This is a genomic window from Kangsaoukella pontilimi, assembly GCF_009830125.1.
In the GTDB taxonomy this organism is placed as follows: Bacteria; Pseudomonadota; Alphaproteobacteria; order Rhodobacterales; family Rhodobacteraceae; genus Kangsaoukella; species Kangsaoukella pontilimi.
The window spans coordinates 779464-1233905 of record NZ_WUPT01000001.1 but is presented as its reverse complement, the minus strand read 5'-3'; the positions used below and the strand labels follow the sequence as shown (position 1 = coordinate 1233905).

General features: G+C 64.4%; 425 protein-coding genes, 8 tRNA genes and 1 pseudogene (2 of these 434 only partly in view). 230 read left to right on the top strand and 204 right to left on the bottom strand.

Features of this window, described 5'->3' with window-relative positions:
* From GQ651_RS06110 to GQ651_RS06085, 6 genes are all read left to right on the top strand, one after another.
* Positions 1 to 355, top strand: partial view of an ABC transporter ATP-binding protein gene (locus tag GQ651_RS06110; protein ID WP_160763295.1) — the 3' portion only. Its footprint begins 719 nt before the window's first position; 355 of the gene's 1074 nt are visible here — the last part of the coding sequence; the start codon falls outside the window, past its left edge; the stop codon is at positions 353 to 355.
* Positions 352 to 1215 (top strand): carbohydrate ABC transporter permease, encoded by an 864-nt coding sequence (locus GQ651_RS06105; protein WP_160763294.1) that lies wholly within the window; start codon positions 352 to 354, stop codon positions 1213 to 1215. Before GQ651_RS06110 ends, GQ651_RS06105 begins: the two co-directional genes overlap by 4 nt.
* Complete coding sequence (locus GQ651_RS06100; protein ID WP_160763293.1) at positions 1212 to 2009, top strand: carbohydrate ABC transporter permease; 798 nt, start codon at positions 1212 to 1214, stop codon at positions 2007 to 2009. Before GQ651_RS06105 ends, GQ651_RS06100 begins: the two co-directional genes overlap by 4 nt.
* A gap of 2 nt (positions 2010 to 2011) precedes the next feature.
* Positions 2012 to 2416, top strand: coding sequence for a DUF2160 domain-containing protein (locus tag GQ651_RS06095; protein WP_160763292.1), 405 nt, complete (start codon positions 2012 to 2014; stop codon positions 2414 to 2416).
* A gap of 71 nt (positions 2417 to 2487) precedes the next feature.
* Positions 2488 to 2895 carry a BlaI/MecI/CopY family transcriptional regulator gene (locus tag GQ651_RS06090; RefSeq protein ID WP_160763291.1) on the top strand — a complete coding sequence of 136 codons (408 nt, stop codon included), beginning with the start codon at positions 2488 to 2490 and terminating at the stop codon, positions 2893 to 2895.
* Positions 2870 to 3967 (top strand): M56 family metallopeptidase, encoded by a 1098-nt coding sequence (locus GQ651_RS06085; protein WP_160763290.1) that lies wholly within the window; start codon positions 2870 to 2872, stop codon positions 3965 to 3967. The genes GQ651_RS06090 and GQ651_RS06085 overlap by 26 nt, the downstream gene beginning before the upstream one ends.
* A 21-nt stretch (positions 3968 to 3988) precedes the next feature.
* On the opposite strand, the gene GQ651_RS06080 is transcribed toward GQ651_RS06085, so the two are convergent.
* The 13 genes from GQ651_RS06080 to GQ651_RS06020 all read right to left on the bottom strand — a co-directional run bounded on the left by GQ651_RS06080 (position 3989) and on the right by GQ651_RS06020 (position 19283).
* Positions 3989 to 4792: a carbohydrate ABC transporter permease gene (locus tag GQ651_RS06080; RefSeq protein ID WP_160763289.1), complete on the bottom strand. Its 804-nt coding sequence runs from the start codon at positions 4790 to 4792 to the stop codon at positions 3989 to 3991.
* Positions 4789 to 5667 (bottom strand): carbohydrate ABC transporter permease, encoded by an 879-nt coding sequence (locus GQ651_RS06075; RefSeq protein ID WP_160763288.1) that lies wholly within the window; start codon positions 5665 to 5667, stop codon positions 4789 to 4791. Before GQ651_RS06075 ends, GQ651_RS06080 begins: the two co-directional genes overlap by 4 nt.
* A 67-nt stretch (positions 5668 to 5734) precedes the next feature.
* Positions 5735 to 6682: a formylglycine-generating enzyme family protein gene (locus GQ651_RS06070; protein ID WP_160763287.1), complete on the bottom strand. Its 948-nt coding sequence runs from the start codon at positions 6680 to 6682 to the stop codon at positions 5735 to 5737.
* Between the two features lie 70 nt (positions 6683 to 6752).
* Positions 6753 to 8315: a choline-sulfatase gene (betC, locus tag GQ651_RS06065; protein ID WP_160763286.1), complete on the bottom strand. Its 1563-nt coding sequence runs from the start codon at positions 8313 to 8315 to the stop codon at positions 6753 to 6755.
* 70 nt (positions 8316 to 8385) lie between these two features.
* Positions 8386 to 9357, bottom strand: coding sequence for a TAXI family TRAP transporter solute-binding subunit (locus tag GQ651_RS06060; RefSeq protein ID WP_160763285.1), 972 nt, complete (start codon positions 9355 to 9357; stop codon positions 8386 to 8388).
* Positions 9354 to 11300, bottom strand: a complete 1947-nt coding sequence (locus GQ651_RS06055) for a TRAP transporter permease (RefSeq protein ID WP_160763284.1) — start codon at positions 11298 to 11300, stop codon at positions 9354 to 9356. The genes GQ651_RS06060 and GQ651_RS06055 overlap by 4 nt, the downstream gene beginning before the upstream one ends.
* Complete coding sequence (locus tag GQ651_RS06050) at positions 11293 to 12555, bottom strand: ROK family transcriptional regulator (RefSeq protein WP_160763283.1); 1263 nt, start codon at positions 12553 to 12555, stop codon at positions 11293 to 11295. Before GQ651_RS06050 ends, GQ651_RS06055 begins: the two co-directional genes overlap by 8 nt.
* A 117-nt stretch (positions 12556 to 12672) precedes the next feature.
* Entirely contained in the window at positions 12673 to 13827 is a 1155-nt protein-coding gene (locus tag GQ651_RS06045) for an alpha-hydroxy acid oxidase (protein ID WP_160763282.1), read from the bottom strand.
* Positions 13815 to 14561, bottom strand: coding sequence for an SDR family oxidoreductase (locus GQ651_RS06040; RefSeq protein ID WP_160763281.1), 747 nt, complete (start codon positions 14559 to 14561; stop codon positions 13815 to 13817). The genes GQ651_RS06045 and GQ651_RS06040 overlap by 13 nt, the downstream gene beginning before the upstream one ends.
* Positions 14562 to 14570: 9 nt before the next feature.
* On the bottom strand, positions 14571 to 15335 hold the full coding sequence (locus tag GQ651_RS06035) for a glucose 1-dehydrogenase (RefSeq protein ID WP_160763280.1): 765 nt from the start codon (positions 15333 to 15335) through the stop codon (positions 14571 to 14573).
* Positions 15336 to 15337: 2 nt separating this feature from the next.
* Positions 15338 to 16636 carry a M24 family metallopeptidase gene (locus GQ651_RS06030; RefSeq protein WP_160763279.1) on the bottom strand — a complete coding sequence of 433 codons (1299 nt, stop codon included), beginning with the start codon at positions 16634 to 16636 and terminating at the stop codon, positions 15338 to 15340.
* 69 nt (positions 16637 to 16705) lie between these two features.
* Positions 16706 to 17515, bottom strand: coding sequence for an SDR family oxidoreductase (locus GQ651_RS06025; protein ID WP_160763278.1), 810 nt, complete (start codon positions 17513 to 17515; stop codon positions 16706 to 16708).
* Between the two features lie 19 nt (positions 17516 to 17534).
* Positions 17535 to 19283: an extracellular solute-binding protein gene (locus GQ651_RS06020; protein WP_160763277.1), complete on the bottom strand. Its 1749-nt coding sequence runs from the start codon at positions 19281 to 19283 to the stop codon at positions 17535 to 17537.
* A gap of 304 nt (positions 19284 to 19587) precedes the next feature.
* Here GQ651_RS06020 and GQ651_RS06015 point away from each other — a divergent pair, with 304 nt between their 5' ends.
* From GQ651_RS06015 to GQ651_RS05990, 6 genes are all read left to right on the top strand, one after another.
* On the top strand, positions 19588 to 20538 hold the full coding sequence (locus tag GQ651_RS06015; RefSeq protein WP_160763276.1) for a sugar ABC transporter substrate-binding protein: 951 nt from the start codon (positions 19588 to 19590) through the stop codon (positions 20536 to 20538).
* A gap of 96 nt (positions 20539 to 20634) precedes the next feature.
* On the top strand, positions 20635 to 21432 hold the full coding sequence (locus GQ651_RS06010) for an SDR family NAD(P)-dependent oxidoreductase (RefSeq protein ID WP_160763275.1): 798 nt from the start codon (positions 20635 to 20637) through the stop codon (positions 21430 to 21432).
* A gap of 32 nt (positions 21433 to 21464) precedes the next feature.
* A complete protein-coding gene (locus GQ651_RS06005; RefSeq protein ID WP_160763274.1) occupies positions 21465 to 22439 on the top strand; it encodes an ABC transporter permease in 975 nt (324 codons plus the stop codon).
* A gap of 13 nt (positions 22440 to 22452) precedes the next feature.
* Entirely contained in the window at positions 22453 to 23454 is a 1002-nt protein-coding gene (locus GQ651_RS06000; RefSeq protein ID WP_160763273.1) for an ABC transporter permease, read from the top strand.
* A complete protein-coding gene (locus tag GQ651_RS05995) occupies positions 23451 to 24962 on the top strand; it encodes a sugar ABC transporter ATP-binding protein (RefSeq protein WP_160763272.1) in 1512 nt (503 codons plus the stop codon). The genes GQ651_RS06000 and GQ651_RS05995 overlap by 4 nt, the downstream gene beginning before the upstream one ends.
* A gap of 36 nt (positions 24963 to 24998) precedes the next feature.
* Positions 24999 to 25856 carry a fumarylacetoacetate hydrolase family protein gene (locus GQ651_RS05990; RefSeq protein WP_160763271.1) on the top strand — a complete coding sequence of 286 codons (858 nt, stop codon included), beginning with the start codon at positions 24999 to 25001 and terminating at the stop codon, positions 25854 to 25856.
* A 22-nt stretch (positions 25857 to 25878) separates the two neighbouring features.
* On the opposite strand, the gene GQ651_RS05985 is transcribed toward GQ651_RS05990, so the two are convergent.
* The 10 genes from GQ651_RS05985 to GQ651_RS05940 form a co-directional block, all read right to left on the bottom strand.
* Positions 25879 to 27537 (bottom strand): Na/Pi cotransporter family protein, encoded by a 1659-nt coding sequence (locus tag GQ651_RS05985; RefSeq protein ID WP_160763270.1) that lies wholly within the window; start codon positions 27535 to 27537, stop codon positions 25879 to 25881.
* Positions 27538 to 27902: 365 nt separating this feature from the next.
* Positions 27903 to 28736, bottom strand: coding sequence for an inositol monophosphatase family protein (locus GQ651_RS05980; RefSeq protein WP_160763269.1), 834 nt, complete (start codon positions 28734 to 28736; stop codon positions 27903 to 27905).
* 20 nt (positions 28737 to 28756) lie between these two features.
* Positions 28757 to 29698 carry an acetamidase/formamidase family protein gene (locus GQ651_RS05975; RefSeq protein WP_160763268.1) on the bottom strand — a complete coding sequence of 314 codons (942 nt, stop codon included), beginning with the start codon at positions 29696 to 29698 and terminating at the stop codon, positions 28757 to 28759.
* A gap of 9 nt (positions 29699 to 29707) precedes the next feature.
* A complete protein-coding gene (locus tag GQ651_RS05970) occupies positions 29708 to 30730 on the bottom strand; it encodes a branched-chain amino acid ABC transporter permease (protein ID WP_160763267.1) in 1023 nt (340 codons plus the stop codon).
* The gene (locus GQ651_RS05965) at positions 30727 to 31623 is read right to left on the bottom strand and encodes a branched-chain amino acid ABC transporter permease (RefSeq protein ID WP_160763266.1); all 897 of its coding nucleotides are present in this window, start codon (positions 31621 to 31623) and stop codon (positions 30727 to 30729) included. The genes GQ651_RS05970 and GQ651_RS05965 overlap by 4 nt, the downstream gene beginning before the upstream one ends.
* Position 31624: 1 nt before the next feature.
* Positions 31625 to 32329 (bottom strand): ABC transporter ATP-binding protein, encoded by a 705-nt coding sequence (locus tag GQ651_RS05960; protein WP_160763265.1) that lies wholly within the window; start codon positions 32327 to 32329, stop codon positions 31625 to 31627.
* A gap of 42 nt (positions 32330 to 32371) precedes the next feature.
* Positions 32372 to 33523: an ABC transporter substrate-binding protein gene (locus GQ651_RS05955; RefSeq protein ID WP_160763264.1), complete on the bottom strand. Its 1152-nt coding sequence runs from the start codon at positions 33521 to 33523 to the stop codon at positions 32372 to 32374.
* A gap of 23 nt (positions 33524 to 33546) precedes the next feature.
* Positions 33547 to 34281, bottom strand: coding sequence for an ABC transporter ATP-binding protein (locus tag GQ651_RS05950; protein WP_160763263.1), 735 nt, complete (start codon positions 34279 to 34281; stop codon positions 33547 to 33549).
* Between the two features lie 4 nt (positions 34282 to 34285).
* Entirely contained in the window at positions 34286 to 34951 is a 666-nt protein-coding gene (locus GQ651_RS05945; protein ID WP_160763262.1) for an isochorismatase family cysteine hydrolase, read from the bottom strand.
* Positions 34948 to 35721 (bottom strand): N-formylglutamate amidohydrolase, encoded by a 774-nt coding sequence (locus GQ651_RS05940; RefSeq protein ID WP_160763261.1) that lies wholly within the window; start codon positions 35719 to 35721, stop codon positions 34948 to 34950. Before GQ651_RS05940 ends, GQ651_RS05945 begins: the two co-directional genes overlap by 4 nt.
* Before the next feature lie 140 nt (positions 35722 to 35861).
* On the opposite strand from GQ651_RS05940, the gene GQ651_RS05935 reads away from it, so the two are divergent.
* Both GQ651_RS05935 and GQ651_RS05930 read left to right on the top strand, forming a co-directional pair.
* On the top strand, positions 35862 to 36716 hold the full coding sequence (locus GQ651_RS05935) for a MurR/RpiR family transcriptional regulator (RefSeq protein ID WP_160763260.1): 855 nt from the start codon (positions 35862 to 35864) through the stop codon (positions 36714 to 36716).
* A complete protein-coding gene (locus GQ651_RS05930; protein ID WP_160763259.1) occupies positions 36713 to 38023 on the top strand; it encodes a type I glutamate--ammonia ligase in 1311 nt (436 codons plus the stop codon). The genes GQ651_RS05935 and GQ651_RS05930 overlap by 4 nt, the downstream gene beginning before the upstream one ends.
* Positions 38024 to 38041: 18 nt before the next feature.
* Here GQ651_RS05930 and GQ651_RS05925 read toward each other — a convergent pair whose 3' ends face one another.
* Positions 38042 to 38464, bottom strand: coding sequence for an Lrp/AsnC family transcriptional regulator (locus GQ651_RS05925; RefSeq protein ID WP_160763258.1), 423 nt, complete (start codon positions 38462 to 38464; stop codon positions 38042 to 38044).
* A 129-nt stretch (positions 38465 to 38593) separates the two neighbouring features.
* Between GQ651_RS05925 and GQ651_RS05920 the strand changes: the two genes are divergently transcribed.
* Positions 38594 to 39658 carry a saccharopine dehydrogenase family protein gene (locus tag GQ651_RS05920; RefSeq protein ID WP_160763257.1) on the top strand — a complete coding sequence of 355 codons (1065 nt, stop codon included), beginning with the start codon at positions 38594 to 38596 and terminating at the stop codon, positions 39656 to 39658.
* Here the strand turns inward: GQ651_RS05920 and GQ651_RS05915 are convergent.
* Positions 39640 to 40554, bottom strand: coding sequence for a LysR substrate-binding domain-containing protein (locus GQ651_RS05915; RefSeq protein ID WP_160763256.1), 915 nt, complete (start codon positions 40552 to 40554; stop codon positions 39640 to 39642). The two genes, GQ651_RS05920 and GQ651_RS05915, sit on opposite strands and share 19 nt — an antisense overlap.
* 101 nt (positions 40555 to 40655) lie before the next feature.
* On the opposite strand from GQ651_RS05915, the gene GQ651_RS05910 reads away from it, so the two are divergent.
* The 5 genes from GQ651_RS05910 to amaB are packed head-to-tail and all read left to right on the top strand — an operon-like array spanning position 40656 to position 47745.
* Positions 40656 to 41837 carry a pyridoxal phosphate-dependent aminotransferase gene (locus tag GQ651_RS05910; RefSeq protein WP_160763255.1) on the top strand — a complete coding sequence of 394 codons (1182 nt, stop codon included), beginning with the start codon at positions 40656 to 40658 and terminating at the stop codon, positions 41835 to 41837.
* Positions 41834 to 43036, top strand: coding sequence for an acyl-CoA dehydrogenase (locus GQ651_RS05905; protein WP_160763254.1), 1203 nt, complete (start codon positions 41834 to 41836; stop codon positions 43034 to 43036). The genes GQ651_RS05910 and GQ651_RS05905 overlap by 4 nt, the downstream gene beginning before the upstream one ends.
* Positions 43037 to 43039: 3 nt before the next feature.
* On the top strand, positions 43040 to 45220 hold the full coding sequence (locus GQ651_RS05900) for a dehydrogenase E1 component subunit alpha/beta (RefSeq protein WP_160763253.1): 2181 nt from the start codon (positions 43040 to 43042) through the stop codon (positions 45218 to 45220).
* The gene (locus tag GQ651_RS05895) at positions 45217 to 46248 is read left to right on the top strand and encodes an ACP S-malonyltransferase (protein WP_160763252.1); all 1032 of its coding nucleotides are present in this window, start codon (positions 45217 to 45219) and stop codon (positions 46246 to 46248) included. Before GQ651_RS05900 ends, GQ651_RS05895 begins: the two co-directional genes overlap by 4 nt.
* 3 nt (positions 46249 to 46251) lie before the next feature.
* Positions 46252 to 47745 carry an L-piperidine-6-carboxylate dehydrogenase gene (gene amaB / locus GQ651_RS05890; protein WP_160763251.1) on the top strand — a complete coding sequence of 498 codons (1494 nt, stop codon included), beginning with the start codon at positions 46252 to 46254 and terminating at the stop codon, positions 47743 to 47745.
* Between the two features lie 228 nt (positions 47746 to 47973).
* Here amaB and GQ651_RS05885 read toward each other — a convergent pair whose 3' ends face one another.
* Entirely contained in the window at positions 47974 to 48900 is a 927-nt protein-coding gene (locus GQ651_RS05885; RefSeq protein WP_160763250.1) for an SRPBCC family protein, read from the bottom strand.
* A 114-nt stretch (positions 48901 to 49014) separates the two neighbouring features.
* Between GQ651_RS05885 and GQ651_RS05880 the strand changes: the two genes are divergently transcribed.
* Positions 49015 to 49818 (top strand): helix-turn-helix domain-containing protein, encoded by an 804-nt coding sequence (locus GQ651_RS05880; protein ID WP_160763249.1) that lies wholly within the window; start codon positions 49015 to 49017, stop codon positions 49816 to 49818.
* Between the two features lie 390 nt (positions 49819 to 50208).
* Here GQ651_RS05880 and GQ651_RS05875 read toward each other — a convergent pair whose 3' ends face one another.
* The 7 genes from GQ651_RS05875 to GQ651_RS05845 all read right to left on the bottom strand — a co-directional run bounded on the left by GQ651_RS05875 (position 50209) and on the right by GQ651_RS05845 (position 55926).
* A complete protein-coding gene (locus tag GQ651_RS05875; protein ID WP_227257971.1) occupies positions 50209 to 50967 on the bottom strand; it encodes a hypothetical protein in 759 nt (252 codons plus the stop codon).
* A 117-nt stretch (positions 50968 to 51084) separates the two neighbouring features.
* Entirely contained in the window at positions 51085 to 51450 is a 366-nt protein-coding gene (locus GQ651_RS05870) for a glycine zipper family protein (RefSeq protein ID WP_160763248.1), read from the bottom strand.
* 87 nt (positions 51451 to 51537) lie between these two features.
* Complete coding sequence (locus tag GQ651_RS05865) at positions 51538 to 52530, bottom strand: GlxA family transcriptional regulator (RefSeq protein WP_160763247.1); 993 nt, start codon at positions 52528 to 52530, stop codon at positions 51538 to 51540.
* A gap of 285 nt (positions 52531 to 52815) precedes the next feature.
* Entirely contained in the window at positions 52816 to 53664 is an 849-nt protein-coding gene (locus GQ651_RS05860) for a sugar phosphate isomerase/epimerase family protein (RefSeq protein ID WP_160763246.1), read from the bottom strand.
* A 4-nt stretch (positions 53665 to 53668) separates the two neighbouring features.
* Entirely contained in the window at positions 53669 to 54817 is a 1149-nt protein-coding gene (locus GQ651_RS05855) for a dihydrodipicolinate synthase family protein (RefSeq protein WP_160763245.1), read from the bottom strand.
* A 10-nt stretch (positions 54818 to 54827) separates the two neighbouring features.
* Complete coding sequence (locus tag GQ651_RS05850; protein ID WP_160763244.1) at positions 54828 to 55598, bottom strand: 3-ketoacyl-ACP reductase; 771 nt, start codon at positions 55596 to 55598, stop codon at positions 54828 to 54830.
* 16 nt (positions 55599 to 55614) lie between these two features.
* Positions 55615 to 55926 carry a Dabb family protein gene (locus GQ651_RS05845; RefSeq protein ID WP_160763243.1) on the bottom strand — a complete coding sequence of 104 codons (312 nt, stop codon included), beginning with the start codon at positions 55924 to 55926 and terminating at the stop codon, positions 55615 to 55617.
* Positions 55927 to 56038: 112 nt separating this feature from the next.
* On the opposite strand from GQ651_RS05845, the gene GQ651_RS05840 reads away from it, so the two are divergent.
* The 12 genes from GQ651_RS05840 (at position 56039) to GQ651_RS05785 (ending at position 69431) form a co-directional block, all read left to right on the top strand.
* Positions 56039 to 56857 (top strand): aldo/keto reductase, encoded by an 819-nt coding sequence (locus tag GQ651_RS05840; protein WP_160763964.1) that lies wholly within the window; start codon positions 56039 to 56041, stop codon positions 56855 to 56857.
* An 85-nt stretch (positions 56858 to 56942) separates the two neighbouring features.
* Positions 56943 to 58538: an acyl CoA:acetate/3-ketoacid CoA transferase gene (locus GQ651_RS05835; RefSeq protein WP_319637336.1), complete on the top strand. Its 1596-nt coding sequence runs from the start codon at positions 56943 to 56945 to the stop codon at positions 58536 to 58538.
* Complete coding sequence (locus GQ651_RS05830; RefSeq protein WP_160763241.1) at positions 58531 to 60030, top strand: aldehyde dehydrogenase family protein; 1500 nt, start codon at positions 58531 to 58533, stop codon at positions 60028 to 60030. Before GQ651_RS05835 ends, GQ651_RS05830 begins: the two co-directional genes overlap by 8 nt.
* A 30-nt stretch (positions 60031 to 60060) precedes the next feature.
* Positions 60061 to 61188, top strand: coding sequence for an ABC transporter ATP-binding protein (locus GQ651_RS05825; protein ID WP_160763240.1), 1128 nt, complete (start codon positions 60061 to 60063; stop codon positions 61186 to 61188).
* Positions 61185 to 61664, top strand: coding sequence for a MaoC family dehydratase (locus GQ651_RS05820; RefSeq protein WP_160763239.1), 480 nt, complete (start codon positions 61185 to 61187; stop codon positions 61662 to 61664). Before GQ651_RS05825 ends, GQ651_RS05820 begins: the two co-directional genes overlap by 4 nt.
* A 141-nt stretch (positions 61665 to 61805) precedes the next feature.
* Entirely contained in the window at positions 61806 to 63038 is a 1233-nt protein-coding gene (locus GQ651_RS05815) for an ABC transporter substrate-binding protein (protein WP_160763238.1), read from the top strand.
* Between the two features lie 60 nt (positions 63039 to 63098).
* The gene (locus GQ651_RS05810; protein WP_227257970.1) at positions 63099 to 64034 is read left to right on the top strand and encodes a carbohydrate ABC transporter permease; all 936 of its coding nucleotides are present in this window, start codon (positions 63099 to 63101) and stop codon (positions 64032 to 64034) included.
* Positions 64034 to 64885, top strand: a complete 852-nt coding sequence (locus GQ651_RS05805; protein WP_160763237.1) for a carbohydrate ABC transporter permease — start codon at positions 64034 to 64036, stop codon at positions 64883 to 64885. Before GQ651_RS05810 ends, GQ651_RS05805 begins: the two co-directional genes overlap by 1 nt.
* A 24-nt stretch (positions 64886 to 64909) precedes the next feature.
* A complete protein-coding gene (locus GQ651_RS05800) occupies positions 64910 to 65587 on the top strand; it encodes a TetR/AcrR family transcriptional regulator (RefSeq protein ID WP_160763236.1) in 678 nt (225 codons plus the stop codon).
* A 9-nt stretch (positions 65588 to 65596) separates the two neighbouring features.
* Positions 65597 to 67192 (top strand): GMC family oxidoreductase, encoded by a 1596-nt coding sequence (locus tag GQ651_RS05795; RefSeq protein ID WP_160763235.1) that lies wholly within the window; start codon positions 65597 to 65599, stop codon positions 67190 to 67192.
* Positions 67193 to 67497: 305 nt separating this feature from the next.
* Entirely contained in the window at positions 67498 to 68499 is a 1002-nt protein-coding gene (gene dusA, locus GQ651_RS05790) for a tRNA dihydrouridine(20/20a) synthase DusA (protein ID WP_160763234.1), read from the top strand.
* 110 nt (positions 68500 to 68609) lie between these two features.
* Positions 68610 to 69431 carry a sulfite exporter TauE/SafE family protein gene (locus tag GQ651_RS05785; protein ID WP_160763233.1) on the top strand — a complete coding sequence of 274 codons (822 nt, stop codon included), beginning with the start codon at positions 68610 to 68612 and terminating at the stop codon, positions 69429 to 69431.
* A gap of 77 nt (positions 69432 to 69508) precedes the next feature.
* Here the strand turns inward: GQ651_RS05785 and glnA are convergent, their stop codons facing one another.
* Entirely contained in the window at positions 69509 to 70915 is a 1407-nt protein-coding gene (gene glnA / locus GQ651_RS05780) for a type I glutamate--ammonia ligase (RefSeq protein ID WP_160763232.1), read from the bottom strand.
* 46 nt (positions 70916 to 70961) lie between these two features.
* The gene (locus GQ651_RS05775) at positions 70962 to 71300 is read right to left on the bottom strand and encodes a P-II family nitrogen regulator (RefSeq protein ID WP_160763231.1); all 339 of its coding nucleotides are present in this window, start codon (positions 71298 to 71300) and stop codon (positions 70962 to 70964) included.
* Positions 71301 to 71516: 216 nt separating this feature from the next.
* On the opposite strand from GQ651_RS05775, the pseudogene GQ651_RS18655 reads away from it, so the two are divergent.
* From GQ651_RS18655 to GQ651_RS05685, 17 genes and pseudogenes are all read left to right on the top strand, one after another.
* Positions 71517 to 73087 (top strand): annotated as a pseudogene (locus GQ651_RS18655) (NAD(P)H-hydrate dehydratase).
* 94 nt (positions 73088 to 73181) lie between these two features.
* Positions 73182 to 74393, top strand: a complete 1212-nt coding sequence (locus GQ651_RS05760) for an SAM-dependent methyltransferase (RefSeq protein ID WP_160763228.1) — start codon at positions 73182 to 73184, stop codon at positions 74391 to 74393.
* Positions 74394 to 74399: 6 nt separating this feature from the next.
* Positions 74400 to 74846 carry a TrgA family protein gene (locus tag GQ651_RS05755; RefSeq protein ID WP_160763227.1) on the top strand — a complete coding sequence of 149 codons (447 nt, stop codon included), beginning with the start codon at positions 74400 to 74402 and terminating at the stop codon, positions 74844 to 74846.
* Positions 74843 to 75970, top strand: coding sequence for an NUDIX domain-containing protein (locus tag GQ651_RS05750; RefSeq protein ID WP_160763226.1), 1128 nt, complete (start codon positions 74843 to 74845; stop codon positions 75968 to 75970). Before GQ651_RS05755 ends, GQ651_RS05750 begins: the two co-directional genes overlap by 4 nt.
* 54 nt (positions 75971 to 76024) lie before the next feature.
* Positions 76025 to 77053, top strand: a complete 1029-nt coding sequence (locus tag GQ651_RS05745; protein WP_160763225.1) for a cysteine synthase A — start codon at positions 76025 to 76027, stop codon at positions 77051 to 77053.
* 4 nt (positions 77054 to 77057) lie between these two features.
* Complete coding sequence (locus tag GQ651_RS05740) at positions 77058 to 79448, top strand: DUF3772 domain-containing protein (RefSeq protein WP_160763224.1); 2391 nt, start codon at positions 77058 to 77060, stop codon at positions 79446 to 79448.
* Positions 79445 to 80158, top strand: a complete 714-nt coding sequence (locus GQ651_RS05735; protein ID WP_160763223.1) for an alanyl-tRNA editing protein — start codon at positions 79445 to 79447, stop codon at positions 80156 to 80158. Before GQ651_RS05740 ends, GQ651_RS05735 begins: the two co-directional genes overlap by 4 nt.
* Positions 80159 to 80282: 124 nt before the next feature.
* Positions 80283 to 80372, top strand: a tRNA-Ser gene (locus GQ651_RS05730).
* A 565-nt stretch (positions 80373 to 80937) separates the two neighbouring features.
* Positions 80938 to 81918, top strand: a complete 981-nt coding sequence (locus GQ651_RS05725) for a TRAP transporter substrate-binding protein (protein WP_160763222.1) — start codon at positions 80938 to 80940, stop codon at positions 81916 to 81918.
* 4 nt (positions 81919 to 81922) lie between these two features.
* Entirely contained in the window at positions 81923 to 82288 is a 366-nt protein-coding gene (locus GQ651_RS05720) for a cupin domain-containing protein (RefSeq protein WP_160763221.1), read from the top strand.
* Positions 82289 to 82384: 96 nt separating this feature from the next.
* Positions 82385 to 82942, top strand: coding sequence for a TRAP transporter small permease (locus GQ651_RS05715; protein WP_160763220.1), 558 nt, complete (start codon positions 82385 to 82387; stop codon positions 82940 to 82942).
* Positions 82939 to 84216 (top strand): TRAP transporter large permease, encoded by a 1278-nt coding sequence (locus GQ651_RS05710; RefSeq protein ID WP_160763219.1) that lies wholly within the window; start codon positions 82939 to 82941, stop codon positions 84214 to 84216. The genes GQ651_RS05715 and GQ651_RS05710 overlap by 4 nt, the downstream gene beginning before the upstream one ends.
* A 1-nt stretch (position 84217) precedes the next feature.
* A complete protein-coding gene (locus GQ651_RS05705; RefSeq protein ID WP_160763218.1) occupies positions 84218 to 84988 on the top strand; it encodes an IclR family transcriptional regulator in 771 nt (256 codons plus the stop codon).
* A complete protein-coding gene (locus GQ651_RS05700) occupies positions 84985 to 87087 on the top strand; it encodes a hydantoinase/oxoprolinase family protein (protein ID WP_160763217.1) in 2103 nt (700 codons plus the stop codon). Before GQ651_RS05705 ends, GQ651_RS05700 begins: the two co-directional genes overlap by 4 nt.
* Positions 87087 to 88646 (top strand): hydantoinase B/oxoprolinase family protein, encoded by a 1560-nt coding sequence (locus tag GQ651_RS05695; RefSeq protein WP_160763216.1) that lies wholly within the window; start codon positions 87087 to 87089, stop codon positions 88644 to 88646. Before GQ651_RS05700 ends, GQ651_RS05695 begins: the two co-directional genes overlap by 1 nt.
* Before the next feature lie 8 nt (positions 88647 to 88654).
* Positions 88655 to 89824, top strand: coding sequence for a thiolase domain-containing protein (locus GQ651_RS05690; protein ID WP_160763215.1), 1170 nt, complete (start codon positions 88655 to 88657; stop codon positions 89822 to 89824).
* A gap of 14 nt (positions 89825 to 89838) precedes the next feature.
* Positions 89839 to 91350 carry a class I adenylate-forming enzyme family protein gene (locus tag GQ651_RS05685; RefSeq protein ID WP_227257969.1) on the top strand — a complete coding sequence of 504 codons (1512 nt, stop codon included), beginning with the start codon at positions 89839 to 89841 and terminating at the stop codon, positions 91348 to 91350.
* 85 nt (positions 91351 to 91435) lie between these two features.
* Here GQ651_RS05685 and GQ651_RS05680 read toward each other — a convergent pair whose 3' ends face one another.
* Positions 91436 to 92230 (bottom strand): HpcH/HpaI aldolase family protein, encoded by a 795-nt coding sequence (locus tag GQ651_RS05680; protein ID WP_160763213.1) that lies wholly within the window; start codon positions 92228 to 92230, stop codon positions 91436 to 91438.
* 335 nt (positions 92231 to 92565) lie between these two features.
* Here GQ651_RS05680 and GQ651_RS05675 point away from each other — a divergent pair, with 335 nt between their 5' ends.
* The 3 genes from GQ651_RS05675 to GQ651_RS05665 all read left to right on the top strand — a co-directional run bounded on the left by GQ651_RS05675 (position 92566) and on the right by GQ651_RS05665 (position 94732).
* Positions 92566 to 93102 carry an AAA family ATPase gene (locus tag GQ651_RS05675; RefSeq protein ID WP_160763212.1) on the top strand — a complete coding sequence of 179 codons (537 nt, stop codon included), beginning with the start codon at positions 92566 to 92568 and terminating at the stop codon, positions 93100 to 93102.
* Between the two features lie 322 nt (positions 93103 to 93424).
* On the top strand, positions 93425 to 93592 hold the full coding sequence (locus tag GQ651_RS05670) for a hypothetical protein (protein WP_160763211.1): 168 nt from the start codon (positions 93425 to 93427) through the stop codon (positions 93590 to 93592).
* Between the two features lie 75 nt (positions 93593 to 93667).
* Positions 93668 to 94732, top strand: coding sequence for a 3-carboxy-cis,cis-muconate cycloisomerase (locus tag GQ651_RS05665; protein ID WP_160763210.1), 1065 nt, complete (start codon positions 93668 to 93670; stop codon positions 94730 to 94732).
* Here the strand turns inward: GQ651_RS05665 and pcaQ are convergent.
* Positions 94699 to 95664 carry a pca operon transcription factor PcaQ gene (gene pcaQ / locus GQ651_RS05660; protein ID WP_160763209.1) on the bottom strand — a complete coding sequence of 322 codons (966 nt, stop codon included), beginning with the start codon at positions 95662 to 95664 and terminating at the stop codon, positions 94699 to 94701. The genes GQ651_RS05665 and pcaQ overlap by 34 nt on opposite strands.
* A gap of 83 nt (positions 95665 to 95747) precedes the next feature.
* Here pcaQ and pobA point away from each other — a divergent pair, with 83 nt between their 5' ends.
* From pobA to pcaG, 5 genes are read left to right on the top strand one after another with little or no spacing between them, the layout of a single operon-like run.
* Positions 95748 to 96917 carry a 4-hydroxybenzoate 3-monooxygenase gene (gene pobA, locus GQ651_RS05655; protein ID WP_160763208.1) on the top strand — a complete coding sequence of 390 codons (1170 nt, stop codon included), beginning with the start codon at positions 95748 to 95750 and terminating at the stop codon, positions 96915 to 96917.
* Positions 96917 to 97705, top strand: coding sequence for a 3-oxoadipate enol-lactonase (gene pcaD / locus GQ651_RS05650; RefSeq protein WP_160763207.1), 789 nt, complete (start codon positions 96917 to 96919; stop codon positions 97703 to 97705). The genes pobA and pcaD overlap by 1 nt, the downstream gene beginning before the upstream one ends.
* Positions 97698 to 98078: a 4-carboxymuconolactone decarboxylase gene (gene pcaC, locus GQ651_RS05645; RefSeq protein WP_160763206.1), complete on the top strand. Its 381-nt coding sequence runs from the start codon at positions 97698 to 97700 to the stop codon at positions 98076 to 98078. Before pcaD ends, pcaC begins: the two co-directional genes overlap by 8 nt.
* A complete protein-coding gene (pcaH, locus tag GQ651_RS05640; RefSeq protein WP_160763205.1) occupies positions 98075 to 98812 on the top strand; it encodes a protocatechuate 3,4-dioxygenase subunit beta in 738 nt (245 codons plus the stop codon). The genes pcaC and pcaH overlap by 4 nt, the downstream gene beginning before the upstream one ends.
* A 2-nt stretch (positions 98813 to 98814) precedes the next feature.
* Positions 98815 to 99432, top strand: a complete 618-nt coding sequence (pcaG, locus tag GQ651_RS05635; RefSeq protein ID WP_160763204.1) for a protocatechuate 3,4-dioxygenase subunit alpha — start codon at positions 98815 to 98817, stop codon at positions 99430 to 99432.
* A gap of 120 nt (positions 99433 to 99552) precedes the next feature.
* Here the strand turns inward: pcaG and GQ651_RS05630 are convergent, their stop codons facing one another.
* Genes GQ651_RS05630 through GQ651_RS05605 form a run of 6 tightly spaced genes read right to left on the bottom strand, consistent with a single transcriptional unit; the run spans position 99553 to position 107061 of the window.
* On the bottom strand, positions 99553 to 100332 hold the full coding sequence (locus GQ651_RS05630) for an SDR family oxidoreductase (protein WP_160763203.1): 780 nt from the start codon (positions 100330 to 100332) through the stop codon (positions 99553 to 99555).
* Entirely contained in the window at positions 100329 to 101897 is a 1569-nt protein-coding gene (locus GQ651_RS05625) for an FAD-dependent monooxygenase (RefSeq protein ID WP_160763202.1), read from the bottom strand. Before GQ651_RS05625 ends, GQ651_RS05630 begins: the two co-directional genes overlap by 4 nt.
* Entirely contained in the window at positions 101897 to 103342 is a 1446-nt protein-coding gene (locus GQ651_RS05620) for an aldehyde dehydrogenase family protein (protein ID WP_160763201.1), read from the bottom strand. Before GQ651_RS05620 ends, GQ651_RS05625 begins: the two co-directional genes overlap by 1 nt.
* A gap of 39 nt (positions 103343 to 103381) precedes the next feature.
* The gene (locus GQ651_RS05615) at positions 103382 to 104161 is read right to left on the bottom strand and encodes an IclR family transcriptional regulator (RefSeq protein ID WP_160763200.1); all 780 of its coding nucleotides are present in this window, start codon (positions 104159 to 104161) and stop codon (positions 103382 to 103384) included.
* Complete coding sequence (locus tag GQ651_RS05610) at positions 104158 to 106107, bottom strand: TRAP transporter permease (protein WP_319637333.1); 1950 nt, start codon at positions 106105 to 106107, stop codon at positions 104158 to 104160. The genes GQ651_RS05615 and GQ651_RS05610 overlap by 4 nt, the downstream gene beginning before the upstream one ends.
* A 3-nt stretch (positions 106108 to 106110) precedes the next feature.
* Positions 106111 to 107061 (bottom strand): TAXI family TRAP transporter solute-binding subunit, encoded by a 951-nt coding sequence (locus GQ651_RS05605; RefSeq protein WP_160763199.1) that lies wholly within the window; start codon positions 107059 to 107061, stop codon positions 106111 to 106113.
* 109 nt (positions 107062 to 107170) lie between these two features.
* On the opposite strand from GQ651_RS05605, the gene GQ651_RS05600 reads away from it, so the two are divergent.
* Genes GQ651_RS05600 through GQ651_RS05590 form a run of 3 tightly spaced genes read left to right on the top strand, consistent with a single transcriptional unit; the run spans position 107171 to position 110445 of the window.
* Positions 107171 to 108862: a thiamine pyrophosphate-requiring protein gene (locus tag GQ651_RS05600; RefSeq protein WP_160763198.1), complete on the top strand. Its 1692-nt coding sequence runs from the start codon at positions 107171 to 107173 to the stop codon at positions 108860 to 108862.
* On the top strand, positions 108863 to 109603 hold the full coding sequence (locus GQ651_RS05595) for a sulfite exporter TauE/SafE family protein (protein ID WP_160763197.1): 741 nt from the start codon (positions 108863 to 108865) through the stop codon (positions 109601 to 109603). It begins immediately after the preceding gene.
* 41 nt (positions 109604 to 109644) lie between these two features.
* Complete coding sequence (locus GQ651_RS05590; protein WP_160763196.1) at positions 109645 to 110445, top strand: nitroreductase family protein; 801 nt, start codon at positions 109645 to 109647, stop codon at positions 110443 to 110445.
* 13 nt (positions 110446 to 110458) lie between these two features.
* Here GQ651_RS05590 and GQ651_RS05585 read toward each other — a convergent pair whose 3' ends face one another.
* The 8 genes from GQ651_RS05585 to GQ651_RS05550 form a co-directional block, all read right to left on the bottom strand.
* On the bottom strand, positions 110459 to 112021 hold the full coding sequence (locus GQ651_RS05585; RefSeq protein WP_160763195.1) for a flotillin family protein: 1563 nt from the start codon (positions 112019 to 112021) through the stop codon (positions 110459 to 110461).
* Positions 112022 to 112045: 24 nt separating this feature from the next.
* A complete protein-coding gene (locus GQ651_RS05580) occupies positions 112046 to 113521 on the bottom strand; it encodes an aldehyde dehydrogenase family protein (RefSeq protein ID WP_160763194.1) in 1476 nt (491 codons plus the stop codon).
* A gap of 3 nt (positions 113522 to 113524) precedes the next feature.
* Positions 113525 to 114772 (bottom strand): ABC transporter ATP-binding protein, encoded by a 1248-nt coding sequence (locus GQ651_RS05575; protein ID WP_160763193.1) that lies wholly within the window; start codon positions 114770 to 114772, stop codon positions 113525 to 113527.
* Positions 114765 to 115502 carry an ABC transporter ATP-binding protein gene (locus tag GQ651_RS05570; protein ID WP_160763192.1) on the bottom strand — a complete coding sequence of 246 codons (738 nt, stop codon included), beginning with the start codon at positions 115500 to 115502 and terminating at the stop codon, positions 114765 to 114767. The genes GQ651_RS05575 and GQ651_RS05570 overlap by 8 nt, the downstream gene beginning before the upstream one ends.
* Positions 115499 to 116431 (bottom strand): branched-chain amino acid ABC transporter permease, encoded by a 933-nt coding sequence (locus GQ651_RS05565; RefSeq protein WP_160763961.1) that lies wholly within the window; start codon positions 116429 to 116431, stop codon positions 115499 to 115501. The genes GQ651_RS05570 and GQ651_RS05565 overlap by 4 nt, the downstream gene beginning before the upstream one ends.
* Positions 116431 to 117297: a branched-chain amino acid ABC transporter permease gene (locus GQ651_RS05560; RefSeq protein WP_160763191.1), complete on the bottom strand. Its 867-nt coding sequence runs from the start codon at positions 117295 to 117297 to the stop codon at positions 116431 to 116433. Before GQ651_RS05560 ends, GQ651_RS05565 begins: the two co-directional genes overlap by 1 nt.
* A 73-nt stretch (positions 117298 to 117370) precedes the next feature.
* A complete protein-coding gene (locus GQ651_RS05555; protein WP_160763190.1) occupies positions 117371 to 118570 on the bottom strand; it encodes an amino acid ABC transporter substrate-binding protein in 1200 nt (399 codons plus the stop codon).
* Between the two features lie 59 nt (positions 118571 to 118629).
* A complete protein-coding gene (locus GQ651_RS05550) occupies positions 118630 to 120009 on the bottom strand; it encodes an aldehyde dehydrogenase family protein (RefSeq protein ID WP_319637330.1) in 1380 nt (459 codons plus the stop codon).
* A gap of 170 nt (positions 120010 to 120179) precedes the next feature.
* Here GQ651_RS05550 and GQ651_RS19025 point away from each other — a divergent pair, with 170 nt between their 5' ends.
* The 19 genes from GQ651_RS19025 (at position 120180) to GQ651_RS05455 (ending at position 140792) form a co-directional block, all read left to right on the top strand.
* Positions 120180 to 121079, top strand: a complete 900-nt coding sequence (locus tag GQ651_RS19025) for a helix-turn-helix domain-containing protein (protein ID WP_160763188.1) — start codon at positions 120180 to 120182, stop codon at positions 121077 to 121079.
* Between the two features lie 143 nt (positions 121080 to 121222).
* Positions 121223 to 121957 carry a GntR family transcriptional regulator gene (locus GQ651_RS05540; RefSeq protein WP_160763187.1) on the top strand — a complete coding sequence of 245 codons (735 nt, stop codon included), beginning with the start codon at positions 121223 to 121225 and terminating at the stop codon, positions 121955 to 121957.
* A 22-nt stretch (positions 121958 to 121979) separates the two neighbouring features.
* The gene (gene ligM / locus GQ651_RS05535; RefSeq protein ID WP_160763186.1) at positions 121980 to 123386 is read left to right on the top strand and encodes a vanillate/3-O-methylgallate O-demethylase; all 1407 of its coding nucleotides are present in this window, start codon (positions 121980 to 121982) and stop codon (positions 123384 to 123386) included.
* Between the two features lie 85 nt (positions 123387 to 123471).
* Positions 123472 to 124434: a VOC family protein gene (locus GQ651_RS05530; RefSeq protein ID WP_160763185.1), complete on the top strand. Its 963-nt coding sequence runs from the start codon at positions 123472 to 123474 to the stop codon at positions 124432 to 124434.
* Complete coding sequence (locus GQ651_RS05525; RefSeq protein ID WP_160763184.1) at positions 124434 to 125369, top strand: methylenetetrahydrofolate reductase; 936 nt, start codon at positions 124434 to 124436, stop codon at positions 125367 to 125369. The genes GQ651_RS05530 and GQ651_RS05525 overlap by 1 nt, the downstream gene beginning before the upstream one ends.
* Position 125370: 1 nt before the next feature.
* The gene (locus GQ651_RS05520) at positions 125371 to 126561 is read left to right on the top strand and encodes an OsmC family protein (RefSeq protein ID WP_160763183.1); all 1191 of its coding nucleotides are present in this window, start codon (positions 125371 to 125373) and stop codon (positions 126559 to 126561) included.
* A gap of 127 nt (positions 126562 to 126688) precedes the next feature.
* Positions 126689 to 127732, top strand: a complete 1044-nt coding sequence (locus GQ651_RS05515) for a TRAP transporter substrate-binding protein (protein ID WP_160763182.1) — start codon at positions 126689 to 126691, stop codon at positions 127730 to 127732.
* A 6-nt stretch (positions 127733 to 127738) separates the two neighbouring features.
* Positions 127739 to 128245 carry a TRAP transporter small permease gene (locus tag GQ651_RS05510; protein WP_160763181.1) on the top strand — a complete coding sequence of 169 codons (507 nt, stop codon included), beginning with the start codon at positions 127739 to 127741 and terminating at the stop codon, positions 128243 to 128245.
* Positions 128242 to 129549 (top strand): TRAP transporter large permease, encoded by a 1308-nt coding sequence (locus tag GQ651_RS05505; protein WP_160763180.1) that lies wholly within the window; start codon positions 128242 to 128244, stop codon positions 129547 to 129549. Before GQ651_RS05510 ends, GQ651_RS05505 begins: the two co-directional genes overlap by 4 nt.
* Before the next feature lie 3 nt (positions 129550 to 129552).
* Positions 129553 to 129969, top strand: coding sequence for an acyl-CoA thioesterase (locus GQ651_RS05500; RefSeq protein WP_160763179.1), 417 nt, complete (start codon positions 129553 to 129555; stop codon positions 129967 to 129969).
* A gap of 25 nt (positions 129970 to 129994) precedes the next feature.
* A complete protein-coding gene (locus GQ651_RS05495; RefSeq protein ID WP_160763178.1) occupies positions 129995 to 132169 on the top strand; it encodes a thiamine pyrophosphate-dependent enzyme in 2175 nt (724 codons plus the stop codon).
* Positions 132166 to 133719 carry an indolepyruvate oxidoreductase subunit beta family protein gene (locus tag GQ651_RS05490; protein WP_160763177.1) on the top strand — a complete coding sequence of 518 codons (1554 nt, stop codon included), beginning with the start codon at positions 132166 to 132168 and terminating at the stop codon, positions 133717 to 133719. The genes GQ651_RS05495 and GQ651_RS05490 overlap by 4 nt, the downstream gene beginning before the upstream one ends.
* A 14-nt stretch (positions 133720 to 133733) precedes the next feature.
* Positions 133734 to 134468: a PIG-L deacetylase family protein gene (locus tag GQ651_RS05485; protein WP_160763176.1), complete on the top strand. Its 735-nt coding sequence runs from the start codon at positions 133734 to 133736 to the stop codon at positions 134466 to 134468.
* Between the two features lie 10 nt (positions 134469 to 134478).
* On the top strand, positions 134479 to 135153 hold the full coding sequence (locus GQ651_RS05480; RefSeq protein WP_160763175.1) for a 4-carboxy-4-hydroxy-2-oxoadipate aldolase/oxaloacetate decarboxylase: 675 nt from the start codon (positions 134479 to 134481) through the stop codon (positions 135151 to 135153).
* Entirely contained in the window at positions 135146 to 136201 is a 1056-nt protein-coding gene (locus GQ651_RS05475; RefSeq protein WP_160763174.1) for a 4-oxalomesaconate tautomerase, read from the top strand. Before GQ651_RS05480 ends, GQ651_RS05475 begins: the two co-directional genes overlap by 8 nt.
* An 89-nt stretch (positions 136202 to 136290) precedes the next feature.
* Entirely contained in the window at positions 136291 to 136992 is a 702-nt protein-coding gene (locus GQ651_RS05470) for a fumarylacetoacetate hydrolase family protein (RefSeq protein WP_160763173.1), read from the top strand.
* Positions 136993 to 137008: 16 nt separating this feature from the next.
* Positions 137009 to 138283: an NAD(P)/FAD-dependent oxidoreductase gene (locus GQ651_RS05465; RefSeq protein WP_160763172.1), complete on the top strand. Its 1275-nt coding sequence runs from the start codon at positions 137009 to 137011 to the stop codon at positions 138281 to 138283.
* 84 nt (positions 138284 to 138367) lie between these two features.
* Positions 138368 to 139108 carry an SDR family NAD(P)-dependent oxidoreductase gene (locus tag GQ651_RS05460; protein ID WP_160763171.1) on the top strand — a complete coding sequence of 247 codons (741 nt, stop codon included), beginning with the start codon at positions 138368 to 138370 and terminating at the stop codon, positions 139106 to 139108.
* Between the two features lie 121 nt (positions 139109 to 139229).
* Entirely contained in the window at positions 139230 to 140792 is a 1563-nt protein-coding gene (locus tag GQ651_RS05455) for a trimethylamine methyltransferase family protein (protein ID WP_319637329.1), read from the top strand.
* Here GQ651_RS05455 and GQ651_RS05450 read toward each other — a convergent pair.
* Complete coding sequence (locus GQ651_RS05450; RefSeq protein WP_160763169.1) at positions 140780 to 141913, bottom strand: citrate/2-methylcitrate synthase; 1134 nt, start codon at positions 141911 to 141913, stop codon at positions 140780 to 140782. The genes GQ651_RS05455 and GQ651_RS05450 overlap by 13 nt on opposite strands.
* A 20-nt stretch (positions 141914 to 141933) precedes the next feature.
* On the opposite strand from GQ651_RS05450, the gene GQ651_RS05445 reads away from it, so the two are divergent.
* Positions 141934 to 142791: a phosphate acyltransferase gene (locus GQ651_RS05445; protein WP_160763168.1), complete on the top strand. Its 858-nt coding sequence runs from the start codon at positions 141934 to 141936 to the stop codon at positions 142789 to 142791.
* On the opposite strand, the gene xsc is transcribed toward GQ651_RS05445, so the two are convergent.
* Positions 142788 to 144560 (bottom strand): sulfoacetaldehyde acetyltransferase, encoded by a 1773-nt coding sequence (gene xsc / locus GQ651_RS05440; RefSeq protein ID WP_160763167.1) that lies wholly within the window; start codon positions 144558 to 144560, stop codon positions 142788 to 142790. The two genes, GQ651_RS05445 and xsc, sit on opposite strands and share 4 nt — an antisense overlap.
* A 100-nt stretch (positions 144561 to 144660) precedes the next feature.
* Positions 144661 to 146127 (bottom strand): MocR-like pyridoxine biosynthesis transcription factor PdxR, encoded by a 1467-nt coding sequence (gene pdxR / locus GQ651_RS05435; RefSeq protein ID WP_160763166.1) that lies wholly within the window; start codon positions 146125 to 146127, stop codon positions 144661 to 144663.
* 156 nt (positions 146128 to 146283) lie between these two features.
* Between pdxR and GQ651_RS05430 the strand changes: the two genes are divergently transcribed.
* The 6 genes from GQ651_RS05430 (at position 146284) to GQ651_RS05405 (ending at position 160031) form a co-directional block, all read left to right on the top strand.
* Positions 146284 to 147663, top strand: a complete 1380-nt coding sequence (locus GQ651_RS05430) for an aminotransferase family protein (RefSeq protein ID WP_160763165.1) — start codon at positions 146284 to 146286, stop codon at positions 147661 to 147663.
* Between the two features lie 45 nt (positions 147664 to 147708).
* The gene (locus tag GQ651_RS05425) at positions 147709 to 150156 is read left to right on the top strand and encodes a GcvT family protein (protein WP_160763164.1); all 2448 of its coding nucleotides are present in this window, start codon (positions 147709 to 147711) and stop codon (positions 150154 to 150156) included.
* Complete coding sequence (locus GQ651_RS05420; protein WP_160763163.1) at positions 150153 to 152597, top strand: GcvT family protein; 2445 nt, start codon at positions 150153 to 150155, stop codon at positions 152595 to 152597. The genes GQ651_RS05425 and GQ651_RS05420 overlap by 4 nt, the downstream gene beginning before the upstream one ends.
* 42 nt (positions 152598 to 152639) lie before the next feature.
* On the top strand, positions 152640 to 154232 hold the full coding sequence (locus GQ651_RS05415) for a GMC family oxidoreductase (protein ID WP_160763162.1): 1593 nt from the start codon (positions 152640 to 152642) through the stop codon (positions 154230 to 154232).
* A 64-nt stretch (positions 154233 to 154296) separates the two neighbouring features.
* Positions 154297 to 157509: a 2Fe-2S iron-sulfur cluster-binding protein gene (locus GQ651_RS05410; RefSeq protein WP_160763161.1), complete on the top strand. Its 3213-nt coding sequence runs from the start codon at positions 154297 to 154299 to the stop codon at positions 157507 to 157509.
* 107 nt (positions 157510 to 157616) lie between these two features.
* Positions 157617 to 160031 (top strand): GcvT family protein, encoded by a 2415-nt coding sequence (locus GQ651_RS05405; RefSeq protein WP_160763160.1) that lies wholly within the window; start codon positions 157617 to 157619, stop codon positions 160029 to 160031.
* Here GQ651_RS05405 and GQ651_RS05400 read toward each other — a convergent pair.
* The 8 genes from GQ651_RS05400 to guaA all read right to left on the bottom strand — a co-directional run bounded on the left by GQ651_RS05400 (position 160028) and on the right by guaA (position 167616).
* The gene (locus GQ651_RS05400; protein ID WP_319637328.1) at positions 160028 to 161212 is read right to left on the bottom strand and encodes a pyridoxal phosphate-dependent aminotransferase; all 1185 of its coding nucleotides are present in this window, start codon (positions 161210 to 161212) and stop codon (positions 160028 to 160030) included. The genes GQ651_RS05405 and GQ651_RS05400 overlap by 4 nt on opposite strands.
* Before the next feature lie 91 nt (positions 161213 to 161303).
* On the bottom strand, positions 161304 to 161459 hold the full coding sequence (locus GQ651_RS05395) for a hypothetical protein (RefSeq protein ID WP_160763159.1): 156 nt from the start codon (positions 161457 to 161459) through the stop codon (positions 161304 to 161306).
* Between the two features lie 104 nt (positions 161460 to 161563).
* On the bottom strand, positions 161564 to 162493 hold the full coding sequence (locus GQ651_RS05390) for an AEC family transporter (RefSeq protein ID WP_160763158.1): 930 nt from the start codon (positions 162491 to 162493) through the stop codon (positions 161564 to 161566).
* On the bottom strand, positions 162494 to 163291 hold the full coding sequence (locus GQ651_RS05385; RefSeq protein ID WP_160763157.1) for an MBL fold metallo-hydrolase: 798 nt from the start codon (positions 163289 to 163291) through the stop codon (positions 162494 to 162496).
* Entirely contained in the window at positions 163279 to 164079 is an 801-nt protein-coding gene (locus GQ651_RS05380; protein ID WP_160763156.1) for a TatD family hydrolase, read from the bottom strand. Before GQ651_RS05380 ends, GQ651_RS05385 begins: the two co-directional genes overlap by 13 nt.
* A gap of 31 nt (positions 164080 to 164110) precedes the next feature.
* On the bottom strand, positions 164111 to 165244 hold the full coding sequence (locus tag GQ651_RS05375) for a DNA polymerase III subunit delta' (RefSeq protein ID WP_160763155.1): 1134 nt from the start codon (positions 165242 to 165244) through the stop codon (positions 164111 to 164113).
* Positions 165241 to 165855, bottom strand: a complete 615-nt coding sequence (tmk, locus tag GQ651_RS05370) for a dTMP kinase (protein WP_160763154.1) — start codon at positions 165853 to 165855, stop codon at positions 165241 to 165243. The genes GQ651_RS05375 and tmk overlap by 4 nt, the downstream gene beginning before the upstream one ends.
* A gap of 201 nt (positions 165856 to 166056) precedes the next feature.
* Complete coding sequence (gene guaA, locus GQ651_RS05365; protein ID WP_160763153.1) at positions 166057 to 167616, bottom strand: glutamine-hydrolyzing GMP synthase; 1560 nt, start codon at positions 167614 to 167616, stop codon at positions 166057 to 166059.
* Between the two features lie 185 nt (positions 167617 to 167801).
* Here guaA and GQ651_RS05360 point away from each other — a divergent pair, with 185 nt between their 5' ends.
* Positions 167802 to 169349 (top strand): trimethylamine methyltransferase family protein, encoded by a 1548-nt coding sequence (locus GQ651_RS05360; RefSeq protein ID WP_160763152.1) that lies wholly within the window; start codon positions 167802 to 167804, stop codon positions 169347 to 169349.
* Positions 169350 to 169353: 4 nt separating this feature from the next.
* Here GQ651_RS05360 and GQ651_RS05355 read toward each other — a convergent pair whose 3' ends face one another.
* A complete protein-coding gene (locus tag GQ651_RS05355) occupies positions 169354 to 169629 on the bottom strand; it encodes a DUF6477 family protein (RefSeq protein ID WP_160763151.1) in 276 nt (91 codons plus the stop codon).
* 223 nt (positions 169630 to 169852) lie between these two features.
* On the opposite strand from GQ651_RS05355, the gene GQ651_RS05350 reads away from it, so the two are divergent.
* The 4 genes from GQ651_RS05350 (at position 169853) to GQ651_RS05335 (ending at position 173698) form a co-directional block, all read left to right on the top strand.
* Positions 169853 to 170950 carry a DUF6456 domain-containing protein gene (locus tag GQ651_RS05350; protein ID WP_227257967.1) on the top strand — a complete coding sequence of 366 codons (1098 nt, stop codon included), beginning with the start codon at positions 169853 to 169855 and terminating at the stop codon, positions 170948 to 170950.
* A gap of 88 nt (positions 170951 to 171038) precedes the next feature.
* Positions 171039 to 171359 carry a DUF4342 domain-containing protein gene (locus tag GQ651_RS05345; RefSeq protein ID WP_160763150.1) on the top strand — a complete coding sequence of 107 codons (321 nt, stop codon included), beginning with the start codon at positions 171039 to 171041 and terminating at the stop codon, positions 171357 to 171359.
* Positions 171360 to 171467: 108 nt separating this feature from the next.
* On the top strand, positions 171468 to 172436 hold the full coding sequence (gene lipA, locus GQ651_RS05340) for a lipoyl synthase (protein ID WP_160763149.1): 969 nt from the start codon (positions 171468 to 171470) through the stop codon (positions 172434 to 172436).
* Between the two features lie 74 nt (positions 172437 to 172510).
* The gene (locus GQ651_RS05335; protein ID WP_160763148.1) at positions 172511 to 173698 is read left to right on the top strand and encodes a hypothetical protein; all 1188 of its coding nucleotides are present in this window, start codon (positions 172511 to 172513) and stop codon (positions 173696 to 173698) included.
* A 78-nt stretch (positions 173699 to 173776) separates the two neighbouring features.
* Here the strand turns inward: GQ651_RS05335 and GQ651_RS05330 are convergent, their stop codons facing one another.
* The 4 genes from GQ651_RS05330 to hpt all read right to left on the bottom strand — a co-directional run bounded on the left by GQ651_RS05330 (position 173777) and on the right by hpt (position 176735).
* Complete coding sequence (locus tag GQ651_RS05330) at positions 173777 to 174661, bottom strand: c-type cytochrome (protein ID WP_160763147.1); 885 nt, start codon at positions 174659 to 174661, stop codon at positions 173777 to 173779.
* 15 nt (positions 174662 to 174676) lie between these two features.
* Positions 174677 to 175156, bottom strand: a complete 480-nt coding sequence (locus tag GQ651_RS05325; protein WP_160763146.1) for a c-type cytochrome — start codon at positions 175154 to 175156, stop codon at positions 174677 to 174679.
* 131 nt (positions 175157 to 175287) lie between these two features.
* Positions 175288 to 176049, bottom strand: a complete 762-nt coding sequence (locus tag GQ651_RS05320) for a hypothetical protein (RefSeq protein ID WP_160763145.1) — start codon at positions 176047 to 176049, stop codon at positions 175288 to 175290.
* Positions 176050 to 176201: 152 nt separating this feature from the next.
* Positions 176202 to 176735: a hypoxanthine phosphoribosyltransferase gene (gene hpt, locus GQ651_RS05315; protein ID WP_160763144.1), complete on the bottom strand. Its 534-nt coding sequence runs from the start codon at positions 176733 to 176735 to the stop codon at positions 176202 to 176204.
* Positions 176736 to 176805: 70 nt separating this feature from the next.
* Between hpt and GQ651_RS05310 the strand changes: the two genes are divergently transcribed.
* The 7 genes from GQ651_RS05310 to GQ651_RS05280 all read left to right on the top strand — a co-directional run bounded on the left by GQ651_RS05310 (position 176806) and on the right by GQ651_RS05280 (position 182579).
* Positions 176806 to 177252: a type II toxin-antitoxin system RatA family toxin gene (locus GQ651_RS05310; RefSeq protein ID WP_160763143.1), complete on the top strand. Its 447-nt coding sequence runs from the start codon at positions 176806 to 176808 to the stop codon at positions 177250 to 177252.
* A 128-nt stretch (positions 177253 to 177380) separates the two neighbouring features.
* A complete protein-coding gene (locus GQ651_RS05305) occupies positions 177381 to 177893 on the top strand; it encodes a hypothetical protein (RefSeq protein ID WP_160763142.1) in 513 nt (170 codons plus the stop codon).
* Positions 177893 to 178321 (top strand): hypothetical protein, encoded by a 429-nt coding sequence (locus GQ651_RS05300; RefSeq protein ID WP_160763141.1) that lies wholly within the window; start codon positions 177893 to 177895, stop codon positions 178319 to 178321. Before GQ651_RS05305 ends, GQ651_RS05300 begins: the two co-directional genes overlap by 1 nt.
* Before the next feature lie 250 nt (positions 178322 to 178571).
* Positions 178572 to 179666: a DUF4240 domain-containing protein gene (locus GQ651_RS18645; RefSeq protein WP_227257966.1), complete on the top strand. Its 1095-nt coding sequence runs from the start codon at positions 178572 to 178574 to the stop codon at positions 179664 to 179666.
* Positions 179663 to 180256 carry a hypothetical protein gene (locus tag GQ651_RS05290; protein ID WP_160763140.1) on the top strand — a complete coding sequence of 198 codons (594 nt, stop codon included), beginning with the start codon at positions 179663 to 179665 and terminating at the stop codon, positions 180254 to 180256. The genes GQ651_RS18645 and GQ651_RS05290 overlap by 4 nt, the downstream gene beginning before the upstream one ends.
* 171 nt (positions 180257 to 180427) lie before the next feature.
* Entirely contained in the window at positions 180428 to 180901 is a 474-nt protein-coding gene (locus tag GQ651_RS05285) for a DUF2938 domain-containing protein (protein WP_160763139.1), read from the top strand.
* Between the two features lie 118 nt (positions 180902 to 181019).
* Positions 181020 to 182579, top strand: a complete 1560-nt coding sequence (locus GQ651_RS05280; RefSeq protein ID WP_160763138.1) for a hypothetical protein — start codon at positions 181020 to 181022, stop codon at positions 182577 to 182579.
* Positions 182580 to 182708: 129 nt separating this feature from the next.
* Here GQ651_RS05280 and GQ651_RS05275 read toward each other — a convergent pair whose 3' ends face one another.
* From GQ651_RS05275 to GQ651_RS05260, 4 genes are all read right to left on the bottom strand, one after another.
* Positions 182709 to 183890, bottom strand: coding sequence for an ammonium transporter (locus tag GQ651_RS05275; RefSeq protein WP_160763137.1), 1182 nt, complete (start codon positions 183888 to 183890; stop codon positions 182709 to 182711).
* A gap of 154 nt (positions 183891 to 184044) precedes the next feature.
* A complete protein-coding gene (locus GQ651_RS05270) occupies positions 184045 to 184512 on the bottom strand; it encodes a CinA family protein (RefSeq protein ID WP_160763136.1) in 468 nt (155 codons plus the stop codon).
* Positions 184509 to 185000: a phosphatidylglycerophosphatase A family protein gene (locus tag GQ651_RS05265; RefSeq protein ID WP_160763135.1), complete on the bottom strand. Its 492-nt coding sequence runs from the start codon at positions 184998 to 185000 to the stop codon at positions 184509 to 184511. Before GQ651_RS05265 ends, GQ651_RS05270 begins: the two co-directional genes overlap by 4 nt.
* Positions 184997 to 186160, bottom strand: coding sequence for a bifunctional 2-C-methyl-D-erythritol 4-phosphate cytidylyltransferase/2-C-methyl-D-erythritol 2,4-cyclodiphosphate synthase (locus GQ651_RS05260; RefSeq protein WP_160763134.1), 1164 nt, complete (start codon positions 186158 to 186160; stop codon positions 184997 to 184999). Before GQ651_RS05260 ends, GQ651_RS05265 begins: the two co-directional genes overlap by 4 nt.
* Positions 186161 to 186326: 166 nt before the next feature.
* Here GQ651_RS05260 and dusB point away from each other — a divergent pair, with 166 nt between their 5' ends.
* The 9 genes from dusB (at position 186327) to hflX (ending at position 198322) form a co-directional block, all read left to right on the top strand.
* On the top strand, positions 186327 to 187304 hold the full coding sequence (gene dusB / locus GQ651_RS05255; RefSeq protein WP_160763133.1) for a tRNA dihydrouridine synthase DusB: 978 nt from the start codon (positions 186327 to 186329) through the stop codon (positions 187302 to 187304).
* Positions 187301 to 188371 carry a two-component system sensor histidine kinase NtrB gene (locus tag GQ651_RS05250; protein ID WP_160763132.1) on the top strand — a complete coding sequence of 357 codons (1071 nt, stop codon included), beginning with the start codon at positions 187301 to 187303 and terminating at the stop codon, positions 188369 to 188371. Before dusB ends, GQ651_RS05250 begins: the two co-directional genes overlap by 4 nt.
* Before the next feature lie 26 nt (positions 188372 to 188397).
* Positions 188398 to 189768: a response regulator gene (locus GQ651_RS05245; RefSeq protein ID WP_160763131.1), complete on the top strand. Its 1371-nt coding sequence runs from the start codon at positions 188398 to 188400 to the stop codon at positions 189766 to 189768.
* A 153-nt stretch (positions 189769 to 189921) separates the two neighbouring features.
* Positions 189922 to 192132, top strand: a complete 2211-nt coding sequence (locus GQ651_RS05240; protein WP_160763957.1) for a sensor histidine kinase NtrY-like — start codon at positions 189922 to 189924, stop codon at positions 192130 to 192132.
* Between the two features lie 13 nt (positions 192133 to 192145).
* The gene (gene ntrX, locus GQ651_RS05235; RefSeq protein ID WP_160763130.1) at positions 192146 to 193561 is read left to right on the top strand and encodes a nitrogen assimilation response regulator NtrX; all 1416 of its coding nucleotides are present in this window, start codon (positions 192146 to 192148) and stop codon (positions 193559 to 193561) included.
* Positions 193562 to 193766: 205 nt separating this feature from the next.
* Positions 193767 to 195143 (top strand): Trk system potassium transporter TrkA, encoded by a 1377-nt coding sequence (gene trkA, locus GQ651_RS05230; RefSeq protein ID WP_160763129.1) that lies wholly within the window; start codon positions 193767 to 193769, stop codon positions 195141 to 195143.
* Positions 195143 to 196657, top strand: a complete 1515-nt coding sequence (locus GQ651_RS05225; protein ID WP_160763128.1) for a TrkH family potassium uptake protein — start codon at positions 195143 to 195145, stop codon at positions 196655 to 196657. The genes trkA and GQ651_RS05225 overlap by 1 nt, the downstream gene beginning before the upstream one ends.
* 153 nt (positions 196658 to 196810) lie before the next feature.
* Entirely contained in the window at positions 196811 to 197044 is a 234-nt protein-coding gene (gene hfq, locus GQ651_RS05220) for an RNA chaperone Hfq (RefSeq protein ID WP_160763127.1), read from the top strand.
* A complete protein-coding gene (gene hflX, locus GQ651_RS05215; protein ID WP_160763956.1) occupies positions 197045 to 198322 on the top strand; it encodes a GTPase HflX in 1278 nt (425 codons plus the stop codon).
* Here the strand turns inward: hflX and GQ651_RS05210 are convergent.
* Together GQ651_RS05210 and GQ651_RS05205 are read right to left on the bottom strand one after the other, a co-directional pair.
* Positions 198295 to 199338, bottom strand: coding sequence for a Hint domain-containing protein (locus tag GQ651_RS05210; RefSeq protein WP_160763126.1), 1044 nt, complete (start codon positions 199336 to 199338; stop codon positions 198295 to 198297). The genes hflX and GQ651_RS05210 overlap by 28 nt on opposite strands.
* A 36-nt stretch (positions 199339 to 199374) precedes the next feature.
* Complete coding sequence (locus tag GQ651_RS05205) at positions 199375 to 201840, bottom strand: penicillin acylase family protein (protein WP_160763125.1); 2466 nt, start codon at positions 201838 to 201840, stop codon at positions 199375 to 199377.
* A 74-nt stretch (positions 201841 to 201914) separates the two neighbouring features.
* Between GQ651_RS05205 and GQ651_RS05200 the strand changes: the two genes are divergently transcribed.
* The 3 genes from GQ651_RS05200 (at position 201915) to GQ651_RS05190 (ending at position 204682) form a co-directional block, all read left to right on the top strand.
* The gene (locus tag GQ651_RS05200) at positions 201915 to 202787 is read left to right on the top strand and encodes an NAD(P)-dependent oxidoreductase (RefSeq protein ID WP_160763124.1); all 873 of its coding nucleotides are present in this window, start codon (positions 201915 to 201917) and stop codon (positions 202785 to 202787) included.
* A 38-nt stretch (positions 202788 to 202825) separates the two neighbouring features.
* Positions 202826 to 203464, top strand: a complete 639-nt coding sequence (locus GQ651_RS05195; protein WP_227257964.1) for a sulfotransferase family protein — start codon at positions 202826 to 202828, stop codon at positions 203462 to 203464.
* A gap of 75 nt (positions 203465 to 203539) precedes the next feature.
* Positions 203540 to 204682, top strand: coding sequence for an MFS transporter (locus GQ651_RS05190; protein ID WP_160763123.1), 1143 nt, complete (start codon positions 203540 to 203542; stop codon positions 204680 to 204682).
* Between the two features lie 311 nt (positions 204683 to 204993).
* Here the strand turns inward: GQ651_RS05190 and GQ651_RS05185 are convergent, their stop codons facing one another.
* On the bottom strand, positions 204994 to 205551 hold the full coding sequence (locus tag GQ651_RS05185) for a lipid-binding SYLF domain-containing protein (RefSeq protein ID WP_160763122.1): 558 nt from the start codon (positions 205549 to 205551) through the stop codon (positions 204994 to 204996).
* Between the two features lie 314 nt (positions 205552 to 205865).
* Here GQ651_RS05185 and GQ651_RS05180 point away from each other — a divergent pair, with 314 nt between their 5' ends.
* Positions 205866 to 206690: a DUF481 domain-containing protein gene (locus tag GQ651_RS05180; protein ID WP_160763121.1), complete on the top strand. Its 825-nt coding sequence runs from the start codon at positions 205866 to 205868 to the stop codon at positions 206688 to 206690.
* Positions 206691 to 206814: 124 nt separating this feature from the next.
* Here GQ651_RS05180 and hemB read toward each other — a convergent pair whose 3' ends face one another.
* The gene (hemB, locus tag GQ651_RS05175) at positions 206815 to 207810 is read right to left on the bottom strand and encodes a porphobilinogen synthase (RefSeq protein ID WP_160763120.1); all 996 of its coding nucleotides are present in this window, start codon (positions 207808 to 207810) and stop codon (positions 206815 to 206817) included.
* A 117-nt stretch (positions 207811 to 207927) separates the two neighbouring features.
* Here hemB and GQ651_RS05170 point away from each other — a divergent pair, with 117 nt between their 5' ends.
* Together GQ651_RS05170 and mfd are read left to right on the top strand one after the other, a co-directional pair.
* Positions 207928 to 208464: a component of SufBCD complex gene (locus GQ651_RS05170; protein ID WP_160763119.1), complete on the top strand. Its 537-nt coding sequence runs from the start codon at positions 207928 to 207930 to the stop codon at positions 208462 to 208464.
* A gap of 45 nt (positions 208465 to 208509) precedes the next feature.
* Positions 208510 to 211977 carry a transcription-repair coupling factor gene (gene mfd, locus GQ651_RS05165; RefSeq protein ID WP_160763118.1) on the top strand — a complete coding sequence of 1156 codons (3468 nt, stop codon included), beginning with the start codon at positions 208510 to 208512 and terminating at the stop codon, positions 211975 to 211977.
* Here the strand turns inward: mfd and GQ651_RS05160 are convergent.
* From GQ651_RS05160 to GQ651_RS05140, 5 genes are all read right to left on the bottom strand, one after another.
* Positions 211974 to 213215 (bottom strand): MFS transporter, encoded by a 1242-nt coding sequence (locus GQ651_RS05160; protein WP_160763117.1) that lies wholly within the window; start codon positions 213213 to 213215, stop codon positions 211974 to 211976. The genes mfd and GQ651_RS05160 overlap by 4 nt on opposite strands.
* The gene (locus GQ651_RS05155; protein WP_160763116.1) at positions 213212 to 213880 is read right to left on the bottom strand and encodes a DsbA family oxidoreductase; all 669 of its coding nucleotides are present in this window, start codon (positions 213878 to 213880) and stop codon (positions 213212 to 213214) included. Before GQ651_RS05155 ends, GQ651_RS05160 begins: the two co-directional genes overlap by 4 nt.
* Positions 213877 to 215355 (bottom strand): class I adenylate-forming enzyme family protein, encoded by a 1479-nt coding sequence (locus tag GQ651_RS05150; protein WP_160763115.1) that lies wholly within the window; start codon positions 215353 to 215355, stop codon positions 213877 to 213879. Before GQ651_RS05150 ends, GQ651_RS05155 begins: the two co-directional genes overlap by 4 nt.
* Positions 215356 to 215481: 126 nt before the next feature.
* Positions 215482 to 215691 carry a hypothetical protein gene (locus tag GQ651_RS05145; protein WP_160763114.1) on the bottom strand — a complete coding sequence of 70 codons (210 nt, stop codon included), beginning with the start codon at positions 215689 to 215691 and terminating at the stop codon, positions 215482 to 215484.
* A gap of 54 nt (positions 215692 to 215745) precedes the next feature.
* Entirely contained in the window at positions 215746 to 216102 is a 357-nt protein-coding gene (locus tag GQ651_RS05140; protein WP_160763113.1) for a hypothetical protein, read from the bottom strand.
* A gap of 418 nt (positions 216103 to 216520) precedes the next feature.
* On the opposite strand from GQ651_RS05140, the gene GQ651_RS05135 reads away from it, so the two are divergent.
* Positions 216521 to 216925, top strand: a complete 405-nt coding sequence (locus GQ651_RS05135) for an HIT family protein (RefSeq protein ID WP_160763112.1) — start codon at positions 216521 to 216523, stop codon at positions 216923 to 216925.
* Between the two features lie 174 nt (positions 216926 to 217099).
* Here the strand turns inward: GQ651_RS05135 and GQ651_RS05130 are convergent, their stop codons facing one another.
* The 8 genes from GQ651_RS05130 to miaA all read right to left on the bottom strand — a co-directional run bounded on the left by GQ651_RS05130 (position 217100) and on the right by miaA (position 225097).
* On the bottom strand, positions 217100 to 217927 hold the full coding sequence (locus GQ651_RS05130) for a hypothetical protein (RefSeq protein ID WP_160763111.1): 828 nt from the start codon (positions 217925 to 217927) through the stop codon (positions 217100 to 217102).
* Positions 217928 to 218029: 102 nt separating this feature from the next.
* The gene (locus GQ651_RS05125) at positions 218030 to 219064 is read right to left on the bottom strand and encodes an SH3 domain-containing protein (RefSeq protein ID WP_160763110.1); all 1035 of its coding nucleotides are present in this window, start codon (positions 219062 to 219064) and stop codon (positions 218030 to 218032) included.
* 293 nt (positions 219065 to 219357) lie between these two features.
* On the bottom strand, positions 219358 to 219474 hold the full coding sequence (locus GQ651_RS05120; protein WP_160763109.1) for a lipoprotein: 117 nt from the start codon (positions 219472 to 219474) through the stop codon (positions 219358 to 219360).
* Positions 219475 to 219481: 7 nt separating this feature from the next.
* Positions 219482 to 221278, bottom strand: a complete 1797-nt coding sequence (locus GQ651_RS05115) for an extracellular solute-binding protein (protein ID WP_227257963.1) — start codon at positions 221276 to 221278, stop codon at positions 219482 to 219484.
* A 213-nt stretch (positions 221279 to 221491) separates the two neighbouring features.
* Positions 221492 to 222703, bottom strand: a complete 1212-nt coding sequence (locus GQ651_RS05110; protein ID WP_160763107.1) for an MFS transporter — start codon at positions 222701 to 222703, stop codon at positions 221492 to 221494.
* A 253-nt stretch (positions 222704 to 222956) separates the two neighbouring features.
* Entirely contained in the window at positions 222957 to 223958 is a 1002-nt protein-coding gene (gap, locus tag GQ651_RS05105) for a type I glyceraldehyde-3-phosphate dehydrogenase (RefSeq protein WP_160763106.1), read from the bottom strand.
* A 25-nt stretch (positions 223959 to 223983) separates the two neighbouring features.
* Positions 223984 to 224124 (bottom strand): hypothetical protein, encoded by a 141-nt coding sequence (locus GQ651_RS05100; RefSeq protein WP_160763105.1) that lies wholly within the window; start codon positions 224122 to 224124, stop codon positions 223984 to 223986.
* A gap of 67 nt (positions 224125 to 224191) precedes the next feature.
* Positions 224192 to 225097, bottom strand: coding sequence for a tRNA (adenosine(37)-N6)-dimethylallyltransferase MiaA (gene miaA, locus GQ651_RS05095; RefSeq protein ID WP_227257962.1), 906 nt, complete (start codon positions 225095 to 225097; stop codon positions 224192 to 224194).
* 84 nt (positions 225098 to 225181) lie between these two features.
* On the opposite strand from miaA, the gene pyrH reads away from it, so the two are divergent.
* The 13 genes from pyrH to lpxB all read left to right on the top strand — a co-directional run bounded on the left by pyrH (position 225182) and on the right by lpxB (position 237261).
* Positions 225182 to 225910, top strand: a complete 729-nt coding sequence (pyrH, locus tag GQ651_RS05090) for a UMP kinase (RefSeq protein ID WP_160763103.1) — start codon at positions 225182 to 225184, stop codon at positions 225908 to 225910.
* Between the two features lie 120 nt (positions 225911 to 226030).
* Positions 226031 to 226594 carry a ribosome recycling factor gene (gene frr / locus GQ651_RS05085; RefSeq protein ID WP_160763102.1) on the top strand — a complete coding sequence of 188 codons (564 nt, stop codon included), beginning with the start codon at positions 226031 to 226033 and terminating at the stop codon, positions 226592 to 226594.
* 41 nt (positions 226595 to 226635) lie between these two features.
* A complete protein-coding gene (gene uppS, locus GQ651_RS05080) occupies positions 226636 to 227361 on the top strand; it encodes a polyprenyl diphosphate synthase (RefSeq protein ID WP_227257961.1) in 726 nt (241 codons plus the stop codon).
* Positions 227358 to 228158: a phosphatidate cytidylyltransferase gene (locus GQ651_RS05075; RefSeq protein ID WP_160763101.1), complete on the top strand. Its 801-nt coding sequence runs from the start codon at positions 227358 to 227360 to the stop codon at positions 228156 to 228158. Before uppS ends, GQ651_RS05075 begins: the two co-directional genes overlap by 4 nt.
* Positions 228155 to 229327, top strand: a complete 1173-nt coding sequence (dxr, locus tag GQ651_RS05070; RefSeq protein ID WP_160763100.1) for a 1-deoxy-D-xylulose-5-phosphate reductoisomerase — start codon at positions 228155 to 228157, stop codon at positions 229325 to 229327. The genes GQ651_RS05075 and dxr overlap by 4 nt, the downstream gene beginning before the upstream one ends.
* An 8-nt stretch (positions 229328 to 229335) precedes the next feature.
* Positions 229336 to 230673: an RIP metalloprotease RseP gene (gene rseP, locus GQ651_RS05065; RefSeq protein ID WP_160763099.1), complete on the top strand. Its 1338-nt coding sequence runs from the start codon at positions 229336 to 229338 to the stop codon at positions 230671 to 230673.
* 100 nt (positions 230674 to 230773) lie between these two features.
* Positions 230774 to 230899, top strand: a complete 126-nt coding sequence (locus GQ651_RS18885) for a hypothetical protein (protein WP_264464683.1) — start codon at positions 230774 to 230776, stop codon at positions 230897 to 230899.
* A gap of 120 nt (positions 230900 to 231019) precedes the next feature.
* The gene (bamA, locus tag GQ651_RS05060; protein WP_227257960.1) at positions 231020 to 233311 is read left to right on the top strand and encodes an outer membrane protein assembly factor BamA; all 2292 of its coding nucleotides are present in this window, start codon (positions 231020 to 231022) and stop codon (positions 233309 to 233311) included.
* Complete coding sequence (locus tag GQ651_RS05055; RefSeq protein WP_160763098.1) at positions 233311 to 233841, top strand: OmpH family outer membrane protein; 531 nt, start codon at positions 233311 to 233313, stop codon at positions 233839 to 233841. The genes bamA and GQ651_RS05055 overlap by 1 nt, the downstream gene beginning before the upstream one ends.
* Positions 233842 to 233932: 91 nt before the next feature.
* Positions 233933 to 234388 (top strand): 3-hydroxyacyl-ACP dehydratase FabZ, encoded by a 456-nt coding sequence (gene fabZ / locus GQ651_RS05050; RefSeq protein WP_160763097.1) that lies wholly within the window; start codon positions 233933 to 233935, stop codon positions 234386 to 234388.
* Positions 234385 to 235185: an acyl-ACP--UDP-N-acetylglucosamine O-acyltransferase gene (lpxA, locus tag GQ651_RS05045; protein ID WP_160763096.1), complete on the top strand. Its 801-nt coding sequence runs from the start codon at positions 234385 to 234387 to the stop codon at positions 235183 to 235185. Before fabZ ends, lpxA begins: the two co-directional genes overlap by 4 nt.
* Before the next feature lies 1 nt (position 235186).
* A complete protein-coding gene (locus GQ651_RS05040; protein WP_160763095.1) occupies positions 235187 to 236104 on the top strand; it encodes an LpxI family protein in 918 nt (305 codons plus the stop codon).
* Positions 236101 to 237261: a lipid-A-disaccharide synthase gene (gene lpxB, locus GQ651_RS05035; protein ID WP_160763094.1), complete on the top strand. Its 1161-nt coding sequence runs from the start codon at positions 236101 to 236103 to the stop codon at positions 237259 to 237261. Before GQ651_RS05040 ends, lpxB begins: the two co-directional genes overlap by 4 nt.
* A 268-nt stretch (positions 237262 to 237529) precedes the next feature.
* On the opposite strand, the gene mnmA is transcribed toward lpxB, so the two are convergent.
* Positions 237530 to 238675, bottom strand: coding sequence for a tRNA 2-thiouridine(34) synthase MnmA (gene mnmA, locus GQ651_RS05030; protein WP_160763093.1), 1146 nt, complete (start codon positions 238673 to 238675; stop codon positions 237530 to 237532).
* Positions 238676 to 238805: 130 nt separating this feature from the next.
* Between mnmA and sciP the strand changes: the two genes are divergently transcribed.
* The 4 genes from sciP (at position 238806) to recG (ending at position 244191) form a co-directional block, all read left to right on the top strand.
* Positions 238806 to 239084, top strand: coding sequence for a CtrA inhibitor SciP (gene sciP / locus GQ651_RS05025; protein WP_160763092.1), 279 nt, complete (start codon positions 238806 to 238808; stop codon positions 239082 to 239084).
* Between the two features lie 90 nt (positions 239085 to 239174).
* A complete protein-coding gene (gene ctrA / locus GQ651_RS05020; protein WP_160763091.1) occupies positions 239175 to 239888 on the top strand; it encodes a response regulator transcription factor CtrA in 714 nt (237 codons plus the stop codon).
* Between the two features lie 92 nt (positions 239889 to 239980).
* Positions 239981 to 242104, top strand: coding sequence for an NAD-dependent DNA ligase LigA (gene ligA, locus GQ651_RS05015; RefSeq protein WP_160763090.1), 2124 nt, complete (start codon positions 239981 to 239983; stop codon positions 242102 to 242104).
* Positions 242101 to 244191 carry an ATP-dependent DNA helicase RecG gene (recG, locus tag GQ651_RS05010; RefSeq protein WP_160763089.1) on the top strand — a complete coding sequence of 697 codons (2091 nt, stop codon included), beginning with the start codon at positions 242101 to 242103 and terminating at the stop codon, positions 244189 to 244191. Before ligA ends, recG begins: the two co-directional genes overlap by 4 nt.
* A gap of 436 nt (positions 244192 to 244627) precedes the next feature.
* Here recG and GQ651_RS05005 read toward each other — a convergent pair whose 3' ends face one another.
* Positions 244628 to 245080, bottom strand: coding sequence for an iron-sulfur cluster assembly scaffold protein (locus tag GQ651_RS05005; RefSeq protein WP_160763088.1), 453 nt, complete (start codon positions 245078 to 245080; stop codon positions 244628 to 244630).
* Positions 245081 to 245145: 65 nt separating this feature from the next.
* On the opposite strand from GQ651_RS05005, the gene hisI reads away from it, so the two are divergent.
* On the top strand, positions 245146 to 245505 hold the full coding sequence (hisI, locus tag GQ651_RS05000) for a phosphoribosyl-AMP cyclohydrolase (RefSeq protein ID WP_160763087.1): 360 nt from the start codon (positions 245146 to 245148) through the stop codon (positions 245503 to 245505).
* 94 nt (positions 245506 to 245599) lie between these two features.
* On the opposite strand, the gene gluQRS is transcribed toward hisI, so the two are convergent.
* From gluQRS to gyrA, 6 genes are all read right to left on the bottom strand, one after another.
* The gene (gene gluQRS / locus GQ651_RS04995) at positions 245600 to 246493 is read right to left on the bottom strand and encodes a tRNA glutamyl-Q(34) synthetase GluQRS (protein ID WP_160763086.1); all 894 of its coding nucleotides are present in this window, start codon (positions 246491 to 246493) and stop codon (positions 245600 to 245602) included.
* Positions 246490 to 247104, bottom strand: a complete 615-nt coding sequence (locus GQ651_RS04990) for a class I SAM-dependent DNA methyltransferase (RefSeq protein WP_160763085.1) — start codon at positions 247102 to 247104, stop codon at positions 246490 to 246492. The genes gluQRS and GQ651_RS04990 overlap by 4 nt, the downstream gene beginning before the upstream one ends.
* 4 nt (positions 247105 to 247108) lie before the next feature.
* The gene (gene trmFO, locus GQ651_RS04985; RefSeq protein WP_160763084.1) at positions 247109 to 248470 is read right to left on the bottom strand and encodes a methylenetetrahydrofolate--tRNA-(uracil(54)-C(5))-methyltransferase (FADH(2)-oxidizing) TrmFO; all 1362 of its coding nucleotides are present in this window, start codon (positions 248468 to 248470) and stop codon (positions 247109 to 247111) included.
* A 39-nt stretch (positions 248471 to 248509) separates the two neighbouring features.
* On the bottom strand, positions 248510 to 248995 hold the full coding sequence (locus GQ651_RS04980; RefSeq protein ID WP_160763083.1) for a hypothetical protein: 486 nt from the start codon (positions 248993 to 248995) through the stop codon (positions 248510 to 248512).
* A gap of 216 nt (positions 248996 to 249211) precedes the next feature.
* Positions 249212 to 249964 (bottom strand): hypothetical protein, encoded by a 753-nt coding sequence (locus tag GQ651_RS04975; protein WP_160763082.1) that lies wholly within the window; start codon positions 249962 to 249964, stop codon positions 249212 to 249214.
* 132 nt (positions 249965 to 250096) lie between these two features.
* Positions 250097 to 252835 carry a DNA gyrase subunit A gene (gene gyrA, locus GQ651_RS04970; RefSeq protein WP_160763081.1) on the bottom strand — a complete coding sequence of 913 codons (2739 nt, stop codon included), beginning with the start codon at positions 252833 to 252835 and terminating at the stop codon, positions 250097 to 250099.
* A gap of 189 nt (positions 252836 to 253024) precedes the next feature.
* Between gyrA and GQ651_RS04965 the strand changes: the two genes are divergently transcribed.
* Entirely contained in the window at positions 253025 to 253294 is a 270-nt protein-coding gene (locus GQ651_RS04965; RefSeq protein WP_160763080.1) for an usg protein, read from the top strand.
* Positions 253295 to 253300: 6 nt separating this feature from the next.
* Here GQ651_RS04965 and GQ651_RS04960 read toward each other — a convergent pair whose 3' ends face one another.
* Positions 253301 to 253783: a disulfide bond formation protein B gene (locus GQ651_RS04960; RefSeq protein ID WP_227257959.1), complete on the bottom strand. Its 483-nt coding sequence runs from the start codon at positions 253781 to 253783 to the stop codon at positions 253301 to 253303.
* Positions 253780 to 254358, bottom strand: a complete 579-nt coding sequence (locus GQ651_RS04955; RefSeq protein WP_160763079.1) for a YqaA family protein — start codon at positions 254356 to 254358, stop codon at positions 253780 to 253782. Before GQ651_RS04955 ends, GQ651_RS04960 begins: the two co-directional genes overlap by 4 nt.
* A 101-nt stretch (positions 254359 to 254459) precedes the next feature.
* On the opposite strand from GQ651_RS04955, the gene ypfJ reads away from it, so the two are divergent.
* Complete coding sequence (gene ypfJ / locus GQ651_RS04950; RefSeq protein ID WP_160763078.1) at positions 254460 to 255305, top strand: KPN_02809 family neutral zinc metallopeptidase; 846 nt, start codon at positions 254460 to 254462, stop codon at positions 255303 to 255305.
* 43 nt (positions 255306 to 255348) lie between these two features.
* Positions 255349 to 255434, top strand: a tRNA-Leu gene (locus tag GQ651_RS04945).
* A gap of 21 nt (positions 255435 to 255455) precedes the next feature.
* Here the strand turns inward: GQ651_RS04945 and GQ651_RS04940 are convergent.
* Together GQ651_RS04940 and ubiG are read right to left on the bottom strand one after the other, a co-directional pair.
* On the bottom strand, positions 255456 to 255788 hold the full coding sequence (locus GQ651_RS04940; RefSeq protein WP_160763077.1) for a nuclear transport factor 2 family protein: 333 nt from the start codon (positions 255786 to 255788) through the stop codon (positions 255456 to 255458).
* A 143-nt stretch (positions 255789 to 255931) separates the two neighbouring features.
* Positions 255932 to 256660: a bifunctional 2-polyprenyl-6-hydroxyphenol methylase/3-demethylubiquinol 3-O-methyltransferase UbiG gene (gene ubiG / locus GQ651_RS04935; protein ID WP_160763076.1), complete on the bottom strand. Its 729-nt coding sequence runs from the start codon at positions 256658 to 256660 to the stop codon at positions 255932 to 255934.
* A gap of 97 nt (positions 256661 to 256757) precedes the next feature.
* Here ubiG and modA point away from each other — a divergent pair, with 97 nt between their 5' ends.
* From modA to GQ651_RS04920, 3 genes are read left to right on the top strand one after another with little or no spacing between them, the layout of a single operon-like run.
* A complete protein-coding gene (gene modA, locus GQ651_RS04930; RefSeq protein ID WP_160763075.1) occupies positions 256758 to 257495 on the top strand; it encodes a molybdate ABC transporter substrate-binding protein in 738 nt (245 codons plus the stop codon).
* The gene (modB, locus tag GQ651_RS04925; protein WP_160763074.1) at positions 257492 to 258163 is read left to right on the top strand and encodes a molybdate ABC transporter permease subunit; all 672 of its coding nucleotides are present in this window, start codon (positions 257492 to 257494) and stop codon (positions 258161 to 258163) included. Before modA ends, modB begins: the two co-directional genes overlap by 4 nt.
* On the top strand, positions 258156 to 259190 hold the full coding sequence (locus GQ651_RS04920; RefSeq protein ID WP_160763073.1) for an ATP-binding cassette domain-containing protein: 1035 nt from the start codon (positions 258156 to 258158) through the stop codon (positions 259188 to 259190). The genes modB and GQ651_RS04920 overlap by 8 nt, the downstream gene beginning before the upstream one ends.
* 659 nt (positions 259191 to 259849) lie before the next feature.
* On the opposite strand, the gene GQ651_RS04915 is transcribed toward GQ651_RS04920, so the two are convergent.
* The 7 genes from GQ651_RS04915 to GQ651_RS04885 form a co-directional block, all read right to left on the bottom strand.
* Positions 259850 to 260431, bottom strand: coding sequence for a nucleotidyltransferase family protein (locus GQ651_RS04915; protein WP_160763072.1), 582 nt, complete (start codon positions 260429 to 260431; stop codon positions 259850 to 259852).
* Positions 260428 to 261732, bottom strand: coding sequence for a branched-chain amino acid ABC transporter permease (locus GQ651_RS04910; protein ID WP_160763071.1), 1305 nt, complete (start codon positions 261730 to 261732; stop codon positions 260428 to 260430). The genes GQ651_RS04915 and GQ651_RS04910 overlap by 4 nt, the downstream gene beginning before the upstream one ends.
* Positions 261729 to 262739: a branched-chain amino acid ABC transporter permease gene (locus GQ651_RS04905; RefSeq protein WP_160763070.1), complete on the bottom strand. Its 1011-nt coding sequence runs from the start codon at positions 262737 to 262739 to the stop codon at positions 261729 to 261731. The genes GQ651_RS04910 and GQ651_RS04905 overlap by 4 nt, the downstream gene beginning before the upstream one ends.
* A gap of 29 nt (positions 262740 to 262768) precedes the next feature.
* A complete protein-coding gene (locus tag GQ651_RS04900) occupies positions 262769 to 263176 on the bottom strand; it encodes a hypothetical protein (protein ID WP_160763069.1) in 408 nt (135 codons plus the stop codon).
* A 156-nt stretch (positions 263177 to 263332) separates the two neighbouring features.
* The gene (locus GQ651_RS04895; RefSeq protein ID WP_160763951.1) at positions 263333 to 264064 is read right to left on the bottom strand and encodes an ABC transporter ATP-binding protein; all 732 of its coding nucleotides are present in this window, start codon (positions 264062 to 264064) and stop codon (positions 263333 to 263335) included.
* A 23-nt stretch (positions 264065 to 264087) separates the two neighbouring features.
* On the bottom strand, positions 264088 to 264876 hold the full coding sequence (locus GQ651_RS04890; protein ID WP_160763068.1) for an ABC transporter ATP-binding protein: 789 nt from the start codon (positions 264874 to 264876) through the stop codon (positions 264088 to 264090).
* A gap of 60 nt (positions 264877 to 264936) precedes the next feature.
* Positions 264937 to 266133 carry an ABC transporter substrate-binding protein gene (locus GQ651_RS04885; protein WP_160763067.1) on the bottom strand — a complete coding sequence of 399 codons (1197 nt, stop codon included), beginning with the start codon at positions 266131 to 266133 and terminating at the stop codon, positions 264937 to 264939.
* A gap of 185 nt (positions 266134 to 266318) precedes the next feature.
* Here GQ651_RS04885 and GQ651_RS04880 point away from each other — a divergent pair, with 185 nt between their 5' ends.
* A complete protein-coding gene (locus tag GQ651_RS04880) occupies positions 266319 to 267428 on the top strand; it encodes a PQQ-dependent sugar dehydrogenase (protein WP_160763066.1) in 1110 nt (369 codons plus the stop codon).
* A 4-nt stretch (positions 267429 to 267432) separates the two neighbouring features.
* Here GQ651_RS04880 and GQ651_RS04875 read toward each other — a convergent pair whose 3' ends face one another.
* On the bottom strand, positions 267433 to 268440 hold the full coding sequence (locus GQ651_RS04875; RefSeq protein WP_160763065.1) for a GlxA family transcriptional regulator: 1008 nt from the start codon (positions 268438 to 268440) through the stop codon (positions 267433 to 267435).
* Between the two features lie 170 nt (positions 268441 to 268610).
* Here GQ651_RS04875 and GQ651_RS04870 point away from each other — a divergent pair, with 170 nt between their 5' ends.
* Complete coding sequence (locus GQ651_RS04870) at positions 268611 to 269981, top strand: class II 3-deoxy-7-phosphoheptulonate synthase (RefSeq protein WP_160763064.1); 1371 nt, start codon at positions 268611 to 268613, stop codon at positions 269979 to 269981.
* A gap of 68 nt (positions 269982 to 270049) precedes the next feature.
* On the opposite strand, the gene GQ651_RS04865 is transcribed toward GQ651_RS04870, so the two are convergent.
* Complete coding sequence (locus GQ651_RS04865; RefSeq protein WP_160763063.1) at positions 270050 to 270769, bottom strand: PAS domain-containing protein; 720 nt, start codon at positions 270767 to 270769, stop codon at positions 270050 to 270052.
* A gap of 128 nt (positions 270770 to 270897) precedes the next feature.
* Between GQ651_RS04865 and GQ651_RS04860 the strand changes: the two genes are divergently transcribed.
* The 4 genes from GQ651_RS04860 to GQ651_RS04845 are packed head-to-tail and all read left to right on the top strand — an operon-like array spanning position 270898 to position 274208.
* Positions 270898 to 271833, top strand: coding sequence for a YicC/YloC family endoribonuclease (locus tag GQ651_RS04860; protein WP_227257958.1), 936 nt, complete (start codon positions 270898 to 270900; stop codon positions 271831 to 271833).
* A gap of 13 nt (positions 271834 to 271846) precedes the next feature.
* A complete protein-coding gene (gene gmk / locus GQ651_RS04855) occupies positions 271847 to 272488 on the top strand; it encodes a guanylate kinase (protein ID WP_160763062.1) in 642 nt (213 codons plus the stop codon).
* Entirely contained in the window at positions 272485 to 273018 is a 534-nt protein-coding gene (locus GQ651_RS04850; RefSeq protein ID WP_160763061.1) for a gamma carbonic anhydrase family protein, read from the top strand. Before gmk ends, GQ651_RS04850 begins: the two co-directional genes overlap by 4 nt.
* 8 nt (positions 273019 to 273026) lie before the next feature.
* On the top strand, positions 273027 to 274208 hold the full coding sequence (locus GQ651_RS04845; protein WP_160763060.1) for a trans-sulfuration enzyme family protein: 1182 nt from the start codon (positions 273027 to 273029) through the stop codon (positions 274206 to 274208).
* Here GQ651_RS04845 and GQ651_RS04840 read toward each other — a convergent pair.
* Entirely contained in the window at positions 274205 to 274591 is a 387-nt protein-coding gene (locus GQ651_RS04840; protein ID WP_160763059.1) for a hypothetical protein, read from the bottom strand. The genes GQ651_RS04845 and GQ651_RS04840 overlap by 4 nt on opposite strands.
* Before the next feature lie 182 nt (positions 274592 to 274773).
* On the opposite strand from GQ651_RS04840, the gene GQ651_RS04835 reads away from it, so the two are divergent.
* The 9 genes from GQ651_RS04835 (at position 274774) to GQ651_RS04795 (ending at position 283539) form a co-directional block, all read left to right on the top strand.
* A complete protein-coding gene (locus GQ651_RS04835) occupies positions 274774 to 275799 on the top strand; it encodes an ATP-binding protein (RefSeq protein ID WP_319637324.1) in 1026 nt (341 codons plus the stop codon).
* A 148-nt stretch (positions 275800 to 275947) separates the two neighbouring features.
* The gene (locus GQ651_RS04830; protein ID WP_160763058.1) at positions 275948 to 276988 is read left to right on the top strand and encodes a substrate-binding domain-containing protein; all 1041 of its coding nucleotides are present in this window, start codon (positions 275948 to 275950) and stop codon (positions 276986 to 276988) included.
* Between the two features lie 73 nt (positions 276989 to 277061).
* A complete protein-coding gene (gene pstC / locus GQ651_RS04825; RefSeq protein WP_160763057.1) occupies positions 277062 to 278531 on the top strand; it encodes a phosphate ABC transporter permease subunit PstC in 1470 nt (489 codons plus the stop codon).
* On the top strand, positions 278528 to 279874 hold the full coding sequence (gene pstA, locus GQ651_RS04820) for a phosphate ABC transporter permease PstA (protein WP_160763056.1): 1347 nt from the start codon (positions 278528 to 278530) through the stop codon (positions 279872 to 279874). Before pstC ends, pstA begins: the two co-directional genes overlap by 4 nt.
* Before the next feature lie 15 nt (positions 279875 to 279889).
* Positions 279890 to 280687, top strand: a complete 798-nt coding sequence (pstB, locus tag GQ651_RS04815; protein ID WP_160763055.1) for a phosphate ABC transporter ATP-binding protein PstB — start codon at positions 279890 to 279892, stop codon at positions 280685 to 280687.
* An 11-nt stretch (positions 280688 to 280698) separates the two neighbouring features.
* On the top strand, positions 280699 to 281412 hold the full coding sequence (gene phoU / locus GQ651_RS04810; protein ID WP_160763054.1) for a phosphate signaling complex protein PhoU: 714 nt from the start codon (positions 280699 to 280701) through the stop codon (positions 281410 to 281412).
* 5 nt (positions 281413 to 281417) lie between these two features.
* Entirely contained in the window at positions 281418 to 282110 is a 693-nt protein-coding gene (gene phoB / locus GQ651_RS04805; protein ID WP_160763053.1) for a phosphate regulon transcriptional regulator PhoB, read from the top strand.
* Positions 282111 to 282352: 242 nt separating this feature from the next.
* On the top strand, positions 282353 to 282799 hold the full coding sequence (gene aroQ / locus GQ651_RS04800; protein ID WP_160763052.1) for a type II 3-dehydroquinate dehydratase: 447 nt from the start codon (positions 282353 to 282355) through the stop codon (positions 282797 to 282799).
* Positions 282796 to 283539 carry a LuxR family transcriptional regulator gene (locus GQ651_RS04795; protein WP_160763051.1) on the top strand — a complete coding sequence of 248 codons (744 nt, stop codon included), beginning with the start codon at positions 282796 to 282798 and terminating at the stop codon, positions 283537 to 283539. Before aroQ ends, GQ651_RS04795 begins: the two co-directional genes overlap by 4 nt.
* 364 nt (positions 283540 to 283903) lie before the next feature.
* Here the strand turns inward: GQ651_RS04795 and tsf are convergent, their stop codons facing one another.
* Together tsf and rpsB are read right to left on the bottom strand one after the other, a co-directional pair.
* Complete coding sequence (gene tsf, locus GQ651_RS04790) at positions 283904 to 284785, bottom strand: translation elongation factor Ts (protein WP_160763050.1); 882 nt, start codon at positions 284783 to 284785, stop codon at positions 283904 to 283906.
* A 76-nt stretch (positions 284786 to 284861) separates the two neighbouring features.
* A complete protein-coding gene (rpsB, locus tag GQ651_RS04785) occupies positions 284862 to 285719 on the bottom strand; it encodes a 30S ribosomal protein S2 (RefSeq protein ID WP_160763049.1) in 858 nt (285 codons plus the stop codon).
* 328 nt (positions 285720 to 286047) lie between these two features.
* On the opposite strand from rpsB, the gene metG reads away from it, so the two are divergent.
* Positions 286048 to 287763, top strand: a complete 1716-nt coding sequence (metG, locus tag GQ651_RS04780) for a methionine--tRNA ligase (protein ID WP_160763948.1) — start codon at positions 286048 to 286050, stop codon at positions 287761 to 287763.
* Here metG and GQ651_RS04775 read toward each other — a convergent pair.
* A complete protein-coding gene (locus tag GQ651_RS04775) occupies positions 287760 to 288419 on the bottom strand; it encodes a DUF2461 domain-containing protein (RefSeq protein WP_160763048.1) in 660 nt (219 codons plus the stop codon). The two genes, metG and GQ651_RS04775, sit on opposite strands and share 4 nt — an antisense overlap.
* Positions 288420 to 288540: 121 nt before the next feature.
* Between GQ651_RS04775 and GQ651_RS04770 the strand changes: the two genes are divergently transcribed.
* The 5 genes from GQ651_RS04770 to GQ651_RS04750 all read left to right on the top strand — a co-directional run bounded on the left by GQ651_RS04770 (position 288541) and on the right by GQ651_RS04750 (position 292107).
* The gene (locus GQ651_RS04770) at positions 288541 to 289434 is read left to right on the top strand and encodes a PfkB family carbohydrate kinase (RefSeq protein WP_160763047.1); all 894 of its coding nucleotides are present in this window, start codon (positions 288541 to 288543) and stop codon (positions 289432 to 289434) included.
* The gene (locus GQ651_RS04765; protein ID WP_160763046.1) at positions 289431 to 290357 is read left to right on the top strand and encodes a pseudouridine-5'-phosphate glycosidase; all 927 of its coding nucleotides are present in this window, start codon (positions 289431 to 289433) and stop codon (positions 290355 to 290357) included. Before GQ651_RS04770 ends, GQ651_RS04765 begins: the two co-directional genes overlap by 4 nt.
* 80 nt (positions 290358 to 290437) lie before the next feature.
* The gene (locus GQ651_RS04760) at positions 290438 to 291154 is read left to right on the top strand and encodes a DUF502 domain-containing protein (protein WP_160763045.1); all 717 of its coding nucleotides are present in this window, start codon (positions 290438 to 290440) and stop codon (positions 291152 to 291154) included.
* 46 nt (positions 291155 to 291200) lie between these two features.
* Positions 291201 to 291842: a 2OG-Fe(II) oxygenase gene (locus GQ651_RS04755; RefSeq protein ID WP_160763044.1), complete on the top strand. Its 642-nt coding sequence runs from the start codon at positions 291201 to 291203 to the stop codon at positions 291840 to 291842.
* A gap of 28 nt (positions 291843 to 291870) precedes the next feature.
* On the top strand, positions 291871 to 292107 hold the full coding sequence (locus tag GQ651_RS04750; protein WP_227257957.1) for a hypothetical protein: 237 nt from the start codon (positions 291871 to 291873) through the stop codon (positions 292105 to 292107).
* A gap of 17 nt (positions 292108 to 292124) precedes the next feature.
* Here GQ651_RS04750 and GQ651_RS04745 read toward each other — a convergent pair whose 3' ends face one another.
* From GQ651_RS04745 to GQ651_RS04715, 7 genes are all read right to left on the bottom strand, one after another.
* A complete protein-coding gene (locus GQ651_RS04745; protein WP_160763043.1) occupies positions 292125 to 293153 on the bottom strand; it encodes a patatin-like phospholipase family protein in 1029 nt (342 codons plus the stop codon).
* A 10-nt stretch (positions 293154 to 293163) separates the two neighbouring features.
* Positions 293164 to 293937 carry a 3-hydroxybutyrate dehydrogenase gene (locus GQ651_RS04740; RefSeq protein ID WP_160763042.1) on the bottom strand — a complete coding sequence of 258 codons (774 nt, stop codon included), beginning with the start codon at positions 293935 to 293937 and terminating at the stop codon, positions 293164 to 293166.
* Between the two features lie 71 nt (positions 293938 to 294008).
* Positions 294009 to 295430 carry a cryptochrome/photolyase family protein gene (locus GQ651_RS04735; RefSeq protein WP_160763041.1) on the bottom strand — a complete coding sequence of 474 codons (1422 nt, stop codon included), beginning with the start codon at positions 295428 to 295430 and terminating at the stop codon, positions 294009 to 294011.
* A 22-nt stretch (positions 295431 to 295452) separates the two neighbouring features.
* The gene (locus GQ651_RS04730) at positions 295453 to 296676 is read right to left on the bottom strand and encodes an aminotransferase class V-fold PLP-dependent enzyme (protein WP_160763040.1); all 1224 of its coding nucleotides are present in this window, start codon (positions 296674 to 296676) and stop codon (positions 295453 to 295455) included.
* Between the two features lie 91 nt (positions 296677 to 296767).
* Positions 296768 to 298417, bottom strand: a complete 1650-nt coding sequence (locus GQ651_RS04725; RefSeq protein WP_160763039.1) for a BCCT family transporter — start codon at positions 298415 to 298417, stop codon at positions 296768 to 296770.
* A 42-nt stretch (positions 298418 to 298459) separates the two neighbouring features.
* Positions 298460 to 298876, bottom strand: coding sequence for a universal stress protein (locus GQ651_RS04720; RefSeq protein WP_160763038.1), 417 nt, complete (start codon positions 298874 to 298876; stop codon positions 298460 to 298462).
* Between the two features lie 201 nt (positions 298877 to 299077).
* Positions 299078 to 299656 (bottom strand): hypothetical protein, encoded by a 579-nt coding sequence (locus GQ651_RS04715; RefSeq protein WP_160763037.1) that lies wholly within the window; start codon positions 299654 to 299656, stop codon positions 299078 to 299080.
* A gap of 262 nt (positions 299657 to 299918) precedes the next feature.
* Here GQ651_RS04715 and rpsF point away from each other — a divergent pair, with 262 nt between their 5' ends.
* The 4 genes from rpsF (at position 299919) to GQ651_RS04695 (ending at position 302937) form a co-directional block, all read left to right on the top strand.
* Complete coding sequence (rpsF, locus tag GQ651_RS04710; RefSeq protein WP_160763036.1) at positions 299919 to 300272, top strand: 30S ribosomal protein S6; 354 nt, start codon at positions 299919 to 299921, stop codon at positions 300270 to 300272.
* A gap of 12 nt (positions 300273 to 300284) precedes the next feature.
* Positions 300285 to 300512, top strand: coding sequence for a 30S ribosomal protein S18 (gene rpsR / locus GQ651_RS04705; protein ID WP_008328567.1), 228 nt, complete (start codon positions 300285 to 300287; stop codon positions 300510 to 300512).
* A gap of 11 nt (positions 300513 to 300523) precedes the next feature.
* Positions 300524 to 301180, top strand: a complete 657-nt coding sequence (gene rplI / locus GQ651_RS04700) for a 50S ribosomal protein L9 (protein ID WP_160763035.1) — start codon at positions 300524 to 300526, stop codon at positions 301178 to 301180.
* Positions 301181 to 301335: 155 nt separating this feature from the next.
* Complete coding sequence (locus GQ651_RS04695) at positions 301336 to 302937, top strand: FMN-binding glutamate synthase family protein (RefSeq protein ID WP_160763034.1); 1602 nt, start codon at positions 301336 to 301338, stop codon at positions 302935 to 302937.
* Between the two features lie 34 nt (positions 302938 to 302971).
* Here GQ651_RS04695 and GQ651_RS04690 read toward each other — a convergent pair whose 3' ends face one another.
* The 3 genes from GQ651_RS04690 to GQ651_RS04680 all read right to left on the bottom strand — a co-directional run bounded on the left by GQ651_RS04690 (position 302972) and on the right by GQ651_RS04680 (position 306126).
* Entirely contained in the window at positions 302972 to 304228 is a 1257-nt protein-coding gene (locus tag GQ651_RS04690) for an ABC transporter permease subunit (RefSeq protein WP_160763033.1), read from the bottom strand.
* Positions 304225 to 305031 carry a taurine ABC transporter ATP-binding protein gene (locus tag GQ651_RS04685; RefSeq protein WP_160763032.1) on the bottom strand — a complete coding sequence of 269 codons (807 nt, stop codon included), beginning with the start codon at positions 305029 to 305031 and terminating at the stop codon, positions 304225 to 304227. The genes GQ651_RS04690 and GQ651_RS04685 overlap by 4 nt, the downstream gene beginning before the upstream one ends.
* A gap of 78 nt (positions 305032 to 305109) precedes the next feature.
* A complete protein-coding gene (locus GQ651_RS04680) occupies positions 305110 to 306126 on the bottom strand; it encodes a taurine ABC transporter substrate-binding protein (protein ID WP_160763031.1) in 1017 nt (338 codons plus the stop codon).
* A 202-nt stretch (positions 306127 to 306328) separates the two neighbouring features.
* On the opposite strand from GQ651_RS04680, the gene GQ651_RS04675 reads away from it, so the two are divergent.
* Both GQ651_RS04675 and GQ651_RS04670 read left to right on the top strand, forming a co-directional pair.
* Positions 306329 to 307333, top strand: a complete 1005-nt coding sequence (locus GQ651_RS04675) for a LysR family transcriptional regulator (RefSeq protein ID WP_160763030.1) — start codon at positions 306329 to 306331, stop codon at positions 307331 to 307333.
* 91 nt (positions 307334 to 307424) lie between these two features.
* Positions 307425 to 308705 carry a DegT/DnrJ/EryC1/StrS family aminotransferase gene (locus GQ651_RS04670; protein WP_160763029.1) on the top strand — a complete coding sequence of 427 codons (1281 nt, stop codon included), beginning with the start codon at positions 307425 to 307427 and terminating at the stop codon, positions 308703 to 308705.
* A 7-nt stretch (positions 308706 to 308712) separates the two neighbouring features.
* On the opposite strand, the gene GQ651_RS04665 is transcribed toward GQ651_RS04670, so the two are convergent.
* From GQ651_RS04665 to xylF, 5 genes are all read right to left on the bottom strand, one after another.
* Positions 308713 to 309696, bottom strand: a complete 984-nt coding sequence (locus tag GQ651_RS04665) for a TRAP transporter substrate-binding protein (protein WP_160763028.1) — start codon at positions 309694 to 309696, stop codon at positions 308713 to 308715.
* Between the two features lie 122 nt (positions 309697 to 309818).
* Positions 309819 to 311120, bottom strand: coding sequence for a xylose isomerase (gene xylA, locus GQ651_RS04660; RefSeq protein ID WP_160763027.1), 1302 nt, complete (start codon positions 311118 to 311120; stop codon positions 309819 to 309821).
* 33 nt (positions 311121 to 311153) lie between these two features.
* Positions 311154 to 311918, bottom strand: coding sequence for an ATP-binding cassette domain-containing protein (locus GQ651_RS04655; protein ID WP_160763026.1), 765 nt, complete (start codon positions 311916 to 311918; stop codon positions 311154 to 311156).
* A gap of 1 nt (position 311919) precedes the next feature.
* Positions 311920 to 313218, bottom strand: a complete 1299-nt coding sequence (locus GQ651_RS04650) for a sugar ABC transporter permease (RefSeq protein ID WP_160763025.1) — start codon at positions 313216 to 313218, stop codon at positions 311920 to 311922.
* Positions 313219 to 313319: 101 nt separating this feature from the next.
* Complete coding sequence (xylF, locus tag GQ651_RS04645) at positions 313320 to 314354, bottom strand: D-xylose ABC transporter substrate-binding protein (protein ID WP_160763024.1); 1035 nt, start codon at positions 314352 to 314354, stop codon at positions 313320 to 313322.
* A 315-nt stretch (positions 314355 to 314669) separates the two neighbouring features.
* Between xylF and GQ651_RS04640 the strand changes: the two genes are divergently transcribed.
* Entirely contained in the window at positions 314670 to 315821 is a 1152-nt protein-coding gene (locus tag GQ651_RS04640; protein WP_319637383.1) for an ROK family protein, read from the top strand.
* Complete coding sequence (locus GQ651_RS04635) at positions 315818 to 317344, top strand: CRTAC1 family protein (RefSeq protein ID WP_319637320.1); 1527 nt, start codon at positions 315818 to 315820, stop codon at positions 317342 to 317344. Before GQ651_RS04640 ends, GQ651_RS04635 begins: the two co-directional genes overlap by 4 nt.
* Positions 317345 to 317356: 12 nt before the next feature.
* Here GQ651_RS04635 and GQ651_RS04630 read toward each other — a convergent pair whose 3' ends face one another.
* Complete coding sequence (locus tag GQ651_RS04630) at positions 317357 to 318685, bottom strand: cytochrome-c peroxidase (protein ID WP_406565444.1); 1329 nt, start codon at positions 318683 to 318685, stop codon at positions 317357 to 317359.
* A 72-nt stretch (positions 318686 to 318757) separates the two neighbouring features.
* Complete coding sequence (locus tag GQ651_RS04625; RefSeq protein WP_160763022.1) at positions 318758 to 319525, bottom strand: SDR family oxidoreductase; 768 nt, start codon at positions 319523 to 319525, stop codon at positions 318758 to 318760.
* 85 nt (positions 319526 to 319610) lie between these two features.
* Between GQ651_RS04625 and GQ651_RS04620 the strand changes: the two genes are divergently transcribed.
* Positions 319611 to 320558 (top strand): 2-hydroxyacid dehydrogenase, encoded by a 948-nt coding sequence (locus tag GQ651_RS04620; RefSeq protein WP_160763021.1) that lies wholly within the window; start codon positions 319611 to 319613, stop codon positions 320556 to 320558.
* A 5-nt stretch (positions 320559 to 320563) separates the two neighbouring features.
* On the opposite strand, the gene GQ651_RS04615 is transcribed toward GQ651_RS04620, so the two are convergent.
* The 9 genes from GQ651_RS04615 to GQ651_RS04575 all read right to left on the bottom strand — a co-directional run bounded on the left by GQ651_RS04615 (position 320564) and on the right by GQ651_RS04575 (position 329122).
* Positions 320564 to 321493 carry an alpha/beta hydrolase gene (locus tag GQ651_RS04615; RefSeq protein WP_160763020.1) on the bottom strand — a complete coding sequence of 310 codons (930 nt, stop codon included), beginning with the start codon at positions 321491 to 321493 and terminating at the stop codon, positions 320564 to 320566.
* 87 nt (positions 321494 to 321580) lie between these two features.
* The gene (locus GQ651_RS04610; protein WP_160763944.1) at positions 321581 to 323023 is read right to left on the bottom strand and encodes an aldehyde dehydrogenase (NADP(+)); all 1443 of its coding nucleotides are present in this window, start codon (positions 323021 to 323023) and stop codon (positions 321581 to 321583) included.
* Positions 323024 to 323119: 96 nt separating this feature from the next.
* Positions 323120 to 324151, bottom strand: a complete 1032-nt coding sequence (locus GQ651_RS04605; RefSeq protein ID WP_160763019.1) for a trans-3-hydroxy-L-proline dehydratase — start codon at positions 324149 to 324151, stop codon at positions 323120 to 323122.
* An 85-nt stretch (positions 324152 to 324236) separates the two neighbouring features.
* On the bottom strand, positions 324237 to 325169 hold the full coding sequence (locus GQ651_RS04600; RefSeq protein ID WP_160763018.1) for a 4-hydroxyproline epimerase: 933 nt from the start codon (positions 325167 to 325169) through the stop codon (positions 324237 to 324239).
* A 5-nt stretch (positions 325170 to 325174) separates the two neighbouring features.
* Entirely contained in the window at positions 325175 to 326119 is a 945-nt protein-coding gene (locus tag GQ651_RS04595; RefSeq protein ID WP_160763017.1) for a dihydrodipicolinate synthase family protein, read from the bottom strand.
* An 89-nt stretch (positions 326120 to 326208) separates the two neighbouring features.
* Positions 326209 to 326931: an amino acid ABC transporter ATP-binding protein gene (locus tag GQ651_RS04590; RefSeq protein ID WP_160763016.1), complete on the bottom strand. Its 723-nt coding sequence runs from the start codon at positions 326929 to 326931 to the stop codon at positions 326209 to 326211.
* Positions 326928 to 327590 carry an amino acid ABC transporter permease gene (locus GQ651_RS04585; RefSeq protein WP_160763015.1) on the bottom strand — a complete coding sequence of 221 codons (663 nt, stop codon included), beginning with the start codon at positions 327588 to 327590 and terminating at the stop codon, positions 326928 to 326930. The genes GQ651_RS04590 and GQ651_RS04585 overlap by 4 nt, the downstream gene beginning before the upstream one ends.
* 12 nt (positions 327591 to 327602) lie before the next feature.
* Positions 327603 to 328265, bottom strand: coding sequence for an amino acid ABC transporter permease (locus tag GQ651_RS04580; protein WP_160763014.1), 663 nt, complete (start codon positions 328263 to 328265; stop codon positions 327603 to 327605).
* A gap of 56 nt (positions 328266 to 328321) precedes the next feature.
* The gene (locus GQ651_RS04575) at positions 328322 to 329122 is read right to left on the bottom strand and encodes a transporter substrate-binding domain-containing protein (RefSeq protein WP_160763013.1); all 801 of its coding nucleotides are present in this window, start codon (positions 329120 to 329122) and stop codon (positions 328322 to 328324) included.
* A gap of 143 nt (positions 329123 to 329265) precedes the next feature.
* Between GQ651_RS04575 and GQ651_RS04570 the strand changes: the two genes are divergently transcribed.
* Complete coding sequence (locus tag GQ651_RS04570; protein WP_160763012.1) at positions 329266 to 329943, top strand: GntR family transcriptional regulator; 678 nt, start codon at positions 329266 to 329268, stop codon at positions 329941 to 329943.
* A 44-nt stretch (positions 329944 to 329987) separates the two neighbouring features.
* Positions 329988 to 331703: a cis-3-hydroxy-L-proline dehydratase gene (lhpI, locus tag GQ651_RS04565; protein WP_160763011.1), complete on the top strand. Its 1716-nt coding sequence runs from the start codon at positions 329988 to 329990 to the stop codon at positions 331701 to 331703.
* A 79-nt stretch (positions 331704 to 331782) separates the two neighbouring features.
* Here lhpI and GQ651_RS04560 read toward each other — a convergent pair whose 3' ends face one another.
* Positions 331783 to 332814, bottom strand: coding sequence for a LacI family DNA-binding transcriptional regulator (locus GQ651_RS04560; protein ID WP_160763010.1), 1032 nt, complete (start codon positions 332812 to 332814; stop codon positions 331783 to 331785).
* Between the two features lie 97 nt (positions 332815 to 332911).
* Here GQ651_RS04560 and GQ651_RS04555 point away from each other — a divergent pair, with 97 nt between their 5' ends.
* The 5 genes from GQ651_RS04555 (at position 332912) to GQ651_RS04535 (ending at position 338368) form a co-directional block, all read left to right on the top strand.
* Positions 332912 to 334003: a carbohydrate ABC transporter permease gene (locus GQ651_RS04555; RefSeq protein ID WP_227257956.1), complete on the top strand. Its 1092-nt coding sequence runs from the start codon at positions 332912 to 332914 to the stop codon at positions 334001 to 334003.
* Entirely contained in the window at positions 334003 to 334836 is an 834-nt protein-coding gene (locus GQ651_RS04550; protein ID WP_160763009.1) for a carbohydrate ABC transporter permease, read from the top strand. Before GQ651_RS04555 ends, GQ651_RS04550 begins: the two co-directional genes overlap by 1 nt.
* Positions 334837 to 334861: 25 nt before the next feature.
* Positions 334862 to 336136: an extracellular solute-binding protein gene (locus GQ651_RS04545; RefSeq protein ID WP_160763008.1), complete on the top strand. Its 1275-nt coding sequence runs from the start codon at positions 334862 to 334864 to the stop codon at positions 336134 to 336136.
* Positions 336137 to 336206: 70 nt separating this feature from the next.
* Positions 336207 to 337310, top strand: a complete 1104-nt coding sequence (locus tag GQ651_RS04540; protein WP_160763007.1) for a glycoside hydrolase 5 family protein — start codon at positions 336207 to 336209, stop codon at positions 337308 to 337310.
* Positions 337310 to 338368 carry an ABC transporter ATP-binding protein gene (locus GQ651_RS04535; protein ID WP_160763006.1) on the top strand — a complete coding sequence of 353 codons (1059 nt, stop codon included), beginning with the start codon at positions 337310 to 337312 and terminating at the stop codon, positions 338366 to 338368. Before GQ651_RS04540 ends, GQ651_RS04535 begins: the two co-directional genes overlap by 1 nt.
* A 60-nt stretch (positions 338369 to 338428) precedes the next feature.
* Here GQ651_RS04535 and GQ651_RS04530 read toward each other — a convergent pair.
* Positions 338429 to 338518: transfer RNA gene (locus tag GQ651_RS04530), tRNA-Ser, on the bottom strand.
* Between the two features lie 186 nt (positions 338519 to 338704).
* Between GQ651_RS04530 and GQ651_RS04525 the strand changes: the two genes are divergently transcribed.
* From GQ651_RS04525 to GQ651_RS04475, 11 genes are all read left to right on the top strand, one after another.
* Positions 338705 to 339751: an SPOR domain-containing protein gene (locus tag GQ651_RS04525; RefSeq protein WP_160763005.1), complete on the top strand. Its 1047-nt coding sequence runs from the start codon at positions 338705 to 338707 to the stop codon at positions 339749 to 339751.
* A 28-nt stretch (positions 339752 to 339779) separates the two neighbouring features.
* Entirely contained in the window at positions 339780 to 340958 is a 1179-nt protein-coding gene (locus GQ651_RS04520) for a D-alanyl-D-alanine carboxypeptidase family protein (RefSeq protein WP_160763004.1), read from the top strand.
* 310 nt (positions 340959 to 341268) lie between these two features.
* The gene (locus GQ651_RS04515) at positions 341269 to 341907 is read left to right on the top strand and encodes a YdcF family protein (protein ID WP_160763003.1); all 639 of its coding nucleotides are present in this window, start codon (positions 341269 to 341271) and stop codon (positions 341905 to 341907) included.
* A complete protein-coding gene (locus GQ651_RS04510; RefSeq protein ID WP_160763002.1) occupies positions 341904 to 342782 on the top strand; it encodes a DMT family transporter in 879 nt (292 codons plus the stop codon). Before GQ651_RS04515 ends, GQ651_RS04510 begins: the two co-directional genes overlap by 4 nt.
* A gap of 118 nt (positions 342783 to 342900) precedes the next feature.
* Entirely contained in the window at positions 342901 to 344067 is a 1167-nt protein-coding gene (locus GQ651_RS04505; RefSeq protein ID WP_319637319.1) for an OmpP1/FadL family transporter, read from the top strand.
* A 109-nt stretch (positions 344068 to 344176) separates the two neighbouring features.
* Entirely contained in the window at positions 344177 to 345085 is a 909-nt protein-coding gene (locus GQ651_RS04500) for a DMT family transporter (protein ID WP_227257955.1), read from the top strand.
* 61 nt (positions 345086 to 345146) lie between these two features.
* Positions 345147 to 346010, top strand: a complete 864-nt coding sequence (locus GQ651_RS04495; RefSeq protein ID WP_160763001.1) for an ATPase — start codon at positions 345147 to 345149, stop codon at positions 346008 to 346010.
* 42 nt (positions 346011 to 346052) lie between these two features.
* Positions 346053 to 346991 carry a homoserine O-acetyltransferase MetA gene (gene metA / locus GQ651_RS04490; RefSeq protein ID WP_160763000.1) on the top strand — a complete coding sequence of 313 codons (939 nt, stop codon included), beginning with the start codon at positions 346053 to 346055 and terminating at the stop codon, positions 346989 to 346991.
* Positions 346992 to 347073: 82 nt separating this feature from the next.
* Positions 347074 to 348039 carry an alpha/beta fold hydrolase gene (locus GQ651_RS04485; RefSeq protein WP_160762999.1) on the top strand — a complete coding sequence of 322 codons (966 nt, stop codon included), beginning with the start codon at positions 347074 to 347076 and terminating at the stop codon, positions 348037 to 348039.
* 83 nt (positions 348040 to 348122) lie between these two features.
* Complete coding sequence (ppk2, locus tag GQ651_RS04480; protein ID WP_160762998.1) at positions 348123 to 348989, top strand: polyphosphate kinase 2; 867 nt, start codon at positions 348123 to 348125, stop codon at positions 348987 to 348989.
* On the top strand, positions 348982 to 349599 hold the full coding sequence (locus GQ651_RS04475) for a TetR/AcrR family transcriptional regulator (protein ID WP_160762997.1): 618 nt from the start codon (positions 348982 to 348984) through the stop codon (positions 349597 to 349599). Before ppk2 ends, GQ651_RS04475 begins: the two co-directional genes overlap by 8 nt.
* Positions 349600 to 349737: 138 nt before the next feature.
* Here the strand turns inward: GQ651_RS04475 and rpsI are convergent, their stop codons facing one another.
* Both rpsI and rplM read right to left on the bottom strand, forming a co-directional pair.
* Positions 349738 to 350232: a 30S ribosomal protein S9 gene (rpsI, locus tag GQ651_RS04470; protein WP_160762996.1), complete on the bottom strand. Its 495-nt coding sequence runs from the start codon at positions 350230 to 350232 to the stop codon at positions 349738 to 349740.
* A 2-nt stretch (positions 350233 to 350234) separates the two neighbouring features.
* Entirely contained in the window at positions 350235 to 350693 is a 459-nt protein-coding gene (gene rplM / locus GQ651_RS04465) for a 50S ribosomal protein L13 (RefSeq protein WP_160762995.1), read from the bottom strand.
* Between the two features lie 272 nt (positions 350694 to 350965).
* Here rplM and GQ651_RS04460 point away from each other — a divergent pair, with 272 nt between their 5' ends.
* A complete protein-coding gene (locus GQ651_RS04460; RefSeq protein ID WP_160762994.1) occupies positions 350966 to 351142 on the top strand; it encodes a hypothetical protein in 177 nt (58 codons plus the stop codon).
* Between the two features lie 31 nt (positions 351143 to 351173).
* Here the strand turns inward: GQ651_RS04460 and GQ651_RS04455 are convergent, their stop codons facing one another.
* Entirely contained in the window at positions 351174 to 352988 is a 1815-nt protein-coding gene (locus GQ651_RS04455) for an ABC-F family ATP-binding cassette domain-containing protein (RefSeq protein ID WP_160762993.1), read from the bottom strand.
* Positions 352989 to 353038: 50 nt separating this feature from the next.
* The gene (locus GQ651_RS04450; RefSeq protein WP_160762992.1) at positions 353039 to 353779 is read right to left on the bottom strand and encodes a GNAT family N-acetyltransferase; all 741 of its coding nucleotides are present in this window, start codon (positions 353777 to 353779) and stop codon (positions 353039 to 353041) included.
* A 102-nt stretch (positions 353780 to 353881) separates the two neighbouring features.
* On the opposite strand from GQ651_RS04450, the gene msrB reads away from it, so the two are divergent.
* Positions 353882 to 354286, top strand: coding sequence for a peptide-methionine (R)-S-oxide reductase MsrB (gene msrB, locus GQ651_RS04445; protein ID WP_160762991.1), 405 nt, complete (start codon positions 353882 to 353884; stop codon positions 354284 to 354286).
* Between the two features lie 5 nt (positions 354287 to 354291).
* Here msrB and GQ651_RS04440 read toward each other — a convergent pair whose 3' ends face one another.
* Positions 354292 to 354756, bottom strand: coding sequence for an outer membrane protein assembly factor BamE (locus tag GQ651_RS04440; protein ID WP_160762990.1), 465 nt, complete (start codon positions 354754 to 354756; stop codon positions 354292 to 354294).
* Positions 354757 to 354854: 98 nt separating this feature from the next.
* On the opposite strand from GQ651_RS04440, the gene GQ651_RS04435 reads away from it, so the two are divergent.
* The 8 genes from GQ651_RS04435 (at position 354855) to GQ651_RS04400 (ending at position 360378) form a co-directional block, all read left to right on the top strand.
* Positions 354855 to 355412, top strand: coding sequence for a YceD family protein (locus tag GQ651_RS04435; RefSeq protein ID WP_319637317.1), 558 nt, complete (start codon positions 354855 to 354857; stop codon positions 355410 to 355412).
* A gap of 144 nt (positions 355413 to 355556) precedes the next feature.
* Complete coding sequence (gene rpmF / locus GQ651_RS04430) at positions 355557 to 355763, top strand: 50S ribosomal protein L32 (RefSeq protein WP_160762988.1); 207 nt, start codon at positions 355557 to 355559, stop codon at positions 355761 to 355763.
* A 23-nt stretch (positions 355764 to 355786) separates the two neighbouring features.
* Entirely contained in the window at positions 355787 to 356893 is a 1107-nt protein-coding gene (gene plsX, locus GQ651_RS04425; protein WP_160762987.1) for a phosphate acyltransferase PlsX, read from the top strand.
* Positions 356890 to 357861 carry a beta-ketoacyl-ACP synthase III gene (locus GQ651_RS04420; protein ID WP_160762986.1) on the top strand — a complete coding sequence of 324 codons (972 nt, stop codon included), beginning with the start codon at positions 356890 to 356892 and terminating at the stop codon, positions 357859 to 357861. Before plsX ends, GQ651_RS04420 begins: the two co-directional genes overlap by 4 nt.
* Before the next feature lie 89 nt (positions 357862 to 357950).
* Positions 357951 to 358253 (top strand): integration host factor subunit alpha, encoded by a 303-nt coding sequence (gene ihfA, locus GQ651_RS04415; RefSeq protein ID WP_160762985.1) that lies wholly within the window; start codon positions 357951 to 357953, stop codon positions 358251 to 358253.
* A gap of 10 nt (positions 358254 to 358263) precedes the next feature.
* The gene (locus GQ651_RS04410; protein WP_160762984.1) at positions 358264 to 359130 is read left to right on the top strand and encodes a MerR family transcriptional regulator; all 867 of its coding nucleotides are present in this window, start codon (positions 358264 to 358266) and stop codon (positions 359128 to 359130) included.
* 62 nt (positions 359131 to 359192) lie between these two features.
* Positions 359193 to 359270: transfer RNA gene (locus GQ651_RS04405), tRNA-Pro, on the top strand.
* Positions 359271 to 359301: 31 nt separating this feature from the next.
* Complete coding sequence (locus tag GQ651_RS04400; protein WP_160762983.1) at positions 359302 to 360378, top strand: 2'-deoxycytidine 5'-triphosphate deaminase; 1077 nt, start codon at positions 359302 to 359304, stop codon at positions 360376 to 360378.
* Between the two features lie 4 nt (positions 360379 to 360382).
* Here GQ651_RS04400 and GQ651_RS04395 read toward each other — a convergent pair whose 3' ends face one another.
* The 7 genes from GQ651_RS04395 to GQ651_RS04365 all read right to left on the bottom strand — a co-directional run bounded on the left by GQ651_RS04395 (position 360383) and on the right by GQ651_RS04365 (position 366909).
* Positions 360383 to 360547, bottom strand: a complete 165-nt coding sequence (locus GQ651_RS04395; protein WP_160762982.1) for a hypothetical protein — start codon at positions 360545 to 360547, stop codon at positions 360383 to 360385.
* A gap of 4 nt (positions 360548 to 360551) precedes the next feature.
* Positions 360552 to 361196, bottom strand: a complete 645-nt coding sequence (gene scpB / locus GQ651_RS04390) for an SMC-Scp complex subunit ScpB (RefSeq protein WP_160762981.1) — start codon at positions 361194 to 361196, stop codon at positions 360552 to 360554.
* Positions 361189 to 361971, bottom strand: coding sequence for a segregation and condensation protein A (locus GQ651_RS04385; RefSeq protein WP_160762980.1), 783 nt, complete (start codon positions 361969 to 361971; stop codon positions 361189 to 361191). Before GQ651_RS04385 ends, scpB begins: the two co-directional genes overlap by 8 nt.
* Positions 361964 to 362971: a glycoside hydrolase family 3 N-terminal domain-containing protein gene (locus tag GQ651_RS04380; RefSeq protein WP_160762979.1), complete on the bottom strand. Its 1008-nt coding sequence runs from the start codon at positions 362969 to 362971 to the stop codon at positions 361964 to 361966. The genes GQ651_RS04385 and GQ651_RS04380 overlap by 8 nt, the downstream gene beginning before the upstream one ends.
* Entirely contained in the window at positions 362968 to 363876 is a 909-nt protein-coding gene (locus GQ651_RS04375) for an SPOR domain-containing protein (protein WP_160762978.1), read from the bottom strand. Before GQ651_RS04375 ends, GQ651_RS04380 begins: the two co-directional genes overlap by 4 nt.
* Positions 363877 to 363955: 79 nt before the next feature.
* Complete coding sequence (gene argS, locus GQ651_RS04370; RefSeq protein ID WP_160762977.1) at positions 363956 to 365680, bottom strand: arginine--tRNA ligase; 1725 nt, start codon at positions 365678 to 365680, stop codon at positions 363956 to 363958.
* A 32-nt stretch (positions 365681 to 365712) separates the two neighbouring features.
* A complete protein-coding gene (locus tag GQ651_RS04365) occupies positions 365713 to 366909 on the bottom strand; it encodes a deoxyguanosinetriphosphate triphosphohydrolase (protein WP_160762976.1) in 1197 nt (398 codons plus the stop codon).
* Between the two features lie 76 nt (positions 366910 to 366985).
* Between GQ651_RS04365 and GQ651_RS04360 the strand changes: the two genes are divergently transcribed.
* The 5 genes from GQ651_RS04360 to GQ651_RS04340 all read left to right on the top strand — a co-directional run bounded on the left by GQ651_RS04360 (position 366986) and on the right by GQ651_RS04340 (position 369691).
* Entirely contained in the window at positions 366986 to 367318 is a 333-nt protein-coding gene (locus GQ651_RS04360) for a HesB/IscA family protein (RefSeq protein WP_160762975.1), read from the top strand.
* Between the two features lie 197 nt (positions 367319 to 367515).
* The gene (gene xth, locus GQ651_RS04355; protein WP_160762974.1) at positions 367516 to 368295 is read left to right on the top strand and encodes an exodeoxyribonuclease III; all 780 of its coding nucleotides are present in this window, start codon (positions 367516 to 367518) and stop codon (positions 368293 to 368295) included.
* Positions 368296 to 368382: 87 nt separating this feature from the next.
* The gene (locus GQ651_RS04350) at positions 368383 to 368688 is read left to right on the top strand and encodes a hypothetical protein (RefSeq protein ID WP_160762973.1); all 306 of its coding nucleotides are present in this window, start codon (positions 368383 to 368385) and stop codon (positions 368686 to 368688) included.
* A 92-nt stretch (positions 368689 to 368780) separates the two neighbouring features.
* Entirely contained in the window at positions 368781 to 369227 is a 447-nt protein-coding gene (locus tag GQ651_RS04345) for a hypothetical protein (RefSeq protein ID WP_160762972.1), read from the top strand.
* A 134-nt stretch (positions 369228 to 369361) separates the two neighbouring features.
* Complete coding sequence (locus tag GQ651_RS04340; RefSeq protein ID WP_160762971.1) at positions 369362 to 369691, top strand: hypothetical protein; 330 nt, start codon at positions 369362 to 369364, stop codon at positions 369689 to 369691.
* Positions 369692 to 369701: 10 nt separating this feature from the next.
* Here GQ651_RS04340 and uvrA read toward each other — a convergent pair whose 3' ends face one another.
* Together uvrA and GQ651_RS04330 are read right to left on the bottom strand one after the other, a co-directional pair.
* Complete coding sequence (gene uvrA / locus GQ651_RS04335; protein WP_160762970.1) at positions 369702 to 372560, bottom strand: excinuclease ABC subunit UvrA; 2859 nt, start codon at positions 372558 to 372560, stop codon at positions 369702 to 369704.
* A gap of 94 nt (positions 372561 to 372654) precedes the next feature.
* Positions 372655 to 373782 (bottom strand): MFS transporter, encoded by a 1128-nt coding sequence (locus GQ651_RS04330; RefSeq protein ID WP_160762969.1) that lies wholly within the window; start codon positions 373780 to 373782, stop codon positions 372655 to 372657.
* Between the two features lie 129 nt (positions 373783 to 373911).
* On the opposite strand from GQ651_RS04330, the gene GQ651_RS04325 reads away from it, so the two are divergent.
* The gene (locus GQ651_RS04325; protein WP_160762968.1) at positions 373912 to 374181 is read left to right on the top strand and encodes a YMGG-like glycine zipper-containing protein; all 270 of its coding nucleotides are present in this window, start codon (positions 373912 to 373914) and stop codon (positions 374179 to 374181) included.
* A 66-nt stretch (positions 374182 to 374247) separates the two neighbouring features.
* Here the strand turns inward: GQ651_RS04325 and lpdA are convergent, their stop codons facing one another.
* Positions 374248 to 375645 (bottom strand): dihydrolipoyl dehydrogenase, encoded by a 1398-nt coding sequence (lpdA, locus tag GQ651_RS04320; protein WP_160762967.1) that lies wholly within the window; start codon positions 375643 to 375645, stop codon positions 374248 to 374250.
* Positions 375646 to 376010: 365 nt separating this feature from the next.
* Between lpdA and GQ651_RS04315 the strand changes: the two genes are divergently transcribed.
* From GQ651_RS04315 to GQ651_RS04305, 3 genes are read left to right on the top strand one after another with little or no spacing between them, the layout of a single operon-like run.
* A complete protein-coding gene (locus tag GQ651_RS04315) occupies positions 376011 to 377600 on the top strand; it encodes a TadE/TadG family type IV pilus assembly protein (RefSeq protein WP_160762966.1) in 1590 nt (529 codons plus the stop codon).
* An 11-nt stretch (positions 377601 to 377611) separates the two neighbouring features.
* Positions 377612 to 378145, top strand: coding sequence for a TadE/TadG family type IV pilus assembly protein (locus tag GQ651_RS04310; protein ID WP_160762965.1), 534 nt, complete (start codon positions 377612 to 377614; stop codon positions 378143 to 378145).
* An 8-nt stretch (positions 378146 to 378153) separates the two neighbouring features.
* Entirely contained in the window at positions 378154 to 378753 is a 600-nt protein-coding gene (locus GQ651_RS04305; protein WP_160762964.1) for a TadE/TadG family type IV pilus assembly protein, read from the top strand.
* Positions 378754 to 378756: 3 nt separating this feature from the next.
* On the opposite strand, the gene GQ651_RS04300 is transcribed toward GQ651_RS04305, so the two are convergent.
* From GQ651_RS04300 to GQ651_RS04285, 4 genes are all read right to left on the bottom strand, one after another.
* Positions 378757 to 379344: a DUF924 family protein gene (locus GQ651_RS04300; protein WP_160762963.1), complete on the bottom strand. Its 588-nt coding sequence runs from the start codon at positions 379342 to 379344 to the stop codon at positions 378757 to 378759.
* A 68-nt stretch (positions 379345 to 379412) separates the two neighbouring features.
* A complete protein-coding gene (locus GQ651_RS04295) occupies positions 379413 to 380702 on the bottom strand; it encodes an MFS transporter (RefSeq protein ID WP_160762962.1) in 1290 nt (429 codons plus the stop codon).
* Positions 380703 to 380795: 93 nt separating this feature from the next.
* Complete coding sequence (gene queA / locus GQ651_RS04290; protein ID WP_160763940.1) at positions 380796 to 381854, bottom strand: tRNA preQ1(34) S-adenosylmethionine ribosyltransferase-isomerase QueA; 1059 nt, start codon at positions 381852 to 381854, stop codon at positions 380796 to 380798.
* 5 nt (positions 381855 to 381859) lie between these two features.
* Positions 381860 to 385171: an AsmA-like C-terminal region-containing protein gene (locus GQ651_RS04285; protein WP_160762961.1), complete on the bottom strand. Its 3312-nt coding sequence runs from the start codon at positions 385169 to 385171 to the stop codon at positions 381860 to 381862.
* Between the two features lie 95 nt (positions 385172 to 385266).
* On the opposite strand from GQ651_RS04285, the gene GQ651_RS04280 reads away from it, so the two are divergent.
* The 4 genes from GQ651_RS04280 (at position 385267) to GQ651_RS04265 (ending at position 388629) form a co-directional block, all read left to right on the top strand.
* Positions 385267 to 385728 carry a peroxiredoxin gene (locus GQ651_RS04280; RefSeq protein WP_160762960.1) on the top strand — a complete coding sequence of 154 codons (462 nt, stop codon included), beginning with the start codon at positions 385267 to 385269 and terminating at the stop codon, positions 385726 to 385728.
* A 107-nt stretch (positions 385729 to 385835) separates the two neighbouring features.
* Positions 385836 to 386648, top strand: a complete 813-nt coding sequence (locus GQ651_RS04275; protein ID WP_160762959.1) for a ferritin-like domain-containing protein — start codon at positions 385836 to 385838, stop codon at positions 386646 to 386648.
* Positions 386649 to 386813: 165 nt separating this feature from the next.
* Positions 386814 to 388136: a DUF5930 domain-containing protein gene (locus tag GQ651_RS04270; protein WP_319637315.1), complete on the top strand. Its 1323-nt coding sequence runs from the start codon at positions 386814 to 386816 to the stop codon at positions 388134 to 388136.
* Positions 388126 to 388629, top strand: a complete 504-nt coding sequence (locus GQ651_RS04265; protein ID WP_160762958.1) for a bactofilin family protein — start codon at positions 388126 to 388128, stop codon at positions 388627 to 388629. The genes GQ651_RS04270 and GQ651_RS04265 overlap by 11 nt, the downstream gene beginning before the upstream one ends.
* A gap of 71 nt (positions 388630 to 388700) precedes the next feature.
* Here the strand turns inward: GQ651_RS04265 and GQ651_RS04260 are convergent, their stop codons facing one another.
* The 5 genes from GQ651_RS04260 to GQ651_RS04240 form a co-directional block, all read right to left on the bottom strand.
* Positions 388701 to 389477 carry a DUF2189 domain-containing protein gene (locus tag GQ651_RS04260; protein WP_160762957.1) on the bottom strand — a complete coding sequence of 259 codons (777 nt, stop codon included), beginning with the start codon at positions 389475 to 389477 and terminating at the stop codon, positions 388701 to 388703.
* A gap of 73 nt (positions 389478 to 389550) precedes the next feature.
* On the bottom strand, positions 389551 to 390678 hold the full coding sequence (gene prfB / locus GQ651_RS04255; protein WP_160762956.1) for a peptide chain release factor 2: 1128 nt from the start codon (positions 390676 to 390678) through the stop codon (positions 389551 to 389553).
* Between the two features lie 82 nt (positions 390679 to 390760).
* Positions 390761 to 393289, bottom strand: a complete 2529-nt coding sequence (locus tag GQ651_RS04250) for a penicillin-binding protein 1A (RefSeq protein WP_160762955.1) — start codon at positions 393287 to 393289, stop codon at positions 390761 to 390763.
* Positions 393290 to 393385: 96 nt separating this feature from the next.
* On the bottom strand, positions 393386 to 394171 hold the full coding sequence (locus GQ651_RS04245; RefSeq protein WP_160762954.1) for an N-acetylmuramoyl-L-alanine amidase family protein: 786 nt from the start codon (positions 394169 to 394171) through the stop codon (positions 393386 to 393388).
* Positions 394172 to 394236: 65 nt separating this feature from the next.
* Complete coding sequence (locus tag GQ651_RS04240) at positions 394237 to 395388, bottom strand: pyridoxal phosphate-dependent aminotransferase (RefSeq protein WP_160762953.1); 1152 nt, start codon at positions 395386 to 395388, stop codon at positions 394237 to 394239.
* Positions 395389 to 395532: 144 nt separating this feature from the next.
* Here GQ651_RS04240 and GQ651_RS04235 point away from each other — a divergent pair, with 144 nt between their 5' ends.
* Positions 395533 to 396288, top strand: a complete 756-nt coding sequence (locus tag GQ651_RS04235; protein WP_160762952.1) for a DsbA family protein — start codon at positions 395533 to 395535, stop codon at positions 396286 to 396288.
* A gap of 7 nt (positions 396289 to 396295) precedes the next feature.
* Here the strand turns inward: GQ651_RS04235 and ispG are convergent, their stop codons facing one another.
* From ispG to GQ651_RS04215, 4 genes are all read right to left on the bottom strand, one after another.
* A complete protein-coding gene (gene ispG, locus GQ651_RS04230) occupies positions 396296 to 397423 on the bottom strand; it encodes a flavodoxin-dependent (E)-4-hydroxy-3-methylbut-2-enyl-diphosphate synthase (RefSeq protein WP_160762951.1) in 1128 nt (375 codons plus the stop codon).
* Between the two features lie 75 nt (positions 397424 to 397498).
* Entirely contained in the window at positions 397499 to 398791 is a 1293-nt protein-coding gene (locus tag GQ651_RS04225; protein WP_160762950.1) for a helix-turn-helix domain-containing protein, read from the bottom strand.
* Between the two features lie 116 nt (positions 398792 to 398907).
* Positions 398908 to 400131, bottom strand: a complete 1224-nt coding sequence (hemA, locus tag GQ651_RS04220) for a 5-aminolevulinate synthase (RefSeq protein WP_160762949.1) — start codon at positions 400129 to 400131, stop codon at positions 398908 to 398910.
* 81 nt (positions 400132 to 400212) lie between these two features.
* The gene (locus tag GQ651_RS04215) at positions 400213 to 400797 is read right to left on the bottom strand and encodes a DUF4189 domain-containing protein (RefSeq protein ID WP_160762948.1); all 585 of its coding nucleotides are present in this window, start codon (positions 400795 to 400797) and stop codon (positions 400213 to 400215) included.
* Between the two features lie 117 nt (positions 400798 to 400914).
* On the opposite strand from GQ651_RS04215, the gene GQ651_RS04210 reads away from it, so the two are divergent.
* Entirely contained in the window at positions 400915 to 402300 is a 1386-nt protein-coding gene (locus GQ651_RS04210; protein ID WP_160762947.1) for a M20/M25/M40 family metallo-hydrolase, read from the top strand.
* A gap of 21 nt (positions 402301 to 402321) precedes the next feature.
* Here GQ651_RS04210 and GQ651_RS04205 read toward each other — a convergent pair whose 3' ends face one another.
* The 4 genes from GQ651_RS04205 to GQ651_RS04190 all read right to left on the bottom strand — a co-directional run bounded on the left by GQ651_RS04205 (position 402322) and on the right by GQ651_RS04190 (position 404466).
* Positions 402322 to 403185, bottom strand: a complete 864-nt coding sequence (locus tag GQ651_RS04205) for an alpha/beta fold hydrolase (RefSeq protein WP_160762946.1) — start codon at positions 403183 to 403185, stop codon at positions 402322 to 402324.
* A 91-nt stretch (positions 403186 to 403276) separates the two neighbouring features.
* Positions 403277 to 403353: transfer RNA gene (locus GQ651_RS04200), tRNA-Asp, on the bottom strand.
* A gap of 33 nt (positions 403354 to 403386) precedes the next feature.
* Positions 403387 to 403463 (bottom strand) — tRNA-Asp (locus GQ651_RS04195).
* A gap of 109 nt (positions 403464 to 403572) precedes the next feature.
* Positions 403573 to 404466: a LysR family transcriptional regulator gene (locus GQ651_RS04190; RefSeq protein WP_160762945.1), complete on the bottom strand. Its 894-nt coding sequence runs from the start codon at positions 404464 to 404466 to the stop codon at positions 403573 to 403575.
* Between the two features lie 91 nt (positions 404467 to 404557).
* Between GQ651_RS04190 and GQ651_RS04185 the strand changes: the two genes are divergently transcribed.
* Positions 404558 to 405175, top strand: a complete 618-nt coding sequence (locus GQ651_RS04185; protein ID WP_160762944.1) for a class I SAM-dependent methyltransferase — start codon at positions 404558 to 404560, stop codon at positions 405173 to 405175.
* A 143-nt stretch (positions 405176 to 405318) separates the two neighbouring features.
* Here GQ651_RS04185 and GQ651_RS04180 read toward each other — a convergent pair.
* The 3 genes from GQ651_RS04180 to soxR all read right to left on the bottom strand — a co-directional run bounded on the left by GQ651_RS04180 (position 405319) and on the right by soxR (position 406892).
* A tRNA-Val gene (locus tag GQ651_RS04180) sits at positions 405319 to 405394 on the bottom strand.
* A 62-nt stretch (positions 405395 to 405456) separates the two neighbouring features.
* On the bottom strand, positions 405457 to 406338 hold the full coding sequence (locus GQ651_RS04175) for a hypothetical protein (RefSeq protein WP_160762943.1): 882 nt from the start codon (positions 406336 to 406338) through the stop codon (positions 405457 to 405459).
* Between the two features lie 68 nt (positions 406339 to 406406).
* On the bottom strand, positions 406407 to 406892 hold the full coding sequence (gene soxR / locus GQ651_RS04170; protein ID WP_227257954.1) for a redox-sensitive transcriptional activator SoxR: 486 nt from the start codon (positions 406890 to 406892) through the stop codon (positions 406407 to 406409).
* Between the two features lie 76 nt (positions 406893 to 406968).
* On the opposite strand from soxR, the gene GQ651_RS04165 reads away from it, so the two are divergent.
* Complete coding sequence (locus GQ651_RS04165) at positions 406969 to 407154, top strand: hypothetical protein (RefSeq protein ID WP_160762942.1); 186 nt, start codon at positions 406969 to 406971, stop codon at positions 407152 to 407154.
* Between the two features lie 17 nt (positions 407155 to 407171).
* Here the strand turns inward: GQ651_RS04165 and GQ651_RS04160 are convergent.
* Positions 407172 to 407246 (bottom strand) — tRNA-Val (locus tag GQ651_RS04160).
* Positions 407247 to 407566: 320 nt separating this feature from the next.
* On the opposite strand from GQ651_RS04160, the gene GQ651_RS04155 reads away from it, so the two are divergent.
* On the top strand, positions 407567 to 407773 hold the full coding sequence (locus GQ651_RS04155; RefSeq protein WP_160762941.1) for a hypothetical protein: 207 nt from the start codon (positions 407567 to 407569) through the stop codon (positions 407771 to 407773).
* 87 nt (positions 407774 to 407860) lie between these two features.
* On the opposite strand, the gene lon is transcribed toward GQ651_RS04155, so the two are convergent.
* On the bottom strand, positions 407861 to 410272 hold the full coding sequence (gene lon, locus GQ651_RS04150; protein ID WP_160762940.1) for an endopeptidase La: 2412 nt from the start codon (positions 410270 to 410272) through the stop codon (positions 407861 to 407863).
* A 340-nt stretch (positions 410273 to 410612) separates the two neighbouring features.
* Here lon and GQ651_RS04145 point away from each other — a divergent pair, with 340 nt between their 5' ends.
* Positions 410613 to 411128: a hypothetical protein gene (locus GQ651_RS04145; protein ID WP_160762939.1), complete on the top strand. Its 516-nt coding sequence runs from the start codon at positions 410613 to 410615 to the stop codon at positions 411126 to 411128.
* A 6-nt stretch (positions 411129 to 411134) separates the two neighbouring features.
* Here the strand turns inward: GQ651_RS04145 and tgt are convergent, their stop codons facing one another.
* Complete coding sequence (tgt, locus tag GQ651_RS04140; protein ID WP_160763937.1) at positions 411135 to 412265, bottom strand: tRNA guanosine(34) transglycosylase Tgt; 1131 nt, start codon at positions 412263 to 412265, stop codon at positions 411135 to 411137.
* Between the two features lie 168 nt (positions 412266 to 412433).
* Here tgt and GQ651_RS04135 point away from each other — a divergent pair, with 168 nt between their 5' ends.
* From GQ651_RS04135 to tpiA, 3 genes are all read left to right on the top strand, one after another.
* Positions 412434 to 412799 carry an SUF system Fe-S cluster assembly protein gene (locus GQ651_RS04135; RefSeq protein WP_160762938.1) on the top strand — a complete coding sequence of 122 codons (366 nt, stop codon included), beginning with the start codon at positions 412434 to 412436 and terminating at the stop codon, positions 412797 to 412799.
* A gap of 74 nt (positions 412800 to 412873) precedes the next feature.
* Positions 412874 to 413263 (top strand): HesB/IscA family protein, encoded by a 390-nt coding sequence (locus tag GQ651_RS04130; RefSeq protein ID WP_160762937.1) that lies wholly within the window; start codon positions 412874 to 412876, stop codon positions 413261 to 413263.
* A 57-nt stretch (positions 413264 to 413320) separates the two neighbouring features.
* The gene (tpiA, locus tag GQ651_RS04125) at positions 413321 to 414067 is read left to right on the top strand and encodes a triose-phosphate isomerase (RefSeq protein ID WP_160762936.1); all 747 of its coding nucleotides are present in this window, start codon (positions 413321 to 413323) and stop codon (positions 414065 to 414067) included.
* 102 nt (positions 414068 to 414169) lie between these two features.
* On the opposite strand, the gene GQ651_RS04120 is transcribed toward tpiA, so the two are convergent.
* From GQ651_RS04120 to GQ651_RS04085, 8 genes are all read right to left on the bottom strand, one after another.
* The gene (locus tag GQ651_RS04120) at positions 414170 to 414658 is read right to left on the bottom strand and encodes a hypothetical protein (protein WP_160762935.1); all 489 of its coding nucleotides are present in this window, start codon (positions 414656 to 414658) and stop codon (positions 414170 to 414172) included.
* A 43-nt stretch (positions 414659 to 414701) separates the two neighbouring features.
* Positions 414702 to 415772: a cell division protein ZapE gene (gene zapE / locus GQ651_RS04115; protein ID WP_160762934.1), complete on the bottom strand. Its 1071-nt coding sequence runs from the start codon at positions 415770 to 415772 to the stop codon at positions 414702 to 414704.
* A gap of 45 nt (positions 415773 to 415817) precedes the next feature.
* Positions 415818 to 416960, bottom strand: coding sequence for an FAD-dependent monooxygenase (locus GQ651_RS04110; protein ID WP_160762933.1), 1143 nt, complete (start codon positions 416958 to 416960; stop codon positions 415818 to 415820).
* A 54-nt stretch (positions 416961 to 417014) separates the two neighbouring features.
* The gene (locus GQ651_RS04105; protein WP_160762932.1) at positions 417015 to 420275 is read right to left on the bottom strand and encodes a glycosyltransferase family 2 protein; all 3261 of its coding nucleotides are present in this window, start codon (positions 420273 to 420275) and stop codon (positions 417015 to 417017) included.
* A 188-nt stretch (positions 420276 to 420463) separates the two neighbouring features.
* Positions 420464 to 421627, bottom strand: a complete 1164-nt coding sequence (locus GQ651_RS04100; protein WP_160763936.1) for a M20 aminoacylase family protein — start codon at positions 421625 to 421627, stop codon at positions 420464 to 420466.
* Positions 421628 to 421758: 131 nt separating this feature from the next.
* Entirely contained in the window at positions 421759 to 422358 is a 600-nt protein-coding gene (locus GQ651_RS04095; protein ID WP_160762931.1) for a biotin transporter BioY, read from the bottom strand.
* 96 nt (positions 422359 to 422454) lie between these two features.
* Positions 422455 to 422931, bottom strand: a complete 477-nt coding sequence (locus tag GQ651_RS04090) for a DUF6314 family protein (protein WP_160762930.1) — start codon at positions 422929 to 422931, stop codon at positions 422455 to 422457.
* Between the two features lie 165 nt (positions 422932 to 423096).
* Positions 423097 to 424005: a hypothetical protein gene (locus tag GQ651_RS04085; protein ID WP_160762929.1), complete on the bottom strand. Its 909-nt coding sequence runs from the start codon at positions 424003 to 424005 to the stop codon at positions 423097 to 423099.
* A 193-nt stretch (positions 424006 to 424198) separates the two neighbouring features.
* Here GQ651_RS04085 and purB point away from each other — a divergent pair, with 193 nt between their 5' ends.
* The 4 genes from purB to GQ651_RS04065 all read left to right on the top strand — a co-directional run bounded on the left by purB (position 424199) and on the right by GQ651_RS04065 (position 428060).
* Entirely contained in the window at positions 424199 to 425506 is a 1308-nt protein-coding gene (gene purB / locus GQ651_RS04080) for an adenylosuccinate lyase (protein WP_160762928.1), read from the top strand.
* Positions 425507 to 425591: 85 nt separating this feature from the next.
* Entirely contained in the window at positions 425592 to 425756 is a 165-nt protein-coding gene (locus tag GQ651_RS04075) for an adenylosuccinate lyase (RefSeq protein WP_160762927.1), read from the top strand.
* A gap of 238 nt (positions 425757 to 425994) precedes the next feature.
* Positions 425995 to 427047 carry a flagellar motor switch protein FliG gene (locus GQ651_RS04070; RefSeq protein ID WP_227257952.1) on the top strand — a complete coding sequence of 351 codons (1053 nt, stop codon included), beginning with the start codon at positions 425995 to 425997 and terminating at the stop codon, positions 427045 to 427047.
* A gap of 98 nt (positions 427048 to 427145) precedes the next feature.
* The gene (locus GQ651_RS04065; RefSeq protein WP_160762926.1) at positions 427146 to 428060 is read left to right on the top strand and encodes a lysophospholipid acyltransferase family protein; all 915 of its coding nucleotides are present in this window, start codon (positions 427146 to 427148) and stop codon (positions 428058 to 428060) included.
* A 21-nt stretch (positions 428061 to 428081) separates the two neighbouring features.
* On the opposite strand, the gene GQ651_RS04060 is transcribed toward GQ651_RS04065, so the two are convergent.
* Complete coding sequence (locus tag GQ651_RS04060) at positions 428082 to 428777, bottom strand: DUF1223 domain-containing protein (protein WP_160762925.1); 696 nt, start codon at positions 428775 to 428777, stop codon at positions 428082 to 428084.
* Between the two features lie 213 nt (positions 428778 to 428990).
* On the opposite strand from GQ651_RS04060, the gene acnA reads away from it, so the two are divergent.
* On the top strand, positions 428991 to 431765 hold the full coding sequence (acnA, locus tag GQ651_RS04055; RefSeq protein WP_160762924.1) for an aconitate hydratase AcnA: 2775 nt from the start codon (positions 428991 to 428993) through the stop codon (positions 431763 to 431765).
* Positions 431766 to 432208: 443 nt separating this feature from the next.
* On the opposite strand, the gene GQ651_RS04050 is transcribed toward acnA, so the two are convergent.
* The 10 genes from GQ651_RS04050 to yajC all read right to left on the bottom strand — a co-directional run bounded on the left by GQ651_RS04050 (position 432209) and on the right by yajC (position 439105).
* Positions 432209 to 432742, bottom strand: coding sequence for a DsbE family thiol:disulfide interchange protein (locus GQ651_RS04050; protein WP_160762923.1), 534 nt, complete (start codon positions 432740 to 432742; stop codon positions 432209 to 432211).
* A complete protein-coding gene (gene ccmD / locus GQ651_RS04045) occupies positions 432735 to 432893 on the bottom strand; it encodes a heme exporter protein CcmD (protein ID WP_160762922.1) in 159 nt (52 codons plus the stop codon). Before ccmD ends, GQ651_RS04050 begins: the two co-directional genes overlap by 8 nt.
* Complete coding sequence (locus tag GQ651_RS04040) at positions 432893 to 433621, bottom strand: heme ABC transporter permease (protein WP_160762921.1); 729 nt, start codon at positions 433619 to 433621, stop codon at positions 432893 to 432895. The genes ccmD and GQ651_RS04040 overlap by 1 nt, the downstream gene beginning before the upstream one ends.
* A 44-nt stretch (positions 433622 to 433665) precedes the next feature.
* On the bottom strand, positions 433666 to 434322 hold the full coding sequence (ccmB, locus tag GQ651_RS04035) for a heme exporter protein CcmB (RefSeq protein ID WP_160762920.1): 657 nt from the start codon (positions 434320 to 434322) through the stop codon (positions 433666 to 433668).
* Positions 434319 to 434948, bottom strand: a complete 630-nt coding sequence (gene ccmA, locus GQ651_RS04030) for a heme ABC exporter ATP-binding protein CcmA (RefSeq protein WP_160762919.1) — start codon at positions 434946 to 434948, stop codon at positions 434319 to 434321. The genes ccmB and ccmA overlap by 4 nt, the downstream gene beginning before the upstream one ends.
* A gap of 64 nt (positions 434949 to 435012) precedes the next feature.
* Positions 435013 to 435369 (bottom strand): Mth938-like domain-containing protein, encoded by a 357-nt coding sequence (locus GQ651_RS04025; RefSeq protein ID WP_160762918.1) that lies wholly within the window; start codon positions 435367 to 435369, stop codon positions 435013 to 435015.
* A gap of 17 nt (positions 435370 to 435386) precedes the next feature.
* A complete protein-coding gene (locus GQ651_RS04020; protein ID WP_160762917.1) occupies positions 435387 to 436139 on the bottom strand; it encodes a sulfite exporter TauE/SafE family protein in 753 nt (250 codons plus the stop codon).
* Positions 436132 to 437100 (bottom strand): protein translocase subunit SecF, encoded by a 969-nt coding sequence (secF, locus tag GQ651_RS04015; protein ID WP_160762916.1) that lies wholly within the window; start codon positions 437098 to 437100, stop codon positions 436132 to 436134. The genes GQ651_RS04020 and secF overlap by 8 nt, the downstream gene beginning before the upstream one ends.
* Before the next feature lie 4 nt (positions 437101 to 437104).
* Positions 437105 to 438769 carry a protein translocase subunit SecD gene (secD, locus tag GQ651_RS04010; protein ID WP_160762915.1) on the bottom strand — a complete coding sequence of 555 codons (1665 nt, stop codon included), beginning with the start codon at positions 438767 to 438769 and terminating at the stop codon, positions 437105 to 437107.
* 9 nt (positions 438770 to 438778) lie between these two features.
* On the bottom strand, positions 438779 to 439105 hold the full coding sequence (yajC, locus tag GQ651_RS04005) for a preprotein translocase subunit YajC (RefSeq protein WP_160762914.1): 327 nt from the start codon (positions 439103 to 439105) through the stop codon (positions 438779 to 438781).
* 193 nt (positions 439106 to 439298) lie between these two features.
* Between yajC and GQ651_RS04000 the strand changes: the two genes are divergently transcribed.
* Entirely contained in the window at positions 439299 to 440186 is an 888-nt protein-coding gene (locus GQ651_RS04000; protein ID WP_160762913.1) for a glycosyltransferase family 2 protein, read from the top strand.
* A gap of 59 nt (positions 440187 to 440245) precedes the next feature.
* Entirely contained in the window at positions 440246 to 441535 is a 1290-nt protein-coding gene (gene serS, locus GQ651_RS03995) for a serine--tRNA ligase (protein WP_160762912.1), read from the top strand.
* 68 nt (positions 441536 to 441603) lie between these two features.
* Here serS and GQ651_RS03990 read toward each other — a convergent pair whose 3' ends face one another.
* Positions 441604 to 441837 (bottom strand): EF-hand domain-containing protein, encoded by a 234-nt coding sequence (locus tag GQ651_RS03990; protein ID WP_160762911.1) that lies wholly within the window; start codon positions 441835 to 441837, stop codon positions 441604 to 441606.
* Positions 441838 to 442131: 294 nt separating this feature from the next.
* Here GQ651_RS03990 and GQ651_RS03985 point away from each other — a divergent pair, with 294 nt between their 5' ends.
* Positions 442132 to 442848 carry a hypothetical protein gene (locus GQ651_RS03985; RefSeq protein WP_227257951.1) on the top strand — a complete coding sequence of 239 codons (717 nt, stop codon included), beginning with the start codon at positions 442132 to 442134 and terminating at the stop codon, positions 442846 to 442848.
* On the opposite strand, the gene der is transcribed toward GQ651_RS03985, so the two are convergent.
* Genes der through GQ651_RS03970 form a run of 3 tightly spaced genes read right to left on the bottom strand, consistent with a single transcriptional unit; the run spans position 442845 to position 446382 of the window.
* On the bottom strand, positions 442845 to 444323 hold the full coding sequence (gene der, locus GQ651_RS03980) for a ribosome biogenesis GTPase Der (RefSeq protein WP_160762910.1): 1479 nt from the start codon (positions 444321 to 444323) through the stop codon (positions 442845 to 442847). The genes GQ651_RS03985 and der overlap by 4 nt on opposite strands.
* Before the next feature lie 49 nt (positions 444324 to 444372).
* Entirely contained in the window at positions 444373 to 445677 is a 1305-nt protein-coding gene (locus tag GQ651_RS03975; protein WP_160762909.1) for an outer membrane protein assembly factor BamB family protein, read from the bottom strand.
* Between the two features lie 39 nt (positions 445678 to 445716).
* The gene (locus GQ651_RS03970; RefSeq protein ID WP_160762908.1) at positions 445717 to 446382 is read right to left on the bottom strand and encodes a hypothetical protein; all 666 of its coding nucleotides are present in this window, start codon (positions 446380 to 446382) and stop codon (positions 445717 to 445719) included.
* A 231-nt stretch (positions 446383 to 446613) separates the two neighbouring features.
* On the opposite strand from GQ651_RS03970, the gene GQ651_RS03965 reads away from it, so the two are divergent.
* The 3 genes from GQ651_RS03965 (at position 446614) to GQ651_RS03955 (ending at position 452127) form a co-directional block, all read left to right on the top strand.
* Complete coding sequence (locus GQ651_RS03965; RefSeq protein WP_160762907.1) at positions 446614 to 447774, top strand: efflux RND transporter periplasmic adaptor subunit; 1161 nt, start codon at positions 446614 to 446616, stop codon at positions 447772 to 447774.
* Positions 447771 to 451337 (top strand): efflux RND transporter permease subunit, encoded by a 3567-nt coding sequence (locus tag GQ651_RS03960; RefSeq protein ID WP_160762906.1) that lies wholly within the window; start codon positions 447771 to 447773, stop codon positions 451335 to 451337. Before GQ651_RS03965 ends, GQ651_RS03960 begins: the two co-directional genes overlap by 4 nt.
* Before the next feature lie 100 nt (positions 451338 to 451437).
* Entirely contained in the window at positions 451438 to 452127 is a 690-nt protein-coding gene (locus GQ651_RS03955) for a phosphatase PAP2 family protein (protein ID WP_160762905.1), read from the top strand.
* A gap of 31 nt (positions 452128 to 452158) precedes the next feature.
* On the opposite strand, the gene GQ651_RS03950 is transcribed toward GQ651_RS03955, so the two are convergent.
* Positions 452159 to 453997, bottom strand: a complete 1839-nt coding sequence (locus GQ651_RS03950) for an ABCB family ABC transporter ATP-binding protein/permease (protein WP_160762904.1) — start codon at positions 453995 to 453997, stop codon at positions 452159 to 452161.
* 55 nt (positions 453998 to 454052) lie between these two features.
* Positions 454053 to 454442, bottom strand: the end of a protein-coding gene (locus tag GQ651_RS19020) for a LysM peptidoglycan-binding domain-containing protein (protein WP_160762903.1). Its footprint extends 1074 nt past the window's final position; the window shows 390 of its 1464 coding nt (coding positions 1075-1464); its start codon lies off the right edge, out of view — the gene reads right to left on this strand; it ends in the stop codon at positions 454053 to 454055.

The window sequence follows — 454442 nt, the reverse complement described above, 5'->3', positions numbered from 1 at the left end:
CATCGGCTCCCCCGGCATGAATGTGCTGCCCTGCGAGATGAACGGGGACCGCGCGATCTTTCATGGCCATGACGTGGCGCTGGAAGGCCCGGTGACGGGGCAGGGCGGAACGATCCGCCTTGGCGTCCGGCCCGAGCATATCGACATTCAGGAAAGCGGTCTTCCCGCGCGCGTGACAAAGGTCTCCGACGTGGGCCGGCATTTCGTCGTCGAGGCGATGGTGGGTGACAGCGCGGTCAAGATCGTGACCGAGGAACACGCGCCCGAGCAGGGCACCGAGGTCCATCTGGGCTTCCGTCCCGACAAGACCCGCATCTATCGCGACGGCTGGATCGCAACGGAGGCACGCGCATGAGAACCGAAAACCAGAAAGCGTGGTTCTTCGTCCTTCCCGTCCTGTTCCTGGTGGCGTTCAACGCGCTTGTGCCGATGATGACGGTGGTCAACTACTCGGTGCAGGAGACGTTCGGGAACAACCAGTTCTTCTGGCAGGGGCTCGACTGGTTCGAGCAAATCCTGCGCTCGGAGCGTTTTCAGGCCGCTCTCGGGCGGCAGTTCCTGTTCACCTTCCTGATCCTGCTGATCGAGGTTCCGCTTGGCATCATCGTGGCGCTGTCGATGCCGCGAAAGGGCTTCTGGGTGCCGGTCTGCCTTGTCCTGATGGCCCTTCCGATGCTGATCCCGTGGAACGTTGTCGGCTCGATGTGGAACATCTTCACGCTGCCGAAAATCGGGCTGATGGGCTATTTCCTGAACGACGTTCTTGGCATCAACTATGACATGACGCAGCAGCCGCTTTCGGCATGGATTACCGTCATCGTCATGGATGTCTGGCACTGGACGTCGCTGGTGGTGCTTCTGTGCTACGCGGGCCTCGTCTCGATACCCGACGCCTATTATCAGGCGGCCAAGATCGACGGCGCGTCGCCCTGGTCGGTGTTCCGCTACATCCAGTTGCCGAAGATGAAGACGGTCCTGACCATCGCGGTGCTTCTGCGGTTCATGGACAGCTTCAACATCTATACCGAGCCCTTCGTTCTGACTGGGGGCGGTCCGGGCAACTCGACCACGCTTCTGTCCATCGACCTTGTGAAGATCGCGCTCGGGCAGTTCGACCTCGGCCCCGCTGCCGCGATGAGCCTGATCTACTTCGCGATCACGCTTCTGGTGAGCTGGGTTTTCTACACTCTGATGACGAAGGACGACCAGAAATGAGGAAAAGGTCTCTTATTCCAATCCTCTACATCGCCTTCCTGATGCTGCCGATCTACTGGCTGGTGGCGATGTCCTTCAAGACGACGAACGAGATCCTGTCGGGCTTCTCGCTCTTCCCGCAGACCTTCACGCTGGACAACTACATCGCGATCTTCACCGATCCGACATGGTACTGGGGCTATATCAATTCGATTGTCTACGTGTCCCTGAACACCGTCCTGTCGGTGGCAGTGGCATTGCCTGCGGCCTATGCCTTCTCGCGGTACCGGTTCCTCGGCGACAAGCAGTTGTTTTTCTGGCTGCTCACCAACCGGATGGCCCCGGCGGCGGTCTTCGCGCTGCCTTTCTTCCAGCTCTATTCGTCCATCAATCTCTTCGACACGCATATCGCGGTGGCCTTGGCGCATACCCTCTTCAACGTGCCGTTGGCGGTTTGGATTCTGGAAGGCTTCATGCGGTCGATCCCCAAGGAACTGGACGAGACGGCCTATGTGGACGGCTATTCCTTCCCGCGTTTCTTCGTGAAAATCTTCCTGCCGAACATCAAGGCGGGCGTGGGCGTCGCGGCGTTCTTCTGCTTCATGTTCTCTTGGGTCGAGATGCTACTGGCCAAGACACTGACCGCGGTCGAGGCCAAGCCCATCGCCGCCGTGATGACCCGGACAGCCTCCAGCGCGGGATATGAACTGGGCCTTCTCGCGGCGGCAGGGACGCTGACCATCATTCCGGGTGCGATCGTGATCTGGTTCGTGCGCAACTACATCGCCCGCGGCTTCGCGATGGGGAGGGTCTGAGCATGCTGCGTTATCTCTCTATTTTCCTGATCCTTCCCGGCACAGCGCTGGCGCAAGCGGCGGCGGGCTGGGGCAATGTCGGCCAGCAGGAGGAGAAAGGTTTCTCGTGGACCGACCCGCTCTGGCCCGATTTCTGGATGGCCTGGACGCCGGCGACACTGGCGGTCTTTGTCGGCATCTTTGCGGCGATCATGGTGATCGGCCTTCTCGAAGGCTTCTGGCTGAGGGACGGGCTTGAGCGGAAAGGCGTGCTTGGGCTGACCACGACCCTCGGCGACCGGCTGTTCATCACGCTTCTCGGGGCCGCCTATATCTTCCTTGCGTGGCTCGGAATCGTGGGGCAGCCCATCTGGTTCCCGCTTTTCATCGCGATTGGCTGGGGAATATTCGTTTTCTGGAAGGTTTAGGCTTCGCAGAAGGCGTTTTCAGTGGTTTGTTGAGGACGGGAAGCGTCCAAAAGACGAAAAGACAAAGACCGATGCGAAGAAGAAAAAGCGGAGACCTGCTGACGGAAGTCGAACTGGAGTTCATGAACGAACTCTGGGGATTGGGTGAGGGATCGGTCCGGGATGTGCTCGACCGGCTGCCGGAGGACCGCAACCTGGCTTACACGTCAGGGGCGACCATCCTCAGGATTCTCGACGAAAAGGGCTTCGTAGAAAGCCGCAAGGAAGGGAAAACGCTCGTCTACACGCCGCTTCTCCAAAAAGACAATTATCAAAGCCGATCGCTGGAGAACCTGTCACGAACCCTGTTCGATGACACACCCGCTTCGCTTGTTGCGCGACTTGTCGACGATGCGAAGCTGACGGCATCGGATCTCGAGGACATTCGGGCGCTGGTGGAGAGGAGGCTCCAAGATGATGGCGATGAAACCGGCACTTGATCTGTTCATAGATGCCAACATCGTGTTTCTGTTGGCGTTCTGTCTGTGGTCTGTCGTTCAGGCGCTGGTTTCGCGCACGGTTCTGAAACACAACTACCCCGCGCAGCTTCGGCTGATGAAGATCGCGCTCATCGTCACGATGATCAGCCCGGTCATGGCCCATGTGGCCGTATCGGCAGGACAGTTCCTCTGGCCCAAGACCCCCATCACCGTAAGCGACATCGCCGTCGCGTCCTATCTGCGCGGCGAGATCTCGATCCCGGCAGTGGAATTCGAGGCACTTCTGAACATGCGGGGGCGCGTCCTTGATGCGCTCTTTGCCGGTGAGGCGCCATGGCTTATGGCGCTCATTGCTGTTTTCGCCGCCGGTGCGCTTGTCCAAGGCATCCGTCTGACTGCGTCGGCTGCAAGCGTCGGCCGTGCCGTTGGGAACAGCTATGTCTGGCGCCGGATCGGGCGAGTGGACATCCGGCTCTCTGACACCGTCAGCGTTCCCTTTGCTGCGCGCGGCTTCCGCCGACACTACGTGGTCCTGCCGTCGACCCTTGTGACCGAGCCGAGAGAAATGCGCCTGATCCTGGCGCATGAGCTGCAGCACCTGCGCGACGGCGATGTCGAGTGGGAACTGGCCTTCGAGGTGATGCGCCCGCTTATGTTCTGGAACCCGGCCTTCGGGTTTTGGAAGCGGTCTTTCGACAAGCTGAGGGAGTTGAGCTGCGATCAGAAGGTCGTTGCCCGTCAGCGGATCGGCTCGCAGGATTACATGGACTGCCTGATCGGTTTCTGTGAACGCCAGGTGACCGGACCCTTGCCCCGCGCCATGCACGTGGCCTTTTTCCGGGCACAGGACCGGTCGTCGAAGCACGCCTTCCGCGAGCGAATCATGGCACTGACCAACCGGCCCAATTCGGCCCGTATGCGGCTTGCGTTACCGGTTCTGTCCTGTCTTCTGGCGGTCGGTGTTTCGCTTGCGGCGGCCTCGGTCCGGCAGCCGGGCGACTGGAGCCAGGACCGTCTGATGCTGTCCACCATCGTCAATCTGGAACGTCTGGAAGCGATCAACCGACGCTGATGGCCGGCGCGTCGGGCGGGGCTAAGATACCCGCCCGAGCGAAAAGCCCTGCGCGAGATGCCGCCTGAGCAGGATGGCCAGCAACACCCCCGGCACCAGCCCCAGAACGCCTGCCGCCGCAAGAAGCGGCACATGTGCCGATAGCACGCCGCCCACGCGGCTCATGATGCCGCCGAAGGGTTTGGCGTCGATGGTTGTCAGTGCGTTCGACAGCAGGAACTCGACCCAGGAAAACATGAAGCAGAAGAACGCCGCCGTTGCCACGCCCGGTGCGATCATCGGCAATAGTATTCGCCGGAAGAAGCTCCAGGTGCTGTGACCGTCGGCCCTGGCGCTTTCGTCCACCTCGACCGGCACGCCCGAGATGAAGCCTTCGAGAATCCAGATGGCGATGGGGACGCTGAAGAAGCAATGCGCCAGTGCAACCGCGATATGCGTGTCGATCAGGTCGAGTGCGGAGAAGATCTGAACGAAGGGCACCAGCAGGATCGCGGGCACCATCATCCGGAACATCAGCAGCGAGAAGAACAGCGCGCGGCGTCCGGGAAAGCGGAAGCGGGAAAAGGCATAGGCCGCGGGAAGCGCAACGCCGACCGAGATCACCACATTGATGAGCACGTAGATCAGCGCGTTCAGGTAGCCGAGATACCAGTCGGGCTCGGTCAGGATGAAGCGGAAGTTGGCGAGCGTCGGGTTTGCCGGGATCAGGGTGAAGGATGTGCCGAGGCTTCGCGCGTCCTGCAGGCTGATCGCGATGAGCCAGTAGATCGGCACCATGACAAGCGCCATGAAGAGCGCGGGTGCGAGGGCAAAGCGCGGCGTCATCGGCGGGCCTCGTCCGCGCGGGCGGGAACGATCAGCCGATAGAAAAAGGCCGAGACGACGACCACGATCAGGAAATAGATCACGGCCATCGCGCCCGCTTCCCCAAGGTCGAACTGGATCAGGCCGGTCTGGACCAGCTCATGGGACAGGAACACCGTGCTGAGGCCGGGGCCGCCTCGGGTGATAACGTAAGCCTCGGTGTAAAGTGTGAAACTGTCCATGAAGCGGAGCAGAAGCGCGATGGCCAGCACCAGCTTCAGACGCGGAAGCTGCACGTGGCGGAACACGGCCCAACGGCCGGCTCCATCGACCGCCGCGGCCTGGTAGTAGGCATCGGGGATCGTTCTCAGGCGCGCGTAGCAGAGAAGAACGACCAGACCTGTCCAGTGCCAGGTATCCATCGCCACCAAAAGCACCCAGGTCCAGCCGACGCTGTTGGGGTCCAGCGTCAGGCCCACCGCGCCAAGCGCCTGAGTCAAAAGGCCGGTTTCCGGCGCTGCCATGACCTTCCAGAGGTATCCCACCACGATCTGCGGTGTGAGCATCGGGATCGCGAGAAGGACGATGCCGGCCGCCACGAGGGGGCCGCTCTTCGGCATTCGGAGCGCGATGAAGATGCCGAGGGGTATCTGGATCGACAGGACGAGCAGCGAGAAGGCAAGGCTTCGTCCGAGGGCCGCGTAGAACTCGGGCGAGGTCAGGACCTTGACGAACCAGTCGGCGCCCACCCAGACAAAGACATTGCCGCCGAACGTGTCATGAACGGCGTAATAGGCCACGAGGCCAAGCGGCACACCACCCACGAGCGCAAGGACCATCAGGGCCGGCAAAAGATACGGAAGCGCCGTGGTCGCCTGACTGCTGGAATGCCTCATGCTTCTGCGTCACCCGCTTTCTTGGTCTTTGTCTACTATGGGCTTGTGCAGCGGTGCGGGTCAAACGTCAGGAGGCATGTTTTCGGCTGTCCGCGTCATAGACCAGCCGGAACCCGAGATGTGATGTGGACGAATCCGCCGTCGTGCTGTTGCGCGCCGCAATCCGGTAGCGGAAGCAATAACTCCGATGGCAGAGGAACGAGCCGCCCTTGCTCAACCGATGCCCTTTCCGGTCGGCCTGATGAGCGGTGGCGGCCTTCTTCAGGCTTCGAAGCGTGAAGGTGTCCGACGTCATCTCCCAGACATTGCCCACCATGTTGTAAAGACCGTAGCCGTTCGGCTCGAAGGACCGGGCAGGCGCGGTGCCGGCATAGCCGTCAAGCGCAAGGTCCTCTCTCGGGAACGGCCCCTGCCAGATGTTGCAGGGCTGAAAATCGGTGTCGTTTGGCTGTTGGTCGCCCCATGGGAAGGGGACATCGCCCAGCCCGCCGCGCGCGGCATGTTCCCATTCGGCCTCGGAAGGAAGTCGCCCCCCGGCCCAGTCCGCAAAAGCGCGTGCGTCGTTGAAAGAGACGTGGGTGACCGGATGATCGGCTTCTGCGTCCTCTCCCAGAGGGCCGACAGGCCGGCGCCAGTGCGCGCCTGGCACCAGCCGCCACCACGGCACCTCGGCCACCGCCTGTGTCGGCGGGTGACCTTCCGGCAGAAGCCCCTGAAAGACGAGCGAGTTCCCGAACCGTTCCGCCTCGGTCACATATCCCGTCTCGTCGACGAAGCGGGCGAACCGCGCCACCGTCACAGTCGTCGGGTCCATGTTGAAAGCGCGGAGTTTCTTCCGGCGAAGCGGTCCTTCGCCGTCCTGCGGGAAGACTGGCGATTTCGTTCCGAGAAGCGCCTCGCCGCCGGGAATACGGATCGCGGTGGGCGCCTCGCTCTCGCCTTTGCCTACGAGCGGGGCTGGCGCGCTCGTCGGAGCGTCTTTGCCATCGCGGGCAGGGGTGCAGCAGGGTTTCATTCGGGTCTTCGCCCTTTTCCGGTCCGGTGCCATTTGGCCGGACCGGACGCAACTCTGCAAGCGGACGGTTCTATTTCCGCGAGGCTCTGGGGTGCTGCGGCGGCGTGACCGGCACATAGGGGAACCGGCCGCGCTGCTTGGTGGCGGTTGTGCTGGGGTCTGTGCCGCCCCGGACATAGACCTTGCCCGGGTCGTAGTCGGGGCCGAAATCCCAAGTCGGGAAACGGCCATGCTTCATCGCCTGATGCACGAAGAGGCGTTTTCGCTGCGAGATGCGGATGCGCTTGTCCAGCTCGTCTTCGTCCCACCGCGCCTGCATGGCTTCCCACATCGACGACAGAACGTCCGAATATTCAGGGTCTTCTGCGAGGTTATTCAGTTCCAGCGGGTCCTTGCGGATGTCGAACAGCATCTTGGGGTCGGTCCGGCTGTGGACCAGCTTCATGTCGCCCTGGATCATGATGAGCGCGGGCGCATAGAGGCCTTCGCCGGTGAATTCCATGTAGATGCGGTCGTCCGCGCTGCCCGCATCCGGCAAATGGAACAGGCTGCGGCCGTCTACTGGCGCGGCATAGCCGTCGAAGGTGCCGCCGCTGCCGATCTCGGTGAAAGTCGGCAGCAGGTCGACGAGCGATGCGCGCGCCTCTTCCTTGTGGCCGGCTTCGAATCCGGGGCCGACCGCGATCAGCGGCACCCGCACCGAGGCCTCGTAGGGGTTGAACTTGTACCACATGCCCCGCTCGCCCAGCATCTCGCCGTGGTCGGAGGTGAAGAAGATATAGGTGTTCTCAAGCTGTCCGATGCTCTCCAGCGTTTCGACCAGACCGCCGACGAGCGCGTCGATATGGGTCACCATCGCGAAATAGCCGCGGCGCGCGTTGTAGAGCTGCTCGGGCGTGATATCGAATTCGTCCTGCCGGATGGTCAGGTAATAGCGTTGGGACCACGGGTCGCGATCCTCGTAGGGGATGTGCGCGACCTCGGGCTCGGGGATGTCGACGCCTTCGTACATGTCCCAGTATTTGCGGCCTGACACGAAGGGGTTGTGTGGCTGTGTGAAGGACACATGAAGAAGGAACGGCCGCTCGTCGGTCGAGCGGGCGTGGTTGTAAAGCTCCTGCTTGGCCGCGTGGAAGACCTCTTCGTCATAGTCGATCTGGAGGTTCCGCTCGCAGTAGCCGGCTTCGACAACGCTCAGAAGGCTCATGACGGAGGGGGCATAGGGCTCGTCGGTCTGGGACCAGTCGGCGGTCCACGCAAAGTCCGAGGGGTAGATATCGGTCGTCAGACGCTCTTCGAAGCCGTGAAGCTGATCGGGGCCGACGAAATGCATCTTGCCCGAGAGTGCGGTCTTGTATCCAAGGGTGCGCATGTAATGGGCGAAGGTGGGTTCGGACGGCAGGAATTCCGCGCCGTTGTCATAGACGCCCACATCGGATGGCAGCCGCCCCGTCATCATCGAGGCGCGCGATGGCCCGCAGACCGGGTTATTGCAATAGCTGTTGGCGAAGGTCGTGCCACGTTCGGCCAGTTTGTCGAGATTGGGCGTGATCGCGTAGGGCTTGCCATAGGCGGAGAGGCAGAGCGCCGTCATCTGGTCGGCCTGGATGACGAGAATATTCGGGCGGGACATGGGTATTCCTGACGTCTGGTGGCGTGGGTCCGGGCCGCCCTGAAGCGGCCCGGCAGGCGGTGTTAGGAGGTCAGCCGCCCGTGCGCGCGACGAAGTCCTCGATGCCGGGGACGCCGATCTCGCGATAGTACCGAAGCGCGCCGGGATGGAGCGGCGAGCCGAAGCCGTTCAGAATGGTTTCCTTGGACATCTTGCCGAAGGCGGGGTGGACACCAGCCAGCGCATCGAGGTTCTCGAAGACGGCCTTGGTCATCTGGTAGACGCGCTCTTCCGGGACGTCGGCTGAAATGACGAGGCCATTGGCAAGACCGTAGGTCGGGATGTCGTCGGCCACGTCCTCATAGGTGCCGCCCGGGATGGAGAGCCGGAAATAGGGCGGGTAATCGGCGCGGAGCGCGTCGAAGAAGCCATCCTCGACCGGGATCAGCTTGAGGTCGCGGGTTGCGGCCAGCTTGATGACGGGCGCCAAGGGGAAAGACCCGTTCCAGAGTGCCGCGTCGATATTGCCGTCGGACAGCATGTCGACCATGTCGCCAAGGCGGACACGGAAGGGTTCGAAATCCTCGCCCGCGACTTTGGCCATCAGAACGTTGGCATCCAGCATCGACACGCCGCCGGGCTGGCCCATGCCGATCCGCTTGCCCTTCAGGTCCTCGACGCTGTTCACCGGGCCACCTTCCAGAGCGATGATATGCATCGCGACGGGCGCGATCGACATCCAGGACAGGATCTTGCCTGGCTCGGTGCCCGCATAGTTGCCGGTGGCGGCCCAGGCCTCATAGGCCGAAAGTGACGTGGCCATCGAGGCTTCCAGCTCGCCGTTCTGCATCAGAGCGATATTGGCGACGTAGCCCTTGGTCTCTTCCGCCGTGGCCTGCACGCCGTCGACGTTTCGGTTGATGACGTCGGCGATTCCTGCCGACCAGGTGTAGGCGGTGCAAGTCACCGGGCAGGACCCGATGGACAGGAAGTCTTGCGCCTGTGCGCCCGCAGGCAGCACGAGGGCGGCCGCGACAAACGCGGATTTGATGTCGAGTTTCATGTGAGGTCTCCCTTTGGATGTGTGTCGGCCGGTTGGTCTCCGGCGTTCTTGTTCTGAGTTTCTGGAACGGGGGCGCGGCGCGCCACCCAGAGGATCAAGGCGCCCGCAAGAACGGTGGCTGCGATGTCCACGCGCCAATCCGAGTTCATGTAGAGCACTGCCGCCACGGCGAAACCGAGACGCTCCACGGCGTTCAGGCCGGTTGAGAAATGCCCCATCATCGCGGCGCTGGCGCAGATCCCGCCAAGGATCGCAGTCACGAAGGACAGGACGATCTGCACCGGTGTGACGTCGATGCCGAGGATCGCGGGGTCGTAGACGAAGAAATAGGGCACCGCGAAAGCCGCCATGCCGAACTGGCAGGCAAGAACCGCGATGGTGAGCGGGTTGCCCTTGGCGATGGATGCGGCAGCGAAGGCGGCCAGTGCCACCGGGGGCGTGATGGACGACAGCATCGCCGAGTAGAGAACGAAGAGGTGCGCAGCCAGAAGGCCGACGCCCAGATCGACGAGGGCAGGGGCCACCAGCGTCGCCACCAGAATATAGGCCGCCGCCGTGGGCAGACCCATGCCGAGGACGAGGCAGGTGAGCATGGTGAGGACCAGCGCAACGGGCAGCGAGCCACCCGAGAGCGCGACCACGAGGGTCGAGAACTTCAGCCCTACGCCCGTGAGAGTAATCACACCGATGATCACGCCCGCGGCCGCACAGGCGAGCGCCACGGGTATGACTGCCTGCGCCGCAGCGACAGCAGTCTCGACGATCCGGCGTGGCGTCAGTGCGCTGGCGCGGCTCAGGTAGCTGACGAGAACCGAGGCGACGATGGCCCAGAAGGACGACAGCATGATCGAATAGCCGTTCAGCAACATGCTGACGAAGACGGGAAGCGGCAGAAGCAGGTACGAGCGCTTGAGGATGGACCCCCAGTCGGTGACCGAATCCGCATCGCGGAGGATCGGGATGTTCCGTTTTGCGGCTTCGAAATGCACCATGGCGAGGAGGACGGCGTAGAAGATGACTGCCGGAAGGAACGCCGCCTTGGCGATCGTCAGGTAGGAGGTCTCGGTGAACTCGGCCATGATGAAGGCGGCCGCGCCCATGACGGGCGGCATGAGTTGCCCGCCGGTCGAGGCGACGGCCTCGATGGCGCCAGCGGCCTCCTTGCGATACCCGCTTTTCCGCATCAGGGGGATCGAGATCGGACCCGTGGTCAGCACGTTGGCCACCGCCGTGCCCGAGATCATGCCCATGAGGCTTGACCCGACCACGGCGGCTTTTGCAGGGCCCCCGCGCATCCGTCCCGTGAGTGCGGTTGCGAAATCCATCAGCACCTGTCCGGCGCCGGTTTTTTCCAGAAGGGCGCCCAGAACGACGACGCCGGTGACGAAAGTGGCGCTGACGCCGAGGGGCGTGCCGAAGATGCCCCCGCCGCCCAGATAGACCTGAGAGGCGACGCGCTGCACCGAGTATCCGCGATGCGACAGCGGCGCGGGCAGGTAGTTGCCGAGAAGCCCGTAAAGCAGGAAAGCACCTGCCAAGAGCACAATGGGAAGCCCGATCGTGCGGCGGCAGGCATCGAACAGCACGATGACAAGGATCACACCAAAGACGATCTCGTAATCGGTGATGGCGCCATACCGGTTCTCGATGGCTTCGAAATTCAGAAGCGGATGGCCGACGGTCACGACCGCGGCGCAGAGTGCGATCACGATCCAGATGCGGCGCATTGGCTCGAGCGGGGAGCGGGCGCGCTCGGGTTCGAACGTGTCCTTGAGCGCCATGGCGAAGACCAGGACCATGATGATCAGAAGATGCGCGCTGCGCTGGATGCCATCGGGAAAGACGCCCCAATACGCGGTATAGAGCGTGAGCCCGACCAGAAGGAGCGACGCGAGGGCGATCACTGCGTCAAGGCCACGAAGGAGGATGGGTGCTCTAGCCATAAGTCGCGGCCCCATTTTCGGCGAGCCGGGCGAAACGTTCGTAGTCCAGCCGGTCGGAATAGCAGAATGCGTGCAACGCCAGGAGCGCCGCCGCGCGGTCGGAAGCGATGGTCCCGCGCACCAGCGTGAACGCCGGTTCGGGCCGCTGGCCGAAATCCCGGTCGAGCGCGGTGCTTGCGCCGTCGAAATAGGTCTCGTCTGCGCCAAGATAGCCGCTCACGATGATCATTTCGGGGCCGAGCAGTTTGCCGATGCTGTCGAGCGCGGGCGCGAGTTTCGCCCCAGCGTCGGCAACGGTCTCTTTGGCGGACGGGTCTTCGAGAAGAGACAGAAGCGATGAGGCATAGTAGGTGAGCCTGCCCGTGTTGAACGCCTTGTGATCCAGAAGACCGTGCCCGGCCAGAAGCCCGAATCCGGTCGCGTTCAGATTGAGACAGTCGTGCCGGCCGCAGACGCAGGTCAGATCACGCTCGTCCGAACGGAAATGGCCGATCAGGCCAGAGATACCTGATTGCCCGCGCACGACACGTCGTTCGGACACGATGCTCGCGCCGACGAAGGTGGCGACGTGGACGAGGGCGAATTCCTGTGCCTCGCGGGCGGCGCCGAACCGCATCTCGGAAATGGCGAGCGCGTTGGCGATGTTCTCGATCTCGATGGGCAGGTCGATGATCCGGCGGATTTCGCGGCAGAATGCGCCCCCGTCCCGCGACCAGCCGAAGTACTCTGAGCGCACGATCTCGCCCTGATCGGGCAGGGTGCGTGCCGAGAGGGCTACGCCGATTCCAACGATACGGTTCACGTCGATATCCGAGTTCGAAATCAGGTGCTGAAGCGCTTCGGCATAAAACCGGGCGGCATCGGTCACGCTGTCGAAGGGAGGGGTGTCAAGCTGACTGCTTGCGCGCTGCTGGCCCGCGCCATCGCAGATCGAGACCTCGGAGTGGTAGGCCGACACCGTGATGCCCACGGCGAAGAAGCTGTCGGAGACGACCTGAAGTCCGGTTTTTGGCCGGCCCACGCTTTTTTTCCGGCGCGCCGACGGCTTTGCCCGTGGCGCGTCCGATTCCTCGATCAGGTCTGCGGCGATCAGTTCGCGCACGATCCGGGTGGCGGCCATCTCGGAAAGGCCGAGCGACTTGGCCAGTTCGGACCGCGAAATGCCGGGCGTGCTTTCGATGAGAGACAGGATCATCCCCCTGTGCGTGCGGCGCAGGCTGGCGGGGGTGGAGGGGGTGTCTCTATTAATAACCATCAGTTAGTTAATAACTCATGAAAGTATGATTCGAGCAAGCGATTTGAGCGTTCGTCCGACAAAGCCGCCTAAAAAGACGGCATGACGTTGATGTTGCAGAGAATTTGGAATGCAGGATCAGGCAGGCGGGTGGGAGAGCGCCCAGGGACCGACAGCGCCGAAGGAGGGCGCGCCCAATTGCCCGAGGGCTCTGTCCAGCTCGAGCTTGAGGATCTCCATGGCGCGATCCGCGCCCGCTGCGCCCCCGGCGCCGACGCCGAAAGCCAATGCGCGACCCGCCAGAGCAAAGTCCGCCCCAAGTGCCTTGGCGCGCATCAGGTCGGCGCCGCGGCGAATGCCGCTGTCGAGGAGGATCTTCATCCGGCCTTCCAGCGCCTTTGCAATGGCGGGAAGTGCTTCGATCGTCGGAGGTCCGAAAGCCACCTGCCGTCCGCCGTGATTGGAAACGACGATTCCGTCGCAACCGATCTCGGCGCAACGGGTGGCGTCGTCGGGGTGAAGAATGCCTTTCACGATCAGTTTACCCTTCCAGCGGTCGCGGAGCCGCGCGAGGTCGTCCCATGTGAACCTGGCTGTGATCAGGGTTTTCTGAACATCGGCGTAGGAGGTCGCGCTTTTCAGCAGGTCGGCGTAATTGGCGATGTTTGGTTTTCCGTCGCGCAGGCTTGCGAGCGTCCAGGTGGGGTTCTGCATCAATTGGATCAGAACGTCCGGTGTTATCTTGAAGGGGACGGACAGTTGATTTCGGATGTCGCGGTCGCGTTTCCCGGCGGCGGGTACGTCGGCCGTGACCATCATTACCGGATAGCCCGCTGCCTCGGCCCGCGAGACGAGGCCCTCAGTTACGCTGTCATCCCCCGAGACGTAGAGCTGGAACCAGCCGTTTCCGTCCGCCGCCTCGGCGAGCCGTTCGAGCGTGGTCGAGGCGGCGGAACTGGCCACGTAGGGGATGTTCTCGCGCGCGCAGAGGCGGGCGAGGATCAGGTCTGCACCCGGCCAGAAGGCGTTCAGCATTCCGATGGGCGCCATGCCGAAGGGGAGGGCAAAGCGCTGGCCGAAAAGCTCGGTTTCGGTGTCGAGCTTCGAGACGTCGACCATATAGCGGGGCGTGAGTTGAACGTCCTCGAACGCCTCGGAGTTGCGGCGAAGGTTCCGCTCGGATTCCGCGCCGCCATCGACGAGGTCGAAGGCGAAACGCGGAATGCGCCGCTTGGCCATCTGCCGCAGGTCGTCGATTGAGGCCGCCCGGTCCAGTCGCATCAGGTCGACCACCCACCGTCGATGGCAAAGGCCTGACCCGTGGTGAAGGCTGACAGGTCACCGGCGAGATAACACACCATCTCGGCGATCTCCTCGGGCTGGCCGAGACGGCCCATCGGCTGACGCGCCCGGAACTGGGCCAGGGCCTGGTCATAGTCGCCGGTGGCTGCCAGCCGCTCTTTCAGGGAGGGGCTTTCCACGGTGCCGGGGCAGATCGCGTTGCACCGGATGCCATCCTTGACGAAGTCCGCTGCGATGGCCTTCGTCATGCCGATGATTGCAGCTTTTGATGCGCCATAGGCGAAGCGGTTCGGTGCGCCCTTCAGGCTCGACACGATAGAGGCGATGTTGACGATCGAGCCGCCGCCGCCGTCGAGCATTCCCGGCAGAACGGCCTTGGTGATCCGGTACATCGCCTTTGCATTCAAGTCGAACGAGCGGTCCCAGGCGGCCTCGTCGCAGTCCAGAATGCTGCCGTCGTGAACCCAGCCCGCGCAGTTCACCAGAATGTCGATCTTGGGCGAGGCTGCGACAAGGGCCGCAACCGCGTCGGCATCCAGCACGTCGAGCCTGTGCGCTTCGATCCGGCCGTCCGATGATGCGGCGAGGTCCTTGACGGCGTCCCCGTCGATATCGGTCGCGATGACTTTCGCGCCGAGCGCGGCCATCGCTTCGGATGCGGCGCGACCGATGCCATTACCGGCGGCGGTCACCAGTGCGGTTTTTCCTGTCAGCGAATGTGTCATGAGCTCCTCTCAGCGTGCCAGCCAGCCGCCGTCCACGGTCACGACGCTGCCATGGCAATAGGCGGCGGCGTCGGAGCAGAGGAACACGGCGGCACCGGCGATTTCGGAAGGATCGGCGAAGCGCCCGGCGGGAATGCGTTCCAGCAGCGCTTTCGAGCGGTCGGGGTCATCCCTGAGCGCCTGCGTGTTGTCGGTGGCGGTATAACCGGGCGCGATGGCATTTACGTTCACGCCGCGTCCCGCCCATTCATTGCAGAGCGCCTTGGTCAGGCCGATCACGGCGTGTTTCGACGAGGCATAGGCCGGGACGCGAAGCCCGCCTTGCGTGCCCAGAACCGAAGACACGGTGACGATCTTGCCCGAGCCCTGCGCCAGCATCCTCTGGCCGGCCGCCTGCGACAAGAGCCAGACCGAGTCGAGGTTCACGTCCAGCACGCGCCGCCAGTCGTCGAGCGGCATCTTGTCCGAGTCTTCGCGGTGGATGATTCCGGCATTGTTGACGAGGATATCGAGGCCGCCGAGCGCGTCGGCGGCAAAGCCTACGACTTCGGCTGCCGCGTCCTCGTCCATGCCGGAGAAATCGGCGCGGACTGCGGCCGCCTTTCGGCCCAATGCCTCGATCTTGGCAATGGTCTCTTCGGGCTGGTGGCTTCGATAGGTCAGCGCCACATCGGCCCCGGCGGCGGCAAGGCCGAGGGCAATGCCCTCGCCGATGCCGGTCGCGCCGCCGGTGACAAGGGCCTTGCGGCCCGTCAGGTCGAACGGATTTGCCATCGTCAGTAACGGTTCGCGATGGGCAGTTCTTCCGCCGGGAAGAGCGAGATGACCTCGCAGCCGTTTTCGGTCACGACCACCTCTTCCTCGATCCGTGCGGCGGAGTAGCCGTCGGTTGCAGGGCAGTAGGTCTCCAGCGCGAAGACCATTCCGGTCTGGATCTCCATCGGGTGATCGAGGCTGATCGCACGGCTGATGATGGGCCGCTCATGGAGCGCCAGCCCCAGACCGTGTCCGAATTGAAGGCCGAAGGCGGCGTCCTCGTTCGGGAAACCGAGGCTTTCAGCGGTTGGCCAGACCTCGGCCACCTTGTCGGTTGTGACGCCCGGTTTGATCATCTCGATCGAGGCGTCGATCCATTCCCGCGCCTTCACATAAGCGTCGTTCTGCGAGGGCGTGGCGCGCCCGATGTTGAACGTCCTGTAATAACACGTCCGATATCCCTGATAAGACTGGAGAATATCGAAGAAGGCCTGATCGCCAGGACGGAAATAGCGATCCGTGAAGTTGTGCGGGTGCGGGTTGCAGCGCTCGCCCGAGATGGCGTTGATCGCCTCGACATCGTCCGAGCCCATCTCATAGAGCATCTTGTTCGACAGCGCGACGATGTCGTTCTCGCGCACGCCCGGTTTCAGCTCTTCGTAGATCATGTGATAGACGCCATCGACCATGCTGGCCGCCTGCGTCAGAAGCTGGATTTCGTCCCAGTTCTTGATCTCGCGCGCTGCCAGCATGATCTGCTGACCGTCGACGACCTGAATGCCTTCTTCGCGAAGGGCGTGGAACATCGCCGTTTCGGCATAGTCGACGCCGACCGGCATGTCGGCCATACCGGCGTCCTTGATGAGCTGCGCGATCATCTTGGCGTATTTCTGCATCAGGCCGAAGTCGGGCGGGATCGTCCCGCGCATACCCACGACGCCGGCAAGGCAGTGGTCCGGCTCCAGCCAGTCTGAATAGCGCTGATGGTGCACGGCGGCCGAGCCGAAGTCCCAGACATAGGGGCTGTCATCGCCGGTCAGGAGGCAGAAGCGGCACATCTTGTCCCGTTCCCACTCGCCGATCTTGGTGGCCGAGACGTAGCGGATGTTGTTGACGTCGAAGAGCAGAAGCGAACCGGCGTTCGAGTTCTGCAAAGACTGCCGCGTCCGGGCCAGCCGGTAGCGGCGCAGGCGGTCATGGTCGATCCGGCGTTCGAAATCGACCGAGCTGTGCCCCCAGGCGGGAAGGCGGTCGCGCCATTCCCAGTTCGGTTCGAGATCCTGGGGGGTAAGCATATTGGGCATCAGTGCGCGTGACATGCGGTGCTCCTTTGGGGTGCGATCCGGCGCACCCGTCTGTTGTGTGAGTGTTCAGGCTGTGAGGCGGCGTTACTTCGTCACCCAGCCGCCATCGACCGAGATCATCTGACCGGTCATGTAGTCGCTGTCGTCGGACGCGAGGAACGAGGCGGTGCCCACGATGTCCTTGGGGTACGACACACGCTTGATGACGAGGTTGTTCTCGACGATGTCGTCATAGGCCTGGCCTGCGCGCTCCTTGAAGCCGATCTCGACCAGGTCCTTGTCGAGCTGCTCCCAAAGCGGCGTGACGACGACGCCGGGCGCGTAGCCGTTGACCGTGATGTTGTGTTCGGCGAGGCCAAGCGCGCCGCATTCGGTCAGCGCAAGACAGCCGTATTTCGAGGTGCAGTAGACCGTCACGTCGACCAGCGGCTTCCGCGAGGCGATCGAGCCCACGTTGATCAGTTTGTAGGGATGATCCTCCATCGGGCCCTGCTTGATCATCTGGCGGGCGGTTTCCTGCATGCCCAGCCACATCGCCTTGGTGTTGACGTTCATGATCATGTCCCAGTTGTCTTCGTCGATATCCATGAAGAACCGGGGCTTGTTCAGGCCTGCGTTGAACAGACCAACGTTGATCGAGCCAAACGCGTCGACGGTGGCGGCCACGGCTGCGGCGTTGTCCTCGCGCTTGGTCACGTCCATCTTGACCGCTACGGCCTTGCCGTTCCCGGCAGCGTTGATGCGGTCGGCTACGCTTTGCGCTTCATCGAGATCGAGGTCCCCAAGGCACACATTGGCGCCCTGAGCGGCGAAGGCCTCGGCATTGGCCGCGCCCATGCCGCGCGCGGCACCGGTGATCAGAATGTTCTTACCTTTCAAGCGATTGGGGTCCATGATCTCTCCTCCTTTGGTATTATGGTGACCGGTTCGGTCGTATCAGCGCATCCGCACGCTCCTGCGCGCGGGCGAGAGCTTCTCGCGGGGTCGAAATCCCGCGCAGCATGTCGTGAAATTCCTCGCCGCAAATCTGGAAGATGCCGCCGATTTCCGGGATCGGCGGGCGCGGCCAGAACTGAAGCTCGTCACGCCAGGACATGGCGTCGACGGCCTCGAAGATGGGTGAGGCGCGGCGAACTTCGGGGTCGGCGCCGACTGAGTAGCGCGGGTTCGTCCGGCTTCCATTCTGCACAAAGAGTTTCTGAGCCTCGGGCGAAGTGAAGACGGTCAGCGCCTCGACGGCTGCCGGCACGCGCTCGGGCGCAAGATTGGCGGGGATGCCCAGAACATAGCCGCCGACCGGCGCGATCTGCTTGCCGCCCGGACCCGCCGGGTGCGGCAGGAAGCCGGTTTGCCCATAGGCGGGCGAGGTCTCGTCCAGCTCGAAATAGGGAGCAAGCAGCGTGTACCCGTAGGCCATTGCGACGCTTCCCGCCGAGTAAGGGCGCACGCGCTCGTACCAGGACATAGACAGGATGTCGGGCGGCGAGTATTTCAGCAGCTCGAGCAGAAACTCGGCGGCCCGAAGCCCGGCTTCGGTATCGATGGTGACGCGGTAGCCACCCTCGGCCAGATGATCGGTGTCGAAGCCGCCGGCGATCTCCGGCAGGTCCAGAACCGGTTGCCCGAAATCCGCGAACGCCATCAGCGCGGTATGGCCTAGCGCTGTGCCTCGGGCCGCGTTCCAGGCGATGCCGTACATGCCGCGACGCGGCGCGTGAAGCGTGCGCGCGGCATGGAGCAGAGCTTCGGTTGTGGCGGGAGGTTCCAGCCCCGCGCTGGCGAAGACGTCGCGGCGATAGAACAGCAACTCGGGAGTGGTCTGGGCCGGGACGCCATAAGCACGGCCCCCCCAATGCGCGGCCTTCCAACCGGCAGTGTGGAAATCCGCCGGATCAAGGCGCGCGAGGTCCATGACCTGATCGAGCGGCATAAGGACATTCTTGGACGCGAATTCGCCAATCCAAGGAAGGTCGACGGCGATCACGTCATAGCGGCTTGCGTCGCGTGCTGCGTTGCGCAGGCCCTCTTCGCGCAGCCGGTCGATTGAAAAGGCGCGCTGACTGATATCGCTTCCGATCACCTGCTCGAACTGGCGCTTGAGCGTATCCATCACCATGAAGGTCGGGTCGCCATGGACCAGAACCCGCACACCGCCAGGTACCTTGAGCGGCTGGGGCCGGATGCTGAGGGGCGGGATCGACTGGGCGGCCGAGTAGCTGCCGCCGAAATAGTAGTCCTGTGTTTCCTGTTCCGCTTCGGTGCCGCCGAACTGTGTCGTGGCAAGGCGCCTCAGGCGTCCGGACAGTTGCATCCACTGCGACAGCAGCTTGTCGCTTGGATGCATGGAAAAGCTCTTGCCTGTCCGGGTGCGGGGGCGCTGTTCGATTAGGCCTTCCTCAACCATCTCCTTCATGCGCCGGTTCGCGGTGGCGTAGGGCGCGCGGCTGGCGCTGATCAGTGAGGTCGGGGTGACGGTGCGCGCTTCGAAGTGGCCCTGGAGCAGGTGCAGCGTCATCCGCAGATGCGGGTTGGGCCCTATAATGTCGAATGTGGACTCAAGTTCGTCGCTGAAATCTTCGAGGAAGGCCAGGACATCGAGCGCTTCGGGCCGCGCCTGGGGCGCAGCGGAGCTCGTCTTGCTTTGTCCTCCCAAGGCATTCATATCGTGTGCAGGCCTTTTTGTTGTCCGACGTGCGCGCGGCATTCCCGAGATATTCGATTTGGATGAATGGGACTCGCTCATTCGGCTGCTCCTCATAACTGTCCAGAGTGATAACCGAGACGTATCGCAAAAATATCCAAAATGGACATAAAATTGTTCATTACGGATATTTTTGATGCGTTGCCGGACTTGATGACGCGGCACGGTCATGGGTGTTCGCTTGCCCGATTGGGAGCGACCGAATGACGCCTCACTCGGCGTCTGGGAGATGAAGAGCTATAATCGAGTTCCGGGAGGACTTTGAATGAACATCCGATACACACTCGCTGCCACGACCGCGCTTGTCGCTTTCGCCGGTGCGGCTTCGGCCGACACCATGAAGATCGGCATCACGCAGAACAACGTGGGCGTCGACAGCTATCAGACAACCTATGAAAAAGCGTTCATCGCTGCTGCAGAGGCGAACGCCGATGTCGAAACAGTCGTGCTGGATGCGGGCGGCGACGTTGCCCGTCAGATCGCGCAGATGGAGGACCTGATCCAGCAGGAAGTCGACGCCATCATCATCTGGCCGACCAACGGCGAGGCCGTGATTCCCGCCGTCCGCAAGGCCAGCCAGGCCGGTATCCCTGTGATCGTGACCAACTCGAACATCGCCGAGCAGGGCTTCGATTTCGTCAAGTCGTTCTCCGGCCCTGACAACATCACGCAGGGCGCGCGGTCGGCCGAAATCATGTGCGACAAGTTCAAGGAAATGGGCATCGAGAACGAAGCCAAGGTCGTGCACATCACCGGTCAGCCGGGCTATACCACGGCCATCGAACGTGCCCAGGGTTTCAACGACCGCCTGCCGGAAGTCTGCCCGAATGTCGAGCAGATTGACCAGCAGCCGGGTGACTGGAACCGCGAGAAGTCGCAGCAGGTCATGGAAGCCTTCCTCGTCAAGTATGACGACATTGATGGCGTCTATGCCGGTGACGACAACATGGGCGTGGGCGCGCTGAACGCCGCCAAGGCCGCTGGCCGTGACGGCATCATCTTTGTCGGCGCCACCAACTTTGCGGTTGGCTACGAGGCGATGGCTGCAGGCGACTACTGGGGTTCGATCTACCAGTCGCCGGTCGATGACGCCGAAGCCGCGCTCAAGACGGCCATCGACGTGCTGAACGGTGAAGAGGTTCCGTTCCTGAACTACTTCGACACGCCGAAGATCACTCAGGACAACATGGGCGAGTTCACCAAGCCCGTCTTCTAAGACACCTCCCTGAGCGTGGGGCGCGCAATGTCGCGCGCGCCCCACGCCGCATTTTAGAACCACGAGAATAAGACTGAATTCAGGGAGGCCGGACACATGGGACGTGTTTCGGGTCGCGTCTGTATCGTCACGGGCGCTGCACAAGGGATAGGGCGCGCAATCGCGGAATCGCTTCTCGACGAGGGCGCGCAGGTTTGTATCGCAGACATAAACGGTGACAAAGTGGCCGAAGTGGCCGAGGCGAACCGCGCAAGGCTCAACGGGCAGGGCGGGAACGTGACCTCGGCTCAGGTCGATGTTACAGACCGCGAGGCGGTCCGCGCAATGATCGCGCATACTGTCGACTGCTTCGGACGGCTCGACGTGATGTTCAACAACGCCGGCGTGAACAAGCCGATGAACTTCATGGACGTCACCGAGGACAACTGGAACTTTATCATGGGCGTCAACGGTCTCGGCTGTCTGATCGGCATGCAGGAAGCAGCCCGGCAGATGATCGCGCAGGGAAACGGCGGCAAGATCGTCAATACCGCGTCCATCGCCAGCCGTCAGGGCTTTGACAATGTCGCGCCCTATTGTGCCTCGAAATTCGCGGTCGTCTCGCTGACCCAGTCGGGCGCGCGCGATCTGGCTAAGCACAACATCACCGTCACCGGCTTTGCGCCGGGAGTGGTGGCCACCGAGATGTGGGAACAGGTCGATCAGGACCTGATGGAGATCGGGGCCGCCGAGCGTCCGGGGCAGGCCATGGAAGAGTTTTCGGCGGAGATACTGAAGGGTCGGGTTGCCGCTCCAAAGGATATCACCGGTACCACGCTATATCTCGCATCCGAGGATAGCGACTACATGACCGGCCAGATCGTCATGATCGATGGAGGCATGACGCTGGTATGACGGTCAGCAGCGAGGAGACAAGGGAGGGGATCATGGCAACACTGACGAAACAGCAGATTGGCAGCGTTCTTGCCAAACAGGGTATCCTGATCGCCTTCGTGATCTTCATGATCGCGTTCACGATCGCGAACCCGAAATTCCTGACGATGGACAATGTCTTCAGCGTTGTCCGATCCTCGGCCATTCTGGGGGTCATGGCGCTTGGCGTCACCTTCGTGGTGATCAGCGGCAATCTTGATCTCTCGGTCGGCTCGATGATGTCCTTTTCGACGATCGTCGTGCTCGACCTGCACGACAAGATCGGGCCGTTCATGGCCATTCCGGCGATGTTCGCGATGACGCTTTGCCTCGGCGCCTTCATCGGCTTTCTGGTGGGGTATCTGAGGCTGAATTCGCTGATTGTCACATTGGGAATGCTGTCCGCCATTCACGGGCTGACGCTGACCTATTCGGGCGGTCAGAACATGGACATCGCCGACAAGGAAGGCACGTGGTTCAGTGTCTTCGGGCAGGGAACGGCTCTGGGTATCCCGGTTCCGATCCTCATTTTCATCGCACTCGCCGCGCTATTGGGACTGACGCTCGCCAAGACGCCCTTCGGGCGCAAGGTCTACGCCGTGGGTGGCAACGGAACTGCGGCCACCTTTTCGGGCATCCCTCGCGCCCGTACGGTTTTTTTCTGCTACCTCATCTCGGCGGCATGTGTCGCCACCGCTGGGCTGATCCAGGCCAGTCGAAGCCTCGGGTCGCAGAACACGGTCGGGCAGGGGCTCGAGCTTGAGGTGCTGGCCGCTGTCATCCTCGGCGGCGCGTCTCTTCTGGGCGGGTCCGGCACTGTCTTCAAGACGGTGATCGGTGTCCTGATCCTTGGTTTCATCCAGAACGGCCTCCTGCTGATGGGCCTGCAATTCTACATCCAGTTCGTCGTGACCTGGGTAATCATCATCCTTGCTGTCTGGCTCGATATCGCGGCCAAGCGCGGCAAGCTCTGGTCGGCAATCGCCTGAGGGAGGGGACGTCATGCAACCGAACACATTGTCCCGCGCGCTGGCCAACGGTGCCATCTGGGGGTTCATCGTGCTGGAGCTCATCTTCTTCAGCGTCGCAGGGTCCTATCTGTCGATCTCCGATCAGGCGTTCATGGACTATGACAACATGCTGCTCCTTCTGAAGCAGTCGGCGCCCATCGGGATCATCGCCATGGGCATGACGCTGGTCATGGTTAACGGCAATATCGACCTTTCGGTCGGCGCTACTTTTGCCATCGCTGCAATCGTTCTGCTCGACAGCATGACATGGCCCATCTTTGCCGGGCTGGGCGACTGGGTGATCCCTGTGGCGTGGCTGCTGTCGCTTCTGGTGGGCACGCTGCTGGGCGCGCTCAACGGGCTGATCGTCTGGAAGACAGGCGTGGATGCCTTCATCGTGACGCTTGGCTCGATGCTGGGCTATCGCGGCATCGTTTTCATGTTCAATGGCGAGAACCCGACCAGCCACCTGAACTGGACACTGGTGGACTTTGCCGAGGCGGAATTCCTGGGGCTGGCCACGGCGTCGTGGTTCCTTCTGGCCGTGACGGCGGGGATCTGGTTCCTGATGGCGCGGACAGTCCATGGTCGGAACGCCTATGCCATCGGCGACAATCGCGAAGCGGCGGTGAACGCGGGTATCCGCGTGGGCCCGCACATGATGATCAACTTCGCGATCATCGGCTTTCTGGCAGCGCTCTCGGCCGTCGTTTTCTACTCCGAAAGCGGCTCGGTGAACCCCAATGACGGACAGCTTTACGAGCTCTGGGTCATCACGGCGGTCGTCCTCGGCGGGACCAAGATCACCGGGGGTGCGGGCAATGTCATAGGCACCTTTGGCGGTGTCATCGCCATTCAGCTTCTGAGGAAGGGCCTGGGCCATATCGGGGCCGATACGTCGACAGTGAATCTTGTGATCGGTCTCATCCTGATCGCAGTGCTGTTCCTGGATCGTCAGCTCAACATCAAGGGCAAAGAGGAGTTGAAGGTATGACCGACGCGAAACCCGTCCTGCATCTGGACAACATCGTCAAAACCTTCCCCGGTGTCCGCGCGCTCGATGACGTGTCCTTTTCGGTCATGCCCGGAGAAGTCCACGCGCTGATGGGCGAGAACGGTGCCGGGAAATCGACCCTCATGAAGGTTCTGGGCGGCATCTATCAGCCTGACGGCGGCGCCATCTACATGGGTGACGAGAGGGTAGTAATGGCGGGGCCGCTCGAGGCCAAGGCCAAGGGCATCGTTTTCATCCACCAGGAACTGAGCCTTGCAGAAGAGCTTTCGGTGGCCGAGAACATCTATCTGGGCGAACTGCCCCGAAAGAGTTTTGGACGCGTCGACTGGGGCCTTCTGACCGAGAAGACCAACGCCATTCTGAAAAAGCTCAATGTGGGCTTCGACGCCAGAACGCGGGTGGGCGACCTGTCCATCGCGAACCAGCAGATGGTCGAGATCGCCCGCGCGCTGACGGTGGACGCCAAGGCGGTCATCTTCGACGAGCCGACTGCATCGCTGACGGATGCGGAAAAGGTCGTGCTGTTTGACGTGATCTCGGATCTGAAGGCCGACGGTGTGGGGATCATCTATATCTCTCACCGGATGGAAGAGATCTTCAAGATCACCGACCGCATTTCGATCCTGCGTGACGGTCAGTATCAGGGCACGGTCAACACCTCCGACACGACCGAGGAATCGCTGACCCAGATGATGATCGGGCGGAAGCTGGACCTCAGCCGGAATGCGTCGCACCACGAACTGGGCGATGTCGCGCTTGAGGTGCGGGGTCTGTCCTGCGGCAAGCTCTACAGTGACGTGAGCTTTCAGGTTCGCCGGGGCGAGGTCGTGGGCTTTTACGGCCTTGTCGGTGCGGGCCGGACCGAAATCGCCGAGACGCTCTTCGGTCTCAGGGACGCCCATTCCGGACAAATCCTGCTCGACGGGGAAGAGGTGCGGATCAACTCGCCCGCGGATGCCATTCAGCGCGGCATCTCGCTGGTGCCGGAAGACCGCAAGGGGCAGGGTCTTGTTCTGGGGATGAACTGTCGGGACAACATGACCTTGCCGCAGGTCGATGACCTGACCGCCGGGCCTTTCGTGGCTGAGGGAGCCGAGGTCGCGATCTTCGACCAGTATCGCGACCGGCTGGATATCCGCACACCCGGCTGGAAGCAGCAGGTGGGCAACCTGTCGGGCGGGAACCAGCAGAAGATCGTCATCGGCAAATGGCTGTCGATGCATCCAAGTGTTCTGATCGTGGACGAGCCGACGCGCGGCATCGACGTGGGCAGCAAGTCTGAAATCCACAAGCTTCTTCGCGAACTTGCGGCGCAGGGCTATGCGGTCATGGTCATCAGCTCGGAAATGCCCGAGGTGCTGCATGTCTCAGACCGGATCGTGGCCATGTATTCGGGCCGGATCATGCGGACCTTCACCTCGGAGGAGGTGACCGAAGACAGCCTGATTCAGGCGATCTCGGGGCTGGGCGGCGATAAGGCGGCCTGACGGAACACCGACCAACGGAACTGAATTGGAGAGAGCATGAAACTGCTTCGCTACGGCGCGCCCGGCGCCGAGAAACCCGGCCTGCTAGATGCTGAGGGCCGTGTCCGTGACCTCTCGGGTGTCGTAACAGACATCGGCGGCGCTGCACTTCTGCCCGACAGCATCGAGCGACTGCGCGCACTCGACCCGGAAAGCCTCCCGCTTGTCGAGGGTGCGCCGCAAGAAGGTCTGCGGCTTGGCGCCTGCGTGGGTGGCATTGGCAAATTCGTCTGCATCGGCCTGAACTACGCCGACCATGCCGAAGAAGCCGGGATGCCGATTCCCGAGGAGCCGATCATCTTTAACAAGTGGACCTCCGCCATTTGCGGACCCAACGATCCGATCCAGATCCCGCGGGACAGCGTCAAGACCGACTGGGAGGTCGAACTTGGCGTCGTGATCGGTAAGCCCGGCGTCTATATCGACGAGGTCGACGCCATGGACCACGTGGCCGGTTTCTGCGTCGTCAACGACGTCTCGGAACGGGAATTCCAGATCGAGCGCGCGGGTTCCTGGGACAAGGGCAAGGGTTGCGATACGTTCGGGCCGACCGGGCCGTGGCTGGTTACGCCCGACGAGGTGGCCGATGTCGATGCGCTCGATATGTGGCTGGACGTCGATGGCGAGCGCCAGCAGGCGGGCAGCACCGCGACGCTGATCTTCAAGGTGCCGCACCTGATTTCCTATTGCAGCCGTTTCATGAGTCTCCAGCCGGGTGACGTGATCTCGACCGGTACGCCCCCGGGCGTTGGCATGGGGCAAAAGCCCCCGCGCTATCTGAAGGGCGGAGAGGTCGTGACGCTTGGTATTGCCGGGCTTGGCGCGCAGCGGAGCGAGGTTCTGCCGGCGCTTTGATCTTTAACCCTTCTGGCCGGGCTTATTGTCCGGCCAGACGGCTTTCCAGAAGCTCGCCATGCTCTTCCAGAAGCGGGTAGGCGATCATCGCGAAGGATGTGTTCAGCATCTTGAGCGCCCTGAGAAGTTCCAGATGGATGGCACTGGTCTCGATCGACTCGGTCAGGCCCTGACGCAACCGCTTCAGATGCGCGCGTTCGAGCGACTGTTCCAGTTCGCGGATATGTTCCTTCTGCTCGACCAGTTCGCGGGCCGATCCGACATCGCCTGACATCAGGACGGCAATCCCGGACTGGACGTTGCGCAGAACGGCATCGTGAAAGTCGGTCAATTCGCGCCAGCCATCGTCGGAAAAGCTGAGCTGTTCGGCGTGTTTCCGGCGGGCAAGCTCGACCATCTTCCGAACGATCACATCCGCGCCTGCTTCAAGGTTCACGGCCACGCCGGACAGGTCGAAGGCCCGCGTGCCTGTATCCTCGGATTTGTCCTCGCTGCGGATGCCTGCAAGATAGACCCGTAGGTCAAGTGACATCCGGGCGATCTCCCGCATCTCGCCCTTCAACCGCTGTGCGACCGCATCGTCATAGGTCTCAAACAGGACGATCGCCTCGCGCAGCATGACCTCGATGCGGTTTCCGACCTCGACCAGTTCTCGCTGCGCGCAGGCGAATGCGCGGCGCGGCTGGTTCTGGACCATGTGATCGAGTGCCGAGCGATGTAGGGTCTCGGGCGCGGCGCCCGCAGGGTCCGCAATGACGAGCTGCGCGAGCTTCATGAGCGGTCGTGTGAAGGGGAGCGCCAGTACCAGCAGTGCCAGGTTGTAGATCAGATGCAGGTTCAGAGCCTTCTGCGCAGGCGTGCCGCCCGGCATGATCTCGGGGACTGCCAATTGCGCCAGAAGGATCAGCGCCAGCACGGCACCGCCCCCCCGTAGAACGAGGTTCGTACAGACGATCTGCCGAACGGTCGCCTGTGCCTTGAGCGTCAGAAAGACGGCGATCAGCGATCCGCCAAGATTGGCTCCAAGAACCATGGCGAAGGCCGCGTCGAGAGGCAGAAGCCCTTGTTGAGCCAGTGTGGCGAAGAGGAGGATTGCGGCGACGCTGGAATGCACGAGCCATGCGAAAAGCGCCGCGATGAGAAAGGCCGAGATCGCGTCGGCGGCCAGATACACCATCGCCGCTTGCGCCGCACCGCTTTCGGAAAGGGGGGCGCTCGCGTCGCGGATCAGGTCGAGGGACAGGAAGATCAGGGCCAGTCCGATCAGGATGCGTCCGACCTGACGCGCCGTGCGGCGGGCGCTTCTGAGAAAGATCATCACGCCGACAAGCAGCAGAAGCGGGGTCAGTAGCGCTACCCGCGAATTCAGGATTTGCACCACAACGGCAGAGCCAAGGTCGGCGCCGAGAAAGATCGCCAGTCCGGCCGCTCCTCCGATAGCGCCCGCCGAAACGAAACCGGCCAGAAGCATCGCCACGGCGGTCGAGCTTTGCATCAGGATCGCGGCACCTGCTCCGGTAGCGGCGGCGCGCACGCGCGTCGCGGTCGAGTGGCGCAGCCAGCGGCGAAGCTGGCCACCAAAGGCGCGCTCGAAGCCGGTCCGCACCAGCCGCACCGACCAGATCAGAAGCGCAGCCGCAGCGGCCATGTTCAGAAGGACGAGAACCGGGGAGCCGTCCATCAACGCGTTCCACCGGCTGTTTGGCCGGCAGCGGCAAGACCGCATAGGCTGCGGGAAAAGTCGCAGGAGCGCGACAATGATCTATGAGAAATCATCGGCTGTGGCAGGTTGTGCCTCGGCATCCGTCCACCCTGTTCTTCGCCCGGCCATCTTGCGCGGAAACAGGGATGAGCAGACCAGTTAGACCCTTCCAATGCCGATAGTCCCTTTTTCCCGTAGCTCTCAAATCGCCGCCGATGGAACAGAAAACGCCCTGCGAGGGCGATTGTCAAACCCGTCTCGGGATCGTGGCGGGCATTCTGTTGCAGCGATGACGCCGTTCGCGAGGTTGAGGGCAAGTCGGAGTCGTGATCGCGGGCACTGGCTTACGGCAGGCGCGCGGAGAGGGCCGCCACCACGCGCCCGAGGGCTCCGGAGCCGGCGGCAACGATGCGGCCGTCATGCCGGCAGGGCGAATAGGGGCGGGTGCCGTCGACAGCGGCCCAACCGCCCGCCTCGCCAAGAAGCAGCAGGCCCGCCGCATGGTCCCACGGGGCGAGCGAATAGGAGCGCAGGAAGTCAACGCTCCCGGACGCAAGCAGACGATATTCGTGGCAGGAGCAACGAATATCCCGAACGTGCAAGGCGCCGTCGAAGGCGCGGCGCACGGTCTCTTTGTCTTCGCCGTCATAGTCCTCGACCGTAACAAAGCCCTTGGCAGCAGACAGTTGGCACACTTCGCTTCGGGCGCGGACGGGATGCTCGGACCCGTCCTGACGGTGAAACCACGCCCCCTTTCCCCGAAGGGCGTACATCCAGTCGTCCATGACCGGATCGTAAAGAAGGCCGAACACCGTTTCGCCCTTGTCCAGAACGGCAAGGATGGTGCCGAAGACCGCAAGACCGGCCACGTAGTTCCCCGTGCCATCGATAGGGTCGATGATGACGCAGGTCTCGGCGTCGGCCATTCCGGAAAGGAGACCGGGCGCCTCGGCCACGGCCTCTTCTCCGATGACCGTAGCACCGGGCAGGATACCAAGAACGCCGCGCCGGATCGCGTCCTCGGCGGCGCGGTCGGCCACGGTAACGAGGTCGGTTGGTCCCGCCTTGGTGCTGATTTCGGCGCTGTGCAGATTGCGGAAACGGGGCATGATCTCGGTTCGGGCGGTGTCCCGCACCAGTTCGATCAGCTCTTCAATCTGGCGCGGGTTCGGGATCATTCGGTCTTTCGTCTTCTGGCCTAGGCGTCCAACACGCTTTTCGGGAAATAGAATGAGACCGTCCAGTTCGGCATGTCCACGATTTCGCTGATCCTGAGGTCGCCGCAGACCGAGCAGAGCATGTATGCGTCGGTTGCCGACATGCCGGTCTGGCCGGTGATCCAGTCGATCATACCAGAGACGGCGTCTCGTGCGGCCTGCATCAGGTCGGGGCCGATGCCCGTGGTCGCGCGATAGCCCGATGCGTCGAGATGACGGGTGACCGGTCCGTCTGTCTCGAACCGGGGAAAGGGAATTCGGGCGTCTTTCAGCAACTCGATCTTCAGCGCGACTGTCATCGGGCTTTCGATGGCCGTTCCGCAGATCTCTCCGTCGCCTTGGGCGGCGTGCGTATCCCCGAGCGACAAAAGCCCGCCCGCCACTTCGACCGGCAGGTAGAGCGTCGTGCCGACGGCATTGTCCCGGATATCGAGATTGCCACCGACCCGGCGGGGCGGCACGACCGAGTGCAGGCCCGGCTCGGCCATGGCGAGACCGATGGTTCCGACGAAGGGCTTGAGTGGCACCTTGCCTCCGGCGCCGAAGGCCGCGGGCACCATTGAGGTAGCGTCATAGCTCCAGATATGGAGCGCGGGCTCCGGGAACTGATCCGCCAGAAGACCGAAACCCGGGATGTTGGCGGTCCAGCCCCAACCGCTGGGGCGGAAGTCCAGAAAGGTGACCGCGACGGCATCGCCGGGCTCCGCGCCCTCGATATGGATCGGACCGGTCACGGGGTTCACATGATCGAAGGACAGCGTGGCCAGATCGTCCACGGTCGACGCCTTGTCCAGTTGACCGCCCGAGCTGTCGATGGTCTCGACCTCGACCGTCTGACCGGGCGTGACGCTGAGCACGGGCTCGATGCTGTTGTCCCAGCCGAAATGGTGGCTGTTCTTGTGGATCGTGTGATTGCAGCCCATGCACGCCTCCTAGCGCCTCAGTATGATGTCCTCGATCTCGCGGTCGCCCATCACGCCTTGCGGGCGGAGCGTCATGGTCAGAACGATCACCAGCCCGAGAACGACGCCGGAGAGGCCGAGCGCCTCGGGTAGGTCGACCCCGGCGACCACGGGGCCGGTTTCAAGCCAACGTACCACCTCCAGCCCGAAGGAGATCAGAAAAGTGCCGAGGACCGCGCCGGTGACAGTGCGCATCCCCCCGAGGATCAGCATCGCGAGCGTCAGGAAGACGTGATTGAAGTAGAAGGGACGGGCCGAGATGGTACCGAGGTAATAGGCATAGGCGATCCCGGCCAGCGCCAGGATGATACCCGACAGAACCCAGGCGACCAGCCTCAGCCGCACCACATTGACCCCCATGGCCGCGGCGCCCGTCTCGTCATCAGCCGAGGCACGAAGCTGGATGCCCCAGTGGCTTTCACGGAAGCCGCGGGCGATCAGGACCACAACCACCGACAGGACCACGATAGAGGTCAGCGAAAAGACCTGCGGGATGCCGAAGAAGGCCTGGTTGCCTTTGAAGATGTCGGTCCGGAACAGAAAGATCGAGTGGATGATGACCAGTACGGCAAGGGACGCGATGGTGGCGCCGATCGCGGTCATCCGCACAATGAACAGGCCGACGAGCGCGGCGATGGCGGCGGTGATGACGATGGCGATGATTGCGGAGGTCAGCGGGTCGAGCGTGAAGGCCGCCAGACCCCATGGCGCGTCGGGAAGCGAGATCGCCTTGGTTGCCGCCGGTGTCACGCAGATCGCCGCCGCATAGGCCCCGATCCCCATGAAGGCGCTGTGGCTCAGGTTGGTGACGCGGGCATTACCCATGAAGACCTGAAGACCGAGCACCACCAGCAGGTTCACATAGGCGCCATAGACCAGCCGAAGCTGGTAGCGCGAGCCGAACCATGCGGCCAGCACCCCGATGGCGATCAGGATGAGCGACAGAAGCGCCGCGCCGATCAGGCCGCGTTTCTGGTGCCGGGCGAGGGTCACAGCTTGTCTCCCTTCTCAACGGCGGGGCTGAGGATGCCGTTCGGTCGCCAGACGAGGATCAGGGCGATGATGCCGAAGACGAAGGCGTCCTTCATGCCGCCGTATTCCTGCGGCAGAAGGACAAGCATTCCCACCTCGACAGCGCCCAGAAGGAAACCGCCCAGGACCGCTCCCGGCAGGCTGCCGAAGCCGCCCACCACACAGGCGACGAAGGCCTTGAGCACCGGGTTGAAGCCGAGATGCGGATCGACCGATCCGCGCCGCGCCATGATGAAGATGCACGCGAGACCTGCCAGAAGCCCCGAGATCAGGAAGGCGAGCGCGAAGACCCTGTTCGCCCGGATGCCCATCAGGCGCACCATCTCGAAATCGAGCGACGCAGCGCGCATGGCGAGCCCCCAGACCGAGCGGTTGAGAAACAGGGTAAGCCCGACGATGACCAACACGGTCGTCACCGACTCCAGAAGCTGGAGCGACGAGACCTGCACACCGAACATCTCGATGGGCACGTCCATGAAGTAGAGCGAGGTGACCGCGATAGGGCGGGGAGAGACGAAGAGAAGGAAAAGGTTCTGAAGGACGATCGACACGCCGAAGGCGGTCAGAAGCCCGGTCGTGGGATCCGCGTATCGGACCGGTCTGAAGGCCACTCGTTCGAGCAGAACCGAGGTCAGCGCGGCGGCCACGATGGCTCCCAGGATGACGATCCAGGGGTTTGCGGTGACGATTGCGGCGAAGGCGACCATGGTATAGCCGCCCACCGCGATCACGTCGCCATGGGCGAAGTTCACCAGCCCCATGACCGAGAAGACGATGGCCAGCCCAAGTGCCAGAAGCGCGTATTCGGCCCCAAAGGAGAGCGCGTTGACCATCTGTTGAATGGCATAGTCCATCTCAGCCCAGCCCCGTCAGTTTCGCCATGAGTTCGTCGTTCTGGCCGAGCGTCGCTGTTGTGCCCTCGGCCTGGATGGTGCCGGTATTCAAGAGATAGGCGTAGTCCGAGATCCGAAGCGCCTGACGCGCGTTCTGCTCGACCAGAAGGATCGTCATGCCTTCGGATTTGAGCTGTTCGATCATGTCGAAGATCTGACCGACGATGCGCGGCGCAAGGCCGAGGCTCGGTTCGTCCAGCAGCAGAATTTTCGGCTTGGCCATAAGTGCCCGCGCGATGGCGAGCATCTGCTGCTCGCCGCCAGACAGTGTTCCGGCGGATTGGGTCCGGCGCTCGCCCAGGATCGGGAAGGTTGTGAACCAGTGATCGATATCCGCCTCGATGCCGTCGCGGTCGGTGCGGATGCCTGCGCCGAGCTGCAGGTTGGCCTCGACGCTGAGGTTGCTGAAAATGCGACGCCCCTCAGGTGACACGGAGATGCCGGCCCTTACGCGATCCTCGATCTCGGTTCCCAGCAGGTCCTGTCCAAGAAAGGTGATGTCGCCCGTCGCCTTCGCGACGCCACAGATCGCGGAAATGGTCGAGCTCTTGCCCGCGCCATTCGGCCCGAGCAGCGTCACGCATTGCCCTTCCTCGACCCGAAGCGAGATGCCGTGCACCGCCTCGATCGGACCGTACAAGACCTTGAGATTCCGGATGTCCAGCATGTGCGGTCGGGCAGGGCGCAGTGGCCCCGCCCGGCTCCTTTCTTACCAGTCGGTCGGCGTGTTGGTGGGGATCTCGTTCGCGATGAGAACCCGCTCGCCATTCTCGAACCCGATCACTGGGATCGTCCGCTGTGCGTAAGTGCGCGTCTCCTTGAACGAGATGCTGTCCACGGTCAGGACCGGAATACTGTCGGCATCGCGAAGCGTTGCCGAGATGGTCTCGGGGTCGGTGCTGCCGGATTGCTCGACGGCCCAGGCGACGGCCTTGACCGTGTCGGCACCCGTGGCCGGGAAGAGACCCGGCACGTCGATGCCCATCTCGGCGCAGTCAGCGATGAAGTTCACCACCGCGCTGTCTGCCTGGCTGGGGGCGAGGGTGGCGAAGAATACCCGGTCGAGAAGCGAGGCGTCATCGGTGGCGATGGCGTCGAGCGACGGGTCATCGAACCCGTCTGAGCCGACGACCCACGCGTCGATGCCCGCGCTTCGAAGCTGACGGATCAGGACGCCGACATCGGGCATGATCGACGAGATATAGACAGCGTCGATATCTTCGCCCAGTGCGCGCATCTCGGCAATCTGGGGCGACCAGTCCGAGGTGCCGAAGCTGAAGTTCAGTTTGGTCAGCACCTTGCCGCCGCCCGCCTCGATCACGTCCCCGAACCAGAGCGGCGTTTTTGCCGACCAGCTTCCGCCTTCGTCCGACGTCAGCAGGACCACGTTCTTGACGCCCTGCGCAAGCGCGTGATTGGCGGCGGCGGTGGCGGTGAACGGGTCGGGCGAGACGCCCGTGAAGAAGTTGTCCACGATGCCCGCGTGCATCTCGACCTGGGTCGATTGCGGCTGGAAGATCGAAACGCCATAGCTCTGGGCCACCTGCGCGACCGGGATCATCGTGTCCGAGAAGGGGATCGTGCCAAGCATGACCGCGCCCTCATCGAGAAACTTCTGCGCCAGCGAAATGGCGGTCTGCGTGTCGGCGCCGGAATCCTGCACAAGCACTTCGATCATCTGGTCGTTCACGCCGCCCTCGGCATTGATCATCTCGGCCATACAGCGCGCGCCCTGCCATTCGGCATAGGGCGCGTAGTCGCCGGTCATCGGAACGCCGAGGCCGATCTTGATCGTGTCCTGCGCGGCGGCAGGCGCTGCAAGTGCCATGCAGCCTGCGATTGTCAGAGAAAAAGCCCTCATTTTCAGTCTCCTTGCTGGTTGTCTTAATGTACGAGTTCGGTGGGTTGCGGGGCATCGTCGCCGCCCGCATCTCCCAGATAGGCACGTATGACTTCGGGGTTTCGCGCGATCTCGGCCGGGTCGCCCGAGGCGATGACAGCGCCCATGTCCATGACCGCGATGCGGTGACAAAGGGTCATGATGAATTTCAGGTCGTGGTCGATGACGAGAAGTGCGCAGTCGGCAGCGTCGCGCACCCATTCCAGAGACTGACCGAGCGCGGCGGTCTCTTCCTCGTTCATGCCGGCTGCGGGTTCGTCCAGCATCAACAGCTTGGGCGCCAGTGCCAGCGCACGCACGATCTCGAGCCGCCTCTGGTCGCCATAGGCCAAGGCTCCCGCCGGGCGGGCAAGGTGCCGGGTGAGACCGAACTCGACCAGGGCCGCATCGATGAGGGCGGGATCGTGCCCCGCCTGCCGCGCGACGTCGATATTCTGTTCGACGGTCAGGCTCGAGAAGAGGCGCAGGTTCTGGAAGGTGCGGGCGATACCGTTTCTGGCGCATTGATCCGCGCGAAGTCCCGTCATCGAACGCCCGTCAAGCACGATCTCACCGCCCGTGGGTCTCAGAAGGCCCGAGATCAGGTTGACCAGAGTGGATTTTCCCGCGCCATTCGGACCGATCAGCCCGCGTATCTCGCCCGGTTCGATCGCGAAACTCACGTCGCGCACCGCCTGCACGCCGCCGAAGCATTTGCTGAGGGTGCGAAGCTCGAGCATCATTTCAGGCGCGCTCCGCCTCGGGAGTCATGAGATCGCGCAGTTCGTCCAGTAGCTGTTCGGTGGTGACCTGCCGGCAATATCCCTTGATCGCGCGGAGCGAGTTTTCGTGCCGCTCGGGTGTGTAGGTCAGGCAGGCATCGGTCACCTGCGTGACCAGATAGCCAAGGTCGCAGGCGTCGCGTATCGCGCTTTCCACGCATTGATCCGTGATCAGCCCCGAGATCACCAGTTGCCGGGTTCCGAGGTTCCGCAGGACGTAGTCGATATGGGTCGATACGAAGACGGAGGAGGACGATTTGGGGAAGACGATTTCGTCGCCTTCCGGTGCGATCTGGTCGATCACCTTGCCGTCCCATGACCCCTTCGGCACGTTGAAGCCCGTGATCTTGTAGTCGAGAGAGCGGTCGCGCCCGTCGAGCGTCAGACTTTCGATTGTCGTGTAAAGAACTTCGATCCCGGCATGGCGGCAGGCGGTCTGGATGGCCTGCATGTTGGGAATAACTCTGCTGTCCAGTTCATTGAAAAACCATCCGTATTTCTCGCTGAAAGCTGCTTCGGACAATTCCTTGAACTCGGCCCCGTCGCGATGGGCGGCAAAGTTCTGGACGTCCACGAACAGAAGCGCGGACTGCTCCGGAACAAGGGGGATGTCGCGGGACAGCGTCATTGCGGCGTCTCCATGATGGCGTTGATCGCGTCGGAGAGAAGCGTTGCCCAACGCTCCTGTCCCGCGGCATCCGTGATGTGGGTGTTGCGGACTTCGATCAGGCAGTGCCGCATGTTCAGTGCCTCGGCGTAGCGCGGGATCAGCCAGTCAGTGGCATCCTCGATCTGGTAAGGTTCGTTCAGCGCGAGCGAGAGCGACGGCTCGACGGCGCTAATCCTGTCGATCAGCGCGCGGGCGGTCGGAATGTCCTTCCGAGACAGGAAGCCCGCGTCCCAAGGGCGGTGCTCGCCGGGAAAATCTGGCGTGAAGGAATGGATCGAGAAGACGGCCCGAAGGCGCGGCCTGAGAAAGGCGCGTGACAGCGCGGCATCATAAGGGTCAAACACAGCACGCCGGCGCGCATCGAACGCGTCCTGTCCAAGCCGCTGGTTTCCGGGCACAGGGATGCCGCCCGTCAGGGCAGGGACCGAACCCTCACCACCCGGCGGACGATTGCAGTCGATTATCAGTCGGCTGTAGCGCTGAATGATGAGCGGCAGGTCAAGCGCAGCTGCCATCCTTCGTGCGACGGCTTCTGCGCCGATATCCCAGCCAATATGGCTTTCGAAAAGGTCGTCTGAGAGCCCGAGGCGACCGAGACTGGCCGGAACAGTGTTGCCGGCGTGCTCGCAGACCAGAAGCACGTCGCGCGCCGATCCGGCATTCACCATTTCGACGGCGTCTGGATCGTCATGGGACAAGAGCGCGGTCGGGGACAAGGCCTCATTCATGGGCCGTAAAGCCCGTGTGATGCCGCGATATCGAAAGCCCCCAGATCATTCCGACAGCATTGAACAAAAATTTACAAAGTCAATAACAATTAGATTGAATGAAAATATATTTTCTACAATAGTCAGATGAGGGGGTGCTCATGGCGACAACAAGTATCAAGCACAGAATCGAGGACAGCGCCGGGCAGTTGACCGCCGGGGAGCGCAAGCTGGCGGCGGCGATACTGGCCGATTATCCCTTCTCTGGCCTCGCCTCTATCCAGGAGCTTTCCAACCGGTCCGAGGTCTCTACCGCATCGATTTCGCGGTTCATGGTAAAGATCGGGCTGAGCGGCTATCAGGAGTTTCAGCGCGAGCTGATTTCCGAGCTGAAGGAGGGCGATCGCAGCCCGGTCGAGGTGCATCCCGGCGCGCGTCAGATTGAAGGCGGGTTTCTGGCGGACTTTCTGGCAAAGACCGTTCACCAGATGACGACGGCGGGCGACGCCATTACCGAAGATCAGTTCGCACGCGTCTGCGATGTGCTGTCGAACAAGAAGCGCGCTGTCTACACCATTGGCGGGCGGATCAGCGATACCATCGCAGCGCATCTTTCGTTTCACCTCAGGCAGGCGCGCGAGGGGGTGTATCACCTGCCGCAGAACCCTGAGAGCTGGCCGGATTACCTGTTGCGGATGAAGCCGGGCGATCTGTTCTTCATCGTGGATTTTCGCCGTTATCAGACCTCGATCGAGACTCTGGCGCGACAGGCGCAGCAGCAGCGGGGCGCGGATATCGTGCTGATGACGGACAAGTGGATTTCGCCCATTGCCCGGCATGCCTCCGAGGTGCTGGCCGTGCCGATCGAGTCGGGAACGCTCTGGGATTCCTATTCGTCGGCGCTTGCGGTGACCGAAGCCATCGTAACGCGGATTGCGGAAGACAGCTGGGAAGAGACGCGCACCCGGATCGAAGCCTGGGATGCGCTGCGCCCGACCGGAAGGGACAAGACATGACCGATACGACTCCGCTTATTCTGGCGGCAACCTGCGATCTTGCGGGCAAAGTGCGCGGCAAGGCGTTTCCTGCCGACCAGTTGGACAAGCGTCTGACACGGGGTGTGGGATGGGTGCCGACGAATATTCAGATCACCTGTTTCGACGGGATCGGTGAGAGCCCGTTCGGGTCGGTCGGAGACCTTTTGCTCAGGCCCGATCCCGAAGCCGAGGTCGATCTGAGACTTCCGGGGGGCGGGCGCGAGCACTGGATGCTTGGCGATATCGTGACGCTTGCAGGCGCGCCCTGGCCCTTCTGTATGCGCCAGATTCTGCGTGAGGCGCTTGAGCGGCTGGACCGCCTGACCGGCTTTCGCCTGAATGCGGCGTTCGAGCACGAGTTTCAGCTCCGCGCGGGCGGGATGCCCAACCAAGGCTTCGGTCGCGCAGCTTTCGAGAAAGAGCGCCCGTTCCTTGAGGCTCTCATGGGCGCGCTTAAAGGGGCGGGTCTCTCGCCCGACAGCATCATGAAGGAATACGGCCCCGATCAGTTCGAGGTCGTGGTAGCGCCAGAAATCGGCATGCGCGCCGCGGATGGTGCGGTCTTTCTGAGAGAGATCACGCGGAGCCTTGCCAGCGATTTCGGGGAAGATGCCACATTTGTCCCGATCCGCGACGTGACCTCTGTCGGTAATGGCGTCCACATTCATTTTAGCTTCGTCGACGCTGACGGCGGCTTTCGCACCTACGATCCGGATGGGCCGTCAGGGATGTCCGAGGTCACGGGTGCCTTCGCGGCGGGCATTCTGAAATACCTTCCGTCTATTGTCGCGCTGACCGCGCCGTCGCACATCTCTTACCGGCGGCTGACGCCGCATCGCTGGTCGGCCGCCTTCAACAATCTCGGTGCGCAGGACCGCGAGGCGTCCCTCAGAATTTGTCCGGTGACGAGCGACACGCCGGAAAAGATCGCCGGCCAGTTCAATCTGGAATACCGCGCCGCCGATGCCGCGGCCTGTCCGCATCTGGCCCTTGCCGCGATCGTTCACGCCGGCTGTCAGGGTGTGGAAGAGAGGCTTTCCGCGCCGTCGCCGACGACGGACGATCTGTCCGAGCTTTCATCCGGCGCGCTGGCCGCGCGTGGGTTCGAGCGGCTGCCCGAGACGCTGGAAGCCGCGCTTGAGCGCTTCTCTTCCGATGCAACCGTGCGTGGCTGGTTCCCGGATGGCTTCGCGCCGCTCTATCTGGCGCACAAAGCTGCCGAAATCGCGCATGTCGCCGAGATGACAGTAGAGGAGGCCTGCGCGGCCTACGCCTCGACCTATTGAACCGTCAGGTGCCGCCCGTCAGGTGACTGCGGTTCTGAGCCGGATGTGGCTTTGCGTTTCGGCCACGTCCGGGATCGCGCGGATACGGTCGAGAATGGCGTCCAGCCGAACCAGGGAAGACGTCCTGATCTCGGCCACAAGATCGAAAGCGCCACTGAGCGTCGAAATGTCGATGATGCTGTCGATCCGGCGGAGTGCCGCTACGGCAACCCGTCCGTCAGAGGCATCAAGCCGGATCAGGGCGAAGGCGCTGATCTGATGGTCTTCTTCCGATGCGCCCAGTTCGACAGTGAACCGGTGGATAACGCGCCTGCTTTTCAGGCGGTCGATCCGGTTCTGAACGGTTCCCCGTGAGACGTCGAGCGCGCGGGCCAGGTCAGTCGTGCTGGCGCGGGCGTCCCGGGTCAGGAGCGCCAGCAGGCGCTGATCGAGATCATCCATGCGAACGCCTTTCTTTCCTGCCAGAATGTCAGAAGGCTGACGTTTTGCAATACAATTCTGTATTTTTGCTGACGTGGCGCGCTCCTAGCGTCGTGATTGAAGGCCGCGGCCGAATGTTGGGAGTTCACGATGAAGAAGATTGCCGTTCTGGGTTTGGGCAAGGTCGGTACGCTGGCCTCGGAGTTGCTGCACGACGCGGGCTTCGACGTGGTCGCCTGCGATCAGGTCCCCCGCGCCACGGGCCTTCCCTTCAATATCCGAGCGCTCGATGTCGGAGACGGGGCCGCCGTCTCAGGCGTTTTGCAGGAGGTCGACGCGGTTCTGTCCTGTCTGCCCTATCACCTGAATGCGCAACTTGCCGAACGTGCGGTCGAGGCGGGCATCCATTACTTCGATCTGACCGAAGACGTGCCGACCACGAAACGCATTCTGGACCTGTCGCGCCGGTCACCTGGGCTGATGGCGCCGCAATGCGGTCTTGCGCCTGGGTTCGTGGGAATTGTCGGGGCGGACCTGATCTCGCGCTTTGATGACTGCCGGTCCTGCAAGATGCGGGTGGGGGCGCTGCCGCAGAATCCTACGGGGCTGATGGGGTATTCCTTCAACTGGTCTCCCGAAGGTGTGGTCAATGAATATCTCAACGATTGCGAAGTGCTGGAGGACGGCCAGATCAAGCAGGTGTCGCCGATGGAGTGGCTGGAAAAGCATTACATCGACGGAGTCGAGCTCGAGGCCTTCACCACCTCGGGCGGGCTCGGGACCATGTGCGAGACCTATCTGGGGCATGTGCCGAATATCGACTACAAGACCATGCGTTACCCCGGTCACGCGAAGCTGATGAATTTCTTCTTTCACGAGCTTCTGATGCGCGAGCGGCGGAAGGACGCGGGCGAAATCCTCGTAAACGCGAAGCCGCCGGTCTCGGACGACGTGGTCTATATTCACGTCGCCGCCGAAGGGCTGCGCGAGGGCGTTCTGAGCCGTGAGGAATTCGTGCGGGCCTACAAGCCGGTCGAGCAGGTGGGGCGCCGCCGGACGGCCATCGCCTGGACGACCGCGTCCTCGGTCGTTGCGGTGATCGAGATGGTACGGGACGGCACGCTACCGCAATCGGGGTTTCTCAAGCAGGAGAGCGTGCCGCTCGACGCGTTTCTCGCGACCCGCACTGGGCGCTATTACACGACCCCGGTCTGATTGCCGCCATGGCGTTGGCGCGAGACCTGCGTTTCTGTCCGAAGCCAGTCGCAGAAGGCGGCGGCAAGCGCATTCTGCACGCCGAGCGGGCGCACGGCATAGTAGCTGCCGGTCCCCTGCGGCGTGGTGCCGATGGTAAGGAGCGCGCCGCTCGAAAGATCGTTCTCGATCAGGTAGCTCGGCACGATGGCGGCGCCGGAGCCATGACGTGCGGCGGCGATCATGGTCGAGAACTGGTCGAAATGATCCCCGGCAAGGGCAAGGCGCGTCTCCAGACCGAGCGCCGAGAAATGCCTCTGCCAGAGGGACGCCCGGCTGCTGAGATGCAGAAGCGGCAGGCCTGCGCAGTCTTCAGCGGTCGTAAAGCCCGAGGCGTCGAGAAGATCGGGCGCCGCGACCGCGACGAGGTTCTCGGGGCAAAGCCGCGTCAGGCGGCCACCGACCCAGTCAGGCGCGCCGAAGTGGATGGCAACGTCAACGCCAGAGGCGGTCAGGTCGAAGGGCGCGGTGCGGCTTTCGAAGAGGAACCGTGCCTCTGGCCGCAGTTTCTTGAAGCTCTTCAGGCGGGGCGCGATCCAGTGCGAGCCGAAGGTGGGCAGGATCGCCACTCTCAGGGACTGGCCCGTGGCGCCGGCGGTCTGTGCGTGGATCAGGCTGCGCCTGAGGTCATCGAGATGCCTATGCAAGTCCCGCGCCAGTGTCTCGCCAGCCGGTGTGAGCACGACGCCACGCCCCTCCTTCCGAAAGAGCGCGGTTCCGACCAAGTCCTCGAACTCCCGCACCTGCCGGCCGACCACGGCTTGGCTGATGCCCAGCATTTCCGCAGCTGCCGTGAAACTCTCGAACCGCGCGGCGGCCTCGAAGCTGCGAAGAACTGCCGTGGAAGGGAGGTGCATCCGAAAGCTTTCAAAAAAGGTTACTATAAAAGACAAATACCGATATTTTTACGCAAGTGTCAAAGCGCTAGCCTGTGCCTTGTGGGGACACGAGGCGAAACATGAACGATCTTGCGCAGAGAGGCTTTTATAGAGCCCGGCGTCTTCAGGGACTGGAGCTGTCGGAGATCGTGCGGATATCCGAGCGCGCGCGCGAATTGCGTGCCGCCGGACGCGACGTGATCTCGCTTTCGACCGGCGAGCCGGATTTCCCGACCCCGGATTTCGTGATCGACGCCGCCATGGAGGCCGCGCGACGGGGCGAAACGCGTTACACGCCTACCGCCGGGACACCGGCCCTGAGGGAGGCCATCGCCAAGGAGCATGGCCGCACGCCTGCCGAAGTCATCGTTTCAACCGGAGCGAAACAGGTGCTTGCGTCGGCCCTTCTGGGCACGCTGGACCCCGGCGACGAAGTGGTCCTGCCGACGCCTTTCTGGACCAGCTATGCGGATATGGTGCGGGTCGCGGGCGGGGTGCCTGTCCTGATCCCCTGCGATATGGGCGACGGATTCAAGCTGACGCCCGAGCGGCTGGAGGCGGCGATCAGCTCACGAACGCGTTGGCTGATGCTGAATTCGCCGTCGAATCCGTCGGGTGCTGTCTATTCTCGGGCCCAGCTTGCGGCGCTGGCTGAGGTGCTGATGCGGCATCCTCAGGTCTGGGTCATCTCTGACGAGATCTATTCGCATCTGTCCTTTGAACGCTTCACCAGTTTCGCGGATGCCGCGCCAGACCTGATCGGTCGGACTTTGGTCGTCAGCGGTGTGTCCAAGGCCTGGGCGATGACCGGCTGGCGGATCGGCTGGGGTGTGGGGCCGGAGCCCCTGATCCGCGCAATGATCGCGATGCAAGGCCAATCGACCTCGGGCGCGTCCTCTGTCGGGCAGGCGGCGGCGCTGGCGGCTCTTACCGGGGACCGTACCTTTCTTGCGGAGCGCCGCAGCGCGTTCGAGGAGCGGCGCGACATGGTAGTGACAGCGCTCAACGCCATGCCGGGGATCGACTGTCCGACACCGGAGGGCGCCTTCTACGCGTTCCCGTCCTGCGCCGCGCATCTGGGCGAGGGGTTCAGCGACGGCGATTTCTGTGCCCGTCTTCTGGACGTTGCGGGCGTGGCGGTGGTGCCGGGGCGTGCCTTTGGTCTTGACGGGCATTTCCGTCTGTCCTTCGCCTATGCCACGAATGAATTGACCGCGGCACTCAAGAGATTGCTTGCCGCTTTGGAAGGAGGTCTCAGATGAATACGGGACACGGCCCCGATCTATCGTCTTTCGACTGGGCGGATCCGTTCCGTCTTGTCGATCAGTTGTCCGAGGACCAGCGGATGCTGGCTGACGCGGCGCGGGCCTTTGCGCAGGACCGGCTGACGCCCCGAGTGACCCGCGCGTATTCGGATGAGCTTGTCGCGCCGGAAGTCTTCGGCGAGATGGGCGCGGCGGGCCTTCTTGGCGCGACGATTGCGGAAGAGCTCGGCGGGCTTGGTGCGGATTACGTCACCTACGGCCTGATCGCGCGCGAGATCGAGCGGGTGGATTCGGGGTATCGGTCGATGATGTCGGTGCAGTCCTCTCTCGTCATGTATCCCATCGATGCTTACGGGACGGATGCACAACGGCGGAAATACCTGCCCAAGCTTGCGACGGGGGAATGGATCGGCTGTTTCGGCCTGACAGAGCCGGACGCGGGCTCGGATCCGGCAGGCATGAAAACACGCGCGCAAAGGATCGACGGGGGCTATCGCCTGACCGGGTCGAAAATGTGGATCTCGAACAGTCCGATTGCCGATGTCTTCGTGGTCTGGGCCAAGTCCGAGGCGCATGACGGGAAGATCCGGGGATTTGTGCTTGAGAAGGGTCTGAAGGGGCTTTCTGCGCCTAAGATCGGCGGGAAGCTCAGCTTGCGCGCGTCGGTCACCGGTGAAATCGTCATGGACGGGGTCGAAGTGGGCGAGGATGCGCTGTTGCCCGGTGTGGAAGGGCTGAAAGGGCCGTTCGGCTGCCTGAACCGGGCGCGTTATGGCATCGCGTGGGGCGTGATGGGGGCGGCGGAGGACTGTTGGCACCGGGCGCGAAGCTACGGCCTCGATCGTCGGCAGTTCGGCAAACCCATCGCCGGAACACAGCTTTTCCAGAAAAAGCTAGCCGATATGCAGACCGAGATCGCGCTCGGGCTTCAGGCGGCGCTGAGAGTGGGTCAGTTGATGGGCGAAGGCCGCGCCGCACCCGAGATGATCAGCCTGATCAAGCGGAACAATTGCGGCAAGGCGCTCGACGTGGCGCGTGCTGCGCGTGACATGCACGGGGGCAATGGCATCAGCGAGGAATTTCACGTCATGCGCCACGCGGCGAACCTTGAAACGGTAAACACCTACGAAGGCACACACGACATTCACGCGCTCATCCTTGGCCGGGCGCAGACCGGTCTTCAGGCGTTTTTCTGAGTTATGGACCGCGCGCTTATCGTCGAAGAGAATTTCCGCCGGCGTGTTGCTGCGGGTGACCTTCCGTCCGGGGCCGCGCCCGAAGGGCCGCTTTCGCCCGAAAGGGCTGTAGAGATCTACCGGGCGCAGTGCCTCAGCCGCGCGCTGGACCTTGAGAGCCGCCGGATGCAGGCGGCGGGGCAGGGGTTCTACACAATCGGGTCGTCGGGGCACGAGGGGCTTGCCGCCATCGCGCTGGCCCTTCGGCCCACTGACCCGGCGTTTCTGCATTATCGCGATGCCGCCTTTCAGATTGCGCGCGGGGGGCAGGTGCCGGGGCAGAGCATGGCGTGGGACATGCTGCTCAGCTTTGCCTGCAGTTCCGAGGACCCGATTTCGGGCGGGCGGCACAAGGTTCTGGGCTCGAAGGCGCTGAACATTCCGCCCCAGACATCGACCATCGCCAGCCACCTGCCGAAGGCTGTGGGCGCGGCATATTCCATCGGCGCCGCGCGGCGGCGTCGGCCCGAACACGCGGAGTATCCCGAGGATGCCATCGTCTATTGCTCGTTCGGGGATGCATCGGTGAACCATTCGACGGCGCAGGGAGCGTTCAACACGGCGGGATGGACGAGCTATCAGTCGACGCCGCTGCCTCTTCTTTTCGTCTGCGAGGATAACGGGATCGGGATTTCGACCAAGACCCCTAAGGGTTGGGTCGAGGCGTCGTTCCGGGATCGGCCGGGGCTGAAATACGTCGCGTGCGACGGGCTGGATATCTTTTCGGCCTATCGCACGGCGGAAGAGGTTGCGCGCTATGTCCGCGAGCGTCGGAAGCCGGCGTTTCTTCATGTGCGTACGGTGCGGCTTTATGGTCATGCGGGGGCAGATGTGGCCGCCACCTATCTCAGCAAGACCGAGATAGAGACGGACGAGGCGAACGATCCGCTTCTGCATTCCGTCCGGCTCTTGAAGGCGTCGGGCGCGTTGGACCTTGAGGCCGCGCTTTCGATCTACGACGAGACCCGCGCCCGCGTTTCGCGGGTGGCGGGTGAGGTGGCGACAAGACCGCATCTGAAGACGGCGGCGGATGTCATGCAGAGCCTGATCCCGCCAAGCCGTCGGAACGCGCCATCTAATGGCGTCTCCGCTGAGGCGCGGGAGGCGGTTCTCGGCAAGGATGCCGCAGCGCAGGCCGAGCCGCAGCCGATGAGCCGTCTTCTCAACTGGGCGCTCACCGATCTGATGCTGGAACATGGCGAGGTCGTCATGATGGGCGAGGATGTGGGCCGGAAGGGCGGCGTCTACGGCGTGACGCAGCGCCTTCAGCAGCGCTTCGGGCCGGACCGCGTGATCGACACGCTTCTGGACGAGCAATCGATCCTCGGCCTTGCGATCGGGATGGCGCATAACGGCTTCGTCCCGGTGCCGGAAATCCAGTTCCTCGCCTATCTCCACAATGCCGAGGACCAGATCCGGGGCGAAGCGGCGACGCTGCCCTTTTTCTCGCGGGGGCAGTTCACTAACCCGATGGTCCTCAGGATTGCAGGGCTGGGTTATCAGAAGGGCTTCGGCGGGCATTTCCACAACGACAATTCGGTGGCCGTTTTGCGCGACATTCCGGGTGTGATCCTGGCCTGCCCGTCGAACGGTGCCGACGCCGCGATGATGCTCCGGGAGGCGGTGAGACTGGCGCGCGAGGAGCAGCGGGTGGTTGCCTTCCTCGAGCCCATCGCACTCTACCCGATGCGCGATCTCAACGAGGCAGGAGATGGCGGCTGGATGACGGTCTATCCAAAGGCCGGCGAGCGCATTCCCCTGGGCGAGGTTGGGATCCATGGTAAGGGCACCGATCTGGCCATCGTGAGCTTTGCCAATGGGGTTTACCTGTCGCGTCAGGCTCAGGAGGTGCTGGACAAGGACGGCATCAGAACGCGCCTGATCGACCTGCGCTGGCTGAACCCCTTGCCCGAGGCCGCGCTTCTTGCCGTGCTCGACGGCTGCGAGCGTGTTCTGATTGTGGACGAGACGCGCCGAACGGGCGGGGTGTCGGAAAGTCTGGTGACGCTTCTGACCCGCGAGACCGATGCGAAGGTCACGCGCCTTGCCGCCGAAGACAGCTTTATCGCGACGGGCCCCGCCTACGGCGCGACACTGCCGTCGCGGGACAGCATCGTCGCTGCGGCGCGTGAGGCACTGGCATGAAAACGGCGGTTCTGATCTGTCCGGGGCGCGGCACCTATAACAAGGAAGAATTGGGCGTTCTCGGTCGGCGGTTTCCCGATGCTGCGCTTCTGGCAGCTTTCGACATGGCGAGACGGGCGGGCGGTCAGGCCTCGCTCACCGAGCTTGATGCCGCAGATCGGTTTTTGTCCGCGCTTCACCTGCGCGGAGACAACGCGTCCGGCCTGATCTATGCGGCGAGCCTTGGGGATGCCTTGTCCATCGACCGGGACGAAATCGAGGTCGTGGCCGTCACGGGCAATTCCATGGGTTGGTATACGGCGCTTGCCTGTGGCGGGGCGGTCGATGCCGAGACCGGCTTCGAGATCGTCAACACGATGGGCCGCTGGATGCACGAGGACGGGGCAGGCGGGCAGACGCTCTACCCTTTTGCCGGGGACGACTGGCGCGACGGAGATGGGCACCGGGCCAGGCTTCTCGACCTGGTGGCCGAGATTGGAGCACGGCCCGATCATGCGCTGTCCCTGTCGATCAACCTCGGTGGGTTGCTTGTGCTGGCCGGGAACGAGGCCGGGCTTGCCGCCTTCGAGGCGGCGGTCCCCAAGCGCGACCGCTTTCCTTTGCGGTTGCCGGGCCATGCGGGGTTTCATTCCGGTCTGGTGGCAGACGTGTCTGCTCGGGCGCTTTCGCATTTCGGTGCCAGCCTGTTTCGCCAGCCGGACATCCCGATGATAGACGGGCGAGGCGCGATCTGGTGGCCGGGGGCGGCCCGGCCCGAGGCGCTGAGAGACTACACCTTCGGGCATCAGGTCGTTCAGCCCTACGATTTCACCCGAGCGGTGACGGTCGCGGCCCGCGAATTCGCGCCGGACCTTTTCATCGTCACCGGTCCCGGCACGACGCTTGGCGGTGCGGTGGCGCAGTCTCTCGTGCAGGCCGAATGGCGTGGCATGGCCACTAAAGACGACTTCCAAGCGGCACAGACCGCCGCTCCCCTCCTGATTTCGATGGGACGGGACGATCAACGACAGCGTGTCACGAAAGGATAACCCATGAGTCATCAGGATGTTCTGGCAAAGGTTGGGCTGAGTGCGGAGGAACTGTCCGGAGGCAGTCTTTCGGTCCGTTCGCCCATCGACGGCGCGCATGTGGCCGACGTCCACGAGACCGATCCGGGCGAGATGCAGGCGGTCATCGACCGGGCGCAGGCGGCGTTCAAGGTATGGCGGAGCGTACCGGCCCCGCGCCGGGGCGAGCTGGTGCGCCTTCTGGGCGAGGAACTGCGCCGGTCCAAGGATGAGCTGGGCGCGGTCGTTACGCTGGAAGCGGGAAAAATCGTGTCCGAAGGTCTGGGCGAAGTGCAGGAGATGATCGATATCTGCGACTTTGCCGTTGGCCTCTCGCGCCAGCTTTACGGGCTGACCATTGCCTCCGAACGTCCGGGCCACCGGATGATGGAGTCATGGCATCCGATGGGCCCTTGCGGCGTCATCACCGCGTTCAACTTTCCGGTCGCGGTCTGGTCATGGAATGCGGCGCTGGCGCTAGTCTGCGGCAACCCCGTGATCTGGAAGCCGTCCGAGAAGACGCCTCTTACGGCACTCGCCTCAATGAAGATCATGGCCCGCGCACTCGACCGGTTCGGAGACGCGCCCGAGGGTCTGGTGCAATGCGTCATCGGCGGCCCGGCGATCGGTGAGGCGCTGGTGGCCTCGCCCGGCGTGCCGATCCTGAGCGCCACGGGTTCGACGCGGATGGGAAGCGCCGTCGGCCCGAAGGTTCTCGGTCGGTGGGGGCGTCCGATCCTGGAACTTGGCGGGAACAACGCGATGATCGTCGCGCCGTCCGCTGATCTGGAGATGACGCTCAGGGCGGTCGTCTTTTCGGCAGTCGGCACGGCGGGGCAGCGCTGTACCTCGCTCCGGCGGCTGATTGTCCACAACTCGATCCGGGAGGAATTGGTCGGCAAGCTGGTCAAGGCCTATGCAGGTTTGCCCATTGGGGACCCAAGGGCCGAGGGTACGCTGGTGGGGCCGCTGATCGACCATGACGCGACCGACCGGATGCAGGCCGCACTGGACGCGGCGCGCGCCGAGGGCGGGAAAGTTCATGGCGGCGGCATGGCCGAGGGCATGGACGGCGGGGCCTATGTGCGGCCTGCCATCGTCGAGATGCCGTCTCAGACCGAGACTGTCCGCACCGAGACCTTCGCCCCGATCCTCTATGTGATGGGGTATGACGACTTCGATGAGGCGATGGAGTTGCACAACGCTGTGCCGCAGGGTCTGTCGTCCTGCATCATGACGCTGAACCTGCGCGAGGCCGAGGCCTTCGTGTCGGCGGCGGGGTCGGATTGCGGCATCGCCAATGTGAATATCGGCCCGTCAGGCGCCGAGATCGGGGGCGCCTTCGGCGGCGAAAAGGAAACCGGCGGCGGCCGCGAGAGCGGCTCTGACGCTTGGAAGAGCTACATGCGGCGGCAAACCAACACGATCAACTTCTCGGATGCTCTGCCACTGGCGCAAGGTGTCAGGTTCGACGTGTGAGGGGGGTGGATAAGGCCCAACACGCGGTCCTGGTCCAATCCGGTCCGAGCGCCAAGAGCGCCGGGGCGCGTCCGAGTTCGGCAAGCATGGCATGGGCCTGACCCAGACGGACAAAGAGTTCCGGCCGGGTCAGGACGCGGCGAGCGGGGTGGAGGTATCCTTATTGGTATTTACCTTTCTACTTTGGATACCTTGTTGACGATTGGTCTGCGCAGATTGTGACGTCGCTCAGGATTTCTTGCCGCGCGTGCCCGAAGGCGCTGGCTCCGCCCGGGCCTCGCGCTCCATCCGGGCAGCCCAGGCATCGGCAAGATCGGCGAGGACAGGTTTGAACTTCTGCTTGGCCGCCATGGTGAAAAGCGCGCGTGTTAGGGCGCTGCCCTTGGGGGTGATGTCGATGTCGATGGCGAAGACCGAGCCGCTTTCACTCGCCTTGACCGACCAGACGCCATGCAGCTTGGACATAGGGTAGGGGTAGTCTTCGGCCTCGGTATGGACCCTGAATCCGAAAGCATGACCGTCTTCGTACCGGTCACATGTCTCGAGCCAGTTTTCGCCCTTCGGGCCATAGCAGCGGCGCTGCATCCCGATGCCGTCGCCCCGGACCACCTCGACCTTCGACAGGTTGTCGGCCACGTCGGCATAGCCCGGATGGTCATTCATGACGCGCCAGACCACATCGCGCGGTGCGTGAACCGGTCGGCTGACATGGGCCAAGAGCTTGCCACTGCGGGACGTGACGGAAGCCTGCGAGAGTGCCGGAACGATCTTTCGGGCGCCAGAATATTGGCCCGCGGCGAAGATGGCCACGAAGGCCGCGACGACTAGGATCACGGCCTTGCCGGTTCCGGTGACAAGCGCGCCGGCTGTGATCAGAAGAATGGCGCTTCCCACGACCCAGCCGACATCCATCACGGTGATGGCCATCACCTTGCCCTTCGTTAGAAAACGGTCCCGAACCATCAGGATGAGGTCGGCGCCAAAAAGGATCAGGCCGATGCCGAGAAGGCGAAGGACCGTGACCTGCCAGCTGGCCGTTTCGGTGAAGAAAAGATCTGCGGCGGCCGCGGGGGCGATTGTCAGCGCGACGCCCATGACCAGGGAGAAGGCGGCGTTCAGGCCGAGGAAGGTGCGGGCAGTTGTCGAGTTCGTCATGGATCGGGCCTCTCTCGTCGGTTTCAATGGACGGCATTGGCACCGGCGAAGCGCGCTCATTCAATTACGTCGGAGGTAATCGACCCCGGCACGATTTGCTGACAGGGTTTGCCTATGAGCTATGATCCGAGCATTCCCGACCCGACCTTTCCGGCCTTTCTCAGGAACTGGCGAAAGCGGCGCCGGTTGAGCCAGCTCGAACTGTCGCTTCAGGCCGGGATATCGCAGCGCCACATCAGTTTTCTGGAAACGGGGCGGTCGAACCCCAGCCGCTTCGCCATTTCGCAGATCGCCGACGCGCTGGAGATGCCGGCGGCCGAGGTCGACGCGATGCTCCTGTCGGCGGGCTTTGCCGCGCGCTCGGCGCGGCATGGCTGGGATGAGGTGACACAAGGCGCGATTGATGCCTCGATCGAGCATGTGCTTCGCAGTCATGCACCTTATCCGGCGGTGTCGGTCGACCGGATCTGGACGCTGCTGAAGGCAAATGGGCCGGCGCAACGGTTCTTTGCGCGTGCAGGTGCGCGCGGCGATCCGAACCTGCTTCGCGAGATTATCGCCCCCGGCCCGATGCGGGAGGCCATCGTGAACTGGGAGGATACGGCGCGTTCGCTCTTGCGGCTTCTCGAGATAGAGGTGGCGCGGCGCCCGCACGATGTGGAAGCGCGCGAATTCCTTGCCGAGCTTCTGTCTGTTGACGGCGTAGAGCACCTTGTCAGCGCACCTGCCGCGACGCCCACCGCACCTGTTCTGACGCTCAAGATATGCATCGACGGAACAGTTTTGGAGTTGTTCTCGCTGATCGCGACCATCGGGATGAGCGCGGACGCGGCGCTGGACGACCTTCGGGTTGAGACGCTTTTGCCGGCGAATGACGCAACGCGCGCTTGGTTCGAGCGGGAATTCGCGATCCAGTGAATCGCTTGCCAATCGCCCCGTTCCTAGTCCGCGCTCGGCCATCGCTTTTTCTGCCGGCAGCCGAGCGGGCGCGATAGCTTTCAGGAGCATGGTCTATACGGCAAATCCATTTATCAGAGGCGGCGTCGCCGTCTGGAAACCGTACCGAGCTTTCCGCGGTGTCTGTGGCATATGATCGTATCGCGCGGACCAGCCGGGCGATCTCTGCCCCAAGCGCGGCGAGGTGGCCGCCGCTGGTGCGGCTGGAGAGGAGTGCTTTCGACAGGTTGCGCGTGTCATGGGGGTCTCTTGGGTTATCCAGGGGCAGCTGATGCAGGACGGTTTGGCGTCTGGAGAGCTTGTTCCGCTCACGATCAAGAGATACCCGCCGCGCCACACAAATTCCTGCGATCAGGCGACGCGACCGGCAATTGGGCAAAGTAGTGTCGAGCATTTTGGATCGTTTGGGAGCCGCGCATTGGGGTCGACCCTGACGCCGCGCGATATCGAGGATTTCGTCGCGGTGCTCCACAGGCCGACGCCCACGGCGAGGAACCATACGATGGCGCCAAGGCCGAAAACCGCGCCGGTCACATGGCCGAGGGGTGATATTATGGTTGCCAGTCCGGCAGTTCCGGTCGCAAGGCCCAGCCATGCAACCGGGCGCGAAAGGTTGCCCCCGATTAGGCCTGCAAGGCTGACGCAGCCGATCCAAGCGCCGCCTGCGATCTCGTTGCCGCCGCCCAGGCCAAGTTCCACCGTGTGCAAGATCGTCCAGAGCTCGGCGGCGCCTGCGGGGTCCGTATCATAAAGGTACGACGCCCGTTCGAGCGCTACGTTCGAGATCATGCCCGCGCCCAGAACCAGCGTTGCCCAGACAAGACCAAGCCCCCTCGCAACCCTTGCCCAATCCGGCGCTGTCCACGGCAGGCGGGTCGAGAGCGCTGTGACCAAAACCACGAGCGACAGCGCGTTCAGCAGATAGATCGCACTGTTCCATGCAGTCAGGATGCCGGGATGAGCGGCGTTGAACGCAAGGACGGCGGCGGCGTCGACTTCATACTTGCCGTAGCCGAGCGGGGCGAGCAGGGTCACGAGTGTCGCGAAGCCAACGAGATAGGTCGCCGCACAGGTGAGGGCGGCGATGCTGCCAAGGCGAGTGAGGATCATCTTGTAACCTCCTGTTGCAAATATTTTATCTGAAGAAGAATTGAGTTGGTTGAATTGCCTTGGCGTTTGAGGTCGAGTGCCATGGCCACCGGTTCTGCGCATACTGGATTTGTTAGGTCAGCCCACCACACGGTGCCCGCGTCCGCGGAGGCACTCGATCACAATGGCCTCGCGTCTGTCGTTGGCATTCACGGCGCTCGCGACACCTCCGGCGAGCGCCCCGGCGACGGCGCCGCCCAAGGCGTCGCCATCGTCGGAAGCCGCGCCGAGAAGCGCTCCGGCACCCGCGCCAAGAACGGTCGCACCCGCAGTCTCTTGGTCGAACTGGCGCTGGTCCCGCGCGAGAGACTGGCAGGCCGCCAAATCGGAGCGGAATGCGACGGTCGGCGAACCGTCGAGGATCGGCGTGTAATTTGCGCCGCTGTCGGAGCAGGCACTGACAAGGATGGGAAGAATGTAGAGCGTTCTTTTGATGTGTTTCATGGGAGCATTCTCTGACAATAGGAGGGGGGCGTGCGGAGGGTCTCTGCACGTGATGGGTGATTTCAGCGGTCTTTTCTGGGATGTGGTTTACTGCGGTCCGTCGCGGATCAGTGCTTGCGGGTCGGGTATTCTTCGAAACCGATCGCGGTATTCCGAAGCCGATATGCCCAGGTGGCGCTGGAACGCGCGGCGCATCCGTTCCGCGTTCGTGAAACCGGCACTTATCGCGATCTGTTCGACGCCCTCCGCCGAGGTCTCCAGCGCGATGCGCGCCGCCTGTACCCGGGCGGTTTCCACATAGGCGGCAGGCGTCAAGCCGGTCTCATTCTTGAACCGGCGGGCGAAGGTGCGTTCAGACAGGCCCGCGCGTGCGGCCAGTGACGTTACGGTCAATGGGTCGCCCGGATGCGCGAGAATCAATTCCAGTGTTGCATTGATTGCGGGGTCGTCGGCGCGCTGCGCCACGAGATGCGCGCTGAACTGCGACTGCCCGCCCGACCGCATCATGTACATGACGCTGAAGCGCGCGACCTGAAGTGCCGCCTCGTGACCGAGGTCATCCTCCACCAGCGCCAGGGCTAGGTCCATGCCGGAGGTCACGCCTGCCGAGGTCCAGATATTACCGTCTCGGACATAAATCGCATCGCGGTCAACCTCGACGCCGGGATATCCGCTTTCCAGCTTGGGGCACCAGAACCAATGCGTGCTGGCGCGTTTGCCTTCCAGAAGTCCGGCTTCTGCCAAGACAAGCGCGCCGGTGCAGATGGACGCCACTCGGCGTGCTTTCGGTGCGACGATCTTCAAGAACTCCAGAAGTGCCCGGTCCTTCAGAGCCTGCGACGTCCCATGTCCGCCTGCGATCATCAGCGTGTCGACATCGGTCAGGTCGTTCAGCACGTCCTTGAAGGATAGGCTTGCCGTGACCGTCAGACCTGAACTTGCCGTGACCGGACCGGCACTCTCTGCAACGATGGCGATGTCGTAGGGCGGCGGTCCATCGGGCGCGAAATAGGCGGTTGTCGCAAGGATCTCGAGCGGTCCGACAACATCCAGCGTGTGGACGCCGGGGTAGGCGATCATAAGGATTCGCCGCGTGCGATAGGGTGTCTTATGCGATGCGTTTCGGGCCATGGTCGGACACTAGCCACAAATGAGCTGCGTCTGTTAGGACAAACTCCACTCGTTTTCTGCCAAACCGGATGGGGGCGGACAAGGAATGACCTCAAGGCGGTAGCGCTTGTTGACGCGTCGCGAGAGAGAGGAGGCCAAGGAGAGGGGAGAGGTCCTTGTTCATAGACAATCGTGCGGTGTGCGTTCAAAGCGCATTCTTTGCCAGGTGTGCGCCGCGAGGAGCCTGCGATGCGCTCAGCAGAGGCGCTTGTAGCGGTCGACGATTGTCGCGAGGACCGCATCAGGGTTTTCTTTCCACCACCTGTCACGAGAGAAAATCTCGACCTCGCAGTGGCCTGTGTAGCCGGCAGCCTCCACTCCGCGCCGGATAGCCTTGAGGTCTGCCACGCCGTCGCCCATCATGCCGCGATCAAGCAGCATGTCGGATGTGTTCTCCAGCCAGTCGCAAAGGTGATATCCGAGAATGCGTGGTCCGGCCTCCGCGCAGGCCTCGTGCAGGGCGCTGTCCCACCAGCAGTGATACACGTCCACGGCGACGCCGAGCGCATCATGATCCACCATCTCACAGACGTTCAGAGCGTCGCGAACGGTCATCAGGCAGGTGCGGTTGCCCCCGAACATCGGGTTCAGCGGTTCGAGTGCGAGGCGCACGCCGCATTTCCGCGCGTGGTCCGTCACTCGGGCGAGGCGGTCGGCGAGGCGTTTCTGGGTCTCTAGTATGCCCTTGGTGCCCGGTTCGGTACCGCCGGTGACCACTGTAAGGACGGAGGTGCCGAGGCCGGCGGCGATGTCGATGCTTGCGAGGGTTTCGTCGTGCCATGTCTCAGGGGCCTCGGTGCCGACGAGGAATGGGGTTCGGCAGAGACCCGTGACGTCCATTCCTGCCGCGCGGACCCTGTCGCCGATCTCGACCGCACGCGCGCCGATTTCGCGACGCCAGAACACTATCCCTGCAAATCCATGCATGCTGCAGGCGTCGATGACCTGTTCCACCGACCAACCCGCCCCGTAGCCGTCGAGATTGTGCCCGAGTGTTGCGGTGTTGAGTGCCAGCGCGGACGTGTCGTCGGAGAAGTCCCTCATATCCCTAGGCGCCGTAGACCCGGAGGAAGGCGCGCATCCGCTCGGTTGCCAGTTCGGGATCCATCAGTGCGCCGCAGATGTCCGCCAGCTTGAAGCAATCGATGAAGTAGGGGAGCGAGCGCATCGCCTCGGCTCCACCGATCATCGTGAAGTGTTCCTGGTGCCCGTTGAGCCAGGCCAGGAATACGACGCCCGTCTTGTAGTACTGCGTTGGTGCGCGGAAGATGTGCCGGGCGAGCGGCACTGTCGGGTCCAGAATGTCCCGGAAGCCCTTGCTGTCGCCTGCGTTCAGCCGTCCGACGGCGCTGGCCGCGTGGATCGCGAGCGGGTCGAAGATACCGAGAAGCGCGTGGCTGAAGCCTTGCTCGTCTCCCGCCATGAGTTCGGGGTAGTTGAAGTCGTCGCCGGTATACATGCGGACCGAGGCCGGAAGCCGGCGTCGCATTTCGATTTCCTTGCGGGCATCGAGCAGCGAAATCTTGATTCCGTCGACCTTGGTCTCATTGTCTGAGATGATGGCAAGCACCAACTCGAGAGCCGTGCTGAAGTCGTCGCTTCCCCAATAGCCGCGGAGCGCGGGGTCGAACATGTCCCCAAGCCAGTGCAGAATCACGGGCTCGTCGCAGGATGAGAGCACTTCTCTGTATACTCTGGCGTAGTCATCAGGGTTCTTTGCGACGTGGGAGAGTGCGCGGCTTGCCATCAGTATGATGCGGCCCCCCACGGACTGTATCGCGTCCACCTGGGTGAGATAGGCGGAGATGACATCTTCGAGGCTGCGCGCGTCTGACGGATCGACATGGTCGGTGCCGCAGCCGTTCGCGACCAGAGCGTCGGGAAAGGCGGCTTTTGTGCGCCGGATCAACTCAAGAGCGTTGGGCCAGTCGAGCCCCATGCCGCGCTGTGCCGTGTCCATCGCTTCGGCCACGCCCAGTCCGAGACCTGTCAGGTGACCGCGAAAGGCGAGGGTCGCATCCCAGTCGATGGCGGGGGCGCCGGACGGATCCGCGTCCGAGAACGGGTCACGGACGACATGGGCCGCAGAGTAGACGGTGCGCACGCTGTCGGCGGGCATCGCCTGTGCTTCGACCGGAGTGCCGAGCAGGCGGTAATCGGACGTCTGCCCGCTTGTGTCTGGGAGTGATATCTTCATTTCCGTGCCTTCAGAAGCGTGGGACGAGCATGCCGCCATCGACCGAGATGACGTGACCTGTGGTGTAGGGTAGGCGGCCCGTTGCGAGGCTTGCGACTGTGCGCGCGACATCCTCTGGCTGGCCGACCCATGGAAGCAGGCAAAGTCCGTCTGCCGCGCGCTGCCTATAGGTGTCGATGACGGGGGCGGTCATGGGTGTCTCAATCAGGCCGGGCTGAACATCGTAGACCGCGATGCCTTCCGGGCCGAGGCGCGCGGCGAAGCATTTCGATATCATCGCCGCCGCCGCCTTGGAGGCACAATATTCGCTGCGCGGAACCGACGCGGCGGTGGCGTTCGACGAGGTGACGTTGATGATTGTGCGGGGGTGTCCGATGTCGGCCGATGCCGAGATCAGGTGATGAGCGGCTGCCTGACAAAGAAAGAACAACGCCTTCGTATTGACCGCGATACAGCGGTCGAAACTGGCCTCTGACACGTCGAGCGGGTCGCCTCTCTGCAACACACCGACGCCGGCATTGTTAATCAATGCGCCTAGAGGCCCGAGTGTCGACGTAACCTTCTCCAGCGCCGTCTCATGCGTGGTCAGGTCGGCGACGTCGAAGGGCAGGGCAAGAGCGTTCGCGTTCATGTCCCGAAGCTCGGCGACCAGAGCGGCGAGTTCGTCACCGTCCGTCAGGTCATTCGCCGCAATATCGAAGCCTTCGCGCGCAAGTTCGAGTGCGATGGCGCGCCCTATGCCTCTGCTTGCGCCGGTCACGAGGGCGACAGGTCTGGTCATGGCGGTCTCCCCGGCATCAAAGCTCGACGTCGCAGACGAAAATGCCGTCCGCGCCACCGTTCAAGCTGGCCATCAAGCGTGCTCCGATTGCCTTGTGAGTCTCGTTGGCGAGGTAGGCATCCCGTGCCTTCGTATCGCGGAAGTCGATCCAGAACATCTCCGTCAGGCCGTGGACGAACGGTGTCTCGGGAGAGATGTTCGGCCGCGCGCAAAAGGCTTCGATGCCCTCGACCTCGTGACGAAGAGCATCAAGATCGTGCATGAGCCCGGCCTTGGCGTCATCGGTGATGTCATCGGCGTATTTGAGAAAGACGAGATGTCTGATCATGTCGCAACCCTTTCGCCTCCGGTGCATGCCGGTGCGGTTCTTTTCTCTTGCTAACTCACCGGTGAGTGAGTTAGCAAGAGAAAACTGCTGCGGTCAGAAATTCGGGGGTGACATGTCTGTATATTCGGAGGGCGTCTTTCAGCGCGGCTTTGGGACCTTTCCGCTGCGGGGGAATGAATTGTCCGTTGCAGTGCGCAACGCGATCGACATCGGGTACCGTGCCTTCGATACCGCCCAATGGTACGGCAACGAGAACGACCTCGGGGCGGTTCTGGCCGAAGCCGGTGTGCCGCGTGACGATCTGCTGATTACCACTAAGGTCCATCCTGAGAACATGAGCGCCGAGCGCTTTCTGCCCTCGGTTGAGCAAAGTCTTCGCGATCTCGGCCTGTTTGCTGTCGACGTTCTGCTGCTGCACTGGCCGCCCGGAGACGGTCCGGTCGAACCCTCACTGGAGCTTCTGCAAGAGGCGTGCCGATTGGGCTATGCGCGTCACATAGGGGTTTCCAACTATACCACGAGGATGATGCGCCGCGCGCTGCAGGTTTTGGATGTTCCGCTTGTCGTCAATCAGGTCGAGTTTCATCCGCTCCTCAATCAGGACAAGCTGCTCGCCACTTCGGCTGAAACCGGCATCCCGCTTTCGTCCTACTGTTCAATCGCCCGCGGCGAGATCTTCAAATATCCCGTGCTCGCCGACATCGGAGAACGCCACGGCAAGAGCGCTGCGCAGGTGACGCTGCGCTGGATTCTTCAGAAGGGCGTGACCATGAACACGATGTCTACGCGCCGGGAAAACATGCGGGCGAATTTCGACATTATGGATTTCGCGCTGACTGATGAGGACATGCGCCAGATCGACGGTTTGACCGTTGCGAATTACCGGATCAGCAATGCCGATGTGGTGCCCTTTGCGCCGACCTGGGACTAAGGGCCTTCAAAGTGATTGACAGAATCGTATCCTGCTGTAACTCTCCGGTGAGTGAATAAATGATCAGCCCGGCTTGGAGGCCATTGTGATCGAAGTTTCGTCAGTCGAAGCGGCCCAGTGCATCAGGGATGGCGACACGATCGCTATCACCGGAAATGGCGGAGGTATGCTTGAGGCAGATGAAATCTTCGCGGCGATAGAGGCGCGCTTCCTGGCGAGCGGACATCCGCGCGATCTGACGCTGGTTCATGCCCTCGGGGTTGGCGATGCCGACAGGCGGGGCGTCAATCGTTTTGCGCATGAGGGAATGGTGCGCCGCGTGGTCGGCGGTCACTGGTCGTGGTCGCCGCGGATGCAGAAGCTGGCGCGGGACAATAAGATCGAAGCGTTCACGCTGCCGTCCGGGGTTATCTCGCTCTTGATGCGGGAGACGGGCGCGAAACGTCCGGGGCTGATCACCCGCGTGGGGCTGAACACGGCGTATGATCCGCGTCTGGGTGGAGGTGCTGCCAACGATGCCGCCAAGGCGGCTCGTCCGATCAGCGAGATCGTGACGCTTGGCGGAGAGGACTACATCCGTTACCTGCCGATCCGGCCGGATATCGCTATCGTGCGCGGCACCTATTGCGACGAGCTGGGCAATATCTCCTGCGCCGAGGAAGCGGGCGATCTCGATGCGCATGCGGTCGCGCTTGCCGCCCGCAATTCGGGAGGCCGCGTACTGGTGCAGGTCCGCGAGAAGCGGAAATCCTCGGATTGCATCGCGCGTCTCGTGCAGGTGCCGGGCGTTCTCGTGGATCAGGTCGTTCTGGCGCCGAACCAGCCGCAGACGCATGTTGGTGGCTACGAGCCGAGCATTGCCGGGGTGCCTCACGCAGCGCCTGCGCCGGATACGAAATTCGCGGGCCTGTCCTTGCCAAGCGGTGCGCGCGGGATCATCGCGCGTCGCGCTGCGGGCGAAATCCGCGCGGGGCAGTCCGTCAACTTCGGCTTTGGTATTCCCGGTGGAATTGCCGCGGTTCTGACGGCGCAGGCGCGGCTCAAGGATATCTGGCTCACCGTCGAGCAGGGGATTCACAACGGACAGCTCATAGACGGTGCGCTCTTCGGAGCGGCAGCCTTCCCCAGTGCCATCATGCGGTCGACCGATCAATTCGACTTCTATAGCGGCGGCGGTGTCGACATTGCGTTTCTGGGGGCCGGTGAGATCGACGCGAAGGGCAACGTAAATGTCTCACGGCTGGGCCGGGACGTCGTAGGGCCCGGAGGCTTTGTCGATATCTCGCAGGGGGCGAAGTCCGTGGTCTTTTGCGGGACCTTCGAGGCGAGCGGCCTTTCGGTGCACGCCAGCGGAGGGCGGTTGAGTATCGACAAGGACGGCAGCATTCCGAAATTCGTGGAGGACGTGCGCGAGGTCACGTTCTGCGGGCCGTCCGCGCTCGCGAAGGGGCAATCGGTGCTCTACGTGACCGAGCGCGCCGTCTTCCGACTGACCAAGGACGGTCTCACCCTCGTCGAGGTGGCGCCCGGTATCGATGCCGAACGGCAGGTCCTCGACCGCATGGCTTTCCGGCCGCAGGTTGCGTCCGATCTGGCGGCGATGGATGCGCGCTGCTTTGTCGAAGATTTTGGCGGTGATGGCGGCGCGTCTCTGGCGAAGGCGGGAGGCGGTCATGCTTGACGACGCCAAGCGGCGTCTGGAGACGCCCACACGCTATCGCAACTTCATCGCTGGGCAGTTCGCCGAGGCGTCGGATGGTGGCGTGATCGAGCGGGAAAGCCCGGCACATCGGCGCCTTGTAAGCCTGTATCCAGCATCAACGCGCGACGATGCCGAGGCGGCGATTGCCGCTGCGCGCCACAGCTTCGACGCGGGGGGATGGGCCTTCTCCTATTGCGGTGAGCGCGCGCGCATTCTGCGCGAGGTCGCGCGGCTGATCCGCCAGAACGCTGAAGAGTTGGCCCTGGTCGAAACGTTGGAAACGTCGAAGCCGCTGGACGCGGCGCGCGGCGAAGTGATGTTTGCCGCCGAACTCTGGGATTACGCAGCGGGCGCCGCGCGGATGCTGTCGGGCGATAGCCACAACACCCTCGGCGCGGACATGCTTGGTCTTGTCCTGCGCGAGCCTATCGGGGTGGTGGGCATTATCACGCCTTGGAATTTTCCCTTCCTGATCCTCTCCGAGCGCTTGCCCTTCGCGCTTGCGGCCGGGTGTTCGGTGGTGGTCAAGCCGAGCGAATTCACCTCCGGCACTGCCTTGATACTGGCCAGCTATCTGAAAGATGCGGGTCTGCCCGATGGCGTCTGCAACATCTTGGCCGGCACGGGCGATCCGGTGGGGCAAGCCATTCTCGACAGCGATGACGTGGATATGGTGGCCTTTACCGGGTCGAGCCGGGTCGGGCGCGCGGCGATTGCGGCATCCGCAGGGAATATCAAGAAGCTGTCTCTGGAGCTCGGGGGCAAGTCTCCCTCGGTCGTGTTCGCGGATTGTGACATCGAGGCGGCTGTCGACGGTGTGATCAAGGCCGCCACGGTCAACATGGGCGAGTGCTGCATCGCCGGCTCGCGCCTTCTGGTCGAGGCGTCGATCGCTGAAACCTTCCAGGAGCGCATCGCTGAACGGCTGGGCGATCTGCGCATGGGGGACCCGCTGGACCCCACGTCGCGGATCGGCGCTATCATCAATCAGGCGCAGTTCGACCGCATCGACATGCTCGTCAGGGACGGGGTGCAAGACGGGGCGCGCGTCGTCTGTGGCGGCGATCCCGAGAATTACTCCGGCCTTTTCTATCCGCCGACCGTTCTGGCCGATGTCACGCCGGGAATGGCGGTGGCCCGCGAAGAGATCTTCGGGCCGGTTCTGTCGGTGATGTCTTTCGATACGCCCGATCAGGCGATCCGGCTGGCCAATGCCACCGAGTACGGTCTGGCCGCCTATGTCTGGACCAACGACCTTTCCACCGCGCTCGATTGCTCGCGTCGGATCAGGGCGGGGCGTGTTTGGGTCAATGCGGCGCTTCAGGGATATCCGGAACTGCCCCTCGGCGGTTTCAAGCAGTCCGGGAATGGACGCGAGACGGGGCGCTACGGCCTCGATGAGTATACCGAGTTGAAATCCGTCCATCTGCAGGTCGGTCGTCAGCCGGAAAGATGGGTCGAGGGCGCATGACGGCGCTCGTGAACAGAAAGGGTCGTGCGCATGGCTGATGTGGTTCTGAAAGACGTGCGGAAATCCTTCGGTGCGGTCGACGTTATCAAGGGGGTCGATCTGGAGGCGAAGCACGGCGAATTCGTCGTCTTCGTCGGGCCGTCGGGATGCGGAAAATCCACGCTTCTCAGGATGATCTGCGGGCTGGAGAAGATCACTTCCGGCCAGCTCCTGATCGGGGACGAGGACATGAGCGACGTCGAGGCGTCGGATCGGGGCACAGCGATGGTTTTCCAGTCTTACGCGCTTTACCCGCACATGAGCGTTGCCGACAATATGAGCTTCGGGCTGCGCATGGCGAAGACGCCTCAGAAGGTTGTCGAAAGCCGCGTGAAGAAAGCGGCGGAAATCCTTCAGATCACTCACCTTCTGGATCGTAAGCCCAAGGACATGTCGGGCGGCCAGCGTCAGCGGGTGGCCATCGGGCGCGCCATCGTGCGTGAGCCGAAGGTCTTTCTGTTCGACGAGCCGCTGTCGAACCTCGACGCCGAACTCAGGGTTCAGATGCGAGTCGAGCTGTCCAAGCTTCACAACGAGATCGGCGCGACGATGATCTACGTCACGCACGATCAGGTCGAGGCTATGACCATGGCGGACAAGATTGTCGTCTTGCGCGACGGCAGGATCGAGCAGATCGGCTCGCCGCTCGATCTCTACATGTCGCCCGACAACAAATTCGTCGCCGGTTTCATTGGCTCGCCCAGAATGAACTTCCTGCGCGCCCAGATTGTCGGGAGCGCGAACGGTCATGCTCAGGTCTCGGTCCCCGATGCGCCGGATCACGTGCTGCATATTCCTCTCAGGGATGCCGCTGACGTGTCCACGGGGCAGGAGGTTACCATCGGAATCCGGCCCGAGCATTTCCTTGGAACACCCGAGGGGCCGGGTCTGAAGGTCACCATCGATGTGGTCGAGAACCTTGGCGGGATTGCCTACGCTTATGGTCGGACGAATGCGATGCAAGACGTCATACTCAAGGCCGAAAGCGAGACGCCGCCGCGCTCGGGTATGGCTGTCACGGCCTCGATCAATGACGCCTATTGCCATCTGTTCGATAAGGAAGGCCGAACGCTGAGCACATCCGCCGGAGCGATCCGGTCGCAGGACGCTGCCGCATGAGCGATGCGCACGGACATCTGCTGCCGCCCGGCAAATACTTTCACGACGATCTGTCGGTCGGTGCCCATTTCCGAACGGGACGGATTACCGTGACCGAGGCCCATATCGTGGCCTTCGCGGGTCTGTCCGGTGACTTTTTCGACGTCCACATGGATGACGATTTCGCCCGCGCGCAGGGCTTTCCGGGGCGTATCGCGCACGGTCTGATGGGGCTTTGCATGGTCGATGGTCTGAAGAACCGCTCCGATGTGCAATTGCAGGCGGTCGCATCGCTTGGGTGGACGGAGTGGTCCTTCAAGGCCCCGATCCTGCCGGGGGACAGCATTGGGGCCACGATCACGGTCGAAGAGATGCGGCTGACATCCGCGGGCGACCGTGGCGTGGTGCATCTTGGGTTCGACGTTCGAAATCAGAACGATGTCACGGTTCAGGCCGGACGAAACGCGCTCCTGATGCGCCGAGACAACAAGGAATAGGGCTTTGCTACAGGGAAGTAACTCACCGGTGAGTGCTAGCAAAGGTCTGATCGCCCGATCCACCGGGCAAGGGACTGGCCATGCCTTTTGGCCGACTACTTGGTCCGCGGATCGCGGCCGCTTCTACAGAAAGGGAGAGAGATGAAATACTTCAGAACAACCGTATGCGCCCTGGCGCTCGCGGCCGTCGCGACAACCGCCAACGCGCGTGATCTCGTGATGAATGCGAACACGTCGGATCCTGCGCAGAAACAGGCGATGGAAGACCTGATCGCGGATTTCGAGGCCGCGTATCCGGACATCGACGTCAAATTCAACCTGTATGACCACGAGGCCTTCAAGGTCGCGATGCGGAACTTCCTCGTATCGGATGCGCCCGACCTCATCACCTGGAACGCCGGCAACCGGATGAAGGTCTTCGTCGACCTCGGGCTTCTGGAAGACGTCTCGGATGTCTGGGAGGCGGAAGGTCTTTACGAGAAAATGCCTGCCGTCGTCGGCGCCTCCTCGGTGGACGGCAAGCAGTACGGCGTTCCTTACGCCTACTACGCTTGGGGTTTCTACTACCGGCAGGATCTCTTCGATCAGGCAGGCATCACCGAGACGCCCACCACCTGGGAAGAGTTTCTCGATGTGGGCGCCAAGCTGAACGCCGCCGGGATCACTCCGGTCACCATCGGGACCAAGAACCTCTGGCCCGCCGCCGGCTGGTTCGACTTCCTGAACCTGCGGGTGAACGGCGTCGATTTCCATGCCGAGCTGATGGACGGCAAGGTCAAATACACCGATGAGCGCGTGAAGAACGTCTTCGCGAAATGGGCCGAGCTGGTCGAGGCGGACTTCTTCGTCGAGAACCACCCCGCCTATTCCTTCCAGGAAGCGCTGCCCTTCATGAACCAGGGCGACGCGGCGATGTATCTTCTGGCCCCCTTCATCGTGTCGATGTTCCCCGAGGATGTCCGCGCCAAGGTGGAATGGTTCCCGTTCCCGATCATCGACGAGGCCGTCGGCATCTACGAGGATGCGCCGACCGACAGCTTCCACATCCCGGTCAACGCAAAGAACAAGGACGACGCGCGTCTGTTCCTTGCCTTTGCAGCTCAGGCTGACAATCAGACGAAGACGGCCGGTACGCTCGACATGCTGCCGCCGAACGTCAACGCGTCGGTCAAGGACGACCGGTTTGCCAAGGGCGGTTTCGCCCAGCTCAGCAAGGCGGACGGGATCATGCAGTTCTATGACCGCGACACCGATCCGGCACTGGCGAAGGTCGGGATGCAGGGCTTCCAGGAGTTCCTGCAGAACCCCGACCGCATCGACCAGATCCTAGAACGGATCGAAGCCGAGCGCGCCCGCATCTACGGACCACTCTGATCGGATGCGCACGGGACCGGCAGTCCTCCGCCGGTCCCACCCCAACCCCAGGACGTCCCGATGGCTGAGACACAGACAATGCCCGCCGCAAGACCGGTCAGCACAAGACGGAACACCACCTTCTTCAGCAGGAACAAGCTGGTCATCATGCCGCTTGTCTTCATCGCGCCCGCGCTGGCGATGTTCTCGCTCTTCGTGATCTGGCCGATCCTGCAATCGATCTCGCTGTCCTTCACCGAATGGCAGGGGATCGGGCCGAAGAAATGGGTCGGGCTGAGCAACTACCGGTATCTCTTTAGTGACCCGGTTTTCTGGACCTCGCTCGTCAACAACATCTACTGGCTGGTGCTGTTCCTTCTGGCCCCGGTGTTCGGACTTCTCGTCGCACTCTTTCTGAACCAGACCGTGTTCGGCATCCGGCTTGTCAAATCGCTCTTCTTCTTTCCCTTCGTCGTCTCGCAGATCGTCGTCGGCCTTGTCTTCGCGTGGTTCTACGACCCGGCCTTCGGATTGCTTGCCACGATCCTCGAGCCCTTCGGCATCGAGTTTCCGCCGATCCTCGCGGACGAGGACTGGGCGACCTTCGGGATTATCGTGGCGGGCCTCTGGCCGCAGACTGCCTATTGCATGATCCTCTACCTGACCGGTCTCAACAGCGTGAACCCCGAGATGATCGAGGCGGCACGGCTGGATGGTGCCAAGGGCTGGAGGCTTCTGGTCAAGATCGTTCTGCCGCAGCTTCGCGCCGCAACCTTCATCGCGCTCGTCGTCACCGTGATCGGCGCGCTGCGGTCCTTCGACCTTGTGGCCGTCATGACCGAGGGCGGGCCTTACAACTCGTCCAACGTGCTGGCCTATTACATGTATGACAACGCGATCTTCCGCTACCGAATGGGCTATGCGTCAGCGATCGCGACTGTCCTCTTCATGATCATGAACGTCTACATCATCTGGTTCCTTCTCAGGCTCTGGAAGAACGAGAAGGGTGCCCGCTGATGTTTCCGAGACCGATACAGGACGCCAGCCCGAGGGCTCAGCTTCTCTACAAGATCGCGCTGCCGGTGTCGCTGATCATCTGGCTGCTGCCGATGATCGCGATCGTGGCGACGGCGGGCCGATCCCTGTCCGACCTCAACTACGGCAACTACTGGGGTGTGCCGACCGAATGGGCCTTTATCGAGAATTTCTCGTCCGTCTTCGGCTCGTCCTCAATCGGCAACTACCTTCTGAACAGCGTCATCATAACGATCCCGTCGATCATCGGTGCACTGTTCCTGTCGACGCTCGCCGGTGCAGGGTTGGCGCTTTACAAGTTCCGGGGGCGGTTCGTCATTCTGGCGCTCTTCATCGCGGGCAACTTCGTGCCGTTCCAGATCCTGATGATCCCGGTCCGGCAACTGACGCTGGATCTGGGGATCTACGACACTTATTGGGGCGTGATCCTTTTCCAGATCGCCTTTCAGACAGGGTTCTGCACGTTCTTCATGCGGAACTTCATTGCAGATCTTCCTTTCGAACTGGTCGAGGCGGCGCGGGCCGAGGGGGTCAGCGAATGGAAGATCCTGATCCATGTCATCGTGCCCCTGGTGCGCCCTGCGCTGGCCGCGCTGGCGGTGCTTCAGTTCACCTTCATCTGGAACGATTTCTTCTGGCCGCTGATCCTGATCCAGTCAGACGAGCTCAGGCCGATCACTCTGGGGCTGACCACGCTCAAGGGACAATACATCTCATCGTTCAATCTTCTTGCGGCAGGGTCGTTGATCGCGGCGCTTCCGCCGGTCATGATGTTCTTTGCGATGCAGCGTCACTTCATCGCGGGCCTGACGCTTGGCGCCAGCAAGGGCTGAGTGACGAAGAGATGAGGACAGCAGATGACCCAGACCGTGGCGAGAAAACCCCGAGTGCGGCGTACCGGTCGGAATGCCGATCAGGCCAAGGCGGACTTGCTGGAGTCGGCCCGTCGCGAATTCGCGGACAAGGGGTTCGCTCTGGCCGGGATCGAGGGGATCGCCGAGCCGACGGGTCTCAACAAGAAGATGATCTATCACTACTTCGGCTCGAAAGAGGACCTCTATATCGAAGTGCTGCGCGAGGCCTATCTCGGCATCCGCAAGATGGAGGAGGCGCTTCCGCTGGAGGAACTCGAACCGCTTCAGGCCATCGAGACCCTCGTCGAGGCGACGTGGGACTACTACGTGGCCAACCCCGATTTCATCGCCTTGGTGAACCAGGAAAACCTTCTCGGGGCGGTCTATCTGAAAAAGTCGGGCATCGTGAAACGTCGGACCAGCGTGCTTTTGAAGCGCGTTCGAGCGATCCTGGAAAAGGGCGTCGAGCAGGGCAAAATACGGCCCGGTATCGACGCGCTTCAGCTCAACAACTCGATTGCGGGGCTCGGGTTTTACTACCTCAACAACCGGTTCACCAATTCTCAGATCTACAACTTCGATCACATGACGAAAAAGGCGCTGGCGGCGCGGCGCGCCTTCATGGTGGATTTCGTCATGCGTTCGATCATGTCGAAGGAAGAGATCGCGCGACGCGAATGACGAGGGCCCATGCCGCAGACCGCCTATAGCCACATCATCGTCGGCGGCGGGACTGCGGGATGCGTCCTTGCCGCGCGGCTGAGCGAGAACACCGCCAATTCCGTCCTTCTGCTCGAAGCGGGAGCCCACGACTGGCACCCCTATATCCACATGCCGGTCGGCTTCGCCAAAATGACCGGTGGAGGTCTGACATGGGGATACAGAACCGAACCGCAGAAGCATGCAGGCGGCCGCCGCATCCCCTATGCACAGGCGCGCGTTCTGGGCGGCGGAAGTTCTATCAATGCCGAGGTTTTCACGCGCGGTGTCCCAGCCGACTATGACCGTTGGGCGAATGAAGAGGGCTGCCCGGGCTGGTCTTTCGCGGACGTTCAGCCCTATTTCCTCCGCTCCGAGGGGAACACGGCATTGGCCGATGAGTGGCATGGCACCGATGGGCCACTTGGCGTCTCGAACATTGCGCATCCGCAACCGATGACGCGGGCCTTCGTCATGGCGTGTCAGCAATACGGCATTCCCTTCAACCATGACTTCAACGGCAAGACGCAGGCGGGGGCCGGTTACTATCAGCTAAACGTTGTGAACGGGCGCCGATGCTCGGCGGCCAGGGGCTATCTTGACCCGGTGCGGCGGCGGTCGAACCTGACTGTGCGCACGCGGGCGGCCAGTCAGCATCTGCTTTTCGACGGCCATCGCGCCGTGGGCGTCGCATATCGCCATGGCGGCAGCCTGCACGAGGTTTGCACGGACGGCGAGGTCATCGTTACCGCGGGGGCGATCGGATCGCCCAAGCTGCTGATGCTGTCCGGCCTTGGCCCGGCCGACCATCTGAGGTCGCTCGGGATCGAGGTGCACGCCGACATTGCCGAAGTGGGCGAGAACCTTGCCGACCACGTGAATATCGACCTCGTGGCGGAACTTCATGGGCATGAGAGCCTCGACAAATACCGCAAGCCGCATCTGGCGGCATGGGCCGGGCTTCAATACGCCCTGTTCCGCAGCGGTCCCGTGGCCAGCAACGTGGTCGAAGGCGGGCTCTTCTGGCACTCCGGCGATGATCGCGGGATACCCGACCTTCAGTACCACTTCCTTGCCGGCGCCTCGGCAGAAGACGGGGTCGGCGGTGTAAGGCCGGGCTGTTCCGGGATCACGCTGAATTGCTACGGGCTGAGGCCCAAGGCGCGGGGTACCGTCCGGCTGTCCTCGGCGAACCCTGATCGTGCGCCCCTGATCGACCCGAATTTCATGGGTCACCCCGATGATCTCGAAACGACCGTCCGCGGCCTCAAGATCAGTCGAGAGATCATGTCACAACCCGCGCTTGCCAAATACGTGCGGCGCGTCGTGCTGCCGGATGATACGCTGAGGACGGACGAGGAACTGGGCGACTTCGTGACCAATCACTGCCGCACCTCCTATCATCCTGTCGGAACCTGCCGGATGGGCTCGGATGACCGTAGTGTCGTCGATACAGATCTGAAGGTGAGGGGTGTCGAAGGGCTTCGGGTCTGCGACAGCAGTGTCTTTCCCAGTTTGGTGGGATCAAACACCAACGCGCCGACGGCGATGCTGGCCGAGAAGGCGAGCGATCTGATCGGCGGATAATCCGAAGGCGCTCAGTCTTGAATGGGCAGGGGCGCGCGGTCCGGTGTGCCATCACGGTAGGATGGACTGCTTGCGGTGTCGTGGGCGCTTGTTCATTTCTTCCTTCCAGGCGCCGGAAAGGTGGGCCTTGGCAGAGCCGGACTCGCCATTTGATGCCGGTTTGCATATGTCGTGTCGAAATCGAGGCCGTGGTCGTCAGGTCGTTCCTGAGCACGGTGGAGGTAAACTGCACGCCCGACCAAAGCTGATTGCGGCCTCTGAACATCTCGCGTGAAACCCGAAGATTGGTCCATAAGACACTGAAAATGAGTAAGTCTGACTTGGAATTCCATAACCGCCTTAGTGTGGCGCCGATGATGGACTGGACTGACCGGCACTGCCGGGCGTTTCATCGCGTGCTGTCGCGGGAGGTGCTTCTCTATACCGAAATGGTCACGGCGCCGGCACTGGTGCGTGGCGGGGCACGGCATCTCTTGCGGTTCGATGCAAAGGAACACCCGGTCGCGTTGCAGCTTGGCGGCTCCGATCCCGCCGAACTGGCAGAAGCCGCGAGGATGGGTGCGGATGAAGGCTATGACGAGATCAATCTGAATGTCGGATGTCCGTCTGACCGGGTGCAATCCGGTACGTTCGGCGCGGTGCTCATGAAGACGCCCGATCTGGTTGCCGAATGCGTGACGGCGATGATGGCCGCCGTCGACGTGCCGGTCACGGTGAAATGCCGGATCGGCGTTGACGCTCAGGCGCCAGACGAGGTGTTGCCCGACTTCCTTGGGAAGATGCAGGCAGCTGGCGCCACCCGTATCGCGATCCATGCGCGCAAGGCCTGGCTTCAGGGTCTGAGCCCGAAAGAGAACCGCGATATCCCGCCTCTCGACTATGACCTCGTGCTGGCGATGAAGGAGAGCTTTCCGGCGTTGCACCTGTCCGTCAACGGCGGGATCGACAGCCTGGATCAGGCTGGACAGTTCCTTGCGCGCGGTATGGACGGCGTGATGATCGGTCGCGCGGCCTATCATGACCCCTGGGCCATTCTGGGCGAGGCCGATGCGCGCATCTTCGGCAAACCTTCCCCCGTCAGCACACCGCACGAGGCGGCGCTGGCCATGATCCCCCATATCGAGGCGCATCTTGCCGAAGGTGGGCGGCTTCATTCGGTGACGAGGCACATGCTGGGTCTTTTCGCGGGCCGGCCCGGAGCACGGGCATGGCGGAGACGGCTCTCCGAGGGCGCGACGCAGGACGGGGCAGGGGTCGAGCTTCTGCGTCAGGCGCTCGATGCCGTGCCCGAGGCGGACGCAGCCTGACGTGTCTCCGCATCGGCGCGGCAGTCGATGCCAGCCGAGACCTGAGCTTTTCGGTGCCCGGTACTGTCCGACTTCTTCACGTACCTCGAAAAACGCTTTAGGTCGGGCGCATGGATATGGATTTCATTACCACACTGGCCTTCTATCTGGTTCCTGCGGGCGCCTTCGCCGGTGTTCTCGCCGGGCTTCTGGGCGTGGGAGGCGGCATCGTTCTGGTGCCCGCCTTTCTCGCGGCGTTCACGGCGCTCGGTTATGACAGCCCGGCGCTGATGCAGCTTTGTCTAGGGACGTCGCTCGCCACGATTATCGTGACTTCGATCCGCTCGCTCGGACGCCACAAGCGGCATGACGCCGTGGACAGCGGCATCTTAAAGACCTGGGCGCCGGGGATCGCCGTGGGCGCTCTGATCGGCGTTGTGGTTGCGAACCGGCTCGGCTCGGACGCGCTCGAAGCCATCTTCGGCGGCCTGACGATCCTCGTGGGCTCGTGGCTGATCTTCGGGCGAGAGGGGTTCCGGCTGGGCGACGACATGCCGACAGGCGGATTGCGGGCGGGTCTTTCGGCCGGGACGGGGCTTCTTTCCACCCTGATGGGGATCGGGGGCGGCTCCATCGGCGTGCCGCTGATGACCGCTTTCGGGCGCCCGGTGCACAAGGCGGTCGGCACCGCTGCGGGCTTTGGTCTTCTGATCGCTGTGCCGTCCGTTCTGGGCTTTCTCGTGTCGTCCATCCCGGTCGATGAGAGGCCGCCCATGACGGTCGGTTCCGTGAACTGGCCGGCTTTCGCCATCGTGATCGCGATGACATGGGCCACGACGCCGATTGGCGTGGCGCTGGCGCACCGCCTTCCCGCAAAGCGGCTTCGGCGGTTCTTCGGTGGGTTTCTGTTGCTCGTGGGCGCGCGGATCGCATGGGGCGCGCTCGCCGGCTGAGAGCCCGCGGCGTCTTGGACCAGCAATGAAAAAAGGGCGCCCCGTTTGGAGCGCCCTTTCCGTTATTCCACAGCGGCTTAGCAGCTGTAGTACATTTTGAATTCCATCGGGTGCGGAGTGTGCTCGTAGGCGTAGATCTCTTCCCACTTGAGGTCCATGTAGCCTTCGATCTGGTCCTTCGTGAAGACGTCGCCCTGCAGCAGGAAGTCCATGTCGGCTTCCAGCTCTTCCAGAGCTTCACGCAGGCTGGCGCAGACCGTCGGGATGCCTTCCAACTCTTCCGGCGGCAGATCGTAGAGGTCCTTGTCCATGGCTTCGCCCGGATCGATCTTGTTCTTGATGCCGTCGAGGCCGGCCATCAGAAGAGCCGAGAAGCACAGATACGGGTTCGACGAAGGGTCGGGGAAGCGGGCCTCGACGCGCTTGGCTTTCGGGCTTTCCGTCCACGGAATACGCACGCAGCCCGAACGGTTCCGGGCCGAGTAGGCGCGGAGAACCGGGGCTTCGAAGCCCGGGATCAGCCGCTTGTACGAGTTGGTCGAGGGGTTGGTGAAGGCGTTGAGCGCCTTGGCGTGCTTCAGGATGCCGCCGATGTAGTAGAGCGCTTCCTGGCTTAGGTCGGCGTATTTGTCGCCGGCGAAGAGCGGCTTGCCGTCCTTCCAGATCGACATGTTGACGTGCATGCCCGTGCCGTTGTCGCCCGCGATGGGCTTCGGCATGAAGGTCGCCGACTTGCCGTAGGCATGGGCAACCTGGTGGATGACGTACTTGTACTTCTGAAGCTGGTCAGCCTGGTCGGTCAGCGACGAGAAGATCAGGCCAAGCTCGTGCTGGCACGACGCCACTTCGTGGTGGTGCTTGTCGACCTTCATGCCCATGCGCTTCATGGTGGACAGCATTTCCGAACGCAGGTCCTGCGCATCGTCCACCGGCGGGACCGGGAAGTAGCCGCCCTTGACGCCGGGGCGGTGGCCCATGTTGCCCATCTCGTAGTCGGTATCGGTGTTCCATGCGGCGTCGATCGCGTCGACCTCGTAGGACACCTTGTTCATCGAGACCGAGTACTTCACGTCGTCGAACAGGAAGAATTCGGCTTCCGGGCCCATGTAGGCCACATCGCCGATGCCGCTGGACTTCAGATAGGCTTCGGCTTTCTCGGCGGTCGAACGCGGGTCGCGGTCATAGGCCTCGCCGGTGTCGGGTTCGACGACCGAGCAATGCACGGCCAGCGTCTTTTCGGCAAAGAACGGGTCCATGTAGGCCGAGGTAGTGTCGGGCATCAGTTTCATGTCCGACTGGTCGATCGACTTCCAGCCTGCGATGGACGAGCCATCGAACATGAAGCCTTCTTCGAGGAAATCCTCGTCGACCTGGTCCGACATGACCGTCACGTGCTGCAGCTTGCCGCGCGGATCGGTGAAGCGGATGTCGACATATTCGACGTCCTCGTCCTTGATCGTCTTCAAGACGTCCTTGTTGCTCATGGAACCCTCTTCCCTTTCAGAATTCAGTTAGCGTTGCTGGTTGTGCTCAGAGCGCGTCCTCACCGGTCTCGCCGGTGCGGATGCGAATGGCCTGGGCGACGTCGGACACAAAGATCTTGCCGTCGCCGATCTTGTCGGTTTTGGCCGCCGCGATGATCGCCTCGATAGCGGCATCGACCTGCTCGTCGGCCAAAACGACCTCGATTTTCACCTTGGGCAGGAAATCCACAACATATTCCGCGCCACGGTAGAGTTCGGTGTGGCCCTTCTGGCGGCCGAACCCCTTGACCTCGAGCACGGAGAGGCCTTGCACGCCGATCTCCTGAAGCGCTTCTTTCACTTCGTCCAGTTTGAACGGCTTGATGATGGCCTCGACTTTTTTCATGTGGTCCGACTCCCTAGGGTTTTCACGCCTCAGAACACGCAGGGCGGGGCGCCACAATCAAAGGCGCTGCCGCTGGCCCCTCGGAGGCGCGTCTTTCGATATGCTCTGCTTATTTTTTGTGCATGACGCTGTCAATTCGATCGGAAATGAATCCGGCGACCTGCACTTGCGGCGGATGTAGGGAATTCTCAATAGTGTGGCGCAAAGGAGCTTCCCATGACCGAGTTGCTGACAGCCGCCCAGATGCGCGCGATCGAAGAAGAGGCGATTGCCTCGGGCCGGGTGACCGGGCTCGAACTGATGGAACGCGCGGGGCGCGGGGTGGTCGAGGCGATGCTGTCCCAGTGGCCGGAATTGCGTGACGGGCCGCAATATGCCGTGATCCTTTGCGGGCCGGGCAATAACGGCGGCGACGGATTCGTGGTGGCGCGGCTTCTGACAGAGCTTGGCTGGCGGGTGAGCGTATTGGCCCTTGGAGACCCGGCAAAGCTGCCGCCCGACGCGAAGTCCAATCATGCTAGATGGGCCATTGACCACGCAGTCGTGTCATACTCAGTCGACGAAATCCTGAAGGCAGAGGTCAGTGCGCGGGACAGCGGAGCAGAATCCCTTGTCATCGTCGACGCCCTGTTCGGGATCGGGCAGCGCGCTCCGATGGACGACATCGTTGCTCCGTTTCGCGCATTCATCAACGCTTCGGCGGAGCGCGGCGCCTTGCCTGCGCCGGTTGTCGTCGCCGTCGATCTTCCGACAGGTTATGATGCGGACAGCGGGGCGGCGCTGGCGGCGATCCCGTTTCACGCTGACCTCATCGTCACCTTTCACGCCAGAAAGCCGTTACACGACATGCCGCATTTCGGGGACGTTCCGCTGCGGGTTGTCGATATCGGCCTGTGAGGTTGCGCATGTTCAGAGACCCCATGACACTCGAAATGACTGCCGCCCGGCGCGACGCGCTTTGCAAGTCGCCGGACGTCCACAAGTATGACCACGGTCACGCCCTCATCCTCTCTGGCGGTCCGGGTAAGACCGGCGCGGCCCGTCTTGCCGCGCGGGGTGCGCTCAGGATCGGGGCGGGCTTGGTGACCATCGGTTGCCCCCATACGGCTCTGGCCGAGGTTGCGGGGCAGGTGACGGCGATCATGTGCCGCCCGCTCGACGGGGCGCCGGGCCTGACGGAGCTTCTGGAGGATACCCGCCTGAACGCGCTACTTTTGGGGCCGGGGTTGGGGCTGGGTCAGGACACGCAGGCGCTGGTTCTGAGTGCGCTCTCGGGAAAGCGGGCCACCGTTCTGGACGCAGACGCGCTCTCGCGGTTCTCACGCAACCCTGAGACACTCTTCGACGCGCTCCACGAAACCTGCATTCTGACGCCGCACGCGGGCGAGTTCGCACGCCTCTTCCCCGACATCGCTGAAAAGCTCCACGCGCCCGCCACCACCGGACCGGCCTATTCCAAGATCGACGCGACGCGCGAGGCGGCAGCGCAGGCGGGCTGCGTGGTGCTGCTCAAGGGACCGGATACCGTCATCGCGGATCCAAAAGGCCGATGCGCCATCAACGCCAGTGTATACGACCGCGCCGCGCCATGGCTCGCCACAGCCGGCTCGGGCGACGTGCTGGCCGGGTTCATAGCCGGGTTGCTGGCGCGAGGTCTCACACCCTTCGACGCCGCCGCGACGGCTGCGTGGCTCCACACCGAATGCGCACTCTCCTTCGGGCCGGGCCTGATCGCCGAGGATTTGCCCGAGGAATTGCCCTCCGTTTTCCGCGCTCTCGGCGTCTGATCGGGCATTCCGCGGAGTAACCTCAAGAAAAGGTTGATACATCGGCACGGGGCATTACTCTGTCAGGTCAGAGCGGGCCAGGACGAGGGGACCCATGACTCCGATCACCACGCTGGAGGGCCAAACGGACCTGCCGCGATACTTCGCGACGACGTTCAATCTGGCCAAGCGCCTCAGGAACGGACGGCTGGATTTCACCTTGCCGGACGGACGGGTCTTTTCCGTCGACGCGCCCAATCCCGGCCCTTTCGCCCATATCGACATCCACAACCCGGACGTCTTCGCGCGGCTTGTCCGCGAAGGCGATCTTGGGTTCTCCGACGCCTATCTTGACGGCTGGTGGTCGACGCCCGACCTGCAGGCCTTCATGGATGTGATCCACGCCGACAATGACGAGCTTTACGAGCAGTTTCCGGGCATGGGCCTTGTTCGTGCCTTCGAGCGGCTGCGGCACTGGATGAACTCGAACAGTAGGCGGCAGGCGAAGAAAAACATCTCGTATCATTACGATCTGGGGAATGACTTCTACAGCCTCTGGCTGGACGATACGATGACCTATTCGTCTGCCCTGTTCGAGACGGGGCAGGAGAGCCTGGAAAAGGCGCAGACCCGCAAATACCAGAGCATGGTCGACGAAATGGGCGTGGGTCCCGGCGACCACGTGCTGGAAATCGGCTGCGGCTGGGGCGGGTTCGCGGAATACGCGGCCAGGGAGCGGGGACTGAAGGTTACCGGTCTGACTATCTCGAGAGAGCAGCACGATTACGCCGTCGCCCGGATGGAGCGCGCTGGCCTCTCGGACAAGGTCGAGATCAAGCTGCAGGATTACCGTGACGAGCGCGGCACCTATGACGGGGTCGCCTCCATCGAGATGTTCGAGGCGGTGGGCGAGAAATACTGGCCCGTCTATTTCAACACGGTGAAGAACTGCCTCAAGGCAGGGCGCAACGCGACGCTACAGATCATTACGGTCGAGGACCACCGGTTCGAAGCCTATCGCAAGGGCGTTGATTTCATCCAGAAGTACATCTTCCCCGGCGGGATGCTGCCGTCGCCGTCGGTTCTGCGCTCGGAAGTCGAGAAGGCGGGCCTGCAGGTCAAGCGCTCGATCGAGTTCGGTGAAAGCTACAGTCAGACGCTCCGCCGTTGGCACGACACGTTCAATGCGCGCTGGAGCGAGGTATCGTTGCTTGGATTCGACGATCGCTTCAGAAGAATGTGGAATTTTTATCTAACCTCTTGCGCTGCCGGATTTCATGCCGGAAGCATTGACGTGACGCAAATTACGGTCACGAAACCGGGGTAGGAGCAGATGCCCACAGGCGGGAAACTGGTCGCCGCAATAGTCTTCGGCGCGCTTGCCTATTTCATTTCCGATTTGATCAAGCCGTTGCTGGTGGACACCCATGGCACGGAGCTTGATTGGTTTTCGCGGTGGAATGGCCTTATCGGGGTGCTGATGGGCTGGCAAATCATTGGCAAGACAGCCGGTAAAAGCTATCGAACCGCGTTCGGAATGGGACTGACGACGCTGGCGGCGACCGTGTTCTGGTGCCTTGTCCTCTGGTCGGCCTGGGAGATGATCCAGAAGTCGATGCGCCGATCCTATGGCGGAGCGGTCGAGGCCGTTCAGGACATGACGCAGATCTTCGTCGAATACGCTGTCTTCGCTGCCCGACAGGAAATCATCATCGCCGCGGTCATCGGCGCGCTCTTCTGTGCCTGGGTGACCGAGTTCTTCGGCAAGCGGTGGACGTGAGCGCAACGACGCCCATTTTTCTCTATGGGACGCTTCTCGACCCCGATCTGTTCGGTGTCGTCGGCGGGCGGGTGCTGGCCGGCCGGTCGGCGCGGCTTGCCGATCACGCTGTCCATTGGGCGCGGGATGAGAACTTTCCCCTTCTCGGCCATGAAGCCGGGGCCGTCGCGACAGGTCTGATCGTTGAATGCGACGGACTTCTGAAGGCGCGGCTCGATTTCTACGAACTGGGATTCGGCTACACGCTGGAACCGCGTCAGGTGATGACCGACGCCGGTCGGGAGGAGGCTCTCGTCTATATCCCTGAGGCGGACAGGTGGCCGAAAGGTGCGGCTTGGTCTCTGTCGGAATGGCAGCGCACATACGGCCCGCTGTCGCGGGCGGCGGCGGTCGAATACATGCGCCTGCTGGGGGAAACGCCGCCGGAACAGGCGGCAGCAGCCTTTCCGCAGATCCGGGCGCGTGCGGCCTCTCGGCTCAGGGCGCAGGCGGAGCCGTCGCCCGATCCATTCGGTGGATTGCCTGGCGATGGGGTGGTTGCACCCGATGTCACCAGGCAGCCCTTCACCGACTATTTCGGCGTGCGAGAGGATCGGCTGAGTTTTCCCACATTCGGCGGCGGTCAGAGCGAGACGGTCCGCCGCGTGTCATGGCTGAGCGCGGATGCGGTGACGATCCTGCCCTATGACCCGGTCCGGGACGCGGTTCTGGTTGTGCGTCAGTTCCGGCATGGGGCCTTTTCGCGGGGGGACCCCAACCCGTGGTGCATTGAGCCTGTCGCCGGTCGCATTGACGCGGGCGAGACGCCGGAAGAGGCGGCGCGCCGCGAGATGCTGGAAGAAACCGGGCTCGAAGCCGGCGAAATGCATCTGATCGGCGCCTATTATCCCACGCCGGGGGCGGTGAGCGAACATCTGACCAGCTACGTCGCCATTGCCGATCTTGGCGGGCGCGACGGGAGGGTCGGCGGCGAGGTGAGCGAGGCCGAGGACATCATGGCCCATGTCGTGAGTTTCGAGGCGCTGGAAGACATGGCCGCGTCAGGTGCCGCCAATACCGGGCCGCTGCTTCTGGCGCTCTTCTGGCTGGCACGGCACCGCGAGCGATTGCGCGCAACGGATTGAAACCCGGTCCCCGGCACCCTAGGACAGAGGGTGAACCAAGAAGGACGACCGCGCATGACTGTCTACGCCGATCTCGCTGCCGCTGTCGGGAATACCCCCCTCATTCGTCTGAACGGTCCGTCGGAAGAAACCGGCGCCACGATCCTTGGCAAGGCCGAGTTCCTGAACCCCGGCCAGTCGGTGAAAGATCGCGCGGCGCTTTACATTATCCGGGACGCCGTGGTGTCGGGCAGGCTGCGTCCGGGCGGTACAATTGTCGAGGGTACGGCCGGCAACACGGGCATCGGGCTGGCGCTGGTGGGCGCGTCCATGGGGTTTCGTACGGTCATTGTCATCCCCGAGACGCAAAGCCAGGAAAAGAAAGACATGATAAGGCTTTGCGGGGCGGAGTTGGTGCAGGTGCCTGCCGTTCCCTATGCCAATCCCAACAATTACGTCAAATATTCCGAGCGGCTGGCGGCGCGGCTGAACGAGACCGAGCCGAATGGCGCGATCTGGGCCAATCAGTTCGACAATGTCGCCAACCGTCAGGCGCATGTAGAGACAACTGGGCCCGAAATCTGGGAGCAGACGGGTGGCAAGGTCGATGGCTTTACCTGTGCCGTGGGCTCGGGCGGGACGCTTGCTGGCGTGGGGCAGGTGCTGCAGCCGAAGGGTGTGAAGATCGCCCTGTCCGACCCTTATGGTTCGGGGCTTTACAAGCTCTACACAGGTGAGGAGGCGCCGAAGGGCGACTCGATCACCGAAGGTATCGGTCAGGGACGGATTACCGCGAACCTTGAAGGCTTCACGCCGGATGCAACCTACAAGATTTCCGACCACGAGGCGCTGCCCGTGGTGTTCGACCTTCTGAAAGACGAGGGGCTCTGCCTTGGCGGGTCGACGGGGATCAACGTGGCAGGCGCAATGCGCCTCGCGCGCGAACTCGGCCCGGGATCGACCGTCGTTACAATTCTCTGCGACTACGGCAATCGCTATCAGTCCAAGCTGTTCAACCCGACTTTCCTGAAGTCCAAGGGCTTGCCCGTGCCGGAATGGCTCGACGGGGACGAGCGCATCCTTCCGACAGTCTTCGAAGGCTAGACCCATGGGCGTGACCCGGCACATCCGGCATGGTCTTGCCGCGCTCTGGCTGATCTTCGCCGCGACGGTCGCCTGGGCGCAGGATCAGATCGACTATGCCGAATGGGACAGGATCGCCGGTCAGATCGAGACGGCGCTGGAAGAAGAGCGTCTGTCGGTCGAGGGATTGGACGGGCTCAGGGAGTCGCTCGTCGGATGGCGGGACCGTTTCATCACGGGCACCGATCTGAATTCCGAACGGATCGAAGCGCTGAGAACGCAAATAGACGCTCTCGGGCCCCCGCCTGCAGAGGGAGAAAGCGAAAGCGACGAGATCGCCTCGCGCCGGGAACAGTTGTCACAATCCTTGGCCGAAGCGCGTGCGCCCCAGCTTGAGGCCGAAGCCGCCTTCGTCGAAGCCAATGCCCTGATCGCGCGGATCGACAGCCGCATCCGGGACGAACAGACCGACGAGTTCTTCCGGCACGAGACCTCGCCACTTACGCCCACGCTCTGGTCGGAGGCGGCCTCCCGTCTTGGACAGGTTGCGGGCCATGCGGAGGAAGAGATTGCAGGCAATCTCGATAGCCTTCGCGAAAGAGGAGAGCTGAACGACCGGCTGCCCATCGCGTTCCTGCTTCTCGCTGTGGCGTTGATCCTGATCGTACGCGGTCCGACCTGGGTCGAGCGCTTGGTTGCGCGCGTCGAAAGAGCCTCGGGCGCGCATGGACAGATCGTTTTCGGGTTCCTGGTGTCCCTGGGAGGAATCCTGCTGCCGTTGGCAGGCATCTCGCTGATCAACGCGGCGGCGGTTTCCACGGGGCTTCTCGGCCCCACCGCGCGGGCCATCGCGCTTGGCATCAATCTGGGTGTCATCGCGGTTTCGGTCGGTCGCTGGCTGGGGACGCGGCTGTTCCCATCGGGGAGCGCGGCCCCGACGCCGCTTCATCTGGCAGAAGGCGATATGAGGCGCGGGCGGATACTGGCCCGCGTGGCCGGGCTTCTGCTGGGCGCGCTGCTTCTCATCCGTGTTGTGGGCGACACCGAGACATTCCGTGGCGATCTTCTGGGTGTTATCAGCTTTCCCTTCTTCGCCGGTCTGGCGTTGGTCCTGTTCCTGCTTGGAAAGCTGATCCGGAACGGTGCCCCTGCCTCCGGCGCCGACGCGGGAAGCGGTTATGCCGACTGGCTTCGGAACCTCGTCGGCCGGGGGCTGCAGCTGGGCGCCGTTCTGGGCGTGATCGCCGCCGCGATCGGGTATTACTCGATGGCGCGCGGCATTCTCATGCCTCTCGCGCTGACGCTGGCTGTCGTGGCCTTCCTCGTGACGCTCCATTTCCTCGTGCAATCGCTCTACGGGATGGCGCGGGGGCTGACGGTGGAGGACTCCGAGAACGCGCTGATCCCCGTCCTCGTCACCTTTGCCCTGTCCCTGGCGGCGCTGCCGCCGGTGTCCTTGTTCTGGGGTGTCAGAACCACCGACCTGACCGAGCTCTGGACCCGGTTCCGGGCCGGGCTGAGGATTGGAGAGACGACAATATCGCCCGGCGACATCGTCATGGTGGCGGTGGTCTTTGCCCTCGGCCTGATGCTGACGCGGCTCTTTCAGGGCGTTCTCAGAAACAGCGTGCTGCCCCGCACCCGGCTCGACACCGGTGGGCGGAACGCGCTCGTCTCCGGCGTCGGGTATATCGGGATTACTCTGGCGGCGCTCGCGGGCATCACGGCGGCGGGGATCGACCTGTCATCGCTCGCTATCATCGTCGGGGCACTTGGCGTTGGTATCGGCTTCGGCTTGCAGAACATCGTCAATAACTTCGTCTCGGGCATCATCCTCCTGATCGAGCGTCCCATAGGAGAGGGCGACTGGGTTGAAGTGAACGGTCAGATGGGCACCGTGCGGTCGATCTCGGTCCGCTCGACCGTCATCGAGACCTTCGACCGCACGGACCTGATCGTGCCCAACGGAGACCTGATCAGCGGGACGGTCACCAACTGGACGCGCGGCAATTCCATCGGGCGGGTGATCGCGCCCGTGGGCGTCGCCTACGGCACCGACACCCGCAAGGTCGAGCGCATCCTGCAGGAGATCGCCGAGGCGCATCCCATCGTCTCGGTCAATCCGCCGCCAACGGTGCTGTTCCGGGGCTTCGGGGCCGACAGTCTGGATTTCGAGATCCGCGCAATTCTGACCGACGTCACCTATGTCATGGCCGTGCATTCGGACCTGAACCACGAAATTGCGAAGCGCTTCGCGGAAGAGGGCATCGAGATTCCCTTTGCGCAGCGCGACATCTGGCTCAGAAACCCCGAGGCCCTGGCCGAGGCACGGCTCGGTGAAAAGGCATCGCGTGAAGAGGCGCGCGATGACAGGCCGCGTCATCGGGACGACGATGGTGAAGGAGACGGGGAATGACGCGCCAGCTTTTTCAGGACGACGCCTATCTGGCTGAAGCGACCGGCGTGATCTCGGCCGTCACGGACGAGGGCGGTCTGATCCTCGACCAGACGGTATTTTACGCGACATCGGGCGGGCAGCCAGGTGACCGCGGGTCGCTGAACTGGGATGGCGGCACATGCGAGATCGCGACGACCGTCAAAGGCCCGGACGGCCCTGTTCTGATCCCAGCCGATGGTGCCACGCTTCCGCCTGTCGGCATGGAAGTGATGCAATCGCTCGACTGGCGGCTCCGCCACACTCATATGCGGGTGCACACGGCACTTCATCTTCTATCTGTCGTCATTCCCTTGCCCGTCACGGGCGGGTCGATCTCGGACGGGAAGGGACGGCTCGATTTCGACATGCCTGAGGCACCCGACGACAAGGCCGCGCTCGAAGCCGTTCTGAACGGGCTGATCGAGGCAGATCACGTGGTCACTGACGAGTGGGTCGACGAAGAGGTGCTCGACAGCAATCCCGACCTCGTCAAGACGATGTCCGTCGCGCCGCCGCGCGGCGCGGGTCGCATTCGGCTGGTGCGGATCGGGGCAGGGGCCGAGACGGTGGACCTGCAGCCCTGCGGCGGTACTCATGTCGCGCGCACGGGCGAGATCGGTCCGGTCCGGCTGGGCAAGATCGAGAAGAAGGGGGCGCAGAACCGGCGGGTTTATCTGCATCTGGTCTGAAGCCTCTTCGGGCGGTCAGGCAGGTGTGATTTCCGCACCTCCTGCGTCTTTTGCGAAGACTTTCGCACCAATCATGTACGCGGCGCTTGCAGAGCGCCTTTCCTATGGGTAGACGATCCGGGCCGGAGAGGTGGCCGAGTGGTCGAAGGCGCACGCCTGGAAAGTGTGTAGGCGGGAAACCGTCTCCAGGGTTCGAATCCCTGTCTCTCCGCCAAAGTCCATTTCCGTACATGACTTTCGGGATCAGCGAAAATTATTTCGCTGGCTAGGCCAAGATTTGGCCGCTGCATCACTTGTGGCCCGACGGGTTAAAATTATCTGTTTCAATGGCTTGTAGCGCGAGCGCTCACGATTTTGGACAAGCGCATGCCATGGCCGGTGGCGGTGTCCTGTCACCTCGCGGACCATGTCGCCTTTGGAATTTCTTGCGGTGCAACCAGGCTTCTTGTCGGCAAATTTTCATAAAGCAGAGCGGTGCCGCTCGCTGCAAGTGCGCGCTGACCCATAGATAGGCCAAAGGCGGTCGTTGGTGCCCCCCGCGATATCACGCGATCAAATCAGATGGTCTGCGCGCCGGGACGCTCTTTTATCGTGCGATCGCGTTCACCATCGACCCTCTGCTTGAAGCGTGGCCCTGCTTCGACGGCCGCGGACCCGAAAGCATGACAGCGCAGGAATGCGGGCATGCGCGACGACCGTCAGCGTTTGACGAATCGTCGGGCATGTTCTACCTTGTGATAACGTGTTTCACTTAGCGAAACAACTTGGGAGGAGTTCATATGAAAATTCGTACAGTCGCGACCTGTGTTTTTCTTGTTGCGCCATCGCTTGGCGTCGCACAGGACGTCACCTTGAAAATGGGCCACGCGGCGTCGACGACGCATGTGTTTCACAGCGGCCTCGAGATCTTCGCCGAAAAGGTCGCGGAAAAAACCGGCGGCAGCGTGGCTGTTGAGGTTTTCGGCGACCGCCAGCTTGGCGACGACAAGGAATTGCTGGAAGGTATTCAGATCGGTCTGATCGACGGCGCGCTCGTTTCGTCGGCGACCCTTCCGCTGGTCATCGGGGCGGCGCCCTTCGATTCGCTGCAATTGCCCTTCTTGATAGGCTCCTACGAGGAGCTGTCGGACCTTTTGACCTCTGATCTGGGCGATGAACTTCTTGCCACGCTGGACGACAAGTCGATCAAGGGGGTTGGCTTCATCGAAGCCGGACAGCGCCATTTCCTCGCGACGTCCATGCAGGTCGAAGGGATCGAAAATTTTGCGGGCCTCAAGACCCGGATCGTGCCGATCCCGCTACACAAGGCCATTTGGGAAACGATTGGCGTGAACCCGATCGGGATGGCCTACGGAGAAGTCTACTCCGCGCTCGAGACCGGAACGATCGATGCCGTCGAGATCAACATGTCCTCGATCCGCTCCGAGAGCCTTTACGACGCGGCAAAGCACGTGACCAAGACCGGGCACTACTTCTGGCCGGGCGTCATCATGATTTCCGGAGCACGGTGGGACGCGCTGAGCGATGAGCAAAAGGCGGCGGTCGCGGAGGCGGGACACGAAACCACCGCCGAGGCCTATGCCCTTGCCTCTTCGCTGGAAGCGGAAACCATCCAGTTCCTCGAGGACAACGGCGTGACCGTTGGCGAGCTTGGCGATCTCGACAAGATGCGCGAGCTGACGGCTCCGATCGTGGACGAATGGACTGCGAAAGATCCTCTGATCGCCAAGATCACCGAACACTTCCGGTCGGGAAGCTGAGCCGGTGGCGGTCTCGGTCTATCGCTGGGACGCATTGCCCAAGGAAACCGTGCGCGCGGGAGTGTCGCGCACGGCGTTCCGGGGGGACAATGCGCTGATGGTGATGAACTGGCTCGAACCGGGCATGGAGAAGAAGCCGCATTCGCATCCGTTCGAGCAGCTCGCCTACATCGTCGCCGGCCGCGTCCGGTTCGAGATCGGTGAAGAGGTGATCGAGGTGGGTGCGGGCGAGGTTGTGCGCATACCGCCGGACGTCATGCATTGCGGCGAGGCGATCGGCGACAAGGTCGCGATCAATCTCGACGTCTTCGCACCTGTTCGTGACGACTATCGCCACCTTACCGAATACCAGGAAGACGACTTCCGCTGAGTGTCTGAAACGTGAAGACACCTGCGCCGGCCCCGGGACCGAGGGCCGGTGACGAGACAATCATGTTCGGCGCAAGGCCGCGTGGGAGTGAACGCAATGCTCGAGACCTTTCAGACAATCTATCGCAGGGTGCTGCGCGTGATCCTGATCGCGATGCTCGCAGTCCTGCTTGCGGTCATGTCCGCGCAGGTCGTGATGCGCTACGGCTTCAACTCGTCGCTCATATGGTCCGAGGAACTGTGCCGGTATCTGCTTATCTGGATATCTTTCCTTGGGCTGATCGCCGCCTACGAGCGCGGAGAAGTAGCTGCGCTGTCGTTTCTTACCCGTGTTCTGCCGCGGGTCCCCGCATACGGCATCGCTATTCTTGGCCGGGTGGCGAGCCTCGTGCTTCTTGTGACGATCATTCGATACGGATGGCTCTACGCGGAGCGTGCGGGCGGACAGGCGATACCGGCGGCGAGGTTCATTCTCGAAGAGCTGGGCCAGTCGGGTCCGATCCCCACCATCTTCTGGGTCTATATCGCGCTGCCGCTCGGGATGGGGCTGGTCGCTCTGCGGATCCTCTTCGAGGTCGCGGCGCTGGCCCGTGGCCTCTACCGGGGTGAGAGCCTCGCCATTCTTCACGACGGCGAAGAGGGATCGGCCGCATGATTGCAGCTCTGATCATTTTCGCCGTGGTGCTCGTGATGGGGGTGCCGATTGCCTTCGCGCTCGGGCTCGCCTCGTTGGGGTATCTCTTTTTCAACGATCAGCTTCACCTGTTGATCGGCTTCCCTCAGAAGATGATCGCAGGAACGAACAATTTCGTTCTTCTGACCATTCCCTTCTTCATCCTTGCCGGGCATCTCATGAGTGCAGCCAATCTGACCCGTCAGATCGTGCTTTTCGCTCAAACGCTTGTGGGACGGGTGAGGGGCGGGCTTGCGGCCGTCAACGTCACCGCCTCGATGCTGTTCTCGGGGGTGAGTGGAGCGGCGACGGCCGAGGCTTCGGCGCTCGGCTCGATCATGATCCCCGCGATGAAGAACGATGGGTACAAGGCCGAGTACGCGGCCGCCCTGACGGCGGCGGGGTCGATCCTCGGGCCGATGGTGCCGCCATCTCTTGCGCTCATTCTCTATGGTGTGCTGACCGGGACTTCGATTTCCGACCTTTTCCTTGCCGGGATCATGCCGGCAATCCTGCTTTTCGCACTTCTCCTCGCCTATGTTCTGTACCGCGCGCGGCGGGACGGCCACCCGCTTCCGCCGGAGGTTCCGCCCGAAGAGCGCAAGGGACTTGCGCTCCGCACGCTGCCGGCACTCATGATGCCGGTCATCATCGTCGGCGGTATCAAGGGAGGTGTCTTCACCCCCACCGAGGCTGCAGCGGTCGCGGCCGTCTACGCGCTCTTCATCGGAGTCGTGGTCTACCGCAGCCTGACGCTGTCCAAGATTGCGGACGCCTTCTACGCGACCGCGACCATGACGGCGGGCGTGATGGTCATCGTCGCAATGGCCGGAATGGCCTCGTTCATCCTCGGGATCGAGAACATCCCGCGCGAGGTCGCGCAGGGCATGAAGGAACTGAGTTCGTCGCCTTGGGTCCTGATCCTCCTTCTCAACATCATCCTGCTTGTCCTCGGTCTATTCCTCGAACCGCTCGCGGCGCTTGTTCTGGTCATGCCTATACTGAACGAGATCGCCCCGGCGATAGGAATGGACCCGGTGCAATTCGGTGTGATGGTCGTCTTGAATCTCATGATCGGGATGATCACGCCGCCTGTCGGGCTGTGTCTCTTCATCGTCTCGGCCATCGGCCGAACGCCACTTGAAAAGGTCGCACGCGAGGTGCTGCCGATGATCGGATTGAGCTTGTTAGTCCTCCTTCTCGTGGCGTTCGTACCCACCCTGAGCCTCGCGCTCGTCATGATCTTCGGAGGTTGAATTGGCGAATTCAAATCAGTCCACGCTCGCGACGTTCCAGATCATCGAGGCAATGGCATCGATCGGCGAAAGCGCGCGGATCACAGAACTTGCCAGGATGCTGGATATGCCGCGGGCGCGGGTCTACCGGTACCTGCAGACGCTGGTTTCGATCGGCTACGCGCAGCAGGACCCGGAGACCGAGCGCTACAAGCTGACGCTCAAGCTTTTCCACCTGGGTCAGGCGGTCGCGGAAAGCACCGAATTGACGGCGCTCGCCCGGCCGCAGATGGCACGGCTCCGGACCGAGACGGAGTGCACCGTGACGTTCTCGCTTCTCGAAGCACAGGGCATGCGCGTTGCCGAGATCGTGCGCGTGGATTCCCCTGTTCAGATCGTCACGCGCCCCGGTTCGCTCTTGTCCTTCCACGCGTCGGCTCAAGGCAAACTCGCGCTCGCATTCGGAGACCCCGAGAACTGGGATCAGGTCCGTGCCGCGAAGCTCCAGGCATTCACGGATCGCACGATCACCGATCTGGCGACACTGGAAGCGCAGGTGGCCGAGGTCGCGAAGCAGGGCTGGGCCACCGCGCCGGAAGAGACGCTGCGGGGTGTGAACGCCTTGTCGGCGCCGATTTTCGATGCGCGTGCCCGGCTGGTCGCGACGCTCACAATCGCTGCATCCGTCCAGGATATCAGCGAGCCGCCGTCACAGAAGCAGATCAAGGCGGTCGTGACGGCCGCGAGACGAATTTCAGAGAATTTGGGTTACACGAGAGGAGACGTCATATGACGAAATATTCGCTCGCCATCGACATCGGCGGGACGTTCACGGATGCAGTGCTCTTGGCATCGGACGGACGAAGCTTTGTCGATAAGACCCTTACGACACACAACAATCTGATCGAGGGCTTCTTTCGTGGCGTGGATCTTGTGCTCTCGCAAGCCGACATCCAGCCGTCGGACGTGAACGACGTCGTTGTCCATGCGACCACCGTCGTCACGAACGCCCTGATCGAACGCAAAGGCCCGCCGGTCGCTCTCTTGGTCACCGAGGGGTTTCGCGATGTGCTCTATATCCGCGAGGAACATCGCTACGAGATGTACGATCCTCAGATCGAGTTCGCGGAGCCTCTTATTCCGTCTGAACGCACGTTCGCGGTTGCAGAGAGATGCTATGCCGACGGAGCGATCGGCAAGGAGGTCGACCGTGCCCAGATCGTCGACATCATCCAGAAGTGCCGCGACCAGGGTATTGTTTCGGTCGCGGTCTGTTTCCTCAATGCCTATCGGAACGGAGCGAACGAGGAGCGGGTGCGCGAGATCTTCGCAGAGGAGGCGCCCGAGATCTATGTTTCCCTGTCATCGGTCATCTCGCCACAGATGCGCGAGTATTTCCGGGCATCCACGACCGCCATCAACGCCTACACGATTCCGATCACGCGGCCATACCTGTTGTCCCTGATCGACGAACTCGAAGCGCGCGGGTTCGATCAGCAGCCTCTCATCATGCTTTCGAACGGCGGTGTGCTGGGCGCGAAGAGGGCGGGCGACATGCCGGTTCGCATGATCGAGAGCGGACCGGCAGCGGGCGCTCTCGTCGCCTGCTACTTCAGCCGGCTTTTCGATATCCCGGATCTCATCTCTTTCGACATGGGCGGAACGACGGCGAAGGCCTGTCTCGTGCAGAACCACGAGCCGCTTGTTGCAGGAACCTTCGAAGTCGACAGGCGGTACCGGTTCAAGCCCGGATCTGGAATGCCGATCACGGTACCGTCCATCGACATGATTGAAATCGGCGCCGGCGGTGGCTCCATCGCCTCGGTGGACGCCCTTGGACTGCTCAAGATCGGGCCGGAAAGCTCGGGTTCGATGCCGGGCCCGGTCTGCTACGGGCGGGGCGGCGAAAACCCCTGTGTCACCGACGCCGACCTCGTGCTCGGTATACTTGATGCGGACCGGTTCCTCGGCGGAGACATGGAGCTTGATCTGGAAGGGGCGCAAGCGGCCTTCGACGATCTTGGAAAAACGCTTGGTCTGAGCCGGGAGGCAGCCGCGTGGGGTGTCTTCGAGGTCGTCTGCGAGCAGATGGCCGCCGCGACGCGGACGCATGCAACCGATCGTGGCATCGACTACAGGGGCTTGCCGCTTCTTGCTTTCGGAGGTGCCGGGCCGGTTCATGCCTGCATGGTCGCCGAACTGACCGAAAGCGAGCAGGTTATATATCCGCCGCTTGCCAGCGTGCTCTCGGCCTTTGGAACGCTGGTCACGCCTACACAAGTCGATCTGGTTCGCAGTCTCGTCTCTCAACTCGACAGCGTCGACTGGTCACGTGTCGACGAGACGCTTGGCGCCATGGTGGAAGAGGGCGGCGCGGCCCTGGTCGACGCAGGCATTCCTGAGGATGAGTGCCAATACCGCTTCGGGGTCGAACTTCGCTACACGGGCCAGCAGTCCGAAGTGCGGATCGAACTCGACGGAGATCCGAGGGAAACGCGAGACACCGCAGCCATCGAACGGCTTTTCCAGGCGGAATACGAGAAACAGTACGGGCTGAAGCTGGATGGTATGCTGATCGAGGTCGTGAACTGGCTTGTTACCGCGTATGGACGTCATCCGGACCGCGCCAGTGCCGCGCAGGTCGCGAAGGGCGCGTTGCCTGACACGGGATCGCGGACGGTACATGTCGGGGGCACAGCTCGCGATGTTCCGGTGTTTCAGCGCCTGGCGCTCAAACACGGCGACCGTATCGACGGGCCGGCGATCATTGAGGAGCGGGAGACGACGATCTTCATCCTCGAGGGCTGGTCGCTCAAGCTGCATCCAAGCGGCAGTCTGGTAGCCGACCGCGTTGCGGCAAGAAAACCACAAGTCTTCGAAAGGGTCGCATGATGGACGGCGTCGAACTTCAGATACTCTGGTCAAACGTTATCGGAATCGTCAGCGAACAGGCGCGCGCGCTTCAGCGCATCGCATTCAGCCCCATCGTGCGGGAGGCCGGAGACCTTGCGAATGGCCTGTTCGACAAGCGCGCGCGCATGGTTGCGCAGGCGGTGACGGGAACGCCCGGTCATATCAACTCGCTTGCGGCAGCCGCGCGCAATCTGCTGGACGAAGTCGACGAAAACGACATCGCCCCGGGTGATGTCCTGATCACGAATGACCCCTGGATGTCGGCGGGGCATTTTTTCGACATCACCGTCCTGTCGCCGATCTTTCGAAACGGCGCGATCATAGGCTACGCCGGATCGACCATTCACCATTCCGACATCGGCGGCTATGGCATCGGATCGGGCGCGCGCGACATCCATGAAGAGGGCCTTTGGATTCCCGTGATGAAGCTCTACGAGCGGGGAAAGCCCAATCGCACCCTGTTCGACATCATCAAGCGGAACGTCCGCACGCCGGACGCGCTGATGGGCGATCTCGGTGCGCAGGTGTCGAGCGGCATGATCGCATCCGAACGGCTGAATGCCCTGTGCGATCGCTATGGGCTCGATGACATCGAAGAATTGTCCGACGAGATCATCAACCGTTCCGAGACTGCAACGCGGGATGCGATCCGCAAACTTGCGCCTGGAACGTATCACGGATCGTCGCGTTTCGATGTTCCCGGCGGCGACGTGATCGAGCTGAAGACGGCTGTCACGATCGACGCTCAGCAAGGGGAGATAACGATCGATTTCGAAGGGTCCTCGGGCCCCAGCGGCATGGGCATCAACGTGGTTCCTGCATATACCCACGCCTACGCGACGTTCGCGGTCCGCTCGACGCTGAACCCCGACCTGCCGAACAACGCCGGCAGTCTTGCTCCGATCAAGCTCAGGCTTCCCGACGAAAGCATCGTGAACGCGAAGTACCCGTCGCCTGTAAACGCGCGGCACGTCGTGGGGATGTACGTTCCGTTTCCTATCCTGAAGGCTCTCGCTCATGTCGTGCCCGAGCGCGTTCTCGCCGAAGGCTCGGGCGCGGTCTGGACGGTACAGGTTCAGGGCCGCGACGAAAACGGACGGCCATTCACGAGCTCGATGTTCAATTACTCCGGTGGTATGGGCGCGCGGGCAGAAAAACCCGGCATCTCGGCAGTGTGCTATCCTACGGGTGTCTCCGCCGTGCCGGTCGAGGTGCTCGAAGCGTCCTATCCGATCGCGTTCACCTGCAAGGAACTCGAACGCGGGACGGGGGGCGCCGGAAAGTATCCGGGCGGCGACGGCCAGAGGATCGGTTACCGGATGAGAACCACAAGGCCGTGGCTTCTCAACACGATACCGAGCCGCCTTTCCACGGCGCCCGAAGGGCTTATGGGCGGCTGCGACGGCGCGCATGGCGTGTTCCGCATCAATGGCGAGGACGTCGTCGATACGCGCAAGCGCGAGATGGCGCCCGACGACGAGGTCTTCATGATTACACCCGGTGGCGGCGGCTACGGCGCACCAGTGGCGGGGGAGTGACACACGAGATGCGACATCCGGCACTTATTGTGGGCTGCGGCCATTCGAAGTTCGGGCGGCTCGAGGAGCACAGCCTTGAGGATCTGATTCAAGCTGTATCGCGCGAGGCAATCGAGGACGCGGGCCTCGCGCCGAGTGAGATCGACGCCGTCTTTCTCGGCCACTTCAACTCGGGCATGGTCGCGGATGGCTTCTGTTCGTCCATGGCGCTGGCGATCCACCCCGATCTTCGCTTCAAGCCGGCCGTGCGTCTGGAAAACGCCTGCGCTTCGGGGTCGGCGGCGATCTTCGGCGCCCTGGATGCCATCGCCGCGGGCCGTATAAAGACCGCGCTGGTGGTCGGAGCCGAGAAGATGACGCACCTGTCGACCGCAGAGGTTACCGATGCGCTTGCCGGGGCCAGCTATCAGAAAGAGGAAGCTGGCGTTTCCTTTCCCGAGATTTTCGCAAGGTTCGCCCGCGCCTATCGTGCCGAGTATACGGACCCGTCACGCGCGATGGCGGAAATCGCGGTCAAGAACCACCACAACGCGCTCGACAATCCTCTTGCGCAAATGCAGCGCGAGCTTTCGCTCGACTTCTGCCTTGAGCCGTCCAACAAGAACCCGATGATCGCCGAACCTCTGCGCGTGACGGACTGTTCGCTGATCTCGGACGGGGCTGCCGCGATCGTTCTGGCGCACGAAGATCGCGCAGGTGATTTCGAACGCGCCGTCGCGTTCCGCGCGGCGACACAGGTCAATGACCTGCTGCCCCTTTCGGCGAAACCGCAGAGCCGCATGGAAGGACCTGCAAGGGCGTTTCGCGCGGCCTACGAAAGTGCGGGGCTTGCGCTGTCGGATATCTCATTCGCCGAAGTGCATGACTGCTTCACGATCGCGGAACTCATGATCGTCGAAGCCATGGGGCTTGCGGCGCCGGGCGAGGGACCGCGCGTCGTAGGCGACGGTATCACCGCACAGGATGGACGACTGCCGATCAACCGGTCCGGAGGGCTCAAGGCCAAGGGCCATCCCGTCGGGGCGACAGGCGTTTCGATGCATGTCCTCGCCGCCCGGCAGTTGACCGGACGGGCCGGCGCGATGCAGTTGCCCCGTTCGGATGTGGGCATGTGCTTCAATATGGGAGGTGGCGCGGTGGCGAGTTACGTCTCGATCCTCGAGCCCGTGCACGCCTGATGACGGCTGCGGCCATGCTTTTCGAGACGGCGGAACGGGTGCCGGACAACCCGTCGCTTCTTCTTGGCGAGCAGGTGATCGCCACCTATCGTCAGTTTGCCGACCGGGCCGCGAGCCTGGCCCTCCTTTTGTGTCAGGACCATGGAATTGCGCCTGGTGACCGCGTCGCCATTTTCGCCAGGAATGCGCCCGAGTATCTCATTGCGCTTTACGGGATCTGGTGCGCGGGCGCGATCGCGGTGCCGGTCAACTGCAAGCTTCACCCGCGTGAAGTCGACTATATTCTCGCGAACTCGGGCGCGAAGCTGGTCATCGTCGACGGGAATACCCCGTCCGGGTTTGCGCCCGAGATCCCGGTCCTGGTGTTTTCCGATTTTCCGGAGACGGGCGACGAGGCGAGGGAACCGCACCCGTCCGGCCCCGACGACTCGGCGTGGCTCTTCTATACCTCTGGCACGACCGGGAAGCCGAAAGGCGTCGATCTGACCTTCGGCAATCTGTCGGCCATGAGCGAGGCCTACGTCATCGACGTCGACGCGGTCCACGAAGGCGATGCCGCCTTCTACGCCGCCCCCATGTCGCATGGAGCGGGTCTCTACAATTTCATGTTCGTTAAGGCTGGCGCACGCCATATCGTGCCGCCGACCGACGGCTTCGATACCGAATATATCTGCAAGATGGCACCGCGTCTGGGCAATCTCTCGATGTTCGCCGCGCCCACGATGGTCAAGCGTCTTGTCGGCAAAGCGAGGGAGCTGGATTATTCCGGCGAGGGGATACGCACCATCGTCTATGGCGGAGGCCCGATGTACGTCGCGGACGCCATTGAGGCATTCAACCAATTCGGCGACCGTTTTATCCAGATTTACGGTCAGGGCGAATGTCCGATGTGCCTGACGGTCCTGACACGGGACGAGGTAGCTGACAGACATCATCCGAACTGGGCATCCCGACTTGGCTCGGTCGGACGGGCGCAGTCCTGCGTCGAGTTGAAGACCATTCGCGCCGACGGGACAGCGTGCCGGGTGGGCGAGACGGGTGAGATTGTCGCGAAGGGCAGGCCGGTCATGCGGGGGTACTGGCGGAATGCCCAAGCGACCGCCGAGGCTTTGGCAGACGGTTGGCTGCGGACGGGCGACATGGGTAGTTTGGACGCCGATGGCTATCTGACGCTTCGGGATCGGTCCAAGGACGTGATCATATCCGGCGGGTCAAACGTCTATCCAAGGGAAGTCGAGGAGGCGCTACTTTCGCATGAATGCGTGCAGGAAGTTGCCGTCGTGGGCCGGCCGAGCGCTGAATGGGGCGAGGAAGTCGTGGCCTTCGTCGTCCCCGCCCAAGATGCGGCTCAGGACGCCGAAGCGCTTCGCCGTCACTGCCGATCGCAGATCGCCGCGTTCAAGGTTCCGAAAGCGATCCTGTTCACGGACGACCTGCCCAAGAACAACTATGGCAAGGTGGTCAAGACCGAGCTTCGCGAAAGGCTCGGCATCGACAGTCAGGCAAAGACTTCGAGTGCGCGCTGAAACGGGCTTTGCAGCTTAAGAGCACAACGATATCGAGCAACGGCCCGCCGATCGCTATCGAGGTGATACGCGTGACGCGGCCCATTCACTGATCGCGGCTTTCCGGCAGGTCCAAGATGGCACGGGCGTCCGCAAGTGCCTCCGCAGCCGCGGATTTCAGAAGTGTCTGGTCGGACGACACCATGAAAGCAGTTGTGCCAAGGGCCGCCATGCCCTCCATGTCGGCTGAACCGCCCGACATGGCACAGATAATCTTTCCCGCCGACCTGGCGGATGCCGCAATCCGATCGACCGCCTCGAGCACCGCAGGGGCGGTGCCTTCACTTTCGCCCAGGGCGACCGTGAGGTCGGCACGGCCGATGAATATTCCGTCCAGCCCATCGACCGCCATGATGTCGTCCAGTTGCCCGAGCGCGGCCGCGTCCTCGATCATCGCGATGACTGTGACACGGTCATCCTGGGTTCTGATATGGTCCTTGAAGGTCATAGAGCCGAAACCGCCCGCCCGGGTGGTCGGGGAATAGCCTCGTTTGCCGCCGGCGTATCGCGCCGCAGCCACTACCGCGCGGGCCTTTTCGGCGGTGTCGACATGCGGAACGAGAACTCCGTCCGCTCCACAGTCAAGCACGCTGAGAATGGCTTCGGGTGACGGGCTTTGCACGCGGACAAGGCTGGCGATTCCATGGGCTTTGCAGGCCAGAATGATCCGGTCGGTGCTCTCGCGCGAGAATGGGGCATGTTCTTCGTCCACCACCACGAAATCGTAACCGAGCGTCCCTAGAATTTCGGCAGGCTGCGTATTCGCTATCTTCAGGAAGCAGCCGATCAGCCGTTCTCGGGCAAGAAACCTGTTGCGAAAGTCATTTGGAGCGTCGGTCATCAGGTCCCCCGGATTGGTCGCGGCTTTTGTCCCATTTGGGCGCAGCGCCGGCAATCGCGCAATCACGTTATTCCAGAAGCCCTTTCTCCAGGGCTCACCGCGCCGCCGGTCCTGCTGAGTGGCGCGGCTCCTTGGGGAAAAACCGTCTGGGCGACGGCCGGTGCGAACGTGCCTGACCGCAACGCCAAGTCTTTCCATTTCGCGTCACGCGTCGTCTTGATGCGAGGGTCCTGTTCGCCGGACTTGGCGTTGGCGTCTCTCGCGTTAGGATACAATCGACGAGCCATTTTTTGGGCGGACACGCCGTCTCCGGTATCTTTGGAAGGTGAATTCAAATGGCCGATAACCTTTTCGTATTGACCGGTTGCTCGGGCGGAGGAAAGTCGACTCTGCTGCATCATCTTTCAGAGCGCGGCTTCGCCACCGTGCCCGAGCCGGGTCGTCGTATCGTTGCCGAGGAAGTGACCGGTGACGGACGCGCTTTGCCCTGGGTGAATTTGGAAGCCTTCGCGCATCGGGCCGTCGCGATGGCCAGAGCCGATCTTGAGGACGCGAAGCGGCACGATGGTGTGGTGTTCTTCGACCGTGGGCTGCTTGACGCGGCGGTGGCCCTTGCTCATGCGGGCGGGCCCAGTGTTGCGGAGACAATGGGCGATGAGAGACCCTATAACGACACTGTCTTCGTGGTTCCTCCGTGGGAAGAGCTGTTCTCGCAGGATGCCGAGCGGCGCCACGACTTTGGCGCAGCAGTCCGCGAACATCGGCGCATCGAGGAGGCTTTGCGGCACCTCGCCTATAAGCTTATCCCGGTCCCCAAAGCTTCGGTCGAGGACCGTGCCTCTTTCTTGCTTGCGGCCTGTGGCCTGATCTGAAGGCTGCTTCCAATTCGCACGAAAAGGCGATCTGGCCTAAATCGGCGTCGGATCGGTGATCCCTTGACCTGTTGGCCGAGTGACCTTGCGGGCGTTCAGCCCGAGTTCATATCGGTCTTTATTCTGAGACGTCTCGGGGTCTCACCAATGCTAAGCCAATCGGTCGGATCACCGTCCCTTTTCCAAAGCATATTTGAATTGTGTTGAGCAGTGGTCGTGGCGCTGATTGACCCGACTGCGATCTCTCAGCGTTTTTGGGGAACCTTGTGACTGTGGCTGATCGATCTTCAGGATTTTCTTGTTGAAGAAAACATAATTCAGGATGAACGCATTTCATGCGTTTGATTTCGGCTACGGTATCGCGCACTTCGATTTCGGACTGGCCGAGAGCGGCGATCTGGTACCCGACTTCGACATCTACGATCCGGATGACCGCAAGAGCACCTTCGTTCTGGACGAAGATACCGGGCTCCTGGTCAAATCGGCCTGATACCAGCCTTGCCCGTTCCGTTTTCGAGTGGCGGAACGGGCTGGCATCGGCGGCGGTAATCGCTAGGGTCGGGCCATGGTGAACGCGTTTCTGTCAACGCCCCTCTGGGGCAGTCTTCTGCAGGATGCCGGGACGGCCGAGGCCTATTCCGCTCCCGCCTTCACGCGCCGGATGGTTGCGTTCGAACGCGCCTGGACTCAGGCGCTGATCGACCGCGGGATCGCGTCCGAGGAGGCCGGTCAGTCGGCGCTCGCGGCCATCGACCGCTTTGATCCCGAAACCTCTGACCTTGCTTCGGGCAGCGAGCGTGACGGCGTTCCTGTTCCTGCGCTTGTGCGCGCGTTGCGGGCGGGTTTGGAGGAAGACGCCGCGAAAGCCATCCATAGCGGCGCGACCAGTCAGGATGTTCTGGATACGGCGATGATGTTGACTGTTCTTAACTGCCTTGCGCGGTTCGAAGTTCAGCTTGCCGACATCATCGGGCAGATCGACAGCCTGACGGATGACTACGGCCAGCGGGCGCTTATGGGCCGCACGCGGATGCAGGCGGCTCTTCCGATCCGGGTGTCGGATCGTCTTGCAGCCTGGCGCGCTCCGCTCTCGGGGGCGCTGACCGCTTTACCCATGCTCGTGGCAAGAGTGGGCGTCGTTCAGGCAGGCGGCGCTGTGGGGACGCGGGATGCCCATGGCGACAAGGCCGATGAGGTCGTCGCCGCGCTTGCCACTCATCTGGGGCTGAGCGTCTCCGATGTCTGGCACAGTGATCGCAGCCGCATTCTGGACGTCGGACACTGGCTGACCAAAGTCGTGGGCGCGCTCGGCAAGATCGGGCAGGACATGGCGCTGATGGCCCAGCAGGGCGTTGACGAGGTGACACTGTCGGGCGCGGGCGGGTCGTCTGCCATGCCGCACAAGCAGAACCCGGTAAGGGCCGAGGTGCTGATTGCGCTGGCGCGGGTCGTTGCGGGTCAGCAGGGGACGCTGGCGCAGGCGCTTGTCCACGAGCAGGAGCGCTCGGGCGCCGCGTGGGCGATCGAGTGGATGACGCTGCCCGCCATGTTCGAGGCGACGGGCGTCGCGCTGGCCACGGCGGACGGGCTTCTGGATCAGGTCACGTCGATAGGAGCGGACGAGGACTGATCGGGCGGCATCCCGCCGGCGTCCAGGGTCTCGAACAGCGCTTGCCGGAACAGGCGGACCGGCGGTGTCGGTTCTTCTTCCGAGCGGGCCATGATTCCGACGGGCCCCGCCATGGCCGTCGTGTCGATCGGCACCGCTACCATGCGCCCCGCCGCGATATCGCCTGCGACGACACCCTGACTGATCAGCCAGACTGCGCGCGCAGGCCCAAGCGTCATCGCGCGTCCGAATGCGCCCGAGACAGTTTCCAGCCGGTCGGGCCAGCCGGTGATCCCCTCGGACAGCATGAACCGGTCCACCAGAGGCCTGATCGCCGCGTCCTCGGGCGGATAAAGCAGCTTTTGCCCCGCAAGTTCGGCCAGATCGGTGGCCCTGGCGCAGGGGTGATCTGCCGCGACCACGAAAACCACCTGTTCCGAATAAAGCTGCGTGAAGGAGAGTCCGGTCATCCGCTCGGGCCGCCCCATACGTCCGACGACAATGTCCAGTTCCCCGGCGCGCAGACGGTCGATCAGCGTCCCGATGCCGCCGTCGTCCACTGTGACGGGCGTCGATGGCGACAGTTCGGCAAAGCGCTGCACCGCGTCCGGCAGGAAGACGGCGGCGACGCTCGGCAGAGCTCCGAGGCGGAGGGGGGCCGAAATGCCAAGGTTCAGGGCCTCGATACTCGACAGCCCGTGACCGAGGGAGGCAAGGCTCTGTTCCGCGAATTGCCGGAACACAGAGCCTTCTCGGGTCAGCGCGATGCCGCCACGGTCTCTGAGCAGAAGCGGCGCGCCAAGTATGTCTTCAAGGTCTTTCAACGTCTTCGAGATCGCCGGCTGGGTCAGGTTGATCCGCCCCGCCGCCGCTTTCAGGCTGCCCGCGCGGACCGTCTCCACAAAGGCCAGCAGGTGCCGCATCTTGATCTGTCGAAGTTTTCTGATTTCCATATTGGCAAGTAACCAGCGTGATTTCTCATTTTTAATGCACTGTTCGGGATGTATCATACAAGATGTGTCGAGGGAGGACGGCAATGAAAACACAGGTTGCGATCATCGGCGGCGGGCCGTCCGGCCTTTTGTTGTCTCAACTTCTCTACACCCGTGGGATCGAAAGCGTCGTTCTCGAGCGGAAGACGAAGGACTATGTCCTCAGCCGAATTCGTGCGGGCGTTCTCGAACAGGGGCTGGTGGGGCTTCTTGAAGAGGCGGGCTGCGCCGACCGGCTTCATCGCGAAGGGTTGCCCCATGACGGGACGCTGATCTCCTACGGCGACGAGATGTTCCGCATCGACTTCACGCAGCATACCGGTACCCCCGTCGTCGTCTACGGTCAGACCGAGGTGACGCGGGACCTTTATGCAGCGCGGGAAGAGGCGGGCGGCGTCATCGAGTTCAATGTCGAGGACGTGGCGATCCACGGTGCCGATGGCGATACGCCATATGTCACCTACACCGTCGATGGCGAGGCGCGTCGGATAGACTGCGATTTCGTGGCGGGTTGCGACGGATTTCACGGGGTCAGCCGCAAGACCATCCCGGCGGATGTGCGGACGGAATACGAGAAGGTCTATCCTTTCGGCTGGCTCGGCATCCTGAGCGAGACGCCGCCCGTCAATCACGAACTGATCTACGCCAATTCCGAGCGTGGGTTTGCGCTCTGCTCGATGCGTAATCCGAACCTCAGCCGCTATTACATCCAGTGCCGCGCCGATGACAGCCCGGACAACTGGTCGGACGAAGCGTTTTGGGAGGAACTCAAGCGCCGCATTCCCGCCGATCAGGCCGCAAAGCTGGTCACGGGACCGTCGATCGAGAAATCTATCGCGCCGCTCAGGTCCTTCGTGACCGAGCCGATGCGGTGGGGGCGACTGTTCCTGTGCGGCGATGCCGCCCATATCGTTCCGCCCACCGGTGCCAAGGGTCTGAACCTTGCCGCGTCCGATGTGCATTACCTCTACAACGGCCTTCGCGAGTTCTATGAGACCGGCTCCAGCGAAGGGATCGACCGGTATTCCGAGCGCGCCCTTGCGCGGGTCTGGAAAGCCGAACGGTTCTCGTGGTGGTTTTCGTCGGTCACGCACCAGTATCCCGACCAGTCGCCCTTCGATCTGAAGATGCAGCGCGCCGAGCTTGAGTTCCTGCGTGCGAACGAGGCCGCGCAAAAGGCGCTGGCGGAAAACTATGTGGGGTTGCCGTACTGATGAACGTCCTCGAAGCAAACGGTATTTCGATCCACTGGCGGGAGGACGGGCAATCCGATGGCGTGCCGGTGGTCTTCTGTAACTCGCTCGGCACCGATCTCAGGCTCTGGGACGCGCTGATGCCGCATCTGCCGGCGGGTTTCCGCTTTATCCGCTTCGACAACCGGGGCCATGGCCTGACCGAGGCGACGCCCGCGCCCTATACGCTGGACATGCTGGTCAGCGATGCCGAAGCGGTGGTCGAAAAGGTGGCGGGTGGGCCGGTCATCTTTGTCGGTCTCTCCATCGGGGGTATCATCGGGCAGGCTCTGGCGCTGCGGCGGCCTGATCTTGTGCGCGCGCTCTTCCTGTCGAACACGTCGTCGCGGTTCGGCACGGCAGAGATGTGGCAGCAGAGGATCGACGCGGTCGAGGCGGGGGGCGTCGCGTCCCTGACAGAGGCCATTCTCGACCGCTGGTTCAGCAAGGCGGGGCGGCACGCGCCCGACGTCGCACTCTGGCGCGCCATGGTCGAGCGGACGCCTGCGGCGGGTTATACGGGCTGTTCGGCGGCGCTCAGGGACGCGGATATCCGCGGTGAGATCGGCGCGCTGGACCTGCCGGTTTTCGCGCTTACGGGGGACGAGGACGGTGCGACGCCGCCCGAGGTCATGCGCGCGACCGCCGACCTGATCCCCGGCGCGCGGATGGAGGTTATCCCCGGCACGGGTCACCTGCCATGCGTCGAGAAACCAGAGGCTTACGCCGCGCTATTGAATCCCTTTCTGAAGGAGCACCAGAATGGCTGACCGTTTCGACACCGGCATGAGCGTCCGGCGTCAGGTTCTGGGCGACGCCCATGTGGACCGCGCCGAGGCGGGCAAGACCGCCTTCGATCGTCCCTTTCAGACGATGATCACCGAAGGCGCGTGGGGCACGCTCTGGGCCGATGACACGATCTCACGGCGGGACCGGTCGCTTCTGACGCTGGCGCTTCTTGCGGCGACCGGGAACTTCGAAGAGATACCGATGCATATCCGCGCCAGCCGCAACACGGGCGCCAGCCCTGACGAGGTGATGCAGGCCTTCCTGCACGTGGCAGTCTATGCTGGCGTGCCGAAGGCCAACCATGCGATCAAACTGGCCAAGGACACCTACAAGGAACTGGGAGTGGAGCTATGACCGAGAACGGACAGAATAGGGGCTACATCGCCCGCGATCGGGACCGGCAGCCGGATGCCTATACCCCCGGTTACAAGACCAGCGTCAAGCGCAGCCCGCAGGCCGCGCTTCTCTCTTTTCCGACGACGCTCAGCGAGGAGACCTCGCCTGTCTTCGGGCACGGGCTGATCGGCAAGCTCGATAACGACCTGATCCACAATTATGCCAAGCCCGGCGAAAGCGCGATCGGTCCCCGGATCATCGTCTACGGCCGTCTTCTTGACGAGACGGGCCGCGGCGTGCCGGGCGCGCTTCTGGAGTTCTGGCAGGCCAATGCGGGCGGGCGCTATCGCCACAAGAAAGAGGGATATATCGCACCGCTCGACCCGAATTTCGGCGGCTGCGGACGGCTGATCACGGGCGAAGACGGCTCTTATGAGTTCCGCACGATTCAGCCCGGACCCTATCCCTGGCCCAACGGTCCCAACGAATGGCGCCCCGCGCATATCCATTTCTCGGTCTTCGGGCACGGTTTCGCGCAACGGCTCATCACCCAGATGTATTTCGAAGGGGATCCGCTGATCCCGCTTTGCCCGATCGTGGGCGTCCTCAAGTCGCAGCAGGCGATCGACGACCTGACCGCGCCGCTCGACATGAACCGGACGCTGCCGATGGACGCGCGCGCCTACAAGTTCGACATCGTGCTGCGCGGCCGCCGCCAGACCTATTTCGAAAACCGCCGGGAGGGGCTGTGATCATGGTGCAGAAGCTTGAATACCTGAAAGAAAGCCCCAGCCAGACCGCCGGTCCTTATGTCCATATCGGTTGTATGCCGAATTTCTCGGGCATCGAGATCTATGGCGGGTCTGATCTGGGTCGGTCGATGAAGACCGGTCCTGTGAAAGGCGAGGAAATCACGGTGACCGGCATCGTCCATGACGGCATGGGAACGCCCCTTCGCGACGCGATGATCGAGATCTGGCAGGCGGATGCGGCGGGTCTTTATGCTTCGGCCAACGAGACACGCGGCAAGGCGGACCCGAATTTCACCGGCTGGGGCCGGTCGCCCGGCGATCCCGAAACGGGCGAGTTCGTGTTCGAGACCGTTAAGCCGGGCCGAGTGCCGTTCCGCGACGGCCGGCTGATGGCGCCGCACGCGACGCTCTGGATCGTCGCACGGGGTATCAATATCGGTCTGCAGACGCGGATGTATTTCGAGGACGAGGCGGAGGCCAATGCCGAGGACCCCATCCTGACGCGGATCGAACACCAGAGCCGTGTGCCGACGCTTCTGGCAAGAAAGACGGGCGAGGGCGCCTACCGCTTCGACATCCACCTGCAGGGGCCTGACGAGACGATCTTTTTCGACTTCTGAAGAGGCACCGGAGCGCACCCGGAAGCCGGGCCCGTAGAATTCGAATAAAATTCTCTTCTTCTTGGCGAAAATACTCCGGGGAGCGCGAGGGGCTGGCCCCTCGCTTTGCCCACGCAGGATTCAGGGCGTGCCGACATCCGGCCCGATGATATCCCGCGTCTCCAGCATCGCCGTCAGACCGCCGTCGGTCTCGATGTTGCAGCCGCGCACCCATTCCGATGCGGGGCTGGTCAGGAAGGCGATCACCTCGGCCACCTCTTCCGGTGAGCCGGAACGGCGCGTCATCTCGATCCCGCGTGTCGCGCGTTCTCCGAAGGCGCGTGTGAAGTCGTCGAGGATGGGCGTGGCGACCGCCGCCGGGCTGACCGCGTTCATGCGGATGCCCCGGTCGATCAGGTCGCCCGTCGCTGCCTTTGTCCAGACGATCACGGCCTCTTTCGACAGGTCGTAGGCGCGAACCGGGTCGATCCTTTCGTCCGCGACAAATGCTGTCAGGTCGGCGTCGTCTGGCATGGCCAGAAGGTGCCGGACCTGTGCGATGTTCTCGCGCCATTTGGCACCGGCTTTGGAGGCAACGTTTACGATGGAGCCGCCCTCGCTCATCAGGGGCAGCACCGCCCGCGTCACACGGCGCAGCGCCAGCACATTGACCGAAAGGATTTTGGGCTCAAGCCCCGCGCGGGGTGGCAGGCCGGCGGCGTTGATCAGCGCATCCACCGGGCCGTCGATGACGGGCAGGGGCGTGTCCGGGTCGCCAAGGTCCTGCTCGATCCATCGGTCTGCCGCGCTGCCGGGATCGTTCAGGTCGATGGCGGTGATCCGGTAGCCTCTCTCGTGCAAGGCGCGCGCCGCCGCCGCGCCGATGCCCGAGGCGGCACCTGTGATGACTGCGTGTCTCATGACGGTGCTCCGCCAATCGCCTGGCTCAGAACCTCCTTCTCTGAACCATCCGCACCGGTCCATGCCACGAAACGGTCAGGGCGCAGAAGAATGCGGTCGGTTCCATAGGCGTCGCATTCCCCGGCGCTCAGGCGGGCGACAGTGAGGGGCAGGGCCATGGAGCCTGCCGCCGTCTCGAACGGCTCCGCATCGACCCCCTCGGCAAGTAAGAGCGTCAGGCCATCTCCGATCCGGTCGAGCATCCCGGCTCCGGCATCCTTGCCGGGCGGTGGCAACAGGTGGCCGATCCGCGCCTCGAAACTGTGGCCGCCCTTGGCACTCGGGTGACCGTCGCCGCCGATGACGGGTGAACCTTCGTAATTCGGCTCAAACGCGTTTACCTCGTCGGCGTCCAGATTGCGGGAATGCCAGGCAGCTTCGAACGCTTCGCGGTCGGTGTCCGGGTTGTAGGTGTTGAGGAAGGTCCGGTCCTCTTCGATGAACCGCTCGATGAAGTCCCGAGCCGTCGAGGCGAAGACCGGCCGGCGCTCGGCGTCATAGCTGTCGAGAAGCGCGTCTCCGCCCCATCCTTCAAGCGTCGCGGCCAGTTTCCAGCCAAGGTTCCGCACATCCTCGAAGCCCGTGTTGATGCCGTAGCCGCCATAGGGCGGGTGGCTGTGACAGGCGTCGCCAGCGATGAAGACACGGTCCATACGGTAGGTGTCGGCAATCGCCACGCGCAGGTCCCAGAGCCCGATATGCTCGAACTCCAGCTCGAAGGGCTGGCCCACGGCGCGGTGCAGCATGGCGCGGAAGTCGTGATTGTCCTCGGTGGTGCCGAGCGGAACCGGCGCATGGAAGAACCACGACAGCCCGTGATCGACGCGCCCGAAGAACTGCCAGTACCCTTCGAAATCCGGGTGGAGCACGTTGTAGAACGCCTTGCCCGGATACCGCTTCAGAAGCTCGTGCAGCTCTTCCGAGCGGAAGACAAGTAGCGCCATCAGACGGTTATGCTCGGACTTCGTCTCGGTGATCCCGGCGGCCTCGCGGGTGAAGGAGCGGCTGCCGTCGCAGCCGACAAGGAACTTGCCCCGAAGCGTCTTCGTACCATGTCCCTTCCGCTCTCCAACCGTCAGCGTCACGCCGTCGGTATCCTGCTCCAGCGCCTCACCGGACCAGCCGTAGAGAACGTCGATTTCCGGTATTTCGGCCGCGCGGGCACGAAGAACCCGCTCGGTCGCGTATTGGGGCAGGCGGGCGTTGGCGGCGAAATAGTAATCCTTCACATGCGCCCGGTTCAGCCAGTCGTAATGGTAGTCGGACAGAAGGGTGCCATAGGTGGTCATGCCGCCGATACCGCCGCCTTCGGGGATCGGGTGCGCGGTGCGGAGTTCCGCCTCGCAGCCCCAGGACAGGAAATGCTCGGCCGTGCGTTGCGTCAGGTTCTGGCCCTTGGGGATCGGCTGGGGCTCGGGATAGCGCTCGACCACGCAAACCCGGTGGCCGCGCTGGCCAAGCTCGATGGCAAGCCCCATGCCCACCGGGCCGCCGCCGTTGATCAGAACGTCATAGGTCTCGGGCATCAGGCCGTTTGCGGGATCACGCCCGCCTCCATGTAGATATGCTTGGTTTCGAGGAAGTCGTTCAGCCCCTCCGGCCCGTGGAGCCGCCCCAGACCGGATTTGCCGTAGCCGCCGGTCTCGCCTTCGGCAAAGAGCCTCAGATGCGAGTTGATCCAGACCGTGCCCGCCCGGATCGCACGGCTTGCCCGCATGGACCGCGCGCCGTCGCGGGTAAAGACCGACGCGGCGAGGCCATAGGGGGTCGCGTTGGCCTTGTGGACGGCTTCGGCCTCGTCTGCGAAACGTTCGACCGAGACGAGGGGGCCGAAAAGCTCTTCCTGCACCAGAGGTGAGGCGAGGTTGTCGATCCGGAAGAGCGACGGCGTCAGGAACGCACCCTGACCGATCCGCTCGCCGCGGAGGATCATCTCGCCCTCATCGGCGGCCTGCTCCAGAAGGCGCTCAATTCGCTGGCGGTTCGCGTCGTCGATCAGGCTGCCCATCTGGCTGGCCGGGTCGCTGCCCGGGCCAGTGCGAACGGCCTTGAACGCCGCTGTGATCCGCGCCTCGAAGTCTTCCGCGATGCTCTCGTGGACAAGGAACCGCGCGGCGGCGACGCAAATCTGACCGGCCATGGCAAGCGATCCGTGGGTCAGTTCCTTCACCGCCAGATCCAGATCGGCGTCCTCGAAGATCACGGCAGGCGCCTTGCCGCCCAGTTCCAGCCCGACCCGCTTCAGTGTCGGCGCGGCGGCGGCCATGATGGCCGCGCCCGTACGGCTCGACCCGGTGAAGCTGATGACGTCGATATCGGGCGACGCGGTCATGGCCTGCCCCACCTCGATCCCGTTCTCGTTGACCGAGTTGACGACGCCCTTGGGCAGCGACGGGGCCGAGGTAATCGCCTCCATGATCCGTGCATGGACAAGGGGCGTCTGCTGGGCGGGCTTGATGAAGGTGGTGCAACCCGCGGCGAGGGCCGGGGCGAGCGAGCGCATGAGCAGCGTCACTGGCGCGTTCCACGGGACGATCACACCCGCAACGCCCGCCGGTTCGCGGTTGAAGAAGGACATGTTGCCCGGCGCGGTTTCCATCATGGTGCCGCGTATGTTGCGGGTCAGACCGGCGTAATAGCGCGTCTCGGAAATCGCGCCCATGGTCTCGCCCATGGCCTCGGCGCGGATCTTGCCGTTCTCCGCGACGACGAGGTCCGCGATTTCGTCCTTGGCCGCGTCCAGCCGGTCCGCGATCTCGAAAAGCGCCTGCGCACGAAGGCGGGGCGAGGCGGCCCAAGGCGAATCGAAGAACGCTTTCCGCGCGGCAGCGGCAGCGGCGTTGGCCAGGGCGGCGCTGCCCGGATGGTATTGCCCAAGCACGCCGAAAGTGGCGGGGTTGATGCTGTCTTCCTGACTACCCTCGGCGACCCAGTCGCCATCGATGAAATGTCGTGCAGGTGCGATGTTCATGTGTCGCCTCGGTTCATTCGGGTTTCGGTTCGGAACAGGTCATGCGACGGCCCCGCTCAGGCCGTCCTGCTGGCCCAGGCTGTCGCCAAGCTCGCGCGAAAGATCGAGCACCATGGCCTGGATCTCGGAAAGCCTTTCCGGACCAGCATCGGCCTCGTCGCTTGTCATGCAGATCGCGCCCTGAGGTGTCGGGTCGCTTCCCATGACGGGGGCCGCAACGGCGACGACGCCGGGCGTAACCTCGCCCCAGGCGGTGGAATAGCCGTCGCGTCGTACGTCGCGGAGCGCTTCCAGCACATCGTCGACGGTGTCGCCCGTTCCGGTGCCGGCGAAAGCCTCGAGATAGTCCTCGACCAAGGCGCGCCGGTCGCGCGGCGGCAGAAAGGCGGCGATGGCCCGGCTGATGGCACCCTTGCCGATGGGCATGGGGCGCCCGCGCGGATAGCTGGATTTCGGCGTCTCAACCGAGACCACCGACGCGACGCACAGAAGCTTTCTCCCATACCAGCGCACCAGAAAGGCCGAACCGGGAAACTGCGCCGCCAGACGTTCCAAAACGGGCGTACCAAGCGCGATCAAGGGATCGGCGCGGGTCATCAGGTAGTCAAGCTCGGTGACGCGGGGACCCAGCGTGTAGCCGGCATGGGGCAGGGTGGTCAGATAGCCCGAGTCCTTCAGCGTCTTCAGGTAGCGATAGAGTGTCGGGCGCGAATAGCCGAGCTCTGCCATCATCTCTTCCGGCGTCCAGTGGGGGCGGTCGCAGGAAAAGAGGTCCAGAATTGCGAGGATGCGCTCGCCCGAGCCGGAAACGCTGCTCATGGGGCGACCTCGCTCGATGCGGCCCGGCGCGCGCCGATGACCTCGGAGATCATCAGAAGCAGTCCGGCGACCACACCGACCACATCCGTCAGCAGCGCACCCTCGAAGGCCATCGCCGGAACCAGGGCCATCAGACCCGCCGTGCCGAAGGCGATGCGTTTTCCGCGGCTCAGAAGGCGTGTGAAGTAGCCTGCCAGTGCTGAAGACACGAGCCACACACCAAGGACCGCCGTGATGACGGCAAAGACGATGTCGGAAGGTGTGCCGATCAGGATCAGCGTCGGTGAAAAGGCGAAGAGGATCGGGATCACATAGGCCGACCAGCCGAAGCGCATCGCGGCCCAACCCGTCGCCATGGCCGGAGCCTTGGCAAGCGACGCGGCGGCGAAGGCGGCCAGTGCGATGGGCGGCGTGATCATCGACATCATGCCGAAATAGAGAACGTAGAGATGGGCGGCGATGGGCTCGATTCCCACCTCGACCAGCGCGGGCGCGACAAGTGCGGCGAGGAGGACATAGACCCCCAGCGTCGGGAGCCCCATGCCGAGGATGATGCAGACAATGGCCGAGAGGCCCAGAAGCAGGATCGCGCTGCCGCCGCCGATCTGAACCAGAAGGTAGGTCAGGTTGAAGCTGAGGCCGGTGATGTTGAGGACGCCGATCACGATGCCCGACGCCGCCGAGATGAGCAGGATCTCGACGACGGAATGCCCCGTGCGCGCGATGCTGAAGAAGAGGTTCGCGAGGCTCGGCCTCTTGCCCCGGTATCCGATCAGAAGCGCCGTAGCGCAGAGCGCCAGCACCGACCAGAGCGCCGCGCGCTCGGGCTGGTAGCGTTGCCAGAAAAGAAGGTAGATCAGAACCCCGAAGGCGGCGGCGAAATGGATGCCGACGATCACGTCGCGGCCTTTGGGGATCTCGGATTTCGGAACGGGCCGGATGCCAAGGCGCGCGGCCTCAAGGTCGGCCTGAATGAACAGCGCGATGTAGTAGAGGCAGGCCGGGACCAGAGCCGCCAGCACGATCTGGCTATAAGGGATGGCGAGGAACTCGGCCATAAGGAAGGCGGAGGCGCCCATCACGGGCGGCATGAGTTGTCCACCCGTGGACGATACGGCCTCGATTGCAGCCGCCTTGTGGGCCGGGTAGCCGTCGCGCTTGATCATCGGGATGGTGACGACGCCGGTGCCGACGACGTTGGCGACTGCCGAGCCGGAGATCGAGCCGAAAAGCCCCGAGGCCAGCACCGCGATCTTCATCGACCCGCCCCGGAAGCGCCCCATGGCGATCATCGCCGCATCGGTAAAGAACTGCGAGCCGCCGGTGATGCCCAGCAGTACGCCGAACAGGATGAAGGCGATGACGACGGTCGACGCGACCGAGATGGGAAGGCCCAGAATGCCGTTCGAGTCGACGGCCATATAGCCCGCCAGAAGCTGCCAGTTCTGCGCGCGGCCCTGAAGGCGGCCCGGAAAGACGTCTCCGAAAAGCGCGTAGAGAAGGAAGGCGAGGATGATCAGCACCAGCGCCCAGCCCGTCGCGCGACGGAGCGCCTCGAGCAGAAGGACAATGATGATAGCACCCGGCACCCAGATCTCGGGCGGGCGGGCGAAGATCATCAGTACAAGGTCGGGATAACCCACGGCCACGAAGCCGAGGGCGCCCATGGCAACGAGCGCGAGAAAAATGTCGTGCCACGGCACGTGGTTCCGCAAAACCTCCCGCCGGGCGGGCAGGGTCAGAAAGGCGAGCGGCAGCGTGAAGAACATGATGCCCGCGAAGAACTGCTGCGGATACAGGTTCAATCCGAGTTGGCGCTGAAGCGACAGCGCCCAGCCGATCGCCAGCAGAACGATACCGGCGGCGAGTATGTCCGCCACCGGTTTGAGGGCCGCCACGGAAACCCCGTGACGGCCCATCCGCGTCGTGTCAGCCCTCTGGCTCACGTCTTACTGAAGCCCGACTTCTTCGAAGAAGCGGATCGCGCCGGGATGGAACTCGGCAATACCCGGATCACCCCGCATGTTCTCGGGACGGAAGGCGCGCATCGGCGGGAAGGTCTCGCCCATAACACCTGCGTTCTCGTACATCGCCTTGGCCATCGCATAGACCGCGTCATCGGGTGCGTTCGCGTGGGTGAAGATCACTTGGGGGAAGGCGATATACGTGGTCTCTTCCAGAACGCCGGGCATCGCGCCCTCGGGCAGAGACATGAAAAAGGCGGTGGGCCAGTGTTCGCGGGCGCGGGCCAGCGACTCGTCGCTTGCGTCCTCGACACCAAGCGCGCGCAGACCGCCGACGGCGGCATCCGCCTCGCGGACCTTGCCTGCACCGTGGGCGAAGATGAAGCCCACGGTGTCCCCCGCCATGAACGCGTCGGCACCCGCCACGACCGAGGCGACCGAGACTTGCTCGACATCGTCGCGGGTCATGTTGGCGGTGGCGTAGAAGGCCGAAAGCTGCGGCAGGATGGTGTTCTGGGCGGTGTAGCCGTCGGTCATCGGCAGCCCCTTGAGGTCCGAGACCTTCATGATGTCGCTATCGGCGCGCACGAAGATCGCTTCGACCAGCGGCTGGAGATGGGCGACGATGCGCAGGTTCGGATTCTCACGCCCGTTCCACCATGCCTCGCCGGTGATCGCGTAGTTGACCTCTTGCAGGTTGGCGACGCCGAATTCGATCCCGCCCTGGTCGATGAAGGGAATAAACTGGTTCGGACTGGTGGCGGGCTGGATCGTCGTGTTCAGGCCGCCCGCGTTTGCGGCATTGGCCACGGCGGTGCCGATGTTGTGGAATAGCGAGCCGGGGTTCGACGTGGCGATCCCGACGTTCTGTGCCGCGGCGGGCAGGGCGGCCATGAGGCCGAGGGCCACGGCTCCTGCGGTGAATAGCTTGTTCATTTTTTCTCCTCCCAATGGTCTCGACGTCAGGCTTCAGAATCCCAACTATTGAGACAGTGTTGACAATAAGCTGGCCAAGCCGAATATCAAGCCAACTGAACGAGGCGGGATGAAAGACCCTTTGGCCAACCCCGAGACCGGCGCGGATGCGCTTCTGCTGGCGCTGTCGCGGGCCGGGGTCAGCTATCTTTTCGCCAATGCAGGGACGGACTTTCCGCCGCTGATCGAAGGGCTGGCCAAACTGCCCGCCGAGTCGATCCCGACCCCTGTCACCGTCCCGCACGAAACCGCCGCCATGGGCATGGCGCATGGCTATTGGCTGGTCACGGGCCGGATGCAGGCGGTGATGGTGCATGTGAATGTCGGGCTGGCGAACGCGGTCATGGGCGTGATCAATGCGGCGTCGGACGACGTGCCCGTTATGGTGCTCTCCGGCCGCACGCCTCTGACCGAGACGGGCCGCGTGGGTGGGCGGATCACGCCGATCCAGTACGGGCAGGAGATGTTCGACCAGACATCGCTCGTCCGTGATGCGGTCAAGTTCGACTACGAAATTCGCTATCCCGAACAAGGCGATAGCGTCACGACACGCGCCGCTGCCATCGCCTTGTCGGACCCGCCTGGTCCTGTCTATCTGAGCCTGCCACGCGAGCCATTGTGCGAGGCTTTGCCGGACGGTTATGCGCCTGCGCCTGCAACGGCTCCGGCCCGTGCGGGCGCCCCGCATGGCGCCGATCTCGACACTCTGGTGGAGTGGATCGACAGGGCCGAACTTCCACTGGTCGTCTGTCAGCGCGGGGACCCTGCCGGGCGCTTGTCCGAGGCGCTCTCGCGCGCTGCGGCCCGGCTGGGGTTGGCCGTGTCCGAGCCCTTCGTGGTCCGGAACGTGCTGGCGGGCGGCGACCCTGCGCTTCTGGGCTACGGCCCGCCGCCGATGGAGCGCGCCGATCTTGTGATCGTGCTTGACAGTGGCGTGCCATGGATCGCGCGCGGTACGCCTCCCGCGCCGGGTGCGAAGGTGGTCCATATCGGGCCGGACCCGCTTTTCGGGCGGATGCCCGTCAGGGGCTATCGCTCGGACCTGACGATCGCCGCCGACCCTGTGTTGGTGCTTGGAGCTCTTGCCGCGCGCGCGGAACCCGCGCCCGACCGTCGGAAGCAGATAGAGGACTTGGCGAGCGAGACACGCGCCAAAGCTCTCGCCGCCGCCACGCCACCCGAACCGGGTGAGGTGGCGTCGCCCGCGTGGCTCAGCGCCTGCCTGTCCGACATCATGGACGAGGACGCCGTCGTCTTCAGCGAACTCGGTCTTCTTCCCGGCGCAATGACGCTCAAGGGACCGAACCGGTTCTTCGGCAACCCGCATTCCGGCGGCTTGGGATGGGGCGTGCCCGCCGCACTCGGCGCGCAACTGGCAGACCGGGACCGGCTTGTGATCGCGGCGGTGGGCGACGGCTCATACATGTTCGCCAATCCCGTCGTCTGCCACCAGGTGGCCGAGGCGCTGGACCTGCCCATCCTGATCGTCGTCAAGAACAACGGTGGCTGGAACGCGGTTCGGCGGGCTGTCAGGGGCGCCTATCCCGAGGGCGCCGCGATGAAGCGGAACGAGGTGCCGCTGACCTCTCTCGCGCCTTTGCCTGATTTCACCGCCGTCGCCCGCGCATCGCGCGCCCATGCCGAACGGATCGAGCATGGGGCCGACATTCCCGACGCGCTGGCCCGCGCCGTCCGGATCATTCGCGACGAGCGGCGGCACGTGCTGCTTGACGTTGCCGTAGCCGCCACCGAGACATTCTGAATGACGCTTTTCGATATCATCCTTGCCGCGGCTGCGATCGCGCTTGGCGGCTTTCTCAAGGGCGCGACCGGCGCCGGCGCGCCGGTGGTCGGCGTGCCCATCCTTGCCATCGTCTTCGGCGTACCGAAGGCGGTCGCCATCTTCTCTGTCCTGAACCTCATGTCCAACACGTGGCAGGCCTGGGCCTATCGCGATGCGTGGAGCAATATCCGCTTTGTCGGTAGTTTCGCGATTGGTGGGGCGCTCGGGGCCGCTGCGGGATCGGTGCTGCTGGCATCGCTCTCCACCGATGTGCTGATGGGCGGACTTGCGTGCATCGTGTTCTTCTATATCGGCCTCCGCCTTCGACTGCCCGACTGGAAGATCGACAGGGCGCCGGGCGAAAGGGTCGCCGGTCCGGTCGGGTTTCTGGCAGGGGTCATGCAGGGGGCGGGCGGCATCTCGGCGCCGGTGTCGGTCACCTTTCTGAACGCTATGCGGCTGGAGCGGCGCGAGTTCATCGGCACGATCTCGGCCTTTTTCTTCATGATGTCCTCGTTTCAGATCCCGACCCTTATCGCCCTCGGTGTGCTCTCCTGGGAGCGGGCGGGGCTGGCCGTTCTGGCGACGATCCCGCTTTTCGCCGCCATGCCACTGGGCGAGCGGGCGGCGCGGCGCGTGTCGAAAGAGACGTTCGACAAGCTGATCCTGATCCTGCTGACCGTGGTTGCCTTGAGGCTGATGTATTCGGCCCTGACGTGATAGAATAGGTTTTCGACACGCATCCAAGGGGAGGGGGACGCATGACCGAGACTGAGACCACACCCGCCGTTGATCTCGACGCCGCAGAGGCCGAGGTCGATCTGCCCGAGATCGGGGACACGTCGCGCTATGACGCGCTGATGCAGGTGATCCGCAACCGGGTAACCGTCCGCAAGTTCGATCCCGACTACGTGGTGCCCGAAGAGCACTACGAGATGATCATCGAAGCCGCGCGGCACGGGCCGTCCGGTGCCAACGCACAGCCCTGGCAGTTCATCGCCATCCGGGATGCGGAGTTGAAGCAGAAGATCGCGGATTACTTCGTGGCCGAGCAGCGGTTTCGCGCCAAGGCCAAGATGAAGTTCCCGACGCCGGATTACCGGGGGCTGGCGACGGCGCCGGGGTTCATCGTGGTCTGTTCCGACATGCGCTGGACCAATGCGTTCCCGGTCCTGAACGACGGCTCCGACCTTGACCGCATGTATCACGAGAATGCCGAGCGCATCCTGCTGCAATCGGTGGCGGCCGCCACAATGTCGGCGCATCTGGCGGCGGCGGCGCTTGGCTATAACGTCTGGTGGGTGACGGCGATCGGTCAGGAAGAGGCGCAGGAGGCCATGCGCCCGCTTCTGGGCATTCCCGACGAGATCTCGGTGCTCGACATCATGCTGTTTGGCCCGGCGGCGTCGAAGCCCTACAAACGCTGGCGCCGTCCGCAGGAAGAGATCCTGCATTGGGACGGCTACAACCCCAAGCATTTCATGACGGACGACGAGCTTGCCGAATGGATCAAGACGCGCCGTCACCGCGTCATGTACAAGGACGCGTCGAAAATCGACTGAGGCGCGTGTCGCCTCAGCCCTTCTTTCCGGATTTGCCATCCTCGGGCAGCACACCGTCGAGGTTCACACCGATACTGTCCCCGATCTTCTTCATCGCGGGCAGGGCCACCGCCATATCGAGGATCGAGTCGATGGTCTGACCGACCGGCGAGCCGTTCCCGCCGCCGCCCGCCGCGCGGTCGAGCCCCGTGACGTGGTTGATGTTGATGCCCTTGATCTTCTCCGCGGGCTTGACCATTTCGCGCACAATCTGCGGCATGGCCTCCAGCCGCGCCTTTTCCATCTCCATCGCCATGAGCGCCTCGGATCGGGCGTTCTCGGCGTTGATGCGGGCGGCTTCGGCTTCGGCCTCGGCCAGACGGTAGACCTTCATCGAGGCCGCTTCCTCGCGCCGGATGACGCCTTTGACCTTTGCGACCTCCTGATCGGCAGCCGCCGAGATGCGGGCGCGCTCGGCATTGGCCTCGGCGTCCTGACGCGCCGAGATCAGCGCGATCTGCTTCTTGCGCTCGGCATCGGCCAGTTCCTTGCGGGTGCGGAGGTCTTCTTCTGCGTCGATCAGGATGGCACGCGCGTTCGTGGCATCGGCCTTGGCCTTGCTCTGTTCTTGGCTCTTGGCGGCGGTCAGGATCTCTTTTTCCTGCTCCGCGATTTCCAGCGCGCGCAGCTGAGCGATCTCGGCCTCGCGGATCGTCAGTTCGCGGGCGATGCTGGCGGACTGAATTTCCTGCTCCATGCGAATGCGGGCCTGCGCGGCCTCGCGCTCGGCCTCGGCCTTGCGGCGGGCGACCTCGGTCAGTTGCGCGGCGAGAAGCGTCTCGATCTCCTGGGTCTGGGCGATCTCGGCGCGGCGCTCTTCCAGACCGATTTCCAGCTTTCGCTGGCTTGCGGCCACCTCTGCACGGCGCACGGCCACTTCGGATTCGGCCTGAATTTCGGCGCGCTCCTTCTTCGATTTCGCGATGACCTCGGCCAGCTTGCGCATACCCACCGCGTTGAACGCGTTGTTCTCGTCGAGCGATGAAAACGGCGTCTGGTCGAGCGCGGTCAGCGAGACGCTGTCCAGCTCAAGCCCGTATTTCGCCAGGGTATCGGTCAGCGCCTCGCGCACCTCGCGGACAAAGCCCGAGCGGTTCTCATGGAGTTCGTCCATGGTCATCTGCGCGGCCACGGCACGGAGCGCGTCCACCATCATACCGTCGATCAGCGACTTGAGCTGGTCGGGCTGGAACGTGCGCTTGCCAAGGGTCTGCGCCGCGCGGGTGATCGCGTCGGCCTCGGGAATGACCGAGGCGTAGAATTCCGCGCCCACGTCGATCCGCATACGGTCCTTGGTGATCAGTGAATTCTCGCCAACCCGGCTCACATCCATGCGAATGGTCTGCATGTTGACCCGGCTGATCTCGTGGAAGAACGGCACGGCCAGCGTGCCGCCGTCGATGATGACCTTCCGGCCGCCGACGCCGGTCCGGACGAGGCTGACCTCGTTCGTGGCGCGTTCATAGAACCACGCCGCCACCGCGATGACGATGGCCGCGATGACCAGCAACAGAATGATCCAACCCATGGCACCCATGTCAGTGTCCTCCTTTGCCCGAGATCAGAAAACGGGCGGGAAATGCCGTCCGCCGCGATCGAGCGTGATCCAGCGAAGTTCGGTGAAAGCGTCGAGCGACCAGCGCCCGCCATACCGCCCGACGCCCGACGCCTTGACGCCCCCGAAGGGCACGTGCGGTTCGTCGTTGATGTTCTGGCAGTTGACGTGGACCATGCCGGTCTCGAGATCGCCCGCCATTCTGAGCGCGCGGGCCTCGTCCTCGGTCCAGACTGCGGCGGTCAGGCCGTATTCGGTATCGTTGTTCAGCGCGATGGCCTCTTCCTCGGTCCGGAAAGGGGCGACGATCACGACCGGGCCGAAGGTCTCGTCGTGCCAGATGTTCATGGTCGGATCGACATGGCTGAGCACCGTCGGCTCGACGAAATTGTCCCAGGCATTGCCGCCCAGTTCCACGCGGGCACCTTTCTCGACGGCGTCGTCGATCAGCGCTTTCACGCGCACGGCCTGACGGGTGTTGACGAGCGGGCCGATGGTGACGCTCTTGTCATGGGTCGGCCCGGTCTTCAGCTTGGCGGCACGGGCGAGGAATTTCTCCATGAAGGGCTGATAGATGCTCTCGTGGAGGAGCAGTTTTTCCGTCGACATGCAGACCTGACCCTGATGCATGAAAGACCCGAAATTCGCGGCGCGCGCCGCTTTGTCGAGATCGGCGTCCTCGAGCACGATCATCGAGTCCTTGCCGCCCAGTTCCACGCACGCCTTCTTCAGATGTGCGCCCGCCTTGGCTGCGATGTGGCGCCCCACGGCGGTGGACCCGGTAAACGAGATCGCCTTGACATAGGGGTGCTCGATCATCTCGTCGCCCACCTCGCTCACGTTCTCGCGCGAGCAGGTGACGACATTGAAGACGCCGGGCGGGATGCCCGCCTCTTCGAGGATCTCCGCGTGGTAGAGGCCGCCGGAATAGGGCGTGTCTTCAGAAGGTTTCAGGACCACGGTGTTGCCCGCGGCGAGCGCTGCCGCATAGCCCCGCGAGGTCAGGATGCCGGGCATGTTCCACGGGCTGATGACGCTGACGACACCGAGCGGGAAGCGCTGCGCCATCGACACCTTGCCGTAGTGCGACGGCAGCACCTCGCCCACGTTCTGATAGCAGAGCGCGGCGGAGGTGCGGAAGATGCCCGACACGAAGCCCGCCTCGAAGACGCCCTTGCCGTAGAACCCGCCGCCTTCGGCCACGACGGCACGGATGAACTCGTCCTGACGCGCCTCCCAGATATCCGCGATTTTCAAGAGGAAGCGGGCACGTTCGTCGAAGGGGCGGGCAGCCCAGTCGCGGAAGGCCTCCTGCGCGGCCTCGATGGCGCGGGTCATGTCCTCGCGCGTGCCGTCCGGCGCGCGGGCATAGACCGAATTGTCGGACGGGTTCAGATCCTCGAAAGTGCGGGCGGTGGGAACCCACTGGCCCCCGATGTAATTGCCGCGGATCGCGGGCGAAGCGTTGGCGCCGTCAAGCATATGTCATCTCCTCGTGTCGCGCGTATGGGGCGCGGGGCGATAGGTTTCCGCCCTGCGGGCGGCGGCTTCTATTTCTTCGAGCGCGGCCTTGAGCCGGTCGGCAGAAGACCCGGCGTCGGGCCGGGGCATCTCGGGCAGGGCCGGTCTCGGTGGCGGCGCGGGTGGTGCCGGCGTTGCGGGCCGAGTGGGCAGGCGGGACTGCGCGCCGCCATTCGCCCCCTGGGCCGGCCGGCGCGAGGACATCGCGGCGGCGCGGGAGACAAGGGCGCTGAGATCGGGGGCCGAACCGCTGGGCGCTGGTGTCGGGGCAGGGCGCGGCGTCGGCGCGGCCTGCGGGACGGGCGTCGTGGCGGGGGCGGGCGCCGCCGCTGGTTTGGGCGCGGGCGCTGGACGGGGCGCTGCGCCGACGCCCTTGAGTGCCGCCGCTGCAATGTCCGAGGGTGACGGGCCCGCCGCCGGGCGCGGCGCGGCGGCAGGTGTCGGCGCGCGGGGCGGCACGGGTTTGGTCGATGCTGCGGCGGCTTTCGGCGCGGCGGCACCGGCGGCGGCACCGAGGTAGGCTTTCTGCACCGCCGGGTCGCTCGCCAGTTTTTCGGCGCTGTCCTCGTGCACGATCTCTCCGTTCTCCAAAAGGTATCCGCGATCCGCGATGGCAAGGCTCTGCTTGGCATTCTGCTCGACTAGGAGGATACCCAGACCCGCCTTGCGGACGGCCGCGAGGCTCTGGAACAGTTCCTTGCAGAGAAGCGGCGACAGGCCGAGCGACGGCTCGTCAAGCGCCAGAACCTGCGGGTTCGACATCATCGCGCGTCCGATCGCGACCATCTGCTGTTCGCCGCCCGACATGGTGCGGACGGTCTGGCGGCGGCGCTCGCCCAGCTTCGGAAACAGGGTCAGGACGCGTTCCAGATTGCCCGCTTCCTCGTCCCGCGCCCGTTTCGCATAGGCGCCAAGTGTCAGGTTTTCCTCGACGGTCAGATCACCGAAGACGCCCCGGCCTTCTGGAACAAGAGCGATGCCGGTCTCGACGATCCGGTCGGGAGCGAGGCCCAGAAGCTCTTCGCCGCCCATCTGCACCGAACCGCCGACGCGGCCCTCGCATATTCCGCACATGGCCTTCAGGAGCGTGGTTTTCCCCGCGCCGTTCGCGCCAAGGATCACGACGATCTCACCCCGGCCGGTTTTCAGCGACGCACCATCGAGCGCACGGTGCTTGCCGTATGAGACGGAGAGATCCCGAACCTCAAGCATCGTCGTCCCCCAGATAGGCGCGGATGACCTCCGGGTCCGACAGCACTTCGGTCGGGGTGCCTTCGGCGATCTTGGTCCCCGAGGACATGACCACGCAGCGGTCGCAGAGCGAGCGTATGGCATCCATCACATGTTCGACGAGGATGATGGTCCGGCCTTCCTCGCGAAGCCGCCGGATCAGCGCGATCCCTTCGGTCAGTTCGGTCGGGTTGAGACCCGCCAGCCATTCGTCCAGCAGAAGAACCTTGGGATCGGAGGCCAGCGTCCGCGCCAGTTCCACGCGCTTGGTGTCGATATAGGTAAGCTGGCCGACATGGGCATGTGCGCGCCGGGCGAGGCCCACGAGTTCCAGCATCTTCATCGCATGGGCATCCGCCTCGGCGCCCCAGCGGCGGCGGTGTCCGAAGACGGCCCCGGCCCGGACGTTGTCGAGGACCGTCATAGACGGCAGAAGGCGCACAAGCTGAAAGGTGCGCGAGATGCCGCGTCTGGCGATCTCCTGCGCGGACAAGTGCCCGATGGGTGTGCCGCGAAGCGAGATCGTGCCCGATGTAGGCTTCAAAGCGCCCGAGATCAGGTTCAGCGTGGTGGACTTGCCCGACCCGTTGGGTCCGATCAGGCCCATGACCTCGTGCTCGGCCACGTCGAAGTCGATCTCGTTGACGGCGACAAGGCCGCCGAACCGCTTGGTCGCCCCGCGAAGCGACAGGACAGGGGCGTCCGCTCTCATGAGAAGGCCTCCCGTGCGTTCATCCGGGTCCGGATCGTGGTCAGAAGGCCGACGAAGCCCTTGGGAAGAATGAAGACGATGGCAAGGAAGCAGAGACCTAGAAGCAGCGTGGTCTGGTTCGGGAAACTGGCCGAGATCGCCTCCCAGAGGAAGGTGAAGGGGATGACGCCGACAACCGGCCCCCAAAGCCGCCCGGTGCCGCCCAGAAGCGCCATGATCACCACCTGGAAGGACAGCATCGGCGTGAAGGCGAGCGCGGGCTCGATATAGATATACCGCGGGGCGAGGATCGCGCCGGTGGCGGCGGCAGCGGCGCCCGAGACCATGAACAGAAGAACCTTGGCGCGGGCGGTGTTGATGCCGGAGTGGCGCGCGACCTCTTCGTCATCCCCGATGATCCTCAGCGCAAAGCCAAGGCGCGACCGCCCGATCAGCCAGCCGGTCAGGTAGACGAGCGCCGCAAGGACCAGAAGCTGCCAGTAGATATGCACTTCGGTCAGGTCCGTCAGAACATAGAGACCCTTCTGACCCGAGACGTTCTGCCCCCAGGTGACCAGTTGCCGGATGAGTTCGGCAAGGCCGAGCGTGAAGATCACGAAATAGACGCCCGACAGCCGCAACGTCGCGACGCCCACAATGGCCGCAAGGGCGGCGCCGAGGATCGCGGCAAGGGGGACCAGAAGCCAGTAATCCAGGTGCTCGAAGCCAAGGCCGGTCGTGTAGGTGCCAAGGCCGAAGAACGCGGCCGTGGCGAGCGAGATGTAATGGGTGGGTCCCGAGAACAGCGCCCAGCTTGTGGCGAGGACCGTGTACATCGCGATGGTCACGCCGATGGTCAGCAGATAGGCGCCGCCGACGAAGGGCAGGCAGGCCGCGAGGATGAACAGGGCGGCACCGATGGCGAGGTTGCGGTATTCGGTCGTGGTCATCATGCCTGCCGCCTCCCGAACAGTCCCTGCGGACGGAAGAGAAGTATCGCGACGAAGAGCAGATAGGCGGCGGCGAGCGTCAGGCCGGGGTCGATCAGCGTTGCCACGAAGGTCTCGAGAATGCCCAGCATCAGCGCCGCGATGACCGTGCCGCGCACGTCGCCCACGCCGCCCATGATCACGATGATCAGCGCCTTGAGCGTGAAGAGTACCCCGGTCGAGGCATCGAGGGTCAGGAACGTCGAGATCAGCGCGCCGCCCACCGCCGTGACCGCTCCACCGAGGGCGAAGGCCAGCGCCGAGAGGCGCGGCACGTCGATACCCACGAGCCGCGCGCTGTCGGGCGCAACCGCGATGGCGCGTATCGACATGCCCGCCCGCGTGCGCGTCAGCCAGAGCCAGAGGCCGCCGCAGATCACCACGGCGGCGAAGAAGGCGACAACACGGTTCAGCGCATAGGTCTCGCCGATGAAGGTGACGGGTCGGGCAAGGTAGGAATAGCTGAAATAATCGCCTCCGAAGAAGGCCAGGGTCAGCCCGACCAGAAAGAAGGCCAGACCGAAGGTGGTCAGGATCGCGTCGACCTCAAGCTGTCCGCGCGACTTGGCGCGTTTGACCAGTGGGCGCAGAAAGACGACATAGATCAGCCAGTTGATGGCAAAGGCCACCGGCGCGACGATGAAGATCGTCAGAAGGGGGCTGACCTGACCGGCGGTAAAGAACCAGAACGCACCAAAGCCGCCCGCGACCAGAAACTCGCCATTGGCGAGGTTCATGATCCGGGCCATGCCGTATTGCAGGTTCAGGCCCATGGCGATCAGCGCATAGGTCCCTCCAAGCAGCAGGCCGGTAAAGAGAATGTCCATCGTTCCGCCGTTCAGGTGTTCGGGATTGCGCACCCCGGCATCTGACCGGGGCGCGCGGGTTCAGCTGCGGGGCTTATTCCCAGCCGGACTTCGGCATCGCCGCGACTGCACCGTCGCGGCCTGTGGATGCGACGCCCTTGAAGACGCCACCCTGCCACTGGCCGACGGTCCAGTATTTCGCGTTCGAGTTGTTCTCGTCCCAGTCGACAGGACCGATCACCGTCTCGAAGCTGTTGTTGGCGATGTATTCCGCAACGGCTTCCTTGTCGGTCGAGCCTGCGCCCTCGATGGCCTGATGCAGGATCTCGAACGTGGCGTAAGTCGGGGCCGAGGCCCAGAAGTCGGGCTTGGCGCCGGTGACGGCCTCGTGTCGTGCGGCGTATTCCTTGAACTGATCGCCGTCGGCATAGACACCGCCCGCGCCCAGAACGCCCTCGGCAGCCGCGCCGAAGCGGCCGGCATAGGCCGGGAAGGCGGTGGCGACGGCGGTATAGAACGCCTTGGGCGCAAGGCCCGCGATCTGTGCCTGCTCGGTCAGGCCAAAGGTGTCCGGCGGATAGGACCACGCGACGAAGGCGTCGGGGTTGCTGTCCTTGGCGCCGTTGATGACCGGCGACAGGTCCTGAGTGCCGAGCGGATAGGACGTCTCGTAAACGATCTCGAAGCCCGCTTCCTCAAGCTGCGGCTTGCCCACGCTGGCGAGTTCGATCCCGAAGGCGTCCGCGACATTGACCATGGCCACGCGGTTGCCGATCTCGCCCGCCTCGCGCATGTCGGTCAGAACGTCGACCACGCCGCCGGCAAGGCCCGTGGCACCGCCCAGAAGGAAGTACATGTTCGGAAACTTGTTCGACAGGTCTTCGATCTGGTCCGAAATCGCTGTGTGCGTGACCATCGGGTAGCCGTAGCGCTGAAAGATGGGCGCGGCGGCGATGTTCAGGCCGGTCGAGTAGGGGGCCAGGATGAAATCCGCCTCGTCCTGGGTCGCCAGTCGCTGTACGGCCTTGATGGTCTCGCCGGGGTTCGTCTGGTCGTCGTATTCAATGATCTCGACCATGTAGCTGGTGCCCCCAACAGTGATGCCGCCAGCTTCGTTCACGTCGTGGGCCCAGAGCTGCACGTTCGGCCAGAACGAGACGGCGGCACCGCCCGCAAGCGGACCGGTCTTCGGGCCGACCGCGCCGATCTTGAGCGTTTCCTGCGCGAAGGCCGGTACGGTCAGCGCCAGCGTTGCGACGGCCGTGGCGGCTGCAAATAGAGTTCTGCGTTTCATGTCGTTTCCTCCCTTTTCATGTTTCTGCCGGTATCCGGCGTCGAGCATTCGTCGTTGGGTCAGTCGTGGACCGCGATCCATTGGCAATCGGTGAACTCGTGCACGGCCTCGCGCCCGCCGAAGCGGCCATAGCCCGAGGCCTTGACGCCGCCGAAGGGCATCCGGGGGTCGTCGAAGACGGTCGAGCCATTCACATGGGCGATGCCCACCTCGATCCGGCGCAGCATCTCGGTCGCTCCGGCCACGTTCCGGCTGAAGATCGAGGTGACGAGCCCGAATTCGGTGTCGTTCGCGACCGACAAAGCTTCGTCAGGACCGGACACGCGCGTGATACCGACGACCGGTCCGAATGCTTCTTCCGTGTAAAGCCGCATCCCCTGCGAGACCTCATCCAGAAGCGCCGGCTGAATGCCGCCCCCCGCAAGGTCTCCGCCGCAGATCAGCCGTGCGCCCTTGGCAAGGGCATCGTCGATCAGCGCCCGTATCCGGACCGCTGCAGACGGGCTGATCAGCGCCCCGAGCGGGCCGTGACCGTTCCCGGCATTGCTGCCGAGGAGCAGGACTCGCTCGGCCAGACTCCGGGCGAACTCATCTGCGACGGCGTCGTCTACCAGCAAACGTTCGGTCGACATGCAGATCTGGCCCTGGTTGAAGTAGCCGCCATGGGCCGCTGCATCCGCCGCTGCGTCGAGGTCGGCATCGGCCAGAACGATCATCGTGCCTTTGCCGCTCAGTTCCAGAAGGCAGGGCTTCAGATGCCGTGCGGCACGTGTGGCGATGTCGCGACCGACACGGGTCGAGCCCGTGAAGTTCACCCGCCTGACCGCCGGGTGCGCAATCAGGGCCTCGACGATCTCCTCCGCATGGTCGGGCGCATTGGTGATGAAGTTCAGGGCTCCCGGTGGCAGGCCGGCATCGTTCAGAAGGCGCGCCACCCATTCGTGGGTCTTGGGGCAGAGTTCGGACCCCTTGAGAACAACCGTGTTGCCGCAGGCGAGCGGCGCAGCCGCGGCGCGCGTGGCAAGCGTGACCGCGGCATTCCAGGGCGCGATGCCAAGGACGACACCGGCCGGACGGCGGCGCAGGATGTAGTTCCGGTTCTCATCGCGGATCTCGTCAAAGGCGTCGGCCAGCTCGCGCGTCTGGCGAAGCATGTCGGCCGCCACCTTGACGTTGAAGCGCACCCACTCAGCGGTTGAGCCGATTTCTTCGGTCGCCACCGCGATGATCTCGTCCTCACGGGAGAGCATCAGGTCGGCGGCATTGCAGAGGACATCCTGCCGCTCGGCAGGCGGCGTTTCGGACCATGCGGAAAAGGCGCGGGCGGCGGAATTTACCGCGTCGCGTGCCTCGTCCACGCTGCAGGCGGCGGCACGCGTCACAATGGCATCGGACAGGGGATCACGCCGCTCGAAATGCCCCGCGGACACTGGCGACACGGACTCTCCGTCGATTATGAGCCTGGTCTCAAACAGCTGCTCCTCCCAAAACAACTCTGAGCCGAACGGTCCCATTAGAACCTGATCTGGCAAAATCGATCATAATGGCGCACAGTAAATGACGATTTGTGGGAAAGTATTGCCGGAATGTGGGAAATGCCGTGCTGACCGTGCCGAATCCACCGCTTTCGCAACCCGCTGGGTTGCGAGCAGGCATCCATCGCGGTGCGCTCCGCTCGCATGTCATCGGTCGTGCCGAACGCCTGTCGGGCACGTCGTGGCTTTCGCTTCTGATCGAGAAAGGCGATGCGGAAATCCGGTTGCGGGACGTGGTGACCGCCATCCGCGCGCCCGCCATCGTCTGGTGGCCGTGGGAACAGGGTGCGATGGCGCAGCTCTCGCCGGGCGCCGTGGGCGCGCATCTGCTCATCGGCTCGACGGCGCTTTTCAACGCGATCGGTCACAAGCCGGAATCCGAAGACATCCGCGCCATGGTCAATCGCCGCGTGACCATGCCGCTGTCGGACGACCCGGAGGTTCTGGCGACCTTTCGCGGCTGTTTCGACGCGATCCACCGCGAATCCCTCGACGACAGGGGGGCGGCTGGAACGCTGATCGAGGCCTACCTGCACATCGTGCTGATCGAGCTGTGGCGGTCGCAGCGGAGATCGGCTGAGGAGATCAGCGCCAATTCACCGTCGCAGCGCGTATTCGATCAGTTCCGCGCGATGGTCGAGCAACACTATCGCGAGCGTTGGACGGTCGAGCGCTATGCGGCGAGTCTCGGTCTGTCGCGGGATCGGTTGGGCGACATCTGCATGCGCGTGCGCGGGCGGACGCCGAAGACGATCATCGACAGAAGAAGCGAGGTCGAGGCGCGGCTTTTGCTTACGAACTCGACAAATTCCATAGAACAAATCGCCGGAATGCTGGGGTTCCAGTCGGCGGCGCAGTTCAACAGGTTCTTCCGGCGTATGACCGGAACGCCGCCGGGGCGTTTGCGGCGCGCGGTGTCTTTGAGCAGCGCAGATACCCAACCGGAATCGGTCGCGCTGTACGAGTGGCCGTAGTTCTCTACGCGTCAGTGTATACATTCGGCTACCAAAATGGCGGACATTAGCCGATAATTCACGATTGACGGGCTAAATTGTATACATTATGACATGCTCCGCGACGCGCTGGCAAAGCCCGCTGCCGCGTCCAGGGAGGATGCATGGGCGAGAACGACCGCATGACACAGGTCGAAAAGGCCATTATCGGCTTGCGCGGACTGGTGATGTCCGGCGAGTTCGACGCCGGTTCGCGCCTGCCCGAGGTCGCCCTGGCCGAGCGTTTGGGCGTATCGCGCACGCCGCTCCGGCAGGCGATGGATCGTCTCGTCTCGGAGGGGCTTCTGGAGCGGATCGAAAGCGGCGGCTGCCGTGTTGCGAGTTTCGATCTGGACGACATCAACGACGCGATCGAATTGCGCGGTGTCATCGAAGGCACTGCCGCGCGCCTTGCAGCAGAGCGTGGTGTCGATGCCGAAGTGATCGCCGATGCGCGCGGCCTTTTGGCCCGTATCGACGAAGGTATCAGCGGCCCGAACAGCGTCGATTTCGACCTTTACGTGCGGCTGAACGCCCGTTTCCACGACATGTTGGCCCAGATGGCCGGCAGTGACCTGATCCGCCGCGAGGTGGACCGCGTCTGCCGTCACCCGCTGGCGTCGCCAAACGCGTTCCTACGAGGGCAGGAGATCATTCCCGATTTCCTGGCGTCGCTCGTCCGCGCGCAGGGGCAACACCACGCGATAGTCGACGCGATCGAAGCCCGCGAAGGTGCCCGCGCCGAGGCGCTCGCCCGCGAGCACGCGCGGCTGGCCCGCCGGAATTTCCGTTTTCTAAGAGACGCCGATCCACGGCTGGCGACCCGTATCCCGGGACTTTCGCTGGTCACGGCCCAATAACCCAGAGCCCAAGGAGAAGAGAATGCCAAGCCTTTCCGATGTCATGGCCCAGCATAAAAACCCGGTCGAAATGCTCCGCAATTCGACCATCGGCATGTATGTCTATCCGGTCGTAACGCCCGAATTCCGCAACTGGCGGGTCGAGCAGGAAGCGTGGCGCAAGTCCGCCGTCCTTTTCGATCAGAGCCATCACATGGACGAGCTGATCGTCGAGGGTCCGCAGGCCGAGGAATTCCTCGCCCATCACGGCATCAACAGCTTTTCGAACTTCGACCTGAACCGCGCCAAGCACTTTGTGCCCGTGACGCCGAACGGCCACGTGATCGGCGATCACATCATCTTCCGCGAGCGTCAGGACAAGTTCATCCTCGTGGGTCGCGCGCCGACGTCGAACTGGCTGATGTTCTGCGCCGCCTACGGCAACTGGAACGTCCGCATCAAGCACGACCCGCGCTCGACCTCGCGCCCCGAGGGCGAGCGGGTTCTGCGGACACATTATCGCTACCAGATCCAAGGCCCCGATGCGCCGAAGATCTTCGAGAAGATGAATGGCGGGCCGGTTCCCGACATCAAGTTCTTCCATGTCGACTGGATCAATGTCGGCTCGAAGAAGGTGCAGGCGCTGCGCCACGGCATGTCGGGCGCGCCGGGTCTGGAAATCTGGGGCCCGTACGAGGACAAGCACTACATCCACTCGACCATCCTTCAGGCCGCGCGCGACGCCGGCGTCGATCTGGTTCAGTGCGGCAGCCGCGCCTATTCGACCAACACCTTGGAATCTGGCTGGATTCCGTCGCCGCTCCCCGGCATCTACACCGGTGACGGGATGCTGGCCGACTACCGCGACTGGGTCGGTGCCGACATGTACGAGGCCGCAGGCGCCATCGGCGGCAGCTTCGTCTCGGACAATATCGAGGACTACTACGTCAACCCGTTCGAGCTGGGCTACGACTTCTACATCGGCTGGAAGAAGGATGATTTCATTGGGAAATCCGCGCTTCAGAAGATGAAAGAAAGCGGCACCAACCGGAAGAAGGTCACCTTCGAGTGGAACAAGGAAGACGTGCTCAAGGTCATCGCGTCCGCGTTCGACGAGGGCATCCCCTACAAGTGGATCGACTTCCCGCAGCCGAACTATGCCTCGTCGTCGGCCGACATGATCATGCACGGCGACAAGATGGTCGGGATGTCGATGTTTAACGGCTATTCCTACAACGAGCGCTGCGTCCTGTCGCTTGGCGTCGTGGACCAGTCTGTCGAAATCGGCGACGTGCTGACGCTCAAGTGGGGCGAGCCCGACGACACCGCCAAGACCTCGACCGAGCAGCACAAGCAGGCTGAGATCCGCGTCCGCGTCTCGCCGACGCCGTACTCGAACGAGGCGCGCGGTTCCTACGCTGCGGATAGCTGGCGCACCAAGGCCGCCTGATCTGACTTTGCCGGCTCCGGGGCATATGCTCCGGGGCCGGTCTCACGGAGTGACCGACGCGACCGAACCCGAAGGAGACGAGCAGATGACAGACCCCGTTCAGGACGTCGCCCATCTGGGCCATGTCGAGGTCTACACCGACAAGTTCGACGAAAGTCTCGACTTCTTCACGCGTGTTTTCGGACTTAAACTCAGTGCCTTGGACGGAGGCAGTGCCTATCTGAGGGCTTGGGAGGATTACGAGTTTCACAGCCTCAAGCTGACGCGGCACCACACAACGGGTGTTGGGCATATCGCCTATCGCACCGTGTCCGAGGCCGCGCTTGACCGGCGCGTCGCGGCGATCGAGGCGGCAGGCTACAAGACCCATGGCTGGGTCGCGGGCGATCTGGGCCACGGCAAGGCGTTCCGGTTCGAGGACCCGTTCGGCCACGTCTTCGAGCTTTATTACGACACAAATCGCTACCAGCCGGACGAGGCCGACCGTCCCGCTCTCAAGAACATGGCGAGCCGGTTTCATGCGCAGGGTGCCTGTCCGCGCAGGATCGACCACCTGAACCTGCTCGCCGAGGACGTGACCGTTTTCCGCGACTTCATGCAGACCTGTCTTGGCAGCCGCGTGACCGAGCAAATTCAACTGGATAACGGGCGTCTCGGCGGTTGCTGGTTCACGATCAACAACAAGACCTATGACCTCGCCTGCACCGAGGAACACGGGAAGGGCGACGCGCGGCTGCACCACGTCACCTACGCCACCGATCAGCGCGAGGATATCCTGCGCGCCGCCGATATCTTTCTGGAAAACGGCGTCCACATCGAGACCGGTCCGCACAAGCACGCCATTCAGGGCACGTTCTTCCTCTATGTCTGGGAGCCTGCGGGCAACCGTGTCGAGCTGGCCAATGCCGGGGCGCGTCTGATCCTCGCGCCCGACTGGGAAACGGTGACCTGGACCGAAACCGAGCGGAAGAAGGGTCAGGCCTGGGGTCTTAAAACTATCGAGACCTTCCACACCCACGGGACGCCGCCGGCGCCGGAGGAGGCATGATGTCGATACTGCCGTTTTCAAAGAAGTCGAAAAAAGCAACTCAAGTCAGCAAGATGCGGGGCGTTCTTGACGGCTTCTCCATCGAGGTGATGCCGCGCACCGCCGAGAAGATCGACGATTTCCGCGCGCTTTTGCCTAGGGGCACCCGCGTCTACATCGCCCATATCGACGGCACGCCCATCGAGGAAATGGTCGCGACTGCCAAGCGGCTTGCCGCCGACGGCTTCGAAGTGATGCCGCATTTTCCGGCGCGGATCATCGCTGACGAGGCCGAGTTCCGCGACTGGATCGACCGGTACCGCTCCGAGGCGGGCGTGTCTCAGGCGCTGGTGCTTGGTGGCAGCCCGACAACGCCGAAGGGGACTTTCGACAGTTCGATCCAGCTTCTCGAAACCGGGGCCTTTCAGGACGCCGGATTTACGCGGCTGCACATCGCGGGCCACCCAGAGGGGAACCGCGATATCGACCCCAAGGGCGGAAGCGCGAATGTGGATGCGGCGCTCCGGTGGAAACAGGCGTTTGCGGCAGAGGCTGGTGTCGACATGGCGATCGTCACCCAGTTCGCCTTCGACGGTGCCAGCGTCATCGACTGGGCAAAGGGACTTCGGGCAGGGGGGATCACCCTGCCGATCCATCTGGGCGTTGCCGGTCCGGCGAAACTTCAGACGCTGATCAAGTTCGCCATCGCCTGCGGGGTCGGGCCGTCGCTTAAGGTGTTGCAGAAACGGGCGGGCGACGTCACGCGTCTTCTCCTGCCGTTCGAGCCTGACGACCTTCTGGCTGACGTAGCGCAGGCGACCGACGGCGAGGGCGCGCCGCTTTTCGAACAGATCCATCTGTTCCCCCTCGGCGGCATCCGCGCGTCTGCCGACTATGCCGCCCGTATCCTCGAAGACGACGCGGCTGCACGTGCCGGCGCGGGAAAGGGAGGCTGACATGCGGCTCGGCGAGAACATCATCGCGGAAAGCGGTGTCGCGCCGTTCTTCCGCGTGTCCAATCCCGAGGCCGTGGGCCTGACACCCCCCGAGAACCGGCTGGGTGAGGCGGCGCGCACCTGGGTGCGGTCGCTCTCGGGCTTTCAGAAAGAGGCTCTGGTCGTCTCGGCCCGTTCCGGTTTGATGTGGCGGCTTGTCTCGGACGAGGGCGCCTATCTCAGCGGCCACGACGCCGCGCCTTGTCCGCTGGCCTTCCTGACCACCGGGATGATCGCCGGCTACATGAACGAGATCACCGCCTTGGCCGCTGCCCGGGGCGTCGAGATGCGCGGGCTGAAGCTCACTCAGAACAACTATTACACGATGCAGGGCTCGATGCGGAAACGCACGATGGTAGGCGGAGCGCTGCCGGTCGAGCTGGAGGTCGAGGTCGATTGCGATCTTGAGGATACCGCGCTGACCCAGCTTCTGATGGAGGCGGTTGCGGCGTCGCCGCTGAACGGGCTGATGCGGGGCGTGCTGCCGAGCCTGTTCACCCTGACGCGGAATGGCGGCCGGATCGCGACAGGTGCTGCGCAGGAACTCTCCGGCGAAGTCATCCCGGACCCGTCGGGCGCGGCGCCGTTGCCCGAAGACACCGATCTGACGCTGATCGAACGACTCGGTATGTCTCCTCGGAAAGAGGTTGCGAAGGGCACGGCGGCGGCGGCGTCCAGCCTGAGCGACGAGCAGGACCGCACGCTGAATCCGGCGGCGATCTGCACGCTTCGCGAAGACGGGATCAAGGAGATCGAACAGCATCTCTACAGTCCGCACGGTTCGGTCTTCCGGTTCCTTTCGGACGAGGCGCCGGTGGCGGGCGGCATGGGTCGCGCGCCGGATGCGGTCAGCTATATCTCCGCCGGGATCGGGTTCTGTTTCATGACCCAGTTCGGCCGGATGGCGTCGATGGAGAAACTCGATCTTCCGGCCTATTCCATCGTGCAGGACACGCATTTTTCGCTCGGCGGTGCGTCCGGCGGGACGGGGCAGGCCGGCACTGCCGATCCGGTGGAAACCCATGTCCATCTGCAGACCACGGAGAGCGATGACGTCGCCCGCGACATGCTCGATGTGTCCGAGCAAACATGTTTCCTGCATGCGTTTTGCCGGACCGACCTGAAGACGCGACTGAAAGTGACAAGACCATGAGCAGGGGCGCGGAAAAACCGGGCAATCGGATGAACTTCATTTGCCAAGCCCATCGCGCCCGCCTAACTTTTCAACAGGCTCCGACACCTCGAAGAACCGGGTGCGGGGCACATAACGGGAGGACTACATGACCACTACGCTTTCACTGAAAGGTGCGGTTGCGGCCGTTGCCCTTGGCTTCACGTCCGCTCTCGGAGCCTTCGCGCCGAGCGCCGCCCAGGCCCAGACCGAGCTTCGCCTGCATACCTTCGTGCCGCCGGGCCACATCATCGTGCGCGAAATCATCGAGCCGCTGGCCGCCGACATCGCCGAGCAGTCGGGCGGTGAACTGACGCTGACGATCTATCCGTCGATGCAGCTTGGCGGCAAGGCGCCCGAACTGATCCGTCAGGCTCAGGACGGCACTGTCGACATGGTGTTCACGCTTCCGGGCTACACGTCGCCCGTGTTCCCGCGCACTCAGATGATCGAACTTCCGGGCCTGCGCCCGGACGGCACGTCAACCACCGAACTGATGTGGGATCTGCTGGAGGGCGGGTATTTCGATCCCGAGTATGACGGCCTGAAGGTCGTGGCGCTCTGGGCTGCCGATGACGCGGGCCTGTACACCCGCGACAAGCCGATCCGGACCCCGCAGGACATCGAGGGGATGCTGCTTCGCTCGCCTTCCGCTGCGCAGGCCGCGCAGATCGAAAAGATGGGCGCGACGCCCGTCGCACTTCCGATCCCGCAGCTTTACCCGCAGCTCGAGCGGGGCGTGATCGACGGCGCCATGGTGCCGTTCACCACCATCCTCGACTTCCGGATGCACGAGGTTGCCAACTACTTCACCATCACCGGGCCGCTCTTTGGCCGGTCGCAGTTCCTGATCGTGATGAACGAGGACAGCTATAACGGTCTGTCGGCAGAGCATCAGGCGATTCTGGATGGTCTGATGGGCGAAGAGCTGAGCCAGAAGGCGACCGACGCCTATCTCGACCGCGCCGCCGAAAGCATCCAGTTCGTCCGCGACGCGGCCGACAAGGAGGTGATCGAGTTCACCGAAGAGCAGCAGGCCGAGATCGCGGCAATGCTACGCCCGATCTACGACGAATGGCTCGCTTCGATGGCCGAACAGGGCATCGACGGGCAGGCCATGCTCGACGCCGCCGGCGTCAACCTGTCGAACTGATCGGCCATGCTCGACGCTTTCGAACGCAGGTTCGAACAGGGTCTGAGGCTGCTCGCTTATGCGGGCGGCCTCGTCCTGGCCGGGCTGGCCGTGCTGATCATCTACGAGATCGGTGCGCGCTACTTCTTCAGCCGGCCTTTCCGGGGCGGGTTCGAAATGACCGAGCTTGCCATGTCCGTGATCGTGGCTTGCGGCCTGCCTTATACCGCGATCCAGCGGGGGCATGTCTCGGTCGACATCTTCTCGAAATATCTCGATCGCCCTTCGATGCGGTGGATCAACTTCGCCGTTCACGCGCTCGGCGCTGCCGTGCTCGGGCTTCTCGCCTATGAGAGCTTTCAGTACGCGCTGAAGAGCTACGGCTACGGTGACGTGTCGAACATGATGCGAATCCCGAAATTCCCCTTCCAGTTCGCCGTCGCCATCTCGGCGGCCCTGTTCACGGTCGTTCTGATCATCGACGCGCTCAAGGCGCTGAGACCGGCGACCGAGACCGGCGAGGACACCCAATGACACCAATGCTCGCCGGCCTTGTCGGCTTTCTGGCGCTGTTTCTGCTGCTGGCAATCCGGATGCCCATCGGGCTTGCCATGATGACGGTGGGCGCCGCAGGCATCGCGATCCTGAATTCGCCTACCGCGGCCTTCAACAACCTCGGCTCCTTCGCGTTTTCCTACTCGGCGGTGTTCACGCTGAGCGTCATTCCTCTCTTCGTGCTGATGGGCTCTTTCGCGAGCGTGTCGGGCATGGGGGCTGATATGTACCGCACCGCCTACAGCTTCGTAGGGCACAGGCGCGGTGGATTGGCTGCCGCAACGATCCTGGCCTGCGCGGGCTTCGCCGCTCTGTCCGGCTCGTCCATCGCGGCGGCGGCGACCATGGGCAAGGTCTCTCTGCCGGAGATGGAGCGCTACAACTACTCGCCTCGTCTGGCTACGGGCGCGATTGCGGCGGGCGGTACGCTTGGCATCCTCATTCCACCGTCGACGGTTCTGATCGTCTACGCACTCCTGACCGAGCAATCGGTGGGCCGTCTCTTTCTTGCCGGCTTCGTGCCGGGGCTGCTTCTGACGGCTCTCTTCGTGGCCACGGTCTTTATCGTCGCCGTGATGAACCCCAATGCCGGCCCTCCGGGCGAGCGGGTGCCGATGGCCGAGCGTTTCAAAACCCTGTTCGGCTCGGGCGCGCTGATCTTCGTCGTGCTGATCGTGATCGGCGGCATCTATGCCGGTGTGTTCACCGTGACCGAGGCGGCCGCCGTGGGCGCGGGGCTGACCTTCCTCCACGCGCTCTGGTCGCGGCGCCTGACGATCAAGCTGTTCCTCGACGCGCTTCTGGATACGGTCAAGACCACCGCCATGGTGTTCTTCATCCTGATCGGCGCGCATTTCTTCGCACCGTTCTTGGCGCTCACGCGCATCCCGGTGAACCTTGCCGACTGGATCGGAGAGCTCGCGATCCCTGCCTTTGCCATCCTTATGGTGATCATTCTCGTCTACATCGTCCTCGGCACCTTCATGGAAGGCTTCGCGATGATGGTGCTGACCGTGCCGATCGTGCTGCCGATCATCCAGACGCTCGGCTATGATCCGATCTGGTTCGGGATCATCATGGTCGTGGTGCTGGAGATGGGGCTTATTAGTCCGCCAGTGGGGCTAAACGTCTTCGTGGTGAAGGGGGTGGCGCCCCATGTGCCGCTCAGTCAGGTCTATTGGGGCATCCTGCCGTTCTGGCTGGCCATGGGCGTCTGCGTGATCCTGCTGGTGGCGTTCCCCGATATCGCGCTCTTCCTGCCAAACACGATGCTGGGGCGCTAAGCGATGGGGCTGGTCAACCGCCGGGATGTGTTCATCGAATGGGGCGACTGCGACCCGGCGGGGATCGTCTATTATCCGCGCTATTTCGTGATGTTCGACAATGCCACCGTCGCGCTTTTCGCGGCAGCGGGGCTGGAGAAGCACGAGATGGTCAAGACCTACGACATGGTCGGCTTTCCCATGGTCGACACCGGCGCCCGCTTCATGATCCCGTCGAAATGGGGCGAGACGATCACCATCGAAAGCGAAGTGACCGAATGGAAGCGTTCGAGCTTCGACATCAAGCACCGGGTCTACAAGGGCGACGCGCTTGCGATCGAGGCGTGGGAGACCCGCGTCTGGGTCGGACGGCATCCGGACGACCCCGAACGCATCAAAAGCCAACCGATCCCCGAAGAGGTGAAAGCGCGCTTCGCCTGAGCGCGCGTATCAGGAGAACATCCAAATGGAAGTCTCGTTTCATAAGGAAATTCAGAGCCTGAAGCTGGGCAAGGGAGAGACCTTCCATGGCGAGGGTATTCTTGCCGTGACAAAGGCGCTTTTGCAGTCGGGCGTGGCCTATGTCGGCGGCTATCAGGGTGCGCCGGTCAGCCACCTGCTGGACGTTCTCGTACAATCCGAAGACATCCTCGAAGAGCTTGGCATCCATCTTGAGACCTGCACGAACGAGGCGGCGGCGGCGGCGATGCTGGCGGCATCCGTCCAGTACCCGATGCGCGGCTGCGTGACATGGAAATCCATCGTCGGCACCAACGTGGCGGCGGACGCTTTGTCGAACCTCGCGTCGCCGGGCGTGATCGGCGGCACGCTGATCGTGGTGGGCGAAGACTACGGCGAGGGCGCGAGCGTCATTCAGGAGCGCACCCATGCCTATGCGCTCAAGTCGTCGCTCTGGCTTCTCGACCCGCGCCCGGAGCTTACGAAGATCGTCGACATGGTGGAAAAGAGCTTCGAGCTGTCCGAGGCGTCGAACACCCCTGTCATCATGGAACTGCGCATCCGCGCCTGCCATGTCTTTGGGGATTTCGAGGCCAAGGACAACGTCGCCGCGCCCCATTCGACGCGCGAAAAGTTCAAGGAGCCGACGCCCTTCAACTATGCGCGTCTGGCCCATCCGCCCGAAACCTTCATCCAGGAAAAGGACAAGGTCGCGAGGCGCCTGCCGGCGGCGCGCGACTTCATCGTCCGCGAGAAGTTGAACGAGTTCATGGGGCCGACCACCGGCGAGATCGGGATCATCACGCAGGGCGGTCTGTTCAACGGGCTGAATTCCTGCCTGGCCGATGCGGGGCTTTCGGACGCCTACGGCAATCTCGACGTGCCGGTGATGGTGCTGAACGTCACCCATCCGCTGGTGCCCGAGCAGATCACGGACTTCGCCAAGGACAAGAAGGCGATCCTGATCGTGGAAGAGGGATCGCCCGAGTATATCGAACTGGCGGTGGGCAAGATCCTGAGGCAGGCCGATCTCCAGACCAAGATCCACGGCAAGGACATGCTGCCCGAGGCGGGAGAATACACCGCCGCCGTGGTGGGCAAGGGCGTCTCCGCCTTTCTCGATGCCTACGGGATCGAACCGGGCGGGCTGGGCGAATGGCTCGATGGCGTGGACGCCAACCAGAAGGCGCTTGCCGACGGATCGGGCGACCCTTTGCCGCCGCGCCCGCCGACCTTCTGCACCGGCTGCCCGGAACGTCCCGTTTTCTCGGCCATGAAACTGGTGCGCGAGGAACTGGGGCCGGTTCACGTGTCGGTCGATATCGGTTGCCACGCTCTGGCGACATTCCCACCCTTCAGTCAGGGCCATTCGATTATCGGTTACGGCATGTCTCTGGCCGCTGCCTCCGCTGTGTCGGGGACTCAGGAAAAGCGGCCCTTCACCGTCATGGGGGACGGGGGCTTCTGGCACAACGGACTTCTGACCGGCGTGGCCGGGTCGGTCTTCAATCAGGACGACTCGGTCCTGATCGTCATGGATAACGGGTATTCCAGTGCCACTGGCGCACAGGATCTGCCGTCGAGCCGGCCCAAGGAACTGGGGCGCGGCAAGGGGCTTAACATCGACAAGGCGCTCAAGAGCATGGGCGTCAAATGGGTGAAGCGGGTCAACAACTACAACGTCTCGACCATGGTCAAGGCGCTCCGCGAGGCGCGGACCAGCCGCGACAAGGGGCTCAAAGTCATCGTGGCCGAGGGCGAATGCCAGTTGGCGCGGCAGCGCCGTGTGCGTCCGGCCATGGCCAAGGCGGTCGCGCGGGGCGACCGGGTGGTCCGCACGCGCTACTGGGTCGACGAAGAGACCTGCACGGGCGACCATAGCTGTATCCGGCTCTCGGGCTGCCCGTCGCTGACGATCAAGCCAAACCCCGATCCGCTCCGCACCGATCCGGTGGCACATGTGAATAACGACTGCGTCGGATGCGGTCTTTGCGGCGAAGTCAGCCATGCGGCACAGCTTTGCCCGTCCTTCGCACAGATCGACATTCTTCAGAATCCGACCGCCTGGGATCGTTTCTCCAAGAGCGTTTCTGACAGGCTTATCAGGCTCTTCGGCGGTGACGTTGACGAAGACAGGCCCGGTGCAAGCGCACCCGGCGCCATCGGAGTACCGGCCGAATGAGCGGCGCGACGAAGACGCAGAAGCCCGTCCGCCTGCTGATCGCGGCCATGGGCGGCGAGGGTGGCGGTGTTCTGGCCGGCTGGCTGACCGAAGCGGCGCTAGATGCGGGGCTCTGGGTCCAGCGGACCTCGGTGCCGGGCGTTGCACAGCGGACCGGGGCCACGACCTATTATCTCGAATTCCTCCCCAAGACCGGGGACAAGCGCCCCGTCATGGCGCTGCATCCCGCGCCGGGCAAGGTGGACGTGCTGGTCGCGACCGAGCTTCTGGAAGCTGTTCGCATGGTCAAGGCGGGATACGTCACGCCCGACCGCACCCGGCTCTTTGCGTCGCGGCACCGGACCTTCACCGTGGACGAGAAAAGCGCCATGGAGGACGGGCGGCTTGAGGTCGAGCCGATGGTCGCGACGCTCCGCAACTTCGCGGCAAAGGCGACGATCAGCGACTTTTCGAAAGAGGCACAAAAGGTGTCGGCGCATCTTAACTCGGTCGTCATGGGGCTGGTCGCGGGATCGGGCGTGCTGCCTATCCCGGTCGAAAGCTGTCTGAAGGCGGTCCAGTCCGGCAAACGCGCCTCCGAGGCGAACCTGCGCGGCTTTGAAGCGGGGCTGGCGCTAGCGGCAGAGGCGTCCATCGTGCCCGATCTGACGGGCAAGGCAAAGGCCGCACCGGCACCGGAGATGGAAGAGGCGCCAACACCCGTGCTCGTCGCGTCGCCCGAGACCGAATTCCTGACGGGTGAAGCGGCGGGCCTCGCTGCCGAGGGGATGCGCCGTCTGACCGACTATCAGGACCGGGCCTATGCCGAGACGTATCTCAGCCATCTGAAGCGCGTTTCCGAGCACCCCAATGCCACGCCCGAACTCCTTGCCGCGCTCGCCCGGCACATGGCCGTGCGGATGAGCTACGAGGACACGCATCGTGTGGCCGAGCTGAAGCTGAGACAGGCCCGGCTCGCCCGCGTCCGCGCCGAAGCAAAGGCACGGGCGGGCGATATCGTGGACGTCCGGGAATACATGAAGCCCGGTCCCGAAGAGGTTTTCGGAATGCTGCCCAAAAGTCTGGGCGAGCGGCTGATCGCCATGTCCCAGCGGAACGGCTGGAGCGGCTATTCGTGGCCGATGAAGGTCAAAACCACGCGCTTTTCCGGGTTTATCCGACTGAAATTCCTCGCTTATGCAAAACGCTGGCGGCAAAAAAACCTTCGCCACCACGAAGAGATGGAGTGGCTCGACCTCTGGCTCGGTCATGTGGAAAAGGCGCTCGACGTGGCACCCGACGCGGCGATCCAGATCGTGGAAACCGCGCGGCTGGTCCGGGGCTATGCCTCGACCTACAAGCGGGGCACACGGAACTGGCGGCTGATCGAAGGCGAGGTGATCGCGCCCTGCCTCGATGGCCGTCTGCCCTCCGACATGCTGGCCGACGCCGTGCTTCAGGCCCGGCTGGCGGCGGTGAAAGACCCCGACAGCGCCGCGCTCGATCAGGTGGTGGCGGCGTTCAAGGATGTCGCCGGTTCGAGAAAGCCCGCGCTCGACGCGGCAGAGTGACAAGGACGAACGACATGTCGGACAACAAGACGGCTCTGGTGATGTCGGCGCATTCGGCCGATTTCGTCTGGCGCTGCGGTGGCGCCATCGCGCTTCATCAGGAGCTTGGCTACAACATCACGATCCTCTGTCTTTCCTACGGTGAGCGGGGCGAAAGCGCCAAGCTCTGGAAGCAGGAGGGGATGACGCTCGACAAGGTCAAATCCTCGCGCCGGGCCGAGGCCGAGAACGCAGCCAAGGCGCTTGGGGCTCATGACATCCAGTTTCTCGATTGCGGGGACTATCCGCTCGACCTGACCGAAGAGCAGAAATACCGCGTGGTCGACGTGATCCGGGCGGTGCAGCCCAAATTCATGCTCTCACATTCGCAATATGATCCGTACAACACCGACCACATGTACGCGATGAAGCTGACGCTTGAGACGCGGATGATCGCGCAGGCCTGGGGCCACAATCCCGGCGAGAAGGTGCTGGGCGCGCCGCAACTCTACCTGTTCGAACCGCATCAGACCGAACAGATGGGCTGGAAGCCGGACACGTTCCTCGACATCACGCCCGTCTGGGGCAAGAAGCGTGCCGCGATCGAGTGCATGGAGGGGCAGGAGCACCTCTGGGAGTACTACACGCGGGTCGCGCAGAACCGCGCCAACCACTTCCGACGGAACTCGGGCGGGCAGGCGGGCGGCCGAAAAGCGGAATATGCGGAGGGCTTCCAGTCGGTCTTCCCGCGTACCGTCGACGAGCTTTGAGGGGGGCGCCATGGGCGGTGTCGTAGTCCAGAACATCGAACGGGCCGATCCCGATCTGATCGCGCGACTTGGCGCGGCAGGCGTGGCCACGGTCCACGAGGCACAGGGGCGTACGGGGCTGATGTCGTCGAAGATGCGCCCCATCCAGCAGGATTTCGGGATTGCCGGGTCGGCGGTCACGATTTCGGCTCCGCCCGGCGATAACTGGATGATCCATGTCGCCATCGAGCAGTTGCAAGAGGGCGATATCCTCGTCCTCGCGCCCACATCGCCCTGTGACATGGGCTATTTCGGAGACCTCCTTGCCACCTCCGCCATGGCGCGGGGCTGCCGCGCGGCGGTTCTCGACAGCGGCGTGCGGGATACCCGAGACCTGCGCGCCATGGGGTTTGCCGTCTGGTCCACCGCCGTTTCGGCACAGGGGGCGGTCAAGGAGACGGTCGGCTCGGTCAACGTGCCGGTGGTCTGCGCGGGCGCGCTCGTGAATGCGGGCGACGTGATCGTGGCCGATGACGACGGGGTCTGCGTGGTGCCGCGCGCGAACGCCCAAGCCGTCATGGCGGCGGCACAAAAGCGGCTCGACGCCGAAGAGGCCAAGCGCGCGCGCTTCGCGGCGGGGGAGCTGGGCCTCGACATCTACGACATGCGCGGGCGGCTTGCCGACAAGGGTCTGACATATGAGTGACGGCATCCCCGTCATGTGGATGCGTGGCGGGACGTCGAAGGGCGGTTTCTTTGTGGCCGGCGATCTGCCGTCCGACCCCGCCGAGCGGGATCGCACTCTCCTCGGCGTCATGGGCTCGCCCGATCCTCGCCAGATCGACGGGATGGGCGGTGCGGACCCTTTGACCTCGAAAGTGGCTGTCGTCGCACCCTCGTCGCGCGACGGGGTCGACGTGGACTATCTGTTCCTGCAGATCTTCGTGGATCAGCCGCTGGTCAGCGATGGCCAGAATTGCGGGAACATGCTGGCCGCCGTGGGCGCCTTTTCCATCGAGCGGGGGCTGGTTCCGGCGCGTGACGGGGAAACACCCGTGACGGTCTTCATGGAGAACACGGGGCAAACGGCGGTCCTGCGCGTCGCCACGCCGGGCGCGCAGGTTCGCTATTCGGGTGACGCGCGGATCGACGGGGTTCCCGGCACCGCCGCCCCAGTGCCGGTCGAGTTCCGGGACACGGCGGGGTCCACCTGCGGCGCGCTCTTTCCGACAGGACAGGTTGCGGACGAAATCCACGGGGTCACGGTGACGCTGATCGACAACGGGATGCCCGTGGTCGTGCTGAATGCGGCGGATATGGGTGTGTCGGGCCGAGAAACCCCGGCAGAGCTTGAGGCCAACGAACCGCTCCGGCAGCGATTGGAGGCGATCCGGCGTGCTGCGGGTCCCATGATGAACCTTGGCGACGTCACGGTGAAATCCGTCCCAAAGCTCACCATGGTCAGTGCACCGGCGGAGGGCGGCACCATTTCCACCCGCACGTTCATTCCGCATCGCTGCCACAAGGCCATCGGGGTTCTCGGTGCCGTCAGCGTCGCGACGGCCTGCGCCACGCCGGGTGCGGTCGGTCACGATCTGGCGCATCTGCCAGGGGGTGACGTGAAGGAGATGCGGGTCGAGCATCCGACCGGCGAGTTGACCGTCGTCGCCACGATGAAGGGCGAGCGCATGATCCGTGCCGAGGTTTTGCGCACCTGCCGGAAACTGATGGACGGGCGCGTCTTTCCGGCCTGACCGGCTCCGTTTTCCGCCTTGACGGGACGCCCCGTCTGGCACTGAAAAGAGAGGGGGCACGTCGCCCCTCAGTCCGAAGGATTACCCGAATGCCGACCGATCCCCGCAGTTTCGTTTTCGATCCGGCCCCCGTCACGGCCCTCAGCGTGCAAGGCAGCGACGCGCTTTTTCCGGTGCGGAGGGTCTATTGCGTCGGCCGAAACTATGCCGACCATGCCATCGAGATGGGGCATGACCCGGACAAGGAACCGCCTTTCTTCTTCCAGAAGAACCCCGACAACCTTGTCCCCGATGCCACCGAGTTTCCCTATCCGAAAGCGTCTCAGGACGTGCATCACGAGATCGAACTGCTGGTCGCGCTTGGTCGGGGCGGAGATGACATTCCGCGCGAGGCTGCACTCGACTGTGTCTTCGGCTACGGTGTCGCGCTCGATATGACCCGGCGCGATCTGCAGGGCCAGATGAAGAAGATGGGCCGCCCCTGGGAAATCGGGAAGGCGTTCGAGATGTCGGCGCCTGCGTCCAGGCTCGTCCGGGCGACCGACGTTGGTCATCCCTTTAGCGGATCGATCACTCTGGATGTGAATGGCACGCGGCGGCAGGACGGCGATCTCGCCCAGATGATCTGGAAAACCGAAGAGATGATCTCGATCCTCTCGGGGCTTTTCACGCTTGCGCCCGGTGACGTGATCCTGACCGGGACGCCGGCTGGGGTCGGGCCGGTCCGCCGGGGCGACCGATTGAGCGGCCAGATCGAGGGCGTCGGTACGCTGGACGTCGTGGTCGTCTGACAGCGCGGCGCAGGGCATGACGAACGGACCTTCGCTCTCGCTCTGGGACGTGACCGCCGAAGAGCGGGACATGGGCCAGCCTCTCGACGGAGACGCCGTGGCCGACCTCGCCGTCGTGGGGGGCGGGTTTACCGGACTCGCCACGGCGCTTTTTGCCGCCGAGCGGGGCATGTCGGTCCATGTGGTCGAGGCGGGCCGGATCGGGCAGGGCGGCTCGGGCCGGGCCGTGGGGCTGGTCAATGCCGGCGTCTGGCACCCGCCCGACGCCGTCCGGCGCAGCCTTGGCGACGTCTACGGGCCAAGGTTCATCCGGCTTTTCGGCGACGCGCCAGAACGTGTGTTCTCACTGATCGAACGGCACCAGATCCGGTGCGAGGCGACGCGTAACGGGACAATCCATGCCGCACATGCCCCCCGCGCGATGGCGGGGCTCGCCGCGCGGCACGACGCCTGGTCGCGGCTCGGCGCGCCGGTAAGGTTGCTCACGCGCGATGAGGTGGCCGAGAGGACGGGAAGCACGGCGTTCCACGGTGGCCTCCTTGATGACCGGGCGGGGACGATCAATCCGATGGGCTATGCGCGCGGGCTGGCGCGCGCGGCGCGGGCGGCCGGAGCCGTGATCTCGGTCGAGACGCCGGTCCGGGCCCTCTCGCGGGACGGGGCGGGCTGGTGTGTGACCACCGGGCGCGGAGCGGTTCGGGCTGGGCGCGTGGTGCTGGCAACCAACGCCTATACCGGTTCGCTTTGGCCGGGGCTCGACCGGGTGTTCACTCCGATCAGCTATTTTCAGCTTGCCACCCGGCCCCTCGGCGACATTGCCGACCGCATACTGCCAGGCGGCGAGGGGCTGTGGGACACGGGCCGGATCATGTTCAGCCTCCGGAAGGAAGCGGGCAACCGGCTGGTCATCGGCTCGATGGGTGCCGTTATCGGTTCGGCAGAGCGCGGTCTGTCCCGGAGCTGGGCTTTGAGGCGGCTCTCCCGGCTCTTTCCCGATCTCGGACCGGTCGCGTTCGAAGAGGCGTGGTCGGGGCGCATCGCCATGACGCCCGATCACCTGCCGCGCCTCTGCCGTCTGGACGACGGCGTGTTCACTGCCATTGGGTATAACGGGCGCGGCATCACCACCGGGACCGTGATGGGGGACGTGCTGGCGCGCCTTGCCGCGGGCGAGACGCCCGAAGACCTCCCTCTGCCTCTCACCACACCGCGGCCTGTCCGTAGCGCCGGCGTGATGGCCCCGCTCTACAGCGCCGCCTTCGCCGTCAACCAGGCGATCCGGGCCCTCTGATTGGGGCTGCGACCGATGCGCTTGCGGATGCCGGTCGCATCGTCGATGACAGGGGCAGGACACGGGAAGAGGAAAGGATCAGGCATGAGCAAATTCGCACTCATCACCGGCGGGGCGCAGGGCATCGGCCTTGCCTCTGCCGAGGCGCTGGCCGAGGATGGCTACACGGTCATCCTCGCCGACATCAAGGACAGCGTCCACGAGGCGGCAGCCCGACTGGGCGGCGTGGGTCTGATCTGCGATATGGGCGACCCTTCCGCGGTTCTCGCCATGTTCGACCGGATCGAAGCCGAGCACGGGCCGGTCTCGGCACTGGTCAACAACGCCGGTATCGCGATGCCGGGGGATTTTCTGTCCTACGGGCTGGACGATTTCGACACGGTTCTGGGTGTGAACCTGAGGGGCGTCTTCGTCGCCATGCAGCGTGCCGCAAAGGGTATGGTCGATGCGGGCATCGAAGGAGCGATCGTGAACATGTCCTCGATCAACGCGCAGGTCGCGATCCCGGCGATCCCGGCCTATTGCGCGTCCAAAGGCGGTGTCATGCAACTGACCAAGGTCGCCGCGCTGGCATTGGCGCCGCATAATATCCGTGTGAACGCCGTGGGGCCGGGCTCCATCGACACCGAGATGATGGCAGGCATCAACGCCAACCCCGAAGCGATGCGCGTGGCCATGTCCCGGACACCGCTCGGCCGGCCCGGCACGGCGCGAGAGATCGGAAACGTCGTCGCTTTCCTTTGCTCGGACAAGGCCAGCTACATCACGGGTGAGACGATCTATGCCGACGGTGGCCGGCTGGGGCTGAACTACGTGATGTCCTGAGAGCCGGCACCGCAACCGGCGTGCCGAGGTTCAGGAACGACCTGTTCCTGTCGCGAATGGCGAGACAGAGATGTCCGCTTGCTCAAGACTTGGTCAAGGCCAGGCGCGGGAGGGCTTGCCAGTGACTGAGCCGGGACCGCCGGTTGAAACACCCCAGAAGAGCCGCCGAAGCGGCGGGCGTGCCGCGCGCGTGGCGCTGAGGGCCGCACCGCTTGACGAGGCGCTCCGCCCGGTCAGGGCAGGGCTCTCGGGTGGGCAGTACAAGCCGCTTTCCGAGGCCGATGTGGCGCGCATCCACGCGGCTGCTCTCGACGCGCTGGAAGAGATCGGACTGGCGGATGCGCCGCCCTCGGGCGTCGAGGTTCTGACCGGCGCGGGCGCGATCGAGGGCGCGGACGGTCGTATCCGGTTCCCGCGTGCGCTGGTCGAGGACATGCTGGCGGTCGCCGCGCGCGGCATTACGCTCTGCGGGCGAGACCCTCGCCATGACCTCCACCTTCTCGGCAACAAGGTGCATTTCGGAACGGCGGGCGCGGCGGTCCACGTGGTCGACCCCGAGACCGGACAATACCGCGAGTCCACCGTGGCGGACCTCTACGATGCCGCGCGGCTGGTCGAACATCTGGACAATATCCACTTCTTCCAGCGTGTCATGGTCTGCCGCGACGTGGCCGACCCCTACGAGTTGGACATCAATACGCTCTACGCGGCGCTTGCCGGGACAGGCAAGCACGTGGGCACATCCTTTTCCGAGCCGGGGAATGTCGCCGGTTGCATGGCGCTGATCCACGAGGTCGCGGGTGGCGAGGACGCGTGGCGCTCGCGGCCGTTCGTGTCGAACTCCAACTGCTTCGTCGTGCCGCCGATGAAATTCGCCTCGGAAAGCTGCATGGCGATGGAGGTGGCGATCCGCGCCGGGATGCCGGTTTTGCTGCTGTCGGCGGGGCAGGCCGGGGCGACCGCGCCCGCGCCCATCGCGGCCGCGATCGTTCAGGCGGTGGCCGAGTGCCTCGCCGGTGTCGTCTATGTCAACGCCATCGCGCCAGGGCATCCGGCGGTCTTCGGCACATGGCCCTTCGTGTCGGACCTTCGCACCGGCGCGATGTCCGGCGGCTCGGCCGAGCAGGCGCTGCTGACGGCGGGCTGCGCACAGATGCACCACTTCTACGGTCTGCCGGGGGGCGCAGCGGCGGGGATCACCGACAGCAAGCTCCCGGACATGCAGGCGGGCTGGGAACAGGCGATCACGAACACGCTGGCGGGGCTATCGGGCCTCAACATGGTCTATGAGGCGGCGGGGATGCACGCCTCGCTCCTTGGCTTCTGCCACGAAAGCCTTGTTCTGGGCGACGACATCATCGGGCAGGTGCTGCGCTGTATCAGGGGGATCGACGTGACCGAGGACGCCGTGTCGCTCGACACGATGCGGCAGGTCTGCCTGGGCGGGCCGGGGCATTACCTGGGCGCCGAGCAGACGCTCAGGCTGATGCAGTCGGAATACGTCTATCCCGTCGTCGGCAACCGGATGAGCCCAAAGGAATGGGACGAGGCGGGCAAGCCGCACCTGCTGCCCACCGCGAAAGAGCGGATGGAGAGCATCCTCGCCAAGGCAAGCCACCTGATCGACCCCGCCACCGACAAGCGGCTGAGAGAGCGCTTTCCGATCCGGCTTCAGCGGTCCTGAAGCGGGACATAGGCGCGGGGCTCCGGCCCTTCGTAAAGCGTCAGGGGCCGGATCAGGATGTTCCGGTCCAGTTGCTCGACGCATTGGATGACCCAGCCCGGCGCGCGCCCGATGGCAAAGATCGGAACGTAAAGGTCCATCGGGATGCCGTGAAGCTGGTAGACGACGCCGGAATAGAAATCGACATTCACATTCAGCCCGTGCCGGGAATAGGGTTTCATCGCCTCGACCACGGCCTGCAGGATCTCGAACCACTCGGGCTGACCCATCTCGCGGCCTAGCGCCTCGACCCCGTCGCGCATGTGCCGCGCTCGCGGATCTTCGGCGCGGTAAACCCGATGCCCAAAGCCGGTGACGGCCTCGCGCGCCGCGCGCTTGGCCTTAACGTAGGCGGCGGCGTTCTCGGGGTGTCCTATCTCGTGAACCATCTTCATCACGTCCTCGGCCGCACCACCATGGGCCGGGCCTGCCAGCGTGGACAGCGCCGTAACCACCGCGCCATGGAGATCGGCCTCGGTTCCCACGGTCACGCGGGCGGCGAAGCTCGAGGCATTGGCGCCGTGCTCGGCATGCAGGATCAGGTCCACATCAGCCAGACGTGTGGCGTGATCGGAGGGTTTCTCGCCCTTCAGCATCCAGAGCCAGTTGGCCGCATGGCCGAGCGACGGATCGGGCGCCACCGGGTCACGGCCCGAGCGGATCGCGTGATGCGCGGCGACGAGCACAGGAAGCTGCGCGATCAGCCGCGTGCCGTTCTCCAGAAACGCCTCGCGGCTGGTGGCCTTGGCGCGCGGGTCGAGCGCGGCCAGCGCCGAGACAGCGGTGCGGAGAACATCCATCGGATGCCCGTCCGCCGTCGCACGGATCACGTCGAAAACCCCGCCGGGCAGGTCGCGTGCGGCGCGGAGGTCACGGTCGAAGGCGGCAAGCTGGTCGGCGGTCGGCAACTCGCCATGGATGAGCAGATAGGACACCTCTTCGAAGGTCGACTTAGTTGCCAAATCGTGGATCGAATACCCGCGATAGCTGAGTTCTCCTGCCGCCCCGTCGATGTCGCTCACGCCTGAGCGCTCGAAATAAACGCCTTTCAGGCCACGATTGATCTTGACGCCTTCACTCATCTGAGGCCCCCCTTCGGTTCATGTCTGTTCTTGATCTTGCCTTCGAGCGCGCCCGGTCCCGGCCCGCCCGCGTCGTCTTCCCGGAATGGGACGAGCCCACTGTAAAAACCGCCCGCAACACCCTGAAAAAGGGCGGGATTTGCGAGCCGGTCCCGGTTTCCGAGCCCTCCGACGAACAGCTTCTGGCGCTTATCGAGATGCGCGGCGCGAAAGAGGCGCTGGCCCGGCGCATGCTGGCCAGACCTATGATCCGGGCGGCTGCGATGGTGGCTGCGGGCGAAGCGGATGCGATGGTCGCCGGGATCGACACGCCCACGCGGCGGGTTATCGAGGCCGCTTCGCTTGCCATCGGGCAGGCCGATGACGTGCGCGCGCCATCGTCCTTCTTTCTGATGCGGTTCCCGGACGGGCGCGAGCTGATCTTTTCCGATTGCGCCGTCATGGTCGCCCCGGATGCCCCCCACCTGGCCGACATCGCCCGCGCGTCGGCACGCTCGGCAGAGGCGCTTCTCGGCCGGGCCGAGGTGGCGCTTCTGTCGTATTCCACCGGCACCTCTGGCACCGGGCCGTCGGTCGACCTCGTCGCCGAGGCGGCGCGGCTGAGCGGTTTTCCCGGTCCGGTACAGGCCGACGCGGCGCTGAACGCCGCGATCGCTGGCCGCAAGGGTATCCGGTCGGGTGACGCCAATGTCCTGATCTTTCCCAATCTCGATGCCGGCAACATCGCCTACAAGCTCTGCCAGCAGCTGGCGGGCGCGCAGGCGCTCGGACCCTTCCTGCAAGGGTTCCGCAAACCCGTCTGCGATCTCTCGCGCGGGGCGACGGCCGAGGATATCGTCGCCGCCACCGCGATCACGCTTGCGATGCGCCCCGACTAGACCTCTTGCGAGCGCATGTCGGCGGGGTCGATGCCCGCGACGGCCACGGGTGCCTTCATCGCGTCGCGGCGGAAAGGCTCGCCCAGTTCCTGATTGATCAGCGCTTCGATCAGCGTGGTCTTGCCCGCCGCCTGATCCTTGAGTGCCTGATCCAGAGCGTCGGTCAGGTCGTCCATCGTGCGGGCCTGCACACCTTTCAGGCCGCAGGCGCTGGCGATGGCGGCATAGCTCACGCCCTCGTCCAGTTCGGTGCCGACGAAATTGTCCGAATACCAGAGCGTCGAGTTCCGCTTTTCCGCGCCCCACTGGTAGTTGCGGAAGACGATCATGGTGATGGCGGGCCATTCCTTGCGTCCGATGGCGGTCAGTTCGGTCACCGCGATGCCGAAAGCACCATCGCCCGCGAAGCCCACGACAGGTGTATCGGGGCAGGCGATCTTGGCGCCGATGATCGCAGGCAGGCCATAGCCGCAAGGGCCAAAAAGGCCGGGTGCCAGATACTTACGACCCGCTTCGAATGTGGGATAGGCGTTGCCGATGGCGCAGTTGTTGCCGATATCGGACGAGATGATCGCCTCTTTCGGCAGCGCCTGCTGGATCGCGCGCCACGCCATGCGGGGGCTCATCCACTCGGGCTTTGCGGCGCGGGCGCGCTCGTTCCACGAGGTGCCGGGATCGTCGTCCTCGTGATCCATCGAGGACAGTTCCTGCGCCCAACGGCTCTTGGTCTGGGCGATGGTGGCGCGGCGCTCGTCCCGGTCGACGTCGCCCGCCGTGTCGGAGAGCTTGTCGAGGATGCGGGTCGCCACGTCCTTGGCGTCGCCCACGATGCCGACGCTCACCGGCTTGGTCAGGCCGATCCGGTCGGGGTTCAGGTCGACCTGAATGATCTTGGCGTCCTTGGGCCAGTAGTCGATGCCATAGCCCGGCAGCGTCGAAAACGGGTTCAGCCGCGTGCCGAGAGCCAGCACTACATCGGCCTTGGCGATCAGTTCCATGCCCGCTTTCGAGCCGTTATATCCCAAGGGTCCGGCGAACAGCGGATGTGAGCCGGGGAAGGCGTCATTGTGCTGGTAGCCGCAGCAGACCGGCGCATCCAGCCGCTCGGCCAGCGCGGCAGAGGCGGGGATCGCCCCGGCAAGGACCACGCCCGCGCCGTTCAGGATCACCGGGAAGCGGGCCGAGGACAGAAGCTCGGCCGCCGCCGTGATCGCCGCCTCGCCGCCCGAGGGGCGCTCGAATTCGACGACCGCCGGCAGGTCTATGTCGATCACCTGCGTCCAGAAATCGCGCGGCATGTTGATCTGCACCGGGGCGCTGGCGCGCTTGGCCTTCAGAATCACGCGGTTCAGAACCTCGGCCACGCGCGACGGGTCACGGACCTCTTCCTGATAGGCGACCATGTCCTCGAACAGCTTCATCTGCTCGACTTCCTGAAAACCGCCCTGGCCGATGGTCTTGTTGGCCGCCTGCGGCGTCACCAGCAGAAGTGGCGTGTGGTTCCAGTAGGCGGTCTTCACGGCAGTCACGAAATTGGTGATGCCGGGGCCGTTCTGCGCGATCATCATCGACATCTTGCCAGATGCGCGAGTGTAGCCATCGGCCATCATCCCGCCCGAGCCCTCATGCGCGCAGTCCCAGAACATGATGCCCGCCTTGGGGAACAGGTCCGAAATCGGCATGAAGGCCGAGCCGATGATCCCGAAGGCATCGGTGATGCCGTGACGCTGGAGAACCTTCACAAAGGCTTCTTCGGTTGTCATTTTCATGAGTGCATGTCCTGTCTTGGCGCGCACGCGCCGGAATTTCCGCTGACGCCCATTATCGTCCCGCCGAGGGGCAGTCATAGGGCCAGTAGGCCGGGCCTGATCAGTCCAGTTGCCGGATCGTGTCGGCGATGATCTCGATCCCCTTCGGAATACGCGCCGAGGCGATCGAGGAATAGGCCAGCCGGTAGAAGGGACGCCCTTGCGCGGGATCCTGAAAAAACGCCGCGCCCGGCTCGATCACCACGCCCCGCGCATAAAGGCGGCGGGCGAGGTCGGCGGTGTCCACGTGGTCTGGTGCGCACATCCAGAAACACGAGCCGCCGCTCGTCATGTCGCCCGCCGGCATCAGGCCATGTTCTGCGATGGCGGTCTGCATCAGCTTCCGCCGCCGCTGAAACGCGCCCCGCATCCGGTTGATCTGGGCGTCATAATGCCCGAGCGACAGAAAGTTCGCCGCCGTTCTCTGCACCAAGCCCGGCGGATGTCGCAGGACCGTGCCCCTCAGCCTGCGGGCTTCTGCAACGAAAGGCCGGGCGGCGACGAGGTAGCCGAGCCTCAGGCCCGGGAAAAGCGATTTCGAGAAGGATCCCACGTGGATCACCGCGCCTGCATCGTCCATCGACTTGAGCGAGGGAGAGGGCGACCGCTCGAAGGTGAGCTCGAATTCGTAGTCATCCTCCACGATCAAGAACCCGTCGCGCGCGGCCCGCTCCAGCAGCGCCCTGCGGCGCTCGACCGGCATGGTGGCGTTGGTGGGGCATTGGTGGCTGACCGTCGCGAAAAGGACATCGAGCGTCTCGGGCAGGCGGTCGGGGTTCAGACCTTCGGCGTCCACATCCACGTGAGCCGTGTGGCACCGCGTCTGGGCGAGAATATCGCGAAGGCCCGGATAGCCCGGATTTTCCACCACCGCCGTCCTGCGCTGCGTAAGAAGAAGCTGCGCGGCAAGCCAGAGCGCGTTCTGCGCGCCCATGGTGATCAGGATTTCCTCTGGTGCCGCCTTGATGCCGCGACGGGGCAGGATGTGGCGGCGGATGAAGTCGACCAGAAGCGGATCGTCCCTCTCGTACTGGTCCGAGGTCAGCGCGTCGAAATCCTTTTGCCCAAGCGCCTGAAGCGCACAAAGCCGCCAGTTCTGACTGTCGAAGAGCGTTGGGTCAGCCTGGCCGTAGATGAAGGGGAAGGGGTAGCTTTGCCAGTCGCTTGGCCGGGTCACGGCGTCCGGTGGTTCGGGCCGATGGGCCAGAAACCGCGACCAGTCGATCTCTGTCGTGTCCCGCAGATCTTCCATCGGGAAACTTGGCGCCGCGGGCGCCGTGTCCGACACGAAATATCCCGACCGTCCGCGCGAAGTGAGATAGTCGTCCGCCACGAGGTCGGTATAGGCCAGCGTCACCGTGATCCGGCTGACGCCCAGCCGATTGGCCAGCGCGCGGCTCGACGGCATCCGTTCGCCGGGCTGGAAGCGTCCCGAAAGGACGCCGTCCACCACAAAGCGCTTGATCCGGTGCTGGAGCGTGCCGCCCGCCCGGTCGTCGAGAAAGAAGGTTTCCGCGTTGATTGCCATAACGGCGATCCTGCGCCTCCCGGTGGCGAAATGCCAGAGGGAAACGCCGTTTCTGGCACTATCGTTGCCGCCTGTCTGGCCCTATTGCGCCACGTGGTTAACGGGCAATTCTGAACCATGCCCACAAGGCCCACTCAGGCAAGGGATCCGCGCCTCATGAATACGCAACTGACGCCCAATGATCTGACCGATGTGGTCGAAGCCGACCGCGCCCATCTCTGGCATCACCTGTCGCAGCACAAGCCCTATGAGACGACCGACCCCCGGATCATCGTCGAGGGTAAGGGGATGCGTGTCTGGGATCAGAAGGGGAAAGAGCATCTGGACGGCGTTTCGGGTGGTGTTTGGACCGTGAACGTGGGCTATGGCCGCGAGCGGATCGCGAATGCGGTCCGCGACCAGCTCCTGCAGATGAACTATTTCGCGCAGTCCGCAGGCTCGATCCCCGGCTCGCGCTTTGCCGAAAAGCTGATTGCCAAGATGCCCGGGATGAGCCGGGTCTACTACGTGAACTCGGGCTCCGAAGCGAATGAGAAGGCCTTCAAGATGGTCCGCCAGATCGCGCACAAGCGCTATGGCGGGCAGAAGCACAAGATCCTCTACCGTGCGCGGGATTATCATGGCTCGACGCTCGCCACGATGTCTGCGGGCGGTCAGTACGAGCGGAACGCGCAATACGGCCCCTTCGCGCCGGGTTTTGTCGAGGTGCCGCATTGCCTTGAGTATCGCGCGCAGGTCGAGACCGAGAATTACGGCGAATGGGCCGCCGACCAGATCGAAGAGGTGATCCTGCGCGAGGGTCCCGACACGGTGGGTGCGCTCTGCCTCGAGCCGATCACGGCGGGCGGCGGCGTCATCACCCCGCCCGAGGGCTACTGGCCCCGCGTGCAGGAGATTTGCCGGAAATACGACATCCTGCTCCATATCGACGAGGTTGTCTGCGGGATCGGGCGTACGGGCACGTGGTTCGGTTATCAGAATTACGGGGTTCAGCCGGATTTCGTGACCATGGCCAAGGGCGTCGCCTCTGGCTATGCGGCCATTGCCTGCATGGTCACGACTGAGAAGGTCTTCGAGATGTTCAAGTTGGACCCGAACGATCCGCTGGACTATTTCCGAGATATCTCGACCTTTGGCGGCTGCACCGCCGGTCCGGCGGCGGCGATCGAGAACATGGCCATTATCGAAGAAGAGGGCCTTCTCGAGAACACTCTCAGGATGGGCGAGCGGCTGATGGGGAACCTTCACGCGCTCAAGGAAAAGCACCGCGTCGTGGGCGACGTGCGGGGCAAGGGGCTGTTCTGCGGGGCAGAACTGGTCACCGACCGCGCGAGCAAGGAGCCGGCGCCCGAGAAGATGGTGCAAGCCGTCGTGGCACATTGCATGGCCGAAGGCGTGATCATCGGGGCGACGAACCGTTCTATCCCCGGTTTCAACAATACGCTCTGCCTGTCGCCCGCGCTGATCGCCGGACCCGACGACATCGACGCACTGACGGACGCGATTGACCGGGCGCTGACATCCGTGTTCGGCTGAAGAAGACCCGCCGCCTCGGGCGGGTGAAGGCAAAGGAGGGCAGGGGTGAGCGCAATTCCCAGCACCGCGTGCGTGGTGATCATCGGGGGAGGCGCCGTGGGCGCGTCCTGCCTTTTCCACCTCGGCAAGGCGGGGTGGCGCGACTGCCTTCTGCTCGAACGGAACGAACTTACCGCCGGATCGACATGGCACGCAGCCGGGAATGTCCCGACCTTCTCGGCGTCGTGGTCGATCATGAACATGCAGCGCTACTCGACCGAGCTTTATCGTGGTCTGGCGGCGGCGGTGGACTACCCGATGAACTACCATGTCACCGGCTCGGTCCGGCTGGCGCATACGCGCGAGAGGATGCAGGAATTCGAGCGCGCGCGCGGCATGGGCCTGGCGCAAGGGATGGACCTTGAAATCCTCGCCCCCGGCGATCTGCCCGAGCGGTATCCCTTCGTGGAAACCCATGATCTGAAAGGCGCTCTATACGATCCGAACGACGGTGATATCGACCCGGCGCAACTGACTCAGGCGCTGGCAAAGGGCGCGCGGGATCTTGGCCAGCGGATCGAGCGGTTCTGCCCCGTCACCGGCATCCGTCGCGAGGGCGGCGAGTGGGTGGTCGAGACGCCCAAAGGCGAGGTGCGAGCCGAATACGTGGTCAATGCGGCAGGCTACTATGCAAGGCGTGTCAGCGAGATGTTCCTGCCCTTCGGTGGACGGCTGATCCCGATGAACGTGATGAGCCACCAGTACCTGCTGTTCGAGGAAGTGCCCGAGGTGAAGGCATGGTCGGAAGAGGTGGGTCACAAGCTGCCGCTTCTGCGCGACGTCGACAGTTCATACTACCTCCGGCAGGAAAAATTCGGGTTCAACCTTGGGCCCTACGAGCGGAATTGCCGGGCACACTGGACCGGCAGCAGCGACCCGATGCCCGAGGATTTCAGCTTCCAGCTCTACCCCGACGATTTGGAGCGGCTGGAGTGGCATATCGAGGACGCCATGGCCCGCGTGCCGCTTCTGGCCGAGGCGGGACTGTCCAAGGTCATCAACGGCCCCATCCCCTACATGCCCGACGGCAACCCCCTGATCGGTCCGATGCCGGGGGTGCCAAACGCCTTTGAGGCCTGCGTATTCACCTTCGGCATCGCGCAGGGCGGCGGCGCGGGCAAGGTGCTGGCCGAATGGGTGACCGAGGGGCAGACCGAATGGGACATGTGGTCCTGCGATCCGCGCCGCTTCACCGGCTTCGCGGACGAGGCCTACGCGATGGAGAAGGGGATGGAGATCTATGGCCACGAATACGCCATCCATTTCCCGCATCACATCTGGCCGGCAGGCCGTGACCGCAAGCTCTCGACGCTTCATTCCCGGCTGAAGGACGCGGGCGCCGTCTTTGCGCCCTATAACGGCTGGGAGCGGGCGGCGTGGTTCGCGCGGCCGGGCGACGACACATCCGAGGAGGCGAGCCTGACCTGGGACCGTGCCGGCCCGTGGGAGGGCGCGGTCCGCGCCGAATGCGAGGCAGTACGGGACGGCTGCGGCCTGATCGCGATTTCGGGCTTTACGCGGCTCAAGGTGTCGGGGGCGGGGGCGCGGGCGCATGTGGACCGGCTGACCGCGTCGCGGCTGCCACGGCCAGGGCGCGTGGGGCTGGCCTATTTCCCCGACGCGCGGGGCCGCATCCTGACCGAGATGTCGGTCTTTCCCCATTCGGATGAGGAACTGACCCTCATCACGGCGGCGGTGGCCCAGTGGCATGACCGGGACGTGTTGCTCAAGGACTTGCCCGAGGACATCACCGTCACCGACCATTCCGACGAGTGGGAGTGCGTGCTGGTCACCGGTCCCAGGGCGCGCGACGTGCTCGCGTCGCTGGTCGCGGGGCATGACCTTTCCACGCCATGGCTCACCTTCTCGACCGAGGGGACCGTCGCGGGGCGCGATTGCACTCTGGCGCGGGTGTCCTTCGCCGGTGAACTCGGCTGGGAAATCCATTGCCGTCCCGAGGACGCGCCCGCCATCTGGGACGCAGTGACGGCGGCGGGGGCCAAACCCTTCGGCATGTTCGCGCTCGACGCGCTTCGGATCGAGAAGGGCTATCGCGCGTGGAAGGGCGATCTGTCCACCGACTACTCGCTGGTCGAGGCGGGGCTGGAGCGGTTCATAGATTTCGACAAATCCGCGGGCTTTCCGGGGCGAGAGGCTCTCGCCAAGGAGGCATCGGCAGGCCCGGCCAAGCGCGCTGTGGGACTTGTCATCGACGCAGGATCGGCGGACGCGCCCTATATGGCGCTGATCTGGAAGGACGGCGATCTGGTGGGCGAGACGACGAGCGGGGCGTGGGGATACCGCGTCGGCGCCTCGCTCGCCATCGGCATGATCCGTGCCGATTTGGCGGCCCCCGGCACCGAAGTAGAGGTCGATATCTTCGGCGAGATGCGCGCCGCCCGCGTCGCCGAAATGCCATTCTGGGATGCCGATAACGAAAGGCTTCGCGCATGAAACGTCCGCCCGAGCATGCCCGCGCGGTGATCATCGGGGGCGGCGTTTCGGGCTGCTCGGTTGCCTATCATCTTGCCAAGCTCGGCTGGACGGACGTCGTCCTCCTCGAGCGGAAACGCCTGACCAGCGGCACCACGTGGCACGCCGCCGGTCTGATTGGTCAGCTCAGACCCAGTCAGAATCTGACCCGCCTCGCCAAGTATTCGCGGAACCTCTACGCGACACTGGAAGAGGAAACCGGGGTGGCCACGGGGCTGAGGCTCAACGGCTCGATCTCGGTCGCGCTGACCGACCACCGGTGGGAAGAGCTGCGCCGCCAGGCCACGCTCGCCAAGGTCTTTGACGTCGAGGCGAACCTGATCACGCCGGACGAGGTCAAGGCGCTCTACTCGTGGCTGACGACCGATGACGTGGTGGGCGCGGTCCATTTGCCGGGCGATGGCCAATGCGACCCGGCGAACATCGCCATGGCGCTGGCCAAGGGCGCGCGGATGCGGGGCGCGACGATCCTTGAGGGGGTCAAGGTCGAACGTGTGACTGATGACGGTGCCTGCGTGACCGGTGTGACATGGTCCGCTGAAGGCGAGACCGGGACGATCAAGACCGACGTTGTCATCAACTGCGGCGGCATGTGGGGCCGGGACCTTGCCGCGCAATCGGGGGTCACGCTGCCCTTGCACGCCTGCGAGCATTTCTACCTCGTGACCGAGCCGATCGAGGGTCTTGGCACCGTTCCCAGCCTCCGCGTGCCCGACGAGTGCAGCTATTACAAGGAGGACGCCGGCAAGATGCTTCTCGGCGCCTTCGAGCCGCGCGCCAAACCGTGGGGCATGGGCGGCATCCCCGAGGATTTCGAATTCGACAGCCTGCCGGAAGACTTCGAGCATTTCGAACCGATTCTAGAGCAAGCCATGCACCGGATGCCCATGTTCCAGACGGCGGGCATCCACACATTCTTCAACGGTCCCGAAAGTTTCACCCCCGATGACCGCTATTATCTTGGCGAGGCACCGGAGCTGCGGGGGTACTGGGTCGCGGCGGGGTATAACTCCATCGGGATCGTCTCGTCAGGCGGGGCGGGTATGGCGCTGGCCGAGTGGATCGACGGGGGCGAGCCGCCCTTCGATCTCTGGGACGTGGATATCCGCCGCGCGCAGCCCTTCCAGCGAAACCGCCGCTATCTGAAAGACCGTGTGACCGAGACGCTGGGGCTTCTCTATGCCGACCATTATCCCTACCGGCAGCCGGTAACGGCGCGCGGTGTCCGGCGAAGCCCGGTTCATGCCCATCTGACCGAGCGTGATGCGGTCTTCGGCGAGACCGCAGGATGGGAGCGCGCGAACTGGTTCGCGACCGAGAGGCAGGCGCGGGAATACCGCTATGACTGGGCCGGGCAGAACTGGTTCGCCAATCAGAAGACCGAGCATCATGCGCTCCGCGAGGGCGTCGGCCTCCTGGACATGTCGTCCTTCGGCAAAATCCGGGTCGAGGGCCGCGACGCCTGCCGCTTCCTGCAACGGGTCTCAGGCAATGACGTGGACGTGGCACCGGGCCGGATCGTCTATACCCAGATGCTGAACGACCGGGGTGGGATCGAGTGCGATCTGACGGTCACGCGCCTCTCCGAGACTGCGTTTCTGCTGGTCGTTCCAGCAGCAACAGTGGTGCGGGACATGGCATGGCTCAGGCGGCATGTGGGCGACGAATTCGCCGTCATCACCGATGTCACGGCGCAGGAGGCCGTCTTTTCGGTGATGGGACCCAAGGCGCGCGACCTGATGGCCCGCGTGAGCCCGGACGACGTTACGAACGCCGCGCATCCCTTTGGCATGGCGCGGGAAATCGAGGTGGGAATGGGTCTCGCCCGCGCGCATCGTGTCAGCTATGTGGGCGAGCTTGGCTGGGAGCTCTATGTCTCGGTCGATCAGGCGGCGCATGTCTTCGAGACTCTGTTGGAAGCGGGTGACGCGGTCGGGCTGACGCTCTGCGGGCTTCACGCGATGGATAGTTGCCGCATCGAAAAGGCGTTCCGCCATTTCGGGCATGACATCACCGACGAGGACCATGTGCTGGAGGCCGGTCTCGGCTTTGCGGTGAAGACCGGCAAAGGCGACTTCATCGGACGCGACGCGGTCCTCCGAAAGGCCGAGGCAGGTCTGTCGCGTCGGTTACTGCAGTTCCGCCTGACTGAGCCGGATGCGATGGTCTTTCACAACGAGGCGATCCTGAAGGATGGCAAGGTGGTCTCGGTTGTGACATCGGGCAATTACGGCCACACGCTCGGCGGCGCGATCGCGATGGGCTACGTTCCCTCCGCCGGTGAAAGCGATGCCGACCTTCTGACGGCGCGCTACGAGATCGACATCGGCGGCCGTCTCGTCCGGGCCGAGCCGAGCCTGACGCCGCTCTATGACCCGACGCATGCGCGCATGAGGGCTTGACCGGGGCGTCCGCGCCGTGCCGGATGTGGACAAGGGGGAGCGATGGCCGACTGGGATTTCATCGTCGTGGGCGCGGGCAGCGCCGGCGCGGTTCTTGCCAACCGGTTGAGCGGGGCCGGACGCCGCGTCCTTCTTCTGGAGGCAGGGGGCAAGGACACTTACCCGTGGATCCATGTGCCGGTCGGCTATCTCTATTGCATCGGCAATCCGCGCACCGACTGGTGCTTCTCCACCGTCGAGGAGGCCGGCCTTGGCGGGCGTCGCATCCGCTATCCGCGCGGCCGGGTCCTCGGCGGCTGCAGCTCGATCAATGGCATGATCTACATGCGCGGGCAGGCGGCGGATTATGACGGCTGGCGGCAATCGGGCCTGACCGGCTGGGGCTGGGACGACGTGTTGCCGTATTTCATCCGCTCGGAAGATCATGCGGACGGTGCCGACGACATGCACGGCGCTGGCGGCGAGTGGCGGGTCGAGAAGCCCTCGCTCCGCTGGGAGGTGCTGGAGGCATGGGCCGAGGCGGCCGCAGCCACCGGAATCCCGCGGGTCGACGACTTCAACCGGGGCGATAACGAGGGCGTCAGCTACTTCCAGGTCAACCAGCGGAGCGGAATCCGCTGGAACACCTCGAAAGCCTTCCTGCGCCCGGCGCGGCACTTTGCAGGGCTGAAGATCGAGACCCATGCCGAGGTCGAGCGTGTCCTGATCGAGAACGGGCGTGCCGTGGGCGTGCGCTACCGGCGGGGCGGCCAGACCGTGACGGCGCGCGCGGCGGGTGAGGTCATTCTGGCGGCCGGGGCCGTCGGCTCGCCTCATCTGCTTCAAGTCTCGGGTCTGGGGCCGGGCGATTTGCTTTCCGCACATGGTGTCGACGTGATCCGGGACATCCCCGGAGTGGGGCGGAACCTTCAGGATCACCTGCAACTCCGCTGCGCCTACAAGGTGCGCGGGACGCGGACGCTGAACACGCTGTCGGCCAGCGTCGCGGGCAAGGCGCGGATCGCCTTCGATTACGCGCTCCGGCGCAAGGGGCCGATGTCCATGGCGCCCTCGCAGCTTGGTGCCTTTGCCCGGTCGGGGCCGGATGTGGTGACGGCGGATCTCCAGTACCACGTTCAGCCTCTCAGCCTCGGCGCCTTCGGAGAGCCGCTTCATCCGTTCGATGCGATGACCGCCAGTGTCTGCAACCTGCGCCCCGACAGCCGGGGCGAAGTGCGTCTGACATCTCCACACCTGAGCGATGCACCCGAAATCGCCCCAAATTACCTCAGCGCCGAGCGCGACAAGGCGGTCGCCGCGCGCGCCATCCGGCTGACCCGGCGGATCATGGCGGCAGCGCCGATGGCGAAGTTCCAGCCCGAAGAGTTCATGCCCGGCACGGATGATGACAGCGACGAGGCCCTGGCCGAAGCGGCAGGGCGGGTGGGAACGACGATCTTCCATCCGGTCGGCACGGTGCGGATGGGCACGGATGACGGCGCCCCGCTTGACGGACGGCTTCGGCTCAGGGGGGTGGATGGGCTGCGCGTCGTCGATGCTTCGGTCATGCCGCGCATCACGTCCGGCAACACCAATTCCCCGACGATCATGATCGCCGAAAAGGCGTCGGACATGATCCTGAAGGACGCACGTTAACGCGGGCTGGTGCTGGCGTGCGGGCGCGCTAAGGTCAGGGCAGGCAGGGCAAGGCAGGCGCGATATGACATTCCAGGCATTCTCCACGAAAAAACGTCCTGTCCATCTCGGACCCTATCCGCTGGAACGGCTGGAACGCGGGCCGATGCCCGATCTCGCGTCGGTACCGCTTCGCCCGCATCTGTCGTTTCGCCGGCCTGACACGCCCGCCTCGCTCGTCAACGCCATGGACGACTATCAGGCTATGATGGACGCGCTCCGCGACGGGCCCGTGGCCAGGGTGATGTCCGAGATCCCGGCCGACCCCGCCGAGCGCGCCCGGCACCTGAAGGGCTTCGGCTATTTCTCCGACGCGGCCATGGTGGGGATCGGCCCCATGAGCGCGGCCATCCTGCTGGACGACCCTGTGCGCAATCCGGGCATCGACCGGCTGGCCGATGAGCTGCGCACGAAGCAGACCAAGACATTGGCCAGCGGCATCGACATGATCATGGCCGATCTGAAGGAAGCGATGGACGCGCCGCCATCTTCGGTCGAGGGCCATACATTCGGCATCGTCTTCGTCAATGCCGTGCCCCGCGCCCCCTTCGAGGACGAGGAGGGAACCGAATGGATCGACGGCGCGGCTGAGGAGGCCGCAGCCCTTCGCGCAGCCGAGACGGCAGCGGTCATCGCGAACTACCTGCGTATTCTCGGCCACTCGGCCAAGGCGCATACCGCGACCTCGTCCGATATCGATCTTAACCGGATGGCGGTCGCCGCCGGGCTTGCGGCGGTCGAGGGCGATGTGGTTGAAATGCCTTACCTGGGAACGCGCTTTGGTCTCGCCGCCGTCACGACGACGCTCGATCTTGCCACCGACCGCCCCCTCGTTCCGCTCCGCCAGCAGCCGGTGTTTCGCACCCTCGGCCCTGCCTGGTGGGTTGGCGCGGGCTTTCGGAAATCGGTTCTGAACGGCGATCCCTTCCGCCGCCGCCCGTTTCACAAGGGGCCGCACAGGTTCGAGACGCTGAAGCGGGTGGAAAAGCCCACCACCTATATCGACGAGCCCAACGTGGCCCGCGTGCCGAAGCGCACAGACATGTTCGCCCGTGCGCAGTTCGGCGACATGGGCAAACCGCTTCAGGACAACGCAAAGGGCGGATATTACGCACGGAAATCGGCCACGTCCTCGGCCGAGCGGCGCCTCCTCGGCGCCTTCACGTTGTTGCAGGACGGTGCGCCTGCCAGCGACGGCGCGCGCCCCGGCGACGCCCGGCAGAATGCGCTGGCGGTCAAGGCGGCCTGTTACTTCCTTGGGATCGACGCGGTGGGCCTCAGCCGGTGCCCCGACTGGGCGTGGTATTCCCATGATGCCACTGGCGCGCCGATCACGCCGCGCCACGATCAAGCGATTTCCATGATCGTCGATCAGGGCTTCGAGACGATGGAGGGCGCGTCCGGCGACGACTGGATCAGCGTCGCGCAGTCGATGCGCGCCTACCTGCGCTTTTCGCTTCTGGGCGGTGTGATCGCGCGGCAGATCCGGAACCTTGGATACTCGGCAAAGGCCCACACGGTGATCGACGGCGAGGTGCTGCAACCGCCCCTCTTGCTCTTGTCGGGGCTGGGCGAGGTCAGCCGCATTGGCGAAGTCATCCTCAACCCGTTCCTCGGACCGCGCCTGAAATCGGGTGTCGTGACCACCGACATGCCCATGGAGCATGACAAACCCATCGACTTCGGGCTGCAGAAGTTCTGCGAGGGCTGCAACAAATGCGCCCGTGAATGTCCCTCGGGCGCGATCACTGCCGGGCCGAAGCTGATGTTCAACGGCTATGAGATCTGGAAGTCTGACAGCCAGAAATGCGCCACCTACCGGATCACGACCGATGGCGGCGCGATGTGCGGGCGCTGCATGAAGACCTGTCCGTGGAATCTCGAAGGAATCTTCTCGGAGAAACCTTTCCGGTGGGCGGCGATGACGCTTCCGCAAAGCGCCCCTGTTCTGCAACGGATCGACGACGCCATGGGGCGGGGCGGGCTGAACCCGGTCAAGAAATGGTGGTGGGATCTCAAGCTGCAGGAGGACGGCGCTTATCGGCCGACCGAGCATCCCGTGAACGAGCGCGGCCTGCAGACCGATCTCGACCTGAAATACGAGGATCAGACGCTGGCCGTCTACCCCGCGAACCTCGCGCCGCATCCATGGCCCTATCCCTTCCCGATGGACCGCGAGGCAGGGATCGAGGCCTATCAGGCCATGGTCACGGCCGAGGTCTATCGCGAGCGGCTGAAGGAGGGCGACGAAAGCGTCATCCACCGCTACACCGCGGCGGGTGAAAGCCCGGTCCTGAGGGTCGAGGTGACGAAGGCCGAGGTCATGGCGGACGGCGTGACCAAATACGAGTTCCGCAGTCTCGATGGCAGCGATCTGCCGGAATGGGAGGCGGGCGCGCATCTGGATATCGTCGTCGCGCCCGAATTCCTCCGGCAATACTCGATGTCGGGCGATCCGGCGGACCGCTCGGTCTACCAGATCGGGGTCCTGCGCGAGGATATGGGCCGGGGCGGGTCGGCGCTTCTGCATCGCATCTTCACGCCGGGCCGGAAGGTCTTCATCTCGCGTCCGATCAACCATTTCCCGCTGGTCGAGGACGCGGCGCATTCCTTCCTGATGGGGGGCGGGATCGGAGTGACGCCGATGATCGCCATGGCGCACAGGCTGCACGCGCTTGGCCGTCCCTTCGATCTGCATTACTCGATCCCGTCGCGAGCGTCGGCGGGCTATCTCGAGGATCTCGCCTCCGTGCCTTGGGCCGACCGGGTGCATATCCATGTCTCGGACGAGGGCACGCGGATCGACCTGGCCGCGACCTTGCCGCAGTTTACCGATGGCCAGCATGTCTATACCTGCGGCCCCGACCGCTACATGTCCGCCGTAATGGAGGCCGCCGAGGCCAAGGGCTTTCCCGAAGACGCGCGGCATCTCGAATACTTCTCGGTCCCCGAACTGCCGGAGTATGAAAATCACCCGTTCAAGGTGCGGCTGGCGCAAAGCGGGCGCGAGTTCGAGGTGCCCGCCGACAAGTCGCTGTCGGATGTTCTGGTGGCCAACGGCTATGCCATCGACATCAAGTGCTCGGACGGGATTTGCGGGGTCTGCAAGTGCGGTCTGGTCTCGGGCGAGGTCGAACATCGCGACTTCGTTCTGTCCAAAGCGCAGCGCGAGGGCGCCATCATCACCTGTCAGAGCCGTGCCGCCGAGCCAGACGGCGTAATCGAGATCGACCTCTGATTTTCTGCGGCGAGGTCGCAAACAGACATTTTCCCGGAGCGTTCGGCATGTGATCGCCGGTCGCCCTGCTAGGCTTAAGGCAGAGGCGGGGCGAGAAGGGGCGGGCGATGCGGACGGATGCGCAGGCTATTGTGATCGGGGGCGGCGTCGTCGGCTGTTCGATCCTCTACCACCTCACCAAGATGGGCTGGACGGACGTTGTTCTTCTGGAACGGTCCGAACTGACCAGCGGGTCCACGTGGCACGCGGCGGCGAATATCCACGGTCTGCATGACAGCACGAATATCTCGCGGCTTCAGCACTATACGATGCAGCTTTACAAGTCGCTCGAGGCCGAGACCGGACAGTCCTGCGGGGTGTTCCAGCCCGGGTCTCTTTACCTCGCCCAGACCGAGGAACGTGAGCACCAGTTGCGCCTGCAAGAGGCAAAGGCGCGGCGCTATCGCATGGCGTTTCACGAAGTCAGCCGGGACGAGGCCGAACGCTTGCACCCGCTCGTCGATTTCACGGGCGTCCGCTGCATCATGTTCGAGCCCGACGGTGGCAATGTGGACCCGTCCGGCGTCACCCACGCCTACGCGGCGGGCGCGCGGCAACGGGGTGCCGAGATCCACCGCTTCACTCCCGTCACAGGGACCGAAGCGCAGCCGGACGGAACGTGGATCGTCCGCACCGACAAGGGCGACATCCGCACGCCCTGGGTCGTGAATGCCGCCGGTCTCTGGGCGCGCGAGGTGGCGGCTCTTGGGGGGCTCGAATTGCCGCTGATCCCGACCGAACACCAGTATTTCGTCACCGAGACCATCCCCGAGATCGCCGGGCTCGACCGGCGGCTGCCGTCGGTCGCGGACCGGGATGGCGAATACTACCTCCGGCAGGAGGGGCAGGGGCTGTTGGTCGGCGCCTATGAGCGTGACGTCCGCTTCTGGGCCGAAGACGGGACGCCGCAAGGCTTCGGACATGAGCTTTTCCCAGACGATCTGGAACGGATCGAGGACAATATCATGCGCGCCATCGACCGCGTGCCCGCTGTGGGCGCGGCGGGGATCAAGCGGGTGATCAACGGCCCTATGATCTGGTCTCCGGACAGCGCCGCGCTGTTCGGGCCGGTCCCCGAGATGGACGGATACTTCTGCGCCTGCGGGATCATTCCGGGCTTCAGTCAGTCTGGGGGCCTGGGCAAACTGGCCGCCGAATGGATGGTCGAGGGCGAGCCGACGCTCGATCTATTCGGCTGGGACATGGCGCGGTTCGGCGCATGGGCGGGCAAAGCCTTCACCAAGGCGCGGGTGGGTGACCAGTATGCGCACCGCTTCAAGATCCACTTCCCCGGCGAGGAACGTGACGCCGGGCGCCCCGTTCGCACGCGCCCGGTCCATGCCGATCAGAAATCGCTCGGCGCGGTCTTCGGGCTGAACTATGGCTGGGAGCATCCGCTCTATTTCGACGCCAATACGCCCGACAGCGCGGGGTTCACCCGTCAGCCGTGGTGGGAGAGCGTAGGCCGCGAGGCGCGGATGCTGCGCGACCATGTCGGCGTGATCGACATCTCGAACTTCGCCAAGTACCGGGTCAAAGGACCGGGGGCCGAGGACTGGCTGAACGCGGTTTTCGCCAGCCGGATGCCAACCAAGGTCGGCCGCTCCTGCCTGACCCCGCTCATCGGCAGGCGGGGCGGGATCGCCGGGGACTTTACCGTGACGCGGCTGGACGATCAGGAATTCTGGGTGATCGGCTCGGGTATGGCCGAGCGCTTTCACCAGCGCTTCTTTCGCGCCGTCCCGCTGCCCGAAGGAACAGAGTTCACGTCGCTCACCGAAGCGGTCGCCGGCTTCAACGTTGCCGGTCCGCGCGCGCGGGACGTGCTGTCGGGCCTCACCAATGCCGATCTGTCGAACGCGGCCTTCCCGTTCTTCCGCTCAGGCCGCATCACCGTGGCGGGGGTGGACTGCGTCGCGCTTCGTGTGTCCTTCACCGGCGATTTCGGCTGGGAACTGCACGCCGCGGAAGCCGATCAGCCCCGGCTCTATGCCGCTCTGATCGATGCGGCCCGAAGACATGACGGCGGGCCGGTGGGGTCGCGGGCGCTGATGTCGCTGAGGGTCGAAAAGGGCTACGGGTCCTGGGGACGGGACTACAGCCCCGAATACTGGCCGCAGGAATGCGGGCTCGACGGGCTGATCCGGGCGGATAAGGACTTTCTCAACAAGGACGCGTGGCAGGCGATCCGAGATCGCCCCGCTCGCGACCGGATGGTGATGCTCCGCATTCAGGCGGTGGATGCCGACGCGACAGGTGGCGAGCCGGTCTTCCTCGCCGATGGCACGCCGGTCGGGCAGGTATCGTCCGGGGCCTACGGCTATTCTGTGGGGATGTCCCTGGCGCTTGCCTATGTCGCGGCGGACCATGCCGCGCCCGGAACGGAGCTGTCCGTCGCGATCCTCGGGCGCCCGCACCGGGCGGTGATCCTCGACGCGCCGCCCTTCGACTCCGAGGGGAAACGGCTGAGAGGCGCCGACTAGGCGCGCTCTTCCAGAAAAGCCCGCATCCGGTCGAGCGCGCGCTCGATGTTCTCAAGGCTGTTTGCATAGCTGAGGCGGATGAAGCCTTCCCCCAGAATGCCGAAATCGGGGCCGCCGATGGTGGCGACACCGGCCTCTTCCAGAAGGGCCGAGGACAGCGCCTTGGCCTTCATCCCGGTCCCGGTGATGTTTGGGAACGCATAGAAGGCCCCCTTCGGCACAGCCGCCGACACGCCGGGCAGCGCGTTCAGCCCGTCTACGGTCGCGCGGCGGCGGACGTCGAAGGCGCTTCGCATCTGGGCCACATCGTCCTGCGTTCCTGTCAGTGCGGCGATGGCGGCGTATTGCGCGGGCGCGTTCACGCAGGACCAGCAATTGACGGCGAGTTTGCGCGCCTTGTCGTACAGACCATCGGGCCAAACCGAATAGCCCAGCCGCCAGCCGGTCATGGCATAGGTCTTGGACCAGCCGTTGAGCAGGATCAGCCGGTCCCGGATCTCGGGGTATGACAGAAGCGAGACGTGCGCCTCGCCCTCATAGAGCAGTTGGTCATAGATCTCGTCCGACATGATCGCGACATCCGGACAGTCGGCCAGTCCCGCCACCAGCGCGTCGTATTCCGCCTTTGGCGTGACGCCGCCGCAGGGGTTGCCGGGCGAGTTGAGGATGATGAGACGGGTCTTGGCGTTGATGAGCGACAGGATTTCTTCGGCCGAGGCGGCGAAGCCGTTTTTCTCGCGTATCGGGATCGGAACCGGGGTGGCGCCGGTGAACTCGATCATCGAGCGGTAGATCGGAAAGCCGGGGTCGGGATACAGAATTTCGGACCCCGGTTCGCCCATCATCAGGATGGCCGCGAACATCGTCACCTTGCCGCCGGGCATGATCATTACACGGTCAGGATCGACCGTTGCGCCGTAGCGGCGGTCGAGGTCCATCGCGACCGCCTCGCGCAGCGGCAGGATTCCGGTGGCAGGCGTATAGCCATGGGCCCCGTCGCGGAGCGCCTTGACCGCCGCTTCGACGATATGTTCGGGGGTCGGAAAGTCTGGCTGGCCGATGCCGAGGTTGATGATATCGCGGCCCTGTGCGGCCAATGCCGTGGCGCGCGCCAGAACGGCAAAGGCGTTTTCCTCGCCGATGCGGTCGAATCCGTCGAATGTCTTGAGCATGTCGTTCATCCCCCCTCGTCAGATCGAGACATAGCGGCCAGGGGGGCAGAGCGCCACGGCCCTTGTGGCGCTGAGTGTCAGGTCGGCAGGTGCTGGTGCCTTACTTGCGCTTGGCGGCCTGAGGCTGTGCGGCGGCGGCGCTGCGCGGCACGGGGTTCAGATGAACGATCAGAGTGGTCTTGGCGATATGCATGAAAAGCGTAGCACCGGTCTTGGCTGGCCGGACGGTCGCTTTCGGAAAGGCGATGACGGACATGGCGACGGGACTCCTGATACTCCGGTCGTACAGATGACAAAGGAATGTGACAGGAGGTTGGCACGGGAGAGGTATTTTTTCGGTTAACCGATCGAGCGCAACCGTCAGGGCAGGACCAGAAGCCAGAGCCAGACCGACAGGAGCGAAGCCGCCGTCGCGATCAGGACGGACGAGGCCGCGACCCGGCGGGCGGCCCCGTACATGTTGGCGAAAATATAGGTGTTCACGCCCGGCGCCATGGCGGCCGTGACAACGGCAGACCGCATCGCATCGGTCCCGAGCCCGAGGAACGACCCGATGCCAAACGCGATCCCCGGGTGCACGACAAGCGAAATGGCGCAGACCATCAGGATGGTCTTGATGTCGCCCTCCGGCTTGTAGCGGAACAGAACACCGCCAAGGCCGAACAAGGCCGCCGGAATGGCCGCGCGCACCATCAGGTCCACCGCGTCCAGCAGGACGCCAGGAAGCGTGACGCCGGACAGGTTGACCATCATCCCGAGGGCGATGCCGATCACAAGGGCGTTGTGGAACATGGCGTTGACCACGCGCGGGGCCGTAAGCCTCAGACTGCCGCCGCCGGCCCGCGCGATCTCCATCGCCGTGACCCCGATCAGGTAGCCGATGGGCGCGTGGACCGCGATGATCGCATAGTTGCCGGCAAGCGCCTCTGATCCATAGGCGCGCTCGGTGATAGGCAGCCCCAAAAGCACCGTGTTCGAGAAAAGGCAGCAGAACCCGATCGCCACCGCATCGCCCCAGTTCCGGTCGAAGAACAGACGCGCGCCGGTCATGCCTATTATGAAAGAGATGATTGCGCCTGCGTAGAAGCTGATCAGAAGGGGCGCGTTGAAATTCGCGCTCAGGTCCAGATCCGAGATCGCCCGGAACAGCAGGCACGGAATTGCGAAGTTCTGGGTAAACCTTACAAGCCCATCGACCGCCGCGTCGCTGAAGAGCCCCTTCCAGACAGCGAAATACCCGAAGCCAAGGACCAGAAAGACCGGAAGGATGACTTCGATAAGGGCCTGCATTCAGTCCGCGATCTCGAAGGTCAGCCCGTCATAGGCGGGCTCGACATGGTCCGGGGTCTCGTCCAGCACCGTCTGATAGTCGAGATCGATATGCATGTTGGTCAGGATCGCTCGGCGGGGTGCGACACGCTCGATCCATTCGAGTGCCTGCGCCAGATGCGCGTGGGTCGGATGCGGCGTCCGGCGCAGCGCGTCGATAATCCAGACGTCCAGCCCGTCGAGCATGGGCCACGCAGAATCGTAAATTTTCGAAACATCAGGTAGATATGCGACGTTCTTTATCCTGAAGCCAAGCGCGTCGATGGAGCCGTGATCGACCTTGAAGGGCGTCAGCGTCACGGGGCCGCCCGCGCCGTCGATGGTCACCGGTCCGTCGATCGTGTGCATGTCGAGGATCGGTGGATAGGGCGAGCCTTCGGGCTGAATGAAGGCATAGCCGAAGCTGCCGTAAAGCCTCTCCTGCGTTGTCCCGTCTGCCCAGACCGCAAGCCGCTCCCGCTGGTTGAAGACGATCATGCGCAGGTCGTCGATCCCGTGCACGTGGTCGGCGTGGCCATGGGTATAGGCCACGGCATCGAGGTTCCCGATCCCGGCCTCCAGAAGCTGGTGCCGGAGGTCGGGAGACGTATCTATCAGCACGCGGGTCGTGCCCGCCTCGGTCACGCGCTCAACCAGCATCGAGCAGCGCGTGCGGCGGTTCTTCGGGTTCTCCGGGTCGCAGTCGCCCCAGAGCCCGCCCAGGCGCGGCACGCCCCCGGACGAGCCACAGCCCAATATGCGAAAGCTCAGCCGCGCCATGCCGCCGCCTTGGAGAAGAGCCGGCCGAAGTTCTCTTCGGTCCGGCGCGCGAAGTCTTCATAGGCCAGACCGAAGACCTCCGCGCCCACGCGCGCAGTGTCCGCCACGAAAGCCGGCTCGTTCCGCTTGCCGCGGTTGGGAGGCGGCGCAAGGTAGGGGGCATCCGTCTCGACCAGAATGCGGTCCACCGGCGCAGCAGCGAAGATGTCACGCAGCTCCCGGCTTTTGGGAAAGGCGGCAATGCCGCTCATCGACAGGTAGAAGCCAAGCTCAAGCGCGGCCTCGGCCAGCGCCGCACCGGAAGAAAAACAATGCATGACGCAAGCGTAGGCGCCCGCGCGGAATTCTTCGCCGAGAATACGCGCCATGTCGTCGTCGGCGTCACGAGCGTGGATAATGAGCGGCAGCCCGGTCCGGCGCGCGGCCTCGATGTGGATGCGGAGGCTCTCCTGCTGAACCGCCTTGGTTTCGGCGGTGTAGTGATAATCAAGCCCGCTTTCCCCGATGCCCACGAATTTCGGGTGCTGGGCGAGCGAAACAAGCGCTTCGACCGTCGCCATGGGTTCGTCATGGGCGGACATCGGGTGCGTTCCGGCGGCGTAGAATACGGGGGCATGAGCCTCGGCCAGAGCACGCACCTGCGGTTCCTGCCGGAGACGGGTGCAGATCGTTACCATGCGGTGGACACCCCGTTCAGAGGCGCGCGCGATCAGGTCCGCGACCTCGCCCTCGAACTGCGGAAAGTCGAGGTGGCAATGGCTGTCGGTTATCCGGGGGGTGCGCTCCATGCGCTTCGTATCGACGCTTTGACCGGAAGGGTCAAGGATGCCGGGCGACCGCATTCGCGGCCAGGAAAAAATCGGTGAGCAGGCTCTGGGCATCGACGTTCACCGCACGCCCGTGATCCAGCCGTGCTCTGGCCGTGTTCTGAAATCCGGCCCATGCCTGGGCCGCGCCGTGGTCCGGGGCAAGCGCACGAAGAATGTCGGTCTCGCCTTGGAAGATTTCGGCGTCCGGCATCAGCCCGGTGCCCGCACGCGCGATCCGGGAGACAGCGACATCCAGCAGATCGCGCGTCACTTCAAGCCGCTCTTCCGCGCCTCGCGCCGCGGATTTTTCCGCGATTCTGAGGGCGGTGGGCCGGTCAAGGCGCGGCATCGTGCCGAAAAGCTCCAGAAGCTCGCGATAAAGCGCAGGCCCATCCACGGCGATCAGCCGCATGGCCCGCCCGACGGACCCGCCGGCGAGTTCCGCCAGCGCCTCGGCGCGCCCGTCCTCTGCGCCGGCGGCGGCCAGCGCCAGCGCCATATCGGCGGCGGAGAGCGGTTTCAGACGCAACTCGCGGCAGCGGGACCGGATCGTCGGCAAAAGACGGCTTGGCTGATGGCTGATCAGAAGAAGTACCGCGCGTTTCGGAGGCTCCTCCAGGAGTTTGAGAAGCGCATTGGCTGCGGAGGTATTCATTTCGTCGGCGCTGTCGACGATGACCACACGGCGGCCGCCTTCGGCTGCGGAGAGGCCGAAGAATCCACCGAGCTTCCGCACCTCGTCCACGGTGATCTGACTTTTCAGCTGCTTCCCGTCGTCGGACACACCGCGCCGGATCAGCATCAGCCCCGGTTCGGAAAGCGCCACAATGCGACGGCTGACCGGGTGCTCCGGATCAAGGTCAAGGGTACGAACGGGGGCAGGGGCCGGTGCATCCCCGAACAGGCCCGGCCCTGCGTCATCCTCGGCCTCGGGCGGAGCGGCCAGCAGATGCCGCGCGATCCGCCATGCCAGCGTTGCCTTGCCGGTGCCGCGCGGTCCGCTCAGAAGCCACGCATGGTGCAGCTTGCCCGATGCCATGGCGTCGAGAAATTGTGCTTCGGCCTGCCCCTGACCGAACAGAACCTGCGTTTCGCGGGGGTGCGGCGCGCCCGGGGCGCGGTCGGGCTCGGGCAGGTCGCTCATGCGTCCACCGCCTTGAGCACGTCGGCGGCCACCTCGTCGGCCGGGCGGTTGCCATCGATCAGGCGGCAGCGAAGGCCGTGCTCTCGAGCGAGGTCGAGAAACCCGGCGCGCAGACGCCGCTGGAAGTCGAGCCCCATATCCTCGAACCGATCCTCGCCCGAGGCACGGGCCAGACCGCGGTTGAGCGCGATCTCGGGGTCCATATCGATAACCAGCGTCAGGTCCGGCTCGCGCGAGATCACCATGTCGTGGAGACGGTCCACGAGATCGCGCAGATCTCCGCGGGCCGCCCCCTGATACACCCGTGTCGAATCCGCGAAGCGGTCCGAAATCACCGTGGCGCCCCGGTGGAGCGCAGGCGCGATTGTGGTCTCGAGATGGTCCCGGCGCGCGGCGGTGAAGAGAAGGATCTCGGTTTCCGGCGACCAGCGGTCGGGATCACCCTCGACCAGAAGTCTCCGGATTTCCTCGGCGCCCGGCGCACCGCCCGGCTCTCGGGTCAGAACGATGTCATCGCCGCGCGACCGCAGGGTGTCGGCCAGACGTCTGGCCTGAGTCGATTTCCCCGACCCGTCGATACCCTCGAAGGTGATGAAGCGCGCGCCTGTCATGTCAAAGGCTCTGCACCGGCCGGACGGTCTTGTCAAACCCGCTATCCGTGAGGGGCGCTGCCCCTCACACTCCCCGGAGTATTTCTCCCAAGAAGAAGAAAATTTGAGTCAAATTTGCGCTTCGCCTGTTCCGAAATATCCCGGGGAGCGCGAGGGGCTGGCCCCTCGCGGCGGCCCCTGGCGGTCAGAACCCGGCCGGGGTCATTCCCATTCGATCGTGCCCGGCGGCTTCGAGGTGATGTCATAGGTCACGCGGTTGATCCCCTTGACCTCGTTGATGATCCGCGTGGCCGTCTCGCCCAGGAAATCGTGGCTGAACGGATAGTAATCCGCCGTCATCCCGTCTACCGAGGTCACGGCGCGCAGCGCGCAGGCATAATCATAGGTCCGGCCGTCGCCCATCACGCCCACTGTCCGGACCGGCAGGATGGCGACGAAGGCCTGCCAGATATCGTCGTAAAGCCCGTGCCGCCGGATCTGGTCGATATAGACCGCGTCGGCTTTTCTCAGGATATCCAGCTTTTCGCGGGTGATCTCGCCGGGGCAACGGATGGCGAGGCCGGGACCGGGGAAGGGGTGGCGGCCGATGAAATGCCGGGGCAGGCCCAGCTCGACGCCAAGGGCGCGCACCTCGTCCTTGAAGAGCTCTCGCAAGGGCTCGACCAGCTTCAGCCCCATTTTCTCGGGCAGACCGCCCACATTGTGGTGCGACTTGATCGTGACAGACGGCCCGCCCGAGAAGCTGACGCTCTCGATCACGTCGGGATAGAGCGTCCCCTGCGCGAGGAACCGCGCGCCCTCGATCTGATCGGCGTATTTCTGGAACACGTCGATAAAGAGCCGCCCGATGATCTTCCGCTTTGTTTCGGGGTCCGAGACGCCTTCGAGCTCGCCAAGGAACAGTTCCTGCTCCTCGGCATGGATCACCGAGAGGTTCATGTGGTCGCGGAACATGCCCACGACCTCTTCGGCCTCGTTCAGGCGGAGAAGCCCGTGATCGACGAAAACGCAGGTCAGCTGGTCGCCCACCGCCTCATGGATCAGCGCCGCCGCGACCGAGCTGTCGACCCCGCCGGACAGCGCGCAGATCACCTTGGCGTCGCCCACCTGTTCTCTGATCCTCTGGACCGCCTCCTCGCGATAACTGGCCATGGTCCAGTCGCCGGTGAAGCCCGCCATCCGGACGAAATTCTCGTAGAGCCGTGCGCCACGCGGTGTGTGATGTACTTCGGGGTGGAACTGCACGGCGTAGAAATGCCGTTCCGTATCCGCCGTGATCGCGAAGGGCGCTCCGGGCGAGGTGGCATAGACCCGGAAACCGGGTGCGATTTCCGCCACGTGGTCACCATGGCTCATCCAGACCTGTTCGCGGTCGGTGTCGAACCAGCCTTCGAGAATATCGAGCGGCTCTTTCGGCTGGACGAAGGCCCGTCCGAATTCCGCGGTGCCCTCGCCGCGCTCGACGCGCCCGCCCAGCATCTGCATCATCACCTGCTGGCCGTAGCAGATGCCGAGGATCGGCACGCCCATGTCGAACACCCTGGCCGGGGGCCGGGGCGAGCCCTCGTCGAGCACGCTGGCCGGCCCGCCCGAGAAGATCACCGCGCGTGGGGCGAACGCGTCGAGAAAGGCGTCATCGACATTCTGGAACGGATGGATTTCGCAATAGACGCCAAGCTCGCGCAAACGCCGCGCGATGAGCTGGGTCACCTGGCTGCCGAAATCGATGATGAGAAGGCGGTCATGAGAGGCGCTGGTCATGTTCGCTCATTAGAAGGACGGCGCCGGTCGCGCAAGCGCGAAGGCCCAGAGCATCCGTCCCATCGGGTGCGTTTTCTCAGGACCGGTGAAAGACATGTCGTTTTCGATTGCCAAAGGACGCAATCCGCCCCGCCCATGCGCACGGCTCGTGTATGTCGGATGACAAAACCCATGTGGAGAGTGACATGAGCGAAGTCAGGGATCGGCGGAGAGCACGCGGCGCAGGCGGTGGTGCCGCGCGGCGGGCCGAACGCACGGCGGTACGGATCGAGGCGGCGCGCTTTATTGAGCGGAACATCCCCAATCTCGAAATCCTGAACACCGAAGCGCTCGAGATCATCGAGGCCAATGCCGAGACGGTGCTGGAAGAAATCGGCGTCAATTTCGTCGAGAACCCCGCTGCGCTCGAACTCTGGAAAGAGGCGGGCGCCGATGTCGACGGCGAGCGGGTGCGCCTGCCGAAAGGTCTGGCCCGGAAGCTCTGCGAGACCGCGCCGTCGCGCTATACCCAGCACGCCCGCAATCCCGAGCGCTCGGTCGAGATCGGCGGCAATACGCTGGTCCTTGCCCCGGTCTACGGCCCGCCCTTCGTTCGTGACGCCATCGGTGGGCGCCGCTATGCCACGATCGAGGATTTCCGGAAGTTCGTGAAGCTCGCCTACATGTCGAAATGGATTCACCATTCCGGCGGCACCGTCTGCGAGCCCACGGATATCGCCGTGAACAAGCGTCATCTGGACATGCTCCACGCGCACATGACGCTTTCTGACAAGCCCTACATGGGCTCGGTGACCGAACCGTCACGCGCCGAGGATTCGGTCGCCATGTCCAAGATCCTCTTCGGGGACGATTTCGTGGCCGAGAACACGGTGATGACCTCGCTCATCAACATCAACTCGCCGCTGACCTTCGATTCGACCATGATGGGCGCCCTGGAAGTCTATGCGCGCAGCAATCAGGCCGCGATCATCTCGCCCTTCATCGTCGGCGGCGCCATGGCGCCCGTCTCGGTGGCGGGCACGCTGACGCAGGTTCTCGCCGAAGTCATGGTGGGCGTCGCCTACAGCCAGCTCGTCCGCAAGGGCGCGCCGGTGGTGGCGGGCACCTTCGTGACCTCGATCGACATGAACTCGGGCGCCCCCACATTCGGTACTCCCGAAGCGGCGCAGGTCACCTATGGCATGGGGCAACTGGCGCGGCGGCTCGGGCTTCCCTACCGCTCGTCCGGCTCGTTCTGCGGATCGAAACTGCCAGATGCGCAGGCCGCCTACGAGACGGCGAACAGCCTGAATGTCGGGCTTCTGTCCGGCGTGAACTTCATGCTTCATGCGGCAGGCTGGCTCGAAGGCGGTCTGGTGGCGAGCTTCGAGAAATTCGTGATGGATGCCGACCAGCTCGGCGCGCTGCACCACATCGCCAAGGGCGTCGACCTCAGCGAGAACGGTCAGGCCATGGACGCCATCCGCGAGGTCGGCCCGGGCGGCCACTATCTTGGCTGTGCCCATACCCAGGCCAATTTCCAGAGCGCCTTCTGGCGGTCGAACCTGCTCGATTACAAACCGTTCGAGACCTGGGCCGACGAGGGCGCGCGCGACACGGTGGCCCTTGCCAGCCTTCGGGTGGACAAGCTCCTGAACGATTATCAGCAGCCCGCCATGGATCCCGCCACCCGCGAGGCGCTCGACGCCTATGTGGCCGAGCGGAAGGCATCTGAACCCGACGCCTTCGGCTAAGCCTTCAGGCCCGCCCCGCGATCAGGCGGGCCTCGACCATCAAAGCTGCCAGAAGCTCGATATGGCGCGCCACCGAATAGGTGGCGAGCGCCCCTTTGCGGCGGTCCTCGACCTCGGCCTCGGCGGCGATCAGCGCGCTCAGCGCATGCTCGGGCGTGGTCTGGCCAGGCATGTCGAGAAGCCGGGGCAGGGCGCGCGCGCGGTCGTAATCCGTGGTCCCGTGCCGGGCGGCACGAACCAGAAGCCGGGGACGGCGCAAGGCGGCAAGGCGATTGGGCATGTGAAGCACTCCTGAGCTTGTCTTGGCTCAGGGTTAACGCAACCCATGCGTGTGTTGCGGGGGCGTACAGCGGACCGCGCGCAGCAAACTCCCATTGTTTACAATTTGATGACCATTCTCGCTTTCGAAGGTGATTGTTAACTTCTTGGTAAGAAATGCAACCCAAGGTTGTTGTTTGAGGTGTGTTTCAGGTGCCGGCAATCACGCAATCAGGAGGTTGGCCTTGCGGTCTGTCGACGACATTTGCCTTGATGACCGGGTGCCCCCTTGGGTGCCTGTCGATGTGCGCCGCTATATCGCGCATACCGAGGATGGTCAGTCGATCCGCGCCATCGCGCGCAAAGCCGGCTGCCACGCATCGACGGTGCTGCGGCAGGTTCGCCGCTGCGAGACGCGGCGCGACGACCTTCTGATCGACATGGGACTGACGCGGCTGGGGCTCCAGCACGCGCCGGACGGTCTTTTGGACGAAGGAACAACTGACATGACCACTGCCGAACTCGATTCGCTCCCCGACACCGCGACGCTCTCCCGTGAAGCGCCGCGCATTCTCAGACGGCTGAACGAGCCGGGCGCCTGCCTTGCCATCGCCGCCGAGATGGAAAAGGCGGTCGTCGTGCGCGAAACCTCCGAGGGCGAGACGATCCGGACCGCCGTGGTAGACCGGGCGATTGCCGAGGCGATGGCGCTGCAGGACTGGATCACCTCGTCCGAGGGCGGACGCATTCAGCGCTACCGGATCACGTCCACGGGCCGCGTGGCGCTCAAGCGGTTCCTCGCCGAGGAAGAGGCCCGCCGCGCCCAGGCCACAGCCGACGCCCAGCCCTTCGCCGATCAGCACCGGGATATGCAGGATCGCGGTACCGGGCGCCGCCGCGTCCGCTACAACGCCGTCGAAAGCCCGCTTCTGACGCTGGCGCGGCGCAAGGACAAGGAAGGCAAGCCGTTCCTCACCCCCGACCTCGTGGCCGCCGGCGAACGCCTCCGCGAGGATTTCGAGCTTGCCCAGATCGGCCCCCGCGTGGCGCAGAACTGGGACCGATTTCTCACGGGCGGCGGGCGCGGGGACTTCAACCCCGAGGGCGCGACAGGCGGCTCCGAGGCCGCGCGCCGCAGGGTCTCGAACGCGCTCGCTGACCTTGGGCCGGGCCTTGGCGACGTGGTTCTGCGCTGCTGCTGCTTTCTCGAAGGCATGGAATCGGTCGAGCGGCGCATGGGCTGGTCCGCGCGTTCGGGCAAGATCGTCTTCCGCATCGCACTCACACGGCTGAAGCGCCATTATGACGAGGCGACAGGCGCGTGGTCGCCTCTCATCGGCTGATCGCCACGGGCCGGGTTTGATCCGGCTCAAAGCGCGGCCTCGGCATACCTGACAGAAGTCGGTCATTCGGACGCAAAGGAGTTTCAGAATGACCGACCAGGACACCGACAAACCGGCCGACGCGCCCGAGACGCGCGACAGCTGGACCAAGGAAATCGAAGTCGCCGGCGAGGAACTGATCCGCCGGGTCAAGCAACTCGCCGCCGACAGCCACGTGAAACGCATTCGCGTGGTCGAGCCCGACGGCGATATCGCCCTCGAAATACCCCTCGCCTATGGCGCCATCGCCGGCGGCGCGGTGGTGATCGCCACACCGGTTCTCGCCGTTCTCGGCGCGCTCGCGGCGCTTGTGGCCAAGGTAAAGATCGAAATCATCGAGGAAGAACCGGAAAAGACGCCGGACACCTGACGCTTCAACGGGTTGCACATGGCGCAAAGCCGTCATGTGCGACCCTTGGCGCGTTGGACAGAGGCGCGGGAAGGGGATACATAGCGGGAAACCGACAACGGAGCCACCATGAGCCCCAAGGATATCGACGTCCCGCGCCTCAGGCACCCCGAGAAGGCGCACAAGCCCGATAACGCCCAGCCGAAGAAGCCTGACTGGATTCGCGTCAAGGCGCCCGTCAGCGAAGGCTACAAGCAGACCCGCGACATCATGCGCGAGCACAAGCTCACCACGGTCTGCGAAGAGGCCGGATGCCCCAATGTGGGCGAGTGCTGGAGCCAGGGCCACGCCACCATGATGATCATGGGCGAGGTCTGCACCCGCGCCTGCACCTTCTGCAACATCGCCACCGGCAAACCGCCCGAGGCGCTCGACGTGTTCGAGCCGGGCCGCGTCGCCGACGCCGTCAAGAAACTCGGCCTCAACCACGTGGTCATCACCTCCGTGGACCGCGACGATGTCGAGGACGGCGGCGCCGAGCATTTCGCCATGACGATCCGCGCCATCCGGCGTCAGTCCCCCGGCACCACCATCGAGATCCTGACGCCCGACTTCCTGAAATGCGACCCGTCGGTACTCGAAACCGTGGTCGAGGCGCGCCCGGACGTGTTCAATCACAACCTTGAGACCGTCCCCGGCCTCTACCCCGAGGTGCGCCCCGGCGCGCGCTATTTCCACTCGCTCCGGCTCCTGCAGCGGGTCAAGGAACTCGACCCCACGATGTTCACGAAATCGGGCATCATGGTGGGCCTTGGTGAAGACCGTCAGGCCGTCCTTCAGGTGATGGACGACATGCGCGCCGCCGATATCGACTTCCTGACCATCGGCCAGTACCTGCAGCCCACTCCCAAGCACCACCGGGTCGACCGGTTCGTCACGCCCGAGGAATTCGCGGGCTACGAGAAGGCCGCCTATGGCAAGGGCTTCCTGATGGTCTCGGCCACGCCGCTGACGCGCTCGTCCTACCACGCGGGCGATGACTTCGCGCGTCTCCGCGAGGCGCGGCTTAAAAAACTGGGCAACAGCACCGCCGGGTAGCGCGCCCAAGGTCTTTTCCGATCGGTCCCACGCGGCTAGCGTCGCCGGCGGGGGATAGATTGGATAATTGATTCATGCGTTTACCCCTTTCCGTTCTCGCCCTCATCGCGGTTGTCCTCATCCTTGCCGTCGCTCTGTTCGTCGCCTTCGGGCCGGACCGGGGCGGCGGGGACGACGTGGCCGTCATGCCCGCCCCTGCACCCGAGGCGATCCCGTCCGACGGCGCCGCTGACACGCCCGGCGCGACCCGGTCCTACTTCCTCCGCGGCGCGGATTTCGGCCCCGATGACGCGCGGCCCTTCCTGATCCTGCACGCCGCCGCCACAGGTGGCGCGCCTCGTGTCGTGACCGACCGCGCACTCCTCGAAGCGGCCCGCGAGAGCGCCTTTTTCACCGAACATACCGGCGCCGCGCTCGAGGTGCTGCTCCTTTCGGTCGTGTTCCTGTCGCCCCCGGGAAACGGCATCGACACACCCTTCGCGACGCTCAAGGTGCCGGGCCGGGATGCGCAGGTCTGGCGTTGCCTGCGCGCGGCCTGTTCAGGCGGCGCGGGCCGCTTTGCGGACGGATTCGCGGCCGATATCGACGCGCTCCTCGCCGCCAGCCAGCCCCTCGAAGAGCGCTACCAGCGTTTCGATACCCATGCCGATTACGTCGCCGCCGTGGACGAAACGCTTGGCTCCGAACGTGCTTTTCTGGACTACACCCCGCCCGACTATCCCGAGCCGGCTAACACCTACGAGGGCAGCTTCCGCATCTACCTGCCGGGGCTGATCACGGCGCTTGACGGCTCCACCGACCCCGATGCGGCCGCCGCAAACCGCGCCGCCGAGCTCGACGCCGCGCTCCGCGCCGGGCTGGACGGAACGGGACTGGCCTATGAGATGGCACCCGTCAGGGCCGACCGCGCGGATCAGGTGCAGGTCACGCCCATGGGTGCCGCCGCGCCCCTTGTCGCGAACGGGGCCTATGTCGCGGTCGAGGGCTTCGCCGTCCATGCCTTCCGCGCCACGGTGAGCGGGCCACAGGCGCTCCATGACCGGGTGCGGCCGGGGCTTCTCGACGGGCTCGCCCCAACCGATGGGGACGAGGCCGCGCTCACCGCCGCCGCGAACCGGGCCGCCGCCGCCGCTGGCGAAGATTGCGCCGACTGTTTCGAGGCCTTCGTGGACGTGCCCTTCGTCGACGCGCCAATCGCCGATCTCTACGCGCCTCAACGCTATGGCTTCACAAGCTACGTCATCCCCGACAGCCCCAATTGAGACCACGCGCCCGGGGCATCTTCTGTTCGGAAATACTCCGGGGGTGAGGCCCGTCAGGGCCGTGGGGGCAGCGCCCCCTCACTCCGCCGCCGGCAAAGCCTTCAGATAGGCTGCGATGGCGGTGCGGTCTTCGGGGGTGAGATTTGCCAGGTTCTTCACGACCGAAGCCATGCCGCCGCCCGCGCTGTCGAAATCGGGCGTGAACCCCGTTTCGAGGTAATAGGCGATGTCGCCCTCCGACCATGTCAGTTGCGCCGGTGTCAGGCCGGGGATTCGTCCGCGTCCCGACGGGTTCGGCGCACCCGCCATCCAGCGTGTGGTGTCGAGCCCGCCGAAAGCGTCCCGCGGCGTGTGGCATTCAGCGCAATGGCCGAGCGCTTCGACCAGATAGCGCCCACGCTCCAGTTGAGCGCCGTCGCCCGGTCCTACGAGGCCCCGGTCGAGATAGAGAACCTTCCAGCCCCCCACCGCCATGCGCAAGTTGAACGGTAAGGACAGCTCATGCGGCACACTCGGACGGTCGCTCGGGGGCAGGGTCTGAAGATAGGCCCAGAGATCCGCCACGTCCTGATCGGCCATCAGGCGGTAGCTGCCATAGGGAAAGGACGGGAAATAATGCGCGCCCTCGGGTGTGGTGCCCTCCAGCATCGCATTGGCAAAGTCGGTAAGGCTCCAGCCGCCGATTCCGTGTTCGGGGTCGGGTGAGATATTGGGCGCGACGAAGGTGCCGAAATCGCTTTCGATCCGGTAGCCCCCGGTCAGAAGCGTACGGTCGGTCGCGCTGCTTTCGGTGTGGCAGGACGCGCAGCCGCCAGCCCAGAACACGGCTTCTCCCGCGGCGGCGTCGCCGGTCAGCGTGGCGAAACGCTCGGGCTCGACGGTGGCGGGCCGGGTCAGAACCCAGCCCGCTGCCGCAACGACAAGGGCGACAAGGATCAGCCCCTTGACGAGACGTCCGATCATCGCCGTCCCCGGTGCTTAGTTGTTCGGCTGCTGGAACGCCTCGTGGCAGGCGCCGCACTGCGCGCCCACGGGGCCGAGCGCCGGACCGAGTGCCGCCTGACCGTCACTGGCAACCGCTGCAAGGCCTTCGGCCGCTGCCGCAAGGTTGCCGCCGATCTCGACCGCCTTGGCGAAACCGCCATCCTCGAAGAGCGCGGGCAGAAGCCGGGTTTCCTCGCCCAGATCGGCATTCGATGTGCCGGGCACCCAGTAGCTCCGCTGGCTGACCTGCGTGAGCAGCACAAGGTTGTCCGCCGCCGCCTGCGCGGCCTCGGCATCGTATTCGACATTGCCGCGGGCCATGCCGCCGATAACGCCGAGGTTGTGGGCGTAAAGCTGCATATGCGACTGGCGTGCCTTCACGGCAGGGTTCCCGCCATGGCCGCCGGCAAAGGCGGCAGGGGCGACAAGGGTGGCGACAACAGCGCCGGCGATCAATGAACGGGTGAAAGACATGAACGATCCTTTGGTTGTATCCGCGAAGGCATGCGTCAAAGGGTAGCGCGCCTTGCCATATGTCAAATTCGGTAATTTCGCGGGGCGCATGTGCGGAATTGAACAGATAAGTGTGCGGATTTCCGCTAATCCTAAAATTGCAGGCCCAGCATCAGTCCGATGGTTGGCGTGTCGCCGCCCACATCCCCGATAGCTCCGGAGACGACCTGGCCCGCGCCGAAATCCACGGCCGCGCCAATGCCCAGCCGTGCGGGAAGTTCCGCGCCATCGGGGTCACGCTCGACCTCTCGCGACATGCCAAGGGACAGGCCCTCGGTGATCTCGACCCCCAGATAGACGCCCGACACCCGCCGCCGCGAAGCGCCGCCCTCGGCTGTCAGGTCCAGCCCGGCGGTCGCGCGCCCCCGCGTAAGCGACGTGCCCAGTCGGAAAACGTCCTCGCCCGGTCCGGCTTCGGCGCCGCCGTAAAAGGCGATGCGGCCGATCCGCTTCAGCTCTTCCGCCTCGTAGCGCCCGGTCACGGCCACCAGCTCGCCTGACGAGAGGCCCGTCGTCTGATGCAGCGAGCCCGACAGCGTCACGCCGTGAAAGGGATCGGAAGAGAACAAAAGGCCCGGCCCCAGCCGGTCCTCTATCGCGGCGCTGCTCGCCTGCGAACGCGCCAGCGTCAGCGCAAGGCCCGGTGCGGTGAAAGCGGGATCGTCCAGCGCCGAGCGCGGACGCCCGAAGCTGAGCCCGCCGAGCGGCAGATCGATGACCATCGCGGCATATTCCGCGACACCCTCGTCGCTCGATGTGACTGCAAAGGAAACAGCAGGGGCGGGGGCAGGCGGCGCGTCAGCGGCGGCCGCGGCATGCGGCAGCAGAAAGACGGTAAGGAGCAGCAGATACATTCCGCGCACGGCACATTCCCAAAGCCGATCCCCCCCCCGGCAGCCCTTACCATAGGTCATTCCTCACCTGCGGCGAGGAGAGTCGCTTCCTGCCGGCGGGGAACGCCGCCATCTGTGGCAAAACTGGCGCAGAACTGCGGCGGAGCTTTAACTCAGGTAAATCTCACCTTCCCGATGAAGGGCAGGTTCCGGTTCCGCTGCGCATAGTCGATGCCATAGCCCACGACGAACTCGTCCGGGATCTCGAACCCGGTCCACGTGGCCTTCACATCGGTCTCCCGGCGGGACGGTTTGTCCAGAAGGGCGATGGTCTCCAGCCGCCGTGGCTCGCGCGTCTGCAAAAGCTGCATGACATGGTGCAGCGTGAAGCCCGTGTCGACGATGTCTTCCACCACCAGCACGTCGCGCCCGGCGATCTCGCCGCGCAGGTCCTTCAGGATGCGCACTTCGCGGCTCGATTCCATGCTGTCTCCGTAGGACGAGGCTTCCAGGAAATCGACTTCGACATTCATGTCGAGCTCGCGGACGAGGTCCGCGATGAACACGAAAGACCCGCGCAAAAGCCCCACGACCACCAGTTTTTCCGTGTCCGCGAAGGTCTTCTTGATTTCCTGGGCCAGCGCCTCGATCCGGGCCGCGATGGCCTTGGCCGAGATCATTTCGTCGATCACGTAAGCGTCGGACATGGCCACTTCCCCTTGACTGTCCCGTCCGTCTCTACACTTAAAGGGTCGAGACCGACCAGCCCCGAGACGTATGCCGACCCATTCCGAAACCCGCCGCCTGCCGTATTCCGCTCAGCAGATGTATGACCTCGTCGCAGACGTGGGTCGCTATCCCGAGTTCCTGCCTTGGACGGCGGCGGCGCGCATCCGCTCGACCCGCGACGAGGGCGAGAAGACGGTGATGCTCGCGGACCTCGTGATCTCGTTCAAGGTCTTCCGCGAGCGCTTTGGCAGCCGCGTGACGCTCTGGCCCGAGGCCAGGAAGATCGACACCGAGTACCTCGACGGCCCGTTTCATCACATGGTGTCCAACTGGGCGTTCCGGGACGTGCCCGAGGGCGGCTGTGAAGTCAGCTTCCACGTGGATTTCGAGTTCCGGAACAAGCTGCTGCAATCCACCGCCACGTTTTTCTTCAACGACGCCATGCAGCGCGTGGTTCGCGCTTTCGAGCGCCGCGCGGCCGCTCTCTACGGCTGAGCGTCACCGGAAAACGCCCACACACCGCCCCATTTCCGCCCATCTTCGTTCCTACGCCAGGAACCGAGCGACAATCCTGTCGCGAAGTTTCGAATTGGTCTCGCAACGGAAAAGATGAGGACAGTTTTATGAAAAAAGCGATTCTCGGGCTGTTCGCCCTTGCCGCCATGGCGGCTTGTACCCCAGTTCCCCAAACGGCTGAAGAAATGCGGAGCGTCGTGAAAAGCGGTGCCTTCATGTCGGATTTCCAGTCGCACAAGATTTCGCGCAGCTACTCCGCCGTGGCCTCCAGCATCCGCCAGGGCACGGAGAAATGCTTCAACCGTAATATCCAGACCCGCAGCAGCTATTCGCCCGGCCCCGGCATGGCGCCGGTGATGCAGGTGATGAACCTCTACTATTCGGCCAAGCCGCGCAGCACCGGCAGCCGCATGGAAGTGCCGGTCCATCGCCGGAACGGCAATGGCAAGCCTGTCTTCGGGATGGAGCAGCAGGGCATCTTCTACCTGATCGACGTGGCCCCGGCCTCGGGCGGCACCCAGATCGACCTCTACGGCGGCAAGATGGGCTATGGCGCCATGAACAAGGCGGTCCTGTCCTGGGCGCGCGGCGGCGCGATCCGCTGCCCGGATCTCGTCTGATGGGCGGTCTTCTGAATCGCCGGTCGGCCATCGCCTTCGCCGCCGCCGCGCTCGTCGCCGGTTGCGGCGGGGTCAAGCCCTATGCCGACCAGGGCCCCGCCAACATGGTTCTGAAACTGACCTCGGTCGAGGGCGGCTTCATGACCTCGCGCTCGGTCTATCTCGATGTCTGGACCGGACCCAAAGGACCGAACATGGAGTATCTTGGCACCCGCGAGTTCAAGAAGGGCTCGACGACCATCGGTTTGCCCACGAACCAGCCGCTGCACCTTGCCATTGCCTTCGAAGAGGCTGGCTGGCTGGGCGGCCCGTCCGAGACCGACACGATCGAACTGCCGATGAACCCGATCCGCCCCGGCCAGCGCTGGCAGCTGACCGTGGCCCATGACGATATCGGCTTCGACTGGGATCTCGACCGCATCCGCTGAGACGGAGCGACAGGGACAGGAAAGGGCGGCTCCGACCGGGGCCGCCCTTTTCAATTCCTCCGGTCCGGGCCGCGTACACTCTCGGCGGCGGCCGAAATTGCTCCGCCACCGGCTGTGGCCTTTCGGTGTCGCTCCGGTCGCTCCGTAGGTCCGTGCCCGGCGAATCGCGCGAGCGGCGGCCGAGATAGGCTACACTCTCTTCCACATGGTCGAGCTGGCGGGGCGCCGACAGGACCGGGGCCTGAAATCGATGGATACCACCCTGCTGATCGCGGACGCGCTCGACACGTTCCGGCCGAAGTTCCGGTCGCTCGAGGACGACGCATTGAACCTCGCCGACCACGCGAGGAAGGTCGCCCGTGGCAAGGTGCCCGATGCGGCTTCGCTCAGGTTTCCCGCCCTCGCGCATGCCAGGGGCGGCGCGTTCGAGCAACTCGTCGCATTCTACCTTCAACGCGGCCGCGCTGACCTTGTTGAGGCGCATTACAAGATCGACGAATGGGGGCGGGGGCTGCCCCACCGGCACCTCCGGTCGAGTATCCGACGCTTCGTCGCAATCGGCGAAGGGCCGCGTGCGGTCCGGTGCTGGGAACACTATATCCGCAAGAACGCCACCATGTTCTGGGACGATCTGCGCGACAGGGACGCGGCGGCGAAAAAACTGAAGAAGGATGCGTCGCAACAAGCAGCCTTCGACCACCACAAGGAGTCCTTCGACACCTCCAGGCGCGTGGTGCTTGAGGCGATCGCGCTCGCCCGCCGCTACTTCGAGGCGTACGGAACCGAGCGTGAGAAGGCGTGGCTTGATCGGGTGCATGGCGAAATCCTTGCCGAAGAGAGAACGCGCATCGCGCAGAAGCCCCTACAGGATCAGATGGACGACGCCCTGTTCTGGCATCTCGTCGGGACGGGCGGTCAGACGGCGGACGAAAGGCTCGACACGCTACCGGACCGGCTTGCCGCCTACAGCGCCGCCGCGATCAAGACTTTTGGACAGATGGCGACGGACCGCGTGGCCGAGGCCTGTCGGGAGGATATCTGGGCGCTGGCCTATCTTTTGATGGACGGCTGCAGCGACGATGCCTTTGAGTATTTCAGAAACTGGCTGGTCCTTCAGGGCAGAACCGTATTCACCTCCATCCTCGCCGATCCCGACGCGTTCGACCCCGCCACGCTTACCGGCAAACCGCTCGCAGAGGGGCTACTCAACGCGGTCGAGCAGGCCTTCGTAATGCGCGTGGGCAAGGACATGCCGCGCCTTCGGCAGCCGAAGACGAAACGCCTCGACCCCAAGGAGGACGACTTCGCAGCCATGCTTCCAAATCTCGCCGGGCGCCTGTCATGACCGGTGCCCACGAATTTCGCCCCCGGGCCGAGATCATCGCGGCCTTTCAGCCGGCGTTTCAGGATTTCACCGCCGATTTCGAGGCGTTCTTCGAGTTTGCCCGCCAATGGGGCCGAGACAACGCCGACCGCCTTCGCGCCGCGGACGAGGCGCGCGGATACAGCGACGAAGCCATCGGAGCGATTGAACGCGACTACTGGGGACAGAACCTGTTCTGGCTTCAGGGCGAATACTTCGCGCGCGGGCTTCACGACCTCGTCGCCCGTCACTTCATCGAACGTCCCTTCTGGGATCGCGAGTATCGCGACCTGCCATGGACGGTCGAGACCGGGTCGAACAAGCGCCCCGCCGCCAGCGACGGGATACCGCTCGAAGAATTGCGCGAGGCCTTCGCGCGGTTCGAGGCAGACGGACGGCCTGACCTTGCGGCCGGGATCTGGCTTCACGTCACCGAAGCGACACTGGCCCGCGATCCGGACCCTCAGGACGCGATCGAGACCTTCGACCTCTGCCGCGGCGTCGTCGAGCGCTGCGGAACCGAGGCCGACCGCGCCCGGCTCGATGCGCTGAAGAGCGCGCTGCCCGACTAGGGAAACCGGGCCCGGGGGCGTCGCATGGGTCTTTGTCGGCACCGGCCGCGCAGGCCGCTTTGAAGCGGGGCGGTGCGTGGTCGTCACAGCGCCTTTCGTGTTTTCGCACCCTCCGTCTGGTCACCACCGCCTCAACCTGAGACAACACTCTCAAAGCGGAGGGATGAGCACATGACCGAAATACTGTTGTCAGGCCTACTCATGGGCCTGCTCGCCACGCTGGCCATGGACCTCTGGGCGCTGGCGCTCAACCGTTTTGCCGGGCAACCGCTGCCCAACTGGGCCATGCCCGGTCGGTGGGTGGCGCATCTGCCCCGGGGCAAAGTGTTCCACGACGATATCGCGGATGCCGCACCCGTCTCGGGAGAGCTTCAGATGGGCTGGGGGCTTCATTACGGGGTGGGGATCGTCTACGGCGTCGCGCTCGCCGCCATCATGGGGGCCGACTGGCTGACAGACCCGACCTTTCTGCCTGCGTGGATTTTCTCGATTCTGATGGTGGGTTTCGGCTGGTTCCTGCTGCAGCCGGGCCTCGGCCTCGGCTGGGCGGCGTCGAAAACGCCCAACCCATGGATGGTGCGCGCGATGAACCTCGTGGCGCATACCGTCTTCGCGGTGGGTCTCTGGGTAGGAGCGCTGGTGTGACGTCCCCAAGCCGCGACATGAATGGGACGACCCGTCTTTCGTCGTTGGCGACGGAGCCGACCGTGACGGCGCTTCGGGCATGAAAGCGGACCGGTCCCCTCCTGCAAACACGTGGCGCTTGGGTGAAGCGCTTCTTGTGCTCGCCTTTCTGGCTGCTCTGCTGGCTTTCGCGCTCAAGACCGCTCTCTCGCGGGAAGTGCTCGAAGAGTGGGACGCCGCAATGCAATTCGCCAGCGGGTCTCACTTCTGGGAAAGCGGGATCTATACCGGTTGGGCCAGCCATTTCTGGCCACCGTTTCAACCGCTGCTTCTGGGGCTTGGTGATCCCTTCGACGTGGGGCGCGCGGTTTCTCTGACCAGCTATGCGGCGGTCCTCGCCATTGCCTACGCGTATCTTCGACTGCGCGGCATCGACAGTCTCGCCGCCTTGATAGGCACCGCCTTCATCGGCGGAAACGCACATGTCCTCCTGATGGGGTTGCAGGTCGAAAACCATGCGCTTGAAACGGCATTCGTGCTTGCGGCATTTGTGGTTGCGTCGAGGTTTCGCGACACGGGCAGCGCCGCGCCGCTCTTGATATGCGCGCTTCTTCTCGGACTGGCGGGCCTGACCCGATATACAAGCTACGCCGCCGCTCTTGTGGTCGGTCTGCTCCTCCTGTTCAGCCGGCCCGGCGGACTTAGGAGCTTCCTGCTCTATTCGGCCGTTTTCGTGATGGTCAGTCTGCCGTGGTGGGTCCACAACACGGCGATGAACGGCTCTCCGCTCCACTCGTGGCAATACATGAACATCGGCTCGAGCCTGCATGAGGCGGGCCCGGCCAACTGGTGGTGGGTCGGACAGGAGAGCTTCGGCAGTCTGGGCGATGTGATCGCAGCCTACCCGAAAGCGTTTTTCGAAAACTGGCGCTCGAACCTCGCCGAGTCGCTCGAACTCATCCTCGAATCCATGGGCACGAATGACGAGGTTGCGGGCGGCCTGCTCGTCACGGCAGTTGTCGTGGCCGTAATGCGGAAAAGGCGGAGGGCACCGGGACTTGGCGTGCGCGAATTCATCCTCTCCGTACCTCTGGCGGCGGGCTTCGCTGCTCTTGCCTCAATCGCCTTCGTGTTTTCCGAGGCGTTGCTACCGGCCTCCCTCGTGATGTGCGCGAGCTTGGTTGCCTATGTGCTGGCATCTGCGCCTAAAGCGCGCTTCGTGATACTTGGTCTCGCGGTTCTCAATGGCTGGTTCGCGATCGACGTGGTGAACAGCTACGTCGCGGGAGAAGCGCGCGACAATGGACAGCTGGTCGACAACGACGCCGTCAGGTCGAAGCTCGTGGCGCTTGGTGTGCATTCGGAATCGCTTGTGACGTCTATCCATCCGACCCGAATGCTCGGCTTGGAGGGCGGTTGGATCTTACGCCCCTTGGCTGGCTATAACACATTCTGTGGCTTCCTGGCCTACGATTTCGGCCCCAGAGTTACCGCCTATGTTCCCCGGATTCCCGTGACGCAAGAAATCAGGCCGCCCGACTTCGTCGTGTTCGACCCGTCACTTGCGGACCTCTTTTCAACGACCGGGATCGTCGTTCCGGATGAGGGCCGCTGCCCCGACACCGGAGTGGGCTGGAAACGTCACGCGGTGTCCGAGGAGGTGTCGGTCATCGAGGTGCTTCGGGAGGGGCGACCGTGAGCAGATCGCGGCTGCGGTGATGACAAATCGCAATCGCCCTCACGCCTCAATCAAACTGCATATGCCAAGTAAGAAAACGCCCCCGCGGGTCTCCCCGCGAGGGCGCTTTCTGTCCAAAAGAACGGCCCCTTACGAGGTCACGTCATAGGCTCGCTCGCCATGCTGGGCGAGGTCGAGACCCGTCGTCTCGGTCTCTTCATCGACGCGCAGACCCACGATCGCCCGGCAGACGATCACCAGCAACACGGTCACCACCACGGTAAAGACGCCCACGATGGCAAGGCTGCCCAGCTGCGCGGCAAAGCTGCCCGCGCCGAAGATCGCGATCATGATCGTGCCGAAGATCCCGCCCACGCCGTGCACCGCGAAGACGTCCAGCGTATCGTCGATGGTCAGCACGTTACGGATGACGTTCACCGCTTCCTGGCAGAGGATTCCCGCCACAGCGCCGATGATCAGCGCTTCGACCGGGCCGACGAAGCCACTGGCCGGCGTGATGGACGCCAGACCCGCGATCGTGCCCGTGACCATGCCCACGAGCGACGCCTTGCCGTACTTGATCCGCTCCCAGAGCGCCCAGGTCAGCGACGCGGTCGCGGCCGAGATATGCGTCACGGTCAGCGCCATGGCGGCGCCCCCGTCCGCGGCAAGCTGCGAGCCGCCGTTGAAGCCGAACCAGCCGACCCAGAGCATCGCCGCCCCGATCATGACCAGGCCGGGATTGTGCGGCGGCTTTGTCCGGTCCTTTCGCGCACCGAGGAAGACGGCGATGACAAGCGCGGCGATGCCCGCCGTCTCGTGGACCACGATGCCGCCGGCGAAGTCGCGCACGCCGGTCTCGCCGAAGATGCCGCCATCCGCCAGGAACCCGCCGCCCCAGACCCAGTGGACCACCGGCGCATAGCAGAGCAGCATCCAGAGCGTCGAGAACAGCAGGACGAAGCCGAAATTCGTCCGCTCCACATAGGCGCCCACGATCAGCGCGGGCGTGATGATCGCGAAGGTCATCTGAAAGGCGAAGAACAGAACCTCGGGCAGGGTGCCCGACACCGTCTCGGCGTCGATGCCCGCCAGGAACATCTTGTCGAGACCGCCCCAGAAGCCCGATCCGCCCGAACCGAAGGCGATGGAATAGCCGAGCGCCAGCCACGCCACGCTCATGGCGCAGGCAATGGCATAGCAATGCATGAAAACGCTCAGCACGTTCCGCGAGCGCACAAGGCCCCCGTAAAACAGCGCCAGCCCCGGCAGCGTCATGAACAAGACGAGCGCCGTCGCTACGATGATCCAGGCTGTATCTGCCCCTACCATGATGTCCCTCCTGATTTTTGTGGGGGAGGGGAAGCGGGTTCAGGCTGCAGAGAAAAGCGGCAACTGCCGAAAAAGGGGCAACAAAATTATGCAGAGTGCAATTTGCCGCGAAAGGATGCGCACTCGGGGGCGTTTTGCTTAAAATTTGGACGGTTTAGGAAAGCGCGCGGATCAGCAATTCCAATGCATGCGCGACCGTGGCCGCGCGCACCGCATGTCGCCCCTTGGCCCCGAACTCGACCGTTTCCACCTGCGTCTCGGCGCCCGTCCGCGCCAACCCGAAACAGACCCGCCCCTCGGGCTTGTGCTCGGACCCGCCCGGCCCGGCGATACCTGTTACCGACACGGCCAGCGCGGCACCCGAGCGGGCAAGCGCGCCCTCGGCCATGGCGCTGGCGACCTCTTCGCTGACCGCGCCATGAGCCTCGATCAGCGCGGGATCGACGCCCAGCATCTCGGTCTTTGCCGCGTTGGAATAGGTGACGAAGCCCCGGTCGAAAATGTCCGACGAGCCCGGCACCTCGGTGATCGCCCCGGCGATCAGCCCGCCGGTGCAGCTTTCCGCCGTGGCAACCGTGACGCCCGCCCGGCGCGCAAGCTCCAGGAGCCGTTCGGCGCTCATACCCGCATCAGCCCGTGGGCCAGCGCGGCGAGGATCAGAACGCCCACGCCTGCAAAGATTCCCGCCCAGACATCGTCCAGCATCACGCCCACTGCGTCGCCCCTGCGGTCCGCCCGGCCCACCAGCCACGGCTTCCAGATGTCGAAGAGCCGGAACAGGACGAAGGCCGCCACGATCCCCGGCCAGAGCGCCGTGACAGGCGCGCCCGACACGATCGCCCCCGCCGAGACCGGCAGCAGCGCCAGCCACTGGCCCACCGCCTCGTCGATGACCACCCATGACGGATCATGGTCGTCTCCTTCGGCAAGCTCGCCCTTCACCGCTTCCAGCCCTATGACATAGGCCAGCACCGCCGCCGCGCCGAGCGCATAGGGCCCCGCCAGCGCGTGAAGCGGCCACGCGACCAGCAGCGCAGCCAGCGACCCCCAGGTGCCGGGGGCAGGGCGGATAAGGCCCGATCCGAAGAATGTAAGAATGATCCGTCTCATGTTGCGATCAGGGTCACGGTGGCAATGGCGGCGATTCCCTCACCGCGCCCCGTGAAGCCCAGCCTTTCGCTGGTTGTGGCCTTGATGCTGATGCGGGCCGCGTCCAGACCCATGATACGCCCCATCTCGGCCTGCATCGCCGCCGCATGTGGGCCAATCTTGGGGAACTCGCAGATGATGGTGCAGTCCACGTTGCCGATGGCGAACCCGCGCTTGGCGGCCAGCTCCACTGCATGCTCCAGGAAAATCCGGCTCGCCGCGCCCTTCCACTGGGGATCACTGGGTGGGAAATGCCGCCCGATATCGCCCTCGGCCAGCGCGCCATAGATCGCGTCGGTGACCGTATGCATCGCCACGTCGGCATCCGAATGCCCCTGCAGCCCCCGGTCGAAGGGGATATCCACGCCGCACAGCGTCACGTGGTCCCCCGGCCCGAAGCGGTGGACGTCGAACCCGTTGCCGAGGCGTATATCCATGCCCCCGGTCCTTTCCTTGAGTATCCGTTCGGCGCGGGCGAAATCCTCGCGCGTGGTGATCTTGATGTTATCGGGATGCCCCGGACCGATGACCACGGGGATGCCCGCGCGGCGCGCGACCTCGACATCATCCGCCGCGTCGTCCTCCTGCGCGCGGTGCGCGGCAAGGATCGTCTCGAACCGGAAGCATTGCGGCGTCTGCGCCCGCCAGAGTCGGCTTCTGTCCGCCGTACCGGCGACCTCGCGCGACTCCGGGCTGTCGGTCGTCCAGAGCGCGTCCGAGATCGCCACGCCGGGCGCCACGGCGTCGTGCTCTTCCAGCATCCGGCACATATCGGCGATGACGCTGTCCGGGATCGTCGCGCGCGCGGCGTCATGGATCAGCACGCAATCGGTCGGTTTGGCGGCCAGCGCCTCCAGCCCCGCCCGGACCGAGGCCGCACGGGTCGCGCCACCCGCGACGGTCAGAAGATCGGCATCTGTGAGACGCCCCATGTCATCGGGATGCAGCACGACGACGATCCGCGATATATGCGGGCTGGCGCGAAAGGCATCCAGCGTCCAGTCGATGACCCGCCGGCCCCCAAGCGGTTGCCATTGCTTCGGAATCTCTCCGCCGGCGCGCGTGCCGCGACCGGCCGCGACGATCAGGGCGGCGTGGGTGAGGGGCCGGGGATCGCTCATGGCTCACGTCTATTCCGTGGTGCCTTCGGTGACAATGCTCGCGAAACAGGATGGAAAACGATTAATTTTTGTGCAAATGCTGTAATCGCAGGCTTCAAGCCCGCTGGAACAGTTGTGAAGCCGCCGGGGCAAGGCTACCTCGGCCCCATATGCACAAGGAATGAGCATGGCCGTCGCTCTTGGCGATATCACCCTCGACCCGCCGGTGTTCCTCGCGCCCATGGCGGGGATCACGGACCTGCCGTTCCGGCAACTGGTCGCGTCCTTTGGCGCGGGCCTTGTCGTGTCCGAGATGGTGGCGAGCCAGGAGATGGTACAGGCCAAGCCCAGCGTCCGCGAACGCGCCGAACTGGGTTTTGGAGAAGCCGCGAACTCCGTTCAGCTTGCCGGGCGCGACGCCCGCTGGATGGCCGAAGCGGCGCGCATGGTCGAAGCGAACGGCGCGCGGATCATCGACATCAACATGGGCTGCCCGGCCAAGAAGGTGACGGGCGGGCTCTCCGGCTCGGCCCTGATGAAAACGCCCGACCACGCGCTGTCGCTGATCGAGGCGGTCGTGGGCGCGGTCAGCGTGCCGGTGACGCTCAAGATGCGGCTTGGCTGGGACGACGACTGCCTGAACGCGGCCGCCATCGCGGCCCGCGCAGAACAGGCGGGCGTCAGGATGATCACCATTCACGGCCGCACCCGCTGTCAGTTCTATAAGGGCCGCGCCGACTGGGCCGCCATCGCCGCCGTCAAGCGCGCCGTCAGCGTTCCCGTCATCGCCAATGGCGACATCATCGATCTGACCAGCGCCCGCACCGCTCTGGCCCTTTCGGGTGCCGACGGCGTCATGGTGGGGCGCGGCATCCAGGGTGCGCCCTGGCGCCTCGCCGAAATCGCCCATGGCCTCGGATGGCTCCGCTCTGCGCCGCGCGTGCCCACGGGTAGCGCTTTTGTGGACATGGTGGCCCGCCACTATCGGGCCAGCCTCGATTTCTATGGCGAGACGCTCGGCGCGCGCGTCGTCCGCAAGCATCTCGGCTGGTACATGGACCGCGCCGGCACACCGCCCGCGCTCCGGAAGCGCGTGCTGACGGGCGAGCCCTCTCGCGTGCTCGACATCCTGCCCGACGCCCTTGGCGAAAGGCTCGCCGCATGAAGGGCTTTGCCGAAAACCTCTGGCTGTCGCTGCCGGTCCCCGCGTTCCTGCTCGATCCGGGCGACATGATCGCCGAGGTCAACCCCGCCGCCGAGAGCTTTCTCAACGTCTCGGTGCGCTCGCTTCGGGGCCAGCCGGTCTTCGATGTCCTCGCCATCGATGCGCCCCTCGACGACTCGTTCCGCCGGGTCCGTGTCGATCAGTCCTCGCTTTTCATGAACACGGTAGACGTGGGCAGCGGCAACCTCGCCCCGGTAAGCTGCAATATCCAGATCGCACCGATGACGGGCATGCCCGGTTTCGTCCTTGTCCTGATGGAGCCGCGCGGCATCGCCGACCGGCTAGGGCGCTCGCAATCGGTCAAGTCGGCGGCAAAATCCGCCATCGGCATGGCCGAGATGCTGGCCCATGAAATCAAGAACCCGCTGGCAGGGATCACCGGCGCGGCACAGCTTCTGTCGATGAACCTGAGCGGCGACGACCTGGAACTGACCGACCTCATCGTCTCGGAAAGCCGCCGCATCGTCTCGCTCTTGGATCAGGTCGAGCAATTCGGCAATCTCAGCCCGCCGCAGCGCCGCGCCGTGAACATTCACGACCTTCTCGAACGCGCGCGCAAGTCGGCCAATGTGGGCTTTGCCGCGCATATGACCATCCGCGAGGATTACGACCCCTCGCTGCCGTCGACCTATGTGGACGGCGACCAGATGGTGCAGGTCTTTCTGAACCTGCTAAAGAACGCCGCCGAAGCGACCAAGGGGCAGCCGGGCACGATCCGCATACGGACCTTCTACGAGATGTCGCTGAGGCTGAGGCGCAAGGACGGCACCGCTTCGCTGCCCTTGCAGGTCGAGATCATCGACGACGGTCCGGGCCTGCCGCCCGAGATCGCTCAGGACATCTTCGAGCCCTTCGTCTCGGGGCGCGAGAACGGCACGGGGCTCGGCCTCGCGCTGGTGTCGAAAATCGTTTCGGATCACGAGGGCTGGATCAGCGTCGACTCGACGCCCGGCCGCACCGTGTTCCGGATTTCACTGCCCGTCGCCCCCAAAGAGGTGGCGGAATGACGTTGAAAGTTTAAGGGGAGGGTTTCATGGATGGCACGATCCTGGTCGCCGACGACGACCGCACCATCCGCACGGTTCTGACGCAGGCGCTGACGCGCGCCGGCTGCAAGGTGCATGCCACCTCGTCGCTGGTCACGCTCATGCGGTGGGTCGAAGAGGGCAAGGGCGACCTTGTGATCTCGGACGTCATCATGCCCGACGGCAACGGTCTGGACCAGTTGCCCAAGATCGCCGAACAGCGCCCGGGCCTGCCCGTCATCGTGATCTCGGCCCAGAACACGATCATGACCGCCATTCAGGCGACCGAGGCGGATGCCTACGATTACCTGCCCAAACCCTTCGACCTGCCCGACCTGATGAAGCGCGCCAGCCGCGCGCTCGAGGTCAAGCGCCGGGCACCCGTCTCTGCCCGGACCGAGACGTCCGAGGCCGGTAATGACGAGCTGCCCCTCGTCGGTCGCACGCCCGCCATGCAGGAGCTCTACCGCCTGATCGCCCGCGTGATGAATGCCGATCTGCCCGTGCTCGTGACCGGCGAATCCGGCACCGGCAAGTCGCTCATCGCCCGCGCCATCCATGACCTGTCCGATCGCCGTACGCTGCCCTTCGTCGTGGCCACGGCGACGGATCTTGCACAGATGGAAGGCCCCGCCACGCTGATCAGCCGCGCGCGGAACGGCACGCTTCTCTTCGAAGAGGTGGGCGACCTGAACGAAGAGGCGCAGGCGCGCATCGTCAGGATGCTCGACAGCTTCACCGACAACGCGCCCCGGATCATGGCCACCAGCCAGGCCGACCTTGGCCGTGCTCTGGACGAAGGGCGGCTCCGGCAGGATCTATTCTACCGTCTGGGGGGCGTGACCCTGACCGTGCCCGCACTCCGCGAACGGGTCGAGGATATCCCGCTTCTGGCCGACCATTTCTTCGCCCGCGCCGAGCGCGACGGTCTGCCCGTCCGCCGCTTCGCGCCCGAGGCGTTGGACCTTGTCCGCGCCTATTCCTGGCCCGGCAACGTGCGCCAGCTTGAAAACACCGTGCGCCGTCTGGCCATCACCGGCGGCGAGGATATTATCGGGCGCAGCGAAGTGGAGCTGGTCCTCGGCAATCAGCCCGCGATCGAGCCGCTGACAGGCGGGGGCGATCGCGAGAAACTGTCGGCCTCCATCGCCAAGCATCTCCGCCGCTATTTCGACCTCCATGGCGGGCAACTGCCGCCGCCGGGTCTGTACCAGCGGATCCTGAAAGAGATGGAGATGCCGCTGATCGAGATCGCGCTCGACGCGACGGGCGGCAACCAGGCGAAATGCGCCGATCTTCTGGGCATCAACCGGAATACCCTCAGAAAGAAGATCACCGACCTCGATATCCGCGTGACACGGCGCCGCAAATTGATGTAAAACCGCAACAGAGAGTGGCCCGCAGGTAACTGTGGATAAAAATGCCACCTAGATAGGGCGGTTGCCGTGACCGACGGCACATCATTTCGGAGGGTCCGCGTGGCGGGGCGCGCACGGGCAATCACGTGGGAAAAGCTGAGCCGTCTCAGGCGGATGCGGCGTTATCAGAACGCCGCAACGCTTCTGCTGGTGGTTCTGGGACCCATTCTGGCGCTGGCCACCTTCATGGTGCTGGGCCCGCTCGATCGCTCGGGATCGACCCTCCTTCTGCGACTCGTCATCCTTGCCGATCTTGTCTACGTGCTGGTCGTCGCAGCCCTCGTTCTGGCCCGGATCGCGTCCATGGTGGCCGCGCGTCGCGCGAAATCGGCGGGGTCCCGCCTACACCTGCGCCTGACCGGGGTCTTCGCTCTGATCGCGCTGATCCCGACGGTCACGGTGGCGATCTTCGCGGGTCTCACCATCAATATCGGCCTTGAAGGCTGGTTCTCGGACCGTGTGCGGGGCGTCGTGGGCGCGTCGCTCGCCGCCGCCGAATCCTATCAGGAAGAGGAGCGCGCAGACATCGCCGCCGATGGCGAGGCGCTCGCCGCCTACCTGAACGAGGCGCGCCGCCGCTCGGTCTTCCTCTCCGAGGGTGAGCTGCGCCAGTTGCTCAGCCAGGGACAGGCGCTGGTTCAGCGGGGGCTTCGCGAAGCCTTCGTGATCGACGGCGCACGCGATATCCGCGCACGTGGCGAGCGCTCCTACCTCTTCGATTACGAACGTCCCTCCGACGCCGATCTAGCCCGCGCGTCCCAGGGCGAGACCGTGGTGATCGAGGATGTCGAGGGCAACGAATACCGCACGCTCATCCGCCTGACCGCATTTCCCGACCGGTATCTCTATGTCTCCCGCGAGGTAGATGGCCGCATCCTCGGCCTTCTGGACGAGGCCGAAGAGACCGCGCAGCTTTATACCCAGCTCGAAGCCGAGCGGGGCCGCGTCGTCTTCGAATTCGGCCTCCTGTATCTCGGTTTCGCGGTCATGCTGATCCTTGCCGCCGTCTTCCTCGGCCTCTGGTTCGCCGAACGTCTGGCGCGCCCAGTGGGCCGCCTTGCCGGTGCGGCGCAACGCGTCGGCGCGGGTGATCTCGACGTGCAGCTGCCGGAAGAACAGGGCGAGGATGAAATCGCCATGGTGGGCCGGTTCTTCAACCAGATGACCCGCCAACTGAAGGGCCAGCGCGAGGCGCTTCTCGCCACAAACCGCCAGATCGAGCGTCGGCGGCGGCTTTTCGACAGCGTGCTGTCATCGGTCACGGCGGGGGTGATCGGGCTGGATGCCGAAGGCCGCACCACCTTCGTCAACCGCTCGGCGGAACGCATTCTCGGCGAAGAAGGGGCGGGCGAACGCTCGGAACCGCTCGAGGACCTCGCCGCCGAATTCCGGCCGCTTCTGGACCGGCACCGCGCCTCCGGCCGGGAAACCGATCAGGAAGAGGTCAGGATCAGTCGGAATGGCGTGGCCGAAACGCTGCTCGTCCGCATCGCCACCCGGCGGAATGCCGATGGCGAGGGTGAGGGCTTCGTGATCGCCTTCGACGACGTGACCGATCTTGTGACCGCGCAGCGGATGGCGGCATGGGGCGACGTGGCGCGGCGCATCGCGCATGAGATCAAGAACCCGCTCACGCCGATCCAGCTCTCTGCGGGGCGGATCAAGCGCAAGTTCGGCCCGGCACTGGACGAGGCGGGGGCCGAGCAGCTCGACCAGATGACCGACGTCATCGTGCGCCAGACCAACGACCTTCGCCGCATCGTCGACGAATTTTCGAAGTTCGCCCGGATGCCGCAGCCCGAGCGCACGCTTCAGGACCTCGCTCAACTTGTCCGGGACGCCGTCACGCTTCAGGACGAAGCGGTGGACGGCATCCCCGTCACCTCCGACCTGCCACACTACCAGGTGCCTGCGGATGTGGACGCGACCATGATCGGGCAGGCTTTGACGAACCTGATCAAGAACGGCGGGGAAGCGATTGAATCCCTGAAGGAAAATCGCGCTTTGCCTGAAGGGCATTCGGCCCGCGTCCATGTGGCGCTCCGGGTCGAGGACGACCGTGCGATCATCAGTATTTCGGACAACGGGATCGGGCTCCCCGAGGACCGGTCGCGTCTGTTCGAACCTTACGTGACGACACGCGAGAAAGGGACGGGTCTGGGCCTGTCCATCGTGAAGAAGATCATCGAGGAACATGGCGGGACGCTCGTCCTGACCGATGCCCTGCCGCTGGATGACAGCGGTCAGGTGGGTGCCATGGCCGAAATTTCACTGCCCATCGCGGCACATGCAACGAAAGAGGGCGGCCTCAAGGTCGCCGAATGACGAGGAGGTATTCATGGGCGATATTCTGATAGTCGACGACGAACGCGATATCCGGGAGCTGATCTCGGACATCCTGAAGGACGAGGGGTTCACGACCCGGCTGGCGGGCAACTCGGAAGAGGCGATGGCCGAAATGAACCGCGAGGCGCCGGCGCTGATGATCCTCGATATCTGGCTGAAGGACAGCCACATGGACGGGATCGACATTCTGAAATCGGTCAGGCGCGACAACCCCGACGTGCCGGTCATCATCATCTCGGGTCATGGCAATATCGAGATCGCCGTCGCTGCGATCAAGCAGGGCGCTTACGACTTCATCGAAAAGCCCTTCAACATCGACCAGTTGATGGTGGTGATCACCCGCGCGATGGAGACCTCGCGCCTGCGCCGCGAGAACTCGGCGCTTCGCCGGAAGGACGTGACGACCACCGACATGATCGGGTCTTCGCCCGCCTTCCGCACGCTGAAGAGCCAGCTTGAAAAGGTCACCAAGTCCAATGGCCGCGTGATGCTGAGCGGCCCGGCGGGCGCGGGCAAGGAGATCGCCGCACGCTGGATTCACGCCCAGTCGAACCGCTCGGGCGGGCCATTCGTCGTGGTTAACTCGGCCTCGGTCGAACCCGAACGGATGGAAGAGGCGCTCTTCGGGCGCGAAAGCGCGGGCCGGGGGATCGAGCCTGGCCTTCTGGAGCAGGCCCATGGCGGGATCATCTTCTTCGACGAGGTGGCGGATATGCCGCTTGGCACGCAGTCGAAAATCCTCCGCGTCCTCACCGATCAGCAGTTCCAGCGCGTGGGTGGCGGCGACATGGTGCGGGTCGACCTGCGGGTGATCTCGTCGACGACGCGCGATCTTGAAGCCGAGGTCGAAAACGGCAGCTTCCGGCAGGAGCTCTATCATCGTCTGAATGTGGTGCCGATCGCGGTGCCGGCGCTGTCGGACCGGCGCGAGGATATCCCCGAACTGGTCGAGTTCTTCATCGGCGAGTTCAACAAGACACAAGGGTTGCCGCTGAGAAAGCTGTCGGATGACGCGGTGGCGATGCTGCAGACCATGGCCTGGCCGGGGAACGTCCGGCAGTTGAAGAACATGGTCGAGCGGGTCCTGATCCTGGGCGGTGACGGCGGCGAGATCGCGGCTTCGGAAATCCCCGGCCAGGGGAACGAGAGCGCCGGCGGCGAGGAGAAGGTGATCCTGTCGGGCAGCCTTGCAACGCTGCCCTTGCGCGAGGCGCGCGAGCTCTTCGAGCGGGAATACCTGCTGACCCAGATCAACCGTTTCGGCGGCAATATCAGCCGCACGGCGGGCTTCGTCGGCATGGAGCGCTCGGCGCTTCACCGGAAGCTCAAGTCGCTGAACGTCGTGACCTCGACCCGCGCGGGCAGCCGTTTCGCCACCGTTGCCGAGGATATCGAGGAAGACGCGTGATCCGGCGGCGCGGCCCCCGGGCCCGGGGGTCGCACGCGATGTTTCGTGCGGCTGCGCCGCAGGGCGGGGGCGCTGCCCCCCGGTGCAGGCTGTCGCCCGCACTGTCCCCCGGGATATTTCCGAACAGGCGAAGCGGGGAGGGCGGTCTTGAACGGCCCGGCCACCCGTGCCAGACATCCCCCAACGGGTCCTCCGAGAGGCATTCATGAAGGTCATCATCTGCGGCGCGGGCCAGGTCGGCTGGCAGATCGCGAAGCATCTGTCGGGCGAGCGGAACGATGTGACCGTCGTCGACAACAAGCCCGAGCTGGTCCGGCGCGCGGCCGATACGCTGGATGTGCAGGGCATCACGGGGCACGCGAGCTATCCCGACATCCTCGATCGCGCGGGCGCGCGGGATGCCGACATGATCATCGCCGCCACTTATTCCGACGAGGTCAACATGGTCACCTGCCAGGTGGCCCACTCGGTCTTCGCCGTGCCGCGCAAGATCGCGCGTCTGCGCGCGCAGAGCTATCTGACCGCGATCTATTCCGACCTCTACCGACGCGACCACATGCCCATCGACGTTGTGATCAGCCCCGAGCGCGAAGTGGCCGAGGCGGCGCTGAGGCGGCTGGCGGCGCCCGCGGCTTTTGACACCGAGAGCTTTCTCGGCGGCAAGGCGATGCTCCTGGGCATTCAGTTGGACGAGGAATGCCCGGTTCTCAACACGCCGCTCCGGCAGCTGACCGACCTCTTCCAGACGCTCCGCGCCATCGTGGTGGGGGTCCGGCGGGGAAAGCGGCTGTTCGCGCCCGAGCCGGGCGATCAGCTTTTCGCAGACGACCAGATCTATGTGATGACCCATGTGGATGACCGCGCGCGGACGTTCGAGATTTTCGGGAAATCGGTGAAGCGGCAGGAACGCGTGGTCATCATCGGCGGCGGCAATGTGGGCCTTGCCGTGGCGAAGGCGCTGGAGGGCCAGACCGAGCGGCTGCGCGCCAAGGTGATCGAAAAGAACCGCGACATCGCGGAGCGTGCGGCGGATTCGCTGGAGCGCACCATCGTTCTCCATGGCGACGGTCTGAACATGGAGCTTCTGGCCGAAGCGGGGGTCGACCGCGCGGACGCGCTTCTGGCGGTGACCGATGACGACAAGACCAACCTTCTGGCCTCGGTCCGGGCCAAGCAGGCGGGCGTGGGCATGACCGTTGCGCTGGTCAACGATCCGACGCTTCTGCCGCTGATGGAGCCTCTGGAGATCGACGCCTATATAAACCCGCGCGCCACCACGGTGTCGTCGATCCTGCGCCATATCCGGCACGGCCGCGTGCGGGGCGTCTATTCCATCGGCGATGCCGAGGCCGAGGTGATCGAGGCGCAGGTCCTGTCCACCTCGCCCATGGCAGGCAAGCGCATCCGCGATATCGATTTTCCCGAAGGCGTGCTGGTGGGCGCGCTGATGAAGGATGACAAGGTGATCCGTCCTCTTGGCGAGACGCTGATCGAGGAGGGCGATGTCGTGGTCGTCTTCGCGCTGGCGGCCGATGTGCCCGAGGTCGAACGGCTGTTCCAGGTCTCGATCGACTTCTTCTGATGACGCGGCTCGCCAGCCTTCCCCTGATCGTGCTCCTGATCGGTATCGGGGCACTGGCAATGCTGATCCCGGCGCTTCATGCCTGGGTCGTCCGCGATCTGGAGACGGCGCGCGCGTTTCTCTATCCCTCGATCCTGTTTCTGGCGCTTTTCGCGATGATCGGCATCGCCACGTCGAACTACGTGATCCGGCGGCAGGGGCGGAGCCACCTGATTTCGCTTCTTGCCTTCTACACAGTCCTGCCCGTGATGCTGGCGGTGCCGCTGGCCGAGGCGGTGCCCGATACGCGGTTCTTCAACGCCTATGTCGAGATGGTGTCGAGCGCGACGACCACCGGCTTCACCATGTTCGCGCCCGAGCGCCTGCCCGACAGCGTGCATCTCTGGCGCGCGCTCGTGGCATGGCTGGGAGGCTTTTTCGTCTGGGTGACCGCCATCGCGATCCTTGCCCCTCTGAACCTTGGCGGGTTCGAAGTGGCCTCGACCGAAGAGGTGGGCCAAGGCGCGAGCGTCGGCACCACCGCCATCGACCGCATTGCCGACCCTTCCGAGCGGCTGGTCCGCTTCGGGGCAAAGCTTTTTCCGGTCTATGCCGGGCTGACCGCGGTGCTCTGGGTGGCGCTGATCCTGGCTGGCGACCGGCCCTTCGTGGCGATCTGCCATGCGATGTCGACGCTTTCGACCTCTGGCATCACGCCCCTTGCGGGCAACGAGCAGAGCGGCGCGGGGCTGGGGGGCGAAATGCTGATCCTGATGTTCCTCGTCTTTGCCCTGTCACGCCTGACCTTCTCGGCGGATGACCGGGCGGATGGATGGGTGTCGCTGTCGCGTGATCCGGAACTGAAGCTGGGGCTGACCATCATCGTCTCGCTGACGGTTCTTCTGTTTCTCCGCCACTGGGTGTCGACCTTCGAAGAGCCGCTGGACGTCTCCTTCCGCGAGGGCCTTCTTGGCCTCTGGGGTGCGCTGTTCACGGTGGCGTCCTTCCTGACCACTACCGGGTTCGAAAGTGCGGGCTGGGACTCGGCGCGCGCATGGTCGGGCCTGTCCTCGCCCGGCGTTCTGCTGATGGGGCTGGCGCTGTTCGGGGGCGGAGTGGCGACGACGGCTGGCGGCGTGAAGCTGTTGCGCATCTTCGCGCTCTACAAGCACGGCGTCCGCGAGATGGAAAAGCTGGTCCAGCCCTCGTCGGTGGGCGGCGCCGGGCAGGCGGCGCGGCGGTTCCGCCGGCAGGGCGCCTATGTGGCGTGGATCTTCTTCATGCTCTTCGCGCTGACCATCGCCATTGTCTCGACCCTTCTGGCGGGGTTCGGGCTGAACTTCGAAGAGGCGATGATCATGACCGTCGCCTCCCTGTCCACAACCGGGCCGCTGGCCAGCGCGGCGGGCGAGGCACCCATCATTCTGGCCGCCCTGAACGACGGCGCCAAGAGCGTTCTGGTCATGGCGATGATCCTCGGTCGGCTTGAAACGCTTGCCATCATCGCGCTGCTCAATCCCGAGTTCTGGCGCTGACCTGCGCGGAAGCGCTTGAAAAACCGTGTAATTTAGGGCCATTTCGGCCCCATTAGGGGCTAGTCATGGCGCGAATCGCATTCCATACTGGTCCATATGACCGGTCAGCCGGACCCAACCGGCTGCCATGCAAGAAAAAAGGTTAAGACACTCATGGCTTCTGACAGACAAAACCTTCAGGACGCATTTCTGAACCATGTCAGAAAGACGAAGGTTCCTGTGACGATTTTCCTGATCAATGGCGTCAAATTGCAGGGCGTCATCACCTGGTTCGATAACTTCTGCGTACTTCTGCGCCGTGACGGGCAGTCGCAGCTTGTCTACAAGCACGCGATTTCGACCATCATGCCGTCCCAGCCGATCAGCCTCTACGAAGGCGAAGAGTAAATCTTGGACACCACCGATGCCGGGGCCACGCGCGCCCTGGTTCTGCATCCGGAACTGACCGGCGACCCCGAGCGCCGGGACGCTGCGTTCGCGCTCGACGAAGCCGTATCGCTGGCCCATGCGCTGCCGGGAATCGAGGTCGTCGGCGCCTCCGTCGTGCGCCTTGCCAAGCCGCAGCCGGGTCTTCTCTTCGGCAAGGGCAAGGTGGCCGAAATCGGCCAGCGCATCGCGGCGGAGGACGTCGAACTTGTCCTGATCGACGGACCCGTAACGCCGGTTCAGCAGCGGAACCTCGAACGCGAGTGGAAGGTCAAGCTCCTCGACCGGACCAGCCTGATCCTGGAAATCTTCTCCGACCGCGCTGCAACCCGCGAGGGTGTGCTTCAGGTGGAAATGGCGGCGCTCACCTATCAGCGCACCCGCCTCGTCCGGGCCTGGACCCACCTTGAACGGCAGCGGGGCGGGCTCGGCTTTGTCGGCGGTCCCGGCGAGACCCAGATCGAGGCCGACCGCCGCGCCATCGACGAGCAACTCGTGCGGCTCCGCCGGCAACTCGACAAGGTCGTCCGCACCCGTGGTCTCCACCGGGCGGCGCGGGCAAAGGTGCCGTACCCCATCGTGGCGCTCGTGGGCTATACGAACGCGGGTAAGTCCACGCTCTTCAACCGCATGACCGGCGCCGATGTCATGGCCAAGGACATGCTCTTCGCGACGCTTGACCCCACCATGCGTGCCGTCCGCCTGCCCACGGGCCGCGAGGTCATCCTGTCGGACACGGTGGGCTTCATCTCGGACCTGCCCACCCAGCTTGTCGCCGCCTTCCGCGCCACGCTGGAAGAGGTGCTCGAGGCCGATCTCGTGATCCATGTCCGCGACATCAGCCATGCCGAGACCGAAGAACAGGCCGAAGACGTCGAGGCGATCCTGACGGATATCGGCGTCGGGCAGGAGACGCCCCGGATCGAGGTCTGGAACAAGATCGACCGGCTGACCTCGACCGACCGCAGCGCGCTTCTGACCGAGGCCGACCGGAAACCCGAGGTGGTCGCGGTCTCGGCGCTGTCGGGCGACGGGCTGGACACGTTGGTCGCAGCCATCACCGACACGCTCGACCGCGACCGCTCGGAGGACGTGGTGACGCTCGCCCATGGTGACGGGCGCCGGCGCGCATGGCTCTACGATCAGGGCGTGGTGACGGAAGAGATGCCGACCGATGACGGTGTCCGGCTCAAGGTCTACTGGACGCCCATTCAGGCCGTCCGCTTTTCGCGCCTCTGAACGGCGGCGCGCCAGACGGCGGCCTCTTTCCGGGTGAGACAGGGAAAGGCGGTCTGGCGCGGGCGTTCGGGCAAGGCCGCGTCGATCTCGGCGCGTTGGGCGGCCGAAAGACGCATCAAAGCCACATCGCCGGGAAACAGGCTCTCGCTTGGAATGCCTTCCGCGATCAGCGCCGCGTGCCGGTCGCAGAGCACATGCACGAAGGTCCGGTCGGAGGGCGGCGCGGGCAGGGCACCGGGCAGGTCGCGCGCGTGGACATACATCCGTGCGGCACCGAAGAGTCGGTCCAGTTCCGGGTCCTCGACGAGTATCCGGTGCAGCGGCGTGACCGTCAGGTCGCGCATCGGCCGTCCCGGACCGAAGAGGCCGGCGGGCAGGGTTACGGGGCGGAGCGTCTCGAATATGCGCATCTCAATCCCGTGGACAGTCCGCGCCACCACCAGCCGGACGCGCACCGGTGCGCCATCGGCGGCGACCAGCAGATCGCCAGGTGTCAGCGCCTCGACCGGACAGGGGCCTTCAGGGGTGGCGATCAGCGTGCCCGCCGCGTAGCAGACCACCACATTGGTGAGGGCGAACGCTCCGTTTGGAAAGTTTTCCATCGTCTGCCGGGCGGCTTCCTTGGCGGCGGCGTCATCGGGATCGAAGCTGAGAAGGCTCAGCGTCGAGTCGTCGGTGACAATGAAGAGCCGCTCGCCGGTGCTGAGCGTGATGATCGTCACCTCCTTGCCGCGCAGGTCCGCATTGCCCGGCCCGACACCGTTCAGGGTGTTCTTGCCCGGAAGGATGCCGCGGAACTCCACCGTGAATTCGAGCGGCTCGGTGCCGTCGCCCAGATAGACGCGCGTGTCCGGATCGGGTTGCCCGCCGTTCAGGTCGAGCGACAGGTCGCCATTGTCGCCCCATGTCTCGAAGGTCAGCAGCGTGGTCGGCGTCGTGTTGGTCGTCTCGACATTGAGCGAGGCGTTATTCGCCGTGTTGCTGTCACCGCGTGCCCAGAAGGAAAGTTGCGCCATCCCGTCGTCCTCACTTCCCGGTCAGGTTAGCCCGGATCATGGCGCGGGCACCAGACGGTTGATGCCCACTGCGCCCGCGCGTGCAAGGTCGGGATCGAGGGTCATGGGGATGTATTCGCCCCGCCGCCAGAGCTCGCCCAGATCGTCGTAATGACGGCTGAGCGGGTGGCCCGACTGGCCCGTCGAGATGATGAAGACCGACGAATCCGGGTCCGCAAAGTCATAGACACCGCGATAGGCCGCCGATTTGACGCTGTGGAAGGGCGTCGCGCCTTCGCCTTTCGACTGCCCGACGCGAAGCGTGAAATCACCGCCCGAGGTCGAATGCCGGATGTTCACCAGCCATGAGATCCAGCCGATATCGCCAAGGACGGGATGGTCATGGGTCGCCTCATGGGCGTCGCCCCAGCGGAGGCTTTCGAGGTTGGTCGAATAGGTCTCGGCGATCCAGAGAAGTGCATCGTCGAGCGACAGGCGCGCGATATCGGAACAGGTCTCGACGGGGGCCGACTGGATCACGTCGCACCAGCGCGCGGCCCCGTCGACATCGCGGAAGACGCGTTCCAGAAAGACCGGCTGCGGACGGGTGAATTCTTCGGACAGCGGCCCAAGCTCGTCCCGGATCAGACGTTCCTGCAAGGCGCGCATCCAGGCTGCATATATCAGAGGCTCGGGCAGGTGTTCGTTCATCTCGCCGTTCCACTCGGCCAGGAGGTCGAGCGCGCGGCGGCGCTGGCGCTCGGGCGTGCCCTCCGGCGCGGCCTCGCCGGTGAACCAGAGATCGCGCGCGACCAGCGGCAGAAGCGTCCGCGCGGTCACGCTGACCGTGTCGAGCTGCGCCTCGATAAAGCTCTCGCGGGTATGCACCTCGCGCCCCTGCATCAGCCGCTGCCAGCGCTGGACGCGCTGCGTGTCGCCCCATCGGTGGCTGACATGCAGCGGGAAGGCGCGGTCGATGATCTTGTTGTTGGTGTTGCCCACAATCCCGCCTTCGGGGTCAATGAAGGCGGGGTTGGTGCGCTGCGGCAGGCGACCCTGCCAGCGGTTCTCGGCGATCCAGCCGGGCGCGGGCATCCGGCCTTCGGTCTGGTGCCGCGCGCTTCGTCGGGGCAGCGCGCCCATGGTGCGGAGCGCGATCCGCTCGCGGTCGGCCACGACAAGGTTCTGCGAGGTCGCGACGAAGTCCTCGCTGGCGGCGAGGGCCTCGTCCACGTCGCTTGCGCGCATGATCCCCATCAGCGCCTGAACCGACGTGTCCTCGTCCGAAAGCGCGGTCCACGCAACCGAAGCAACGTGACCTGGAGGCGTTACAGCGCCGAGGTTGTAGTGCCGCGCGGGCAGGATCGGCCCGTTCTCCGACCAGCGCAGCGTCAGCGTCACCGGTTCGGCATCCTTGACCCGGACGATCGAGGTGCGCGCGGTGAGCGGCTTCCAGCCCTCGGGGGTCAGCACCTCTTCGGGGTTATCGGGGTTCACCTTCTCGATATAGACGTCCTGATCGTCGGCATAGGAGGTGGTCAGCCCCCATCCATGCCGGTCCGAGCGGCCGACCAGCATCACGGGCGCGCCGGGGAAAGTGCCGCCGATGATCCCGCCGGTTTCCAGTTCCAGTCGGGCAAGGTACCAGATGGCCGGCGCGGTCAGGTCGAGATGAGGGTCGCTCGCCAGAAGCGTGGCGCCCGCGGCCGAGCGCGACGGCGCGGCGGCCCAGGCGTTCGATGCCCCCGCCATGTCGCGCGGTTTGAAGGGCGAGAGCGGATGCTCGGGCATCGGCCCGAAATCGGCATAGCGCGGAAGGGTCTCATCGAAGAGGCTCGCATATTCCGGCAGCGCGGCCGTCCCGTCGCCCGGCGTATCGGGCAGGATGTCTTGCACGCGCTCGTCCGGCAGCACCAGCGACACGCGCGCGCGCAGCACCTCGGCATCCAGATGGCTCGACAGATCGAGCGCGATCAGCTTGCCGATGGCGAGCGAATCCGCCGGTTGCCACGGCGCGATGGCGGGCTCGAACAGCCAGAATTCCGGCGCGCCACGGCCCCGCGCGCCCTCGTTCACCTCGCGGAGCCACGCGTTCACCCCGGCGGCATAGGCTTCCAGCGCGGCGGTGGTGTAGTCGTTCTGAACCCGCATCGAGCGCACCGCCAGCGGGTAGAGGTCGAAGCGCCGGATCAGCATGTCCACGTCCAGCGTGGCCGCCCCGAAAAGCTCGGAAAGCCGCCCCTGTGCCGTGCGCCGGAGCAGAAGCATCTGCCAGAGCCGGTCCTGCGCATGGGCGACGCCCAGCCCGTAATAGACATCCATGTCATTGGCGCCGAAAATATGCGGCACGCCTGCATTGTCCCGCACGATCTCGACCGGGGCCGAGATGCCCGCCACGTCCAGCGTTTCGTTATAGTCGGGGACCGAACGCGAAAAGAACCAGTAAAGCAGCGCCACCGCGAGCATGGACAGGATCACCGCACCGGTGACGATCCTGAGAAGCCATCGAAAAAGCCGTAGCATGGACGCCTTATTGACTGGGATTGCCTGTCCGTTAGGTAAACCCCCGGAACAATCGGAACACAAGGGAGGCTGACGTGGCGAAATGCGCGTTTCTGGGACTGGGTGTCATGGGATACCCGATGGCGGGGCATCTTGCGGCAGCCGGACATGACGTGACCGTCTACAACCGCTCGTCGGAGAAGGCGGGCAAATGGACGGGCGCGCACAAGGGGGCCGCCGCCGCGGCACCGCGCGAGGCCGCCGACGGCGCCGAGTTCGTCATGGCCTGCGTCGGCAATGACGACGATCTGCGCTCGGTCTGCCTGGGCGAGGACGGGGCGTTTGCAGGCATGGCAGAAGGGTCGGTCTTCGTCGATCACACGACCGTTTCCGCTGCGGTCACGGCCGAGCTGTACGCGGCCGCGAAAGAGCGCGGTATCTCCTTCGTCGATGCGCCCATCTCGGGCGGGCAGGCGGGGGCCGAGAACGGCGTTCTGTCGGTCATGTGCGGCGGCGACGAGGACGCTTATGCCCGCGCCGAGCCGATCATCGACGCCTATTCCAAGATCTGCCGCCGCATCGGCGAGAGCGGCGCGGGCCAGATGACCAAGATGTGCAACCAGATCGCCATCGCCGGTCTGGTCCAGGGCCTGTCCGAGGCGCTTCATTTCGCCGAGAAGGCCGGTCTCGACGGGCGCGCCGTGGTCGAGGTCATCAGTCAGGGTGCAGCAGGTTCGTGGCAGATGGCGAACCGCTACGAGACGATGCTGGACGATCATTTCAACCACGGCTTCGCCGTCGACTGGATGCGGAAGGATCTGGACATCTGCCTGAGGACCGCCAATGAGACGGGCGCAAGCCTGCCGGTGACAGCCCTTGTGGATCAGTTCTATAAGGATGTTCAGAAGATGGGCGGCGGGCGTTGGGACACGTCGAGCCTGATCAAGCGGCTGCGCGCGGCGGGATAGGCCACCGCCCGGCCGCATCATGCGGACAGGAGGGCGACATGGGGCTGAAGGTGATTGGCGCGGGGTTCGGCAGGACCGGAACCGACTCGATGAAGCGCGCGCTTGAAATGCTCGGCCTCAGCCCCTGCCATCACATGTACGAGGTCCTTCCGCGACAGGATCTCTACGATGCCTGGGTAGATGTCCTGAACGGCGACCGAGAACCCGACTGGGACCGGATCTTTGACGGGTTCGAAGCCACCGTGGACTGGCCGGCGGCGCATTACTGGCGCGAGCTGGCGGCGCATTTCCCCGAGGCCCGTATCCTGCTGACGGTCCGCAGCGCCGAAAGCTGGCTCGCCAGCATGGACAAGACCATTCTGAACCGTATGCGTCCCGAGAACGATCCGACGCCGATGGCTTTGGCGCTCCGCGCCAGGATCTTCGACGACAGGATCGACGATCCCGAACATATCGTCGCGATTTACCGGCGCCAGATCGAAGAGGTTCAGGCGGCGTTCGGGCCGGACCGGCTCTTGACCTACGAGCTTGGATCGGGCTGGGAGCCACTCTGCGAATTCCTGGGCGTGCCTGTCCCGGACAAGCCTTTTCCACGCGGGAACACCGCCGAGGATTTTCAGGCCCGTGCCGACCAGACGCGGGCCGAGCAGACCGCCATCCAACGCGAAAAGGGCTAGGATCCGCACGACAGAATTTCGTCGCGGTTTCGTGGGCTTGCCTGATAGTCTCCGCGCGTTAGGGGAGATCGGAACATGTCGAATCGCTGGAGTGCGCTGGCGCTCTTGTTTCTTGCGCGCACGGTCATGGCGTTTCAGTTCCAGACCGTTGCGGCCCTGTCGCCTTTTCTGCGCGAGACCTTTGGCATCGGTCTTGGAGCGGTCGGGTTCCTGCTTGGCCTCTACATGACGCCGGGGCTGCTTCTTGCCATTCCGGGCGGCGCGCTGGCGAACCGGATCGGGGAGAAACGCATCGTCATCCTGTCGCTGATCCTGATGGCGGCGGGGTTTCTGATCATGGCGCTGGTCCCCGGCTGGACCGCGACGGTCGCAGGGCGGCTCATGGCGGGTGTGGGCGGCGTGGTGATGAACATCGTGATGACCAAGATGGTCGCAGATTGGTTCGAGGGGCGCGAGATCGCGACCGCCATGTCGATCTTCGTCATGTCCTGGCCTGCCGGGATTGCGCTGGCCCTTGTCCTTCTGCCGCCCGTGGCGGGTGCAAGCGGGCTGTCGGCGGCGCTGATGATCTCGGCGCTGCTGGCCGGTCTGGCAGCGCTTCTGTTCTTCGGCTATGCGCCTGCGCCCGGCGCCTCCGACCGCAAGGCCGGGTTCTGGGCCGGGCGCCGCACCGTGGCGATGGCGCTGGTGACGGGCGGCGCCTGGGGCACGTTCAACGGCGCGCTGGCGGTGGTCTTCGGCTTCGGCGTGGCGCTTCTGACGTCCCGCGGCATGGAGGTCGAGGCGGCCGGCCGGGTCACCAGCCTTACCATGGTCGCGCTTGCCATCATCGGCCCCCTGGGCGGCATAGTGGCCGACCGGACCGGGCGTTATGTCTCGCTGATCGTGGTCTGCGTACTTGCCATGACCGCGCTTCTGGGCGCGATGGCAGCGGGAGGCTCGTCACTCTGGCTGTTCATCGGGTTCGGCGCCGCCTGCGGGCTGTCCGCCGGGCCGGTCATGGGGCTGGCGGGACTGTTGATCCCGAGAGAGGAACGCGCGGCGGGAATGGGGCTGTTCTTCACGGTCTATTACGCCTCGATGCTGACGATGCCGGTGATCGCCGGGTGGGCCTCGGACGTGGCCGGTCGCCCGGAGGCTGCTTTCGTTGCGGGCATGGTCTTTTCTGCGCTGACCATTGGTATCCTTGCGCTGATCCCGGCAGCCCGCCGGGCGTAGGCGTTGCCAGGGCACGCGGGTGCTCGCGCGCATCGGTTACCGTTTCTGAGGGCGCGTGCCGTATTCCCGTCACCCGAAGCTTCCCTGCGGTGCGGAACGCCGCTTGTACCGATGACATCCGGCCCCCGAGACAGCGCCCGCAAAGCGCCGAGGGGAGTCGCGTTCGAACGGCCCGGACACCCCTCCGGGCAAGACGATCCGGGTTCACGCCAGAGATGGCGGCGCCGTCATCCTTCCAACCGAGTACCGAGACAGAAAAAAAGGGCGGCGCCGGTTGGCACCGCCCGTGATCCGCGTGGCGTCGTCGCGGATCAGGGGATGATGCGCGTGTATTTCGTGCCTTCAACCGAAGCGCCCGCCAGAAGCCCGGCCTGACCGAAGACGACGGCGATGACGGGGGCGAGGACGGTCGTGGTCTCGGCCGAGAGGTTGCCGCCCCGGTCGTTCACCGCGTATTCCACATCGGCACCCGCGGCCCAGCCGGACGAGGCGCGGAACTCGGCCAGTGCCTCTTCCGTCATGAAATAGAGCACGTGGCTGTATTGCTGCGCGCCGGCCTGAATGCCGAAGCTGGCCTGCGTGGCGCTGTAGTAGTCGACGGTGATGTCGTTCACCAGAAGCGCGCCGCGCCCGTAGGCACCGCCGAAGCCGAAGGACGCCTCGGTGATGAGCGGCATGACCAGCTTGCCCACGGCCTTGTCGTTCAGGTCGTTGGTGCCGGGATACTGGTTCGCGAGATAGGCGAGCGTGTTGGCGACGCGGGCGTCGATATTGGCGGCGCCCGGCGAACCGACGCCGTTGCCGCAGGCGGCAAGGCCAAGGGTCGCGGCTGCTCCGCTGAGGAGCGCACGGCGGGGGATGCGTGTCATGGGGTCTGCCCTTTTTCTAGATCGTGTTGCCTCAATGACGGCCTTATCTGGCCATTCGCCCCAAATTATAGGGGAATGCGCCTTCGGTGTCACCCTCTATAGCGTCCGTTTCCGCGACACTTCGCCGTTTCACGTTCCCGAGAGGTGCACGGGAATCGGGCATCCGGCCCTCGCGACCGGTGGATATCCGCCGATACAGGGGAAAAATCCCCATCCGCTTGAGACCGAAGCGTGACGTGTTTCGTTGACCCTCCGGCGGGCGCGGATATCTGCGCGCGCCCAATTGTTCATTGTAACCGAGTAAAGGGCAAATCATGCAACGCAAACTCCTGATCACCACCTCGATCGCGACGCTTTTCTTGGCGCATACCGCCATGGCGCAGACCGCGTTCGACGGTGCCAACGCGTCGGACCTGAACGAGGACCTGCGCGAAGAGATCGAAGACGATTTCGAGCGCGACCTTGGCGAATTCGGAAACGAGGGCCGGCCCCTCGGCTTCTCGGGCTCGGCCGCTGTCCGCGCCACTGCAGCGAGCGGCAACAGCGATAATGCCGATGTCGGCATCGGGACCGACCTGATCTGGTACGACGGCACCAACGGCGTGTCGCTGGAACTGAACTATGCCTACGGCGAAACCGACGGCACCAAGACCGAAGAGAGCCTGTTCTATGACCTCGAATATACCCGCGACCTGACGCCCCGCGTCTTCGCCTTCGCCACCGTGCAGGGCACCGTCGACGAGTTCTCGGCCTTCGAGACCGACACATTCGTGGGCTTTGGTGCGGGTTACCGCATCTATGACACGAGCGACATCCAGTGGACCGTGCAGGGTGGCCCGGGCTACCGCGTGGCCGATCTGGACGCCGCGGTGGACGGTGACTTCGAGGAAGGCGCGATCGTGCTGGAATCGAACTATCTGAACCGTCTGAGCGACACGATGTATGTCACCAACGACACCGATGTCGTCTGGTCGGAGAGCGATACGGTCGTGCTGAACGATCTCGGTCTCAACGTCTCGATGACCGAGACGCTGGCGCTTCGGACGAGTGTCGAGACCGAGTACCACACCGACCCGCAGCCGGGCTTCAAGTCGACCGACAACACCTTCGGTGTGTCGCTCGTCTACAACTTCGAGTAAGCCTTCGCGCCTTGTTTCGCCGCGCCCTGACGGGCGCGTCGACCGACCGGGGGAGCGCTGCTCCCCCGGACCCCCTCGGAGTATTTTCTCCAAGAAGAAAGTCCGAAAGTGGCGTGTTCCGCCGTCAGCCCCTGGCCAGAAGCCGGGCCACTTCGGGGGCGAAATATGTGAGGATGCCGTCGCAGCCCGCGCGCTTGAACGCCATCAGGCTTTCGAGCATGGCCCGTTCGCCGTCGATCCAGCCGTTCTCCGCCGCCGCGCGGATCATCGCGTATTCGCCGGACACCTGATAGGCGAAGAGGGGCGCGTTGAAGCGTTCCGACACGCGCCGGCAGATGTCGAGATAGGGCATTCCGGGTTTCACCATGACCATATCGGCCCCTTCGTTGAGGTCGCGCTCGATCAGGCGCAGCGCCTCGTCGGTATTGCCGGGGTCCATCTGGTAGGTCTTCTTGTCGCCGGTCAGAAGGCCGGAGGCGCCGACCGCGTCGCGGAACGGGCCATAGAAGGCCGAGGCGTATTTGGCGCTGTAGGACAGGATCGCAACATCCTGATATCCCGCGCTTTCCAGCGCCTTGCGCATCGCGCCGATCCGCCCGTCCATCATGTCGGACGGCCCGAGAATATCGGCGCCCGCTGCCGCCTGCGCCAGTGCCATCCGCACCAGCGCCTCGACGGACTCGTCGTTCACGATGATGCCGTCGCGGACGATCCCGTCATGGCCGTTGATGTTGTAAGGGTCGAGCGCCACGTCGGTCATCACGACGATCTCGGGCACCGCGTCCTTGATCGCGCGGGTGGTGCGGTTCGACAGGTTATCGGGGTTCCACGCCTCTTCGCAGAGCTCGGTCTTAAGCGAGATGTCGGTATAGGGAAAGAGGCAGATCGCCGGGATGCCGAGACGTGCGGCCTCTTCCGCCGCTTTGACCGCCCGGTCCACCGTCAGGCGCGACACGCCCGGCATCGAGGCCACGGGTGTCTCGTCGTCCTCGCCATCCCTCAGAAAGATCGGCCAGATCAGGTCGTCCACGCTGAACCCCGTCTCGCGGACGAGCCGGCGCATCGCGTCCTTGGTCTTGGTGCGCCGGAAGCGCGTTGCCGGGAAGGAGCCAGTCGTCATGGATCGCGGTCTTTCTGCACGGTTTCGTCTCCAATTGCGGTAGCCGCCGGGTGAACACTGGTCAAGCCTTGGCCCTTTGCCTAGTGTCCCGGAAAAACCGACCCCGAGAGGCAAGGCGTGAGCTGGTACGATACCGTTTTCGAAGTCATCGACATGCGATCCTTTTCCAATCTCTGGTATTGGATCGCGCTGGCCGTGCTGTGGTCATCGGTCAGCCACTGGGTTCTGGGCGTGCCTTTCGACATGATCCTGCGCGCGCGGCGCGACAAGGACGATGCGGGCGAGGCTATGGCCGACCTGCAGGACCTTGTCCGGGTCAACGTCAATCGCATCCTCTATATCGCCGAGGTCTCGGGCGTCTGGCTGATCCTGTTCGGCTCGGCGGTGCTGACCGGTTTGGGCGTTATGGCGGTGCTCTATGACGTGGAATTCGCACAGGCCACGCTGTTTCTGGCGCTGCCGATGACGATCCTCGGGCTTCTGTCGGTCTGGACGTCGCGGAAGATCCGCGCCACCGCGCCTGCCGGGCGCGACCTGATCCGCCGCCTGATGACCCACCGGATGATGACCCAGATGCTGGGCGTCGTGTCGATCTTCGTCACGGCCATGTTCGGCATGTACCGGAATCTGCACGTGGTGCCTTTCCCGAACTGACGAAAGCCGTTGACAGCCGGGCGGGGGCAAGGCACCTGACCGCCCATGTCTGGCCCCGATCATGTCATCGTCAGCGGCGCGCCCGAGGGGTTCGACGCAACGCGGCTCCTGTCCGAACTGGATCAGGCGGGCGGGCCTGTCATGCATATCGCGCGGGACGACAAGCGGCTGGCCGCGATGCGGGATGCGCTGGCCTTCTTCGCGCCGTCCCTGCCCGTGGTGACCTTCCCCGCCTGGGACTGTCTGCCCTATGACCGGGTGTCGCCCAATGCCGATATCTCGGCGGCGCGGATGGCGACGCTGGCGGGGCTGGTCCACGGGATGCCGAGGCGGTTCGTCCTGCTGACGACGCTCAACGCCGCCACGCAGCGCGTGCCTGCGCGCGAGACGCTCCGCGAGGCGGCATTCACCGCCCGCGTGGGTGACCGGATCGACGAGGCGGGGCTGAGGGCGTTCCTTGTCCGCATGGGTTTCACCCAGTCGCCCACCGTCGCCGAGCCGGGCGATTACGCGATCCGGGGCGGTATCATCGACATCTATCCGCCGGGCGAGGGCGGTCCGGTCCGGCTGGACCTGTTCGGGGACGTGCTGGACGGCGCGAAGCGCTTCGATCCCGGCACCCAGCGAACGACCGAGCCCCTCGACATGGTCGAGCTTGCGCCGGTCTCGGAGGTCATCCTCGACGATGCGGCCATTACCCGGTTCCGGCAGAACTACCGGCTGGAATTCGGCGCCGCCGGCACCGACGATCCGCTCTATGAGGCGGTGAGCGCCGGTCGGAAGCATCAGGGGATCGAGCACTGGCTGCCCTTCTTCCACGAGCGGCTGGAGACGCTGTTCGACTATCTGCCCGACGCGCCGGTGACGCTGGATGACGAGATCACGCCCGCGCGCCTTGCCCGGTGGGAGAGCATCGCGGATCAGTACGACACGCGGCGCGAGGCGATGACGGCCAAGGGGCGGATGGACAGCGTCTACAAGCCCGCGCCGCCATCGGGGCTCTACCTTGACGATGCCGCCTGGCAGACGGTTACCGACGGGCGCCGTCTGCTCTATTTCACCGCGCTGCCGCAGCCGACCGGCCCCGGCGTGATCGACGCGGGCGGGCGGATCGGACGGGATTTCGCGCCCGAGCGCCAGCAAGAGCAGGTCAGCCTCTTTGGAGCGTTGGCGTCGCATGTGGAGGCGCGGCGGAAAGAGGGGCAGGTGATCATCGCCTCCTATTCCGAGGGCGCGCGTGAGCGTCTGTCGGGCCTGATGGAGGACGAGGGCGTCGCAGGCGCCACGCTGATCGACGACTGGCGCGACGTGCCGGAGGGCCAAGGCGGGCTGCTTCTTGCGGTCTGGGCGCTGGATCACGGCTTCACCGGGCCGGACGGGCTGACGGTCATCTCGGAACAGGACGTCCTTGGCGACCGGCTGATCCGCCAGACCAAGAAGAAGCGCCGGGCCGAGAACTTCCTGACCGAGCACCAGACGCTTTCCCCCGGCGACCTGGTTGTCCATGTCGACCACGGCGTCGGGCGGTACAAGGGCATGGAGGTGATCGAGGCGCTTGGAGCGCCGCATGAATGCCTTCTGCTCGAATACGCGGGCGGGGACCGGCTGTTCCTGCCGGTCGAGAATATCGAACTCCTCAGCCGGTACGGCCACGAGGAGGGGCTGCTCGACAAGCTGGGCGGCGGGGCGTGGCAGGCCAAGAAGGCCCGGCTGAAAGAACGTATCCGCGAGATCGCGGACCGGCTGATCCGTATCGCCGCCGAGCGGCATCTGAGGCGCGCGCCGATCCTGACGCCGCCCGACGGCATGTATGACGCCTTCGCCGCGCGCTTCCCCTATGAAGAGACCGACGACCAGCTGCGCGCCATCGCGGACACGTTCGACGACCTCGCCTCGGGGCGTCCGATGGACCGGCTTGTCTGCGGCGATGTCGGTTTCGGCAAGACCGAGGTGGCGATGCGCGCGGCCTTCGTTGCCGCGATGTCGGGCGCGCAGGTGGCGATCATCGCGCCGACGACGCTCTTGGCGCGTCAGCACGCCAAGGCCTTCAAGGAGCGGTTCCGGGGCTTTCCGGTCAATGTGCGGCAACTCTCGCGCTTCGTCTCGGCCAAGGAGGCGGCAGCGACGCGCGACGGCCTCTCGCGGGGCGAGGTGGATATCGTCATCGGCACCCATGCGGTTCTGGCCAAAGGGGTCCGGTTCAAGAACCTCGGCCTGCTGATCATCGACGAAGAGCAGCATTTCGGCGTGAACCACAAGGAGCGGCTGAAACAGCTCCGCTCGGACATCCACGTCCTGACCCTGACCGCGACGCCCATTCCGCGCACGCTGCAACTGTCGCTTACGGGCGTGCGGGATCTGTCGATAATCGGCACGCCCCCCGTCGACCGTCTGGCGATCCGCACCTATGTCAGCGAGTTCGACACGATCACCATCCGCGAGGCGCTTCTGCGCGAGCATTACCGGGGCGGTCAGTCCTTCTTCGTGGTGCCCCGCGTCAGCGACCTGCCCGAGATGGAGGAGTGGCTGAAGGACAACGTGCCCGAGGTCACTTACGTCATCGCCCATGGTCAGATGGCGGCGGGCGAGCTGGACGACCGGATGAACGCTTTTTACGACGGCAAGTTCGACGTGCTTATGGCGACGACCATCGTGGAATCGGGCCTCGATATCCCGACCGCCAACACCATGATCGTTCACCGCGCCGACATGTTCGGCCTTGCGCAGCTTTACCAGATCCGGGGGCGCGTGGGCCGGTCCAAGACCCGTGCCTATGCCTATCTGACGCGGAAGCCCCGCGCCAAGCTGACGCCGCAGGCGGAAAAGCGGCTCAGGGTGCTCGGCTCGCTCGACAGCCTCGGCGCTGGCTTTGCGCTCGCCAGTCAGGACCTCGATATCCGGGGGGCGGGCAACCTTCTGGGCGAAGAGCAGTCCGGCAATATCCGCGAGGTCGGCTACGAACTCTACCAGTCAATGCTGGAAGAGGCGATTGCCAAGATCAAGGCGGGCGAGTTGGAGGGGCTGAGCGAGGCCGACGACCAGTGGGCGCCGCAGATCAATCTGGGCGTGCCGGTCCTGATCCCGGAAGAGTATGTGCCGGATCTCGACGTGCGGCTGGGACTCTATCGTCGCCTTTCGGAGCTGTCGTCCAAGGTGGAGCTGGAAAGCTTCGCCGCCGAACTGATCGACCGCTTCGGGAAGCTGCCCAAGGAAGTGAACACGCTTCTGCTGGTCGTCCGCATCAAGGCCGAGTGCAAGAAGGCGCATATCGCCAAGCTGGACACGGGGCCGAAAGGCGCGACCATCCAGTTCCACAACGACAAGTTCCCGAACCCCGAAGGTCTGGTGGACTTCATCAAGGATCAGAAGGGTCTGGCCAAGGTGAAGGACAACAAGATCATCGTGCGCCGCGACTGGACGAAGACCAAGGACCGGATACAGGGTGCCTTTGCCGTGGCGCAGGATCTGGCCAAGAAGGCGCGGGCAGGCGGGCGGCAGGCGCCCAAGGGTTAGAGAGGCTCGGCAGGCTCGGTCAGGCGGCGGGTCAGCGTCAGCGCCGCCACCGTCGCCACCAGAATGCCTATCGCCGCCGCGCGGGGCGTGCCGTCGAAGAGAAGCGTGACCGGGATGGCCATCACCGCGCCCGCGCTCGTCGCCACCGCCGAGATGGTGGATGCGGCCAGCCCGGCGATGTGGCCAAGGGGCTGCATTGCGAGCGCGTTCAGGTTGCCGATGCAGAGCCCGGCCAGCGAAAACCCCGCGATCAGCAAGAGAAGATAGAGCGGAAAGCCGAGCGCGTGGGCGGTTCCAGTGGTCAGTAGAAGGGCGAGGTAGAGCGCCGCGTAGACGGCCATGACCGAGAGCGCGCCCCGGATCACCCGGAGCATGCCCAGCCGGACCACAATCCGCGCATTCAGAAAGCTGCCGCCCGCCGAGACGGCGGCAACCAGTCCGAACCAGAGCGGAAAGGTGGCCGCCCTATCGAAAGTGATGTCGAAGACCGGCTGGCTGGACAGAAGGCAGGCGAAAAGCACCGTATAGATCAGCGCCTGCGTCGCCGTCGCGCGGCGCACCTGGGCGTGGGCCACGATCTCGGTCAGCCCCGCTTTCAGCATGGCCAGCCGGAAGGGACGGCGGCTCTCGGCAGGCAGCGTCTCGGGCAGGCGCAGTCTGAGCCAGAGGATCGAGAGGGCCGAGAAGATCGCGAAGGCGAAAAAGATGCCGCGCCAGCCGAAGGCCCATTCCAGCCCCGCGCCGAGGCTGGGCGCAAGGACCGGGACCAGCGCGAAGACCGTCATGGTAAAGCTGACGATCCGCGCCATCTGCCGTCCGGAATAGAGATCGCGGATGATGGCAAGCGCCACGATCCGCGGCCCCGCTGCGCCGATGCCCTGCACGAGGCGCGCGGCGATCAGCGTCTCGAGGCTGTCGGCCATGGCGCCAGCGAGAGCCGCCGCGATATAGAGCACCGCCCCCCATGTGGCGATCCGGTGGCGCCCGAAGGCGTCCGAGAGAGGCCCGGAAAAGAGCGTGCCGGCCCCCATGCCCAGCATGAAGGCCGCGATGACAAGTGCCGTCCGCGCCTGGTCGCCCCCGGCCACGTCCCGCGCGATGGCGGGCAGGGCGGGCAGCATGGCGTCAATGGAAAAGGCCACCGTTGCCATCAGCATGGCTACAAGCGCGATCAGTTCGGGTTGCGAGACCGGCGCGCGCGACGGGCGCGCCGCTGCGATGTCGGCGGAGGCGCTCATTGTCCGGTGGCGGTGCCGTCGTCCTGATCGGCGGCCATGGCCTGATGCAGTTCCCCGATCACCTGCGCCCAGAGCTCGGGCGGCTGCGCGCCGGGCACCACGTGCTGGTTCGCCACGACGAAGGTGGGCACGCCGGTGACGCCACGGGCGCGTGCGTGGGCGTCGCGCTCGCGGATATCGTCGAGATCCGCGCCGCTGTCGAACAGGCGCGCGATCATCTCGCGGTCGAGCTCGATGCCTTCGGCGATGTCCAGAAGAACTTCGCGGTCCCCGATATCGAGACCCTCTTCGAAATAGGCCTTGAAGAGCCGCGACACCGCCGCCGTCTGGCGACCCTCCAGCCCGGCCCAGTGGATCAGTCGATGCGCGTCGAGGGTATTCGGCGTGGTCTGGATCTTGCCGAAGTCGATATTCAGACCCGCCGCCTCGGCGGCCTCGGCTATCCGGGCATAGACCTGCACCGCCGCGTCCTTGCCGCCGAACTTGGCCTCAAGATAGGCGCGCCGGTCCATGCCGCCTTCGGGCATGTCGGGGTTCAGCTGGAACGGATGCCATTCGATGGCGAAGGGGTGGTCGGGCGCCGCTTCGAGCGCGCGGTCCAGATTGGCCTTGCCGATATAGCACCAGGGGCAGACCGGGTCGGAAAGAATGTCGAGCTTGATCATGATGCGGGGTCTGTCGCAGCCCTGAGCGCGCGGCGCAAGAGCTTTCCGTTGGCCCCTCGCGGCAGGGTCTGTGCGTGGATGAACAGACGCGGACGCTTGTGCGGGGCGAGGTGGCGGGCGGCAAGGGCCTGAAGCTCGGCGTCTGCGAGGGGTTCGTCGGCGCTGTAGTGAAGTGCGACGATCACGGTTTCCGGGCCCAGCCGATGGTCGACGGCGGCGGCGGCAGTGATGTCTGGATGGGCGGTGAAGGGCGCTTCGATCTCGGTCGGAGACAGCCGGTAGCCGCCGGCGGTGAGGATATCGTCGGCCCGGCCCAGATAGGTGACCCAGCCATCGGCGGACATCGTCCCCATGTCACCCGTGCCCCACCAGTCGCCCGCCGGAGGTGCTCCGTCGACCAGAAGCGCGAGGCCGGGGTCGTCGGTCGACACCGCGATCTGGCCCATCGTGTCGGGGGGCAGGGGCGCGCCGCTGTCGTCGAGGATCGCCACGCGGCGTCCGGGCTGGGCGCGGCCGAGCGTGCCTGAGGGCGCGGGGGCGTCGGGGCTGCCGGAAAGGAAGGTCGAGCATTCGGTCTGGCCGAACGCCTCGTGAATGTCGGTACCGGTGACCTCCTGCCAGCGGGCGCGGAGGCTGGGGGCCAGCGCCTCGCCCGCACTGAGTGCGTGTCGGAGGCGTGGCAAGGGCGGCAACGGACCGGCAAGTAGGCGGCGATAGACCCCCGGCACTGCGGCGAGAATCGTGGCGTCGTGCCGCTTTGCGAGCAGCGCGATCAGGGCAGGATCGGTGTTCTGCGCCGGGACGAGAGCGGTCGCGCCTACCGACCAGGGGTCGAGCAGGCCGGTGCCCAGAGTGTAGCTCCAGTTGAACGCGCCCGCGTGGAGCATCCGGTCGGTGGGGCCGAGGCCTGTCCAGCCCGCGCGCATCGGGATGCGACCGAGGATCGCACGGTGCGCGTGGGTGACAAGACGCGGTCGGCCCGTGGTGCCGGAGGTGACCATCAGATAGGCGGGCCGGTTCGCATCGCCGGTGCGTGGGCGGTCGAGCGGCGAGGAGCCGGTCAGGATGTCGGGGGTAAGGTGTCGGATGCCCGGCCAGACAGCGCCGGTCCCGGCGGTCAGAACGGCCGCGGGGTCAAGCGCTTGGGCCAGCTGCGCCGTCTCGTCCGGGGTCAGGCCCGAGGGGACAGGGACGGGGAGGATATCGGCGGCAATGGCGGCGAGAAAGGCGACAGGAAAGGTGCTCGTATTGCCGAGCGCAAGAACCAGCCGGTTTCCAGGCATCAGCCCGGCGTCGAGAAGCCCCGCCGCAGCGGTCAGGACGGAGGCGCGCAACCGGTCATAGCTGAAACGCTCGGCCCCTGAAGCGGTCAGGACCGCCAGCGCGATCTTGTCGCCCGGGGCATCGTTCCGCCAGAGCACGTGGTGGGCGAGGTTGAAGCCGTCGGGGGCTGGCGTGGCGGTCGGGTCGGACATGGCGTCGGACGTAGCGCCGCCGGCAATGGCGTGCAATGGGCGCGCGCGGCGCGCGGCGTCGACAGAACGCAAAAACGCCCTGCGCCTCAGGGCAGGGGCGAACCCTCATCGAAGGTGATGCGTTTTTTACTCGGCTGCGAGGGGAAGCGTCATCTCGCGATGGCCGAGGAGGGCATCGAGGACTTCCGCCACCTCGGCGACAGTCACTTCGTGCACCTGAGCGAGGTAGCGGGCCACCGCGTCGCGGTGACCGAGAAGCGCACCGATCACGGTCGCGTCGCTGTTGGGAAACCAATCGGTGATGCGCTTCAGCGCGGTGCCAAATGCCGTGTCCATTCTCGGCGTCCTCCGTCTGTGGGGTGGGCCTTCGATGAGCTTGGTCGGAAAGCCCTAATTATTCGCTAAGTCGCGACCGATGGGGCGGTCGGTTTTGTCGTCGTCACCGAAAGCCTGATCGTCGGCATAAACGTCCTCGCCCTCGGGGATATGGGCGCGGCTTTCGGACAGGGTACGGTTGTCCCGCACGGGTGCCGCCACCGCGTCGAGCGGAAGAGGCCCCTGCAGCCATTCGTCGATCTGCTCGTCAGCCTCGCGCGGGGTCAGGCCAAGTGTCTGGCCGAGATAAGCGTTGAAGACGGCGCGCTCTCCGGACATGTCGGCCACCGTCTGCTGATCGACCTCGGGCCACCGGGCCTTGATCGAGTCCTGAAACGCCGGCCAGTCTTTCGAGACATCGGACCACTGCATGTAAATTCCTCCTGTTTCAGAGGGCCAATGCAGGCGGAGAGGGGATGGTTCCGAAAAAGAGGGCCTTGGAGTTGGGAGGGCTGGGGAAAGGCGCGAAATTCGATGCATTGATAAGTGACCACCGCGGCCAAGGAACGACTGATACCGACGACCGCGTCCAAGAGGCCATATTCGATACGCGCCGTTGCTGATGTGGCGCAGCGCAGCGCGCGAACCTTCGGAGCAGTCAGACCATCTGAGGGCAAGCGCGCCCGGCCGTTCCGGGCGGCCGGCATTCCGGCCCAAGTAATCTTGCACAACGCGGCGTAGGTCCTCAACGAGCCCATTTTGACCGATGCTGCAATTTGCGCGAATGTCTGCAATCAATCGGCTATTTCTTGCGCCTCGCTAGTCGTAACCGAAAGTGCCAAGATACAGTATGACATGTATTTTTTGCTCACTTATCGCTGGCGAAGCTCCTGGACACGTTCTTTTTCGTGACGATCAAGTAATTGCCTTCCTTTCACTTGAGGGCCATCCGCTAATCGCGCCGATAAAGCACACCATCGGTCTTGCAGGCTTAGATGAGGAAGCAAGCGCAGGTATTCTTCTTGCGGCGAAACGGGTTGCCGATGCGGTACGCGCAGCAACCAATTGTGAAGGAGTAAATCTGATCCTTTCAGACGGACAAGCCGCCGGGCAAGACGTGTTTCACTTGCACATGCACGTGAAACCACGCTGGCATGGAGATGATGTGCGCCTAACTTGGAGCACAGCCCCGGTACCTGAAGATGATCGCACGGCACTCGCAAACCACATTCGAACTCACATGCAAGAGTTGTGATTAAAGTGAGACCGGACCTTCACAGCGCCAATCGCTTCGGCAGCTTTGTCCCGCAATCCCGCGGTCCGCCCCCCCCCCCAAAAACCCGCAGGCTGCTGCGGGGGCGTCTTCTTCGCATCACGCGCGCAAGGTCAGATCGCGCGGTCCACGGCGCGGGCCATCCACTTGCGGCGTTCACATTCCGTCATCGAAAAACGGCTGCTGCGTTGTGACCGAGAACAGGTCAGAGATGACGAGGATTGTCGTAATCACCGTCGGGATGAGAACGACGGTCGTGCCCATGACGATCAGCCAGAAAGTGGCGGCACGGGCGGAGGGCTTCGAGTAGTCGGCTTTCAGGTATTCCAGCCGGAAGACGTCGATCGATAGCAGGTGGAGGTTGTCGTAGAATTTGCTCTTGAAGCCGCTCGGATCGGGGCCGCTGTCGTCGAGCTGTCTGAGAACCTCCCGGACCTCCGGATCGCTGTCGCGTGCGATGTTTCCTGCCGATGCCATCTGTTCGTCGGTCAGCGCCGCGCGTGACCCCGACCGGACGAGGCTGATCAGCCCCTCCCGGAATCTTCGCGGGTACTTTAACGATCCGCCCGCCTCGTCGCGGACCTCGTCCGTGTCGCGCGCATCTCGCAGGAAGTCCGCAATCGAAAACCTGAGGCTTCCGGCGATGCCATTGGCCGTCTTCGTCGCTTCCTTGGAACTGATGAAATCCTCATAGCCACGATAGGCGGTGATCTGTCTGGGGCAGAAGAGCGTGAACAGCGCGACGCCCGATCCCACGATGACAAGACCGAGATAGAAGATGTCGAAGCGTGCCCGTGACAGAAGTTCGACCGTAGGCGAGGAGTGCCTTTCCTCGGAGAGCGAAAGAAAGGGCTGAAGTGGCTCGTTGTGAAAGATGATGAACGCGATGAACGGAGCAGCGATTGTCAGTTTCGGAAGGTTGCCGGATGCCAACCTCGCAAGATTCGACCATTTGGTCAGCTCGTTGAAATTCGACAATCTCACCTGTTCGGGGCTCCCTTCGGCGGTCTCATCGCTCCGACGCGGAGGCGAGGGCGCATCGTTCTACATCGTGGGTTCCAGATCAATCCGGGAACCCCAGAGGCGTCATTCTATACCCATGATGACCGAATAACCGGCAACGCTGTTGGTGCGGTTGATCACCTCGACAACGTGGTCGCCCGACTGCCAGAGCTGACTCCGGTACTCCTGTTCGCTGGAGACCTGATCCACCAGGAACGTCTGGTCCGGGTTGAAGATCTGATAGGACATCGGATCACCTTGCGGTGCGACACGGACATAGAGGTTCTGCCCGCTACGGGCGTTCAGGACATACCGCCGGGACTCGCCCGGTGCCAGCTGACCGCGCGGTTCGGCGCCTGAGGCGCCCGAGGCGAACTGAACGCGTTCTTCGCCGTCCCCGACTGACATGCCCGGAGCGCCGGAAGTGGTCTCCGCCGTTCCCTCTATGAGGAAATCGCCTGCCGCCCAGCCTTCGTAGCCGGGATCGGCAAGGGTGGCCACGCGGCACCACCGGCGGCCTTCGGTCATTCTGCACCCGAGGTTGCGGACATTCTGCCCGTTCGAAAGGCGCGTGACGATACCAGCCCCGCCCGACGGGCCTGCGCGCAGGTTCAGCGTTCCGCCGCCCGAAACGGCTACCTGAAGAAAGTCGGGTCCGCCCGCCAGACCGTCTGCAAAGTCGTTGCTGACCGCTTCTCCTGTCGAACCGATGACGGAAACGTCCAGGCGGAAGTTCGACGTCTCGCCGCGACGCGCTGCAGATCGGAAGAGAAACACCGCGACGGTATACTCACCCGACGCCGGCAGGTCCCCGGACCAGTTGTTGATTGGGTCGGACATCTCTCCGATGGCGAGTGCTTCGTCACCGAGAGAGCGGCCCGGGGCGTAGACATTGAAATAGGTCGCGGCGTTGTCGGAGGACAAGACGACGCTCATCGTCTGCCCGGCTTCTGCCCCGACCCGGTAGAGTACCGCATCACGGCCCGAAACGGTGCCGTCGATCGTTGTCGCCGTCATCCCCGGCGGGAAGCTGACATTCACGCTTCGATCCTGCGCCGATACGCCGATTGCGGTCGAGACCACGAATAGGAATGCGAGGACATGGCGGATCAGTGTCATAGGTCACCTCCCTTGAGCCCGATAGGCCTGAGAGAACAACGTCAGGCCGCGACGAACCTCAATCGTGACCGCTGAACAGGCTGAAATCAACCGGGGTGGACGGTTTGTGGCGTGCGGTGCGGACAGGCAAACAGCCGTCAAGCCGGGCGTTTGTTGCGTTTCATCATGCTTCCGGGTGGCCCTTGTCAGGAAAATCGCGAGCCAGAGTTCAGCCCCAAGGGGGGTAGCCACCAGAACGCAAACACCCCCGCAGGCTGCTGCGGGGGCGTCTCGCTCGCATCACTCGCGCAAGGTCAGATCGCGCGGTCCACGGCGCGGGCGCCGGCGGAGACATCCTGACCGAAGCCCTCGATCGTGTTGCAGGCGGCGAGGCCTGCGAGAAGCGCGGCGAAAAGGACGATCTTCTTCATGTCGTGTTCACTCCTCGTACCACCAGACGTCGGGCTGGAAGCCGATCCAGTCGCCGTACATCGGCAGGGTTTCCGGGTACTTCAGCTCTTTCGCGTGGGCAAGACGCGAGATGGGCGCGTGCCAGATCGGCACCACGTAGCGTCCCGAAATCAACACCCGGTCCAGCGCGCGGACTGCGGCGATATAGTCGTCGCGGCTCTCCGAGGTGAGGAGGCGGTCCACCAGCGCCTCGATGGCGGGGCTCTCGACACCCATCCAGTTGCGGCTACCGTCGGTGCCGGCGGCGTCGACGCCCCAGTAGAGACGCTGCTCGTTGCCGGGGCTGAGCGAGAGGCCGCGGATGTACCACGTCATGTCGAAATCGAAGACGTTGGTGCGCTCCTTGAACTGGGCACTGTCGGCGGTGGTGACGTTGACCTGAGCGCCGATCCGCTCCAGGGCGCTGACATAGAGGTCGACGACCTGCTGCGTTTCGGTCGCGCCGGTCTGCAGCAGGATCTCGAAGGCGAAGGGCTCGCCCGCGTCATCCCGGAGAACGCCGTCGGTCAGGGTCCAGCCCGCTTCCTCCATCAGGCCGATGGCGCGGCGGATGGCGCGGCGGTTCCGCTCGGTCCCGTCGCCGCCGGGCAGCTCATAGCCCTCGATCGCGCCGGGCAGGAGATGCGGTTGCACGTCTTCCAGAAACTCGCGCACGCGGCCCGTCGCCGGGCCCGGCTCCATGCCGAGGATCGAGTTCGAGAAATAGGACGTGATGCGCGGCTGCGGATCGCCGTTGATCGTCTGGTTGATGAAGTCGAAGTTGAAGGCGGTGATCAGCGCCTCGCGGACGCGCCAGTCCTCGAAGAGCGGGCGGCGCGTGTTCATCACCAGCCCCTGAATGCCCGAGGGGCGCTGATGCGGGATGATCGACTTGACCACGTCGCCCGACTGCACGGCTGGAAAGTCGTATTGCGTGTCCCATTTCTGGACATTGGTCTCGCGCATCGTGTTCAGAAGACCGCCCTTGAAGGCCTCGAACATGGCGGTGCCGTCCGAGAAGAACTCCATGCGGATCTCGTCCAGATTGGCCTGACCGTTCATGAAGGGCACCACGCCGTCGCCCCAATAGTCGGGGTTCCGGGTCAGCACCACGTAGCGGCCCGGATCGAAATCCGAGATCACGTAAGGCGCGCTTGAGATCGGGATCTGGTCGATGCCGGATTCCGCGAAATCGCGCCCCTCCCATTGTGCCTTTTTCAGGATCGGGCGCATGCCCATGATAAGCGCCAGTTCGTCATCGGCGGTGTTGAAGGTGATGCGGACCGCGCGTTCGCCGGTTGCCTCGATGCTCTCGACCTTTTCCCACGATCCCAGATAGCGCGGATGGCCCACGGTCCCGAGCGTCTCGTAGCTCCATATCACGTCCTTGACCGTGACCGGCGTGCCGTCCGAGAACCGCGCCTCGGGGCGGAGCGTGAACTCGACCCAGGAGCGGTCCGGCGCGGTCTCGACCGATTCGGCCAGAATGCCGTAGAGCGTGAAGGGTTCGTCATAGGACCGGCCCATCAGGCTCTCATGCGCGAGGAAGCGAAGCTGCCACGGCACGTTGCCTTTCAGGATGTGAGGATTGAGCGAGTCGAAGCTGCCGACCTCGCCCTGGACGATGGCGCCGCCCTTGGGTGCGTTCGGGTTGGCATAGGGGAGCGACACAAAATCCGGTGGAAGCTGGGGCGCGCCATACATAGCTATGCCGTGTTGCGGCTCGGCTCCGGCGGTGCTGGCCGTACAGAGAGCGGCGAGCGATGCGGCGCGGAAAAAGTTCATTCGCATTTTCGCGACAATCCTTCTGCTCCTTATGTTCTTTGGAAGTGAAGCCTAAGGGCCACAGTAAATGTTTTCAAACTTTTAGCTTGGCCCCCGGCAATTCATTGCGTATAAATGGGGCACTGCTCGATAGGTTTCTTGCCTGTATGAAACCTGCCTCAATAACTTAACGCCCGCCTTGTGCGGGCGTTTTTTTTGGTCGCATCGCGTGTCTCAGGCAGGGACGAGCGGGCGCGGACCGCGCCGGGCGAGGATCGCGAGGACAATGCCGATATTGAGCATGTTCCAGGCCACGCCGTTCCAGATCGCAAGCGCGTAGCTGCCGCTCAGGTCATAAAGCCAGCCGCCGATCCAGCCGCCAAGCGCCATGCCGAGAATGGTCACGCTGAGAACGATTCCGACCCTGCCACCGGCTTCGCGGGGCGGCAGGTATTCGCGGATGATGATCGCGTAGGCCGGGACGATTCCACCCTGGCTGAGGCCGAAGATCAGCGCGATGAGGTAGAGCGGTGTGAGGCCGCCGTCGATCAGGAAGAGGCAAAGCGCCAGCATCTGAAGCGTCGAGCCGATGAGCAGTGTGACGAGCCCGCCGAACCGGTCGGCCAGTGCGCCCGAGACAAGCCGCGAGACGACCCCGCCTGCCAGCATCAGGCTGAGCATCCCGGCCCCCGCCTCGGCGCCGAAGCCCCGGTCGACGCAGAGGGCGACGATATGGACCTGTGGCATGGACATCGCCACGCAGCAACCGATCCCCGCAATCGCCAGAAGCACGGTCAGTGCGCGGGGTGAGAGACCCGTGGCCTGGGCATTCGCCGCAGCATCGGCGGTGGCAAGCGCGTCGGTGGCACTGTCGATCCGGGGCCGGAGCAGGAAGGCCCCGGGGATGACGGTCGCGAGAATGGCAATCGCCAGCATCAGGTAGGCGCCGCGCCAGTCGCTGACGCTCATGACCCAGATGATGGCCGGCGGCCAGACGACGCCCGAGAGATAGTTGCCGCTGGCGGCCAGCGCGACGGCGATACCCCTCCGCCGGCGGAACCATTGCGAGACATCCGCGATGAGCGGGCCGAAGGTGGCCGAGGCGCCGAGGCCAAGCACGAGGTGCATCAGGGTCACGACGATCCATGCCTCGGACAGGGCCGCAGCCGCGAAGCCGAGCCCCGAGGCAAGCCCGGCCGCGACCAGAACCGGCACGATCCCGAAGCGGTCCACCGCGCGCCCGAAGACCACGTTGCCCAGCGCGAAGCCCAGCATGGCCAGGATATAGGGCCATGTCGCGTCGGCCCGGCCGGTGCCGAAATCGGCCTGCATGTCGGGCAGCACCACCACAACCGCCCACATGCCGATATTGCCCGCGACGGCGATGGCGAGCGAAATCGCGAGCCGTGTCCAAGCATAGGCACTGTCATGTTGGGTGGCGCTCATGGGCGGACGCTATGTCAGGCGGGCGCGGTCGGGAAGCGAAATCGCCTACGTCCGGGGCCGCGCCTGGCCCGCCGCGGAGGCCATGAGTATTTGTGAACAGAAGAAGCGAAAATTTGACTCAAACTGTCTTTCTTCTTGGGAAAATACTCACGGCGGAATGGTGTCATCCGCGACCGGTCCGTGGTGAGAGAAGGGGTCAAAAGAAAAAGGCGGCCACCGGGCCGCCCTTTCCGTCGCATCTGGTTGCGCTGGCTCAGATGAGCTTGCCCATGGCGACCGCGGTATCGGACATGCGGTTCGAGAAGCCCCATTCGTTGTCGTACCAGGTCAGGATACGGACCATGTTGCCGTCCATGACCTTGGTCTGGTCCATGTGGAAGATCGACGAATGCGGGTCGTGGTTGAAGTCCTGGCTGACCAGCTTTTCGTCCGTGTAGCCCAGGATGCCCTTGAGCGGGCCGTCGGCGGCTTCGCGGATTGCGGCGTTCACCTCGTCCACCGTGGTGGCGCGGCTGGCCTCGAAGACGAGGTCCACGACCGAAACGTTGGGCGTCGGCACCCGGATCGCGACGCCGTCGAGCTTGCCGTTCAGCTCCGGCAGGACGAGGCCCACGGCCTTGGCCGCACCGGTCGAGGTCGGGATCATCGACATCGCGGCGGCACGGGCGCGGTAAAGATCCTTGTGCATCGTGTCCAGCGTCGGCTGGTCGCCGGTATAGCTGTGGATCGTGGTCATGAAGCCTTTGGTGATGCCGATCGTATCGTTCAGCACCTTGGCCACCGGGCTGAGGCAGTTGGTGGTGCAAGAGGCGTTCGAGACGACGATATCGTCCGAGGTCAGCTGATCATGGTTGACGCCGTAGACGATGGTCTTGTCGGCATCGGTGCCGGGCGCCGAAATCAGAACCCGGCTCGAGCCGTTGTCGAGATGCGCCTGGCATTTCTCCTTGGAGGTGAAGATGCCGGTGCATTCCATCACGATATCCACATCCGACCAGGGCAGGTCGGCGGGGTTGCGGATCGCCGTCACGCGGATCGGGCCGCGGCCCACATCGATCGTGTCCTCGGTCGTGGTCACGGTGGCCGGGAAGCGGCCATGCACGCTGTCGTAGCGCAGAAGATGCGCGTTGGTCTCGACGGGGCCGAGATCGTTGATCGCGATGACCTCGATATCGGTGCGGCCCGACTCGATGATGGCGCGCAGCACGTTGCGGCCGATGCGTCCGAATCCGTTGATGGCGACTTTGACTGCCAAAGGTCTTCTCCTCAGGTTGCGACCGCTAGCGCCAGAAGGCGAGGAGCCGGACCAGTTCCAGGAATTTGCGCCCCCAGAAAATGTGCCATTCAAGGCCAAGGGCGAAGTTCAGCGCCAGAAGCACCGCCAGGAAAAGAGCCAGACCGAAAGCGATCCTGTTTGTCATCGCGCGCCTTATGACAAAAGCGGCGGGCGGTTGAAAGGGGGAACGTCTTCGGGCTCACGGGAAAATGTCATGCGCTAACATCTGCCGCGCGGATGTGCCGCCAGCCGCCCATGCGGGCGCGGAACCAGCTCCGCTGCCGCTTGGCGTATTGCCGGGTCAGAAGCGTTGCGCGCTGCGCCGCCTCTTCGAGAGACATCTGGCCCCGGATATGGGCCACCAGTTCTGCGGCGCCAATCGCCTTTGCCGAAGGCTGGTTCGGGTCGAAGGTGTCGGCATTGGCGCGCGCCTCGTCGAGCGCGCCCGTCCGGATCATCTGGGCGAAGCGTGCCTCGATCCGGGGCGTCAGCCAGTCCTTGGGCGCGTCGAGAAGGATGGCCTCGGCCCGGTCGAGCGGCAGAAGAGGCGGGCCTGTTTCGTCCTGCCAGGTCGCCAGACCGCGCCCGGTGGTCTGCAGTACCTCCCAGGCGCGCTGGATTCGCATCGGGTTCTGCCGGTCGATGCGCGCAGCAGTTTCGGCGTCGATCTCTTCGAGAAGCGTATCCGCCCCATCGGCGGCGATCCGCTGCATCGCCTCGGCCCGCACTGGCTGCGGCGTTTCGGGGATGTCGGCCAGCCCCTCGGTCAGTGCGGTGAAATAGAGCCCCGTGCCGCCCACGATCACCGGGGGCGGCCCGTCGAGAAACGGGGCCAGATCGCGAAGCCACTGGCCGACGGAATAGGGTTCCTTGCCCGGCACGTGGCCATAGAGCGCATGGTGGTGGCGTGCCTCGTCCTCGGGGCCGGGCCGCGCGGTCAGGACACGCCAGTCGGAGAAGACCTGCAGCGCGTCGGCATTCACGATGGGACCGCCCGTGCGCTCGGCCAGCGCGAAGGCGAGCGCGGATTTCCCGCTGGCCGTGGGGCCCGCCAGAAGGACGGGGCGCGACGGATCGAGCGCGTCGAGCAGGCGGGGAATGTCTGTTGTCTCGGTCAATGGTTGCTTCCGCGTTGAACCCGCCGCCGTTTTCCGACATTTTTCGCCCGCGTGCAAAACCCCGATTGAAAGGCTCCCCCCGCGATGACCGACGATGGCCCGAAACCTTCCTACGAGCGTGTGCTTCTGAAGATCTCTGGCGAGGCCCTGATGGGAGACCAGGGGTTCGGCCTGCATCCGCCCACCGTCTCGCGGATCGCGCAGGAGGTGAAGTCTGTGCATGATCTGGGCGTCGAGATCTGCATGGTGATCGGCGGCGGAAACATCTTCCGGGGGCTTCAGGGCTCGGCACAGGGCATGGAGCGGACGACGGCGGACTACATGGGGATGCTCGCCACCGTCATGAACGCGCTCGCCATGCAGTCGGCGCTTGAGGGGCTGGGCATCCACACCCGCGTCATCTCGGCCATCCGCATGGACGAGGTGGCCGAACCCTATATCCGGCGCCGCGCGGTCCGGCACCTGGAAAAGAAACGGGTCTGCATCTTTGCCGCCGGCACGGGCAACCCGTATTTCACGACGGACACGGCCGCGACGCTGCGCGCCTCGGAAATGTCCTGCGAGGCGATCTTCAAGGGCACCAAGGTGGACGGGGTCTATGACAAGGACCCTAACAAGTACGCCGATGCCAAGCGCTACGAGCATGTGACCTATGACGAGGTGCTGGCCAAGCATCTGGGCGTGATGGACGCGAGCGCCATCGCGCTGGCCCGCGACAACAAGCTGCCGATCATCGTTTTCTCGCTGGACGAGCCGGGCGGTTTCCGGGGCATCCTGTCGGGGCAGGGCACCTATACAAAGGTCGAGGACTGAGCGGGCGCTGCTGAAACGCTGCACATCGCGCGGGGGCTTCGGTCTATACAAGGCTTGAGGTTCACGGCTATAGACAACAAAACCGGCGGAAGGCCGCAAGAGAAACGGGTTGGAACAGGCATGGCAGACGATTTCGAGATCGACCTCGACGATATCGAACGGCGGATGGACGGCGCGCTGGCGTCGCTTCGCCAGGAATTCCTGACGCTGAGAACCGGGCGCGCCTCGGCCTCGATGCTGGAGCCCGTGATGGTCGATGCCTATGGCTCGCCCACCCCGATCAACCAGGTGGGCACGGTGAACGTGCCCGAGCCGCGGATGATCACGGTCAATGTCTGGGACAAGTCGATGACCTCGAAGGTCGAGAAGGCGCTGCGCGAGAGCGGCCTCGGCATCAACCCGGTGGTGGACGGCACCATCATCCGTCTTCCGATCCCCGAATTGAACGAAGAGCGACGTCGCGAGTTGACCAAGGTCGCCGGGCAATATGCCGAGAACGCCCGCGTGGCGATCCGCAACGTCCGCCGCGACGGGATGGACCAGATCAAGAAGGCCAAGGCTCAGGGCATGTCCGAAGACGACCAGAAGTTCTGGGAAGGCGCGGTGCAGGAGCAGACAGACAAGGCGATCGCGAAAATCGACGCGGCGCTGGAAAGTAAGCAAGAAGAAATAATGCAGGTGTAAAGACACCGTGCGGGGTGGGGCGCTGACAAAGGAGACCCCGATTGGGCAGTAAATCCAAGGATAGACCGTCGCCGGAACATGTGGCGATCATCATGGACGGTAACGGCCGTTGGGCTCAGGCGCGCGGCAAGCCGCGTCTCTTCGGTCATCACGCGGGCGCGCGGCGCGTGCGCGAAATTGTCGAGGCGTGCCCCGATCTGGGCGTCAAATACCTGACGATCTTTGCGTTTTCGACCGAGAACTGGAAACGGACCCAGGTCGAGGTCTCGGGTCTGATGAAGCTTTTCAAGCGTTATCTCATGAGCGAGACGCGCGAACTGGTCGAGGCCGGTGTCCGCGTCCGGTTCATCGGCGACCGGATGAAGCTGGACGATACGCTCGTGGCACTTATGGACGAGCTCGAGCTTCTGACCTGCGACAACGATCTCGTGCATCTGACCGTGGCGCTGAACTATGGCGGCCGGGACGAGGTGACGCGCGCGGCCAAGCGGCTCTGCCGCGAGGTGGCTGCAGGCGTGGTCGACCCCGAGACGGTGGATGCCGAAATGCTGGCGCGCCACCTGGACACCTATGTCCTTCCCGATCCCGACCTGGTCATCCGCACCAGCGGCGAGGCGCGGATCTCGAACTTCCTGCTCTGGCAGTCGGCCTATTCGGAATACGAATTCGTCGACACGCTCTGGCCGGACTTCACGCGCGAGGAATTCGCGCGCGTGCTCCACAGCTATTCCCATCGTGAACGCCGCTTCGGGGCCGTGCCTGGATGACAGCGGCGACGGGTGGGGGGAAATGGGCCGATCTGGGGCCGCGCCTGATCTCCGGCGGGGTCGCGGCGGCGGTGGGCCTCTGGGTCATGTGGCTGGGGGGCATTCCGTTCCACATCCTCATCGCGCTGGTGACCGGCATCATGGTCTGGGAACTGGTGCGGATGATCGGCGCGCCGTCCAAGGCGGTGCCGCTTGGCATATTTGCGGGTCTCGTGATGTTCGCGGCGGTCGAGCTGCCGGACGGCTTCGCGCTGCCGCTTCTGATGCTGCCTGCCGTCCTTGGGGTCAGTCAGCTTTCCGAGAACCGATTCACCTATACGATCTATACCGCCGCGATCACCGTCGCGGGCTTCGGCCTGGTGGCGCTCCGCGACGATTTCGGCTTCGGCTGGATGGCGTGGTTGGCGCTGGTGGTGATCGTGACCGACATTCTCGGCTATTTCGCAGGCCGCTTCATCGGCGGGCCGAAATTCTGGCCCAAGGTCAGCCCCAAGAAGACATGGTCCGGCACGGTCGCCGGCTGGATCGGCGCGGCGATGGTCGGCGCATTCTACGTCTGGCAGGGCGAGGCAGGGGCGGAGCTGATTGGTATTTCCATCGCCGTCTCCATGGCCGGCCAGATCGGTGACGTGGCCGAAAGCGCGCTCAAGCGGCGCATGGGGGTCAAGGATTCTTCCTCGATCATTCCGGGCCATGGCGGCATGTTCGACCGGTTCGACGCCATGCTGGGCGCGTCGCTGTTCCTGTTGGTGATCGAGGCGGTCGTCGACTTTCCCCCGGTGGCGGTGCCGCTGTGACGCGACGGGTGACGATCTTCGGATCGACCGGGTCAATCGGCTGCAACACCGTCGACCTGATTTGCCGCGACCCCGACGCCTATGACGTCGTCGCCCTGACCGGCGGGCGGAACATCGCGAAACTGGCCGAACAGGCGCGCGCCCTTGGCGCCGAGATCGCGGTGACCTCCGAGGAAAGCCTGCTGGGAGAGTTGTCCGAGGCGCTGGCGGGCTCAGGCATAGAGGTTGCGGCGGGCCGCGCCGCGCTGGTCGAGGCCGCAGACCGCCCCGCCGACTGGACCATGAGTGCCATCGTAGGCGCGGCGGGGCTTGAGCCGGGGCTCAGGGCGCTCTCCCACGGCGCGACGCTGGCGCTCGCCAACAAGGAAAGCCTTGTCACGGCTGGCGCTCTGCTGATGGGCACGGCGGAAGAGCATGGCGCGACGGTTCTGCCCGTCGACAGCGAGCATTCGGCCGTCTTTCAGGCGTTGGTGGGCGAGGATATGGGCGCCGTCGAGCGGATCGTCATCACCGCCTCGGGCGGCGCTTTCCGCGACTGGCCGGTCGAGGATCTGGCCCGCGCCACGCTGGCCGAGGCGTCGTCGCATCCGAACTGGGACATGGGCCAACGGATCACCATCGACAGCGCGAGCCTCTTCAACAAGGCGATGGAGCTAATTGAAACTCATGAGTTTTTCGGTTTGGCGCCGGACCGGATCGAAGCGATCATCCACCCCGAAAGCCTGGTTCACGCGCTGGTTGGATTCAACGACGGCGCGCTGATGGCCCATGTCGGCCCGCCGGATATGCGCCACGCGATCGGCTATGCGCTACACTGGCCCGAGCGGCGCGACCTGCCGGTGGAGCGGCTGGATCTCGCCAAAATCGGGCAGCTGACCTTCCGCGCGCCGGATGAGGCGCGCTATCCCGCACTTGGCCTTGCGCGGTGGGTGATGGAGGAGGGCGGTCTGGCCGGAGCGGTCTTCACCGCCGCCAAGGAAAGCGCGCTCGACGGGTTCATCGCGGGCCGGATCGGCTTTCTCGATATGGCCGCCGTTGTCGCGGATGTGATCGAAAAGATGTCAGGCGATGGTCTAGGAAAGGCCGCGATTACCCTTGATACCGTGGCCGAGGCGGACCAAATGGCCAGAGAGCACGCGGTCCGCGCGATGGACAGACGACAAGCCTGAGGGGCCCTATGGAACTTGCTGGACTGATCCCCACATTCGGCAACGTGGCATTCACGCTGATCGCCTTCGTGGTGGCGCTGTCGATCATCGTGGCGGTTCACGAGTACGGCCATTACATCGTCGGGCGCTGGTCGGGCATCAAGGCGGATGTGTTTTCCATCGGGTTCGGGCCGGTTCTGGCCTCGAAGGTCGACAAGCACGGCACCCGCTGGCAGATCGCGGCGCTGCCTTTTGGCGGATATGTCAAGTTCCGGGGCGACGCCGACGCGGCCTCGGGCAAGGACGTCGACGCGATGGCGGCGCTCGCCCCTCAGGACAGGCGCGAAACCATGCATGGCGCGCCTCTCTGGGCGCGGACGGCGACGGTTGCGGCCGGTCCCGTCTTCAACTTCATCCTGTCGTTGATCGTCTTCGCGGCGCTGATGATGGTGCGCGGCGTGGCGACGGACCCGCTGACCGTGGCCGATATCCGCGACGTGCCGGGCGGGCCGGGCGGCCTGACCTCGGGCGACGTGATCCTTGCCATCGACGGCGAGGCGCTGCCCTCTACCTCGGAATTCGCGAGCTTTGCAGGCGCGCTGGAACCCAGCCCGCGCCTCGTCTACACCGTTCGCCGCGACGGCGGGGTCACCGATGTGGAAGGCCCCTGGCTCAATCCGCCCATCGCCACCGGTATCGTTCCTGGCTCGGCGGCGGAAGAAGCGGGGCTCTTGAAGGGCGACGTCATCACGGCGGTGGAAGGCGAGGAGATCTTCGACTTCACCCAGCTTCAGGGCGCGATCCGTGGCTCGGACGGGGCCGAGGTCAGACTCGATGTCTGGCGCGACGGCGAGGCGCTGGTCAAGACGATGACGCCCCGGCGGCAGGACATGCCCTTGCCCGATGGTGGGTTCGAGACCCATTACATGATCGGGATGAACGGCGGCATGGTGATCGAACCGGCGACCGAGACGCCCGGTCTGGGTCAGGCGATCACAGGCGCGGCAAACCAGATCGTCTTCATCATCCGCTCCAGCATCTCGGGCCTTTATCACATGATCGCGGGCCAGATCTCGACCTGCAACCTGTCGGGACCCGTGGGCATTGCCGAGACCTCGGGTCAGGCGGCGAGCCAGGGCTGGATCAGCTTCATCTGGTTCATCGCGGTCCTGTCCACGGCGGTGGGTCTGCTGAACCTGTTCCCGATCCCCGTGCTCGACGGCGGGCATCTTGTCTTCTACGCGTGGGAGGCCGTCACGGGCCGCCCGCCGAGCGATGCCGCCCTCCGCTACCTGATGGCGGGCGGGCTGACGCTGATGCTGGCGCTGATGGCCTTCGCGGTGGCGAACGACCTCTTCTGCCCCTGAGGCTGGCGACGGCAACCGTCACCGAAGGGTCGCGGACCTGCCCCAATCCCGCCATATTCCGAAAATATTCCTTGGGTGAGACAAACAAGGGATCGGACCGATGCAGATTCTTCAGACAGGGTACCGCGGGCTTGAACTTCTGGTCGAGCTGAACCTCGACCGGCTGGCGTCGATCCTTGCGCTGTCGGGCGCTCTGTTCCTGGCGGCCTATATCGGCCACATCTGATCCCGCACACCCCCTCGTGTACTGACCGAAGCCGTCCCGCCGGGGCGGCTTCGTGCTTTTGACAGACCCCGGAAATGTGAGTACTGACCAAGGAAAGCAATTCAAAGCGGGCGGGCGACAATGGCAGGGGTGAGAACGGTCCTTTTCGGAGCGCTTCTGGGGGCGGCGATGCTGCTTCAGGGGCAGGTCGCGGCGGCGCAGACGCGGGTGAATGCGATTGCTGTCGAGGGCAACCAGCGCATCCCCGATTCCACCGTCATCTCGCTGACCGGCATCGCGCCCGGCGAAGTGGTCAGCGACGGTCAGATCAACGACGCCATTCAGGCGGTCATGGCGTCCGGTCTTTTCGAGATGGCCAGCGCCCGGCCCACCGGATCGGGCCTTGTCATCAACGTCGTCGAGCGCCCGACCATCAACCGCATCAATATCGAGGGCAACCGCCGTCTGGATGACGAGCGGCTGCTGGAGCTTGTCGGCTCGCAGCCGCGCCGCGTCTATTCGCCCGCACAGGCCGAGACCGACGCCGCCGCCATTGTCGGTGCCTATGAGGCGGCCGCGCGTCTGTCGGCCACGGTCCAGCCAAGGATCATCCGCCGGAGCGACAACCGCGTTGACCTTGTCTTCGAGGTGACCGAGGGCCGCGTGGTGGAAAACGAGGCCATCAACTTCGTCGGCAACCGCGCCTTTTCGGACCGGCGGCTGCGCCGGGTGATCGACACGAAACAGGCGGGCATCCTGCGCTCGCTCATTCAGCGCGATACCTTCGTGGCCGAGCGCATCGCCTTCGACCGGCAGCTTCTGACCGATTTCTACCGCAGCCGCGGCTATGTGGATTTTCAGGTGCTGGACGTCACCTCCGAACTCAGCCGCGAGCGTGACGCGACCTTCATCACCTTCACCGTCCGCGAGGGGCAGCGCTTTGCCGTGGGCGACGTGACGGTGTCGTCCGAATTCCCGGACACCGATCTCGACGCTTACCGCCGCGCGGTCCGGCTGCGGTCGGGCGAGACCTGGAACCCAACCCGGATCGAGGAACAGATCGCCCGGCTGGAACGGCTGGCGCTGCAGCAGGGCTTCGACTTTCTCCGGGCCGAGCCGCGCGTCACGCGGAACCCGCGCGATCTGACCCTCGATGTGGAATTCGCTCTGGTCCGGGGACCCCGTGTCTTCGTTGAGCGGATTGATATCGAGGGCAACCAGACCACGCTCGACCGGGTGATCCGGCGCCAGTTCGACACGGTCGAGGGCGACCCGTTCAACCCGCGCGAGATCCGGAACGGCGCCGAGCGCATCCGCGCCCTCGGCTTCTTCTCGTCGGCGGACGTGAACACCCGCGAAGGTTCGGCCCCAGATCAGGTCATCGTGGACGTGGATGTCGAAGAGCAACCCACGGGCAACCTGTCTCTCGGCGGCTCGTATTCGACCGACAGCGGTTTCGGTGTCGCTGTCGGCTTCAGCGAGCGGAACTTCCTCGGGCGCGGTCAGTCGATCTCGGTCGATATACAGACGGCCGACGAGAACAGCCGGACCGAGCTGTCCTTTGCGGAACCGGCCTTTCTTGGCCGCGATCTGACCTTTGGGATCAGCCTGAGCGTTGTGACGACCGACTTCGATTCGGCCGCGTTCCAGACCCGGAACACGAGCCTGTCGCCCTACCTGAGCTTCCCCATGACCGAAAACGGAAGGTTGCGGGTCTATTACGAGCTGGCAGAGGAAGAGATCTTCGACGTCGACCCGGCCGCGTCCCCGATCATCGCCAATGACGAGGGCAAGGCGCTGAAGAGCGCGCTTGGCTATTCCTACACGCTGGACCTTCTCAGGGGCGGCCTGAACCCGAACCGGGGCGTGCGGCTGACCTTCGCGCAGGAATTCGCGGGGCTGGGCGGCGATATCGACTATATCAAGACGACCACGCGCGCCGTGGCCGAACGCGACGTGCTGAACGAAGAGGTGACGCTTCGCGCGATCTTCGAGGGCGGCGTGATCGAGGCGCTGAACGATCAGACCGTGCGCGTGGGCGACCGTTTCTTCCTTGGCTCGCGTCAGTTGCGCGGCTTCGCCTCGCGCGGGGCCGGTCCGCGCGACACGGCCGCGGGCATCTCCGATGTGCTGGGCGGGAACAAATACGTCTCGGCCCGCTTCGAAGCGGACTTTCCCCTGGGCCTGCCCGAGGAATACGGGATCTCGGGTGGGGTCTTCGCCGACTTCGCGTCTGTCTGGGATCTGGACGATACGACCGGCGCCGCAAGCCAACAGGTGGATGACGGGTTCGAGCTGCGGTCGTCGGTCGGGGTCTCGATCTTCTGGACGACGCCCATCGGACCCTTGCGCCTGAACTTCGCCAAACCCATCGAGAAGAACCCGCTCGACGAGGAAAACACCTTCGACATCACTATCTCGACGCAGTTCTGATGCGGTCGCTTATTGCCAGTTTTCTGCTTGTCGTTGCCGGCCTTGCGGGGCCGGCAGCGGCGCAGGACCCTGCGCTCAGCCTGCCGCCGCCGGTTCTGACCATCGACCAGGACCGGCTCTTCGCGGAAACGCGGCCTGGCACGGAGATCTCGGACGAGCTGGAGGCGCGGGTGAACGCGCTGGCCGAGGAAAACCAGATGATCGAGGCCGAGCTGACAGCCGCCGAGCGCGACCTGACCGAACGCCGCCCGAGCCTGCCGCCGGAGGAGTTCCGCGATCTGGCCGACGCCTTCGACGCCCGCGTCCAGCGCATCCGCGCCGAGCAGGACCAGAAGGCGCGCGAGATCACACAGGCGAGCGAGGCCGCGCGGCAGGAGTTCTTCAACGATGTGGCGGGCATAATCAGCGATATCGTTCGCGAGAAGGGCGCACTGATCGTGATCGACCGGCGCGACGTGTTTCTCTCGGCGGATCGGATCGACATCACGGAAGAAGCTATTCAGCGGATCAACGCCGCGCGGGATCAATAGCGTCCGCGGCGCTTTGGCGGGATGCCGGTTTGCCAGCAAGACGGAAACCCATTAGGCAATTGTAAGAGCAAGAACAAAGGACGCGATGCCCATGAGTGACGGCCTGAAAAGCGCAGACATCGACCTGATCCAGCGGATCATCCCGCACCGTTATCCCTTCCTTCTGGTCGACCGGGTGGTCGAGATCGAAGGCACGGCCTCGGGCGTGGGGATCAAGAACGTCACCATGAACGAACCGCAGTTCACCGGGCATTTCCCGGGGATGCCGGTCTTTCCGGGCGTCTACATGGTCGAGGCCATGGCGCAGACGGCGGCGGTGATCGCGGGCGTGGGCATGGATCTGGCCGACAAGAAGTTCGGCGTCTATTTCATGGCCATCGACAGCGCCAAGTTTCGCCGCAAGGTGGGGCCGGGCGATCAGCTTCGGATGCATGTCGAGACGATCCGGGGCGGCGGCAAGGTCTGGAAGTTCCGTGGCAAGGCAACCGTCGAGGGCGAGGTCGCCTGCGAGTGCGAGTTCACCGCCATGATGGACGTGCCCAAGTGAGCGTCGATCCCGGCGCGCGCGTTCACCCCTCGGCCGTTGTCGAGCACGGGGCCGAGATCGCCGCGGGCGCGGTCGTGGGGCCGTTCTCGGTCATTGGTGCGCGGGTGCGCCTTGGACCGGGTGTCGAGGTCAAGAGCCACGCTGTGGTCACCGGCGACACCGAGGTGGGCGACGAGACGGTCATCTTCCCCGGCGCCTGCATCGGAGAGATCCCGCAGGACCTAAAGTTCAAGGGCGAGGCGACGCGGCTGGTCATCGGCAAGCGGAACCGCATCCGTGAAGGCGTCACGATGAACACCGGCACCGAGGGTGGCGGCGGTCTGACCAAGGTCGGCGACGACTGCCTGTTCATGACGGGCGCGCATGTGGCCCATGACGCCATCGTGGGCGACCGGGTTATCGTGGCCAATCAGGGGGCCATCGCGGGCCATTGCGTGATCGAGGATGACGTGATCATCGGCGGCCTCTCCGGCATCCACCAGTGGGTGCGGATCGGGCGCGGCGCGATCATCGGCGCGGTGACGATGGTGACGAATGACGTGATCCCCTACGGCCTCGTGCAGGGGCCGCGCGGCGAGCTGGACGGTCTCAACCTCGTGGGGCTGAAGCGGCGCGGTGTGGCACGGTCCGACATTACGGCGCTGCGCGCGGCGTTCCAGATGCTGGCGCAGGGCGAGGGCGCGTTTCAGGATCGTGCGCGGCGTTTGGGCGAAGAGACCGAAAGCGACTATGTCCGCGAGATCGTGGATTTCATCCTGTCCGCCTCGGACCGCCATTTCCTGACGCCGGGGCGCTGACATGCTGGCGCTGATCGCGGGCGGCGGCGCGCTGCCGGGACTGGTCTATCGGGCGCTTGAGACGCCGCCCTATGTCGCGGCGCTGGAAGGGTTTCCGCCGACGGACATCCCGCATCACGAGACCTTCCGGATCGAAACGCTCGGCTCGTTTATCAAGGGTCTGGTAGAGCGTGGAGTGGCCCGCGTCTGTCTGGCCGGTGCGGTGGAGCGCCCGCCGCTCGATCCGTCACGTGTCGATGCGGCGACGATGCCGCTGGTGCCGCGCATGATGGCCGCGCTGCAGGAGGGGGACGACGCGGCGCTGCGCGTGCTTCTGTCCTTTTTCGAGGAGGCCGGGATCGAGGTTGTCGCGGCTCATGAGATCGTGCCCGATCTGTTGCTGACGCCGGGCGTGCCGACCGCAGAGCAGCCGGATGACGCAGCCCGCAAGGACGCCGTCCGCGCGCGTGAGGTCGTGGCCGCGATGGGCGCGGCGGATGTGGGACAGGCCTGCATCGTCTGCAAGGGGCAGGTCATCGCGGTCGAGACGGTGATGGGCACCGACTGGATGGTGAATGCGGTGGCGTTTTTCCGCGCGGTCGAGCCCTATACCGCCATGACCAACACCACGCTCCGCTTCGTGCCGGGTGGCGCGGCTTTCGCCAAGGCGTTCAGCGACAAGACCGGAATACCCCTGGCCGATGCCATGGGCATCCCCGAGCCGATCCGCCGGGGCGGCGTTCTGTTCAAGGCGCCGAAACCGGGGCAGGACATGCGCGTCGACGTGCCGACCATCGGCCCCGAGACGGTCAAGGCGGCGGTTGCGGCCGGTCTCGACGGGATCGTGATCGAGGCCGGGCATGTCATGGTCATCGACCGCGATGCGACGATCTCGGCTGCGGACAAGGCAGGGGTGTTCCTCTGGGTCTGGCAGCCGTGAAGCTCTACCTGCTTGCGGGCGAGCCTTCGGGCGACAAGCTTGGGGGCGCGCTTATGGCGGGGCTGAAAGCGCTTCTGCCTGATGTGGAATTCGCCGGCGTCGGCGGCCCGTTGATGGAGGCCGAGGGGCTTTCGAGCCTTTTCCCCATGGACGAATTGTCGGTCATGGGCATCGCCGAGGTTCTGCCGAAATATCCCGAGTTAAAGCGGCGGCTCAATCAGACCGCAGACGACGTGATCGCGAAGGCGCCGGACGCGCTCATCACCATCGACAGCCCGGATTTCTCGCTCCGCCTTGCGCGGCTGGTGAAGGAACGCTCGGATATCCGCACCGTGCATTACGTCGCCCCGTCGGTCTGGGCATGGCGTGCGGGGCGCGCGGCGAAGATGGCGAAATCCATCGACCATGTGCTGGCGCTTCTGCCTTTCGAGCCGCCCTATATGGAGGCCGAGGGGATGCGCTGCGATTTCGTGGGCCATCCCATCGTGGCCGAGCCGGTGGCGAGCATGGCCGAGGCCGACGCGTTCCGGAAGGGCAAGGGCATAGGCGACGCACCGATGCTGGTGGTGTTGCCGGGCTCGCGCCGGGCCGAGGTGGGGCGGCTTGCGCCCATCTTCGGTGAGGCGCTGCGCGTCGTGTTGGGGCAGGTGCCGAAAGCGCGCGTGGTGGTGCCCGCCGCGCGTCCGGTGGCGTCTGCCGTCATAGAAGCGGTGGCGACATGGCCCGGTGCGCCCATCGTGCTCGACCCCAGGGGTGACCCTCAGGCCGACCGGATGAAGCGCGCCGCCTTCCGCGCCGCCGACGCCGCGCTGGCGGCCTCCGGCACCGTATCGCTGGAGCTCGCCGCCTCCGAGACGCCGATGGTCGTGGCCTATGACATGAACTGGCTCTCGTGGCAGATCATGTCGCGCATGGCCAAGGTGGACACGGTCACGCTGGTCAATCTGGTAACCGGTCGGAAGGCCATCCCCGAATTTCTCGGCCCCGCCTGCCAGCCGAAACCGGTAGGCGAGGCGCTGGCGACGCTGATGACCGACGACCGCCAGCGGGCGTTTCAGCACGCGGCCATGTCCGAAACGATGACCGCGCTCGGGCGGGGCGGAGAGGCGCCGGGGCTGCGCGCCGCGCGGGCGGTGCTGGACGGGCTGGGGCGCTAGGGCCCGGGCGCCTGCCACTATGGTGTACCGAGACCTTCTGTCATTACTGGCCCGAAAATATCCCGGGGGAGGCACCGAAGGTGCCGGGGGCAGAGCCCCCGGACCGGCGTTTCATCTCGCCTGACGCTGGGGCACCGGTTTCCTTGAAGGAAACCGGCAGGGGGCTCTGCCCCCCTTGGCCTCCGGCCAATTCACCCCGGGATATTTCCGGGCCGATAATATGCAGGTCCGCGCCTGTCGCCGGTAGGGTGGAGCGGTGCGGGGACGGTCAGTACCCGCGCCAGATCCAGCCGCCGCCCAGCACGCGGCTGCCGCCGGTCTCGTAGAAGACGCAGGCCTGACCGGGCGAGACGCCCTCCTCGGGGCTGAGAAGCTCGACGGTGGCGTCCGTGTCGCTCAGGGGGCGGATCACCGCCTCGGCGGGCGGCCGGGTCGAGCGGACGCGGACCGAGACGTGCCATTCCGGCTGGCTGGTCAGGGGTGCGTCGCCCAGCCAGTTGATCTCGCGCACCGGCACCTGCCGGGTGGCGAGCATGTCCTTCGGGCCAACCACGACCTGTTTCGCGTCGACGTCGAGCTTCACCACGTAGAGCGGCTCGTCCAGTCCGCCGATGCCGAGGCCGCGCCGCTGACCGATCGTGTAATGGATGACGCCCTTGTGCGCGCCCAGAACGCGGCCGTCGGCATGGACGATCTCGCCCGGGTCGGCAGCGCCGGGGCGGAGTTTCTCGATCACGCTGGCGTAGTTGCCGTCCGGCACGAAGCAGATGTCCTGGCTGTCGGGCTTGTCGGCCACGGTCAGGCCGTGCTTTTGCGCAAGCGCCCGCGTCTCGGCCTTGGATTCGAGATGACCGAGGGGGAAGCGCAGATAGGACAGTTGTTCGGGCGTCGTGGAGAACAGGAAATAGGACTGGTCGCGCGCCTGATCGGCCGCCATGTGCAGTTCGGCGCCATTCACGCCCATCTTGCGCTGGATGTAATGGCCCGTCGCCATACAGTCGGCATCGAGGTCGCGGGCGGTCTCGAGCAGGTCCTTGAACTTGACCCGTTCGTTGCAGCGGATGCAGGGTACGGGCGTCGCGCCGGCGAGGTAGCTGTCGGCGAACTCGTCGATGACCGCGTCGCGGAAGATGTTCTCGTAATCGAGCACGTAGTGCGGAAAGCCCATTTCCTCGGCCACGCGGCGCGCGTCGTGGATGTCGATCCCCGCGCAGCAGGCGCCTTTCTTGGCCAGAGCCGCGCCGTGGTCGTATAGCTGAAGCGTGACTCCGATGACGTCGTAGCCTTCACGCGCGAGTTCCGCCGCCACGACGGAACTGTCGACGCCGCCTGACATGGCGACGACGACCCGTGTTTCCGAAGGAGGCTTCGGAAAACCGAGTGAATTCAGCGTTTCGCTGCGATCGAGCGCCATGACGGGGTCCATCTCTTAAGGAATTGCGCTGAAATATAGGAAAATGCAGTCCAGTCACAAGTCCCGCCTTCACCGCTGATTAAGTCCTCGGCGTCATAACGGGCCCCGGAAGGTAGCGAGGACGACGAAAATGTATCTGAAGAAGGTCAACGGGCCGCGCGCTGTCACGTTGCCGGACGGTACGGTCATGACGCGTGCCGACTTGCCCGATCCGTTGACGCGCCGGTGGGTCGCCAGCCGCAAGGCAGCGGTCGTGCGCGCGATCGAGGGCGGACTCATCACGCGGGAGGAAGCCATCGAAAGCTATGGTCTGTCGGATGAGGAGTTGTCAGCCTGGCACGCTGCGGTTGAGCAGCATGGCGAGGTTGCGTTGAAAGCAACATCTATTCAGCGCTATAGACAACTCTAGGTTGTTTCACTAAGATCACGACTGGTAACCGCCAATTAACCACTTGGCTGCAATGTGTACCCGACTTGGGCTGAATGCGGAGAACACGATATGCGCGTCCTTTTGGTTGAAGATGATCCCACCACTTCCCGCAGCATCGAACTGATGCTGACCCACGCAAACCTGAACGTCTATGCGACGGATCTGGGGGAAGAGGGGATCGACCTCGCCAGACTGTACGACTACGACCTGATTCTCCTCGATCTCGATCTGCCGGATATGGACGGCCACGAGGTGCTGCGCCAGCTTCGCATGTCGCGGATCGAGACGCCGATCCTGATCTTGACCGGCTCGGACGATACGGCGAACAAGGTGAAGGGCTTCGGCTTCGGGGCCGACGACTATCTGACGAAGCCCTTCCACCGGGAAGAGCTGGTCGCGCGTATCCACGCCATCATCCGCCGGTCCAAGGGCCATGCACAGTCGATCATCAAGACCGGTAAGGTCGCGGTGAACCTGGACGCCAAGACGGTCGAGGCCGAGGGCCGCGCGGTCCACCTGACGGGCAAGGAATACCAGATGCTGGAGCTGCTCTCGCTTCGGAAGGGCACGACGCTGACCAAGGAGATGTTTCTCAACCATCTCTATGGCGGCATGGACGAGCCGGAGCTTAAGATCATCGACGTCTTCATCTGCAAGCTGAGGAAAAAGCTCTCCGAGGCGACCGAAGGCGACAACTATATCGAAACCGTCTGGGGCCGGGGCTATGTGCTGCGTGACCCCGCGCCGGAAGAGCATCCTCAACGCATTGCCGCCTCGGCCTGAGGGCCGCGCCACCTCGCCCCGGGCGGCGGCGCGGGCTGGACGCCGCGCGGCGCCGCGCCTATCCATGCTGAAGATCGCCAGCAGGAGGGGCCATGAGCGACGAGCGGCGCGTATCCGACATGACGCCGGACGAGGCGCGGGCAGAACTTGAGCGGCTCGCCCGACTCTTGGGACAGGCGAACCTTGCCTATCACCAGGAGGACGCCCCCGAGATCAGCGATGCCGAGTATGACCGGCTGAAGCGGCGGAACGCCGAGATCGAGGCCGCGTTCCCCGAGTTGAAGCGGGACGATTCCCCGAGCGAACAGGTGGGCGCCGCACCCGCCGAGGGCTTTTCCAAGATCACCCATGAGCGGCCCATGCTGTCGCTCGGCAACGCCTTCACCGACGAGGACGTGACCGAGTTCATCCGGTCGGTCCGGAAATACCTGGGCCTGTCCGACGACGCGGCGCTTGCCGTCACCGCAGAGCCGAAGATCGACGGACTGTCTCTGTCGCTGCGCTATGAGGGTGGCGCACTGGTCCACGCCGCGACGCGGGGCGACGGGCGCGTGGGCGAAAACGTGACCGCAAACGCGAGGACCATCACGGATATCCCCGAACGCCTGACCGGTGCGCCCGACGTGCTGGAAGTGAGGGGCGAGGTCTTCATGTCCCATGACGACTTCAATGCGCTGAACTCGCGGCAGGCCGAGGCGAGGGCCAAGACCTTTGCCAACCCGAGAAATGCCGCTGCCGGATCGCTCCGCCAGCTCGACGCGAGTATCACCGCCGCGCGCCCGCTCGGCTTTTTCGCCTATGCCTGGGGCGCGCATTCCGAACCGCTGGCAGACACCCAGATGGGCGCGATCGAGCGGCTGGCCGCGCTCGGGTTCCGGACCAACGACCTGACCGCGCGCTGCGAGGGGGTCGACGATATCCTTGCGCATTATCGCGATATCGAGGCGCGGCGCGCGACGCTCGGCTATGACATCGACGGGGTCGTCTACAAGGTCGACGACCTCGCGCTGCAGGGGCGGCTCGGCTATCGCTCGACCACGCCCCGGTGGGCGATTGCGCATAAATTCCCTGCCGAGACCGCATGGACCCGGCTGGAAGCGATCGACATTCAGGTGGGCCGGACCGGCGCGCTCAGCCCCGTCGCGCGGCTGACGCCGGTGACGGTTGGCGGCGTGGTGGTCTCGAACGCGACGCTGCATAATGAGGATTACATCGCCGGGCGCGACTCGAACGGAGAGCCTATTCGCGACGGCAAGGATATTCGCGTCGGCGACTGGGTGAAGGTCTATCGCGCGGGGGACGTGATCCCCAAGGTGGCCGATGTGGATCTGTCCGAGCGGCCCGCGGATGCGGTGCCCTACGACTTTCCGACCGTCTGCCCAGAATGCGGAAGCGAGGCGATCCGCGAGCCGGGCGACGCGGTCCGGCGCTGTTCTGGCGGGCTGATCTGTCCGGCGCAGGCGGTGGAGAAGCTGAAGCATTTCGTCAGCCGCGCGGCCTTCGACATCGAGGGGCTTGGCGCGAAACAGGTCGAGCAATTCTTCGAGGATGGCTGGGTGCGGGAGCCCGCCGAGATCTTCACGCTGAAGAAGCGGTTCGGGTCGGGTCTTCAGCAGTTGAAGAACCGCGAGGGCTGGGGCGAGAAGTCGGCCAACAACCTGTTCGACGCCATCGACGAGCGGCGGCGCATCCCATTGAACCGGCTGATCTTTTCACTCGGTCTGAGGCATGTGGGCGAAGCGGCGGCGATGCTTCTGGCGCGGCATTACGGGACATGGGATGCCTTCGACGCCGCGATGCGGGCAGCAGTGGTGGACGAGGGCCCGGAATGGGAAGACCTGACCGGCATCGACGGCGTGGGTGCAGTCATGGCGCGGTCGCTCGTCACGACGATGCAGCAGGAGCGGGAGCGCGCCTCGATCGACCGGCTGATCGCGGAGCTGACCGAGGTCGAACCCGTCGCCTCGCCCCAGACCGAGGGCAGCCCCGTCGCGGGCAAGACGGTGGTTTTTACCGGCACGCTTGAGCGGATGACGCGGGCCGAGGCCAAGGCGCGGGCCGAGGCGCTTGGCGCCAAGGTCTCAGGGTCGGTCTCGGCCAAGACCGATATCGTGGTGGCGGGGCCGGGCGCGGGCTCGAAGGAGAAGAAGGCGCGGGAACTGGGCGTGACGCTTCTTGACGAGGACGCCTGGCTCGCCCTGATCGAGGGCGCATGACCGGGCGGCCGGAACGCCTGTTTCCGCTTTTCGCGGAGATCGAGACGCTTCCCGGTGTCGGGCCGAAGACAGCCAAGCTATTGGAAAAGCGTGATATTCGTACGCCGCGCGATATGCTGTTCACGCTGCCCTTCGCCGTGATCGACCGCCGGATGCGCGAGACCGTAACGGGGGTGACGCCTGGCGATCACGTGACCGTCGCCGTCGAGGTGACGCGGCACCATCCCGCGCGGCAGAAGGGGCGGCCCTACCGGATCGACGTGGCGGATGCGGGCACCTCCTTTCAGCTGGTTTTCTTTCATGCGCGCGAGGACTGGCTGAGAAAGCAGTTCCCCGAGGGCGAGGCCCGCGTGATCTCGGGCAAGCTGGAGTTGTTCGACGGGCTCTACCAGATTGTGCATCCGGACTACGCGGTCCGGCCGAACGAGGCGGGTGAGATCCCGGAATTCGAGGCGATCTATCCGCTGACCGAGGGTGTGTCGCAAAAGGTGATGGGCCGCGCGGCGGCGGCGGCTGTAGAGCGTGCGCCGGATCTGGAGGAATGGATCGACTCGTCGCTCGTCGACGCGCGCGAGTGGCCGGCCTGGGGCGAGGCGGTGCGCGCGGCGCATCATCCCGAGGGGCTGGCCGATATCCGCGCCGAGGCACCCGCGCGGGCACGGCTCGCCTATGACGAGTTCCTCGCGCATCAGCTGACGCTGGCGCTGGCCCGGCGCGAGCGGCGGCGGCAGAAGGGGCGGCCTTCGGTGGCGACGGGGCGGTTGCAAGGCAGGGTTCTGGCGGCGCTGCCTTATCGCCCCACTGGCGCGCAGGACCGCGCGATCCGGGAGATCACCGAGGATATGGCCGCGGATACGCGCATGAACCGGCTGCTGCAGGGCGATGTGGGCGCGGGAAAGACGCTCGTCGCCTTCATGGCGCTGCTGGTTGCTGTCGAAGCGGGCGGGCAGGGCGTGATGATGGCGCCGACCGAAATCCTCGCGCGGCAGCATCTGGCGGCGCTGACGCCTCTGGCCGAGGCGGCGGGGGTGGTGATCGAGCGTCTGACGGGGCGCGACAAGGGCGCCGAGCGGCGCGCCAAGCTGGAGGCGCTGGCGGCGGGTGATATCCATATCCTCGTGGGCACCCATGCGGTCTTTCAGGACGATGTGACCTTCCGCGACCTGCGCCTTGCCATCATCGACGAACAGCACCGCTTCGGCGTGGCGCAGCGCATGGCGCTTGGGGCCAAGGGGGAGAAGGCGGATGTGCTGGTGATGACGGCGACACCGATCCCGCGCTCGCTCAGCCTGGCGCAATATGGCGACATGGACGTGTCTGTGCTGGACGAAAAACCGCCGGGGCGGACGCCGGTCAAGACGGCGCTGACCTCAATGGGGCGGCTCAATGAGGTGGTCGAGCATCTGAGGGGCGCCATCGCCGAGGGTCGGCAGGCCTATTGGGTCTGCCCGCTGGTCGATGAAAGCGAGGTGGTGGACCTGACCGCCGCCGAAGAGCGGTTCAAGGTCTTGCGCGCGGCCCTGGGGGACGGTGCCGTCGGGCTGGTGCACGGGCAGATGCCGGGGCCGGAGCGGGATGCGGCGATGGCCGATTTCGCCTCTGGCAAGACCAGCGTGCTGGTGGCGACCACGGTGATCGAGGTGGGCGTCGATGTGCCCAATGCCTCGATCATGGTGATCGAGCGGGCCGAGCATTTCGGTCTGGCGCAGTTGCACCAGTTGCGGGGGCGCGTGGGCCGGGGGGCGGCGGCCTCGACCTGTTTGCTGCTCTATCAGTCGCCCCTCAGCGAGACCGGGCGGCGGCGGCTGGAGATCATGCGCGAGACCGATGACGGGTTTCGGATCGCGGAAGAGGACCTGGCGATGCGCGGCGCGGGCGATGTTCTGGGAACGGCGCAGTCGGGGTTACCGCGGTTCCGGATCGCGGATCTGGACACGCAGGCGGCGCTGATGGCGGTGGCGCGGGACGATGCGCGAAAGCTGATTTCCGAGGATCCGGGGCTGACCGGGCCACGGGGGCAGGCGGCGCGGCACTTGTTGTGGCTGCTGGAGGCCGACAAGGCTTTGGCCATGATTTCCGTGGGTTAGCGCGCGCGTTCCCTTTTGTTCCGGTTTGTTCTCAAAAAGTTCTTTACAGGCGTTCCGCCATATGAGAACAATATGAGAACAACGCAGCCCGCCCGCTGCCTGATCCAGAACGGAGTGACCGCCATGCAGGACATCAAAGACACCATCGCGCGTGATATTCCCGGCTTTGTTCAGGATTTTGCCGGTGCGGTTGCCTTGATCTCGATTCTGGTGGTGGCACTGAACCTGCCCAGCCTTCTCTGACATCCCTCTGCCTGCGGTCTGGAATGTCGGCACGCGCATCCTGTCCCCAATCGTGATGCGACCTGCCTGTCCCATTGGTGCTCTGTCCCGAGCCCGAGCCGACATTTGAACCAGATACGCCACTGACGCCGCCACCCCGTCCCGGGTGTGCGGCGTTTTTTTTGGTTTAGGGCGTTGTGCAAGGGCCTTGGGATCAGGCGCTTTTCTGGTTTTTCTCAATGTTGGCCATGGCCTCGGCCGTCGCCTCAAGCGCCAGCATGATCGAGGCGTGGCGGTTGCGGAAATCGCGCGCGGGGATCAGCACGTCATAGCCGTCGAAGGGCGCGTCGGGGACGTCGCCGCCAGAGGACAGCATCGCCTTGAGCTGGTCGCGGGCGGTCTCGATCTCGGCGCGGGTGCGGCCGATGACGTTGTGCCCAAGGATCGCGGCAGAGGCCTGACCAAGGGCGCAAGCCTTCACGTCCTGACCGAACCCGGTGATCCGTCCCTCGGTCACATCAACGTCCACCGTCACTGTGGATCCGCAGAGGGGCGAGCGTTTCTTGACCGTCGCGTCGGGTGCGTCGAGCCGCGCCGTCAGCGGGATGTCCGCAGCAAGTTCGAGGATGCGCCCCGAGTAGAGCTTGATCAGGTCGGTGTCGGCCATGTCTTTCCTTCCGGCAGGCCCCCCCTTATCTAGGGCGGACCCGCGATACTGCAAAGGACTGCCCCATGGCATTCGATCCCGCAAGTCTCAAGTTCACCCCGGACGGGCTGATCCCCGCCATCGCGCAGGATGCCGAGACGGGCGAGGTGCTGATGATGGCATGGATGAATGCGGATGCCGTGATGCAGACGCTGGAAACCGGGCGCGTTACCTACTGGTCGCGGTCGCGCCAGGCCTTCTGGGTCAAGGGCGAGACCTCGGGCCATGTGCAGGAACTATTGGATTTCCGCGTGGATTGCGACCGGGACTGCCTGCTGTTGCGCGTGCGTCAGACAGGCCCGGCGTGCCATACGAACCGGCGGACGTGTTTTTACACGGCTGTTCGGGACGATGACGAGGTCGAACTAATGAAGCCCGAAGTCTGAAGGCGTTCCGGGCCCGGGCAGCCCGCACCGGGTTTTGCGTTCGAGCCGAAGTCGAGAGCCAGCGCACTCCGGCCCACCTGCGAGCCTGAATGCCTCAAAGCCCGACCATGCGGCGGATGTCTTCGGGGCTTGCCCCCTCATCGCGGTAAAGCCGGATCGCGCGGGCGTCGTCGCGTTTGGCGAGCCGTTTGCCTGCCTCGTCGCGGATCAGCCGGTGGTGGTGGTAGATCGGCGTGGGCAGGTTCAGTAGCCGTTGCAGAGTGACGTGGATCGCTGTCGCCTCGAACAGGTCTTCGCCCCGGATGACGTGGGTGATGCCCTGCGCCGCGTCATCGAGTACCACCGACAGGTGATAGGACGTGCCCATGTCGCGGCGGGCGAGGACGACGTCGCCCACCTCGCGGGTCATATGCCGTGCGTCGATCTCCATGATCCCGCGCTCGCCGTTCGGGCCATGGCCGGTTTCCTCGAACTCTGCGACGCGCTCCGCGCCCGCCTTGCCGACGCGGTGGTCGAAGGCGCGGGCGACGGCCTGTCCCATGTCGAGGCGCAGCGCGACGTCGCGGGGCAGATCCATCTCTGGCGGCACGACCCAGCCGGGCCGGCAGGTGCCGGGGTAGATCACGCCGTCGGGGCCGAGGAGGGGCGCGCCCTCCTGCGGGGCGCTGGCGGCCTCGGCAATGTCGCGGCGGGTGCAGGTGCAGGGATAGAGAAGCCCCTGCCGCCAGAGCGAGGTGAGCGCGGCCTCATAAGCGTCCATGCGGTCGGACTGTCGGAGGACCGGGCCGTCCCAGATGATGCCGAGCCATGCGAGGTCTTCAAAGATCAGCTCTTCCCATTCGGGGCGGGCGCGGCTCTGGTCGATGTCTTCGATCCGGAGCAGGAAGTCTCCGCCCTCTGCGCGGGCCATGTCATGGGCGAGCATCGCGGAATAGGCGTGGCCCAGGTGCAGGGGACCCGTGGGAGAGGGGGCGAAGCGGGTTCTCACGTCCGTTTCAGGACATAGACGGTGGACATCATGCCCTTGGCGGGCAGGTGGGGACCGTGTTGCTCGAAGACCAGCTCGATGTCAGGCGCGAGGCAGGCGATGTCGAGCCGGTCGGTATAGGCGCGGTCGGCCAGCGTGGCGTCGTTGAAGGAAAAGGCCAGGAGGCCGCCTGCGCCGAGGGCGGCGATGAGAAGGTCCAGCATCTCGGGCGGGGCGGCGCCGTGGCCGACGACGCCGCAGGCGGACAGGATGGGGTAATCCGCGGGTTTGATGTGACCCAGCGTGCCGGGTTCGCCCTTCCAGACCTGCCGGTAGACGCCGCGCGCCTCGGCGCGGGCCAGCATCTCGGGCGAGATGTCGGTGCCGTCGATCACGTCGAATCCCACGGCCCTTAGCGCCATGCCGCAGAGCCCGGTGCCGCAGCCCACATCGAGCACGGGCTTTTCCACATTCGCGCCGGACTGCCTGAGCGCAAGGGCGAGGCGGGCAGGCGTGGCATAGCCCCAGGAGGCCACGTCGGCGTCATAGCTTTCGGCCCAGCCGGCATAGAGCCGCTGCGATTCCTCCGGGGTCAGCCGGGACCAGAGGTCGTCCTTGGGCGTCTCGCTCATGGGCTTACTCGGCGGCGCGGGCGGGCGCGCTGGCGGCAAGCCAGTCCTGCCAGTCGGTCTTTGCGCGGTCGGTATAGGCCTTGTAGCGGTCGCGGCGTCCGCGCCGTCCGCCCTTGGCGTCGATGGGCGGGAAGAGGCCGAAATTGACGTTCATCGGCTGGAAAGTCTTGGCGTCCGCGCCGCCGGTGATGTGCATGACAAGCGCGCCGGTGGCGGTGGTATGCGGGACCGCCGGCAGGGTCTGACCCGTGATCTCGGCCACGGCGAGGCGACCCGCCAGAAGGCCCATGGCGGCGGATTCCACGTATCCCTCGACACCGGTGATCTGACCGGCGAAGCGGATATTGGGGCGGCTTTTGAGGCGCATCTCGCTATCAAGGAGGCGGGGCGAGTTCAGGAAGGTGTTCCGGTGGATGCCTCCCAGACGCGCGAACTTGGCATCGTGCAGACCGGGAATCATTCGAAAAACATCGGTTTGCGCGCCGTACTTCATCTTGGTCTGGAAACCCACGATGTTGTAGAGCGTGCCGAGTGCGTTGTCGCGGCGAAGCTGCACGACGGCATATGCCTTTTCATCGGGCTTATGGGCATTGGTCAGGCCCACGGGCTTCATCGGGCCATGGCGGAGCGTCTCGCGGCCCCGTTCGGCCATGACCTCGATCGGGAGGCAGCCGTCGAAATAACCCGCCGTCTCGCCTTCCTTGAACTCGGTCTTGTCGGCCGCAATCAGCGCGTCGATGAAGGCCTCGTACTGGTCACGGGTCATCGGGCAGTTGATATAGGCCTTCTGCTCGGCCTCGGTGTCGCCCTTGTCGTAGCGGGACTGTTCCCAGGCGACGCCCATATCGATGGTCTCGGCATAGACGATTGGCGCGATGGCGTCGAAGAAGGCAAGGCTGTCCTGACCCGTCTCGGCACGTATCGCCTCGGCCAGCGCGCCCGAGGTGAGGGGGCCGGTGGCGATGATCCACTGGCCGTCCTCGGGGAGCTGCGTGATCTCGCCCGGCTCGACCGTGACGTTGGGGTGGGCCATCAGGCGTTCGGTCACGGCTTCGGAGAATGCCTCGCGGTCGACGGCAAGCGCGCCGCCAGCGGGCAGGCGGTGACGGTCGCCCATCTCCATGATGAGGCCGCCCGCCTGACGCATCTCCCAGTGAAGAAGGCCCACTGCGTTCTGTTCGTCATCGTCCGAGCGGAACGAGTTCGAGCACACCATCTCGGCCAGATTGCCGGTCTTGTGCGCGAAGGTCTCAACCTGAGGCCGCATTTCGTGGATGACGACGCGGATGCCGCGGTTCGCCGCCTGCCAGGCGGCTTCGCTGCCCGCAAGACCGCCGCCGATGATGTGAAGGGTGTTCTCTGCCATGGCCCGCGATGTAGCGCGTGTAAGGCGCTTTTGGAAGTGTCAGCGGACGCGGGCAAGGTCCTGGCGGAAGAGGTCGGGGTCGATCCGGCGGGTCCCTTGCGGCGGTGTCTTTGCGCGCGGGGTCGTTGGCGACTGGTCTGAGCCTGGGTGAGTTGCGGGCGCGCGGTCGGCATAGGTCATCACCAGCGCGCCGATCAGGGCCAGGTCGCGCCAGAAGGCGCCAAGCGCGTGGACTGGGGCCGAGATCATGCCGATATAGCTGGCCCAGAAGGTCAGAAGCGCCAGAAGAAGCGCGGCGGCGCGGCGCTGCAAGCCAATCACGATCATGGCGGAGAGGGTCAGTATCACGGCGCTGGTCAGCATTTCGGCAGCGGCAGAGGGCAGGAATGGGTCGAGGAGGGCCGACATGTCGGTGCCGGGAATCAGGTGAAGCGCGAGCGCGACGAACCAGGAGACGATCAGAAGCCGGACGGTGCTGTGGCCTGACAAAAGGGTGCGGGCGTCTCGGGTCGTGCGGGGCGTCATCAGGTGTTCCCGGTCATATGTGGGCTGACGTGCCCGGTCAGAACTCGACACCGAAGATCTTCGTGCGTTGAACAATAAACGCGGCTTCGACCTATTGTTTTGCGGTCGAAGATGGTCAGAGCTTGGAGGGATGGGGGAAAAGGTTGGGCTTATGCATGGCAAAAGAAGGGCGGCCCCATCGCCGCCCTTCTTCCCCCCACCCACAGCAGCGGCCGGTCAGCGCAGCCCCCGCCGGATCAGCGCCGCCACCGGATCGCGGTCGCGGAAGGCGCGCCCGTCGGTCGACACGCCGCCCGCATTTCCGAAGGCCATGGTCAGGCCAAGACCCAGCCGCGTCTCGGCGGGCGCGCCATCGCGGCCCGTCAGGTCACTATGGATCAGTTCGGCATAGACGCCCCAGGGGCTGCCTTCGCGGCTGTAATTGGCGCGGAGGCCCAGATCCACGGCGGTGGCGCGAAAGGCGGCCTCGTCGAAATCCGCAACGTCCAGAGACAGTTCCACGTCGAAGCTGTCGGTGAGCGCAGCGGCCAGCGCGACACCGCCGAAGATGTAATCCAGGCTGCCGCTGTCGGCGCGGCCAAGGCCGGTGCGGCCTTCTATTGTGAGCGTGTCAGAGATCTCGAGCTGCCCCTCGGCGCCCAGTTCGCCCCAGGTCAGCGAGCGCCCGTCGAGATCGGACATGGCGAGGAACAGGCCGTATTTCTGCCCCGCGACCGGGTCCATGTAGAGATGGCCAGTCAGTCGTCCGATGGTGCCGTGGGCGGTATCCTCGAAGGCCAGATCGCCTTGCAGGCCATGCGCGCCCGTCACGGCGACGTCGACGGTGGCGCGGACCTGGGTCTGAGCATCGCCGGCTTCGTCCTGGGTCATGCCGAAAGAGAGCGTCGCCCCTTCGATGCCAAGGCTGCTTTCGGCAAACACGGGCGCGGCGGCAAGGCCCATGACGGCGGCTAGAATTGCGGTTTTCATCGTGACCCCCTCGGTCGGTAGTGCTCCACCCGAGGGAAATGTGGCAAAAGTTGGGCGTTAAAGAAACGTAAATCCTAACAATTGGTTAACGGGCGAAGTTGTTAACGAAGGTTAACGTCTTCGCCCGTTCTGTCAGGTCTCGGCTTCGGCGCCGTCTTCCTCGTCGCTATCGGCGATCCAGGCCACGCTGACCACGGTCTCGCCCTTGGCGGTGTTGAAGACCCGCACCCCGCCCGCGCCGCGCGAGCGGAAGGAGATGCCATCCACCGGCACGCGGATCGACTGACCCGTCGAGGTTGCGAGCATGATCTGGTCCTGCATCTCGACCGGGAAGGAGGCGACGAGGTCGCCGCCCCGCATCGCGGCGTCCATGGCACGGACGCCCTGACCGCCGCGCCCGCGCACAGGGTAGTCGTGGCTGGACGAGAGCTTGCCCGCGCCCTCGGCGGTGATGGTCAGGATCAGGTCTTCGGCCGCCGACATCTCGGCATAGCGCTCCTGCGGGAGGGCAACGTCGGCCGTCACTTCCTCGTCGTCGCTGGCCTCGGCCTCTTCGGTGACGCCCGCCACGGCGCGGCGCATCTTGAGATAGGCGGCGCGCTCGTCCGGCGTCGCCTCGAAATGGCGGATGACGCTGGCCGAGACAACCTCGTCGCCCTTGGCGAGGCGGATGCCCCGCACGCCGGTCGAATCGCGGCCCTTGAAGATGCGGACGGCGGTGGTTGGAAAGCGGATCGCGCGGCCCTTGGCGGTGATGAGCATGACGTCATCATCCTCGGACGCGATACGCGCGTTCACGAGGCTGACGCCCTCGGGCAGTTTCATCGCGATCTTGCCGTTGGATTTCACGTTGGTGAAATCCGAGAGCGCGTTGCGGCGCACGTCGCCGGTGGAGGTTGCGAAGACGATCTGAAGCTGGTCCCAGTCTTCCTCGTCCCTGTCGACCGGCATCATGGCGGCGATGGAGACGCCCTGCGGAATGGGCAGGATGTTGACGATGGCCTTGCCGCGCGACGTTCGCCCGCCGAGGGGCAGGCGCCATGTCTTGAGCTTGTAGGCCATCCCGTCGGTGGTGAAGAACAGAAGCTGCGTATGGGTGTTCGCCACGAAGAGCGTGGTGACGACATCGTCTTCCTTGAGTTCGCCACCCGACAGGCCCTTGCCCCCGCGCTTCTGGGCGCGGAAATCGGCTAGCGGCGTGCGCTTGATATAGCCGGACTGGGTGACGGTCACGACCATGTCCTCACGCTCGATCAGGTCCTCGTCTTCCATGTCGCCCGACCAGTCGACGATCTCGGTGCGGCGGGGGACGGCGAATTGCTCGCGCACCTCGGTCAGCTCGTCCGAGATGATCGACATGATCCGCTCGCGCGAGGACAGGATGTCGAGGTAATCCTTGATCTTGGCAGCGAGCTCTTCGAGTTCGTCGGTGACCTCTTTGACGCCGATCTGGGTCAGGCGCTGAAGGCGGAGTTCGAGGATCGCGCGGGCCTGTGTTTCAGACAGGTTATAGGTCCCGTCATCGTTCATCGTGTGGGTCGGGTCGTCGATCAGGCGGATGTAATCCGCGATATCGGCGGCGGGCCAGCGGCGCTCCATCAGTTTCTGGCGCGCTTCGGCGGCGTCGGCGGAGGCGCGGATCGTCGCCACGACCTCGTCCACGTTCGAGACGGCGACGGCCAGACCGCAGAGGATGTGGCTGCGTTCGCGGGCCTTGCGAAGCTCATAGGCCGTGCGGCGCGCGACGACCTCTTCCCGGAAGCCGATGAAGTAGGTCAGGAAATCGCGGAGCGTCAGCGTCTCGGGCCGGCCGCCATTGAGCGCCAGCATGTTGCAGCCGAAGGACGTCTGCATCTGGCTGAAGCGGAAGAGCTGGTTCAGAACCACGTCCGGGGTCGCGTCGCGCTTGAGTTCGATCACGACGCGGACGCCGACGCGGTCGGACTCGTCCTGAATGCCGCTGATGCCCTCGACCTTCTTCTCGCGGACGAGATCGGCGATGCGCTCGACCATGGAGGCCTTGTTCACCTGATAGGGGATCTCGTCGATGACGATGGCGTAGCGGTCCTTGCGGATTTCCTCGATATGGGTCTTGGCGCGGATGATGACGCTGCCGCGCCCCTCCATATACGCCTTCCGTGCACCCGAGCGGCCCAGGATGATGCCGCCCGTGGGGAAATCGGGGGCGGGCACATGCTCCATCAGAGCTTCGGACGAGAGGTCCGGGTTCTCGATCAGCGCCAGCGTTGCGTCGACGACCTCGCCCAGGTTGTGGGGCGGGATGTTGGTGGCCATGCCGACGGCGATGCCGCCCGCGCCGTTGACAAGCATGTTGGGAAAGCGCGCGGGCAGGACGGAGGGTTCGCGGTCCTTGCCGTCGTAGTTGTCCTGAAAGTCGACCGTATCCTTGTCGATATCCGCCAGAAGGAAGGCGGCGGGCTTGTCCATGCGCACTTCGGTATAGCGCATGGCCGCCGGGTTATCGCCGTCCATCGAGCCGAAATTGCCCTGACCATCGAGAAGCGGCAGGGACATCGAGAAAGGCTGCGCCATCCGCACCAGCGCGTCATAGATCGCGCTGTCGCCGTGAGGGTGGTATTTCCCCATCGTGTCGCCCACGGGCCGGGCCGACTTGCGGTAGGGTTTGTCGTAGCTGTTGCCGGACTCGTGCATCGCATAGAGGATGCGGCGGTGCACCGGCTTCAGACCGTCGCGCAGATCGGGGATCGCGCGGCTGACGATGACCGACATGGCATAGTCCAGATAGGACGTGCGCATCTCGTCTTCGATCGAGATCTGCGGCCCGTCGTAACGGGGCGTCTCGGGGCCGTTTTCATCCACGTTTTCAGGGGGTTCTGGCGTATCGGTCACGAATTGCTCGCTTTTTCATCGGGCCGCTAAATCTTGTCTTAAGCAGTCTATCAGACCACTAGAGATAGGTGCAACGCCCAAGTCGCCTTTGGCTGGCAGCCACGGAGGCGGACTGACAACACACTGTTTTTGTTGAAAAGAATCCGAAGTCATGCGTCACTCGGCTTGTGAGCAGTTTACGAGGTGACGATGAGCACAAGTGAGACCGAACTTCTTCTGAAGGGATACGGGCTGACCACGGCGGAGATTTTCTACCGGATGCCCGATTACAGGAACGTCCTGAACACATTCGTCTGGCAGGACTACGACATCGCCCCGGATCATCCGCGGCTCTTCAAGTTCATCGAATTCTGGCAGGACAAGATCGAGGGGCCGCTGCACTCGGTCCGGTTCGTGCATCGCCGGGAATTGTCGCCGGGAGAGTGGCGGAACGTGACGGGCGAGATCGCCCTTCACTGAGGCCGGTCAGGCGGCCCGCCCGGGCCGCCCGAGCGCCCATAGCCAGAGCGCGGCGAGCGCAAAGGAGGCGAGCGCGTTCCAGCTTGCCATGCTGAGGCCAAGGAAGGCCCAGGCGACCTCGTCGCACATGACGATGTCGACAGGTACGTCGAGCGACAGCAGGTCAGCGCCGGACATGCCGCCCAGTGCGTTACCGCCGCCGGTGCAGGTGGACGGGCCTTCCCACCAGCCGCGTTCGACACCGGTGTGATAGATGCCGATCCCGCCGGAGGTGGCCGCCGAGAGCGCGCCCGCGAGCGCCCAGAGGACGAGGGGCGCGGTCAGAAGCACGATCGCGCCCACCGCGATGGCGGCGCCGTGGGGCCAGCGCTGCCAGATGCAGAGCTTGCAGGGCGCGTAGCCGATGGCCTGAAAGAAGAACGCCCCGAGAAGCAGAGCCAGAGAGCCGCCTGCGGCCAGAAGCATCGTGTTTTTGCGTGTCAGCGTCATAGGTACCTGAGAGCGTAGAAGCCGCCGAAGAGAAGAACGACGAACAGCGTGAACAGCAGTCCGAGGTATTTCTCGATGAATGTGCGGATCGGCGCGCCGAATTTCCAGAGGAGCGCGGCGAGAACGAAGAACCGGAAGCCCCGCGCGATGATCGACGAGACGATGAAGACCCCGATATTGAGGCCCGTCCAGCCCGACATGATCGTGATGACCTTGTAGGGGAAGGGCGTAATGCCCGCCACCAGCACCGCCCACGCGCCCCATTCGTTGAAGCGGGCGTTGAACTCGGCCACGCTGTCGGCCTTGCCGTAGAATTCAAGGACCGGCTGGCCGATCGCCTCGAACACGAACATCCCGATCAGGTAGCCCGCGACGCCACCCACCACCGAGGCGGCCATGCAGACGAAAGCGATCAGGAAGGCGCGAGAGGGCCGCGCGACGATCATCGGGATCATCAGGATATCGGGCGGAATTGGAAAGACCGAGCTTTCGATGAAGGACACGAAAGCCAGCACCCAGAGGGCGCGCGGATGCGCGGCCATCGAGATCGTCCAGTCATAGAGTTTGCGGATCATGCTGCCCGTGGGATTTTGCTTCGGAACTCAATGGTCACGCTGCGGCTTTTACGTCAAGCACCTCGGCTGTATTCTTGGCCGGGATTGGTAGGAGGGTCACAATGAAATGGCGGGGCAGGCGCGGAAGCCGGAATATCGAGGATCGCCGGAGCATGGGCGGCGTGGGCGGCGGGTTGTCGATATTCGGCGTGCTGATCGTTTTGGGCATCGGCTATTTCTTCGGGATCGATGTGACACCTCTTTTGCAGGCCACGGGTGTGGGCACGCAGGAGTCGCAGCCCGCCGAGATCACCGAGGCGGATGAGCGCGCGGGCCAGTTCGTGTCAGTCACGCTGGCCGATACAGAAGAGGTCTGGGCCGACATTTTCCGCCGCCAGGTGGGCGAAGCGTACCGCCCCGCCACGCTGGTCCTGTACAAGGGCGTGACGCAGTCACCCTGCGGCGGTGCGTCGGGGGCGACGGGGCCGTTCTATTGCCCGGCGGACCGGAAGATTTACCTCGACACCGCCTTCTTCACGCAGATGGAGCGGCGCATGGGCGCGGGCGGCGACTTTGCCGCGGCCTATGTCGTGGCGCATGAGGTCGCCCATCACGTGCAGAACGAGCTGGGCATCCTCGGTCAGGCCAACCAGATCCGCGCCCAGTCGAGCGAAGAGCGTGCGAACGCTATCTCGGTCCGGATCGAGCTGCAGGCGGATTGCTATTCCGGCATCTGGGCGCGCGCCGCCGAGGCCCGGTTCGGCTCGCTGGAGCCGGGCGATCTTGACGAGGCGCTGAACGCGGCCAAGCAGATCGGAGACGACACGCTCCAGCGGAATGCCGGACGGGTGCCGCAGCCCCACACCTTCACCCATGGAACGTCGGAACAGCGCCAGCGCTGGTTCGCGACGGGTTACAACGAGGGCGATGTGCGCGCCTGCGATACGTTCAGCGCGAACCGACTTTGAGGCTTCACGCGGGCGCTGGCCCGCGCTAAGACAGCCGTGGTGCGCCCGAGTGGCGGAATGGTAGACGCAGCGGATTCAAAATCCGCCGGTAGCAATATCGTGTCGGTTCGAGTCCGACCTCGGGCACCACTCTTATACGTTCTTCACAGCCTATCGGCTAAGCGGTGTCGCTCCGGTCTCGACCCGTTTGATCTTTCCATCGGATTTGAGGCACGACATCAGCACCGCCTCGCGGGTGCCGTCCGGATAGTCGTTGATCGAGTGCATAACCAGAATGTCGTCATTCTCGTAAATGCAGCGGCGGTCGCCCATATCCGTCTCGTCTGATGCCATCATGCGGCGTATCAGGGCGTCGAATTCCGGTTTCTGCATTTCGGTGCCGGTCTGGTGCCGCACGAATACGGCGTCGTCGCTGTAGAGGTCCGTGTAAGCATCCGCGTCCCGGTTTTTGATGGCTGCGTTCAGCGTGTCGAAAATCGCCATTGCTATTCCCCTCCCTTAGTTTCGTACCTCCAGCCTGTGCCGATTTTAAGTTTTGGGCAAATTTTCTGATAATTTGATCGAAAATCGGAGGGCGCGCAGAAGAGCCGCTCGCGCGGCTTCCGACGTCTGCCATCCGGCACAGATCACTCCGGCCGCGTGGCCATCCCCATGTAGATCACCGTCTGAAGCGGTAGGGGTCCGAAGGTGAAATCGCCCTTCCGGGTCAGGCCGCGCGGCCCGAGACCGGTGAAGCGGCCGATCTCAAAGCCGGCGGTCTTCAGAGCCTGACGCAGCTCGTCGGGGCGGATGAACATGTCGGGATCGTGGGTGCCCTTGGGCAGCAGGCCGAGCACATTCTCGGCCACCGTCACCACAGCCAGCCGCGAGACCGGGTTGCGGTTGATCGTGTCGAAAAGGAACGCGCCGCCCGGTGTCAGGACGCGATACACTTCATCGATGACCTTCTGCAGGTCCGAGACATGTTCAAGCACGTCCACGCAGACCACCGCGTCGAAGGCGCCATCGTCATAAGGCAGCGCCTCGCCCACGCCGACATCGTAGCGGATATCGAGACGCTCGTCCTGCGCATGGGTGCGGGCGGCGGCGATGGCCTGGGCGGCGGGGTCGATGCCGGTGACGAAGGCGCCCCGGCGGGCCAGTTCCTCGGCCATGAAGCCGCCGGCGCAGCCGAGATCGAGCACGCGTTTGCCGGCCCAGTCGATATGCCGGTCGAACCATTTGAGGCGCCCCGGAACCATGTTCCGAAGCGTTCTGAGCCATGGGACGTGGTCGCTCCACCAGTCGGCGGCCACGTCGTCGTAAATCGTAAGGTCGTTCCGCCGCTGTGCGGCTGCTCCACGGGTATCCTGCATGGGTATTGACGTAGAGGCCCGCTCGCGCGCGTAAAGAGCCCATTTGCCGCGTCGGCGAAGACTTGCAAATCCCGCCCGGTCATGGCCTGAAAGAGCCATGAGAACATTCGGAATTCTGGCGGCTTTCGCGGTCGCGGTCCTGACGGCCCTGACCCCGGCGACGGTGCGGGCGGGCGAGGTCACGATTGCGGTCGCGTCGAACTTTCTGCCGGCGGCGGAATTGCTGGCCGAAGCCTTCGAGACCGAGACGGATGACGCGGTCGTGCTGACCCATGGCTCGACCGGGCAGATCTTTGCCCAGATCGTCTCCGGCGCGCCCTTCGACATCTTTCTGGCTGCCGATGACGCGCGGCCCGCTGAGCTGGCGGCGCGGGGGCTGACGGCGGATGTGCGGCCCTATGCGCTCGGGCGGCTGGTCCTGGTCAGCCGGGAGGCAGTGACGCGGGAGGCTGCGGCGGAGATGGTGACAGGTGCGAATGTGGCGCTGGCCGATCCGCTGGTGGCACCCTATGGGCTGGCGGCGACGGCGGCGATGGAGGGGCTGGGCATGGATACGGCCACCTTCCAGCCGATCCTCGTGGGCAATGTGGGGCAGGCGGCCACCGTCTTTCGCACCGGGAATGCCGATTTCGCCTTTGTCGCGGCGTCGCTTCTGGAGCGGCTCGACCCGCCCCATGTGCTGGACCTGACGGGACTCTATCCCGAGATCCGGCAGGATGGGACGCTTCTGGCGCGGGCGTCAGAGAACGCGACGGCGGCGGCGTTCTGGGCGTTCCTCGGGAGCGACGCGGCAGCCGAGATCATCGCGGCTTCGGGCTTTGATCTGCCGGAATGAGCCTCTGGCCCGTCATATCCCTGACGCTGCAACTGGCGGCGATCACCACCATCATCCTGATGGCTTTCGCGATCCCCTTCGCGTGGTGGCTGGCGCGGACCCGCGCACGCATCCGCCCGCTTCTGGAAGCGGTGACGTCGCTGCCGCTGGTGCTGCCGCCGACGGTGCTGGGCTTTTACCTTCTGATCCTGATGAGCCCGGACAGCCCCTTGGGCGCGCTCTGGCTGAGCGCCACGGGCGAGACGCTGACCTTCTCTTTTACGGGCCTCGTCATTGCGTCGCTTTTTTATTCGCTGCCCTTCGCGGTGCAGCCGCTTCAGACGGCATTTATGGCGGTGCCGCAGACCACGATCGACACGGCGCGGACGCTTGGGGCCACCTCGCGGGACGCGTTCTTCTCGATCACGATGCCGCTAGCGCGGCGGGGGTTTCTGACGGCCGCCGTCCTGACATTCGCCCACACCATCGGCGAATTCGGCGTCATCCTCATGGTGGGCGGCAATATTCCGGGCCGGACTCGGGTGATCTCCATCGAGATCTTCACCGCCGTCGAGACGCTGGACTATGCGACAGCGCATGTGCTGTCGGCGGGGCTTCTGGTGTTCTCGTTCCTTGTGCTGACCGTGGTCTATGCGCTGAACCGGAACGGGGGGACGCGGATTGGCTGACACGCTCGCCTTTCGGTTCCACCTGGAGCGGAGCGCGTCCTTCACGCTCGATATGGGCGGAGAGGTGCCTCTAAGGGGTGTGACGGCGGTGTCCGGACCCTCGGGAAGCGGCAAGACAACGCTTTTGCGCGCGCTGGCCGGGCTGGACGCCCGGACGGGCGACACGGCGGAGGTAAGGTTTCGCGGACAGTCCTGGGACGGGCCGGGCGGCTATACGCCGCCAGAGGCGCGGCGCATCGGCTTTGTCTTTCAGGAGCCGTATCTTTTCACACATATGAGCGTCGAGCAGAACCTGCGCTATGGCGCCAAGCGCCGGGATGTGACCGCGATCGACGGGATCGTCGAGGCGCTGGACCTTGCCCCTCTGCTGCCGCGTGGCGTCGACGGTCTGTCGGGCGGCGAGGCGCGGCGCGTTGCGCTTGGCCGGGCGCTGGCGGCCAACCCGCAGGTCCTGTTCCTGGACGAGCCGCTCTCGGGACTGGATGCCGACCGCAAGGCCGAGGTACTGCCCTATCTGGCGCGCGCGGTAGGCGAGGCGCAGGTGCCGGCGCTTTATGTAACCCATGCCACCGACGAGATCGCGACGCTGGCCGACCGGACGCTTCTGATCGACAAGGGCCGGATTTCGGGCTGGCGCGCGGCGCCGTTCCACCTGATCGCGGGAGTGGTGGGCCATGAGGGCGAGGACGCGATCTGCGAGATCCTGACGGGGTCGGGCGAGGATGCGGCCGCAGGCGCGGGCGCGCGTCTTCGCGTGCCGGTCCGGGCGCGCATGGGCGAGCGGGTGCGCCTTGGCGTGCCGCGCGACGCGTTGCTGATCAGCGTGGCCCATCCCGGCCCGAACTCGGCGCTGGCGGTGCTGCCGGCGCGGATCGCCGAGCAGAGCGGGCCGGCGGGGCCGGTTCTGGACGTCTTCGGCCAGCGCCAGCCGGTGGCTACGGTGCCCGAGACGGGCGAGGGCGGGCGCGTCTGGCTTTCGGTTCTGCGGGTTCTGCCGCGCCCCGAGCGCGACGATTCGGACAGCTGAGGGTCAATCCCGCCGAGGCGCCCCGATTGGTTCGTCCGCGCGAACGGCCGCTCACCCTTAGCTTGTGTCATTTTTCTGCCGCATTCTCGTGAACGCGTTTTCGTGACTGTTGCCGGGAGGCGCACAATGATCGCTGCGCGGGACCGGGGGAAGGCCGGGAGATCGCAATTCCGGCGTGATTTCGGCGGGTTGAGTTTTCTCGCGTATGAGATTGTTCGATAAAGAGAAACAAACAATCGGGGGTGTTCTGGGCAGATTGTGGCGCACCCTGCCAAATTGCCCCTTCGGTGCCATGCCGGGTCGACACGATTCTGCCGTTTTCTCTTTGGGGAGAGGGAGCGTGGCGGTACCTTGGCGTTGCCTCGCTGGGGGGTGGTGCAGCGGTCTTGGGGGGACCGCGACGCCTTCGTGGGAGACCACGGAGGTAGGTGTATCGAGTGCTGCCGTTTGGCGGCGGGGATCGGTGCGTGCGCCCCGTGTTTCCAGTGCCCTGGGTGGAGGGCCTCACGGGAGCCGCGAGCCGGTCCCCGTCTCATTTCAGGACCATCGGTGATCCAGCGGCGCGCGCTGTCGCGCGCATTCGATGCTGTGTGTCCGGGGGCTCTGCCCCCGGCTCCTGACGGAGCCTCCCCCGGGATATTTCCGAACAGGCGAAGGGGTCAGCGTCCCGTCTCGGCCCGCCAGCGGCGCCAGTCCTCGGGCGTGTCGAGATCGCGGGTCGCGCGGTCGTCTTCGAAGGGGACGAGGGTGATCTCTTCCCCGATCAGCAGGCTGCGTCCGCCATCGTCACCCTTGAGAAATGCGAAGCCATCGAGGAGGCGCGGTGGAAAGACGATGGGCGTGCCGGGGCGCCCTTCGGGGTCGGTGGCGCGGGTGACATGGGTGCCGTCGAAAGCGTCGAGCACGGCGCGGATCTCGGCCGAGGTGACGCCCGGCACGTCGGGGAGGAGCAGGGCGAGGGGACGGCCGGCGGCACGGACCGCGCCGTGGCGGAGGGTGGCGGACATGCCTTTCCAGGCATCGGACACCGTCTCGATCACCACGCGGAGGCCCATGAGCGCCTCGCGACGCGCCGTGTCCTCCTCGCGGAGGAGCACCATGGGGGCGGTCCCGGCGCCGAGCGCCGCCTGCGCCTGACGGCGGAGAAGGGGCATGCCGTCGATCTTCTCGAGGAGCTTGTCGCCGCCCCGCATCCGGGACGCGGCTCCGGCGGCGGGGATGATCAGGAAGGGGACGCTCATCTCTCGGGGATGAGGCCGCGCGGGCTGAAGCGGAGCACGACCAGAAGAACGACGCCCATGGTCAGGAGCCGCATATAGGCGGTGCTGTCGATCAGGTGGTCCTTGAGCCAGGACCCGTCCGCCATGCCCGCCGTGACAAGGCCGATGAGCGTCTGGCCCAGAGGCTCGACCATGACCCAGAGGTACCAGATCAGGAAGCCGCCGAGGATCGCGCCAAAATTGTTGCCCGAGCCGCCGACGATCACCATGACCCAGACAAGGAAGGTGAAGCGGAGCGGCTGGTAGGCCGATGGTACGAGCTGGCCGTCGAGCGTGGTCATCATCGCGCCCGCAAGACCGCAGACCGCCGAGCCGAGGATGAAGACCTGCAGGTGGCGTTTCGTGACGTCCTTGCCCATGGCCTCGGCGGCGACCTCATTGTCGCGGATGGCGCGCATCATGCGGCCCCAGGGCGAGTTGAGGGCCAGTTGCGCGGCGACGAGGATCAGGACGAGGACGGTCAGGAAGAGCCCGGCATAGGCGAGCTTGACCGTGATGGCGGATGCGGTGGCGACGTCGGCGCCCCAGGACGCGGCGCGTTCGACGAAGTCCGGGTCGCGCTGGAGGTCGATCTCGTAGGGGACAGGGCGCGGGAGGCCGATGACGTTTTTGACGCCTCGGGCGAGCCAGTCCTCGTTCTTGAGGACGGCGATGACGATTTCCGCGATGCCGAGCGTGGCGATGGCGAGGTAGTCCGAGCGGAGGCCGAGTGCGGTCTTGCCGATCATCCAGGCGGCGCCTGCAGCGAGTGCGCCGCCCACGGGCCAGGACAGGACGATGGGCAGGCCGAGACCTCCGAGATAACCGGAGACGGCGGGATCGACACGCTCGATCGCCTCCACGGCGCCGTCGAAGAGGCTGCGGAAGATCACGAGGCCGATGACGAGGATGGCGATCATGGCGGCGGTGCGGGCGAGGCCTTTCCCCATGCGCTTCCAGGTCTGGATGGCGGCGACGATGGTGGCGGCACCTGCCAGGAGTGCGACGATGAGGCGGAGACCGCCCGCGGCCCAGGCATCCGGGACCGGGGGCATCGAGACGAGGACGGCGCCAAGACCGCCAAGCGCCACGAAGCCCATGACGCCCACGTTGAAGAGGCCCGCATAGCCCCATTGCATGTTCACGCCGAGCGCCATGATGGCCGAGATCAGCCCCATGTTGAAAATGCCGAGCGCCACGTTCCAGCTTTGAAAGAAGCCGGTGGCGGCGATCAGGCCGAAGACGGCGCAGAAAAGCAGGATATCGCGGGTGGTAAGGGTCATACCGCTTTCCCCTGGAATAGGCCGGTGGGGCGGAACAGAAGGACGACCACGAGGATCGCGAAGCTGACCGCGAATTTGTAGTCGGTCGAGAGAAGCTGGACGAGGCCTTGCGGCTCGAGCGCCTCGGGAAGGACGTAGGTGGCGACCTTCTTGAAGGCGTAGGTGATCGTGACCTCGGAGAAGGCGATCAGGAAGCCGCCCGCGATGGCGCCCAAGGGGCTGCCGAGACCGCCCACGATGGCGGCGGCGAAGATCGGCAGGAGAAGCTGGAAATAGGTGAAGGGTTTGAAGCCCTTGTCGAGCCCGTAGAGCACGCCCGCGATGGTGGCGAGTGCCGCCACGATGATCCAGGTGATCGCCACGACGCGCTCGGGGTTGATGCCGGAGAGAAGCGCGAGGTCCTCGTTATCGGAGAAGGCGCGCATGGATTTGCCGGTGCGCGTGTGGTTCAGGAACCAGAAGAGCGCCGCGACGCAGATGCCCGCCACCACCACGGTGATGACGGTGGCAGTGCGGATGGCGAGCCCTTCGTCGAGGCCCGTCATCTCGCGGAAATCGCGGGCCGAGATCACGAAGCGGGCGCCGTCGGCGAATTGCTGGTCGTCGACGCCGATGATGAAGCGGACGAGGCCGTTCATCACGAACATGACCCCCATCGAGACGATGACGAGGATCACCGGTTTCGCCTTTTGCGCGCGGTAGAATTTATAGACCAGCTTGTCGGTGGCCAGCACCAGAAGCGCCGTGGCCGCAATACCCACGGGGAGCGCCAGAAGCGCGGTGGGCAGCGGCCCGAGGCTGACGCCGCCCGCCTGAAGCCCCCATGTGGCGAGGATTGTCGCCATGGCGCCAAAGGCCATCGTGTCGCCATGGGCGAAGTTGGAGAACCTGAGGATGCCATAGATCAGCGTGACGCCGAGCGCGCCGAGCGCAAGCTGGCTGCCATAGGCCACGGCGGGCACGATGACGAAGTTCAAAAGCGCCACAACGGCGTTGAGAAGGTCCATTTACAGCCCCGAATCTGGTTCGGATGGCGCTACCACATCGACAACCAGCGGTCGATATGGGCCTTGTGGCCGTGGCATTCTCCGAGACGGGTGGACTTTTTGCCGTTGTCGCCTTCGGCGGGCTGGATGTTGAAGGCGGCGACGCCGTCATCCCGGAGGCCGATGGAATACATGGCGTTCCGCCGTGTGATGCCCCGGATCAGAATGTCGCGCTCTTCCGTCGCGCTGATCGGCTGCGCCGCGGCGCGGACCGAGACCAGACCGTCGAAATCCATGAACACCCGGTAGAGGCCCGGCTGATCCTTGAGGGAGGGGCGTGGCTCCAGCACCACGCGGATGGATTTGCCTGCCGCATCCTCGGCGGGGAAATCGCATGTGATCGGCGTACCGCCGTCGTAACCGTTGAATGAAAGTGCAAGAAGCAACGCTGTCAGCATTGTCACGGCTCCCGTCCCTGTCGGCGCGGACAGCCAATCCGCGCTCGGTTCCCTGTCGGACGGGGCCTTCCCTGACCTTATCCCGCCCGGTCCTTTGTCCGGGGTGGTCCCGGACGCTCGTTCCTTCGCGCGGGGGTGTGACGTCTGTCGGTCACTTTACCCTCCGAGGAAGGTGCGCCGCACCTCGGGATCGGCGAGCAGGGCTTTCCCTGTGTCGGTGTAGGCATTCCCACCCTGCACCAGCACGTACCCTTTGTCCGCGATCTCGAGCGCTTGTCGCGCATTCTGTTCGACCATCAGGATCGAGATGCCCGTGCGGGCGACCTCGATGATCCGGTCGAAAAGCTCGTCCATGACGATGGGGCTGACCCCCGCCGTCGGTTCGTCCAGCATCAGCACCGTGGGCTGAGTCATCAGCGCCCGGCCTACCGCCACCTGCTGGCGTTGCCCGCCCGACAGCTCTCCTGCTGCCTGCCGGCGTTTGTCCCTGAGGATCGGAAACAGGTCGTAGACCTGCTCGATCGTGCCCCGGATGTCGTCGCGCCGGAGGAAGGCGCCCATTTCAAGGTTCTCTTCCACGGTCATCGACGTGAAGATGTTCGATGTCTGCGGCACGAAGGCCATGCCTTTGGCGACGCGGTCCTGCGGGCTGAGCGAGGTGATGTCCTCGCCGTTCAGCCGGACCGACCCTTCGCGCAGGTTCAGCATTCCGAAAACGGCCTTCATGGCGGTCGACTTGCCCGCGCCGTTGGGGCCGACGATGACGGCGATCTCGCCCTTCGACACCGCGATGGTGCAGCCGTGCAGGATATCCGCGCCCGAGCCGTAGCCCCCGGTCATGCTGTCCCCGATCAGGAACGCATCCGCTTCGCGGTCTTTCACCGCCATGTCGCCGGGGTCGGTCAGCGTGCTCACGCGCCTGCCTCTGCCTGTACCTTGTTTTTCAGACCGGTGCCCAGATAGGCCTCGATCACCTGCTCATTTGCCATGATGGCATCAGCCGAGCCTTCGGCCAAGACTTTTCCCTCGGCCATGACGATAACGGGGTCGCAGAGCCGTTTGATGAAATCCATGTCGTGCTCGATCATGCAGAACGTGTAGCCGCGTTCCTTGTTCAGCCGCACGATGGCGTCGCCGATGGTGTTGAGGAGCGTGCGGTTCACGCCCGCGCCGACCTCGTCCAGAAAGACGATGCGCGCGTCGACCATCATGGTGCGGCCAAGTTCGAGCAGTTTCTTCTGGCCGCCGGAGAGGTTCCCGGCTTTCTCGTCGCGCAAATGGTCGATGGTCAGGAAGTCGAGCACCTCGTCCGCCTTGTCGAGGAGGGCTTTCTCCTGTTCGCGGATCGCGCCCCGGTGGAACCAGCTCGACCAGATGGATTCGCCTGTCTGGTCGGCAGGGACCATCATCAGGTTCTCGCGGACCGTCATCGACGAGAATTCATGCGCGATCTGGAAGGTGCGGAGGAGCCCCTTGTGGAACAGTTCATGCGGGGGCAGGCCGGTGATGTCCTCGCCGTTCATCAGCACCCGGCCCGAGGTGGGCGGCAGGCGTCCGGCGATGACGTTGAAAAGCGTGGTCTTGCCTGCGCCGTTGGGGCCGATCAGCCCGGTGATGGTGCCGGCCTTGATCTCGAGCGAGGCGCCGTCGACCGCGTGAAACCCGCCGAAATGCTTGTGAAGGTTCTCGACGACGATCATGCGTTTGTGCCTCGTCTGGGGAAGGGGCGGCCCGGAGAGCCGGACCGCCCGCGTGTTTATTTAGTGGAAGGTGACGGTGGTGATTTCACCGCCCGAGATCTCGATCTCGCGGTAGGAGCCACCCGATTCACCCGGTCCGATCAGCTCGACGTCCGAGCCGCCGACATAGTCGATGTCGCCGCCTGCAGCGAGGATCTCGAGCGCCTTGGCCAGTTCGCCGGGTCCGATCGGCTCGCCCGGTGCGTTGGCGACGTCCAGAACGGCCGCCGCGACGGCAGCGCCGTCGGTGGAGCCGGCCGCCTGCATGGCAAGGAGGAGCACGGCAGCGCTGTCATAGCCTTCGCGGGCATAGACCGAGGCGCCATCGACGCCGGCGTCGTTCAGGAGCGCCTCGAGCGAAGACGCGCCGTCGCCTGCCGCTGCGGGAAGCTGACCGAAGGAGCCGTCGATATCCGAGCCAAAGCGGTCGGTGAGGGCCGTCGAGACCATGCCGTCCGGCAGGACGAAGGTGTCAAAGGCGCCCGAGTCGAGCGCAGCCTGGATGATGCCGGCGCCGCCGCCATCGGAGTAGCCCGCGACGACCAGAACCTCGCCACCGGCCGAGGCCAGCGCGCCGACTTCGGCCGAGTAGTCGCCCTTGCCCTCGTCATGGGCGGCGTTGATCGTGACCGAGCCGCCGGCTTCTTCGAAGGCCGCCTGGAAGCTGTCGGCAAGACCCTTGCCGTAGTCGTTGTTGGTGTAGGTCAGAGCGACCGACGAGATGCCCTTGCCGCTGATGATCTCGGCCATCAGTTGGCCCTGGCGGGCGTCAGACGGGGCGAGGCGGAAGAAGAGGCCGTTGTCTTCGACGGTGGACAGGCCCGGCGAGGTCGCCGACGGCGAGATCTGCACGATGCCGTTCGGGATCGACACGGCCTGCAGGATCGCGCCCGTGGTGCCCGAGCACATCGCGCCGACCATGCCGACGATGCCGTCGGAGGTCACGAGACGTTCGGCAGCCGCCGTACCCGCTGCCGCGTCGGCGCAGGTGCCGTCGCCGCGGACGACTTCGACCGAGCGGCCTTCGAGAATGCCGCCGGCTGCGTTGATTTCGGCCACGGCCACGTCGGCGGCGTCGCCGATCGGGCCTGCGAGCGATTCAAGCGGTCCGCTAAAGCCGAGGATGACGCCGATCTTGACCGGCTCGGAATGGCTGCCGGCAAGCGCGGCGCCCGTGGTCAGGGCCGTTGCGGCCGTGGCCAGAAGGAATTTCTTCATTGGTCTCTCCCATGACTGGATTTCTGTGATCCGGCGGCCAGAGTAATGGGGCCGTTCGGGAAAGAAAAGTGCCGCTTTTTCAGGCTGTCCCGGCGTCAGGCGGGCGATCAAACACCGGTGAGCGGGCTGGAAGGGGCGCGGGCTTCGCCTAGCTCTGGTGGAACGCCGCAGGAGGACATGCCGAAATGTTTCGCACCGTAACCGCCGCTCTGCTCATCGCCGTCTCCCTTGGGGGCGCCGCGCCCGGCCTTGCCGCACCGCTGACCGCGACCTCGGCAGGGCAGGTGAGCGTGACGCCGGTTCTGACCGGTCTGGACGCGCCCTGGGCCGTGGGGTTTCTGCCGGGCGGCGGCATTCTGGTGACCGAGCGTGAAGGTCGTCTGCTTCTCCATGAGAACGGCGAGACGCGCGAGGTCGCGGGCCTGCCCGAGATCGCGGACGTGGGGCAGGGCGGCCTGCTGGACCTTCTGGTGCCGAGCGACTTCGCGGAGACGCGGGAGATCTTCATGAGTTACGCCAAGCCGCAGGCGCGGGGCGCGGGCACCGCGCTGATGCGCGCCCGGCTGAGCGAGGACGGGGCGCGGCTGAGCGATGTGGAAACGATCTTCGAACTGCGTCCCGGCTCGTCCGGCGGGCGGCATTTCGGGTCTCGCATTGTCGAGGCACCGGATGGGACGCTGTTCATGACCATCGGGGACCGGGGCAACCGGATGTCGGCGCAGGACCGGATGAACGAAAACGGCTCGGTCGTGCGCGTGGCGCGCGACGGGTCGATCCCCGAGGACAACCCGTTTCTGGAAGACGGGATGGCGCAGCCCGCGATCTGGTCCTTCGGGCACCGGAACCCGCAGGGCGCGGCGCTGGATCTGAATGGCACCCTTCTGGTGGTGGAGCATGGCGCGCAGGGCGGGGACGAGATCAACCGGGTGACGCGCGGCGCGAATTTCGGCTGGCCGATCATCGCCTACGGTCAGCATTACGGCGGCGGAAGGATCGGCGAGGGGACGACGCGGGACGGAATGGAGCAGCCCGCCTTCTACTGGGACCCGTCCATGGCGCCCTCGGGCATGATGGTCTATTCCGGCGCGCTCTGGCCCGAGTGGCGGGGCGATATCTTCGTGGGCTCTCTCAAGTTCGATTATATCGCCCGGCTGGAGGGCGACCCCTTGCAGGAGGTCGAGCAGATCGAGGGTGACGAGACGCTCCGCGTTCGTGACGTGCGCGAGGGGCCGGACGGCGCGATCTGGTTCCTGTCCGTGGGCGAGGGGGCGCTCTACCGGATGACGCCGGGCTGAGCCGTCAGACCGAAAGCCGCGCGGCGCGGGCGCCCCGCTCGCGGTAGGGCGTCGTGTCGTACTGCGCCCGGTAGCATTTCGAGAAATGGGACGGCGAGGCAAAGCCGCAGGCGAGCGCCACGTTGATCACGCTCATGTCGGTCTGCATCAGCAGGTTCCGCGCCTTCTGCAGCCGAAGTTCCATGTAATAGCGCTTGGGGCTGCGGTTCAGGTAGCGGCGGAAGAGGCGTTCGAGCTGTCGCGTGGACATGCCCACCGTCTTGGCGAGCGTTGCCGGGCTGATCGGTTCCTCGATGTTTTCTTCCATCTTCTGGATCACGGCCGAGAGTTTCGGATGCCGGACGCCGATGCGCGTGGGCACCGACAGGCGCTGCGTGTCCTGATCGGTTCGGATCGAGGTGTAGATAAGCTGATCCGCCACCGCGCCCGCCAGCGTCTCGCCATGGTCGTCCGCGATGAACTTGAGCATCAGGTCGATCGACGCCGTGCCGCCCGCTGTGGTAAAGGTATTCCCGTCGACGACGAAGACGGACTTGGTCAGCGTCGTATCTTCGAATTCCTCGATGAAACTGTCCTGATTTTCCCAGTGGATCGTCGCGCGCTTGCCGTCGAGCAGCCCGGCCTTGGCCAGCGAATAGCCCGCCGTGCAGAGACCACCCACCTGAACACCGCGCCGCGCCTCGCGCCGGAGCCAGTTCAGAAGTTTCTTGGTCGTGGCGCTGGCCACGTCGATGCCGCCACAGAGAACGATTGTGTCGTCGCGCCCGATCTCGCTCAGATCGCCGTCGAGCTGAAAGGCGGTGCCGGCAGAGCAACTGACCGTCTCGCCGCCCTCTCCGATCACGCTCCACTCGTAGAGCTGGGCGCCCGCCATGCGGTTGGCGATGCGCAGGCTTTCGACGGCGCACGCGTAGCACAAGAGCGTGAACTGATCGAGAAGCACGAAGACGAAGCGACGAGGCTTGCCGATGTCGCCTTCGACCTCGACGGTATGAACAACAGTATCGGCCATCCTTCCCCGCATTTCGTCTGCCCTTCCGAGCGAAACACCATTTCTTGTCGGACGGCAAGAGAGGGGGTGAACGAGACCGACACGCTTCTGTCGGAAATCGCTGTTTTCAAGGTCGGATCCGTCCCCTATAAGACGGCTTCGCTAAACGAAATCGTTCCGGGAACAGGATCATGGGTGAGTGGAAGAAAACCGGCTGGAGAGAGAAACCTCGGGTGCAGATGCCCGAGTATGTCGATGCCGACGCGCTGTCGGCGGTCGAGGCCCGGCTTGGAAAGTATCCGCCGCTCGTCTTCGCGGGTGAAACGCGGCGCCTGAAACGTCAGCTTGGCGCTGCCGCGCGGGGCGAGGCGTTCCTGCTTCAGGGCGGCGACTGTGCCGAGAGCTTTTCGGAGTTCTCCGCCGACAACATCCGCGACACCTTCAAGGTGATGCTGCAGATGGCGATGGTCCTGACCTTCGGCGCCAAGGTGCCCGTGGTGAAAGTGGGCCGGATGGCCGGTCAGTTCGCCAAGCCGCGCTCGGCGCCGACCGAAGTGAAGAACGGCGTGGAGCTGCCGTCCTACAGGGGCGACATCATCAACGAGCTGGATTTCACCCCCGAGGCGCGGATTCCCGATCCAGCCAAGATGCTTCAGGGCTACACGCAGGCGGCCGCGACGCTGAACCTGCTCAGGGCCTTCTCGACCGGCGGTTATGCCGACGTGCATCAGGTTCACGCCTGGACGCTTGGTTTCACCGACCGCGATGAGGCGGAGAAATACCGCGACATGGCGAACCGTATCCAGGACACGCTGGATTTCATGACCGCTGCCGGCGTCAACCGCGACACCGCGCATACGCTGCAGTCGGTCGATTTCTACACGTCGCACGAGGCGCTTCTGCTGGAGTACGAAGAGGCGCTGACGCGTGTCGATTCGACCACCGGCAAATGGGTCGCGGGCTCGGGTCACATGATCTGGATCGGTGACCGCACGCGCCAGCCCGACGGCGCGCATGTCGAGTTCTGCCGCGGCGTTCAGAACCCGATCGGCCTGAAATGCGGGCCGACGACCACGGCGGACGACCTGAAGGTGCTGATGTCGAAGCTGAACCCCGAGAACGAGCCGGGCCGCCTGACGCTGATCGCGCGTTTCGGCGCGGGCACCGTGGGCGACCACCTGCCGCGCCTGATCAAGACGGTTCAGGAAGAGGGCGCGAATGTCGTCTGGTCCTGCGATCCGATGCACGGCAACACGATCAAGTCGTCCTCGGGCTACAAGACGCGCCCCTTCGAGAGCGTGCTCCGCGAGGTGCGCGAGTTTTTCGACGTGCACGCTGCCGAAGGCACGATTCCCGGCGGCGTTCATTTCGAGATGACCGGCCAGGACGTGACCGAATGCACCGGCGGCGTCCGCGCCGTGACCGACGAGGATCTGTCCGACCGCTATCACACCGCCTGCGACCCGCGTCTGAACGCGAGCCAGGCGCTGGAACTTGCCTTCCTGGTGGCCGAAGAGCTGTCGGCGCGCCGGGGCACGATGGCGGATGCCGCGTCGCTCTGACCGGCCTTGGCTCTGACATGCGAAAGGCCCGCCGATTGGCGGGCCTTTTTCGTTGCCGGTTGGCGCTCTCAGTCGGCGTGTTCGTTATTCACCACCAGACGCAGGCTGGTGACGCGCCGGGGCCGCGGGGCCGGGGCATCGGGCGCCGCCCGCCCGCCGGGCCGGTCGGGGCGCGTCTCCGGGCTGCGTGCGGTCTCATCGGTGAAGCCTTTGAGCGGATTCGCATCCGCGCCGCCAAGGCCCACAAGGCCAGTGCGGTTCTGATCCAGAATGGTCAGGCGGCGCGGCGTCCGCCCGATCTCGCCCGGCAGGCTGAGCCCGCCGAGGATGCGCGAGATCTCTCCCAGATCGCTCCGGAGCGGCAGAAGCACCATCTCGCCCTGCATCGAGGGCCGTCCGAAGCCGGTTTCCACCCCGATGGAAAAGCGCACGACGGAAGGATCGTCGAAGGCCGCCTCGATCGCGTCGGCCAGTGTCTGACGGTGGTCGGCGGCGAACATCGCCGAGACCGGCATGCCGCGTACATCCACCCCCATCAGGTCGCCCAGATGCGAGCCCGCGATGCGGAACCGGGCGAGGCCGGTGGCGATCCGTTCGAGGATGAAGGCATTTGGCAACGCGCCCGACAGGCCCTGCGGCGCGATATCGGCCCGCGTGGGCACCAGACGGGCGCCGCGCACCTGATTCCAATAGCGCTCGATCTGTTCGATCCTGCTGCCGGCCTCCGCTCGGCGGGCCGATTTCAGTTCGACCACGTCCGCCTGTCTTCTGTCGTCATGTTCAGCCATCTTCGAACCCCCTCAACCTACCGCACCGACCACCCAGAGTCTGTCCGGCGTCTCATTGCTACCCCGCCATCAACGTGCCACAACTTTGCCTCAAACGCTGTAGAATTCTTACCGAAAGGTTAACGCACATGGCTTCAGACAGGGCGCCGGCGTCCTCTGCTTCCGGCGCGAAGCTCTATTCCATGACCGGTTTCGCCAGCGCCACCGGCGCCGAGGGGCCATGGAGCTTCCAGATGGATATCCGTTCGGTCAACGGGCGCGGGCTGGATGCGCGCGTCCGTGCGCCGGATTGGATCGATGGTCTGGATGTGGGGCTGCGCCGGGTGGTGCAGGCCGCCGTGGGGCGAGGCAGCGTGACGCTGTCCGTGCGCGTCGCGCGGGACGAGGCGCAGGCGGCGACATCGGTGAATGCCGACGGCCTGAGCGCGGTTCTGCGCGCGCTTTCGGAGATACAGGGTGCGGCGTCCGAGGCAGGCGTGACGCTGAGCGCGCCGAGCGCGGCCGAGATCGCCGCCATCCGGGGTGTCATGGACACGGGCGACGACGACCGGCCCGACATCACGCCTCTGGCCAAGGCGATCGTCAGTGAGGCCGAGACGCTGGTGAAGGCGTTCAACAAGGACCGCGCGCGGGAGGGCGCGGCGCTGGCCGCGATTCTCACGGCGCAGATCGACGAGGTCGAACGCCTGACGGCGGCTGCGGCCGCCGCCCTTGGAGACCGGGCGGAGGCGCAGCGCGCGGCGCTCGAGCGGAACCTCGCCCGGCTGCTCGACGCGAGCGAGTTACCGGATGCGGCGCGGCTTCAGCAGGAACTGGCGCTGATCGCGGTCAAATCCGACGTGACCGAAGAAATCGACCGGCTCGGCGCCCATGTCGCCGCCGCGCGCGAGCTTCTGGCGACAAGCGGGCCGGTGGGACGGAAACTCGACTTCCTCATGCAGGAATTTAACCGCGAGGCGAATACGCTCTGCTCGAAAGCGGGCTCCAGCGCCTTGACGGCGATCGGGCTGGACCTCAAGACCGTGATCGACCAGATGCGCGAGCAGGTGCAGAATATCGAATGACAGGGAGGCAGAGATGAGCCGACGCGGGCTACTGATCATCCTGTCCTCGCCCTCGGGCGCGGGCAAGTCGACGCTGGCGCGGCGGCTGAGGGACTGGGACCCGTCGATCCGGTTCTCGGTCTCGGCGACCACGCGGACCGCGCGTCCGGGCGAAGTGGACGGCTCGGATTACCATTTCGTCAGCGAGGCCGCGTTCAAAAGCATGGTGACTAAGGGCGAGATGCTGGAGCACGCCCATGTGTTCGGCAATTTCTACGGCTCGCCCAAGGGGCCGGTGTCCGAGGCCATCGAGGCGGGCTGCGACGTGCTCTTCGACATCGACTGGCAGGGCGCGCAGCAGATCCAGAAAAGCGCATTGGCCAGCCATGTCCTGTCCATCTTCCTTCTGCCGCCATCGATCTCGGAACTGCGCCGGAGGCTGGAAAGCCGGGGGCAGGACACCGACGAAACGATCCAGCGGCGGATGCAGAAAAGCTGGGACGAGATCAGCCACTGGGACGCCTACGACTATGTGCTGGTAAATGACGATCTGGATGCCACCGAGGACAAGCTGAAGACCATTGTCACAGCCGAGCGGCTTCGCGCCTCGCAGCAGCCGGGTGTGATGGAGCACGCGCGGAAACTGCAAAGCGAGTTCGAGGAGGGCGGGACATGACGGTCTATGCGCTTGGGAGTGCGCGCCCGGTCCTGCCGGACACGCCCCTCTGGATCGCGCCGGGGGCGCGGGTGATGGGCGATGTGCTTCTGGAAGAGGACGTATCGGTCTGGTTCGGCGCGGTTCTGCGCGGCGATACCGAGCGGCTGACGATCCGGGCAGGCAGCAACATTCAGGACGGTGTAGTCATGCACGCCGACGAAGGCTTTCCGGTCGAGATCGGCCGGGGCTGCACCATCGGGCATAACGCGATCATCCACGGCTGTACCCTGGGTGAAAACACACTGGTGGGGATGGGCGCCACGATCCTGAACGGTGCCAAGATCGGGCGCGACTGTCTGATCGGTGCCGGCGCGCTTATCACCGAGGGCAAGGTCGTCCCCGATGGCAGTCTCGTCATGGGGATGCCGGGCAAGGTCGTCCGCGAGATGAGCGCCGAGGCAATCGCGGCGAACCGCGCCTCGTCGCGCGGATATATCGAGCGCGCGCGCCGTTACCTCGCCGATTTCCGCGATATCTCCGAAGACTGAGGACCAAGATGACAGACCGTCCCCGCGGCACGCGCCGCGCGCTTTTCCCGTCGAGCGTCAGCCGGCCCGTCGTCAGTCCGCTGCAACCCTCGGTTGTCTATGCCTCGCCCGATCCCGACACGCTGGATGCGCAATACGAGGGGGGCGCCAAGGGCTATACCTATGCGCGCGAGGCGCATCCCAATGCCGAACTGCTGGAAGGCCTTCTGAACGGGGCCGAGGGCGCGGGTGGCGGCGTCGTAACGGGGTCCGGCATGGCGGCGGTGACGGCGGCGTTGCTCGCGACTGTCAGGGCAGGGGACCATTTGCTGGGGGCCGATCAGCTCTATGGCCGGTCGCTGAGGCTGATGGCCGAGGATCTGCCGCGTTTCGGCATCGCCACCAGCCTTGCAGACCCGACCGACGTGGCGGCGATTGAGGCGGCACTACGCCCCGAGACGCGCATGATCCTGATCGAGACCACGTCAAACCCGACGCTTCGGGTGGCGGATGTGGACGGGATCGTTGCGCTGGCAAAGGCGCGGGGCATTCTTGTGGCGGTCGACAACACCTTTGCGACGCCGCGCGGGCTGAGGCCGCTGGAGCGGGGCGCGGATATCGTCATCCATTCGGTCACCAAGCTGCTGGCCGGGCATTCGGACGCGACGCTTGGCTATGTCGGCGCGAACGATCCGGCTCTGGTCGAGAGGATGCGGGTGCTATCCCAGACCATGGGTCTGACCGCCTCACCCTTCGATTGCTGGCTGGCCGAGCGGGGGCTGTATTCCTTCGACATGCGCTATGACCGCGCGACCGCGAATGCGGCCCGCCTGGCCGAGGCGCTGGCCGGTATGGAGGGTGTGACCCGCGTGATCTACCCGGCGCGGCAGGATCACCCCGACCACGCGCGCACGGCGACCCTGCTGAGCGGCGAAGGCGGCCATATGGTCAGCTTCGAGGTCGCGCCCACCCGCGCTGCCGCCAATGCGCTGGTACGCGCTGCCGAGGGCATCGCCTTTGCGCCGACGCTGGGGGACATCGCGACCACGCTCAGCCATCCGGCCACCTCCTCGCACCGGGCGCTTACCCCCGAGGGGCGCGCCGCGCTTGGCATCAGCGAGGGGTTCTTCCGGGTCTCTGTCGGGTGCGAGGACGCGGACGACCTGATCCGGCGCTTTGCACAGGCGGTGGCTGCGGCGAACGGGGTTTAGCGGCCGATCAGGATACCGAAATCCAGGCCGGGGCAGAGATGCCTGATCTCGCGCTCGACCATCTCGGGGTCGGGCAGGTCGTCCGAGACGGCACGATAGCGGCCCGTGTAATCGAGCATGTAGAGCCGCTGCGCGAGGTCGATGCAATCGAACCGGGCCGCCAGAACCGGAGAGAGGATGACGGTGGGGCAGAGCCGTTCGACCAGGCCTTGCGTGACTTCTTCGAAGGACGCGAAGTGAATCCGCCCATCCCCGAAAAGCCGGTTTCCCTGACGGCGCCATTCATCCGCGCTGCCGACGGCAAGGATGGCCACGGTTTCATCGCTATCGGCGCTGTAACCCGCGATATCGACCTGTCTCAGCCTTGCATCTTCACGACTCATGGACGCCCCCTTGACCGGTTCGCGACAAATCGAAAACGCGACAGTTCCAGAAAGTTTCCGTCTGTTCGGGTGGAGCTTTCCACTCAACCCACGCGCGAATCATTTGTGGTTGTCGAAACTTGTCCAGTAAAGTTTACACTAAAGTTATAGTAATAAAACCCATCAATTCGGAAACGATACACGTGATAGATGAACTGGTCACCGCTCTTCCGCTACCCGCGGTCTTCATCGACCGTCAGGAACGGATCGCTGCGGTCAACGAGGCCGCGACGGCCTTGCTGGGGCCGGGCGCGGTGGGGCGTCATCATATCACCGTTCTGAGACAGCCTTTGCTGCTGGATGCGATCGAGACCGCTTTCCGGACGGGCGAGCGCCGCGTGGCCGCCTATACGTCCACCGTCGCACGGCGCGACATGACGTGGTCGGCCACGGTCTCTCCCATGCCGAAGGCGGGGGGGCTTTTGCTGGTCTTCGAGGATCGCACCGAAATGGCCGAGGCCAGCCAGATGCGGCGCGATTTCGTCGCCAATGTCAGCCACGAGCTGAAGACGCCGCTGACGGCGATCTCGGGTTTTATCGAGACACTGCGCGGCGCGGCCCGGAACGATCCGGCGGCGCAGGACCGTTTCCTCGGGATCATGGAGAGCGAGGCGACTCGGATGAACCGGCTGATCCGGGACCTCCTGTCGCTCAACCGGGTCGAATCGGAAGAGCGCGTGCGCCCGAAGGGAAAGGCGGATCTGGCCGGGATCGTGGGCGCGGTCATGCGCAACCTCGGGAACCTGTCGGACGGCGAAGGGGTGACGCTGACGGCCGAGGGCGTGGAGGCGCCACTTCTGGTGCCTGGCGATCCCGATCAGCTGACACAGGTGGTCGCCAACCTGACGGAGAATGCGATCAAGTATTCCGGCCGGGGCAGCACGGTCACCCTTCGCCTGACCTCCGAGGACGCCAACCCGATGGTTCTGGGCCCTGCGGCGATCCTGAGCGTGAGCGACACGGGCGAGGGGTTCGATCCCACCCATATTCCGCGCCTGACCGAGCGGTTCTACCGCGTCGACACGCACCGCTCGCGGGCGCAGGGCGGGACAGGACTGGGCCTCGCCATCGTCAAGCATATCGTCAACCGGCATCGCGGGCGTCTCAGGATCGAAAGCGCGCCGGGGCAGGGCAGCCGCTTCAGCGTGATCCTGCCTCGCAACACCTGACTCGTGGCGCTCGGAGGGGGCTTTTGGCCCGGATCGGCGGCACTGTCATAAAAGTGTTACGTCCCTGTCACAAAAGCATAGCGCGGCATCCTTAGGAACCGCCGCAAGGCCCGAATCCAGGGGTCGATTTGAAACCAGGAGATATTCCATGCTGAACGCGAAACTGACCGCCTCTGCTCTGGCGATCATCGCTGTATCCGCAACTGCCGCTGCCGCCCGTGACCAGGTGCAGGTGGCCGGCTCGTCGACGGTGCTGCCCTATGCCTCGATCGTTGCCGAGGCCTTTGGCGAGAACTTCGACTTTCCGACGCCCGTCGTCGAATCGGGCGGGTCTTCCGCCGGCCTGAAGCGCTTCTGCGAGGGCGTGGGCGAGAACACCATCGACATCGCGAACGCCAGCCGCAAGATCCGCGAGCGCGAGATCGCAGCCTGTGCCGACGCCGGTGTGACCGACATCATCGAGGTCCGCATTGGCTATGACGGCATCGTCTTCGCCAGCCAGATCGACGGTCCCGAATTCACCGCCTTCACCGAAGAGCAGTGGTACAAGGCCATGGCCGAGCAGGTCATCGTCGACGGCGCGCTTGTCGCCAACCCCTACACCAACTGGTCGGAAATCGACGCGTCGCTGCCCGACGCCGAAATCCAGGCCTTCATCCCCGGCACCAAGCACGGCACCCGTGAAGTGTTCGAGGAAAAGGTGATCCTGGCCGGCTGCGAAGCCTCGGGCGCCATGGAAGCCATGACCGGCATGGGCATGGACGAAGATGCGGCCGAAGACGCCTGCATGTCGGTCCGTACCGATGGCCGCGCGGTCGACATCGACGGCGACTACACCGAGACGCTGGCCCGCATCGACGCCAACACCAGCGGCGTGGGTGTCTTCGGTCTGGCCTTCTACGAGAACAACATGGACAAGCTGAAGGTCGCCACCATGTCGGGCGTTTCGCCTTCGACCGAGACCATCTCGACCGGCGAATACCCGGTGTCGCGTCCGCTCTACTTCTACATCAAGGGCGCGCATATCGGCGTGATCCCGGGTCTGAAGGAATTCGCGCAGTTCTTCGTCATGGACGAGATCGCCGGTCCCGACGGCCCGCTTGCCGAATACGGCCTCGTGGCCGATCCGGAACTGGCCGAGACACAGGCCAAGATCGAAGCCGAGGAAACGATGGCTTCCGGGTCGTAAGCGACCGCTGAACGAACAGGAGAGGGGCGCCTATGCGCCCCCCTCGCGTCTCTAACCCGAGGGTATGACTGCCGTGCCGCTTCTCTGGCTCATCCTGATCGTCCTGGCGCTGGCCGCCGTGGGGTATGTCGCGGGACGCTCCCGCGCGATGGCCTCGGCCGGGGGCAATTCGCGCGCGCTGCATTCGCTGCCGGGCTACTATGGCTACAACGTTGCGCTGACGGTCCTGACGCCCGCTTTCGGGCTTCTGGCGCTCTGGCTGCTGATCCAGCCCGTGTGGATCGACATGCGGGTGAGCGCGCTTCTGCCCGACAGTGCGATCGCCGACAGTTCGACCCGCGATCTGGTGATGAGCGATGTGCGGCGGGTGGCGGAAGGGCTGCAGATCCTCGGCGCCGAGGGCGCGCCCGACGTCGTGGACACGTCCTTCCTCGAAGGTCTGCGCGACCGGCTGGGCAATGTGGGCGTGGCGCTCGGCTCCGAGATCGACGCCGCCGTCTACCGCGCCGCGCTGAGCTATCAGGACATGACGCGCGTTGGCACCGGGCTGATGTGGGCGGCGGTCCTTCTGGCGGCGGTTGGCGGCTTCGCGCTGTCCTACATGGTTACGAACAAGGACTTCCGCGCGCGGAACACGGTCGAGCGGGGCATCCTGATCGTGCTGATCGGGGCGGCGTCCATCGCGATCCTGACGACGCTCGGGATTGTGCTGTCCATGCTCTTCGAGACCCGCAACTTCTTCGCGGATTACCCCTGGCAGGAGTTCTTTTTCGGCACCAACTGGGCGCCGGATTTTAGGGGGAACTCGGAACTTGCAATCCTGCCGCTTCTCTGGGGCACGCTATACATCTCGCTGGTGGCGCTGATCGTTGCGGTGCCTATCGGGCTATTTGCAGCGATCTACCTGTCGGAATACGCGTCGAACCGGGTCCGCGCCGTCGCAAAGCCCGCCATCGAGATCCTGGCTGGCATTCCCACCATCGTCTACGGCCTGTTCGCGCTCATCACCATCGGACCGATGCTGCGGGATTATTTCGCGCTGCCCCTCGGTCTTGGAGAAAGCTCGTCCAGCGTGGCGACGGCGGGTCTGGTCATGGGCATCATGCTGATCCCCTTCGTATCCTCGCTGTCCGACGACATCATCAACTCGGTGCCGCAGTCGCTGCGCGACGGGTCCTATGGCCTTGGCGCGACCCAGTCCGAGACGATCCGGCAGGTCGTGATGCCGGCCGCGCTTCCGGGCATCGTGGGCGCGATCCTGCTGGCCGCGTCGCGGGCCATCGGTGAGACCATGATCGTGGTTCTGGGGGCAGGGGCCGCCGCCGCACAGTTCAACCGGGGTCTGGGCGAGCTTGTGAACCCATTCGAGGCGATGACCACCGTTACCGTCAAGATCGTCAGCCAGCTGACCGGCGACACCGATTTCGCCTCGCCCGAGACGCTGGTGGCCTTCGCGCTTGGCCTCACGCTCTTCGTCATCACGCTGGGGCTGAACGTTCTCGCGCTCTGGATCGTGCGCCGCTACCGGGAGCAGTACGAATGACCGACATGACCGCATCTCCCGCCGAGGCGCCGCGCCGGAACGGATCGCTTCTGACGGCGGATGACCGCACCCGCCGCCGGAATGCCGCCGAACGCCGCTTCCGCGTTTATGGCATGATCGCCGTCGGCCTCGCCGTGCTGGCGCTGGTCTTCCTGCTGACGTCGATCATCCGGAACGGCGCGGGCGCCTTCATGCAGACCTACATCACGCTTGAGGTCGCACTGCCCGAGGACAAGCTGGACAAGTCCGGCACGCGCGACATCGAAGAGCTGAAGAAGGCCACCACCTTCACCTACAGCCCGCTGATCAAGGATGCGCTGGAGGCAAAGATTGCCGAAGAGGGTATCGAGATCGAGGGGCTCTCGAAAGAGGGCGACCTGATCTCGAAGGAAGCCGCCGCCCAGCTTCGGAATTTTGTGCTGGCCAACCCCGAGGTCATCGGGACCACGCGCGAATTCGAGTTCCTCGCCTCGGGACGGATCGATGGCTATTACAAGGGCCGCGTGACGATGGCGACGGCGGAGTTGGACGGGAATATCTCGCCGGAGCAGCTTATGCTGGCCGATGCGCTGAAAGAGGCGGGGGCGCTGGAGACCCGGTTCAACTGGGCCTTCATCACGGCGCCGGACGCCTCCGAGAACCGGCCCGAGGCGTCGGGGCTGGGCGTTGCGATCCTTGGCTCGTTCTACATGATGCTGATCGTGCTGGTGCTGGCGCTGCCCATCGGTGTGGCGGCGTCGATCTATCTGGAAGAATTCGCGCCCAAGAACCGGTTCACCGACCTGATCGAGGTGAATATCTCGAACCTTGCCGCGGTGCCGTCGATCGTCTTCGGCATCCTCGGCCTGGCGATCTTCATCAACTTCGCGGGGCTGCCGCAGTCGGCGCCCATCGTGGGCGGGCTGGTGCTGACGCTGATGACGCTGCCGACGATCATCATCGCGACGCGCGCCTCGCTGAAGGCGGTGCCGCCGTCCATCCGCGAAGCGGCACTGGGCGTTGGGGCGTCGAAGATGCAGACCGTGTTCCACCACGTCCTGCCGCTGGCCGCGCCCGGCATCCTGACCGGCACCATCATCGGTCTGGCGCAGGCTTTGGGCGAGACCGCGCCGCTTCTGCTGATCGGCATGGTGGCCTTCGTCCGCGAATACCCCGCCGCGCCGCCAGAGGGCTTTTTCGACCCCGCCTCGGCGCTGCCGGTGCAGGTCTACAACTGGACAACGCGCTCCGATCCGGCCTTTGTGGAGCGGGCATCCGGCGCGATCATTGTGCTTCTGGTCTTCCTTCTGATCATGAACACGCTCGCCATCATCCTCCGCCGCCGCTTCGAGCGCCGCTGGTAAGGGAAGGGGCCGGACATGAACGACATGAGACGAATTGAACGGGCGACCGACATGAAAGAGACCAAGATATCCGCCAGACACGTGAATGTTCACTATGGCGATACCCATGCGATCAAGGATGTCAGTGTCGAGATCCAGGACAAGACGGTCACCGCCTTTATCGGCCCGTCGGGCTGCGGGAAATCCACGTTCCTGCGCTGCATCAACCGGATGAACGACACGATCGACATCGCCCGGATCGACGGCGATATCCGGATCGACGGCGAGGACATTTATGACCCCAAGGTCGACCCGGTGCAGCTGCGCGCCAAGGTGGGCATGGTATTCCAGAAGCCGAACCCGTTTCCCAAGTCGATCTTCGACAACGTGGCTTATGGCCCGCGCATCCACGGGCTGGCCCGGACCAAGGCGGAACTGGACGAGATCGTCGAAAAGTCGCTCCGTCGCGCCGCGATCTGGGACGAGGTCAAGGACCGGCTGCAGCAGCCGGGCACCGGGCTTTCCGGCGGTCAGCAGCAGCGTCTGTGCATCGCGCGGGCCGTGGCGACCGAGCCCGAGGTTCTGCTGATGGACGAGCCGTGCTCGGCGCTCGACCCGATCGCGACGGCGCAGGTCGAGGAACTGATCGACGAACTCAAGCAGAACTATTCGGTGGTGATCGTCACGCACTCGATGCAGCAGGCGGCCCGCGTCAGCCAGAAGACAGCGTTCTTCCACCTGGGCACTCTTGTGGAATACGGCGAGACGGGCGACATCTTTACGAAACCCGAAGACAGCCGGACCGAAAGCTATATCACGGGCCGGATCGGGTAAGGATAAAAATCATGCACGATCAACACATTGCATCCGCTTTCGACCGCGATCTGGAGGCCATTCAGGCGCTGATCATGAAAATGGGCGGTCTTGTCGAGACGGCCATTCTGGACAGCGCTCAGTCGCTCGAGACGCGCGACGTCGAACTTGCCGAAGTGGTACGGGCCAATGACAAGGCCATCGACGCGCTTGAAGAACAGGTCAACGAAGAGGCCGCGCGCGTGATCGCGCTGCGCGCGCCGACGGCGTCGGACCTGAGGACGGTTCTGTCGGTGATCAAGATCAGCGGCAACCTCGAGCGCTGCGGCGATTATGCCAAGAACATCGCCAAGAGAACCTCGGTTCTGGCCGAGTCACCCGATGTGAACGGCTCGACCGCTGCCATCCGGCGCATGTCGCGCGAGGTGCAGCTGATGCTGAAGGACGCGCTGGATGCCTATATTCAGCGGAACGCGGATTTGGCGGCTCAGGTGATCCTGCGCGACGAGGACGTGGACCAGATGTACAACGCGCTTTTCCGCGAGGTGCTGACCTACATGATGGAAGACCCGCGCAACATCACGCCGTGCATGCATCTGCATTTCATCGCCAAGAATATCGAGCGCATGGGCGACCACGTGACGTCCATCGCGGAACAGGTCATCTATCTGGTCACCGGCGACATGCCGGATGAGAGCCGGCCCAAGGGCGACCGTACGTCCTTCGTGGCGGAGCCGGGGAGCTAGGCCCGATGTCCGCCGTCGCCCAGCCGAGCGTTCTGGTGGTCGAGGACGAGCCTGCGCAGCGCGAGGTTCTGGCCTATAATCTGGAGGCCGAGGGGTTCCGCGTGGTCACCGCCGAAAGCGGCGACGAGGCGCTGGTGCTGTTCGAGGAGACCGCGCCCGACATCGTCGTCCTGGACTGGATGCTGCCGGGCGTTTCGGGAATCGAGATTTGCCGGCGGCTCAAGATGAACACGGCATCGCGCGAGGTGCCGGTGATCATGCTGTCGGCGCGGAGCGAAGAGGTCGATCGGGTGCGCGGGCTGGAAACCGGCGCGGATGATTACGTGGTCAAACCGTATTCCGTGGTCGAGTTGATGGCGCGGGTCCGGACGCAACTGCGCCGCGTGCGGCCCGCGACGGTGGGCGTGCGGCTGGAATTCGATGACATCGTGCTCGATGCCGAAACCCACCGGGTCACGCGGGCAGGCGGCGAGATCAAGCTGGGGCCGACCGAGTTCCGTTTGTTGTCGACCTTCATGGAGAAACCAGGACGCGTCTGGTCGCGCGATCAGCTTCTGGACCGGGTCTGGGGCCGCGACATCTATGTCGACACGCGCACCGTGGACGTCCACATCGGCAGGCTGCGCAAGGCGCTCGGTCAGAACGGAGGGGGCGATCCGATCCGCACGGTACGCGGGGCGGGCTATGCCTTGGGCTGAGTTGGCGGCCGTTTCATGTGCCCCGTCACGATATCCATTATTCGTATAATCAGTATTATGTAAATATTAGATACGACGCCAAGGGCCTGCCTGACACCTATACTGGCATATCTGTCAGACACTTAGACGAGAAAGATCACGTTATCTGTCTTCCCGCAGCCACAGTCCCCCCTTTGTGACGACAAGAGATATACGTGTTGCTAGGTTTTTGCTAACCATCGGGAAACGCGAAGGCTTTTAACATGACGTCGATCCTGATCGCCAATGGTCCGAACCTGAACCTGCTCGGCACGCGCGAGCCCTCGATCTACGGCGCCGAGACGCTGTCGGATGTCGAAGATATGTGCCGCGCCGAAGCGGACGCGCTTGGCGTGTCGGTTTCCTTTTTCCAGTCCAACCACGAAGGCGCGCTGGTCGATGTGCTGCACGATGCGCGCGGCACCCATGACGGCATAATCCTGAACGCCGGCGCCTATACGCATACGTCCATCGCGCTGCGCGACGCGATTTCCGGGATCGGCCTGCCTGTGGTCGAGCTCCACGTCTCGAACGTGCATGCGCGCGAGGACTTCCGGCATACGAGCATGATCGCGCCCGTTGCGGCCGGTGTTATCCTGGGCTTCGGCGTCCAGGGCTATCCTCTGGCGCTCAGAGCCATTCTGGGCAAGATCGGTGGGCGCGCCGCATGAACCACGCCCTGACACGGCTGGTCGAGGCGCGGACCGTCGAGACTGTCTGGGCTATTCTAACGCGCGAGATGAGCAATTTCGGCTTCGACCGTCTGCTCTATGGATTCACGCGGTTCCGGACGCGCACCGGTATCGGCAACCGCGACGACATGCTGGTTCTGACCAATCACGACGACGGCTATATCCGGCCTTTCTTCGACAAGGCCATGTTCAACCGCGCGCCGATGACGGTCTGGGCGCTTGAGAACGAAGGCGCAATGTCCTGGAGTTATATCAATAGGATAGAAGCCGAACTTGATGAAGAACAGAAGCAGATTCTTGAGTTCAACCGGGCCCACGGCGTCATTGCCGGTTATACGATTTCGTTCGCGGACAGTTCCGCCCGGCAGAAAGGCGCAATCGCGCTGACAGCGCGCAAGGGGCTGAACCAGTGCGATGTCGAGAACCTATGGGCCAGCGATGGCGAGACGGTCAATCTTCTGGCGCAGGTGGCGCATCTGAAAATCGCCGCCCTTCCCTTCCCGTCGCATATGAAGCGCCTGTCGCCGCGCCAGCGCGAGGTTCTGGAATGGGTCGGTGATGGTAAGACGATGCAGGATATCGCTGAAATCATGGGACTTACTCCGCCCACGGTCGAGAAGCATCTGCGCAAGGCACGCGAGGCGCTGGACGTGGACACCACGACGCAGGCGGTGATGAAAGCCTCGCTGCAAAGACAGATTTTTGTAACGGATATATGACGTTACCGCTTACGTTAGCGTAAATTCACGTGTTCGTGAGTGGTAGGGAAAACCATACTTCCCTAACGTCACTTTTCGCGCAAAGATAGAAGCGTTCCGTGAGTGGTGGCATTAGCCTGGGAACAGCCTTCCGCAACAGCCCGCGATACCGGGTGCAACAGGAAGGATCGGGAAACCGAACCGCCGGCCTGACAGCGCATACTCCGCTTGAGGGCCGGCATCCTTGATCCGTATCGGAAGGGCGTCCGTTCCTCATCCCCTTTGGACGCGATCCGTCGTTTACAGGTTAAGTAAAAAGGGCGGCGCTGCGTCCCGGCAGCGCCGCCCGATTTCTTTTCCTGCGCCGGTTACCCGGCGGGCCGGATCAGCCCTTGGCGACCTTGGCCACCTCGGCGGCAAAGTCTTCTTCCTGCTTCTCGATCCCTTCGCCCACGGCAAGACGGATGAAGCCGGTGATCGTGACGCCGGCGGCCGCAGCGGCATCGCCCACGGTGGTCTTGCCGTCTTCGGCCTTGACGTAGGCCTGGTTCAGCAGGGTCACTTCGCTCAGCCATTTCTGCATCCGGCCGCCGATCATCTTCTCGATGACCGCTTCCGGCTTGCCGCTTTCACGCGCGATGTCCATCTGGATCTGCTTTTCCTTCTCGACCACGGCGGGATCGAGATCGGCTTCCGACAGAGCGGCGGGGTTGATGGCGGCAATGTGCATGCCGACGCCGCGCGCGAATTCCTCGTCATCGCCGGAATAGGCGACGAGCACGCCGATCTTGCCCATGCCGTCAGCGGCGGCGTTGTGGACATAGGACGTGACATTGTCGCCTTCGATCTTGGCCATGCGGCGAAGCTGCATGTTCTCGCCGATCTTGGCGATGGCGTCGGTCAGGATGTCGCTGGCGGATTTGCCGCCGATCTCGGCCGATTTCAGCGCATCGAGATCCGCAGCCGTCATCGCGGCCTTGGCGAAGCCCAGAACCATCGACTGGAACTCTTCGTTCTTGGCGACGAAGTCGGTTTCCGAGTTCACCTCGATCGCGACACCGGTGCCACCGTCGGCCTGAACGGCGACGAGGCCCTCGGCGGCGGTACGGCCGGCCTTCTTGTCGGCCTTGGCCAGACCTTTGGTGCGCAGCCAGTCGATGGCGCCGTCCATGTCACCGTCGGTTTCGGTCAGCGCCTTCTTGGCGTCCATCATGCCCGCGCCGGTCTTGTCGCGAAGCTCTTTCACAAGTGCAGCCGTGACAGCCATCTTGCTTCTCCTTAATCAAATAGGGTGCGGTCCGGACAGGGAAGGCCCCTGCCCGGTCTCGTCGGAGCGACAGGAATTATTCCTTGTTCTCCAGCTCGTAAGGGGCGTCCTTGGCGATCGTGTCGTTCGACACGACCTCGTCGGACGGCGCAGCGCCGGCGTCGGCGGCAGCAACGGCTTCTTCCGGCTCGAGACCCTGCTCGGCGGCGTCTTCGAGCGCGCCGATATCGACGCCCGCGGCGCCAAGCTGAGCCGACATCCCATCCAGCGCGGCGCGGCTGGCCAGATCGCAGTAGAGCGCGATGGCACGGGCGGCGTCGTCATTGCCGGGGATGATGTAGTCCACGCCCTCGGGCGAACAGTTCGTGTCGACCACGGCCACAACCGGGATGCCAAGCTTCTTGGCTTCGGCGATGGCGAGGTCTTCCTTGTTCACGTCGATGACGAAGAGAAGGTCCGGCACACCGCCCATCTCGCGGATACCGCCGAGCGACGCCTGGAGTTTCTCCTGCTCGCGCTCCATGCCCAGACGCTCTTTCTTGGTCAGGCCCTCGGCACCGGCGGCCATCTGCTCGTCGATCGCCTTGAGGCGCTGAATCGACTGGCTGACGGTCTTCCAGTTGGTGAGCGTGCCGCCGAGCCAGCGGTGGTTCATGTAATACTGCGCGCATTTCTCTGCGGCTTCTGCGATCGGCTTCTGGGCCTGACGCTTGGTGCCGACGAAGAGGATGCGGCCGTTCTTGGCCACGGTCTCACGGATCACGTTGAGTGCCGCGTCCAGCATGGGAACGGTCTGGGTGAGGTCCATGATGTGGATGCCGTTGCGGTCGCCGTAGATGAATTCCTGCATCCGCGGGTTCCAGCGCTGCGTCTGGTGACCAAAGTGAACACCAGCTTCGAGAAGCTGGCGCAGCGTAAATTCGGGGAGCGCCATGTCCTGAGTTCCTTTCCGGTTTGCGCCTCGGCGGGGCCATCAGGGATCTCTCCCAACCGGCGGACACGACGGGGATGTCTCCCCCGAAGGCCCAAGCCCTGCCTGTGAAGTGCGCGCGAGATAGGATGGAATCGGAGCCTTTGCAAGAGGTATTGCGCCCGCTTCGCGATCGCGGTGGCCGGATGCGGTCCGCATCCGACCCGTTCGGGGGCTCGGCCCCCGCTCCCTTCCGATCGCTCCCCCGGAGTATTTCCGAAAAGAAGAAGGGGGGTGACGCCCGCTCGTGCCCACGCTAAGAGCGCCTTCGGCAGCATCCGAGGGCGGTTTCATGGCGCGTATCCTGATCACATCGGCGATTCCCTATATCAACGGGATCAAGCATCTGGGCAACCTCGTGGGCTCCCAGCTTCCGGCGGATCTGTTCGCGCGGTACAACCGGGCGCGGGGCCACGAGGTGTTGTTCCTCTGCGCGACCGACGAGCACGGGACGCCGGCGGAACTGGCGGCGGCCAAGACGGGCGAGCCGGTGGACGAGTACTGCGCGCGGATGTGGGGGGTCCAGAAGGAGCTGTCGGACGGGTTCGGCCTGTCCTTCGACAAGTTCGGCCGCTCGTCGAGCCCGCAGAACCACGCGCTGACCCAGCATTTCGCCGGAAAGCTGGCCGAGGCCGGGCTGATCGAGGAAGTGACCGAGTCTCAGGTCTATTCGAATGCCGATGGCCGGTTTCTGCCCGACCGGTATATCGAAGGCACCTGCCCCAACTGCGGCTACGACCGGGCGCGGGGCGACCAGTGCGAGAACTGCACCAAGCAGCTCGACCCGACCGACCTGATCGAGCCGCGCTCGGCTATTTCGGGATCGACCGAACTGGAAGTGCGGGAGACGAAGCATCTGTACCTGAAGCAGCGCTCGCTTCGGAAGGAGTTGTCGGACTGGATCGACACCAAGACCGACTGGCCCATCCTGACCACGTCGATCGCCAGGAAGTGGCTGAACGACGGCGACGGATTGCAGGACCGGGGGATCACGCGGGATCTGGACTGGGGCATTCCGGTGAAGAAGGGCGATCAGGACTGGCCCGGCATGGAGGGCAAGGTCTTTTATGTCTGGTTCGACGCGCCCATCGAATACATCGCCTGCGCCAAGGAGTGGTCGGACGAACGCGGCGCGCCGGATGCCGAGTGGGAACGCTGGTGGCGGACCGACAAGGGCGCCGACGATGTGCGCTACGTCCAATTCATGGGCAAGGACAACGTACCCTTCCATACGCTGTCCTTCCCGGCCACGATCATCGGGTCGGGCGAGCCGTGGAAGCTGGTCGATTACATCAAGTCGTTCAACTATCTCAATTATGACGGCGGCCAGTTCTCGACGTCTCAAGGCCGTGGCGTCTTCATGGATCAGGCGCTGGAGATCCTGCCCGCCGATTACTGGCGCTGGTGGCTTCTGTCCCATGCGCCCGAGAGCTCGGACAGCGAGTTCACGTGGGAGAATTTCCAGTCCTCGGTGAACAAGGACCTGGCCGATGTGCTGGGCAATTTCGTGAGCCGGGTGACCAAGTTCTGCCGCTCGAAATTCGGCGAAGGGGTGCCCGCGGGCGGCGCATGGGGAGCCGAGGAAGAGGCGCTTATCGCGCGCCTGACCGAGGGGCTGGCCGCCTATGAGCGTCACATGGAGGCGATCGAGGTCCGGAAAGCGGCGGCCGAGTTGCGCGCGCTCTGGGTCGCGGGGAACGAATATCTGCAATCCGCCGCACCCTGGGCCGCTTACAAGGAAGACCCCGAGCGGGCGGCGGCGGTTGTGCGGCTGGCGCTGAACCTGATCCGGGTCTACGCGGTGCTGTCGGCGCCCTTCATCCCGGATGCGGCGGCGCGGATGCTGTCGTCGATGAACACGCTCGACACCGAGTGGCCCGGCGACATGCGCGCGGCGCTGGAGGCTCTGCCTGCAGGGCACGCGTTCACGGTGCCGGACGTTCTTTTCCGCAAGATCAGCGACGAAGAGCGCGCCGATTGGGAGACGCGCTTCGCGGGGACGCGCTAGGCGCTGAGCCAGCGGATCAGCGGCAGGAGCGCGCGGGTCTGCTCCATCACCCAGTCCGTGGCCCCTGCCCCGATGATCGCACTGGCCGGTGCTGGCGCGTCATGGGTGCGCGCCACGAAACCCTTGTAGCGGAGAAGGTCAGCTGCCGGTCCGTCCGCGTCGTATCCTTTTGGAAGGCGCGCGAGGTCCGGCGCGCTCATCCGGCACCCGACCTTTCCTGCAGCATCCAACGCAGCGAGAAGCTCTGACGGGTCCGATGCGATCCTGTCGCGGAGCGTGGCGAGCCGTGGCGGCTCGATCGCCCATTGCCCGGCGCCATAGCCGACGCCCTCGGGGGACAGGACCACATGCATTCCCGGCGCGCGGTTCGGGTGGCTGCCATGCCAGAAAACGAGGTGCAGTCGCGCATTATAAGGCGTCTTGTCCTTGGAAAAGCGGGTGTCGCGATTGATCCGGCGGAGAGAACCGTTGAGTCGCGCTTCGGCCTTCAGCGGCGGGTCGAGCCGGGCCATGTCCTCGGCCACAGCCTCGATCAGGTGAAGGCCGGGCACCCTCCACGCGGTCTCGTAGCGATCGCGGTTGTCCTCGAACCAGTCCTTGTCGTTGTTGGCGTCGAGATCGGCGAGAAAGTCGAAGGTCTTTTGAGTGATCGGCATTGCTCTGCCCTCCTCATCAGAAGTCTAGCGCATCAAGGACGCGTGGGGTCACGGTTTTTCGACAGGCGCGGATGTCCGGTGCGGCTTGCCAAGATCGCGCGATCCGGTCAAACCCGCACCCATGGCTGAGACGCGGGATATCATCTGTATCGGGTCGGTCCTCTGGGACATCATCGGGCGTTCGGGCGCAGTGATGCGCGTGGGATCGGACGTGCCCGGGCGGATCACGCGGCTGCCGGGCGGGGTTGCGATGAACATCGCCATGACGCTCAGGCGCTTCGCGATGCGGCCTGTCCTGCTGACCGCCATCGGGCGGGACGAGGAAGGCGACGAACTGGTCGCCGCTGCCGACCGGCTGGGGATGGTGACCGGGCATGTCTACCGCTCGGAAGACCTGCCGACGGACCGCTACATGGCGGTCGAAGGGGCGAACGGGCTGATCGCGGCGATTGCGGACGCGCATTCGCTGGAGGCGGCGGGCGACAAGATCCTGCGGCCCCTGGCGAATGGCGCGCTGGGGACGGCCGAGGCGCCCTTTGCGGGGCAGATCGCGCTTGACGGCAACCTGACCGAAGACCTTCTGGGCGAAATTGCCGACAGCCCGCTCTTTGCCGCCGCCGATCTGCGTGTGGCGCCGGCATCGCCTGGCAAGGCCGAGCGGCTGCTGCCGCTTCTGGCCTGCCCGCGCGCGACACTCTACGTGAACCTCGAAGAGGCGGGCCTTTTGTGCCAGACACGCTTCGACAGCGCCGAGGCCGCCGCCAGCGCGATGCTGGCGCGGGGCGCGGCGGAAGTGCTGGTGACCGATGGCGGACGCGCGGCGGCCCACGCGCGGGCCTCCGGCGTGATCGTCGCGACACCGCCGCAGGTGCTGGTCACGCGTGTGACCGGCGCGGGTGACACTTTCATGGCCGCCCATATCGCCGCCGAAGCGCGCGGCGAGGCGCCCGAGGCGGCGCTTGAGACAGCGTTGCGCGCGGCGGCGGATTACGTATCAGGAGACATTTCCGGATGACCGATCTTCCCCTCAGACTGTCCGAGGATGTGGCGGCGGCCAAGGCGGTCGGACGGCCCGTCGTGGCGCTTGAATCGACGATCATCACCCACGGGATGCCTTATCCCGAGAACGTTGAAACCGCCCGCGCGGTCGAGGATCAGATCCGCGCCGAGGGTGCGGTCCCCGCGACAATCATCGTGATCGACGGGGTGCTCCGCGTGGGTCTCGATGCCGAAACGCTGGACGCGCTGGGGCAGCGCCGTCACGTGGCCAAGCTGAGCCGGGCCGACATCGCCGCCTGCATCGCAACGGGCGGCACGGGCGCGACCACCGTCGCCGCCACGATGATCGCCGCGCGGCTGGCCGGGATCGAGGTCTTCGCCACGGGCGGCGTGGGCGGTGTTCACCGGGGGGCCGAGAACAGCTTCGATATTTCCGCCGACCTTCGCGAATTGTCCGAAACGCCGGTAACCGTCGTTGCGGCGGGTGCGAAGGCCATTCTGGACCTGCCGAAGACGCTGGAGGTGCTGGAAACACTTGGCGTGCCGGTCATCGCCTATGGCCAGAAGGCTTTCCCCGCCTTCTGGTCGCGAAACTCGGGCCTCGACGCCCCGCTCAGCATGGGTGACCCGGCCGAGATCGCGGCGGCCCACCGGATGCGGGGCGCGATGGGCCTGCCTGGCGGGCAGCTTGTCGCCAACCCGATCCCCGAGTCGGATGAAATCCCGCGCGCGGTCATCATGCCGATCATCGAGCGCGCCATGCAGGATGCCGCGCATCATGGCGTCACCGGAAAAGCGGTCACGCCCTACCTGTTGCAGCGCATTTACGAGCTGACCGATGGCGCATCGCTCAAGGCGAATATCGCACTCGTCCTGAACAACGCGCGCCTTGCCGCGAAAATCGCCACCCATCTGGCGGCCGCGCGGGAAAACAGTTGATTTCCCGCCTGGGCCGTTGTTCTGGCCGTTCAGACGGCCTAGGTTGAAGAGCGCCGGGACGCGCGGTCAGGACCACAGGCATGAGCACACCATTCAACGACGATCAGGAGCCGAAAAAACGGCGCGGGCTGTTTTCCTCGCTCCGCGGGTCCTTCCTGACCGGTCTGGTCGTCGTCGCCCCGATCAGCCTGACGCTGTACCTGATCTGGACCGTCGCGGGCTGGGTCGATAGCTGGGTCCTGCCCTTCGTGCCGATCTGGCTGAGACCGGACCAGTATGTCGGTCTGAACGTGCGCGGCGTTGGCGTGATCGTCTTCCTTGTCTTCACGATCCTCGTCGGCTGGCTTGCCAAGGGCATCATCGGCAAGTCCATGATCGCCTGGGCCGAGGGGCTGGTGCAGGGCCTTCCCGTGGTAAGATCGGTCTATAACGGCCTGAAACAAATTGCGGAAACCGTTTTCGCTCAAAGCGACTCGTCCTTCGACAAGGCCTGTCTGATCGAGTATCCGCGCAAGGGCATCTGGTGCATCGCCTTCATCTCGACCAGCGCCAAAGGCGAAATCGCGGCCAGCATGCCGGTGGACGAGGACAAGACGGCGGTCTTCCTGCCCACGACACCCAACCCGACGTCCGGATTCCTGCTGTTCCTGCCCAAATCCGACGTCATCGAGTTGAACATGACGGTCGAGGACGCGGCCAAGCTGGTGATTTCGGCAGGGCTTGTCTATCCGAATGGCGACAAGGCCAGCCCCACCCCCATCGGCGAGGTGCGCCAGCCTACCGCGCGCGCCTCTTGATCCTCGCCCCCTTCCCTTACAGAGTGGCGGGAAAACGAGGGCGGGCATGATACGATCCCAACTTCTGAGCGCGAACCCCTTCGTGGCGGTCTATGACGGCGTCTTCGACGAGGCGACGGCCAGGGCGGCGATCGCCGCGGGCGAGGCGCGGCTGGAGCAGCCGACCTACGGCACCGAGGACGGCCGGGTCACTGGCGAGAAACGCACCAATCTTGCCGCCCTCGTCGACCAGTGGCAGGTGCCGGAGCTGACCGAGCTTGCCACGCGCATCTCGGGTCTCCTCCGCCTGCCGCCCGAGAATTGCGAGACCTCGAAGCTTCTCCGCTATGAGGGAGAGCAGCTTTTCGACCTGCATTTCGACGGCTACGACGCCGGCGGCACAAGCGCGCATCTGCTGGAGCGGGGCGGCCAGCGGCTGTTCACGACGCTCTGCTACCTGAACGATGTCGAGGATGGCGGTCAGACTGCCTTTCCAAACCTCAAGGTGGCCGCACGCCCCCGGCTGGGCCGTGTTCTTGTCTTCGCCAACACACCGCCCGGCGCGAACACAGTGCACCCCGACAGCGCCCATGTGGGCTTCGGTCCGGACAGCGGCGTCAAATGGGTACTGTCGATGTGGTGGCGGGAACACCATTTCCATATTCCGCGCGAATACCCCGCTGCGGAAGGAGATTTCGTGGTATATTGATCGAACGGAATTTTGGGAGGGCGACCCGTTGAAATATGTGAAACCTGCAGCCACCATCGCGGCGGCGATTGCAATCGGAAGCGGGCCCGTCTCGGCGGGCAACCTTGCCACGCCCGCGATCGAGCCCGAGGTGGTCATGGCGCCCGAAACGGTTGCCGCCGGCGCGGCGACCTCCGGTGGTTTCGTCGTACCGCTCATCTTCCTCGTGATCCTGGCCGCAGTAGCGTCGGGCGGCGGGGATGGCGTGGTTCTGCCCGAAGAATAAGAGCGCCCGCGCGCTGTTCAGGAATACATGGCCGGCAGATCGACACTCGACTGCCGGCCCAGTTTTGTCCGGTGTTCGCTGAGGAAGGTCTCGCAGGCCGCCCGTCCGGCGGCCTTGAGATCGGTCAGCACGGACGGGACCGGCACCAGCTTCGACGCCACGCTCAGCCCGCGCATCAGCTCGTCATCGGCGATCATGTGGACGTTCACGCGCTTCATCGCCCCTTCCTCGATCTTGTCGGCGTCGATCAGGCGCTGGACGAATTCGATGGCGCGGAGTTCGCGGAGAAGCGAGGAATTGAAGCTGACCTCGTTGATCCGGTTCAGAATGTCGCGCGGGTCGGTCGGGATATCGGGCCGGTAGAGCGGGTTGATGTTCACGATGACCACGTCATCGGGCAGGTTCTGGTCGAAGAGCGGGAAGAGCGCCGGATTGCCGGTATAGCCGCCGTCCCAGTACGCTTCGCCTCCAATCTCCACCGCGCGGAAAAGCGTCGGCAGGCAGGCCGAGGCAAGGATCGCGTCCGTAGTGATCTCGTGGCCTGTGAAGACCCTGATCTTGCCGGTGCGGACATTCGTGGCCGAGACGAAAAGCGCCGGCCCCGCGTCGGCGCAGACCGCATCATAGTGGAACCGCCGCGCAACCCGTTCGAGCGGGTTGCGGTAGAACGGGCCGGACATGTAAGGGGAAAAGACCCGCGTGGCGGCGTCGGCAAGACCGAAGGGCAGCGAGTATTCAAGCGCCTGAGCCACCATGGCGGGCGCGGGCGTGAAGGGCGCCATCCAGGCCGTCAGCCGCATGTCGCCAAGGTTTCCCACGCGGCGCCAGAGCCAGTCGAGGTTCTCGCGCGCGCCCGTCCGGCCCCTCTCCAAGAGCCCCGCCTTGAGCGCTGCGCCGTTCAGCGCCCCGGCGGAGGTGCCCGAGATGCCCGCGATCTCGATGTTGTCTTCTTCGAGCAACCGGTCGAGCACGCCCCAGGTGAAGGCGCCGTGCGCGCCCCCGCCCTGAAGGGCGAGATTGATGCGGATGGGTGCGGTGTCGGACATCGGCGCCGCGTCAGAGCGCGGTCCAGCCGCCATCCACGCTGATCGTCGTACCGGTGATCTGCGCCGCCGAATCCGAGCAGAGGAAGACGCAGGTGCCGCCCATCTGCTCGACGGTGGCGAATTCCTTTGACGGCTGGCGGGACAGCATCACCTCGCGGACCACCGTGTCGCGGTCCATGTTGTGGGCCTTCATCTGATCGGGGATCTGCGCTTCGACCAGCGGCGTCAGCACGTAGCCCGGACAGATGGCGTTGGCGGTGATCGGTTCCTCCGCCGTTTCGAGCGCGGTGGTCTTGGTCAGTCCGACGATCCCGTGCTTGGCGGCGATATAGGCCGATTTATAGGGCGAGGCCGTCAGTCCGTGGGCGGAAGCGATGTTGACCACCCTGCCCCAGCCGGCCTTGCGCATCATCGGCAGCGCCGCGGCGGTGGTGTGGAAGGCCGAGGAAAGGTTGATCGCGATGATCGCGTCCCACTTTTCGGTCGGGAACTTGTCGATGGGGGCGACATACTGGATACCGGCGTTGTTCACGAGGATATCGCAGGTGCCCGCCTGTTCGATCAGCGCGCGGCACTCGTCCGGCTTCGACATGTCGGCCTTGATGTAGCGCGCGCTTGTTCCGGTCTCTTCGGAAAGTTCAGCGGCCAGCGCGTGATCCTCGTCCCGGTCGGTGAACGAGTTCAGCACCACGTTCGCGCCTGCCTTGGCCAGTTCACGCGCGATCCCCAGCCCGATGCCGGAGTTCGAACCGGTGACAATGGCGGTTTTTCCGTTGAGTGACATGAGGCGCGCTTCCTTCCGGCTGGGTTACTTTGCGAGCGCAGCATATGCGGCGCAGCATGGCAATGCCAGTGTCAGAAATCCCGGTTTTCATAGGCGTCGAGCGCGCGTTTTCGGCCCTCGTCATGGGGGACGATGGGCTCGGGATATTCGTCGTCGGGGGACATGTTCCAACTTTCGGGGATCGCGTCGAAATAGGACAGCGCCGTTTTCGTGGGCCGGGAATACTCCTCGGCCAGCCAGCGTTTCAGGTACGTTCGGTCCTTGTCGAACTTGTCGATCTGGGTGACCGGGTTGAAGACGCGGAAATAGGGCGTCGCGTCAGGGCCGGAGCCCGCCGACCATTGCCAGCCCATGGCGTTCGACGCCGGATCCCAGTCGATCAGGCAGTCCTCGAACCACTTCTGGCCGATCCGCCAGTGACAGAGCAGGTGCTTGGTCAGGTAGGAGGCGACGATCATCCGTGCGCGGTTGTGCATGTGCCCCGTGACGTACATCTCGCGCATGGCGGCATCGACGAAGCGGATGCCGGTCCTCCCCTGTTTCCACGCCTTGACCTCGGCCTTCCGCTCGTCCTCGTTCCAGGGGAAGGCGTCCCATTCCTCGCGCCAGTTGCCGCTGACGATCCTGGGCGTGTGCCAGACGAGGTGATAGGCGAACTCGCGCCAGACCAGCTCTTTCAGGAACGTCTCGGCGCCTTTCTTGCCCTCGTTCAGCGCGCGGATACCGGCGTGCCAGCAGGCACGCGGGCTGATCTCGCCCCAAGCAAGGTTTTCCGACAGGCGGGATGTGCCGTCCTCGCCCGGAAAGTCCCGCATCTCGTCATAGGCGTCGATCCGGTGGGCGATAAAGGCGGCAAGCCGGGCGCTGGCCGCGTCCTCGCCGATGTTCAGATGCGGGCGGACGATGTCGGCGCCCCGCACCATGGCGGCATCCAGTGCCCAGTCTTCCAGCTTTTCGCTGTCGGGCCAGCTTTGGGGCGGATTCAGGTCAGACGGGCGCGAGACCGGCGCCGGTACGTCCCGATCCTTCACCGAGCGCCAGAAGGGCGTGTAGACCTTGTAGAACTCGCCCTGTTTGGTCTCAACGCTCCACGGCTCGAACATCAGGTGCCCGGCCACGCTTTTCGCGTCGACGCCCGCGTCTTCCAGCGCCGCTTTGACGCCCTTGTCGCGCGCGACCTGATCGGGGTCGTAGGCTCGGCTCCAACGGACGGTCTTCGCGCCGGTTTCGTTCACTAGCGCGGTCAGGACGTCCTTCGCCTTGCCCCGCCGGAGGATCAGGCGCGATCCGGCCTCTTCCAGTGTTTTCGCCAGATGTTCGACGCCAAGGCCGAAGCGCCAAAGGGGACAGGCCCCGTAGCTTTCGAACACCTCGTCCAGAATGAACACGGGGATGACCGGCCCGCCCGCCTTCAACGCCTCGGTCAGAGCCGGATTGTCGCCAAGGCGCAGGTCCCTTCGGACCCACCAGATCGCCGGTGCTGCATCACTCATGAAACGCCCTCATCCACGTCGGTTACAGGACGTGATCTAGGGCCCCTATCAGCCGGTCAACCTCGGCTTCGGTCGTGTAATGGGTAAAGCTCATACGGAGAACGCCATGATCGGTGTCGATCCCCATCGCGGACAGCGGACGCACCGCGTAGAAATCGCCGCCTGCCGCGCCGATGCCATGCGGCACCATCTCGGCGGCGAGCGTCGCGCCGGGTGTGTCGGTGACGACGGCGACAGTGGGCGCGCGGGCGGGGGCATCGGTGGGGCCGAGAAGCCGGACCGAGTTCCGGTTGCCGAGATAATCGAGCAGCGGCTTAAGAAGTGCCGTCTCGCGCGCCCGCATCGCGTCATGCACGGCCCTGCCCCGGTCGCGCGGGCTTGCCCCGCCCTGCCCGAGGTGATCCGCCAGCATGTCGATATAGTCCGCCATCCCGGCCGAGGCCGCCACCTGCGCGTGGTCCGGACCGGCCGGCGTGAACCGCTTGTAGAGCGTGTCGCCGTTGAAGAAGTGTCCCTGATTGGGCAACGCCTCGCCGAGTGCGCGGCGGATGACCATGATCCCCTGATGGGGCCCATAGGTCTTGTAGGCCGAGAACAGGTAGATATCCGCCCCCATCGCGCCGACGTCGGGCAGCCCGTGGGGCGCATAGCTGACGCCGTCGACGCAGACGGCCACACCCGCCTCGTGGGCCATGGCCGTGATCGCGGCGGCGTCGTTGATCTCGCCCACCACGTTCGAACAATGGGGAAAGCAGAGAAGCCGCGCGCCATCCAGCAAGGGTGGCAGGTCTGCAGGGTCGAGATGGCCGGTTTCTGGGTCGATCTTCCACTCGCGGATTTCGATGCCGTCTTCGGCCAGCCGCCGCCAGGGGCCGGAATTGGCCTCGTGATCCTGATCGGTGACGATGATCGCATCGCCCGGTTCAAGGAACTGGCGGAACGCGTTGGCAAGGACGAATGTGTTCTGCGTGGTGGACGGGCCGAAGCTGACCTCGTCGGTATCGACGCCGAGGATGGCGGCAAGGCGGCTCCGCGCCTCGTCCATCTCTTCGCCCGCGGCTGCGCTCGGGCCATAGTCGGCATAGGGTTGCACTTTCCGCTCGTGATAGAAGCGGCTCAGGCGGTCGATCACCTGACGGCAAGGCACCGAGCCGCCGGCATTGTCGAAAAGCGCGACGCCGTCGAAGGCTGGGTTGGAAAAGGCCGGAAACGCGGCGCGGATAACGTCGATGTCGAGTGTTTTCATGGCCCGACCGGACCGGATGCGCGCGGGGCCGTCAAGGCAAAAGAAAAGGGCCGGCTGCGGGCCGGCCCCTTCCTGTGGTTCGGGCGACGGATCAGCGGGGTTCGCTTCTCAGGCCTTTCACGATGGCGATGCACATGAGCAAAAGTACGACCGTGAACGGCAGCCCGGTCGAGATGACCATGGCCTGTAGCGCCGTCAGACCGCCTCCGATCAGAAGCACGATCGCGACCGCCCCTTCGAAGGTGCACCAGAACACCCGCTGCGGCAGCGGAGCGTCGATCTTGCCACCCGCCGTGATCGTGTCGATCACGAGCGAGCCCGAGTCCGACGAGGTCACGAAGAAGACGATGACCAGGATGATCCCGAGGGTCGAGGTGATCGCGGCCAGCGGCAGGCTTTCGAGCATCGCGAAGAGGCTCAGTTCCGGGCTGTAGTTGTCGATCACGTTGGCCTTCACCATCGAGTCGGCCCCGTTTGCGATCATGTCGTTGATCGCGGCACCGCCGAAGACGGCCATCCAGAGCACGCAGACGAAGCTGGGAATCAGAAGCACGCAGATGATGAATTCGCGCACGCTCCGGCCCCGGCTGACGCGGGCGATGAACATGCCCACGAACGGTGACCAGCTGATCCACCACGCCCAGTAGAACGAGGTCCAGCCCTGCATGTAGCCCGTATCCTCGCGCCCGAACGGGTTCGAGAGAGGCACGACCTCTTGCGTATAGGCGACGAGACCGGCTGCGAACTCGCTCAGGATCGTGCCCGCGCCGGCGGCGAAGAGAACGAAGATGAGCAGCAGGAAGGCCAGCACCATGTTGACCTCGGACAGGATCTTCACCCCGCCGTCGAGGCCGCGCACGACCGAGATCAGCGCCACGGCAGTAATCGCAGTGATCAGGATGACCTGAACCGTGACGTTGTTCGGGATGCCGTAGATATGCTCCAGACCCGCGTTGGCCTGCTGCGCGCCGAAGCCGAGCGAAGTCGCAAGGCCGAAGAGCGTCGCGAAGACCGCGAGGATATCGATGATGTGGCCGGTCCAGCCCCAGACCCGTTCCCCGAAGATCGGGTAGAAGGCCGAGCGGATCGTCAGCGGAAGCCCCTTGTTATAGGAGAAGAGCGCCAGAGCCAGCGCCACGACCGCGTAGATCGCCCAAGGGTGCAATGCCCAGTGATAGGACGTGGCGGCCAGCGCCATGCGCCGCGCCTCTTCCACATTGGCCTCGATCAGCATCCCGTTCTCGTCGAATGGTCTGACCACGCCGAGCGGCGCGTCGCCCCATGGCGTGCCGAAGTAATAGGCAGGCTCCAGAACGCCGAAGAACATCAGGCCGATGCCCATGCCCGCGGCGAAGAGCATCGCGAACCAGCCGGGATAGCTGTAGTCGGGGGTAGCGTCCTTGCCGCCGATCCTGACGCCGCCCCAGGGGCTGACGATGAGGATAAGGCAGAAAAGGACAAAGATGTTGGCCGCCGACAGGAAGAACCAGTCGAAGGTCGATGTCAGGGCGGGCCGGAGCCAGCCGAAGAACTCGCCCGCCTGATCCGGCAGCGCCAGCGCGTAGAAGACAAAGGCGATGATGCTGACCCCGGAAATCAGGAAAACCGGGTTGTGAATATCAAGGCCGAACGGCCCGATCTGCGCTTCGATATTGTCCTGGCCGATTTCGTAATCGGTCTGGATGATATCGGACGCGCCCTCGGGCTCGGGGATGCCCTGATCCGTTGATTGGTCCGTCATGTTACGAGACCTCCTTGTTCTTGTTTGTGCATCCGGATGCGATCAGCCCCGGACGACGAATACAGAAGCACTTGAATGGGCGGCGATCTTGCCGCCATTCGATGGCCACACATAGTCGGCAAGGCCGGGAAGATGTGACGCCATCACGACCAGGTCCGCCCCGGTATCCTTGACCGCCTGCAAGAGCGCATCGTCCACATCCGTCGTCGGATCGTGGCTGACAAGGGTTTGGGAGCTGGTCTTGATTCCGCCCGCGTTCGCCTGCTCGGCGGCGAATGACGAGAGCTTGTCGCCGTACTCTTCGGGCGTATGCCCGAGCGGGCCCGGCGCGGCGCTGGTCACGCCGACATAGACGACCGGGACGTCATAGTGTTTCGCAAGATCGGTTGCCGTCGAAAGCGCCTTGGTGAGTGTGCCCAAATGCGCAAGATCGACCGGAACCATAATGGTTGAATACATGTCTCCCTCCTGTTCCGCGTCTCTACGGCCCCTCCAGAGGCCGTGGTCGGCGTGATTATTGGCTTTGGTCCGCCGCGGCAGCCGGAAGCCCGGCGTCCACAGCGCCAAACTGCGGTGAAAAAAGGTTAACAGGTGGTGTCGGTTACGGCAAACAATGTCTCATCCGCGACATCCGTCTGTCGCAAAAAGAACAACTGGCCGTCAGGCGCGCCGCGCCGAGCGCTCCGAGGGCGGAACGACGAATTCGTCCATCCGTTTCTTGATCTTCTTGATCTCGGGTTCGGTGCCCGACGCGAGGCGCAGAGGCTTTTCGCCGTCAATCAGGTAGATCAGGCAATGACAGTCCGGGCCGTCGATCGAGCGCGTCATGCCCACGCCGATCACGCGGTCCAGATCGACCTCGGCAAGGATCTTGCCCCGCCCGCGCGGGTTCCGCGACACGAAGCGGATTTCGCCGCGTGCGCGGTCGACCTGCACCTCGGGACGGAAGCCACGGCCGGCCACGTTGATCAGGATGCCGCCGACGACCACCAGAACGGTCGAGAACATCAGCTTGATCGCAAGCATGTCCATGCCCCACCGCGTGCCTGGCAGCAGCCACTGAAGGGCGGCCACAAGGATCAGCACGCCGCCGAGGCCGGTCAGCGTATACTCGATCACGGCGTCCTTGCGCAGATTTTCGATCTTGGCCGGGCGCAGCCGGAACCCCCAGGGCGTCTCGATCATCTCGAGCGCCGGCGAGCCTTCGTCGCCCATGTAGACCTTTGTGAAGGCATTCATGCCGTATTCTGCCCGTTCTGTGCCATTGGTTCCGCATAGCGGCCAAAAAAGGCAGCAATGAGACGAAAGCGGTGCCGATAGTTGGCCCCGGCCCCGTTTTTGCAAGGGTTTTGCACCGGGTCTGCGAGGGGTTGATCTGGCTCGCGGGGCATGTATAAGCCCCCGGTCCGCCGCGCATAACTGCGAACGGCGCATCCTCTCGTGGACGGGGGTGGCGGACAGGCCCGTCCTTTGAAGTGCGCCCTGAAAAACTGGAGACATCATGCCGCTTTACGAGCATGTGATGATTGCGCGTCAGGACCTGTCCAACGCGCAAGCCGAAGGCCTTGTCGAACATTTTGGCTCGGTTCTCGCGGATAACGGCGGAAAAGTCGTGGAAAGCGAATACTGGGGCGTCAAGACGATGGCCTACAAGATCAACAAGAACCGCAAGGGCCACTACGCCTTTCTGAAAACCGACGCCCCCGCGCCGGCCGTTCAGGAAATGGAGCGCCTGATGCGCCTGCATGACGACGTCATGCGCGTGCTAACCATCAAGGTCGACGAGCACGAGGAAGGCCCCTCGGCTCAGATGCAGAAGCGTGACGACCGCGAAGGTCGCCGTGAGCGCCGCTAAGGAGGACTGACAATGGCTGCAAAACCGTTTTTCCGCCGCCGCAAGGTCTGCCCCTTCTCCGGCGACAATGCACCCAAGATCGACTACAAGGACACCAAGCTGCTGCAGCGGTACATTTCCGAGCGCGGCAAGATTGTCCCCAGCCGTATCACCGCCGTTTCGGCCAAGAAGCAGCGTGAGCTGGCCCGTGCGATCAAGCGCGCCCGCTTCCTCGCCCTTCTGCCCTACGCCGTGAAATAAGGAGACTACCCATGCAGGTTATCCTTCTGGAACGCGTGGCCAAGCTTGGCCAGATGGGCGACATCGTCACCGTCAAGGACGGTTATGCCCGGAACTTCCTTCTGCCGCAGAAAAAGGCACTGTGGGCGTCGGAAGCCAACATCAAGCAGTTCGAGTCCGAGAAGGCTCAGCTTGAGGCGCGCAACCTCGAGACCAAGAAAGAAGCCGAAGCCCTTGCCGACAAGCTGGGCGGACAGCAGTTCGTCGTGATCCGTCAGGCATCCGACGGGGGCGCGCTCTACGGTTCGGTCACCACGCGTGACGCCGCAGATGCCGCCACCGAGGCCGGGTTCTCGATCGATCGCGGTCAGGTCGCCCTGATCGCCCCGATCAAGGAACTGGGCGTGCACAAGGTTGCCGTCGTCCTCCACCCCGAAGTCGAGACCACCATCGAGCTGAACGTCGCGCGTTCGGTCGAAGAGGCCGAGCTTCAGGCGAAGGGCATCGACGTCATCGAGCAGGCCGCCGAGGAAGAGCTTCAGGCCGATCTGGAGATCGCGGAACTCTTCGAAGACATCGGCGCCGCCGAGCTGGACGAGCTGGAAACGGCCGACGAACAGGAAACCGGCGAGCCGGCTGTTCAGGAAAAGGCCGAGCTGGACGAGAAACTGGACGAAGACGAAGACTGATCTTCGGACATTCGACGAAATTGGACGGGCTGCCTGAAAGGGCGGCCCGTTTTCGCTTGTCGCCCCCGTCTTTGTGACTGGAAGGCAAGGACTTTCCCGGTATGGTCATGGGAAACGGCCCGAAACGTCGGGCGACACGACCGGCGGAAGGGAAAATGGAACGCTATTACATCTTCGGGGCGACGATCGTCCTGGCACTTGGCTCGCTGATCGGGCTGGCCCTCTCGGCCTGGTTCTGGGTTCCCTTCGTCATATTCGGCGTGCTGGCGCTGGTGGGCGTCTATGACGTCGTCCAGGAGCGGCATTCGATCCTGAGAAACTATCCCGTCATCGGGCATATGCGCTTTCTGTTCGAAGGTATCCGCCCCGAGATTCGCCAGTATCTGATCGAAAGCGATCAGGATGAGGAGCCGTTTTCCCGCGACGCGCGCTCGCTGATCTATCAGCGCGCCAAGGGCGAAGAGGACAAGCGGCCCTTCGGAACCCGGCAGCGCGTCTATGACAGCGGTTACCAGTGGATCACCCATTCGGTCATGCCGATCCATATCGAGGACACCGATTTCCGGGTCGAGATCGGCGGGCCGGGCTGCACGCAGCCCTATGCCGCGTCGATCTACAACATCTCGGCCATGAGTTTCGGCGCGCTCTCTGCCCGCGCCATCGAGGCGCTGAACACCGGCGCGCGGATGGGTGGCTTTGCCCATGACACAGGTGAAGGCGGGATAAGCCGCTATCACCGGATGGGCGGCGGCGACCTGATCTATCAGGTGGGCTCGGGATATTTCGGCTGCCGGACCGAGGATGGGCGCTTCGATCCGGAGAAATTCGCGGCTCAGGCCGCGGACCCGCAGGTCAAGATGATCGAGTTGAAGCTCAGCCAGGGCGCCAAGCCGGGGCATGGGGGAATGCTGCCCGCGTCGAAGATCTCGGAAGAGATCGCCGAAGCGCGGGGCGTGCCCATGGGACAGGACTGCGTGTCGCCCGCCGCTCATCCCGAGTTTTCGACACCTATCGAGCTTGTTCAGTTCATCGCCCGGCTGCGCGACCTGGCCAAGGGAAAGCCCGTCGGCATGAAGATGTGCATCGGCCATCGGCGCGAATTCATGTGCATCGTCAAGGCGATGCTGGAGACCGACATCACGCCCGATTTCATCGTGATCGACGGCAAGGAAGGCGGCACCGGCGCGGCCCCTGTCGAGTTCTCGGACAATATCGGGATGCCACTGGTCGAGGGCCTGACATTCGCCCACAACACGCTCCGCGGCGCGGGGATCAGGGACCGGATCAAGATCGGCGCGTCGGGCAAGGTCGTCTCGGCCTTCGATCTGGCCAAGGTTCTGGCGCTTGGCGCGGACTGGGCCAATTCGGCGCGCGGCTTCATGTTCTCGATCGGCTGCATTCAGGCGCAGGCCTGCCACACCAACCGATGCCCCGTGGGCGTGGCCACGCAGGACGCGGTACGGCAGCGCGCGCTGGTGGTCCCAACGAAGGCCGAGCGCGTGGCGCGGTTTCACCGGAACACGATGAAGGCCCTGGGCGAGATGACCGGCGCGGCGGGGCTGGAGCATCCGTCGCTCTTCCAGCCGCATCACCTGATGATGCGCGAGAAGGACCGCGACATGGTGCCGGGGAACAAGGTCTATCCCTACATGCCCGAAGGCTTCCTGATCCGGGAAGAGCCGGACGATTTCGGCTATCTGGAGCGCTGGCTCAGGGCGCGTTCGGCAGGGTTCAGACCCATCGACGCAGGCGTCTGATGCAAAGGGCGGACCGCTTGGTCCGCCCGTCGCCTCAGTGCCGGCCCTTCCAGGGCACGAGCCATTTCTCGGCCATGCGCATCAGGATATCGATGCCATAGCCGATGATGCCGATCAGGATGATCCCCATGATCACGATGTCAGTCAGCTGGAATTTCGACGCAGCGATGATCATCATGCCCGCGCCCTTTTGTGCCGCGACCAGTTCGGCGGCGACCACCGTGCCCCAGCAGACACCCATGGCGACCCGCGCGCCGGTAAAGATTTCAGGCAGCGAGTTCGGGATGATGACGTGTCGCATGATCTGCCACTTGGACGCGCCGAGCGAATAGGCCGCGTGGATCTTCGAGATGTTCACGCCCGACACCCCTGCCCGCGCGGCGATCGTCATGATCCAGAGCGCGGCCAGGAACAGGAGGATGATCTTGCCCGTCTCCCAGATGCCGAACCAGATGATGACGAGCGGGATGAGCGCGAGTGGCGGCACAGGGCGCATGAACTCGACGATGGGGTCGAACCAGCCCCGAAACCAGCCCGAAAGGCCCATGGCATAGCCGAGCGGGATACCGACGAGCGAGCCAAGGATGAACCCCACGATCACGCGCATCAGCGAGAAGCCCAGATGCTCCCATAGCGTGAAGTTCTGATAGCCGTCCCGCGCGATGTCGATCAGGCGCTGAAACACGCCTTCCGGCGGCGGCAGCCAGATCGGCTCCATCTGCCAGCCCTTGGACGGCGTGAAGAGAAGCGCGCCGCGCGGGTTCAGAAGGACCTCGCCATTCGCGACCTCGATCGGAACGCCGGCTTGAACCGGCTGGCCGTCGATGGCCGTGACGGTCAGGTCCTCGCCCGTGTCATTGTCAAGAACGCGCAGACGCTCGGTCCGAAGCTGCGTGACGCCGAGCGAGTCGTTGGCGGCAAAGCCGTCGCCAGATGCCACCTCGTCCAGCGCGGGGTCGTCGCCGAGCGGGAAGACCAAGACGTTGACCGTTGCGTCATCTGTGTTTCCGGCGGCGTCGGTCGCGGTGTAGGTGAAACTCGTGGAGCCTTCGAAGGGTCCCGGTACATGGATCGGCGTGATCTTCGAGCCGGTGAAGGCCCCCCAGATCAGGAAAATGACGAGGATCGAGATGATAGACGCCGCGCGGTCGGGCCTGACCGCGCTTTCATCCCCGAAGGTGACCGTCTTGAGCGATGTGAAATCATGCACGGCCTCGCGGCGCGCGCGGATGGCGCGCACGATCAGGAAGGCGGCGATGAAGAGCGCGATATAGGCGATAAGGACGGTCATGTCGCGGCCTCCGTGCGGCCCATGATCTCTTCTTCCATTTCCCAGATCATGCCGAGAATTTCCTCGCGCTTGATGCCGAAATCGGGGTGCTTCTTGACTTCGCGCAGGTCCTGACCCACGCCCATTTCGGCGAAGGGAAGGTTGTATTCCTTGTGAATACGGCCCGGGCGCGGCGCCATGACGACCAGCCGTTCACCCAGAAGAAGGGCCTCTTCCACCGAATGGGTGATGAGGATGATGGTCTTGCCCGTCTCTTTCCAGAGCTTCAGCACCAGCCCCTGCATCTTTTCCCGCGTCAGCGCGTCGAGCGCGCCCAATGGTTCGTCCATCAGGATGACGTCGGGCTCGTTGGCGAGGCAGCGCGCCAGCGCCACGCGCTGCTGCATGCCGCCAGACAGCTCGTAGACCGCCTTTTCCTTGAAGTCACGCAGGCCCACGACCTCGAGCAGGTGGTCGGAAATCTCGTCTCGCTGCTTCTTGGGCATCCCCTTCATGCGCGGGCCGAAGTCGACGTTCTCGCGGACGTTCATCCACTCGAACAGCGCGCCTTTCTGGAACACCATGCCGCGTTCCGGCGCAGGTCCCTTGATCGGCTTGCCGCCAAGGACGATCCGCCCCTCGGTCGGTGCAAGAAAGCCCGCTACGATATTGAGAAGAGTGGTTTTTCCGCAGCCCGATGGGCCGAGGACGCTCATGATTTCGCCTTCCTTCAGGGTCATCGAGACGTTCTTCAACGCCTGCACATGCGTCCCGTTCGGAAGGTCGAAGCGCATCGAGATATTCTCGATCTGAAGTTCCGACATGCCAGCCCGCTTTCGGTTCCCGTGGTAAGGGGCGGGCCGCTCAAACGGCCCGCCCCCTCATTCTGGCAGAAGGGCGCCTCAGCCGTCGACGGCTTCGAGCGGCCCGGTGTTCACGGCGCTCGAATAGCTGTCCCGCGCAGCCGGGATCGAGCCGGCTTCAACGAAGACGCCCGCCACGCCCAGCATGAAGTTCTGCGCACCGCCGCCCAGCCACTTGGCGCCGAGCTGATCCTCGACGCTCGGGAAGATGAAGGTGGCCATGGTGGCTTCGGTGTCTTCCACCGACATACCGGCGTCCTGCGCGATCACGGGCAGCATCTCGGCCACGCCCGCGCCCGAGTTCCAGGCCTCGTTCGCGTCGGCCGTCACCTTGAGGAAGGCGGTGACGAGGTCGGGGTTCTCGGCCACGAAGGCCGCAGGCGCCGAGGTCACGTCGAAGACGAGGATGCCGAGTTCTTCCTTTTCCGCGCCGGTCAGAAGGACGTTGCCGTCTTCCTTCATACGACGCAGCGCGCCGCCCCAGCCACAGACCATGTCGAGGTTGCCCTGCGCGAAGGCGGTCTGGCCTTCGGCCGGCGGCATGTCGACGATTTCCATGGTCGAGATATCGACGCCGAAATGCTCCATCTGCTTGAGGAAGCCATAATGCGCGGCGGTGCCGATCGGAACGGCCACACGCTTGCCTTCCAGCTCGCCCGCGTTGGTCTTGTCGATGCCGAGCGAGTCCGCGACGACACAGTTGTCGTTCTCGGCATAGCTGACGGCCACGTCGATGGTCTGAAGGTCCTGGCCCGCAGAGGTCGCGACGACGAAGGGCGGCACGCCCTGGCTGACGGCGATATGTACGTCGCCCGAGGCCATGGCCGCCGACATCGCGGTGCCGGTGTCGAAGGCGACCCAGTTGATCGAGACGCCCATCTCTTCCTCATAGGTGCCCTGCACCTTGGCGTATTGGAACGGCATGGGCCATTCGAGGAAGTAGGCGACCGTGATTTCGCTCAGGTGGCCGCCCGCCGACGCCGACTGCGCGCCCATGACCAGCGCGATGCCGGTCAGGGCGGCGGGGATGGATTTCTTGAAGGTGGTGGATTTCATTCTCGTTTTCTCCCTGTCAATGCGATGTCCGGCATGATCCGTGCCGCCGGTTTTCTTGACGCACTCAGCGTTTCACACCGGGCGCGACACCGGCAAAGAAAAAAACGAGTTGCGAAAATCTCGAATATGCCTTGCGATATGTTATCAGGTGCCGCACGCGATTGCTGCGCGAAAGGGCAATTTGGCGACGGGGGACGTGTAGATGAGCAGAGATTTGACGCTGAAAGGACTGGAGGTCTTTCGCGCGGTTGCCCGCACCGGGTCTGTTCAGGCCGTGGCAAGCGAGACCGGTTTGTCGATCAGCACCGTGTCCCATCACCTGAAAACGCTTGAGGCAAGCATGGGCGTGCCGCTTCTCGATCACAGCCGCCGGCCCATGGTGGTGACGCCTGCGGGCTCCGTCTTTCTCCGCCATGTCGACGAAGGTCTTCGGATCATAAGGCGGGGCGAGCTGGAACTGACCTCGGGCAACCTGGAAGAGGCACGGAACCTGCGCCTTGGCCTTGTCGATGATTTCGACGGCGAGATCGCTCCGGAACTGGCCAAGATGCTGGCCCATCTGATGCCGAAGTGCATTTTTCGCCACAAGACCCGGCCCAGCCACGAAATTCTGGCGCTTCTGGCCGATCACAAGCTGGACGTGGCGGTGGCGACGCGCCCGCCGAATGATCTGCCGGGCCTGATCGAACAGCCGCTTCTGCGCGATCCCTTCGTGGTCGCCCTGCCCGCCTCAAGCCGCTTTTCGGCCGAGGATTTCATCGCCGGGCGGGGCGACATTCCGTTCCTGCGCTATCCTCAGTCCCAGATGATCGGCAGCCAGATCGAGACCAACCTGCGCCGGCGGCGTCTGAATTTCGAGAAGCGCTACGAGCTTGAAAGCAACCAGATGCTTCTTGCGATGGTCGCAGGTGGTGCGGGCTGGGCGGTGACGACGGCGGCCAGCTATATGCGGGCGAAGCGCCTTCATGCCGATATCCGCCTTGCAGCCTTTCCCGGTACCGGCTTTGCACGCACGCTGTCGCTTTTCACGACCGAGCTTTATGTGCAGTCCGTCTCGCGGATGATCTATACGGCCATGCATCGGCTGATCGGACAGAAGATCGTCGAGCCGGCCGTGGCCGAGATGCCGTGGCTGGCCAGTTCCCTGATGCTGCTGGATGCAAGAGAAGCCGATCTCGTTGCCATGGACTCTCCCGACTTGTCATAACTCAGCTTCGAAAAATTGAGATACAGGCGGCGGGAGTTGACCTGACCGGGCGACGGGCCGTCAAGATTTGGGAAATGTCAGGACAGCATTCATGCGCAATCCAGTTTCGGAAGCCGCCGTTCCGCCTGCCCCGGACCGGCTGAAATTCACCGGCAGTTTCACTCAGCAGGCGCCGCTGCCGCAGGCGTCCATCGACGGCGCGCTCGATGTGCTGATGTCGAGCCGTCTTCACCGGTACAACACTGTTGAGGGCGATGCGGGCGTGACCGCGCGGCTGGAAGAAACCGTGGCGACGTGGCAGGGCCGGAAATACTGCCTTGCGGTGACGTCAGGCGGTCAGGCGATCCAGATCGCACTCCGTGCGGCAGGCGTCCGGCCGGGAGACGCGGTGCTGGTCAATGCCTTTACCCTCGCGCCCGTGCCCGGAGCGATCGAGGCGGTCGGCGGGCGCGCCGTGCTGGTGGAGACCGGCGACGATCTTCGGCCCGATCTGCATGACCTCGAAACGCGGGTCGATGCAAGCGGCGCGCGCTTTCTGCTTCTGTCGCATATGCGGGGCCATGCGCCCGATATGGGCAGGCTGATGGCACTGGCCGACCGGCTGGGCCTGACCGTGATCGAGGATTGCGCCCATTCCATGGGGGGCTGGGTCGGTGGTGTGCGGTCGGGCAATCACGGGCGTGTCGCCTGCTTTTCCAGCCAGACCTACAAGCATGTGAATTCGGGCGAAGGCGGGTTTCTGGTCAGCGACGATCCCGACCTGATGGCGCGGGCGACGATACTGTCGGGAAGCTACATGCTTTATGCGCGCCACGGCGCCTCGCCGCCCGAAGACGCTTTTCGGGCGGTGCGCGAGGTGACGCCCAACCTGTCGGCGCGAATGGACGCTCTCCGTGCGGCGGTGATCCTGCCGCAGATTGCCGGGATCGATCACAATGTGGCGGAATGGAACCGGCGGCACGACGCTCTGGCGGACGCGTTCCGGGGGGCCAATCGGGTGGCGCTGCCGGGCGCGCTGCCGGGCGAGTTGCGCGTCGGCTCTTCCTTTCAGTTCCGGGTGCCGGATTTCGGACCGGAGGACTGCGCGAGGCTTGTCCGACTGGCCGCGGAAGACGGTGTCGAGCTGAAATGGTTCGGCGCCCCCGAACCGCATGGCTTCACCTCGACCCACAAGAGCTGGCGCTATCTCGAAGATCAGAGCTTGCCGAACGCGGACCGGGTTCTGGCAACACTGTTCGACATGCGCCTGCCGCTCACGTTCTCGGTCGAGGACTGCCGGTTGATCGGAAGAATCCTGCTGGCCTGTATCGAAGACGTGGCGACCGGCGCGCGCAAGAGTGCGGCCCAACTGTCAGACATGGGCCGCGACTGACGGCCGATCAGTTGGTCATTGCATCGAAGACCCGCTGTCCGTCCACGCTGGCGACGTAGTCCGCAACGACATCGGCGGCGGCTTGTTCGAAGGCGCGGGCCTGAGATGGGGTCAGGTCCAGAACGGTCATATCGGGCAAACGGCGAGTCGTCTCGATCGCAGCCTGACCCGTTTGCCGCACCGCGTCTTCGGCCAGTTCGCCCAAGGCACAGATATCCAGCCCATCTATCGCCTGACGCGCGGTTTCGGGAAGGCTGTCATAGGTGCGATTGCTCATCACCGCGAAGAAGGACAACCGGCCGAGCGGGGCACCCAGAACATAGACATTCGCCACCTCATGAAGCCTGAAATCCCGTATCGCGGACGCACCCGTGAACACACCGTCAATGAACCCGCTCTCAAGCGCGTCATGAACCTGATTGATTGGCATCTGGACCGGAATGGCGCCGAAGGCTTCCGCGACCTGGGCGGCGCTGGCACCCGCCACCCGGATCTTCAATCCCTGCAGGTCTTGCGGCAGTCGGACCACCTTGTCGCGCATGATCATGATCGCGGGATCGGACGTCCAGAGCGCGATGCGGCGCGTTCCCGGAAATTCCGACGCGATCTCGTCCATGGCTTTGCAAAGCGCCGCCGCGCCCGAGCCATGGCGTGGCACGACGCCCGGAAGCTCGACAATCATCGTGCGGGGAAATTGTGCCGAGGTATAGCCGTGAAGGCCCCAGGTGATGTCCGCCTCCTGCTGAAGCGCCCTCACGTATTGCTCGACAGGTCCACGGCCAAGCTCACCCCGGTGATAGGCCCGTACCGAGACGGCACCCCCGGTCGCGTCGCGCAGTTGAGCGTCGAGCGTCGGGATCAGCCACTGGTTGACCGTGTGCGACTCGGACGCGAAATTGGCGAAGCGAAGCTCCTGAGCCATGCCGGGCACAACCAAAAGTGCCAGCCACGCCAGCATAGCCAGAACAGCGGTAGCGCGTTTGCCCGTCATATCGCCCCTTGCCGGAAACAGAAGAATTTGGTCTTGAAACTGTTTCCGGGGCTATAACGCTGAATTCCTTATGAAGCCCCTAACCGAGCGCAGAACCTTCGGCGACGCGTCACCGAAGCGTGTCAGGTGAAGCGGTTGACGAGGTTTTCCAGGCGCTCCTGACGGCCCGAGCGCGGTTCCGGCTCGATGCCCTCGGCCTCGACCCGCGCGGCGATCTCGTCCAGCCCCTGCCCCAGCATGGCCTGCGCCTCGGCGCTGTCCCAGCCGGCGTAGCGTTGTGCACGCGCCGCTTCCAACGCTCCATCGGCCAGCATCGCCGCCGCCGCCTTGTAGCCCCGTGCACAGACGTCGAAGGCACCCGCATGGGCGAGAATAAGGTCCACCGGATCGAGCGACTGCCGCCTGAGCTTGGCGTCGAAATTCGTGCCGCCCGTGGTGAAGCCGCCGGCCTTGATGACCTCGTAATAGGCCAGCGCAACTTCGGGCAAGTTGTTCGGAAACTGGTCGGTATCCCAGCCCGACTGATAGTCGTTCCGGTTCATGTCGATCGACCCGAAGATTCCGAGGCTCGCCGCCATGGCAAGCTCGTGCTCGAAGGAGTGACCGGCAAGGATCGCGTGGCCCTGCTCGATATTCATCTTCACTTCGCCTTCCAGACCGAACTCCTTGAGGAAGCCGTAGACCGTGGCGACGTCGTAATCGTACTGGTGCTTGGAAGGCTCCTGCGGCTTGGGCTCGACCAGAATGGCCCCCTTGAAGCCGATCTTGTGCTTGTACTCGACCACCATCTGGAGGAAGCGGCCCGCATGCGCGCGCTCGCGCTTGAGGTCGGTGTTGAGAAGCGTCTCATAGCCCTCACGCCCGCCCCAGAGAACGTAGTTCTCGCCACCGAGCTTTTGCGTGGCGTCCATGCAGTATTTCACGATCCCGGCCGAATAGGCGAAGACATCCGGGTCCGGGTTGGTCGCCGCGCCGGCCATGAAGCGGCGGTTGGTGAACAGGTTCGCCGTGCCCCAGAGAAGACGCGTGCCCTGCGCCTCCTGCTTCTGGCCGAGATAATCGGTCATCTCTTCCATGCGCGAGCGGCTCTCAGCCAGCGTCGCGCCTTCGGGACGGACGTCGGCGTCATGCCAGCAATAGAACGGCTGCCCGAGAATGCGGAACATTTCGAAGGCCACGTCGGCCTTGAGCCGGGCAAGGTCCATCGTGTCGCCGAACCACGGGCGCTCGAAGGTCTGCCCCCCGAACGGGTCACCGCCCGGCCATGCGAAGCTGTGCCAGTAGGCGATGGCGAAACGCAGATGGTCTTCCATCGACTTGCCGTTCAGCATCTCGGCCGGGTTGTAGTGGCGATAGGCGAATTCGTTCGTGCTGTCGGGGCCCTCGTAGGCGATTTCAGGAATGTCCTTGAAGAAGTCGGTCATGGGAGGGCTCCGTTCGGGTCTTGGGTGCCGGCCTCAGGCGGCCAGGTGTTCGGGTTTCTTGCCGGCGATGATCATGGCGAGGATATCGTCGGTGGATACCTCATCCACATTGACGACGCCGACCAGCTTGCCGTTCTTCATCACGGCGGCCCTGTCGCACAGCGCCTTCACCTGATGCACGTCGTGGTCGATCAGGAAGATGCCGAGGCCCTGACGCTTCAGCTCCTGGATCAGTTCGGCCACCATCTGGGTTTCCTGAGGCCCGAGGGCTGCGGTCGGTTCGTCCATGATCAGGATCTTGGCGTTGAAATAGACCGCCCGCGCGATGGCGACCGACTGACGCTGACCGCCCGAAAGCGCCGAGACCGGCGAGGAGAACTTGCGGAAGTTCGGGTTGAGACGCGCCATGATCTTGCGCGTCTCGGCTTCCATCGCGGCATCGTCGACAAGGCCGGTCGCGGTCGTGATCTCGCGGCCCAGAAACAGGTTCGAGGCGGCGTCCAGATTGTCGGCAAGCGCCAGCGTCTGGTAGATCGTCTCGATATTGTGAGCGCGCGCGTCGCGCGGGTTGTTTATCTCGACCTTCTGGCCCCGGATGCGGATTTCGCCCGAATCCTTCTGGTAAGCGCCCGAGAGGCATTTGATCAGCGTCGATTTGCCCGCGCCGTTATGGCCCAGAAGGCCAACGACCTCGCCCGGGTAGAGATCGACGCTGACATGATCGACGGCCTTGATGCCACCAAAAGAGATCGAAATGTCGTTCAACTCGACAAGAGGGGTTCCGCGGTCTTCAGCCATATCAGTGTGCTCCTGTCCGCTTGCGGTAGATGATGTCGATGAGGACCGCGATCACGAGGACGCTGCCCACGACGATGTTCTGGAACGGCGCGTCCACGCCCACCATGGCCATGCCCGATTGCAGCGACTGCATGATCAGCGCGCCCAGGATGGCGCCGTAGATCGTGCCGATGCCGCCCGAAAGAGCCGTGCCGCCGATGACGGCCGCCGCGATGACGCGGAGTTCGTCCAGCGTGCCGATGTCGTTCGAGTGGAACGTGAGGCGCGCCGAGGCGACGACCGCAGACAGAGCGCAGAGAAAGCCCATCAGCGCGAAGATCTTGACCGTCAGCAGGCGTGTGTTGATGCCCGAGAGGTCCGCCGCATCAGGGTTGCCGCCGGTGGCGAAGATATAACGCCCGAGCCGGGTGCGCTGCGCCACGACGGTCATCACGATGGCGACGATGATCAGCAGCAGAACAGAGATCGGAAGACCGTAGCCGGTGGTGAAGCCCTCGGGCATCACCTCGCCCCGCGCCTCGAACAGGCGTTCCAGACGGGCTGTCGGAACCTCGTAAGAGTTCAGGATCGCGATGAACCCGAGAATGGCCGCAACCACGATCGCGGCAAGCGACACCTCGGCCCACAGAGGCTTGACGGGAAACTCGTGGCTGACCTTGTTCCGGCGCGACGAGAAAAGGATCGCCACGGCGGCAATCGCGGCCGCAATCCCGAAAATCCAGGACCATGTCGGTCCAAGCGTGCCGTTGGTGCCGCCGAAGAGGTTGTAGGTCTCGTCGAGCGGGCCGATGGTCTGGCCGTTGGTCAGGTACCATGCCGCGTTCCGCCAGACGAGAAGCCCGCCAAGCGTGACGATGAAGGCCGGGATGGTCAGATAACCGACCAGCCAGCCGTGAAAGGCACCGATCAGAGCGCCCACGATCAGGCCGAGGATGATGGCGAGCGGCGCAATGGCGGCGCTGCCAAGTTCGAGACCGAGCGCATTGGGCAGCCAAACGGTCTGGGCCATGGCCATGAAGGCCGAGCAGGTCGCCAGAAGCGAGCCGACCGAAAGGTCGATATGTCGGGTGACGATGATGAACACCATGCCTGTCGCCATGATCGCGACCGAGACGGTCTGAATGGTCAGGTTGAAGATGTTCCGGGCCGTCAGAAACCGCCCGTCCGTCACGAAGTTGAAAATCAGGCACAACACGATGAAGGCGCCGATCATGCCCAGGAGGCGGGTGTCGACTTCGAGCGTTTCAAGAAGACTGCGTTTGCGCGGCGCGTCTGCCGGGGCGTGAGCCGTGTCGGTCATTGGCTGGCCTCTTTCGATGCGGGGTCAGAGCCGCAGCGCCGGGGGCGCGCGGTATCGGAAAGCGAAAGCGGCGGCCCCCGAAGGCGCCGCCGCGATAAGGCTTAGTTACAGGGGGCCGGTCCGCCCGACACGCCCTGGCAGAGCACGTCGACCGAGATCCAGCCGGCATCCGTGACCGTGGTCAGGTTGTCGGCGGTGATCGGCACGGGCTCGAGGAACATTGCGTTCATCGTGGTGCCCGCGGGCGAGGTCCATTCCATCGCGCCATCGACATCCGCCAGAGCGGTGCCACCGGCGAGAGCGACGGCGATTTCACCGGCCGCACGGCCGAGATCACGCGCGTCTTTCCAGACCGAAACGGTCTGCGTGCCGCGGGCGATGCGGTTCAGAGCGGCGTGGTCGCCGTCCTGGCCCGACACCGGGATACCGGCCATGCCCTGGGCTTCCAGAGCAGCGACCGCGCCACCGGCGGTGCCGTCGTTCGAGGCCACGACCGCGTCGACGTTGTTGTCGTTGGCGGTCAGGATCTGCTCCATGTTGCGCTGCGCGTTCGCAGGCACCCAGCCGTCGGTGTAGCTTTCGCCGACGATGGTGATGCGGCCGGCGTCGATGGCTTCCTGCAGGACTTCCTGCTGGCCGCCGCGGAGGAAGTCCGCGTTCGGGTCGGTGGCCGAGCCCTTGATCATGACGTAGTTGCCTTCGGGCTGCGCCTCGAGCACGGCGCGGGCCTGCATCCGGCCGACTTCGACGTTGTCGAAAGTCAGGTAGAAGGCGCGCGGGTCTTCGATCAGGCGGTCATAAGCGACGACCGGGATGCCTTCGTCGGCAGCGGCCTGCACCGCCGGGCCGATGGCCGAGGCGTCCTGCGCGAGGATGATCAGAGCGTCGACGCCCTGAGCGATCAGGCTCTCGACGTCGGAAAGCTGCTTCGACGACGACGACTGGGCGTCGGCCGAGACATAGCTTGCGCCAGCGGCTTCGAGCGCCGACTTGATCGCGGCTTCGTCGGTCTTCCAGCGCTCTTCCTGAAAGTTCGACCAGCTGACGCCGACAGTCACGCTGTGGCTTCCGGCAAAGGCCGGGGACGTCAGGCAGGTCGCGGCCGCCAGTGCGGCGACGAGTGTTCTTCTTTTCATGGTATCCTCCCAAAACTCGGGACCCATTCCGGGCCCTCGCGCCAGATGTTCCAATGAATTAATTTTCGTGTCAAACAAAAAAATGCACTCGAAACTAAGAATGTTGTTGATCGAAGCAGGATGCAGGGGCAATCTTCCGCCTGAGCGGGGGGGATTATGCCATTTTTGTCGGCATAAAGTTTTGGAGGAGAATTAATGGGTGAGATCAAACATGTTTCGTTTGAGTCCCCCGAGGTTGCGGGCTGTGGCCCGTTCCTTCCTCCCGCCGATTCACCCGATTCCCTTAGGCTTTCTATCTTCGAGCGTATCCGCGCCATGGGGGCCGTGTCACGTGCAACCATCGCGAAGGATCTGATGATCAGCCCCGGCACCGTCACCACGCAGACCTCCGCTCTGATCGAGATGGGGCTTATCCGCGAATTGCCCGGCGCCCATGAAGCGGGTGAGACAGGGCGCGGTCGCCCGCCCATCGCGCTTGGGGTCGAGCCCGATGCCCATGTCGTTGCGGGGCTGAAGCTCTCCGATCTCGAACACACCGCCGTCATTCACGACTTTGCCGGGCGGCAGATCGCCTCTGCCACGATGCGCGCGTCGGAAAATCGTTCTCCCGAATGCATCGTCGATTCGACGGCGGAACTGGTTGAGGATGTCTGCCGCAGCGCAGGCATTCCGGTCTTGAAACTGTCCGCGGTCGGGATCGGAGTGCCGGGCTTCGTCGATCCGTCGAAAGGGATGGTGCACTGGTCGCCCGTGATGGAGTGCGGCCCCCTGCCCTTTGCCGCCCTCATGTCCGACCGGCTCGGCCTGCCGGTCACGATCGACAATGACGCGAATCTCGTGGCGCTGGCCGAACTCTGGTTCGGCGTCGGGCGGCAGATTTCGAACTTCGCAGTTGTCACCATCGAGCACGGCGTCGGCATGGGGCTGGTGATGAACCACAAGCTCTACCGCGGGGCGCGCGGCATGGGGATGGAGCTTGGCCACACCAAGGTCGCGCTCGACGGGGCGCTTTGCCGCTGCGGCCAGCGCGGCTGCCTTGAGGCCTATGTGGCCGACTATGCGCTTGTCCGCGAGGCCGCCGTGGCGACCAATGCGCCCATCGCCGCCAGCACCGAAGTGCCGGAGGTGCTCGAACGTCTTTACGCCGACGCAAAGGCCGGGAACGCCGCCGCGCGCTCGATCTTCGAGCGGGCGGGCAAGTACCTCGCGCTTGGCATGGGCAACGTGCTGAACCTGTTCGACCCGCAACTGGTGATCCTGTCGGGCGGGCGGATGCAGTACGAATACCTCTACTCCAGCCAGATGCTGGACGAGATGGCGTCCCACGCGCTGAACTCCGGGGTCGCCGCGCCGCCGGTCGAAGTCCACGCCTGGGGCGATCTGGTCTGGGCATCTGGGGCGTCGACGCTGGCGCTGTCCTACGTGACCGAGGCGCAGCTTTCCGTCCGTGCGGGAAACGCCGCGTGACCCTTCGTCTTGCGTTTGCTTTCTGCCTGACGCTGATGCCGTCTATCGGCACCGCAGGCGACCCCTTGTTCCGGGACGTTGCAGGCGAGCTGCCGGTCGAGCATGTCTACTCCGGCGGCTGGGAGCATTTCGTCGGTGGCGGCGTGGCGGTCTTCGACTGCAACGGTGACACGCGGCCCGACATTTTCGCCGCCGGGGGCGAAGGGCCGTCGCACCTGTTCGTGAACATCGCCGGCCAGTCGGCCGCGCTTGAATTCCAGCTTGGGAAGGCCCTGCCCGACCTGACCCGCGTCACCGGCGCCTACCCTATTGACATCGACGGCGACGGGCTGAGCGATCTGGCTGTGCTGCGCGTCGGCGCGAACATGCTTCTGAAGGGCGACGGCGACTGCGGATTTCGCGACGCGTCGGCCGAGTGGGGTTTCGATGGGGGCAACGCATGGAGCACCGCCTTCACCGCCACCTGGGAGGATCAGGACAGTCTGCCCACCCTGGCCATCGGCAACTATGTCGACCGGGACGATCCCGACGGCCCGTTCGAAGCCTGCGACGAGAACGCGCTCTACCGCCCCTCGGGTGAGGGCGGCTACGCCATGCCTGTCCCGCTTGAGCCGGGGTTCTGTGCGCTCTCCATGCTCTTCTCGGACTGGCGGCGCGAGGGGGTGGCGGATCTCAGGATCTCGAACGACCGGCATTACTATGTGAAGGGCGGCTACGAGCAGATGTGGCGCATGTCGCCCCTCACCGCGCTCGACACGGGCGACGGCTGGGATCGGGTGTCGATCTGGGGCATGGGCATCGCGAGCGCGGATCTGGAGCGGGACGGTTTTCCCGACGTCATGCTGACCTCGATGGGCGATCAGGTGCTGCACCTGAACCGGGAGGGCCGGATCATGCCTGCCCCGTTCGAGCGGGGCGCGACGGCGCACCGGCCCCATGTGGGAGATGACGGGCGGCCCTCGACCGGCTGGCACGCGGAGTTCGGGGATATCGACAATGACGGCCTGCTGGATCTGTTCATCGCCAAGGGCAACGTGGACCAGATGCCGTCGAACGCCATCCACGACCCGAACAACCTGCTGATGCAGCGGGCGGATGGTGCGTTCGTGGAAGCCTCGGTCGCTGCCGGTGTCGCCACCACGGCACGGTCGCGCGGCGCGGCGCTTGCTGATCTGAACCTCGACGGGCGGCTGGATCTGGTGGTCATCAACCGCCGCGCCCCGATGGAGGTCTGGCTGAACGAGACCGAAGACAGCGGCAACTGGGCAACGGTCGATCTGTCCCAGTCCGGCGCGAACCGGGATGCCATCGGCGCGTGGCTTGAGATCCGGCGCGAGGGCGGCACGGAATGGCGCGAGCGAACCATTGGCGGCGGGCACGTGTCCGGCACGCTGTTGCCGATCCATATCGGGATGGGCGAGGCCGAGAGCCTGATGCTCCGCGTTTGGTGGCCGGGGGGTGGTGAGCCGACGGCCTGGATCAGCGTGGCGGCAGGCGACCGGGCCGAAATCGTGCGGGAGTAATCCCCAGCCGCTTCAGCGGTCGACAGGCAGCCCGCTTGGCACGGTGTCGGGAATGCCCATCCGGCCCTTCAGGGCCGTCTCATCGGTAAGCGCCGCGAGGAAAGCAATCAGGCGCCGGATATCCGCGTCGCTCAGATCCACTGGCTCGCCCGCGTAGCTGGCCGCAATGGCGTCCCGCGCGGCGGTATCCTCCATGATCGTCCAGTCGGGCTTGGTCTCTGGCAGGTCAGTCAGCGTTGCGTGGGGCGCGTAGCCGTTCAGGCCCCGTGCAGGGTCGGCGTGATAGGCGAGGAAACGGCCGAGATCGGTATGCGCGCCAGCATGGCCCCATGGTCCGGTGTGGACCACGTTTCTCAGCATGGGTGTCCGGAAGGCATAGGCATCCGCCTCACGGCCCGTCACGCGGAACCGCCCGTCATCGCGCTGGTGGCTTTCGAAGCGTGCGGCCTTGCCGGGACCAAGCTGCGGTTCGGCCATGGCGTGGAAGGACTGGTCGCTCAGAAGCGGGCCACTGTGACAGGCGGCGCAACCGGCCTCACCGAAGAACAGCGCCTGCCCTTCGGCGGCCATCGGGTCGAGCGGCGCGCCACCGCGGAGCGCGATGTCATAGGCGGTATCGCTCGCCCGCCATTCTGTCGCGACGAAGGCGGCGATAGCATCGGAGATATCGGTGAAGTCCAGCGGTTTGCCCGCAGCGATCTCGGTGTCGAAGGTACGGAACATCTCGGCATAGTCGGGGATCGCCTCGACACGGTGCGAGATGATGTCCCACGCGCCGCCCTCGCCCGTGATCCGCCCCTGCCGAACGGCTTTCGAGACGTCGTTCTCCTGGTAATGCCCCGCCATCTCGTCGGCCGAGAGGACAGGAAACATGGTCTGCGCGGACAGAAGACTGGCAAAGCCCGTCACCATCTCGTCCTCGAGCGGCGTTCTGAGGCCGCTTTCACGGTTCTCGTCCCGTTCGATCCGGCCATCGTGGAACATGACCGCAATATCCCTGTGGCCCAGATTGAAGAGCGCGGGCGAGTTCCGGGGGATGCGCTGTTCGGGCAGGTTGGCCGGGTCGGCCTTGCGCTCGGGTCCGAGACCTGCGCCGCCCTCGCCCAGCCCGAGCGACAGCCCGTCGCTGGTGCCGAAGCGAGGATGGTGACAGGTCGCACAGGAGATGTTGCGGTTGCCCGAGAGGATCGGGTCGTAAAACAGCAGCCATCCCGCGCGCACCTGGACCGGATCGAAGACCTCGAAATCGCCGGGGTCGAGCGCCACCGGCCCCGTGTCGGCACGTGCGCCCGCCGTCGCAAGAAGGGTCGCAATGATGGTCGTGATTGCCCCGAAACGCACTGTCGTTGTTCCTCCCGTTAACGCTCACGCGGCAGAGGGTAGACCAGCCGGATTTCGCCCGCCACCGGGAATTCAGAGACAGGCCGTGATCCCGCCATCCACGTAGATCACCGTGCCGTTGACGAAGGAGGATGCGTCAGACGAGAGGAAGACGCAGGCGCCCACCAGTTCCTCTACCTTGCCCCATCGCCCTGCCGGGGTCCGGTTCGTCAGCCAGCCGTTGAACTCGGGGTCGTTCATCAAGGCGGCGTTGAGCGGCGTCTCGAAATAGCCGGGCGCGATCCCGTTGCACTGAAGCCCGTGCCGCGCCCAGTCGGCCGCCATGCCCTTGGTCAGGTTCGCCACAGCCCCTTTCGTCGCCGTATAGGGCGCGATGCCGGGCCGGGCCAGCGCGGTCTGGACCGAACAGATGTTGACGATCTTGCCCCGCCCCCGCCCGATCATGTGACGCGCCATCGCCTGCCCCACGTGAAAGACGCTGGCAACGTTGGTCTGAATCAGCCGGTCGAACGCATCCGGCGGGAAATCCTCGAGCGGCGCGCGATGCTGCATTCCCGCGTTGTTGACGAGGATGTCGATGGGACCGAATTCGGCCTCATGGCCGTCGATCGCCGCCCGGACGGCATCGTGGTCGGTTACGTCGAAAGCCAGCGTCCGGACGGTATGCCCCTCGGACCGCAGGTCTTCGGCGGCTGCAGACAGGGTGTCGGCATTGCGGCCGTTCAGGATAATAGCGGCCCCGGCCCCGGCCAACCCCCTGGCCAGTGCAAGACCGATCCCCTGCGACGAGCCGGTGACGAGGGCGGTTCTGCCGTTCAGTCTGAACAGGTCCAGCGACATGGCCACTATTCTTTCCCTTGCTTCTTGACGCTCGGACCGGGCTGGCCGAGCCTCTGCCCATGATAACAACCCGGAGCGCGCGCCCATGTCGAGGCCGGATATCCTGCAGCTTGGCCCCTATCCGGACTGGGACCAGACACCGCTCGACGCGGCCTTTACCATGCACCGGCTCGACCTTGCCGAAGATGCGGATACCTTTCTGGCAGAGGTCGGCCCACGCATACGCGGCATCGCGACCAAGGGCGATGTCGGTGCCAGCCGCCGCATCATCGCGGCCTGCCCTGCGCTCGAAGTCATCGCAGTCTATGGCGTGGGCTTCGATGCCGTCGATATCGAAACCTGCCGCGCGCGGGGCATCGCGGTGACGAACACGCCCGACGTCCTGACCGGCGATGTGGCCGATTTCGCGGTCGCAATGACGCTGGCTCTGTCGCGGGAGCTGGTGGCGAACGATGCCTGGGTCCGCTCGGGCGACTGGTCCCGGAAGGGCGCGCCGCCGCTTGGGCGCAGGGTCTGGGGACAGCGCGCGGGCATTCTGGGCCTTGGCCGGATCGGAGAGGCGGTCGCACGGCGCCTTGCCGCTTTCGACATGACCATCGCCTATTCCGCGCGCAGCCCCAAGGCCACGCCGTCCGACTGGCGCTATATTCCCGACCCCGTCGCATTGGCCGAGGCGTCGGACATTCTGATTCTGACCCTCGCCGTCTCCGGTGAGACGCGGCACATCGTCGATGAGAAGGTGCTGGATGCGCTCGGGCCGAATGGCATGCTGGTCAACGTCGCGCGCGCGGCCGCGGTCGACGAGGACGCCTTGATACGCGCGCTTGCCGAAGGGCGGCTTGGCGGCGCGGCGCTCGATGTGTTCGAGGGCGAGCCCGATCTCGATCCGCGCATTCCGGACCTGCCCAACGTACTCCTTCAGCCGCATCAGGCTTCGGCCACCATGCGGACAAGGAAAGAGATGGGGCAGCTCATGCGCGACAACCTGACGGCGCATTTCGAGGGCCGCCCCCTTCTGACACCGGTGCCCTGATCCGGTCAGACCGCAAGGGCGCGGCGGCGGAGATACCCGGCAATCCCGTCGCGCATGGCGTAGGGCGCTTCGCTGAGCGCGGTCTGATTGGCAAAGCCGTGAATCTGATCGGGGAATATAAGCGTCTCAACGGGCGTGCCGAGCCCGGCAAGATGATCGGCATAGGCCAGTCCCTCGTCGAAAAGCGGATCGTACCCCGCAAGGAGCACCATCGTGGGTGCCGGAGCGGTGGTCCCGGAGAAACAGAGCGGCGAGACCCGCCAATCCCCGTGCAGTCCCGGATCGGTGACGTAATTGTCCCAGAACCAGTCCATGATCGCCTTGTCCAGGTTCAGCCCCTTCCCGAGCCGCTCCATCGAGCCGTGGGTCCGGCTGCGGTCGGTGACCGGATAGATCAGGACCTGCGCGGTGAGTGCGCGGCCCTCCTCCAGTGCGAGAACCGCGGCGATGTTGCCGCCCGCCGAGTCTCCGGCGACTGCCAGCCTCGTCGGGTCGATCCGGTCGCCCAGATCCCCGGATCGCGCCAGTCGCAACGCAGCCCGGCCGTCCTCGATGGGGGCGGGAAACGGATGTTCAGGGGCCAGCCGGTAGTCGACCGACAGGACCGCCCAGCCCGATTGATGGCAGAGATCTTGGCAGAGGGCGTCGACCGCATCGAGCGTTCCCAGCATCCAGCCGCCTCCGTGGAAGAAGACCATGAGTGGGGCAGGCCCCTCGCCGTCGGGCAGATAGAGCCGGGCGGCGACGTCGTCCGTCACCTGCACCTCGCGCATGTCGCAGGCGTGGAGCGGCGGAAGGTTCAGCTCGGCCTGCCGGGCGTTGTGCTGCCGACGCACAACCTCTGGCGGGAGGGTGTATATCGGCGGCCCACCTTCCGCGGCAAGCCGGTCGAGAAAGGCGCGTGCGCCCGCATTCATCCTTGGAAGCTGCATCATTCACCCTCAGGCGTTCTGGTGGTCCGAGTGAGCGCGCGCGGGCGTGGGCGCGTCAAGCGGATATGAGACATAAGAACGGCACACCTGTCACGTCAGATCGGCAGGCAGAATGTCCTCCGGCATGTTCTGGTAGCAGACGGGACGAAGCCAGCGGCGGATAGAAAGTGTGCCGACAGAGGTGTGGCCGAAATTCGTGGACGCGGGAAACGGGCCGCCATGGACCATGGCGTCCGAAACCTCGACCCCGGTCGGAAAGCCGTTGGCCAGCACCCGGCCCGCTTTCCGCTCAAGTATCGGCAGCAGGTCACGGGCCAGCGCGGTGTCGCCGGGATCGGTATGGAGGGTGCAGGTCAACTGACCCTGCAGACTTGTTGCAACGGCCTTCATTTCGTCCGCATCCGCCACGGTCACAATCAGGCCGAGCGGGCCGAATACCTCTTCCCCGAGCGTCTCGTCCCTCAGCCATGCCGCACCGGTCGTCTGGTAGAGATACGGGGTTGCCCCGCGCCGGTCGCACATGGACGTCAGAAGCTCCCGCACGCCCTCGGTCCCGGCGACACGATCGCGTCCCGACCGATAGGCGGTGGCGATCCCTTCGGTCAGCATCACCTGCTCGCCCCCGTCCGACAGCGCCGCAACGGCTGCCTCGGTGAACGCCTCGACCTCGGGGCCGTCGATCAGGACGGCGACGCCCGGATTGGTGCAGAACTGCCCGGCCCCCATGGTCAGCGACGCCGCCCAGCCCGCCGCGATCTCGGCGCCACGGGTCGCCACGGCCGACGGCAGAAGGAACATCGGGTTCACCGAACCGAGCTCACCGAAAAACGGGATCGGCTCTGGCCGGGCGGCGCAGAGGTCGAAAAGCGCCTTGCCCCCGGCAAGCGAGCCGGTGAAGCCGACCGCGCGGATGAGCGGATGGGTGACGAGCGCCTGCCCCGTCTCGCGCGCGCCCCCCTGAACAAGGCTGAAGACGCCCGGATCGATCCCCTGCCCCTCGATAGCGGCCAGGATCGCTTCGGCGACGACCGCGCCGGTGCCGGGATGTGCGGAGTGCCCCTTGACGACGACCGGGCAGCCCGCCGCCAGAGCCGACGCCGTGTCGCCGCCCGCGACGGAGAAAGCCAACGGAAAGTTCGACGCCCCAAAGACCGCCACGGGGCCGATCGGGCGCTGCATCATCCTGAGGTCCGGTCGCGGCAGCGGCGCGCGATCCGGCAAGGCAGGATCGTGGCGCCTGTCGAGATAATCCCCCGCCTCGATATGATCCGCGAAGAGCCGAAGCTGGCCGGTCGTCCTGCCGCGCTCGCCTTGCAAACGGGCGGCCGGCAGCCCGGTCTCGCGCGTGCCGATGGCGGTGATCTCGTCGCCCCGCGCGTCGATCTCGGCCGCTATGGCCCGGAGGAACGCGGCGCGCTCATTGCGGGACAACCCGGCAAAGGAGGGGAACGCGGCCTCGGCGGCGCGTACGGCCCGGTCGATATGCTCGGGCCTGCCCACAGCGAAACGATCCGCGTCACCCTCGACTGGCATGTTCGGAAAGGTCTCGTCGTCAGCGACCCAGTCTCCGGCGATCAGGTGTTCTGTCCTCAAGGTTTCGTCCTTTCCGTCTGTATTCAAATCATGTCGCTAGGGCTGGAAGCCCCAGGTGTCCTTAAGCCGGTATCCCTCGGGCCACGGATCTTCGGGGTCCAGCATGTGCTGATGGGTGCCCGTGATCCACGCGCGGCCGGTGATCTCGGGCAGGATCGCCTTTCTGCCAGCCACTTCGGTCTCGCCCGTGATCCGGCCCGTGAAGGTCGAGCCGATGATCGACACAGCCTCGAAGCTCTGTTCCGCGGTAAGTTGTCCCCGCGCGGCCATGAGCGCCAGCCGCGCCGAGACCGCTGTGCCGGTGGGCGAGCGGTCGATCTTGCCGGGCCTTATGGCGACGGCCGAGCGGCCCGTCACACCGGACGCGTTGGCCGACAGAGGACCGCAGAAAGCGCAGAAAGAGATGTGGTCCCATTCGGCGTTGAGCGGATGAGAGAACCCAATCTGCTCATTCGCCGCAGCCGTGATCCGGACGCCGAGGCGTGCGAGGTCCTGCGCCTCGTCCTCGACCAGCGAGAAGCCGAGTGCGGCGGCATCGACCACCACGAAGCTGTCGCCGCCATAGGCGGTATCCACCGTGAGCGTCCCGAGGCCCTCGACCTCGAGCGCGGCGTCCAGCCTGTCGGCAAAGCTCGGCACGTTGCGGACACTGATCCGCTCGGCCTTGCCGTCTTTGCAGGCGGCCCGCACGTGAACGAGCCCGCCCGGAGCCTCGAGCACCATCTCGGTCACCGGCTCCTGCATCGGGACAATTCCGGCATCGAGCAGAACCGTCGCCACACAGATCGAGTTCGACCCCGACATCGGCGGCGTGTCCTCGGGTTCCATGATGATGAAGGCGGCGTCAGCCTGCGCGTGCTTCGGAGGCACGAGAAGATTGACGTGCCGGAAGACTCCGCCGCGCGGTTCGTTCAGGACAAAGTTCCTGAGCCAGCCGTCCTTGGCGATGGAGTTCCGCTGTTCCCAGATCGTCTCGCCCGGCGGCGGCGCGACGCCACCGACGATGACATCGCCCACCTCGCCCTCGGCGTGGCAGGAAATCACGTGAATGCTGCGGGTGCTTCGCATCTAGGTCCTCCGCCTTGGTGCGGTGCCGCCAGAAAGGCCGCGTGCGCGGCAAGTACGGCGCATGAAAATGAACGGACGAGGCATGTCAGAGCCTTATTCCATGGATATACGGGTCTTCTGCGTGGAACAGCAGGTTGGTTTCGGCGGTGACGAACGCCTGTCCGGTGATGCTCGCCACAATGCCGGCCCCTGCCCCTTGGCGATAGCTGACGCGGTAGGTGCTGCCGATCACGCTTTCCTGTACCCATTCCTTGCCGGGCGGCCAGGCCCCGTCCGCCGCAAGGCAGGCAAGTTTGGCCGAGCAGCCCGTCCCGCAAGGCGAGCGGTCATAGGCGCCGCCAGGGCAAAGGACGAAATTCCGGCTATGCGCATCGGACGATATGGCGGGTTCGAAAAACTCGACGTGATCGATCCTCGCGCCGTCCGCCCCCGTGATGCCGCTCCGGTCGAGCGCCTCGCGGATGGCAAGCGCGGCGTCGGTCAGGGCGCGGATATTTCCGGCCTCGACGGCAACGGGCGCGGATTTCGCAAGAAAGAACCAGTTGCCGCCCCAGGCCACGTCTCCAACCACGACACCCAAGCCATCGACCGGGACGGCCACGTCTTTTGCGTGGCGGTAGCTTTCGACATTCACCACTGTCGCGGTGTTCGCGTCGTGAAGATCGAAGCTGACCGGCCCCAGCGGCGTGTCGATACGGTGCTGTCCCGGCGCAATCCGTCCCAGATGCGCGAGGGTAACGGCCAGACCGATCGTGGCATGGCCGCACATGCCAAGCGGCCTGAGCGTATTGAAATAGATCACGCCGGTGACGCAATCGGCATCCGACGGCGCAACCAGAAGCGCGCCCACCATCGCCTCGTGACCGCGAGGCTCGCACAGAAGCGATGCGCAGAAATCACCATGTTCGGCCTCGAGCCGGGCCGCGCGTTCGGCGAGGCTGCCCGCGCCAAGGTCCGGCCCGCCACCAACGACGACCCGCGTCGGCTCGCCTGCGGTATGGCTGTCGATGACCTGCACCCGGATTAGAGACCTTCGCGGCTACGCCAGTCGGCGAACCACGCCCGGAAAAGCGCATATTGCTCTTCGGCATAGTTCCGCTGCGCGTCCGAAAGAGCGTCGCTCTCGTTGAAATGCAGGCGGTACTCGTCTTCGCCGTTGAGCACCATCAGATGCTTGTAGAAGAGAACGAGGTCCGGCCCCTCGTCGAAGCTCGACAGAACGGCCAGAGCCTCGTCGAGTTCGCGGGCCTGACGGCGGGCGAGCGCGTCGCCCTTCGCGGCTTTCTGGCTCAGAGACATCAGAAGCAGGACCTCTGCGGGAAGCGCGTTGCCTATGCCCGTGATTGCGCCGGTCGCACCGCAGTTCACGAACCCATGATAGACCGCCGTATCGACCCCGATCATCAGCGTCACGCCTTCGTCGCGCGAAGTGATGTTCTCGGCCGCGTAGCGAAGGTCGTCGGCCCCGCCGAATTCCTTGAAGCCGACGAGATTGGGGTGCTCGTCCCGAAGCGCGAAGAACAGCTCGGCGCGGGTGGCGAAGCCATAATAGGGGCTGTTGTAGATCACCGCCGGAAGATGCGGCGCGGCCGACAGGACCGCCTTGAAGTGAGCCTTCTGGGCCGCGGGCGACGAGCCGCGCGACAGGACGCGGGGAATGACCATCAACCCGCGCGCACCCACCTTCGCGGCATGTGCGGCGTGGGCTGCCGCCATCCTGGTGTTGACGGCGCCGGTGCCGACGATCACGGGCACACCCGCCGCGACCAGACGCGCCACGCCCTCCATCCGCTCGTCATCGGTCAGAAGCGGCCAGTCCCCCATCGAGCCGCAGTAGATCACCGCCGACATTCCCGCGTCGATCATCTCGCGACCTTTCCGCACGAGAGCGTCGTAATCGGGGCTGCGGTCGTCCGTGCAGGGGGTCATGAGGGCGGGCATACAGCCCGTAAAGATACTCGACGACATTGCGTCCTCCTTGTCAGTGGCCACCGCGTGAACCTCGGTGGCGAAATGGTGTGTCCGCACCTGTCCCGGCGCCGGCCTGCGGCTGGCGTTCAGCGGACCTTGGCGAGAAACTTCCTTGTGTTCTCGGAATGCGGGTTTCCGAAGAGCTGCTGGGGCGGTCCGATCTCTTCCATCACGCCCTGATGGAAATAGGCGATCCGGTCCGACACATCGCGCGCGAAGCCCATCTCGTGGGTCACGCAGATCATCGTCATTCCCTCTTCGGCCAGAAGACGCATGGTATCCAGCACCTCGCCCACCAGTTCGGGGTCAAGCGCCGACGTCGCTTCGTCGAAGAGCATGTATTCCGGCTCCATCGCCAGCGCGCGGGCAATGGCGAGGCGCTGCTGCTGACCGCCCGAGAGAGCGCTCGGATAGACGTTGATCTTGTCCGAGAGACCGACGCGGCGAAGCTGCTCGGAGGCGATATCGCGGGCCTCGGCCTTGGGCTTGCCCTTTACGATGCGGGGCGCGAGCGCGACGTTCTCTAATGCGGTCAGATGCGGGAAGCTGTTCCACTGCTGGAACACCATGCCCAGCTTCTGTCGAAGCCGGTTGATATCCGTTCCTTTCGCATGGACGTCGGTGCCGTCGACCACAACGCGCCCCTTCTGGATCGGCTCAAGCGCGTTGATGCAGTAAAGCAGCGTCGACTTGCCCGACCCGGACGCGCCGATGATCGACAGGACCTCGCCTTTCTGGACGTCGAGGTCGATGCCCTTCAACACGTGGAGGTCGCCGAAATACTTGTGGAGATCCCGGATTTCGATCATTGGGCCCACCTCTTTTCAAGTTTTGCGGCGTAGCGCGACACCGGATAGGACAGCGCGAAATAGAACGCGCCGGCGATCGCCAGGACGACGAAGGGCTGCTGTGTTCGGGTGATCAGGATCTGGCTCGCCTTCAGAAGCTCGACATAGCCAAGGACCGACACCAGCGCGCTGTCCTTCATCACGCCAAGCGCCACACCGATCCAGGCCGGAAAGACGGCGCGGCCGCCGATAGGCAGAACCACATAGCGCAGGTCCTGAAAGTACGTCATGCCAAGCGATCTGGCCGCACGGCGAATAGGAAGGCCAACGGCCTCGAACCCGCCCCGCGCCACGTTCGCGACGAGTGCCGCCGTGTAGATCGTCAGGATGACCGTTCCGGAGGCGAACGGATCGAGATTCAGACCGAGGATCGGGGCCATGTTGTAGAAGAGCACAAGCTGGATGATCAGCGGCACCGAGCGGAACACGTCGAGGATCGGGGCGAGCGTGAGTGTGGCGAAGATTTTGCCTTCGTACAGCAACCAGCCACAGAAGATGCCGATGGCGGTACCCATCGAGATCGACAGCACCGAGATCAATAGGGTGCGGAACGCGGCTTCGGTCAAAAACCAGACATCGCTTGCCGTGAGGCCGCTGAAGAAGACGACTGATGGTTCCATGCGCCTCCCCCCTCAGTACCTGAACAACCGCATCGCCAGCAGGCGAGAAACGAGAAGGATGATCTTGACGATCACGAAATAGATCACCGCCGTGACCGCGAAATATTCGAAGATGCGGTAGCTGCGGCTGGCGAGGAACTGGGTCTCGCCGCTGAGTTCGCGGAAGCCTACGAGCATCCCGAGCGACGACATCAGGACGGCCCAGACCATCTGGTTGGTGATCGGGTGATAGACCAGCCTGAACACCTGCGGGATAACGACACGCGTATAGGCCTGCCATGCGGTCATGCCGAGGCTCCGGGCGGCGCGCAGCTGAGTGTCGGGGATGGCGTTGAAGCCGCCCCGGAAGTTCTCGGCCAGGTAGCCTGCGCTGTTGAAGGTCAGGCCCACCAGCACAATCGTGAAGGGCGTAAGGTGCCAGCCAAACGCACCAAGCCCGAAACCGAAGAAGAAGAGCTGGAACAGAACAGGCGTGTTCCGCGCGAGTTCGACCCAGGCCGTGGCGATCCACCTCGCCGGGCCGCGCATGTTCATGCGCACCAGCGCCAGAACCAGCCCGACCAGAATGCCCAGCACGATCGCCAGCGCGGCGACCTGAAGCGTGACGAGGCTGGCCTCGAACAGGTCCGGAAGTGATCTCCAGACCGGGCGCCATTGGAAATTGTAATTGAACATCGTGCCGTCCCGGGGTCACTCCGCCCGCCTGAGCGGGCGGAGCGCCTGTCAGAGGATCAGTACATCACGCCGGGGATACGCAGTTCGGGCGCTTCGCCGCCCACATACTTGCCCCAGAGCTCCTGATAGCGGCCCGAGCGCACCTGATGGGTGACGAACAGGTTGATGTAGTTCAGCCAGGTCACGTCGTAGCGGTCGACCACGACCGAGGTATAGTCGGTCGTCCACGGCATCCGCGGTCCGGGATCGACGTTGTCATACTGTTCGGTGATCGGCTTGACCGCTGTGTTGGTCGTGATGCCGATATCGGCCTTGCCCTGAGCGACGGCGAGGAAGACTTCGTTCTCGGACTGATAGCCCTGATAGAGGTTCTCTTCGCCCCATTCGGCGGCGATCTTGAGCCATTCCTGCTCGGGCACGGTGCCTACGGCGGCGGCCACACGCTTGCCCCGGATATCCTCGAATGACGAGATGCCGCTATCCGATCCGACAACGCCCTGCGCGTAATAGATGGCGTAAGGAATGCTGAAGCCCACGGTGCGCGCCCGCGCGAGGCTGTCGGAGGTGGCGCCGAAGACCACGTCGGCGCGACCCGTCACGATGACCGGCAGACGCTCGGCCCATGTCAGGGGCAGAAGCTCGACATCGACCTCGAGCGAGGCTGCGAGATCGTTGCAGTATTCCACATCGAATCCTGCGGGCTCGTTATTGGCATCGCGATAGCCGATCGGCGGAAAGTCGAGAACCACACCGCAGCGCAGCGTGCCCCGGTCGATCACATCGTCCAGCGTATCGGCGGACACCGGCAGCGCCGCAAGAACCGATACCGCGGCGAGCCCCATAAACTTTTTAAACATGTAGTACCTCCTTGTTTTTCGTCTTTTGTGACGTTGAATTATAAGGCTGTATCGCATATTGTATCCAATATTCAAAGTGGTTTCTGCCGCTTCCCCTGCCCGGCAACCGGCGCTAAGGATCGGCGGAACGAAAAGGACGCTGGATGAAACTCAAGGCCATCGACATCTCAAGGACGGCGTCCGCGTCCTCGATCATCTTCGATGTCCTGAGAAAGGCGATCATCGAGGGTGAGATAGCCGAAAACTCGCCCCTCCGGCAGGACGAGATCGCGACTCTCTTCAACACCAGCCGCATCCCCGTGCGCGAAGCGATTTCTCGGCTTGAGGAGCAAGGCCTCGTAAAAACGCAGCGCTACAAGGGCGCCATTGTGGCCGGGCTTTCGGCGCCAGAGGCTGCCGAGGTCTTCGATCTGCGCGCCCTGCTCGAGCCGGAAATCCTCCGGAACGCCGTGCCGCGCATGTCGCGCGACTGCCTGGCCGAGGCGCGGGCCCATTGTCAGGCCTTCTCGGATTCGGACAGCCCGATGGAATGGGGCGATCTGAACCGCGTCTTCCACAAGACGCTTTACAGCGCGAGCGACCTGAAGTTCTTCATCGAAGTCGCCGACAACGCCATGGATCGGGTCGAACGCTATGTCCGCGCGCAGCTTGTGATCAGCGACGGAATGGAGCGGGCCGGGATCGAGCATTTCGCCATTCTCGAAGCCTGTGAAATGGGCGATGGTGACCGCGCGAGCCTACTTCTCCGCGATCATATCCTGGGCGCCAAGCGGTCCCTGCTCGACCATTTCCCTGCCCTCACCAGCCGGCAAGACGGCTGAGGCGAGGGACGCGCAAGGCCCCTGAACAGAGCACTGGAGACACCGTGACCGACCAACAGCGGCAAAGCCGGATCATCACGCGCGGCGATGCGGAGGGCGAGGTTCTGGTCTGCGCCGAGGGCATAAGTTTCTGGGGCGGCGTCGATCCCGATACGGGGCGCATCATCGACGTCCACCACCCGAACCACGGCGACTCCGTGGCCGGCAAGATTCTCATGATGCCCACATCGCGCGGGTCCTGCAGCGGCAGCGGCGTTCTGCTGGAATTGTCGCTGAACGGTCACGCGCCCGCCGCCTTCGTCTTTGCGGAACGCGAAGAGATCCTGACCCTAGGCGCGCTGGTCTCGGACCAGATCTTCGGCCTGCCGATTCCGACGCTTGCGCTGTCCCGTGACGATTACGACCGTCTTGCCAAGTGTCGCCATGCAACGCTTCGGGCGGGGCACCTGATCGCCGGCAACGACGCCGGCACGATACGCCCTGACCTTCCGGAAGCCGGGTCCGACGAGCTTCGACTGACCGAGCTGGACAAGGCCCGGCTCGATGACGCGGAAGGCCCGGCGATGCGCATGGCCATGGAAATCCTGTGTCGGATGGCCGCCGCCGACGGGGCCGACCACCTTATCGATGTCACGCGGGGGCACATCGACGGCTGCATCCTCGCCCACTCGGCGAACCTGATCTTCGCCGAGAAGATGGCCGATCTGGGTGCACGGGTTTCCATCCCCACGACCATCAACGCCATTTCCGTCGATCGCGAGAACTGGCCCGCGCAGAACGTCCCCGAAGATTTCGGCACGCGCGCCAGCCGGCTGGCCGATGCCTATGTGAAGATGGGCGCGAAGCCGGTTTTCACCTGCGCGCCCTATCTACTCGACAACCCCCCGGCGCAGGGTGAGGTCATCGGCTGGTCCGAGAGCAACGCGGTGATCTTCGCCAACACGGTGCTTGGCGCGCGCACGCCGAAGCACCCCGATTATCTGGACCTCTTCATCGCCATGACGGGACGTGCGCCCGCGTCAGGCGTCTATTCCGAAGACGGCCGCAGGCCGCGCGTCATCATCGACGTGGCGGCCCCGGAGGCTGGCGTCGATGACGTGTTCTGGCCGCTTCTCGGCTGGCTCGCCGGGCAGCGCGCGCCCGATCACATTCCGCTGATTGCCGGGGTCGAGCATCTCGATCCGTCGCAGGACGATCTGAAGGCGCTCTGCGCGGCCTTTGGTACGACCTCCGGAGCGCCGATGCTCCATATCGCCGGGCACACGCCCGAGGCCCATCTGGAACCGGTTTCCGACGCCGCCCGTCGCCGGATTTCACTGGACGACTTTCGCGCCGCGTGGACCGAACTCAATCAGGGCGAGCGCGGGATCGACCTTGTGGCAATTGGTAGCCCCCATGCCTCACTTGCCGAGACGCGGAAGATTCTCGCGCTTCTTGATGGCCGCTCCTGCGCCGCCGGGACGCGTGCGATCGTCACCATCGGACGGGACACGCTCCGAACGGCGCGCGCCGAAGGTCTTGCCGATGCTCTGGCATCGGCGGGTGTGCGCCTGCTGCCGGATCTCTGCTGGTGTTCCATCGTCGAGCCGGTCTTTCCGCCCGATACACGCGGTGTCATCACGAATTCCGGCAAATACGCGCATTACGCGCACGGGCTTTCCGGCCGGCACGCGCGCCTTGCCAGCCTCGCTGAATGCGTCGAAGCCGCGGTGACCGGCCGCGCACCGGAAGCGCCACCTGCCTGGCTGAGGGCGAGTTGAGAAGAAGCATCTCTTGCTGGCCCGGCCGGGCCAGCCATCACTGACCGTCCTCGACTGCGATAATGCCAGTGAGCCCGTCTCAAACTTTCGAATGGGCGCGCGCGGCCTGATGCGATGCGCGGAGCACGAGGGGGCACTCCATCCGTTCCTGGATCGGTGACACTTCTTCGGACAGGAGTTGCTCGACACACCACTGGCCCATCTCGCGATGGGGAAGCAGAACCGTCGACAGCGCCGGCGACAGATGCTGCGCGATTTCCTGATCGTCGTAGCCCATCACGGCCACAGTCTCGCCCGGCACCTCGCCCAACTCCTTGAGGGCCTCATAGCAGCCCACGGCTGTCAGGTCGTTGGCACAGAATATCGCGTCCGGCTTCCGGCCATCCTGAAGCAGTTTGAGCGTCGCGGCCCTGCCGCCCGACGGCAGGAAGTTGCCCTCGACGATCAGCGAGGGATCGACCGGGATACGTGCCGCGCGCAAAGCGCGTTCATACCCTTCCATTCTCTGGTCCGAAGCCTCCATCCAGGGTTCGCCCGAAATGAAAGCGATCCGCTTGTGCCCCTCTGCAATGAGCGCTGCCGTCGCAACCTCGCCTCCCCGGCGCTCTGCCGGGACGACCGACGGGTATCGCTCCGCGGCATCGTTGCAGTTCAACAGGACGGCACGGTGACGCGCGAGCGCTTCCGGTGCGGTGAGCCCTCTGGTCAGGATCGAGCCGTAGATCACCCCGATCGCGTTGTCGCCGGACCACTTCTTCAGAACTTCGGCTTCATATTCGGTGTCGCCGCCTGTCATCACGACTTCGACGATAAGGTTCGTTTTCCACGCAGCTTCCTGAGCGCCTTCGATGGAAATCGCCGCGAACGGGCTGGTGGCGATCTCGTCGAACATGAGACCGATCACGCCCGCTCCGGCCGCCTTTGGCGGACGACCGGCGCCGCGCGGCCTGTAGCCCAGCTCCTCGACAGCCTCCATGACGCGTTTGCGTGTTTCGCGACTGATCCGCATGTCCTCGAGACCGTTCAGAACAAAGGACACGGTCGACTGCGAGACACCCGCCTTGACGGCGACATCCTTCATCGTAACTCGGGATTTTCCTGAATCTGCCATGCGTTAGCCGTCTGAAAATATTGCTCTTGCCGCTCGCTAATAAATATTGCTAATAATTTTAGCACAAGAAGATTCGCAGACTTTCGGGGAGGAGAGGATGCAAGAGCCCAGGACATCGGCGAAGCGGATGAGCCAGACGCAGGCAGCGTGGCTTCTCCTTGCACCGTTTCTGATCACGTACGGCCTGTTCCTCGTCTATCCCTTCTTCCGCGGCTTCTGGATCAGTCTGCACGACTGGAACCTCCTGGCCGTCGCGTTCAATCCGGATGCCAAGGAATTTGTAGGTTTCCGCAACTACGAACGCGTCATGTGGGGCCGCAATATCGAATGGGGCTTTGCATCTCCCTTCTGGCAAGGGCTCGGAGTGCTAGGGCTTGCCGCTTCCGCCTATCTTCGCCGGGTGGACCGGCTGAGCCGTTTCAATGCCATTGCGCTCGCGGTGGCGTCGCTGCTCTTGGTTGTCCTCCCCGGTTTTCATCCCGGCGAAGATGGTCGTTGGTATGACCGCCGCTTCTGGCCGACGGTCGGCAACACGCTCCTCTTCGTGGGGCTTGCGGTACCGGGCGTCACCATCTCGGCGCTTCTGCTCGCCGCTGCCCTGAACAAGGAGACCAAGGCGATGGGCGCGCTCAGGACGCTGTTCTTCCTGAGCCAGGTCCTGTCGGTCACGGTCGTCACGCTGATCTGGCAGATCATGTTCTCGCCGCGTCAGGGCCTGATCGCAAATATCACCGAGACCTTCGGCGGCACCCCGATCAACTGGCTGACCGACGAACAATTCGCCATGGCGGCGATCGTCATCGCGACCGTCTGGTGGTCCCTCGGGATCGCGATGATCCTATTCCTCGCCGGGCTTCAGGACATTTCCAAGGACATTTACGAGGCCGCAGCCCTCGACAACGCAAGAGGCGCAAAGGCCTTCTGGTACGTTACCCTGCCAAACCTTCAGCGCACGATCACGCTGGTCGTCGTTCTTCAGATCATCCTGCATTTCCAGGTCTTCGGTCAGTCGCACCTGATGACACAGGGCGGGCCGAACGACACGACGCAGGTGCTGGTCCGGTACATCTATCAGACGGGCTTCCGCGACAGCGAGCTTGGCCGCGCCTCCGCCATGGCCGTCTTCCTCTTCGTCATCATGGGCACGTTCTCGGTGATCCAGTTCATCGTCGGTCGGGAGAAAAAGTGATGAACCGCAGCTACTACTGGCTTGTCATCTGCCTCTCGATCCCGGCCTTCCTCTGGCTGGTGCCGACGATCTGGATGGTGTCGCTCTCGTTCCAGCCGAACGACGTTCTGGCGCGGACGACATCGACCACGGCATTCGGGCTGGTCCCGATCCCGTTCACCGCCGACAACTACGCCGCTCTCTTCGCGTTCGGACAGACACCCTGGTGGTTCCTGAACTCGCTGATCGTCTCGGTCGGAATGACGCTCGGCGTGCTCGCTGTCTCAACCACGGCAGGTTACGCCCTCGCCCGCCTCGATTTTCCGGGCAAGACACCGATCACGATCATCTGCCTGATCGGCCTCATGGTCCCGGAACAGGCCGTCTTCATTCCGCTCTACACGATGTTCGCGGACTTCGGATGGCACAATTCATACCACGCGCTGATCCTGCCCCGGATGGCCGTACCCATCGGCGTGTTTCTGATGATGCAGTTCTTCCGGGCCATCCCGAAGGACATCGAGGAAGCGGCGCGTCTGGATGGTGTCGGATGGCTTCGCATCTTCTGGTACGTGATGCTGCCGCTGGCCCGGCCCGCCATGATGACACTGGCGATCCTGACGTTCCTCTACGCCTGGAACGACTACCTCTGGCCGCTCGTCTCGGCGCAGCAGCGGGAATATTTCACGATCACTCTGGGCCTTGCGTCCATCCAATCGAACTTCGCGCAATCGGAAGGGCTGGGCCGCGTCATGGCCTCTGGCGTCATCGCCTCGCTTCCGGTCGTCATCCTGTTCCTCATCTTCCAGCGGTACGTGGTGCAAGCCATGACCGTCGGCGGATCGAAGGGCTAATCCACGCACATTTGGGAGGAAACCAATGAAACATGTGCTTCTGACCGCGGCCGCCGCCGCAACCTTTGCCACCGGAGCATTGGCTCAGGAGGTCACCCTTGGCCGCTTCTTCGGCGCCTGCGAGGACGCGGGCACCGACACCACGACATCCACCGGCGAAGCCTGCATCATCCAGTCAATCATCAATGCAGCCGATGCCGAGCTCGACGGCATCTCGATCAACACGCTGCCGACCGACTGGGGCAACTATTACGACCAGATCAAAGCGGCCTATGCCGGCGGCACCCCGCCGGACGTGCATGTCATGCACCGCCACCGGATCCCCGAATTTGCCGGCCTCGGCGCGCTGGCCGAAATCTCCGGCGATCTAGAGGCTGCCGGCATCGACCCGAACGACTGGTCGCCTGCCGCGCTGGATGCGGTCAGCTTCGAGGGGGGCATCTACGGCGTGCCGATGGATTTCCACGCGAACCTCTGGCACGTCAACATGGACGTGATGACCGAAGCCGGTCTGGTCGAAGACGGAAAGCCCGTCCTGCCCTCTTCTCCGGAAGAGCTGCTGGCGCACGCGCAGCAGGTGAAGGATGCAACCGGCAAGGACTACCTCGCCGCGGACTTTGCGCAGTTCCCAATTGGTGTGCGGCTGGTCCTCGCCCTGATGTGGCAGCAGAACGCCAACATCTTCACCGAGGACGGCACCGCGACGATCAACACCGACGCCGGCAAGAACGCCGTGACGACCATCACGCAGCTTTTCGATGCCGGACTTGCCAATCCGCAGCTCAACTATGCCGACAGCCAGCAGGCGTTCCTGAACGGTGAGGCGGCGATCCTCGTGAACGGCACATGGGTTGTGGACTTCTACACCGCACAGGCCGCCGATCCCGCGGTTGGCCTAGAGAACTACTACGTCGCCGACTTCCCCACCCTCTTCGAGACAGGCGCGACTTGGGCCGACAGCCATATGTGGGCGATCCCCTCGACGCTGGAAGGCGATGACAAGATGGCGGCCCTCAAGGTGCTGGCCTTCATCAACGATCACAACATCGACTGGGCGCGGACCGGTCACATGGCCGTCCGCAAGTCTGTCGTGGAGAGCGATGCCTATACCTCGCTGCCGCATCGGGACGAATACACCGGCACTGCGGCCATTGCCAAGGATACACCTCCTAGCGAGCGCTATGGCGCCATCCAGGACGTGCTGAACCGCGAGCTTCAGGCCATCTGGCTGACCGGCAAGTCGGTCGAGGACGCGCTCGACGATGCCGAACTGGAAGTCCAGGACCTGCTGGATCGCTGACGCCCATTGCGCGCCCCGCTCTGTCCGGCGGGGCGCGTTCCTTTCGACGCCAGACCTGGGAGCCACGGCAATGGACCGCTGGACCGAAAAAGACGCCAAAGACTGGTGGCAGGCACGCCCCTGGGTCTGCGGGTTCAACTTCCTGCCGTCGACCGCAGTCAACTTCATCGAAATGTGGCACGCCGACAGTTTCGACATGCCAACCATCGAGCGCGAGCTGGGCTGGGCTGCCGACGTTGGCTTCAATGCAATCCGCGTAAATCTGCCGTTCCTTGGTTGGCGGCATGACCGGGACGGCCTGCTGGACCGGCTGGACCGGGTGATGGGCGCCGCCGCGACACACGGTCTGAGCACCGTGCCCTGCTTGTTCGACGATTGCGGCTTCGGGGGCGAGGAACCTGTCTGGGGTCCGCAGCCCGATCCCCTGCCCGGTATCCACAACAGCAGGGCCGTCGCATCGCCCGGCCGGTCCGCCGTGCTCGACACGGACCTGCGCCCTTCTCTCGAGGCATATGTCCGCGACGTGATCTCGGCCTACCGCTCCGATTCGCGAATTCTGTTCTGGGACCTCTACAACGAGCCCGGCAACCGCATGGATTTCGAAAAGACGGAGTATTCGCAGTTCGACGCCGAGCTGGAAAAACACGCCCTGTCCCTGATGGAGTCCAGCTTTTCGGTCGCCAGGGAGATAGGCCCGGAAGCACCGTTATCGGTCGCCGCCTGGACGACCCCGCTTCCAGACAGCGACGCACATCCCTATCAGACCGAGATCGACCGGTCCGCCCTTCTTCATTCGGACATCATCACCTTCCACGCCTACTGGAGCCGAAAGCGCGTGGCCCAGTTCATTGACTACCTCGAGGTCCTCGATCGGCCGATCCTGTGCACCGAATGGATGGCCCGACAGATAGACAGCCGGATTTCGGACCAGCTCGAACTCTTCCGCCAACGCGATGTCGGATGCTTCCAGTGGGGGTTGGTCAAGGGACGGACGCAGACGTGGCTGCCCTGGCCAGACGATCTGGTGCTTGCCCATGGTGGCCGGATTGATCGCAGCATCTGGTTCCACGATCTGCTCGACGAGACAGGCACGCCATACGATCCGACCGAAATCGAAACCATCCGCGCGCTGACGGGGCACGGAGAAAACACCAAGCGAAAGGGCCATGGCTGATGTCCGGTGTCACACTCAGGAATGTCGTGAAGCGCTACGGAAACGTGCAGGTGATCCACGGGGTCGACCTTGAGATCGAGGATGGCGAATTCTGCGTCTTCGTGGGCCCCTCGGGCTGCGGAAAATCCACGCTGATGCGTATGGTGGCGGGGCTTGAAGAGACGACGGAGGGTCAGATTCACATTGGCGCCCGCGATGTGACCCGCGTCGATCCCGCCGACCGAGGTGTTGCGATGGTCTTTCAGACCTACGCGCTCTACCCGCACATGACGGTCGAGCAGAACATGGGCTTCGGCCTGAAGATGAATGGCGTCGGGAAGGACGAGATCAGGAAGAAGACGAACGAGGCCAGCCGCATCCTGAAGCTCGATGACTATCTCGACCGAAAGCCTGCCGCACTTTCCGGGGGTCAACGCCAGCGGGTCGCCATCGGACGCGCCATCGTGCGGGGGCCGGACGTGTTCCTGTTCGACGAGCCGCTCTCGAACCTCGACGCGGAGCTCAGGGTCGAGATGCGGGTCGAGATCGCGCGGCTCCACAAGGAAATCGGTGCGACGATGATCTACGTGACGCACGACCAGGTCGAGGCGATGACGCTGGCCGACAAGATCGTAGTGCTGAAATTCGGCGTGATCGAACAGGTCGGCGCGCCGCTCGAACTCTACCGCGACCCCGACAACAAGTTCGTGGCCGGGTTCATCGGGTCACCGGCGATGAATTTCGTGAAGGGAACGGTGCGCGGCGGAGAGATCCATGTCCCTGCCTTCGGCGCAAGCGTCACCCCGCACATCACCATGCCTTCCGATGGAACGGAGGTCATCGTGGGCCTGCGACCAGAACATGCGGAACTCGACAGGTCCGGGGACACCTTCAAGGTCGAGCTGACCGAAGCGTTGGGAGGTATTTCCTACGCCTATTTGACCGCCCAAACAGGCGAAACTCTGATCTTCGAAGAGCGCGGGGATGAGCGCGCCAAAACCAGTGATACCGTCTCGCTGAGCTACGAACCTCGGAGGCTTTACGTGTTCGACGCCGAGACCGAGCAGCGCATTCGCTGAGAGGGGCGCAACCGGCGCCCCGTCCGGCCAGTGCAGCCGGTCAATCACTCGGAGGCCGTGTGGCGGAGGAGGTGGGATTCGAACCCACGGTACGCTTTCACGCACGCCGGTTTTCAAGACCGGTGCATTCGACCACTCTGCCACTCCTCCGACCGCGCTTTCGTATCCGGCTCCGGGCGATTCTGAAAGCGGATCGGACAGTGTCCGCGGCAAAGGACAGCCGAGCCGGCCAATCGGTGCTTTTCACCCGCCCCGCATACCGATAGACTGACGCCCAATATATAAGGCGCGCAAGAAAGCGCGGTACAACACAGGCAGTCTCGAGGAGCAGGCAGAATGTCGAGCAATGTCCTTCGCGCCATCGCCCTTTGCGGTGCATCGGCCCTTGTCCTGACCGCATGCGAGGATGGCGGGGGTCTCGATCTGCGCCCGAGCGGCCCCGAGGCGAGCGTCGACGCCGGGCCCCGTACGGTCGTGCAGGAAATCGAGCGGGCCGATATCTTCAGCACCTCTGAACTTGCGCTCTGGGACGGTCGTCCCTCTCTCGGGGGCCAGTGGATTGCCCATCCCGACGTCAGCGACCCCGAACGCGTCCGCATTCGAAATACCACGAACGGCCAGATCATCACCGCGGCACTTTTCCGGCGCGAACGTTCCAACCCCGGTCCGCGCATCCAGGTCTCGTCCGATGCGGCAGCGGCCCTTGGTATTCTGGCTGGCCAGCCCACGGAGCTTGAAGTCATCGCGATCCGGACGGAGGAAGTGGTCATCGCGCCGCCCCCTGCCCCTGCGCCTGAGGCCGATATCACCGAGGGCGAGGAAGCCGCGGAAAGCGAAGCGAGTGACGATGACGCGGCCGCAGCCGTTGCGGTAACCGGCGCCACCGCCGTCGCGGCGGCCACCGAAGAGGCTCCACGGCGAAAGGGGTTCTGGGCACGGTTCCGCGATAGCCTGCGGAACGATCCCGAGCCAGCGGTGGAAGAAATCGGCACCTCCACGCTTGCGGCAACCACCACAGACGCATCGGTCCCCGATGTCGAGACGGCGCCTCTGGACGGTACCGTCGCGGTCGCCGCCGCCGCAATTGCGGAAGCGGAAGAGGAAGAGCGCCAAGAAGCAGCGGCGCCCGCACCGCGCAGCGAAAGCGGCCTGCGCAATCCCTATGTTCAGATCGGCCTCTTCGGCGAGGAAGCCAACGCATCGGCTGCAGCATCTTCGCTCCGGCAGGCGGGTATCGTGCCCACGCTCGATGAAGGCCGGAACGGCAACGGCCCATTCTGGCGCGTCCTCGTGGGACCCGTCAGCAGCGCCACCGAACAGGCCGAAATCCTCGCGCAGGTGCGCGGCATGGGATATGCCGACGCCTTCCTGACCGCGAACTGACCCACACCAGACCGAGACGGAGAGCCCCATGATCCGCCGAAGCCTCGCCATTCTCGCAGCCGTTGTCGTCAGCGCCTGCACCGCAGCCAGCCCGAAACCGGTACTGGCCGCCTTCGAGACACCTGCCACCGCCGCGTGGCTCTATGACATCTCGACCGACACGGTCCTCTTCGAGAAAAACGCCGACGTGCCGCTGCCGCCGGCCTCCATGTCGAAACTGATGACGCTCAACATGCTGTTCGAAGCGCTTCGCGATGGCCGCGTGACGCTGGACACGACCTTCGGCGTCTCTACCAAAGCCCGGCAGATGGGCGGATCGACGATGTTTCTCGACGAGACCGACCGGCCCACCGTCGAAAGCCTGATCAAGGGCATCATTGTACAGTCGGGCAACGACGCCTGCGTGGTCGTGGCCGAGGGTCTGGCGGGAAGCGAGGATGCATTCGCCCGTCAGATGAACGCACGCGCGCCAGAAATCGGGCTCAGGGACTCGACCTTCGCCAATTCCACCGGCTGGCCCGATCCCCGCCATCGGATGTCGATGCGTGATCTGGGCGTTCTGGCGACGCGTCTGATCGAGGAATTCCCCGAATATTACGGATTTTTCGCGCTTGAAGAGTACGAGTTCGACGGGCGTTCCCCGTCCAACCGGTTCAACCGGAATCCGGTCCTCGGGCTGGGTCTTGGCGCCGACGGACTGAAAACGGGGCACACCGAAGAAGCGGGCTATGGCCTGACCGGCTCTGCGCTTCAGGGAGACCGCCGGATCGTCTTCGTCTTTACGGGCCTCAGCAGCCAGATCGAACGCCGCCAGGAAGCAGAAGCCATGATCAACTGGGGCTTCCGGCAGTTCCTGGAACGCGACATCGCGAAAGCGGGCGAGACACTGGCCGAAGTGCCGGTCTGGATGGGCAGCCACCAGCGGATCAACCTGACGCCTGCCCAAGACATCCGCCTTCTGGTGCCGGCCATCGGGCAGGAAAACCTGGAAATGCGTGTGGAGTACCGTACCCCGCTCGAAGCCCCTATCGCGGCCGGCGACGCGGTCGGCGCGCTTGTGGTCAACGCACCTGACATGCCCGAAAAGCGCATCCCGCTCGTAGCCGATCGCGACGTCGAGTTCGGCGGCTTCCTGCCGCGCATTCGTGCCTCCTCGAGTGTTCTTCTGGAAAAGGCCATGAGCCAGGTCTCCGGGCTTCTGGACTAAGGGACAGCCATTCCGCCAAGCCCGTAGAAAGCGTGGCCCTGTCCCCTGCTTTGCTTCGGATCCGCGCCGTAGTTCCGAAAACCGGAAGCGTAAATTCGATCTGTTATTCCGGCTTCTGCTGGGAAGAAATGCTTGCAGCCGGGTGCGCACCAGGTACGCGGCGCTGCCATGTCCTTGCCCCAACTGCCACGTTTTCATGGCTTTTCGACCGGATTTTCGCCAAAGGCTTGGGATAAACGGATTTATAAGTTAACGATTCCGAAACGGCGCCGAAAAGGCGCCGCGACGGGCATTTTTGAGGAAAGCGGGCATGAAACTAATTCGTTGGATATTCGCGATCGCCATCCTGTCGATCTGGGCCGCGCTGATCGGCACCGCGCTTTATGTGGCGATGTACAAGGAAACCGACACCCTGCCGGATGCGGAAGCGATCATCGTCGCCGGCGGCGGCGCAAGCAGGCTCGGCGGGCTCGGCCCCGAGACGCAGGCGCGGCTGGATCGCGCCGTCGCGCTCTTCGAGGAAGGCCGCGCGCCGCGTCTAATCCTGACCGGTGGCACCGGCACCTCGAACCCGCCTGTCGCCGAGGCGATGCGCGCTGCCGCTTTGGAGGCGGGTGTTCCGGCCGAGGCGATCACCGTTGAGACGCAGTCGATGTCCACGCTTCAGAACGCGCTCTTCACAGCGGACCTCGAAACTCTGGCGCCCGAGGCGCCGGTCATCCTCGTGACGCATCGCTATCACCTGCCGCGGGCCAATGCCTCGTTTCGGTGGGCCGGATTCGGCGACATCACCAATGCCGCTGCCGATCCCAATGGCGGCTTCGTCATTAGCGAGGGGATGCTCTGGGAAGCGCTGAAATGGCCTTTCAACGTGGTGCGGGCTGCCGCGGCTTCGGCGGCGATGGCCGGTGACGTGCCGCGGGAAAGCTATATCCGCTACCTCGAATGAACGACGCCTCGCGGCCTCTTCAGGCCGCACTCTGGATGATCGGCGCCATCCTGTCCTTCTCGTCAATGGCGGTGGCGGGACGTGCGGTGGCGGACGTCCTCGATACGTTCGAGCTGATGATGTACCGCTCGCTCATCGGCTTCGCGATCATCCTCGCGCTTGGCGCTGGACTGGGTCTCTTCAGAGACGTCCGCCGTGACAGGCTCGGGCTGCATCTTCTGCGGAACATCTCGCATTTCACGGGCCAGAACTTGTGGTTCTACGCGCTGTCGCTGATCACGCTGGCGCAGCTTTTCGCGCTCGAATTCACCTCGCCCATCTGGGTGATGATCCTGGCGACCCTCTTTCTGGGCGAGCGGCTGACACGCGCGCGGCTGGCGGCGCTCGTTCTCGGCTTTCTCGGCGCGCTGATCGTGGCGCGGCCCGGCGCGGGGGGCGACGAGTTCGGGCTGCTCATTGCGGCGGTGGCGGCGATTTTCTTTGCCGGGTCGATCGTCTCGACCAAGTCGCTGACACGGACCGAGACAACCTATGGCATCCTCTTCTGGCTGACAGCGATGCAGTCGGTCATGGGGCTTGTCGCGTCGGGCTGGGACGGCGACATCACGGTCCCGCCTCTCGCGCTCTGGCCATGGGTGGCGCTGGTGGGATGCGCGGGGCTCCTTGCTCATACCTGCCTGACAAAGGCGCTGTCGCTGGCCCCCGCGACAGTTGTTGTGCCGATGGATTTCCTGAGACTGCCAGCCATCGCGGTCGTGGGGATGCTGCTCTATTCCGAGCCGCTTGACGCCCTTGTTTTGCTGGGTGCCGCCCTGATTTTTGCGGGCAATTACCTGAACATCCTGTCGGAGTCGCGGTCCCGCCGAAGAGCGTGATTATTTTGTTACGCCACGGAACGACGCAATTTTATGACGTCGCGTTACGAATTGACCAAAATCGGTTCTCTTCGCAAACAGCCCCACCACTTAAGCACGAACATGGGGGAGACCGAGCGTGTCAGGGAAGTTTTTTGTTGCAGCCGTCGCTATGGGAGCGAGCGCGACGGCGGCTCATGCCGGCGGGATCGAGCGGTCGTCGCTGTCCACCGGCATTCTGTTTGAAGAAGGCAACTACGTCGAGTTTTCGTTCGGAAGCGTTGCACCCGACGTCTCGGGCGCTCAGGTCGGTACGTTCGACACGACGCCCGCGGGCGGCACCACGGTCGTTCCGGGGCTGGGTCAGAGCTCGGGCGACGTCGCGGCCGACTACAAACTCCTGTCGTTTGGCTACAAGAACGACCTGACCGACAAGCTGCACCTTGCGCTCATCGTCGACCAGCCGATCGGCGCAAATGTGGACTATGCTGCGGCGACCGCGATCCCGCCCTATGTCTACAATGCCGGCACCGGATCGCAGGCGGATGTGGACAGCCTCGGCCTGACCGCGCTGCTGCGCTACCAGCTTGAGAACAACATCAGCGTTTATGGCGGTCTTCGCGCCATCCGGACCAAGGGCGAGGTGTCGCTCTTCACCAGCTACACGATGAATACGACGACCGAGACCGACCTCGGCTATGTGCTCGGTGCGGCCTGGGAAAAGCCCGAGATCGCGGCGCGCGTCGCGCTGACCTATCAGTCCGAGGTCACCCATGACTTCACCGCGACCGAAGCCTTCCCGGCAGCTTCCATTCCGTCCTCGCCGACGCAGTTCTCGTCGACCATTCCGCAGTCGGTGACGCTGGAATTCCAGACCGGTGTGGCCGCCGATACGCTGGTCTTCGGCTCGGTCAAATGGACCGACTGGAGCGAATTCGACATCTCGCCGACCATCTTCGGGGCGACGTCGGGCGGCGGATCGCTGGTCGATTACGACGAAGACGTCATCACCTATAACCTTGGTCTGGGCCGTCGCTTCAACGACGAGTGGTCGGGCGCGATCCTGATCGGTCACGAGAAGAGCCAGGGCGGTTTCTCGGGCAACCTCGGCCCGACCGACGGCTACACCTCGCTCGGTCTGGCGGTCACCCGCACCATCGAGAACGTCGAAGTGACCGTTGGCGGCCGCTACATCTGGATCGGCGATGCCGAGACCGAGAACGGCACCGCACCGGGCACCGCGCTTGGCGATTTCGACGACAACAACGGCGTCGCTCTGGGCCTGCGCGTGGGCTACAGCTTCTGAGGCTGACCGCGCCGTCGAACCACGGAAAACCCCGCGCCCTTCGCGCGGGGTTTTTCTTTGCGCAGGTTCCGGGTCGCCGGGTGCAGGCCGCCCGACATAGGGTCGGCGCATGACACGCATCACACCCCGCATCTGGGCCGACATGATCGGCCTTGCCCTGATCTGGGGCGGCTCGTTCCTCGCCATCCGTATCGCGCTGGACGAGATACCCGTTTTTTCCTCCGTCGCGCATCGCGTGCTCTGGGCGGCCCTGGCGCTTTGGCTCGTGGTCCTTGTTCTACGGCAACCGGTGCCCAGAGACCTGCGCATCTGGGGCGCGTTCCTTGTCATGGGGTGTCTGAACAACGTGATCCCGTTCAGCCTGATGGCCTGGGGACAGCTTCATATCGAGACGGGGCTGACCGCAATTCTGAACGCCGCCACGGCGATCTGGGGCGTTCTGGTGGCCGCCGCGGTCTTCGCGGACGAGCGGCTGACAACACGACGCCTGATCGGCGTCCTGACCGGCTTTCTGGGCGTTTCCGTGGCGATCGGACTGGACGCGTTCGCCAGCTTCGACTTGGCGTCGCTGGCGCAGCTTGCGGTGATCGGTGGCACGGTCAGCTATGCGCTGGCAGGAAGCTGGGCACGGGCGCGGCTGAAGGGGATTTCACCGGTTGTCTCGGCGGCGGGGATGCTGACCGGGTCGAGCCTGATCATGCTGCCGCTGGCGCGTGCCATGGACGGCCCCCTGCCCCTTGCCATGGCGCCGGACACACTGGCCGCTGTCGCCTATTATGCGCTGATGTCCACTGCGCTGGCCTATCTTCTGTACTACCGCATTCTGGCGGCGGCGGGGGCGGGAAACCTGCTCCTCGTGACGCTCATGATCGCACCCGTGGCCATCGTCCTGGGCGCGGTTGTCCGGGGCGAGGCTCTGGGCGCCAATGCCTATCTGGGCTTCGCGCTTCTGGCGCTCGGGCTTTTGATCCTGAACGGGCGGCTTGGCCACGTGGGCCGAAAATCGCGGCCTACCTGATTGACCCGCCCCCTGCCGGGCCGTACCTCGTTGACGCAAAGGATCACGACGGACGACAGCGATGCTCTATGACAGTGCCGAGGCCTGGCGGAACGCGGACCGCAAGCGGATCATGCTGTTCGGCATGTCCGGGCTGGGCAAGACCCATATCTCGGCGCTTTTGCGCGAGACGGGCGACTGGTTCCACTACTCGGTCGATTACCGGATCGGCACCCGCTACATGGGCGAGCATATCGCGGACAACTTCAAGCGCGAGGCGATGAAGGTGCCGCTCTTGCGCGAGCTGCTGATGACGGACAGCGTCTATATCGCGTCGAACATCACCTTCGACAATCTCTCGCCCCTCTCGACCTATCTGGGAAAGCCGGGCGATCCGGCGAAGGGCGGACTGCCTTGGGACGAATACTGCCACCGCCAGACCCAGCATCGCGCGGCCGAGGTTGCTGCCATGCTGGATTCGGGGCATTTCGCGGCCCGTGCCGAAGACCTGTACGGGTATTCCAATTTCGTTTGCGACAGTTCGGGTTCGGTCTGCGAGGTCGTGGACCCTTGGGATGACGCCGATCCGGTGATGACCGCGCTCTCGAAGGTGGTGCTGCCGGTCTGGATCGAGGGGAACGACGCCCACACCGCCGAACTTGTCCGCCGCTTCGACCGTGCGCCCAAGCCCATGTGCTACAACGAGGCCTTTCTGGCCGACGCCTGGGAGGCTTACTGCGCCGAGACGGGGCTGGCCGAAGAAGACATCGATCCGGACGCCTTCGTCCGCTGGACCTATGCCCGCGCCCTTGCCCACCGCCAGCCGCGCTATGCCGAAATGGCGCGCCGCTGGGGCGTGACGCTGGCCGCCGACGATGTGGCCCGCGTCACGATTGAGGCCGACATGATCGAGCTTGTCGCAGGCGCCCTTGAGGCGCGGGGATAAAGCGCCTATTTCCAACGGCTCAGCCAGTTCAGGAACGGACCCATGCCGATCAGACTTCCTTCGACCCTGCCCGCCTATGACGTGCTTACGCGCGAAGGCGTCATGGTCATGGACGAGGATCAGGCGTCCAAACAGGATATCAGGCCGCTGAAGATCGGGCTTCTGAACCTGATGCCCAAGAAGATCCAGACCGAGAACCAATTCGCCCGGCTGGTCGGCGCTACGCCACTCCAGATCGAGTTCCACCTGATCCGCATGACGGAACACGAGACCAAGAACACCGCTGCCGAGCATATGGAGGCGTTCTATCGTCCGTTTCAGGAGGTTCGGGACGAGAAGTTCGACGGTCTCATCATCACCGGCGCGCCGATCGAGCACCTGCCCTTCGAGGACGTGACCTACTGGGACGAGTTGGTCGAAGTGATGAACTGGACCCAGACCAACGTGCATATGACCTTCGGCGTCTGCTGGGGCGGCATGGCGATGATCAACCATTTCCACGGGGTGAAAAAGCATATCCTGCCGGAGAAGGCGTTCGGCTGCTTCCGGCAGATGAACCTCGCCCCGCAAAGCCCTTATCTCAGGGGGTTTTCCGACGAATGTCTGATCCCCGTCAGCCGCTGGACCGAGATGCGGCAGGACGAGATCGAGGCAGCTGACGGTCTGACCACTCTTCTCGGCTCGCCCGAGACCGGCCCCTGTCTGGTCGAGGATACGACGCATCGCGCGCTCTATATCTTCAACCACTTCGAATATGACAGCGGCACGCTGAAGGAAGAGTACGACCGGGACGTCGCCAACGGCACGCCCATCAACGTGCCGATGAACTATTATCCCGGCGACGACCCGTCCCGCCCGCCGCAGAACCGCTGGCGCAGCCATGCCCATCTGCTCTACGGCAACTGGATCAGCGAGATCTACCTGACCACGCCTTTCGATATGGCGCAGATAGGTCAGGCCTCGACGGATCTGAGGCGCTAGGCCGGGTGGTCGGGTTCGGACAGTCCTCTATGTGGTGGAGTGAGAAACACGACCGCCTCGGAAGGCCGCCTTGCCACGCCCCATGCTGACCACGACCCTTTTCCTGCTCGCCGCCGTCATCGCTCTGGCGCTCTTCGTGGATCGGCGTGCCGACCTGCGCGAGGCCGAGATCGAAGCGCGTTTCCCGCCCGAGGGCCGGATCGTACAGGTGGACGGGCGCGACGTTCATGTGGTCGTCCGTGGCGAGGGGCCGGACCTTGTGCTGATCCACGGGGCTGGGGCGAATTTCCGGGACATGGACATGACGCTCGCCGACGAACTTTCCACCCGATACCGGGTCTTCATGGTCGACCGCCCGGGACATGGCTGGACCGCGGCCGGCGCGCCCTTCTCCGGCGCCTTCGCCACGGCGGGCGAAAGCCCGCGCTCACAGGCGAACATTCTGTCGCGCGCGGTCGCAGAACTTGGCGCGGAGAATCCTATCGTGCTTGGCCATTCCTTCGGTGGTGCGGTGGCAATGGCCTGGGCGCTTGAAGCCGAGGCAGCCGCGCTCGTTATTCTCTCGGGCGTGACGCTGCCCTGGCCGGGCGAGGTGGATATCAGCTACCGTGTGATCGGCTCAGCCCTTGGCGGGGCGGTTCTGGCACCCCTCGGGGCCGCCTTCGTGCCGCGCAGCTATGTGGCGGACGTTCTGGAAAGCACCTTCCATCCGCAAAGCCCGCCGCCCGATTACCTATCCCGCGCCGGTATCCCGCTGGCGATCCGGACGGCGACGCTCAGAGCCAATAACAGGCAGGTGAACACGCTCCGCCCCAAAGTCGTCGATCAGGCCGGAGACTACGACCGCCTGACGTTGCCCATCGAGATCCTGCACGGCACGGCGGATCGGACCGTCTTTGCCGACATCCATGCCGAGCCGCTGGCCGAGCGGCTGCCCAACGCCGAGCTCACGCTGCTCGACGGTCAGGGTCATATGCCCCATCACAGCGTCCCCGGCACCATCATCGAGGCCATCGACCGCGCAGCGGCGCGCGCGGGGCTCCGGTAGCTTTCCGGGCGCCGTTCCGCGACGGCCCGATTGCGCTCTACCCGCTTCGCGCCTAGATTTCCTTAAAAGTGAAAGCGAATAACATGTCCCTGCCCTTCGATGGCGCCATCAGCAGTTTTTTCGAATCTGACGCCCCCGACGACATCCGCGAGTCCATCCGCTCGGGCGGCAAAAAGGATATCCTGTCCGACAGCTATCCCTATGACGAGGCGATGGACAGGGAGGACTACGAGGACGAGCTCGAGGCGCTTCAGCACGAACTGGTCCGGTTCCAGGCCGATGTGAAGGAGACCGGCAAGCGCGTTGTCGTGGTCTTCGAGGGGCGCGACGCCGCCGGCAAGGGTGGCACTATCGCGCGGTTCCGGATGAACCTGAACCCCCGCGTCGCGCGTGTCGTCGCGCTGTCGAAACCGTCGGACCGCGAACAGGGCGAGTGGTATTTCCAGCGCTATATAAGGCAGTTGCCGAGCGCGGGCGAAATCGTGTTGTTCGACCGTTCTTGGTACAACCGCGCCGTGGTCGAGCATGTCTTCGACTTTTGCACCCCCAAGCAGCGGCAGCATTTCTTCACCCAAGTGCCCGAGTTCGAATCCATGCTGATGGACGAGGGCATCATTCTGAAAAAGCTCTGGCTGAACGTGGGCCGCGCCGAACAGCTTCGCCGCTTTCTCAAACGCGAAAAAGACCCGCTGAAGCAGTGGAAACTCTCGTGGATCGACGTCGAGGGGCTGAAGCGGTGGGACGCCTACACCGCTGCTATCGCCGAGACCTTCGAGCGGACCCATGGCGGCCATGCCGCGCCCTGGACCGTGATCCGCTCGGATGACAAGAAGCGCGCGCGCCTTGCAGCGATCCGGGCCGTGCTCCACGACCTCGACTATCAGGGCAAGGGCGACGTGGCCGCGCCGGACGCCTCGATCGCCGGGGGGCCGGACGTCTGGGATGGCTAAGCGTGGCTATCATCACGGCAACCTCAAGCAGGCCCTTGTGGACGCAGCGCTCAAGCTGATCGAGGACAAGGGACCGACCGGCTTTACGCTGTCGGAAGCCGCAAAAGAGGCCGGGGTCACCCCCGCCGCCGTCTACCGCCATTTCGAGGGGCGAGAAGACCTTATCGCGGAAGCGGCGCGGCAGGGCTACGAGATCTTCTCCGACCTCATGGAATACGCCTACGAGACCGGTCAGCCCTCGGCGCTGGCCTCGTTCGAGGCGACGGGCCGCGCCTATCTCGCTTTCGCACGGCGCTATCCCGGGCATTACGTGGCAATGTTCGAAAGCGGCATTTCGATCCAGCGCACGCCCGACCTGGCGCAGGTGGCGCAACGGGCCTTCGCGGTGCTGGAGCGCGCGGCGGCGAACCTGTCCGAGCATATCCCGCCCGAGAAACGTCCGCCGCCGCAGATGTTCTCGGCCCATATCTGGGCGCTGAGCCACGGCGTGGTGGAGCTCTTCGCGCGCGGCTCACCGGGGACCAAGTCGCCCTTCCCGCCCGAGGACCTGCTGGAAACCGGGATCGGCATCTACCTGCGCGGCCTTGGCCTCGTGCCGCCTGACGACTAGGGCGATCTCCGTCCCTTCTTCTGTTCTCAAATACTGAACGGCGATCGCGCAAGCGATCGCCCCACCGCGACGACGAAGTCGGCGCAAATGAAAAGGGCCACCCAAGGGCAGCCCTTTCGCAAGTCCTGTCGGCCGGGATCAGCGCTTGGAGAACTGGAAGCTCCGGCGGGCTTTCGCCTTGCCGTACTTTTTCCGTTCCACCACACGGCTGTCGCGGGTCAGGAAACCAGCTGCCTTCAGCGCCGGGCGCAGCGACGGATCGTACAGCTGGAGCGCCTTCGAGATGCCGTGCTTGACCGCACCGGCCTGACCCGAAAGACCACCGCCCTTGACGGTCGCCATCACGTCGAACTCGCCGTCGACACCGGCCACGGTGAAGGGCTGACGCAGGATCATCTGCAGCACGGGACGGGCAAAGTAGACCGCCATTTCCTTGCCGTTGACGGTGACCTTGCCGGAGCCCGGCTTGATCCAGACACGGGCGACCGCGTCTTTCCGCTTGCCGGTGGCATAGGAGCGACCCAGCTCGTCACGGACGGGCTCGTGCGAGGGCTGCGCCTCGACAACGGTTTCCCCGGCGTCGGCGCCGACCGCCTCTTTCAGGTCGTCGAGCGTCTTGATGTCTTCTGCCATGATCAGCTCCGGGTGTTCTTCTTGTTCATGGACGCCACGTCCAGAACGGTGGGATTCTGCGCCTCATGCGGGTGCTCGGCACCGGCGTAAACGCGAAGGTTGGTCATCTGCTTGCGGCTCAGGCGGTTGCCCGGAAGCATGCGCTTGACGGCCTGCATCACGACGCGCTCGGGGTGCTTGCCCTCGAGGATGGCGCCGGTGGTACGGCTCTTGATGCCGCCCGGATAGCCGGTGTGCCAGTAGTTGGGCTTGTCGCGCTTCTGGCCGGTCAGCTGCACTTTCTCGGCATTGATGACGATGACGTTGTCACCCATGTCCATATGCGGCGTGAAGGTCGGCTTGTGCTTGCCGCGCAGACGGTTGGCGACGATCGAGGCGAGGCGGCCGAGAACGACGCCCTCGGCGTCGATCACCACCCAGGACTTCTCGATGTCCGCCGGTGTTGCGGTAAAGGTTTTCATGTCACTGGTCTCTTGGTGAGAGTTTGGATGCGCGGTGTCTAAAGGTTCTGCCGCGCCAGTCAAGATACATTTCTTCGTATTTTATCAGCAATTACAGACACTTAAAATTACGGTATTATTTTACCCCATCCCATTCAACAGAGAGTCCACAAATCGAACCGGTTTTTTCCCTGCTCTGCACCGCTTTGTGCCGTATTTTATGCGTATCGTAATGTTTGAGGGCGTCGTCTTGGCCCGGTCTTTGTTTTTGTAACGAGTGAAGGAGCTGGTTCATGCTCGCCATGATTTTTCTTTTCTGCACCGCCATAGGCCTTCTTCTGGGCGCCGCCGCGTTTCTGATCGGCGGACCGGCATTTCTCGGTCTTGGCTTCGTCCTGCTGATCCTTGCTTTCGGCGCGTCGATGCTGATCGCGTCGGAACACGAGGCAAAGGGAACGCCGGCAGAATAAGGCGGCTTTGTCCCCTCGGCCCCAACGAACCTCAGCCGCCCGCCTTGTCTTCCAGCGTGAGCCATTCGTCCTCGGCGCTGGCAAGCTTGCTTTGCCGTTCCGTCAGAGCCTCGGTCGCCTTGGCGAACTTGACCGGTTCGCGGGTGTAAAGGTCGGGATCGGACAGAAGCTCTTCCAGCTTGGCGATTTCCGCTTCCAGCCGGGCGATAACGCCGGGCAGTTCCTTGAGCCGGTGACGCTCGGTGAAACTGAGGGCGGGCTCTTTTGGCGCGGCCGGCCTGGCTGGTTTTTCGGAGCCACGGGGGGTGGTTTGCTTCTCCGGCTCGGGTGGTGCCGAAAGCTTCCGCTTCGGCGCATAGTCCGACCAGCCTCCGGCATGGACGACAATCCGTCCCTGCCCTTCGAGCGCCACGGTGGTTGTGGCAACGCGGTCAAGGAAATCGCGATCGTGGCTGACCAGAAGGACGGTGCCATCGAATTCGTCGAGTTTTTCCTGCAGGAGGTCGAGCGTTTCCACGTCGAGGTCGTTGGTCGGTTCGTCGAGCACGAGAAGGTTGGCTTCCTTCGCCATCAGCTTGGCCAGCAGGAGCCGCGCCTTTTCCCCGCCAGAGAGCGCGCGGACGGGCGCGCGGGCCTGCGCCTCGTCGAAGAGGAAATCCTTGAGATAGCCCACCACGTGACGTGGCTGGCCCCTAACCATGACCTGATCGGCATTCCCTTTCACACGCATGTCGGGATCGCCCGTCAGGCTTTCCCAGAGCGACATGTCGGGGTCGAGCGCGGCGCGGCGCTGATCGAAGACCGCCATCTCGATGGTGGTGCCGAGCGTCACCTCGCCCGCGTCGGGCGCGAGTCGGCCGGTCAGCATTTCGATCAGCGTTGTCTTGCCCACGCCGTTCGGGCCGACGAAAGCGATGCGGTCGCCGCGCGCCACGCGGAGCGAGAAGTCGCGGCAGATGACCTTGCCGTCATAGACCTTGGTAAGACCGGTCGCCTCGATCACGCGCTTGCCGCTCTTGGGTGCCGCACCCAGGTCGAGCGCCGCCGCGCCCTCGCGCCGGATCTGGCCCGCCCTTTCGGCCCGGAGCGCCTGCAGCGCGCGGACCCGGCCCTGATTGCGCTTGCGACGCGCGCTGATCCCCTCGACGGCCCACCGCGCTTCGGCCTTGATCTTGCGGTCGAGCTTGTGGCGCGCCTCGTCCTCTTCGGCCCAGGTCTTCTCCTGCCACTCCTCGAAGCCCGCGAATCCGCTGTCGCGGCGGCGCATCTCACCCCGGTCAAGCCAGAGCGTGCCCTTGGTCACGCGGCGAAGGACCGCACGGTCGTGGCTGATGATGACGAAGGCCTGCCGCGATGTGGCAAGCCGCTCTTCCAGCCATTCGATTGCCTCGATGTCGAGATGGTTGGTCGGCTCGTCAAGAAGCATCAGGTCGGGCGCCTCGGCCAGAAGCTTGGCGAGCGCGGCTCGGCGACGCTCGCCGCCTGAAGCGGTCTCCACGGGCGCGGAGGGGTCGAATTTCAGCCCTTCGGCCACGGCCTCGACCCGCCAGAGGTCCGCAGGCCCGAGGTCGCGCGTGGCGAAATCTCCAAGCGTCTCGCAGCCCGACATGTCCGGGTCCTGTTCGAGATAGCCGACGCTGTCGCCCGCGGTCACGACGCGCTCACCCGCATCCGGCTCGATCAGGCCGGCCATGACTTTCATCAACGTGGACTTGCCCGAGCCGTTCCGCCCCACAAGCGCCAGCCGGTCGCCCGGCTGAACGGTGAGGGACAGGTCGTCGAAAATCGGATCGCCGCCGAAGGTCAGCGAGATGTCGGTCAGTTGGAGAAGTGGAGCGCGCGCCATGGCCGCGAGCTATGCCGACGCAGGTCCGGCGTCAACGGGGGACGGTGGCCCTAGCCCGCCACGGCGCGGAGGACACGCGCGCGCGCGGGCGGGATGCGGCCGATTTCCAGCCCGGTGAAGACGTGGAGCGTGTTCATGTCGGTATCCACCACGGCGTGATCGCTGACCCAGCCGCCCATGGTCAGGTAGCTGCGCAGCAAGGGCGGCATGGTCTTGAGCGCAATTTTCCGGTCCGGGCGGCGGCGGAGACGTGCGGCGAAGCGGAAGACGTTCGGTGCCTTGACGCGGGGCCAGAAGCGTTTCGGCGCAAGGTGGCGGTCGCGGAGCATGGCGAAGGCGTCGGCATAGGCGCGCTGGTCGGTGCCGTGGAAGGACGAGCAGCCGAACAGGAACGCGACACCCTCTTCATCCACGAAGCGTGTCATGGCACCCCATGCCACGCGCAGGACCTCCGGGTCGAAGCGGCCGGGCGCGACGCAGAAGCGGCCCATCTCGGCCATGGGACCGGTGAAATCGGCCAGCGCGGCAAGGTCGTAATACTGCGCCGAATAACTCCGCCCGATTTCGGCACCAGAAGCAAGCGGCAGAAAGCGGAAGGTCGCGACGAGATCGCCGGTCGTTCGATCTTCGATCAGGACATGGCGGCAGATATCGTCATAGGCGTCGCGGTCGCGGCCATCGGCGCGGGGGGCGGCACCGCCTTCCTCGATAAAGGCCCGGTGACGCAGACGCTGCGCGGCCTCCACATCGGCATCGGATGCGGCCATGCGTGCAACATAACGTCCCGGCATCGTGATCTCCCGGCGGTTGGTCCGGCCTCTGGCCCATCCTAGATAGGCATGAGACGAGCATCGCACATCTGTGGATGCAAGAATATGACGCAAAGGACCGAAATGGACAAAGTCGTGAAATCAGACGCCGAGTGGCGTGCGCAACTGGACGACCTGGAATTCAAGGTTCTGAGGAAGCACGGGACCGAACGCGCCTTTACCCATGACGACTTCCCGAAAGAGCCGGGCACGTTCATGTGCAAGGGCTGCGGCGCGCCCTTGTTCGCGCAAGCCGACAAGTTCGACAGCGGCACGGGCTGGCCGTCTTTCACCAAGCCGATCGACGGCGTGGAAAGCGATATGGTCGGCGAGCAGGAAGACCGCAGTTTCTTCATGCGCCGGACCGAAGTGCATTGTAACCGCTGCGACGGGCATCTGGGGCATGTCTTCCCGGACGGTCCGCAGCCGACGGGCCTGCGCTACTGCATCAACGGCGTGTCGCTGACATTCGAGCCCGAGGAGGACTGAGCGCCTCAGTTCTCGTCGAGGATATCGCCCGCGCTGAGATTGCCGAAGTTCGAGAAGAGCTGACGCAGGAAGCTGACACCCTCGATATTGCTGTCGGTGACACGGCGGTTGAGGGCGACGATGCGGCCGTCTTCGAGACCAAAGCGCTCGATATTCGACACGACGCCCGAGCCGGTGAAGCTGATCGCGACGACCTCGCGGTCGACTTCCACCGGCTCGCGCCAGAGGAAGCGCTCGTAGTCCGAGCGGACGTAGTACCAGCCGGTGTCCTGTATGACGCCCGTGGTGCCGGGTCGGCCGATGAGAAGCGCGACGGTATCCTGAGTATCTCGGCCCACGACAATGGTGTCGAGCGAGGATTGTTCGGGAATGTAGCCATGGCGGTCCTCAAGCGTGGCGCAGGAGGCGAGGAACAACAGCGCCGTTCCGGCTGCTGCCGCCTTCAGACCCGTTCCGCTCGATTTCGTCATTGTAACGCCCCGCCGTGCCCCACCTGGGCCTTGCCATCGCATCCCAGGATGCCTAGTCGGCATAGCCAGAAGGCCCATCGGGATCAAGGAGAGGAATGATGTCAGACCCTCAAGACGCACCCATCCGCCTGTCTGGCGAGACGCGGCAGCGGTCCTTTCTGGTAGAGCCGGACGCCGGGGCGCGCGTGAAGATCGCGGAGGACCTCGGAATCAGCGCGGTGAAGAAGCTGCGCTTCGAGGGTACCGTATCCCCTGACGCCGCGCGGGACTGGCGGCTTGAGGCCAAGCTGGGCGCCACGGTGGTGCAGCCCTGTGTCGTGACGCTGGAGCCGGTGACGACGCGGATCGATGTGCCGGTCGTGCGCCGCTACCTCGCCGACATGCCCCAGCCCGAGGCGGCGGCGGGCGCCGAGGTCGAGATGCCCGAGGACGACAGCGCCGAGCCCCTGCCCGGCTCGGTCGATCCCGCCGCTGTCATGGTCGAGGCTCTGGCGCTGGCGTTGCCTGACTTTCCGCGCGCCGAAGGCGTCGACCCAGTAGAAATCAGCGTCACCGAGCCGGGCCAGACCCCGATGACCGATGACGACGCGAAGCCCTTCGCGGGGCTGGCGAGCCTGCGCGACAGGCTTGAAAAAAAGGACGATGACGAGGGCTGAAATCCCGCTTGCGTTTCAAATGAATCGCAGTATGTTCCCGGCCTCGTTTGAACATTGGGTTGGACATGCGCGACGCGAGCGCGTATCAGCCTTTTGACCGTAGAAACTCCGGGGCACGGCCCCCTTGAAATCCGAGGATGTGACATGGCTGTCCCTCAGAATAAAGTCACCCGTTCGCGCCGCAACATGCGCCGTGCGCATGACGGGCTCGTCGCCGACAACCCGGCCGAATGCCCCAACTGCGGCGAACTCAAGCGCCCGCACCACGTCTGCGGCGCCTGCGGCCACTATGCCGACCGTGAAGTGGTCGCACAGGCCGACGAGATCGACCTCGACGAAGACGCGGCCTGAGCCGGCGCGCTCCCGGGCCTCTGATGTCGGATACCTCCGATCAGACAACGGGTGCGACACGGCGCATCGTTATTTCCGTTGATGCAATGGGCGGCGACCGCGGACCTGCGGCCGTCGTCGCAGGCATGGCGAAGAGCGCCGTCAAGAACCCCGACATCGCCTTTATCGTTCACGGCCGCGCGCGCGAGCTGGAGCCCCTGATCGCCAAGCAGCGCACGCTTGCCGGCAGGGTCGAGATTCGCGACGCCGAAGATATCGTGACCATGGACGCCAAGCCGTCGAACGTGATGCGGAACGGCAAGTCCACCTCGATGTGGTCCGCCGTAGAAGCGGTGCGCGGCGGCGAGGCAGAGGCGGTCGTCTCCTGCGGGAACACGGGCGCGCTGATGGCGGTGTCGATGCTGAGGCTTCGGAAGCTGCCGGGCGTCGACCGGCCCGCCATTGCCTGTCTCTGGCCTTCGCGGAACCCTCAGGGGTTCAACATCATGCTCGATGTGGGGGCCGATATCCGGGCGAACGAAAAAGACCTTTTGCAATATGCGCTTATGGGCGGGTCTTATGCGCGGAACGGGCTTGGTCTGAAGCGGCCCCGCGTGGGTCTTCTGAATGTCGGGACCGAAGAGCACAAGGGCCGCGCCGAGATCAAGGCCGCCCATGATCTTATCACGGACGCCGCACCCAACGCCGATATCGACTTCGTCGGCTTCGTCGAGGGCGGCGACATTCCGTCGGCGCGCGTCGACGTCATCGTGACGGACGGATTCACCGGAAACGTCGCGCTGAAGACCGGCGAAGGCACCGCGTCGCTTATCCGCGAGTTCCTGACAAACGCCTTCAAGGCCACGCCCCTCAGCCGGATCGCAGCGCTACTGGCGCTGACCTCGCTCCGGCGTCTGACCAAGCGGATCGACCCGCGCCGCGTGAATGGCGGGGTGTTTCTGGGCCTGAACGGTACGGTGGTGAAATCTCACGGATCGGCGGACGCCACCGGCGTGTCGGCGGCGATCAAGCTGGCCTATCGTCTGGCCGAAAGCCGTTTCACCGAACGCCTCGCGGCACGGGTTGCATCCACCAGCGCCGCGGTTCAGGATGACGCCGGGTCAGAAGAACAAGGCGAGCAGACCGGATGACACTCAGAGCCGTCGTGCGTGGCGTCGGGCACTACCTGCCCGAGCGGGTCGTCCCCAATTCCGAATTCGAAGACATGGTCGACACCTCTGACGAGTGGATCGTCGCGCGGACCGGGATCGAACGGCGGCATTTCGCGGCAGAGGGACAGACCACGTCGGATATGGCCGCCGAGGCCGCGCGCCGGGCGCTCGACATGGCGGGTCTCGAGCCCTCCGATATCGACGCGATCATCGTCGCCACTTCGACCGCCGACCTGACCTTCCCCTCCGCCGCGACCATGGTGCAGGACCGGATCGGCATGACGGGCGGTTTCGCCTTCGACGTGCAGGCGGTCTGTGCGGGATTCGTATTCGCGCTGGCGAACGCCAACGCCCTGATCGTTTCCGGTCAGGCCAAGCGGGTGATCGTGATCGGGGCCGAAACCTTCAGCCGCATTCTCGACTGGGAGGACCGGACGACTTGCGTTCTCTTCGGGGATGGCGCCGGTGCGCTGATCCTGGAGGCTCAGGAGGGCGGCGGGACCACGGCGGACAGGGGCATTCTGTCCACGGACCTGAATTCCGACGGACGGCACCGCGATATCCTCTATGTCGACGGCGGCGTGTCGACCCAGTCGACCGGGCATCTCAGGATGCAGGGGAAAGAGGTCTTCCGCCACGCCGTTGAAAAGCTTGCCGAAACCGCCCATGCTGCTTTGGACAAGGCCGGGCTTGGTGCGGACGACGTGGACTGGATCGTGCCCCATCAGGCGAATCTCAGGATCATCAAGTCCACTGCATCCAAGATGGGTGTCGGAATGGACCGGGTGGTGGTGACCGTGCAGGACCACGGCAACACATCGGCGGCATCGATTCCCCTTGCCCTGTCCGTGGGCGTCGAGCGCGGGCAGATCAAGGAAGGCGACCTTGTCGTCACCGAGGCGATCGGCGGCGGACTGGCCTGGGGATCGGTCGTTCTGCGCTGGTAATCGCCTTTAACGCCCTATTCCAAGGGCTTGATATTGACTCGGATTTTCTTCCCCCCCATGCTGCCTCCACGCAAATGAAGGGGAGTGGCATGAGCGAGAAAACGTTGACCCGTATGGATCTGAGCGAAGCCGTTTTCCGCGAGGTCGGTCTCAGCCGCAATGAAAGCGCCACCCTGGTCGAAAGCGTGCTTCAGCACATGTCCGACAGCCTCGTGAAGGGCGAACAGGTCAAGATCTCGTCCTTCGGCACCTTCTCGGTGCGTGACAAGGCCGCCCGCGTGGGCCGCAACCCCAAGACCGGCGAAGAGGTGCCCATCCTGCCCCGCCGCGTCCTGACCTTCCGTCCGTCGCACCTGATGAAAGAGCGTGTGGCCGCAGGCAACAAGGCATAATCCGTCGGCTATGGAAAAATCCCGCGACGCGTTCCGCACCATCTCGGAAGTGGCCGAGTGGCTGGACGTGCCCACCCATGTTCTGAGATTCTGGGAGAGCCGGTTTTCCCAGATCAAGCCGGTCAAGCGCGCCGGCGGGCGGCGCTATTACCGTCCGTCCGACATGGCGCTGATCGGCGGTATCAAGGTGCTTCTGCACGATCAGGGCATGACCATCCGCGGTGTGCAGAAGGTGCTGCGCGAGAGCGGGATAAAGCACGTTGCCGGCTTCTCGCCGCCGGTACATGGCGACGAGGCCGATGACGCGGATGACGTGATCGAGGCGACCGCCGTGCCGCTGGACGCCCCGCGCCGTCCGGTCAGCATTCCCGCACCCGCCGCGTCAGCAACGCGCGAGGCGGAACCGGCACCGGTGCTGGAGCCTTTGAACGATGCGCCGGAAGCCCCTGAAGTCATTGAAGAAAGTGCCGCGGAGGTATCGGAGCAACTTCAGCCCGAGATGGAGCCTGCTGCGGCCCAAGCCACACCTGCCGACGATCCAATAGCCGCGCTTGGAGAGACCGCAACCGGCCCGTCGGCTGACGACGACCAGCCCGACATGTTCCCGTCCGTGGAAGATGTCGCCGCGGAATCGTCCTTTGCAGACCTTACCTCCGACGCCCCATCCGAGATTTCGGAAGACCCGGCCCCGGCGGCTCCTGGCATCCCTGACACGCCGGACGTGCCAGCCAACGATGCCACTGACGACGATGCTGGACACCCCGCCCTGCCCGGCTTGGCGGCGCGCGCAATGCTGTCCGGAATCGACGTCGGACACCCCGCCGCGAGAGACGCCGCCACGCGGCTTGCCGCGCTCCGCGCACGTCTGGCCGAGTAAGCCCATTCTTATGCTGATCGGCCCTTGCCCCCACCCGCGTTTTGGGTCAGAAGCCTTTCCGTCGGGCTATGGCGCAGCCTGGTTAGCGCGTCCGTCTGGGGGACGGAAGGTCGCAGGTTCGAATCCTGCTAGCCCGACCATTCCGACACGATCCGCCGAAAGGTCAGGACCATGACCGGAGTTCTTCCCGACAGTTCCATTTCCGCGATGCTGGATGCCGGACAGATCGCCTGCGATCAGCCGCCTGTCGAGGGTCAGATTCAGCCCGCCTCGCTGGACCTGCGCCTCGGCACCACAGCCTACCGTGTCCGCGCCAGCTTCCTCGCCCGCGAAGGACGCACCGTAGCCGAGCGGCTGGCGGATTTCGAGATGCACCGGATCGACCTGACGAATGGCGCGGTGCTGGAAAAGGGCTGCGTCTATGTCGTCCCGCTCATGGAGCGGCTGGCGCTGCCGGGCGATGTGAACGCCGTGGCGAACGCGAAAAGCTCGACCGGCCGGTTAGACCTTCTGACCCGGACCATCACCGATGGCGGCAGCGAATTCGACCGCATTCCAACGGGTTACGTTGGGCCGCTCTATGCCGAGATTTGCCCGCGCTCGTTTTCGGTGCTGGTGCGGCCGGGGATGCGGCTGAACCAGATCCGCTTCCGCCGGGGGCACGCGCAATTGAGCGACGCCGAGCTTCAGGCGCTGCATAAACAGGTGGGGCTGGTCTCGGGCACGCCGGTCATTTCCGAGGGTTTGGGTTTTTCCGTCGATCTGAGACCCGAGAGTTCCACGCTGGTGGGCTACCGCGCCAAGCCGCATACCGGCGTGATCGACCTCGATAATATCGGCGGGTACGACGCTGCAGATTACTGGGAAGAGATCCACGCGACGGACGGGCAGATCATCCTCGATCCCGGCGCGTTCTACATCCTCGTCAGCCGCGAAGCAGTCACTATCCCACCCGATCACGCCGCCGAGATGGCTCCCTACCTTGCCGTGGTGGGAGAGTTCCGGGTGCATTACGCGGGCTTCTTCGACCCAGGCTTCGGCTGGGCGGGCGCCGGTGGTTCAGGGTCGCGCGGGGTGCTTGAGGTCCGCTGCCACGAGGCGCCCTTCGTGCTGGAGGACGGACAGGTCGTCGGGCGGCTGGTCTATGAGCGGATGGAGGCGGAGCCTGCCACGCTCTATGGCCGCGAGATCGCCTCGAACTATCAGGGACAGGGCCTGAAGCTGTCCAAGCATTTCCGGAGCGGTTGAGCGGCTACATCCGCCCCACGCGGCGCAGAATGCGCATCGCCTGACGCGTCAGTTGCGACCTGTCGGGCGCCTTGGAGACGGTTTCGCCGCGTGCCATCTTTCCCAAATTGCCAAGCCCGCCGCGCATGACCATGCGGGCGATACTCAAAATGATCCGCTCCGCGCTCATCGGCTCAATCCTCGTCCTCGAACATGTCGGTCTGATCGCCGTCTTCGTCCGCGTCGTCGGCCAGAGCCTCGCCCGGTGGCGGCCTGTTCTCCAACAGCCCGGCCGCCCGAAGCTCTTTTAGCCCCGGCAGGTCACGTGCGCTCTCAAGGCCGAAATGGTCCAGAAAATCCTGCGTCACAACGTATGTGACCGGTCGTCCCGGCGTCATGCGGCGGCGGCCGAACTTGATCCATTCCAGTTCCAGAAGCTGATCGACCGTGCCGCGGCTCACGCTGACGCCGCGGATTTCCTCGATCTCGGCGCGGGTCACTGGCTGATGATAGGCGATGATGGCCAGCGTCTCGATCGCGGCGCGGCTGAGTTTGCGCGTTTCGACCGTTTCCTTGCGCATCAGGAAGCCGAGGTCTGGCGCGGTGCGCATCGCCCAGGCGTCGCCCACCCGGACGACATGCACGCCCCTGCCCTCGTAGCGTTTCCGGAGAAGCTCCAGCGCCTGTCCCGCATCGGCCCCATGCGGCATACGGGCGTTCAGTTCCGCCACGGTCACCGGCTCGGCGGTAGCGAAGAGGATCGCTTCGACCATGCGCTCCTGCTCCGCCAGCGGCGGCGCTTCGAACAGGCTTTCCTCGATATCTTCTGCCTCAGCCAACGGGGACGGCCCTGATCTGGATCGGCGCGAAGGTCTCGGTCTGGCGGATCTGGATCGCGCCGCGCTTGGCAAGTTCCAAGGAAGCGGCGAAATGCGACGCGGTGGCCGAGCGGCGGCGGGCGGGATCGGTCTCCCACCCTTCGGGAAGGTAGGAGGACAGGTCCGTCCATTCGCCCGCATAGCCGATCAGCCCGCGCATCCGTTCCAGAGCCTGTTCCAGCGTCATCACGTGGTGACGATCCATGGCGTAGGGGCGGAACTCGTCCTTGGTGCGGATGCGGGCATAGCCCTGCATCAGGTCGAGAAGCGTGGCGGTGTAACGGACCTTGCGGACCCTCGCGACGTCCTCGGGGATGCCCCGCACGAAAAAGTCGCGGCCCTTCTGGTCGCGGGCCATCAGCTTGGCAGCGGCCTCCCGCATGGCTTCCAGACGTTCGAGCTGGAAGGCGAGATGCGCGGCCAGTTCCTCGCCTGATGGCCCCTCGTCCGTGGGATCGGGGGGCAGCAGCAGGCGCGATTTCAGGAAGGCGAGCCACGCGGCCATGACAAGGTAGTCCGCGGCAAGCTCGATCCGGAGCGATTTGGCGCGCTCGATGAAGGCGAGGTACTGCTCGGCCAGCGCGAGGACGCTGATCTTGCGCAGGTCCACCTTCTGGGTGCGGCTGAGCGTCAGGAGCAGGTCGAGCGGCCCCTCGAAGCCGTCGACGTCGACGATCAGCGCCTCGGCCGCGAGGCGGGCCTCGACCGTGTCGAAATCAGCGTCTCCGTCAGGCATAAGCCGTCTCCCTTATCAGGGGGCCAAGTTCCGCTTCGGCCGCCGGAATGTCAATGTTCAAAGGCGTTCTACGCATGGCGAGCGCGGCGTCAGCGCGTCTCTGGCCATCGTCCGACAGGCGCCCGGCATGAGCGGCGACCGCCTCCATCTCGGTCATGTCGCCGTTGCAATGGAGGACGAGGTCGCAGCCCGCCGCGATGGCCCGCCGGCTGCGCTCCGCCATGGAGCCGGAAAGCGCGCCCATCGAGATGTCGTCGGTCATCATCAGCATGTCCAGGCCGATCTCCCGGCGGAGATGGGCCATCGCAACGGGGGAGAGCGTCACGGGCCGGTCGGGGTCGAGTGCGGTCACGACAAGATGCGCGGTCATGGCCATGGGCAGGTCGGTAAGGGCCCGGAATGGCGCGAAGTCGGTGGCGGTCAGGTCTTCGAGCGGTGCCTCGACCGTCGGCAGACCGAAATGGCTGTCGAGCGTCGCGCGCCCATGGCCGGGGGCGTGTTTCACGACCGGCAGGACACCGGCATCCAACAGGCCATTGGCCATCTCGCGGGCCATGGCGGTGACCGTCGCGGCGTCACGGCCGTAGCAGCGGTTTTGGAGGAACGGGTGTGTTTCGGAGAAAGCGATATCGGCGGACGGTGCGCAGTTCGCGTCGATCCCGAGCGCGGCCAGTTCTGCGCCGATCAGGAGACCACGCAGATACATGGCGCGGGGCCGGCCGTCTGCCTCGACCTGATTGAGGGGCGGCTCCCACTCGCGCCAGTGAGGCGCGCGGAGACGCTGTACCCTCCCGCCCTCCTGGTCGATCAGGACAGGCGCATCGCGGCCCACGCTGTCGCGCAGAGCGGCGGTCAGGGCGCGGACTTGGTCCGGCGTCTCGACATTGCGGGCGAAGAGGATGAAGCCGAAGGGGGCGGCCTCGCGAAAGAAGGCCGCCTCGTCGGCGGTCAGGCGTGGCCCGGCGGGCGCGAGGATATGCGCGCCGGGCCGTGAGGTCATTCCTGAACGACCGGAATGCAATTGGCCCCGTCGGCGACAAGCACGGCGCAGAAGCGGCGTGCGTCGGACAGGCCGTCGAAGCCGATGGCCCGGAGGCGCCAGAAGGTGCGTCCGCCGGTCTCGGCTTCCTGGATCACGCGGTCCTTGCCGACCATGTAATCCCCGAAACTGGCCATGGCGTTGTCCCATTCAGCGCGCGCGATCTCGGGGCTGCCATAGGCGCCAAGTTGCACAAGCCGCGTGCCGGGCGCGATGGTGGCAGCGTCGACCTCGCCCGCGCCGGTGACGACCGTGGGCGACAGGCTGGCGAGCCGTACGCCTTCGGGCCGCCCAAGCGGGCGCGGCGTGGAGGCCGGAACGCCGAAGGCCACCAGAAGCGGCTTGGCAGTGGCGGTCTCTTCGCTATCGAGACCGAGATCGGCCAGCGCGGCCGCGACGGCCAGATCGGTGGCCGAGGGTGCGGGTCCGTCGTCTTCGACGGGGGCGGAAACGCTTTCAGCCGCGAAGGCCGACGCCTCGTCCACCTCGATGGAGGGAAGCGCGTCCGGTGCGGGCGACGGCGCGATCATGGCAACATTGTCTTCTTCGGGCAGTTCCGCGGGCGCCGGTGCGAGAACCACCTGTTCGACCCGCTCCTCGCCGCGCTCTTCTGCGATGCGGTTGACCGCAAGCCCCTGATATTCCGACGCGATCCCGCCCGGATCAGCGGGGGCGACCCGCATCGGCCCTTCAAGCGCGCGCACAACTGGAATGCCCGTCACGTCGCGTTGCCAGAGTTTCCATCCCCAGACCGCAAGGCCCGCGATCAGGAGCACGGACAGAAACGCCCCGCCCCAGTTGATTATCGCCTGAACGGTCCCCGGCTGACCGGTGTCGTCGAAATCATCGTAGCTGAATGCCGCCATTTTTCATGCCTCACTGCCGCCGTCGGTTGATCCGACGGTCTGAACTGCTCGCTCGACAGTCCGGCCCGGGCACCTGTGGTCAGCGCATTTCCTCGGCCGGCGTCACGCCAAGGATACCCAATCCGTTGGAAATAACAACGGCAACCGCCCTTGGCAGGGCGATTTTTGCTGCCGTGGCGGCGGGGTCGTCCTCGTGCACGAAGCGGAGCTCGGGCTTTTCGTTGCCCTTGTTCCAGAGCGCATGGAACTCCGACGCCAGCTCGTAGAGGTAGAATGCCACCCGGTGCGGTTCGTGATTGCGGGCGGCGATCTCGATCAGACGCGGCCATTCCGCGATCTTGCGGGCGACGGCGAACTCGGCCTCGTCCTCCAGCTTCGCGTGGTCGGAATAGTCCTGATTAAGCGCCTCGACCTTGCGCATGACCGACCGGATCCGCGCATGGGCGTACTGCACGTAGAAGACCGGGTTGTCCTTGGACTGTTCCACCGCCTTGTCGAAGTCGAAGTCGAGCGGCGCGTCATTCTTCCGGGTGAGCATGACGAAGCGGGTCACGTCCGCACCCACCTGCTCGACCACGTCGCGGAGGGTGATGAAGGTCCCTGCCCGTTTGGACATCTTGAAGGGCTCGCCGTTCTTGTAGAGCTTCACGAGCTGCGTGAGCTTCACGTCGAGCGGCACCCGCCCGCCAGAGAGCGCCGCAACGGCGGCGTTCATCCGCTTGACGTAACCGCCGTGGTCGGCGCCGAAGACGTCGATCAACTCGTCATAGCCCCGTTCGATCTTGTCGAAGTGATAGGCGATGTCGGGCGCGAAATAGGTCCAGGAGCCGTCCGACTTCATGATCGGGCGGTCTACATCGTCACCATGGGCGGTCGAGCGGAAGAGCGTCTGTTCGCGTGGCTCCCAATCCTCGGGCACCTTGCCTTTCGGCGGCTCGAGCGTGCCTTTGTAGATCAGGTCCTTCTTCCTCAGGTCCTCGATCGCCGCTTCGATCCGCCCTGTGCCGTAAAGCGATTTCTCGCTGAAGAAGTGGTCCATCTTCACGCCGAGCAGCGCCAGATCCTCGCGGATGAGGTCAAGCATCGCCTCGGTGGCAAAGTCACGCACCGTGTCGAGCCAATCGGCTTCCGGCTTGTCGAGAAGCGTATCGCCGAACTTTTCCTTGAGAGCCTCGCCCACCGGGACGAGGTAATCGCCCGGGTAAAGCCCCTCTGCGATCTCGGGGTCCAGCCCGTGCGCCTCGCGGTACCGCTCAAAGGCCGAGCGCGCCAGGACGTCGACCTGCGCGCCGCCATCGTTGATGTAGTACTCGCGCGTGACGTCGTAGCCCGCGAAGGCCAGAAGCGAGGCGAGCGCATCACCGAAGACCGCGCCCCGCGTGTGACCCACATGGAGGGGGCCGGTGGGGTTGGCCGAGACGTATTCGATATTCACCTTCTGACCGGCGCCGATACCTGAGTGACCGAAGACCCGACCGGCGTCGATGGCCTCGGCCACGACATCGTGCCAGACGGCGGGCATGAGCCGGAGGTTGATGAAGCCCGGACCGGCGACCTCTGCGGTGGCGATTTCGCTCTCGCCCCGCAGTCGCACGGCCAGAGCCTCGGCAATCTCGCGGGGCGCGCGGCCTGCGGGTTTTGCCAGCACCATCGCGGCATTCGTCGCCAGATCGCCATGGGCCGCATCACGTGGCGGCTCGACCGCGACGGCGCCCCAGGACAGTCCCGTGGGAAGCTCACCTTCGGCCACCATGGCATCGAGCGTCTCGACGATGGTCGTGCGGATCTCGGAAAAAATGTTCATCTGGGCTGCCCCGCGTATCGGATGCCGCCCGCTTAGCTCCCTTGCCCCGCGCCTTCAAGGGGCGTGCGGATGAACAGGGCGTGGCAGTCGAGCGCGAAGCGGTCGGTCATGCCGGCAATATAGTCCGAAACGATGCGGGCGAGCGCGGTTTCGTCGGTCGCCTCCTCCACGTCCTTCCGCCACTGTTTCGGCAAAGTCTCGGGGTGATCCATGAAATAGGGGAATAGATCCTCGACCACTCGCGTCACCTGCCGCCGCATCTCGACGACGGATGGCGCGCGGTACATCCGCTCGAACAGAAAGGCCCGGATCACCTTGAGGTCGGTGAAGACGGGGTCCGAGAAGCGGATGATCTGGAAACCGGCGCGCCGGATGTCGTCGGCGGATTTGGGACCGATTTCGAGAAGGCTCTGTCGTGCGACCGAAATGACGTCCTCGACGAGGATGCCGAAGAAGCGCCGCAGCGCCTCGTGGCGGCGGCGGTAATAGTTAAGGTCGGGATAAAGCGCGTCGACCCGCGCGAAGCACTCCCCGAGGATCGGCAATTCGGCCAGTTCGTCGGTCGAGAATAGCTCGGCCCTAAGCCCGTCATGCAGATCGTGATGGTTATAGGCCACGTCGTCCGAGATCGCCGCAACCTGCGCCTCGGCGCTGGCATAGGTGTCCAGTTCCAGATCGTGAAGAGCCTGATATTCGGCCAGCGCCCAGGGGAGGTCACCGGTGACCGGGCCGTCGCCCGGCACGGGTGCGATCAGGGGACCGTTGTGTTTGGCGATTCCCTCCAGCGTCTCCCATGTCAGGTTCAGCCCGTCGAACCGTGCATAGTGCCGCTCAAGATGGGTGACGATACGGATGGCCTGGGCATTGTGGTCGAACCCGCCATAGGGCGCCATGAGCGCGCCGAGCGCGTCCTCGCCCGTATGGCCGAAGGGTGTGTGGCCAAGGTCATGGGCCAGCGCTACCGCCTCGGTCAGTTCGGCGTTCAGCCCAAGCGCCCCGGCGATGGTGCGAGCGACCTGCGCGACCTCGATCGAATGGGTGAGCCGGGTGCGGAAATAATCGCCCTCGTGCTCGATGAAGACCTGGGTCTTGTGCTTGAGCCGCCGGAAGGCGCTGGCATGGATGATACGGTCGCGATCTCTCTGAAAACACGACCGAAACGTGCTCTCGTCCTCGTCGTAAAGCCGGCCCCTGCTGTCCGCAGGGTCCGATGCATAGGGCGCGCGCATGGCCGTCCCCTTCTTGTTCGCCTGTCCCGCGCCCCATATATTCCGGATAACGAGTTTTTGTAAGCCGAGGACGGACATGGACCTTTCTCTCCCGCCACGCGTCACGCCCCGCGCCTTCGAGCGGCTGGCCGAGATCAACGCCGCAGCCGACGCGCCCAAGGCACTTCGCGTCGCCGTCGAAGGCGGCGGCTGCTCGGGGTTTCAGTACAATATCGACCTCGACGAGCCGGCGGAGGGCGATCTGATCCTCGAAGGCGACGGTCAGAAAGTGGTGGTGGACGAGGTCTCGCTGCCGTTCCTGTCGAACGCGGTCATCGACTTTTCCGAAGAGCTGATCGGCGCGCGCTTCGTGATCGAAAACCCCAATGCCACGTCGAGCTGCGGCTGCGGCACCAGTTTTTCGATCTGATTGAGGGGCGCTGCCCCTCTTCGCCTCCGGCGAATTCACCCCGGGATATTTAAGAACAGGCGAAGACAATTTGATTCAAATTTTCGCTTCTTCTGTTGGGAAATACTCCGGGGAGTGCGAGGGGCTGGCCCCTCGCTGCGGAACCGCTACGCCAGAACGACTTTGACAATCCCGGCGATTCCGCCTTTTGTCCGGCCATGCGGATCGCGACGTTCAATATCAACGGTGTAAAGGCGAGGGCCGAGGTCGTTCTGGACTGGCTGCGGGACGGCGCGCCTGATGTCGCGCTCCTTCAGGAGATCAAGTCCGTGGACGAGGCCTTCCCCCGCGAACCCTTCGAGGACCTCGGTTACCGGGTCGAGACACACGGTCAGAAGGGGTTCAACGGCGTCGCCATTCTGTCGAAGCTGCCGATCGAGGACGTGACCCGTGGTTTGCCCGGCGACGAGGACGACGAGCAGGCGCGCTGGATCGAGGCGACCGTGATCGGCGCGCGTGCCGTGCGCGTCTGCGGTCTTTACCTGCCCAACGGTAACCCGGCGCCGGGGCCGAAATACGACTACAAGCTCGGATGGATGGACAGGTTGAAGACCCGCGCGGAAGCTCTTCTGAAAATGGAAGAACCTGCGCTGATGGCGGGCGATTACAATGTCATTCCGCAGGATGATGACGCGGCGCGTCCGGACGCGTGGCGGGACGATGCTCTGGCGCGTCCCGAGACCCGCGCGGCGTTCCGCGAGATCGTCAACCTCGGCTTCACCGAAGCGTTCAGGGCTCGGAAGCAGGGGCCTGGCCACTACTCTTTCTGGGATTATCAGGCTGGCGCTTATGACCGGAATGACGGAATCCGTATCGACCACCATCTGCTGACCCCTCAGGCGGCCGATCTCTTGACCGAGTGCTGGATCGAGGCCGAGTTGCGGGGGCGCGAGAAACCGTCCGATCACGTCCCGGTCTGGATCGAACTGGACGCCTGAGCGCCCGCCGGAGGGAACCGGACGGCCATAATTTGCCTTGTAACCCCAGAGCCGTGTATCCTGCGGCTGTTGTTAAGGGGTTACCTCATGTCGCGCATCACGCCTGTATTGACCGTTTTCTGTCTGATGACGCTGCCCGGAATGGCGGCAGCCTGCCCGGAAGGCGCCCGTTGTCTGGCCGCACCTGAAAGCACCGCTCCGGTGATCGCGCCCGGTGACGTTCTTTCGCCGGGGACGTTCAACATGCTGATCAATGCCGAGTATTTCGGCCTGCCCCGCACCAGCGATGGGTCCTGGTATGTCACGGTCGAGCGCCGGGTTCTCCGGATCGAGCCCAGGACCTATCAGGTGATCGAGGATGTGACCGAAAAGACCAACCGCGTCTTCTGGTGATATCCGGATCGGCGGACGGCCGCCGGCGCCTCGCCTGCTGCCTTTTTCCTGCCATGACCGCCCGATAGGTGTTTTGCGAAAGGAGTTCGCGCATGAAACGATTCCTGATTCTGTCCGCGGCCATGACGCTGGCATTGACGGCTGTGCCGGGTGACGTTCACGCCGGTCCCAAGGGGTGCCCGCCGGGTCTTGCGAAGAAAAGCCCCGCATGCGTCCCGCCGGGTCAGGCGAAAAAAGGGGTGACGGCTGAAGACTGGGCCGAGCGGCGCGGAGCCGATTACGAACCGGGCGACCGGATCGACGACGACCATTATGACCGGCTGTCCGATGGTGACCGGATCATCATCGACGGGCGCGAATACATTGTGGTGCAGACTGCGCGTGGACCTGTTCTGCGCCGGGGCGACGACCGCTACCGGCTGCCACGTTACGATGACGGGTCCGAATATGTCCGCATCGGCGACGCGATCCTCAGAATCAACCGCGAGACGCAGCAGGTCATCGAACTGATGCGGCTGGCCGATCTGGTGCTTGGCTGACGCCATTTCCGGCCACCCCGACGCGTGAGAGCTGCCCCATGGGGCAGAGCGTCGCACGGGCGCAACATGCTCGCCACGGCCCAAGTCGTGGCGTATCTTCCCCGCCGTATATCGTCTCATCCAGGGAGGAACGGATGCGGGTCGTTGCGATCTTGGCGGCGTTAGGCGCTTTTCCCGTCACGAGCCATGCTCAGGACGCGGTGGTTTTTCTCGGTTCTTTCGACACTGTCGGCAGCGACGTATCGGTCACGCCGCTTGACGAACAGCGGCTTGAGTTCTGCTGGACGACGACCAGCCGGCAATCGGCATGCCAGACTTTCGTCTATGCGGTCGATGCCGGCGTGGCGCGCTTCGCGTCCTTTGCCGACGGCCGGTTCGAATTCGATCTGGTGACCAACGTATTGACCCAGACCCGGCCCGACGGCGCGGTCAAGTCGGCGGATATGACACCCCTCGCCCGCTGAGGCGCGGCGGTTATTCCGCCGCGACCTTTTTTGCGCCCAGCATATCGATCAGGTACCGGCCCGTGTGGCTTTCCGGAACCTTGGCCACGTCTTCCGGCGTGCCCGTTGCCACGATCACTCCTCCGCCATCACCACCTTCCGGACCGATGTCTATGATCCAGTCGGCGGTCTTGATGACGTCGAGATTGTGCTCGATCACGATGACGCTGTTGCCCTGCTCGACCAGTTCGTGGAGTACTTCGAGAAGTTTGCGCACATCCTCGAAATGGAGGCCCGTGGTCGGCTCATCCAGGATATAGAGGGTCCGGCCCGTCGACCGCTTGGCCAATTCCTTCGAGAGTTTGACGCGCTGCGCCTCGCCGCCGGAAAGCGTCGTGGCCTGCTGGCCGACCTTGATATAGCCGAGGCCCACGCGGACGAGCGCATCCATTTTTTCGCGGATCGCGGGTACGGCCTTGAAGAACTCCTGCGCGTCCTCGACGGTCATATCCAGCACGTCGGCGATGGATTTGCCCTTGAACTTGATTTCCAGCGTTTCGCGATTGTAGCGCTGGCCGTGGCAGGTCTCGCAGGTCACGTAGACGTCAGGCAGGAAGTGCATCTCGATCTTGATGACGCCGTCACCCTGGCACGCCTCGCAACGCCCGCCCTTGACGTTGAAGCTGAAGCGGCCGGGCTTGTAGCCCCGAGCCTTGGCTTCGGGAAGTCCCGCGAACCAATCGCGAATGGGCGTGAAGGCGCCGGTATAGGTCGCCGGGTTCGAGCGCGGTGTGCGCCCGATGGGCCGCTGGTCGATGTCGATGACCTTGTCCAGATGCTCCAGCCCCTTGATCGTGTCGCAGGGCGCGGGCGTCTGGCGCGCGCCGTTGAGGCGCATGGAGGCCGTCTTGAAGAGCGTCTCGATCGTCAGTGTCGACTTGCCGCCACCGGACACGCCCGTCACGCAGACGAACTTGCCGAGGGGAAACTCGGCGTCGACGCCCTTGAGGTTGTTGCCGGTGGCGTTGACGACCTTCAGTGACTTCTTCTTGCCCTTCCGCCGGGTGGCGGGCACGGCGATCTCGCGCCGCCCGGCAAGGTAATCGCCGGTGACGCTGTTCTCGTTCGCCATGATCTCTTCCGGGCGGCCATGAGCGACGACCTGACCACCGTGGACACCGGCGCCGGGGCCGATGTCGAAGACGTAGTCGGCCTCGCGGATAGCTTCCTCGTCATGTTCGACGACGATGACCGTATTGCCCTGATCGCGGAGGTTCTTCAGCGTCAGCAGCAGACGGTCATTGTCACGCTGGTGCAGGCCGATGGACGGCTCATCGAGAACGTAAAGCACACCGGTCAGGCCCGAGCCGATCTGGCTGGCCAGACGGATGCGCTGGCTTTCGCCCCCAGAGAGCGTGCCCGCGTTCCGGGAGAGCGTCAGGTATTCGAGGCCCACGTTGTTCAGAAATCCAAGACGCTCGCGGATTTCCTTGAGGATCGCACGGGCGATTTCGTTCTTCTGGTTTGTCAGGTGGTTCGGTGCGTCTTCGATCCAGGCCAGAGCCTCGCGGATCGACATCTGGACGACCTGCCCGATATGCAGCCCGCCGATCTTGACTGCCAGCGCCTCTTCGCGAAGCCGGTAGCCGTTACACGTGCCGCAGGGGCGGTTGTTCTGATAGCGCTCGAATTCCTCACGAATCCAGCTTGAGTCGGTCTCGCGGTAGCGGCGCTCCATGTTCGGTATGACACCTTCGAAGGGGCGGCTGACCTGATAGACCCGGCCGCCCTCATCGTAGCGGAACTGAATTTCCTCCTTGCCCGACCCGTAGAGGAAGACCTGCTTGACCGCGTCCGGCACGTCTTTCCACTTGGCGTTCCGGTCGAACTCGTAGTGTTTGGCGATGGCCTCGATAGTCTGCAGGAAATAGGGGCTCTTTCCCTTGCGCCAGGGCGCCAGCGCGCCGTCCGAGATCTTGAGATTCACGTCAGGCACGACGAGGCGCTCGTCAAAGAACAATTCCACGCCAAGCCCGTCGCAGACCGGACAGGCGCCGAAGGGTGCGTTGAACGAGAAGAGGCGCGGCTCGATCTCGGGGATCGTGAAGCCCGAGACGGGACAGGCGAAATTCTCGCTGAAGGTGATGCGCTCGGGCTCGGCGTCCTTGGGCGCGGTCTCGAGAATGGCGATGCCGTCGGCCAGATCGAGCGCGGTGCGGAAACTGTCGGCAAGGCGCGTTTCCAACCCCTCGCGCACGACGATCCGGTCGACGACGACGTCGATGTCGTGGCGGAATTTCTTGTCGAGCGTGGGCGGCGTGTCGAGCTCGTAGAACTCGCCATCGACCTTCACGCGCTGGAAACCCTGCTTGCGAAGCTCGAGGAACTCCTTGCGGTACTCGCCCTTCCGGTCGCGCACGATGGGGGCCAGAAGGTAGCCACGCGTCCCCTCCTCCATCTGCATGACCCGGTCGACCATGTCCTGCACCTGCTGCGCCTCGATGGGCAGGCCGGTGGCCGGGCTGTAGGGCGTCCCGGCGCGGGCGAAGAGCAGGCGCAGGTAGTCGTAAATCTCGGTCACCGTGCCGACGGTCGAGCGCGGGTTCTTGGAGGTCGTCTTCTGTTCGATCGAGATGGCGGGCGAGAGACCCGAGATGTGGTCCACATCGGGCTTTTCCATCATGTCGAGGAACTGCCGCGCATAGGCCGACAGGCTTTCCACATAGCGGCGCTGCCCCTCGGCATAGATCGTGTCGAAGGCGAGCGAGGACTTGCCCGAGCCGGACAGGCCCGTGATCACCACAAGCTCGTCGCGGGGGATATCCACGTCGATATTCTTGAGATTGTGTTCGCGGGCGCCCCGCACCTCGATATGCTTCAACTCGGCCATTCCACCACCTTCTCACGGGCAAACCAGAGAGATAGCGGCGCGGGCGGCAGACTCAATGGCTGGAAAAGAACATTACCAGAACATTGACACTTCGTCACGCCGGTTCTGCGATCTTTCTGTGGATAAGCCAGAAGGCGAGCAGGCCGGAGAGCGAGATGCCGGCGTATACGGTTGCAATGCCGGGGTAGCCGAAGGTTGTGGCCCAGGCGACAAGCGGGACCGACGTGGCGGTACCGACATTGCCGAGCTGCGCGATGGCGCCATTGGCCAGCGCCTGATCGGCGGTTTTCTCGTTCAGTCCGGGGACCGCAGCGAGCGCCGCGCCGGGGACAAGACCGACCGCGCCGAACATCGCAAGGACCGTCACGGCGCGGGCCGTCTCGGGCAGGACGATCGCAAGCAGCATGCCGACAGAAGAAACAAGGAAGGCGGCGAGCAGAATGGTTCGTGGCGGCATGTAACGGGCAAGTATCCCCGCCCCGAAGGTCCCCACCAGCGCCACGAGCGGCAGGATCGGCCCGACCCAAGGGCCGAGCACTGAGGGGAGGAAGGTCAGCATGCCAAGGAAGACGATCGTATGCGTGAAAAAGGCCGCCGCAGGCGCGAAAAGGCGCGGGTTGCGATAGATTGCGATATGCCGCGCGAGGAAGCTTTGTCGCACGCTCGTCTCCCGCCCCGTTCGGGGCAGGATGGGCCAGAGGGCGGCGGCGAGAATCAGAAAGCCTGCCGCGTTGGCGTACAGGATGCCGGGGACCGAGCCGAAGACCGGAAAGACCAGAGCCGCCGTCGCGAAGCCCACACCGAAGAACGTACCCCAGAGGCCCATGGCCACGGGCACGTCCCGGCCGACCGCGCTTGCCGCCATCAGCGTCGGTGCGGCCACCACGATGACCAGATGCGCCGCGCCCTCGAAGACGCGGAGCGCCATCATCAGCGGATAGGGCGGCAGAGCGGCCTGCCCTGCCGTCAGCGCCGCCGCCGCCAGAAGTGCCACCAGAAGCGCGCGTCTCGGGCCGAAACGCGCGATGATCACGCCTGCCGTCGCGCCGAAAACGATCCCCGCGACGCTCACGCCGGACACCAGAAGCGCCGTCGGGCTGTCAGGATAGACCTGATCCAGCGCCGCGAGGCTCAGGGCGATCTTGGCGAACTGCCAGGCGGCCAGCAGCCCCGACAGGTAAAGCAGGACGATCAGGGCCCATTGTGTCTTGGTTTCGGTCATGTCGCCTCGTCCTCCGCCACCGTGCGGGCGTCAAGGGGAAACGGGCGAATATCCGCGCAGTCCGATCCGTGCCGGAACAATGCTGCGTTTCGGTCCGTTGACACATCAACGAACACAAGGAGACGACAGATGAAAAACTTTGCCCTTATCGCCATTCTCGCCGCTTCTACCGCCGGCTGCACCGGCATCAACGAGCGGAATTCGGACGAGGCGCTTGCCGGGGCCGTGGTCGGTGGCACAGCCGCCGCCATCGCTGGCGACGATCAGAACATCGAGCGGAACGCCGTTCTTGGTGCTGCCGCAGGTGCCGCCGCCGGCGCAGCCGTGGGCGACCAGACCTGCCGCTACCGGAACGCGCGCACGGGCGAAGTGTTCACGGCGCCTTGCGGCTCTTACTGATTTTCCTGCAATCGATACGAAAAAGGGCGCCTCTCGGGGCGCCCTTTCTTGTCTGAGGACCCTGCCTCAGATGTGGATCACGCGGTCATACGCGTCGAGCACGCTTTCGTGCATCATTTCGCTGAGCGTCGGATGCGGGAAGACGGTTTCCATCAGGTCCTCTTCCGTCGTCTCAAGCTGACGGCCAACGACATAGCCCTGAATCAGCTCGGTGACTTCTGCGCCCACCATATGCGCGCCCAGAAGCTCACCGGTCTTGGCGTCGAATACGGTCTTCACCATGCCTTCTGGTTCACCAAGCGCGATGGCTTTGCCGTTGCCGATGAAGGGGAAGCGGCCGACCTTGACCTCGTAGCCGAGCTCCTTTGCCTTCGCTTCGGAATAGCCGACCGACGCGACCTGCGGGTGGCAGTAGGTGCATCCGGCGATGCTCTCGGGCTTGACCGGGTGCACCTTGTTCTTGCCCGCGATCAATTCGGCCACCATCACGCCCTCGTGGCTGGCCTTGTGGGCGAGCCAGGGCGCACCGGCGATGTCGCCAATGGCATAGAGCCCCTCGACGCCAGTGCGGCAGTACTCGTCCGTGACGACATGGGTGCGGTCGATCTTGACCCCCAGCCCCTCAAGGCCCAGCCCCTCGACATTGCCGACGATACCGACGGCGGAGATGACAGTGTCGACCTCGACCTTCTCGATCTTGCCGCCGGTCTCGATCGACGCGATGACTTTGTCGGCCTTGCGGTCGAGTTCCTTGACAATCGCCTTCTGCATGATCTTCATGCCCTGCTTCTCGAAGCTCTTCTTGGCGAAGGCCGAGATCTCGGCGTCCTCGACGGGCAGGATACGGTCCATGACCTCGACTACCGTCGTTTCGGCGCCGAGCGTATTGTAGAAGCTGGCGAATTCGATGCCGATGGCGCCGGATCCGATCACGAGAAGCTTTTTCGGCATGTGCGGCGGCTGAAGCGCATGCTTGTAGGTCCAGACGCGCTTGCCGTCGGCTTCAAGGCCAGGCAGTTCGCGGGCCCGTGCGCCGGTGGCGAGGATGATGTTCTTGGCGGCGAGTTCTTCGGTGCCCTTGTCGGTCTTGACGCTGACCTTGCCCTTGCCGGGCAGTGTCGCCGCGCCCATGAAGACCTCGACCTTGTTCTTCTTCATCAGGTGGCCGACGCCACCATTGAGCTGCTTGGCCACGGCGCGTGACCGCTTCACGACCGCATCGAGATCGTACCCGATGCCTTCGGCCTTGAGCCCGAATTCCTTGGCACGGTGCATCAGGTGGAACACCTCGGACGAGCGCAGCATGGCCTTGGTCGGGATGCAGCCCCAGTTCAGGCAGATGCCGCCCATATGCTCGCGCTCGACGATGGCGACCTTGAGGCCCAACTGGCTTGCGCGGATCGCGGCCACATAGCCACCCGGCCCCGCACCGATCACGACGACATCGAAGGTTTTTGCGCTCATCTCTGGTTTCTCCTTGCTCGGAAAGCTTGGGCCACTGTTGCCACAAGCTTTACCCAGTGTCACGCCACCCTGCGATGACGAATCAGCGCAGGAACGGCGCAGTGCCGTGGCTTTGGCGCCCGCATCACCTTATGCGTGTATTTGCATGAGAGATTTGGACAAAGGATGCTATCCAGTCGGATTGTCGTCTATCCAATCGAGACTTAACCATCAACTTTTGGGAATTCTTCTCAAATCCACCATATTTCAATTCAAGAATGTTTTTCAGAAGAATTGAGCAAATCTTTTTGGATCAATTCTTCTCCGTCGGGTCCTTGTGTGTGTTGAGGACGTTCGCCGGTGTGTGGTCGTAAAGGGTGAACAGAGTGCGTAACTTCAGAGTGAAGGGACAGACCCTCGGGTCGCTCCTGTCCCAATTCCGCAGAGACGAAGCCGGATCGCTGATCATCTTCTCTCTCTATATCTTCATCATCATGCTTATGCTCGGCGGGACTGCTGTCGAACTCATGCGCTTCGAAGCGGAGCGCAAGCATCTTCAGAACACGATCGACAGCGCTGTGCTGGCCGCGTCGGATCTGAAGCAGACCGAAGACAGCGAGAAGATCGTCCGCAGCTTTTTCGAGAAGTCGGGGCGCGACCCGAACTCGGTTCTCGTCAATGTGGAGCCTGTGACGCTGAGCGACGGCACGCTGACCGCGCGCACGGTGACGGCGTCGGCGCCGCTGACGATGCCGACCCACATGATGCGCCTTGCCGGTGTTGAAACGCTTCGGACAGCAAGCGGCGGCCGCGCGAACGAGCAGGTCCAGAATGTCGAGATCTCGCTCGTGCTGGATATCTCGGGATCGATGCGGTGGGGCACGGGCAACACCGAAACCACGCCGAACCGGATCTCGGAACTGCGCCGCGCCGTCGAGACCTTTGTCAACGTGGTGCTTCAGATCGACTGCGACGTGGACGGGACGAACTGCACGCAATCGACCAACACCGCGTCTACAACGATCAACGTGATCCCCTATGCCGGCCACGTGAACCCGGGCCGTCCGCTTTTCGACGTCATGGGCGGCAATCGCTGGCACGAATGGTCGTCCTGCATCGAGGTCACCGACGCCGACTTCAACGACAGCGCTCTGCCCTCGCGGTCCAAGAACCAGCTTCCGCATTTCATGAAGTGGACGATCGCGCCCGCCTACATGAACTGGGGTTGGTGCCCCAAGGACAACGCCGGCATCCTGGTGGCCGAGAACGACGGCGAGGTGCTGAAGCAGTTCATCCGCGACATCCGCCTGCATGACGGGACCGCGACCCATGTCGGCATGAAATACGGCCTTGCGCTTCTCGATCCGTCCAGCCGCTCGGTCTTAGGCACGCTGGCCGCGAACGGCGACATCAAGAGCGACTATGCCCTTCGCCCCGCCAACTACGAGGATGACGTCGTCAAGTACATCGTCCTGATGACCGACGGTCAGACCACCGATCAGTTCCGCCCTGACGATTTCGCCTACACCGATGTCTACGGACCCGAGAACGCGGCACGGGCCAACGTGATGAGCACTTACGGCTCGACCACCGCCGGAGGCGTCGGTGTCGACCCGACCGAGGTTGAGAAGGGCTATCGGGCCAACACGCTCCTGCGCCTGAACGGCATCACCCATAACCGCAGCCGCAACCGTCAGAACCTGCAGGCGGCCTGTAACGAGGCGAAGAAGCCCGTGATGGGCATTCCGCCCGGCGGCGGCGGCATGACCGTCCTGAAAGAGGACCGCGTCACCGTCTTCACCGTTGCCTTCCTGGCCCCCGATGCCGCGCGGACCGACATGCGCACCTGTGCCAGCTCCGAGCATCACTTCTACGATGTGCGCTCGATCCCCGGCTCCGGCACCGAAGGTCTGGACGTCGCTACCGCCTTCGCGTCGATCGCGCGGACCATCAACCAACTGAGGCTGACCAACTGATGCTGCGCCGCATGTTCAAAAAGTTCCGCAAAGCCGAAGACGGTACCGCATCGATCGAGTTCGTCTTCCTCTTCCCGCTCTTCATCACGATCCTGTCGATGTCGATCGAGGTGGCGATCTACATGGCGCGGCATGTGATGCTGGATCGGGGCGTCGATATCGCGGTCAGGGAATTGCGCCTCGGCACGGACAACCCGCCCACCTTCGACGAATTCAAGACCAGCATATGCTCGAACGTGCTGATGGTGCCGAATTGCGAAGAGGTCGTGCAGGTCGAGCTGAAGCCGGTGTCGATGAGCACCTGGGAAGGTCTCGAGGGCCCCGCTAGGTGCCGTGACGTCGGCTCGAAGATCGATCCGTTCGACATGACCGAATATTCGGTCGGCGCGAATAACGAGCTGATGATGGTGCGGGTCTGCGGCCTGTTCCGTCCGATGATGCCGACGACCCATCTTGGCCTCGGCCTTCAGAAGGTGGGCGAGCGCTATGCGATGGTCGTCACCACCGCTTTCGTCAACGAGCCCGCGGCAGCGGCAGGAGCATGAGGTCGATGATGCGCATTTCTTCCGCGATCCGGCGTTTCCGGGCCTTTGAGGATGGTTCGCTTTCGGTCGAGACCGTCCTGATCTTTCCGCTTCTTGCCTGGGCCCTGTCGGCGATGCTGGTCTTCTGGGACGGCTTCAAGGTGAACAACAACGCCATCGCCGCGACTTATACCGTGGCGGATCTGGTGTCGCGGCAGACCAGCCCCATTACGGATGACTTCGTGAAGGGGGCCGACAAGCTCTATGCGAAGATCGTGCAGAACAACAACGACAACGAGCTGCGGCTGACCGTCGTGCAGATGTCCGAAAGCACCACGCCGGGTGGCGATCCGGAACCGCGGCTGGTCTGGTCGCACGGCACGAGCGGCCTGCCCGCCCGCGAAAAGATCGAGGACATCACCGCGATGGTTCCGCTGATGGCGGTCGGCACGTCGATGATCATGGTTGAGACGGCAAGCGACTGGACGCCGCCTTTTGACATCGACTTCGCCAGCATGACGTTCCGCAACGTCTTCTTCAGCAGCCCCCGTTACGTCCCGCAGGTCAAGTTCGACAACGGGGGCGACGATTCGATCGGGTTCGTCTACGACGATGGAGACGCGGCCTGACGCTCAGGCCGCCTCTGCCCTTTCTTTGACCGCGCGGATCGCGGCGCCGTAGCCGCCCTCTTCCAGGAATTCGGTCTCGCCTTCCTTCGAAGCGCGGCCAAGCGCCTCGTTCCGGTAGGGGAAGCGGCCGAAGCGCCGGATCACCTCGCGGTGCGCCTTGGCATGAAGCAGGTTGTCCGCTCCGGTTTCAGGCATCCGCGTCATGATCAGCCTGACCGCCCGGTCCTGATCGACAAGGCATTCGGAATGCATCAGCGGCAGGTAGAAGAATTGCCGTGCAGGCTCGTCGATCTTCATATCCCAGCCGCGCGAAATCGCCATCTTGGCCGCCGCCATCGAGATGCCGTCCGACGCGAAGCTCTTCGCCTCGCCGCGGAACATGTTGCGCGGGAACTGGTCGGTCAGGATGATATAGGCCAGCGTCCCCGAGGGGTATGTCAGCCAGAGCGAGAGTGCGCCGCCGCAAGCCCTCTCGTAGGTTTCGAGGAATTTCTCGCGGATCTCTTCATCGAGAGCCTCGCCTCCGGCGTACCAGCCTTCGGGTCCTATTTCGTCCAGCCAATAGGCCAGAATCTCGTCAGGGGTGGCCATTTTTTTACTACCCTTCGCCTGTTCTGCGTCCCCAGATGGGCGAATCGTTACAAGAACGTCATGTTCGATCAAGGTGTTACATCCGTTTTGGGGTCATTTGACTCATCAGTGTCGACATTTTCGGCATAGAATTCCTGTGCCGCTTCGATTGCGACCGCCGTGGATGTGGCCAGAACCGGCGCGTAAGCCACGGCGTCGTAGTCGTCTTCCTGCACGTATGGCGACGGGCGCTGCGTCATCCGCCAGCCGATATAGACCGCAAAAATCGCCATCAGCAGGCCCATGAAAACCCAGAAGCCGCCAGGCCCGAGAAGTCCCATCGCGTAGCCTGTGATGACGGGTCCGAGGATCGCGCCCACGCCGTTGACGAACATCAGGCCGCCCGAGGCGCTCGCCATATCCTCGACCGCGAGGAAGTCGTTGGTGTAGGCGATAAGCAAAGCATAGAGCGGGTTGGACACGCCCCCCATCAGGAAGCCAGCGACAAGAACCGCCTCGAACACGCCACTGCCCACGAAGCCGATGATCCCTGCCAGCGCGCCCAGTATCGCACCCGAAAGGATCAGGACGCGCCGGTCCATTCTGTCGCTGACCCAGCCCACGGGGAACTGAAAGAACAGGCCGCCCATGAAGATCGCCGAGATGAAGAGCGAGATCTCCGCAACCGAGAACCCCGCCACAGTGCCATAGACCGACGCCATACCGAATTGCGCCGAGAAGATGCCGCCCATGATGAACATGCCGACGATGCCGGTGGGCGAACTACGGTAGAGCTGGAGCAGGCTCATCGCCTTGGTGGTGTCGAACGTGGGCGTCTGCGTCGCGGTCAGCAGGATCGGCGCGAAGGACAGCGAAACGAGGACGGACGGAATAACGAACAGGATGAACCCGCCCGGATCGGCCACGTTCAAAAGCCCCTGTGCAATGATGATGCCCGACATCTGCGTGATCATGTAAAGCGACAGCGCCTTGCCCCGGTTCTCGTTCGTCGACGCGTTGTTGAGCCAGCTTTCGGCGGTCACGTAGACGCCCGAGAAGGAGAAGCCGAAGATCACGCGGAAGAAGACCCAGGCCCAGGGGTCGGTCACCGTCGGGTAGAGGATGAGCACCGCCGAGATGAACGACCCGAGCGCGGCGAAGACACGGACATGACCGACGCGCCGGATCATCTCGGGCGCCAGTTTCGAGCCGATCAGGAAACCCGCGAAATAGGCCGAGGTGATGATCGACAGCTCGCCGGTCGAGAATTCCTCGATATTCCCGCGAATACCGATGAGCGAGCCCTGCAGGCCGTTGCCCACCATGAGGAGCAGCATTCCCAGGAACAGCGCCCAGGCGTTTTTAAGAACGTCAAACATCGCTGGTTCCGCAGTCTTTCAAAGCCTCTGCCCGGGGTAAATGCTCGGTCGGGCGTCCGGACCGACAATTCGCGACTCGTTCCGGGTCGTTTTCTAGCCCTTTGGCAGAAGCAGCGACGCATCGCCATAGGAAAAGAACCGATAGTTTTCGACAATTGCATGGGCGTAGATATCGCGGATGCGCTCGGCCCCCATGAAGGCGGAGACCAGCATCATCAAAGTCGATTTCGGCAGGTGGAAATTGGTCATCAGTGCGTCGGATGCGCGGAACTGAAACCCGGGCGTGATGAAGATATCCGTGGCCCCTTCCCATGCGGCGACCTTACCATGATCGCGGGCCGCCGTCTCGATCAGGCGCATCGCGGTCGTGCCCACGGGGATGATCCGCCCGCCGGCGGCTTGGGTCGCGGCGATCTCGGCGGCGGCCTCTTCGGTGATGCGGCCCCGTTCGCTATGCATCTTGTGCTGGCTCACGTCGTCCACCTTGACCGGCAGGAAGGTCCCCGCCCCCACATGAAGCGTCACATGGCTGCGCGTGACGCCGCGCGCGTCGAGCGCCGCCATCAGCGCCTCGTCGAAATGAAGCGAGGCTGTGGGGGCCGCAACCGCGCCCGAGGCCCGCGCCCAGATCGTCTGATAGTCCTCCATGTCCTGCGCGTCGGCCTTGCGGCGGCCTTCGATATAAGGCGGAAGCGGCATGGCCCCCGCCTGCAGGAGCGCCGCGTCGAAGTCGTCGCCGGTCAGGTTGAAGGACAAGGTTGCCGCGCCCTCGATCCGTCCGGTGACGGTGGCAGAAAGGTCGGGCGAGAAGACGATGACCTCGCCATCGCGCACCTTTTTCAGGGGCTTCAGAAGCGCCAGCCAGTCGCCATCGGCACGCGGCTCCAGCAGAGTCGCCTCGATCCGGGCGACGGTCTCACCACCCTCCGGCCCCGTCCGATGACGCTCGCCCGACAGGCGCGCCGGGATCACCTTGGTATCGTTCAGAACGAGGCGGTCGCCGGGCCGCAGGAACTCGGGCAGCTGGATGGAACGGGAATCGGTGAGGCTGTCCGGCGTCGCCACCAGAAGGCGCGAGGACGAGCGCGGGCGTGCGGGCCTCGTGGCGATGAGCTCCTCGGGGAGCGCGAAGTCGAAGTCGGAAAGGCGCAATGCGGTCACTCGGTCGGCGGCGGGCGGCGGAAAATTTCGCGGAACATACCGGGCGTCAGGATCGACAGCGGATTGACGGCAATGGTCGGCCCATCCGTGGGTCCGCTCAGGCGGTAGTTGAAGCCGAAGAGCCCCTCGCCCCGCCGGGTCAGGAGCGACCCGAGACCGTTGATGAAATAAACCGGCGACACGACGCCCTGCATGTCCAGTTGCTTTGCGCCGGGGTCATAGACACCCTCGGCCGAGATGCCAATAGACGGCCCGACCGCGGCAAGCCGGTTCAGGGTGACCCTGTCCGGCGCGATGCGGAACGCACCATCGACCGTGTCGAAGCGGATGCCGCCACCGCCCAGCTGGTCGATAAGGCCGACGATGCTGATCGCGTCCAGAAGCCCCGCCAGCACGGGAGCATCCACCAGCCGCATTCCCTCGATCAGGAACTCGCCGTCATAGGTGCCGTCAGGCGCGCCGGGCACGGGGGTCAGGACCATATAGAACGATCCGCTTCGCGCGTTCGGCGTGAGACCGATATCGCGCAGGATGCTGCCGGCATCGGCCGCTTCGACCCGGATGCCGGTGCCGCCGAATGCAGGGACAAGCGTTCCGCGGACGGGCGTGCGGCCCGCGACCCGGGCCTCGAAATCGCCGTCAAGTCCGCCCAGGACCGGCGTGACCTGTCCGATGAACGGCGCGAGGGCGATGGCCTCCGAGACCACCACGGTATCGAGCGCCACGCTGACCGGCGCTCCGGGCTCGGGCGGGGCGGCGGCGCGTCGCGGACGGTCGGGCAAGGCGCGCAGGTCGAGCCGCCCGCCATCCAGCCGGACGCGCATGGCGCCGCCGGGCCCGTTTGGTGTCAGCCGCGCCGTGGCGTCGAGCCAGCCGCCGACCCTGAGTTGGTCCAACCGGATTTCGCTGACCGCCCCGTCCTGCCCGAAGGCGACATCGCCGCTAAGGGCGAGACCGGGAGCCGAGAGCTCCAACCGGTCGACATCCGGCACATCGCCAAGTGTTGCCTCCAGTTCCAGCCCGCCATCTGCGCCGGGCGGTTTCGACCAGTTGAGCGCCGGGATCGACAAGCCCACCCCGCGCAGGTCCGACGTGACCTCGACACGCGGCGCACCGTTGCCGAGCGCAAGGGCATAGTCCGCCTGCCCCCGGCCCGAGACGAACCCGTCCGGCAGGGCGATGCCGAGGGCTGACAAGGCGCGGGCGGTAATCTCGATCTGTCCCGTAGCGCGGGCGCCATCCGCGCGGTCTTCGCCAATAGGCAGCCGGAAAGCGGTCTGGATCGGCACGCCGTCCAACTCGCCCGGCCCGGTCACCGTCAACGCGTCGCGGTCGGCACGGAAGGTCAATCGCGGCGAGATCAGCGATCTGCCCTCGGCCAAGCTGTCGGAAGAGACGTCGCGCGCAAGGCCCGCCACCTCGAACCGTATGTCATCGGCCTTGATCCCGTCCTCGAGCGGCAGCGAGACGCGGGCGGTCACATCGGCGATCGCGCGGGCAAGGTCTGGCGTGCGCCCGGCCCTAGACATCAGCCGGAGCGGCGGCTTGTCGAGTATTCCGAGCGCGGTATCGAGCGGCCCCGCAGCAACAAGGGACAATTCGCCCTGAGCCGGTTTCGAGCGCACATCCGGCACGCGGAAGACCGAGCCCGCGCCATCCACGACACCGCCATCGTCGCCCACGACACGGCCCGCCTCGAGCGCGATCAGGAACTCGCGGTCGTGCAATTGCGCCCGACCCTGGGCCCCTTCAATCACTGGCATTTCGCGCAGGAACCGGATGCGGGCGTCCTCGTAGTCGAAGCTCAGCGAAATATCCGGTTTTTCGCCGGTCAGGAACCGAACTCCAGCCGAGACGTCGACCAGATCTCCTGCCAGCACGTTGCGTTCGAGCCAGCCGCGCGTCACCGGCGAAACGGTGGTGGGCCAGAAGTCGAGCACCCGTCCGCTGGCCAACCGGTCGGAATGGGCATCGATCGACACCCGCCACGAGGTGTCGCGGATATCGACGCGGCCGCGCGCCGTCGCTTCGGCGTCACCCACCAGTGCTACGAGCTGTGCAATGTCGATGCGGAACGGATCGAGGCCGAGCCGGAAGTCGGCGCGGACCTCGTCGATCGTGACAGGAGCCGGAAGGACCTCGTCCGCTCGGACACGGGCATCTCGGATGACGAACTGGGACAGGAACTCGGTCGGCCAGTCACCGCCTTCCGCCACGGCGTAGGTGTGGCCGCTGGCGGTGACCTCGATCATCTCGGACGACACGCCAACCTCGGCGAAGTCGAGCCGGGAGCGTTCGGGATCGTAGGCGAAATAGGCCCGCGCGCTGTCGAACCCGATCGGCCTGACGCCCACCACCGGTTCGAGCGCGCCCGCACCGAGGTCGAGCGTGCCGTCGAGCGCGGTAAGGCTGCCGGCGGCGTCGATGCTGGCGCGGACCGCGCCCGAGATCGGCGCGTCGAGCACACCCAGCCAGCCGAGGACGGGCGACTGAAGCGCAAGGTCCCGCGCCGGGATCGCGTCGAGCCGGACGCCGAGCGCCGTATCGCGTGTCTCGTCATCGAAAGTGAAGGATAGCTGCACACCGGCCAGATCGTCCGTCCCGTTGAACACGTCCGAGGCGACGGACACGCTGACGCCATCGGTACGCTCGCGGACGAAGGCACGGGCATTGGTCGCCTGCCAGAGCCGGCCCGAGCGAGCGTCTTCGAGCGCAATCACAACGCCCGTCGCCTCGACCTCGCCGATGGCGGCGAGCGGGCCCTCGTCAAGCGCACCGTCGATGGCGCCAAGGACGTCGGCGATGGACACCGTGCGCCCCGAAGCGGCGCCCGCGTCACCCTGGAACGCGAAACGGCCATCCGCGCCGCGGCGGATCGTGACCTGCGCCCCGTCGAGCACGACGCGGTCGGCGGCCACGCGCCCCTGCAGGAGAGCGCCGAGAGAGAGTTGCGCAGTCAGCGTGTTGAGAGCGGCGACGCGCCCGCCGCCCGCGTCCAGGACCGAGACGCCGCCGAAACGTATCACGGGCTGCGCGTTCGGACCGATGGCCAGCGACGCACGCCTCAGGTCGATCCGCCCCACCGGCAGCCTGTCGTTTACCGCCGCGACCAGCCGCGCCGTCGCCCAGTCGGGGACCGGCAATGCGCGTCCCGTCACGATCATGCCGGCAAGCAAAGTGAAGAGCGCGGCGAAGCCGAGCGTCCAGACCATGCGCCAGCCGTGCCGGGCGCGCGGGCTCTCCTGCTTGCGGGCGGGTCGGACCGGCGGGGCCGCGTCCTCTGGGTCTCTGGTTTCGTCTTGGGCCATCTTTTCGGCGGCGTGCTCTGCTTCGGGACTGTATTCTCGGACGAACCGCCCTAAAACCCAACTGGCAATTTCAACGCAAGCCCGGAGCCACGACGATGAGCCTTGAAGGACAAAGCGCCCCCGACTTCACCCTGCCCCGCGACGGCGGCGGCGAGATCACCCTCTCCGAGATGCGACCGGCGCCGGTGGTGCTGTATTTCTACCCCAAGGACGACACGTCGGGCTGCACCAAGGAGGCCATTGGCTTTACCGAGGCCAAGGCCGAGTTCGAGGCTGCGGGTGCCGTCGTTGTGGGCGTCTCGAAGGATACCGTCGCCAAGCACGACAAGTTCATCGCGAAACACGGGCTGGAAGTGATCCTGGCCTCGGACGAGGCGGGCGAGGTCTGCGAGGCCTATGGCGTCTGGGTCGAGAAACAGATGTACGGCAAGAGCTACATGGGGATCGAGCGCGCGACCTTCCTGATCGACGGGGCGGGCAAGGTCCGGCAGGAATGGCGCAAGGTTAAGGTGCCGGGCCATGTCGACGCGGTGCTTGAGGCGGTGAAGGCGCTCTGAGGCCGGTTTCGGCGCGCCCTTGCGGGCGCGCCGACCGACCGGGGGAGCGCTGCTCCCCCGGACCCCCTCGGAGTATTTCCGAACAGAAGAAACACGGGATGCGGCTGATGGCTGAGACGCTGGCGGAGATGGCGGTCGAGGTGCTGACCACGGCGGACGGACGCGAGAAGACGCGACTCTCGCGGGACCATGCCGCACGGTGGATGGCCGCGCGGGAGGCGGGAGACGCGCTGGAGATCGGGCGCGCCCTGCCGCCGTCGAGGCCTGCGCGCCCTGAGAGACCGGATCTGCTGGACCCGCGCGACGTTCCGCGCCGGAAGCCCGGATCGGAGGCCGGGCGCCTCGCACTTCTGCACGCGGTCGCACATATCGAGCTGAACGCGGTCGACCTGCACTGGGATGTGATCGCGCGGTTCATCGAGACGCCCATGCCGCTGGGGTTCTATGATGACTGGGTGAAGGCGGCTGATGAGGAATCAAAGCATTTCAACCTGATGTGCGATTGTCTTGAAGAGCTTGGCAGTCATTACGGCGCCTTGCCCGCCCATGCGGGAATGTGGCGGGCGGGAGAGGATACCGCGGACGATCTGATGGGGCGGCTTGCCGTCGTGCCCATGGTGCTCGAGGCGCGCGGCCTTGATGTCACACCCGGCATGATCGGGATTTTCCGCAAGGCGGGGTTGGAAAGCGCGGTCGCGGCACTGGAGACGATCTATGCCGAGGAAGTGGGTCACGTGGCCTATGGGTCGAAGTGGTTTCACTTTCTCTGCGGGCGTGAAAACCTCGATCCGAAGCCGGTGTTCCACGATCTCGTGCGGCGCTATTTCCACGGCGCCCTGAAGCCGCCCTTCAACGAGGAGAAGCGGGCCGAGGCCGGTCTGCCCCCCGATTTCTACTGGCCCCTGACCGAAACCACCTGATTTCTCGGCGGAAAACTGCCGAGATCGGCGGCGGGCGGCGTGCTTGCCGGGAAACCGGGGCAGTAAGGTTGCCATGATTTTCCCCAGACGTTAACACCTCACGAGGGAGTGAGCGGCCCCAAGACCGACGCTGCCGGACGGGACACAACAAGCGAGAGATCCATCGTGAGGCACAGGGTTCTGACGTCGGTGCGCGCCGCTTTCGAGCGCGCCTTTCCCGAGCAGCGGCTGTTTATGCGCTCCGATACCGAGACCCGCTTCATTCGTCTGTCCCCCATGACCCAGTTCGTCGGCCTGACCGGCAGTGCGCTTCTGGTGGGATGGACCATCGTCGCGTCCGCCATTCTGCTGATGCAGGGGCTTGGCGCAGGCGATCTCAAGGAACAGGCGCTGCGCGAGCAGGCGATCTATGAGGGCCGGCTGAACACGCTGGCCAGCGAGAGGGATGCCCGTGCGCAGGAGGCCGCGCTCGCGCAGGAGCGTTTCGCGGTGGCCCTGGCCGAAGTCTCGGCGATGCAGTCCCGGCTTCTGGCCTCGGAAGAACGCAAGCGGGAGCTCGAGATCGGCCTTGACGTGGTTCAGGCGACGCTCCGCGACGCGATGAATGCCCGCGACGAGGCCGAGGCACGGGCCGAGGACCTTGTGGCAAGACTGGCCGAGACCGAGGCGGCGCATGTCGAGGTTACGCAACTCGCCGAGCTGGAAGGTACGCTGGACATCGTGACCGAGACGCTTGGCACGCTGGCCGCCGAGCGCGACATGATGGCGGGCTATGCGACAGAGGCGGAACTGCGCCTGGAAGAAATGGCGATGAACGACCGGCTGGAGGAGGAGCGGAACGCGCGCATCTTCCAGCAGATCGAGGATGCCGTGACCAATTCGCTGAACCCGCTGGACGAAATGTTCTCGTCCGTGGGTCTGCCGACCGACTCGATCATCGACCAGTTGCGCCGGACCTATACCGGTCAGGGCGGCCCCCTGACGCCGATCCGGTTCACGACATCCGGCAATGGCGAGATCGACGCGACGACAGCCCGCGCGGGCGAGGTTCTGACCATGCTCGACGAACTGACGCTTTACCGGATCGCGGCCGAGAAGCTACCCTTCGGCTTTCCGGTTCGGGGATCCGTCCGGTCCACCTCTGGCTTCGGACCCCGCTGGGGCCGGATGCACGAGGGCCACGACTGGGCCGGTCCCAAGGGAACGCCGATCCATGCAACCGCCGACGGCGTCGTGGTTTTCGCAGGCCGGCAGAGCGGCTACGGCAATCTGATCAAGATCCGCCACGAGTTCGGATTCGAGACGCGCTATGCGCACCTGTCCAGAATCCGGGTCGAGGTGGGCCAAAGGGTATCGCGCGACGAGCGGATCGGTGATATGGGAAACACCGGACGCTCCACCGGTACACATCTCCACTATGAAGTGCTGGTTGGGGGCAAACCCGTTAACCCCATGAAATACATCAAGGCAGCGAGAGATGTTTTCTAAAAGCAAGATCAACGAGCCCGGCCCCAAGCCGGCCGGCGAAACCGAAACAGCGAAGGCGCCCGAAATGAACCAGACCAAACCGAGCAGCGATTTCACCCCCTCGGCTCCGAAGGCAAAGCCTCCGGCGTCGGTGCTGTCGGCAGACCTGACCATCACCGGCAACATCAAGACCACCGGTGACATCAACATCGAAGGCACGGTCGAGGGCGATATCCGCGCCCATCTTCTGACCGTCGGTGAAGGCGCCACGGTCAAGGGCGAATGTATTGCGGACGACGTCGTGGTGAACGGCCGCGTCGTGGGCAAGGTGCGGGGCCTGAAGGTCCGCCTGACGTCTACCGCCCGCGTTGAGGGCGACATCATCCACAAGACGATCGCGATCGAATCCGGCGCGCATTTCGAAGGCTCGGTTCAGCGTCAGGAAGATCCGCTCAACGGTGCGAACAACAAGATGTCCGCGCCGAAGCCGGCGGAGCCCGCCAAGGCGGACTGATCTTCGGTTACATGAATTGAAAAGGCGGCGCCCCCCACAGGCGCCGCCTTTTTTCTTGGGCCGTCGGGCGATCACATGGGGTGATACAGAGCCCGGCGATAGAGGTGCCAGGTGGCGTGGCCGAGGACCGGGAGCGCCACGAGTAGTCCGAGGAAAGCCGGGATCATCGCCGCGAAGAGCGTCAATGCGACGATGGCGGCCCAGACGATCATCGGCCCCTTGTTCCGGCTGACCGTATTCAGGCTGATCAGCATGGCGGTCACGAAGTCGAATTCCTTGTCGACCAGAAGCGGCAGCGCCACTACGGTCAGGCCGAAAGTCAGAAACGCCACCCCTGCCCCGACCACCACCTGGAACGCCAGCATCGAGAGCCCCGCCGGGGTCAGGAAGACCTCGTATGAGGTCGATATATTGGTGAGCGTCGAGGAGCCGAGGAAGAGCGCGAAGCTCATGTGGGCGAAGAAGCTCCAGAACAGGAAGATGAGCAGCAGGACAACCCCGATCCAGGGAAGTTGCCGTCGCCGTTCCTGCCAGACCACGGCCATGACCTCGGACCAGACGAGCGGCTCGTCGGCCTCGATCCTGCGGCTGACCTCGTAAAGCCCGACCGCTGCGAAGGGCGCGACCAGCGGAAAGCCGAGGGACAGCGCGAGGGTCCAGAGGAAAGTATCCGCCCCGATCCACCAAAGGACGAGGCCCACCAGCACGTAGAAGGCGCTGAACGCAAAACCGTAAAGAGGCGCGCGGCGGAAATCCCAAAGCCCGGCTTTCAGCGATGCCCAGATCTCGACGAAGGTCAGGCGTCCGATCTCGGGACGCGGCGATGGCGCGATGGGTGCGGTTTCCATGGCTGGGCCTCCTCCTCCCGCCATCAGCGTCGGAGGTTCAGGCTACGCGCGCCTTGATGCGGGTCAAGTCGGATCAGTCGTCCGACTGCGCCTCGCCGCGCTTCATGCCCGAGACGCCCTGCGCCAGAGTGGCGGCCATGAACCCATCCAGATCGCCGTCGAGCACGCCCTGCGTGTCCGAGGTCTCATGGCCGGTCCGAAGGTCCTTGACCATCTGATACGGCTGCAGGACGTAGGAGCGGATCTGGTTGCCCCAGCCCGCGTCACCCTTGTTGTCATGGGCTTCCTGGATAGAGGCGGTGCGCCGCTCCAGCTCCATCTGGTAGAGACGCGATTTCAGCGCCTTCATGGCGATGTCGCGGTTCTGGTGCTGGGATTTCTCCGACGAGGTCACAACGATTCCGGTCGGGATGTGGGTGATCCGCACGGCTGAGTCAGTAGTGTTCACGTGCTGACCGCCCGCGCCCGAGGACCGGTAGGTGTCGATCCGGATCTCGGAGGGGTTCACCTCGATCTCGATATTGTCGTCGACCACTGGATAGACCCAGACCGACGAGAATGACGTGTGGCGGCGGGCGGAACTGTCATAGGGGCTGATCCGGACGAGGCGATGCACGCCCGATTCCGACTTGAGCCAGCCATAGGCGTTTGGCCCCGAAATCTTGTAGGCAGCGGATTTGATGCCCGCTTCCTCGCCTGCGCTCTCGGACTGAAGCTCGACCTTGTAGCCGTGTTTCTCGGCCCAACGGACATACATCCGCGCCAGCATCGAGGCCCAGTCGCAGCTTTCCGTGCCGCCTGCGCCCGCGTTGATCTCTAGGAAGGTGTCGTTGCCATCGGCCTCACCATCCAGAAGCGCCTCGATTTCGGCCTGGCCGGCACGTTCCTTCAGCGACTTGAGCGCCGCCTCGGCCTCGGACACCACTTCGGCGTCGTCCTCCATCTCGCCCAGTTCGATGAGCTCGATATTGTCGGACAGTTCCTGCTTCATGCCCTTGTAGCGGTTGACCGCATCCACCAGCATCTGGCGGTCGCGCATCAGCTTCTGGGCCTTCTCGGGATCGTCCCAGAGCTTTGGGTCCTCGGTCATCGCATTGAATTCCTCAAGGCGATGCTCGGCCGTCTCCCAGTCCATTCTCTGGGCCAGAAGGTTCAGCGACTTTTCAATGGCGGCTACCGTGTTCTCGGCGTCGGCGCGCATGGGACTCTCCGGAATTGGTGGTGCTGGCTCTTAGCAACGCCGGGCCGCGCCTTCAAGCACGGCCCGCGCAGGCGCTCGGGCGTCAGTAAAGACCGCCTGAGGAAATCTCGCCCGCCGTCGCCTGGCCGGGGATGACGACGGTCTCGCCGGACGATGTTTCAACGGTCTGTGTGCTGCGGCCAAGCTGCTCGTCGGTAAACAAGGGCAGGTTCGCGCCCATGGCGAAGCCGCCGTCGAAGGTGATCCCGAAGACCGGCTCTTCCCCTTCGCGGAAGTACTCGGCCACCACGTTTTCGCCCACCACATCGTCGGGAAGGCGTGCGCCCGTGAAACGGTCGATCTTGATGAAGCGGCCGCCCGGCGGGATCGCAAAACGCCCGCCGCCGTATTTCTCGACCGCTTTCTCCATGAATTTCTGGAAAACCGGTCCGCACATGCCGCCGCCCGACGCGCCCCGGCCCAGAGGCTCCGGCAGGTCGTATCCGATATAGCAGCCTGCCGCGATGGTCGAGGTGAAGCCCACGAACCAGACGTCCTTGGCATCGTTGGTGGTGCCGGTCTTGCCCGCCGTCGGCACCGGCAGGTTAACCGTTCCCGAGGCAGTACCGCGCTCGACCACGCCCCGCATCATCGAGGTGAGCTGGTAGGCTGTGATCGGGTTCATCACCTGCTGGCGGTTCGTCTGAATGTCAGGCAATTCGCCCGCCGGCAACTCGCGGGTCACGCAGTCCTCGCAGCGGCGCTGGTCGTGACGGTAGATCGTCGTGCCCCAACGGTCCTGAATGCGGTCCACAAGCGTCGGCGTCACACGCTCACCGCCATTGGCGAACATCGCGTAGGCGGCCACCATGCGGTAGAGCGTCGTCTCCTGGCTGCCGAGGGCATTGGCGAGGAAGGGCTGCATGTCGTCATAGACGCCGAAGCGCTCGGCATAGCCCGCGACGGTCTGCATTCCGACCTCTTCGGCGAGGCGCACGGTCATCAGGTTCCGCGAGCGCTCGATCCCGGTACGAAGGGGAGTCGGCCCGTAGAACTGGTTCGACGCGTTCTTGGGGCGCCAGATCTGGCCGCCGCCGACATCCACCTCGATCGGCGCGTCGATGATGATGGTCGCGGGGGTGAAGCCCGAGTCCAGCGCGGCGGCATAGACGAAGGGCTTGAAGGACGAGCCGGGCTGGCGCGTGGCCTGCGTCGCGCGGTTGAAGACCGAGTCCTGATAGGAGAACCCGCCCTGCATGGCGAGCACGCGGCCGTTGTTCACGTCCATCGCCATGAAGGCGCCCTGAATCTCGGGCACCTGGCGGAGCGAGAAGACCGGGTCGGCGGCCGATCCGCCTTCGTGGCGGACATGGATCACGTCGCCCACGGACAGGATGTCGCCCGCACGCCGCGCACCGCTGATCCAGCGCAGGTCATCGGGCGTGATCCAGTGGCCGTCGGTCCCGTCGAGCCAGCCCTCGACGCCGATCCGCGCCGCGCTGTCACCCACCTCCAGAACCACGGCCGGGTACCAGTCCTCGACATCGCGGGCAACATTCGTGCCCTCGAGTGCAATGCGCCATTTGTCGACGCCATCGGTCTGTCCCGAAAGCGAGTCAGCCTCAAGCGATACACCCGTGCCGCGCCATTCGCCTGCGGCGCGATCATAGTCCTCGAGCGCCTCGCGGAGCGCCTCGGCGGCGACCTCCTGCAACTCGGGGTCTGCGGTAGCGCGGATCGTCAGGCCTGCGCTGCGGAAGCCCTCGTCGCCGAAGTCGCGGCTGAGCTGACGGCGGATCTCGTCGGTGAAGTAGTCGCGGGGCGGCAGGCTTTCGCGGAAGGCGTCCACATCGCCCGACTGCACGGTCAGAAGCGGCGCGACCCGCGCGTGTTCATAGGCGGCAAGGTCGATATAGCCGTTCTCGTACATCTCGCGCAGAACGAAGTTCCGACGCGCGATAGCGCGTTCCTCCTCGAGCACCGGGTGATAGGTGGAAGGCGCCTTGGGGAGCGCAGCCAGATAGGCCGCCTCGGCGGGTTCGAGATTGGACAGGTTCTTGTTGAAATAGGTCTGTGCGGCGGCGGCGACGCCATAGGCGTTCTGGCCGAGGAAAATCTCGTTGAGATAGATCTCGAGAATCTTGTCGCGCGGCAGCGAGTTCACCATGCGGGTGGCAAGGATGACCTCCTTGATCTTGCGCTCGATCCGGCGTTCGCCCGAGAGAAAGCTGATCTTCGCCACCTGCTGCGGAATGGTGGATGCGCCGCGCACACTTTCGCCCCGCGTGGCCACCGCCTCATAGACAGCGGCCGCGATGCCGCGCATGTCGAAGCCCTGGTGCAGGTAGAAATTCTTGTCCTCGGCCGAGATGAAGGCGTTTTTCACCAGATCGGGAATTTCGTCGGCGGGCGCGTAGATGCGCCGCTGCTCGGCATATTCGTCGATGATGCGGCCTTCGGTCGAGTAGATGCGGCTGATCGTCGGCGGCCGGTACTGAGCGAGGCTTTCGTGATCGGGAAGGTCGCGCCCATAGTACCAGAACACGGCGCCCACGGTCAGCGCGGCCATGATCAGCCCCAGGGTGACCAACGAAAAGATGGCGCCGAAGAAGGACAGGATAAAACGGGTCACGGGCGGTACTCTCTCAAACCTCTGTCGGCTTATATCGGTCCCCGCGGTCCGGGTCAAAAGAGCCGCCGCGTTCGAAAGGCGTAATTTCGCGGACCTTCACTTGCGGAAGCCCGCGGTGCCAAGACGGTCTTCGTCCGCCCAGAGGATCAGCCCGTCGCGAATGGACTGCGCGGCACCGTCGAGCCAGTCCTCCGATGTCAGCCGCTTGCGGTCCCGCGCACTGGAGAGGAACCCCAGTTCGATCAGAACCGACGGGATATCTGCCGCGTGCAGCACGGCGAAACCGCCATGACGGTGGGGGCGGGAATTTACGGTCAGTTCCCCTGCCCTGAACGAAGAGACGATGGCATCGGCCAGCGCCTTGCCGCGGGGCAGCGTGTCGCGGCGGCTGAGGTCGATCAGGGCCTGCGCCACGTCGTCCTCTGTGCCGCGCAAGTCCACGCCGGTCAGAAGATCGGTCCGCGCGTGGCGCTCGGTCAGGCGGCGGTCGGCATCGGCCACGTCGGAGCGGCTGAGCGTGTAGACCGTCACGCCCGAGGCATGGCCGTCACCCTCGGCCAGCGCATCTGCGTGGAGCGAAATGAAAATCTCGGCACCCGATGCCCGTGCACGGGTGATGCGACGGTCGAGCGCCACACGCTCGTCAGCTTCGCGTGTCAGTGTCACCACAAAGCGTCCGCTTTCGGACAGCACATCGCGGAGGCGCTTGGCGAAATCCAGCACGAGGTCGGATTCGTTCAGCCCGTCTGCCTGCGCGCCCGGATCACTGCCGCCATGGCCGGGATCGAGCGTGACGCGGAGAGGCGCATCCGACGCCGCCAAGGGCGTGGCAACGCAAAGGGCAAAGAACCCCGCGAGGAGAAAAGATTGGAGCCTGCTCATGACCCGGTCTGAATTGCCTGTTTTGCCCGGAGGGTACACGCGTTTGGGCAGGATGAAAACGGCTCTCAGCCGATATGCCCCCGCGCGGTCATGAAGGCGGTCAGCCGCTTGAGGCCTTCCTCGATATCGGCGGTGGAGCGCGCGTAGGAGAAGCGCAGCGTCTGATGCCCCCGTCCCTTGTCGAAGTCGAGCCCCGGCGTGACAGCGACACCCGCCTCATCGAGGATCGCACGAGCGAAGGCGGCGCTGTCGTCGGTCAGGTCCGAGATATCGGCATAGACGTAGAAAGCACCGTCAGGCGGTGCGACGCGGGTGAAACCGACCTTCCTTAGTCCGTCGATCATCAGTGCACGGTTCTCTGCATAGACAGCGACGTTCGCCTCAAGCTCGTCGCGGGCATCCATCGCGGCCAATGCAGCGACCTGGCTGGCGTGGGGGGCGCAGATGAACATGTTCTGCGCCAGACGCTCGATGGTGCGGACGTGATGCTCTGGCACCACCATCCAGCCGATCCGCCAGCCCGTCATCGAGAAATACTTCGAGAATGAATTGACGACATAGACGTCATCGGTGAGCGACAGGGCGGTCACTGCGGGGCGCTCGTATTCAAGACCGTGGTAGATTTCGTCGGAGACGACCGCGACGTCCCGCTCAGCCGCCCAAGACAAAAGCGCGCGAAGCTCCTCCTCGCCCAGCATCGTGCCGGACGGGTTCGAGGGCGAGGCAAGGATCAGCCCGGCCAGACCCTCGGGCAACGCGCCCGGCACCGGTTGATAGCGGTCCTCTGGGCGGGCCTCGATGTCGACGGGCGTCAGCGACAGTGCCGACAGGATCTGCCTGTAGGACGGATAGCCCGGCGCGCCGAGCGCCACGCGGTCGCCCGCGTCGAAAAGCGCGGTGAAGGCCAGAAGAAACGCACCCGAAGACCCCGCTGTCACGATCACGCGGCGCGGGTCCAGATCGACATCGTATGTCTCGCCATAGTGCTCGGCGATGCGCTTTCGAAGCGCGGGAAGACCAAGCGCAACGGTATAGCCGAGAGCACCCGCTTCCATCGCACGGGCGAGCGCATCGCGCGCCGCTTTGGGCGCGGGCGTTCCGGGCTGGCCCACCTCCATGTGGATGATCGAGCGGCCTGCGGCCTCGGCCGCCGATGCGGCTTCCATGACGTCCATCACGATGAACGGGTCGATGTCAGAACGTTTCGAGAGACGCATGTGCACGGCTCCTTTCGGAACGTCTCCCTGCCAAGGGCACGGCGTGGCGTCAATGCCCGGTCGGTGAACAATTCTTGGTGATCGCCTTGATCGCGCCGCCTTCAGATGGTCTTGTCCGTCCAAATGGAATTGGAGTGACAGCGCATGTTTCGCGGATTGGTTCTTGGCCTTGGTTTTCTGGCGGCAACGGCCGCCCCTCTGGCGGCATTCGACATCGAGAACATGACCGATGCCGAGCGCGAAGCTTTCGGCGCGGAAGTGCGGGAATTCCTGCTGTCGAACCCCGATGTCTTCCTGGAAGTTGTTCAAATTCTCGAACAGCGCCGCGCGGAAGAGGCGGTCGCCGCCGAAGTGGACATGGTGCGCGCCAATGCCGAAGCGCTGTTCGACGACGGCTATAGCTGGGTGGGCGGAAATCCCGACGGCGACGTGACGATCGTCGAATTCCTCGATTACCGCTGCGGCTTCTGCAAACGCGCCTTTCCGCATGTCGAACGTCTGATTTCGACCGATGGCAACATCAAGATCATCGTCAAGGAGTACCCGATCCTCGGTGACGCCTCGATCATGGGGTCGCGTTATGCCATCGCCACCCGGAACGTCGAGGGTGACAAGGCCTATAAGGACGTGCACGACCAGATGATGGCGCTTCGGGGCGAGCTGACCGAGGAAACGCTGGTCCGCATCTCGGACGATCTCGGCCTCGACCACGAGGAGATCGTCGTCGAGATGGAAAACCCCGAGATCGATGCGATCATTCAGGCGAACTACGCGCTTGCCAACGCGCTGGAAATCCAGGGAACGCCCACCTTCGTGATGGGCGAGCGCATGGTGCGCGGCTTTGTCGATCTGGATCAGATGCGGGCGATCGTCGCGGATATCCGCGAAAACCAGGGCTGAGCGAGGCTTACTCGGCAGCCTCCTGCGCGGCGCTTGCCTCGATCTCCGCGGCCTTCTTTTCCACCTGCTCGACGATGTGGTCGATCATCTGGTCGTTCGACAGCTTGTGGCTTTGCTTGCCCGCCAGATATACCATGCCCGAGCCGGCACCGCCGCCGGTGAAGCCCACATCGGTCATCAGAGCCTCGCCCGGCCCGTTCACGACGCAACCGATGATCGAGAGGCTCATGGGCGTCTTGATATGCTCCAGCCGCTTTTCCAGCGCCTCGACCGTCTTGATGACATCGAAGCCCTGACGTGCGCAGGACGGGCATGAGATGATATTGACGCCCCGATGCCTGAGACCGAGCGACTTCAGGATCTCATAGCCGACCTTCACCTCTTCAACCGGATCGGCAGAGAGCGAGACGCGGATCGTGTCGCCGATCCCCATCCAGAGAAGGTTGCCGAGCCCGATGGCCGATTTGATGGTCCCGGACATCAGCCCGCCCGCCTCGGTGATGCCGAGGTGGATCGGCGCGTCGGTTGCATCGGCCAGTGCCTGATAGGCGGCGGCGGCGAGGAAGACGTCGGAGGCCTTGCAGGAAATCTTGAACTCGTGGAAGTCATTGTCCTGCAGGATCTTGATGTGGTCGAGACCGCTTTCGACCATCGCCTCGGGGCACGGCTCGCCGTACTTCTCCAGAAGGTCCTTCTCGAGCGAGCCCGCGTTCACACCGATGCGGATCGAGCAGCCGTGGTCCTTGGCGGCCTTGATGACCTCGCGCACGCGGTCCTCGGAGCCGATATTGCCCGGGTTGATCCGAAGGCAGGCCGCACCCGCCTCTGCGGCCTCGATGGCGCGTTTGTAGTGGAAATGAATGTCGGCGACGATAGGCACCGGGCTCTCGCGGACGATTTCTTTCAGCGCCTTCGTCGACGCCTCGTCCGGGGTCGAAACACGGACGATGTCCGCGCCAGCATCTGCGGCGGCTTGCACCTGGGCGACCGTTGCGGCCACGTCCGTTGTGTCGGTGTTGGTCATGGTCTGGACGCTGATCGGCGCATCGCCGCCCACCGGCACATTGCCCACATGGATCTGGCGCGATGTGCGGCGGTAGATATTGCGCCAGGGACGGACGTGGTTCAGCGACATGGATCGCACCTTTTGCCAGAGCTTTCACGATAGATAGGCCAGCCGGCACGGGGGCGCAATCGACGCGGCGCCGCGTTATTCGGTCGCCTGCGCCTCGGCCACGGCGATGAAGCGGGCAAGATCGGCATCCGCCTCGGCATTGGCCACCTGATAGCCCTGCTGCAGCGCATCGGGCGACAGGACTACGTCCTTGACCACCTCGGGCCCGTTCCCGGCCGGGCCGAAGGTCTGGCCGTTGATCGCGAAATAAAGCGAACCCGCATTCCCCGCGCGCAAGGTCGGCGGCGTCTCGGTCAGCGGCACCTCGAATTCTTCGCCCGCGTCGAGGATCTTCTCAAAGATGACGGTGCCGTCTGCGGCGCGAACGCGAACCCAGGACGGGCGCACCGCCAGAAGAGAAAGCGACGGTGCGGCAGGTTCGACCACCTGCACGACCGGCGGCAGAAGCTCTTCGAGGTCGAGCGCGGCGACCGATGCGCTTGGCGTCGCAAGTCCGCCCGGAGCGGCAAAGGGAGGCCGGTTCTGACCGAGAGCCAGCTCGGGCATCGGGGTCTCGTTTCGGGCCGGTGCCAGAACGCCGATGGAATCGGGGTCGATGGCGGCAATCGGTCCGTCGCGCGAAACCATGACCGGCACTTCCAGCGCTTCGGGCCGGTACAGGCGGTCGAAACGTTCGATCGTGGCCAGATCAACATCGGGGCCTGCGTCGCCTTCTTCCGCTTCCGGTGCGGCGGCGGGGGCGAGCGGATCGAGATCGGCAAGGATTTCAGGTGTTTGTTCGACCGGCGTAAAGCGGACCTTCTGCACCTCTTGCAAGACGGCCCAACCGCCATAACCGATCCCTGCCAGCAGAACGAGCAGCACGGCGACCGAGCCGATGGCGCGCGGTTCGATGCCGGAAAACACCGCCTCGCCCTTGGGGAGATAGCTGACGCTCGGCTCGGTGAAGGGGTCCCGAAGATGTGCGGGCGTTTTCGTCGTTGGCGTCTGCCCGGCCCCGGACTTGGCGGGGCGCGGCTTGGACGTTCGGCGCACGGAAGCGTCGGCGGACATTCCATGCGCGACGGCGAAATTGCCCTCTTCGCAGAAGGTCTTGAAGGCCCATTCGGGGTCGAGACCCAGATAGCGCGCGTAGGACCGCACGTAGCCTGCGATGAAACCGGGTGTCTCGAAGGCAGCGGGATCGGTGTTCTCGATGGCAGAGATGTAGGTCGCCTTGATCTTCAGCTCGCGCTGAACATCGAGCAGCGATTTGCCCATCGTGGCGCGTTCGCCGCGCATGATGTCGCCGAGCAATAGGTCGAAGTCGTCGAAGCCCTTGAGCTTCTCCGCCACATCAACACCCGACGTCTCATGACGTCCGCTCATGCGTCCTGCCCCAAATTACTGTCCGCCGTCCCCGGCCCAAAAGCGCGCAGAATCGGCCTCAGGCTTATCATGTAACGATAACACACTGGTTAATGCCGGTCACTTGTGGATAAGTGCTAGGCGGAAAGAGCGGCGCGATTGAGCGCACAATGCGACCAAAGTGCGTCCATCGCCTGTACCAGCGCATCAATTTCACGCGGTCCGTGGACCGGCGACGGAGTGAACCGCAAACGCTCGGTCCCGCGCGGCACGGTCGGGAAATTGATCGGCTGAACGTAGATGCCGTAGTCTTCGAGCAGCATGTCAGACAATTTTTTCGTATGGACCGGATCGCCCACGATCACCGGCACGATATGAGAGCCGTGGTCGATGATCGGCAGGCCGAGGCCCTTGAGCCGCGTCTTGAGAATCCTTGCCTGGGTCTGATGCTCTTCCCGCCGGGCGCTGTCGGTCTTCAGGATGCGCACGCTCGCTGCGGCGCCAGCGGCCACAGCCGGAGGAATCGAGGTCGTGAAGATGAAACCCGGCGCGTAAGACCTTATCGCATCGCACATTTTCGCGCTGGCCGCGATGTAGCCGCCGTGCACGCCGATAGCCTTGCCGAGGGTGCCGTTGATGATGTCGATCCGATGCATGAGCCCGTCACGCTCGGCCACGCCCGCGCCCCGGCTGCCATACATGCCGACCGCGTGCACCTCGTCGAGATAGGTCAGCGCGCCGAACTCGTCGGCCAGGTCGCAGATCGCCTCGATCGGACCGAAATCGCCGTCCATGGAATAGATCGATTCGAAGGCGATCAGCTTGGGCGCGGCGGGATCGTCGGCGGCCAGAAGCTCGCGCAGATGGTCGAGGTCGTTGTGCCGGAAGATGCGCTTGGCACCACCGTTGCGGCGAATGCCTTCGATCATCGAGGCATGGTTCAGCGCGTCCGAATAGATGATGAGACCCGGAAACAGCTTGGGCAGCGTCGAGAGGGTCGCGTCATTGGCGATATAGGCCGAGGTGAAGAGAAGCGCCTCTTCCTTGCCGTGCAGGTCCGCCAGCTCGGCTTCCAGCGCCTTGTGATAGACCGTTGTGCCAGAGATGTTCCGCGTGCCGCCCGAGCCCGCGCCGGTCGCGTCCAGCGCCTCATGCATGGCGGCCAGAACCTCGGGGTGCTGACCCATGCCAAGGTAATCGTTGCCGCACCAGACGGTGACGGGCCGTTCGCTCCCGTCCGCCCGGCGCCAGACGGCATGGGGAAACTGACCGCGGGTCCGCTCGATATCGATGAAGGTCCGGTAACGGCCTTCCTGATGCAGGCGCTCAAGCGCGGCGTCGAGCGCGTCGTCGTAGCTCACCGTTCGTCTCCTTTGCACACACGACCCATCTAGGGGACGTCTCACCCGTGAAACACGGTACAAATTGCCGCGATGGCGGGATCAGTCCCGGATCACCACGGTACAGTCGCCTGCGCCCTGCCCGGCGCTCCGGCATTCGGCCACCGCTTCGGCATCGCTGCGGCCGATGCCCCAGGTGCCGCCGGACGGCGAAATCGCAAAGGATTTCGCACCGCGCTGGCGGCGGTAGTCGCGCTCGAAAGCCTCTGTCGCGCCATGCGACATTGTGAAGGGCGCGGGCGCGAAGTTCTTCGGCACCACACGCCCGGCAAGCGCGCAGGGCCGCCCGCCCTTCCGCGCACGATCGCAGGCGGCAAGCGCCGCGCGATCGGACGCTGCGGGACTGTGATAGTTCATGGCGCCCTGCAGCGCTTCGCTGATCAGCCCTTCGTCGGGGGCGTAGGCGATCGAGCTGTAATATCCGATGTCCTGTCCCATCTCTTTCGACATGACAGGGATCAGCGCGCGCACCGTCGCCCGGTCCCGCTCGGACAACTGGCCCGAGACCTGCACGACATAGCCGTCAGCCCGGAACAGCACCGCCCGCGCCCCGGATGTGTCGAGCGTCTGGGCGGCCACCGGACCTGCCAAGCCTGCGAGAAAGGATGCGAAAACGGCTGCACGCATGAACATCACCCCCTGAGTACCGGGTCTTTTTATCTATCAAGCCAGCGCCTGACCAGTCTGGACGCCGCGTCGCGCTCTGTTAGGGTCGCGCGGTCATAGCAAACCGAAGGAGTCCCCATGTCCCTTGAGCGCATTCTCGATCGGATCGACAGCGATCTCGACCCCGCCATCGCGCGGCTGATGGAGCTTCTGCGCATTCCGTCGATCTCGACCGACCGCGACTATAAGGCCGAGTGTCAGCGGGCAGCGGACTGGCTTGTGGCGGACCTTGCGTCTCTGGGCGTGGAGGCCGAGGCACGACCCACCCCGGGCCATCCGATGGTGGTGGGCCACGTGGGCGAAGGCGCGCCGCACGTGCTATTCTACGGCCATTACGACGTGCAGCCGGTCGATCCGCTGAACCTCTGGTCGCGCGAGCCGTTCGACCCGGCCATCGAAGAGACCGCCGACGGCAAGGTGATCCGGGGACGGGGCAGCTCGGACGACAAGGGACAGCTCATGACCTTTGTCGAGGCCTGCCGCGCATGGAAGGCCGAGACCGGGGAATGGCCCTGCAAGATCACCTTCTTCTTCGAGGGCGAAGAGGAATCGGGCTCGCCCTCTCTGGTGCCGTTCCTGAAAGAGAACGCCGACGAGTTCTCGGTGCCCGATCTGGCGCTGATCTGCGACACGGGGCTTTTCGACCGGGACACGCCCGCCATAACCACCATGCTGCGCGGGCTTCTGGGGGAAGAGGTGATCGTCACGGGGCCGAAGATGGACCTGCACTCGGGCATGTATGGCGGGGCGGCGATGAACCCGATCCGCGCGCTGGCCCGTGTCATTGCCGCGCTCCATGACGAGACCGGGCGGATCACCGTGCCCGGTTTCTATGACGGCGTGCCGGAGATCACCGATGAGATGCGCGCGCAGTGGGACGCACTCGGCTTCGACGCGGATGCGTTTCTGGGTGAGGTCGGGCTGAGCCAGCCCGCCGGGGAACAGGGCCGAAGCGCGCTCGAAATGGTCTGGTCGCGTCCCACCTGCGAGGTAAACGGGATCACGGGCGGCTATACCGGCAATGGTTTCAAGACCGTTCTGCCGTCCGAAGCCCGCGCCAAGATCAGCTTCCGCCTTGTCGGCACGCAGGACCCGCTGCAAATCCGCGAGAGCTTCCGCAAGATGGTGCGCGAGATGCTCCCCGAGGATTGCGATGTCCGGTTCGAGGATCACGGCGCTTCGCCCGCCTCTGTCATGTCCACCGCGGACCCGGCCTTCGAGGCGGCGCGTGAGGCGCTTTCCGACGAATGGCCGAACGACGCCGCGTTCATCGGCTCGGGCGGCTCGATCCCGATCGCGGGCTATTTCAAGTCGATCCTCGGACTCGACTCCCTGCTGATCGGGTTTGGCCGCGAAGATGACCTGATCCACAGCCCGAACGAGAAATACGACGTGCGGAGCTTCCACAAGGGCATCCGAAGCTGGGCGCGCGTGCTGGACGCGCTGGCGTCTGTTAAGAGCTGATCTTTTCCAGATCGCCCGGTCTCAGGACCGGGCGACGTCTGCAAGGAATTCCCGCAGCGCGGCCAGAGTGTCGTCCGAGTTTTGATCGACGAAGAAATGTCCGCCCGGGATCGCTCCGACGCTCAGATCGGGCAGTCGCGGACGCCAGACCGCTTCGACGTCGTAGCTCCTGCCCACCACTCCTGACGCGCCGTAGAGCACCAGCGCCGGACAGCGGACGATGCCGTCATCCTCTGCGTCATGCTTCAGATCCGTGGTCACCCCGGTGCGATAGTCCCAGCACATAGCGGATATCGCCGCCGTGTCGCGCCACGCGGCCCGGTAGGCATCGAGCGCCGCGAACTGGTCGAGCGATGCTCCTCCCCAGCCCAGAAGGCATGCCTCGAAGAAATGATCCGGATCGGCCCCGATCATCCGCTCGGGGAACGGGACGGGCTGCGCAAGGTACGTCCAGTGGAAATAGGATTTGGCCATGGCGAAATCGCAGGTCTCGACCAGGTGATCGGTCGGCACGATGTCCATGAGCGTCAGTGACAGCACCGCCTCGGGACAGTCGCGCGCCAGGCGGTAGGCCACCCGCGCGCCACGATCATGGCCCACAAGGTGGAACCGCTCGAACCCAAGGGCGCGCATCAGCGTCAGATGATCCTGTCCCATGGCGCGAAAGCTGTAGGTTTCCGGGTCGTCGGCGCCGTCTGGCTTGGACGAGGCGCCATAGCCTCTGAGGTCCGGGGTAACGACCTCGTAACCGTCGCCGGCCAGCGCCGCCGCAACCGGCGCCCACATGGCGTGGGTCTGGGGAAATCCGTGAATCATCAGGACCGGCGCGCCCTGCCCGTTGCGGCTATAGGCGATGGAAATCCCGTCGATGTCCTGGCTTGGCACGGTACGTCCCCCGGTCCTGTTTCCACGCGTAGTCGAGCGCAGAAGACGCGCATGATCAAGGGCGGTTTCGGTTTGGAAATTCAGGGGAAAGTGGCGCGGTTGACGGGGCTCGAACCCGCGACCCCCGGCGTGACAGGCCGGTACTCTAACCAACTGAGCTACAACCGCGCAAACGGCGGGCGGACCTGATCGGGACAGCAGTGGCGCGGTTGACGGGGCTCGAACCCGCGACCCCCGGCGTGACAGGCCGGTACTCTAACCAACTGAGCTACAACCGCTTGCTGCCCGACCGGGCAAGCCCGGACGTGAAGCGCGTTCTAGGGGCAGCCATCTGGCCCGTCAAGCGGAATTGGACCCAATCCGCGCCGCACACTGCAGGGTCGCGCGTCAGTCCATTGCTGCCAGCCGCTCGGCCAGCCGGTCATAGACGATGCGCACCCTTCGGCTGGTCTTCAACTCACGCGGAGCGACCAGCCAGACCGGGAACTCGAATTTCAGCTTGTCGGCAAGGATCGGCACCATGCCCGGCGTTTTCTGCCCGACCGCGTTGGAATTCAGACCAATCCCGATACCGGCCCGCGCCATCTCCCAGTGTACGGCGTGGCTTTTCGATCGCGCGACGATATTCTCGCGCGTCACTGGCACGCCGCGACGTACAAGCGCGTCGATCATTTCGTCCGTCTCATCGAACCCGAGCCAGGGCGCTCCGGCCAGATGCTTGGGCTCCGTGATCTTTCCCAGCTTACGCGCCAGTTCCTCGGACGCGAACAGCCCGCCCGAATCGTACCGGATGCGCTTGGCGATCAGGTCCGGATCGGTGGGTTCGGCATTGCGGATGGCGATATCCGCCTCGCGCCGCCTCAGGTCGGACAGCGAATTGGTCGAGACGATCTCGATCACGAGGCCTGGGTGATCCTCGCGCAGGCCCTTCACGATCTCGGGCAGCGCATAGGTCGACACCATCTCGTTGGCGGTGATCTTCACGGTTCCCTCGACCGATTGCACCTGACCCGAGGCGGCCAGCGACAACTTGGTCGCAGCCTCTCCCATTTCGCGGACATGCTCGACCAGAAGCTGCCCCGACGGCGTCAGGATGAGCGATTTGCCCACCCTCTCGAAAAGCGGTACGCCCAGATGCGCTTCAAGCGCGGTGACCTGTCGTCCGAGGGTTGGTTGCGTCAGGCCGAGCGCCCGCGCAGCGGCGGACAGAGACCCCTCTTCCGCCGTGGCCAGAAAGGCCCGGACCTGATTCCAGTCGAATCTGATGGCTGCCCAGTTCATGCGTAAACGAATAACTCACCGACGAATTTGCGCGATTTCCGAAGATGCGACTTTGGCTAGACTGCGCACAAATTTCAAGGAGCCCGCTTTCATGTCAGCCGACGCCACCTTCTGGGACCGCATCGCACCCAAATACGCCAAACAGCCGATTTCGAACATTCCCGCCTATGAGACCACGCTGGAGCGCGTTCGCTCCTATCTCAAGGCCACCGACCGGGTGATCGAGTTCGGCGCAGGGACCGGGTCCACCGCGCTCCGCCTCGCGCCGCATGTGTCGCGCTACCTCGCGACGGATCTGTCCCCCGGCATGGCGGCCATCGGAGAGGAGAAGCGCCGCGCCGAAGGTATCTCCAACCTCCGGATCGCGTCCGGCGTGGTTGCCGATTTCACCGCCGAAGACGTGACGGTTGCGCTTGGCTTCAACGTCTTTCATCTGGTGGACGACCCCAAGGCCGACTTCGAGCGGATTTACGAAATGCTGCCCTCGGCCGGGCTTTTCATCTCCAAGACACCGGCCATCGGCTCGAAATGGTATTTCCGGCCCCTGGTCCGTGTGATGCAAGCTTTCGGCAAGGCGCCCCGTCCAGTCCATTTCTTATCGGTCGAGGCGCTTGACGCAGAAATCCGCGCGGCCGGGTTCGAGATCGTCGAGACGGGCCTTTACCCGCCCGAGACGCCGAGCCGGTTCATCGTCGCGCGCAAACCCTGATCCCTTCTTCTGTTTGGAAATACTCCGGGGAGGTCCGGAGGGGCAGCGCCCCTCCGGCGGGTCGGACGCGGGAGCGTACGATCACCGCGACGGGGCGCAGCCCCGGCGCAAGGCCTGGTTCTCATGACGGAAACGGGTGAGGATGGTGGGTGATGAGAGACTCGAACTCCCGACATCTTCGGTGTAAACGAAGCGCTCTACCAACTGAGCTAATCACCCGCCGTCCGAGGGTTTAGTCCAGCCCTGCCCCGAAGAGCAAGAACCTTCCGCATGGCCGGCGCTCAACCGATGTCGGGACGGTCCCGGTAATAGCTTCTGATCTGCTCTTTCAGCCCCCCGAGAGCCGTCTCGGACCAGATCAGCCAGCGCCCCTTCCGATCCTGTATCGCCTCGCCATCGCCAAGCGCCAGAAGCCGTTCGGGCTTGATGTCCTCGCCCGGCAGCGTCACCGCGGCAAGGCCCGCGCGCCGCGCCCTGACCCAGGGCAGCCGCCCCTTCAGCGATATCCATGCGCGGATGGGATGCATGAATTCATTTGGAAACTTGACCGCCACCGATTTGGGAACGGCCCCCATGCGGGGCTGCACGCACCATGAGATGAAGCGTTCGTCGGCGATCATCGGGCGAATGCCCAGCCCGCCGTGTTCCTCGTAGAGCGCCCGGAAGCGCGCGGCGATCACCTCGGCGCCCTGCGCGGGATGCCAAAGCACCACTGACGAGTTGCCTCGTGCGTAGCGTTTGCCGCCGCTCAAACGATAGGCCAGCCTGCCGAGCGGACCGAAAGGCAGGATGGCGCTTTGCAGAATGCGCACGCGGTCGCGACGGTCGAGCGTGTCCACGACGCGCGACAGATCGCCCACGATGACCGTGTCCAGATCGACGAAAACCGCCGGAAGATCGGTGGGCACAAGGCCGGGAACGAACATGGTTAGCTTGGCCTGACATCCCGGCCCCTTGAACTCGGGCGCGAGGAAGAACGGGTCGAAGGCGACCTCGGCAATATCCGGGTCCAGTCCCTCTCGCGGGCGGTCGGTGATCAGGACAAAGCGCGCGGGGCGGCCGGACAACGCGCGGATCATGCGAACCTGATGATTGACAAGATCCACGGGGTACTTGGTGCCCCAGAGGATCATCACGCATTGCCAATCCGGCGTCCCGCTCATCGCGCCTGCCCCTTATTGATGAGTTTGGGCCTAAGCCGCGCCATGGCCAAGTGCAAGACCGCGCGCATCTATCCGGACGCCTCCTCCGCCGGTGGCGGCGGCCCCTGTTCGGCGGCATCGCCCACCCACCGGCGCGGCCCGGAACCGTTCGCACCAAGCCGGTCGTCACGGTTGTAAAGCGGGCAGTTCTCCACCGACAGGCATCCGCAACCTATGCAGAAGCCCATCTGGTCCCTGAGCCGCTCGAGCAGCGCGATCCGCTCGTCCAGAAGCGCCGCCCACGGTCTGGCCGCTTCCTCCCAGTCGGCGGCACGCAACGCGCGATCGCGCGGCAGGCGATCCAGCACCGCTTTGACTTCCGAAAGGGGAACACCCACCGATTGCGCGATGCGGATAATCGCCACGCGCCTCAGCTCGCGCCGGTCATAGCGGCGATGGTTGGCGGGCGTGCGCCAGCTTTGGATGAGCCCCTCGGCCTCGTAAAAATGCAGCGTCGAGACGGGCACTCCGGCCCGTTCCGCCATTTCGCCCACGCTCAGATCGTTCACGCGCATGAAAAAATCGCTTTACCTCAAGTTCACTTGAGGCCGTAGCGTCTTCTCAATCGCAACTCGAATCAAGGAAAAACAGATGTTCGACTGGCTGATATCACGGCGGCCCTACGCCACTTCGCGCTATGCCTCGATCCCGCGATCGGTGCGTGAGGAAGTGCTCTCGCTTTGCCGACAGCAGGCCGCAGAAGCCGCAGCGCTTGCCCGGCGTAACGGAGACGGGACCAGCGCGCAAATTCCCGACTGCGGGTGCTTCGAGCCCTGAGAGCGAACCGGAAAGGATGGTGGGTGATGAGAGATTCGAACTCCCGACATCTTCGATGTGAACGAAGCGCTCTACCACTGAGCTAATCACCCGATCGGCGCCCATGTAGCGGGTTCGGTTGAAGCGTGCAAGTGCGTGATATCGCTCGCGCATCGCGTCTGGCGCCGGGTTTCTGGCGTCAGACGCAGAACGACCCCAAAACAGACCTAAGCCATTGTTAACAATTGAATAACCTCCAAAACACACTTGAGGCTGCGACATCAAGCCTTTGAAAAAACGCAGTGTTTTCTGGCCTTTTGTGGTTGTTTTATTACATATTTGATTATTCGAAGTCGCTCTCGCGATCCTTCTTGCTGTTCTGCAGCGAAAAGAGCAGAGGGCGCTCATGTAACCAGTCTTGAGGGGCTAGACTATGAAAACTCGTATTATTGGCACCACGTTCGCCGCACTTCTCGTGGCCAGCTCGGCATTCGCCGGCGGTCTCGACGCACCGATCATGGAAGCCGAACCGGAAGTGATGGATGAAACCATCGTTGTCGAAGAGGCCACCAGCGGCTCGCAGCAGTTCGTCATTCCGCTGATGCTGCTGGCGATCATCGCGGCAGTCGCTTCTGACTAAGCCAGTCAGGTCGGGCACAGGCCCGAACCTACGACAAGAAAAGGCGCGCCCGGGTGGGACGCGCCTTTTTTGTTGTTAAGGACGAGTTCAGTGCGTGACGGCGCCCGCACCGGGACCTTTCTGTTCGGCCGCGCGCTGCGCTGCCGCCGCCTCTTCCGCAGCCTCGTCCCACTCGATGGGCTCGGGAGTACGAACAAGCGCGTGTTTCAACACTTCGCTCACGTGGGTGACGGGAATGATTTCCAGCCCCTCTTTCACGTTGTCGGGGATCTCGCTCAGGTCCTTTTCATTCTCTTCCGGAATGAGGACCGTCTTGATCCCGCCGCGGAGCGCCGCGAGCAGCTTTTCCTTCAGCCCACCGATGGCCAGCGCGTTGCCCCTAAGCGTCACCTCGCCGGTCATGGCGATGTCCTTGCGGACGGGGATCTGCGTCAGGACCGATACGATGGAGGTCACCATCGCAAGACCAGCGGACGGGCCGTCCTTGGGCGTGGCGCCTTCCGGCACGTGGACGTGGATGTCCATCGTGTCGAATTTGGGCGGCTTGACCCCGATCGTGGGCGCGATGGACCGGACATAGCTTGACGCGGCGTCGATGGATTCCTTCATCACGTCGCCCAGCTTGCCGGTGGTCTTCATCCGGCCCTTGCCCGGCAGCCTGAGTGCCTCGATCGACAGAAGGTCGCCGCCCACGCTGGTCCAGGCCAGCCCGGTGACGACGCCGATCTGGTCTTCCCTTTCAGCAAGTCCATAGCGGTACTTCTTCACGCCGAGGAACTCTTCAAGGTTCTCGGGCGTGATGACGACCCGATCGGTATCCTTGCGCACGATCTTGGTCACGGCCTTCCGCGCCAGCTTGGCGATCTCCCGCTCGAGGTTCCGGACACCCGCCTCGCGGGTATAGGTCCGGATCATCTCGGTCAGCGCCGCGTCCGTCAGCTCGAACTCCTTGGCCTTGAGGCCGTGGTTCTTGATCTGCTTCGAGATCAAATGCTGCTTGGCGATTTCGCGCTTCTCGTCCTCGGTGTAGCCGGCGAGAGGGATGATCTCCATCCGGTCCAGAAGCGGACCCGGCATATTGTAGGAGTTAGCCGTCGTCAGGAACATCACGTTCGACAGGTCGTATTCCACTTCAAGATAGTGGTCCACGAAGGTCGCGTTCTGCTCCGGATCGAGCACTTCGAGCATGGCCGATGCCGGGTCGCCCCGGAAATCCTGACCCATCTTGTCGATCTCGTCGAGCAGGATGAGCGGGTTCGTGGTCTTGGCCTTTTTCAGCGCCTGGATGATCTTGCCCGGCATCGAGCCGATATAGGTCCGGCGGTGACCGCGGATCTCGCTCTCATCGCGCACGCCGCCAAGCGAGATGCGGATGAATTCGCGTCCCGTGGCCTTGGCCACCGACTTGCCCAATGACGTCTTGCCGACACCCGGAGGGCCGACGAGGCACATGATCGGGCCTTTCAGCTTCTTCGAGCGCTGCTGCACGGCGAGATATTCAACGATCCGTTCCTTGACCTTCTCAAGGCCATAGTGATCGGCATCGAGCACGCTTTCCGCGCGGCCAAGGTCCTTCTTCACGCGGGACTTGGTGCCCCACGGGATCGACAGCATCCAGTCGAGATAGTTGCGGACCACGGTGGCCTCGGCCGACATCGGAGACATCGACTTGAGTTTTTTCAGCTCGCCCTCGGCCTTTTCGCGCGCCTCTTTCGAGAATTTCGTGTTGGCGATCTTCTCTTCCAGTTCGGCGATCTCGTTCGAGCCGTCCTCACCCTCGCCCAGTTCCTTCTGAATGGCCTTCATCTGCTCGTTCAGATAGTACTCGCGCTGAGTTCGCTCCATCTGGCTCTTGACGCGGGTCTTGATCTTTTTCTCGACCTGCAGGACCGACATCTCGCCCTGCATCAGACCGTATACGGCCTCCAGCCGTTCAGCGACCGAGAGCGTTTCCAGAAGCTTCTGCTTCTGATCCACCTCGACGCCCAGGTGACCGGACACAAGGTCGGCCAGCTTGGCCGGCTCGCGGGATTCCGAGACCTGCGCCAACGCCTCTTCCGGTACGTTCTTGCGCACCTTGGCGTAGCGTTCGAATTCCTCGGCGACCGAGCGTACCAGCGCGGTCACGGCCGCCTCGTCGCCCATGTCCTCTTCAAGCGGTTTTGCATTGGCCTCGAAGAAGCGGTCGTTCTGGATGAATTCAGTGATTTCGACACGGCCGCGCCCCTCGACCAGCACCTTCACGGTACCATCGGGCAGCTTCAGCAGTTGCAGCACATTGGCGAGAACGCCGATGCGGAAAATCCCGTCTTCGGTCGGGTCGTCGACCGCCGGGTCGATCTGGGAGGACAAGAGTATCTGCTTGTCGTCCTGCATCACCTCTTCCAGTGCGCGGACCGATTTTTCGCGTCCGACGAACAGCGGCACGATCATGTGGGGAAAGACCACGATGTCGCGCAGCGGGAGAACCGGAAAAGAGGTGTCAAATGGCTCTGTCATTGGTTGTCCTTGTCTTTGGCAAGAAGGTCCCGCCCCGTTATCGGCAGCGATGGGCCTTCTCCGCTCTCTGGCCTCTATATGTGGGGTCGTTGCCCCCGGCTTCAACCGTCCAACACGGGTTGCGAAGACTGTGCCTCCGACGGCGTCGGACGGCAAGCGCACAACCCCGAAAATGCGATATTTCTCCCCGGTCGCGGGACATTGATCGCCATTTGGTCGCAGGAACCGTTTCCACGATGATATTGTTTCGAGTAAGATATGGTTAATGAATATGCCACAAAATGACCGCATTGCGTCTCTACCGAGGGGTTCGGGTGATCACGACGAAGGATTGCGTGACATGATCGAACGCGCTTTGCCGTCAATCTGGCAGGAACGCCGGCGTCTGGCCTTTGTGGGCATTCTCGCATTTCTGGCAGGGTTCTTCTTCTACGCGCGAAGCGACATGGTGGTTTATGGCCTGCCTGCGGGTGTGGTCACCGGCGCCGTCTACGCCTCGGTCATCGTGCCCGTTTCGCTTGCCGTCTGCATCTTTGCCCCATCGATCCGTTTCCTGATCGAGGCGGTTGCGGTGTCGCGGTTCCTGATCTCACTGGTTGTCTTCGCGTTCCCCGATCTTGGTGCGGTCATTCTCGGGATGCCGCTTCTGACCGCGATGCTCGTCGTGTCGCTTGGCGCAATTCTCAGCCGGACCGTACTGCACGGCCGTATCGTGAAACGCCGTCCCGGCAGTTTCCTTAAGCGGGTCAAGGCGTTCTTCACGAGGATGCCAGCGCGACTCCACCAGCCGACAGCGTTTCAGAGCCGCTTCGTCAGCTGGGTTGACGCAACCGATCCGGTGACCGTCCGCGCCTGACTTGCGTCACAGGGGCGCGATGTCGCCCTCGGCGCGTCCGGCGTGGAACTCTCGCTCCCAGGCGTCGAAGCGGCCTTCCGAAATCGCGTCGCGCATCCCCTGCATGATGTCCTGAAAATAGGTCAGGTTGTGCCAGGTCAGCAGCATTCCGGAAATCATCTCGCCCGCGCGGAAGACGTGATGCAGGTAGGCGCGTGAGTAGTTCCGGCAGGCCGGGCACCGGCAGGCCTCGTCCAGCGGGCGTGGATCATCCGCATGGCGCGCGTTCTTGATGTTGACCACTCCGTGGCGGGTGAATGCCTGCCCGGTGCGTCCCGAGCGCGACGGCAGCACACAATCCATCATGTCGATCCCGCGCTTGACCGCGCCGACGATGTCGTCGGGCTTGCCCACACCCATCAGATAGCGCGGCTTGTCGGAGGGAAGCTGGCCCGGCGCGTAATCGAGCACGCCGAACATCGCCTCCTGCCCCTCGCCCACAGCCAGACCGCCGACCGCGTAGCCATCGAAACCGATCGCCTGCAGCGCCTCGGCGGATTCCGCACGGAGCTCCTCGGTCACGCCCCCCTGCTGGATGCCGAAGAGCGCGTGGCCCGGACGATCGCCGAATGCCTCTTTCGATCGCTCGGCCCACCGCATCGACAGCCGCATGGCGCGCGCCACCTCTGCGTCGTCGGCGGGCAGCGCGGGGCACTCGTCGAAACACATCACGATATCCGAGCCGAGAAGGCGTTGGATTTCCATCGAACGCTCGGGCGTCAGCTTGTGGCGCGAACCGTCGATATGGCTCTTGAAGGTCACCCCCTCCTCGGTGAGCTTTCTCAGCCCGGCAAGGCTCATCACCTGGAACCCGCCCGAGTCGGTCAGGATCGGCTTCGACCAGTTCATGAAGCGATGGAGCCCGCCAAGCGCCGCGATGCGTTCGGCTGTCGGGCGCAGCATCAGGTGATAGGTGTTGCCGAGAAGGATATCCGCGCCCGTTTCGGCCACGCTCTCGGGCATCATCGCCTTGACCGTCGCCGCGGTGCCCACCGGCATGAAGGCAGGCGTTCTGATCTCGCCGCGCGGCGTCGAGATGACGCCGGTCCGCGCGCGGCCATCGGTTCGCTTCAGCGAAAAGGCGAATTTTTCGGCCATGGCTTCGATCTCCGGCATTGCGCGTCCGGCGTTCAATAGCGATTTCTGGGCCAAGGCCAAGCCCGCGCGGTGGAAGCGTGATCATGCCGGGAAGTTTTGGCGGCGCGGGTTTACGCCCTGCGGGGTATTCCTTATATAAACTCTCAACAAAACGTGCGGAAAACCACCATGACGCTGGAAACGAACGAGAAACTCGAAGGCACGCCGCTGATCAAGCCGTCGAGCACCGAGCATCCCCTGCACGAATCCGTGGTCGAGGCCTGCCGGAGCGTGTTCGACCCCGAGATCCCGGTGAATATCTACGATCTCGGTCTGGTCTACACGATCGACATCACCGACGAGGGCGATGTGACGGTCATCATGACGCTGACCGCGCCGGGCTGTCCCGTTGCGGGCGAGATGCCGGGCTGGGTCGCCGATGCGGTGGAACCCCTTCCGGGCGTCAAGACGGTGAATGTCGAGCTGACCTGGGAGCCGCCCTGGGGCATGGACATGATGTCCGACGAAGCGCGGTTGGAACTGGGCTTCATGTAATGCGCGCCACCGGCGTGACCCTTGGAATTCGCGGCGAGAAATCTTAGCTTGATACTCAGGTATCGGAGGCAGTCATGTTCGGCATTCCCGGCAAGCAAGCGGTCACCCTGACACCGGCTGCGGTCAAGCAGATCGCCCGGCTGATGGAAAAGGATGGTCACAAGGGCCTGCGCATCGGCGTCAAGAAGGGCGGCTGCGCCGGTATGGAATATACGATGGACTATGCCGCCGAGGTCGACCCGATGGACGAGGTCGTCGAGCAGGACGGCGCCCGCGTAATGATCGCGCCCATGGCGCAGATGTTCCTCTTCGGAACCGAGATCGATTACGAGATTTCGCTCCTGGAAAGCGGCTTCCGCTTCCGCAATCCGAACGTGGCGGATGCCTGCGGATGCGGTGAATCGATCAAGTTCAAGGACGTCGAAGAGCTTGCCGCCGAGCGCGAGGCCAGCCTGAAGGGTTGACGCCGCCGCGCGGGTCGCCATTCTCCCCGCCGAACTGACATGGGGAGTGACACCGACATGCCGCGCAAACTGGCCGCCGGAAACTGGAAAATGAACGGGATAGGCGCAAGCCTTGTCGAGGTCGAGGCGCTTCTTGCCGCCTGGCCCAATGCCGGGTGCGATATCCTTCTCTGCCCGCCCGCAACACTCCTGTCCCGGATGGCGGAGCGCGTCTCCGGCTCGTCGATCGCGGTGGGCGGACAGGATTGCCACGTCGCCGCCTCGGGCGCGCATACAGGCGACATTTCGGCGGACATGATCGCCGAGGCCGGTGGCAGCCACGTAATTCTGGGCCACTCCGAGCGGCGCGCCGACCATGGCGAGGACGATGCGCTGGTCGCGGCCAAGACCGCGGCTGCTTGGGGGGCCGGCCTGATCGCGGTCGTCTGCGTGGGCGAGACGCTGGACGAGCGCGAGGCGGGCCGGACCATCGACGTTGTGGCCGGGCAGCTTGCCGGCTCCGTGCCTGACGGGGCGACGGCTGCCAACACGGTCATCGCCTACGAGCCGGTCTGGGCCATCGGCACGGGCAAAGTGCCGACGCTGGACGAGATCGGTGCGGTGCATGACGACATCCGCGCGCGCCTGTCGGACCGATTCGGCGCCGAGGGCGACGGTATCCGCATCCTTTACGGCGGTTCGGTGAAGCCATCGAACGCCGCCGAGATCTTCGCGGTGTCGAATGTGGACGGCGCGCTGGTGGGCGGCGCGAGCCTGAAGGCCGACGATTTCGGCGGCATCATTTCGGCGCTCCAGAACGCCTGACGGAGATTGCGCCGCGGCTTCGCCGCGTCGCGGTGGTGGGGGCTCCGCCCCCGCTCCCTCCGGTCGCTCCCCCGGAGTATTTTCACCAAGAAGAAGGCTGGTTCAGACGCGTTCCGCCTTGCGGTCGGCTCGGGCGAGGATGTCGTCGATATTCCTGTATGTGGCGGGCATCAGCCTGCCACGCGCCCTGTTATCGGCGTACCACGCCCGCGCGCCCGCGCCGGTCAGATGATCGACCATGCAGACCTCGACCGCCTCGGTGAGGCCGATCAGGTCCTCGGGCATGGTTGAGGCGTGTTTGAAGAAGTTCCCCATCACGTGGATGCCCTGCTCCTGATAGTGTTCGAAACTCAGTTTCTCGGCCGGGCTGAGATCGGGCCAGTCGTTCCGCGCGCGCAGAATGAATTCGGCGTATGCCAGGTCATTCGTCAGCGCTTTGAAGCTTCGGTAACTATCGAGCAGCGCGCGCCAGTTGGCCTGCCGAGTGTCCCGGTTCGAGCGGCGCAGCTCGAAGGCGAGGAAAAGCAGAGAGCCGATCACCCCGAGGGCTGCGAGAAGGTCGGCGATATTGGCGAGGAGCGAGAGCGTCATGGGACGCATGATGTGTGGAACCGGCCGTTCCGTAAAGCGTGGCTTATCTCGCCTCGCCCCAATCGGCGGCCTGCATTTCGCGGAGGCGGCTGGCGGTGCGCTCGAATTCGAAGCTGCCCTCGCCCTCGATATAGAGGTTTTCGGGCGTGTCGGCGGCGGTGGCGATCAGCTTGACCTTCGCTTCGTAGAGCGCGTCGATCAGCGTCACAAAGCGGCGCGCCTGATTGTAGTTTTCCGAAGAGAGCCGCGGGATGTCGTCGAGGATCAGGACGCGCACCGCTTCGGCGAGTGCAAGGTAATCCGCAGGGCCGAGCGGCTGTCCGCAGAGGTCGTAGAACCGGGCGCGCGCGACGCCATTGGCAAAGGCCGGTATTTCGACCTTGCGGCTTTTCACGTGAAGGATCAGTGGCTCGGCACGTCCGCCGGAAAGGTCGTTCCAGACCGCGTCAACGGCGGCACGGGCTGTGGCATCGGCCGGGAAAAAATACCGCTCTTCGCCCGCAAGCCGGTTCTGCCGGTAGTCGTTGGGCGAGGTCAGTTCGACAACATGCATCCGCTCCTTCAGGAGAGCGATAAAGGGCAGGAACAGCGCCCTGTTCAGCCCGTCCTTGTAGAGCGCGTCGGGCTCACGGTTGGACGTGGTCACGACGGTCACGCCCCGCGCGAACATCCGCTCGAACAGGCGCCCTACGATCATGGCATCCGCGATATCGGTGATCTGCATCTCGTCGAGACACAGAAGGCGCAGACCGTCCGCCATGTTGTCGGCCACCGGTTTGATTGCGTCGTCCACGCCGGTCTTGCGCGCCTCGTGAAGCGCAGCCTGCACCTCTTGCATGAAGGCGTGGAAATGGACCCGGCGGGAATGATCCCCCCCCGTGACGTCGTGAAAGAGGTCCATGAGCATGGATTTGCCCCGGCCAACCCCGCCCCAGAGATAGAGGCCCGGCACGGCATCAACCTGTTTCCGCGAAAAGAGACCGCGACGCTTCGGCGCTTCGGCAAGGGCCGCGGCGATGCGGTCGAATTCGGGCAGGACCGCCTCCTGCGCGGGATCTGCGGTCAGATGTTCGGCGTCGATACGCGCACGATATGCCTGTGAAACCGGGCCCATGAGGGTGAGGTTGCACGTGTGGCGGGGAAAGAAAAGGGTCGAGCGTCAGTCACCGCGCCGGAGCGCCGTCACGTCGTGGCGATAGAGCCAGTCGAAGCGTTTCAGCGGCTGCGCGGGCGCGAGCGCCCCGGCAAGGCGCAGCGCCGTATGCGCCGCGAAGCGGAGCGGCGGGAAGGACAGGTGATAGTTCCGCGCATTGGCCGTGGCGGCCTCGGTCACCCTGATGGCGCGCGGTTTCCGCTCGGCCTGATAGGCAGCGAGCGCCTGGGGCAAGGGCGCGGCAGCCACATGGTCAGCCAGAGCCCAGGCATCTTCCAGTGCGAGGTTCGCGCCCTGCGCGAGGAACGGAAGTGTCGGATGCGCGGCGTCGCCCAGGACGACCTGTTGCCCGCTGTACCAACGGTCCGCCACGCGGTGACGAAAGAGCCCCCAGAGATGCACGGTATCGACCTGATCCAGCCAGCGGCGAACCGGCTCGGCAAAACTCTGAAACGCGCCGCGAAGGTTTGCGGGGTGATCTTCGTGGCTCCAGCCCTCTTCCGCCCATGCGGTGCGTTCCTCGACGGCGACGATGTTCCGAAGCCCGCCCTGCAACGGGTAGGTCACAAGGTGCCGCCCCGGCCCCATATGAACTTCGACCACCGGATCGGGCGCGCCCGGCACCAGCGCGCGCCACGCGACCTGACGGGTGAAGAACGGCTTCGAGGCTTCGTCGACACGGGCGCGGAGGCGCGATTTCAGCCCGTCGGCACCGATCAGCAAATCGTCGTCGGCCAGCGCACGGCCCGCTGGCGGCGGGTCGATGCTGCGGCCGGTTTCGACGGTGACGCCTGCGGCCTTTGCCGCGTTGAGCAGAAGGTCGATGAGGGCGGCGCGATGGATGAAGTACCAGCCGAGGTCCGGCGCATGATCGCGCAGGTTGAGCGTCAGCACCTCGCGCCCCGTTGGACCGTCGATCAGGCGGACCGCATCCGCGCGGATGGCCGCGTTTTCAAGCGCCTGTTCCAGACCGAGCGCCCGGAGAACGGCTGCTCCGTTGGGGCTGATCTGGATACCGGCACCGACCTCGGTGATGGCGGGGGCCTGTTCGGCGACGGTGACCGAGTGGCCTAAGCGCGCAAGAGCGGTTGCGGCAGCCAGACCGCCGATCCCGGCCCCGGCAACGGTGATGTTCATTCGCTTTTCCATGGCGTCGTTCCTAGAGCCAGTCGCGCAAGCGCCGCCTTGATGCGGATCAAGCGCCTACTCCGCCGCCTGAACCTGGCGGGCGGGCTTTTCTTCCACCTCTCCCACGTCATCCTCGGGCGAAACCTCGTGAATGAAGATGGCATCGCGCTGATCCGGGGCAGTGATCGCATCGTAGAGCGCGCGGTAGTCGGCCTCCTGCATCAGGTCCGCAATCCGGTTGCGGTGCCAGCTGACTGCGGATTGATGCAGCGCGGCCAGTTCGGCGTCCATCAAGAGCGCTTCCTGCGCCGCGCGCGCGGCGGGAAGGCGGTGGAAAATGCTGTCATCCACCTCGGTCCCGTAGTTCCGGCGCGTCCAGTAGAAGAGGCCCTGATCCTGATCCACATGGTTGATCCGGCCGCGCTGACGTTTGACGAGAAAGCTTTCGGCGGAGCGGAGGATGTAGTGGTTCAGCGTGACCAGCCGGTATCCGATCGAGTTCTTGCGCGAGAACCACGTCGAATTCCGGATCGAATGCTCCGGCATCGTCCGGCCCGAGCCGTTAACCCATCTGAGCTCGCCCAGACGGTCGAGGTCGAGGTCGAGCGGACGGTGCACACCCAGCTTTCCGATGGGTGCCGATTTGTGGATCAGGCTCTTGAAGCCCCAGCCAAGACGTGGCCGTGGCAGGTAGCAGGGCGCGCAACGGATGAAATTCTCGGTGATCCAGGCGTCACTATAGCGGTTCTGACCCTTGCTGCCGAACAGCCGCCAGGTCATCGAGATCACGTTCGGATCGTTGCACGCGGCGAAAAGGTCCGTCAGTTTTCCTTCGCCCACGTGGATGTTGATGAACTCGTCCACATCGATCACGCCAACCCAGTCGGCCTCACGGACAACAGGCTCTTCCCAGGCCGCGTTCAGGGCGCCGCGCTGCGGCTTCTGACCCGCTTCGCGATTGAAGGGGTTGTCGCGGCGGGTGACGAGTCCCAAATGCTGCAGCCTGTCCAGAATATCGTTGGTCGGATCGTCGCAATCGTTGGTGTAGACGAGGAAATGGTCCACGCCGATCGAGCGGTGATAGGCGATCCATTCGAGGATGAACGCGCCTTCGTTCTTCATAGACGTGACCAGAACCGTGCTTGCAGGGTTCCGCGTCAGGCCGGTGGGCTCAAGCATCGGGTAGCGATGCTCGACCCTGTTCAGAAGCGCGGCGAAGGCCGCGACATTGGCCTCGCCGATATGGATGGGGTCGCCGCCCGGCGTGGTCGCCGCGGGCTCGGGCACATCGATGGGTGCGGACGCGGCAGGCGCGGGCTCGAGCACCGGCGCGGCCTGTGGCGGCTGCTCTGCGTCTTCGCTCTCGGGGACAGTGTGAGATGTGGGATCCGCCTTCAGCCGGTCGTAGAGCGCGCCATGGGCCTCAGACGCTCTCAGGCTCCGGGCCCGCTCCCTTTGCCAGCGAACGGCCTCTTCGTGCAGCTCGGAAAGCCGTTGATCGGCGGCGAATTCGACCCGTTTCGGCCCCATCAGCGCCAGACGCTTCAGGATCGAGCGGTCCTCTTCGTCGTTGCGGTTGTGGGTGTTCCAGTAGGCGATGCCCTGATCGCGGGTCACGTGGTTGGTCCGCCCTCGGTCGCGCTTGACCAGAAACGCATCGAGCGAGCGCGTCGCATAGTGGTTGAGTGTCACAAAGTCATATCCCCAGGACCGCTTGTTCGAGCGCCAGCCCTGCTCGTGATATCCGACAGGCATCTGACGGCCCGAGCCGTTGGTCCACCGGGGCATGCCGCCTGTGGGTTCCAGCGGGCGGTGCACCCCGATCCGGGCGAAGGGCGCGCCTGTCCGGACGATGGTTTTGAAGCCCCAGTTCTGATGCGGTTTTCGCGTTTCCAGCGGCGCGGCTCGGGTGAATTGTTCGGGCACGGGCAGGTCGTTGAATTCGAGAACGCCGTCGCAGCCGAAGAAGCGCCAGGTCATCGAGATCATGTCCGGGTCGCCCGAGGCGTCAAAGAGATCGCTGAGCCGCCCCTCGCCCACATGGATATTTATGTATTCGTCGACATCCATGACCACATAGGCATCCGCACCCGTCACGGCGGGATGTGTCTCGGCCCGGGCAAGGGCGACACGCTGTGGACGCTCGCCCTCCTGGTAGGGGTTGTCCACGCGGGTCGCGACACCGAGCTCGGACAGCCTGTCGAGGATCGCCTCGGTCTGGTCGTCGCAGTCATTGGTGTAGACGAGGAAATGCGTGATCCCGACGCCCATGTGGTAGGCGACCCAGTCAAGGATGAAGGCCCCTTCGTTCCGCATCGTCGTGATGGCGGTGATCTTTTCGAGGGGCCGGGTCGGTGCCGGACCGGTTGCAGGTTGCGGCTCGGAGGGGACAGGCGGCGCACTCGGCTCAGGTTCCGGGACCGCCGCCGAGGGCTTGATCGACCGGCCGGCGGCCGCTTCCCGGTAAACGCGGGCGAAGGGATGGTCCGGGTCCGGCTCGGGGCACTCTCTGAGCGGGAAGAGATAGGGGTCGATCCTGTGGCGCTGCAGAAGCCGCCCCATCAGGCTTTCCGGGTTCGGGAACCCGTCATCGGCCTTGGCCAGCCGCGCCCGCATCCGCCGGCCGTATAGGTGAACCGACATCGTCTCTTCAGTCAGCCGCGCCGCGTCGAGCGAAGCAAGCGGGCGCAGCATCTGGCGCCGTTCCTTGAAGCTGTAGGGATAGAGCACAACCTGGGGCCGCGTGTACCGCACATCCCCCGTCGTCTGGAGAAAATGAGTGACCGCGTGCGGCCCCCAGACGCCCCAAGGCTGCTCTCCCACATGAAGCGGCCGCCCGGTCGCCAGCGCTTCCCGGATCGCATTGCCGCGCCCTCCCCGGTAGCGGAATTCGTGCCAGGGGGGGATCGCGTATTCGTCGCGCGTATACTCCAGAAGCGCGTTCAGCGTTTCGCTGTCGCGGGGCAGCGCCAGCACGCCGCCATTGATGTCCCAAGGGCTTTCCCAGCCGTGGAGATGCCCCTCGAAGGTGCGGAACGGACGATGACAATAGGCGTCGGTATCGGCCCAGATAGTCCGGTCACTATTCGCCAGAAGGCGATAGCGGAACAGGTCGGAATGGAGTGCCGGGCTGCCCGTGCGCTCGTGGACGAGGAAGCCGTCCTCGGGGAGGATGTCGCCCGCGTCGCGGTGCTCGACACCGTCAGGCACCTCCTCGACCGGCTCGTAACTGTAGAGCACGACATGATGTCCGGCATCGAGAAAGGACTGCACGCAGAGCCGCTCGAGGAAGCTGAGCCGCCCCCGCATCCAGAGCATCGCGATCTGGGTATCCATCCGCTCAAATACCGCCTGCTGCCGCCCTTTGGGCTTGTTCAGAGCACTCTAGACCAGCGGTCGCGGGATTGCCAAACAGGTTTCCCCGTCTCCGGAGCAGGTTTTGCGCCGGGGCTTCGCCCCCTCGCGCTGGTCGGACGCTGACGCGTCCGACCGCTTGAGTATTTGTGAACAGAAGAAGCGGCCAGTTAGCCGAGGGGAAGACGGCTCTCGGCCATCTCGACGAACCACGAGCAGCCGTGGGGCAGCGCGTCGTCGTTGAAGTTGTATTCGGGGTGGTGGAGGTCGGCACTGTCGCCGTTGCCGACCTGAATATATGCGCCGGGCCGTTCGTTCAGCATGAAGGCGAAATCCTCGCCCCCCATGAAAATGGGCGCGTCATCGCAAGACCCCGCGATGCGCTCGGCGGCGGCGCGGGCGTATTCGGTGGCCTCGGCGTCATTGATCATGACGGGGTAGTTGCGCTTGTAGGTGACCTTGGCCGTGCCGCCGAATGCTTGGGCCGTTCCTTCAGCCAGCGTTGTCAGCCGCTCTTCCACCAGGTCCTGAACGGCCAGGTCCACGGTGCGCACCGTCCCCTTCAGCCGCACGTTCCGGGGAATGACGTTGTGAGCGTGAGAGCTGGTCTCGAAAGAGGTGACCGACACGACCGCCTGCTTCACGGGATCGACGTTCCGGCTGACGATGGACTGAAGCGCCAGCACGAGATGCGCGGCGACGACGGTGGGGTCCACGGTGCCGTGGGGGTGAGCGGCGTGGCCTCCGCGCCCCTCGACCACGATTTCGAAAAGATCGGCCGCCGCGAAGAACGGCCCCGGACGAATGGCGAAGCGTCCGACGGGAAGGCCCGGCCAGTTGTGCATCCCGTAGACCTCGTCGATGCCGAACCGGTCCATGAGACCGTCCTCGACCATCTCGCGTCCGCCCCCCCCGCCCTCTTCGGCAGGCTGGAAAATCACCACGACAGTGCCGTTGAATGCGCGCGTCTCGGCCAGGTACTTTGCCGCGCCAAGCAGCATGGAGCTGTGCCCGTCATGGCCGCAGGCATGCATCCGCCCGGCCACATTAGAGGCATAGTCGAGACCCGTCGTCTCGGAGATGGGAAGCGCGTCCATGTCGGCGCGAAGACCCACGGTTCGGCCCGAAGCGCGTTCGCGCCCGTGGATCACGCCGACGACGCCGCTTCGACCGATACCGGTCGCAACCTCGTCGCAGCCGAAGGCGCGGAGCCGCTCCGCGATCAGTCCGGCGGTCCGATCCACCTCGAACTGAAGTTCGGGATGGGCGTGGAAATCCCGGCGCCACGCGGCGATCTCGTCCTGCATTTCGGAGAATCGGTTACGGATGGGCACGCGCGGCCTGTCCTTCTTCTTGGGAGAAATACTCTCCGGGGGGTCGCCCATTGTGGCGCCATTGGTTCGAGCCCAATGGGCGACGGGGCGGAAGCCCCCCGGTCGGTCGGCCCGTCAGGGCCGAAACCGGATCAGCCGCGGGCTTTGCCCACCAGCTTCCAGACTGCCGGCACCAGAAGCGCTGCCAGAGCGAGCTTGAGCGCGTCTCCCAGAAGGAACGGCGTCAGCCCCCATTCGAGGATCGGCTTGTCCCAGCCGTAGAGCACGCCCAGCCAGAGAAGACCCGGCACGTAGATGATGGCGTTGCCGGCCAGCATGGCCGCCCCCATGCGCGACATCGAGCGGTCCCAGCCCTTGCGGGCGAACCAGCCGAGCGCCAGCGCGGCGAAGAGGTAGCCCACCAGATAGCCGCCGGTGCCGCCCATCATGTAGGCCAGACCGTTCGTCTCGGCGGAAGAGCCCGAGAAGACGTCGAAGCCCATCATGCCGACAAGAAGATAGCCAAAGATCGATGCCGCACCCAGGCGCGGCCCATAGGCGGCGCCGATGGTGAGCACCGCAAAGGTGCCCATGGTCAGGGGCACGGGCCACATCGGGATGCGAATCTTGGCGGCGATCGCCAGAACGGCGATGCCAGCGATCACGAGTGCGGCTTGTTTCAGACGCAGCGCCGCGCCTTCGCTCGGTCCGAAGACCTCGGTCAGTACGGGGCGGGCCAGTGTGGTCGACATAAGGAAGGCTCCCTCTTCGGGTTCGTGTTTCACGTCAGGTTATTGCACCCTGCCCGCGCCACGGCAAGCGCCCGCGACGCCCAATGTGCCGCGCGCTCAGGCAGGGCTGTAATGGCATGTCATCCGATACTCCTTGCGCGGCCCCTCGACCTTCCATGTCGCGGTCCAGTCCGGAAACTGCGTGAAATCGTAGGTCACGGCATAGCGGTCAGGCGGGCAGAGATGCGTTGTTTCAGGACGCGCGACCCTGAGCGGGATGGTGTGGAACGGCCGCATGTCGCCAAAGAGCACTTCGATCCGGCCTGGCTCTGCCGTCCAGACATAGCGCCGCGTCGCCGTCACCTTCGCCCCCTCGGCGGTCTCGAGCGCGCCAGACTGATCCTCGATCAGCCGGGGTCCGGACCATCCGAATACCGCCTCACCGCTGAAACGGTCGGCGCGCCCGTCCGAATGAGTGATGAGGCGCTCAAGCCGCCAGCGTCCGGCAAGATCGGCAAGCGCCGTCAGGCCGCCGCCGCGCCGGCCGGCATTGGGGCCTTCGGATCGTCTGTCCTGCACGTTGTCCAAGGTCATGACGCCCTACCGTCTCAGTCCGTCGCGGCCCTCCGCCATGCCACATGGGCGGCCATGCACGGGTGTCGCGACACCGATTGAACACGGACCGACCGAATGAACAACCCCGGAGCATTCGCGGACGGCGGTCAGTCCCCGCCGCCCGCGTTTCCCGTCGCGCCGGCGTTACTGCGACGCGATATAGGCGTCGATCAGCCCGTCCAGATCGTCTCCTGCACCAAGGCGTGCCGCGACCCAGGCGACCATCTCGTCGGTGATGTCGTCTTCGGTGACCGGACCGGCGCCCGTGGCGTTCAGACCGTCGACGATCGCCGCGATCATCGCATCCTCCGAGGCAGCCGCCTCCTTGGACTGCGCCTCACCAAAGGCGATGGCGTAAGCGGTCCAGGCGTCGCGCGCAGGCGCAAGGTTGGCCTCGGCGGTCTTCGCGGCACCGGTCATCGCGGTCCAGGTCTCGACAGCCGCGTCGTAGGCATCCTGGTCCAGCACCATTTCGGTCACGATCGTCGGCTCCTCGCCTTCGACCTCGGACGGCACCTCGACCTCGACTTCGACCATATAATCCACCTTGTCAGGCTCGGGCGCGCTGGCCAGGCTCGCAAGCGTCGCTTCGAGGTCGTCCCAGCCCGAGACCGAACTCGGAAGCATCAGGCGGAGCGGGTTCAGATCCGCCTGAAAGCTGTTGGCAAGCGGCTGGTAAGCATCCTTCGCCTCGTCAAGCGCGTCGAGCGCGGCCTCGTAATCGGCGCTCGCCACAACGAAGTCACGGATACCATCCATCTTGGGATCGCTGGAATTCATCAGGCCGTTCAGGCTGCGGTTCAGCGAATTCATGCCCTTCAGATCGGCATTCACGCTGCGCTTGCCGGCGCTTTTCTCGGCGCCCGCGCCGGACTTGGCGTTGCCGCCCGCATCGGATGCCTTGGACGAGCGCTTCTCCTGGCCTTTGCCGGAATTGCCCTTGTCACTGTGGTTTCCCGCGTGAGCCGCGCCGTCTAAGATACTGAAATCGCTGGTAACTGCCGGCGCAGCAACAAGCGCCGCGGCAACGGCGAGACTGGAAATGATACGCATTTTTACTTTCCCCCTATGATCCTTTCAGAGTTGTTGCGTGATCGGAAACGGTCAAACCCTTTTGTCCCGCCGAGCGGAAACAGATCGTTTCCTGTCATTCATCCGGCAGACCTGCGCCACCCCGTCCGCTTGTGCCTGCGCCCGGCCCGGATTAAGACGCCCGCGTCCGGCACTTTCACGAAGGTTTTCGCAGATGATCCCCCGCTATGCCCGCCCCGAGATGACCGCGATCTGGTCGCCCGAGACCAAATTCCGCATCTGGTTCGAGATCGAGGCCCATGCCTGCGATGCCATGGCCGAGCTGGGCGTCATCCCGAAGGAGAATGCCGAAGCGGTCTGGAAGGCGAAGGACGTGGAATTCGACGTCGCCCGCATCGACGAAATCGAGGCCGTGACCAAGCATGACGTCATCGCATTCCTCACCCATCTGGGCGAGATCATCGGCCAGGACGAGGCGCGCTTTGTCCACCAGGGCATGACCTCTTCGGATGTGCTCGACACGACGTTCAACGTCCAGCTCACCCGTGCCGCCGACATCCTGATCGCGGATATGGAGGCGCTTCTCGCCGCGCTGAAGGCGCGCGCGATGGAACACAAGATGACCGTCCGGATCGGACGCAGCCACGGCATCCATGCCGAGCCGGTGACAATGGGTCTGACCTTCGCGCGTTTCTACGCCGAGATGGACCGGAACCTGCAGCGACTGCGCACCGCGCGGAACGAGATCGCCACGGGCGCGATTTCGGGCGCGGTCGGCACCTTCGCCAATATCGACCCCCGCGTGGAAGAGCATGTCTGCGAAAAGCTGGGTCTTGCGCCCGAGCCGATCTCGACCCAGGTCATCCCGCGCGACCGGCACGCCGCCTTCTTCGCAGCGCTCGGCGTGGTGGCGTCATCCATCGAGAACATCGCGACCGAGATCCGGCACATGCAACGGACCGAGGTGCTGGAGGCGGAAGAGTTCTTCTCGAAGGGCCAGAAGGGGTCGTCGGCCATGCCCCACAAGCGGAACCCCGTCCTGACCGAGAACCTCACCGGTCTCGCCCGGCTCGTGCGCTCCGCCGTGGTGCCGGCGCTGGAAAACGTGGCGCTCTGGCACGAGCGCGACATCAGCCATTCCTCGGTCGAGCGCGGCATCGGGCCTGACGCGACCATCCATCTCGACTTCGCCCTCGCCCGGCTGACCGGCGTGATCGAAAAGCTGGTGGTCTATCCCGACAACATGATCGCCAACATGAACAAGTTCCGCGGCCTCGTGCATTCGCAGCGCGTGCTGCTGGCTCTGACGCAAAAAGGCGTCAGCCGCGAGGACAGCTACAAATTCGTCCAGCGCAACGCCATGAAGGTCTGGGAAGAAGGCAAGGATTTCATGGAAGAGCTCAAGGCAGACCCGGAGGTCCGCGCCGCGCTCTCCGAGGCTGAAATCGAAGAGAAATTCGACCTCGCGTATCACACCAAGCACGTCGATACGATCTTCGCGCGCGTCTTCGGGGCCAGCTAGTCTTCGCAAAGTGCCCTTTTTACGCACTTTGACGGAGGTGGCCGGCGTGCTATCTTTGCTGCACAGGACCGAACAGGAGAGACCGATGAAGACAAAGACGCTTCTGGCCGCTCTGGCCCTCACCGCCCTTCCCGGGCTGGCCGCCGCGCAGTGTTTCGGCGACCACGCGAAGGAGCAGGTGACCATGTCTTGCGCAGCGGGCTCGGTTTTCGATGCCGAAACGCAGCGCTGCGTCCCGACGACCGGATAACGATTTCCCTCGTGTATTCCAGACGGGCGGTCCTTTCGGGGCCGCCCTTTTTCATTTCTTCTTGGCAGAAATACTCCGGGGGGCGACGCGCGTCAGCGCGGAGCGGGGCAGAGCCCCCGCCGGTTTTCCCCGAAAACCGGCTCACCGCTACCGGGCGCAGCCCGGGCGCAAAACCTCGGTCAGCGTAGCCGAATTTTAACGCTCAGCCCGCTACACCTTTCCCGAATGGAGTGAGTGGATGTCTCTCGACCTGGACCTGCCCATGGCCGACCCGGGCCTCATGCCCGCCGCCTCGACCGCCCACTTGAGCGGCCGTCAGAAGGCGGCCATCGTCGTGCGCCTTCTGCTGTCCGAGGGCGCCGTGCCGGCTCTCAGCTCCCTCCCCGAAAGCACGCAGACCGAACTGGCCGTACAGCTCGCCCGGATGGCACCCGTCGATCGCAACACCGTTGACGCGGTTGCCGCCGAATTCGCCGACGAGATCGAGGCGATCGGCCTGTCCTTTCCCAAAGGTCTGGAAGGCGCGCTTGGCCTTCTGGACGGCGTCATCAGCTCCAGCGCATCGAGCCGTGTACGCAAGATGACGTCCAGCGATTTTCAGGGCGATCCGTGGGAGCAGGTCGGCAATGTGGACAACGCCCGCCTTGTCGCGATCCTGGAGCGTGAGGCGATCGAGGTGGCGGCGATCATCCTGTCCAAGCTCAAGGTCTCGAAGGCGGCCGAACTTCTGGGCCTGATCGAGGGCGATCTCGCCCGCCGGATCACCTATGCGATCTCGCTGACGGGCAGCATCGCGCCCGAGACGGTGCGCCGCATCGGGATCAGCCTCGCCGAAGAACTGGACACGCGACCCGCCCGCGCCTTCTCGGACGGTCCGGTCAGCCGGGTCGGCGCGATCCTGAACTCGACCCCTGCCTCGGTCCGGGACACCGTACTCACCGGCCTCGACGAAGAGGATTCGAGCTTTGCCGAGCAGGTGCGCAAAGCCATCTTCACCTTCGCCAATATCCGCGAACGGGTGTCGCCGCGTGACATCCCGCGCATCCAGCAGGCCATCGATCAGGCCGACCTGGTGACGGCTACCGCCTTTGCCAGTGATGCAGACGCGAAATCGGTGGCCTTCTTCCTCGACAACATCTCGCAGCGCCTCGCCGACAGCATCCGCGCCGAGGCCGAGGAAAAAGGTACCGTCACCAGCGCCGATGGCGAGGCCGCGATGATGCGTATTGTGACCGTCATCCGGCAGCTTGAAAGCGCGGGCGAGATATTCTTCGTGGCGGAGGACGAATAGACACTCTGACATAGGCCGCATCCGGGCGCGCTTGTCCCACGGCCCAATGCTGCGTATTTGTCTGCCATGTACGAGGCGACCGCACCCGAGGGGGCCATTTGACCGACAGCCCCATAACCATCCGGGAACGCGCCGTAGACCTTTCGGCGCGTGGCGCGCTCGGCCTTGCCCGGCTTCTTCCCTATGCGCTACGTGTCCGGCTTTTCGGCTGGGTCTTCTCGCGGATCGTGGCACCTCTCGCAGGCTGGCGTAAACGGATCGACGCGAATGCGCGGCTGGCCATGCCCGAGCTTTCCGCCGACGAACGTGCGCGACTTCAGCGGGTCGTCCCCGACAATGTCGGGCGCACGCTGATCGAGATCTATTCGGGTGCGGAGTTTCTGGAGCGCGTGGCCGACGCGCCCCGGCGCGGCCCCGGCGTCGCGGCCCTGGAAGAAGCCCGCGCACAAGGCCGTCCGATGGTTCTGGTGACCGCGCATCTCGGCAATTACGACGCGGTGCGGGGCACGCTGTCCCGGCAAGGCTTCCCGATGGGCGCGCTCTACAAGCGGATGACCAACCGCGCCTTCAACGAACATTACGTCACCGCGATCTCGGCCATCGCCACCCCGGTCTTTCCCACCGACGGTAAGGGCGTCGGCGGTCTGGTCCGCTATCTGAAGGATGGCGGGATCATCGGAATCGTTGCCGATGTCGCCTCGACGAAGGCTCCGGTCCTGTCCTTTTTCGGCCAGCCTGCGCATACCCCCCTTTCAGCCGCGGAATGGGCGTTGAAATACGACGCCGTCATGGTGCCGCTTTTCGGCATTCGTCAGCCGGACGGTCTGAGTTTCGAGCTGCTGATCGAAGAGCCGATCCGGCACACGACACCCGAAGACATGATGCAGACCTATAACGACGTGGTCGAACGGATCGTGCGCGAGGACCCGGCCCAGTGGTTCTGGGTGCACAATCGCTGGAAACTGTCGGCCGCTGCGCGCGCCGAAGCCGAGGCGCGGTCCGCGGCAGGCTGATCCCCTGCCCTGCCGATCTTGTCAGCGCAGAATATCGGCGGCGAGCATCGGGCCGTGGTGGCCCTCCTGAATGAGAACTACGAACGGCACGCCTGCCGGGCTCTGGATACTGCCGCGGAAATCGCTGCTGCCGTCCCAGGTTCCCACATCGACGAGGTTCCGTACCACGTTGTGGTAGGTCAGGCGGCGGCCCGCGTTTTCACCGCGCTTAATGTCCACGGTGGCGCGGGGCGTGAAGGTTGCCACTCTGATCGTCGCCCCTTCAGGCAGACGCGCAGAGGATTTCGCCAGAATACGCACCCGGTCGCCATTCCGCGTCATCGTGACAGTTACAGGCGTGGACCGGTCCTGATGGGCCTTGATGGCCTCCATCAGCTTCATGGGCTTGGTTCCGACGATGTGCTCCGCGCCGTCGACGATCATTTGCGGCGTATAGACGGACCGTGCGCCTGCGACCCGAGCATAGGACCGCTGCCGTTTTGTGAAAGCGGGGCTCGCGAATTCGTCCTTCCAACCGATATAATCCCAGTAATCGACATGGAGCGCGAGCGCGATAACGTCGTCGCGATCGGCCAGCTCACCGAGAATCGCGTCTGCGGGCGGGCAGGACGAACAGCCCTGCGACGTGAAGAGCTCGACCACCACAAGCCGCTCGGCCATGGCGGGTGCCGCCGCGGTGAGCCAGAGGGCGGAAAGAGCGATAAGCAGACGTCGCATGAAGCACCGTTTCGATTGCATCCCCACACCTTCCCTAACCCAGGGTGTACGCCTGCGCCAATCAAGCATTTGAGATTGACTGTTACCGTCACCCAGATGCGTCTTGGATTTTCTGTGCACCATGGTATACAAAATCGACGCACCCCCCTTGCGCCCTATCTCGAAGCGGGGGTATCTGACCCCGGAATTCACCCCCATTGAGGAGGCTTCAGGATGCCCATTACGGTTGGCCACGACAGCTCGAAAACCCGCAAGACGCTTTCGGCGGGCGGCGAGAGCGTCGCCTATTATTCGATCCCCGCCGCCGAGGCCGCAGGGCTTGGCGACTTCAGCCGGCTGCCCGCTGCGCTGAAGGTCGTGCTTGAGAACATGCTCAGGTTCGAAGATGGCAAGACCGTCACCACCGATGACATCCGGGCCTTTGCGGAATGGGCGGAAAAGGGCGGCAAGAACCCGCGCGAAATAGCCTACCGCCCTGCCCGCGTTCTGATGCAGGACTTCACCGGCGTGCCCGCAGTCGTGGACCTTGCGGCGATGCGCGACGGGATCGTGGCCCTTGGCGGCGACGCCCAGAAGATCAACCCGCTGAACCCCGTGGACCTTGTCATCGACCACTCGGTGATGATCGACGAATTCGGCAACCCGCGCGCCTTCCAGATGAATGTGGACCGGGAATACGAACGGAACCTCGAGCGCTATACGTTCCTGAAGTGGGGTCAGAAGGCGTTCAACAACTTCCGCGTGGTGCCCCCCGGCACCGGCATCTGCCACCAAGTGAACCTGGAATACCTTGCGCAGGCGGTCTGGACCGACACTGACCAGAACGGTGAAGAGGTCGCCTATCCCGACACGCTGGTCGGCACCGACAGTCACACGACGATGGTCAACGGCCTTGCCGTGCTCGGCTGGGGCGTCGGCGGCATCGAGGCGGAGGCCGCGATGCTGGGCCAGCCGATTTCGATGCTGATCCCCGAGGTCGTGGGCTTCAAGCTGACCGGGAAGATGAAGGAAGGCACGACGGCGACCGACCTCGTTCTGAAAGTCGTGCAGATGCTCCGCGAAAAGGGCGTGGTGTCGAAGTTCGTCGAATTCTACGGCGACGGTCTGGACACCGTTCCGCTGGCCGACCGCGCAACCATCGGCAACATGGCGCCTGAATACGGCGCGACCTGCGGCTTCTTCCCGATCGACGACGAGACGCTGCGCTATCTCGAGCAGACCGGCCGCTCGAAAGAGCGCATCGCGCTGGTCGAAGCCTATGCCAAGGAACAGGGCATGTGGCGGGGCCCCGGCTACGAGCCGGTCTATACCGACACGCTCGAGCTCGACATGGGCGACGTGGTGCCCGCGATCTCCGGCCCGAAGCGTCCGCAGGACCACATCGCGCTCGATGCGGCGGCCAAGGAGTTCCACGCCTATATCGAAGGGCAGCGGTCCGCACAGGACGCCACGCCCAAGGAAGAGGTGCGGTGGGAAGGTGAAGGCGGCCAGCCCGAGCCCACCGACATTCCCGGCGACGAAGGCCACCACAAGCGGGGCTATGTCGCGACTAAGGACGGCCACTATCAAATGCATGACGGCTCGATCGTGATCGCCTCGATCACGTCCTGCACGAACACGTCGAACCCCTATGTGATGATCGGCGCCGGCCTCGTCGCGCGGAAGGCGCGCGAGTTGGGTCTGAACCGGAAGCCCTGGGTCAAGACATCGCTCGCACCGGGCTCTCAGGTTGTCTCGGCTTATCTCGAAGCGGCCGGGCTTCAGGAGGATCTGGATGCCATCGGCTTCAACCTGGTGGGCTACGGCTGCACGACCTGTATCGGGAACTCGGGTCCGCTTGAGCCCGCGATCTCGAAATGCATCAACGACAACGATCTGATCGCAGTCAGCGTCCTGTCGGGCAACCGTAACTTCGAGGGCCGGATCAGCCCGGACGTGCGCGCGAACTATCTCGCCTCGCCGCCGCTGGTGGTGGCCTACTCGCTGGTGGGCGATATGAATGTCGACATCACCACCGAACCGCTCGGCACCGACAAGGAAGGCAACCCGGTCTACCTGAAGGACATCTGGCCGTCCCAGGCCGAGATCGCGGAACTGGTCGAGCGGACCGTGACCCGTGAGGCGTTTCAGTCGAAATATGCCGATGTCTTCAAGGGCGACGACAAGTGGCGCACCGTCGAGACCACCGACAGCGAGACCTACGACTGGCCGCCGACCTCGACCTATGTGCAGAATCCGCCGTATTTCCAGAACATGGGGAAAGAGCCGGGCACGATCAGTGACGTCAAGGACGCACGCATCCTTGCGCTTCTGGGTGACATGGTCACGACCGACCACATCAGTCCCGCCGGCAGCTTCAAGGAATCGACCCCTGCCGGGCAATATCTGACCGAGCGCCAGGTCGCCCCGCGCGAATTCAACTCCTACGGCTCGCGGCGCGGCAACCACGAGGTCATGATGCGCGGCACCTTCGCCAATATCCGCATCCGGAACGAGATGCTGGACGGTGTCGAGGGCGGCTATACCAAGGGTCCGGACGGCAGCCAGATGCCGATCTACGACGCCGCCATGGCCTATCAGGCCGAGGGCACGCCGCTCGTGGTCATCGCGGGCGAACAATACGGCGCGGGTTCCTCGCGGGACTGGGCCGCGAAGGGTACCGCGCTTCTGGGCGTCAAGGCCGTCATCGCCGAGAATTTCGAGCGTATCCACCGCTCGAACCTCGTCGGCATGGGCGTCATTCCCTTCGAGTTCACCGGCGGTGACACGCGGTCCTCGCTTGGCCTGACCGGTGAGGAAAGCGTGTCGATTTCCGGTCTCGAAGGCGATCTGAAGCCGGGCGCGATGGTACCCTGCACGATCACCTTCGCCGATGGCACGACCAAGGACATCACGATCAAGTGCCGGATCGATACCGCCATCGAGAAAGAGTATATCGAGCATGGCGGCGTGCTGCATTACGTGCTGAGAAACCTCGCCGCCGCCTGACGGGCCGGTCCGACGATCTGATAGAGGCCGTCCCTTCGGGGGCGGCCTTCGTCGTTTCAGGGGCGCTGCCCCTCTGCGCCTCCGGCGCATTCACCCCGGGATATTTGGAAACAGGCGAAGGACAATTTGAGTCGAATTTTCGAAGCCTTGTCTGGTCTGGTTGGAGTGGAATTGAGGATCGGAGGGCAATAATGCTGTCGGACGCCAGTGGATTGTTGCCTCGCACGACCGTTCGGCAGGGCGAAACCACCTGTTTCCTCGCCGGAGGCCGTTCTTTGAGGTAGTGTCGAGGCGTTGTATTTGTGGCGGCTGATTGAGTGAGTGGTATGTTTATGAGTGACTATTTGCGGGTCGTTGCCCGCCGGATTCCCTTCTCCCTTCCCCCTCTAGAAGGTGGCGCCCTCATGGTGCTGCTTGTGGTCTGGCTCTTCGGCTAAGGACGCTTACTGCGCCTCTGCAAGCGCCGGACGGATGCGGTTTGCCAAGACGGGCGCCGTGACGGGCCCCGCGAAACGCAGGACGACCTTGCCGTCACTGTCGATAACGAAGGTCTCGGGCACGCCGTAGACACCCCATTCCAGTGCGACGCGACCCCGTTCGTCGGCACCGATTGCCGTATACGGGTCGCCCAGTTCGGCCAGGAAGCCGAGGGCCTTGTCGGCATCGTCCTTGTAATTCACGCCGTAGATGGGAATGCCCTCGTCTGCGAGCGCCATCAGATGCGGGTGTTCGACCCGGCAGGGCGCGCACCAGCTTGCCCAGAAGTTCACGATCTTGGGACCGGGTGCGTTCAGGGCCTCCCGATCAATCAGAGGTTCGCCCGACAGCGCCGTGACTTCGAGCGCCGGTGCTGCGCGTCCGACCAAGGTCGACGGGAGCGCGTCGGGGTCGTCGCGGAACATGCCGCTCAGGAAAAGCCCCGCGAGCGCCGCAAAGGCGACCGGCGGCAGGAGGACAAGCGGCGAAATCCTAGCCATTCTTATTCGACCAGCGCTTTTCGGCTTCGTCCAGCGTGCGGCGCACCCGCGCAGCACGTGCGACGCTGGCCCAGATCACGATGCCCAGGGCCAGAAGCGACCCGGCATAAGCGAGGCTGACCTCGAAGGCGTAAGCGCCGAGATCGGGCATCAGGCGGACCTTTCGCGAAGCGTGATCGCGTGGAGGCGTCGGGCCCGGATCTCGGTCCGGGTGCGCAGAAGGACCAGCGCGATGAAGAGCAGGATGAACCCGGCGATACAGGCAAGCAGCGGGAACCAGAAGACGTCAGAGATATTCTCTTCCTTGTCGAGTGACAGGCTCGCTCCCTGGTGGAGGCCCTGGTTCCAGAAGTTGACCGCGTAGCGCGACAGAAGCGCAAAGACCGAGCCCACGAGGCAGAGGATCGACGTCAGGTCCGCCGCCGTGTCGGGGTCTTCGATCGCCGCCCAGAGCGCCATGTAGCCGAGGTAGAAAAGGAACAGGATCAAGAACGAGGTCAGGCGCGGGTCCCACGCCCAGTAGGTGCCCCACATTGGCTGGCCCCAGACAGCACCCGTGAAGAGTGCGATCAGCGTCATCGTGACGCCGATGGGCGCCGCAGCCTTGGCCGCGAGTGCCGAAACATGGTGCCGGCGGATCAGCCAGACGAGAGAGGTGACCAGCATCATGATCCAGATGTTGATCGCCATCATCGCGGACGGCACGTGCAGGTAGATGATCTTGACGGTCGAGCCCTGCCGGAAGTCGTCAGGTGTGAAGAAGAACCCCCAGATCAGACCGGTGGTTATCAGCACCCCTGCCAGAACGAAGGACGGGCCGACCACGCGGTCGGTCACGGCCATGAAGCGGCGGGGGTTGGCATATTCCCAAAACGACATGCGGGATAGTTAACCTCGCTCAGATGCGCTCACAAGTCAGACCGTCAGCGCAGATTGACGCGGAGCGCGCCCGCGCCTGCAAAGGGCAGAAGCGCCAGCGTTCCAAGAGTGATGCCCGCAAGGATGGTCAGGGGCGTCTGGGGGCCGAAACCGTCGATCCCGCGCCTGACGGCGTCTGCACCGAAGATCAGCGTCGGCACATATAGCGGCAGCACCAGAAGCGACAGAAGAAGCCCGCCGCGCTTGAGACCCACTGTCAGCGCTGCCCCGAAAGCGCCGATCATCGACAGCGCGGGCGTGCCGATCAGAAGCGACATTGTCAGCCAGAAATGGCCCCCGGCGGGCAGGTTCAGAAGGATGCCCAAGACCGGCGCGGCCAGCGTCAGCGGAAGGCCCGTTGTCAGCCAGTGCGCCGCCGCCTTCGTCGCGACGAGGACTTCCAGCGGCAGAGGCGCCGTGGCCAGAAGTTCCAGCGAGCCGTCCTCGTGATCTGTGGCGAAGATGCGGTCCAGCGACAGGAGCGAGGCCAGAAGCGCGCCGACCCAGAGGATGCCGGGCGCGACAATTTCCAGAAGCGTTGCGTCCGGGCCAATGCCGAACGGGACCAGCACCACGAGGATCAGGAAGAAAGCCAGAGCCAGCCCGAAGCCTCCGCCTGCGCGGATGGCAAGCCGTAGGTCTCGTGTCAGAATGTGGATCATGTCAGCGTCTCGTCAAAGGCGCCCGGGGCGGTTTCCGGCATTGGCGGATAAGCGGTCATGTCGAGGACAGGTGCGTCGAGGCCGAGGTCGATATGGGTCGCGATAAGCGCGGCACCGCCCTGCCCCAGATGATCGGTGACGGCCTTCGCGAAAAGCGCGACAGACGCGGCGTCCAGAGCCACGGTCGGTTCGTCCAGCACCCAGAGCGGCCGGCCCGTGACCAGAAGGCGGACGAGACCGAGGCGCCGTTTCTGCCCGGCGGACAGCGCTCCGGCAGGCCGGTTCGCCAGGCCCGTGAGCGCGAAGGCGTCGAGGGCGGGCCGAATATCGCGCGTTCCGAACATTGCCGCCCAGAAGGTCAGGTTCTCGGTAACCGTCAGTGTCGTCTTGATTCCGTCGGAATGGGCCGCGTAGGCCACTGCCTCGGGGCCGGCCTGAACGGTTCCGCTCAGCGGCGGCTGAAGCCCCGCCACGGTGCGCAGAAGCGTCGTCTTGCCCGAGCCGTTGGGGCCGCGCAGGATCAGCGCCTGACCCGGCCCGAGCGTCAGCCCGATGCCCGAGGCAAGGCAGACGCCGCCACGCTCTATCGCGACATCGGTCAGGGTCAGAAGAGGCGCTTCGCTCATGACAGCGAGGTTTTCCCGAAGCAGCCGGGAATGTCCATGGCGCGCGGGGCGGTTGGCGGAGGACTCAGACCGGAAGCAGCGCCAGTCCCACACGCCGCCCTTCGCCCAAAAGGACGTTGTAGGTGCGGCAGGCCTGCGGGCTGGCCATGACCTCGACGCCAAGGCCGGCCTCCTCCAGAGCGGTGCGGAAGGGTTCGGGAAGATGTGCGATTTCCGGGCCGGTACCCACCAGCAGAACGTCGATGCTGTTCAGAGCGTCGAGAAGGGGTTTGGTGTCGTCGGTGCCGCCCCATGCCGTGACGCCCGCTTCGGGAAGGACCGCCAGCGGAGCCTGATGCGCCTCACCACCGATGCGGAAAAAGCCGGGGCCGTAGCCCTCGATCGGCAGTGCGTTGGAATAGACCACCTCGTTCAAGCGCATGGTGTCTCCCTCTCGTGTCAGTCCCAGAGCGGCAGGCCGTGCAACGCGGATACCGCGATGATCAGGTAAGCGGCGAACCGGTACATGCGTTCCGCCTCGGGCCGGAAAATTCGGGCGCCGATCCAGTTTCCGAGGGTATAGGGCAGGATCAGGACAAGTCCAAGCGTGACCGCCGAGAGCCTGAGGAACCCGCGGACGGCGAGGACAATGATCAGGATGGCGTCGAACAGGCTGAGGTAGAGCGTGTTGTTGGCGCGGATCGTCTTGGGCGGCAGGGCAGATGCCATGTAGAGCATGATCACCGGCGGTCCGGGCAGGCCCACGGAGCCGCCAAGGAAGCCACCAAGGGCTCCGGTTCCGAAGATCATCGGCCTGGTCAGTTCGCCCCTGTAGCGGACACCGCCGATGAGCAGGACGAGCAGAATGATGGCGACGAGCGAGACGCCGTAGCGAAAGACCTCGGGCTCGACCAAGGAAAGGACCCAGACACCGAGCGGCACCGAGATCAGCGCGCCAAGGCCAAGACGGGCCACGTCGCCCGGATGGCCGTCCTTCAGCGCGCGCGGCACATGGATCAACGGGCCGGTCAGGTCCATGATGACAAGGGTAGTGAGCGCCTCGAACGGGCCAAGGACCTGTCCGGCAACGGGCAAATACACCATCGCCGTCCCGAAGCCGGCAAACCCCCGGACGACGCCCGCCATGAGCGCCGCGAGGATCAGGTACCAGACACCCTCGATCTGAAAGACCGAGAGGATGACGTCAGGCATCAATGTTGCCGAACTGGTTGCCCTGATTGGCGTCGGGTTTGGACCAGTCGCGCTTGACGCCCAGCATCAGCACCACGTTCTTGGCCACGTAGACCGAGGAATAGGTGCCGACGATCACGCCCCAGGTGATCGCGAAGACAAAGCCCCGGATCACGTCGCCGCCAAGCGCCAGCAGCGCAATCAGCGCCAGAAGGGTGGTGCCCGAAGTCATCAGGGTCCGGCTGAGGGTCTCGTTGACGCTGAGGTTCATGACGTCGACCAGCGGCTTTTTCTTGTACTTGCGCAGGTTCTCGCGAAGCCGGTCGAAGATCACGACCGTGTCGTTGATCGAGTACCCCACAATGGTCAGAAGCGCCGCGATGGTGGCAAGGTCAAACCGGATCTGCAGAAGGCTGAAGATGCCGATGGTCAGGATCACGTCATGGAACAGGGCCACCACGGCACCGACGGAGAACTGCCATTCGAAGCGAAGCCAGATATAGATCAGGATCGCGCCGAGTGCGGCCAGAACAGCGATGACGGCGGTCTGGATCAGTTCGCCCGACACTTTGGGGCCAACCGATTCCACGGACGTGAAGGTCAGCGAGGGATCAAGCCCCTGGAGCGCGGTCTCGACCTGAAGGATGACGTCGCCCGAGACGCTTTCCTGCCCTTCCTGGGCCTGAATGCGGATCATGGCGACATTCTTGTCCGCGCCGAAGGACGGGTCGAAGACCTCGCTGATCGACACGTCGCCAAGCCCCAGCGGCTCGATCACGCCCCGGTAAGCGCCGGTGTCGACAGGTTGCACCGCTTCGGTGCGGATGGTCGTGCCGCCGCGGAAGTCGATGCCAAAATTCAGCCCGACAGTCAGCCAGAGCAGGACCGACGCGATCATCGCGACGATCGAGATACCCATGGTCAGGCGGGCATAGCGGAAGAAGTCGTAATTGGTCTCGGCCGGGACAAGTCTCAGTCGCATGGGCCTATACCTCGATTGTCCGGGGGCGCTTGCGTTCGAACCACATGACGATGATCAGGCGGGTCACGAAGATCGCCGTGAAGACCGATGTCAGGATGCCGATCCCAAGCGTTACCGCAAAGCCGCGCACCGGGCCGGAGCCGAGGGCGAACAGGATCACTGCGGTGATGAAGGTGGTGATGTTGGCGTCGATGATCGCGGAAAGCGCGCGTTCATAGCCAAGCTCGATGGCGCGGCTCGGGCCTTTCGCGGTCTTCAGTTCTTCGCGGATACGCTCGAAAACCAGCACATTGGCGTCGACGGCCATACCGATGGTCAGGACGATCCCCGCGATGCCCGGCAGCGTCAGGGTTGCACCGATGGCCGACAGAACGCCGAACAGGATCGCCACGTTCAGCAATAGCGCGATATTGGCGAAGATGCCGAAAAGGCCATAGCTGAGAGCCATGAAGGCAAGGACGGCGACGAAGGCCACGATACAGGCGATGCGTCCGGCCTCGATGCTGTCCTGACCGAGTTCGGGACCAATGGTGCGCTCTTCAAGGAAAACCATTTCGGCGGGAAGAGCGCCCGCACGCAACAGGATGGCCAGTTGCGTCGAGCTTTCGACCGAAAAGTTGCCGGTGATCTGGCCCGACCCGCCGGTGATCGGCTCGCGGATTTGCGGTGCCGTGATGACACGGTCATCAAGCACGGTGGCAAAAAGCGCGCCGACATTGTCGGAGGTATATTGCCCGAAGACGCGCGCGCCCTGCGGGTTGAAGCGGAAACTGACCGAGGGTTGGCCGTTCTGGTCGAAAGAAGGCTGGGCATCGACCAAGTCCTCGCCCGACAGAACGGGCGTCGATTCGACGACGTAATATTCATCCTCGATCTCGAGGTCCTGAAAAACCGCTTCGCCCGGTCCCGGCTGAACATTCGGGTTTGCGGTACGGCGCACGACCGGGTGGAAGGTCAGCCGCGCAGTGGTGCCGATGAGTTCTTTCAGCTCCTCGGCAGATCCGATGCCAGGCACCTGAATCAGGATACGGTCGGCGCCCTGCCGCTGGATCGTGGGCTCGCGCGTGCCGACCTCGTCCACGCGGCGGCGGATGATTTCGAGCGATTGCTGGATGGTGCGGTTGTCAGTGGCCGCCTTTTCCTCGGGCGAGAGCGCGACCGTGATGACGCCACCCTGCCCCGATACGACCAGATCCGTCGCCCCCACACCGGTCAGGCTTGCGACCGGCTGCGCCAGAGCGCGGACGGCGGAGAGAGCGGCCTCAAGACCATCGGGGTTGGATATGCGGACCTGAAGCTCACCCGCAGGCGCATCGTCCAGACGCTCTACAAAGCCGACCTGATCGCGGATTTCGACAAGCGCATCACGCACGTTCAGCCAGTAGCCGTCCATCCGGTCGTCATAGACATCCGCGACCTGCACTTCGGCCAGGAGATGCGCGCCGCCGCGCAGGTCGAGGCCGAGATTGACCAGTGAATTGGGCATCCAGCCGGGCCATGTGCCCGCGGCCTCTTCACGTTCGGGAGTGGCGCCCAACGCCTCGATCTCGGCCAGCGCGTCGTTATGCGTCTCGACCCGGCTGTAGAAGGCATTCGGGAATGCGAACAATATCCCGGCAAGGCAGACCGCCCAGATCAGGACGCGCTTCCAGGCGGCAATCTGGAGCATGAAGACCCCTTAGCTCTCGGCCGGTTCGGTCTTCGAACGGACGGTGGCGATGGTGTGTTTGACGACGCGGACGTTGACGCCCTGTGCAATCTCGATCTCGATCTCGGCGTCGTCACGTACCTTGGTGACCTTGCCGACAATCCCGCCCTGCGTCACGACCTGGTCGCCGCGGCGCAGGTTGTTGACCATGTTCTGATGCTCTTTCAGCTTTTTCTGCTGCGGACGGATCAGCAGGAAATACATGATGCCGAAAATCAGCAGCATCGGGATGACGAGAGAGGTGAAAACGTCGCCGCCACCGGCGGCCGACTGCGCGTAGGCAGGCGTCACAAACATCGTATTCAGTCCTTGGTCTGACGGGCGTCGAACGCCCCTGTTCTTGGTTGGCGCGCACCCTATCTGTGGCTTTGGGGGTTGGCAAGCAAGCCCCGTCGGATAAAGACAGGTTAAGAAAGGGGCTGTGGCTGCGCCAGAATTGGCCACCGGCACATCCGTTCCGCGACCGAGAAACTAGGGCGAACCGCTCTCCATGTCCGTCACCGTCGTCATCCCTACTCACAACAGGCCTGCGCTTCTGCGCGAGGCTGTAGAGTCCGCGCTGACGGCCAGCCCGCCTGACGGCGAGGTCCTCGTCGTGGATGACCGGTCCGAGCCGCCCGCGGTTCAGAGCCTTGATGATATTAACGATCCGCGTCTCAGGGGCATCGTGTCGACAGAGATGCCGGGCGCGTCGGGCAGTCGGAACGCCGGCATTCTGGAGGCGCGTCACGAGATCGTCGCCTTTCTCGATGACGACGATCTGATGCGCCCCGGTCATCTGACACGCGTTCTCGATATCACGCGGCAGACACCGGAAGCGGCTTGGGGGTTTTCGAACGCGCTATGGAGAGATGTCGCTTCGGGGGCGGACGAACCGGAAGACCTGCCGCTTGCCGAAGGTTTCGTGCCAGACGTGAAAATCCCGCGCTATACATTGGCAAGTGCAGGTCGGTCGCTCTGGTGCAGACGCAAGGCGTTGATCGAGGTGGGGCTTTTCGACCTGGATTGGAGAATAGACGAGGACGCTGACTTGTGCCTGCGCTTGATCTTCGCAGGCTACCGACCGTGGTTCTCTCCGGAGCCCGGTATCATTGCACGGACGAACCGCGCGCCGGACAGCAACACTGCCCAGATAACCGAGCGTATCGCGTCGGACCATCGCGCCCGTGCCTATTGCCAGACCTACGAACGCCATGCCCGCCACTTCCCGGCGCTTTCCCGCGGACGCTGGTTTCTGGCCACGCGGTTCCTGCGCCGGGCGGCGAAGGACGGGCAGTCGGCGCTCGCCGCTCGGACTGTGCTCCGTCGCGAGCCGCTGGCGCTCGTGTTGCTGGCCTATCTCGGCTTCAAGACGCTTCGCCACTATCGGGCCTCCTGACTTGCCAAGTCGTGCGCCCTTTGCGATAGGGCGATCATTCCACAAAAGGGCCAATTCCGATGCATGACATCCGCGCGATCCGCGAAAACCCCGAAGCCTTCGACGCCGCAATGGCGCGCAGGGGCATGTCGGGCGTGTCGTCGGGTATCCTGGCCATCGACCGCGCGCGTCGTGAAAAGATCACTGCCGCCGAAGCCGCTCTGGCCGAGCGCAATGCCGCGTCGAAAGAGGTGGGCGCTGCCAAGGCGCGCGGTGACGAGGCCGAGTTCGAGCGCCTCCGCGCGCTCGTGGCCGACAAGAAGGCGGAAATCGCCCGTCTGGAGGACGAGGCGCGGGCCGAGGATTCGCGGCTCCGCGATATGCTGATGGGGCTGCCCAACCTTCCCTATGACGACGTGCCGGACGGCGAAGACGAGAACGACAATGTCGAGATCCGGCGGTGGGGCGAGCCTCGCGAGTTCTCGTTCACGCCGCTCGAGCATTTCGACATTCCCGGCGTAAAACCCGGCATGGATTTCGAGACGGCGGCAAAGCTGTCGGGCAGCCGCTTCGTGCTGCTCTCGGGGGCCGTTGCGCGCCTCCACCGGGCGCTTGCCCAGTTCATGCTGGATGTCCATACGAGCGAGAACGGCCTTACCGAGGTCATCAGCCCCGTTCTGGTCAATGACGACGCGATGCTTGGGACCGGTCAGTTACCGAAGTTCGCCGAGGACAGCTATCAGACCCGCGAAGGCAAGTGGCTGATCCCGACCTCCGAGGTGACGCTGACCAATATCGTGGCGGGCCATATCGTCGATCCTGATTACCTGCCCCGCCGCTACACGGCGCACACCCAGTGTTTCCGCTCGGAAGCAGGCAGCGCCGGGCGCGATACGGCGGGGATGCTGCGTCAGCATCAGTTCGAGAAAGTCGAGATGGTATCGATCACCGCGCCCGAGACTTCGGACGAAGAGCACGAGCGGATGACGCGCCTTGCCGAAGACATCCTCGAGCGGCTCGGCCTCGCCTATCGGACGGTCAAGCTCTGCACCGGCGACATGGGCTTCGGCGCGCGCCGCACCCACGATATCGAGGTCTGGCTCCCCGGTCAGAACACCTATCGCGAGATCTCGTCGGTCTCGACCTGCGGGGATTTTCAGGCGCGTCGGATGAACGCGCGGACGCGGGATGCGGACGGTAAACCGGTCTTTCTGCACACGCTGAACGGCTCGGGTCTTGCCGTGGGCCGGACGCTGATCGCGGTTCTGGAGAACGGTCAGACCGAGGACGGCGGCGTGATGCTGCCGCAGGCTCTTGGTCCGTGGCTGGGCGGCAAGACGCGGATCACGCCGGAAGGCGCTTTGGTCTGAACGGCGCGCCCCCGACCCAAAAAGATGCCCTGGCGCCTGAAAGGCGCAGACGCCGGGGCGCTCGGTCCTCAGCCGGCGAGAAGTCCGGCAGAGACCGCAAGGGCAAGCTCGTCCGCATCCACCGCGCCATCGTCGTTGGTGTCGATTTCCTCGAAGACCTCGTCCGTCACGTTGGGATAAACGGCGAGGATTTCCTCCATCGAATAGGTGCCGTCTCCATCCGCGTCTTCAACAGCGGTTTCGGCGAGGCTTGCGGTGGCCAGCATCGCCAGACCGAACATGGCAAGAGTTCTTTTAAGCATTGCAGTTACTCCTATCGGTATGAAAGGCGCGGGCCCGGCGCCCCGGTGACGAAGCTTCGGTCAAGACAAGGCCCTCCGGCGCCTCGTCCCGCAAGCCGGGGCTGAGTGCCGCGCCTATCTCAGCCAAACGAGGCCGAAACCCGTCTCCGGGATAGGCGGCGTGCTGCAAAGCGATGGGCAAGGTCCTGCCGCAGGCGAGGGCTTGCCTGCCGGAGAACCGCGCCGGGCGGCCCTCTGCCGACCTGCGACAGATTGTAGACGAAACCGAGTGCCACCCTTCTGCATTGAGATCACATGATGAACACGAAAGCTGCCGCAGTCACAGTCCTTGTCCTTGCGATCGCCTTCGCAGGGTCGTCTGTCGTCTTCCCGTTTGCAGGGTTCGAGCCCGACGCTTTCCCTATTCCGCAGAACGATCCGCCCGCCCAGCCAGCCGGTTACGCGTTCAGTATCTGGCTGGTGATTTACCTATGGCTGATCCTGTCCGCCGCCTACGGCGTACTCCGCCGTGCCGATGATCCGGCATGGGCGGCAACGCGGGCGCCGCTGATGCTGTCGCTCGGCATCGGCATGTTCTGGCTCTGGGCTGCGTCTGTCAGCCCCATTCTGGCGACTCTCATGATCTGGGCGATGCTGGTGACCGGGGTTGCCGCTCTGGCCGAGAGCCCGGCGACCGACCGCTGGCTCCTGCGCGGTCCTATCGGGCTCTATGCGGGCTGGCTTGCTGCGGCGAGTTGCGTCTCGGTCGCGCTACTTGGCGCGGGCTACGGGTTCGGCTTTTCTCAGACCGGTTGGGCCTATGCTGTCGTCCTCGCCGCTGCGCTCGGCGCGATCGGCATCATCGCCTGGTTGGGGCGTGTTCACGAATTCGGGCTGGCCGTCGCTTGGGCGCTCGTGGCCATCGCCGTGAAATCGGCAAACACGGCGCCAGGTCTGGCAACCACCGCCGGAATCGCCGCAGCGGGCGTCGGCATCGTGGTTGCCATGAAGATGACCTCGACGAAGGTCTAGTCCTTCAGCGACGGTTTCCCGAGGTGCTTACGCAGCCGCGACGGCGTCGACTTCTTGCGGTCCTTGAACGGGTTCTTGTCGCCCTGCCCGCGGAACCACAGCCGGATCGGAGTGCCCGGCATGTCGAAATCCTGTCTGAGCCCGTTGATCAGATAGCGCTTGTACGCGTCGCTCAGCTTGTCGGGATGCGAGCACATCACGACGAAGCCTGGCGGACGGCTCTTGGCCTGGGTCATGTAGCGGAGCTTGATCCGGCGACCGCCCGGTGCGGGGGGCGGATGCGCCTCGACCATGGCGGCGAGCCAGCGATTGAGCGCCGCCGTCGAGACCCGCTTGTTCCACGTTTGATAGGCGCGGATCACGGCCTCTCGTAGCCGATCCAGTCCCCGGCCCGTCTTGGCTGACACGGTGACCAGAGGCGCGCCCCGGAGCTGCGGCAAAAGCGTCTCGAAGGATTGCTTAAGTTCCTTCAGCTTCTCCTGCCGGTTCTCTTCGATATCCCACTTGTTGACAGCCAAGACCACGGCGCGCCCTTCACGCTCGGCAAGGTCGGCGATCCTGAGGTCCTGCTGTTCGAACGGAATAGCCGCGTCAAGAAGGACGACGACCACCTCAGCGAACTTGACCGCGCGCAGACCGTCCGCCACCGACAGCTTTTCAAGCTTTTCCTGCACCTTGGCGCGCTTCCGCATCCCGGCCGTGTCGAACAGCCGCACGGGCATCCCGTCCCAGTCGAAAGGCAGCGAAATAGAATCGCGGGTGATCCCCGCCTCCGGGCCGGTCAGAAGACGTTCTTCCCCGATCAGCGCGTTGATCAGCGTCGACTTGCCCGCGTTCGGGCGGCCCACGACTGCAACCTGCAGGGGCCGCTCGGGCGTCGGCATCCGGAGGATTTCCGTGACCTCTTCGCCGTCCTCGTCGCTCAGGTCGATATCCGTTTCCGGAGCCACTTCTTCGATCCGGGCCGCCTCGGCGCCCTTTTCTTCCGCGATGGGGCGCAGGACCTCGATCAGGTCGGCAAGCCCCTCGCCGTGCTCGGCCGACAGCGCGATGGGGTCGCCAAGGCCCAGAGAATAGGCCTCGATCAGCCCGGCTTCGGCGGCGCGGCCTTCGGATTTGTTGGCCGCAAGGATCACGCGCGCGGATTTCCGGCGGAGGATGTCGGCAAAGACCTCGTCCGCGGGCAGCACGCCCGCGCGCGCGTCGATCATGAAGAGGCAGGCATCCGCCATCTCGACAGCGCGTTCGGTCAGGCGCCGCATCCGGCCCTGAAGGCTTTCGTCCGTCGCCTCTTCCAGCCCCGCAGTGTCGATCACCGTGAACTTGAGGTCCGCCAGACGCGCCGCGCCCTCGCGCAGATCGCGCGTTACCCCCGGCTGGTCATCGACCAGCGCAAGACGCTTGCCGACAAGCCGGTTGAACAGGGTCGATTTGCCGACATTCGGCCGACCGACAATGGCGAGTGTGAAAGACATGATCGCAGTCCCATGACGTCAAGAAACGGGGCCTTACACCCTTTCGGCGTCAGCGGAAAGCGTGGAGACGCCCGTCTTCCGTGACAACATAGAGGACACCGCCCGCCACGACCGGGTTTCGCGCCGCCCCGTCCGGCAGCGTATCGGTCGACAAAAGCGCGCCGCTTGCCGGGTCGAAGTTGCGGATCACGCCATCATCGGACAGGACGACCAGACGTCCACCGGCCAGAACCGGCCCGTAATGCGCAAAGGCGGTCTTCCGGCGGCTTTCGCGGTCGGCAGCGAAGAAGGGCAGCTCCACAGACCAGATCGTCTCGCCCGTCTCGGCGTCGAGCCGGATCAGCCTGTTCCTGTCGGAGACAAGGAAAACAGAGCCGCCATCGACCCAGACGGGACTCATCGCGCCCGCCTCGGCGGTCCAGAGAACTGTCCCGGATGCCGCATCCATGGCGCTTGTCCTGCCGCCATGGCTGCCCGCGTAGACGCGGCCGCCGGTCACGACCGGATCCCCCGTCAGATCGCGGACACGGGAGAAGGCGCGGGTCGCACGCTGACCCGCGACGCTGGCAATCCAGGCACGGCCACCGGTGGAGCGCACCGCCGACACAAGCTGACCGGAGGCGAAGGGGAAAATGACAAGCTCGCCCGACAGCGCCGGGCTGGGCCCGCCCACAAGGCTACGTTCTTCGGGCGTGCCGAGTACTTGCCAGAGAATCCGGCCCGTCGCCGCATCGATGGCCCAGCCTGCGGCGTTCCGCGTGGTCAGGTAGACGACGCCGTCCGCAGCCATGGGCGCGCCCGTCGCGGCGGCTTCGAGTTGCTGTTCCCAGATGACCGCGCCACTGGCAGGGTCAAGCGCCGTGACCCGGCCGAACCCGGTGGTCACGAAAATCCGTCCGCCGTCAGCGGCGATCCCGCCGCCAGAGGCCTCGCCCCGGCGTTCGCCCGGCGGGGTCAGATCGGTAGTCCAGAGCGCACTGCCGGACAGGTCAAAGGCGCTGACCTGAGCCTCGCTGTCGAGCGTGAAGACACGGTCGGACCAGACGATCGGGTCGGCGGTCAGCCGTTGTCCCCGCGAATTCCCGGCGCCGATATCGGCAGACCAGACCAGCGACAGGGGCTGGCGTAGCGCAGGATGCCGGATGGCATGCGTCTGGCTGCCGCCCTTGTGGTCCCAATCCGCATTCGCGACGGCGGGCGGCAGCGAGATGGGCAGAGTCCGGTTGACGGTTTCAGGCTGGTCCTGCGAGGGGCGCAGCGCTTCGCGCGGCCCCTCGAGGATGATTTCCTCATCCCCACAGCCAGCGAGGACGACAAGGCCTGCCGCAACAAACGCCTTCAGGAGCCCATTCACCGAAACCACCCTCCCTGAGTGCCCCGTGCCCCGGCAGACTTACTGCGCGAGAGCGGCCTGGGGGGCGCCCAGGCTCACAATCAACTGAGTGGCGCGACGGCGCAAGTCCTCGGTGACCGAGGCATCGACAAGAATGCCCCGCAAAGTCTCGATCGCCGCGTCCGTCCGGCCCATCTCGATCTCGGCCAGCGCAATCTGTTCCAGCGCCATCAGAGAAAAGGCGCTGCCACCCACGACCAGCCCGTTCAAGCGCTGGATGCGCGCTTCGGGGTCGGTCCGGCCGGCGCCCAGCATCGCTGCCTTCAGCGTCGCAAGCTCCTGATAGACAGCCGGAGTGCCCGGATTGACGGCAAGCGTTTCGAGCACCGCGATCGCGTCATCGACGTCACCTGCCTCGACCAGCGCGGTCGCCTGCGACAGCGCGATCAGCGCCACACGGCCCGCATTGTCGCCCGGATCGATGCCTGCAAGCGCGTCGGCGCGAGTGGCCGCATCGTCAGCCTCGAAAGCGGCCAGAAGCGCATCACCGGCGGCCTCGGCCTCGGCCTGGGCGCGGGCCTTGAAGAATTCGTTGATGGCCGCCCCGCCGACGATCACGACAACCGCAACCAGCGGGATCCATCCATAGCGGCGAAAGAGCTTGTACAGACGTTCGCGACGCACCTCTTCGGTGACTTCGTTGATGAAAGAGTCCTGATTAGACACCGGACAATCCTGCTCCTGTGGCGGTCGCGGCTCTCTTATCCCGCGTTCGGGCGGATTGCAAAGGCGGCAAAAACCCCATCCGGTGCCATTTTTATCGGCCCTCCCCCTTGTAATCTTGTGGAAGACGGAAGAAGTGACTAATCTGAACTAAACGGTTCAGCGCGTTTTAGCGTATGAGGAAGTAAAGACCGCATCGGGTTGTTGCCCGGTGTGAGACCGAAGAGAAACCTGATGCGATTTTTTCCGATCCTGACCGCAGTTGTGGTCGTCGCCGTGCTGTATTTTCTGGTCTTCGAACGGGACCGGCTTCTTGAATTCGCAGGCGCGCCTGCCGAGGAAACGGTCATTCCCGCCGAAACGGACGCACCCGAAGATGTTACCGTTGCGGAGGAGGACGACGGCGGAACGCGCGTCGCGGTCGTTGCCATGCGGTCCGAAGCGCAGACGGTGGATGGTGCCGTGATCCTGCGCGGCCGGACCGAAGCCGAACGCAAGGTCGATGTCCGGGCCGAGACTTCGGGTCAGATCATCTCGGAGCCGCGCCGCAAGGGCAGCTTCGTCGAGGCCGGAGAGGTGCTCTGCCGTCTCGACCCCGGCACGCGGGAAGCGGCGCTCACAGAAGCCGAAAGCCGCAGGACGCAGGCCGAGGCCGCCCTCCGCGAGGCCGAGATCAACAACACCGCCGCCTCGCGCCTGTCCGAAGACGGCTTCGCATCGGAGACGCGCGTCGCTGGCGCCGAAGCCGCGGTAGAAGCGGCTCGTGCTGCAGTTCAGTCTGCCGATGCCGCCATCGCATCGGCCCGTAACGAACTGGAAAATCTTGAAATCGTTGCTCCGTTTGGCGGTGTTCTCGAAAGCGACACCGCGGAACTGGGCGAGTTGCTGCAACCCGGTTCGCTTTGCGCCACGGTCTATCAGCTTGACCCGATCCGTCTGGTTGGCTTCGTGCCCGAAGCCATGGTCGACCGTGTCGAACTGGGTGCTCTGGCCGGTGCGCGACTGACGTCCGGACGAGAGATCGTCGGACGGGTCACCTTTATCAGCCGTTCGGCAGACGAGAACACCCGCACCTTCCGCGTCGATATCGAGGTGCCGAACAGCGACCTGTCGATCCGCGACGGCCAGACCGCCGAAATCGTGATCCAGTCCGATGGCGAGGTCGCGCATCTTCTGCCGCAGTCGGCGCTGACGCTGAACGACGAGGGAACGCTCGGGGTGCGCGTCGTGGCCGATGCCCGCGCCGCGTTCCAGCCGGTCAGCGTGCTTCGCGACACGATTGATGGTATCTGGGTTTCTGGGTTGAACGAGACCGCCGAGGTCATCGTTGTCGGCCAGGAATTCGTGACCGAGGGCGTGCCGCTGACCGTAACGTACCGGGAGGACCAGCAATGACGGGTGTCGTCGACTGGGCCGCAAGCCGTGCCCGAATGGTCATCGCCTTTATCGTGCTGTCTATCCTGGCAGGCGCGTTCTCCTATGCGGGTCTGCCGAAGGAAGGTGAGCCGGATATCGAGATTCCGGCGCTTTTCGTGTCTGTTCCCTTTCCCGGCATCTCGGCGGAGGACAGTGAAAAACTGCTCGTGAAGCCGATGGAGACAGAGCTTGCCGATCTCGACGGGCTCAAGAAGATGAGCGGGACGGCGGCCGAGGGCTATGCCATCGTGGTGCTCGAATTCGAATTCGGCTGGGACAAGACCAAGATCATGGCCGATGTCCGCGACGCCATGTCGAAGGCCGAAAGCCAGTTTCCCGCAGGCGCCGATCAGTACACCATCGACGAATTCAATTTCTCGGAATTTCCGATCATCATCGTCAACCTGACGGGCGCCCTGCCCGAGCGGACTTTGCTGCGCGTTGCCAAGGACTTGCAGGACCGTCTTGAAGGTCTCGAGCCGGTGCTCGAAGCCGCCCTGACGGGTCATCGCGACGAGATGGTCGAAGTCGTCATCGATCCCTTGCGGCTTGAGGCCTACAACGTCACCGCTGGCGAACTGATCAACGTGGTCGTCAACAACAACCAGTTGATCGCGGCAGGCGAGATCGAAACCGAGACCGGAGCCTTCGCGGTCAAAATCCCGTCGTCTTTCGACGAACAGCAGGACATCTACAATCTGCCGGTCAAGGTAAACGGCGACCGGGTGATCACGCTTGGCGATCTGGCCGATATCCGACTGACCTTCGAGGACCGGGCCGGTACGGCGCGCTTCGACGGTGTGAACACGGTTGCGCTGCAGGTGGTGAAGCGGAAGGGCTTCAACATCATCGAGCTGAGCGAGCTGGTGAAGGCAGAGATCGACGCCGAACGTGCGTCCTGGCCACCCGAGCTGCAGCAGGCCATCGATGTCGGCACGTCCAACGACCAGAGCCGGGTGATCGAATCCATGGTCAGCCAGCTTGAAGGCTCGGTCCTGACGGCTATCGCGCTGGTCATGATTGTCGTGCTGGCGACGCTCGGCTCGCGCTCGGCGCTTCTGGTGGGCTTCGCTATTCCGACCTCCTTCCTTCTGTGTTTCGCGCTATTGGCGATCATGGAGGTGCCGATCTCGAACATCGTGATGTTCGGGCTGATTCTGGCCGTTGGTATGCTGGTGGATGGCGCCATCGTCGTCGTCGAATACGCGGACAAGCGCATTCAGGAAGGCACGGGCCCCATGGCGGCCTATGTGGAGGCAGCCAAGCGGATGTTCTGGCCGGTGGTGTCCTCGACCGCGACGACGCTTTGCGCGTTCCTTCCGATGCTGTTCTGGCCAGGCGTGCCGGGTCAGTTCATGGGGATGCTGCCCGTCACGCTGATCTTCGTGCTGTCGGCCTCTCTGGTGGTCGCGCTGATCTATCTGCCCGTGATGGGCGGGGTCGCGGGCCGGATGAGCCGTGTTTTCGAACGCGGATCGGATGCGCTGATCCGCGTGGCGCCCTGGTGGCTCCGTGCGCTTCTGGTGCCGCCCGTCCTGTACATGATGTTCATCGCCGCAATGCAGGTGCTGAACCCGACTTATCTTCTGGGCGACGGCGCAGGCGTCCAGGGGTCGCTTTTCGGCGCGGTGCTTTTCATCGCTTCGGCGATGGCGGCCTCGGTCGTCCTTGGCGCGGCCCGGATCGAGCGGCGGCGGACGCGGATCGATGCCGGCTATCGCCGCACTCTGTTCGGACGCTTCATCAACCTGATCGCGGGCAATCCGATCATGCCGCTGGTCTCGATCGCGGCCATCGCGTTCTTCGTGGTCTCGGTCTTCGGCTATTTCGGTCAGAACAATAACGGCGTGGAGTTCTTCGTCGAGAGCGAACCGGAACAGGCCATCGTCTATGTCCGGGCGCGGGGTAACCTGTCTCTGTCCGAGAAGGACGCGCTGGTCCGACAGGCAGAGGACATCATCCTGACCACCGAAGGCGTCGACAGCACCTTCGCCTTTGCCGGTGCCGGAGGGCTGAACGCCAATACAGGCGGCGCGTCCGGCCCCAACGACACGATCGGGCAGGTCCAGATCGAGCTTATCCCGTGGGAAGACCGCGCCGCATACGCCGCTGCGAATGACGTACCTCTGGAGGATCTCGACGGCGATCGCGTGCTCGAGGTGCTGCAAGCACGTCTTGACCAGATCCCCGGCATTCGTATCGAGATCCTGAACCTGTCGCGCGGCCCAGCCTCGGGCAAGCCGGTCCATTTGCGCCTGAAGGGCGACGACTGGGACGAGCTGCTGGAAACAACGCGCCTTGTTCGTGCAAAGTTCGAGAGTACCGAAGGCCTGATCGATATCGAGGACAACCGTCCCCTGCCCGGCATCGACTGGCAGATCAATGTCGATGTCGAGAAGGCGGGCCGTTATGGCGCGGATGTGGCCACGGTGGGCGGCATGGTGCAGCTTGTCACGCGCGGCATTCTTCTGGACACGATGCGGGTCGATACCTCTGACGAGGAAATCGAGATCCGCGTGCGCCTGCCCGAAGAGGACCGCGTTCTATCCACGCTCGACACGCTCAAGGTGCGGACGCCGGGCGGTCTGGTTCCTCTGTCCAACTTCATCACCCGCGAGCCGGTCGCGCAGCTGGCCCAGATCAACCGTGTCGGGCAGAAACGCTATTTCGACGTTAAGGCGGATGTGGCGCCGGGACTGGTGAATGACGCGGGCCAGCCGCTGACTGCGAATGAGCGGATCGCGGCGTTGACCGAGTGGCTTGAGACCGAACGCCCTCTCCCCGCCGGCGTCGACTGGGAATGGACCGGCGACCAGGAGGATCAGGCGGAAAGCCAGGCCTTCCTGCAGGTCGGTTTCTCGGCGGCGCTCGGGCTGATGTTCATTATCCTGCTGGCGCAGTTCAACTCGTTCTACAACGCGGTTCTGGTCCTTCTCGCGGTGGTCCTGTCCACAACGGGTGTGCTTATCGGGATGCTGGTGATGGATCAGCCCTTCTCGATCATCATGACCGGTACGGGGATCGTCGCGCTTGCGGGGATCGTGGTGAACAACAACATTGTCCTGATCGACACCTATCAGGAATACTTACAATACATGCCCCGGATCGAAGCCATCGTCCGGACCGCCGAAGCGCGTATCCGCCCTGTTCTGCTGACGACAATCACTACCATGGCGGGTCTGGCACCCATGATGTTCGGCCTCAGCCTCGACTTCATCGGAGGCGGCTATTCCATCGACAGCCCGACGGCGCTCTGGTGGAAGCAGCTCGCCACGGCGGTTGTGTTCGGCCTAGGCATCGCGACGGTCCTGACGCTGATCTTCACACCGTCGATGCTTGCCCTGCGCGTCTGGATATCGACCGGCGCCTACCGGTCCTTCACGCAGCTTCGGGCGCTGTCGCACGGCGCAGGGTCGAAACCTGCTCGGGATCTTGCGCTGCGCCGCGCGGCCCGCAAGGTGAAGAACACCGACCTCGTCTGGGAGTTCGACGACTTGCCCGCAAGGCCACGCGAAGGCGCTCCGCTGAGAGCCGCAGAGTAGACGCCTGACCCCATGCCATGATCTGTCTCGGCCGGGAGAGCTAAGACCCGGCGGTTGACTATTCCTCCCCACACCCCATGATTGCTTGGTGGGGGTGCTAATGAATTTGGATCAGCTCGTATTTCAGTGGCTTAACGGTTTTAATGATTACAATGACGCCGTTTCGGCAGTCTTGAATTTGTTTCTTTCGCAGTACCACTTTCGCACCGTCCCATACATGATGGCCTTCTGGGCGCTATGGTTCTTACCCGACACTGCGGAAGCCCGGACAGACCTGCGTATCAGGCTAGTTGCCGTAGCGCTCATGGTTTCTGCCTCTGTAGGGATCACGCGCGCGCTTGCGAATTTCCTGCCGCTCAATACGCGCCCCATCCACACCGAGGGCCTCGACGTGGTTCTCCGGGAAAGGCAGGACACCACCATCCTTGACGGGTGGAATTCAATGCCGAGCGATCATGCCTCTCTTGGTATGGCACTTGCAGTCGGGATGCTGCTGCTCCACCGAAAGACCGGGCTCTTCCTGATCCTGTGGACTGTCTTCATTGTTTCGGTCCCACGCATCGTTTCCGGGCTGCATTGGCCGTCGGACGTTCTTGCCGGATGGTCCATCGGGGCGCTCTGCGTGCTAGCGCTGCTGCCACCCATCCGGCGCGTCGTGGCCTGGAGCGGAATTGTCCCTTTATTCGAGAAACGCGAGCCTGTTGGGTATGCGCTGCTCTTTCTGCTCACCTACGAGATCGCGTCGCTCTTCAGCCTGTCGCGATATGTGCTGCTCGGCATCATCGAATGAATGCACACCCATATCGCCTGTCAGGACGGCCCTAGCCCGCCTCTCTGACAACTGACCGGTCCTCATCCTCTTCGCCGGAGGCCTGCCGCTGCCAGAGGCCATAGTACCGGCCCTCGGCCGCCAACAGTTCGTCATGCGTGCCTTCTTCCACGATGACGCCCTTTTCGAGAACGACGATCCGATCCGCATCCGCAATCGTTGAGAGACGATGCGCGATTGTAAGGACCGTCCGGCCTTTGCCCATGGCTTTCAGCTCGCTCTGGATTTCCACTTCGGTCTCGGTGTCGAGCGCGCTCGTCGCCTCGTCCAGAAGCAGGATCGGAGGATTTTTGAGGAGCGTCCGGGCGATACCCACACGCTGCTTCTCGCCGCCGGAGAGCTTGAGACCGCGCTCGCCCACGGCGGTCTGATAGCCTTCGGGCAGACTTTCGATGAAGGTGTCGATCTTGGCGGCGCGGGCAGCCTCGATCACCTCAGCGCGGGTCGCTTCGGGGCGGCCATAGGCGATGTTGTAGAAAATGGTGTCGTTGAAGAGCACCGTGTCCTGCGGCACTACGCCGATCTGGGCGTGGAGGCTGTCCTGGGTCACGTCGCGCACGTCCTGCCCGTCGATCTTCAGCGCGCCACCGCCCACGTCGTAGAAACGGAATAAAAGCCGACCTATGGTCGACTTGCCAGACCCCGACGGGCCGACAATGGCCACCGTCTGACCGGCCGGCACATGCAGCGTAACCCCCTTCAGGATGGGCCGCGCCGGGTCGTAGCCGAAATGCACATCCTCGAAGGAGACCTCTCCGCCCGTGACCTTGAGAGCCTTTGCGCCCGGCTTGTCGCTGACCTCCTGCGGTTGCTCCAACAGATCGAACATGTCGCCCATGTCGATAAGGCTCTGTCGGATTTCGCGATAGACCGTGCCAAGGAAGTTCAGCGGCATGGTGATCTGGATCATGTAGGCGTTCACCATCACGAAATCGCCCACGGTCAGCCGCCCGTCCGCGACGCCCATGGCGGCAAGCACCATTACGCCCACCAGCCCGCAGGTGATAAGGAAGGACTGGCCGAAGTTCAGGAAGCCGAGCGTGTATTGCGTCTTGAGGGCGGCGGCGACATAGCGCTCCATCGCCCCGTCATAGCGCTCGGCCTCGCGCGCCTCGGCGCCGAAATACTTGACGGTCTCAAAGTTCAGCAGGCTGTCGATGGCCTTCTGGTTGGCGTCGGTATCCTGCTCGTTCATCTCCTTGCGGATCTTCACGCGCCACTCGGTGACGGCGAAGGTGAACCAGATGTAGATTCCGATGGTGACCGCCACGATGGCCAGATAGGTCCAGTCGAAGACCACGGCCAGGATGATCCCGATGAGCGCAAGCTCCAGCACCAGCGGGCCGATGGAGAACAGGAGGAAGCGAAGCAGGAACTCGACGCCCTTGACCCCGCGCTCGATGATCCGGCTCAGCCCGCCGGTCTTGCGCGTGATGTGGTAGCGCATACTCAAGCGGTGGATATGGGTGAAGGTCTCGAGCGCCAGTTGCCTCAGCGCCCGCTGGCCCACAGCGGCGAAGATCATGTTCTGCACCTGCTGGAAGCCCACGCCCATCAGACGCGCCAGCCCGTAGGCCACGGTCAGCCCGACTGCTCCGAGGCCAAGCGCCCAGGCGGGGTCCGCGCCCTCGCCCGCCAGCGCATCGACGGCGGCTTTGTAGAAGAAAGGCGTCGAAACCGAGATCACCTTGGCCACCAGCAGAGCCAGCATGGACAGGACCACGCGGCGCTTCACCCAACCCATGCCGTCGGGCCAGAGATAAGGGGCGACCTTGCGTATCGTGCGCAGGCCGCTCCTGCGCTCGCGTTCGGCCGAAAAGGTATCGCTCATGCCTGTCTTCTCCGCTGCCGCGCGACCCTAGAGCCACGCCGCAGGAATGGCCAGATCACTCGGGCACGGTGAAGATCTGTCCGGGATAGATCAGGTCGGGATTGCGAATGCGGTCGGTGTTGGCCTCGAAGACGCGGACATAGAGAATGCCCTCGCCATAGCGCTCGCGCGCGATGCCCCAAAGCGTGTTGCCGGGCTGAACCGTGACCAGGGCCACCGGCGCGCGCTCGGTCCGGCCATCGTCAAGCGCGCGAATGGCCTCGACCGCCTCGCGGCGGAAGGGCGTTTCGGCCCGGCTCACGACTTGGCCCGCGTCGTTCAGTTCGTCGACCCTGAGCGTGTAGGTGCCGGTGTCGATCTCGGGCAGGTCGGCCCGCCATCCGCCATCGGCCTCGATTGGCGCGTCCAGAAGCGGGCGGTTGTCCAGATAGACCCTCACCGAGGT

Excerpts from the sequence above, each read along its gene's own strand:
- GQ651_RS06105 (WP_160763294.1), top strand. The coding sequence starts at position 352 with ATGAGAACCGAAAACCAGAAAGCGTGGTTCTTCGTCCTTCCCGTCCTG.
- GQ651_RS06100 (WP_160763293.1), top strand. The coding sequence starts at position 1,212 with ATGAGGAAAAGGTCTCTTATTCCAATCCTCTACATCGCCTTCCTGATG.
- GQ651_RS06095 (WP_160763292.1), top strand. The coding sequence starts at position 2,012 with ATGCTGCGTTATCTCTCTATTTTCCTGATCCTTCCCGGCACAGCGCTG.
- GQ651_RS06090 (WP_160763291.1), top strand. The coding sequence starts at position 2,488 with ATGCGAAGAAGAAAAAGCGGAGACCTGCTGACGGAAGTCGAACTGGAG.
- GQ651_RS06085 (WP_160763290.1), top strand. The coding sequence starts at position 2,870 with ATGATGGCGATGAAACCGGCACTTGATCTGTTCATAGATGCCAACATC.
- GQ651_RS06080 (WP_160763289.1), bottom strand. The coding sequence starts at position 4,792 with ATGACGCCGCGCTTTGCCCTCGCACCCGCGCTCTTCATGGCGCTTGTC.
- GQ651_RS06075 (WP_160763288.1), bottom strand. The coding sequence starts at position 5,667 with ATGAGGCATTCCAGCAGTCAGGCGACCACGGCGCTTCCGTATCTTTTG.
- GQ651_RS06070 (WP_160763287.1), bottom strand. The coding sequence starts at position 6,682 with ATGAAACCCTGCTGCACCCCTGCCCGCGATGGCAAAGACGCTCCGACG.
- betC (WP_160763286.1), bottom strand. The coding sequence starts at position 8,315 with ATGTCCCGCCCGAATATTCTCGTCATCCAGGCCGACCAGATGACGGCG.
- GQ651_RS06060 (WP_160763285.1), bottom strand. The coding sequence starts at position 9,357 with ATGAAACTCGACATCAAATCCGCGTTTGTCGCGGCCGCCCTCGTGCTG.
- GQ651_RS06055 (WP_160763284.1), bottom strand. The coding sequence starts at position 11,300 with ATGGCTAGAGCACCCATCCTCCTTCGTGGCCTTGACGCAGTGATCGCC.
- GQ651_RS06050 (WP_160763283.1), bottom strand. The coding sequence starts at position 12,555 with ATGGTTATTAATAGAGACACCCCCTCCACCCCCGCCAGCCTGCGCCGC.
- GQ651_RS06040 (WP_160763281.1), bottom strand. The coding sequence starts at position 14,561 with ATGACACATTCGCTGACAGGAAAAACCGCACTGGTGACCGCCGCCGGT.
- GQ651_RS06035 (WP_160763280.1), bottom strand. The coding sequence starts at position 15,335 with ATGGCAAATCCGTTCGACCTGACGGGCCGCAAGGCCCTTGTCACCGGC.
- GQ651_RS06030 (WP_160763279.1), bottom strand. The coding sequence starts at position 16,636 with ATGTCACGCGCACTGATGCCCAATATGCTTACCCCCCAGGATCTCGAA.
- GQ651_RS06025 (WP_160763278.1), bottom strand. The coding sequence starts at position 17,515 with ATGGACCCCAATCGCTTGAAAGGTAAGAACATTCTGATCACCGGTGCC.
- GQ651_RS06020 (WP_160763277.1), bottom strand. The coding sequence starts at position 19,283 with ATGAATGCCTTGGGAGGACAAAGCAAGACGAGCTCCGCTGCGCCCCAG.
- GQ651_RS06015 (WP_160763276.1), top strand. The coding sequence starts at position 19,588 with ATGAACATCCGATACACACTCGCTGCCACGACCGCGCTTGTCGCTTTC.
- GQ651_RS06010 (WP_160763275.1), top strand. The coding sequence starts at position 20,635 with ATGGGACGTGTTTCGGGTCGCGTCTGTATCGTCACGGGCGCTGCACAA.
- GQ651_RS06005 (WP_160763274.1), top strand. The coding sequence starts at position 21,465 with ATGGCAACACTGACGAAACAGCAGATTGGCAGCGTTCTTGCCAAACAG.
- GQ651_RS06000 (WP_160763273.1), top strand. The coding sequence starts at position 22,453 with ATGCAACCGAACACATTGTCCCGCGCGCTGGCCAACGGTGCCATCTGG.
- GQ651_RS05995 (WP_160763272.1), top strand. The coding sequence starts at position 23,451 with ATGACCGACGCGAAACCCGTCCTGCATCTGGACAACATCGTCAAAACC.
- GQ651_RS05990 (WP_160763271.1), top strand. The coding sequence starts at position 24,999 with ATGAAACTGCTTCGCTACGGCGCGCCCGGCGCCGAGAAACCCGGCCTG.
- GQ651_RS05985 (WP_160763270.1), bottom strand. The coding sequence starts at position 27,537 with ATGGACGGCTCCCCGGTTCTCGTCCTTCTGAACATGGCCGCTGCGGCT.
- GQ651_RS05980 (WP_160763269.1), bottom strand. The coding sequence starts at position 28,736 with ATGATCCCGAACCCGCGCCAGATTGAAGAGCTGATCGAACTGGTGCGG.
- GQ651_RS05975 (WP_160763268.1), bottom strand. The coding sequence starts at position 29,698 with ATGGGCTGCAATCACACGATCCACAAGAACAGCCACCATTTCGGCTGG.
- GQ651_RS05965 (WP_160763266.1), bottom strand. The coding sequence starts at position 31,623 with ATGGACTATGCCATTCAACAGATGGTCAACGCGCTCTCCTTTGGGGCC.
- GQ651_RS05960 (WP_160763265.1), bottom strand. The coding sequence starts at position 32,329 with ATGCTGGACATCCGGAATCTCAAGGTCTTGTACGGTCCGATCGAGGCG.
- GQ651_RS05955 (WP_160763264.1), bottom strand. The coding sequence starts at position 33,523 with ATGAGGGCTTTTTCTCTGACAATCGCAGGCTGCATGGCACTTGCAGCG.
- GQ651_RS05950 (WP_160763263.1), bottom strand. The coding sequence starts at position 34,281 with ATGCTCGAGCTTCGCACCCTCAGCAAATGCTTCGGCGGCGTGCAGGCG.
- GQ651_RS05945 (WP_160763262.1), bottom strand. The coding sequence starts at position 34,951 with ATGACGCTGTCCCGCGACATCCCCCTTGTTCCGGAGCAGTCCGCGCTT.
- GQ651_RS05940 (WP_160763261.1), bottom strand. The coding sequence starts at position 35,721 with ATGAATGAGGCCTTGTCCCCGACCGCGCTCTTGTCCCATGACGATCCA.
- GQ651_RS05935 (WP_160763260.1), top strand. The coding sequence starts at position 35,862 with ATGGCGACAACAAGTATCAAGCACAGAATCGAGGACAGCGCCGGGCAG.
- GQ651_RS05930 (WP_160763259.1), top strand. The coding sequence starts at position 36,713 with ATGACCGATACGACTCCGCTTATTCTGGCGGCAACCTGCGATCTTGCG.
- GQ651_RS05925 (WP_160763258.1), bottom strand. The coding sequence starts at position 38,464 with ATGGATGATCTCGATCAGCGCCTGCTGGCGCTCCTGACCCGGGACGCC.
- GQ651_RS05920 (WP_160763257.1), top strand. The coding sequence starts at position 38,594 with ATGAAGAAGATTGCCGTTCTGGGTTTGGGCAAGGTCGGTACGCTGGCC.
- GQ651_RS05915 (WP_160763256.1), bottom strand. The coding sequence starts at position 40,554 with ATGCACCTCCCTTCCACGGCAGTTCTTCGCAGCTTCGAGGCCGCCGCG.
- GQ651_RS05910 (WP_160763255.1), top strand. The coding sequence starts at position 40,656 with ATGAACGATCTTGCGCAGAGAGGCTTTTATAGAGCCCGGCGTCTTCAG.
- GQ651_RS05905 (WP_160763254.1), top strand. The coding sequence starts at position 41,834 with ATGAATACGGGACACGGCCCCGATCTATCGTCTTTCGACTGGGCGGAT.
- GQ651_RS05900 (WP_160763253.1), top strand. The coding sequence starts at position 43,040 with ATGGACCGCGCGCTTATCGTCGAAGAGAATTTCCGCCGGCGTGTTGCT.
- GQ651_RS05895 (WP_160763252.1), top strand. The coding sequence starts at position 45,217 with ATGAAAACGGCGGTTCTGATCTGTCCGGGGCGCGGCACCTATAACAAG.
- amaB (WP_160763251.1), top strand. The coding sequence starts at position 46,252 with ATGAGTCATCAGGATGTTCTGGCAAAGGTTGGGCTGAGTGCGGAGGAA.
- GQ651_RS05885 (WP_160763250.1), bottom strand. The coding sequence starts at position 48,900 with ATGACGAACTCGACAACTGCCCGCACCTTCCTCGGCCTGAACGCCGCC.
- GQ651_RS05880 (WP_160763249.1), top strand. The coding sequence starts at position 49,015 with ATGAGCTATGATCCGAGCATTCCCGACCCGACCTTTCCGGCCTTTCTC.
- GQ651_RS05875 (WP_227257971.1), bottom strand. The coding sequence starts at position 50,967 with ATGATCCTCACTCGCCTTGGCAGCATCGCCGCCCTCACCTGTGCGGCG.
- GQ651_RS05870 (WP_160763248.1), bottom strand. The coding sequence starts at position 51,450 with ATGAAACACATCAAAAGAACGCTCTACATTCTTCCCATCCTTGTCAGT.
- GQ651_RS05865 (WP_160763247.1), bottom strand. The coding sequence starts at position 52,530 with ATGATCGCCTACCCCGGCGTCCACACGCTGGATGTTGTCGGACCGCTC.
- GQ651_RS05860 (WP_160763246.1), bottom strand. The coding sequence starts at position 53,664 with ATGAGGGACTTCTCCGACGACACGTCCGCGCTGGCACTCAACACCGCA.
- GQ651_RS05855 (WP_160763245.1), bottom strand. The coding sequence starts at position 54,817 with ATGAAGATATCACTCCCAGACACAAGCGGGCAGACGTCCGATTACCGC.
- GQ651_RS05850 (WP_160763244.1), bottom strand. The coding sequence starts at position 55,598 with ATGACCAGACCTGTCGCCCTCGTGACCGGCGCAAGCAGAGGCATAGGG.
- GQ651_RS05845 (WP_160763243.1), bottom strand. The coding sequence starts at position 55,926 with ATGATCAGACATCTCGTCTTTCTCAAATACGCCGATGACATCACCGAT.
- GQ651_RS05840 (WP_160763964.1), top strand. The coding sequence starts at position 56,039 with ATGTCTGTATATTCGGAGGGCGTCTTTCAGCGCGGCTTTGGGACCTTT.
- GQ651_RS05830 (WP_160763241.1), top strand. The coding sequence starts at position 58,531 with ATGCTTGACGACGCCAAGCGGCGTCTGGAGACGCCCACACGCTATCGC.
- GQ651_RS05825 (WP_160763240.1), top strand. The coding sequence starts at position 60,061 with ATGGCTGATGTGGTTCTGAAAGACGTGCGGAAATCCTTCGGTGCGGTC.
- GQ651_RS05820 (WP_160763239.1), top strand. The coding sequence starts at position 61,185 with ATGAGCGATGCGCACGGACATCTGCTGCCGCCCGGCAAATACTTTCAC.
- GQ651_RS05815 (WP_160763238.1), top strand. The coding sequence starts at position 61,806 with ATGAAATACTTCAGAACAACCGTATGCGCCCTGGCGCTCGCGGCCGTC.
- GQ651_RS05810 (WP_227257970.1), top strand. The coding sequence starts at position 63,099 with ATGGCTGAGACACAGACAATGCCCGCCGCAAGACCGGTCAGCACAAGA.
- GQ651_RS05805 (WP_160763237.1), top strand. The coding sequence starts at position 64,034 with ATGTTTCCGAGACCGATACAGGACGCCAGCCCGAGGGCTCAGCTTCTC.
- GQ651_RS05800 (WP_160763236.1), top strand. The coding sequence starts at position 64,910 with ATGACCCAGACCGTGGCGAGAAAACCCCGAGTGCGGCGTACCGGTCGG.
- GQ651_RS05795 (WP_160763235.1), top strand. The coding sequence starts at position 65,597 with ATGCCGCAGACCGCCTATAGCCACATCATCGTCGGCGGCGGGACTGCG.
- dusA (WP_160763234.1), top strand. The coding sequence starts at position 67,498 with ATGAGTAAGTCTGACTTGGAATTCCATAACCGCCTTAGTGTGGCGCCG.
- GQ651_RS05785 (WP_160763233.1), top strand. The coding sequence starts at position 68,610 with ATGGATATGGATTTCATTACCACACTGGCCTTCTATCTGGTTCCTGCG.
- glnA (WP_160763232.1), bottom strand. The coding sequence starts at position 70,915 with ATGAGCAACAAGGACGTCTTGAAGACGATCAAGGACGAGGACGTCGAA.
- GQ651_RS05775 (WP_160763231.1), bottom strand. The coding sequence starts at position 71,300 with ATGAAAAAAGTCGAGGCCATCATCAAGCCGTTCAAACTGGACGAAGTG.
- GQ651_RS05760 (WP_160763228.1), top strand. The coding sequence starts at position 73,182 with ATGACTCCGATCACCACGCTGGAGGGCCAAACGGACCTGCCGCGATAC.
- GQ651_RS05755 (WP_160763227.1), top strand. The coding sequence starts at position 74,400 with ATGCCCACAGGCGGGAAACTGGTCGCCGCAATAGTCTTCGGCGCGCTT.
- GQ651_RS05745 (WP_160763225.1), top strand. The coding sequence starts at position 76,025 with ATGACTGTCTACGCCGATCTCGCTGCCGCTGTCGGGAATACCCCCCTC.
- GQ651_RS05740 (WP_160763224.1), top strand. The coding sequence starts at position 77,058 with ATGGGCGTGACCCGGCACATCCGGCATGGTCTTGCCGCGCTCTGGCTG.
- GQ651_RS05735 (WP_160763223.1), top strand. The coding sequence starts at position 79,445 with ATGACGCGCCAGCTTTTTCAGGACGACGCCTATCTGGCTGAAGCGACC.
- GQ651_RS05725 (WP_160763222.1), top strand. The coding sequence starts at position 80,938 with ATGAAAATTCGTACAGTCGCGACCTGTGTTTTTCTTGTTGCGCCATCG.
- GQ651_RS05715 (WP_160763220.1), top strand. The coding sequence starts at position 82,385 with ATGCTCGAGACCTTTCAGACAATCTATCGCAGGGTGCTGCGCGTGATC.
- GQ651_RS05710 (WP_160763219.1), top strand. The coding sequence starts at position 82,939 with ATGATTGCAGCTCTGATCATTTTCGCCGTGGTGCTCGTGATGGGGGTG.
- GQ651_RS05700 (WP_160763217.1), top strand. The coding sequence starts at position 84,985 with ATGACGAAATATTCGCTCGCCATCGACATCGGCGGGACGTTCACGGAT.
- GQ651_RS05695 (WP_160763216.1), top strand. The coding sequence starts at position 87,087 with ATGGACGGCGTCGAACTTCAGATACTCTGGTCAAACGTTATCGGAATC.
- GQ651_RS05690 (WP_160763215.1), top strand. The coding sequence starts at position 88,655 with ATGCGACATCCGGCACTTATTGTGGGCTGCGGCCATTCGAAGTTCGGG.
- GQ651_RS05685 (WP_227257969.1), top strand. The coding sequence starts at position 89,839 with ATGCTTTTCGAGACGGCGGAACGGGTGCCGGACAACCCGTCGCTTCTT.
- GQ651_RS05680 (WP_160763213.1), bottom strand. The coding sequence starts at position 92,230 with ATGACCGACGCTCCAAATGACTTTCGCAACAGGTTTCTTGCCCGAGAA.
- GQ651_RS05675 (WP_160763212.1), top strand. The coding sequence starts at position 92,566 with ATGGCCGATAACCTTTTCGTATTGACCGGTTGCTCGGGCGGAGGAAAG.
- GQ651_RS05670 (WP_160763211.1), top strand. The coding sequence starts at position 93,425 with ATGAACGCATTTCATGCGTTTGATTTCGGCTACGGTATCGCGCACTTC.
- GQ651_RS05665 (WP_160763210.1), top strand. The coding sequence starts at position 93,668 with ATGGTGAACGCGTTTCTGTCAACGCCCCTCTGGGGCAGTCTTCTGCAG.
- pcaQ (WP_160763209.1), bottom strand. The coding sequence starts at position 95,664 with ATGGAAATCAGAAAACTTCGACAGATCAAGATGCGGCACCTGCTGGCC.
- pobA (WP_160763208.1), top strand. The coding sequence starts at position 95,748 with ATGAAAACACAGGTTGCGATCATCGGCGGCGGGCCGTCCGGCCTTTTG.
- pcaD (WP_160763207.1), top strand. The coding sequence starts at position 96,917 with ATGAACGTCCTCGAAGCAAACGGTATTTCGATCCACTGGCGGGAGGAC.
- pcaC (WP_160763206.1), top strand. The coding sequence starts at position 97,698 with ATGGCTGACCGTTTCGACACCGGCATGAGCGTCCGGCGTCAGGTTCTG.
- pcaH (WP_160763205.1), top strand. The coding sequence starts at position 98,075 with ATGACCGAGAACGGACAGAATAGGGGCTACATCGCCCGCGATCGGGAC.
- pcaG (WP_160763204.1), top strand. The coding sequence starts at position 98,815 with ATGGTGCAGAAGCTTGAATACCTGAAAGAAAGCCCCAGCCAGACCGCC.
- GQ651_RS05630 (WP_160763203.1), bottom strand. The coding sequence starts at position 100,332 with ATGAGACACGCAGTCATCACAGGTGCCGCCTCGGGCATCGGCGCGGCG.
- GQ651_RS05625 (WP_160763202.1), bottom strand. The coding sequence starts at position 101,897 with ATGCCCGAGACCTATGACGTTCTGATCAACGGCGGCGGCCCGGTGGGC.
- GQ651_RS05620 (WP_160763201.1), bottom strand. The coding sequence starts at position 103,342 with ATGAACATCGCACCTGCACGACATTTCATCGATGGCGACTGGGTCGCC.
- GQ651_RS05615 (WP_160763200.1), bottom strand. The coding sequence starts at position 104,161 with ATGAGCAGCGTTTCCGGCTCGGGCGAGCGCATCCTCGCAATTCTGGAC.
- GQ651_RS05605 (WP_160763199.1), bottom strand. The coding sequence starts at position 107,061 with ATGAACAAGCTATTCACCGCAGGAGCCGTGGCCCTCGGCCTCATGGCC.
- GQ651_RS05600 (WP_160763198.1), top strand. The coding sequence starts at position 107,171 with ATGAAAGACCCTTTGGCCAACCCCGAGACCGGCGCGGATGCGCTTCTG.
- GQ651_RS05595 (WP_160763197.1), top strand. The coding sequence starts at position 108,863 with ATGACGCTTTTCGATATCATCCTTGCCGCGGCTGCGATCGCGCTTGGC.
- GQ651_RS05590 (WP_160763196.1), top strand. The coding sequence starts at position 109,645 with ATGACCGAGACTGAGACCACACCCGCCGTTGATCTCGACGCCGCAGAG.
- GQ651_RS05585 (WP_160763195.1), bottom strand. The coding sequence starts at position 112,021 with ATGGGTGCCATGGGTTGGATCATTCTGTTGCTGGTCATCGCGGCCATC.
- GQ651_RS05580 (WP_160763194.1), bottom strand. The coding sequence starts at position 113,521 with ATGCTTGACGGCGCCAACGCTTCGCCCGCGATCCGCGGCAATTACATC.
- GQ651_RS05575 (WP_160763193.1), bottom strand. The coding sequence starts at position 114,772 with ATGCTTGAGGTTCGGGATCTCTCCGTCTCATACGGCAAGCACCGTGCG.
- GQ651_RS05570 (WP_160763192.1), bottom strand. The coding sequence starts at position 115,502 with ATGAGAGCGGACGCCCCTGTCCTGTCGCTTCGCGGGGCGACCAAGCGG.
- GQ651_RS05565 (WP_160763961.1), bottom strand. The coding sequence starts at position 116,431 with ATGACCACGACCGAATACCGCAACCTCGCCATCGGTGCCGCCCTGTTC.
- GQ651_RS05560 (WP_160763191.1), bottom strand. The coding sequence starts at position 117,297 with ATGGACATTCTCTTTACCGGCCTGCTGCTTGGAGGGACCTATGCGCTG.
- GQ651_RS05555 (WP_160763190.1), bottom strand. The coding sequence starts at position 118,570 with ATGAAACGCAGAACTCTATTTGCAGCCGCCACGGCCGTCGCAACGCTG.
- GQ651_RS05540 (WP_160763187.1), top strand. The coding sequence starts at position 121,223 with ATGGGCGAGAACGACCGCATGACACAGGTCGAAAAGGCCATTATCGGC.
- ligM (WP_160763186.1), top strand. The coding sequence starts at position 121,980 with ATGCCAAGCCTTTCCGATGTCATGGCCCAGCATAAAAACCCGGTCGAA.
- GQ651_RS05530 (WP_160763185.1), top strand. The coding sequence starts at position 123,472 with ATGACAGACCCCGTTCAGGACGTCGCCCATCTGGGCCATGTCGAGGTC.
- GQ651_RS05525 (WP_160763184.1), top strand. The coding sequence starts at position 124,434 with ATGTCGATACTGCCGTTTTCAAAGAAGTCGAAAAAAGCAACTCAAGTC.
- GQ651_RS05520 (WP_160763183.1), top strand. The coding sequence starts at position 125,371 with ATGCGGCTCGGCGAGAACATCATCGCGGAAAGCGGTGTCGCGCCGTTC.
- GQ651_RS05515 (WP_160763182.1), top strand. The coding sequence starts at position 126,689 with ATGACCACTACGCTTTCACTGAAAGGTGCGGTTGCGGCCGTTGCCCTT.
- GQ651_RS05510 (WP_160763181.1), top strand. The coding sequence starts at position 127,739 with ATGCTCGACGCTTTCGAACGCAGGTTCGAACAGGGTCTGAGGCTGCTC.
- GQ651_RS05505 (WP_160763180.1), top strand. The coding sequence starts at position 128,242 with ATGACACCAATGCTCGCCGGCCTTGTCGGCTTTCTGGCGCTGTTTCTG.
- GQ651_RS05500 (WP_160763179.1), top strand. The coding sequence starts at position 129,553 with ATGGGGCTGGTCAACCGCCGGGATGTGTTCATCGAATGGGGCGACTGC.
- GQ651_RS05495 (WP_160763178.1), top strand. The coding sequence starts at position 129,995 with ATGGAAGTCTCGTTTCATAAGGAAATTCAGAGCCTGAAGCTGGGCAAG.
- GQ651_RS05490 (WP_160763177.1), top strand. The coding sequence starts at position 132,166 with ATGAGCGGCGCGACGAAGACGCAGAAGCCCGTCCGCCTGCTGATCGCG.
- GQ651_RS05485 (WP_160763176.1), top strand. The coding sequence starts at position 133,734 with ATGTCGGACAACAAGACGGCTCTGGTGATGTCGGCGCATTCGGCCGAT.
- GQ651_RS05480 (WP_160763175.1), top strand. The coding sequence starts at position 134,479 with ATGGGCGGTGTCGTAGTCCAGAACATCGAACGGGCCGATCCCGATCTG.
- GQ651_RS05475 (WP_160763174.1), top strand. The coding sequence starts at position 135,146 with ATGAGTGACGGCATCCCCGTCATGTGGATGCGTGGCGGGACGTCGAAG.
- GQ651_RS05470 (WP_160763173.1), top strand. The coding sequence starts at position 136,291 with ATGCCGACCGATCCCCGCAGTTTCGTTTTCGATCCGGCCCCCGTCACG.
- GQ651_RS05465 (WP_160763172.1), top strand. The coding sequence starts at position 137,009 with ATGACGAACGGACCTTCGCTCTCGCTCTGGGACGTGACCGCCGAAGAG.
- GQ651_RS05460 (WP_160763171.1), top strand. The coding sequence starts at position 138,368 with ATGAGCAAATTCGCACTCATCACCGGCGGGGCGCAGGGCATCGGCCTT.
- GQ651_RS05450 (WP_160763169.1), bottom strand. The coding sequence starts at position 141,913 with ATGAGTGAAGGCGTCAAGATCAATCGTGGCCTGAAAGGCGTTTATTTC.
- GQ651_RS05445 (WP_160763168.1), top strand. The coding sequence starts at position 141,934 with ATGTCTGTTCTTGATCTTGCCTTCGAGCGCGCCCGGTCCCGGCCCGCC.
- xsc (WP_160763167.1), bottom strand. The coding sequence starts at position 144,560 with ATGAAAATGACAACCGAAGAAGCCTTTGTGAAGGTTCTCCAGCGTCAC.
- pdxR (WP_160763166.1), bottom strand. The coding sequence starts at position 146,127 with ATGGCAATCAACGCGGAAACCTTCTTTCTCGACGACCGGGCGGGCGGC.
- GQ651_RS05430 (WP_160763165.1), top strand. The coding sequence starts at position 146,284 with ATGAATACGCAACTGACGCCCAATGATCTGACCGATGTGGTCGAAGCC.
- GQ651_RS05420 (WP_160763163.1), top strand. The coding sequence starts at position 150,153 with ATGAAACGTCCGCCCGAGCATGCCCGCGCGGTGATCATCGGGGGCGGC.
- GQ651_RS05415 (WP_160763162.1), top strand. The coding sequence starts at position 152,640 with ATGGCCGACTGGGATTTCATCGTCGTGGGCGCGGGCAGCGCCGGCGCG.
- GQ651_RS05410 (WP_160763161.1), top strand. The coding sequence starts at position 154,297 with ATGACATTCCAGGCATTCTCCACGAAAAAACGTCCTGTCCATCTCGGA.
- GQ651_RS05405 (WP_160763160.1), top strand. The coding sequence starts at position 157,617 with ATGCGGACGGATGCGCAGGCTATTGTGATCGGGGGCGGCGTCGTCGGC.
- GQ651_RS05400 (WP_319637328.1), bottom strand. The coding sequence starts at position 161,212 with ATGAACGACATGCTCAAGACATTCGACGGATTCGACCGCATCGGCGAG.
- GQ651_RS05395 (WP_160763159.1), bottom strand. The coding sequence starts at position 161,459 with ATGTCCGTCATCGCCTTTCCGAAAGCGACCGTCCGGCCAGCCAAGACC.
- GQ651_RS05390 (WP_160763158.1), bottom strand. The coding sequence starts at position 162,493 with ATGCAGGCCCTTATCGAAGTCATCCTTCCGGTCTTTCTGGTCCTTGGC.
- GQ651_RS05385 (WP_160763157.1), bottom strand. The coding sequence starts at position 163,291 with ATGGCGCGGCTGAGCTTTCGCATATTGGGCTGTGGCTCGTCCGGGGGC.
- GQ651_RS05380 (WP_160763156.1), bottom strand. The coding sequence starts at position 164,079 with ATGGAGCGCACCCCCCGGATAACCGACAGCCATTGCCACCTCGACTTT.
- GQ651_RS05375 (WP_160763155.1), bottom strand. The coding sequence starts at position 165,244 with ATGAGCGACCTGCCCGAGCCCGACCGCGCCCCGGGCGCGCCGCACCCC.
- tmk (WP_160763154.1), bottom strand. The coding sequence starts at position 165,855 with ATGACAGGCGCGCGCTTCATCACCTTCGAGGGTATCGACGGGTCGGGG.
- guaA (WP_160763153.1), bottom strand. The coding sequence starts at position 167,616 with ATGACCAGCGCCTCTCATGACCGCCTTCTCATCATCGATTTCGGCAGC.
- GQ651_RS05360 (WP_160763152.1), top strand. The coding sequence starts at position 167,802 with ATGAGCGAAGTCAGGGATCGGCGGAGAGCACGCGGCGCAGGCGGTGGT.
- GQ651_RS05355 (WP_160763151.1), bottom strand. The coding sequence starts at position 169,629 with ATGCCCAATCGCCTTGCCGCCTTGCGCCGTCCCCGGCTTCTGGTTCGT.
- GQ651_RS05345 (WP_160763150.1), top strand. The coding sequence starts at position 171,039 with ATGACCGACCAGGACACCGACAAACCGGCCGACGCGCCCGAGACGCGC.
- lipA (WP_160763149.1), top strand. The coding sequence starts at position 171,468 with ATGAGCCCCAAGGATATCGACGTCCCGCGCCTCAGGCACCCCGAGAAG.
- GQ651_RS05335 (WP_160763148.1), top strand. The coding sequence starts at position 172,511 with ATGCGTTTACCCCTTTCCGTTCTCGCCCTCATCGCGGTTGTCCTCATC.
- GQ651_RS05330 (WP_160763147.1), bottom strand. The coding sequence starts at position 174,661 with ATGATCGGACGTCTCGTCAAGGGGCTGATCCTTGTCGCCCTTGTCGTT.
- GQ651_RS05325 (WP_160763146.1), bottom strand. The coding sequence starts at position 175,156 with ATGTCTTTCACCCGTTCATTGATCGCCGGCGCTGTTGTCGCCACCCTT.
- GQ651_RS05320 (WP_160763145.1), bottom strand. The coding sequence starts at position 176,049 with ATGTATCTGCTGCTCCTTACCGTCTTTCTGCTGCCGCATGCCGCGGCC.
- hpt (WP_160763144.1), bottom strand. The coding sequence starts at position 176,735 with ATGTCCGACGCTTACGTGATCGACGAAATGATCTCGGCCAAGGCCATC.
- GQ651_RS05310 (WP_160763143.1), top strand. The coding sequence starts at position 176,806 with ATGCCGACCCATTCCGAAACCCGCCGCCTGCCGTATTCCGCTCAGCAG.
- GQ651_RS05305 (WP_160763142.1), top strand. The coding sequence starts at position 177,381 with ATGAAAAAAGCGATTCTCGGGCTGTTCGCCCTTGCCGCCATGGCGGCT.
- GQ651_RS05300 (WP_160763141.1), top strand. The coding sequence starts at position 177,893 with ATGGGCGGTCTTCTGAATCGCCGGTCGGCCATCGCCTTCGCCGCCGCC.
- GQ651_RS18645 (WP_227257966.1), top strand. The coding sequence starts at position 178,572 with ATGGATACCACCCTGCTGATCGCGGACGCGCTCGACACGTTCCGGCCG.
- GQ651_RS05290 (WP_160763140.1), top strand. The coding sequence starts at position 179,663 with ATGACCGGTGCCCACGAATTTCGCCCCCGGGCCGAGATCATCGCGGCC.
- GQ651_RS05285 (WP_160763139.1), top strand. The coding sequence starts at position 180,428 with ATGACCGAAATACTGTTGTCAGGCCTACTCATGGGCCTGCTCGCCACG.
- GQ651_RS05275 (WP_160763137.1), bottom strand. The coding sequence starts at position 183,890 with ATGGTAGGGGCAGATACAGCCTGGATCATCGTAGCGACGGCGCTCGTC.
- GQ651_RS05270 (WP_160763136.1), bottom strand. The coding sequence starts at position 184,512 with ATGAGCGCCGAACGGCTCCTGGAGCTTGCGCGCCGGGCGGGCGTCACG.
- GQ651_RS05265 (WP_160763135.1), bottom strand. The coding sequence starts at position 185,000 with ATGAGACGGATCATTCTTACATTCTTCGGATCGGGCCTTATCCGCCCT.
- GQ651_RS05260 (WP_160763134.1), bottom strand. The coding sequence starts at position 186,160 with ATGAGCGATCCCCGGCCCCTCACCCACGCCGCCCTGATCGTCGCGGCC.
- dusB (WP_160763133.1), top strand. The coding sequence starts at position 186,327 with ATGGCCGTCGCTCTTGGCGATATCACCCTCGACCCGCCGGTGTTCCTC.
- GQ651_RS05250 (WP_160763132.1), top strand. The coding sequence starts at position 187,301 with ATGAAGGGCTTTGCCGAAAACCTCTGGCTGTCGCTGCCGGTCCCCGCG.
- GQ651_RS05245 (WP_160763131.1), top strand. The coding sequence starts at position 188,398 with ATGGATGGCACGATCCTGGTCGCCGACGACGACCGCACCATCCGCACG.
- GQ651_RS05240 (WP_160763957.1), top strand. The coding sequence starts at position 189,922 with ATGCGGCGTTATCAGAACGCCGCAACGCTTCTGCTGGTGGTTCTGGGA.
- ntrX (WP_160763130.1), top strand. The coding sequence starts at position 192,146 with ATGGGCGATATTCTGATAGTCGACGACGAACGCGATATCCGGGAGCTG.
- trkA (WP_160763129.1), top strand. The coding sequence starts at position 193,767 with ATGAAGGTCATCATCTGCGGCGCGGGCCAGGTCGGCTGGCAGATCGCG.
- GQ651_RS05225 (WP_160763128.1), top strand. The coding sequence starts at position 195,143 with ATGACGCGGCTCGCCAGCCTTCCCCTGATCGTGCTCCTGATCGGTATC.
- hfq (WP_160763127.1), top strand. The coding sequence starts at position 196,811 with ATGGCTTCTGACAGACAAAACCTTCAGGACGCATTTCTGAACCATGTC.
- GQ651_RS05210 (WP_160763126.1), bottom strand. The coding sequence starts at position 199,338 with ATGGCGCAACTTTCCTTCTGGGCACGCGGTGACAGCAACACGGCGAAT.
- GQ651_RS05205 (WP_160763125.1), bottom strand. The coding sequence starts at position 201,840 with ATGCTACGGCTTTTTCGATGGCTTCTCAGGATCGTCACCGGTGCGGTG.
- GQ651_RS05195 (WP_227257964.1), top strand. The coding sequence starts at position 202,826 with ATGGGGCTGAAGGTGATTGGCGCGGGGTTCGGCAGGACCGGAACCGAC.
- GQ651_RS05190 (WP_160763123.1), top strand. The coding sequence starts at position 203,540 with ATGTCGAATCGCTGGAGTGCGCTGGCGCTCTTGTTTCTTGCGCGCACG.
- GQ651_RS05185 (WP_160763122.1), bottom strand. The coding sequence starts at position 205,551 with ATGACACGCATCCCCCGCCGTGCGCTCCTCAGCGGAGCAGCCGCGACC.
- GQ651_RS05180 (WP_160763121.1), top strand. The coding sequence starts at position 205,866 with ATGCAACGCAAACTCCTGATCACCACCTCGATCGCGACGCTTTTCTTG.
- hemB (WP_160763120.1), bottom strand. The coding sequence starts at position 207,810 with ATGACGACTGGCTCCTTCCCGGCAACGCGCTTCCGGCGCACCAAGACC.
- mfd (WP_160763118.1), top strand. The coding sequence starts at position 208,510 with ATGTCTGGCCCCGATCATGTCATCGTCAGCGGCGCGCCCGAGGGGTTC.
- GQ651_RS05160 (WP_160763117.1), bottom strand. The coding sequence starts at position 213,215 with ATGAGCGCCTCCGCCGACATCGCAGCGGCGCGCCCGTCGCGCGCGCCG.
- GQ651_RS05155 (WP_160763116.1), bottom strand. The coding sequence starts at position 213,880 with ATGATCAAGCTCGACATTCTTTCCGACCCGGTCTGCCCCTGGTGCTAT.
- GQ651_RS05150 (WP_160763115.1), bottom strand. The coding sequence starts at position 215,355 with ATGTCCGACCCGACCGCCACGCCAGCCCCCGACGGCTTCAACCTCGCC.
- GQ651_RS05145 (WP_160763114.1), bottom strand. The coding sequence starts at position 215,691 with ATGGACACGGCATTTGGCACCGCGCTGAAGCGCATCACCGATTGGTTT.
- GQ651_RS05140 (WP_160763113.1), bottom strand. The coding sequence starts at position 216,102 with ATGCAGTGGTCCGATGTCTCGAAAGACTGGCCGGCGTTTCAGGACTCG.
- GQ651_RS05135 (WP_160763112.1), top strand. The coding sequence starts at position 216,521 with ATGACATGTATTTTTTGCTCACTTATCGCTGGCGAAGCTCCTGGACAC.
- GQ651_RS05125 (WP_160763110.1), bottom strand. The coding sequence starts at position 219,064 with ATGACACTGATCCGCCATGTCCTCGCATTCCTATTCGTGGTCTCGACC.
- GQ651_RS05120 (WP_160763109.1), bottom strand. The coding sequence starts at position 219,474 with ATGAAGAAGATCGTCCTTTTCGCCGCGCTTCTCGCAGGCCTCGCCGCC.
- GQ651_RS05115 (WP_227257963.1), bottom strand. The coding sequence starts at position 221,278 with ATGAACTTTTTCCGCGCCGCATCGCTCGCCGCTCTCTGTACGGCCAGC.
- GQ651_RS05110 (WP_160763107.1), bottom strand. The coding sequence starts at position 222,703 with ATGAGCGCCACCCAACATGACAGTGCCTATGCTTGGACACGGCTCGCG.
- GQ651_RS05100 (WP_160763105.1), bottom strand. The coding sequence starts at position 224,124 with ATGACAAACAGGATCGCTTTCGGTCTGGCTCTTTTCCTGGCGGTGCTT.
- pyrH (WP_160763103.1), top strand. The coding sequence starts at position 225,182 with ATGACCGACGATGGCCCGAAACCTTCCTACGAGCGTGTGCTTCTGAAG.
- frr (WP_160763102.1), top strand. The coding sequence starts at position 226,031 with ATGGCAGACGATTTCGAGATCGACCTCGACGATATCGAACGGCGGATG.
- GQ651_RS05075 (WP_160763101.1), top strand. The coding sequence starts at position 227,358 with ATGACAGCGGCGACGGGTGGGGGGAAATGGGCCGATCTGGGGCCGCGC.
- rseP (WP_160763099.1), top strand. The coding sequence starts at position 229,336 with ATGGAACTTGCTGGACTGATCCCCACATTCGGCAACGTGGCATTCACG.
- GQ651_RS18885 (WP_264464683.1), top strand. The coding sequence starts at position 230,774 with ATGCAGATTCTTCAGACAGGGTACCGCGGGCTTGAACTTCTGGTCGAG.
- bamA (WP_227257960.1), top strand. The coding sequence starts at position 231,020 with ATGGCAGGGGTGAGAACGGTCCTTTTCGGAGCGCTTCTGGGGGCGGCG.
- GQ651_RS05055 (WP_160763098.1), top strand. The coding sequence starts at position 233,311 with ATGCGGTCGCTTATTGCCAGTTTTCTGCTTGTCGTTGCCGGCCTTGCG.
- fabZ (WP_160763097.1), top strand. The coding sequence starts at position 233,933 with ATGAGTGACGGCCTGAAAAGCGCAGACATCGACCTGATCCAGCGGATC.
- GQ651_RS05040 (WP_160763095.1), top strand. The coding sequence starts at position 235,187 with ATGCTGGCGCTGATCGCGGGCGGCGGCGCGCTGCCGGGACTGGTCTAT.
- mnmA (WP_160763093.1), bottom strand. The coding sequence starts at position 238,675 with ATGGCGCTCGATCGCAGCGAAACGCTGAATTCACTCGGTTTTCCGAAG.
- sciP (WP_160763092.1), top strand. The coding sequence starts at position 238,806 with ATGTATCTGAAGAAGGTCAACGGGCCGCGCGCTGTCACGTTGCCGGAC.
- ctrA (WP_160763091.1), top strand. The coding sequence starts at position 239,175 with ATGCGCGTCCTTTTGGTTGAAGATGATCCCACCACTTCCCGCAGCATC.
- ligA (WP_160763090.1), top strand. The coding sequence starts at position 239,981 with ATGAGCGACGAGCGGCGCGTATCCGACATGACGCCGGACGAGGCGCGG.
- recG (WP_160763089.1), top strand. The coding sequence starts at position 242,101 with ATGACCGGGCGGCCGGAACGCCTGTTTCCGCTTTTCGCGGAGATCGAG.
- GQ651_RS05005 (WP_160763088.1), bottom strand. The coding sequence starts at position 245,080 with ATGGCCGACACCGACCTGATCAAGCTCTACTCGGGGCGCATCCTCGAA.
- hisI (WP_160763087.1), top strand. The coding sequence starts at position 245,146 with ATGGCATTCGATCCCGCAAGTCTCAAGTTCACCCCGGACGGGCTGATC.
- GQ651_RS04990 (WP_160763085.1), bottom strand. The coding sequence starts at position 247,104 with ATGAGCGAGACGCCCAAGGACGACCTCTGGTCCCGGCTGACCCCGGAG.
- trmFO (WP_160763084.1), bottom strand. The coding sequence starts at position 248,470 with ATGGCAGAGAACACCCTTCACATCATCGGCGGCGGTCTTGCGGGCAGC.
- GQ651_RS04980 (WP_160763083.1), bottom strand. The coding sequence starts at position 248,995 with ATGACGCCCCGCACGACCCGAGACGCCCGCACCCTTTTGTCAGGCCAC.
- GQ651_RS04975 (WP_160763082.1), bottom strand. The coding sequence starts at position 249,964 with ATGAAAACCGCAATTCTAGCCGCCGTCATGGGCCTTGCCGCCGCGCCC.
- GQ651_RS04965 (WP_160763080.1), top strand. The coding sequence starts at position 253,025 with ATGAGCACAAGTGAGACCGAACTTCTTCTGAAGGGATACGGGCTGACC.
- GQ651_RS04960 (WP_227257959.1), bottom strand. The coding sequence starts at position 253,783 with ATGACGCTGACACGCAAAAACACGATGCTTCTGGCCGCAGGCGGCTCT.
- GQ651_RS04955 (WP_160763079.1), bottom strand. The coding sequence starts at position 254,358 with ATGATCCGCAAACTCTATGACTGGACGATCTCGATGGCCGCGCATCCG.
- ypfJ (WP_160763078.1), top strand. The coding sequence starts at position 254,460 with ATGAAATGGCGGGGCAGGCGCGGAAGCCGGAATATCGAGGATCGCCGG.
- GQ651_RS04940 (WP_160763077.1), bottom strand. The coding sequence starts at position 255,788 with ATGGCGATTTTCGACACGCTGAACGCAGCCATCAAAAACCGGGACGCG.
- ubiG (WP_160763076.1), bottom strand. The coding sequence starts at position 256,660 with ATGCAGGATACCCGTGGAGCAGCCGCACAGCGGCGGAACGACCTTACG.
- modA (WP_160763075.1), top strand. The coding sequence starts at position 256,758 with ATGAGAACATTCGGAATTCTGGCGGCTTTCGCGGTCGCGGTCCTGACG.
- modB (WP_160763074.1), top strand. The coding sequence starts at position 257,492 with ATGAGCCTCTGGCCCGTCATATCCCTGACGCTGCAACTGGCGGCGATC.
- GQ651_RS04915 (WP_160763072.1), bottom strand. The coding sequence starts at position 260,431 with ATGAGCGTCCCCTTCCTGATCATCCCCGCCGCCGGAGCCGCGTCCCGG.
- GQ651_RS04910 (WP_160763071.1), bottom strand. The coding sequence starts at position 261,732 with ATGACCCTTACCACCCGCGATATCCTGCTTTTCTGCGCCGTCTTCGGC.
- GQ651_RS04905 (WP_160763070.1), bottom strand. The coding sequence starts at position 262,739 with ATGGACCTTCTCAACGCCGTTGTGGCGCTTTTGAACTTCGTCATCGTG.
- GQ651_RS04900 (WP_160763069.1), bottom strand. The coding sequence starts at position 263,176 with ATGCTGACAGCGTTGCTTCTTGCACTTTCATTCAACGGTTACGACGGC.
- GQ651_RS04895 (WP_160763951.1), bottom strand. The coding sequence starts at position 264,064 with ATGGCGGTGAAAGACCGCGAAGCGGATGCGTTCCTGATCGGGGACAGC.
- GQ651_RS04890 (WP_160763068.1), bottom strand. The coding sequence starts at position 264,876 with ATGATCGTCGTCGAGAACCTTCACAAGCATTTCGGCGGGTTTCACGCG.
- GQ651_RS04885 (WP_160763067.1), bottom strand. The coding sequence starts at position 266,133 with ATGAAGAAATTCCTTCTGGCCACGGCCGCAACGGCCCTGACCACGGGC.
- GQ651_RS04880 (WP_160763066.1), top strand. The coding sequence starts at position 266,319 with ATGTTTCGCACCGTAACCGCCGCTCTGCTCATCGCCGTCTCCCTTGGG.
- GQ651_RS04875 (WP_160763065.1), bottom strand. The coding sequence starts at position 268,440 with ATGGCCGATACTGTTGTTCATACCGTCGAGGTCGAAGGCGACATCGGC.
- GQ651_RS04870 (WP_160763064.1), top strand. The coding sequence starts at position 268,611 with ATGGGTGAGTGGAAGAAAACCGGCTGGAGAGAGAAACCTCGGGTGCAG.
- GQ651_RS04865 (WP_160763063.1), bottom strand. The coding sequence starts at position 270,769 with ATGGCTGAACATGACGACAGAAGACAGGCGGACGTGGTCGAACTGAAA.
- GQ651_RS04860 (WP_227257958.1), top strand. The coding sequence starts at position 270,898 with ATGGCTTCAGACAGGGCGCCGGCGTCCTCTGCTTCCGGCGCGAAGCTC.
- gmk (WP_160763062.1), top strand. The coding sequence starts at position 271,847 with ATGAGCCGACGCGGGCTACTGATCATCCTGTCCTCGCCCTCGGGCGCG.
- GQ651_RS04850 (WP_160763061.1), top strand. The coding sequence starts at position 272,485 with ATGACGGTCTATGCGCTTGGGAGTGCGCGCCCGGTCCTGCCGGACACG.
- GQ651_RS04845 (WP_160763060.1), top strand. The coding sequence starts at position 273,027 with ATGACAGACCGTCCCCGCGGCACGCGCCGCGCGCTTTTCCCGTCGAGC.
- GQ651_RS04840 (WP_160763059.1), bottom strand. The coding sequence starts at position 274,591 with ATGAGTCGTGAAGATGCAAGGCTGAGACAGGTCGATATCGCGGGTTAC.
- GQ651_RS04830 (WP_160763058.1), top strand. The coding sequence starts at position 275,948 with ATGCTGAACGCGAAACTGACCGCCTCTGCTCTGGCGATCATCGCTGTA.
- pstA (WP_160763056.1), top strand. The coding sequence starts at position 278,528 with ATGACCGACATGACCGCATCTCCCGCCGAGGCGCCGCGCCGGAACGGA.
- pstB (WP_160763055.1), top strand. The coding sequence starts at position 279,890 with ATGAACGACATGAGACGAATTGAACGGGCGACCGACATGAAAGAGACC.
- phoU (WP_160763054.1), top strand. The coding sequence starts at position 280,699 with ATGCACGATCAACACATTGCATCCGCTTTCGACCGCGATCTGGAGGCC.
- phoB (WP_160763053.1), top strand. The coding sequence starts at position 281,418 with ATGTCCGCCGTCGCCCAGCCGAGCGTTCTGGTGGTCGAGGACGAGCCT.
- aroQ (WP_160763052.1), top strand. The coding sequence starts at position 282,353 with ATGACGTCGATCCTGATCGCCAATGGTCCGAACCTGAACCTGCTCGGC.
- GQ651_RS04795 (WP_160763051.1), top strand. The coding sequence starts at position 282,796 with ATGAACCACGCCCTGACACGGCTGGTCGAGGCGCGGACCGTCGAGACT.
- tsf (WP_160763050.1), bottom strand. The coding sequence starts at position 284,785 with ATGGCTGTCACGGCTGCACTTGTGAAAGAGCTTCGCGACAAGACCGGC.
- rpsB (WP_160763049.1), bottom strand. The coding sequence starts at position 285,719 with ATGGCGCTCCCCGAATTTACGCTGCGCCAGCTTCTCGAAGCTGGTGTT.
- metG (WP_160763948.1), top strand. The coding sequence starts at position 286,048 with ATGGCGCGTATCCTGATCACATCGGCGATTCCCTATATCAACGGGATC.
- GQ651_RS04775 (WP_160763048.1), bottom strand. The coding sequence starts at position 288,419 with ATGCCGATCACTCAAAAGACCTTCGACTTTCTCGCCGATCTCGACGCC.
- GQ651_RS04770 (WP_160763047.1), top strand. The coding sequence starts at position 288,541 with ATGGCTGAGACGCGGGATATCATCTGTATCGGGTCGGTCCTCTGGGAC.
- GQ651_RS04765 (WP_160763046.1), top strand. The coding sequence starts at position 289,431 with ATGACCGATCTTCCCCTCAGACTGTCCGAGGATGTGGCGGCGGCCAAG.
- GQ651_RS04760 (WP_160763045.1), top strand. The coding sequence starts at position 290,438 with ATGAGCACACCATTCAACGACGATCAGGAGCCGAAAAAACGGCGCGGG.
- GQ651_RS04755 (WP_160763044.1), top strand. The coding sequence starts at position 291,201 with ATGATACGATCCCAACTTCTGAGCGCGAACCCCTTCGTGGCGGTCTAT.
- GQ651_RS04745 (WP_160763043.1), bottom strand. The coding sequence starts at position 293,153 with ATGTCCGACACCGCACCCATCCGCATCAATCTCGCCCTTCAGGGCGGG.
- GQ651_RS04740 (WP_160763042.1), bottom strand. The coding sequence starts at position 293,937 with ATGTCACTCAACGGAAAAACCGCCATTGTCACCGGTTCGAACTCCGGC.
- GQ651_RS04735 (WP_160763041.1), bottom strand. The coding sequence starts at position 295,430 with ATGAGTGATGCAGCACCGGCGATCTGGTGGGTCCGAAGGGACCTGCGC.
- GQ651_RS04730 (WP_160763040.1), bottom strand. The coding sequence starts at position 296,676 with ATGAAAACACTCGACATCGACGTTATCCGCGCCGCGTTTCCGGCCTTT.
- GQ651_RS04725 (WP_160763039.1), bottom strand. The coding sequence starts at position 298,417 with ATGACGGACCAATCAACGGATCAGGGCATCCCCGAGCCCGAGGGCGCG.
- GQ651_RS04720 (WP_160763038.1), bottom strand. The coding sequence starts at position 298,876 with ATGTATTCAACCATTATGGTTCCGGTCGATCTTGCGCATTTGGGCACA.
- GQ651_RS04715 (WP_160763037.1), bottom strand. The coding sequence starts at position 299,656 with ATGAATGCCTTCACAAAGGTCTACATGGGCGACGAAGGCTCGCCGGCG.
- rpsF (WP_160763036.1), top strand. The coding sequence starts at position 299,919 with ATGCCGCTTTACGAGCATGTGATGATTGCGCGTCAGGACCTGTCCAAC.
- rpsR (WP_008328567.1), top strand. The coding sequence starts at position 300,285 with ATGGCTGCAAAACCGTTTTTCCGCCGCCGCAAGGTCTGCCCCTTCTCC.
- rplI (WP_160763035.1), top strand. The coding sequence starts at position 300,524 with ATGCAGGTTATCCTTCTGGAACGCGTGGCCAAGCTTGGCCAGATGGGC.
- GQ651_RS04695 (WP_160763034.1), top strand. The coding sequence starts at position 301,336 with ATGGAACGCTATTACATCTTCGGGGCGACGATCGTCCTGGCACTTGGC.
- GQ651_RS04690 (WP_160763033.1), bottom strand. The coding sequence starts at position 304,228 with ATGACCGTCCTTATCGCCTATATCGCGCTCTTCATCGCCGCCTTCCTG.
- GQ651_RS04685 (WP_160763032.1), bottom strand. The coding sequence starts at position 305,031 with ATGTCGGAACTTCAGATCGAGAATATCTCGATGCGCTTCGACCTTCCG.
- GQ651_RS04680 (WP_160763031.1), bottom strand. The coding sequence starts at position 306,126 with ATGAAATCCACCACCTTCAAGAAATCCATCCCCGCCGCCCTGACCGGC.
- GQ651_RS04675 (WP_160763030.1), top strand. The coding sequence starts at position 306,329 with ATGAGCAGAGATTTGACGCTGAAAGGACTGGAGGTCTTTCGCGCGGTT.
- GQ651_RS04670 (WP_160763029.1), top strand. The coding sequence starts at position 307,425 with ATGCGCAATCCAGTTTCGGAAGCCGCCGTTCCGCCTGCCCCGGACCGG.
- GQ651_RS04665 (WP_160763028.1), bottom strand. The coding sequence starts at position 309,696 with ATGACGGGCAAACGCGCTACCGCTGTTCTGGCTATGCTGGCGTGGCTG.
- xylA (WP_160763027.1), bottom strand. The coding sequence starts at position 311,120 with ATGACCGACTTCTTCAAGGACATTCCTGAAATCGCCTACGAGGGCCCC.
- GQ651_RS04655 (WP_160763026.1), bottom strand. The coding sequence starts at position 311,918 with ATGGCTGAAGACCGCGGAACCCCTCTTGTCGAGTTGAACGACATTTCG.
- GQ651_RS04650 (WP_160763025.1), bottom strand. The coding sequence starts at position 313,218 with ATGACCGACACGGCTCACGCCCCGGCAGACGCGCCGCGCAAACGCAGT.
- xylF (WP_160763024.1), bottom strand. The coding sequence starts at position 314,354 with ATGAAAAGAAGAACACTCGTCGCCGCACTGGCGGCCGCGACCTGCCTG.
- GQ651_RS04640 (WP_319637383.1), top strand. The coding sequence starts at position 314,670 with ATGGGGGCCGTGTCACGTGCAACCATCGCGAAGGATCTGATGATCAGC.
- GQ651_RS04625 (WP_160763022.1), bottom strand. The coding sequence starts at position 319,525 with ATGTCGCTGGACCTGTTCAGACTGAACGGCAGAACCGCCCTCGTCACC.
- GQ651_RS04620 (WP_160763021.1), top strand. The coding sequence starts at position 319,611 with ATGTCGAGGCCGGATATCCTGCAGCTTGGCCCCTATCCGGACTGGGAC.
- GQ651_RS04615 (WP_160763020.1), bottom strand. The coding sequence starts at position 321,493 with ATGATGCAGCTTCCAAGGATGAATGCGGGCGCACGCGCCTTTCTCGAC.
- GQ651_RS04610 (WP_160763944.1), bottom strand. The coding sequence starts at position 323,023 with ATGCCAGTCGAGGGTGACGCGGATCGTTTCGCTGTGGGCAGGCCCGAG.
- GQ651_RS04605 (WP_160763019.1), bottom strand. The coding sequence starts at position 324,151 with ATGCGAAGCACCCGCAGCATTCACGTGATTTCCTGCCACGCCGAGGGC.
- GQ651_RS04595 (WP_160763017.1), bottom strand. The coding sequence starts at position 326,119 with ATGTCGTCGAGTATCTTTACGGGCTGTATGCCCGCCCTCATGACCCCC.
- GQ651_RS04590 (WP_160763016.1), bottom strand. The coding sequence starts at position 326,931 with ATGATCGAAATCCGGGATCTCCACAAGTATTTCGGCGACCTCCACGTG.
- GQ651_RS04585 (WP_160763015.1), bottom strand. The coding sequence starts at position 327,590 with ATGGAACCATCAGTCGTCTTCTTCAGCGGCCTCACGGCAAGCGATGTC.
- GQ651_RS04580 (WP_160763014.1), bottom strand. The coding sequence starts at position 328,265 with ATGTTCAATTACAATTTCCAATGGCGCCCGGTCTGGAGATCACTTCCG.
- GQ651_RS04575 (WP_160763013.1), bottom strand. The coding sequence starts at position 329,122 with ATGTTTAAAAAGTTTATGGGGCTCGCCGCGGTATCGGTTCTTGCGGCG.
- GQ651_RS04570 (WP_160763012.1), top strand. The coding sequence starts at position 329,266 with ATGAAACTCAAGGCCATCGACATCTCAAGGACGGCGTCCGCGTCCTCG.
- GQ651_RS04560 (WP_160763010.1), bottom strand. The coding sequence starts at position 332,814 with ATGGCAGATTCAGGAAAATCCCGAGTTACGATGAAGGATGTCGCCGTC.
- GQ651_RS04555 (WP_227257956.1), top strand. The coding sequence starts at position 332,912 with ATGCAAGAGCCCAGGACATCGGCGAAGCGGATGAGCCAGACGCAGGCA.
- GQ651_RS04550 (WP_160763009.1), top strand. The coding sequence starts at position 334,003 with ATGAACCGCAGCTACTACTGGCTTGTCATCTGCCTCTCGATCCCGGCC.
- GQ651_RS04545 (WP_160763008.1), top strand. The coding sequence starts at position 334,862 with ATGAAACATGTGCTTCTGACCGCGGCCGCCGCCGCAACCTTTGCCACC.
- GQ651_RS04540 (WP_160763007.1), top strand. The coding sequence starts at position 336,207 with ATGGACCGCTGGACCGAAAAAGACGCCAAAGACTGGTGGCAGGCACGC.
- GQ651_RS04535 (WP_160763006.1), top strand. The coding sequence starts at position 337,310 with ATGTCCGGTGTCACACTCAGGAATGTCGTGAAGCGCTACGGAAACGTG.
- GQ651_RS04525 (WP_160763005.1), top strand. The coding sequence starts at position 338,705 with ATGTCGAGCAATGTCCTTCGCGCCATCGCCCTTTGCGGTGCATCGGCC.
- GQ651_RS04520 (WP_160763004.1), top strand. The coding sequence starts at position 339,780 with ATGATCCGCCGAAGCCTCGCCATTCTCGCAGCCGTTGTCGTCAGCGCC.
- GQ651_RS04515 (WP_160763003.1), top strand. The coding sequence starts at position 341,269 with ATGAAACTAATTCGTTGGATATTCGCGATCGCCATCCTGTCGATCTGG.
- GQ651_RS04510 (WP_160763002.1), top strand. The coding sequence starts at position 341,904 with ATGAACGACGCCTCGCGGCCTCTTCAGGCCGCACTCTGGATGATCGGC.
- GQ651_RS04500 (WP_227257955.1), top strand. The coding sequence starts at position 344,177 with ATGACACGCATCACACCCCGCATCTGGGCCGACATGATCGGCCTTGCC.
- GQ651_RS04495 (WP_160763001.1), top strand. The coding sequence starts at position 345,147 with ATGCTCTATGACAGTGCCGAGGCCTGGCGGAACGCGGACCGCAAGCGG.
- metA (WP_160763000.1), top strand. The coding sequence starts at position 346,053 with ATGCCGATCAGACTTCCTTCGACCCTGCCCGCCTATGACGTGCTTACG.
- GQ651_RS04485 (WP_160762999.1), top strand. The coding sequence starts at position 347,074 with ATGCTGACCACGACCCTTTTCCTGCTCGCCGCCGTCATCGCTCTGGCG.
- ppk2 (WP_160762998.1), top strand. The coding sequence starts at position 348,123 with ATGTCCCTGCCCTTCGATGGCGCCATCAGCAGTTTTTTCGAATCTGAC.
- GQ651_RS04475 (WP_160762997.1), top strand. The coding sequence starts at position 348,982 with ATGGCTAAGCGTGGCTATCATCACGGCAACCTCAAGCAGGCCCTTGTG.
- rpsI (WP_160762996.1), bottom strand. The coding sequence starts at position 350,232 with ATGGCAGAAGACATCAAGACGCTCGACGACCTGAAAGAGGCGGTCGGC.
- rplM (WP_160762995.1), bottom strand. The coding sequence starts at position 350,693 with ATGAAAACCTTTACCGCAACACCGGCGGACATCGAGAAGTCCTGGGTG.
- GQ651_RS04460 (WP_160762994.1), top strand. The coding sequence starts at position 350,966 with ATGCTCGCCATGATTTTTCTTTTCTGCACCGCCATAGGCCTTCTTCTG.
- GQ651_RS04455 (WP_160762993.1), bottom strand. The coding sequence starts at position 352,988 with ATGGCGCGCGCTCCACTTCTCCAACTGACCGACATCTCGCTGACCTTC.
- GQ651_RS04450 (WP_160762992.1), bottom strand. The coding sequence starts at position 353,779 with ATGCCGGGACGTTATGTTGCACGCATGGCCGCATCCGATGCCGATGTG.
- msrB (WP_160762991.1), top strand. The coding sequence starts at position 353,882 with ATGGACAAAGTCGTGAAATCAGACGCCGAGTGGCGTGCGCAACTGGAC.
- GQ651_RS04440 (WP_160762990.1), bottom strand. The coding sequence starts at position 354,756 with ATGACGAAATCGAGCGGAACGGGTCTGAAGGCGGCAGCAGCCGGAACG.
- GQ651_RS04435 (WP_319637317.1), top strand. The coding sequence starts at position 354,855 with ATGTCAGACCCTCAAGACGCACCCATCCGCCTGTCTGGCGAGACGCGG.
- rpmF (WP_160762988.1), top strand. The coding sequence starts at position 355,557 with ATGGCTGTCCCTCAGAATAAAGTCACCCGTTCGCGCCGCAACATGCGC.
- plsX (WP_160762987.1), top strand. The coding sequence starts at position 355,787 with ATGTCGGATACCTCCGATCAGACAACGGGTGCGACACGGCGCATCGTT.
- GQ651_RS04420 (WP_160762986.1), top strand. The coding sequence starts at position 356,890 with ATGACACTCAGAGCCGTCGTGCGTGGCGTCGGGCACTACCTGCCCGAG.
- ihfA (WP_160762985.1), top strand. The coding sequence starts at position 357,951 with ATGAGCGAGAAAACGTTGACCCGTATGGATCTGAGCGAAGCCGTTTTC.
- GQ651_RS04410 (WP_160762984.1), top strand. The coding sequence starts at position 358,264 with ATGGAAAAATCCCGCGACGCGTTCCGCACCATCTCGGAAGTGGCCGAG.
- GQ651_RS04400 (WP_160762983.1), top strand. The coding sequence starts at position 359,302 with ATGACCGGAGTTCTTCCCGACAGTTCCATTTCCGCGATGCTGGATGCC.
- GQ651_RS04395 (WP_160762982.1), bottom strand. The coding sequence starts at position 360,547 with ATGAGCGCGGAGCGGATCATTTTGAGTATCGCCCGCATGGTCATGCGC.
- GQ651_RS04385 (WP_160762980.1), bottom strand. The coding sequence starts at position 361,971 with ATGCCTGACGGAGACGCTGATTTCGACACGGTCGAGGCCCGCCTCGCG.
- GQ651_RS04380 (WP_160762979.1), bottom strand. The coding sequence starts at position 362,971 with ATGACCTCACGGCCCGGCGCGCATATCCTCGCGCCCGCCGGGCCACGC.
- GQ651_RS04375 (WP_160762978.1), bottom strand. The coding sequence starts at position 363,876 with ATGGCGGCATTCAGCTACGATGATTTCGACGACACCGGTCAGCCGGGG.
- argS (WP_160762977.1), bottom strand. The coding sequence starts at position 365,680 with ATGAACATTTTTTCCGAGATCCGCACGACCATCGTCGAGACGCTCGAT.
- GQ651_RS04365 (WP_160762976.1), bottom strand. The coding sequence starts at position 366,909 with ATGCGCGCGCCCTATGCATCGGACCCTGCGGACAGCAGGGGCCGGCTT.
- GQ651_RS04360 (WP_160762975.1), top strand. The coding sequence starts at position 366,986 with ATGGACCTTTCTCTCCCGCCACGCGTCACGCCCCGCGCCTTCGAGCGG.
- xth (WP_160762974.1), top strand. The coding sequence starts at position 367,516 with ATGCGGATCGCGACGTTCAATATCAACGGTGTAAAGGCGAGGGCCGAG.
- GQ651_RS04350 (WP_160762973.1), top strand. The coding sequence starts at position 368,383 with ATGTCGCGCATCACGCCTGTATTGACCGTTTTCTGTCTGATGACGCTG.
- GQ651_RS04345 (WP_160762972.1), top strand. The coding sequence starts at position 368,781 with ATGAAACGATTCCTGATTCTGTCCGCGGCCATGACGCTGGCATTGACG.
- GQ651_RS04340 (WP_160762971.1), top strand. The coding sequence starts at position 369,362 with ATGCGGGTCGTTGCGATCTTGGCGGCGTTAGGCGCTTTTCCCGTCACG.
- uvrA (WP_160762970.1), bottom strand. The coding sequence starts at position 372,560 with ATGGCCGAGTTGAAGCATATCGAGGTGCGGGGCGCCCGCGAACACAAT.
- GQ651_RS04330 (WP_160762969.1), bottom strand. The coding sequence starts at position 373,782 with ATGACCGAAACCAAGACACAATGGGCCCTGATCGTCCTGCTTTACCTG.
- GQ651_RS04325 (WP_160762968.1), top strand. The coding sequence starts at position 373,912 with ATGAAAAACTTTGCCCTTATCGCCATTCTCGCCGCTTCTACCGCCGGC.
- lpdA (WP_160762967.1), bottom strand. The coding sequence starts at position 375,645 with ATGAGCGCAAAAACCTTCGATGTCGTCGTGATCGGTGCGGGGCCGGGT.
- GQ651_RS04310 (WP_160762965.1), top strand. The coding sequence starts at position 377,612 with ATGTTCAAAAAGTTCCGCAAAGCCGAAGACGGTACCGCATCGATCGAG.
- GQ651_RS04305 (WP_160762964.1), top strand. The coding sequence starts at position 378,154 with ATGCGCATTTCTTCCGCGATCCGGCGTTTCCGGGCCTTTGAGGATGGT.
- GQ651_RS04300 (WP_160762963.1), bottom strand. The coding sequence starts at position 379,344 with ATGGCCACCCCTGACGAGATTCTGGCCTATTGGCTGGACGAAATAGGA.
- GQ651_RS04295 (WP_160762962.1), bottom strand. The coding sequence starts at position 380,702 with ATGTTTGACGTTCTTAAAAACGCCTGGGCGCTGTTCCTGGGAATGCTG.
- GQ651_RS04285 (WP_160762961.1), bottom strand. The coding sequence starts at position 385,171 with ATGGCCCAAGACGAAACCAGAGACCCAGAGGACGCGGCCCCGCCGGTC.
- GQ651_RS04280 (WP_160762960.1), top strand. The coding sequence starts at position 385,267 with ATGAGCCTTGAAGGACAAAGCGCCCCCGACTTCACCCTGCCCCGCGAC.
- GQ651_RS04275 (WP_160762959.1), top strand. The coding sequence starts at position 385,836 with ATGGCTGAGACGCTGGCGGAGATGGCGGTCGAGGTGCTGACCACGGCG.
- GQ651_RS04265 (WP_160762958.1), top strand. The coding sequence starts at position 388,126 with ATGTTTTCTAAAAGCAAGATCAACGAGCCCGGCCCCAAGCCGGCCGGC.
- GQ651_RS04260 (WP_160762957.1), bottom strand. The coding sequence starts at position 389,477 with ATGGAAACCGCACCCATCGCGCCATCGCCGCGTCCCGAGATCGGACGC.
- prfB (WP_160762956.1), bottom strand. The coding sequence starts at position 390,678 with ATGCGCGCCGACGCCGAGAACACGGTAGCCGCCATTGAAAAGTCGCTG.
- GQ651_RS04245 (WP_160762954.1), bottom strand. The coding sequence starts at position 394,171 with ATGAGCAGGCTCCAATCTTTTCTCCTCGCGGGGTTCTTTGCCCTTTGC.
- GQ651_RS04240 (WP_160762953.1), bottom strand. The coding sequence starts at position 395,388 with ATGCGTCTCTCGAAACGTTCTGACATCGACCCGTTCATCGTGATGGAC.
- GQ651_RS04235 (WP_160762952.1), top strand. The coding sequence starts at position 395,533 with ATGTTTCGCGGATTGGTTCTTGGCCTTGGTTTTCTGGCGGCAACGGCC.
- ispG (WP_160762951.1), bottom strand. The coding sequence starts at position 397,423 with ATGTCGCTGAACCACGTCCGTCCCTGGCGCAATATCTACCGCCGCACA.
- GQ651_RS04225 (WP_160762950.1), bottom strand. The coding sequence starts at position 398,791 with ATGAGCGGACGTCATGAGACGTCGGGTGTTGATGTGGCGGAGAAGCTC.
- GQ651_RS04215 (WP_160762948.1), bottom strand. The coding sequence starts at position 400,797 with ATGCGTGCAGCCGTTTTCGCATCCTTTCTCGCAGGCTTGGCAGGTCCG.
- GQ651_RS04210 (WP_160762947.1), top strand. The coding sequence starts at position 400,915 with ATGTCCCTTGAGCGCATTCTCGATCGGATCGACAGCGATCTCGACCCC.
- GQ651_RS04190 (WP_160762945.1), bottom strand. The coding sequence starts at position 404,466 with ATGAACTGGGCAGCCATCAGATTCGACTGGAATCAGGTCCGGGCCTTT.
- GQ651_RS04185 (WP_160762944.1), top strand. The coding sequence starts at position 404,558 with ATGTCAGCCGACGCCACCTTCTGGGACCGCATCGCACCCAAATACGCC.
- GQ651_RS04175 (WP_160762943.1), bottom strand. The coding sequence starts at position 406,338 with ATGAGCGGGACGCCGGATTGGCAATGCGTGATGATCCTCTGGGGCACC.
- soxR (WP_227257954.1), bottom strand. The coding sequence starts at position 406,892 with ATGCGCGTGAACGATCTGAGCGTGGGCGAAATGGCGGAACGGGCCGGA.
- GQ651_RS04165 (WP_160762942.1), top strand. The coding sequence starts at position 406,969 with ATGTTCGACTGGCTGATATCACGGCGGCCCTACGCCACTTCGCGCTAT.
- GQ651_RS04155 (WP_160762941.1), top strand. The coding sequence starts at position 407,567 with ATGAAAACTCGTATTATTGGCACCACGTTCGCCGCACTTCTCGTGGCC.
- lon (WP_160762940.1), bottom strand. The coding sequence starts at position 410,272 with ATGACAGAGCCATTTGACACCTCTTTTCCGGTTCTCCCGCTGCGCGAC.
- GQ651_RS04145 (WP_160762939.1), top strand. The coding sequence starts at position 410,613 with ATGATCGAACGCGCTTTGCCGTCAATCTGGCAGGAACGCCGGCGTCTG.
- tgt (WP_160763937.1), bottom strand. The coding sequence starts at position 412,265 with ATGGCCGAAAAATTCGCCTTTTCGCTGAAGCGAACCGATGGCCGCGCG.
- GQ651_RS04135 (WP_160762938.1), top strand. The coding sequence starts at position 412,434 with ATGACGCTGGAAACGAACGAGAAACTCGAAGGCACGCCGCTGATCAAG.
- GQ651_RS04130 (WP_160762937.1), top strand. The coding sequence starts at position 412,874 with ATGTTCGGCATTCCCGGCAAGCAAGCGGTCACCCTGACACCGGCTGCG.
- tpiA (WP_160762936.1), top strand. The coding sequence starts at position 413,321 with ATGCCGCGCAAACTGGCCGCCGGAAACTGGAAAATGAACGGGATAGGC.
- GQ651_RS04120 (WP_160762935.1), bottom strand. The coding sequence starts at position 414,658 with ATGACGCTCTCGCTCCTCGCCAATATCGCCGACCTTCTCGCAGCCCTC.
- zapE (WP_160762934.1), bottom strand. The coding sequence starts at position 415,772 with ATGGGCCCGGTTTCACAGGCATATCGTGCGCGTATCGACGCCGAACAT.
- GQ651_RS04110 (WP_160762933.1), bottom strand. The coding sequence starts at position 416,960 with ATGGAAAAGCGAATGAACATCACCGTTGCCGGGGCCGGGATCGGCGGT.
- GQ651_RS04105 (WP_160762932.1), bottom strand. The coding sequence starts at position 420,275 with ATGGATACCCAGATCGCGATGCTCTGGATGCGGGGGCGGCTCAGCTTC.
- GQ651_RS04095 (WP_160762931.1), bottom strand. The coding sequence starts at position 422,358 with ATGTCGACCACACTGGCCCGCCCCGTACTGACCGAGGTCTTCGGACCG.
- GQ651_RS04090 (WP_160762930.1), bottom strand. The coding sequence starts at position 422,931 with ATGACCTTGGACAACGTGCAGGACAGACGATCCGAAGGCCCCAATGCC.
- GQ651_RS04085 (WP_160762929.1), bottom strand. The coding sequence starts at position 424,005 with ATGCGTATCATTTCCAGTCTCGCCGTTGCCGCGGCGCTTGTTGCTGCG.
- purB (WP_160762928.1), top strand. The coding sequence starts at position 424,199 with ATGATCCCCCGCTATGCCCGCCCCGAGATGACCGCGATCTGGTCGCCC.
- GQ651_RS04075 (WP_160762927.1), top strand. The coding sequence starts at position 425,592 with ATGAAGACAAAGACGCTTCTGGCCGCTCTGGCCCTCACCGCCCTTCCC.
- GQ651_RS04070 (WP_227257952.1), top strand. The coding sequence starts at position 425,995 with ATGTCTCTCGACCTGGACCTGCCCATGGCCGACCCGGGCCTCATGCCC.
- GQ651_RS04060 (WP_160762925.1), bottom strand. The coding sequence starts at position 428,777 with ATGCGACGTCTGCTTATCGCTCTTTCCGCCCTCTGGCTCACCGCGGCG.
- acnA (WP_160762924.1), top strand. The coding sequence starts at position 428,991 with ATGCCCATTACGGTTGGCCACGACAGCTCGAAAACCCGCAAGACGCTT.
- GQ651_RS04050 (WP_160762923.1), bottom strand. The coding sequence starts at position 432,742 with ATGGCTAGGATTTCGCCGCTTGTCCTCCTGCCGCCGGTCGCCTTTGCG.
- ccmD (WP_160762922.1), bottom strand. The coding sequence starts at position 432,893 with ATGCCCGATCTCGGCGCTTACGCCTTCGAGGTCAGCCTCGCTTATGCC.
- GQ651_RS04040 (WP_160762921.1), bottom strand. The coding sequence starts at position 433,621 with ATGTCGTTTTGGGAATATGCCAACCCCCGCCGCTTCATGGCCGTGACC.
- ccmB (WP_160762920.1), bottom strand. The coding sequence starts at position 434,322 with ATGATCCACATTCTGACACGAGACCTACGGCTTGCCATCCGCGCAGGC.
- ccmA (WP_160762919.1), bottom strand. The coding sequence starts at position 434,948 with ATGAGCGAAGCGCCTCTTCTGACCCTGACCGATGTCGCGATAGAGCGT.
- GQ651_RS04025 (WP_160762918.1), bottom strand. The coding sequence starts at position 435,369 with ATGCGCTTGAACGAGGTGGTCTATTCCAACGCACTGCCGATCGAGGGC.
- GQ651_RS04020 (WP_160762917.1), bottom strand. The coding sequence starts at position 436,139 with ATGCCTGACGTCATCCTCTCGGTCTTTCAGATCGAGGGTGTCTGGTAC.
- secF (WP_160762916.1), bottom strand. The coding sequence starts at position 437,100 with ATGCGACTGAGACTTGTCCCGGCCGAGACCAATTACGACTTCTTCCGC.
- secD (WP_160762915.1), bottom strand. The coding sequence starts at position 438,769 with ATGCTCCAGATTGCCGCCTGGAAGCGCGTCCTGATCTGGGCGGTCTGC.
- yajC (WP_160762914.1), bottom strand. The coding sequence starts at position 439,105 with ATGTTTGTGACGCCTGCCTACGCGCAGTCGGCCGCCGGTGGCGGCGAC.
- GQ651_RS04000 (WP_160762913.1), top strand. The coding sequence starts at position 439,299 with ATGTCCGTCACCGTCGTCATCCCTACTCACAACAGGCCTGCGCTTCTG.
- serS (WP_160762912.1), top strand. The coding sequence starts at position 440,246 with ATGCATGACATCCGCGCGATCCGCGAAAACCCCGAAGCCTTCGACGCC.
- GQ651_RS03990 (WP_160762911.1), bottom strand. The coding sequence starts at position 441,837 with ATGCTTAAAAGAACTCTTGCCATGTTCGGTCTGGCGATGCTGGCCACC.
- GQ651_RS03985 (WP_227257951.1), top strand. The coding sequence starts at position 442,132 with ATGATGAACACGAAAGCTGCCGCAGTCACAGTCCTTGTCCTTGCGATC.
- der (WP_160762910.1), bottom strand. The coding sequence starts at position 444,323 with ATGTCTTTCACACTCGCCATTGTCGGTCGGCCGAATGTCGGCAAATCG.
- GQ651_RS03965 (WP_160762907.1), top strand. The coding sequence starts at position 446,614 with ATGCGATTTTTTCCGATCCTGACCGCAGTTGTGGTCGTCGCCGTGCTG.
- GQ651_RS03960 (WP_160762906.1), top strand. The coding sequence starts at position 447,771 with ATGACGGGTGTCGTCGACTGGGCCGCAAGCCGTGCCCGAATGGTCATC.
- GQ651_RS03955 (WP_160762905.1), top strand. The coding sequence starts at position 451,438 with ATGAATTTGGATCAGCTCGTATTTCAGTGGCTTAACGGTTTTAATGAT.
- GQ651_RS03950 (WP_160762904.1), bottom strand. The coding sequence starts at position 453,997 with ATGAGCGATACCTTTTCGGCCGAACGCGAGCGCAGGAGCGGCCTGCGC.